We start from the raw sequence: 461,373 nt of genomic DNA, 5'->3' as shown, positions 1-461,373 counted from the left end.
CAATCATGCAGAGGATGCGGGTAAAGGCGTTGATGAACAAGCCAAGAATCGCCGCCGCCACGGTGAGCGAGGTGAACTCCAGCATCGCCACCACACAGAGGAAGGCAAACAGCTTGGTGCCCATCTCAATCTTCGCCAGCGACACCATCCGCTTGGTTTTGATGTAGTGCGCCTGATACTGCGACAGATGCCCCAGCACCAGGAAGTTCAGGCTGGTCAGCATGATCAGACCCACCAGCTCTGGCAGATGATAGAACCAGGAGACCGGGAAGGCGATCAGCAGCATGATCAGACCGGTACATAAGCTGAGTGAGACGTTCACCCAGTAGATGGTGCTCTGCTCACGACGGGTAATGTTCTGGCGATGCACCAGATAACTGCTCATCCCCATATCCTGCAGCACACCCGCCACCGCAAGGATGGCGTTGATGATGGCTAACAGCCCCAGCTCGTGGGTTTCCAGTTTGCGGGCGAGAAAACTTAGCTGTGCAACCTGCAGCACCGCCGAAAAGCAGGTGCTGCCGAACAGCCAAATCGCCTGTGACTTAAATCCACTCACACCAGTTGCTCCAGAATCTGTGCCAGTTCGCCGTAGGCGATATGCTGATTAAATTCAGTCTCAACTTTGTGACGTGCGGCCGCGACGACCGGTGCCACATCCACTTCGCCCTGAGAGAGCTTCAGCAGCGTCTCCGCCAGGGCCTCAGGATCGTCCTCTTCCACCAGCCAGCCTGAAACGTTGTTCTCAATCAGTTCCGGAATGCCGCTGTGGAACGTTGAGACCACCGGCAGGCCGACCGCCATTGCCTCCATCAGTGCGACCGGAATGCCTTCCATGTCCCCATCTGCGGCAGTTTTGGATGGCAACAGGAAAATATCAGCCTCGCTCAGTGCACGACGGATCTCCTCCTGCGGTTTAAAGCCCGGCATGCTAACGCAATCTTCCATTCCCTCGCGGGCGATGAAATCACGCATCATCTCATCCTGATCACCGTTACCGATGATGGTGTACTGAAACTGGCCGCCACGCTGTTTCAGGATGGCGCTGGCTTTAACTGCCACATCCAGCCCTTTCTTCTCGGTCAGACGCGCGACTGAAACGATACGCAGCGGCGTCTGGAACGCCTGACGCGGCTTGAAGTTAAACTTCTCCGGCTCAATACCCATTCGCGTAACGTGAATTTTTTCCGGCGGGCAGCCCATCTCAATCAGTTTGTTCTCCCACAGATGGCTGATAGGCAGCATCAGCTCGCTCTGGCGGAACAGATTCACATAATCAAGTTTGTGCTCTTCCAGAATGTGACGACGCGAAATATCGGCGCCATGAAACACGGTTGCCTGTTTACCCTTGAGCACACCCAGTTCACGCAGTTTGTTCGCCAGCGCACCGGCATAGCCGAAATGTACCAGAAATACATCTGCGGTGAAGGTCTGCTTTGCATTCGCCACAATCGACGGCAGCAGCAGTTTGCTGGACTGTGCACCGTAACGGCGCACATTCAGTGAACGCAGCAGCGACGGCCGGGTCACTTTTGGCAGCACCAGCCTGATGCGCTGGTTCAGCTTATCGACAATTGAAATCTTCTCTTCCGGCAGCAGATAGTGTGTCTTCGCTGCCAGACCATACTCATCAAATGCAGCATGCCGGTTCACTAAATCGCCGGGAAAGACTGAAATTATCTCCACCTCGTAACCGGCATCAATAAAATGGGTCACCTGATTTAGTACGAATGTCTCAGAGGCAACCGGGAAACGCATGGTGAAAAAAGTCAGTTTCATCACATTACCCTAATACTTTGAGAATCTCTTCAGTGATCCGGTTGCCAATTTCCCTTTCATTCGCAACGGCCGTGTCGACCTTAAGCTTGATGTTGTCGTAATCGGCAAGGACCGTTTTGACCTTGTCGATCAGCGAGCCATCCATCAGGCTTTTTACATCGGTTGCCATCTGCGGCAGACCAAGCTGGTTCATCACACCCATCGACTTGTGCTCGTAGTTGATCGCCACAGCCGGGGTGCCAAAATTCATGGAGATAATCGCTGAGTGCAGGCGTGTACCAATGGTCAGATGGCAATGACTCAGCAGGATGCCCAGTTCCAGGTCATTAAACTCATCCATGATGACATGATAATGTTCAGGCTGCGTCACGTGGTCACGCAGAGTCAGTGCAACCATGCGGTCATCTTTGGCATAGCTGTCGATGCCGGTACAGGTGGAGAACGCCACGACCTGATAGCCTTCAGCAATCATGGCATTAATTACCCGACCAAACGCCTCTTCATACTCTTTCTGGGTTACACCAAGACGTTTATCAAACGGCGCCAGTTCACGTACCGTAATCGCAATGGTTTTGCGGCCATCGATAATACCCTGCCAGTAAAGCAGGTTATGGCTCGGATTTTCGACTTCACGCGCACGCACCAGGAAAGCGGTATCCACACCAGCCGCCACTTTAGAGCTGGTCACGCCATCACGCTTCATCAGATCAAGACTGACTGACTCGCGCAGCACCAGGCTGTCGACCCGATCAAAGACAAAATTCGCCAGCGCATTGACGCGCGGGTTCTGGAATGGCCCCACCGAGTGACCGATCAGATAGATCGGCTTTTTCGCCATCAGCGCACAAAGCGCATGGTCAAACTGGGTCACGCCATACAGGTCAACGAAGAACGATCCGCCAACCTGAATAATTGCATCATATTTTGCCAGGCTGTCCGTAAACGCTTTCAGGTGAGGCGGAACAGAGAAAGACTTAAAGATCCCGCCCTTGCCCAGATGCGCCATCATGATATCGGGCATCAGGCGGTTCGCGACTTTACGCTTAAACGAACCGACCAGACCTTTGCCTGACTTGCTGTTGTGCAGATACAGCGCATCCTGCTGAATATCCTGCTGGAGCAGATAACCGGAGCTGGTTGGATAACGGCTAATAACGTCAATGTCTAAATCACTGCGTGCAGACCTCATTGAATCAATCAGTCCACGAAGAATCGCGCCATCCCCGCGATTCCCACAGGTATGGTTACCCACCAATAAAATTTTCATAACAACTCCGAATGAATTTTTTTTAATTCTGAAAGCCGCCCAGATCCGCAATGGGCAAAATGAACTCTGATTAAAGTAATGCTTTACGGGATAACGCACCCAAAGGTAGTACTCCTGTCAAAACCGGCCGCCTCCATTGTGGCGGCCGTGATGCAAGCTGTTACGACTTAATCGCGAAGTAAGGCAGTGCGACCTGTTTACCGTTGATGACCACGGAAACAAACCCTTCCGGCTTACTGGTATCGACCTGTTCGGCAGAGAGCGGACGGGAAGCCATCAGCAGATCGCCCTGTTCGTTGGCACCCACACCTGCTTTACCGTTATGCAGGCTGAAGCGCTGTGGCGCGCGTTTAGTCGCGTCACCCGACGGCGGATTGCCTTTCTCCATTACCGCATTAACCCGCGCGCAGCGTCCGGTAACAAAGCGGTCTTTACCGGTGGTTTTTACCAGCACGACGGCTGACGGCGTCCAGCCTGCCAGTTTGACGAAGAGGCGGACATCAGTGTCATGCTCAGCGACGTAACGTACGTCGACAATCGGACTGCTGCCTTCGGCAGACCAGCTCGCTTCCGACAGCCCTTTCTTGCGCTGCACATGGATCACCGCACGGCCGCCCGTCGTCTTATCACCGATCAGGTTCATCAGCGGTTGATCACCACTGCCGTTGCTGAACTGCGACTGACCGAAAATCTCGACCTCCCACGAATCACCGACCGTCGGTGAGTAGAGGCTGCCGAGATCAAACCAGGTCTCCTGGTTAGTATTGTTCTCTAAACGCCAGCGCGAAGTGATGTAGTTATAATTCAGGCTGCCATCCAGGGCGACACCATAAGATTCAACGCGGGTTGATCCCATCTCCCAGATGTTGAGCAGACGTTCACCCTGCATGGAGTTGTCTATCCAGCTGCCCGACTGCAGGCTGGTCTGACGCATATTCAGGCGGCTGTTATGGGCGATAAGCGGATTCTTACAATCCTCCAGGCTTAGCGCATCGATGATCCACTGGCCGTTGGAGATATCGCCTGGATTTTCACAGTGCTCAATCCAGCCATTGTGAATAATCGACTGGGCGCAGCGCGCCAGGTTAAGAACCTTGCCGCCGCGACAGTGCTGCGCATTGAAGTTTGACAGCTCGATTGCGGTGCTATGATCCCAGTTGCCCTGCTTTTGGCCTGACCAGCCCGACTTAATAACATCACCTGAGCAGCGTGAGGCGTACCACTGATCAATTTTGCAATCGAGGGTATCCTGCAGACTGATGGCGGTGCCGCCGACAGCGTTAAAGCGCAGGCAGGCCCCACGGAAAAATTGTCCGCCAGGACAGGTGTTATGGAAAAAGCCCTGCTGATTCGGGCTTTTATCACTGTTACCGTTAAAAATCAGGTTAGAAAGCTCGACGCGACGGGCATTCATCTCAAAGACGAAATCTGACTTGCCATCCGAGACAATGGTTGTTGCAGGGAAGTACCCGAAGTTAACCATTGCCCCTGAGATGCGGAATAAATTGAGATTCTTATTGCCAAGGTTGCAGGCGGAAACCATAAAGGTGCCGGCCGGGAACTGGACACAGATCTGCTGGTTAGCCTGCTGTGACCACTGGAACATCGCCATAATGGCGGGCGCCGTATCGGTTTTTCCATCGGCAATTGCACCGAAATCAAACAGCGTCAGGCGGTTATAATCATCTACCACGCGGCGCCAGTGAAAGCCCTCACCGGCAAAGTTTACGCCGCCATCATTCTGAGCAGGCTGGAAGCTGCCGACAAACTCGCCGCCGCCGACTTCACGCCCTTCATGCCAGCTTTTAAGCTTAATCTTGGCCCCTTCAAACAGCGGGCGGGTTTTGCGTAACTCTTCTACGGACGGGATCTCACCAATCAGCTGATAACCTGCTGGCTGCGCCAGACGCTGACTGAAATCTGCAGCGCCAGGACGGCTGACATCCGCGATGTTGAACAGTGTCTGACCGTTACTGTCCTCGACAGCCATCGAATGCGAGGGATTGGCAATCAGTGCGGCATTATCCTGAATGAACTGCGCAAAGTTACCTTTGTTCAGTGGGATAGGCTGAGCAATCCCGGAGACTTTACCGCTGGCATCGCGCAGGAAAACCGGGATCTGGTTGCCGGGTTTACTGGCATCCACACCCGCTTTACCAATCCAGAGTTTGCCTTCAAAGCCCTGCCAGAACTGCGGTGGCATCGCGTAGACATTTTCCGGCGTCAGGATAGGCACGTCGCCTTTAGGAATGTCAGTGGCATCAACCGGCTTCAGGGCGATACCGTTACTTTTTGCAGCGTAGCTGGAAAAGGTGCTCACGGAGAGAGCCCCCACCAGAGCGGAGGCGGCGGTCTGTAAAACTTCTCTTCTTTTCATGCATCAATTCCCGTAGTCAATAAGGCCAATGGCCATGGCGGTGTCCCTGAGGCACGTCGCAAGTGAGCGTTTCCAGCTCCGTTTAAACCAATGACAGCCAGCTTTGCTTAATCTGGTTACCGTCGAATTTCAGCGCGGTTTGTTTGGTTTTTTCGCTCATGGCATAGAACAGCGCGTCATCGCTGGCGAGTTGTTCCATGCGCGCCAGAAAGGTGGCTTTATCGTTCATCGGAACCAGGAAACCATCTTCACCATGGTTGATGATCTCCTGTGGTCCGGTCGGGCAGTCATACGCGACCACCGGCAGTGACCAGGATTTTGCTTCCAGCAGCACCAGCGGCAAGCCTTCATAGCGTGAGGTCATCAGCGCCATATCGCTGTCACGATAGTAGTCATTGATATTGCTGACCTTACCGACAAACTTCACGCTGTCGGTGATGCCCAGCACGGCAGCCTGATCGTGCAGTTGCTGACGCAGTTCGCCATCACCGGCAATCACCAGTGTCCAGTCCGGATGGTTGCGTGCGAAGTCGCGCCAGATATCCAGCAACAAATCAAAGCCCTTCTGGTTATCCAGACGTCCCACCGCCAGCGCCTGACGATGACGGGTCTGGCGCTGATAATCTTTGTAAACCACCGGGTTTGGGATTGGCTTGCTGGGAATGCGCCAGCGGCTGAACACCTGATGATCTTTTTCGGTCAGAACAATCACGCGGTCGTAGTAGCGCAGCAGCAGAAACTTGAGGAACTTGATCGGTTTGCTGAAGGAGTTAATGGCGATATGTTCGCAGGCGTAGGCCTTGCCCCGCTTCTTCTTCATTGCCAGCAGATTCCAGAAGGCGAACATCACGCTCAGGCGACCCATGCTGATCAGGAAGACGGTATCGAAACCCTCTTCGTTGATACGGGCTACTGCGCTTTTGATCGGGTTGCTCTGCCCTTCGAAGCTGACGATCTGTTTGACATGTTCAAACGGATAAAAGGTTTTACCGCTGCCTTCCAGCGAGTAGATGGTGACTTCATGTGTTTCGCCAAGACACTCTGACATGAAGTTACAGATGTTCTCGGTGCCTGCATACGAATAAGCATCTTTGATCACCAGGACAATTTTTTTCATGAAACGCTATCCACCTCAAATTTTAAAGACAATCCTGCCGACAGGCTTAACGATGCTTAAGGGTAAATAGCACACCATTCACCATATACCAGGCGTAATAGTAATAGATTTTTAACGGATTGTTTTTATAGATAATTCTTAATAATTCAAGGTGCCACTGGGCTGCTTTGTTCTTATTACGCGAAAGGGAATCGCCTAATTCGTAATAGTTGACCAGAATCGTCTGAATTACGCGCGCCTGCTTATAGCGGGTGAACAATTCATATAAAAAAAGGAAATCTTCGTGGCCTTTGCGCTGGAAGAAAAGACCCTGCGGCGGACGACGGAAACAGACAGAGGAGAAACAGACACGATACTGCTTCTTCACAAAGTTTTCCTGCTGCAGGTAAGGTTTGCCGTAGGTAATATCGTGCTCAGCCTTGCGGGTTTTATAGTGATATTCGGTAATCACGAAATTATCACCCGCCGCAATGGCAGCAACCTGTTGGGTCAGCTTATCCGCATGCCACTCATCGTCGCTGTCGAGAAACGCGATAATCTCTTCAGTTGCCGCGCGCAGTCCCACATTACGGGTCTCTGCTGCGCCCATGTTAACGGCGTTATCCAGAATGGTAATGCGTGGGTCCTGACAATGTTCACGCACAAACGCCAGCGAGTCGTCGGTGGATTTGTCATTGACCAGATAGAGGTGCCAGTCGGTATAGTGCTGATTGATAACCGATTGCACAGCGCGTAATACCGTCTGACGGGCATTATACATAGGCATGACAATGCCAACGGTTCCAACAGAAGTATTCATCTTCAACCCTGAATTAATCGAAAAGAGAGGTGCTCCTGACATCAGGAGCAGAGCGAGGCGCAGTGCGCGTCAGGAGATCGCTTTCTCACCGCCGAAACGTGCTTTGACCTTGTCTTTAACCCGGTTCATAAAATAAGCACGGTTGTCTTTGTTGGTGAGGAAGAAGTAGCGAGCAAAGCTCAGGCTCGCCATCAGCGACTTACCATCCATTTTGTAGCGCAGCGGCAGCTTAAAAGCTTTGTAGGTGTGGATATCACGCGGGGTAAGATGCGGCTTCATGCTATCAAGCCAGAACATCGAGTAGTTCACCGATTCGCCTTTGTGCTTCGAGCCAAATTTCGTGACAAGGTGGTAGTTCGCCAGCGGTGCAGCGATCATCACAAAGTCATAGCCCATGCGATCGGCACGAATGCAGAAATCATAGTCCTGATGACGGATGTAGCGGGTATCGAACTCAATTTTCGCCGCGTCTTCCCGCTTCAGCACGATGGTGCTGGTCTGGATAAAGCCGTAACAGCCGAACAGATACTCAGCGACGGTTTCATTTTTGCCCGGTGGCTGCATTGGCATCACTTTCAGGAACGTGCCGTCCTGATAAATGTTCACCTGGCTGAAAATGACGAAATTCTTTTTGCCCTGGGTTTCCAGCTGAGCAATTTTTTCACTCACCTGCTGCAGTTTATCAGCGGCCCACTCATCATCGGCGTCAAGAAAGCTGACATAATCACCGGTCGCCAGCTCAATACCTTTATTACGCGCACCGGCCCCGTTGAGTTTGACCTCAGAGAGCACCAGATTGATGTCAAGATCCTGGTAGCGTTCACTGCGAACCACATCTGCCAGCGCGGCGGCATCCGCAGATTTATCATCCACGATGATGACTTCAAAATTGCGATACGTCTGCGCTTTAACGCAATCCAGCGTGGTTACAATCGATTCTGACGCATTGTAAGCGGGGATTACGATAGAGAAGCGAATGTCCTTCATTGCCAGCACCTCATTAAAAACATTTCCAATATCAAAGATATAACGTTCGGACGTGGCAGGGTAACCGGTGATGTCCTAAATTGTTGCCGAAGCGTTGGCTGCCTCTTTTTTCTTTTGGCTACTCGTGATGAATGGCTTCTCAACGTAGAGATAAGTCAGTCTGGCGACATAGAATGACGCCACAAAGAACAGAGTGGAAAGCAGGGTATAGAAGAAAAAGTTATGCTGAATCAATGACTCTGGTATCTTTTTGATAAAATAAAGCACGATGCCGTGGATCAGATAGAGGCTATAGCTGACTTCGCCTACCGACATCAGGGTTTTGCTTTCCAGCAGACCAAACAGGGAATTGCCGCTACTGATGATGAAAAACACCACGGCCAACAGGCAGAGGAAAATCAGGTAGTAGAACGTACTGCTGGTAAAGAACAGTGCGATAACAGCCAGAGCAATCGCCAGTGAGGCCGCTAAACCCGAGGAGCGGAATGCCATCCAGCGGTCGCGGTAATGCCATGCCAGATAACCTGTGGCAAAGCCCAGTACCGGACGAGGATCGGTATAGGCGGTGCCCCAGAGGCGCAGCGCTATAGCGATGGCTAAAATCCCGCCAATCGATCCCATAATGAGTAACATCCTGAAGCGACCACCGGTGGCACGATTCAACAGATAGATCACCGGAATCGACAGATAGAGCAGCCATTCCAGTCGCAGCGTCCATTCGACACCGGCATTGATATTGGCCGTCGGAATCGAACCGATATGGTAATTACCGACAAACAGGAACCAGCGCAGACCATCAACCAGCATTGCGCCGCTGGCGACAACGTCACCACTAAACCAGCCAATGACCACGATAAGCAGTGCGGAGAACCAGAACATCGGCACAATGCGTCGCACCCGGGACTTCAGCAATTTGCGTGTGAGTTCAGCGGTGGTCAGCTTGTCATTGTCCAGCCAGCGATAGAACAGAAAAGCAGAGATCATGAAAAACAGGGCAACACCGAACTTACCGGAGTTGGCAAAAAAGTTACCCTGCGACACCCATGCAAAATAGTCTTTATCAAAAATCCACTCATGATCGAGTGAATAGACGTAATGTGCAAAGTGTGAGAAGGCAACAATGCTCGCCAGCAGCGCGCGCAATCCAGAGATACTTTTAATACCGCTGCCGTTATAAACGCCGCGATGGAAAGAAAATAAGCGTAACACCATCAGTGCTATTACTAATGACAGCACCATCATCAATACGTACATATCGCCCTGCTCCTCGGGTTTTAAATAACCGGCTTAGTGAGTCGATTTAAAAACAGCATCAAAATCTTCACTTAATAAGGCGAACGTCTGCTGCGCCTTGATCTCATAAAGATCTTTCGTCGGGTGGATACAGTCCGGTGACATCTGACTACTCCACTCTTTTTGCTGCTTAATCAGCTCATATTGCTTCACGACCGGTACGTGCTGCTGCTGCGCCACCGCATTGATCTGATAAACATAAGGCCAGACGTTCCATTGCTCTGCACGGCCACACAGGGGATTAGGCTGCTGCAGCACCACCTGTTTGCCATGCGCTTTGGCCGTTTTTACCAGATCCGTGAGAATGCGGTTAAAGTCCTGCGGACTTTCCGCGCCATGAGATCGGTTCTTACCCGAAAAGACGCGCGCATCGTTGATGGCATAATTGATCAGAATGATGCTGGCATCCGATTGCGCCATACGCTGTTCCCAGCTCTCCTTGCCGTTAACAAGTTCTGAGATCTGCGCGCCCGGCGAACCATGGTTTTCGATACGGACATCATGGCCATATTTTTCCTGCAGCATCTGCTGCAGATAGGTCATTTCATTCTCTTTACTGATGACGTTACGACCGCCGGAGGAGGTCACACCAGCGGTAGTCGAGTCGCCATACGCGGCGATCACAATCGTGGCCGGGGCATCTGTTGCCTGTACCAGTAACGGCGAGGCAATCAACAGCAGGGGGAGTAATCGAATCATTTTCAGCTCTCGTCTTAGTGAACTAACTTAAATTCACGCGCCACTTCATACCCTACCACCGCCTGTTTAAGCGAAATGGTGTTGTAGTAGAGGTAGTACACCTGGAAGAAGACAAACATCGCAAACATTGCGGGCTTCCAGGCTCTTTTTGACTGATATATCAACAACGTCAGAACTATCGGCTCTACCTGTAGCAGGTAGTTTGAGAGACGAGCGCCCGAGGAGTAGTTGTAGAAAAAGATCCTGATAGCTCCCCCGACCGCAAAGGTGATAATCAGCAGGTAGTTCAGTCGCCAGGCATCATAATTGTCACGCTTCAGGCGGTTCGACAGCATGAAGTAGACAAAAATAAAGACCAGCGCCACGTTTTTCAGGTTCGATACCGAAAAAACACTGCCGGTACTGGCTGTCGCTGCGTTGTCATTATTGTAGCCAGCTGCCCTTTCACCTAATCCACCCAGGTGACCGGCAATTGCTGTAACAAAGCCCATCCCACCGACTTTCGACGCTGGAATACTCAGCACAATAATTGCAATCGGGAACCAGCGACGTTCACGCAGGAACAGGAAAGGAATCAGTGTGACTACCATGACAGCGGTATTGTGACTGATGAATGAGAGAACAAAGAAGCCAAATGCCATCCAGTAACGCTTTATATAAAGCGTCCAGACCACGCCCAGGAAAAATGCCGAGCTAAGACCAAAGCGGATCTGGTTAACATCTTTGTTAATGAAGATATGGGCCGAATAGAGCGCCAGTGCCAGCACCGGATAGGGTGACATCTTTTTGAAGAAGATGGCATTGGTCCCAACCGCCAGGATCGAGAATACAAACAGGAAAATGCTGGCATTGTGCGAAAACAGGCTGGTCAGCCAGGCAATGGCAAAGATCAGCGGCTCATAGCGGAAAAACGCCACGGTGTTTAAGAAGCCGTTAACTTCAATACGCCGGACAAAATCTTCAAAGAAGCTACGGTACTGATAGTCATCCATGCCCGTGCCGAGCCCGCGGATACCGCCGAAAACAATCAGCGTCACGGTCGCGATGCAGAGCAGATAAGTCAGAATATGGGAGGTGCGTTCATCTTTTTTTAGCAGTATTTCAAACAGCGAAAGTAGCAGCAAAAAGCCTGATACATACCAATATGGAGCCATGGTGTGATTCCTTAATTCCACAAGTTTTCATGCCAGCAATACACACGCTTCACCTTCCCGACTGGCTTTGCAGCGAGCCTGAAAAGACGGTCACACATTGCGTGCAGGCAATGCCATGCTGGTGATGAATTCTGTTGAGTGACGCTCGCCATGCGATTTATAGAGGTATCGCTTTTGTGGGTTTGGACAGAATAACCTGTGTAAATTGATGCGTGTCGTCATTCAAAAGGACGATAAAAAGGGGCGGTCAGACCGCCCCCTGGTTATTACTCAATGATCAGCTTTTATTGGGCTTGCTGTAGTCATAAGCGTAATAGTCATAACCATGGCCATACGCATTAGCGGCTTTACGTACCACGGCGTTGAGAATCACACCTTTAATCTCAATACCGTTCTGGGCAAAGCGTTTGAAGCTGACATCCACTTCTTTGGTGGTGTTGGCTTCGAAGCGCGCCACCATCAGTGAGGTACCGGCCAGCTTACCGATAATTGATGCATCGGTGACGGCCAGGATTGGCGGCGTATCGATTAACACCAGGTCGTAGTTCTTGCTCGCCCACTCCAGCAGCTCACCCATGCGACGATGCATCAGCAGCTCAGACGGGTTCGGTGGAACCTGACCACGTGGCAGGAAGTCGAAACCGTACACGCCCTGCTGAATCAGCGCCGGGCTGAACTCCGTTTTACCGGAGAGTACGTTTGACAGGCCTGATTTGTTATCCGCGCCCAGCAGTTCGTGGGTATAACCACGACGCATGTCGCCATCGATAAACAGAACACGCTGACCCGCTTTCGCGACCAGGGTCGCCAGGTTGGCACAGATAAAGGTTTTACCAATACCCGGGCTGGCGCCGGTGATCATCAGAATGTTGTTTTTCGCTTCCATCATGGCGAAGTGCAGACTGGTACGCAGGCTACGAATCGCTTCAATGGAGAGGTCAGTCGGGTTACCCAGCGCCAGCAGCGTTTCGTGCGGATCGGTTTTCACCTTGCTGCCACGACGTGCCAGGGCTTCGGTATCTTTTTTACGCTGCCAGTCAGACAGTGGAACGCTGGCGTAGACATTCATGCCCAGCTCTTCCAGCTGATCCGGGTTCTCGATGCCGTGATGCAGCAGGGCTTTCAGCAGAACCAGACCCATTGACACGATCAGACCAAAAATCAGGCTCGCGGCAATGATCAGCAGCTTCTTCGGTGCTACCGGCGAGTTAGCGGTCTGCGCGCTGTCGATGATGCGGACATCACCTACAGTACTGGCCTTACTGATACTCAGCTCCTGCTGGCGGTTCAGCAGCTGCATGTAAATCTCCTGACCAGACTGAACGTCACGGGTCAGACGCAGAATTTCCTGCTGGGTCTGCGGCATGCCAGAAATTTTCTTGTTCAGCTGAGCCTGCTCACCTTCCAGCGTTTTGCGTTTTTCAAGCAGTGCGCGGTACGTTGGGTGATCTTTAGTAAACAGCTGAGAAACTTCAGCTTCACGGAAGGTCAGTTCATTCAGCTGACTCTGCACACTGACAGAAGAGTCCAGGGCGGATTTCGCTTCCAGTGACAGGTCTACCGATTCGTTCTGACGACGGAACGTGTTCAGCTTGTTTTCTGCTTCATCCAGCTTGCTGCGAACGGCAGGCAGCTGAGTGCGTAAGAATTCCAGGCTTTTCTCGGCCTGCTCTGACTTGCGCTCAACGTTCTGTAACAGATAGTTGTTCACAATCTGGTTCAGTACTTTGCTGATCTGGTCTGGATCTTCACCCAGATACTCCAGACCCAGAACGCCGGTATCTTTACCTTTGTCTGCCACGGTCAGGTTGGAGAGGACAGAATTAATCGCCTGCAGGTCATTCAGCTTGGTCACGGTGAAGCTGGTGCCTTCATCGGCATGAATCTCGCTCACCAGCATGCTGATGTCGCCATGCGACTCCAGCTGGCCAACTTTACCTTTGAACAACTCATCGCCATTTTTGGAGACGGTGTAGCTGTCCGGACCGGTCACTTCCAGTTCAACGTTACGTTTGTCGATAGTACGTGGGATTTCCAGGCGCGAAATCGCAATACTGGCAGGTTTGTTGCCCATGAGGCGTGACAGACCTTTACCGATAACCGGGAAGTAGTTCTGCTCAACTACGGTATCCAGACCCAGATCGTCAACGGTTTTGCCGATGACCATGCGGGATTCCAGAATCTCGATTTCCGTATCAGAGGCTGGCGTCGGTGGCAGAATGCTGTCAATTTCGTTCAGAACGGTACTGGCATTCTTCTGCTCAACCTGAACTAACGCATCTGCGCTATAAATCGGTGTTGCAAACAGTGTGTAGAGTGTTCCCGCCAGCATGAAAAATGCCGTAACGGCAACAATGATCCAGCGATGATCAATGAGCTGTCCCACAAGATGCGCCAGATCCCATCCATTCGACTCCTCTCCCGGCGCGGTTCTGACCTTATTTTTTATATTCATGGATAATCCCAACTATCGGCTTAATACGTTGACCCACTTCTGGGTAGCGTTTTCCAGTAATCCGTAAATCTCTTCAAAGGCCTCACGGCTTTTTCTGTACGGATCCGCAATTTCTTTCTGATTGAGCCAGTGCCCAAGCAACATGGTTTTGCCACGTGCGGCCGGGTCGATGCGGTTGACCTGTTCAATGTGTCGCTTTTCCATGACCAGAATCAGGTCAGCGCGACGACACATTTCGGATGTCAGCTGCTGCGCCTGATGCCCTTCCAGCGACAGACCCTGTGCAGCCGCGACTTCTGATGCCATCCTGTCGGCCGGGTGGCCGACCAGCGCCCCCAGGCCAGCAGAGCGAACATCTAAATCGGGCAACGCACGTTTAAACAGGCGCTCTCCGGTAGGAGAGCGGCAGATGTTGCCAATGCAAACGACTAACACGGACGTAATCATGGTCAGACCTTAGTTCGACCAGTTGCGGATACGCTGTGCGGCCTGAGTCGCATCGTTGATACCTGCAATGGTTGGTATCAGTTGCGAAATCACACGGTTCCAGCGCGTCAGCGGTGTAGAGGTGACATATACAATGTCATAAGGCTGAAGCTGGAAATCAGTTCCCATCACCATGGATGCCGCATCTTTGGTATTCAACTGATAGATGTTGGCAATCTTGCTGCGATCGGTGCCGTGCAGTGGACGGATAACGAAGACACCGGTGGCGTCAGAGGTAGTCTGATCTATGCCTGCCGCATTGCCCAGCGCTTCCGCCAGCGTCATGCCGCTACGGTCCATTTTCAGGGTTGTCTGCTGCTTCACTTCACCCATCACGAAGATTTTCAGATCGTCGTTACGCGGAACGTAAAGAATATCGCCTGGATAGAGGAGGTGGTTCTGGCTCAGGTCGCCGTTCTGCATCAGTGCCTGCAGAGAGACGCGCTGCTCACGACCGTTGTGCGTCAGCACGACGTTACGCCAGTCAGCATCAGGGGCCAGACCGCCCGCGGCGTTGATCGCATCCAGCACCGTCAACGGTACGTTGGTGATTGGCTGCTGACCTGACGTCGTGACGGAACCCGTAACATAGGTTTTCTGCGATTTGAACGAGGCGATGCTGACATCAACCTGTGGGCTTTCAATGTACTGAGCCAGACGACGCGACACTTCGTCACGCACTTCGCCGACGGTACGGCCCGCTACACGGACACGGCCAATGTAGGGATAGAAGATGGTGCCGTCAGAATGTACCCAGTTACCGGTGTCGCTGGCGCTACGATACTGACCTGCTGGGGTCGTCAGTTCCGGGTGATCCCAGACCGTCACGGTCAGGACATCGCCCACACCGATACGGTATTCGTAGTTCTGAATTTCGTTCTGCAGTGAAGGATTGGTCTGAGCCACCAGTGGCTTAGGACGCATCTTCTCAACCAGTGACGGCGTTAACGGGAAGACGTTGACATATTTGTCGATGTCAAAGTTGCTATCCTGCTGCTCGACGACATCTTTTCCTGATGTAGAAAGGCGAGAACCGGGTTCGATCGTACACCCGACAAGGAATGTGGCGGATACCAGCAAGGGTATCAATTTCATTTTGATTGTAATCATTTAGATCTTCGCTATCAGTTATTTATTGATAGAGGCGAAACCGCCGCTGTGTAAGCGTCCAACAAAAAGTAAATCCTGGCTGACGTCAGCCTTAAGCTCTGAACCTGTCGTTCATTATCCTTGCTCCACTTGTTATAAGTCGTGGCCATCTATCAGGGTCTACCTGGAACGCCTGGCATCATAGCGGACTATGGGTGCACTGCGATATCCCTGATGATGGTCACTATTTAACGACACGCCTGACAACGGCAAAACACCTCTGAGCGCACGTTAGCACGCTCATTTCGACTCACGATTAATAGGCACCGTCGCGTTTTAACACTACGCCCACTGTTTTAAACAGAATGGCGATGTCATTCCACAGTGACCAGTTTTTCACGTACCACGAGTCGAAATAGACGCGGGTTTCATAATCAACGTCATTACGACCGCTGACCTGCCACAATCCCGTCATGCCTGGCTTAGCCATCAGGTAATAATCAACATCACCAGCATAACGACAGAGTTCATCTTCAATGACCGGACGAGGTCCAACCAGACTCATATCACCGCGCACCACGTTCCAGAGCTGCGGGAGCTCATCGAGGCTTGTTTTACGGATGAAGTGACCCACTTTCGTAATACGTGGATCATTTTTGAGTTTGAAATCTTTATCCCATTCCGCACGGGCAACGGGATCGGTGCGCAACACCTCTTCCAGCACTTCTTTAGAATTAATGACCATTGAGCGGAATTTCAGGCATTTGAATTTACGGCCATTCATACCCACACGCTCATGACCATAAATCGGTGGCCCACCATCACGGCCCACCAGGAAGCCCAGCACCAGCAGTGCTGGCATCAGCATCAGGATAATCGAGAACGCACCCACGATATCGAATGCCCGCTTCAGGAAACGCGAGGTGCGTTTCGCCAGGTTATTCTGAACCCGCAGAATCATCACTTCGTGGCTGAAGATATAAGCCATATCGGTACCGTAAAGCGGCACACCACGCAGGGTCGGGATGACAGAGACTGAACGGCAGTTGTGCATCGCCAGCGATTTAAGCCACACATCACGATACTGACTCTGCTCATACTCCACGGCCACAATGAACTGGGTTTCGCTATTGGTCAGGCTCCAGAGCTCCTGCTCGTCGCGCAGCACCGGCACACCGTTCATGATCTCCTGCGGACAGGTTCTGTCAACGTCGTAGAAGGCGATAACGTCAAAACCCATGACCTCTTCACTTTGCAGTGCCTGCCAGGCTTCGTGCGCATTTTTGCTGCTGCCGATAATAATGGTCTGTTTCTTCCACAGCCCTTTTTTATTCAGCAGACGTTTAGACAGCGCGCGGCAGGTCGGAATTAAGATCAGTGCCAGAATCCAGGTCAGTAACCAGACGAAGCGCGACATCTGCCACTGTGACAGTGCGGTAATCGACAGGTCGATGATAGAAAATATAAGAATGGTACGAAAAACTTCTTTTAATTCGAACCAGAAAGGTTTGCGGTAAGTATAGTGACGAAGCCTTACCCAGAACCAGCCAATACAAATTATTGACAGACAGATGTGCGTTGCAATTTGCAGATTCATTTCTTTTTCAGAAATATCTGCCAGCGGCGAACCCGAGTGAAGATTAATTAGCATCATCGCCAGAAATAATGCTGCGTTGAAACAAATTAAGTCTGAACATGCCAGCATTAATTTGGTAATAAGACTTTTAAACGTAAATTCTGTATCGCGCATATTTAACTCTTTTATTTTATTTCCTTAAACCCGCAACGGCTATCGCCTGTTTAATCATTAAGCGATGAAACCTCTCCAGACTGAGCCGTTTCTAAGGGGAGCTCCTGCGGCGTTTACGCCAATGATCTTAACCATGAAACCAGTAATATTGTGATAATTACCAACAGATTACTCTGACTTAACCCCCGCCAGCGATGCTCACTTTATCAACAAAAACGCGATTCGGGCACGCTACCGCCCTTGGCTGTCGCTGCCAATATCGCTGTCATCATTCATAGTGCTCCCCAAAATGCAATGACATAACCGCATTGCATCGCACAGTCGTACATCGACGAATTACGGATTCGTCACATTGCGATTAATGTCGAATAGGTACGCGAATTACGACTCTGGGGCAGAGTTTGCTAACTTGTTGCTATACTAGTTATTACTGGCTTGTTTACAAGCAGGTCCCGCTATCCCTGGACTATTTTAGGAAAAAGACTACCAGCGATTAGTATTGATGCCTGACAGCCAGTGCAATGCTTTCTTCAAAATTAGGATTAATGCCATACTCCGGATGAGATAAATCGCATAAGCGCGGCAGGTGAATATCTCATTCATGATAGAAATTGACTCAGAATACTCTCCCCTGCTCCCTCTGAAGTTAATCAAAGCGTCATAATGATATGTTCACATTTCGCACGAAATATCGCCAGGTTCAGGTCAAAACTCACCTGAGCTGCCATTTGTACGTGGCTTCGCACTCCACTATCATCAGAGAAAACTCAATTTTAGATATTCAGGTGAACAAGACATGCTGGAGGTAATTGCAGATCCCTCGCTATGGGCGGGATTAGTCACGCTAATCGTTCTGGAACTGGTTTTAGGCATCGACAATCTCATTTTTATTGCCATCCTGGTGGAGAAGCTTCCAGGGCCACTTCGGGACCGCGCGCGCGTGATCGGGCTGCTGCTGGCATTATTGTGCCGATTATTGCTGCTGGCATCGCTTTCCTGGCTGGTTACGCTGAAAGAACCCTGGATGACACTGGGGGGACATTCCTTCAGTGCGCGTGATTTATTGCTGCTGTCGGGCGGGATTTTCCTGCTTTTTAAGGCCACCACAGAGCTGAACGCGCGCCTTGAAGGACACGATGAGGAGTCCGGTCAACAAAAAGGCGGCGCTAAATTCTGGCCGGTGGTGGCGCAAATCGTGGTTCTGGATGCCATCTTCTCACTGGATGCGGTCATTACCGCTGTCGGCATGGTGAATGATTTACCGGTCATGATGATTGCGGTCACCATTGCTATTCTGCTGATGCTGCTCGCCAGCAAACCGTTAACCCGTTTCGTGAACAAACACCCTACCATAGTGATCCTCTGCTTAAGTTTCCTGCTGATGATTGGTTTCAGTCTGGTGGCGGAAGGCTTTGGCTTTGTGATCCCCAAAGGGTATCTCTACGCGGCGATCGGTTTCTCGGTTGTGATTGAAGCGCTGAACCAGCTGGCGCACTTCAATCGTCGTCGCGTGCTATCGGCAGGCCGTCCGCTGCGCCAGCGCACGGCCGAAGCGGTGTTACGGATGCTACGTGGCACGGCGGAACCGGCGGAACTGGATGCGAAAACGTCATCACTGATCGCGGACAGCGATGCGAGTATGCTGTTTAACCGGCAGGAGCGCGTCATGATTGCCCGCGTACTGGGCATGGGTCAGCGTCACGTTAATAGCATCATGACCTCACGCCACGACGTCGACCATATCGACCTCAGTGATGATCCGACAGAAATCATGTCGCGCCTTGACCGCAACCAGCACACACGCATCCTGATAACCGAAAACTCCAGCGAACCGCTGGGCGTGGTGCACGTTATCGATCTGCTCCATCAGTCGCTGCATCATAATTCGCTCGATTTACGCGCTCTGATTCGGCAGCCGCTGGTCTTTCCTGAGCGACTGACGCTGCTGCAGGCGCTGGAACAGTTCCGTCAGGCCCACACTCACTTCGCTTTTGTAGTGGATGAGTTTGGTTCAGTGGAAGGCGTGGTGACGCTGAGCGATGTGATGGAAACCATCGCCGGCAATCTGCCGAATGAGGCGGGAGAGATCGATGCACGTTACGATATTCAGATTCAGGGTGAAGGACACTGGATTGCCAATGGTCATATACCATTGGAAGATCTGGCGCTCCATGTGAAATTACCGCTGGATGAACAGCGTGACTATCATACGCTGGCTGGATTACTGATGGATAAACTGCAACACATTCCGCAGGAAGGCGAAGTGCTGCAACTGGGTGATTATCTGCTGCGAACCCTGCAGGTCGAAAATCATCGGGTTCAGAAGGTTGAAATCCTGCTGCAGCCCGAGGGGGATGACGAGGTTTAAGCCATTACCCTCAATGAGGTCATGCGCCCGCTACGGGCGCATGATTTTCTTCAGGTTCTCTTTGTTCCCGCCCTCTTGCTGGCGATCGATCCACTGATTCAGCCGTGACTTCGCCTCACTCTGCAGGCGATTACGCAGAACGTCATCCACCGGCAGGGAGTATTGCAGGCTGTTCCAGTCGCCATACATGCGCAGCGGAATAGGCTGATCCGAGAGCGCTTTCACCAGCGCGTCATCGCCATGCCAGCCACTGATTTTCAGGCCCAGCGTCACATCCAGCTGCTGCTGCACCATATCGACTTTGCCCGCACCCTGCAGGCCCAGATTCTGGCCGTTGCCATTGATATCGCTGAAGCTCAGCACACCTTTATTCAGCGCGACCTGACCGCTGATCGACTCAATACCTTCATCGACGGCTTCCTGGCTGCTGACTTTATCGCTGACCCGCGCTACGGCACGCTGCACCATCTGCTGCAGATTAAGCTGTGCCAGCTTCAGGTTGCTGGCGCTGATGGTCGCCCTGCCCTGCCAGCTGCGCTTCGCCGCTTCAACCGTCAGAGTATTGCCCGACAGTTCGCCGTCGACGCTCAGATTGCCCTGCAGACTTTCTGGCAGCTCGAACGCTTTTAGCAACGGCTGAATGGCAATTAACCGGAGTTGTGGTTTCAGGCTGACCCGCGTCTCAGGCTGACGAATATCGATACTGCCAGGCACCGAGAAAGTGCCATTACCCAGTTTACCGCTGAGGGTATTCAGCGTCATCAGTCCCCGCTGGTTGCTGGCGTTTACGGCGAAATGGGTCATTGAGAGTCCGCGCCATAACGCAGTGTCCGCATTCAGCTTCAGGGCCAGGTCCATATCATTGAGCGGAGAGTCCGCATTAGTGCGTTCGCGTGGCGCAGCAATCACCGGTGAACGCGCCACAGTGGCGTGCTGCACGCCAGGTGCCTCAGAGACAGGTGCGCTGGTGAGTAAATTATCAAGGTTCAGATTGCTGGCTTTCAGGTCCAGCGCCAGCTGTTGCGGCGGCGCAATATGCCCACTGCCCTGCCCGGTCAGCGTGCTGTCATTGGCGGTAAGCTGCAGATTGCTGAAGGAGAACTGCTGGCGATCGCCATTCCATTCGCCCTGCAGGCTCAGCGATCCTTTAATGCCCTGAGCCGGAATATCGGCGCCGGATAAGGTGTAATCAAGCTGCTGCAACTGGCCGCTGAGATGATGCGGATATTGCGCGGCATCGAGCTGCCCTTTGAGATTCAGCATGGCGTTACGCTGGTTGCGCATCAGCGTGGTGCTCAGCGACAGTGTCGCCAGCTTATTCGCGTCCTGTTCCATATTAATGTTGAGGTCGCGGAAATTATATTCGTCACCACCGGGTTGTTGCCAGATCAGCAGACTGTCGGCTACGCGCAGTTTAGCAATATCAAATGACCAGCCGGCAGACGGCGTGGCCGGCTCCGCATCACGTGGCCCCTGCGGGGCATTTCTGGCGCGCTGCGCGCTGCTATCAGGCGTTACCCGCACTATCGCGTTTTTCAGCAACACCTGGCTGACGCTGAGCTGATGGGATAACAGTGGCCAGAGATCGACATCGAGCCGCATGTTTTCCGCTGAAACCAGCGGCTGACTGGCACCCGGCGCAGTGAGACTCATCCGGCCAGCCAGAATACTGAGCTGTGGCCAGACGTGCCAGCGCAGATCGCTGCTGACCTCAAGGTGATAACCACTGCGTTGTTCGACCTCTCGCACCATATAGGCACGAAAGTCGTTGGGATTGACCAGCAGCACCAGCGCGCTCATTCCCGTTACGACCACCACTAAAAGGATGGCCAGCGTGGTTATCACTCTTTTCATTACATCCTCAAATCAGTCTTTATCGATACGGCTGGCATCAGCGCCCTGCTGACCGCGATATTTCGCATCTTCACGCCGGTTGTAAGGACGCGCAGCCGGGCCGGAAAGGGGTTCAAAACTTAGCGCACCAATCAACATACCGGGACGCAGAGCAAGCGGCAGTTTACCTGAATTGTAGAACTCCAGCACGATACGCCCCTGCCAGCCTGGATCAATGCGGTGGGCTGTTACGTGAACCATCAAACCCAGTCGTGCCAGCGATGAACGTCCATCCAGCCAGCCCACCAGATCATCCGGCAGCGTCACGGACTCCAGGGTGACCGCCAGCGCCAGCTCACCCGGATGGAGGAAAAAGGCTTCACCATCAGGCAGCACGATCTCATCACTCATGACCCGATCCAGTGCCGCGCTCACTTCCTGTTTCGGGCCACTCAGATCGATAAAGGCCGCGGTGTGGCCGCTAAAGGTGCGGAACTGATTACCCAGGCGCACATCGACGGTGGCCCCATTAATGCGCTCGACCGGCGGGCGTGGCTCGATGGCCAGTTTGCCATTGTCCAGCCAGGCTTCAATATCGCGATCGCATAATCTCATTGCGGGAACTCCATGACATAAGTGTAGCGAACCGGCGAGAGCGTGGCTGCCGCCGGTCTGCACCACGTCCGGACGGACGTGCGTTATTCAAAAAACTGGTTAATTTTCGCCTTGAGGATATCGATGGCAATACGGTTTTTTCCGCCGCGCGGCACAATGATATCGGCGTACTGTTTTGATGGCTCGATAAATTGCAGGAACATCGGACGCACGGTCTTCTGATACTGGCTCATCACCGAATCCATTGAGCGGCCACGCTCATTGACGTCACGTTTCATACGGCGCATCAGACAGATGTCGAGCGGCGTGTCCACGAAGATAGAGAAGTTGAGTTCCTGGCGCAGACGGGCATCGGTTAACAGCAGGATGCCTTCAAGGATAATGACCTTTTTTGCCTTCAGGTATTGCGTTTGCTGGGTGCGGGTGTGTTCCACATAGCTGTAGACCGGCAGCTCAATATCCTGCCCGGCTTTCACCGCCTGCAGGTGCTGCAACAGCAAATCATGATCCATCGCACTGGGATGGTCATAATTGGTTTTAACCCTCTCTTCCATGGTGAGGTGACTTTGATCTTTGTAATAAGCATCTTCCGGGATAACCCCGATGTGCTCGTCACCTACCTGATCACGGATTTCACGATAGAGCGTGCTGGCAATTAAACTTTTACCGGATGCGGAAGCGCCGGCAATGCCTACAATCACGCACTGATGAGACTTGTCAGTCATACTTTTTTAAGACCTGATAACTGGAGCCTGCCACTGGTCACACATTACGCGGGCAGCGGACGGGCCGAAATGGAGAGGGTGTGTTCGCGCTAAGTATAGGGATTTCGGCCTTTTGATGCCAGAAAAATGGCGCGGCTGTCTTTTCAGACTTTCTCCTTTGGACGCCACTCATTTCACCGATAAACTAACGGCACACCATACTATAAAAAAAATGGCCTGCGCGGCGCGCTGTTCAGACAACGCGTGTCGCAAACGTTCCGACCGAATGATGCATCAGGAGTGGTATGCACTGGAAGACTTTGACCTATTTTGGCGACAGCATGCTGTTGATTCCGACAGCGGTGATTATTGCGCTGATTTTGCCGTGGAAAAGTGACAATCGTCATACGGTCTTTTACTGGATTCTGGCCTTTGGCCTGGCTGGCCTCACCGTCAGCCTCTCTAAAATTCTGTTCCTGGGGTTTGGCATCGGCAGTGCACGCTTTAATTTTACCGGGTTCAGCGGTCATAGCGCCATGTCCGCCACGCTGTGGCCAGTGATGCTGTGGCTGATTTCCGGGCGATGGTCGGCCAGGTGGCGCATTGCGGCGATCGGCGTCGGTTACCTGATTCCGCTGATGGTCGGTTTCTCGCGCCTGGTCATTCACGCGCACTCAAAAAGTGAAGTTGTCACCGGTCTGCTGCTGGGCTTCACGCTGAGCACCGCGTTTCTGATCTCTCAGCGCCGCACCTCACTCAAAGGCTTCAGCTGGCCGCAGGTCGGCGCTGCGCTGTTAGTGCCGTTTGTATTGATGGGTCATGGTCGTGTTGCCACCACGCAGCAGTTCCTGGAACGTTTCTCTGCCAGCCTCGCCGGGATGGAGAAGCCTTATACCCGCGCCGACCTTTTTCGTCAGTAATCAACATACTGGCAATCAATCTTAGCCTGCCCGTCAATTCACCGAATAACGGGCAATATTGATTTCACCCCGTTTTTCTTTGCCGGATGTGCTAGCATTCAGTCAGAGAATGACTGGTGCCTGATTCGCCGTTGCGGAGCGTCGCACCCTGCCGGAAGTCCGCATGACGATAGAGATCCTGTCCCCGCAAAATAGTTCGCCAAACCGCTGGCTCTCAGCGCTGATCATTGGCTGCGTCGTGTTTATCCTGACCCTGTTCTGTCTTGAACTGATCGTCGTCAGCGGGAAAATCTCCCCGCTCTGGTTCCCGACCACCTTAATGACCGTGGTCGTTTTCCGCTGTCCATCACGACAGTTACCGCTGCTGCTGACCGCCTGCGTGCTGGGCACCGCCGGGGCTAACGCCATCATGATCGGGCCGGCCCTCTCAAATATTAAATTCGCCCTGCTCAATCTTATCCAGGCTGGTGTGGGTGGCATGCTGCTGCGCGTCCTGCTGGATCGTCGTGCTCCGCTGAATTCGCTCAGCGACTGGGCCAGGATGGTGCTGTCGGTGGGCATTGTCACGCCGGTGCTCGGCGGTCTGCTGGCGCTCTGGACACTGCAGGTCCGCGGTCACGCGTCGTTTCCCTTCTTTTATACCTGGGTGATCTCCGAGATCATCGGCATGCTGGTGTTAGGTCCGATGTTGCTGCTGCTGCCCTGGCCGCTTCGTCGCTCGCATTTCAGCGATCTGCACCTGGCGGAATCCCTGCTGACACTGCTGCTCACCCTCGGGGCCAGTTATCTGGCGCTGCGCTTTTTGCCGTGGCCTTTTACCTTTATTGTGGTGATCCTTTTCTGGTGCGCGGTCCGCCTGCCCAAACTGCAGGCATTTGTACTGTTCTTTATTAACGCCAGTTTTATCTCGGTTCTGCTCGCCGTTGACCTGGTCAGTGTGGTTAACAACAACACCGTGCTGGGACCGGTCTCCAGCTGGTTGCCGTTTCTGCTGGTATTGATCCCCAGCCACATTATGTCGCTGGTGATGGATGCGTTCCGGCGTGAAAAGCTCCACATTACCGACAGCGAAACCCGCTTCCGTCACGCTATGGAGTACTCTGCGATCGGCATGGCGCTGGTCGCACCGCAGGGCAAATGGCTGCAGGTCAACCGTTCGCTGTGCCAGATTCTGGGCTACCCCGACGAGGAGCTCAAGCGAATGAATTTTCAACAGATTACCCATCCCGACGATCTCAGCCTTGACCTGCAACATGCGAATCGGTTGCTGGAGGGGGAGATCGATACCTATACCTTAGAGAAGCGTTATTTCCGTAAAGATGGTGAGATTGTCTGGGCAAGACTGACGGTGTCGCTGGTCCGCGATGGCAGCCAGGCGCCGCTGTACTTTATTGCGCAGATTATCGATATCTCTGAGCTGAAGCAGAGCGAGCAGGTGAATCGCAGGCTGATGGAGCGCATTACGCTGGCCAACGAAGCGGGGGGCATCGGTGTCTGGGAATGGAACCTGCTGACCGGTGAGATGTTATGGGACAAACGCATGTACGCCCTGTTTAGCCTTGCTCCTCATGAGTCGCCCAGCTATGACCTTTGGATCCATTTGCTGCATCCCGCCGATCGCGAACACGTCGCGCTGACAGTGCAGCAGGCAATTGAGCTGCGCAGCGCTTTTCATATGGAGTATCGCGTGGTCAATGCCGAGGGGCAGCGCTGGGTTCGTACCCAGGCTAACCGGCTACTGAGTAAAGAAGGTCGGATTGAGCGCATGCTGGGCATCTGCCAGGACATCACGCCGCTCCGCAAGCTGAATGAAGCGCTGTTTCAGGAGAAGGAGCGCATGGCCATCACCCTGGATTCGATCGGCGAAGCGGTGATCAGCACCGACAAAGAGATGCGCGTAGCCTTTATGAACCCGGTAGCGGAGAAGATGAGTGGCTTGTCACAGGAGCAGGCCGCTGGCCAGTCGCTGAGTGAGCTGCTGCACATTACTCAGGGGCGTAACGGCCCCGAGGTAGAGAATCTGCTGTTATGCCAGCTGCCGCCGGAAAAAATCACCCCCAGCCTGGCGGATGATCTGGTGCTGCACACCCCGGATGGCGGTCACATCGACATTCACTACAGCATCACGCCACTGCGTTCGGAAGCCGGTCTGGAACAGGGTGCCGTCATGGTCATTCAGGATGTGAGTGAGTCACGCAAGCTGATGAAGCGCCTGAGCTACAGCGCGCTGCATGACACCCTGACGCGCCTGCCTAACCGGGCCAGCTTTGAGCTTCAGCTTAAGCGTCTGCTGTTTGATGCCGCTGAACATCAGCATCAGCATGTGCTGGTGTTTATCGACCTCGACAAGTTTAAAGCCGTCAACGACAGCGCGGGTCATGCTGCTGGCGATGCGCTCCTGCGCGAACTCTCCGATCTGATGCAGCATCATCTGCGCAGCAGCGATTTCCTGGCCCGACTGGGTGGCGATGAGTTTGCGCTGCTGATGCCCGATTGCGATGTCGATCAGGCACATGACGTGGTGCAACGCATTGTCGCCGCAGTAAACGATTACCGTTTTCAGTGGCTGGGTCGCCTCTATCATGTGGGCGCCAGCGCCGGTGTGACACAGATTTCGCCAGAAAACTGTCAGAGCAGCGACGTGCTTTCGCAGGCGGATATCGCCTGTTACAACGCCAAACGTAGCGGACGCGGGCGGCTGATGATTTACGAACAGCATCGCTTACCGCTGCCGGGCACGCATCAGGATATGGATGCTGCAATGATTGATGCGCTGCAGATCGAACTGCCCGCCTGGGCCGTTGCGCCGCCAAACACGCCGCAGTCGGCTTTTATCTGGCTGCTTGATGTGCAGCTGTTAACCGCAGACGGGTTGCTGTTAGATGAGACGCTGCTGCGCAATAACCTGCCCGATGAAACGCTGCTGAGACGCCGTCTCGATAACAATATTCTTGAGGCTTTTTTCCGCCACGATGTGGAAAAGCTAAATCAAAAAGGCATTCCGGTGATTCTGCCGCTCAATGCTGAGCTACTGAATGATGCCGCCTTTGTGCAGCAGCTCTGTCAGCGCTTTATCGCCGCCGGTCTTTCCGAAAGCCACTGTGGTTTCGCTTTCCCTGCCGCCAGTGTGCTGAGCAAGGGTGATCAGTGCTATGCCGCGCTGCTGCAACTGCGTCAGTGTGGCTGCCGCATCGTATTGCATAATTTTGGCCGTAACCTGGATGCCTTTAATCTGTTGAGTGACGAGATGGTCGATTATCTGTTGCTGGCACCGGAGCTGGTCGCCAACGTGCACAATAATCTGATGGATGAGATGCTGCTGACCATCATTCAGGGCCAGGCAACGCAGCGCAATATTTCGGTGCTTGCCGGTCCGGTTACGGTGCCTGCTTTGTTGAGTACGCTGGAAAACCTGAATGTCGATGGTGTCTGGGGCAGTGCCGTGGCTGAACGTCAGCCGTTGCGCTCCCTTGCTGAAGATCGCATCTTCGCCATACGTTAATTCCCTCTTTGCCCGCTTGCTACCCTGCTGAAGCTGCGCTAAAGTCGCCCCCTTTTTTCCGGCATGGGGGCGAAAATGTTCATAGGATTCGATTACGGCACGGCTAACTGTTCTATTGCAGTCAGCGAAAATGGCACGCCACGTCTGTTAACGCTGGAAAATGATCAGCGCCTGTTGCCGTCGATGATCTGTGCGCCGACCCGCGAGTCGATCAGCGAATGGCTCTATCGTCATCATCAGGTGGCGACACCGGACAGCGAAACCACGGCGCTGCTGCAGCGTGCGCTACGTTACAACCGCGAAGAAGATATCGACGTCCAGCCCAACAGTGTGCAGTTTGGCCTTACCGCGCTGCAGCACTATATGGTCGATCCCGAAGATGTCTGGTTCGTTAAATCCCCCAAATCCTTCCTCGGTGCCACTGGTCTTAAGCCCCAACAGATCGCTCTGTTTGAAGATCTGGTCTGCGCCATGATGCTGCACATCCGCCAGCAGGGCGAAAGCCAGCTTGATCACACTATCGATCAGGCAGTGATCGGACGACCGGTAAACTTCCAGGGCTTAGGCAGCGAAGAGTCTAACCAGCAGGCTGAAGGCATCCTGCTGCGGGCCGCGCATCGTGCCGGATTCCGCGACGTGGAGTTTCAGTTTGAGCCGGTGGCTGCGGGACTCGATTTTGAAGCGACGCTGAAGCAGGAGACACGGGTTCTGGTGGTAGATATCGGCGGCGGTACCACCGACTGCTCGATGTTGCTGATGGGACCAAAGTGGCGTGATAAGGCGGACCGTCGCGAAAGCCTGTTGGGCCACAGCGGTTGCCGCGTCGGCGGAAACGACCTGGATATTATGCTGACGTTTAAGACCCTGATGCCGTTACTCGGTCTGGGCGGTAATACCCAGAAAGGCACCGCCCTGCCTGCCCTGCCGTGGTGGAACGCCATTGCCATTAACGATGTTCCGGCGCAGAGCGATTTCTACAGTCCGGCCTGCGGAAAGTGGCTGCGGGATTTAGTGCGGGATGCGGAACAGGGTGATGTGGTCGCTCGCCTGCTGAAAGTGTGGCAGCAGAAGCTCAGTTATCGCCTGGTGCGGGCAGCGGAAGAGAGCAAGATTGCGCTGTCAGCCAGCCCGGCGCATACCGCCTCTCTCGACTTTATTGCCGCTGCTTTAGAGACAGAAATTGGTGTGGAGCAGCTGCAGGATGCCATCAGTCAGCCGCTGGAGAAAATTCTGGAGCAGGTGCAGCTGGCTTTGGCCACCAGCCAGATTAAACCGGATGTTATCTACCTGACCGGCGGCAGTGCGCGTTCACCGTTACTGCGCGCGGCACTGCAGCAGACGCTGCCGGACACGCCGATTGCAGGCGGCGATGATTTCGCCTCCGTCACCGCAGGGCTGGCCCGCTGGGCGGAAGTGATGTTCCGCTAGGCTGGCACTGTAATACCCAAAACGACACCTGAGGGTGTCGTTTTTGTTTGCGGATAACAGAGAGCAGGCTCAGGGAGCATACGCCTTTCGCAAAGACGCAAAACCCGCCATCCATGGCGGGCTCAGCGCGGGCCATCCCTGGCCCGCTATGCTTTGTTACTGGCGTATGCTCCCATCGCTTTACGTCTGAGAGTCGTCTGTTCAGGTGCTGTTTTTATTGAGAATCAGAAGGCGATATTGGCGCTGATACCACCGATAAATGCATCCTTCACTTCGCTCACCGCGCCTGGCGCAACCACATACTGCAGGTTAGGTCGCAGTGACATCCAGTTAGTTACTTTAGCGTTGTAGTAAACCTCATAGTTGTACTCTGAACCTTCCTGAATTGGCAGATAGGTCGGGCTGTCAAAGCGGCTCTCACCATTAGCCTGATTCTGCTGACGCAGTGAGCGGGTATAGTCGCTGTTCACATGAATTCGCGACGCGCCCACGCCGATCTCATCCTGAGGGCGGGCATCAAACGGTCCTGTCCAGGTAAAGGCGATAGACTGGTAGTTGTCGGTCTTCGAGGTCTTGTGATCGTTCATCACTGCCTGAACACGCACGCCCAGACCGCGATTCACATCGCCATCCTGCGCGGTGAGCTGTTGCTGTAACAGCAGATAGCCACCATAGGAATGCGCCTGATCCTGATAGCCGCCGTTACGCCAGCTGCCGTAGACATCGCCATCCACCGACGAATAGTAATAACCGATGCGGTAATTACCCGGTAATTTCTCCGGCCCGAAGGTTGGTTTCCAGCCCAGTTCGACCGGCACCAGATTGCCCTCGGAATTGCTGGTATCCAGACGGAAGCCATCACCGCGATCGTAGTTAGCGCGGTTCTGATTATAGAAACCGACCTGGAAGAAGACGTCCGGGCTGATATTGAACTTAACCCGACCGCCCCACTGCGATACCGGCCAGTTGAACCAGCGGTCTCCGCGCCAGTTCCCCGCCTGCCCGCTACCCAGCGCCAGGTTCTGGAACAGATTGCCGTCGAAGTTATCGAAGTCTTCTCCCACTGTCACGCGTCCGGCTTTCAGATCGACCACATCGTTAAACAGCCCTTTGCGCAACCAGAACTGCGTCAGACGCCAGGTCTGGCCGCGACCATAAACCTCCTGCACCGAGGAGAGCATCCCGGTGCGTTGATCGGCGACCTGATCAGACAGATTCTGTCCGTTTCGACTGGTCACGGTCATCTGGAACTCGGCATCCTGCCAGTCCAGCAGCTTCTGCAAATCAAAATTGGTCCCAAACGTCCACTGATCGCTGTAGCGCATGGTGGTGTTGGTATTGGCACCGCCGCCTAAGTTAGCGGCGCTCTCCAGGGTGTAGTTAACGTCAAACTTAATGCCGTCATCCTGCAATTGCGTTCGGTAGCCGCCCCAGTCACCAAACATCCATTCGGAGTCCGGACTCAGGGCGTCAGCGGCGAGCGCCTGTGAGGAAAACATGGCCAGAATCAGGGTACCGGATGCCACACGGGCAGCGGAAAAGACAGGGGCTTTTCTGTTTTTCATCTTGCTTATTCTTATGTGTTAAGGAAAGTGACGCGCAGAGGATAGTGCTGGATAGCCTCTGTTTTTTATAAAAATGTGCGCACCATTACCCGTAACATCCGTTTATTAAAGCAAGTGTGATCGGGATCTCTGAATGGTTATTCTCTGAGCAGAGATGCGTTCTTTTAACAGACACAACGTTAAAGGGGGCGCCAGCGCCCCCTTTAATTAACGGCTTGCCTGATTCAGCTGATCAATCTGCGCCGGGGTGAGCGTCAGATGCATTGCATCCGTCAGATCGTCGAGCTGTTTAAGCGAAGTCGCACTGACAATCGGGGCGGTGATACCGGGACGGGCAATCAGCCATGCCAGGGCCACCTGAGTCGGCGTCACCTGATGCGCTTCACTGATCACGTCCAGCGCATCCAGAATCCGCAAACCGCGTGAGTTAAGGTACTTCTCAACCACGCCCTGGCCGCGTGCGCTTTTACCGGCATCTGCTGCATCGCGGTATTTGCCACTGAGAAAACCGCTGGCAAGAGAATAGTAGTTGATAACGCCTAAGCCGTGCGCTCTGACCACCGACTCCAGCTCAGCCTCATAAGGCTGGCGGTCATACAGATTATATTCCGGCTGCAGGGTTTCGTACCGCGCCAGCCCCTGCGACTCACTGACCTTCAGCGCCTCCTGCAGCCGTGCCGCGCTGTAATTCGACGCGCCAATGGCCCGCACTTTTCCCTCGCGGATAAGGCTGTCAAAGGCGCTCAGCGTTTCCGCCAGTGGCGTATCCTGATCGTCACGGTGCGCCTGATAGAGGTCGATATAGTCGGTCTGTAACCGGCGCAGTGAATCTTCGACTGCCTGACGGATATATTGCGGTTTCAGCCCGGTCTTCTCCGGAGACAGCTCCATACCAACTTTGGTTGCCAGCACAATCTGGTCGCGTTTGCCGCTTTTCTTCAGCCACTCACCCATAATTGTCTCTGACTCCCCGCCTTTATTACCCGGTGCCCAGCGGGAATAGACGTCGGCGGTATCGATAAACCACAGCCCTCGCTCCACCAGCGCATCCAGCAGAGAGAACGAGGTGGATTGATCCACTGTCCAGCCAAACACATTGCCGCCAAACGTCAGTAACGGCACCGTAATACCACTGTCACCCAACTGCCGGGTTTGATTCTGACTCATTATCTGCTCCTTATTTGCCTCAAAAACTGCCTGTCTCTCAGCATAGCAAAGTGATTTCACGGCTTTATGACGATTGTGCTGCGATTAATGTAAGAACAGGCATAATTACCCGACCCTGACAGATATTCCTTATTTCCTTCAATTTCTGCCTGTCAGAGGCGACTACACTCTGTCGTTTGCAGGCTCCCCATTTGATGCCTGCGCCTGGGACTACGTCACTGCTGGAGAGCATCAACAATCATGAGCACCCGACATCCTGTTATGAAAAAAACCCTGATCGTGCTGGCCCTGATCGCTGTGGCCGCGGGCGGCTACTATGCCTGGCAGCGCCACGCCCAGCCGCAGAGCAGCAGCCAGACAGATTCGCCCGCGCCACGTGGCGGCAAAGGCGGAGACGGTGCTCGTCGGCTACTCGCGCCGGTGCAGGCTGCGACCGCCACCCGTCAGAGCGTGCCGCAATACCTCAGCGGGCTGGGTACGGTGACGGCCGCGAACACGGCCACGGTACGCAGCCGGGTCAATGGCGATTTACTGGCGATCCACTTCACTGAAGGCCAGCAGGTCAACGCGGGCGATCTGCTGGCAGAAGTCGACCCACGGCCTTATCAGGTGGCGTTAACCCAGGCTCAGGGCCAGCTGGCGAAAGATCAGGCGACGCTGGCCAACGCCCGTCGCGACCTGGCGCGCTTCGAGAAGCTGGCAAAAACCTCTCTGGTGTCGCAACAGGAGCTGGATACCCAGCGCTCACTGGTCAGCGAAACGCTCGGCACCCTGAAAGCCGATGAAGGGGGTGTCGCCAGTGCGCAGCTTAATCTGACTTACAGCCGCATCACCGCGCCGATTGCGGGTCGTGTCGGCCTGAAACAGGTGGATGTCGGTAACTACGTCACCAGTGGTGACACCACCGGCATCGTGGTGATCACCCAGACGCATCCGATTGATGTGGTCTTTACCCTGGCGGAGAACAGCATCAGCGCCATTCTCACGGCGCAGAAAAGCGGCCAGTCACTGCTGGTGGAGGCCTGGGATCGCAGTAATCAGAATCTGATCGCCAGCGGCAAACTGCTGAGCCTCGATAACCAGATTGATGTCACCACCGGCACCATCAAAATTAAAGCGCGGTTTGATAATCAGGACGACACGCTGTTTCCCAATCAGTTCGTGAATGTGCGACTCAAGGTCAACACCCTGCAGGATGCGGTTGTGATCCCGCCTGCTGCATTGCAGATGGGCAACGAGGGCCACTTTGTCTGGGTGGTGAACAGTGACAACAAGGTCAGCAAGAAAAGTGTGGTGGCTGGACTGCAGGATAGTGAGAAAGTGGTGGTCAGCGCCGGTCTGGAGGCAGGCGAACGCGTGGTGACCGATGGTCTGGATCGCCTGACCGAAGGCGCGAAAGTAGAGATAGTCGCGCCGCAGAGCAACGCACCGCGCGCCACCCGCGCCACTCTGCCGTCAAAAGGAGAGCGTGAGTAATGCAGGTCATGCCTCCCGATCACAGTGGCGGGCCGTCACGCCAGTTTATTCTGCGTCCGGTCGCCACGACGCTGTTGATGATTGCGATTTTGCTGGCCGGTGTGCTGGGCTACCGCTTTCTGCCGGTCTCGGCGCTGCCGGAAGTCGACTATCCGACCATCCAGGTGGTCACGCTCTATCCGGGTGCCAGCCCGGATGTGGTCACCTCTTCCATTACCGCCCCGCTTGAGCGTCAGTTTGGTCAGATGTCGGGTCTGAAACAGATGGCGTCGCAAAGCGCCGGCGGGGCCTCGGTGGTGACGCTGCAGTTTCAGCTGACGCTGCCGCTGGATGTGGCCGAGCAGGAGGTGCAGGCAGCCATTAACTCTGCCACTAACCTGCTGCCAGACGACCTGCCCAATCCGCCGGTCTACAGCAAAGTCAACCCTGCCGACCCGCCGATCATGACGCTGGCTGTGACTACGCGCAGCATGCCGCTGACGCAGGTTCAGGACATGGTAGAAACGCGTGTCGCCCAGAAAATTTCGCAGGTCAGTGGTGTCGGGCTGGTTACTCTTTCAGGCGGTCAGCGTCCGGCGGTGCGGGTAAAAATGAATGCACAGGCGCTGGCGGCATTAGGTCTGACCAGCGAAACGGTGCGAACCGCGATCAGCAATGCCAACGTCAATTCGGCTAAAGGCAGCCTGGATGGTCCGACCCGCTCTATCACCCTGTCAGCCAATGACCAGATGAAGTCTGCGGAGGATTATCGCCAGCTGATTATCAGCTACAAAAATGGTGCGCCGGTGCGTCTGGGTGATGTGGCGACCATCGAACAGGGCGCCGAAAACAGCTGGCTCGGTGCCTGGGCTAACCGCGATGCGGCGATTGTGCTCAACGTTCAGCGTCAGCCTGGCGCCAATATTATCGCCACGGCAGATAACATCCGCGCCATGTTGCCCGCACTGACCGCTGCTTTGCCGAAGTCGGTAGACGTTAAACTGCTTACCGATCGTACCACCAATATTCGCGCCTCAGTCAATGACACGCAGTTTGAGCTGATACTGGCAATGGCGCTGGTGGTGATGATTATCTATCTGTTCCTGCGCAACGTGCCCGCCACGCTGATTCCGGCCGTGGCAGTGCCGCTGTCGCTGATCGGCACCTTTGCGGCAATGTACTTCCTCGGCTTTTCAATTAATAACCTGACGCTGATGGCGCTGACCATTGCCACCGGCTTTGTGGTCGATGATGCCATCGTGGTGATTGAGAACATCTCGCGCTACATCGAAAAAGGGGAAAAGCCGCTGACCGCCGCGCTGAAAGGTGCCGGCGAGATCGGCTTTACCATTATCTCCCTCACCTTCTCGCTGATTGCCGTGCTGATCCCGCTGCTGTTTATGGGCGACGTGATTGGCCGCCTGTTCCGGGAATTTGCGGTCACGCTGGCAGTGGCGATTCTGATTTCCGCGGTGGTCTCACTGACTCTGACGCCGATGATGTGTGCCCGGATGCTCAGTGCAGAGTCGCTGCGCAAACAGAACCGCTTTTCGCGTGCCAGCGAAGCGATGTTTGATCGTATCGTGGCCGCCTATGGCCGGGGTCTGAAACGGGTGCTGAATCATCCCTGGCTGACGCTGTCGGTCGCACTTGGCACCCTGGTGCTGACGTTGCTGCTGTGGATGGTGATCCCCAAAGGCTTTTTCCCGCAGCAGGACAACAGCATTATTCAGGGTACGCTGCAGGCACCGCAGTCGGTCTCCTACGCCAGCATGGCGCAGCGAACCCGCGACGTTGCCTCCATCATCATGAAAGATCCAGCAGTGGAGAGCATGACCTCGTTTGTTGGCGTGGATGGCACCAATGCCTCGCTGAACAGTGCGCGGCTGCAGATCAACCTCAAGCCGCTGGATCAACGCGAAGACCGCATTCCGGCCATTCAGCAGCGCCTTCAGCAGCAAGTCAGCCAGTTACCGGGCGTGCAGCTGTGGCTGCAGGCGGTGCAGGATCTCACCATTGATACCCAGGCGAGCCGTACGCCCTACCAGTTCACGCTCCAGTCGGGTTCACTGTCTTCGCTCAGTACCTGGGTTCCGGCGTTGCTGACCCGACTCAGCACCCTGCCACAGCTGCGCGATGTCAGCAGTGACTGGCAGGATCAGGGACTGGAAGCCTATGTCAACGTTGACCGCGACAGCGCCAGCCGCCTCGGCATCAGCATGGCTGACGTCGATAACGCGCTTTACAACGCGTTTGGTCAGCGGCTCATCTCCACCATCTACACCCAGGCGAATCAGTATCGTGTGGTGCTGGAGCAGGACAATAGCGCCACACCGGGGCTGGCGAGCCTGGAGGGCATTCGCCTTAACAGCAGCGAGGGCGGCAGTGTACCGCTGAGCGCCATCGCCCGCATTGAACAGCGTCACACACCGCTCGCCATTAATCATCTCGACCAGTTCCCGTCAGCGACCTTCTCCTTTAACGTGGCTGACGGCTATTCGCTGGAAGATGCGGTGAAAGCGGTGTCGCAGGCGGAAGCACAGCTTGGCATGCCTGCCGAGCTGATGACACAGTTCCAGGGCAGCACGCTGGCGTTTGAGGCGGCACTGAGCAGCACCGTCTGGCTGATTGTGGCGGCCATTGTCGCGATGTACATCGTGCTGGGTGTGCTCTATGAGAGCTTTATTCACCCAATCACCATTCTCTCAACGCTACCCACGGCGGGTGTCGGCGCACTGCTGGCGCTGATGCTCAGCGGCAATGAGCTGGATATCGTGGCGATCATCGGCATCATCCTGCTCATCGGCATCGTGAAAAAGAACGCCATTATGATGATCGACTTTGCGCTGGCGGCTGAGCGCGAACAGGGCATGAAGCCTGTTGATGCTATCTATCAGGCCTGCCTGCTGCGCTTCCGGCCGATTCTGATGACCACACTGGCCGCCCTGCTCGGCGCGCTGCCACTGATGCTCAGTTCCGGCGTCGGTGCCGAGCTACGTCATCCGCTGGGGATTGCGATGGTCGGCGGCCTGATTCTGAGCCAGGTGCTGACGCTCTTCACCACGCCGGTGATCTACCTCCTGTTTGATCGCCTGGCGCACGCTACGCGTCGTCGTTTTGGCCGCACGGAGGCCGCAGAGTGAAGTTCTTTGCCCTGTTCATCCATCGGCCCGTCGCCACCACCCTGCTGACGCTGGCCATCGCGCTGGCCGGGATACTGGGTTTTCGCCTGCTGCCGGTGGCGCCGCTGCCGCAGGTCGATTTCCCGGTGATCGTTATCTCGGCGTCCCTGCCGGGTGCCTCACCGGAGATCATGGCGTCGTCGGTAGCCACGCCGCTGGAACGCTCGCTGGGACGCATCGCAGGGGTCAGTGAAATGACCTCCACCAGTTCGCTGGGCAGCACCCGCATCATTCTGGTGTTTGATTTTGACCGCGACATCAACGGCGCGGCGCGCGATGTGCAGGCCGCGATTAATGCGGCGCAAAGCCTGCTGCCGACCGGGATGCCGTCGCGTCCGACCTATCGCAAAGTTAACCCTTCTGATGCGCCGATTATGATCATGACGCTGACCTCAGATACCTACAATCCGGGACAGCTCTATGACTACGCCTCGACCCAGCTGGCGCAGAAGCTGTCACAGATTGAGGGCGTAGGCGACGTCACCGTAGGCGGCAGTTCGCTGCCTGCGGTGCGCGTGGCGCTGAATCCCCAGGCGCTGTTTAATCAGGGCGTGTCGCTGGATGCGGTGCGCACCGCCATCTCTGACGCCAATCAGCGGCGGCCACAGGGTGCACTGGATGATTCGCAACAGCGCTGGCAGCTGCGAACCAACGACGCGCTGCAGACCGCCAGTGAATATCAGCCGCTGGTGGTGCACTACAACAATGGCGCAGCGGTCAGGCTGTCGGACGTAGCAACCGTTGAGGACTCGGTTCAGGACGTGCGCAATGCCGGGATGTCGCGCGGTAAACCTGCGGTGTTGCTGCTGATCCGCAAAACCCCTGAAGCGAATGTCATCGACACTGTAGACCGGATCCGCGCCGAAATGCCGCTGCTGCATGAGGTGATCCCCGCCGCCATCGATCTGCAGATTGCTCAGGATCGCTCGCCTACCATTCGCGCCTCGCTGCATGAAGTGGAGCAGTCGCTGATCATCGCCGTGGTACTGGTGATTCTGGTGGTGTTTGTTTTCCTGCGCTCGGGCCGTGCCACGCTGATCCCCGCCGTCGCCGTGCCGGTTTCGCTGATCGGCACCTTCGCCGCAATGTACCTGTGCGGCTTCAGCCTGAATAATCTGTCGCTGATGGCGCTGACCATTGCCACCGGCTTTGTGGTGGATGATGCGATAGTGGTGCTGGAGAACATTGCCCGCCACGTAGAAGCGGGCATGAAACCACTGGCTGCCGCACTGAAAGGGGTGCGTGAAGTCGGCTTTACTGTGCTGTCGATGAGTCTGTCGCTGATTGCGGTATTCCTGCCGCTGCTGATGATTGGCGGGCTGATTGGCCGCTTCTTCTCTGAGTTTTCCATTACCCTGTCGGTGTCGATTCTTATCTCGCTATTTATTTCTGTCACCCTGACGCCGGTGATGTGTGCGTATCTGCTGAAGCCGCACGCGCCACGCAGCCAGCCGCGTCAGCGCGGCGTGGGTCGGCTGCTGATGGCGATCCAGCAGGGCTATGGCCGGTCACTGAGCGTGGTGCTGAACCATGCACGCTGGGTGCTACTGCTGTTTTTCGCTACCATCGCCCTGACCGGCTGGCTGTTTGTTCATATCCCGAAAACCTTTATGCCGGAGCAGGATACCGGGCGACTCTCTGGCTTTATCTCTGCCGACCAGAGCATTTCGTTTCAGGCGATGCGCAGCAAGCTGCAGGATTTCATGGAGATTGTCGGCGCCGATCCGGCAGTAGAAAGCGTAGTGGGCTTTACCGGCGGGATGCGGACGAACAGCGGCTCCATGTTTATCTCGCTGAAACCGCTCTCGGAACGTAAAGAGAGCGCTATCGAAATTATCGCCCGGCTGCGCACTAAACTGGCAAAAGAGCCGGGTGCCAGTCTTTATCTGAATGCGGTGCAGGATCTGCGCGCGGGCGGTCGGGAATCGAACGCCGCTTATCAATATTCCCTGCTGTCGGACGATCTCGGTGCGCTACGGACGTGGGAGCCGAAAATCCGCGAGGCATTCTCTGCGCTGCCGCAGCTGGCCGATGTGAACTCCGATCAGCAGGATAAAGGCAGCGAGATGGCGCTGACCTACGATCGGGAAAGCATGGCGCGGCTTGGCATTGATGTCTCGCAGGCCAATGCCCTGCTGAATAACGCCTTTGGTCAGCGTCAGATCTCTACCATCTATCAGCCCCTCAACCAGTACAAAGTGGTGATGGAGATCGATCCGCGTTACACCCAGGATATCAGCGCGCTGTCACAGATGTTTGTGATAAACAGCAACGGTAAAGCGATTCCGTTGTCATGGTTCGCCCACTGGCAACCCACGAATGCCCCGCTGTCGGTGAACCACGAAGGGCTGTCGGCCGCCTCGACTATCTCGTTTAACCTGCCAGAGGGAGTGTCACTGTCACAGGCATCCGAAGCGATTGCGCGCACGATGACCGCTATTGGTGTGCCATCCAGCGTGCGCGGCAGCTTTGCCGGTACGGCGCAGGTCTTTCAGCAGTCACAAAGCAGCCAGCTCTGGCTGATGCTGGCGGCGATTGCGGCGGTCTATATCGTGCTGGGCATCCTTTACGAGAGCTATGTGCATCCGCTGACCATTCTCTCTACCCTGCCCTCGGCGGGTGTCGGGGCGTTGCTGGCGCTGGAACTGTTTGATACGCCCTTCAGTCTGATTGCGCTCATCGGTATTCTGCTGCTGATTGGTATTGTGAAAAAGAACGCCATCATGATGGTCGATTTTGCACTGGAGGCTGAGCGTAACGGCCAGCTCAGCCCGCGGGATGCGATTTTCCAGGCGTGCCTGCTGCGCTTCCGGCCGATTATGATGACCACGCTGGCGGCACTGTTTGGCGCGCTGCCGCTGGTGCTGAGCAGCGGCGACGGTGCCGAACTGCGTCAGCCACTGGGGATTACCATCGCGGGCGGCCTGGTGATGAGCCAGCTGCTGACGCTCTACACCACACCGGTGGTCTATTTAATGATGGATAAACTGCGGCGCAAAAAACGCCCGCTGACCGCCGCGCAGCAGCCGTAATGGGTGCGAAGTCGGCCGGCATGGGACGTGACGCTTTTATCGGGAGGATCGATGACTACGCAGAGCACTAACGTCCGCTGGCAACTGTGGATCGTTGCTATCGGCTTCTTTATGCAGACGCTGGATACCACCATCGTGAATACCGCGATCCCATCGATGGCGCATGACCTGGGTGTCAGTCCGTTGCACATGCATTCGGTGATCGTCTATTACGTGCTGACCGTGGCGGTAATGCTGCCAGTCAGCGGCTGGCTGGCGGATCGCTTTGGCGTGCGCAATATCTTCTTCTCCGCAATTGTGCTATTCAGCCTGGGATCGCTGCTGTGCGCCGTTTCCGGCACGCTGGATCAACTGGTACTGTCACGGGTGGTTCAGGGGATTGGCGGGGCCATGATGGTGCCGGTAGGTCGCCTGACGGTGATGAAAATCGTGCCGCGCGAGCAGTATATGTCCGCCATGACCTTTGTGACGCTGCCCGGCCAGATCGGCCCGCTGCTGGGTCCGGCGCTGGGCGGTGTACTGGTGGAGTACGCCAGCTGGCACTGGATCTTTCTGATCAATATTCCGGTTGGCATCGCAGGCGCTATCGCCACTCTGATCCTGATGCCCAATTACCGCATGCAGACGCGTCGCTTTGATTTTGGTGGCTTTATCCTGCTGGCCGCCGGGATGGCAACCCTGACACTGGCGCTGGATGGTCAGCGCAGTAGTGGCGGCTCTCCGCTGCTGCTGGGTGCCATGATCCTCATCGGTATGTTCTCTCTGCTCTTCTACCTGATGCATGCACGCGGCAATGACACTGCACTGTTCAGCCTGAAGCTGTTTGATAATCGCGTTTACGCCATTGGCCTGCTCGGCAGTTTTACCGGCCGCATCGGCAGCGGCATGCTGCCCTTTATGACGCCTATCTTTCTCCAGCTCGGCATGGGCTACAGCCCGTTTCACGCCGGTCTGATGATGATTCCGATGGTGCTGGGGAATATGGGGATGAAGCGCATTGTGGTGCGCATCGTCAATCTCTATGGCTACCGTAACGTGCTGGTGATGTCGACCGTAGCGCTGGCGCTGGTGGTGCTGCTATTTCCGCTGGTGGCGCTGCTGGGCTGGGTCTGGCTGCTGCCGCTGGTGCTGTTTCTGCAGGGGATGGTCAATGCCATTCGCTTCTCTTCGATGAATACCCTGACGCTGAAGGACCTGCCTGATGAGCTGGCGTCCAGCGGTAACAGCCTGCTGTCGATGATTATGCAACTGTCGATGAGTATTGGTGTCACCGTGGCCGGATTGTTGCTGGGGGCGTTTGCCCAGGAGAGCGTTGCGAGCAGCACGGCGGAACATCAGATGTTTATTTATACCTACCTTTGCATGTCGCTGATTATCATCCTGCCCGCGCTGGTGTTCTGGCGCGTCCCGCCACAGGTGAATACCCATGTCGATCTGCGACGCCGGAGAAAAAAATGAAACTCAACCTGCGCCTGGGTATCGGGGCCAAACTGTTTATGGCGATTTTCGCCACCTGCATGCTGGTGCTGATCACCATGCACTGGGGCGTTCGCCTCAGTTTCGAGCATGGCTTTGTCGACTACATCAAGCGCGGCAACGAGCAGCGGTTAAATCTGCTCAGCGATGCGCTGGCCGATCAGTATGAGCAGCACGGCAACTGGGATTTTTTGCGCCACAACGATCGGCTGGTCTTCACCATGCTGCGCTCGCTGGAGCAGAATCCGGACAGCAACAGTCAGCTGCCACCACACGGCTGGCGCACCCAGTTCTGGATCCTCGACCAGCAATATAAAGTACTGGCCGGACCAAAATCACCGGTGCCGCCCGAAGGCACCCGACGCAATATCACCACCAGCAATAATAAAGTCGTTGGCTGGGTGATCGGCTCGCCGCCGGAGCGGCTGACGCGCAGCACCGACATTAACTTCGATCAACAGCAGCGACGCACCAGCTGGATTATCGTCGGTCTGTCGACACTTCTGGCGGCGCTGGCGACCTGGCTGATGGCGCGCGGCCTGCTTGCCCCGGTCAAACGGCTGGTGGATGGCACCCATCACCTGGCGGCCGGTAATTTTGCTACCCGCGTGGAGGTCAGCAGCCGCGATGAGCTGGGCCAGCTGGCCGGTGACTTTAACCTTCTTGCCAGCTCGCTGGAGAAAAACGAAAGCATGCGGCGTGCCTTTATGGCCGACATCTCCCATGAACTGCGCACGCCGCTGGCTATCCTGCGCGGTGAACTGGAAGCGATGCAGGATGGGGTACGCAAACTGACGCCAGAAGCGATCGCATCGCTGCAGAGCGAAGTGGTGGTGCTGACCAAGCTGGTCGACGATCTGCATCAGCTGTCGCTGTCGGATGAGGGTGCCCTCGCCTACCGCAAACAGGCCACCGATCTGGTGCAGCTGCTGGAAGTGACGGCCGGCAGCTTTGCCGAACGCTATCGCGCGCATGGTCTGACGCTGAAACTAAATTTGCCCGATAGCGCTCCCTTCTTTGGCGATCCCGACCGCCTGATGCAGTTATTCACCAATCTGCTGGAGAACAGCCTGCGCTACACGGACAGCGGCGGGCGGGTTGAAGTCACACTGAAGTATGAACCCCCCCACTGGCGCATCGATTTTGATGACAGCGCACCCGGCGTCGACAGGGAACATCAGGCGCAGATTTTTGAGCGATTCTTCCGCACCGAAGGCTCACGCAATCGCGCCAGCGGCGGCTCCGGCCTGGGCCTGGCTATCTGTAAAAATATTGCAGACGCTCACGGCGGCGATATTCATGCGACGCACTCTGATTTAGGTGGACTGAAAATCGCGCTACACTTGCGCTATGTTCCCCTTGTATAGACGCTTATGAGCCAGGAAAACCACGATCCGCTGATTCTGGTAGTCGAAGATGAGCCGAAACTGGCGCAGCTGATGATCGATTATCTGCACGCCTCGAATTACCAGACCCATCACATCGCCGACGGCAATGCGGTGCTGGAGTATGTGCGCCAGACGCCGCCCGACCTGATGCTGCTGGATTTGATGCTGCCGGGTACCGATGGCTTAACACTGTGCCGCGAAATCCGCCGTCATTCCGAGCTGCCGATTATTATGGTCACCGCCCGCACCGAGGAGATCGATCGGTTGCTGGGGCTGGAGCTGGGCGCAGATGACTACATCTGTAAACCCTTCAGCCCACGTGAAGTGGTCGCACGGGTCAAAACGATTCTGCGCCGCGTAAAACGATCATCAGAAGAGCCGCAGAGCGCGTCGTTACTCCGGGTCGATGAGAGCCGCTTCTTCGCCAGCTGGCGCGAAAAGCCGCTGGACCTGACCCCGGCGGAGTTCCGCCTGCTGAAAACGCTGTCGCTGGAGCCCGGCAAAGTCTTTTCACGCGAACAGCTGCTCAACCATCTTTATGATGACTACCGGGTCGTCACGGATCGCACCATCGACAGCCATATCAAGAATCTGCGGCGCAAGCTGGAGAACCTGGACAGCGAGCAACCCTTTATCCGCGCCGTCTATGGCATGGGCTATCGCTGGGAAGCTGATGCCTGTCATTTGATCTAGTTTGATCCCGATCAATTTACTTCCTTTTTCTCACTGCCTACAATTTCGCACCCTTTGCAGGGCTTGATGGCCCTGCACCTGCCGCCTGAGGCGGCATACTGACCTGACATCAGTGAGAAAACCATGAAACCCGAACTGCTTTCCCCCGCCGGTACGCTGAAAAATATGCGTTATGCCTTTGCGTATGGTGCCGATGCCGTTTATGCCGGCCAGCCGCGCTACAGCCTGCGGGTGCGCAACAACGAATTCACCCATGAAAATCTCGCACTGGGCATCAACGAAGCGCACGCGATGGGTAAAAAATTCTATGTGGTGGTGAACATTGCGCCGCACAACGCCAAGCTGAAAACCTTTATTCGCGACTTAGCGCCGGTGGTAGCGATGCAGCCTGACGCGCTGATCATGTCCGATCCCGGCCTGATCATGCTGGTGCGTGATGCTTTCCCGGACATGCCGATTCATCTATCGGTGCAGGCTAATGCGGTCAACTGGGCCACGGTTAAATTCTGGCAGCAGATGGGGCTGAGCCGGGTGATTCTGTCACGCGAGCTGTCACTGGAGGAGATCGCTGAGATCCGCCAGCAGGTGCCGGAGATGGAGCTGGAAGTCTTCGTTCATGGCGCGCTCTGCATGGCCTATTCCGGTCGCTGCCTGCTATCAGGCTATATGAACAAGCGCGACCCGAATCAGGGCACCTGCACCAATGCCTGCCGCTGGGAATATAACGTGCAGGAAGGCCAGCAGGATGAGGTGGGGAATATCGTCGGTATCCACGAGCCTGTCGTGGTGCAGGATGTCACGCCTGTGCTGGGTATCGGGCAGCCCACCGACAAGGTATTTCTGCTGGAAGAGAAGATGAAGCCCGGCGAGGTGATGAGCGCGTTCGAAGATGAACACGGCACCTACATAATGAACTCGCGGGATCTGCGCGCGGTCGCGCATGTTGAGCGACTCAGCGAGATGGGCGTGCATTCGCTGAAAATTGAGGGACGCACCAAGTCCTACTATTACTGCGCCCGCACTGCCCAGGTTTATCGTCGGGCGATTGACGATGCCGCTGCCGGCAAGCCGTTTGACCCATCACTCCTGTTAACGCTGGAGGGTCTGGCACATCGCGGCTATACCGAAGGCTTCCTGCGCCGCCACACGCACGACAGCTACCAGAATTATCAGCAGGGCTTTTCAGTTTCCGATCGCCAGCAGTTTGTCGGCGAATTCACCGGCGAGCGCCGGGGCGAATGGGCTGAAGTCGCCGTGAAGAATAAGTTTATGCTGCACGACAGCGTGGAGATCATGACGCCTGACGGAAACCTGCATTGCCAGCTGGATGCGCTGCAGAATGCCCGCAGTGAACCCACTGAAGTGGCACCGGGCGATGGCCATCGCGTCTGGCTGCGGGTGCCGGAAGAGGTTGATCTGCGCTTTGCGCTGCTGCTGCGCAACTTCGATCACGGCGAAGATACTCGTGATCCACATAATCGTTTACTAACGGAAACATTTTGAGGAAATCAGAACAGGATCACAGACCCCTGTGCAGGGCTGCTTTATAGTCCCGCCTGCTGCTAATGAGTAACAACAAACGGCAGATTTACCTGGAACCACCTCATTTACCCGCCCGGCTCCCCCGTGCGGGTTTTCTTTTTTCTCTCTTTCGCCAATTATTTACTGCTGGCAGCTATGTTATAAATTCCCCTTCTTACTCTGTAGATCTTCAAGGAACGCAAAATGGATAATAAACCGCTTACGCTACTCATCCTGAATGGGAAAGGCGCAGGCAATGATGATCTGCGCGAAGCCATTACTACCCTTCGTGAAGAAGGCTTCGATATTGCGGTGCGTGTCACGTTTGAAAAAGGTGACGGCGACAGGTATGTCAAAGAGGCGATTGCGCTGAAGGCCGAGACCGTGGTGGCAGGCGGTGGCGATGGCACGATCAATGAGATCGCGACGGCGCTCGCGGCATCCAGCGCCGATCATCGTCCGGTGCTGGGCATCCTGCCGCTGGGCACCGCCAACGACTTTGCCACCAGCGTCGGCATCCCGGAAGAGATGGAACCGGCACTGCGGCTGGCGATTGAGGGCAAAGCGAATGCCATCGATCTGGCCAGAGTGAACCAGAGCCACTACTTCATCAATATGGCAACGGGCGGATTTGGCACCCGCATCACCACAGAAACCCCGGAAAAACTGAAGTCGGCGCTGGGCGGTGTCTCCTACTTTATTCACGGCCTGATGCGCATGGATACCCTGAAGCCGGATACCTGCGAGATCAGCGGTCCCGATTTCGCCTGGCAGGGTGATGCTCTGGTGATCGGTATCGGTAACGGGCGTCAGGCGGGCGGCGGTCAGCGCTTGTGCCCGTCTGCTTTGATTAATGATGGCCGCCTGGACGTCAGCATTGTCACCGCGCAGGAGCTGCTGCCAACTTTGCTGCACTCGCTGACCGGCGACGATGACAATCCTGGTATTGTCACGACGCAGCTGGCGTCACTGACCATCCGTTCGCCGCATGAGATGACCTTTAACCTTGATGGCGAGCCGCTCTCAGGACGGGAATTCGTGATTGAGGTGATGGAGGGCGCGCTGAGCTGTCGTCTGCCACCGCAGTGTGAACTCCTTTCCTGAGCCTGAGTAAGGGGGGCGAAAGCTCCCTTTTAACACCGGTCTGAATCTTTGTTTTTAAAAAATGCCTCTTTCATTTCTCCTTTTTGCCGTGCTTTGGTCCCCCTGAAACTCTCTGTGACTGGGTTCACAACTCTGCCAGCCTGACTTGTATGGTAGTATTAAAGCGCGTACTTTTTCGTCATTGAACGCTGACTGAAAGGCAAACAGGATGAAAATAGTTAAGGCGGAAGTATTTGTAACCTGCGCAGGCAGAAACTTTGTCACCGTGAAAATCACCACCGATCAGGGACTGACCGGCATTGGCGACGCCACGCTGAATGGCCGTGAATTACCGGTCGCCTCCTACCTGAAAGATCACGTCTGTCCGCAGCTGATTGGCCGCGATGCCCATCAGATCGAAGATATCTGGCAATATTTCTACAAAGGCGCTTACTGGCGTCGTGGTCCGGTGACCATGTCCGCTATTTCTGCAGTTGATATGGCATTGTGGGATATCAAAGGCAAAGCCGCCAATATGCCGGTTTACCAGTTGCTGGGCGGTGCCTCACGGACTGGCGTGATGGTCTATTGCCACACCACCGGCCATTCCATCGATGAAGTGATGGATGACTACGCGAAGCACAAAGAGCTGGGCTTCAAAGCGATTCGCGCACAGTGCGGCGTGCCGGGCATGAAGACCACATACGGGATGGCAAAAGGCAAAGGCCTGGCTTACGAGCCTGCAACCAAAGGTAACTGGCCGGAAGAGCAGTTGTGGTCAACTGAGAAATACCTCGATTTCACGCCGAAACTGTTTGCCGCTATCCGCGACAGGTTTGGTTTCGATGAGCATCTGCTGCATGACATGCACCACCGCCTGACGCCGATTGAAGCGGCGCGTTTTGGTAAGAGTGTGGAAGATTATCGCCTGTTCTGGATGGAAGATCCGACGCCTGCTGAGAATCAGGCGTGCTTCCGTCTGATCCGTCAGCACACCGTCACGCCAATTGCGGTGGGCGAAGTGTTCAACAGCATCTGGGATTGTAAGCAGCTGATTGAAGAGCAGCTGATCGACTACATCCGCACCACCATCACACATGCGGGCGGCATTACCGGTATGCGCCGTATCGCTGATTTTGCCTCGCTCTATCAGGTGCGCACTGGCTCGCATGGTCCTTCCGATCTCTCCCCGATTTGCATGGCGGCGGCGCTGCACTTTGACCTCTGGGTGCCGAACTTCGGCGTGCAGGAGTACATGGGCTTCTCTGAACAGATGATGGAGCTATTTGACGCAAACTGGACCTTTGATCAGGGCTACATGCATCCAGGTGACAAGCCGGGCCTCGGCATTGAGTTCAATGAGAAACTGGCCGCGAAATATCCCTATGAACCTGCCTATCTGCCGGTCGCCCGTCTTGAAGATGGCACCCTGTGGAACTGGTAAGGAGAACCCTATGAAAAGTGTTGTTATCGAACAGCCGGGCCAGCTGGTGATTGCTGAACGTCCGCTGCCACAACCGGCGTCAGGCGAAGTGCGGGTTAAAGTGGCGTATGCCAGCATCTGCGGTTCTGATGTGCATATCTGGCATGGTCATAATCCGTTTGCGAAATATCCACGTGTCATTGGTCACGAATTTTTTGGCGTTATCGATGCGGTGGGCGACGGTGTCAACGCGGCCCGACTCGGTGAGCGCGTGGCGGTCGATCCGGTGGTGAGCTGCGGCAGCTGCTATCCCTGCTCGGTGGGTCGTCCCAATGTTTGTACCACGCTGCAGGTGATTGGCGTGCATCGCGACGGCGGCTTCAGCGACTATGCGCTGGCTCCGGCAAAAAATGCCTGGCCATTGCCGGACGCCATTCCCGACAAACTCGCCAGTCTGGTAGAGCCTTTCACTATCGCGGCCAACATCACGGCATTCCTCAAACCGCAGCCAGACGATGTGGCGCTGATTTATGGTGCCGGTCCGATGGGTCTCACCGCCATTCAGGTGCTGAAAGGCGTCTATAAGGTCAAAACGGTGATGGTGGTGGATCGCCTGCCGGAACGTCTGGCGCTGGCTTCGCAGAGCGGTGCCGATCAGCTGTTCGATAACAGCGAAATCCCGCTGGCGGCACAGCTTGAGGGCATCCAGCCAACGCTGATTATTGATGCGGCCTGCCATCCCTCTATTCTGGCGGAAGCCGCAGCGCTCGCCTCTCCGGCCGCGCGCATCGGCCTGCTGGGCTTCTCCGGCGAACCGTGCAGCATTACTCAGCAAAGCCTGACCAGCAAAGAGCTGTCGCTGTTTACCTCCCGCCTGAACAGTAACCGCTTCCCGCAGGTGATTGACTGGATAGAGAAAGGATTAATCCAGCCAGAGAAACTGGTCACCCACTACTTCCCGCTGCTGGAGATTGAACGCGCGATGACCCTGTTCGAAAAAGATCCCCGCACCTGCTGCAAAGTCATACTTCAGATGGGTTAAGTCTCTGCTCAACACCAGGTCACCTGAGCCGACGTTCGCGCCGGTACAACGATAACGATAAAACAGATCACGGAGTTTTTATGTTCAAGAATCTGCGCTGGACCCTCGTTTTACTGCTGTTCCTGGTTTACATGATCAACTACCTCGATCGTGTCGCCCTGTCGCTGACGGTGCCGCTGGTGGAGAAAGATCTGGCGATTAATGCTGAGCAGTTCGGCATGATTTTCGGCAGCTTCTTCTTTGGCTATGCCCTGTTTAACTTTGTCGGCGGCCTCGCTGTTGATCGTTTTGGACCTAAAGTGGTGCTGGCTGTGGCGGTCGGTGCCTGGTCCATTTTCTGCGGCATGACCGCGCTGGCGACCGGCTTCTGGTCGCTGCTGATCCTGCGCGTGCTGTTTGGCATGGCTGAAGGCCCGATCTGTTCCTCCGCTAACAAGGCGATTAATGGCTGGTTTCCGAAGAAACAGGCCGCAACGGCTATGGGCTTGCTGAGCGCCGGCTCACCACTGGGTGGCGCGGTCGCCGGTCCGATCATTGGTTATCTGGCCCTGGCCTACGGCTGGCGTCCGGCGTTTGTGGTCGTCTGCTGTATCGGTCTGATATGGATGGCGTTCTGGCTGTTCTTCGCCGCAGATAACCCAGCGAAGAGCAAACGCGTGAGCGAAGAGGAGCGTCTGCTGATTGATCGCCTGAAAGCCACCAACCCGAATGATGAGGTCGACCTGGCAGAAACGCCACATCCCTTTGGCTACTACCTCCGTCAGCCGATTATCCTGGTCACCGCGTTTGCCTTCTTCTGCTACAACTACATCCTGTTCTTCTTCCTGAGCTGGTTCCCGGCCTATCTGGTGCAGGCGCACAGCCTGGATATCAAATCGATGAGCATCACCACCATGATCCCGTGGATTGTCGGATTCGTTGGCCTGGCGCTGGGTGGCTGGATCTCCGATAAAATCTTCAATATCACCGGCAAACTGTTGTTGTCCCGTAAAATTGTGCTGGTGGTCTCACTGCTGGCAGCCGCAATTTGTGTAGCACTGGCGGGTACGATAAAAGAAGTTGTTCCCGCCGTGATGATGATGTCGGTGTCGATTTTCTTTCTCTACATCACCGGTGCGATCTACTGGGCGATTATTCAGGATGTGGTGCACAAGAGTCGTATCGGCAGCATCAGCGGCTTTATCCATCTGGTGGGTAGCCTCTCCGGTATCATCGGGCCGATCGTCACAGGCTTTATTGTTCAGCACACCGGCAAATTCGATAGCGCCTTTATCCTTGCCGGTTGTGTCGCGGCGCTGGGTGCCTTCCTGGTGTTGTTTGTGATTCGCAGTCCGAAAACCGGGGATAAACCGGTTTCGGTCTGAGTGTTGTTCCACTAACAGAACGATGATTTTGGGGCGCTTTGCGCCCCGTTTTCCATTAAGGACGGATTATGTTACAGCTTGATCGCCTGCCCGCTGACGTACAGCGCCCCGTTTACGACCGCAGCAAATTAAAAACCCGCATGGTACATATCGGTTTTGGTGCCTTTCACCGTGCTCATCAGGCACTGTGCAGCGATAAGCTTGCTGCACAGGGAAGCGACTGGGGGTATTGCGAAGTTAACCTCAACAGTGGCGCACTGATTCAGGCACTGCGTGAGCAGCATCTGCTCTATACCCTCACTGAGATGGCCGATGATTCACTGCAGACCCGGGTAATTGGCGTTATTACCGAGGCGCTACACGGTAAAAGTGACGGTATTGAGGCAGTGATTAACGCAATGTGTCAGCCAGACGTGGCCATTGTCTCCATGACCGTCACCGAGAAAGGCTACTGCCACCAGCCCGTCAGTGGAAATTTAAATCCCGATCATCCTGATATCGTGCACGATCTGCAGAATCCGGACTCGCCTCGCTCGCTGCCGGGTCTGATTCTGGCCGCGATTCGCCGCCGACGGGAGCAGGATCTGCCTGCGTTCAGCGTCATGTCCTGCGACAACATGCCGGAAAATGGTCACGTCACCCGTAATGTGATTGTGCAGCTGGCACAGCATCAGGATCCGGCGCTGGCAGACTACATTCAGCAGCACATCACCTTCCCCTCAACCATGGTGGATCGCATCGTTCCGGCCATGACCGATGCGGCATTTGCCGCGCTGAACGCCCGCCTGGGTTGCAGCGATCCGGTTGCGGTTGAAGCGGAACCCTTCTTCCAGTGGGTGATCGAGGATAACTTCGTTAATGGTCGTCCGGCGTGGGAAAAAGCGGGCGCAGAACTGGTCAGCGACGTCCTGCCCTATGAAGAGATGAAACTGCGGATGTTGAATGGCAGTCACTCTTTCCTGGCTTATCTTGGCTTCCTGGCGGGTTATGAGTACATCAGCGACTGTATGGCCGATCCGCATTTCCGCGCCGCCGCCCGTTCACTGATGGTCGATGAGCAAGCCCCGACGCTGCGCACTCAGGGCGTGGATCTCAATGCATACGCTGATTCGCTGATAGCCCGTTATGAAAACCGTGCGATTAAACATCGCACCGGACAGATTGCCACTGACGGCACCCAGAAATTGCCACAACGTATGCTCGATAGCCTGCGCTGGCACCTGCAGCGCGGCAGCGACTGCGACCTGCTGCTGCTGGGCGTGGCGGGCTGGATGCGCTATGTCGGCGGCATTGACGAGAAGCATCAACCGATTGAGATTCGCGACCCGATGCAGAAGCAACTGGCTGAGTGCGTTGCCGCCAGCGACGATGGCGAGGCTCGCGTGCGGGCGTTACTCTCCCTTCGCGAAGTGTTTGGCGAGGACCTGCTGCAAAATGGAGACGTGGTTGCCCGACTGACTGCCTGGTATCAGCAACTGACCACGCAGGGCGCTCGCGCCACGGTCCATCAGTGTCTCAAGCGTGGATAATGGCGGTTAACAAAGCGCTGGCGCAGATGCAGCGCCCTGATTAGACTGACACTTTCCCATCGTGCTGGCCTTAGCCAGCCGTAATATGGATATTGCTGCATGTCGATCGCCTATACCATTACCACCAGCGAACCGGTGAATCAGCAGATTTATCGTTATCTGCGCAAAGATATCGTTACCTGTGCCATTCAGCCGGGTTCGCTGCTCTCTGAAAAAGAGGTTTCCGCGCGCTTCAACGTCTCGCGCCAGCCAGTGCGCGAAGCGTTCATCAAGCTTGCCGAAGCCGGACTGGTACAGGTATTACCGCAGCGCGGCACCTTCGTGCGTAAAATCTCCGCTAAGCGGGTGGCGGATGGCCGTTTTATCCGTGAGGCGGTTGAAGTGTCAGTGGTGCGTCGTGCAGCGCTGGAGATAGACGATTCAGCCCTGATGGCGCTGGAACATAACCTGCAGCTGCAGCGCATGGCCGGTGAGCGCCATGACAGCCAGGGTTTTCTGACTCTGGACGATGAGTTTCATCGCCTGATCGCTGAAAGTATTGACTGCAAGCTGGCCTGGGAGACGGTGGAAAACATTAAAGCCGCCATGGACCGGGTACGGTTTCTGACGCTGAGTGAAGTCTCTCCACCGGAGAAGCTGATTGAGCAGCATGAAGAGATTTTTGCCGCGCTGAAACATCACGACGCCGACGCCGCCGAAGCAGCGATGCGTCGCCATCTGCAGGAGATGATCTTCTCCATCACCCCGATTGCGGAGCGTAACAGCGCCTGGTTTGAGGCACCCTAATCGCTCATCGCCCGCATCGCCTGATTAAAAGGCTGATGCGGGCCTTTGCCGTCACCACCATTGATGAAAATGGTGAACCGGCCCGATACCCTTCCCGACCTCCAGCGAATCCGCCAGTAATAACGCCTGTTGTAACCAGTTTTTGGCTTCCCCAATCGTCGCTGCCCAGTCAGCATGGCGCGGCCGCAACGCGGCTAAGGCGGCCGACAGCGTACAGCCGGTGCCATGCGTATGACGGGTATTCACGCGCGGTGTGCTGAATCGCTGCTCTGCTGAGTACGTGATCAGCCAGTCCGGACTTTCCTTCGCCGTCAGATGCCCGCCTTTCATCAGCACAGCCTGACAGCCCAGAGCCAGCAATGCCCTTCCCTGCTCGCGCATCTCTTCCTCATCGCTGGCGACAGCACAATCGAGCAACGCCGCCGCTTCCGGCAGATTAGGTGTAATCAGCGAGACCTGCGGCAACAATAGCTCCCGAACGCTGGCCACGGCATCTGGCGAGAGCAGCGCATCGCCACTTTTCGCGACCATGACCGTATCCAGCACCACGAACGGGATCGCAGCTCGCCTCAGCCTTGCCGCAACCTGCTCTACAATAGCGGTTTCTGACAGCATGCCGATTTTTGCGCTGTCGATGCGGACGTCGTCCAGCACCGAATCGAGCTGGGCGGCGACAAAGTCAGGTGCAATGCGATAGACCGACTGAACGCCGAGCGTGTTCTGTGCCACCAGCGCGGTGATCACGCTGGTGCCGTAGGCTCCCAGTGCCGAGAAGGTTTTGAGATCGGCCTGAATCCCTGCGCCGCCGCTGGGATCGGTACCGGCAATTGTCAGGGCATTAATGCGCTTCATGTTCCACCTCCAGCGTCCAGAGTGCATCAATAAACGCGGTGGCGAAACTACCCGGTCCGGTGGCCAGCGCCGCCGCCTTTTCACCCGATAGAGCCATTACCTGACAGGCCGTCGCAATGTTCATCAGCCGATCGCCCGGCAGACTGCTGAACCCCGCTACCACGGCCGAGAGCGCGCAGCCGGTCCCGACCACCCGCGTCATTAAGGGGCTTCCCCCGCTTATAGCGAGGGTCCGCTGACCATCCGTGACATAGTCCACTTCACCGGTGACGATAACCAGCGTGCTCCAGGTGTCAGCAAGTTGCTGTGCCGCATCGAGTGCCGCATCCGCCTGATGCAGCGTATCGACACCGCGTCCGCCGCTGGCCTGCTGCGCCAGCGCGAGAATCTCTGACGCGTTACCGCGAATCACCGCCGGTTGCTGGCTTAATAGCTGCTGGCAGAAGTTACTGCGCAGCGTCAGCGCGCCGACAGCGACCGGATCGAGTGTCCAGGGCGTGCCCGCCTCCTGGGCCGCGATTACCGCAGCCTGCATCGCCTGCTGGCGCTCGCGGGTCAGGGTGCCCACGTTGATCAGCAGCGCATCAGCGATGCGGCTAAACTCTGCCGCTTCTTCAGCATCAATAACCATTGCCGGTGAAGCATTAAGTGCCAGCAAGACGTTGGCGGTGAAGTTCTGCACCACGTCGTTAGTCATGCAGTGCACCAGCGGTGAGTGAAGGCGGAAAGTGTGCAGAATGGGCGCGAAATGCGCGAGAGAAAGGTGTTGAGATTGATGAGTCATCGTAGCTCCCAACCGGCGAACAAGAAGGCGAATGCGGTCAGGCATCAGACTTCCCTACGCTGGCATTATCCAGTTCAGGTCAGCGGGTTTTTCTCAGCCCTTTCCGTGTGGAAAGCGGCACCCCGAGTCATATAGATATTACTCCATCTATTAGCAGCTTAAGGGAAGGGGCTTGTTTGCACAAGCCTGCTTCAGGGCAAAGACAATCCGTCTTTTCAGCTTGCTGAAAACGAGTGTGGGTTACAAAACAATGAGGGCAATGCAAATCCGCCTGTTAGTGATGTATGCGAGCCTATAACAACGCTGGATGTTACCCTTCGCCCTCCTTTTCAAATCGTTGTTCAACCCTATAGTAAAAATGGGTCTGCTGGGGCAGGACAATTATTCGATTTCTTACCACTATCTTCAGACGGGTGTGCTGCTGTTCATGGCACTTTATCCACTTCAGTTCCATCACGTCTTGATAGCCATTTTTGATGATCTGTTCGTCGGAAAATACATTCAGAGGGTAATGTATTCATGCTTCTGATGAAGACATTACGAATATTGAGGGTATTTAATCAATGTGATGTTTTTCAGGCTCAAAGCCATATTGATTGTCGGATACCTACAAAACTGAGTTTCACGCAGAGTAATCTCCAGGGGAGACAAAGAATATGTCGCAAAAAATCTGATCGGAAATTGACCGGTTCAGAGAAATGCCTGCACTGTAAGCGGCGATAATGTTCACTGTCGCAGTCTCTGCAGTGTCATTACGCTTTTCTTCATATGGGTCACAACCCTAACTGCATTACGATTCTGGTCTCGCTGATTAGTCACATGAAATTGTGGCTGTCATATTTCCTTTATATTTACCGGGCGTTGTTGGATCAGGAATATTATCCAGTTTCAGCGAGTAATCACCCAACCCTCCCGTCCATTGCCCTGTGCCACTATTCCACGTTGTACCCGGTACAGAATAAGTCAAAAAATGTGTTCCGTCAGTAATCGTCCCTTTGCTGCCATTATTAGCATTGGGTTTGAAAGCGAGCATTCCCGTGCCGGTTGACGCAGACGTAATTTGTATCGCGTTGACTGCTTTGCCTGGTACAAGGTCAGGGATGGCTGGAGAGGTGACAACATTTACAGAGCAGGTTCTGTTTGCGGGTACAGTTACCCAGTCGCCACTGAATATGCCAGGCGCCTTTGTACTCCACAAACCCACATACCGCCGAAGTTCATTATTACAATGATTACTCAGCGTTGCTGAATAATTAAGTGAAGCTCCCCATGCCAGGGATGAGGTTAACGCCCCCCAACCTGTAATAGTGACTCCGGTCATTGTACCCGAGACGATATCCAGACATTGCTCTGCTGCCCTATCACGAACAGCATTGCCATCGGCGGTAGCTTTGAGCGCAAACGTATAGACGCCACCGCCACCAAGTACAACAGTAGTATTTTTTCCCACCGCGGCTAAACCTGGAGAGTTAGCCTCAATGGTTACAGCGTTAACGGGCAATGAATTTAACATTGTCAGAAAAACAAAAACTGATCCGCTGAATTTATAGATTTCATTTTTTCTGGATAATACAGCAATCATAAAACTCTCTCTGAATAATAAATAAACAGGCAGTGATCTAAGGACCACTGCCTTTTGAATTACTCGTAGTCGACAGTCAGTGTAACGATACTTTTCAGATTACCTGCGGTAACGGCTTCCGTACCCGTTTTCATCAATTTGGTTAAAAACGTCATATTGACAGCATTGTTTGACACCGCATATTCAACGCTGTTATTACCTGCTGGATTGAGCTGAGTTGCCTGAGTCGGACCTCCCCATACCCCAACACCTACTCCAGACGCACCTTCAGCCAACGTATTGGAAAAAAGAGTGCTGTCGGTAGTATCAGCTATACCTGAAGCAGTCACTTTGACTTTGGTTGTTCCCGCCCCACACTCTGTCAAATTGAGAGTGAATTGTTGCGTGGCACCAATTTTGTCACTCCCAAAATCATCTACCGATACCCGGTTCATGTTCACGTCTTTTCCAGCCGCTGTCCAATCCGGCGTACAGGTATTCGCTACTACGTTGGCGGAGATATTAATCGTTGCGGATTCGGAAGCAGCCTGCGCCCCAATAGAAACCGTTAACATTGCAGCCGCAATGCCACCCATAACAAAAGCATTTTTAAATTTAATAAACTTCATATTGTGCAGAGCCTTTTTTAAAATTTGATAGTTAAATGAAATTCACATCACCGCGAATGGGGTGTGAATAAAAAGCCAATCCTTTAGCCACTAACGACAGACTTCCTGATGCTGAACGAGAACGGACTGCGTTTTCACTGGCAACACATATCGCACCGTACATTGCTGTTCGGCGCCCTGTCCCCACTTCGCTTTCAGTTCTCCTTTCAAAGCCATTCCAGACAAATAAACCTGTCCCCCATCCCCAACCAGACCACTGTTTTCTCCGCCGACGATGCTGACGGTAGAACCAAATGGTAAGGGTTGATTCTTATGCATTAGCGTCATAAGAACGCGAAATCCCGTGCGAGTCTTAAAATCTGCTCGCACCAGCGCCCCATGCGTAGGGACAACACGGGTTACTGCGTTATCGATTTCCGTATGGTCATCCAGTTGATTAACGTCCAGCGCGATTCTGTTTTCCCGATACATGCTGGCGTAAGGCAACAAAGTATATCCCCTGGCGTCCGTGCGGATGCCTGTGGCATTTGCTACCGGAACACCGGCAGCGCCCGGCGCCGCCACCAATACATTGGTGATACCCAGCGGCTGCCCGAGTGTTAACCCGCCGCTATGCAGAACTGCACTACCAGACAGCCCGTAACGATACTGCTTATAGTTACGGCTGTAGCCATATCCCGCAGAGGCATTGCCATAGGTCCCCTGGTAGGCCAGGGAAGCATCACCGCTTCCGCCATCCCGACGTCCATACCCTTGAGAAACGGCCCAGTTGAGATTTCCTTCCTCCAGTGCGGTACCGCTCAGACCAACCTGATTTGTGATATGTCCCTGATTGTCTCGATTCGCACTGTAATTCGCCCACAAAGAGTGGTTGTTGCCGTCTGCAAATAAATCATTCAGTGGCACTGACAGTGTGAGATAAAGCGTTTTATCGGCACTCTTTTGCCCGCTGTAGCGGGTTTGTCCATAAGAAACGCTGTAATTAATCTTTTTAAAGACGCTGCTAAAACCAGCCTGAAGAGAATGAGTCGTTGATGCGTTGTTCCAATAGGTCTGACGGGTCCCCGTGAGATACAAAGAGCCCATATCCCCCAGACGTTGAGTGATATTTGCCTGAAATCGGTCACGTTTATTGCTGTACAGATCGTAGTGATCAACCCAGTTTTGCTTCAGCGGACGTCCTGCCGCATCCACATCCAGGGTGTTATTCATCCATCCCGACATTCTCTTCAGTGCCGTTTCATCCAGCGTGTGGAATCCCTCTGTAGAATAACGGTATCCAACTAATTGAAACGTGGTTCCTGTGGAAACCAGCGAGCGACCAAAAAGAAAACGCAACGACTGCCCCTGGTGCCTGGAACCGTCTGCCAGCGTACTGGTTGCCTGGGTAATATCGGCAGATGCCGCCCCCCACATACCTAAATTTACCCCTGCACCCAACGCGAACGCTCGGTATTGATCAGCCAGTTGAACACCGCTATAGGCGGTTAAATTATGAGGCAAACCCATAAGGAGAGTTCCCTGCATAAATGCCGGTTTATCATAGCGATCTGACGTATTGCGATAGCGACCAGCAGTCATACCGTAGCGAATATGCCCTGCACGTTGCAGCACCGGTACAGAAGAATAAGGAACCGTAAATACCCTTACGGAGCCATCGGCCTCGGTCACTGCCACCTCAAGATCGCCACCCGAAGAGAGTGGATATAGATCGTTAATAACGAAAGCCCCTGCGGCAACATAGGTACGGTAAATAACACTACCATTCTGCCGAATACTGACTTCTGCATTACTCCCTGCTATTCCTTTTACAACAGGCGCATAGCCACGCATGGTCTCCGGATACATTTCATCATCTGTTGCTATTCTCACCCCGCGAAAAGCCAGAGGATCAAACACATCGCTACTCGTCGAGCTGTCGCCAAGCGTCAACTCACTACGCCACGGGATAATAGCGCGCTGGAGGTAGGTGTTAATGTGTTGCCATTGCTGTTTACGGCTGTAACGATTTTCGTAATAACTCCAGGTGCTATTATCCCGCAGACGCCAGGGGCCAACATTAAACCCGCTCATCAGGTTCAGATATTGACTGTGGCTGTTACCATACTCGCCATGGTTTTCACTTCCGCTGAATTGCCAGCTCATTAAAGCTGCACTGATGCCTTCATCCCATTGCTCAGGTGGAATCCAACCGCGAGGATTATTCTGTAAGGCGACTTGCGGAATGCTGATGTCCAGGCGCATTTTCTGAAAATCAAAAATAACCCTGGCATCAGGAATATATCTGCCCGGAGAGAGGCACTGATCCACTGGACGCCTGGTTAACTCAGGAAACGCAGTAGTTTTCACCCCCATTTCAACAAGGTCTTTTGTGGTAAGGCATGGCATCAGACCGGTTGAATCACGCAAATTATTTTCAGGCTTTTCATCATCGGCGGAAACAAACCGTATATTCCGGGAAGCAATGCTATTTCTGTTCAGATAAACATCGACGAAATATGTCCCTGGAAGCTGAGCACCCTTGCTGGAAAATCGTGATAAATCCGCCACAGAATCAATATCATTGGAAATCATTGATGCGTCAAACTGGATTTCAGCATGAACAACGCCGGAAATTGCCATTAAAACACCCCAGGCAGAAAACGCAATGCAAGATATCCCCTGCTTATTATTTTTCAAAATAAAACCTGTTCACCCGGATAAAAATTACATTGGCAAAAGCATTATCTTTTATAATAAATTATTTTAACTTTATCATTTTATTATAACTGTCTGGGGTTTAGTAATGGCTCCGCTATCATTGATAGTACTAAAAGTCAGCGTATTATTACTATCTGAAGGGGTATCTAACAGCATGGTGCCAATAGGTGGAACCATTACTCCAGCGATAGAACGTCCGCTGTGTTTAATCTCTGTCATCGTAATATAATAGGGTGTAGGGTTAGTGATTTCTATTTTTTTACCCAACCGTTTAAAGCTGAGTTCAGCGGGTGCTTTCTCTGGCTTTATTTTAAGGCCAGACGGGCGAATAAAGAGTTTAATTCGACTTGCTGCAGCAATACGAATAACACTTCTCCCGGAAGTGTCCTTGCTATCAATAGAAGGGATCGCTTTGGCCACGAAATAGTATAAAACCTCTCTGTCTCCCGCTATATCAGGTGCGGCAAGCATCAATCGCAGCGTATTCTCGTTTTTAGGGCCACTGAGATATAACGGAGGCGTAACAATAAAGTCTTTTGATTTTTTTCCGTTGGCATTTTCTATCCATGACTGGACCAGAAACGAATCCGTTGCAGAGGAATTTCGTAGAGAAATACTTTCCTGACGGGAGTTCTGAGGATAGATAATACGCGTGCCCTGTATTGAAACGCCACCTGCAGCCGAAACAGAAAAAGAAGCAAATAAAAAAGCCGTTATGAAAAAAAATGAAAACTTTCTGATTAAAACAAAAAATAGCACCTAGCAACCTCCAGAACGACATCACTGAAATTCTATCAAGCAAAAGCATTGTGTAATTATTTATAGAATCATAAATTAAGAGACTTATTCCGTAAAGGACATATCTATCAAAATAAAAAATTACGAGGTGCGGGATATATAGCTTTAAGTCAGAATTTAAACCTAAAAATAATTAATTTATTAGCATACAATATTATTGTTTATAAAAATAAGAAATATCAATATTCATTTGATATTTCTTTTATCGCTTTATTTTCGAATCAATATATCAAATAAGATAAGCTTTCATTGATTTAGTGTTAAACCAATGTGATAAATAATGAGGTTTACTACTCTATTCAAGAAAATTGTTCATAAAGTGTTTTTCCTCAAAAATATCAACCATGCTTTAACCCGCTTTATAAGCACTCTGTTATTACTCTTTATATTGTCATGAAATGATCTGAACGTTAAATGTGGTCCACGCCAGGGTTCTGACTCTGTTCAGAACCAGATTGTTCAGCTTTACCCTGCTGAGATCAGTCTCCGGGTCGTGTTACGCCTGAGTCCATGCAATAAGACGTAGCAGAAAAAACAGAGTCGTTAGTAATTAATAGACCATGCAACATTTCCTATGATCCTGATCAACGCCTATCGATGTAAAAAAAGGCTTAATGCCGCCGGCGTCAGAAAATACCTCTTTATAGGTACCCGTTATTGATGAATCTTACCGGTAATAATTTCCGCAGAATTGAGGCCGCCCCATAATAATTAACCTGCGCGCAGCATCATCGTAAAAAACACTTTATTTCATGGAGTTAAACGCTCCTGAAGCGGAACTTCATACTATTCAGGATGTATGATGCGATTTTTAGTGCTTATTCCCCACCGCCATCGATGGCAGGACATTATTATTGAACGTCAGGGTGCCGTCGCACCCAATGGCAGACATTACTTCTCCACCTATATTTCCGCCCATTGTCCGGGCTGCGGCGAAATCATTCATCGCGTCTATTACCGGGATATCAGCGATCAACAGGCGCGACGCTGGTTAGGTTAGCGTCCCGGCAACGCTCATTCCAGGCACCGTTACAGTTAACAGTTAGTTAGCAATTTGTTAGTCTGGTAACTAATCATCGTCTGATCAGACTCTCTCTATGCCGCGCCTGTTTGAAAGCTTAAGCCATCAAATTTATCTCTCAGCTCCGCTGTTTATCCTGATTCTGCTGGGATACTGCCTGACGCGCCTCGGAAAATGGCCTGCCAGCATCAGCGAAGGGATGAACCGCTTTGTGTTTAATGTCGCGCTACCCTGCATGCTGTTTCGGGTGATGAGCACCTTTTCGCAAAGTCCGCCGGTGGATGCGCGCCTGTTACTGGCCTTCTTTGGCAGTTGCCTGCTGGTGTTTATCGTGGGGAGAGTGCTGGCAACCAGAGTGTTTAATCTGGATGGCGTGGCGGCTTCGGTCTTTGCGCTGGGCGGCATCTTTTCCAATAACGTGATGCTGGGCATCCCGGTGGCAACGGTACTGCTCGGGCCGGAAGCCCTGCCCCCGGTGGCGCTGGTGCTGGTATTTAACAGCCTGATCCTCTGGACCTTACTGACCGTTTCGGTCGAGTGGGCAAAACAAGGCAGCTTCTCGCTGGAAGGTCTCTGGCGCACCCTGCTCGGCGTACTGAAGAATCCGCTGATCATTGGCATTCTCAGTGGAACAGCCTGGAGTTTTCTGCAACGTCCGTTGCCGGTGCTGGCCGCAGAACCGCTAAAAATGCTGGCCTCGCTGGCCGCGCCGCTGTCGCTGGTGACGCTGGGCATGAGCCTGGCGCACTATCGGGTGCGGGATGGCCTGAAAGAGAGCTATACCATTTGCCTGCTGAAGCTGGTGCTGCAACCAATGACGGTATGGGCTATCGCGTGGCTGACCGGTCTGCCGCCGCTGGAGAGTAAAGTGGTGGTGCTGCTGGGATCGATGGCGGTCGGGGTTAACGTCTATCTGATGTCGCAGAAGTTTAATGTCATTACCGGCCCGGCGGCGGCCAGCATGCTCTTTTCTACGGTACTGGCAGCGGTGACGACGCCAGTCTGGATGATGCTGATGACGCTGGCAGGCTATTAACAGGTTAAAAAAAAGCCCCTCAGCTCGGAGGCTGAAGGGCTATTGTCTGGCTGGTGAAAGTTATTCAGCCGAATGAGTACGAATCAGATAGTCAAAAGCACTCAGTGAGGCTTTAGCACCTTCGCCGCTGGCGATGATGATCTGCTTATACGGCACGGTGGTGCAGTCGCCCGCTGCGAACACGCCTTTCAGGCTGGTTTCGCATTTACCATCGATGATGATCTCACCCATTTTGTTGCGCTCAACGGCGCCTTCCAGCCATGGGGTATTTGGCAGCAGACCGATCTGAACGAAGATACCGGAGAGCGGCAGCTCATGGGTGGTCTGCGTGGTACGGTCGATATAGTGCAGGCCAGTCACTTTAGTGCCGTCGCCTTTCACTTCGGTGGTCTGCGCGTTCAGGATCACATCAACGTTCTTCAGGCTGCGCAGTTTATCCTGCAGCACCTGGTCGGCACGCATCTCACCGGCAAACTCCAGCAGCGTAACGTGTTCAACGATACCGGCCAGGTCAATGGCCGCTTCCACGCCGGAGTTACCGCCGCCGATCACTGCTGTGCGCTTGCCTTTAAACAGCGGGCCATCACAGTGCGGGCAGTAGGTGACGCCTTTGGTGCGATACTCTTCTTCACCCGGCACACCCATGTTACGCCAGCGTGCGCCAGTCGCCAGGATGATACTGCGTGATTTCAGCACTGCGCCGGAGGCGGTTTCGATGGCGTGCAGTCCGCCCTCTTTCGCAGCCGGGATTAATTTGATGGCACTCTGGCTTTCAATGACATCCACGTTGTAATCATCAACGTGTGCGCGCAGTGAACCCGCCAGTTTTGCGCCTTCGGTTTTTGGGACGGAGATATAGTTTTCAATATCCACCGTGTCCAGCACCTGGCCGCCAAAACGTTCGCCCATCAGACCAGTACGGATGCCCTTACGCGCTGAGTAGATGGCTGCCGCTGCGCCCGCCGGGCCGCTGCCGATAATCAGAACTTCATAGGCGTCACGCTTGTTCAGCTCTTCCGCTGCGCGTTTGTCCGCGTTGGTGTCTACTTTGCTGACGATTTCCGCCAGGCTCATGCGGCCCTGACCAAACTCTTTACCGTTGAGGTAAACCGCTGGCACACCCATCACGTTACGTTCCTGAATCTCGTTCTGGAACAAACCACCGTCGATAGCGGTGTGGCTGATGCGCGGGTTAACTACCGCCATCAGGTTCAGCGCCTGGACGACATCAGGACAGTTATGGCATGAAAGTGAATAGTAAGTTTCGAAATGGAAGTCACTGTCCAGCGCGGCAATCTGATCAAGCAGGCTCTGTGCTTCTTTCGACGGATGCCCACCAGTCTGTAACAGTGCCAGCACCAGTGAGGTAAATTCGTGACCCAGAGGTGAACCGGCGAAACGCGGGCCGCTGTTCGAACCTGGGTTGGTGATCAGAAATGAGGGCTTACGCACCTGACGATCGTTCTCTTCGCGGAAGCTGACTTTGTCAGACAAACCGGCGATATCAACCAACAGTTCACGGATCTCGGTTGATTTTGCACCCTCATCCAGGGTGGCAATCAACTCAACAGGTTTGGTTAATTTCTCAAGGTAGGCCTTGAGCTGAGTTTTCAAATTTGTGTCGAGCATAGTGATATCCTGGTCAAAAAATCGGGTGCCGCAGCACCCGATTGGAGAATGATCGAAAGAGCGAAACGGATTTAGATTTTGCCAACCAGGTCCAGAGACGGAGCCAGTGTTGCATCACCTTCTTTCCATTTAGCCGGGCACACTTCACCTGGGTGAGATGCCACGTACTGAGCCGCTTTCACTTTGCGCAGCAGGTCAGAGGCGTCACGGCCAATGCCTTCAGCAGTGATTTCGATTGCCTGGATAACGCCTTCCGGGTCAACGATGAACGTACCACGGTCAGCCAGACCTTCGTCTTCACGCATGATTTCGAAGTTACGGGTCAGCGCGCCAGTCGGGTCACCGATCATCGTGTATTTGATCTTCGCGATGGTATCTGAAGAACCGTGCCAGGCTTTGTGGGTAAAGTGGGTGTCGGTAGAAACGGAGTAGATATCTACGCCCAGTTTCTGGAACTCTTCGTAGTGGTCAGCCACGTCGCCCAGTTCGGTCGGGCAGACGAAAGTGAAGTCAGCTGGATAGAAGAAGAACACACTCCATTTACCTTCAACGTCTTTCTCGGTTACGTCGATGAATTCACCGTTTTTAAATGCTGCGTTTTTGAACGGCTTAATTTTGGTATTGATAATAGACATCTGGTGGCCTCCGTTAAAATATGTGATGCAGGTTACATAATTTTCGGGCCAACATCTAATACGCGGACGTTATCAATCTGATAAACGAAAGCTATCAAACGCTGAGAGCCTTATGCTCTCTGGCCCGGCAGGCAGTGTACAGCGATTTACGTGACATTTAACCCGCTTTATCTTTTCGCGCGTCTCTGCGAATCGCTGCTAGTTTTGTAAGACCGGATTAAAAGGGAGCTGACCTGTGAAGATTCGTCCGTTTACGGAAGCCGATCGTCCTTTCCTGCGTACGCTGTTTCTGGCGGCGCGACGACACAACTGGCGCTGGCTGGATGGCAGCGAGTGGCAGCTGGAAGATTTTGATGGGGTCATCCTCGGGGAAACCGTGCTGGTCGCGGAAGCTGATGGGCAGCGGGTCGGCTTTGCGGGCCTGCTGAAGAACGATAACTTCCTGCACAGCCTCTATGTCGATCCTGACTGGCAGGGTCGCGGCGTGGGCAGCGCGTTGCTGGAGGCGGCAGAAACGCACTTTACTTCAACCGGCGCGCTTAAGTGCCTGCAGAAGAACAAAGCGGCGCAGGCATTTTATCTGAAGCATGGCTGGAAGATGATCTCACAGGGCGAAGGCGAGCATGGCGGTTACGTGCTGATGCATTACCCGCTGGCCTCACAATACGCCAGCGGGTCGGGTCGGGCTTAAAGCGCGCGGAAGGCGATATCACCAGGGATAACATCGCCCTGCCAGTAAAGCTGGGCCGCGACGCGTCCGGCCAGCTGTCGATACAGCGCGGTAAATTCGCTATCGGGCCGGCGAATGACCGTTGGTTCCCCTTCATCCAGGTCTTCACGCAGGTCAATGTGCAGCGGCAACTGAGCCAGCAGTTGCGTATCATAATCCTCCACCAGTTTCTGCGCGCCGCCGGTGCCAAAAATGGGTTCGTGGAAGCCACACTGACTGCAGATATGCAGGCTCATGTTTTCCACCACGCCCAGCACTGGCACATTGACCTTTTCGAACATCACCAGGCCCTTGCGGGCATCAATCAGGGCGATGTCCTGCGGCGTGGTCACCACCAGCGCACCGGTCACCGGCACATTCTGCGCCAGCGTCAGCTGAATGTCGCCGGTACCGGGCGGCATATCCAGCACCAGATAATCCAGCTCCGGCCACAGCGTCTCATTCAGCAACTGCATTAGTGCTTTGCTGGCCATCGGCCCGCGCCACACCATCGCATTGTCATCCGTGACCAGATAACCGATGGAGTTAGTTGCCAGCCCGTGCGCCATGATCGGTGCCATATGGGTGCCATCCGGTGAGGTTGGCCGTTGATCCTGAGTGCCAAGCATGTTCGGCACAGACGGACCATAAATATCCGCGTCGAGAATGCCGACCCGCGCGCCCTCGGCTGCCAGCGCCAGCGCCATATTCACGGCGGTGCTGGATTTACCCACGCCGCCTTTGCCGGAGCTGACCGCAATAATGTTTTTAACGCCATTAACACCCGGCTGGTTTTTCACCCGCTTCAGGGTTGCGATATCGTGACTGAGTCGCCAGTCGATGGCGCGTGCGCCAGTCTGACGCAGCAGTTCGGCGCTGACCTGCTCTTTAAGGACGTCAAACCCGCTGGCCCACGCAAACGGCATCAGCAGTTCAACATGCAGCGTACCATCAAGCTGCGCCACGTGATGCAGCGCTTTCAGCGCGGTGAGATTCTGTTTAAGGGTCGGATGCTCAAAGCTTTTCAATGCGCCCGCTACGATGGCGCGCAGGCCCTCTGGCGTGTGCGGTTCCCGGGATTGTGCTGTCATCCCCTGCTCCTTATTTCGGCTGTGCTTACGCTGTGTTTCAGCGATGTAATGTCAATGATATCAGATGCTCGTGGATCTGCGGCGACTGGCGGGGTGAATCCCTTGTGTTTACGCAGGTGAAGCCTTCAGTTACCATCTAAGCCCGTTTTTTCAATCAACAGAAAGCTACGCAAACTATGACTCAAGTCGCTAAAAAAATTCTGGTAACGTGCGCACTGCCTTATGCGAACGGATCAATCCATCTCGGCCACATGCTCGAGCATATCCAGGCCGACATTTGGGTGCGTTATCAGCGAATGCGTGGCAATCAGGTTTATTTCATCTGTGCGGATGATGCGCACGGCACGCCTATCATGCTGAAAGCTCAGCAGTTGGGCATTGCGCCAGAGCAGATGATTGCAGAAATGAAAAGCGAACATGAAGCCGACTTTGCCGGTTTCAACGTCAGCTATGACAACTATCACTCGACGCACGGCGAAGAAAACCGTGAGCTGTCAGCGCTGATTTACGGCCGCCTGAAAGAGAACGGTTTTATTAAAAACCGCACTATTTCCCAGCTTTACGACCCGGAAAAAGGGATGTTCCTGCCGGACCGTTTTGTGAAAGGCACCTGCCCGAAATGTAAATCTGCCGATCAGTATGGCGATAACTGCGAAGTGTGTGGCGCGACCTACAGCCCGACCGAGCTGATTGAGCCGAAATCTGTGGTCTCTGGTGCGACACCCGTACTGCGCGACTCTGAGCACTTCTTCTTTGATTTGCCGTCCTTCAGCGCCATGCTGCAGACCTGGACCCGCTCCGGTGCGCTGCAGGATCAGGTGGCGAACAAAATGCAGGAGTGGTTTGAGTCGGGCCTGCAGCAGTGGGATATCTCCCGCGATGCCCCCTACTTCGGCTTTGAAATTCCGGACGCGCCAGGCAAATATTTTTACGTCTGGCTGGATGCGCCTATCGGCTACATGGGCTCATTCAGGAACCTGTGCGACAAGCGCGGCGACATCGACTTCGACGAATTCTGGCGTAAAGATTCCACGACCGAGCTGTATCACTTCATCGGGAAAGATATCGTCTATTTCCATAGCCTGTTCTGGCCAGCGATGCTGGAAGGCAGCAACTTCCGCAAGCCGAACAACCTGTTCGTGCACGGTTATGTCACCGTTAACGGTGCCAAGATGTCGAAGTCGCGCGGCACTTTTATTAAAGCGAGCACCTGGCTACAGCATCTGGATGCCGACAGCCTGCGTTACTACTACGCGGCGAAACTCTCTTCACGTATTGATGATATCGACCTGAATCTGGAAGATTTCGTCCAGCGTGTTAATGCCGACATCGTCAACAAAGTGGTTAACCTGGCGTCACGTAACGCGGGCTTCATCGCCAAACGCTTTGACGGCAAACTGGCGGCAGATCTGGCCGATCCGGCGCTCTATCAGACCTTCGTAGAGGCCTCTGAGAAGATTGGTGACGCCTGGGCAGCGCGCGAATACAGCCGTGCTATCCGTGAAATCATGGCGCTGGCCGACCTGGCGAACCGTTATGTGGATGAGCAGGCTCCGTGGGTGGTGGCGAAGCAGGAAGGCCGTGATGCCGATCTGCAGGCGATCTGCTCAATGGGTATTAACCTGTTCCGCATTCTGATGACCTGGCTGAAGCCGGTGCTGCCGTCTCTGAGCGCACGTGCAGAAGGCTTCCTGAACTGTGAACTGAGCTGGGATGCCATTGCGCAGCCGCTGCTGGATCATCAGGTTGCGCCGTTCAAAGCGCTGTACAGCCGCATTGAAATGGCGAAGGTTGAGGGACTGATCGAGGCCTCGAAAGAGGATGCTGCCGCAGCGAGTGCACCAGCCGTAACCGGTCCGCTGGCCGATGCGCCGGTCGGTGAGACCATCACCATCGACGATTTCGCCAAAGTTGATATGCGCGTCGCGCTGATCGAGCAGGCGGAACTGGTTGAAGGTTCAGACAAGCTGCTGCGTCTGCAGCTCGACCTGGGCGGTGAAAAGCGTCAGATCTTCTCGGGCATCCGCGCCGCCTATCCTGACCCCTCCGTGCTGGTCGGTAAAATGACCATCATCGTGGCCAACCTGGCCCCGCGCAAAATGCGCTTCGGTATCTCCGAAGGTATGGTGTTGTCAGCGGGTCCGGGCGGAAAAGATCTGTTTGTGCTGTCCGTCGACAGCGGTGCTGTGCCGGGTATGCCGGTTAAGTAACCGCTGCACCCGGCGGCTGAAACAGCTTAGCGCAGTGCCGTTCTGAAGCCCTTCGCGCCTTTTCTCTGGCGCGAAGGATTACCTTTCCCTCCTCAGCCTCACCTCAGTCCAGCTTCGTTTACTGACACGCTGCGCGTGGTCCTGCCACATCATCCCATAAATGTGATCGCTAGCACGCTAAGGGGTTAATGCGTATGATGAAGCTCAGTGAAAACAGGAGCCTGCCATGCTCACCGTGCTGTCTGTCTGCGGACGTTATCTTCGCGCCTTTATCATCATTTATCTCTGCTTATACGCCGGTGTCGGCATCGCTTCGCTGCTGCCCATTAAACTGCCCGGCAGCATCCTTGGGATGCTCATTCTGTTCGCTCTGCTCGCCTCGCAGATCCTGCCGGTCAGTTGGGTGAAACCGGGCTGCCATCTGCTGATTCGCTATATGGCGCTGCTGTTTGTGCCAATAAGCGTCGGGGTAATGAGCTACACCGATATTCTGACCGCGCAGTTTGGCCCCATCGTCGTCTCCTGTGTCGTCAGCACCCTGCTGGTCCTCTCCATTGTTGGCGTAAGCGCCCACCAGCTTCACAGCCGCCGTGCGGCCGGAGAGTCAGCCGATGAGTGAAATGTGGTGGTCACTGCCACTGACGCTGGTGGCCTTTTTTCTGGCGCGCAAGCTGGCGATACGGCTCAAAATCTCGCTGCTTAATCCGCTGCTGGTGGCGATGGCGATCATTATCCCAATCCTGCTGCTGTTGCAGTTGCCCTACTCGCGCTATTTCGCGGGCAGTGAGATTCTCAATCAGCTACTGCAACCGGCCGTGGTCGCCCTGGCACTGCCGCTGTATGAGCAGATGCATCAGATCCGCGCCCGCTGGAAGTCGATTATTGGCGTCTGCTTTATCGGCAGCCTGACCGCCATGACGTCAGGTACCGCGATTGCCCTGTGGATGGGTGCCACGCCTGAAATTGCCGCGACTATCGTGCCTAAATCCGTTACCACGCCCATTGCGATGGCCGTTTCCGGTTCGCTGCACGGCATTCCCGCCATCAGCGCCATCTGCGTGCTGATTGCCGGGGTTCTGGGTGCGGTATTCGGCCACACGGTGCTGAACCTGCTGGGCGTAAAATCTAAAGCGGCGCGCGGACTGGCGATTGGTAATGCGTCACATGCCCTCGGCACGGCGCGCGCTGCCGAACTCGATTATCAGGAAGGCGCTTTCAGCTCACTGGCGCTGGTGATCTGCGGCATCATCACCTCACTGCTGGCGCCGTTTATTTTTCCGCTAATGATGCACTGGTTTGGCTGAAAGTTTGCGAGAGATCTCGCAAAGTTGAAACATGCAACACAGGTTACATTGTCAGAGCGATGTGGATCACATATAAACCGGTGACTGGCACATCGCCCTGCTGAATTTAATGAGGCTCACATGCAATCCCGTTTCCTCTCCGCTTTTGAGGCATTGCCGTCAACGCTGCAAACTGCACTTGCTCCCCTGCTGAACGATCCTGGCTTCCATGCGGTGCTGAGCGCAGACCAGGTCGCCTCACTGCAACAACAGACCCAAATGGATGCCGATGCGCTGGCGCTGGCACTGCTGCCTCTGGCGGCGTCGTGTGCCGTTGCTACCGTATCGCATTTTAACGTCGGGGCGATTGCCCGTGGCGTCAGCGGTAACTGGTACTTCGGCGCTAATATGGAATTTGTCGGCACGCCGATGCAGCAGACGGTTCACGCTGAGCAGAGCGCCATTACCCATGCGTGGCTGCGTGGCGAACGCCAGCTTGAGACTATCACCGTTAACTACACGCCATGCGGTCACTGCCGTCAGTTTATGAACGAGCTGAACAGCGGCACCCGCATTCGTATCAGCCTGCCACAACGTGCGATCAGCACCCTGGCCGATTATCTGCCGGATGCCTTTGGCCCCCGCGATCTCGGCATCACCACTTTCCTGATGGACAAGGTCGATCACGGTTATGTGGCCGAGGGCGATGAACTGGTACAAGCCGCCGTTGCCGCCGCCAATGCCAGCCACGCACCCTATAGCCAGTCCCACGCCGGTGTCGCACTGCTGACCACGGATGGAGAGATTGTCGCCGGTCGCTATGCGGAAAACGCGGCGTTTAACCCGAGCTTCCCGCCTTTGCAGGCGGCGCTGGTCCTGCTGAACATGCAGGGCGGCGATGCCCGGCAGATAAAAAAAGCGGTATTAGCGGAAGTGGAAAATGCCACATTAAGCCAGTTCGCCGCCACGCAGGCGACGCTTGCGACATTTGGTTGCGGTGAGCTGCTGCAGGTAACGCTGTACAAAGCATAACCCGCTGTCAGAGAGGCCACAGTTTTGTGAGCTTTTATGAACAAACGCTGTACTTCTGTGGGAAATTTCATAGGATCTGGCGCCAGAATTCACGTCATCACAAATTACTCTGAATAATTCAGGTTGCAGGATGGCAGCACGGTCGTGAATGTTTCCGCAGCTGTTACCCTGCCGCTGCCGGGCCTGCAGTCTGAGCTATAACGGGTAAGAAAACTGGCGCTACCTTTCCGGCGTGACGCCAGACAACACTGCAACCGGAGCATCACTGCATGGAACTCGACTACGAAAGTAAACGCCCGCTGTATATCCCTTATGCTGGCCCGATTTTGCTGGAATTTCCCCTGCTGAACAAAGGCAGCGCCTTTAGCATCGAAGAACGTAACGAATTCAACCTCAACGGTCTGCTGCCAGAAGCGGTGGAATCGATCGAAGAGCAGGCGCAGCGTGCCTGGCGTCAGTTTCAGGACTTCAAAAACAATAACGATAAGCATGTCTACCTGCGCAACATTCAGGACACCAACGAAACGCTGTTCTACCGCCTGCTGGATAACCATCTCGAAGAGATGATGCCAATTATCTACACCCCGACCGTCGGCGCAGCCTGCGAACACTTCTCTGAAATTTACCGTCGTGCACGTGGCGTCTTCATCTCCTACCCTAACCGCGCTCACATCGAAGATATGCTGCAAAACGCCACCAAGCAGAATGTGAAAGTGATAGTGGTAACCGATGGCGAGCGTATCCTGGGTCTGGGTGATCAGGGCATCGGTGGCATGGGCATCCCGATCGGTAAGCTTTCACTTTATACCGCCTGTGGCGGCATCAGCCCGGCTTATACGCTGCCAGTCGTGCTGGATGTTGGTACTAATAACCAGCAGTTGCTGAACGACCCGCTCTACATGGGCTGGCGTCATCCGCGCATTACCGGCGAAGAGTATGATGAGTTCGTGAACGAATTTATTCAGGCTGTTAAGCGCCGCTGGCCGAAAGTGCTGTTGCAGTTCGAAGATTTCGCCCAGAAGAATGCCATGCCGCTGCTGAACCGCTATCGCGATGAAGTCTGCTGCTTTAACGATGATATTCAGGGTACCGCTGCCGTAACCGTGGGTACGCTGATTGCCGCCAGCCGTGCGGCCGGAAGCCGACTGTGCGAGCAGAGAGTCGTGTTCCTGGGTGCCGGTTCTGCGGGGTGTGGTATCGCTGAACAAATCATCGCGCAGATGAAATCAGAAGGTCTGAGTGATGATGAAGCCCGTGGCCGGGTGATGATGGTGGATCGCTTTGGTCTGCTGACGGACAAGCTGCCTAACCTGCTCGATTTCCAGAGCAAGCTGGTGCAGAAAAGCGAAAATCTGCAGCAGTGGGATATCAACAATGATTCCATTTCGCTGCTGGACGTCGTGCGCAATGCGAAGCCCGATATTCTGATTGGTGTTTCTGGCCAGCCGGGTCTGTTCACCGAAGAAATTATCCGCGAGATGCACAAGCACTGTAAACGCCCTATCGTGATGCCACTGTCGAACCCGACATCACGTGTGGAAGCGACGCCGGCTGATATCATTGCCTGGACTGACGGAGCCGCGCTGGTCGCAACCGGTAGCCCATTCTCACCGGTGAGCTGGAACGGTAAAACCTATCCGATTGCACAGTGTAATAACTCCTACATCTTCCCGGGCATTGGTCTGGGTGTGATTGCATCGGGTGCCAGCCGCGTTACCGATACCATGCTGATGACGGCCAGCCGCGCGCTCGCTGACTGCTCACCGCTGGTGAATGAAGGCGAAGGCCCGGTGCTGCCTGAGATCAAAGATATTCAGGGCGTGTCGAAAATCATCGCGATGGAAGTGGGTAAAGCCGCTCAGCTGGCGGGTGTCGCCGTAGTGACCTCAGAAGATGTGTTGTCACAGGCTATCGCCAATAACTTCTGGCTACCGCAGTATCGTCACTATCGTCGTACCTCGATTTAATCGTCAGACTGCCGGATCCCTTTGATCCGGCAGTGTTCAAAAAGAGCACAGCCAGCCGGCAGTAGCTTGCTTCGCTGCGACAGCTCAAGTAGCCTTGTCCCATCTCAACATTCTGACATCGAGTTTCCAGGCGCATGCTGAAACGCGTTCTCATTGGTCTGCTTTTCATCATCTTACTGATGATGGCAACCGCGCTCGGCCTTGATCGCTGGATCAGCTGGAAAACTGCGCCTTTTATCTACGAAAATGTCGCTTCTTTGCCCCATCGTCAGGTCGGTGTGGTGCTGGGTACGGCTAAATATTATCGTACTGGCGTCATCAATCAGTATTACCTCTATCGTATGCAGGGCGCACTGAATGCCTACAACAGCGGAAAGGTGAACTATCTGCTGCTGAGCGGTGATAATGCCCAACAGAGCTATAACGAACCGATGACCATGCGCCGCGACCTGATCAAAGCGGGCGTCGATCCGGCCGATATCGTGCTGGATTATGCCGGGTTCCGCACGCTAGATTCGATTGTGCGCACCCGCAAAGTGTTTGATACCAATGATTTCATTATTATCACCCAGCGTTTTCATTGTGAGCGCGCGCTGTTTATCGCCTTACAGCTGGGTATTCAGGCGCAGTGTTATGCCGTGCCCTCCCCGAAAAACATGCTTAGCGTGCGTTTCCGCGAAGTGGGTGCCCGACTGGGCGCGCTGGCGGACCTTTTCCTGCTTAAGCGCGAACCCCGTTTCTTAGGGCCGCTGGTGCCGATTCCTGCCGTACATGATGTTCCTGAAGATGCGCAGAGTTACCCTGCTGTGACGCCAGAGCAGTTGCTGGAGCTGGAACAGAAGCTGCGGAAATAACTCATTGATAGTGCCTGATTAGGCCTTAGCGTCATTTCAATCTGACCGTGCTCCCTTCGCGACTTTAATCTCATAGCAACACCCCTGGCACTCGCCCATAAAAAAAGCGACCCGAAGGTCGCTTCCTGAGCGTTGAATCAGACTTACTTCTTACGTGAATATTTCAGTGAATCCAGCGCAACGGCGAAGATGATGATGCCGCCCTTAATGATGTACTGCCAGTAAGGGTTGACGCCGATATAGGTCAGACCGTAGTTGATAACGGTGAAGATTAATACACCGGTCACAACACCTGCCACACTACCCACACCCCCGGCGAAGGAGACGCCGCCGACCACACAGGCCGCAATAGCATCCAGCTCATACATAAAGCCAAGGTTGTTGGTCGCCGAACCGATACGACCCGCTTCCAGCATCCCGCCGAAGGCATAGAACACACCTGACAACGCATAGATCAGGATCAGGTTCAGGTTCACATTGACGCCAGACACTTTCGCCGCTTCCGGGTTACCACCGATAGCAAAAATGTTTTTGCCGAAGCGGGTTTTGTTCCACAGCACCCAGACGAAAATGATGGCAATCACAGCGTAGAACGTGATGAACGAAAGTTTGAAATCACCAAAGCGTAAGAAGCCCTGAGTAAATTTCGAGAACCCTGCATCAAAACCGGCAATCGGTGATGCACCAACAAAGTCATAATAAAGTGAGTTGATACCGTAAACGATAATCATGGTGCCCAGCGTGGTGATAAATGGCGTTACCTTCAGGTAAGCAATAATCACACCGTTGACCAGACCAATCACACCGCCGATGATGCACACGGTCAGAATAACCAGTGGAATCGGCACCGTATCCAGCGTCGGGAAGACTTTGTTCGCGTTATCCATCGCCTGCAGCAGCGTTGCAGCTACTACAGCGGCCAGACCAACCTGACGTCCGGCTGACAGGTCTGTACCCTGGGTCACAATCAGACCCGCCACACCCAGTGCAATAATAATGCGCACCGAAGATTGGGTCAGAATATTACTCAGGTTCATTAAACTTAAGAATGATGGGTCCTGGAAAATAATAATAGCCAGCAATACCAGCAGGACGACATAAATGCCGCCCTCTTTTAACCAGGTTAGCGCATTCTTTTTTGTAGTCGCTTTCATGTTAACAGCCCTTGCTTCATTAAAGGTGTAATGACGCTAAACGCAATATTTCGTTCTGCGTGGTCGTTTTGGTATCAACTATGCCTGCTACCAGTCCATTACTCATTACCAGAATACGATCGGTAATGCCTAACAGCTCCGGCATTTCAGATGAGATAATAATGATGCCCTTTTCTTTTTTCGCCAGCTCAGCAATCAGCTGGTAAATTTCGAATTTTGCACCAACGTCAATACCGCGTGTTGGTTCATCAAGCATCAGGATTTCAGGCTGGGTCAATAACCAGCGGCCAATAATCACTTTTTGCTGGTTACCACCCGAAAGCGAACCAATTTGAGTATGGTGGCCTGGTGTTTTAACCCGCATTGAATCGATCACCCATTGGGTATCACTCTTCATGCGTTTATTATCCAGCAGTCCCATACTGTTTTTATATTTTTTGATATTGGAAATAAGCGAGTTAAAACCAATGTCGAGGAACGCATAAATACCGGTAGAGCGGCGCTCTTCCGTTACCAGCGCAAAGCCGTGGTTAATGGCTTCGTTGGCGCTGTGATTATTAATCGGTTTACCATGCAGTTTAATGGTGCCGCCCGATTTTTCGCGAATGCCAAACAGCGTTTCGACGATATCGGTACGTTTGGCACCCACCAGCCCGGCAATGCCGAGTATCTCCCCTTTACGCAAATCAAATGAGATGTCGCGAATGGATGGCTGACGCAGAGACGTCAGATTACGCACCTCAAGAATCGTCTCACCTGGCACGTTAGTGCGGTCAGGGAAACGCTGGTTCAGTGAACGGCCGACCATCATCGAGATGATCTTATCCATATCCAGCCCTTGCAGCGACTGAGATGTAATCCACTGACCATCACGCAGAATCGTGATCTCATCACACAGCTGGAAAATCTCTTCCATCTTGTGCGAAATATAAACGATGCCACAGCCGCGATCTTTCAGCTTACGAATAATCGTGAACAGGTGATTAACCTCTTTCTCGGTTAACGAGGAGGTCGGTTCATCCATAATCACAATTTTCGCGTCGTAAGAGAACGCTTTGGCAATTTCAATCATCTGCATCTGTGATACAGAAAGATTGGCAACTTTGTCACGCGGATCGATATCGATATCCAGCTCGTCAAAAATCGCTTTAGTGTCCTGATACATTTTATTCTGATCGACAAAGAAGCCTTTGCGTGGATAACGCCCCAGCCACATGTTGTCCATCACGGTACGCTGCAGAACCAGGTTTAATTCCTGGTGCACCATCGACACGCCATTTTCCAGCGCCTCTTTGGAGCTTTTATAGTCGATCTCGTTACCCTGAAACAGGATACTGCCGGTATCTTTTTTATAAATACCAAACAGGCATTTTAATAAGGTGGATTTCCCGGCACCGTTCTCGCCCATTAATGCATGAACAGAGTGAGGCCGCACTTTCAAATTAACATTATCTAACGCTTTAACGCCGGGAAATGATTTTGAGACATTCGTCATTTCCAGCAAATATTCTCGCTGCGCGGTCGTGTTATCACTGGCCATATTTTACCTGGCTAAAAAACGGTGGTGACATAAAAAAGGCGCGACAGCAGCCGCGCCCGTAATCGATCTTATTTCACGAACTGAGACAGATTTTCTTTATCGACGGGTACGTAAGGAACACGGACGATTTTATCAACCATCTTGAAGTTCGTTCCGTCGGTAGCCGCTTTGCCGTTCGCCAGATTGTTGGCAATATCCAGTGTCGCTTTCGCCTGGTTTTCTGCATCGTTCAGCACGGTACCCGCCAGCGCACCGGATTTCACCAGCGCCAGGGCTTCTGGCAGTGCATCGACGCCGAAGACCGGGATTGAAGTCATGTTGTGCGATTTCAGCGCTTCAACTGCACCCATCGCCATCGCATCGTTGTTCGCGATGACGACTTCGATTTTCTTAGCATTCGGGCCTGACAGCCACGCATCCATCTTATCTTTAGCCTGCGCGGTATCCCACATTGCCGTATCCATCGCTAACTGCTGGGTTTTCAGGCCATCTTTGTTCAGCGTGTCGATCACATATTTGGTACGGGCTTCTGCATCAGGATGGCCCGGCTCGCCTTTCAGCAGCACGAACTGAATCACGCCATCTTTGTTCAGATCCCAGGCTGGCGTCGATTTCCAGTGTTTCTCGATCAGCTGACCCTGAATGATGCCAGACTCTTTAGAGTCGGTACCCACGTAATACGCTTTGTCATAACCGGCCAGGACCTTGGCGTTCGGTTCTTTGTTGAAGAAGACAACCGGTACTTCATTGGCACGCGCTTTGTCTACCACTACTGCAGCCGCCGCCGGGTCAACCAGGTTAATCGCCAGCGCTTTAACGCCTTTTGCCATCAGCACATCAATCTGATCGTTCTGTTTGGACTGGTCGTTCTGTGAATCATTCATCAGCAACTGCACGCCACCGATCGCTTTCGCTTCTTTCTCGATGTCTTTGCGCACCATTGACATGAAGTTGTCATCATATTTGTAAATGGTCACGCCGATACGGGTGTCAGCTGCGTGAGCGGTTGCACCAAACATCATGCTGGCAACCAGTGCTGTAAGCGTGAAAACCTTCTTATTCATGGTATCTCCGGTTTTATTATGCAGGGTCTTTTTAGCGCTACCGCGCCATAGAGGCGGCAGAGCAATCGGTAAAACAGATCGGCGCGTTGGCTAACGTAATGAGGAGGTTAAGCCATTCGACACCGTCTAAAACCTGACTTCCCTGTGCCAGAATGCTTCCTTAAAGAGGGGGTGAACCCTTTAACCGGCTACTGAGACCACAACTGATGCCGTTACACTGGCGTTACATAATGTTTCAGTCCGGTAAGACGCTGCCATCATAGTGAGAGCAATGTTAATTAACTGTGAATGTAATCACAGATTGAAAACGGTTACATGCCTGAATCGCCTAAATTAGTGACGGACTCCACATTTTGCCGCTGCGCCACCGAATGACGCCGCACCAGGGTGGGCATAAAGATGTGTGTTGCGGTGTCGTCCAGCAGTCCGGCCGCGCCCTGCAAAGCCAGTTCAGTCGCAATTTTTGCCATTGAAACAATGGGATAGCGAACGGTAGTTAACTGCGGGTCGGTGTAACGGGAAATGGGGATGTCATCAAAGCCAATGACAGAAAAATGCTGTGGTACCTGAATACCGTTGTCTTTCAGCGCAGTGAGTGCGCCCGCCGCCATGCCGTCGTTGTAGGCAAACACCGCAGTGAGGTTAAGATTGCGCCCCAGCAACTCTACCATCGCCGCTTCGCCGCCCTGCATGTCAGGCTCTGCGCTGGCTATCCAGCTCTCCTGCGGCCGGATACCCTGCTCTGCCATTGCCTGTATCCACCCTTCACGGCGCTGCGCGACATCCTCGATGGGATGACTGGAGCAGAGATAACCAATGCGGCTATGTCCCTGTTGTAACAACGTTCTTGAAGCCATCAGTGCGCCAGTGACATTATCCAGACTGACGCTGCGGTGTTCGAATCCAGGGACGATGCGGTTAATCACCACCATGCCGGGAACGTGCTGCATAAAGTCCGCCAGTTCAGCGTCCGGCAGCGTTTTCGCGTGCACTACCAGAGCGCTGCAGCGCTGACGGATCAGGACTTCAATAGCATGACGCTCTTTCTCTTCCTGATGCCAGGAGTTGCTGATTAACACATGCTTGTGCACGCGCTGCGCCACGGTATCCACCGCCTTAACCAGTGCTCCGAAGAAGGGATCGGAGACATCCATCACCACTACCCCGATCGTGTCGCTGACCTGTGTCGCCAGCGCCTGGGCGTTGGCATTAGGGCGATAGCCCAGCGCCTCCACCGCCTGTAACACAGCGTCACGGGTATCAGAGGTCACGGCGTTGCTCTGGTTAAGGACGCGCGACACGGTCGCCACTGACACGCCAGCCTGACGGGCAACATCACGAATAGTTATCATGCAGCAGTTCCAGAAAGGAAAAATAGGGCATCACGCCGGGTTATATACCGGCGCTATTCTGTCAGGGGCAGGAGGCATACAGCGTGAATTGCGTCACATCAATGAAAACGGTTACATACAATTATGTAACCTTTGTGATGGCGGTCATTATCCTGTGTTGTCCGTGAGGCGTGATTTACTGGCTGAGAGCAGCGTAAACCGCCGCCACAGCCATTCCAGTGGACCCTGTGCGAAGAAATGTAACCAGATGAGTGAAAACAGGATATTGATAAGCCATACCGCAGGCACCATCATCACCAGTTCCAGCCGGGTGAAGTGCATATAGAAGCCAAAGCGGTAAAACAGCGTGGTGCAAATCAGCGACTGCAGCAGGTAGTTGGTCAGCGCCATGCGGCCCACACACTGGATGGCGTAGCTGATGCGCCAGCGTGCAATCTTCGGCCAGTAAGCCAGACAGAGCGCGGCATAGCCCAGACTGATCAGCGGACTGGCGAGGTCGCGTGGGGCCTGAAGGTAAAAAGCGGTCCAGCGGAACGCCCAGTGTAACAGCCATTGCGCTGCCACACCGGCCACCGCAATGCAGAATCCCATCGTCAGTAGCAGCGCCGCCGCCTGACGGTAATGCTGTGCAGGAAACTCGCCCGTCAGCCAGCCGCTGCGCAGCAGTGCGCCACCCATCATCATCAGACCCGCCAGCTGCCAGCCATACTGTGCCGCCAGCGCCATCAGCCCTGACGAGAGATGGTCCAGCCGGTTCTGTATCGCCTCCCAGCCGCCGGTGAGTTTCCAGTACTGTTCATATTGCAGATCGGCTGCGCCCGGCAGCCAGGAATGAGTCGGTTCAGGAGCGGAGATCGACCCAAACACCAGCAGCACGCCGCAACCCACCAGGTAGAGCAGAATACCGGTATTCATCAGGCTGCGGGTGGAGGGGACATCGCGCAGCACCCGCCAGACCACCAGTCCGATGATGCCGTAATCCAGCAGGATATCGCCTTCCCAGAGAAAAATACCGTGCACAAAACCGATGAGGACCAGAATGGAAAGTCGGGCTGTGAGCCAGCGGCTACCGCGCGGCAGCTGCATTTGCAGACCCGCGCCAAACAACAGTGCAAACAGAGTGAGGAATTTGAGCTGAGCGAAAGTGTCAGAGAGCGCCCATGTCCAGGTATCGGAGAGACTGACGCTGCCCTGCCACGCCGGATTCAGGTAGGCAGCAGAAGGCAGGCCGAAGCCGACAATATTGAGCAGCAGAATGCCGAGAATGGCACAGCCACGAATGAAATCCAGTGCGTGATAGCGTTGCATGCGGCACCCTGCCCCATTGAGGCGGGCACCGTTATGCGCCCGCAGTTGACTCAACTATGGCGCACTGCGCGCAAAAATTCCTGGCGGGTATTCTGGCTGGACTTGAACAGGCCACCCAGCGAAGTCGTGGTGGTGGCGCTGGTCGCATCTTTTATACCACGCGCTTTGACACAGTAGTGCACCGCATCAATCGAGACAGCTACATTGTTAGTGCCCAGCAGCGTCTGCAATGCTACCAGAACCTGCTGCGTCAGACGCTCCTGCACCTGTGGGCGCTGGGCAAAGAACTGCACGATGCGATTGATTTTCGACAGACCAATCACCTTTTCTTTGGGTATATAGGCGACAGTCGCTTTGCCATCAATGATAACAAAGTGGTGTTCACAGGTGCTGGTCAGAGTGATATCACGTACAGTCACCATCTCATCGACCTTCATTTTATTCTCAATGACGGTGATTTTCGGGAAGTTGGCGTAGTCGAGACCGGAAAAAACCTCATCAACATACATTTTGGCGATGCGATGTGGCGTTTCCATCAGGCTGTCATCTTCAAGATCCAGATTCAGCAGCTGCATAATCTCGGTCATGTGCCCGGCAATCAGGCTCTTACGCGTTTTATCATCAATGTCGCGCGTCGGTGCACGTAACGGGGTTTCCAGTCCACGCGCAAGCAGCGCTTCGTGAACCAGGGCAGCTTCCTGACTTAGGGTGCTCATCTACTCTTCTCCGGCTGGTGTTGCGCCCGCGAGCTTTTGCCTGCGGGCCCTGTAATCAGGCGCGTATTGTGAAACTTTCTTTGCGGGGAATCCAGCAATCAATCAGATTGGCGATGAAAGCTTTTCACTCAATTCTTCGCCAGACCAGCAGGCCTGCCCAGACCAGGCTGACCCCGGCCACCCAAAGGGCTGGTTCCAGCCGATGTAACAGGGCCGTAGAGAGGAAAGAGAGCAGCGGGCCGACCAGCTGTCCGACCGCATAGCCCGTAGTCAGCAGGCCAGCCATGTAACGCAGATGATTGGGTGCCAGTTCACGGGCACAGAGCATCGACAGTTGCACCACGCTGAGGAAGCCGCCCCCCACCAGCAGCGCACCGGCCAGCAGGCCACTAAAGCCTGGCAGAAGCGCCGCGGCAAATACGCCCAGTGCCTGCGCCCAGAGCACCACCGCCAGCCGGACATGGCTGTGTCCCCAGCGCCGCGTCAGGATACCCAGCAGGATGCCGATCATCGCCGCGCCGCCGAATATCGGCCAGACAAACTGCGCGAAAATACCGTCAGGAAAACGCGTAGCGGCCATCTGCGACAAAAAGGTGGCAGGAAGAATGTAGCCAAAGCCCGCCAGGCTGTAACTCAGCACCAGACGTTTAAGATTGCGATTTAGCACCAGAGGCTCAGGTGCCTGTTCCGGACGATGCAGTTCGCCCCGCCGCGGCAGATGACGGGTGATGAGCGCAATCAGCAGCAGTGCCAGCGCACCGTAAGCGGCCCAGGCCAGACCGGCAGAGACCTGCAGGGTGTGCAACGCGACGCCCAGCAAACCGCTGACGAAAATGCCGCAGCCCGGCCCGGCAAAAACGGCCGCCGACAGCCCTGCCCGGCCATGCCGATGCAGCTGTTCATTGCTCCAGGCCGCCACCAGCACCATCGCCCAGCCGCTGGCCCAGCCAATCAGAAAGCGGATTACGCCGTGCAGCCAGGGGCCCGTTGCCAGAGCGGAGACCAGCGTCAGTATCACTGCGCCCCACACGCCCGCCTGCAGTCGCAACTCCACCCGCCGGTGCGCGCGCATGGCATCAAACGAGCCACACAGATAGCCAAGATAGTTGAAGGCTGCCACCAGGCTGGCACTGGTGAGTGTCAGCTGATGTGCCTGAATCATCAGCGGCACCTGCGGCGTAAAGGCGAAGCGCCCAATGCCCATCGCCACAAATAAAGTTAAAAACGCGCTGAGCGCGACGCGTAACGCCATTGCTGAACTCCTGTTGTTCTGCCCTGAGATCTCTTCTGACTTGCCAACAGCATGCAGGATGTCTAAACTCACGGAAAGTGAATAATTTTAACCAACTTGCTTACGGGAAGAGAAGATATGGATTTAGTTCAGCTGCGTATGTTCTGTTCCGTCGCCGAAACCGGTTCTCTGGCACGCGCAGCAGAACAGCTGCATCGCGTCCCCTCTAATCTCACCACGCGACTACGCCAGCTGGAAGAAGAATTGGGTGTGGATCTGTTTATTCGTGAGAAGCAGCGCATTCGCCTGTCGCCGATGGGCCATAATTTCCTGAATTATGCGCAGCGTATTCTGGCGTTAAGTGAAGAAGCGATGAGCATGACCCGAACCGGCGAACCGGCGGGCAACTTTGCACTGGGCTCCATGGAAAGTACTGCGGCGACCCGCCTGCCTGGCCTGCTCGCCGCCTACCACCAGCGCTTTCCCAAAGTGGCGCTGTCGCTGATTACCGGCACCTCAGGCGAAATTATTGATCGGGTTCGCGAGGGCACCCTGGCCGCCGCGCTGGTTGATGGCCCGGTTTCCCATGATGATCTGAATGGCTGCATCGCCTTTCGCGAGGAGATGGTCCTCATCACCGGGCTGGATCATGGGCCGATCAGTACAGCGCGCGACGTGCAGGACGACACCCTGTTTGCCTTTCGCAACAGCTGCTCTTATCGGGTGAAGCTGGAGAGCTGGTATCGCGACAGCCAGACGGCGCCGGATAATGTAATGGAGATCCAGTCCTATCACGCCATGCTGGCCTGCGTAGCGGGTGGCGCAGGCGTCGCGATGATTCCGGCCTCAGTATTAAAGCAGATGGCGGACCGGTCACGGGTGCAGGCACATACCTTACCCGCGGCTTATCGTGATACCGCCACCTGGCTGATGTGGCGACGTGACGCTTTTACCCCGAATGTTGAAGCACTGAAATACCTGATTATTGAACAATTTGACGATCGTCCGCTCAATGATGAGCTGATTCACCCATTACAGGCGGCGGAGTAAGCGTTCCACGCTATGTTTACATTATCACGACCACCCGGCGCCATTGTGCGCGCCACTCTGACTGAAAGAGGGATTGCATGAACATGATCAAAACCCGTGCCGCTGTTGCCTGGGCTGCTGGCGAACCGCTGAAAATTGAAGAAGTGGATTTGATGCCGCCGCAGAAAGGTGAAGTGCTGGTGCGCATTGTCGCGACAGGCGTGTGTCATACCGACGCCTACACCCTCTCCGGCACTGACCCGGAAGGTGTTTTCCCGGCGATTCTCGGCCATGAAGGCGGCGGCATCGTGGAAGCCGTGGGCGAAGGCGTAACCAGCGTCGAAGTGGGTGACCATGTCATCCCGCTTTATACCCCGGAGTGCGGCAAATGTAAGTACTGCCTGTCGGGTAAAACCAATCTCTGCCAGGCGATCCGCACGACCCAGGGCAAAGGCCTGATGCCGGATGGCACCACCCGCTTCTTTAAAGATGGCAAACCGATTTTCCACTATATGGGTACCTCGACTTTCTCTGAGTACACCGTTATTCCGGAAATCTCGCTGGCGAAAATCAGTAAAGAAGCGCCACTGGAAGAGGTTTGCCTGCTGGGTTGTGGCGTCACAACCGGCATGGGCGCGGTCATGAACACCGCCAAAGTGAAAGAAGGCGACACCGTGGCAATCTTCGGTCTCGGCGGCATCGGTCTTTCTGCGGTCATCGGCGCGAAAATGGCGAAAGCCGGCCGCATCATCGCGATTGACCTCAACACCAGCAAATTCGATCTCGCTCGCAAGCTGGGTGCTACCGATCTGATCAACCCGAAAGATTATGATAAGCCCATTCAGGAGGTGATTGTCGAGCTGACCGACGGCGGCGTGGATTTCTCGTTTGAATGTATTGGCAACGTGAACGTAATGCGTTCCGCACTGGAGTGCTGCCACAAAGGCTGGGGCGAATCTGTGATTATCGGTGTCGCGGGTGCCGGTGAAGAGATCTCCACCCGTCCGTTCCAGCTGGTAACCGGTCGCGTCTGGCGCGGTTCCGCCTTTGGCGGCGTGAAAGGCCGTTCACAGCTGCCGGGCATTGTGCAGGATTACCTCGACGGTAAATTTGCGCTGAACGACTTTATTACCCACACCATGCCGCTGGAAGAGATCAACGATGCCTTTGATTTGATGCACGAAGGAAAATCGATTCGCTCGGTCGTGCACTTTAACAAGTAATCAGGAGGCGTTATGGCATCTACTCTGGAGCTACTGGAAGAACACCGTATTTTTGGTGGCTGGCAGCAGCGCTGGCGTCATCAGTCAGCCGTGCTGATCTGCCCGATGACCTTCAGCATCTATCTGCCAACCCCGCACGGTGATGCACCGCCGCCGGTCGTCTGGTTTCTGGCCGGGCTGACCTGCAACGATGAGAACTTCACCACCAAAGCGGGCGCGCAGCGCGTTGCGGCGGAACTGGGTCTGGTGCTGATTATGCCAGATACCAGCCCGCGCGGTGACGAGGTGGCGAATGATGAGGGATATGATCTGGGTCAGGGCGCGGGATTTTATCTCAATGCCACCCAGCAACCCTGGGCCAGCCATTTCCGCATGTTCGACTATCTGAGCAGCGAGTTACCCGCCCTGATTGCGGATAATTTCAAGGTCAGTGAACGTCAGTCGATCATGGGTCATTCTATGGGCGGACACGGGGCGCTGATGCTGGCGCTGCGACTGAGTAACCGGTTTGCCTCGGCTTCTGCCTTTGCGCCGATTGTGAATCCGATGCAGGTGCCGTGGGGCCAGAAAGCGTTTCAGGCCTATCTGGGCGACGATCGTGCGGCGTGGCGGGAATATGACAGCTGCCAGCTGATGGCGGAAGTATCCCATCGGTTGCCGATGCTAATCGATCAGGGCGACAGCGATCAGTTCCTGGCCGATCAGCTGCAACCAGAGCGGTTAGAGGAAATCGCCCGCGAGGTGGGTTTCCCGCTGACGCTGCGTATTCAGCCGGGTTATGACCATAGCTACTTCTTTATTGCCAGCTTCGTGGAAGATCATCTGCGCTTCCATGCGCAGCATCTGCTGGCGTAGTAACTCATCAGGGCCGCCATTGCGGCCCTGAATTTTTCTGCATACTTTACTGCCGCAAACGCGGGCTCAACGCCAGACCTCGCCCGACTCTCAGACCAGTGCCGGCCCCGTCAGCCCATCGATCATCACCTGCGGAATGCCGCGCGAGCAGTGTTCGATTCGGCCATTGACGCCATACACTTTTGCCAGCGTAGCCGGCGTAATCACCTTATCCGGTTGCCCTTCTGCCACCAGTGCGCCCTGCTTCAGCATCAGCGCATGTTGCGCATGGCGCAGTGCGATGTTGATGTCATGCACCACCACCACCGTCACGATGTTGCGCTGGGCTGTTTCGCGGCGTACCAGATCCATGACGTGGAACTGGTAGTTAAGATCCAGCGCGCTCAGCGGTTCATCCAGCAGCAGCAGCTTAGGACGACGGATCAGGGACTGCGCCAGCCCGACCAGCTGCTTTTGTCCGCCAGAGAGCTGATCGAGGTATCGCATCGCCAGATGCGCAATGCCAAGCTGCTCCAGCAGATGCATGATCTCCGCTTCGCTGCTGGCGCTGTGCAACCCACCGGAGGCGCGCTGCGCCACGATAATCGATTCCAGCACATGCAGATGCACGCCCGCAGGCAGCGATTGCGGCAGATAGACCACATTCTTCGCCCGGCGGGCAAACGGCTGGGTCATGAGATCTTCACCGTTGAGCCACATCTCACCCTGGCCTTTATTCAGACCGGCCAGCGCGCGCAACAGCGTCGATTTACCACAGCCATTTGGTCCCAGCAGCACGGTGATTTCACCGCGTGGCAGCGGCGCGATATTGAGATTATCAATGACTTTATTTTTTGGATAACCGGCACTGAAGCCGCGTAACGTCAGACCCTGTTCCATCATACTGTCCCCCGATGACGCAGAATAATACTCAGGAAGAACGGCACGCCGATCAGTGAGGTGACGATGCCAACCGGGATGATTACGCCGGGGAGGAGGTTTTTCGACGCGACCGACGCCAGCGACAGGACCAGCGCACCGACCAGCGCACTGGCAGGCAGATAGAAGCGATGATCTTCACCAAACATCATGCGGGCAATGTGGGGTGCGACCAGACCGATGAAACCGATGGGTCCGACAAACGCCACGGCCAGCGCCGAAAGAATACTGATACGCAGCAAGGTGGTCAGGCGCAGACGACGCACATCAATGCCAAAGCTCACTGCGCGGTCTTCGCCCAGGCGCAGCGCCGTCAGCTTCCAGCTGCTCATCATTGAGAACGGCACCAGGATGACCAGCGCCACAGTCAGTACGCCCAGCTTCTCCCAGGAGGCACGCGCCAGGCTGCCCATGGTCCAGAACACCAGGCCCTGCAGCGTGTCTTCGCTGGCGATGAACTGCATCATCGAGACCAGTGCGTTAAAGGTAAACACCAGGGCGATACCGAACAGCACCACACCTGCAGAGGAGACCTGCGTCCAGCGGGTCACCGCATCCAGCATCAGCGCAGCAAACAGCGCAAACACAAAGGCGTTGGCAGAAATTAACCACTGATCGGGTATGCCGGGAATACCTACGCCAAGAATGATCGCCAGCGCGGCTCCGAACGCCGCCGCCGATGAGACACCCAGCGTAAACGGGCTGGCCAGCGGGTTGTTCAGGATGGTCTGCATCTCTGCACCCGCCAGACCCAGCGACAGCCCCACCACCAGCGCCATCAGCGCATAGGGCAGACGAATGTCCCAGACAATAACGCGGGTGCCGGCATCGACGCTGTCGGGGCTGAGCAGCGTATTCCACAGCGTTTCAAGGGAGAGTCCGGCCGGACCCAGTGTGAAGTCGAGGATCAGCGAGGCGACAATTGCCACCAGTAATACGCCAATCCAGATCAGGCGGCGGCGCAGCACCTGATGGTAATTTTGCATGGTGTGGTGAAGCGTCTCTTCCCCCGCCAGCAGCGAAGTTTCGGTAGTCATGTTTGAACCCTGTGTGGCTATCACGTCAGAAAACGCAGCCACAATAGTGCAGGTGATAATAATTATCAATTCGAGAACATAAGCGAGACGTGAAAAAACAGTAAAAAACGGTGTTGTTATGGGAAGGATACTGGCGCCGGATCCAGCATGATGACCTGTGTGCGCAAGGTCCGCAACTTTCATGACCGTTACAAGCGAAAAACTAACGCTGTTTAGCGGACTCTGCGCCGTAAAGGTATGGCATCAAACGCTATACTGCGCTCAGTGGTGATAATGACCCGGACAGTCTGCGAAGAATGTCCGGGATAAGGCATTAAGGCAGGGTTTACTTAAGGTGTTCCTTAAGCTCCGCAGACGCCTGGCCAATCGCTTTGCGCACTGCAGGCTCTTTACTCAGCGCATTCAGCAGCCCAAAGTCATGGATCATGCCGTTATAACGGGTGACGGTCACCGGCACGCCAGCGTTATCCAGCCTGCGCCCAAAAGCTTCGCCTTCATCGCGTAATACATCCAGTTCAGCAGTCTGAATAAGCGTGGGTGGCAAACCAGCCAGTTGGGCCTGGGTTGCACGCAGCGGAGAGGCCAGAATGTTATTCCGATCTTTTTCTGAAGGCGTGTAGTTGTCCCAGAACCATTTCATCATATTCCGGGTCAGAAAATAGCCGCTGGCAAACTGCTTATAGGAAGCATCATCAAAGCTGGCATCAGTAACAGGCCACAACATGACATCATAACGAATGGACGGCGCATTGTTCTGCTTAGCCTGAAGCGCGACAGCAGCGACCATGTTGCCGCCGACACTGTTACCGACCAGTGCCAGTCGCTTGCCGTCTACGCCAATTTCATGACCGTTTTCGGCCACCCATTTTGTTGCTTCATAAGCCTGTGTAATGGCGACCGGATAATGGGCTTCCGGGGAAGGATCATAATTCACAAATACGGCAGCAGCGCCGGACTCATTCACCAGATCCCTTACCAGACGTTCATGGGTCGGGAAGTCACCCAGCACCCAGCCTCCCCCATGGAAGAACATAAATACGGGCAGCACGCCAGAACTGTGCTCAGGTTTTACGATCGTCAGTTTGAGCGGTTTACCCAGTGCTGTAATGGTTTTTTCAGAAATTTGTGCGGGTGGCAGCAACGCACCCTGCTGAGCACCCGTTAACACTGCGCGCGCCTCGACAGGCGCTAAGGTTTCGATGGGCTTGCCACCGCTGCTGTTCAGAGCTTTAAGAAAGGCGGCAACACCGGCGGTAGGTTGCGGCAGATTCTCCGCCGGGCTTGCCCATGCTGAAGCGATCTGACTGGCTAATAATAAAGCCCCTGCAGTGAGTTTCACGTTCATTTGTGGCTTCCTTACATTCGCTATTAAGTAGTGTGCTATTTAGTTTGAGCAGAATGACAGGCAGCAGTCACATTGTAAACAACTAAATAGCGCGCAAGTTAATATTTAGCGCTGACAGACATGTGATGGCGATGATCAAGGGGTTCAGAAGTGAGGTGCGCATCTGGATGGCGTAGCTGGCATTTCTATATATGTAGCCTTTTCGGCCCCCATCTTTCGATGTTCACACGCCATCCGGCCGTTAGCGTAATGCTTACGGTTGAGGGTGGGTTTGACATCAGTGAAGCGGGGTTTCTGTTGACGACGCCTGATTCATTAGAGGTTTGCGGAGCCGCAGCTGGGGCGAATACGCCCATCGCTTTACGCTTATCGCTGGTCTGTAAAGGCGGTTTCTGGCGCCGCGCTGCAGCGCCAGATCAGCATTACTCTTTATGAACAGGGAACTCCATCTCGCTGTACTTCACGAAATGGCTTCCGCGCGTCAGCTTGTAGCCGAACCAGATAATCAGGAACAGCGGAAGGCCGATGTAGGTTGCCGCCACGCCATACCAGTCAATGCTGTCGTTGAGGAAGGCCTGATAATTCTGACCCAGCGTGATGATCAGGCAGAGCACGAAGGCGAAAATCGGTCCAAGGGGGAAGAAACCAGAGCGGTAAGGCAGATCGTTCAGGTCATGTCCCTGAGCGACATAGCCGCGACGGAAGCGATAGTGACTGATAGCAATACCCAGCCAGGCGATAAAACCGGTCATTCCTGAGGTATTCAGTAGCCACAGATACACTTCCTGATTACCAAATTTAGAGGTCAGGAAGCACAGTCCGGCCACCACGGTCGTCGCCCATAGGGCATTGCGCGGCACGCCGCCCTTAGAAAGCTTCGCGAAAATACGCGGCGCTTTGCCTTCGCTGGCCAGGTTGTAAAGCATACGCGTTGAGGCATACATGCCGGAGTTACCGGCTGACAGCACCGCCGTCAGAATCACCGCATTCATCACCGCTGCCGCAGAGAGCAGACCGGCGTTCTGGAATACCAGAGTAAACGGGCTGACGCTGATATCGTCGATGTCGTTATGCAGCAACTGCGGATCGGTGTACGGCAGGATCAGACTGATAATCAGGATGGCAAACACATAGAACAGCAGAATACGCCAGAAAATCTGCCGCACCGCGCGCGGGATATTTTTCGCCGGGTCTTCAGATTCGCCCGCCGCGATACCCATCAGCTCGGTGCCCTGGAAGGAGAATCCCACAATCATCGCCACGCCAATCATCGCCGCAAAGCCACCCGCAAACGGCGCATCGCCTACCTGCCAGTTCTGCCAGCCCGCTTGCTCTGCACCACGCATAATGCCGGTGATCATCAGCACACCAACAATGATAAAGATGATCACGGTGGCGACTTTGATCAGCGAGAACCAGTATTCTGCCTCGCCAAAGCCTTTCACCGAGATGTAGTTAAGCAGGAATATCAGACCCAGGAAGAGTGCGCTCCAGATCCAGCCAGGTGTGTCCGGGAACCAGTAGGTCATCACAAGCTGTGACGCGACCAGGTCAACCGCGATGGTTACCGCCCAGTTGTACCAGTAGTTCCAGCCGAGCGCGAAACCAAAGCCCTCTTCGACATATTTTGCACCGTAGGTGGCGAAGGAACCCGATACGGGCATGAAGGCGGCCAGTTCACCAAGACTGGTCATCAGGAAGTAGACCATCAGGCCGATGAGCATATAGGAGAGAAGTGCCCCGCCAGGGCCAGCCTGTGCGATGGTTGCGCCAGAGGCGACAAACAGGCCGGTACCGATGGAACCGCCGATGGCGATCATCGTCAGATGACGGGCTTTTAACGCACGTCGTAATGCAGGTTGTTGTGTTGTTTTTGAGTCATTATGCATGTGTTAACGCTACGCTGGGTAAAAATGAGGCGCGATTGTAGCAGCCAGACCGACTCTGTATAGCGATGCCATGCTGTTATAAGTTAAGTTCATGATCGCGCCCGAATTATTAGCGGTCACTCACGGCAATAGGACAAAAAGCGCGTCAGTGCCTTTGAAATATGCTTCTGCCGGTGATGAATGCGGTAGAGCGTCCGGGTCAGACGCGGTAACGGAATCGCCAGCTCTGTCAGCGTGCCCGCCTCCAGCAGATCGGCAATCACCCGGCGCGAAAGACAGCTGATGCCCATACCGTGCCGCACCGCATGCTTGATCGCTTCGGAGTTGCCCAGTTCCATGCCCAGCTGAAAACTTGGCAGGTGTGAGAGGAGCAGATAATCGACGATTTCCCGGGTGCCCGAGCCGCGTTCGCGCAGGATCCACGGCGCTTCCGCCAGCGTTTTCAGCGTCACCGGCTGTTGCAGGATTGCGGCGTCAGGCGCGGCAAACACGACCAGCTCATCTTCCAGCCAGGGTTCGCTGACCAGCTCGGTCATATGGCACGGCCCTTCAATCAGACCGACATCTACACGAAAATCGGAAACCGCCTGAATCACATCCTGACTGTTGCCAACACTCAGCTCCAGGGGCAGACCGGGAAAATCACGACGATAAGCCGCCATCATGCCCGGCAGCAGATAGTTACCGATGGTGCTGCTGGCGAAGATGCGGATCGCGCCGTTATCTTCTTTGAATAGTTGCTCAATTTCACCTGCCTGCTCCAGCAACCCGACCGCTCGCGGATAGAGCAGCCGGCCGTGCTCATTCAATACCAGCCTTTTGCCGACCCGATCAAACAGCTGCACGCCGATCTGACTTTCCAGATCGGCCAGCGCCGCGCTGACTGCCGACTGCGATAGCGCCAGCAGTTGTGAAGCCTGAGTTGTGGAACCACTCTTCAGCACTTCGGTGAACACTTCGATTTGCCGCAGCGTAATGTGCATCGTCGCCTCTTAACTCAGTGAATGCCTGACCAGGTAAATGATTATCGCCAGCCAGATCAGCCCTATTACCCCCAGCCAGCCAGCGATTTTTTTGCCACGGGAACGCTGGGATTGCGCCCGCTCGCTGCTGCTGATGCGCACCTCACGCGGCAGCAACCGCAACAGCACCATGACTCCCGTGGGGATGATAACCGCGTCATCCAGCAGTCCGACGAAGGGAATGACATCCGGGATAAGATCGATCGGGCTGACACCGTAGGCGACCAGCCCCAGCATCCCCAGCTTGTTCCACCAGGGCGTGCGCGGATCGCGAAAGGCGAACCACAGCACAAACACATCTTTTTTGATCAGCGTCGCCCAGCGGCGCAGACGCGAAACTATCATGATTGCTGCCTTATCGTTTATTCTGGTCAATTATAAATATATTATCAATTTCACTTTTAAGCCAGTGACCCTCATGATCATGACTCAACCACGAGGAGTGACCATCATGACCGAACTGAGCATCGCTAAAGCACATCATCCTGTTACGCTCTGGTTCCCCGGTCTGCTGCTGACTGCCGCGATAGCCGCTGCTGCCAGCTGGCTCGCACAGCAACCGGCAGTTGCAGCAGCAGGGCTGGGTTCACTGACCCTGGCGATTATGCTGGGCATCCTGGTCGGCAATAGCGTCTATACGCCCCTGGCGTCGCGCTGCGACAGCGGCGTGGTACTGGCTAAACAGAAGCTGTTGCGGCTGGGGATCATCCTGTTTGGTTTTCGTATCACCTTACAACAGATTGCTGACGTTGGTTTTAGCGGCATTCTGATTGATGCACTGACGCTGAGCAGTACTTTCCTGGTGACCTGCCTGCTGGGCATCCGGTTGCTGAAGCTGGATCGCGATACCGTCTGGCTGATTGGTGCGGGCAGCAGTATCTGTGGTGCTGCAGCCGTTCTGGCGACGGAACCGGTAGTGAAAGCTGCGCCGTCGAAAGTCGCGGTGGCTATCGCGACCGTGGTGCTGTTCGGCACGCTGGCGATTTTTATCTATCCGCTGCTGTGGCCGCTGGCGCATAACCTGTTTCCGGATCTCAGTGCGGCGCAGTTTGGTGTTTTCACTGGCTCGACTATCCATGAAGTGGCACAGGTGGTCGCCGCCGGACACAGTATCAGCCCGGACGCCGAAAACAGCGCGGTGATTGCCAAAATGCTGCGGGTGATGATGCTGGCCCCGTTCCTGCTCTGCCTGAGTGCAGTGTTACGCGGCAAACGCAAAGCGAGCAAAGCGCGTCAGCCGGTGACGTTTCCCTGGTTCGCCCTGCTGTTTATCGCAGTCGCCCTGTTTAACTCGCTGCAGCTGCTGCCTGCCACAGTGGTTGCCACGCTGAACGAGCTGGCGGGTCTGCTGCTGGCAATGGCGATGGCGGCACTGGGATTAACCACTCGTTTTGGCGCATTACGTGAGGCGGGCGTTAAACCGCTGCTGCTGGGTGCGCTGGTATTTAGCTGGTTAATTGTGGGTGGCGGCACCATCAATCTGCTGGTGCAACATTTCATGGGCTAACGGCATCGGGTATCATGCCGTTTCATCCGTGCATAGCCCCAGGAGAAAGGCATGAAATATATTGGCGCACACGTGAGTGCGGCAGGTGGCGTGGATCAGGCCGTGATCCGCGCCCATGAAATAGAAGCCACCGCCTTCGCCCTCTTTACTAAAAATCAACGTCAGTGGAAGGCCGCCCCGCTCTCCACTGACGTGATTGATGCTTTTCGCGCCGCCTGCGAGACGTACAAATACAGTCCGCAGCAAATCCTGCCGCACGACAGTTTTCTGATTAACCTCGGTCATCCGGTTGAAGAGGCGCTGGAGAAATCCCGCGCTGCCTTTATTGATGAACTTCATCGTTGTGACCAGCTCGGTCTGACGCTGCTGAACTTCCATCCTGGCAGCCATCTGCATCAGATTGATGAAGAGGCCTGTCTGAAGCGGATCGCTGAGTCGATCAATATCGCCCTTGATCAGAGCCAGAACGTGACCGCTGTGATTGAGAACACCGCCGGTCAGGGCAGTAACCTGGGGTTTCGCTTCGAGCACCTCGCCACCATTATTGAACATATTGAAGATAAGTCGCGCGTCGGTGTCTGCATTGATACCTGTCATGCGTTTGCTGGCGGTTATGATCTGCGTACCGAAGCGGACTGCGAGGCAACCTTTGCCGAGTTTGAGCGCATTGTCGGCTTTACCTATCTGCGCGGCATGCACCTGAACGATGCCAAAAGTACTTTCGACAGTCGCGTTGACCGCCATCACAGCCTGGGTGAAGGAAATATCGGTAAAACAGCGTTTAGCTGGCTGATGAAAGATCCACGGTTTGATGGCATCCCGTTGATTCTGGAAACCATTAATCCTGATATCTGGAAAGATGAGATTGCCTGGCTGAAAGCCGAACAGCAGGGATAGAAAAAGGGAGCCCGCTGGCTCCCTTTTCGTTCAGACCGAATGCTGGCTCAGGGAGCAGGTCCCTCACAAAAGCAAACAGGGAGCCATCCGGCTCCCTGCTATTTTTACTTCAGCAGATTAGGCACTTCTGCAAATCAGGCTTTCGCCAGCTGCTCTTCAGGACGCTTCAGTACCGCGTAGCTCAGACCTGCAATCGCAGTGCCGATAATAATCGCCATCAGATAGCCGACAACCGGGGTAATCGCGCCAGGGATCAGCAGTACAAACAGTCCGCCGTGCGGTGCCATCAGTTTTGCGCCAATCGCCATGGAGATCGCGCCGGTCGTTGCGCCGCCCACAATACAGCAAGGCAGAACGCGCATCGGGTCACGGGCAGCGAAAGGAATCGCACCTTCAGAGATAAAGCAGAGACCCAGAACCAGAGCCGCTTTACCGCCTTCCTGCTGGCCTTTGTTGAATTTACGACGGGCAACCAGTGTTGCCAGACCCATCGCCAGCGGTGGCACCATACCGGCTGCCATGATGGCGGCCATCGGCGCGTACGTCTGCGAGCTCAGTAAGCCGACGCCAAATGCGTAAGCCACTTTGTTCACCGGCCCACCCATATCGGTACACATCATGCCGCCCAGAATCGCACCCAGCAGGACCGCATTCGCCGTACCCATGTTGGCCAGCCAGTGCGTCAGGCCGCTCATGATGCCCGCAACCGGTTTACCCACCACGTAGATCATCAGCAAACCGGTGATCAGGCTCGCGAATAACGGGATAATCAGTATCGGTTTCAGCGCTTCCATACTCTGCGGCAGTTTTACTTTGCCGCTGATCAGCTTCGCTGCATAACCGGCAATGAAGCCCGCGATGATACCCCCTAAGAAACCGGCGTTGATGCTGGTGGCGATCATACCGCCAATCAGACCTGGCGTCAGACCTGGACGGTCAGCGATAGAGAAGGCAATAAAGCCCGCCAGCACCGGTACCATCAGGGCAAAGGCGCTTCCCCCACCAATTTGCATCAGCGCAGCGGCCAGGGTGCCCTGCTCTTTAAAGGCTGTAATACCAAAAGCGAACGACAGGGCAATGCTCAGCCCCCCCGCGACCACCATCGGCAGCATGTAAGAAACACCGGTCAGCAGGTGACGATAAGCCCCTGCGCCGCCTTTCTTCTCTTCTTCACTCTCATTACTCTGCCCGCCAGCCGCCGCTTTGTACGGCTTCGCTTCAGCGACTGCTTTATCCAGTTCCTGTGCGGTTTTCTTCAGCGCCAGACCGGTTGAGGTGCGGTACATCGGCTTCCCGGCAAATTTCGCCAGATCGACTTCAATGTCTGCTGCGACGATAACCAGATCGGCGGCAGCGACTTCTTCAGGCGTAATCGCGTTACCGGCACCCACTGAACCGCGGGTTTCAACTTTCACCCACCAGCCGCGACGGGTCGCTTCAGCCTGAATGGCTTCGGCAGCCATAAAGGTATGCGCCACGCCGGTCGGACAGGCGGTCACCGCAACCACGCGTTTCTGCGCGCCAGCCTGAGCCGGTGCCGCAGCAGGTGCGCCTGCAGGTGTTGCCACCGCAGCCGGCGCCTGCCAGGTTTTGGCTTCAGCCTTCGCGCGGTTCAGGAAGGTTTCCGGCTCGCGTACCGCCAGCTGGATATCACCCAGCCAGACCGCTTTGCCGTTGAGCGCCGCATCGTCCGGCACATTTTTACCCAGCACAATCGCCAGTTCAGCGTCGGCAGGGTTATCAGTCAGGGTCAGGCCCGCAGCAGCTGCGGCAGCAGCCAGACGTTGTTGCGCCATGTATGCGGAAGCCAGTCCCAGTGTAGGGTCTTTAATCAGCAGCGTTTTCATTATCGCTCTCCTGCTGTCAGTTAACGGGTTGTAAGTCGACGCGCGCCATCATGGCGGCCAACTGAGTACGATCGGAAACGCCAACGTTGCTCTGGCTGACGGCCATCGCCGCCACGGCAGTCGCAAGTCGCAGCGTATGTTCGCTGGATTCGCGCATCAGCAGGCCATAAATCAGGCCGCCAACCATGGAATCACCGGCACCCACGGTGCTGACAACTTCACACACCGGCGGTTTAGCAATCCATTCGCCTGAAGCGTTGACCCACAGCGCGCCTTCAGCACCCAGTGAAATCACTACATGGGCGATACCCTGCTCACGCAGTTCATGCGCAGCACCAATCACATCCTGCAGCGTAGGCAGTTTGCGGCCAGCCCAGATCTCCAGCTCACGGCGGTTAGGTTTCACCAGCCACGGTGCGGCTTTCAGTCCTGCCACCAGTGCCTCGCGGCTGCTGTCAAAGATGATGCATGGGCAGTGGGTGCGTAGTTCGGTCATCCAGCGGGTAAAGGCATCGTGATCGACGCCTTCTGGCAGGCTGCCGCTGACGCAGACCATATCAAACTGGCCCAGCCAGGTCAGAGAATCCGTCGTAAAACGATCCCAGTCCTGAGCGGTTACCTGAAAACCAGAGAAGTTCAGATCGGTAACGTCGCCGGTCTGTTCAGTGAGTTTGACGTTGATACGGGTTCGGCCTGGCACCACCTGGAAACGGTTAGCAATGCCCAGCTCGCTGAACAGCTGCTGGAAGCCGTCCTGATTCTCTTTACCCAGGAAGCCACCCACGGTGACATCGATACCCAGATCTTTCAGAACTTTAGCGACGTTGATGCCCTTGCCCGCCGCATGCAGCCCGGTGGTTTTCACCAGGTTGACTTCGCCGCGTTCAATTTCAGGAGTATACCCCACCAGATCGTACGCCGGATTCAGCGTGATGGTGGCAACGCGTCTGCTCATGATGCCCCCTCACCCAGACCGCTGGTGATCGCTTCTTCAATAGCGTTAAGCGCCTGCTGAGCATCTTCACCGCTGGCGGTAAAGCGCAGGCGATGACCTTTCTTCACGCCCAGCGCAACCACTTTCATCAGGCTGCGACCGTTAGCCGGTTTACCGCTGCCGTCGAGATTGGTCACGGTGATGTCGCTGTTGAACTGCTTGATTACGCTGACCAGCGCGGTGCCCGGACGGGCATGCAAGCCATGTTCGTTACGAATGGTGAATTCAGCGGTCAGCACGTCAGCCTGCTCATCAACTTCGCTGGTCAGCAGCGCGTAGACGCCTGCCGCATCGGCTTTCAGCAGACGATCTGCTTTGCCCTGCTGCAGCAATGCGCTGAGATAACCCAGTACTTCCAGCGGACGCTCATCGGTCGCCGACACGCTGATTAACAGCGCCGCTGATTCGCCCTGATGGTCGAATGCATGTTCAGCACGGCTGATGGCCACGCCGCTGCGCAGGTTGCCGAGGCTGCTGTCGCTGAGCCAGATACCCTGACCCAGATTCAACGGAGCCGTTGAGACCACATCTGCAACGTAGCTGGAATCCACCACGCCCGCGGACTGCAGCCGGCCGGCGTTCATCGCCTGCAGAGTGATCAGATCGCTGGCAGCCACGTTGAGTGTAATTAATGAAGTGTCAAAGCTGAACTCGGCGGCTTGTTTCTCGCCCATCAGCAACGCACGAAGGTCTTCAGCAGAGGCGGTTTTTAGCTGTTCGGCAATGGTGTCATCGCTCAGAACATGCGTCAGCTGACGCAGCAGCGCCAGATGTTCATCCGACTTAGCGGCAATCCCGATGGCGACATAGGCGGTCTGATCGTCACCCCAGGCAATGCCCTGCGGGAACTGGAACACCTGAACACCGGTTTTCAGCACCATATCGCGCGTATCGGTGGTGCCATGAGGGATTGCGATGCCGTTGCCGAGGAAGGTTGAAGTCTGCTGTTCACGCGCCAGCATGCCGTTAACGTAGCCTTCCGTAACATTGCCCGCAGCGGTTAACGCGGCGGCAACCTGACGAATGGCCTCTTCTTTATTACTGGCGCTGGCTCCGGTATGGATGGCCTGCAATTCGAGCTGGAACATAATTCTCCTCGCTTGCTGAGATTGAATCGTTTCAGCCAGTGGGGATTTTTTTACGCCATGCTGTTAAAAACAGGTGGCGCAGTCACCGCTGAAACGTTTCAGGGATTGTGGTACAGCAACTTTCCGGAGGCAAGAAAATGCGCAAACGGCGTACCAGATTTTTGACGTTACGCACATTTCGGGGTAGTTAAGGGGAATAAAAAGTGAACAGGCTGACGCGGCTGCTGTAAACCAGAAATGAGTGGACCAGAAAATTCAGCAACGTCAGCGCATCAGGGCGCAGTATCGGCCTCGAGCTGAAGTAAATAGGTCATCGCCTGCTGGCGCGAGTTACCACACATGCTGTGGGCGGGTTGCAGGCCTGCGCAGACAGCAGGACGCAGTGGTGAGCCAAAGAGTTTGCAGCGCAGTGTGTCATCAAGCTGAACGCAGGGCGTGTTCGCAGGTTTGCCGTCAGGCATGCCAGGAATGGGTGAAGAGATAGAGGGCGCTGTGCAACAGGCACCGCATTGACTACGGCATTGCATGCTGTGCTCCGGCAGAGAATGTCGTGGCGACAATAGCAGTCCGGGGCTGCAATTGCCATGAAAGCCGCAGCCTGACACAAAATTTCGCATCCGCCATATTGCCAGTTTTCACCGGCACGGGTAACGTTGCGCGCACTTCACTCTCAAGATAGCGAGAACAGCAATGCCAAAAGCCAATGAAATCAAAAAAGGGATGGCCGTCACACACAACGGTAAACTGCTGCTGGTTAAAGACATTGATGTCCAGAGCCCCAGCGCACGCGGTGCCGCCACTCTGTATAAAATGCGCTTTACCGATGTCCGCACCGGTTTAAAAGTCGAAGAACGCTTTAAAGGCGACGAGATAATTGATGCGATTTCGCTCAGCCGTCGCAGCGTGACCTTCTCTTATATAGACGGTGACGAATATATCTTTATGGATGATGAGGATTACACCCCTTACTCCTTTAAACAGGAGCAGATTGAAGAAGAGCTGCTGTTTATCCCTGAAGGCGGCATTCCTGGCATTCATGTGCTGACGATGGAGGGTCAGGTGCTGGCGCTGGAACTGCCACAGACCGTGGATATGGAAATCGTAGATACTTCACCAGGCATTAAAGGCGCTTCCGCCAGCGCCCGCACCAAGCCAGCCGGGATGAGCACAGGCCTCTCTATCCAGGTGCCGGAATATCTCAGCAACGGTGACCGCATCCGCATCCATATTGCTGAACGCCGCTATATGGGCCGTGCAGACTAACCCCTGACACGCTGCCGATCGTGATAGTGTTATAGTATTACATTATCACGCTATTCCCAGGCAGGAGTCAGTCCCATGACACACGTAAATCTGATTACCGGTTTTTTGGGCAGCGGCAAAACCACGCTGCTCTGCCATCTGCTGGCAGCCCGGCCTGCCGGAGAAACGTGGGCGGTGCTGGTGAATGAATTTGGCGAGATCGGGATCGACGGCGCCCTGCTGGCCGATCGCGGAGCCACCCTCAAAGAGATCCCTGGCGGCTGCCTCTGCTGCGTGAATGGCCTGCCAATGCAGGTCGGGCTGAACATGCTGCTGAAGAGCAATCCCGATCGTCTGCTGATCGAGCCTACTGGTCTGGGCCATCCCCGTCAGGTGCTGGAGATGCTAAGTGCGCCGGTTTATCAGGCGTGGCTGCAACTGAACGCCACCCTGACACTGCTGGATGCGCGCCAGCTCGCCGATCCGCGTATCGTTGCCAATGAAAACTTTCGCGATCAACTGGCTGCAGCCGACATAATTATCGCCAATAAGCGTGATTGCTGGGATGAAGAGGATCGCCTGCGCCTGGCTGACTGGCAGCAACAGATGCAGCCTCTGCGTCCATTAATAGAAACAGAATTTGGTCAGATCCCCCTTTCCCTGCTGGATACGCCTTATCAGTCCCGCGAGCTTCCCGTGCCCCATCACCATCATCCGGCCAATCACGCGAGTGGGCTGGCGGCGCTACGACTGGATGGCGAGGCGCGCTGGCGTCGGGCGCTGAACCACGGCCAGGGCTATAGCGCCTGCGGCTGGCTGTTCGATGCGGATACGCTTTTTGATAGCGACGCGCTACTGGAATGGGTCAGGCAGGCACAGGTCGATCGCATTAAAGGCGTAATGCGCACAGCAGAAGGCACGATGCGTATTAACTGCCAGGCAAAAGACCTGCAAAGTGAAACGCTCACCTCACCGCCACCCGATAGTCGCATTGAGATCATCCATTCTCAGCAGACTGACTGGAATCGGCTACAATCGGCGTTGTTGAAGTGCCGTTTACGCTAAGAAAGGTATTGTCGGCGGTTATTTTTTTAATAATGAGTTTTTGATTATGCGCGCAACCCGCCTCATTACTATCCTGCTGCTTAATGCACTGGGCATAGTGCTATTTCTTTCGTGGTATCTGCCGCCTGAACATGGTTTCTGGTTTGGCATCGATAAATCTGTTTTCTTTGGCTTCAATAATCAGATGGTCACCCATCCCCTGTTCGCGCTGATCGTTGCCATCACGAATTTCCGTGGTTTTGATGCGGTGTCATTGCTGGCGATGAGCCTGCTTTATCTGTCGATCTGGCAGCGGGAAGCCCCTCAGGCGCGCCGACGAATGCTGGCGATTGGTATTACGATGCTGCTTACCGCAGTGGTACTCAATCAGCTTGGGCATTTGCTGCCAGTGAAACATTCCAGTCCGACACTGTTCTTCGAGAACGTGCATCGCGTCAGTGAACTGACAGGTATCCCCGCAAAAGATGCCTCCAAAGACAGTTTCCCTGGCGACCACGGGATGATGCTGATTATTTTCGCCTGCTTTATATGGCGTTATTTTGGCTTCAGCCGTTTTTTAATTGCCGCCGCGATTGTGATTCTATTTTCACTGCCGCGCGTCATGGCGGGCGCACACTGGTTTACCGATATTGCTGTCGGTTCGCTGTCAGTGATATTAGTGGGTCTGAGCTGGTGGCTATTAACGCCTGCCAGTGATGTGCTGGTTAACTGGTTTTATCGCAAATTACCGGGCAAATATAAGCCCGTGATGTAAATGTTAAGCGCTGTCGGTTAAACCGCCCTGGTCTTAACCCTCAGCGCTTATTAAAAACAGATAATCACTATTAGCCTGCTAATTAAAATCACGAAAAGAAAAGGTTATGACCCTGCTGGCAGGCTAAATATCCACCCACTTTCTCTGTCAATAACGAAATATCTAAAAACAGGGTCTATGTCCTGAATTAGCGCCCCTTTCTCCCCCTGTTCTCTTCATCATCTGACCACAATTGTCGCTAAAGTAGTCAGTGTGTTACGGTTTGATTCTCATCAAAAAAACCTATATGAAATTGATTAAAAGCACTCGCCACGGCGTCTGTAATCAGTTAACCTCAGTCGCAGTGAGGCTACAGCGGCAGAAAATTCGGATTTTTTACCGTTAAAATGTGTCCATTAACACATTTTAGTAATTAAGGATTTGTCTTAGTCTGTTGCGCTTATTAATCTCCCTGTTTTGTCATCTGGCTGGCGACAATTTTGTCGTAAGGAAATCGAAGGAAAACCTGAATAATGGTCAAGTCTCAACCAATACTGAGATATATCTTGCGGATCGTGCCCGCCCTGGCACTGGCAACACTCCTCTCAGCTTGTAGCAGTACCCATAGTAGTGAGAACGCGAATAACGAGAATCATGAAGTTAACAACCACAATGGTTTTTTACTTCAGGCGTCTCAGGATGAGTTTGAAGAAATGGTGCGTAATGTCGACGTTAAGTCGCGCATCATGGAACAATACGCCGTCTGGAAAGGTGTGCGCTATCGCCTCGGTGGCGATACCAAACGCGGGATCGATTGTTCCGCCTTTGTACAACGCACCTTCCGCGATCAATTTGGCTTAGAACTACCCCGCTCGACCTCTGAGCAGCAGGATACCGGCAAAGAGATTACCCGCGGTAAATTGCGTCCTGGCGATCTGGTGATGTTTCGTGCCGGTTCAACGGGCCGTCATGTCGGTATCTACCTGGGTAATGATAACTTCGTTCATGCCTCCACCAGCAGTGGCGTCATGATCTCCAGTCTTAATGATGACTACTGGAAAAAACGTTATCGTGAAGGACGCCGTGTATTAAGTCGTAACCCGACCTGATTATCACCTTCGATCTTCTCTCAGCCAGAGAACATGAAACGCTGCTTATGCAGCGTTTTTTTTCGTCTCTTATTTTTACGGGCAGCAGACAGATAAGTTAAATGCATTGCAATTCAGATTAATATCGAGACTTTTCAGACACTCTCGTTATATTCTCGGTCGCTTAAACCGAAGCAGTCGTGCGCAATAACATAATAATAATTTGATCAGGGGAAGTTCCTCATGCCACTGTCGGGGGCGCTACAGCGCCATGCAACCTATCCTCGCCGCATCGCATGGAGTAGCGCGATGGCTGGCGGCTTATTCTTTCTTTTATTTACCGCACTGTCGCTTCACCAGACATGGCAGAAGCGCGAACGACAACATCAGCAATTGCTGGAGAAGAGCCGCACAGCCTTACAGCAAACGCTCTCCAGCCTGCTCAACAATACCCTCAGTCCCCTGCTTCCGTTTACCCACACTGCCTGTCATACCATTAATCGTGAACTCACCTCACGCGCCGCCTTTGCCGGCAACCTTCGCGCTATCCTGCTGGTTAATAACGGTAATGCCTTTTGCTCTTCGGCCACCGGCAATTTTAATTTGCCGATTAATGTCATTGCGCCTCATAGTGATATTTCACGTGATTTCGATGTACAGCTGATGCCAGGCACACCGTTACAGCCGAACAAACCGGCGCTGGCATTATGGGTTAAAAATCCCGGTACCCTGCAGTCAGGCGTATTCGCGACGATCAATATTACCCTGGCACCCTATCAGCTGCTGGCGTCACGGCATCCGGAAATTACCGGTATGGCACTGATGGCCCAGCGCAGCGCCTTAACCAGCTGGCAGTCCGGCGTTATTGAGAATACAAATCTGCCGCAGCCATTGGTCCGGCAGGCGCTGACAGGTTATCCGCTGCAGTTTGTGTTGTACGGCACCACGCTGGCGTTCATCGATTATCAGACTATTGTGCTGTGCGGCCTTCTGCTGTCGCTTATGGTTGCTGGCGGCTGCTGGTTGTTGCTGTCGGTTTATCAGCGTCCGGGTAAAGAGCTGATCCAGGGTATAAAGCGCGGCGAGTTTCACGTTGAATATCAGCCACTGGTCACCTCTCATGATGGTCAGCCATATGGCATGGAAGCGTTGTTACGCTGGACTCATCCAACCAAAGGGCCCATCCCACCCGATGCGTTTATTCCGTACGCCGAGTCGCAAAACCTGATTATTCCGCTGACGCAGCATCTGTTTCAGCTGGTTTCCCGTGATGCACACCTGCTGTGTCATACCATTCCCCGTCATGCCTGCCTGAGCCTCAACATTTCGCCCCTGCATCTGGCTGATAACCGCTTTCGTCAGGATGTGCTGCACTGGCTTGATACCATGCCTGCGGACCACTTTAATTACGTGTTTGAGATCACCGAGCGGGCTATGGTGCGCGGCGAAAACGTCGGAGAACTGTTCGACTGGCTGCATCAGCAGCAGATCCATATCGCCATTGACGATTTTGGTACCGGTCACAGCGCGCTGATCTATCTGGAACGTTATAACTTTGATTACCTGAAAATCGATCGTGGTTTTGTTCAGAGCATCGGTCATGATAATCAGACCTCGCCGGTACTGGATACCGTGCTGCAGCTGGCGAAGAAGCTGAACCTGAAAAGTGTGGCCGAGGGTGTAGAGACCGGCGAGCAGGCTGCCTGGCTGATTAACCGAGGTGTGACTCATTTGCAGGGGTACATTTTTAGCCGTCCGCTGCGGCCAGAAACGCTGATAGACTATTTCCGGCATCATAACGCCTGACATGGCCCGCCTGGCAGATGCCGGGTATTTAACAGGAGAGAGCATGCTGTTTCGTTACGGACTTCTGCTGCTGTGCAGCCTGCTCAGCACCCCGCTGCTGGCTGCGACGGTCCTGCAAAGCTACGCCTTCACTCAGGCCGGTGAAGCGAAATATCCGCCTGGCTTCAGTCATTACGACTACGCCAATCCCGACGCCCCCAGGGGCGGCAGCATGACTCAGGCGGTGGTCGGCACTTACGACAACTTCAACCGCTATGCCTCACGCGGCAATCCGGGCATTAATACCGGCACGCTTTATGACGGACTTTACACCAGCTCAGATGATGAACCAGGTAGCTATTATCCGCTGATTGCCGAGTCGGCGCGCTACGCCAGCGATTTTTCATGGATTGAGATCCATCTCAATCCACGCGCTCGTTTCCAGGATGGCACACCGATCACCGCCCGCGACGTGGCGTTCACCTTTCAAAAATTCATGACTGAGGGCGTGCCCCAGTTCCGCGTCGCCTATCGCGGCGTAACCGTTAAAGCACTGAACGATCTCACGGTACGCATTGAGGCACAGAAGCCGGAAAAAGATCTGCTGCTTGGGTTACTGACGATGCCGGTTATCGCCGGGTCGTTCTGGCATGATAAGAAGTTTAACGAGCCGTTGAGCGCACCGCCGTTATCCAGCGGACCTTATCGCATCACCCGCTGGAAGCTGGGCCAGTTTATTGAGTTCAGCCGGGTAAAAGATTACTGGGCCGCCGATCTGCCGGTGAATCGCGGGCGCTTTAATTTTGATCGCCTGCGCTATGACTATTATCTGGATGACAATGTGGCGTTTGAGGCTTTTAAGGCAGGTGCTTACGACTTGCGCGAAGAGACCTCAGCGAAGAAATGGGCCACTCAGTATCGCGGCCGCAATTTCGACGAGGGCAGCATCGTCAAAGAGACTTCGCCCAACGATGCCGCTATCGATACCCGCTGGCTGGCTTTTAACAATGAAAAAACGCAGTTTCACGATCGCCGCGTGCGTCAGGCTTTCTCTCTGATGTTCGACTTTGAGTGGATGAACAAAGCGCTCTATTACGGTGCCTGGCAGCGCACCAGCAGCTATTTCCAGAACACGGAGTATGCTGCCAGCGGCCTGCCGGATGCACAGCAACGGGCGCTGCTTGACCCCTGGCGCGCGCAACTGCCGCCTGAGCTGTTCAGCCAGCCTTTTCAGCCACACAAAACCGATGGCAGTGGCTATGACCGCGCCAGTCTGTTAACCGCTTTTGAGCTTCTGAAACAGGCGGGCTGGCAGATTAAAAATCGCCGCCTCGTAAACGACAAAACCGGTCAGCCGTTCACCGTCGAGTTGCTGTTGCGCGGCGGCACCAATACCGACTGGGCGTTACCGTTCCAGCACAATCTTTCCCGACTTGGCATTACCCTGAACCTGCGGCAGATCGACAACTCGCAGTATCTGCGGCGACTGCGTGAAGGTGACTACGACATGGTTGCCACCGTCTATTCAGCGATGCCGATCCCGTCTTCCAGCCTGCAGATCTTCTGGCAATCCGACTACATCACCTCATCGTGGAACACCGCCCGGGTCAAAGATCCGCTGGTCGACCACTTCGTGAAACAGATTGTGGCGCACCAGGGGGATCCCGCCGCGCTGCGGCCGCTGGCTCAGGCGCTGGATCGGGTGCTGCTGTGGAATGCGTATATGATCCCGATGTGGTACAACGCTGAACAGCGGCTGGCGTACTGGGATAAGTTTTCTCACCCTGCCCGCAGGCCCGCCTACAGCACCGGGCTGGAAAACTGGTGGTATGACACCAACAAAGCCGGACGCCTGCCGGCCAGCAAACGCTAAGGAGATGACCGTTGGCCGCTTACTTTCTGCGCAGACTGCTGCTGATCATCCCGACCTTATGGGCGATCATCACGCTTAACTTTTTTATCGTGCAAATCGCGCCCGGCGGCCCGGTCGATCAGGCGCTGGCTAACATTCAGTTTGGCCAGACAACCGGCCTGCCCGGCAGCGGTGCGGAGAGCGCCAGTTCACGCGCCAGCGTCACTCATCTCAATCCTGGCGATAATCAGTACCGTGGCGCACGCGGGCTGGATCCGGAAGTGATTGCTGAGATTAAAAAGCGTTACGGCTTCGATAAACCGCTCTGGCAGCGCTACGGCGAGATGCTGTGGAATTACCTGCGTTTCGATTTTGGCGACAGTCTGTTTCGCAGCGCCCCGGTGATCGGGCTGATTAAGGAGAGCCTGCCGGTCTCGATCAGTCTGGGACTATGGAGCACGCTGATTATCTATCTGGTGTCGATCCCGCTGGGGATCCGCAAGGCGGTGCGCGATGGCAGCGCCTTTGATGTCTGGAGCAGCGCCTTTATCATTATTGGCTATTCCATTCCGGCCTTTCTGTTCGGCATCATGTTGATCGTGCTGTTTGCTGGTGGCAGCTATCTCGACTGGTTCCCGCTGCGCGGGCTCACCTCTGCGCAGCACGACACGCTGCCCTGGTATGGCAAAGTGCTGGACTATTTCTGGCATATCGCCCTGCCGGTACTGGCGACGGTGATCGGTGGCTTCGCCACGCTGACGATGCTGACGAAAAACGCCTTTCTGGATGAGATCCGCAAGCTCTATGTAGTGACCGCGCGCGCCAAAGGGGTACCGGAGCGCCGTATTCTCTATCACCATGTGTTTCGCAACGCGATGCTGCTGGTGATTGCCAGCTTCCCTGCCACCTTTATCAGCATGTTCTTTACCAGTTCGGTACTGATCGAAGTGATGTTCTCGCTTAACGGGCTTGGACTGCTCGGCTATGAAGCGACGCTGCAACGTGACTATCCGGTGATGTTCGGCACGCTCTATATTTTTACGCTGATCGGACTGCTGATGAATATCCTCAGCGATCTGACCTATACACTGGTCGATCCCCGCATCGATTTCGGGAGCCGCTCATGACGCTCTCGCCACTGAATCAACAACGCTGGCAGCGCTTTCGTCATAACCGGCGCGGCTACTGGTCGCTGTGGATCTTTCTGATCATTTTTATCCTGTCACTGGGTGCTGAACTGATCGCCAATGACAAGCCGCTGCTGGTCCATTACCAGCAGCGCTGGACGGTGCCGCTGCTGTTTGACTACAGCGAAACCGACTATGGCGGTGTACTGGCGACAGCGGCGGATTATCAGGATCCCTGGCTGCGGCAGCGCATCGAGCAGAATGGCTGGGCTCTCTGGGCACCGATTCGTTTCAGCGACAGTACCCTCAATTTTGCTACTCAGGTGCCCTTCCCCTCTCCGCCCTCCGCGCAGAACTTGCTTGGCACAGATGCAAACGGTGGCGACGTACTGGCACGGTTGCTCTACGGCACGCGCATCTCGCTGCTGTTCGGGGTGCTGCTGACACTCCTTTCCAGCGTCATCGGGATTGTGGTCGGCGCGGTGCAGGGCTATTTCGGCGGACGAATTGACCTGATTGGGCAGCGGATGATTGAAGTCTGGTCCGGTATGCCGTCGTTGTTTCTGCTAATCCTTCTCTCCAGTGTGATCCAGCCAGGCTTCTGGTGGCTGCTGCTGGTCACCGTGGCTTTCGGCTGGATGAGCCTGGTGAGTGTGGTCCGGGCAGAGTTTCTGCGCACCCGAAACTTTGATTACATCCGCGCGGCGCAGGCGCTGGGCGTCAGCGATGGCCGCATTATGCTGTGCCACATGCTGCCCAATGCGATGGTGGCTACCCTGACTTTTCTGCCGTTTATTTTGTGCGGATCGATTACCACGCTGACCTCGCTCGACTTTCTTGGCTTTGGTCTGCCGCTGGGCTCGCCCTCGCTGGGTGAATTATTGCTGCAGGGTAAAAATAACCTGCAGGCTCCCTGGTTAGGTCTGGCGGGCTTTTTCACGCTGGCGATCCTGCTTTCGCTGCTGATTTTTATCGGCGAAGCGGTGCGCGACGCCTTTGATCCGGGCAAAGGAGCCTGAATGACGATACCACTGCTTGCCATTAACAATCTCTCGATCGCCTTTCGTCAGGGCGAGCAGCTTCGCCAGGTTGTGAATGAGGTATCACTGCGCATCGACGCGGGCGAAACGCTGGCGCTGGTGGGCGAATCGGGGTCCGGCAAGAGCGTTACAGCGCTGTCGGTGATGCGACTGCTGCATGAGGCTGCGGTGGTTTATCCCAGCGGCGAGATTCTGTTTAACGGTGAAGATCTGCTGTGCGCCCGCGAGCAGCGACTGCGGGGGATTCGTGGCAACCAGATCGCGATGATTTTTCAGGAGCCGATGGTGTCGCTTAATCCGCTGCACACCGTGGAGAAGCAGCTGTATGAAGTGTTGTCGCTGCACCGCGGAATGCGTCGTCCGGCGGCACGCGGTGAGATTCTCAGCGTGCTCGATCGGGTCGGCATCCGGCAGCCCGCCGCCCGGCTCAATGATTTTCCCCATCAGCTTTCCGGCGGAGAACGCCAGCGGGTGATGATCGCCATGGCGCTGCTGACTGAGCCGCAGCTGCTGATTGCCGATGAGCCGACAACGGCGCTGGATATGACAGTACAGGCACAGATCCTGACGCTGCTGCGCGAACTGCAGCGGGAGCTGGACATGGGCATGCTGTTTATCACCCATAACCTGAATATCGTGCGTCAGCTGGCGGATAACGTCAGCGTGATGCGCAATGGCCACATTGTGGAGCAGAACCGCTGCCAGACGCTGCTGAACCAGCCGCAACACCCCTACAGCCAGCAGTTGCTGGCCGCCGAGCCGGAAGGAAAAGCGTTGCCGCTGCCCGCAGACGCGCCGGTCATTCTCAGAGTTGAGCAGCTTCAGGTGAGTTTTCCACTACGGCGCGGGTTGTTCGGCCGACAGCCTCGTGAAAAACAGGTGCTCTCCGGACTGAGTTTTAGCCTGCGGCGCGGTGAAAGTCTGGGGCTGGTGGGTGAGTCCGGCTCGGGTAAAAGCACCACCGGCCTGGCGCTGCTGCGGCTGATTAGCTCACGCGGCGAGGTCTGGTTTGATGACCAGCCGTTGCATCAGCTGTCGCGCCGTCAGTTATTGCCTCTGCGTCAGCGCATTCAGGTGGTGTTTCAGGACCCGAATTCTTCGCTCAATCCGCGTATGACGGTGCAGCAAATCATTGCTGAAGGTCTCGCGGTGCATCAGCCAGAACTGAACAGTGCGCAGCAGGCACAGCGGGTCATCGCGGTGATGGAGGAAGTCGGGCTTGAAGCGGAAAGTCGCCATCGTTATCCGGCAGAATTTTCTGGCGGTCAGCGCCAGCGTATTGCTATCGCGCGGGCACTGATTCTGGAACCGGAGTTACTGGTGCTGGATGAGCCGACTTCATCGCTGGATCGCACGGTGCAGAAGCAGATCCTGACGCTCTTACGTCGCTTACAGCAGCAACGGCAGCTCAGTTATCTTTTTATCAGTCACGATCTGGATGTGGTTCGCGCCCTGTGTCATCAGCTCATCGTGCTGCGTCAGGGGGAAGTGGTGGAACAGGGAGAGTGTGAAAGGTTGTTTACTTCACCCGGAGCGGCGTATACCCGCGAGCTACTGCAGTCGGCGCACATCAGCCTGCAATAAAGGTTTCGGCAATCGCTACGCCCTGATTTTTCAGGCAGCAGTTGGTGGCACTTTCATCACGACGCTGAATGAACAGACAGGGCTGCCCTTCGCACTCGGCCACTTTGCAATCGACCTGAATACCCGCCAGGACCTCTTTTAATTGCTGCAGAATCTCCCACGCCGGCATGCCGTCATGGCTGATTAATCGCAGCGCAACGAAATCCTGCTCATCCAGCGTCAGGTCATCGGATTCGATGGCACTGTGGCGATCGCTGGCCCAGCGAAAATGCTGTGGCAGACGATGCACAATTGAAAGTTGCAGCATAGTTTACTTCCCCGGATGAGTTTATGTCGCAACACCGACCTGCCTGGCTGAAAGCGGGTTGATCACCGCTGAGTGCGGACAGCGTTTACAGGCCTGGCCCTGCGGAGGCCAGAAGCGCATTTTTGCGACTTACATCGCACTTCAGCCTATATGTACCGCGTTCAAACGCCGTTAACAATCATTTTAGACGCATTGTGATTACTTTTTTAACTAAAAATTTTCACAATAACGAAACAAAAGCGGCGGAATCTTCATCGCGGCGGGCAATCGGGAGAAAAACCACTGCGCCCGGTTAACGGGTCGCAGTGCGGGGACGTGAAGCGTAGAAAAAGAACAGCAGAGAGATCGTCGCGCACAGCGCAATGGTGCCGACCATGGGCCAGGCGCTATTGAAACTCACCAGCGACAGCAACGCACCGACAAAAGCACCCACGCCAAAACGCAGCGTGCCCGCCAGAGAGGATGCCGTTCCGGCCATATGCGGAAACTCATCCAGGATCACCGCCATCGCATTCGATGAGACTATCGATACGCAACCGATAAACATCGCGATCCCCATCACCAGCGGCACAAAGCCGAGACTGAAGGCGCTGACAATCAGCAACCAGATTCCCATACAGAACTGTATCAGCAGGCCCAGCCGGAACATCGCCACCGGGCCGAAGCGTCGCACGGCGCGGCTGTTAATCAGCGTCAGTACAAACAGAAACACCACATTGAGGCCAAAGTAGTAGCCAAAGTTTTGCGGTGAGACGTGATTCAGTTCGATGTAAACAAAGGGACCCGCATTAAGAAAGGTAAAGAGTCCGGCAAACGAGAAACCGCTCGACAGCATGTAACTGAACGCGCGTTTGTGGCGAAACAGCGTCACGAAATTGCCGAGCGTAGTGCGCAGATGAAAACGCTGTCGCTGCTCCGGCTTCAGGGTTTCGCGGATTTGCGTGGTCACCAGCACGGTGGTCACCAGTGCCGCGCCCGCAAGCGCCCAGAAGATCGCGTGCCAGCTCCAGAGCACCAGCAGCCAGCCACCGATAATGGGGGCCAGAAGCGGCGCGATGGTGGTAATCAGCATCACAAAGGACATCATGCGCGAGAAGTCCTCTTTCGAGTAACTGTCACGCATAAGCGCATTGATCACCACACTGGCTGCTGCTGCCGACAGTCCATGCAGGAAGCGCATCAGAATCAGCTGATCGATGGTCTGCGACAGTGCACAGGCCGCAGCAGCACAGGCGAAGATCAGGGTGCCGAGGGCTATCACCGGCTTACGCCCATAGCTGTCTGCCAGCGGCCCATAGATAAGCTGGCCAATCGCGAAACCAAGAATGTAGAGGTTAAGCGACATCTGCACGCTACCGGCTGACACCCCGAACTCACGCGCAATCTGCGGCATGGCAGGCAGATACATGTCGATCGACAACGGCATCAGCATGGCTAACAGACCGAGGATAACCACCAGTCCTGTTGGCGAGTTCTTTTCCTTACGCACACCATCTCCTGCCCGAATGAGTCTGAGTCGGGCCGCCTGGCCCGCCCGGTTATTTGGTCTGCAGTTCTTTCGGCAGACCGATACTGGCGATCTCGTCTTCTGTCAGCGCACGATATTCGCCCGGTTCCAGATCCTCGTCCAGCACGATGTCACCAATGCGTTCACGATGCAGCTCCATGACACGATTGCCGACGGCTGCAAACATCCGTTTCACCTGGTGGTAGCGACCTTCACTCAGTGTCAGCCGCACATCTGTGGGGGTAATCACCTCCAGCTGTGCCGGTTTCGTCAGGCTCTTCTCATTGTGCAGTTGCACGCCCGCTGTAAACTGCGCGGCCGTATCGTCACTGATCGGCGATTCCAGCGTAACCCGATAGGTTTTCTCGCAGTGATGACGTGGCGAGGTAATGCGGTGTGACCACTGGCCATCATCTGTCAGCAGCACCAGTCCGGTGGTGTCGATATCCAGACGTCCTGCTGCGTGCAGTTTGAATGACATCGGCTCTTCAATGAAATAGATGATGGTGGGATGATCGGGATCGTCGGTTGAGCAGACGTAACCCTGCGGTTTGTTCAGCATAAAGTAGCGTGGACCGGTCTGCATCTGCAGCACGTTGCCGTCATAGACCACTTCGTGGTCGGGCAGCAGTTTGAACGCAGTATCGCGTACAACTTCCCCGTTAACGGTGACACGCTGGCCACGGATCTCGCGATGAGCGATGGCGCGGCTGATTTCCAGTTGCTGAGAGATGAATTTGTCGAGTCGCATGAATTCGTTTTGCCTGTTACTGCGGAGGGAATCTGAAACGGCCTGGTTAACCGTTGAAAATGTGCGGGAAGTATAACGTGATCCGCGCCAGCCTGACAGCGCGTTTACCGCACTTTCATGGCATAATTACCGCCAGTTATACAAAAGTGAGCAACATGTCTTTTACCTTACGCCCCTATCAACAGGATGCGGTGAATGCCACCGTGGCGCATTTCCGTCGTCATCAGGAACCTGCCGTCATTGTGCTGCCGACCGGTGCCGGAAAGAGTCTGGTGATTGCCGAGCTGGCACGGCTGGCGCGTGGCCGGGTACTGGTGCTGGCGCACGTCAAAGAGCTGGTGGCGCAGAACCACAGTAAATATCAGGCCTACGGGCTGGAGGCGGATATCTTTGCCGCCGGACTTCAGCGCAAAGAAAGTCAGCGCAAAGTCGTGTTTGGCAGTGTGCAGTCGGTTGCACGTAATCTGGACCTGTTCGACAGTGCCTTCTCGCTGGTGATTGTCGATGAGTGTCACCGTATCGGCGATGATAAAGAGAGTCAGTATCAACAGATCTTTCATCATCTGCGTCAGCACAATCCTCAGTTGCGTTTACTGGGCCTGACTGCCACGCCGTTCCGGCTGGGTAAGGGCTGGATTTACCAGTTCCACTATCACGGCATGGTGCGTGGCGACGAAAAATCGCTGTTCCGCGACTGTATCTATGAACTGCCGCTGCGCTACATGATCAAGCATCAGTTTCTGGTGCCCCCGGAGCGGCTGGATATGCCAGTGGTGCAGTATGACTTCAGCCGCCTGACGGCACAGTCAAACGGCCTGTTCAGCGAAGCCGATCTTAACCGTGAACTGAAACAGCAGCAGCGCGTCACGCCCCATATTATCCGGCAGATTGTGGCGTTCGCCGAAGATCGACTGGGCGTGATGATTTTCGCCTCGACGGTGGAGCATGCGCGTGAAATCCTGCGACTGCTGCCAGAAAACAGCGCGCTGGTCTCCGCCGACACGCCAGCCAAAGAGCGTGATGCACTGATACTGGCGTTTAAAGCGCAGCAGCTGAAATTCCTGGTGAACGTGGCGGTGCTGACCACCGGGTTTGATGCTCCGCACGTGGATCTGATTGCGATCCTGCGCCCGACAGAGTCAGTCAGCCTCTATCAGCAGATCGTCGGACGCGGCCTGCGGCTTTCGCCTGGTAAAACCGACTGCCTGATCCTTGATTACGCGGGTAATCCGCACGACCTCTTTACCCCCGAAGTCGGCGCTCCCAAAGGGGCCAGCGACAATCAGCCGGTTCAGGTTTTCTGTCCCGCCTGCGGTTTCGCCAACACCTTCTGGGGCAAGGCGACCGAAGATGGCATGGTGATCGAGCATTTTGGCCGACGCTGTCAGGGCGTACTGGAAGATGATGAGGGCGAGCGCGAACAGTGTGATTTTCGCTTCCGCTTTAAAAGCTGCCCTGACTGCGGTGCTGAGAATGATATTGCTGCCCGGCGCTGTCACCAGTGCGACAAAATCCTGGTCGATCCCGACGATATGCTTAAAGCGGCGCTGAAACTGAAAGATGCGCTGGTGCTGCGCTGTGGCGGCATGACACTTGAACAGGGCAGCGACGCTAAAGGCGAATGGCTGAAGGCGACCTATTACGACGAGGAAGGCACCAGCGTCAGCGAACGCTTTCGTCTGCAGACGCCAGCCCAGCGTAAGGCGTTTGAACAGCTCTTTATGCGGCCGCATCAGCGCGCGCCCGGCGTACCTCTGGGCTGGCAGACCGCCGCTGACGTCCTGGCACTGCAGCCGTTACTGCGTCATCCCGACTTTGTCGTCGCGCGTGCTAAAGGCCAGTTCTGGCAGATCCGTGAGAAAATGTTCGATTATCAGGGCCGCTATCGCCGTGCCAATGAGCTGCGCTGATCGGTGATGCCCGGCAGGTCTGACCGGATGCTGAATCCCGCCAGCGGGTATATCGTTTGCTACCACCTTGCATAAGGGCTATACTGCCGCCCGCTTTTGCATGTGCATCAGCGGTATTGAATAACCTGCCTGTTACTGGGTCGCCTGTAGCAGGATTTAAATGAAGAGATATATTAATGCTCACTATCAATGCAGTAGAACGTAAAGAGCAGGGTAAGGGTGCGAGCCGCCGCCTGCGTTTAGCAAACCGTTTCCCGGCCATCATCTACGGTGGTTCTGAAGCGGCTGTTGCCATCGACCTGGATCACGACTCCGTAATGAACCTGCAATCTAAGCCAGGTTTCTACGACGAAGTGCTGACCCTGTCAGTTGACGGTAAAGAAACTAAAGTGAAAGTTCAGGCTGTTCAGCGTCACCCGTTCAAGCCAAAACTGTTCCACATCGACTTCGTTCGCGCTTAATCGCGAATTACGTTGAAAGGTAAAAGGGCCGGTTGCGAAACCGGCCCTTTTATTTTGTCCCTGACAGACGACATTAACCGACGTGTCAGGGAACAATAGCCGGGCTAATCCCGGCTTTTTTATTTGCTGCTGGTACGGCGCTGGAGCTGATCCCGCAGATTAGGGGGTGTGCCCTTAATCGTCAGGGTGTCCGTGGCTGGATCCCAGAAAATGCGTTCGCCCAGCAACATCGCATCGAAATTCAGGGTCAGTCCCCCGCCGCTTCCGGCAAACTTCGTCAGCTGGCGCAGCGTACCACGATCTGCCGGGAAGCTCTCTTCCAGCTCGTAGCCCTGCTCCTGAGTAAAAGCCTGGAAGGTTTTTTCGCCCAGTGGTGGCAGTTCGCTCGACAGATCTTCCAGCGCAATCTCCTCGCCCGCCTGCAACTGCTCGTTGCAGTAGCTATAGACCTGCTGGCGATAGTTCTGCCGTTCCTGCTTATCCAGTTCGGATTCGTTGCAGTAGTCATCGACAGCCTGCAACAGACCGCGGTTCTGCGCCTTGGTGTCTAATCCCACTTCGGCACCGAGGAAGTCCATAAAGAAGTCAGCCACTTTACGTCCGACGCGGCCGCGCAGGAAGGTCAGGTAACGGGTCGATTCCGGATTGGTTTCCCACTCGGTTAAATCGATACGCGCCACGATGTCGGCATGATTGATGTCGAGATAGTGGGTGCTGCTGATATCCATCTGCTCATTGACGCGCATGCTGGACTGGCTGTTCAGCACTGCAATCAGCAGATATTCCACCGCCAGATAGCGGTAGTGTATAAACAGCACCACGCCGCCTTCAGCGAACGGATATTTTGCCAGCTCGTCGCGCAGACGGCCGGTCGCAGCACGGCTAAAAGCGAGAAAATCATCGTTGCCCTTACGACAATTACGCAGCGCTTCTGCCAGTTCACTCCCGGCATTGAACAGGCCATAGGCTTTGCTTTTTGCGCTGTAAACCCGGTGTAACTCCTCCACCATCGCGTTAACCGTGTTGGTGGCAGGCAGCAGCGAATCGCGCAGCGCCAGTTCAAGCTGGTTTTCATCGCGTTTGATTAACTGATGCAGGGCAATCTGGTCGATATCCAGACTCATGGTAGACTCTCCTTTTAGCACAGGCGCGTATTCAAACACCGCCAGCATCGGCTTTCAACTCTATGCGTGAAGCGAACGTGCTGCTTTCGATAAAATTGCGGTAAAAAGTGCGCTATTCCGGTAATATATCGCCTTTTGAAATGAGCTTAGACGACGATATGGCACAATCATCCCGTTACAGTGACGAACGCGTGGAACAACTCCTCGCGGAAATGGCCCAGATTCTGCACAAGGATAAGGCCCCCACCGATCTCTCTCTGATGGTTCTGGGAAATATGGTGACCAACTTAATTAACAGCGATGTCGCCCCGGCACAACGTCGTTCTCTGGCACGATCTTTCGCCGATGCCCTTCAGGCATCAGTGCGTGACGATAACGCCCATTAATTGGCTGATTTGACTTCATAATATGGTAACCAACCGGCAGCGCTACCGCGAAAAAGTCTCCCAGATGATTAGCTGGGGGCACTGGTTTGCTCTGTTTAACATCTTATTCGCGCTGATTTTAGGCAGTCGCTACCTGTTGGTTGCCGACTGGCCTTCTTCGCTGGCGGGGCGTATCTACGCCTATACCAGTTGGGTTGGCCACTTCAGTTTTGTCGTTTTTGCTGCCTATCTGCTGATTATCTTCCCGCTGACCTTTGTGGTGATGTCGCAACGGCTGATGCGGGTGTTGTCCGCCGTTATTGCGACCTCCGGGCTGACGCTGGTGATGGTCGACAGTGCGGTGTTCAGCCGCTTCCACCTGCACCTTAACCCGGTGGTGTGGGAGCTGGTGATTAACCCCGATCAGAGCGAGATGGCGCGCGACTGGCAGCTGATGTTTATCAGCGTGCCGCTGATTTTTCTGGTCGAAATGCTGTTTGCGACCTGGAGCTGGCAGAAGCTGCGCAGCCTGAATCGCCGCTCGTTTGGTAAGCCTGTTGCCGCCCTGTTTATCAGTGCCTTCTTTGCCAGTCACCTGATGTATATCTGGGCTGATGCCAACTTCTATCGCCCGATTACCATGCAGCGCGCCAATCTGCCGCTTTCCTACCCGATGACTGCCCGCCGCTTCCTTGAGCGTCACGGTCTGCTGGATGCGCAGGAGTATCAGCGTCGGCTGATTCAGCAGGGCGACCCGGAAGCGGTGGCCGTAGAGTATCCACTGAGCGACATTACTTTCCGCGATACCGGTACCCGCAATAACCTGCTGGTACTGACAGTCGATGGTCTGAACAACGCGACGCTCGCCAAAGCGCTGCCGGAACTGAATCAGTTCGCCAGCGAGAATGTGCGTTTTACCCAGCACTACAGCGCGGGGGATACGCCAGAGAAAGGGTTGTTTGGCCTGTTCTATGGTATCTCCTCCAGCTACATGAACGGTATTCTTGCCTCCCGAACGCCGTCAGCCCTGCTGGGCGCGCTAAGCACTCAGGGGTATCAGTTTGGCCTGTTCTCCTCTGAAGGCTTTAACCCGCCGCTGTACCGCCAGGCGCTGCTGACCGACTATTCACTGCCGCCGACAACCAGCCAGCCCAACGCCAGCACCGTGGCGCAATGGCAGAACTGGCTGGAGAAACAGAAGGGTTCACAGGCTCCGTGGTTCTCCTGGATTGCCCTGAACGGTCCTGATGTTACCGGCGACAATGCTAAAGCGCGTCAGCGCAGTTATCTGCGCCAGGCGCCAGGCGTTGATGAGCAGATTCATGCCGTGCTCAACAGCCTGCAGGCACGTGATTTACTGAAGAATACCGTGGTAGTTATTACCGCGCAGCGTGGACTGGCACTGGATGGCGATCCTGACAGCGCCGGAAACCGCCAGACATTGCAGGTACCCTTAGTGATTCACTGGCCTGATACCCCGGCACAAACTGTTGATCGCCTTTCTGATCATCAGGATGTGATGGCAACGCTGATGCAGCGCCTGCTGCATGTGCGCACCAATCCGGTGAACTACTCGCAGGGTGAAGATCTGTTTGCTGCGCGTCGTCGCCATGACTGGGTCGCCAGCAGCGAAGAGAACAAGCTGGTGATTACCACACCGCAGGTGACGCTGGTGCTCAACAACAACGGCAGCTATCGCGCCTATGATGCGCAGGGCAACGCGCTGAAAGATCACAAGCCCGAACTGGCACTGCTGTTGCAGGTATTAACGGAGGAGAAGCGATTCATCGCTAACTGATTAATTATCAGGCAAATAGTCGGCAGGTATCTTGCATTAATGAAGATAACCAGTAGACTAATCCTCCAGTGTTCGGCACGTAGCGCAGCCTGGTAGCGCACGGTCATGGGGTGTCCGGGGTCGGAGGTTCAAATCCTCTCGTGCCGACCAAATTCCCTGAAAAGCAGCCTGAACGGCTGCTTTTTTCGTTTCTGTCATCAAATCTTAACTTTCCTCGCACCTCCCGCAATCCGATCTATACTTGAAAATGTGTGGGTAACAAGAGGAGAGTTTATGACAGTTATTGAAAAAGACGATCCAACCGAAGCACCCGAGTCCGGCGATAAGCAACCTTCCCCGCCAGACCAGAAGTAACCCACGGGGCCGCGTCTGACGCGGCCTTTCTATGTCAGCTTACCCCCTCCGTTTAACATTCAGATTAGTCCTGCGCGCCCATTAACATTTCTTTTACAATCAGCAGGTTAACCCTTGCAACATAATCTGATCTGCCTCACAAAACTGGCTACCGGCTGCGCTTATTCATCAAACTGAAACAAAAATGTCACAGAAAATGCCTACCCTGAAATCCCCACAAATTGACGGATAATTTTTATGGCGATCAAAGCGAAAAGCCTGAAAGATGCGGAAGCGTTACTGCATTCAGGCATTAGCAAAGTGGAACTGGCGTATGACATTGGCAGCGACGACTTCTTTCGTCTGGCAAGCCACTGGTGCGACCGGGGTGCACGCATCAGCAGGGGTCACCACCATTTCGTTGTTTCTCTAAAGAGTTTTGCCATTCCTCCCAACGACTGATTCCGGCGGGCTGCTTGCCCTGATCCATTGCGCCTGATTTAATGCCTTTTTGGCTTAAATGGTTTCGCATGCGCTATCCCGACCTGCCGCTGCCGCCTCTCACAGGCGGCTTTATCCTTTCCGCTCACCTTAACCGCAGCGATCCTTTACTCGCGGTGAGTCACTTTGATCCGCAAAATTACCATGATGCGCTGGCTGTCGAATGGGGTATTCCATTACCCGCCCGACTGCAGCAGGCTGTCAGTAAACGACGCGCTGAATATCTCGCCAGCCGTTTGCTGGTCCGGTCAGTAATGGCAGAGCTGGGGATTGCTGATTTCACACTGACCAACGCGCCCGATCGTTCCCCCTGCTGGCCCGCTGGTATTCAGGCGTCACTGTCACACAGTGCAGGCATTGTCGTGGTGGCGGCAACCCGGCAGCCCTGCGCTGTCGGCATCGATGTCGAGCGGTTCATGTCGGAGACGACGGCACAGGAAACGGCTGAGCTGTTGATGAATGAGCAGGAACAGCAGTTGTTGCGGACGCTGCCCGTTTCCTTCCATGAAGCCGCTACCCTGCTCTTCTCCCTTAAAGAGAGCCTTTTCAAAGCGCTGTGGCCACAGCTGCATCAACCGATGGACTTCCTGGATGCAGCACTGGTGTCGGTAGATTTCGTGCAGCAGTGCGCGACACTGCGACTGACTCAGGAGTTCGGTGGGCGTTTTACGCCGGGAACGTTACTGAAGGGGAAGTTTATGTGGCGGGATAATCAGGTGATTACGCAGATCACCCATCGGCTTTAAAAAGCGGCTAAACAGGACGCCAGTCTGTTTTTTCTGGGTCTGACACTGCGTGGTGATTAGCGACCACCACTAAAACAGAATTCACAATAAGCAGAGGCACAACAGGGTCGATGCGTTCTGCCAGCGACAGGCATATTTCACCGCCAAAAAACAGTAACACGCGATAATGGCTCGATTTATCCTGTTTTGTGAGCCAGACATGCGTGGGTATTGCGACACTTCATGTATAAGAAATATTTCCCTGGAACACGATTCGCATGAAAAATTCTCTGTTCAGATTGTCCCCGGCATTTTTACTCTTTTTGCTTGCCTCATCAGCCACTGCGCAAAATATCTCCCCTGAAATTACGACGCACTCTGGCAAAGTCAAAGGCGCAGAGCATCTAAATACGCTGTCCTGGACCGGTATTCCTTATGCAAAAGCACCGGTCGGAGAACTGCGCTGGAAAAAACCGATTTCCCCTGACGCATGGCAAACTGTTTTCGATGCGACCCGGCCCGCCACAAACTGTATCCAGGTTTCTCCGGACGGAGCCAAAGGTCAAGAGGATTGCCTGAATCTCAATATCTATCGCCCGACAGAGAGCAGCAAACCGCTTCCGGTGCTGGTTTATATTCATGGTGGCAATAATCAGCTGGGCAGTTCCACTGAGTTCGCGCCGGCGTTTATCGCTGAAAAATACAATGCCGTGATTGTCACCGTAAACTACCGTCTTGGCGCACTCGGCTTTAATCCATTGAAAGCCCTGAACGATGGCAACCCACTGGATGATTCCGGGAATTACAGCTTACTCGACATCAAACAATCGCTGGCGTGGATCAAAGACAATATTCCGGCTTTTGGTGGTGACAGCAATAATATTACCGTTTCCGGATTTTCAGCGGGTGGCAGAGACGTGATGGCGATGCTTATATCGCCCTATTTTAAAAACACTTTCAACAAAGCCATTGTTTTCAGTGGTGGCATGACCACCTCTGACAAACATGAAGCGGAAAGCATTTTCGCACAAAGACTGGCACCTCTGGTCGTCAAACAGGGGATTAAACCGGATGCCGACGCGGCGAAAACCTGGCTCCTGTCAGGCTCACCAGAGGTACGTCATTTTCTTTATCAGCTACCGGCAGCAGATCTGGCCATGCTTTTTGGCGATGCGGGGATTCGCATGAATCAATTTCCGCATCTCTACCGCGATGGTGTGGTGATCCCGAAGGATGGCTTTGAGACAAAAAACTATAATGCCGTCCCTGCCATCATGGCCACAGGACAACAGGAGTTTTCTTTCTTCGCCCGTAACGACCCTATGTTTGCAACACAAGTAAAAGAAGGTGCGCTTGTAAACAACACCCCGTTGCTGAATAAATACACCTTTGCGAATCATTATGGCGGACTGCTATACAGCCTGTTTAATGTTAATCAGTCTGCTGAGGTGATGTATAAAAATTATCACGCGCCGCTGTATGGCATGGAGTTCCGATATGGCACGGATGCGTTTGTCACGGGTGATAAATTATCCGCCATCGGTTCTTTTCACGGCGTATTTATGCCTTTCTGGGATAAAAATAAGTATGCTGAATTTACACAGGATGCGCTGAAGCTAAAAGGCTCTCAGGCATTAGGTGAATCTTTTAATTCCTACATTAAAAACTTCCTGGCAACAGGGTCACCAAACGATCAGACCCTTCCGGAATGGAAGAAATGGACGCCGGAAAATGCCGCGGCGGGGCAATCACTGCTGGTGATGGATGCTAACAAGCAGAAAGCCATTATCTACATGAGCAATAAGACTTATAGCTATAAAGATATTCTCACCCGTATTGAGCAGGACAACGCCCTGTCAGCTGCAGACAAAAAGAGTGTTATCAAAGACGTACTGAACAATCGCTGGTTCAGCGCACCGCTTGATCAACATTTCGCCCGCTAATCCGCGGCCTCCTGCGTTGGCAGGAGGCCAATTTTCACTCATCGACCGCACTGTAGATGACCTGCCATCCATGACTGTTATGCGTGATGTACTGCGTATGCAGCACGGCAGCTTGCAGCTGACGCTTAGACACAGTGCTCAGCGACCTGCACGGAACTTAACACGGTAGCTGCTGCGTTTTGCCATCTGCCGTCAAAGCCCGGTCTCCGTGCGTTTAACTGAGTCGAGCGTGGCGAGGTCGCGTTCATTACCGGTCAGCTCCGTTAACTGGCCTTCACGCATCTCCAGCAGCCGATCGGCATGGATGAAGTAGTGATCGTCATGGCTGATAGCAAATACCGTTTTACCCGCCTGCTGTAACCATGGCAGCAGCTCACGATAGAAGATACGCCGGAAATGCGGGTCCTGATCCGCCGCCCACTCATCCAGTAGCAACACATCGCGCTCTTCTGCCACTGCCAGCAGCAGCGCCAGTCGCTTACTCTGTCCTTTAGAGAGCCGCAGATTCAGCACTTTATTGCCTTCAATCTTCAGCTTATCCTGCATCTTCAGTCTTTCCAGCCACTGCTGCACCAGCGCCGGATTGGCCGCAATCCCTTCCCGCCCGATTAACCGGTCAAACAGATGCAGGTCGGTAAAGACCGCCGAGAACTGGCTGCGCCAGACATCAAGCGCGTCAGCCGTTATCGGCTTGCCATCCAACAGCAGCGTGCCGGACTGAGGCTGATAAAGCCCGGTCAGCAGCATCGCCAGCGTCGATTTCCCGCTGCCGTTGCCGCCAATCAGAAACACCAGTTCGCCCCGGCGCAGCGTCAGGTTAATCGGGCCGACCTGAAAGCCGTTGTCACCATAGTGAAAAGAGACGTCGCGCAACTCCAGGGTTTGCCAGTCTGACGACACCGATGGCGTGTGGAACCCTGCCTGATAAGGCGCAAGATCAAAGGCATTGAGCTTACGGAAGGCGACCTGGGCGCTGAGCAACGTGGGTAATGCGCCCACCGCAGAGAGCAGAGGCGTACGTAAGAACAGCAGCGTCAGAGAGAAGGTCGCGGCGACAGCGGTATTGGCCCAGCCCAGGCTGTTAGCCATAAAAAAGACCATGCCGATAGCGCCCAGGGTCATGATATTTGACCAGTTGACCGCACTCAGATGATAAGTATCGGCACGCACAATATGGTGACGCCAGGCACGGGCATCTTCCTGATAAACCGTGTCGTAAACCTGCTGCGCGCGCGAGCGGTTAAGCTGCAGCTCTTTGCGTCCTTCAATCACCGTCTGGTAATCGCGATAGAGGTTATCTTCGATTTCACGCAGCTTTGCCATGTGCTGATAAACCCGCGAGACCAGCATCCAGCCGCCCACCAGCGTGACACCCAGCCAGACACTGGTCACCAGCAGCATTTTTGGCGACAGCCAGGCAAGATAGATGGCTGAGCCGATTGTAATGATAACGCCCTGAAACAGCTCCGGCAGGCGGACAAAGGCCAGCGTAATCGCCCGCACGTCGCTGGTCAGTCCCGCCAGCAGTTGCGCACTGCCAAGCTGCTCGATGCGTTCGACCCGGCTATCGAGGATACGCTTGATAAATTCGCCGCGCAGTCGCCAGACAAATTGATGGCCAAGCATCGTCAGCGCCAGCTGAGAGGCCAGTGTCACGGCCATCAACACCACCAGCTGCAACAGGAACTGCGGCAGGACCGCAAAAGAGGTGTTGATGGCGACAATCATTTCGCGGTTGATAAAGGCGATCATGCCAATACCCAGCACGGCACTTAACAACGTCAGCGCAATCACCCCGATAAAAGGCCAGCGGAACTGGCGAAAAACAACGCTTAACAACGTCATGCAGGCATCCATCAGCTAAAAAACAGCCTGCAGTGTAATGGGATGCCAAATGATAGCAATAGTTATTCTCACCTCGCCTTTGCTGGCGTGGTGAGTTAAAAGGCGCGACGAAATGTCAGGTTATAACGCCAGGCTCCGGCCAGCGGATGAATGCCTGGCTTAAGCGGCAGGATGCCATGGTAACGCAGGCGCGACGGCCCGCCCCACACCACAATATCGCCATGTTCCAGCAGCACACGCTGGGTGCTGTCGCCACGTTCGAAGCCGCCAAACTGAAACACCGCCGGTAAACCCAGCGACACCGAAACGATAGGCTGGTGCAGATCTTTCTCATCTTTATCCTGATGCAGCGTCAGCTTCGCACCCGGCTCATAGCGGTTAAGCAGGCAGGCATCCGGATTAAAGCCAGGGAATCCCGCCTCCGCCGCGGCCTGCTGCGCCAGAGTCCGAAACAGCGGCGGCATTGGCGGCCATTTGCGGCCATTGAGGTTGTCCTGCTGCTGATAATTGTAACCGCGTGAATCCACCGACCAGCCAAAATCGCCGCAGTTGGTCATCGCCACCGACATGCGATGGCCGCCGGGCGTAATGCGATGGGCAAACGGGTTCTGAGCGGCAATCGCCTGTATCTGCTGATACAGCATCTCTGCATCCTCACGTGCGCGACGCCGCAGGATCACGGCACCTTCAGCCAGCGGCTCCTGCCAGGGCTGCTCTTCACTAAAAAGATCTAACATCAGGGTTCTCCGGATTCAGTGGGGATCAGGAAAGCAGCAAACTGCGGCGACATCCAGCTGACAAATTTATCGCCTTGCCTGCTGATCAGATAGACCGCCAGATGCTGTTGTGTCGCCAGCGCTTTGGCTTTCTCAGTGCCGAGGACCATCAGTCCGGTATCCCAGCCATCGGCTTCCAGCGCCGTGGTGGCGATCACCGTAGCGGAAACCAGTTTATGTTCAATGGGCCGCCCGGTAACGGGGTCGATCACATGGGAAATGCGTTTGCCGTCCAGTTCATAATAGTTGCGATAGCTGCCGGAGGTACTGATACCGTGTCCCTGCAGACTGACGCGAGCCTGAACCGCATTTTCGCGATCGGTGGGTTTCTGGATCGCCACCCGCCATGGCTGCTGCTGCGCATTAAGACCACGGCTCAGCACGGCGCCCCCCACCGACACCAGATAGTTGTTGATGCCGAGCTGCTCCATCAGTCGTGCCAGATGATCGGTGGCAAAGCCCTCACCCACCGTCGAGAGGTCGACATAGAGGTCCGGCAGATCTTTCTGCAGCCATTGTCCATCCGCACCCTGCAGCACTCTCAGATGCTGCAATCCGGTCTGCGCACGGGCGGCGGCAATTTGGGCTGCATCCGGTGTATGAATGGGCAGTTTCGTCGGGCCAAAGCCCCATAAATTAACCAGTGGACCGACGGTGATATCCATCGCCCCGCCGGTTTTACGGCCAATCCGCAGCGAGGTCGTAACAATGTCCGCCATGTTTTCACTCACCGGCTGCGGTGACAGGTCACGACTTTGGTTGAAGCGCGATAACGCGGAGTCTGGCTTCCAGGTTGAAAGCTCAGCATCATCCGCGTCCAGCAGCTGCTGAATCCGCTGCTGCAGCATCGGTTTGCGCTCCTTTTCCACCCCCGCCAGGCTGACCCGCCAGACGGTGCCCATGGTTTTTCCTTCCAGCACCATCGGGGTTGTCGGGGCAGATTCATCACAGCCCGCCACCACCAGAATTAAAACAGACATAAAGAGCAGATTAATCTTATAACGCATCATTCCTCGCTTGTAACACTTTATTAATAGCCACTACGAAGCATAAAATCCCAGTAAATTAACTTAAATAAAGTTGAATATTTTAGTGAACCAGGAGAGCATTCATCGGTCATCTATCCTGATTCCGCCTCTGATGAGGCGATTAACATTAATGAAAGTAAGGAGCTACAGATGATTTATATGATTCTCGCCGTTGCCCTGGGCCTGTTTGTTTACGGCAGCTATAAAGTTGTCGAACAGCGCCGTCATCGTCACATGACCCCTTCACGGCCGCGCCAGTAACAGGCTTAGCTGCACCGGTTTGGGGCAACTTATCCCTGACGCGCGCGGCAAGTGTATCAAAACGGCCGTATAGTCTGTGGCTGTGAGAGCGGTAAAGCTGGCATGAATTCTGCACTGTTGAAACAGTGTTTATCTCTGAGAGGTGCAGAATGAAAAATTCGCAGAAGTGGCAGTCAGCATGGCATCACTGGCTGAGCTTTTCAGCCTTCACTCTGGCAGGCGTGGCGTTTGAAGGGGCACGATTCGGCAGTGTCATGTCGTCAGTGACAACGGCACCGGAAGCAACGAAGTGGCCAAAGGGTGAAGTGCTAAGCCCGGAAAATAACGCAGGAGCGCAGCCGTAACTGCGCTCCCTGATAACTCAGAACTGGTAAACCAGACCGACACCCACCACGTCGTCGGTATTGATACCGGCTGCGTCGGTGAAGGCGTTGTCGTCCAGCAGGTTGATCTGGTAATCAACATAGGTGGACATGTTTTTGTTGAAGTAATACGTCGCGCCTACATCGATATATTTTTTCAGATTCTGTTTACCCCAGTTCTGAATATCGGTGCCGCGTGAGGTGACATACGCAAGGGATGGACGCAGGCCAAAGTCGAACTGATACTGCGCAACCAGTTCCCAGTTGTCCGCTTTATCCGCATAGCCATAAGCTGAAGAGGTATTGCTGCTATCACCGAAGCGGGTCGCATTGAACGAACGTGAGTACATCGCTGCCAGATAGACATTGTTCGCGTCATATTTCAGACCGCCCGTATACACTTCCGCTTTATCACCACGTCCAAGGATACCTGATGTTGCGCTGTTCTGGTCGTTGGTACGGTCAGACTGGAAGGTTGCCGCACCAATGCCGAAACCTGAACCCAGATCATACGTGGTGCTCAGACCCCAGCCGTCGCCGTTCTGGCCCAGTACGTCGCGGCCATTAGATGATTCGCTGCTGTTGCCATTCTTGCCCTGATACTGGACGGCAAAGTTCCAGCCATCCACCAGGCCGAAGAAGTTATTGTTACGGTAGGTTGCCATGCCGTTACCGCGCTGATACATGAAGTTGTCCGCGCCATAGGTATCGCCGCCGAACTCCGGCAGGACGTCGGTCCATGCGCCAATATCGTAGGCGACGCCGTAGTTACGACCGTAGTCGAACGATCCCGCATCACCAAATTTCACACCGGCAAAGCCGACACGCGTAAAGCTGTCAGCCGTCCCCTGAGCTTCAGAGTTGTTCAGTGCGGCCTGGTATTCCCACTGGCCATAACCGGTCAGCTGATTGCTGATTTCAGTTTCACCTTTGAAGCCGAAGCGAACATATGACTGGTCGCCGTCAGAATTGCTGTTGTCAGAGAAGTAGTGCAGACCGTCAACTTTACCGAAGAGATCTAATTTGTTGCCGTCTTTGTTATAGATTTCAGCTGCGTTTGCTGATCCTGCTGCAACCAGCAACGCAGGGATCATCAGGGAGAGAACGCGACGTTTCATTTTATTACCCTCTGTTATGTGCCTTTATTATTTGCCACTGCTAACTGAACGATTAAAAATTCAGCCGGCAGGCCATTGTTGTTTTATAACGGGTAATAATCCACCAGGAAAATGCTACTAAATTTCCAAAACTGTTTCATACATCGAAACAGTTATTTCATAATGTAAATAACGGGGAACTTATAAGCAGCACGGATCGGTAAAAAATGGCGCACAAATTGATAATCTCATTTTGATTTCATTGTTATCAACAAGTTACATAGGATTATTCTGAAGCACTGAATGATAAAACTTTTACGGCATCCGGTAATAGAATAGACCCCGCTATCATCATTTATTCCATTATTACCTTCATTCTCCCCGAATGAGATGTACAACTTATTATTTCCCGCCGGACAAATTGTCCGGCATTTTTTTGCCTTCAATTTACCGTCGCGTTATATCTCTGTAAACTTTCTTAATCGCGTTAAATTAATGCCAATCTGCTTCCGCACAGATTGTTAAATTGCGCACGCTTTGCCCCATAACTGCCCAAATATCCGCCATGTTAATTTATCACCGTAATTAAGAAAACGGATAGATGAGCTGGTGCCGATCCTCAGCGCTCGCGCAGCGATTCTTTGACTTTATTCAGCGGCTTAACCAGATAATCCATGACAGATTTCTGACCGGTTTTAATCTCTACATTGGCCACCATTCCGGGCACAATCGGGAATTTCCGGCCAGCGCGATTGGTCAGCTCGGCTTTCTGGGTACGCACGTAGACACGATAGTAATATTGATCACGTTTTACCTCATCCTGCAGGGTGTCTGGCGAGACCGTTTCCACTTCGCCGTGCAGATCGCCATAGATTGAGGAGTCATAGGCGGTGACTTTTACGGTGGCAGCCAGGCCGGGTCGGATCCAGGCGATATCGCGTGGATTGATACGCGTCTCAATCAGCAACTGATCCTCCAGCGGCACGATTTCCATCAGTTTGCCGCCCGGCTCCAGTACGCCGCCGACCGTAGTAACCTGAATATCTTTGACGATACCGCGCACCGGCGAGTAGAGCGTGGCGCGCGTCAGCTGATCCTCTTTGCCTGCGGCAACCTGCAACTGCGCATCCAGTTCGGCATTGTTTTTCACCTGCTCTTCGTGCGCGCGCACCAGATAGTCGTTGCGCGCCTCGTCGATTTTGCCGCGCAGATCGCTGACCTGGCGACGCAGACGAATCACCTCAACCTGGCCTGCCGCGCCTTTCGCCACCAGCGGTTCGGTCAGCCGCAGCTCATCCTGCACCAGTTTCAGCGACTGCTGCAGATTACTGATAGTTTCGGTGAGATTACGACGACGTGACTCATAGAGCTGCCGTTCTCGCGTGACCAGGTTCGGCTCCTTCAGCGTTTCTGCGCTGAACGCCAGCGGCGTACCTGACAACTCCGCCTCCAGTCGCTCGGATGAGGCGCGAAGCGTGCGCACTTTGGCCTGCGCCTCACCAAAGTTCGACTGGAAGCGCGTCGGATCGAGGGTCGCCAGCACCTGCCCTTTCTCCACTATATCGCCTTCATGCACGTTAAGCTGTTTGACGATGCCGCCATCCAGGCTGTCGATCACCTGCGCGCGGCTGGAAGGGGTGACTTTGCCCGTGCCAACCGTCACCTCATCCAGAATGGCGAAGTGCGCCCAGATCAGAAATATGGCCAGCGCGGCGGTGCAGAGCCAGATAATCGCCGAGGTCCGGCGCTCATGACGGGCAAGATCTTTATCAACAATCACCAGACTCATGCGGCACCTCCTTTACCTGGCGTCGCGGGCGGATTCGCGCGGCGCAGGATCTCGTCACGTGGGCCATCCGCTACAATCCGGCCGTTATCCATCACCACAATACGATCGACCATTTTCAGCAGTGCCGGACGGTGCGTCACCAGCACCAGCGTCCGGCCGCTAATCCAGCCCTGCAGCTGACGGATCACATGCTCCTCCAGCTGTTCATCCATTGCCGCAGTGGGTTCATCCAGCAGCACCACCTGCGGCTGACGCAGGATCAACCGGCTCAGCATCACCATCTGACGTTGCCCACCCGAAAGCCCACGCCCACCTTCATTGATAATACGATCCAGGCTGGCGGCATCCTGCTGGACCAGCGACAGTGCGCCGCTGATGCGCAGTGCCTGCAGCATCTCCTGTTCGCTGGCATGGGGATTGCCCAGCATCAGGTTCTGTCGCAGCGTGCCAAAGAAAAGTCGGGAGTCGTGCGACAGCCAGCCGAGCTGACGGCGTAAATCGGTAGGATCGATACGCTCAATATCGACGCCATCGACAATCACCTTGCCCTGGCTGGCCTGGGCCTGACCGGCGAGGATCTTCAGCAGCGTCGACTTCCCTGCCCCGACTTTGCCCAGAATGGCTATCTTCTCGCCGGGTTTAATCTGCAGTTGCTGAACGTTGAGCACATTCTTTTCATTCTCTTCGTCATAGCTGTAATGCACATTGCGCAGATCATACTGGCCGGTGAGCGTCGGACAGTGCGCCAGCGTAGCCGCTTCAGGTTGATCAAGAGGCTTTTTCAGCAACTCATCCAGCCCTTTCATCGCCATTTTAGCGTGCTGCCAGCGTGAGAAGACCATGGTCAGCTGCATCAGCGGGGCGATGGTGCGGGATGAGAGCAGGCTACAGGCGACCAGCGTACCGGTGGTGATTTGTGAATCGAGCACCAGATAGACCCCAAACACCAGCATGCCCGCATAGGTAAGCTGCTGCACCGTTGACGCCCAGCCGGTCAGGCGTGCGCCCCACAACCGCTGCTGATTACTGATGGCGGCGCTGACTTCGTGCGTCTGCTCCCACTGACGCTGGAAATAGGGTTCCGCCTGCAGCGCCTTGATATCCTCAATGCCTTCGATGGTCTCCACCAGCACCGCATTACGCAGCGCGCCCTCGCGCAGCCCTTCTTTGGCCAGTCGCGCCATCGGGATCTGCACCAGCAGGCCGGGAATGACGATCAGCGGGATCGCCGCCAGCGGGATCAGCACCAGCCAGCCACCCACAAATGACATAATAAACAGGAAAAGGATAACAAACGGCAGATCGGCCGCTGCGCCGACCGTGGTCGAGGTCAGCAGCTCACGCACCTGGTCGATCTCACGCAGCTGCGAGATAAATGAGCCGGTCGATTTCGGCCGTGCTTCGTTACGGATGCTCATCGCCCGGGCAAACAGCATGGCGGAGACTTTCAGATCGATGCGTTTGCCCATTAAGTCTGACACCTGGGTTCGCATCAGCCGAATCAGATACTCAATGGCCGCAGCGATCAGCACGCCGACAAACAGCACCCACAGCGTGGACTGCGACTGCGCCGGAATAACCCGGTCGTAGACCTGCATCGAAAAGAGAATACCGGCCAGCGCCAGCACATTGCTGACGACCGAGGCCAGTGAAATCTCGGTGATACGACGACCCATACCGCGAAAATTTTTCCAGAACCAGTGTGGCTCATAGGGCTGGATGAATTCGTCGATACGCGCATCACGGCCACGCGCCGCCACCCCTATCACACCGACATCGCCCTGAGCGCGTGTCAGCAAGTCCGATAAGGCGCTTTCACGCACCACATCGCCGCCTTCACTGAGCCAGTAACGCGCGCTGCCGTCCGAATCGATATTCTCCAGCACCGCCACGCTGGCATTTTCCAGCACCAGCACCACCGGCGTGATCTCCTGACGCCAGCGCAGTTTGTTCTGCGGCACCATGGTCAGATGCAGTCCCAGCAGCCCGGAGAGCCGCTCCAGCTGCTGTGACACCGGCAGATGTTCAAACCAGCGCATCTGCTGACGCAGGGTTTTGCCATCGGCAGGTTTACCGAATCGCGCGGCGACACGCAGCATGGCGGCAATCCAGTTATCGGTATTCAGGGTTGAAGTACTCATTATTTATGCCTTATCGCTATTGCAGCGAAGGAAGGAGATCGCCGCTGCTTTGCTGGCGATCGATACCCATGATATCGAGCAGATTGTCTACCGCGGCGGCATAACGCACGGTGGCGTCCCAGCCATCGTAGAGCGCGGTGATACGTGAGCTGTCAGCCTGGAACACATCCTGTTCAACGCTAAGCAGATCGTTCAGGCTGCGCTTGCTCAGGCGATATTCATCGGCGTAGACATTACGGGTATGGTCGGCGCTGGCCAGCTGCACTTCCCCGGCCGCCTGCCGTTGCTGCGCGCCAATCATGTCGGCATAGGCGGTAGAGGCGTTTTGATTGATGGCGAGCTTGGCCTGCTGAATCGCGGCCTGCGCCGCTTCACGATCGCCCTCCGCTGACTGGGTTTTCGCATTCACCAGGCCGCCCTGGTAAAGCGGCGCTTCTACCTGCAGCTGCACTTCATCATCCCAGTAAGATTGACGATCGTTTTCATAGCGGGTCCGGCCTGCCTGGACTTTAATCGTCGGCCAGTGACCGGACTCTGCCTGGCGCACCCGTTCCCGGGCGGCTTCCTGTTTCGACTGCGCGCTACGCACCGCCGCGCTGCTTTCATAGGCGATTTTGTCGAGGGTGATCTGCTGTTTCAGCAGCGCCTGTGGCAGTTCAGGCAGCGTGGCGGGGACCACGCCGGTCAGCACGGTCAGTTGCGCGGTGGCGGAACGGTGCTGGGCACGATATTGCTCCAGCGTGGCCTGCATTGCGGCGATGCGGGTTTCCGCCTGCAGCACGTCTGACTGGGAATTGAGCCCCGCATCGGCGCGCAGTTTCGCGATATCCCGCACCCGCTGCAGCGAGGCGATATTGGTGTGCGCCGTTTCTGCCAGCGCCTGGTAACGTTTCACTTCGAGGTAGGCCTGCAGCGTATCTTCCGCCACGGTGGTCATGGCGTCGAACAGGCTGTAACGATAAGCATCTGACAACGCATGCTGCTCATCGATGGCGCTGCCGGTACGGCCAAAGTCGTAGAGCAGCTGGCTGAGCATGATACCGCCGGAGCCATTGTTGTTCAGGCTGCCCGCGGAGTCGGTCTGATGAGAACGGCCCGCCGCACCCTGCAGTGAGATCTGCGGATACCAGGCGCTGCGGGCGGCATCAAGATCGCCCTGACCGACGTGGATTTGTGCTGCCGCTTCCGAGATTTTCGGATTGCGGGCGAAGGCCCGGAGAATGGCGTCGCGCAGCGTTAAGCTGGCAATCTGTTCTTCGGTCGGCGCGGCGCGCCAGTTAAATTCTGCTTTAGGTAAGGGTGCGGCACAGGCCGCATGCACTGCCACGCCACTCAGGGCGCACAACAAAAAAGTTAATCGCGCTTTGTTCATTATCTCTACCAACAGGAGGTCTTATCTTCATGGTTTTTTCCCGGTGAACAAAGCATGCAAAAAGGTGCGTCACTAAGGGCTTTACAGATTTATTGCATTATTTTATTTATGGTTAGCAAGCCAGACGATAAACCGCCCTTAACATTATTAGATCATATCCGTTACTTATTCCTGCTTAAAGCAGATGAAATATCTGATATTTCTACCGACCGATTGAAAAGTAAACATAGAACACTTCCACGCCAATCCAGACAGACTTAACAGACCTGCCTGGAAAGTAGTGATTTCACTAATATGTTGGCGTCAGACTATGGGCTGTGCCGCAGGATGCAGCAGCAGGTGATCGGCAAGGGTGTAAGAAACATCAGAGAAGAGATGGCTCTCCTGTGGGACGGCCGCAGCGGTGGAGGACTGCGTCACGTGCGCAGTCTCTGCCTGCTGGGTCAGACTGACCGTTTCCAGCAGTTGATCCACCGTCTGCCCCTCCATCAGGCTGGCCGTTTCGGTATGCGATGCCACCAGCACTGTCTGGCTGGCTGTGGCCACATTACCGGCGCTATCTTTGGCGCTGACCGTCATCGGGTATTCACCATCATCCAGCGGAGCCAGTTGCCCGGCCAGAATGGTCAGCGCCCAGCCACCATCCGCTTTTACGCTGGCGCTGTAGTGCTGATCGCCCAGGGTTAGTTCCACCTGGCTGCCCGGTTGCAGATGGCTGGAGCTACCCTGAATCAGATGCCAGCTGTTCACATCGGCAGCATCAATTTTGTTGTCACCAAAGGCGGTGTCCAGCGTCAGGGTTGGCCGCTGATGCACGGCGACGGTAAAGAGTGTGTCCCAGCTCTGCGTGTCGCTGTTGCCATAGTCATCCTGGCGATGGAAGGTGGCGGCGACCGGTCCATCCGGCAGCGCCATAAGCTCGCTGGAGGTCAGCGTGACCATGCCTTTCGCATCGGGCTGGTAGGTGATCCCATTGATCTCCAGCGTTCTGCAGCCCTCAACATAAAAGCTCAGATCATGCTGCGCTTCCTGGTAGTTGAGGATCATGTCATCACCGAGATCCATTTCGGTGTAGACCTGCTGTAAGTCCGTATGGATATTCAGCTCATGCGTGACGTTGGTGTAGTTTTTTGCCCCATCAATGGACCAGGCACGGACCTCCCCAACGCTGATAAATGCATTCACATCCGCCGCCGGGATCACCACATTCCAGTGTCCATCCTGCCCTATCGTGGCGTTATAATCTTTTCCGTTGGCGCCACTAAGAACCAGCTGATGACCCGGCATGATGGTGCTGAGCGTGCCGCTCAGCAGCAGATCCTGCTGGCTTTCGGCGAGGTTAATCACATCATCCGCCGTAACCTTATCGAAGGTGATGATTGGCAGGCTGCTCAGGTGGGTGATCAACGTCAGATCATGATATTCAGTGGCGGTATTTCCATTGGGATCGGTTGCCGTGACTTTCAGGCTGTAAACGCCATCCTTGAGTGCCTGCATATCAATCTCATGAAAAGTGCCATACCACTTGCCATCGCTGCCCATGCTGGCGGTGGTCGTTCGGTCGCCCAGGGTCAGCTGCAGCTCTGTCCCCACCGGCAAATGCGTTGCGCTGCCGCTGATCTCGACACCATAAATGCTCTCGGCGATATTCACCGCGTTATCACCACTGACCGTGTCCACCGTCAGGGTCGGTTTGATAGTGCGATCGACATAAAGACCAAAATCAACGGTAGTTGCGGTGCTTTGTCCGGCTTGATCGGTAATGGTCAGCACCAGGCTGTGATTGCCATCTGGCACGCCCTTTAACGCGTCAGCGGGCATGGAAGCGTTCCAGTAGCCCCACTGATTAACCGTGCTTTGCCAGCTCTGGTCATTGAAGGCCAGCGTGACGGTAGAACCCGCTTCGCCTTCAGCATGACCGCGCAGATGGATTGGCTGCTGCGCTTCCCAGCCGGCAATGATTCCGTCCATGGCAAGCGGTTCGTAAGGCTGTAGTGCAGCGGGTGGTGTACTCGCCGCTGCGCTGACGGCCAGGGCGCTGTAGTTGAGCGGGCTGCTATGCACTGTTTCGGTGGAGAATGTGGTGATCGGCAGGCTCAGGCTCTCCGTGGCGACAGGCGCAATGGCAGGCAGCGCGCTGTCGGTGACGGCAAAGTCGCTCACTGCCGTCTGGAAAATGGATTCAAGCCGGATGGGACGAAGCGTATCGCGTGTTGACATAGGTAACCTCAGTTCAGAACAGAAACGCAGACTAAAACCTTCGGATAAACCGATCGTGAAGTCTGACGACGTGATAATGGGTCAGCCAATGCTGCCCGTTTCCGCTGGTCGGAACTGATTACCCGCAGGTAACAAGGATGAAGAAAGAAGACGCCAGTAAAAGCGCCAAATGGAGCCAGAATAGTGTATTACGGCGTGACGCCGTTTGCTGCGCCTACCCTAATCTTTCATCCTGCTAATGAATAGTGGCGATAATCTGGAAAATGCACTTATCACGTGACATGAACAAAAAAAAGCGGGTGCTTTCGCATCCGCTTCTCAGATCAACCTGACGGCGGTTATCGTGGCTACACGACATGCACCTGCAGGTTCTGCTGCACCAGCACATCGCCCAGGGTGTTTTCGCTGGTCAGCGCCGAGTTGTGGTAGATCTCAAACACTCTTCCCTCTACCGTGCGCTCACCGGCCACTTCCCAGATACCGCCGTTGCTGTTCGCCAGCGTCACCTGACTGCCCTCCGCGCCTTTGATCATCAAATCATCACTCTGTTTATCCGTAATACTGAGTGCTTCATTGAGATTGAGCTTCACGGAGTTGGTGCCGGTTTTACCCAAATCGAGCACTTCAATGTGTTCGACTTTCAGGCCCAGCGTGGTGAGATCCAGATTGAGATGCTCCCCGTTAAGCACCAGTGTATCGGTGCCTGCGCCGCCATCAATATGCGTAAAGTTAAGGTCACTGACCGTCACGGTATCCGCGCCGCTGCTGCCAGTGACCGTGGCGCCCTCTGCTTTGGTGCCATCGGCCAGCGTAATCACGACGCCGCCGATGGTGTAGCCAGACTCCTCTGCCGGGGGTGCCGACACTGCGGCGTTATCAGCCACCGCAGTTTCTCTGCTGCTGACCGGCGTTACGGTATCCGCTTCGGTAATCAGCGTCGAGGCCACGGCTACATGGGCGCTGTTATCCTCGCTGCTGGTGCTCGTATTGTGCTGCGTCTCCACGGTGGCACTGGCGACCGTGGCGCTGTCATCCGCCACTGAGAACAACGCAAGTGACTCGGATGCCGCCAGCGTGACCGGAAGTACCGCACCCAACAACAGCGTGTTTGTGGTGGTGTAACTGTTACCGGCTACATCGGTGATCGAGACTTTTGCCAGCGTCCCCAGCGACAGCAGCAGGCCCCCCACCGACAGCAGTGACGGTGTGAAGTTAACCGCATAACGCCCCAGCGCATCGGTCGTGGTATTCAGCGTCGGTCCATTGTTACCGTTGGCCAGCAGCAGCGTGACGCTGACTTTCGATCCCTGTGCAGCATTCAGCGATCCGCCCTGCACTACCAGACCGGCAAACAAAGAACCGACGATGCTAAGCACCGGATCGACCCCTACCAGCGGCTGACTATGCGACAGCGCGGTAAAGCTGCTGGTGCTGGTCGCGGTGTTGCCACCGATGTCCGCCACCGTTACGGTCAACGGATGGCTGCCATCCGGGATCCCTTTCAGCGTCGCTGACGGCACGCTGAGGCTCCATGCGCCGTTCGCACCGATGGTAGTGGTAAGGATGTTGCCCGACACGTTCACCGTTACCGTACCGCCCGCCGCGTTAGTGCTGGTTCCTCTGATGGTCTCAGGCGCATTGGCTTCTGAGATATTGAGATAACCATCCCCACCGAAGAAGCTGTTAACGCTGACCGTCGGCGTGGTGTGACTCACTACACCCAGTGACGCCGAAGTGGAGCCGCTGGTACCTGCACCGTTGATGACGCTGGCGGTGACAGTCTGCAGTCCATCCGCAATGGCGGCAAGGTTAGCCGCCGGAACAGAGAGACTCCAGTTACCGTTGCTGCTCACGGTAGTGCTGTAAGTCTGACCGCCCAGCGCCACCCGCACCACCGATCCCTCGGCGTTGCTGGCAGTACCGCTGATGGTCTGTGCGCTTTTCACATCCACCGCACTCAGGGCGTTATCGCCAAACAGCGAAGTAATGGCGACGACAGGCGTCGACTGACTGATTACACTCAGCGTGCCGCTGCTGTTCACCGTGTTACCGTAAGTATCGGTGCCGGTAACCGCCACGGTTTTCGTGCCGTCAGTTATCGCGGCAAGATCCGCTTTTGGCACGCTGATGCTCCAGTTGCCGCCACTTACCACTTTGGTGGTGTAGGTCTGGCCATTCAGCGTCGCGCTGACGGCAGACCCCGCGGACAGGCTGGAGGTGCCGCTCAGGGTCTGGTTTGAGGCCAGATCAAAGGCGCTCAGAATGCCGTCGCCAAACACCGTATTCACTGTCAGGGTTGGCGGGATCAGCCCCAGTGATACGCCCGCGCTGGTGCTGCTGACGTTACCGACCGGGTCTGTGACCGCCGCGCTAACGGTGAAGTTACCGCTCAGCAGCGTCGAGAGCACGGCTGGGGAGACGGTGGTTGAGAAGGAGCCATCGGGATTGACCTGCGCACTGACGTTGGTATTGCCAATCGCCAGCCTGACGCTGCTGCCCGCGGCCAGACCGGAGACGGTGCCGCTGATGGTCTGCGTAACCAGCGATTCCGCCAGGTTAAGCACACCGTCACCAAACAGCGGATTAAGCGTCACTTTTGGCAGATTGTGAATACCCACCAGCGCCCCGGCGGTGGTGCTGGTCGTGTTACCGGCGCTGTCGGTGACGCTGACACCCACCGTCAGGTTGCCATCGGCAATCCCCTGCAGCAGGGCTGGCGTCAGCGAGACGTTAAAGTTGCCACTCGCATCGGTCGCCGTCACTAACTGCTGTGCACCCACCGACACCACCACGCGCGACCCCGCTTCGGCACCGCCCACAACGCCGCCAATGACCTGCGTCACCAGCGCATCCGCCACGTTAAGCAGACCGTCGCCGAACAGCGGATTCACCGTGAGGGTCGGCAGTAGCGTGTCGACGCGGACACCGGCGCTGGTGCTGGCGGTATTACCTGCCGCATCCGTTACCGAGGCGCCCACCGTCACGTTGCCCTGCGCCAGGGTGCCCAGAATATCCGGCGTCACTGTGGCGCTAAACGCTCCGCCTGCACCCACTGTCGCGGTCACCTGGCTGTTGCCCACCGAAATGGTGACCACACGGCCCTGCGCAATGTTGTTCACCACGCCGCTTATCGCCTGTCCGGTAGCGATATCAGCCAGATTCAGCACACCATCGCCAAACAGTGAAGTCAGCGAGATGGATGGCGTCTGGGTAAAGATGCCGATTGACGCACTATTGGAAGCGACGTTGCCCGCTGCATCCCTGACGCTGACGCCCAGCGTCAGATTACCATCCAGCAGTGAGGTGAGATCGCTGCCTGGCAGGCTAACGTTCCACACGCCACCCGCCTGTACCGTTGTACTGTACGTCTTGCTGCCAAAGGTCACTGTCACCTGTGAACCTGCAGCTGCATTGCTGATCACGCCACCGACCAGTTGTCCAGCTGCCGCTTCCGCAACGTTCAGCAGGTTATCGCCGCCAAACAAGCCGGTGAGCGGGCCAACCACCGGCACCGCATCGACAATCGCCGTCACGGTTTCACCCACCGTGCGGGTGTTGCCTGCGGCATCCGTCAGGGTGACGTTTAACAGCAGATTGCCGTCGGTGACAAGATCCAGCACTGCGGGTGGCACCACGATGGCCCATTTACCATCCTGACCCACTGAGGCAGAGAGCGTGGTCCCGCCCAGTACCACTGAAACTGTTGCACCGACGCCCGCGGAGAGTGCGGTTCCGGAGATCGTCTGTGCGACGGTGGTATCCAGCGCGCTGAGCGTACCGTCGCCGAACACAGAATCGACTACCAGCGTCAGCGCACTGTTGACCACTTTATTGACCGTCAGCGTGGCGTCAGTCTGGTTGCCTGCAAGGTCATTCACCCGCACGCCAAACACCAGCGCACCGTCAGTGAGGCTCGACAGGACGTTCGGCGCCAGATCGATGCTCCAGCGTCCGTCAGCTCCCACCGTCGCGGTGGCGATCGGCGAGGCATCACCCAGATAGAGACCGATAGTCTGGCCTTCGGCGCCCTGTGCGCTGCCGGTCAGCACCTGACTGCTGACCAGGTCAGCGGCATTGATCAGGTTGTCGCCAAGGAATGCGTCAACTTCGACCAGTGGCGCGATGGTGTCTACGGTTACTGTCTGAGTAGCCGTTCCCACGTTCCCGGCGGCATCCGTCAGCTGCGCGGTAATTACCGGTGCACTACCATCAGGCAGTGCCTGCATCGCGCTGGCAGGAACGGTTGTGGACCAGGTGCCGTTGCTCTGCACCACGGCGCTGTAGGTCTGACTATTGAAGGTCACAACGACCGTGCGGCCTGCCTCAGCGACATCGGCGGTGCCGGTAATCGCCTGGCTGATGATGCTTTCATTGCCATTAACCTGGTTATCACCCGCAAAGGTATTGATCGACAGCGTGGGTGGCGTGAGGTCGATCAGGACGTTGCCGCTGGTGGTCACCGGCGTCGTGCCATCAGTGGCCGTCACTGTTATGCCGACGCTGCCGTCCGCGTTGCCAAAGGCGCCGACCGGCAGCGTCCCGGTCGACCAGTTGCCCGACGCATCCAGCGTGGTGGCATAGGTCACCCCCTTGATCACCACCTCCACTGACCCGTTCGCGCCGAGGTTAGCCGAGGTGCCACTTACCGCCACCCCTCCCGCAACATCCTGGGTGCTGATGATGTTGTCGCCCGAGACGGTGCCCAGCGTCACCAGCGGGCCTGGCGGTGGCGTCAGATCCACCTTCAGCGCGACCGGCACGGTTGCGGTATTGCCGGCCAGATCGGTCACTGCCAGCGTCAGCGTGGTCGATGCCGTAAAGGTGGCCATCTGCTCTGGCGTCAGCGTCACACTCCAGTTGCCGTTACCGTCAACGACGGCGGTGCCGAGGGTCGTGGTATTCAGCGAAACCGTGACGACGGCGCCCGTCTCTGCGCCTGTCGCGGTGCCGCTGAGGATCTGCGGCTGAATGCTCTCGGCGTAGTTCAGTGCGTTGTCCCCGGCGAAGGCTGCTGCATTCAGTACCGGTGGGGTTTTGTCGAGCACCAGCGAACTGTTAATTGTGGAGCTGTTGCCCGCTGCATCGGTGACCGTAACAGTGACCGGATAGGTGGCATCCGGCAGCGCTGAAAGTTGCGCGGTTGTCAGTGGCACTGTCCAGTTGCCATTGGCATCCACGGTTGCAGAGTAAGCCGTGCCGCCCAGCGTAAGCTGCACCGACTGATTCGCACCCGCTTCACCGGTGGTACCGCTCAGCGTAATGCCTGCATCAACATCGCCGCTATTTACATAGCCGCCCAGGAATTCCGGATTGAACGCTGGCAACGGCGCGGTGAGATCCGCCGTGAATGGCAGCTGTGCCGACGCGCTGTTGCCCGCCGCATCCACCACGTTAACCGTCAGAGTCTGATCGCCGCTACTCAGCGAACTCAGGGCATCCGGGGGAATGTTTACGGTCCAGTTTCCGTTGCCATCCACCGAGCCAGAATAGAGGCTGCCGTTAACCTCTACGGTGATGCTGACCGCCTGGTTCGCTCCCACGCTGCCGGTGGTACCTGTCAGGGTCACGCCTGCTGCGGCTTCACTGATGTTCAGCTGGTTGTCGCCGCCAAACGCGCCAGGGTTAAAGGTTGGCAACGGCACGGCCACTTCGGTGACCACGCTCAGCGCCGTTGCGTCGCTGTTACCTGCGATATCGGTAGCCGTGACGGTAATCGTGTGGGTGCCACTGGTGAAGGTGGCCAGCTGCGCTGGCGACAGGGCCAGAGACCAGCTGCCATCGGTCTGCACCGTGGCGGCCAGCGGCTGGCCGTTGTTAAAGCCGGAGATCAGCACTGAGACCGTCTGTCCGGCACCGGTAATGCCGGTGTTGCCAGTGAGGATCTGTTCAGTTCCCGCCTCGGTGGCGTTCAGTGCACCGTCACCAAACGGCAGATTCAGGGTGACATCCGGCAGTGTGTTCACCGCCACCAGCAGGGCGCCATTGGTCGTGCCGGTATTGCCGTTCACGTCGGTGACAGTCACATTAATCGGCAGGTTGCCATCCGGCAGTGACTGCAATACAGCAGGCGGCAATTCCAGTGACCAGTTTGCCCCACCATTCGTGAGCGTCGCGGTATAGATGGTGCCATTAACGGTCACCGCAACCGCGGCCGGATCATCACTGTTGACTGCACCGGTCAGCGTACCGTTCACTGCCGCTTCCGCCGCGTTAAGACGGCCATCCGTAAAGGGCGTATCCAGCGTCGGTAAAGCAATCGGCGTAATCGCCGCGACAAACGTCTGGGTCGCTTCGATGCTGTTACCGGCCCGATCCGTGGTCGTGAGCGTCAAGGTCTGTTCCCCGGCCCCCAGACTGGCAATCACCGCGGGGGTCAGGCTTGCCGTCCAGTTGCCACTGGGATCGACCGTGACTGACAACGGGATATTGTCATCGCCCACCGTAACGCTCAGGGTCTGGCCCGCCACGACGGTGGAGGTGCCGGTCACCAGCTGAACCGAAGCGGCTTCGGTGATGTTAATGACGTTATCGCCGAACTGCGTGACAGCGAAGTCAGCGGAAACCGGTGGGGTCTGCAGGATCTCAACGCCTGCAGTGGCCTGCGCCGGATTACCGGCAGCATCTGCGGCGGTGACCACCACCTGGGTCAGTCCATCGTCCAGGGTCGTTAGCGCCCCCGGTGCCAGGTTCAGCGCCCAGTTGCCGCTGACATCCGTTGTGGTGCTGAAAGTCAGCCCGCCGACAGCGATGTTTACCACACTGCCTTCCGGCAGATTAGTACTGTCACCACTCAGCGTTATCGGGCCTGCGGTCTCTGCCAGATTGAGCAGCGAATCGCCAAACGGCGTATTAAGGGTCAGCGCTGGCAGGGTATTAAACGCCACATCCAGCGAGGTGGCAGTATCTGTGATGATATTGCCGGCTGCATCGGTGACCGAAACGGTGATCGCGTTAGGGCCATCCGCCAGCTGCTGCACGTCTGCCGTCGGAATGGTGAGCGTCCAGTTTCCGTCAGCATCTGCCGTGGTGGTGTAATTAACGTTATTCAGCGTCACCGTCACTGGCAATGCGCCCGTGGTGGTACCGGTGACGGTGAGATCCTCCAGCGACTCCGCCACGTTAAGGGTGTCACCCGCGCTGACCGTGATATCCGTCAGCACAGGCGGTGTCGTACTGAAACTCACCTCCTGAGTGGCGGTTGCCGGGTTACCCGCGACATCCGTGGCCGTCACGGTAAAGGTCTGAGTGCTGCCTGGCGCCACGTCGGTAAAGACCGTCGACGGCACCGTCACCGTCCAGTTGCCGTTAGCGTCGAGTGTGGTCGTGGTGGCGTAATCCGTACTGAATGTCACCGTCACCACCGTACCTTCGGCCAGTTGGGTGCTGCTGCCGCTGACGACAACATCGGCAGTGGCCTCGGTGATATTAATCACATCATCGCCGGCCACCACGTTCATGCTCAGCGTTGGCTGAACCTGCGCGCTGGCCAGCACGACCAGGCTGGCGCTGCTGCTGGCCGGATTGCCAGACGTATCCGTTGCCACCACCTGCACCAGTTGATCGCCATCCGGCAGATTACCCAGCGCGGCGGCCGGAACGGTCACCGTCCAGCTGCCGTTGGCTGCCACCGTGCCACTGTACTGAACGTCGTTCAGCGTCACGGTCACCAGCTGACCTGACAGATTCGTACTGGTGCCGCCGATGCTCAGATCCTGCTGCGAATCCGCCTGGTTAAGGAAGTTATCGCCACTGAGTGTCCCGAGGGTCAGGGTCGGCAGGTTCAGGCTATCAGCATCACGCGTCAGTGTGGTCTGAACAGCAACAGCCGGGTTGCCCGCTGCATCGGTCATGGAGACTGTAACCGGGTAGGTGTTATCCGGCAGCCCCTGCACGACGCTGGCAGGCAACGTTACCTGCCAGGTGCCGTCAGAAAGCACCAGGCTGGTGTAATCGACATTCTGGAAACTCACTGTCACTGTCTGGCCAGCATCCGACACCGTTGCCGTACCACTGATGGCGACCGCTTCCAGCACCTCCAGGGAATTGATGATGTTGTCGCCACCGATGGGGTTGACGCTGAGCACTGGCGCGGTGAGATCAACCGTGACGGCGCTGGTCAGCGAGCCCGTGTTACCGGCCGCATCACTGGCATTGACGACCAGGGTATTGATCCCCTCGCCCAGCGTCTGCACCTGTGCCGGGGTTAAGTTCAGCGTCCAGTTGCCCTGCGCATCCACAGTGGCAGTGTAATCATTTTCGCCCAGCGTCACGGTGACGGTCTGGCCGTCCCCTGTCACACCGGTGCTGCCGGTCAGCGTCTGACTAACACCCTGTTCTGTCAGGTTCAGATAGCCATCGCCAAACGGTGTGTCAATGCTGACAGCCAGTGCCGCTGTCGATACGGTAATTTCACGCGTTTCGGTGACCGGATTGCCCGCCGCATCGCTGACCGTCACAGTCAGGATATAGGCGCCGGCCGGAATTCCGGCCAGCGAACCCGCAGGCAGCGTCAGACTCCAGTCCCCATCCTGAGTAACGGTAGTGGTCCAGATCTGATTGTTGAGGCTGAGGGTGACCTGTTGCCCTGCTTCGGCAGTGCTGCTGCCGCTGAGCACAATCGGTGCGAGGCTTTCGGCGATATTAACGCTGTCATCACCCGCGACCGTGTTCAGGGTCAGGGTCGGCGGTGTCAGATCCACCGTGACGCTGCCTGGGATGCTACCGGTGTTACCCGCCGCATCCTGCACCGTAACGGTATAGTTCAGGACAGCTTCCGGCAGGGTGGACAGCACCGTGGCAGGCAGGCTGATCTGCCAGTTGCCGTTGCTGTCGACCGTGCCATTGTAAGTGGCGCCGTTAAGTACCACGCTCACCGTCTGGCCATCACCGTTCACGCCGGTGGTACCGCTCAGGGTTTGTGCCGAGGTGATCTCGCTACTGTTGAGCAGACCATCGCCGAAGGCAGAGACAATCTGCGGCTCGGGCAGACTGGTCGCCAGCACGCTGAGCGTCGCCTCGCTGCTCAGTGTCGCCCCGCCGCTGTCCGTGGCGGTGACGGTTACGGTGTAAGGCCCATCGGCGAGCGCCGTCAGTGCCTCAGCCGGAACGATCGCACTCCAGCGGCCCGTGGCCGAGACCTGGGCGGTATAGCTGATAGTGTTAAACAGCAGCGTAACCGTACTGCCCTCAGGCACATTCACCGAGGTGCCGGTGACGATTAACGCCTGGCCCAGTTCCTGTGCATTCAGGTAGTTGTCCTGGCTGATGGCATCCATCGCCAGGCCAGAGGCCGTGCTGTTGACCTCAACGTTAAGGTTACTGGTGGTGGTGTTGCCCGCCACGTCGCTGACCGCCACGGTAAAGCTGGCGCTGCCATCATTAATGGCCGCCAGCGCACCGGCTGGCACGGTCAGGCTCCATGCCCCGCTCGCCTGCACGGCGGCGCTATAGACTGTGCCATCAAGGGTTACAGTGACGAGCTGGCCCGCCTCGACGTTAGTGGTCGTGCCGGAGAGACGTTGATCGGTGAGGCGTTCCGCGCCATCGACCACGTTGTTACCGGCAAAGGCATCCAGCGTCAGGGTTGGCAGCGTGCCTGGATCCACTTTCAGCGCCAGATCGCGGCTGGTAGTGGTGGCGTTACCTGCCGCATCGCTGGCGGTCACGGTCAGTGGATAGCTGCCGTTGCCCAGCCCGGTGTAAACCGTGGCAGGCAGTTCCAGCGACCAGGTGCCGTTGACGTCGGCGGTGGTGCTCAGCGTCGTGCCGTTGAAGCTGGCAACAATCAGCGCATTCGCTTCGCTGCTGCCAGCCAGTGTCAGAGGCTGCTGGCTCTCAGCAGCGCTGATAATGCCATCGGATGGCGTGATGAAGTTCAGCACCGGAGGCGCAGTATCCACCACGACGTTGCCATTCGCCTGGCTGGTGTTGCCCGCCACATCACTCACGAGCACGGTGTAAGGTGCGTTGCCCTGTGGCAGCGCAGCCAGAACATCGGCCGGAACCGCAACCTGCCAGTTGCCCTGTGCATCGACCGTGCCGCTGTAGTTGTTACCGCCCAGCGTCACGACAACCGTCTGGCCGTCACCGGTTACGCCGGTGCTGCCGGTGATAACGCTACCCGCAGCCGCTTCCTCGCCGTTAAGAACGCCATCTTCAAAGGCGATGCCTGGGGTCGCCACAGGCAGTGTGCCTGCAACGACCGTCAGAGTGGTGTCACCGGTTGCAAGCTGTACCCCGTTTGCGTCGCTGGCGGTGGCGGTGAGGGTCTGCGGGCCGTCTGCTGCCCCGGTAAACGTGCCTGCCGGTAAGGTCAGGCTCCAGCTTCCATCTGCCGCCACGGTGGCACTGACCGGCGTCCCATTCGCTACGACGGTGACAATGCTGCCGTCAGGCAGACCACTGGTACTGCCGCTGACGACGATGGCCCCATTCACTTCCTGTGCGTTGAGGTAGTTGTCGTCGCTAATCGGTGCCAGCGCAACCGACGGCAGGGTGTTGTCCACGCTGAAGTTAACCGGGCTGATGGCCGTATTACCCACAACGTTAATCACGCTGACGTTGAGCGTCTGATTGCCCTCTCCCAGTTCAGCCAGGGCGCCCGCAGGCAGAATAATGCTCCAGCTACCGCTGACCCCGACCACACCGCTGTATTCCGTGCCGCTCAGGGAGATGATCACCTGCTGGCCCGCTTCGACATTGTTGCTGCTGCCACGCACCGTAATCGGCTGCAGCTGCTCAGCCGCCGTAACAATGCCGTCACCGGCAAAGGTGCTGCTGTCGAGGATCAGTTCAGGCAGATCGTCAGGCGAGGTGGCCACATTCAGATCCACCACCTGGCTGGTCTGATTGCCGTTCGCACTGGTTTCCGTGACCGTGACCAGATTACTGCCTGAAGGCAGTGCCGCCAGCGCTTCCGGGGCGATCTGCAGCGCCCACTGACCATTCACGCCGACGGTGGTGCTGTAGGGCTGGTTGTTAAGCTGGACCGTAACAATATCGCCGTTCTGGCCGCTGCCACTGATAACCAGCGGCTGCGCCAGTTCGCCGACGTTCAGCGCGTTATCCCCGCTGACCGGCGCGACCACCAGCGGAGGCGGCGTGGTGGCAATGGTCAGCGCACTGTCCTGGCTGCTGCTGTTCCCTGCCTCATCGGTGACGGTGACTACCACCGGATAGGTGCTGCCATTGGTCAGACCGGCAAGTGCCGCTGGCGGTACGGTCAGCGCCCAGTTGTTTTCACTATTAACGGTACCCGTGTACGTCACGCCATTCAGCGTAACACTAACGCGATCCCCTTCAGTGCCTGCACCGCTGAAACTGAAGCCATTGGCCTGTTCAGCGATGTTCAGCACGCCATCGCCAGCAGGCGTAACAAAGCTGAAGTCGGGTGGCGTGGTATCCACGGTAACCGGGAATGGTGTGGTGACCACATTGCCACCCACAGTCGTGACGGTCACGTTCAAATCGTAACGTCCATCAGTCAGCTGTTGCAGACTGGCCGCAGGCACGGTAGCGGTCCAGCTGCCATCTGCAGCAACCTCTGCGTTATAGGGCCGGCCATTCAGCTCAAGGCTGACGCTACTGCCCGGCGCAGCGGTGCCGCTCAGAATCAGATCCGTAGCCGTTTCAGCCGCATTGATAATGTTATCGGTGGCAATCGGGTTAACAGTCAGTGCCGGTACACCGGTATCAACAGTCAGCGGTACGCTGGTACTGGTGCTGTTACCCGCCGTGTCGCTCACCGTCACCGTCATCGGATTACTGCCCTGCGCCAGCGTCTGGAGTGCAGCCGGTGGCAGCGTGACACTCCATTGACCATTAGCGTCGACCGTAGCCGGATAACTGGTGCCGCCCAGGGTCACACTGACGGCCTGGCCAGGCAGAACTGTACCGGTCAGCGTCTGCGCCACGCTGGCTTCATCGGTGTTGAGTATGCCGTCAGTGAATGGCGTGTTGATTTGGGGATCGGCCAGCGGCGTGGTCGCCACCAGCAGCGGCTGATTGATCTGCACATCACCCGAGGAGACGGTAACCGTGGTGGTGCCCTGGGGCAGGTTCGCCAGGTCGGCAGCGGGCACGGTCAGGGTCCAGCTGCCGTTTTCATCGGTTGTGGTGGTGTAGGCAGTGCCGTTGGGTTCCAGCGTCACGCTAATCGGGCTGTTAGCGGGCAGGTTCGCAGAACCGCCACTCATGGTGAGATCGCTCTGCGCCTCCAGCACATTAAGTGCATTATCGTCACTGATCGGGGCAACCGACAGCGAGGGTACGGGTGAGGTAACCACGCTGAACTGCCCTTCAGCAGGCAGTGCCGGGTTACCCGCCGCGTCGGTAATCGCCACGGTAAAGGTTTTATTTCCTGCGCCACCCAGCGATCCGGCGGGCAGCGTCACACGCCAGTTGCCGTTCGTCAGCACCTCGCCGTCGTAAGACTGCCCGTTAAGGGTCAGTAATACCGGCGAACCGGCCGGTACGCCGGTGACATTACCGGTGACCACAATGTCGGTGAGCTGTTCCGCGCTGTCGACCTGGTTGTCGGAGGTCACCGGATTAATGGTCAGTGCGGGTGGCGTAGCCGCCAGCACGGTGACGCTGGTCAATTGCGAGGTGGTGTTGCCATACGCATCGCTGATCGCCACGTTGATCGGATAGATCGCGTCGCCCAGCTGGCTGACGATCGCGGCGGGCACCGTCACGCTCCACGCGCCGCTGGTATCCACGGTGGCGGTGTAGGTTTCATTATTGAACGTCACCGTGACGCTATCGCCCTGCGCACCGCCGCGCCCGTCGAGAATGAGATTCTGGGTGTGCTCCGCAATATTGATATAACCATCGCTGCCCGGCGGGGAGACGTCCAGCAGCGGCGGCGTGGTGGCGAAAATCAATGAACTGACGGTCTCTGTGGTGTTGCCATCGGCGTCAGTCGCCACCACCGTTACGGTCTGGGTGCCATTAGGTACATTCGCCAGATCAGAAGCAGGAATATTGACGCTCCAGTTGCCATCCGGCCCCACCGCGGCGCTGTAAGGCACGCCATTCAGCGTGACGCGAATAATGTCACCTTCGTCACCAGTGCCGCTGACGGTCAGCGGCTGCTGCGCATCGCTGTTGTTAATTGCACCATCATCGCTCAGATCGTTCAGCGTCAGAGCCGGTAAGGCTATAGCAACCTGCAAAGACGTATCCTGCGTGCTGCTGTTACCGGCCGGATCGGTCACGGTGACCGTTACCGGATAGGTCTGATTGGTCAGCGAGCCCAGATCGGCAACCGGAACGGAAGCAACCCATTCTCCGTTTTCATCAACAATGGCGGTATAAGGCTTGCCGTTTAACTCTACCGTCACAGTGTCGCCCGTGGTGCCGGTGCCGCTGATCAGCAGCGGCTGAGTCAGTTCGTTGTTGGTCAGAACCCCATCACCGCCCGGTGCGGTCACGGCCGCAACCGGGCGCTGCGTGTTGACTAACAGCGTCTGCGTCTGGGTGGCGATATTCCCGCTGGCGTCGGTCAGCGTGACGGTCAGCGCATAGCTGCTGCCATCAGACAAGGCCTGCAGTGCTGCTGGCGGCAGATCAATCGTCCAGTTGCCCTGCTCATCGACGGTGGCGCTGTAACTCTGGTTGTTCAGCGAAACAGAAACCCGCTCGCCCGGCAATGCACCTGAACCACTGACCGGCACACCCGCCGCCACTTCACTGCTGTTGAGAATGCTATCGCCACCTGCGACCTCAGCCACAATCAGCGTCGGTGGCAGCGTGTCGACGCTGAAGTTCACCGTCTGGTCCGCGCGGTTACCCGCCTCGTCAATTGCGGTAATGAGCAGGCTGTTAGCGCCCTGCGCCAGTAAAGCGAGATCGCTGGCCGGCAGCGGCAGGCTCCAGCTGCCGTCGGCATTGACCGTGGTGCTGTAGGTTTTGCCGTTGAGTTCGACCTCAACCCGCTGGCCCTCCACGGCTTTGCCGGTGCTGCCGGTCATCAGCAGGTCGGTGCCCGCCTCCGCCCGGTTGAGAATACCCCCGGTGATCGCACTCTCGTTCAGCGTGATTTGCGGCAGCGCAGACGCGACCACGTTCAGCGAGGCTGAGTCGGTCAGCAGCGCGCCCGTGGTGTCGATGGCGGTCACTGAAATCTGTTTCACACCGTCAGTGATACCGGTGAGCGCGGCTGCCGGAACGGTGATGCTCCAGAAGCCATTGCTGCCCACCACCCCGCTGTAATTATTGCCGTTAAAATTAAGCTGCACCGCCTGGCCGGGATTGACGCCTACCGCCGAACCGCTGAGGATCAGATCACTGCTCAGCTCCTGCTGGTTGAGGAAACCATCCACGCTGACCGGTTCACTGATAGTGACTACGCCAGATTCACCTGCCGCCGGAGCAACGTTGATATCGCGCGTGTCGGTGGCTAACGCACCGGCTACTGTAGTGACGCTGACCGCAATAGCGGTACTGCCCGCCGCCAGTGCGCTGAGCGCCGCAGACGAAATCGGCGTGCTCCAGCTGCCGTCAGGATTAACCGTGGCGCTGTAGTTCTGACCGCCCAGGGTGATGGTGACCGTCTGGCCCGCCTCCACATTGCTGGTGGTGCCGGAGAGCGTCTGATCCAGGGCTTTTTCACTGTTATCCACCAGATCGTCACCGGCAAACAGGGCGATAGCCACTGTGGGTGTACCGGGTTCCGCTGGGGTATCCACCACAATCGCCCGATCTTCGCTGGCGGTTACGCCCGCCTGACTGGAAACCGTGGCCGCGATAGTCGCATTGCCCGCCGCCAGTGCTGCCAGCGCGCTGGCTGGGACGTTCAGGCTCCAGCTGCCATCCGCGCCAACCGTGGCGCTGTAAGTCTGGTCCCCCAGCGTGACTGTGACGAGCTGACCGGCCTCGACGTTGGTGGAGCTGCCACTCAGCAGCTGGTCGCTGGTTTTCTCATCGTTGCTCAGAACGTCATCACCGGCAAACTGATTAATGGTGATGGTGGGCTGGCCCGGCTCAGTCACCAGTGGCTCGACGGTGATCTGCAGCGTGTCGCTGACGCTGGTGCCCGCTGCGTTGCTGACCGTCACTACCAGCGAGGCAGATCCTGCGGCCAGCGCGCTCAGTGCATCGGCTGGAATCGCGATGTTCCAGCTGCCGTCAGGATTGACCGTGCCGCTGTAACTCTCTCCGCCCAGCGTAACGGTCACAATCTGGCCCGCTTCGACGTTGGTGGTGCTGCCGGAGACCGCCTGCGCCTCCAGCTTCTCATCGTTGCTCAGGATGTTGTCGTCAGCGAAGGCATTGATGGTTAACGTTGGGGCATTCGGTGAAGTGCCCGCTGACGCCACCAGGAAGTCACGGGTTTCACTGACGGGTGCGCCAGACGCATCGATAACTGTCGCGTTCAGGGTCGCGCTACCGGCGGCCAGCGCCGCCAGCGAACTGGCTGGGATCGGGACGCTCCAGTTGCCTTCCGCGCCAACCGTGGCGGTAAAGATCTCCCCGTTCAGGGTGATAGTGACCTGCTGGCCCTCAGCGATATTGGTGGTGGTGCCGCTCAGTAGCTGGTCGCTGGCTTTCTCGCTGTTGCTGAGGATATCATCCCCGGCAAACGCGTTGAGGGTTAGGGTGGCTTCACCCGGCTGCGTCGCCGGGGCTTCGACGGTGATCGACTGCGAGGTTGTCGCGGTGTCGCCCGCCGCATTGCTGAGCGAGGCGGTCAGGGTGGTCGTGCCAGCTGCCAGTGCGTTCAGCGCGGCGGATGGCACGGTGATGCTCCAGCTGCCGTCAGCCTGCACGCTGGCGCTGTAGGTCTGACCACCGAGGGTCACGGTGACGATCTGTCCGGCTTCAACGTTGGTGGTCGTGCCGCTGACAGGCTGATCGGACGCTTTCTCGGCGTTGCTCAGGTCGTTATCGCTGGCAAATTCATTCAGGGTCAGGGCTGGCACGCCCGGCTCAGTCACCGGCGTCTCAACTGAGATATCCCGTGTTTCGCCTGCGCTCACACCATCGACGTTGCTGACGGTGGCACTGATGGCGCTGGATCCCGCAGGCAGGTTGCCCAGCGCACCGGCCGGAACAGTCACGCTCCAGTTACCACTGCCATCCACGATGCCAGCGTAAGTCTGGCCACCGAAGGTGATCGTGACCGTCTGGCCCGCTTCGACGTTGGTGGTGGTGCCAGAAAGCGTCTGAGCAGTGCCTTTTTCGTCATTGCTGAGGATGTCATCCCCGGCAAATTCATTGATGGTGATGGTCGGTTCGCCAGGTTGCGTCACCGGCGCTTCCACGCTGATGGGCAGGCTGCCGGTCACGGTGTTACCGGCCGCATTGCTGACCGAAACCGTCAGTGTCGTTTCACCTGACGCCAGGACGCTCAGGGCCGCTGAGGGAAGCGTCACGCTCCAGTTGCCCTGCGCGTCTACGCTGCCGCTGTACGTCTGTCCGCCCAGCGTGACCGTCACTACCTGACCCGGCTCGATACTGCTGGTGCTGCCGGTCACTGTCTGATCGGTGGTTTTCTCCGCGTTACTTAGCTGGTTGTCACCGGTAAACGCATCCACTGTGACCGCAGGTGGGCCCGGAATAGCGGGCGTATCGACGCTGATCGCGCGGTTTTCACTGGCTTCGATGCCAGCCTGATTAGTAACGACCGCAGAAATCGCAAGCGAACCGGCATTGAGCGCATTCAGCGCCGCAGGCGAGAGCGTGACACTCCAGTTGCCCTGCGCATCCACGACTGCGCTGATGGTCTGATCGCCCAGCGTGATGGTGACAACCTGACCCGGTTCCACGTTGCTGGTGGAACCGCTCAGCAGCTGGTCGCTGCTTTTTTCCGCATTGCTGAGGACATCATCACCGGCAAACTGATTGATGGTGATAACGGGCGTACCCGGCTCGGTCAGGGGCGGCTCGACATTAAAGGTCAGGTTGCCGCTGGCGGCGGTGCCTGCCTGGTTAGTGACGGTTGCGGTGGCCGTGGTGGTGCCGGAAGCCAGTGCTATCAAGGCATCCGCAGGCACGGTGATGCTCCAGCTGCCATCACCGGCAACGCTGCCGCTGTAGCTCTGGCCGCCCAGCGTAACCGTGACAATCTGACCGGCTTCGACATTGCTGGTCGTGCCGCTCAGCACCTGTTCGGTGGTTTTTTCCGCATTATCCAGTACATTATCGCCAGCGAAAGCATTCAGGGTAATGGCAGGCGTCCCCGGAGTGACCGGTGTTCCCGGATCGGTGCCACCGGCGTTGCCGCCGCCGTTACCTCCTCCGCCGCCGCCGCCGCCGCCGCCACCAATGCCAACCGCCAGTCCGGCTAAGCCGAGCACACCCAGGCCGCCTGCGGTGATGACGCCCATTGAGGTGTTGGCGTTATCCGCCAGCAGCAGTGGCTCTACACTGTCGAGTGATTCATAGGTTGGCGTAACCGAGCTGGAAGCGAGTTCAGCCCCTTCTGCAGTCTGGGGAAAGAGCGCATGTTCCGGTGGATTGACGCCATCATCGAACACCAGTTCGCTGTGCTGACCCTCGGCGTCGTCAAGGAAGAATTTTTGATAGCGGACAGTTTGACCGTCACGCATCTGCAGCACCAGATCGTTACCCTGACGCTCATACTGCGTCACCATATCGCGAGTGCCGCTGATGCGGACAACGCTGGGCTCGGTGAGGTTAATGGTTTGTGACGAACTACCAACGGACTGCGAGATGAGAGTGCCGTTTTCGCGCGAGATGATGTCTACACGGCCTTGCGTGAGTTCTGCCATTTGCAACCTCTATTCCACCAGATTAGCTAATATACTGAATCCATAAACATAAATTTATTTTATGATTACGATCTTCATTCATAGTTTCACCTTCTGACATTCAGAAGGTGTCTTAACCTGGTGCAGGCAGAAACGGCAAAGCAAAGCCGCGTCACGAACCCAAAAAAAAGCGGGATATGACGGTATTATTGTTAGTTTAACGTGTACGGAATTACGCAAAATGAAACGATTCTGACGAACTAATTTTTAGCGTAACCATGTTAAAAATCAATTTCAATCAACAGATTTAGTTATGATTTTATTTTAATTACATTAGCCATTTATGAAGCAAGGTTTTTAGAAAATGCACTTTGCCTTTGTTTTTTCATGTCAATTTATTGCTGACTGTTTCCAGAAATGATGCAGATAGGTTAAAAAAACGCCATTTTATAAACTTCAGGGCTGCAGAAAAAATTTATCCATTATGCGACTCAGCCATCATTTATACGGGGTCCTGATCCTGTTTTTCAGCAGCACGCTGCTGAAAGGCGGCAGTGAAGTTTGGGTTAAGTGACTTCACGCCTTCGGTGGTCATACCAGGAAAGTTCTGGAAAAAATTCGCGGCGCAATAAAAGTCGGTAAACTCCCGGTTTTGTCATTTATATGATGTTGCTGCACCCTTCTGATAAGAGGCATAACGGCCACTGATTCGCGGCCAGTGCTACACTTTTCCGCTTTACCATTGATGAATCTGACCTATGACCGCACTGGATGCTGCACAACAACATAAACATCAGAGCCGCCTGAACTGGGGCACCCGCACCATTTTCTTAATCAATGGATTAGGGATGTCAGCCTGGGCACCGCTGGTGCCCTTTGCCCGCGATCGTCTGCAGCTCAGTGGCGCATCACTGGGCGCGTTACTGCTCTGTCTGGGTATCGGTTCACTGGCTGCGATGCCGGTGACCGGCACGCTGGTGGCGAAGTTTGGCTGCCGTCGGGTAATGTGCTTCTCTACGCTGTTAATTCTGATGATGATGCCGCTGCTGGCGACGGCTGACTCACAGCTGGTGATGGCGGCGGCACTGATGATTTTTGGTGCCGGGCTGGGCATGCTGGATGTGGCGATGAATTATCAGGCAGTTCAGGTTGAGCAGGCTGCGGATAAACCCATGATGTCCGGCTTCCATGGGTTCTTCAGTCTGGGCGGGATTCTGGGCGCGGGGACGGTCAGCCTGTTGCTGAGCCAGTCATTGACGCCGCTGACGGCCACGCTGGTGGTGATGGCGGTGATGCTTTTATTGTTGCTGTGGCGACTTCCGGTGTTGATGAATGAACGTCTGCACCAGCCCGATCAGCCCTGGCTTGTGATCCCACGCGGCTGGGTCGCGTTTCTTGGCCTGCTCTGCTTTATCCTGTTTCTGGCGGAAGGAGCCGTGCTGGACTGGGGCGCGCTGCTGCTGTTGCAGAATCCGGAAATGACACCCGCCTGGGCCGGACTCGGCTATGCGGTCTTTTCCGTGGCGATGACGCTGGGTCGTTTTAGCGGCGATAAGATCATCCAGCGTTTTGGCCGCTACCCGGTAATGCTCACCGGCGCGCTGACCGCTGCGGCAGGCATGAGTCTGGCCGTTTTGCTGCCGTGGCCGGAGATCGCCCTGCTCGCTTTCCTGCTGGTCGGCTTTGGTTTATCCAACACGGTGCCGATGTTGTTCAATGCTGCCGGGAATCAACGGGATATGCCTGCGAACCTGGCGATTTCTGCCATGACAACGCTGGGATATGCGGGTATTCTCTCAGGTCCGGCTTTAATCGGATTCATTTCGCAATGGATCAGCCTCAGCGGCGCATTTTTAGTGATCGCCCTGCTGCTGTTAGCGGTAGCCGTCAGTGCGCGAAAAGTTGCGCGATAATTCAGGTACCCGACACGCTATGTTGTATAAGTTTCCACTGACCTCCGGCAATGTCACCCGCTTTTTTGTGGTTTTCAATCTGGTGCTCCTGCTGGCGCTGGGCTTTATGGTGCATAACTCGGTCAACGCCTGGCTGACCGGGAAACGCTATGCCATGGACGATCTGGCGCGCGACGTGCAGAAGCGCATAGACGCCTATCGGTTTGCCACCTGGCAGATCTATGAAAACCTCTCTACCAGCGCAGCCGGTGCGACGCCTGGCAGTAACCTGCAGGAGACGCGGCTGCGTCCTGACGTCTATTATCTGGAAAAAACCCGCCGTAAAACCGAAGCGCTGATTTTCGGCTCCCATGACAGCAGCACGCTGGACATGACCATGCGAATGTCAAACTATCTCGACACGCTGTGGGGCGCGGAAAATCCAACCTGGTCGATGTACTTTTTGAATGGTCAGGACAATAGCCTGATTATGATCTCGACCCTGCCGCTGAAAGATATGGCGACGCGCTATAAAGAGAGTGCCATCAGTTCGATGGTGGATGGCCGTCGTGCTGAGATGCTGCAGCAGGCCAATGCGCTGGATGAGCGCGAGAGCTTCTCGCCGCTGCGCCACCTGGCCTTCCAGAACGATCACTATTTCACGCTGCGCACCACCTTTAACCAGCCGGGCCATCTGGCCACGGTCGTGGCCTTTGATCTGCCGGTTAACGATCTCGTTCCGCAGAATATGCCGCTGGAAAACTTCCAGCTGCGTCAGGACAGCTCGATGCCTGCCAGCAGCAGTGAACAGCAGGAGGTCGAAAACACCCATGTTTCACTGGTTAATCCCAATATCGAGATTGCGGCCACGCTGCCCAGTACGTCGCTGCAGCTGGTCTATCAGGTGCCGATTACTCGCCTGATTATCGACACCCTGCACAATCTGCTCTGGCCGCTGCTGATCAACCTGCTGCTGTTCCTGCTGTCGCTGGCGGGTATCGTGCTGCTGCGCCAGCAGTCACTGCGTCCCAGCGAAAACCAGAGCGCTGAACTCGATTCGCTTCGGGTATTAAATGAAGAGATTGTTGCCAGCCTGCCTGTCGGCCTGCTGGTGTATGACTTTGCCAGCAACCGTACCCTGCTGAGCAATAAGATTGCTGAACACCTTTTGCCTCACCTCAATCTGCAGAAGATCATTAATATGTCCGACCAGCATCAGGGCGTGCTGCAGGCCACCATTAATAACGAAGTGTATGAAATCCGTCACGCCCGCAGCGTACTGTCGCCGCATACGCAGCTGTTTATGATGCGTGACCAGGATCGTGAGCTGCTGGTGAACAAAAAACTGCAGAAAGCGCAGCAGGTGCTGGATCGTAACCATCAGATGCGTCAGCAGTTGCTGCACAATCTGGGCCATGCGCTGAATCAGCCACTGGAGAAGATGGTGACGCAGCTGGTGCAGCTTAGCCAGCGTGATGCCGATGAAACCGTGCTGGACCTGCTTGATGAGAGTCAGGGCCTGGCACGACTGGTGGATGATATCGTCCTGCTGAACCGACTTGAGGCGCACGACTGGTCACCGGATGCAATCGTCTTTAACCTGCAGGAACTGCTGGATGAGATCGCACTGGAAAGCCTGCCGCTGATGCGCCGCAAAGGGCTGTCGCTGGTGGTGAATAATCACCTGCCGAATGACGAGACGCGCTTCGGCGACCGTCGTGCCCTGCGCAAAGTGCTGACCACGCTGATGCATTATGCCCTGACCACCACCCGCTGGGGCAAAATCACCCTGGAAGTTAAGGCTGCCGAAAAGCAGGCCGATAGAGTGTTCATCGAACTGGTGGATACCGGTGCGGGCCTGACGGTGGATGAACTGGCCAATGTCGACTTCCCGTTCCTGGGCGATACCAGTCAGGATCGCTACGGACAGGCTTCGGGCATGGCATTCTTCCTGTGTAAACAGCTCTGCAAGCAGATGGGTGGCAGCCTCGATATCGTTGCAAAAGTGGATATCGGCACACGCTACAACATGCAGCTGCCGCTGGTGCTGGAAGAGAAGCGCGAAGAAGAAGAGGAAAAAATTCTGGATGGTGTGACCGCGCTGGTGGAGATCACTGTGGAGGACGTGCGTAAAATCGTCTGCCGCCATCTGGAAAACTGGGGAGCGCGTTGTCTGACGCCTGATGAGCGCATCTCCGGCCAGGATCACGATGTTATGGTGACCGACGATCCATCAAAGCTCAGCGGCTGGGCACTGCTGCTGGCTGAAGATGAACTGGGTCATCATGCACTGAACGACCAGCAGTATCGGGTCAATTTCAATCTCAGTAATGCAATGCTGGATGCATTGCTGGCCCTGATTGAGAAACAACTGTCGCATGATGTGATGGATAACGACATGGAAGACGACGCGGCCACGCCATTGATGAGCGGCGGCTATTTCCAGCTGTTTACGGAGACAGTTCCGGTTGATGTGAAGAGACTGTATACTGAGTCAGCGGAAAAGGACTACGCTTCGCTTGCTCAGACAGCGCATCGCCTTAAGGGCGTGTTTGCCATGCTCAATCTGACTCCCGGCAAACAGCTTTGTGAAGAGTTAGAACACCACATTAAAGCGTGTGACGATTCAAACATTACAAATACCACCAGTGATATTGACGCTTACGTCAATCAACTGCTGCAGCAAGGTAACCAATAAGATGAATAACTTAAACGTAATTATTGCCGATGACCATCCAATTGTCCTTTTCGGTATCCGAAAGTCTCTGGAACAAATTGAATGGGTCAACGTTGTAGGTGAGTTCGAAGACTCAACAGCACTGATCAATAATCTGTCCAAGCTTGACGCCAACGTCCTGATCACCGACCTCTCTATGCCAGGTGAGAAGTATGGCGATGGTATTACGCTGATTAAATACATTAAACGCCACTATCCGGATCTCTCGATTATTGTTCTGACCATGAACAATAACCCCGCGATTCTGAGTTCCGTGCTTGATCTCGACATCGAAGGGATTGTCCTGAAACAGGGCGCGCCTACCGATTTACCAAAAGCACTGGCTGCACTGCAGAAAGGCAAGAAGTACACGCCGGAAAGCGTTGCGAAACTGCTGGAGAAGATCAGTGCAGGTGGTTATGGCGACAAACGCCTGTCACCGAAAGAGAGCGAAGTGCTGCGTCTGTTTGCAGAAGGTTTCCTGGTCACTGAGATTGCCAAGAAGCTGAACCGCAGTATCAAAACCATCAGTAGCCAGAAGAAATCAGCAATGATGAAACTGGGCGTGGATAACGATATCGCACTGCTGAACTACCTGTCCTCTGTCAGCCAGAGTCAGGTCGAAAGAGACTAAGTGACCTCTGAGGTGGTGCAGCCTGCACCACCTCACCTCTGCCCTATCCTCTCCGCGTTTTACGCACCCGCTCAGCATAGATCGCCAGCGTCACTTTCAGTACATCTAACGTCACCGGTTTCGACAGGCAGTTATCCATACCCGCATCCATACAACGCTGTTTCTCTTCCGCCAGCGCATTCGCCGTCACGCCGACAACCGGGAAGAGATGACCCAGCTGACGTAAACGCTGCGTCAGGCGATAACCATCCATGTTCGGCATGTTCACATCGGTAAGCACAATATCGATCTCATTACGGCTCAGGACATTGAGCGCATCAACGCCATCCTGCGCGGTTTTCACCTGATAGCCCAGCGTGCCGAGCTGTTCTGACAGCAGCATGCGGTTAATCGGATGGTCATCAACAATCAGCACCATGATGTCATCGTTATGTACTTTCTCTTCGACCGGTGCAGTCAGTAACAGTGCATCTGCCGCGTCATGGCCCAGCGCGATCCGATAGATGCGCGCCAGCAGCGCCGGCACCTCGTGCAGCGTGGCGGTGGAGTGGATCCAGCGTCCCGGCTGACGTTCACGCGGCATATCCACATGCGATCCGTCAAACGTGACCAGCGCGCGCAACGGTAGATCTGTCTCCAGATCGTAGTCGGTCATTACCACATCGTCGTGCCCTGGCTTACCGTTATACTCCGCGACCTGAATACCCTGCTGCTGAATCTGGCGCGTAATAAACTCTGCAAGATACGCGTTGCGCATCGCCAGCCAGATTTTCTTATCCTGCAGATCCTCCAGCAGCATCAGTGACGGCTTCTGCCCTTTGTAGATCGGGATTCGCACAATGAACTGACTGCCCATGCCTGGCTCTGAGTCCACCTCAATGTCACCGTCCATCATATTGATCAGCTTTTCACAGATCGCCAGTCCCAGCCCCGTGCCCTGGAAATTACGCTGAACGCCATTTCCCACCTGGAAGAAGGGATCGAACAGGCGCGGCAGCTCTTTCGCCGGAATGCCGACGCCGGTATCCCGGACGCGGAAGGCCAGATACCCCTCAGCAACATAGGCATGCAGGATGATACAGCCGGTATGGGTAAATTTAATCGCGTTGTTCAGCAGGTTCGAAATCACCTGCTGCAGGCGCAGCGGATCGCCGTCCAGCACCTGCGGAACGTCGTTTTCGATAAAGCAGTAGAGCGTGAGTCGCTTTTTCACCACCAGCGACAGATAGTTGCCGACGATGTGCGTCACAATTTCACGAGGGGCAAACGGACGCGGCTCAATTTTCAGCTGCTCGGACTCAATTTTCGAGAAATCGAGAATATCGCTGATGATTTTCAGCAGCAGGCTGGAGGAGTTGTTCATCGCTGTTACCAGCGAGTCGATACCGCTGGGCAGCTCTTTAGTCTGTAGCAGATCAAGGTTACCGATAATCCCATACAGCGGCGTGCGCAGTTCGTGACTGACGGTTGCGAGGAACATCGATTTTGACTGGCTCGCCTGCTCTGCCGCATGGGCCATTTCCTGCAGAGACTGCTCCATCCGGACACGTGCCGAGACATCGACCAGCACGCAAATCGCCACGTTCTCATTACGATAGCGCGAATGCACAAAGCTGATTTGCAGGTTAGTGTTGCTGCCGGTCAGCACATCGACAAAGTTAACCTGCTGGCCGCCGATAATTTCATTCAGCCGCAGGCGATCTTCCTGCGTCAGCAACGTCAGATAATTGTGCGCCAGCTCGTTACTCAGAATATTGGTGCCGTCACTGGTGCGTAAAATACAGATTCCGACCGGCGCAGAGGCGACAATCTTACGATTAAACTGTTCATGCTCTTCCAGCCGGTGCGCATTCTCCTCCGCCGGCAGGAACATCCGCCGTTCAAACACCCAGGCGAGCGTAAACAGGATCACGGCGCTAAAAATATTGAGCAGCAGCGCATTAATGATCATCAGCTTAAGCTGATCCATCATCACGTCGGTGGGTATCGACCACACCACGTTAAGATCGGAAGGTGGCAGCGGCTTTTTCAGGACCAGCTGACGATAACCATTCAGATAACCAAACCAGGTTTTATCATCCGGCAGATTGTCGAGCGAGAAGCCCAGCCCACCACGCCGCGAGTTAAGCAGTGGGCGATAATTTTCATCGGTAATGGACGCGACGATCGGCAGGCTGCCCGGCTGGATAAACTCATCCAGGCGGATATTCTGCTCTACACCCAGCAGCGCCTGTAATTTATTAGCCACGTAAACCGGCACCACCATGTAGAAGGTTCCGACGCCGGGCTGAGCACTACTGTTGATCCAATACATCGGATTGCGGCGCTCTTCTTCGCTGCTGTTGCGATAGCGAAGCACATTTTCGCGCAACGATTTCAGGCTGCGGTCACGGTCAGCATTGTTGCTGCCAATAGTGAAGTCAGCCAGACACTGGCTCTCGCCCCCGATAAAGAACACCCGATTCAGTTCATACGAGGAGGCGAAGTTACTTTTCCAGTAATTGATGTAGTAGCTGAGTGAATCGAGCGAGTTGCGCCAGGTGTTACTCATTGAGGTGCAGTCGCCATCTGAAAAGAGTGGCGTAAACTGCGGCTGGGTGGCTTTACCCGGCATCATGCCAGTCAGCACATCCAGGCCACTGCTGGCATTGGTTAAGCGGTTCTCGGTGATATATTTCAGCTCACGCATCATGTCCGCCGAATGGCGCACATACCACTGAATGGTGCCGTAGTTGCTGGCAAACTCCTGCCGAACCTGCGTCTCTTTATTGTGCAGCACGCTGATAATGTAAAACGCCGTCAGAACAGCGCCCAGCGTCCAGATTAGCAGCGCCAGCGCGCGGAAAAGGTAGCGCGAGATGCGAAGCGTAGTGCGGAAAGAGACAGGATATTTCAAAGGTAACTCGCAGTTGGCAAGGTTAGTCGCATCATCGATTTTTAATGCCCATACACTAGCTTTATCGGACGAAAAAAGCCAGCCAGCCGCAGGCTTAGCGGAAGGTTTGGGAATCTTTTAGGATAGTGAAAGCGACATCTTTACCCCAACATCAAGTGGCCGCATCTGTCCTTCAAACAAATACACGCCTGCATTCCTGCACAGCGAGACAACATTCAGAATCAGAAAGACCCGTAATGCCCGAAGAGCAAAGCCTCCACGCCAGGGATGCGGGAATCCTTTGCGATCGGGTATTACGGGCCTGTCGGCGGCTCCCGACTCACAGCAACGCGTTCCTGGCTCCCCTCGCGCACAAAAAAACGGCAGGCCGGGTTTCCCCTGACCTGCCGTTTCTGCAACGAACCTCAGCTTACGTCAGACAAATTACTCTTCGTCTTCTGCGTCCGCTTCCGGTGCACTCTCTTCATCGTCGATCTCTGCCTCTGGCGCGATATCATCCTCGCCTTCCGCCACGCTACCGTCGATTGAATCCAGCTCTTCTTCTTCAACCGGCTCGGCAACACGCTGCAGACCGACTACGTTCTCATCCTCTGCGGTACGAATCAGAATCACACCCTGGGTATTACGGCCCACAATGCTGACTTCTGACACGCGGGTACGCACCAGCGTACCGGCATCGGTGATCATCATAATCTGATCGCCATCGACAACCTGAACAGCGCCAATCACCGGACCATTACGTTCGGTCACTTTGATTGAAATCACACCCTGCGTCGCACGCGACTTAGTCGGGTATTCACTGTTGGCAGTACGCTTACCGTAACCATTCTGCGTCACGGTCATGATTGCACCCTCTTCACGCGGCACAATCAGAGAGACAACGCGATCGCCTTCAGCCAGCCTGATGCCGCGAACGCCAGAAGCGGTACGACCCATCGCACGGACTGCGGTTTCTGCGAAGCGGACCACTTTACCGGCCGCTGAGAACAGCATCGCTTCGTCATTGCCGTTGGTCAGCGCCACACCGATCAGCTCATCGTCGTCACGCAGATTCACGGCAATAATGCCGGCGCTACGCGGACGGCTGAACTCTTTCAGCGCGGTCTTCTTCACGGTTCCCAACGCGGTCGCCATAAAGATATTGAAGCCTTCGGTATACTCACGTACCGGCAGAATCGCGGTAATACGCTCGTTGGCTTCCAGCGGCAGCAGGTTGACGATTGGACGTCCACGCGCACCACGACTCGCTTCCGGTAACTGATAAACCTTCATCCAGTACAGGCGGCCGCGGCTTGAGAAGCAAAGAATCGTGTCATGGGTATTGGCCACCAGCAGACGATCAATGAAGTCCTCTTCTTTGATACGTGCGGCTGACTTGCCTTTACCACCACGACGCTGCGCTTCATAGTCGGTCAGTGGCTGATACTTCACATAGCCCTGATGCGACAATGTCACCACAACATCTTCCTGATTGATCAGGTCTTCGATATTAATATCAGCGGTGTTGGCAGTAATCTCTGTGCGACGCTCATCGCCGAACTGATCACGCATCAGCTCTAGCTCTTCGCGGATCACTTCCATCAGACGCTCGGCGTCAGACAGAATGCGTAACAGCTCTGCGATCTGCTCCAGCAGACCTTTATACTCATCCAGCAGCTTCTCGTGCTCAAGGCCGGTCAGTTTCTGCAGACGCAGATCCAGAATCGCCTGAGCCTGCTGCTCGGTAAGATAGTACTGACCTTCACGGATGCCGTACTGCGGATCCAGCCACTCCGGACGGGCAGCGTCATCGCCTGCACGTTCCAGCATCGCTGACACATTACCCAGATCCCACGCCTGCGCAATCAGACCCGCTTTCGCTTCTGCCGGGTTGGGTGCACGACGAATCAGCTCAATAATCGGATCGATATTCGCCAGCGCAATCGCCAGACCTTCCAGGATATGCGCACGGTCACGGGCTTTACGCAGTTCGAAAATAGTACGACGCGTCACGACTTCACGACGATGGCGAACGAAGGCGTCCAGAATCTCCTTCAGTGCCATAATCTTTGGCTGGCCCTGATGCAGCGCGACCATGTTGATACCAAATGAAGTCTGCAACTGGGTCAGTGAATAGAGATTATTCAGAACCACTTCGCCGACTGCATCGCGCTTGATCTCAATCACGATGCGCATGCCGTCTTTATCAGACTCATCGCGCAGTGCGCTGATGCCTTCGACGCGTTTCTCTTTTACCAGCTCCGCAATCTTCTCAATCAGGCGCGCTTTGTTAACCTGATACGGAAGCTCATGAATAATGATGGTCTCGCGGCCCGTTTTCGCATCGGCTTCCACTTCGCCACGTGCACGAATATAAATCTTGCCGCGACCGGTGCGGTACGCTTCTTCAATGCCACGGCGACCATTGATGATGGCGGCGGTCGGGAAATCAGGCCCCGGAATGTGCTCCATCAGCTCTTCAATGCTGATGTCTTCATTTTCAATGTATGCCAGGCAGCCGTTGATCACTTCACGCAGGTTGTGCGGTGGAATATTGGTTGCCATACCTACGGCGATACCGGAAGAACCGTTCACCAGCAGGTTAGGAATTTTGGTCGGCAGAACTTCAGGGATCTGCTCAGTGCCGTCGTAGTTCGGGACGAAATCGACGGTCTCTTTTTCCAGGTCAGCTAACAGGTCGTGGGCGATTTTCGACATGCGAATTTCGGTGTAACGCATCGCCGCGGCGGAGTCGCCGTCGATGGAACCGAAGTTGCCTTGTCCGTCCACCAGCATGTAACGCAGGGAGAAAGGCTGGGCCATACGTACAATGGTGTCGTAAACGGCAGAATCACCATGCGGGTGATATTTACCGATAACGTCACCGACGACGCGGGCAGATTTTTTATAGGGTTTGTTCCAGTCGTTACCCAGTACACTCATCGCAAAAAGAACGCGACGGTGAACCGGCTTCAGGCCATCACGCACATCGGGTAAAGCTCGGCCAACGATGACCGACATGGCGTAACCGAGGTAAGAATTTTTTAATTCTTCTTCGATATTGACCGGTGTAATTTCTCTCGCAAGGTCGCTCATGGAGCCGCTATCCCTCTACTTAATCCCGGATTTTAAAGGTGCGAAAGTATATCACACTGCAATGCTCTGGTGAACGTTAACCACCGATTTCCCCCGCTTTTCATTGCCCCTGAAAGGTGTGCCAACTGCGGTTAAGCGTTTATACTATGGGCACATTTTGTCAGGAGTTACGATTCAATGAATGCACAACCGCAGAATCATCAGCATAACGTCGATGCGCAGGAAATTGCCAAGTTTGAGGCCGTTGCCTCGCGCTGGTGGGATCTGGAGGGTGAATTTAAACCGTTGCACCGTATTAACCCGCTGCGCCTGGGCTACATCGCGCAGCACAGTAATGGCCTGTTCGGTAAAACCGTGCTCGACGTCGGATGCGGTGGCGGTATTTTATCCGAAAGCATGGCGCGTGAAGGCGCGGTAGTGACCGGTCTGGATATGGGAGCGGAACCCCTGGCCGTGGCGCGCCTGCATGCCATGGAGAGCGGCGTGACGCTGGACTACGTGCAGCAGACCGTTGAAGAGCATGCCGATCAGAACGCCGGAAAATATGATGTGGTGACCTGTATGGAGATGCTGGAGCACGTACCGGATCCACGCTCCGTGGTTCACGCCTGTGCGAAGCTGGTTAAACCCGGCGGCGAAGTCTTTTTCTCTACGCTGAACCGCAATCCCAAAGCGTGGCTGCTGGCGATCTTTGGCGCGGAATATGTGCTCCGCATGCTGCCGCGCGGCACCCATGATGTGAAGAAGTTTATTCGTCCTTCCGAACTGCTTGGCTGGGTCGATGAAACAGCCCTGCGTGAACGCCACATTATTGGCCTGCATTACAATCCGGTGACCAACCGCTTCAAACTGGCACCCGGCACTGACGTGAATTATATGGTGCATACTCACCGCGCCAGCTGAGCAATCTGCCCGCCTGCATCCGGGCGGGCACTTTTTCCTTTGCCCGCGCTTTCTGCCTGAGCAGTCGCTGCCCTCGCTGCATCACAGGCATTCTGATGGTTGCCAATAGGTTACGTCATCCAAAACCCCGTGCGTTCACTGTTGCAGTCCCCTGCTAGCGGTTTTTACCCATTTTTCATCCCTTTTCCTGCTGAATCTTAAGGATTGAATAAGAAACACGCGCCCGATCATATTAAGAAAAAAAAGTGTGATCTGGTTGACATGTTGCCAGGCCTTACAAGGCGTGGGCTAAGAAATTTCGCAAGAATTACAACCCCTCCAGCCATCATTTTTTGCTCTTGTTAAGCGGCCGTAAAATACTAAAATATGCCCCCATGTAGTTATGACTTTTCTCATCACCCCCTAGATGTAGTGTTTATCCACACATTATTCACAATGAATAGGCTGTGTATAAACTGGGATTTCTTTTAATTTTTGGATACTCACGCAAAGGTAAATACGCGACATGAACCAGAGTCTGCTCGTTACTAAACGCGATGGCCGCCAGGAGCGCATTGATCTCGACAAAATTCACCGTGTGCTGGACTGGGCAGCTGAAGGGCTGAACAACGTCTCAGTGTCACAGGTGGAACTGCGCTCTCACATTCAATTCTATGATGGAATCAGAACCTCTGACATTCATGAGACCATCATCAAGGCCGCAGCAGACCTCATCTCTCGCGATGCCCCTGACTATCAGTACCTGGCTGCCCGCCTGGCAATCTTCCACCTGCGCAAAAAAGCGTATGGTCAGTTTGAGCCGCCGAAGCTTTATGACCAGGTCGTTAAGATGGTCGACATGGGCAAATATGATCGCCACCTGCTGGAAGATTACAGCCAGGAAGAGTTCGCGCAGATGGACGCTTTCCTCGACCACTGGCGTGACATGAACTTTTCCTATGCCGCAGTTAAGCAGCTGGAAGGCAAATATCTGGTGCAGAACCGCGTCTCAGGTGAAATCTACGAGAGCGCGCAGTTCCTCTACATTCTGGTCGCGGCCTGCCTGTTCTCTGGCTATCCGCGCGACACGCGTATGGATTACATCAAGCGTTTCTATGATGCGATCTCAACGTTTAAAATCTCGCTGCCGACGCCAATCATGTCAGGCGTGCGTACCCCGACGCGTCAGTTCAGCTCCTGTGTGCTGATCGAGTGCGGCGACAGCCTGGACTCCATCAACGCCACCTCCAGCGCGATTGTGAAATATGTCTCTCAGCGTGCTGGTATCGGCATCAATGCCGGTCGTATCCGTGCGCTGGGCAGCCCGATTCGCGGCGGTGAAGCGTTCCATACCGGCTGTATCCCGTTCTATAAACATTTCCAGACTGCGGTGAAGTCCTGTTCTCAGGGCGGCGTGCGTGGCGGCGCAGCGACGCTGTTCTACCCGATGTGGCATCTGGAAATAGAAAGCCTGCTGGTGCTGAAGAACAACCGTGGTGTTGAAGGCAACCGCGTGCGTCATATGGATTACGGTGTACAGCTCAACAAGCTGATGTATCAGCGCCTGCTGAAAGGCGAAGATATCACCCTCTTCAGTCCGTCTGATGTACCTGGCCTGTATGATGCGTTCTTCGCCGATCAGGACGAGTTCGAACGCCTTTATACCAAATATGAGCAGGATCAGAGCATCCGCAAGCAGCGTGTTAAAGCGGTCGATCTGTTCTCACTGATGATGCAGGAACGCGCGTCAACCGGCCGTATCTATATTCAGAACGTCGATCACTGCAACACCCACAGCCCGTTTGATCCGCGCATCGCGCCGGTTCGCCAGTCTAACCTCTGCCTGGAAATCGCCCTGCCGACCAAACCGCTGGAAGATGTTAACGACGAAAACGGTGAGATTGCCCTGTGCACGCTCTCTGCGTTCAACCTCGGTGCCATCGAAAGCCTCGACGATCTGGAAGAGCTGGCTACCCTGGCAGTACGTGCGCTTGATGCGCTGCTCGATTATCAGGATTACCCGATTCCGGCTGCCCAGCGTGGCGCAATGGGTCGTCGTACCCTGGGTATCGGCGTCATCAACTATGCCTACTATCTGGCGAAGCATGGTGTGCGCTACTCCGATGGCAGTGCCAATGGCCTGACCCACAAAACCTTTGAAGCGATTCAGTATTACCTGCTGAAAGCCTCAAACGCGCTGGCGAAAGAGCAAGGTGCCTGCCCGTGGTTCAACGAAACCACCTATGCGCAGGGCATCATGCCGATCGACACCTACAAGAAAGATCTGGACGCGATCAGCAACGAACCGCTGCATCTCGACTGGGACAGCCTGCGTGAAGAGATCAAAACACACGGCCTGCGCAACTCGACCCTGTCTGCGCTCATGCCGTCTGAGACCTCGTCGCAGATCTCCAATGCCACCAACGGTATTGAGCCACCACGTGGTCACATCAGCATCAAAGCATCGAAAGATGGCATCCTGCGTCAGGTCGTGCCAGAGTATGAGCGTCTGAAAGATCAGTACGAACTGCTGTGGGAAATGCCGAACAACGACGGCTACCTGCAACTGGTGGGTCTGATGCAGAAATTCATCGACCAGGCGATTTCGTCCAACACCAATTACGATCCGTCACGTTTTACCAACGGCAAAGTGCCGATGAAACAGCTGCTGAAAGATCTGCTGACGGCATACAAGTTCGGCGTGAAAACGCTCTACTATCAGAACACCCGTGACGGTGCGGAAGATGCGCAGGATGATCTGGCACCTTCTATCCAGGATGATGGCTGCGAGAGCGGCGCCTGTAAGATCTAATGGCCAGGCGGGAGATGCTCCCGCCTCACTCATTTCACGAGGCCTGGCTTCGTCTACTTTTGGACAACTTTTATGGCTTACTCCACTTTCTCACAGAACAAAAATGATCAGCTGAAAGAGCCGATGTTTTTCGGTCAGTCGGTTAACGTGGCGCGCTTCGACCAGCAAAAATATGACATCTTTGAAAAGCTGATCGAAAAGCAGCTCTCCTTTTTCTGGCGTCCGGAAGAGGTTGATGTTTCCCGCGATCGTATCGACTACCAGGCGCTGCCGGAACACGAGAAGCATATCTTTATCAGCAACCTGAAGTATCAGACACTGCTGGATTCCATACAGGGCCGTAGCCCGAACGTCGCCCTGCTGCCGCTGATCTCGATTCCTGAGCTGGAAACCTGGATTGAAACCTGGGCGTTCTCCGAGACGATCCACTCGCGTTCTTACACCCATATCATTCGTAATATTGTTAACGATCCTGCGGTGGTGTTTGACGATATCGTCACCAATGAGCAGATTCTGGCGCGTGCTCAGGATATCTCTCGCTATTACGACGATCTGATTGAGATGACCAACTACTGGCATCAGCTGGGCGAAGGCACCCATCAGGTCAATGGTAAGCCGGTTGTGGTCAGTCTGCGCGCTCTGAAGAAGCAGCTCTATATCTGCCTGATGAGCGTCAATGCGCTGGAAGCGATCCGTTTCTATGTCAGCTTCGCCTGTTCATTCGCTTTCGCCGAGCGTGAACTCATGGAAGGCAACGCCAAAATCATCAAGCTGATCGCCCGCGATGAAGCGCTGCATCTGACCGGCACTCAGCACATGCTGAACCTGCTGCGCAGCGGTGAAGACGATCCAGAGATGAAAGAGATCGCGGCAGAGTGCCGTGAAGAGTGCTTCGAGCTGTTCAAGAAGGCAGCACTGCAGGAGAAAGAGTGGGCGGAATATCTGTTCAGCGGCGGTTCAATGATCGGCCTGAACAAAGACATTCTCTGCCAGTACATTGAGTACATCACCAATATCCGTATGCAGGCGGTTGGTCTTGATCTGCCCTTCCAGACGCGCTCTAACCCGATTCCATGGATCAACTCCTGGCTGGTGTCTGACAACGTGCAGGTTGCGCCACAGGAAGTGGAAGTGAGCTCCTATCTGGTGGGTCAGATCGATTCTGAAGTGGGCGCTAACGACTTCGACGACTTCCAGCTTTAATCATGAGCCGCGACGTTGTTATTCTGCGCAGTTCCGGCACCCGGCTGGAATGTACAGACGAGCATACAAATCTGCTGACGCTGCTGGAAGCGAATAATCTCTGCGTGGAGTTTCAGTGCCGGGAAGGTTACTGCGGCTCCTGCCGGATGCGGCTGCTGAAAGGCGAAGTGCATTACCCTCAGCGGCCGCTGGCCTTTGTGCAGCAGGATGAGATCCTGCCCTGCTGCTGCAAAGCTAAAGGCGAGATTGAGCTTGAGTTATAACTGAGATGGGACACGTCTGGCCTGATTGGCGTTGAGATCGCGTTAGCTTATCTCTTGCTGCAGTAATGGTCCTGCATGAAGTTGATCATCAAACTGAAACAAAACGGGCGCCCCAGGCGCCCGTTTTGTTTGCACTGACATTATTGTCTGACAGTTTCAACCACATCAATCCAGCCGTGACCGGTGCTGACTTCGCTGCCGTGTAACCAGCGGCGCAGCATGTTCATTGCCATCATCGCCACCACCTTCTGCCGCGTCTCCAGATTATAGCGACCCGTGCTGAACTTCACGCGCTGGCCAAAACTGCCTTCCGGTGTATGCAGTGCCACAGAAATCTCTTCCTGATCCAGACGACCCACAGAGAGCGCCAGCGCTGCCTGCTGCTGTACGGCAAGATTGCGGGTGCGTGTCATCTGCTGCTCCAGTGTCTCCTGCTGGCCTGCCAGGATGTCAGCGCCACGCAACGGCACGCTGGCGGCAGCCAGTTGCCAGTAAAGCAGCCCGGCAGTGTATTGCTCGCTGACCGTCAGGTACTCCCCGCGCTGCTCCAGCTCACGGGCCAGCAACGCTGGTAAGCCTTCCGTGCCTTCAAAGATAGTGCACTCCGCCAGTAACAGACGCACCTGCTGCCACACCTGCTCCATCGCTACGCGCTGACTTGCCGGGCCGGTCAGTTTGATCTCGATAATCGGCATTGATGAGCGATAGCCCATCACCACACCTTCCGGCAACGCCAGCGGCTCCAGTTCGGCGGCAATATCACTTTCACCGCGGCCAAAGGTGGTCAGTCGCAGACAAATCGGCGGTTCAGGCGGCGAGAATTTTGCTTTCAGACGGGGAATGATCTGCTGCTCCACCATCACCTTAAATTCAGATGGCACGCCAGGCGTGAAGAACATCCAGCAGCGATTGAGTTGCAGTGCAAAGCCACAGGCAGTTCCGACCGGATTATCAATCAGCTCCGCATTGGCCGGGATTTCAGCCTGCTTGCGATTGCTGGCCGCCATCACCCGTCCGCGGCTAGCGAACCAGGCTTCCATCTGTTCGAGCCAGCTCTGCTGCATCTCCAGTTCAACCCCACAGGCCCTGGCCGCTGCCAGAGCACTGAGATCGTCACTGGTTGGCCCCAGGCCGCCATTGACTATCAGCACATCAGCTTCATGGCTGCGCGCCTGCAGCGTGGCAATTAGCGACGCCAGTGAGTCCCCTACCGTGGTGCGGCTGGTCATCGGTAAACCCTGCTGGAACAGCATATCCGCCAGCCAGGCGGCATTGGTATCGACGATTTGGCCATGCAGCACCTCATCCCCGGTCGACAGCATCTCTACTCTAATCACGTCGGATTCTCCTTTTCACGTTTGCTTTACTGTAGGAATTCTTCATGCGAAACACAATCGGCATCACGCGTGTTTGTCACCGTTGCGCCTAAGGCACGTTGCGCCTAAGGCACGTTGCGCCTAAAAGAGAGTGAGGGCAAAGCAGGATTGAAGGGAAAGGGCTATGTTGAGCACGTTAAAAAATCAATAAAAACGGCGGGATTTCCCCGCCGCTTTTTTACTGCAGATGCCTGCTAAAATTTAACAGCGAGTCGCGATTAGCGACGCGCCAGCAGCAGACCGAGTACCAGACCGGCGGTTGCGCCGATACCCACACCCTGCCACGGCTTTTCGTGCACGTAATCATCTGCACGGTAAGCCGCCTGTTTAGCGCGATAATAGTAACTATCGGACGCCTGGCTGACACGGGATTTCACATCGTTCAGCGCCTGTTCGGCTTTGCTTTTAAGCTCAATGTACTTCTGATCGGCTGGATCGCCTGATGCCTTAAGCACTTCTTCCAGGGTTTCGGTCAGTAACGCAATATCGTCATCGAGGCCCGATTCGAATTGATTTGTCTGATTTACCATCATTTCCTCCGTGTGAATTGCAAAGCAGTTCATTAACTATAGACATAATCTGGCGCTCTGCCGTTTTCCTGCTCCAGGAATCCCCTGATTTTTCATCTGTTAATCCTGCTCAGTGCAGGCTGTGCGCCGTTTCGCTACGCAAAGAAGTGTAAGACGCAGCGGCAACTGCCGAATTTCGCTTCGCTTCTTTGATTAATCTGATAAATTTTGTCGTGACTGAATTTTCCAGTAACCCTACTGTCGTACCCCTCTGTTGCCTGTGATTATCGGGCCATGAAAGTGCATGTTGCACAACAGTCACGACACCCTCGAACAGCTAAGGAATGATCTCTGGCATGAATCGAAGAATGTTTATGAAAGCGTCAATGGCCTTCTCTGCCGTCAGCGGCATGACCGGCCTGTCAACGCTGTTTGCGCAATCCGCATGGGCAGAAGATGGCATTGCTGACGGAACCGCCGTACGCTTCGATTTCGACGTATTGAAGAAAAACGCGGCTGCGCTGGCGAAGAAACCCTGGGGCGGTGCACCAGGCGCATTGCCGGAGACGCTGGCCACACTGACCCCGCAGGCGTACAACGAAATTCAGTATGACGCCAACCACTCACTCTGGAATAACCTGCCCGATCGTCAGCTGGACGTGCAGTTCTTCCACGTCGGTATGGGCTTCAAGCGCCGCATCCGCATGTTCTCTGTTGACGGCGAAAGCCGCCAGGCGCGCGAAATTCACTTCCGCCCCGAACTGTTCAACTACAACAACGCCAACGTCGATACGAAGCAGCTGGAGGGCAAAACGGACCTCGGCTTCGCCGGTTTCCGCGCCTTTAAAAAACCGGAACTGGCCCGTCGCGACATCGTCTCTTTCCTTGGCGCAAGTTACTTCCGTGCGGTGGACGATACTTACCAGTACGGCCTCTCGGCGCGTGGTGTCGCGATCAACACCTTCAGTAATGGCCAGGAAGAGTTCCCCGATTTCACCGCCTTCTGGTTTGAAACGCCAAAAGCGGACGATACGACGTTTACCTGCTACGCCCTGCTGGATGGTGCCAGTGTCACCGGTGCCTATAAGTTCATCATCCACTGTGAAGAGAAACGTGTGGTGATGGAGGTGGAAAACCACCTGTTTGCCCGTAAAGAGATCCGTCAGATTGGCATCTCGCCAATGACCAGTATGTTCAGCTGCGGCACCAACGAGCGCCGCATGTGCAACACCTACCATCCGCAGATCCACGACTCCGATCGTCTGGCAATGTGGACCGGTAAAGGCGAATGGATTGCCCGTCCGCTGAATAATCCACAGCGTCTGCAGTTCAACGCCTATGAAGATGAGAATCCGCGTGGCTTTGGCCTGCTGCAGTTGAATCACGACTTCAAAGATTATCAGGATGTGATTGGCTGGTATGACAAACGTCCGAGCCTGTGGGTTGAGCCAGTCGGCAAGTGGGGCAAAGGCGCGATTAACCTGATGGAGATCCCGACCACCGGTGAAACGCTGGATAACGTGGTCTGCTTCTGGCAACCGGCTGAGCCGGTCAAAGCGGGCAGCGAGCTGAACTTCTCCTACAAGCTTTACTGGAGTGGTCTGCCACCGGTGCGTAGCGGACTGGCGCGCGTGGATGCAACCCGAACCGGTATCGGTGGTTTCCCGGAAGGCTGGGCGCCCGGCGAACACTTCCCGGAAACCTGGTGTCGCCGCTTCGCCATCGATTTTATTGGTGGTGATCTGCAGGCCGCTGCACCGAAAGGCATTGAGCCGGTTATTACCGTTTCATCCGGCAGCGTGAAGCAGGTTGAGATTCTGTATGTCGATCCGCTCAAGGGTTACCGCATTCTGTTTGACTGGTATCCGAACAGCGATTCCACCGAGCCGGTGGAGATGCGTCTGTTCCTGCGCAGCAAGGATGAGACGCTGAGTGAAACCTGGCTCTATCAGTATTTCCCGCCTGCGCCGGATCAGCGCAAATATGTCGATGACCGTCAGATGACGGTGGGTTGATGGAAAAAGGCGAGGCTCAGGTCTCGCCTTTTTTATGGCGCATTCTTCAGCATATTGACGTGAGGAATGCCATCTTCCAGGTAGTTCTCTCCCACCGCCACAAAGCCATGCTGTCCATAGAAGTTTTCCAGATGCGCCTGAGCGGAGAGAAACATGTCACGGCCTGGCCAGTGCTGCTGACAACTGCTGATCGCCTGCTCCATCAGACGATTGCCCAGACGCGCACCGCGAACCCGATCTGAAACGATTACGCGTCCGATTTTCACCGGGCTGTTCTCATCCTCTGGCGTGATAAGTCGCGCATAGGCCACCAGTTCATCGTCCGCCATGCCCAGCAAATGCCGGTTTTCCGCCTGTAAATCCCTGCCGTCCACATCAAGGTAAGCACACTGCTGTTCGACCACGAACACGGCGCTGCGCAATGCCAGCAGCGCATAGAGTTCTGATGTGGTGAGTGCGCTATGGTGTTTATCCTGCCAGTCAATATTCATGGTCTCTCCTTTAAACCAAACACTCTACATCAGCACGGTGTCAGCATCACCTGCTGATGACCTCGTCTGACAGGCAAAAAAAAATCAGGCCCGGAGGCCTGATTCATCAGTGGCAGTTATCTGCTTACATCAGTGGCTGGGCCATCTGCACCAGTCTGATCAGCGGCTGCGGGTAGACCCCTAACAGCAGCACCAGAATGGCAGAGATCAGGACTACCACACCACCGGCCGTAAATGCCCAGTTAGCCGGGGTATCACGGGTATGCAGTTCCGGCGGGCTGAGGTAGAGACTGACCGTCACGCGCAGATAGTAGTAGAGGCCAATCGCACTCCCTGCGACCACAGCACCGGTCAGCCACCACAGGTGAGCACTCACACCTGAAGCGATAACGTAAAATTTACCGATAAAGCCCAGCGTCATCGGAATACCCGCCAGCGACAGCATCATCACGGTCATTACCGCTGACAGGATAGGACGGTGCCAGAAGAGACCACGATAAGAGTAGAGCGAATCGGCATCCGGGCCACGATACGGGCTGGACATCAGACTCACCACACCAAAGGCACCCAGGCTGCTGAACAGATAACCGGCCAGGTAAACACCTGAGGTTTCCAGCGACAGCTGATGATCTTTCACTGCAATCAGCGCCACCAGCAGGTAACCGAGGTGGGCGATAGAGGAGTAACCCAGCAGACGCTTGATGTTGCTCTGCGAGATCGCCATCAGGTTACCGAACAGAATCGACACGAAGGCGATCATGGCCAGCACTGTGCGCACCGCTTCGCTGTCGGTCACTGGTGCATACATGAACAGACGCATGATGACACCAAAAATCGCAATCTTGCTGGCGGTAGCCAGGAAGGTTGAAACCGGCGCAGGCGCACCCTGATAAACATCTGGTGTCCAGAGGTGGAACGGAACCAGGGAGAGCTTGAAGCCCAGACCGATGATCATCATGCCCAGACCCACCAGCAGCAGTGGCTCGTGAATCATGCTGTCCGTCAGGCTCTGACCCAGCGCAACGAAGCTCAGGTTACCGGAGTCAGCGTAGATCAGTGCGATACCAAACAGCAGGAACGATGAGGCCGCTGCGGAAAGAATGGTGTATTTCAGCGCCGCTTCCAGCGAACGTTTCTGGCGGAAAGCGTAGCCAATCAGACCAAACAGTGGCAGCGACAGCAGCTCAATGCCGATGAACAGCGAGGCCAGATGGTTAGCACTGGCCAGCACAATGCCACCGAGCGCAGCAATCAGCACCAGCAGATAGAACTCATCTTTGTTGTCCGGGTAGCCCGCCAGCCATGGATAGGCAAAGGTACAGGTCGCCAGACTCGCCAGCATCACCAGCGCGGTGTAGAACATCGAATAGCCATCGACGCGCAGCAGCGGCGTGACATCCATCGCCCCCACCTGACCGACAAAGTACAGAGAGAGCAGCGCCAGGTTCAGGCCAACTACCGTTAGCGTGGCGTTAACGAAGTGGTTGCGTCGCCAGGCAATGGACAGCATCACAACCACCACCGTCAATCCGACGATTAACAGCGGCAGCAACGCAATCAATTGGTGAGGAGTTATTGTCATGGCGAATTACGGCCTTGTAGTTGAAATTGAAGCGGTAAACCACTGCTGAATATTGCTCATGGCAGCGTGCGAAGTATCCAGAATCGGCTGTGGATAGACGCCCAGCAGCACCAGCAGCACCACCAGAACACCGATGGTCATAAACTCACGCGGCGACATGCCTGGCAGCGGATCTTTTGATTTCGCTTCGCCATAGTAAGCGCGCTGCATCATCACCAGCGAGTAAATCGAGGCGAACACCAGACCAAAGGTCGCGATGATGATAATCATCGGCACCACCTGGAAGCTGCCGGTCAGAATCATAAATTCGCCGACGAAGTTACCGGTGCCCGGCATACCGAGGTTGGCGACAGCAAAGAAGAGCGACAGACCCGGAATCCATTTGATGCGCGACCACAGGCCACCCATCTGACGCATATCACGGGTATGCAGACGCTCATACAGCTGACCACACAGAATGAAGAGTGCTGCGGCGGACAGACCGTGTGCAATCATCTGAATCACCGCACCCTGAAGCGCCAGCTGGCTGCCGGTGTAGATGGCAATCAGCACAAAGCCCATGTGCGAAATCGAGGTGTAAGCAATCAGACGCTTGATATCGGTCTGCGAGAAAGCCATCCAGGCACCGTAGAAGATACCGATTATGCCTAACCACATGGCGATCGGCGCAAACTCCGCTGACGCGTTCGGGAACAGCGGCAGGCTGAAACGCAGTAAGCCGTAAGCCGCGGTTTTCAGCAGGATACCGGCCAGGTCAACAGAACCGGCTGTAGGTGCCTGGCTGTGTGCATCCGGCAGCCAGCCATGCAACGGTACGACCGGCATCTTCACCGCAAAGGCGATAAAGAAGCCCAGCATCAGGAGATATTCAACACCGCTCGACATTGGCGTCTGCAGCAATTGTTCGTAGTTGAATGTCCATACGCCGGTTGCGTTGTAGTGAACAAACACCAGGCCCAGAATTGCAATCAGCATCACCAGACCCGAAGCCTGGGTGTAGATGAAGAATTTGGTCGCGGCGGAAATACGGGTTTTGCCGTCCGATGCTTTATGACCCCAGAGCGCGATGAGGAAGTACATCGGCACCAGCATCATTTCCCAGAAGAAGAAGAACAGGAACAGGTCGATGGAGAGGAACACACCGATTACGCCGCCCAGAATCCACATCAGGTTCAGGTGGAAGAAGCCCTGATACTTTGAGATCTCATTCCAGGAACAGAGCACCGCCATCAGACCGAGCAGGCCGGTCAGCACCACCATCAGTAGCGACAGACCATCAATGGCTAAATGGAAGCTGATGCCGAAGCGTGGGATCCACGGAACGGAGAAACTTGACTGCCACTGCGGAATGCCCGCTGCCTGCGTCAGTGAATAGCCTCCCTGCAACCAGAGTTGCAGCGAAAGCGCCAACGTCAGTCCCATGGTAATCAGCGCGATCCAGCGTGGCACCTTCGCGCCAAGGCGCTCAGTGAGCCAGCAGATCAGACCGCCGACGAAGGGTATGATAATTAGCCAAGGTAATAACACGGCACACTTCCCTTTTCTTTGTCTTAGTTCGGGCTATCTTGCTTGCCATTTTGATTCCCGGCAGTGCTCGCAATCCTCACATACCTCGGTATGCTGCGGTTGCTGCGCGCTGGCGGTAACCAAACTGGCTGCGACGATAACGCCCTTGCTCAGGACAATTTTTGACATTCTCAATGGGCAGATTAACTAACCTGCCCCGCTCATCAATCTTTAAATCACCAGCAGCAGAGCCAGCACCAGTACGGCACCCAGGCTCATTGACGCAACATACCAGCGCAGGTAGCCATTCTCACTGACCACCAGGCCTTTGTTGGCAATGCGTGACAGCAGCGCAGGCAGGTTCATCAGACCATTCAGTGGGTCGCGCTTCAGCAGCCACGCAATACCCAGGTAAGGTTTGACGAACACTTTATCGTAGAGCCAGTCGAAGCCCCAGGCCGCAAACCACCAGGTGCCGAAGAAGCGGCCTGGCGCACTGTTTGCGATATGGGTAACCAGTTCACGTTTGCCCAGCCACAGCGCAGCAGCGATCAGAATGCCGACAATCGCTACAACGCCTGAGGTGATTTCCAGTCCCACTTTGCCCGCTTCGCCAAACTCGTTGGCTGGCAATACACCCGCCAGCGGTGGCGTAATCAGCGCACCAATGAAGGTGGAGAGCAGTAGCAGCACAATCAGCGGCAGATGATGGGTAATGCCTTTACCGGCGTGCGCATGAATTTTCTCTTCGCCATGGAACACGATGAAGATCATGCGGAAGGTGTAGATAGAGGTCAGGAACGCCCCCACCAGACCCGCAACCATCAGATTGATGTGACCGTTAGCCAGTGCGCCAAACAGAATCTCATCTTTACTGTAGAAGCCCGCCGTAATCAGCGGCAGTGCCGCCAGCGCCGCGCCGCCGACCAGGAAGCAGGTGTAGACCAGCGGAATGCTCTTACGCAGGCCACCCATTTTGAAGATGTTCTGCTCGTGATGGCAGGCCAGAATCACGGAACCTGAGGAGAGGAACAGTAACGCTTTGAAGAAGGCGTGCGTCATCAGATGGAAAATCGCCGCATCCCAGGCCTGAACACCCAGCGCCAGGAACATGTAGCCAATCTGACTCATGGTGGAGTAAGCGAGAACACGTTTGATGTCGGTCTGCACCAGTGCAGCAAAGCCTGCCAGCACCAGGGTAATTGCCCCGATGATTCCCACCAGATGCAGTACTTCGGGCGTCAGCAGGAAGAGACCGTGACTGCGGGCAATCAGATAAACACCTGCCGTCACCATGGTCGCGGCGTGGATCAGTGCCGAAACCGGGGTCGGACCTGCCATCGCATCCGCCAGCCAGGTCTGTAACGGCAGCTGTGCCGACTTACCGACCGCGCCGCCCAGCAGCATCAGCGTTGCCCACTGCAGCATATGGTTGTCTGCGGCAAAGTGCGCCGGAGCCAGTTCCATCATCTCGCGGAAGTTGAGCGTGCCCAGCTCGTTGTAAAGAATGAACAGGCCAAATGCCAGGAAGACGTCGCCCACGCGGGTAATGATGAACGCTTTCATCGCCGCTTTGCCGTTTTCCGGATTGCTGTAGTAGAAACCGATCAGCAGATAAGAGCAGAGCCCTACCCCTTCCCAGCCCAGATACATCAGCATCAGGTTATCGGCCAGCACCAGAACAACCATGCTGGCGATAAACAGGTTGGTATAGGCGAAGAAACGGGAGTAGCCCTCTTCTCCGCGCATGTACCAGGAGGCGAACATGTGAATAAAGAAGCCGACTCCGGTCACCACCGACAGCATGGTCAGCGACAGGCCGTCCAGCGCCAAATTCACCTTCATGTCGAAATTGCCGACATGCATCCAGGTCCAGAGTGACTGGGTGTAGGCTTGCTGACCATTGGCGAAGAAGTCGAAACCGATCATTGCCGTGGTCAGTGCTGCCAGACCCACGGATCCCATACCCACCGTAGCCGACAGGTTTTCTGACCAGCGACCGCGGGAAAACGCTAACAGCAGAAAGCCGATCAGCGGAAACAAGACAGTTAAATAGAGAAGATTCATCCGCGCATCTCGCTCACAGTATCAATGTTCAGCGTCTGACGACGACGATAGAGCTGAAGCAGCAGTGCCAGGCCAATACTGGCTTCCGCTGCCGCCAGGCTGATTGCCAGGATATACATCACCTGTCCATCGGCCTGACCCCAATAGCTCCCGGCAACCACCAGGGCTAAGGCGGCGGCGTTGATCATGATTTCAAGGCCGATCAGCATAAACAGCAGATTGCGGCGTATCACCAGCGACGTCAGTCCAAGGACAAACAGCACGGCAGCAAGAATCAATCCATGTTGTAACGGGATCATGCGTTCTCCTTTTTCACCTGAGCGGCGTCAGCATTACGGTTACTCAGGACTTCGCCCTGACGCTCTTCACGACCGATATGGAACGCCACGACCAGACCTGCCAGCAGCAGCATAGAGGCCAGTTCAACCGCCAGTACATAAGGACCAAACAGGCTGATGCCGACCGCTTTGGCGTCGATGATGGTGCCATCAATGCCCTGGTCATTTGCCGTCAGGATGGCGTAGACCATCACGACCAGCAGCAACAATGAAACGATGCCCGGACCAATCCACAGTGACGGGCTGAGCCACTCCCGCTCCTGCTTCTCAGTCTGTTTGCCCAGGTTCAGCATCATGACTACGAAGACGAACAGCACCATGATGGCACCGGCGTAAACGATGATCTCCAGCGCACCGGCAAAATAGGCACCCATCGAGAAGAAGACGCCCGCGATCGATAACAGCGAAACGATCAGGTACAGCAACGCATGTACCGGATTAGTGTGGGTAATGACGCGCAACGTCGTCAGCACCGCCACCAGTCCGCAAAGATAAAACGCAAATTCCATGCCTTGCTCCTTAAGGTAATAAGCCTTTGACGTCGATAGGCTTAGCTTCGTTTTCCGCTTCGCCCTTATCTTTACCGTCAATCGCCATACCTGCCATACGGTAGAAGTTGTACTCCGGATATTTACCCGGCCCCGAAATCAGCAGATCGTCCTTTTCATACACCAGATCCTGACGCTTAAACTCACCCAGTTCGAAATCGGGTGTCAGCTGAATCGCCGTGGTTGGACAGGCTTCTTCACACATGCCGCAGAAGATGCAGCGTGAGAAGTTGATGCGGAAGAACTCCGGGTACCAGCGGCCATCTTTGGTTTCGGCTTTCTGCAGTGAAATACAGCCAACCGGACAGGCTACCGCACACAGGTTACAGGCGACGCAACGCTCCTGACCATCCGGATCGCGGGTTAACACGATACGACCACGATAGCGTGGTGGCAGATAAACCGGCTCTTCCGGGTACATCTGAGTTTCACGTTTGGCGAAAGCGTGTAGCCCTATCAGCCAGATACTGCGAACTGTCGTGCCAAAGCCTACGACAATATCTTTCAAAGTCATTTGTTAACCCCTTACGGCGCTGTGTAGAGAATCACTGCGGCAGTCGCCAGCAGGTTCAACAGCGTCAACGGCAGACACACTTTCCAGCCGAATGACAGCACCTGGTCGTAGCGTGGACGCGGAAGCGCAGCACGAATCAGGATGAACATCATCATAAAGAACGCCGTTTTCAGGGCGAACCAGATGAACGGCGGCAGGAAAGGTCCGTGCCAGCCACCAAAGAACAGCGTGACAATCAGCGCTGAAACAGTGGTAATCGCCACATATTCGCCGACAAAGAACAGGCCGAACTTCATACCGGCATATTCAATGTGATAACCGTCCGCCAGTTCCTGCTCCGCTTCTGGCTGGTCAAACGGATGACGGTGACACACCGCCACGCCAGCAATACAGAAGGTCACGAAACCGAAGAACTGCGGAATGATGTTCCACAGATGCGTCTGGCTGTTGACGATATCGTTCATGTTGAACGAGCCCGCCTGCGCCACCACACCCATCAGCGACAGGCCCAGGAAGACTTCGTAGCTCAGGGTCTGCGCCGAGGCGCGCATTGCGCCCAGCAGCGAGTATTTGTTATTACTCGACCAGCCGGCAAACAGCACTGCGTAGACCGCAAGGCCCGCCATCATCAGGAAGAACAGCAGACCGATATTCAGGTCTGTCACCATCCAGGTTGGCGAAACCGGCACGATAGCAAAGGCCAGCAACAGAGAAACGAAGGCGATAACCGGCGCAAGGGTAAAGATAAAGCGGTCGGTAAACGGCGGGACCCAGTCCTCTTTAAAGAACATTTTGATCATGTCCGCGACCAGCTGGAGCGAGCCGCCCCAGCCTACGCGGTTGGGTCCGTAACGGTTCTGGAACAAGCCGAGCAGACGGCGCTCGGCGAAGCTCATGAACGCGCCGCAGGCCACAACCACCAGCAGAATCACGATGGCTTTAACAATGGCCAGCAGAATGTCGATAACGTCCGGTGTTAACCAGCTCATTGCACCGCCTCCTGCAGAGTGTCGATTTTACCGTTCGCCAGGAATGGCGGAACGCCTGGCATGCCCAGCGGCAGACCAATCTGTCCCGCCTGCAGTGACGCCGAGAAACGGACCGGCAGACGGACTGTCTCACCGGCACAGCTAAACTCAACCGCCGCGCCATTGTTGACGCCCAGTTTCGCTGCATCCTCCGGGTTAATCACCAGAGCAGGCTCCGCCATACGCTGCTGGAAAACCGGTGAACGCTGTGACATCTCTTCGCTACCAAACAACCGATGGAGAGGCGCCACACGCCACTGTGCATCACTGACAAAGGCGTCAGGAACAGTGGTGAACCATGGCAACTCACTATTGGTGGCTTCAAACAGGCGCACGCCCGGATCGCCATGACGCAGTTTGCCGCCCACTTCAACCTGGAACTTGTTCCACGCCTGGGGTGAGTTCCAGCCTGGTGCCCAGGCAAATGGAATCTGCGAACGCGGAGCCGATGGCTGATTGTTCCCTTCCATAGAGAAGGCGAACATGGTGTCCTGATCCTGTGGCTGACGCGGTTCGTGAACGCTGATATTCGCGCGCATCGCAGTACGTCCACTGTTACGGTTCGGAGAACGCGCCAGTTTCTGACCACGAATGCGGAAGCTGGCATCAGGCGCCGCTTCTTTGATACCCGCCAGCTGTGGCAGGCGGGTAACCACGGCATCGATCACATGATCAAGCTGAGTCCAGTCCACATGACGGCTTTCCAGCGTGCTGTGCAGCGAATGCAGCCAGCGCCAGCTTTCCAGCATCACAATAGTGTTGTCGTAATAGGCAGGATCGTAAACCTGGAAGAAACGCTGTGCGCGGCCTTCATGGTTAATCGAAGTGCCATCGCTTTCTGCGAAGCTGGCGGTAGATAATACCAGACCCGCTTTCTCCAGCGTTGCGGTGCGCTGATGATCAACCACAATAACGTTGGTGGTCTGAGCCAGCGCCGCATCCACTACGGCTTTCGGTGCATGCCGATAGAGATCATTTTCCAGCACTACCAGCGCATCGGCTTCACCGTTACTCAGCTGCTCCAGCGCATGCTCCAGCGGATTACCACCGATCATGCCCAGACCGATGCTGTTAGCGTGCCCCGCCAGCAAAGTAATGCCGACATCTGCGCCGCGTGCTTTCAGGGCTTTCGCCACGTTAGCCGCTGCTTCAATGACTGCGCTGCTGCCTGAGTGAGTACCGGAGATGATTAATGGCTTTTTCGCGCCGGCCAGCGCCTGAACGACAACATCCATTTTTCCATTGAGCTTGCTGTCGAAATCGGTAACCGCTGGCGCAGATTCATCCAGCGCACTGGCGATAGCAAAGCCAAGGCGCGCCTGATCTTCAACCGGCGCACGATAGCTCCATGCCGCAATATCATCCAGACGGGTTTCATCAACGTGGGTAACAAACAGCGGATGTTTCGCATTCTGACCAATGTTCATGATGGCGGCGATCTGCCAGTCGGCGACTTTCTGCGCAGCGGCCATATCGCGCGCTTTGCCTTTCACCGCCTGACGGACAGAGAGTGCCACTCGTGCGCCAACCTGTGTCAGGTCTTCACCCAGCACAAGCACCGCGTCATAACTTTCAATTTCACGCAGTGATGGCGTATAGATACCGCCCTCACGCAGGACGTTGAGCATCAGTTCAAGGCGGGCCTGTTCGTCCGCTGGCATACCAGTTGAAAAGTTCTCTGCACCCACGAGTTCACGCAGGGCGAAGTTACTTTCAATGCTGGCGCGCGGCGAGCCGATACCGATCACTTTTTTTGCCTGACGCAGCAAATCTGCACCGGCGTTGACCGCCTGCTCTGCATTCAGCGTAACCCAGTCGTTGCCGCGCAGCAGCATTGGCTGACGTGGACGATCTTTGCGGTTCACGTAGCCATAGCCAAAGCGGCCACGGTCACACAGGAAGTAGTGGTTTACGGTGCCGTTATAACGGTTTTCGATACGGCGTAACTCACCATAACGCTCACCCGGGCTGGTGTTACAGCCGACACTGCACTGCTGGCAGATGCTCGGTGCAAACTGCATATCCCATTTTCGGTTATAGCGTTCAGAGTGGGTTTTGTCGGTGAAGACGCCGGTCGGGCAGATTTCAACCAGGTTGCCGGAGAATTCGCTTTCCAGCGTGCCATCTTCCGGGCGACCAAAGTAGACGTTGTCGTGCGCGCCGTAGACACCCAGATCTTTGCCATCGGCATAATCTTTGTAGTAACGCACACAGCGGTAACAGGCGATACAGCGGTTCATCTCGTGGGAGATGAATGGACCGAGATCCTGATTACGGTGGGTACGTTTAGTGAAGCGATAGCGGCGGAAGCTGTGGCCGGTCATCACTGTCATATCCTGCAGGTGACAGTTACCGCCCTCTTCGCACACCGGGCAGTCGTGCGGGTGGTTGGTCATCAGCCACTCCACCACGCTTTCGCGGAACTCTTTCGCTTCGCCATCATCGATGGAGATGAATGTACCGTCAGAGGCCGGTGTCATGCAGGACATGACAAGACGGCCGCGGGTATCTTCGGCATTCTGGAATTGCTTTACCGCACACTGGCGGCAGGCCCCAACGCTTCCCAGCGCCGGATGCCAGCAAAAGTAAGGAATATCAAGGCCCAGAGAGAGACATGCCTGCAGCAGGTTGTCCGCTCCGTTCACATCATACTCTTTACCGTCTACATGAATTGTAGCCATAGTGACATGCTTCCGTAAGGCTCGTCAGAGACGAGCGTTAATCATATTCTTGCCCCGACGCACGACATTGTCGGGGCGGCGGCACCAGGCCTGTTCCGTATTCTTTGGTGAATTACCAGCGTGCTTTCAGCAGGTTCGGCTGGATCCCGCCAATAGCGCGGGTATTGCCAAACACCTGCGGTGCCATGCCAGCTTCAAACTCTTCACGGAAATATTTAATCGCACTCTGCAGCGGCTCAACCGCACCTGGCGCATGCGCACAGAAGGTTTTCCCCGGGCCAAGCTGACGGCAGAGTTGCAGTAAGGTTTCGATATCCCCTGGCTGCCCCTGCTTCTGCTCCAGCGCACGCAGAATTTTTACGCTCCACGGCAGGCCGTCGCGACACGGTGTACACCAGCCGCACGACTCACGGGCAAAGAACTCTTCCAGGTTACGTACCAGCGAGACCATGTTGATCTCGTGATCGACGGCCATCGCCAGCGCAGTCCCCAGACGGCTGCCTGCTTTGCCGATGCTGGCAAATTCCATCGGCAGATCCAGGTGCTGATCGGTCAGGAAGTCGGTCCCTGCGCCGCCGGGCTGCCAGGCTTTGAACTTCAGTCCGTCACGCATGCCGCCCGCATAATCTTCCAGGATTTCACGTGCAGTGATACCGAATGGCAGCTCCCAGACGCCGGGATTTTTAACCCGTCCGGAGAAGCCCATCATTTTGGTTCCGGCATCTTCGCTTTTAGAGATGTTTTTGTACCACTCCACGCCGTTGGCCAGAATCGCCGGAACGTTGGAGAGGGTCTCCACGTTGTTCACGCAGGTCGGTTTGCCCCATGCGCCTGCACTCGCCGGGAATGGCGGCTTGGAACGTGGGTTAGCACGACGGCCTTCCAGTGAGTTAATCAGCGCTGTCTCTTCGCCGCAGATATAACGCCCTGCACCGGTGTGGACAATCAGCTCAAAGTCGAAGCCGGTGCCGAGAATGTTTTTACCGAGATAACCTGCTTCCGTCGCTTCAGCAATCGCACGACGCAGATGCACCGCGGCTTCAATGTATTCACCACGTAAGAAGATATAGCCACGGTAGGCCTTCAGCGCAAAGGCGCTGATCAGCATCCCTTCCACCAGCTGGTGAGGCATCTGCTCCATCAGCAGGCGGTCTTTATAGGTGCCCGGCTCCATCTCGTCGGCGTTACACAGCAGGTAACGGATGTTCATCGACTCATCTTTCGGCATCAGGCTCCACTTTAAACCCGTAGAGAAGCCTGCGCCGCCGCGCCCTTTCAGGCCGGAATCTTTCACTGCTGTGACGATTTCATCCTGTGACATGCTTTTCAGTGCTTTTTCCGCACCGGCATAACCGTTCTTGCTGCGATATTCCTCAAGCCAGACAGGTTGCTTGTCGTCACGCATCCGCCAGGTCAGCGGATGAGTTTCAGCAGTACGAATGATCTGTTTAATTGTCATTGATACTGCTCCAGTAATCCAGGGATGCCTTCCGGCGTCAGATGAACATGCGTGTCTTCATCCACCATCATCGTTGGGCCCTTGTCGCAGTTGCCCAGACAGCAGGTCGGCAGCAGCGTAAAGCGGCCATCGGCAGTGGTCTGGCCCGGCTTGATATTCAGCTGCTGCTCCAGTGCTGACTGGATGCCCTGATAACCGGTAATGTGGCAGACCACGCTGTCACAGTAACGGATCACATGACGGCCAACCGGCTGACGGAAGATCTGGCTGTAAAACGTCGCCACCCCCTCAACATCACTTGCCGGGATACCCAGCACGTCGGCAATCGCGTTAATCGCGCCATCGGGTACCCAGCCGCGCTGTTTCTGCACGATCTTCAGCGCTTCAATTGAGGCTGCACGCGCATCTTCATAGTGGTGTTTTTCGTGCTCAATAGCGTGATGCTCTTCCGCACTCAGCACGAAGACCTCGTTAGGGTCGATCGTTTTAATGGCAATGTGTTGATCGTGCATAATTAGCGGTCCACGTCTGACATAACAAAATCGATACTACCCAGATATACGATCAGGTCGGATACCAGGCTGCCACGGATTACTGAAGGAATCTGCTGCAGATGCGGGAAGCTCGGCGTACGCACGCGGGTGCGGTAGCTCATGGTGCTGCCATCGCTGGTCAGGTAATAGCTGTTGATCCCTTTCGTCGCTTCAATCATCTGGAACGATTCATTGGCTGGCATCACCGGTCCCCACGAAACCTGCAGGAAGTGGGTGATCAGCGTTTCGATGTGCTGCAGCGTACGCTCTTTCGGTGGTGGCGTGGTCAGCGGGTGATCCGCTTTAAACGGCCCCTCTGGCATATTGTTAAGACACTGCTCAAGAATACGCAGCGACTGCCACATCTCTTCCATCTTCAGCTGAACACGGCTGTACGCATCGCTGACGCCGTCGCCGACCGGGATTTCGAAATCGAAGTTTTCGTAGCCGGAGTAGGGGCGCCATTTGCGCACGTCAAAGTCGAGACCTGTCGCACGCAGACCAGCACCGGTAGTGCCCCACGCCAGTGCCTCTTCCATATTGTAAGCAGCAACGCCTTTAGAACGACCAATCAGCACGGTGTTACGCAGTGCCGCTTTGTCATATTCCTTCAGGCGCTTCGGCATCCAGTCCAGGAAGTCACGCAGCAGACGTTCCCAGCCTCGTGGCAGGTCATGTGCCACGCCACCGATGCGGAACCAGGCCGGATGCATACGGAAACCGGTAATGGCTTCAACCACATCATAGATTTTCTGACGATCGGTAAAGGCAAAGAACACCGGTGTCATTGCACCGACGTCCTGAATAAACGTAGAGATATAGAGCAGATGACTGTTGATGCGGAACAGCTCAGAGAGCATCACGCGGATCACGTTCACGCGATCGGGCACCACAATACCGGCCAGTTTTTCCACCGCCAGCACGTAAGGCATTTCATTTACGCAACCGCCGAGGTACTCGATACGGTCAGTGTAAGGAATGTAGCTGTGCCACGACTGACGCTCGCCCATCTTTTCGGCACCACGATGGTGATAACCGATGTCAGGCACGCAGTCGACGATCTCTTCACCATCCAGCTGCAGAATAATGCGGAACGCACCGTGCGCCGACGGGTGGTTAGGCCCGAGATTCAGGAACATGAAGTCTTCGTTGGTGGTACTGCGCTTCATGCCCCAGTCTTCAGGCTTAAAGGTCAGCGCCTCCATCTCTAAATCTTCTTTCTGCTTAGTCAGCGTGAAAGGATCGAATTCGGTGGCACGCGCCGGGTAATCTTTACGCAGCGGATGGCCTTCCCAGGTCGACGGCATCATGATGCGCGTCAGATGCGGGTGACCATCAAAAGTGATACCAAACATCTCCCACGTTTCACGCTCATACCAGTTGGCATTAGGGAAAAGACGGGTGATAGTCGGCAGATGCATATCGTTTTCAGAGAGTGCCACCTTGAGCATGATGTCGCGGTTGCGTTCAATCGACAGCAGGTGGTAGAAAACGGAAAAATCCGCTGCAGGCAGGCCTGCACGGTGGGTACGTAAACGCTCATCTACCCCATGCAGGTCATACAACATGACGTAAGGCTTGGGTAATTTACGCAGGAACTCGATAATTTCCAGTATCTGTTCACGCTTAACCCAGACCACCGGAATGCCGGTGCGGGTTGGCTGTACAGTGAAGGCATCCGGCCCAAAACGGTTACGCAACTCGCCGATCACCGGGTCATCAAGGTGATCACGGGTTTGCCATGAAGGCTGAGCGAGATCTTGCGTGGTCAAATCTGTCATACGTTACTCACCATTCCGGCCTGGTCTCAGGCACTCAAATGAAGGCGTCAGGATGGGGCCATGCATTAAATTGTGATGTTCTGCTGCAGGCGCTGTTTTCCATCCATACGGTTTTAAACTTCGTCCGGGCTTCGCAGGTTCGTTACTGCGATGCGCTCGCCGCGTTTTCTTTCACGCTCTGAAGGCATGTTGGCGCGGTAGACGCCCTGATCGCCAACAACCCACGAAAGTGGACGGCGCTCTTTGCCGATCGACTCTTGTAACAGCAGCAGTGCCTGCATGTAGGCTTCAGGGCGTGGCGGGCAGCCTGGAATATAGACATCTACCGGCAGGAATTTATCGACGCCCTGCACCACCGAATAGATGTCATACATGCCGCCCGAGTTGGCGCACGCACCCATGGAAATCACCCATTTTGGCTCCAGCATCTGGTCGTATAAACGCTGAATAACCGGGGCCATTTTGGTAAATGGCGTACCGGCAATAACCATGAAATCCGCCTGACGTGGCGAGGCGCGCATAACTTCAGCACCAAAACGAGCCACGTCATGGACTGCGGTAAACGATGTTGTCATCTCAACGTAACAACAGGACAGGCCAAAGTTATAAGGCCAGAGGGAGTTTTTACGTCCCCAGTTCACCATGTCATGCAGGGCATTCTCGAGTTTGCCCATGTAAACGCTGCGATGAACGTGCTGCTCCAGCGGATCGCTGACGATTTCCTGCTTTTGCAGAGGATAACGGTCGTTCTCACCACCGTTCGGGTCTATGCGGGTGAGCGTATAGTCCATCTTATTGCCTCTCTTTTACTGCTTATGAGGATTGGTGTGGCTGACCGTAGTAGTTTTCACTACCACGCGACGGCGAGCTGGAGCCCAGTCCAGTGCGCCAATGCGTACCAGATAGACCAGACCCGCCAGGAGCACCAAAATGAAAATTGCGGCTTCCACAAAGCCGATCCAACCACTTTCGCGGATTGAAGTCGCCCATGCGTATAAAAAGAGGGCTTCGACGTCGAAGATGACGAAAAACATCGCAACCAGATAAAATTTCGCCGACAGGCGGATATGGGTATCACCAACGGATTCAATGCCCGATTCGAATGGCGTGTCTTTGTAGCGGGCGCGCGCTCTGCCGCCAAGCAGCCATCCTCCGGTCAGCATGAAAGCACACAGGCCAAAGGCAATGACGATAAATACGATAAACGCCCAGTGCTGAGCGATGATTTCGGTGGTAGTTGACATACTCATTGCTTACTCATCAAAAGTGGCGCTGGCATCCTGCACGCGTTTCCCGCAGCAAACTGACCACATCGATTCAAGGGAAGGGGTAAAAACCTTTTAAACATCGCTGTTATTACGTAATAAACAGCTATTTAATGGGGTTTTTTACTCCTTTCTATAACCTTTTGTCAACTTTGACAAAAGTATCCAAACATTATTTCACACCTGCATCATATTATTAACAAATGATGCCCCGCTTTCCAGCTAAATCGCTTCAGTCTGTAGGGTTAATTTTAGTGTAGCGGGTATTCACATGCATGGATCGTGCATTTAACAAACATATTTTGACAGGTATGACTCTGTTTTCCTTCCCCTTACCAGGGGTATTTTCTTGATCCAGAACACACTTTTGCCCTTTTTGCGTTAAATTCCTCCACCTGAAGCAACATTCCGGAACAAATGGTTCATTCAGGTGGATGGCAGATTTCAATTTGTGAGGCAGTGAAATTCATTGAGGGGATTACATCAGGGCGGGGGCAGATGAAAGTGTCTGAAGGAAGTCAGAGATAAAAAAAGCCTCTCATTCTGTAAGGGAAATGAGAGGCCTATTTATAAGCGTTTGTTAAGACAACAACGCGGATGCTGAGTAGAACACGTTAGCGAAATTACTCTTCGTCATCCAGCAGCAATGTCCCTTCTGGATTATTGCTCAGGTTATACGGGTCATTGGTGGACTGCATGGCATTAAAGATAGCCAGCGCCAGCTCATTATCGCTGTCAGGATTACGGCACAGCAGATACTGAGTATCCGGCAGAACAGGCAGACCTTCAGCCGCACCCATAACACGCAGTTCCGGGCTCATCATCTCTACCGGACGTGCAGTTACGCCCAGACCCGCTTTCACTGCGGCCCGCACTGCAGCCAGTGTGGAAGCGACGTAAGAGATGCGCCACGGAATACCGGCTTCATTGAGATGATCAATGGCCATATCACGATAAGGACTTGGCTCATCCAGCAGCACCAGTGGAATGGCTTCACCGCGCTGGAAGATGTAGTCCGCTGCGCAGTACCACAACGTGGGTGAAGTACGCAGCACCTGATAGGTGAAATTGCCCGGGCTGGACGTTGTCACAACCAGGTCCACTTCACCCTGATTGAGCATTTCCATCATAAATGGATTACGTTTAACCCGCACATCGATTGCCAGTTTCGGATAAACCGAGGTCACCCGGTTTAACAGGAACGGCAAAATAGTATCAGAAGTGTCATCAGAGGCCCCAATGGTCAGGACGCCCTGTATGTTGCTGTACATCAGAGATGTGCAGGCTTCGTCGTTAAAACGAAGAATTTTTCTCGCATAGCCTAAAAGCTGGATGCCGTGCTCTGTTAACAGCTTATTACGTCCATGTCTGGCAAACAGCTCTTTACCTACCAATTGCTCCAGACGCTGCATCTGCTGACTGACTGCTGACTGGGTTCTGCAGACCGCTGCAGCGGCAGCTGCAAAGGTATTCAAATCCGCAACGGCAACGAAGGTTCTCAGCAGATCGAGGTCGAGATTCAGTATCGGACGATTTGCATTAGTCATGTTTTTTCTTCACTTATAAGATTTTTACGAACTACTACCCTGGTGTTATTACAAGCTTATCAAAGTGATAAGCAGTAATGGTGCTTAATGACAGTCCTGTGTGAAGACTGACACAAAAAAATTTTATGTGGAACCTGCGCAAATGACTCACCGGAAGGGGTCACCACGCTAGTCAAGACAGATACAACTTCTGAACCGATGGCGCTGGGTGCGCAAATGCAGGAAGCTGCGTAGTTGTCTTATTCCCGCCAGAAAGACTCGGGCGGGATAAAAATCGCACTTTGCGGGCTATCAAGACGAAGCGGCTTAGTGCATTAAATAATAAATTATACTTAATCATTTTTGACTTCAAAATGGAAATGATTTTGTGAAAAGCGCTGTAAATTTTGCGTTAAAGGCATTTCCGGACCCTTATGCCATATTATTGATCACTTTTTAAGCCTTCAATGTTCTGAAATTTAGTGCGGAAGTGTTAAGTAGTGCTCACTATCCTGCGATTTGTATGCCGGACAAAGGGGTTCTTTTGATACTTTTCCGGCAATCACAAGGCCTTAAATGCGGCACTCTTAAGCAGCGTTAAGGCGTAATCATTACGCACGTTATAAAATCGTCCAAAAAATGAACATTAATACAATATCATTTAACTATTTCTCTAAGGGTATATTTCGGGTGCAAAGAAAAGTTTCAATTCGATAACTTCCAGATAGCTTTCATAATGCCAGAGCCAGATGTCGTCTCAGCCGCGCTTTGGACAAGTTAAAATACTGCCTTAACACCTATTTATAGTTTTATTAACCAGACCTGGCTTTAACCATTATTTTTTACGCTGCGCACTGTGCAAAAAGTTGTTAAACCCGCCAAAACGGGGCGGCACCCTTCTTTTGTGACCGTGAGGAGAGTACATTGTGCTGGTTCGATTTCTGTGGCAGCCAAAAGGATTCTGCCCATAAGGCGGTAACAATGACTTTTAAAATTGATAAATCCGGAAAACTCGATAACGTCTGCTATGACATCCGTGGCCCGGTACTAAAAGAGGCTAAGCGCCTCGAAGAGGAAGGTAATAAAGTTCTGAAACTGAACATCGGCAACCCGGCGCCGTTTGGTTTCGAAGCACCGGATGAAATCCTGGTTGATGTCATTCGTAACCTTCCCAGCTCTCAGGGTTATTGCGACTCCAAGGGTCTCTATTCCGCCCGTAAAGCCATCATGCAGCATTACCAGGCACGCGATATGCGCGATGTCACGGTAGAAGATATCTACATTGGTAATGGTGTTTCAGAGCTTATCGTGCAGGCGATGCAGGCGTTACTGAACAGCGGCGACGAAATGCTGGTGCCCGCACCCGACTATCCGTTATGGACGGCGGCCGTTTCCCTCTCCAGTGGTAAAGCAGTGCACTATCTGTGTGACGAGTCAGCAGGCTGGTTCCCTGATCTGGATGATATCCGCAGCAAGATAACACCGCGTACACGTGGCATTGTGATTATCAACCCGAATAACCCTACCGGTGCGGTTTACAGCAAAGAGTTGCTGTTAGAGGTGGTTGAAATTGCGCGTCAGCATAACCTGATTATTTTCGCCGATGAGATCTATGACAAGATTCTCTACGACGACGCACAGCACCACTGCATCGCGGCTCTGGCACCCGATCTGTTGACCGTGACGTTCAATGGCCTCTCCAAAACCTATCGCGTGGCCGGTTTCCGTCAGGGCTGGATGGTACTGAACGGGCCGAAGAAACACGCGAAAGGTTATATTGAAGGGCTTGAAATGCTAGCCTCCATGCGTCTGTGTGCCAACGTACCGGCGCAGCATGCGATTCAGACGGCACTGGGCGGCTATCAGAGCATCAGCGAATTTATTATGCCTGGCGGTCGTCTCTACGAACAGCGCCAGCGCGCCTGGGAGTTGATCAACGATATTCCTGGCGTCAGCTGTGTGAAGCCGCAGGGCGCGCTCTACATGTTCCCTAAAATTGATGCCAAAAAATTCAATATCTTCGACGATCAGAAGATGGTGCTGGATTTTCTGTTACAGGAGAAAGTGTTGCTGGTTCAGGGCAGTGCTTTTAACTGGCCGTGGCCCGATCACCTGCGCATCGTTACGTTGCCGCGCGTCGACGATCTTGAGATGGCGATTAATAAATTTGGTCGATTCCTGCAAGGCTATCGTCAGTAATCCTGCCCGCGTATACTGACGCTATTTGGGGAGAGCCTGTCTCTCCCCTGCCTGCCAACAGGAACGCTCATGACACAAAGCCACTTCTTTGCTCACCTCTCCCGTCTTAAGCTCATCAATCGCTGGCCGCTGATGCGCAATGTGCGCACCGAAAATGTCTCTGAACACAGTCTGCAGGTCGCCATGGTGGCGCACGCCCTGTCGGTGATCAAAAATCTCAAGTTCAGCGGGTCGCTTAATGCCGATCGCATTGCCATGCTGGCGCTGTATCACGATGCCAGCGAAGTGCTTACCGGCGACTTACCCACGCCCGTAAAGTATTACAACGCGCAGATCGCCCACGAATATAAAAAAATCGAGAAGATTGCCCAGCAGAAGCTGATTGAGATGCTGCCGGAAGAATTTCAGGCAATCTATCGCCCGCTGATTGATGAACATCTGCATAGCGAAGAGGAGCAGGCCGTTGTGAAACAGGCGGATGCGCTCTGTGCCTATGTTAAGTGTCTTGAGGAGTTGTCTGCCGGGAATAATGAATTTTTACTGGCCAAAGCGCGGCTGGAAAAGACGTTAGCGCAGCGTCGATCGCCGGAGATGGATTACTTCGTTGAAGTGTTCATTCCAAGCTTCAGCCTGTCTCTGGATGAAATCTCGCAGGATACGCCTCTGTAAGCCCGGCGGTCTGGCCGCCGGGCCGACCCTTAACCCTGCTGGCTAAAGGTAAAAGTGCCGTCAGATTGGCGGGTAACCACCAGCGACGCCAGTGATTCGAGCTTAAGCGCCACGTCATGCAGTCGGGGTGTCTCCGCCGGAGGATTGATTGCAATAACCGTACAGCCCGCGTTCAGGCCAGATAAAATTCCGGCGGGAGCATCTTCTGCTACTACGCACGATGTCGCCGCTAACCCCAGCTTCTCCGCACCCAGCAGATAGGGATCAGGCTCAGGTTTACCCTTCGCCACCTGCTCAGCCGTAATGAACACAGCAGGCTTTGGTAACCCTGCGGCTTTATGACGGGCATGAGCGACCGGCACCGAGCCTGAGGTGACAATTGCCCAGGGAATATTCAGTTCGTTCAGCCGGTTCAGCAACGCGTTCGCACCGGGCAGCGCCTGCACACCGTCGGTGTCCGCCGCTTCAGCCTGTTCCAGCGCGACAAACTCCGCCTGGATAGCCTCTTCCGACTGGCCTGCCATAAAATGACGCAAAGAGGTAATCGCCTGTTTGCCATGAATGAAATCCAGGATCTCATCAGCGGCGATGCCATGACGCGCACCCCACTGGCTCCAGGCTCGTTCAACCGCTGGCAGTGAATCCACCAGCGTGCCGTCTAAATCAAATAGAAAACCTCTGTAGGTCACGCGCTCCTCCTCATCAGGCATTGATCACTTGCGCAATTTCGTTTGCACTTAAATGGTACTGGCGCGGACAAGTCTGCCATAAAGCTAACATGCGTTGATACTTTTCCCACATCGGGGTCTGCGCATTAAAACCATGAGTGCCGGAATCGAAGTGGGTATAACGCCCTTCTGTATTGACCATAAAGCGGACGTAACCCAACAGGCGAGCTTCCGTTGCCGCATCAAAGCCCAGAAAGGCGAGACGGCGCTCTTCCAGCGGACTCTGAGCTTTCAGATTTGACCAGGAGACGTGGAGAGCGTGATGCATCTCCATAAACTCGATCACCGTCCGACAGACAGCTTCGCTGAGTTCGCCAAACTCTTTGTCCAGCTCATGCATCTGCAGCGCATAGCCGCGTTCGATGATGGTCTGGTAACGGCGAAAGCGTTCAGCATTTTCAGGCTCAAGCATGGCCATGATTTTATATTGGTTGGTAAGAATCAAACGCTGTGCATGGGTCATTTCCATCATTTACTCCCGGTCATAGACCGCTCAGTCAGTCGACAAGGGAGAAATGATTGCACAGCGTCACCGACACGGAAATCGCCGTATCGCCTTTCTTTGATTTGGCCGCAGGTTAGCGGTAATTATTTTACCGCTAACCTGAGATGGATCAGAGATCGTCCAGGAAGGTACGATCGAGTTGTTTAAAGGCCCGCTTTAACAGATCGGCCAGCGTCTGATAGGTCGGCTTACCTTCTACCGGTGCTATCGCCTGCCCCGCCTCTTCCAGCCGGGTCCGCACTTCATGAAACCAGCTAAGTAGCGTTGGGGGCAGTGGCGTCACTGAACGCTTGCCCAGCCACCACAGTCCCTGCATCGGCAGGCTACAGGCAAACAGCGCCGTCGCCACAGCCGGGCCTAACTGACCGTCCATCGCGATTTGCCAGGTCAGCGTAAAGATCGCCAGAGGTGGCATAAAACGAATGGCAAAACGCGTTGCCGATGAAATCCGGTTTTCCGGGAACACGGGGGCCAGGCGCTTATCAGCAGGCCAGGTCTTCATATAGTGCTGGCCGCGCTGAAACATCTGAAACCAATTGGTACTGCCAGATTCATTCGCCATGGCTCACCTCAACTAATACTGCAAAGATTAAAAAATAGTTATAAAGACACAACTTTACGTAACAACCTTCAATTATTTTTGTCTTTAAAGATGACTCCAGCTATTCTGACGCCGTTTTAACACTTCTCCGGAAGCGGAATGCGCCTTTGGGAAGAGCCCTGAGCCAGGTTTCGACAAGGCAATCTTCAAATTTTCGCGTAAGATTGCCGAAATTTTTTGCGGAATCGCAGATATCTGTCTACCGCATGATGTTTGTCATTAATCTACCAGCTTTCATGGGCTACGCTGATAGTCTGATTGCCTTTTATTTAGCCACTCTCAAAAAATAGGTACTTCCATGTCGAGTAAGTTAGTTCTGGTTCTGAACTGTGGCAGCTCTTCCCTTAAGTTTGCCATTCTCAACCCTGCCAGCGGTGAAGAGTTTCTGTCAGGCCTGGCGGAATGTTTCCATCTGCCTGAAGCCCGCATCAAATGGAAGCTGGAAGGCGAAAAACAGGAAGCGCCTCTGGGTGCTGGCGCCGCGCACAGCGAAGCGCTGAACTTTATCGTTAAATCCATTCTGGCACAAAAACCTGAGCTTTCGGCACAAATTGCTGCAATCGGCCATCGTATCGTTCACGGCGGCGAGAAGCTGACTCAGTCAGTCATCATCACTGAAGAAATCGTCCAGGGCATTAAAGACGCCTCCTCTTTCGCACCGCTGCACAATCCGGCTCACCTGATCGGCATTGATGAAGCGATGAAAAATTTCCCTCACCTGTCAGACAAGAATGTGGCGGTATTTGACACCGCTTTCCATCAGACAATGCCGGAAGAGTCTTATCTCTATGCACTGCCGTACAAATTGTACAAAGAACATGGCGTTCGTCGCTATGGCGCGCATGGTACCAGCCACTTCTACGTGACTCACGAAGCGGCCAAAATGCTTAACAAGCCACTGGCGTCACTGAACATCATCACCTGCCACCTCGGCAATGGCGGTTCGGTCTCTGCTATTCGCAACGGCGAGTGTGTGGACACCTCAATGGGTCTGACTCCGCTGGAAGGCCTGGTGATGGGTACGCGCAGTGGCGACATCGACCCGGCTATAATCTTCTTCCTGCACGATACGCTGGGTATGAGCGTTGACGCCATCAATAAACTGCTGACCAAGGAGTCTGGCCTGTTAGGTCTGACCGAAGTCACAAGCGACTGCCGCTACGTTGAAGATAACTACACCACCAAAGAAGATGCGAAGCGTGCAATGGATGTCTTCTGTCATCGTCTGGCAAAATATATCGGCAGCTACACCGCGCTGATGGATGGCCGTCTTGACGCTGTAGTGTTTACTGGCGGTATCGGCGAAAACGCCGCGATGGTGCGTGAACTCTCACTAAAAAAACTGGCGCTACTGGGCTTTGACGTTGACCACGATCGCAACCTGGCAGCCCGTTTCGGCAAGTCTGGTTACATCAATAAAGAAGGCACCCGCCCGGCGCTGGTGATTCCGACCAACGAAGAACTGGTCATCGCCCAGGACGCCGCGCGTCTGACTGCGTAAAACACTTCTCTCCGTCAGCTCAGGCTGGCGGAGTTGTTTTTGACACCCTGCCATTACTGAGAGGTTCAAACGTGTCACGTACAATTATGCTCATTCCGACCGGCACCAGCGTCGGCCTGACCAGTGTCAGCCTCGGCGTAATCCGCGCCATGGAGCGCAAAGGCGTTCGTCTCAGCGTCTTTAAGCCGATTGCTCAGCCGCGTAGCGGCGGCGATACGCCGGATCAAACCACCACTATTATCCGTAAGAACTCCTCGATTCCTGCCGCTGAACCGCTGCAGATGTCACGTGTGGAATCACTGCTGGGATCGAACCAGCAGGATGTGCTGATGGAAGAGATCATCTCCCGCTACCATGCCAACACGCAGGATGCGGAAGTGGTGCTGGTTGAAGGGCTTGTCCCGACCCGTAAGCATCAGTTCGCCAACGCGCTGAACTATGAAATCGCCAAAACCCTGAATGCGGAAATCGTCTTCGTGATGGCGCTGGGCAATGACTCTCCGGCACAACTGAAAGAGCGCATTGAACTGACTCAGAGCAGCTTCGGTGGTCAGAAAAACAAAAATATCACGGGCGTGATTATCAATAAACTCAACGCGCCGGTCGATGATCAGGGGCGTACCCGCCCTGACCTGTCAGAGATCTTTGATGACTCGTCAAAAGCCAGCATCGCCAATATCGATCCTAAACAGCTGTTCTCAGACAGTCCGCTGCCGGTGCTGGGCTGCGTTCCGTGGAGCTTTGATCTGATCGCCACCCGCGCGATCGATATGTGCCGTCACCTGGATGCCCGTATCATCAACGAAGGTGAGATTCAGACCCGCCGGGTTAAATCCGTCACTTTCTGCGCACGTAGTATCCCGCACATGCTGGAGCATTTCCGTCCAGGCTCACTGCTGGTGACGTCCGCAGACCGCCCTGATGTGCTGGTCGCCGCTTGTCTGGCCGCGATGAACGGCATTGAGATTGGTGCAATCCTGCTGACCGGTAACTACGAGATTGACGATCGCATCGCCCGTCTCTGCGACCGCGCCTTCCAGACCGGCCTGCCGGTGTTTATGGTGAAAACCAATACGTGGCAGACCTCCCTGAGCCTGCAGAGCTTTAACCTTGAAGTCCCTGCTGACGATACACAGCGCATTGAGAAAGTGCAGGAATATGTGGCCAGCTACATCAATGCTGACTGGATTGAGTCACTGACCGCCACCTCAGAGCGCAGCCGTCGCCTGTCGCCACCAGCCTTCCGTTATCAGCTGACTGAACTGGCGCGTAAAGCGGGTAAACGCGTCGTACTGCCAGAAGGTGATGAGCCGCGTACGGTCAAAGCGGCCTCTATCTGTGCTGAGCGCGGTATCGCCACCTGCGTACTGTTAGGCAATCCGGATGAGATCCAGCGTGTCGCTGCGGCTCAGGGTGTCGTACTGGGCAAAGGCGTCGAGATTGTTGACCCGGAACAGGTGCGTGAAAACTACGTGCCACGTCTTGTTGAGCTGCGTAAGAGCAAAGGCATGACCGAAGTGGTCGCGCAGGAGCAGCTGGAAGATAACGTGGTGCTTGGCACCATGATGCTGGAGAGCGGCGAAGTGGATGGTCTGGTTTCAGGAGCGGTCCACACCACCGCCAACACCATTCGTCCGCCACTGCAGTTGATCAAAACCGCGCCGAACAGCTCACTGGTTTCATCCGTGTTCTTTATGCTGCTGCCGGAGCAGGTACTGGTTTACGGTGACTGCGCGATTAACCCGGATCCGACCGCTGAACAGCTGGCTGAGATCGCTATCCAGTCAGCTGATTCTGCCAGCGCCTTCGGTATCGATCCGCGTGTGGCGATGATCTCCTACTCTACCGGTACATCAGGTGCAGGTAGCGATGTTGAGAAAGTGCGTGAAGCAACGCGCATTGCGCAGGAGAAACGTCCTGATCTGGTCATTGATGGTCCGCTGCAGTATGACGCCGCGATCATGGAAGATGTGGCGAAATCGAAAGCGCCTGATTCACAGGTTGCAGGTCGCGCTACCGTGTTTATCTTCCCGGATCTCAACACCGGTAACACCACGTATAAAGCGGTACAGCGTTCAGCCGATCTGATCTCAATCGGACCGATGCTGCAGGGTATGCGTAAGCCGGTCAACGATCTGTCGCGCGGTGCGCTGGTTGACGACATCGTCTATACCATCGCCCTGACGGCTATTCAGTCTCAGCAGGCTGAAGGCTAAGCGTCTGTCAGGAACAAAAAAGGCATGCCCCAGAGCATGCCTTTTTTTCGCCGGTAAAAACGCTGTACGCGTAAACGCGGGTCGCTGACACGCGTCAGAGCTTCTGTTATCAGGCCCGGTTATCGCCGTTGCGGCTCATCCACAGGGAGAGTGCTTTCAGCGAATCGTCGGTGAACTCATCACAGCGTGCGGTGATCTCATCGGGCGTCATCCAGATAATCTCATCGACTTCCGATTCCTGCATGGCGAATGGGCCGTGTGACACACAACTGAACAGACCGCCCCAGACACGGCAATGCTGATCTTCGAAGTAGAATTTGCCATGCTCAGCAAACGGCACGGCGGCAATCCCTAACTCCTCTTCCGCTTCACGTCGCGCAGATTCCAGCATATCTTCACCGCTCTGCACCACGCCGCCTGCGGTTGCGTCCAGTTTGCCCGGCATAAAATCTTTTATCTCGGTGCGACGCTGTACCAGAATCTTACCCATACCGTCATGAACCACGATATAGGTGGCGCGGTGACGCAGGCACTGAGCACGCATCTGCGCGCGGGTCGCCTGAGCAACGACTTCATTCTCTTCGTTTACGATATCGACCCACTCGATGCCGTCACCCGCAGTTTGATCCACCATCCGTAACCCTTTCCTGTTTGGCGTACAGTTGTGTACGCAGTTTGCCACGTCTTTATTTTTATGTGGCGTAAGGTAATCACTTCCGCCAGCCTGAGCAAGCCCTGGCTGTTACCGATTTTTACCACTTTCTGCTAACCACAGCTGTACCGAGGCTCGCTGCCACTGAAACTCAGCATAATGCTGTAAGCGTGCAGGCAAAGGATCGCCATGCAGCACCAGCCGGTTAAGCATCACCGCCAGATCGGTATCTGCAATTGACCACTCGCCAAACAGGTTCTGCTGTCCGTCTGGCAGCAGACGATCGACAGCCGTAACGAGTTTATCTACTGCCTGCTGGGCTGACGTGGTCAGCGGCGCAAAGCGTTCACCGGCAAACAGCACCTCTGTCGGACGCTCCTGACGAATCCACAGGAAGTCGCTGCGCAACCAGGCCTGAATCTCTCTGGCGCGCGCGCGCTTCTCGCGGTCACGTGGATAAAGGCGTTCAAACTCAGGTGCCGGAAAACGCTCTTCAAGGTATTCGGCAATCGCCGAGGATTCGCTTAACAGAAAGTCATCAATCTGCAGGGTTGGAACCCGGCAGGTCAGCGACAGCTCACGGTATGCCGCGGCGTATTGCTGATTCTGTGACAAATCGACGCGTTTCAGATGGAAAGGGATCCCTTTTTCGTTAAGGGCAACGTAGGCCGACATGGCGTAAGGACTAAAAAATGATGAATCTGACCACAGGGTGATGGACGGATAATTCATCGGTTACCTCAATTGGCTGTCAGGATTGCATCATGTTTACCGATTTTTTTTTGCGAAGGCAACGCTGAGCTGATCCGATCTCTGCTTCCGGAAGAAGAAAGCGCGACGCGACTCACTCTAGAGTGGCTCCACTCTTCTATGCTGAAAGGTGCAAATAACAAAAACATCAAGGGAGCTGCAACATGCACATTCTTATTACCGGTGGCACAGGACTGATTGGCCGTCACCTGATTCCTCGCCTGCAACAGCTGGGCCATCAGCTCAGTGTGGTAACGCGCGATGTGGTCAGCGCACGTGAAAAACTGGGCGATAACGTCTCGCTATGGTCAGGACTGACGCAACAGTCGAATCTGAATAACGTCGATGCGGTGATTAATCTGGCGGGTGAACCTATCGCCGACAAACGCTGGACAGAGCCGCATAAGCAGCAGTTGTGCGAAAGTCGCTGGCAGATAACGGAGCAGATCGCCTCACTGATCAACGCCAGCGCCACGCCACCCTCCGTATTCATCTCAGGTTCAGCAACCGGCTTTTATGGCAATACCGGCGATCTGGTGCTGACCGAAGAGGATCAGGGGCAGGATGAGTTTACGCATCAGCTCTGCGCCCGCTGGGAGCAGCTGGCGCTCACCGCTGAAAGCGAACGCACCCGCGTCTGTCTGCTGCGTACCGGCGTGGTGCTGGCACCCGAGGGTGGCGCGCTCAGCAAAATGAAGCTGCCCTTTAAGCTCGGCATCGGCGGGCCGATCGGCAGTGGCAAACAGTACATGCCGTGGATCCACATTGATGACATGCTTAACGCCATTATCTGGCTGCTGGATCACGACAATCTGCGGGGGCCGTTCAATATGGTTGCACCTTACGCGGTGCGTAATGAGCAGTTTGCCGCCACGCTGGGCCGGGTCATGCATCGTCCGGCCTTTATGCGCACGCCTGCCAGCGCTATTAAGCTGATGATGGGCGAATCATCGGTACTGGTGCTGGGAGGACAGCATGTGCTGCCAAAGCAGCTGGAAGCGTCAGGGTTTGCCTTCCGCTGGTACGATCTGCAGGAGGCGTTGCAGGATGTGGTGAAGCATTAACCTGAAGCCCGCGCCTTCCAGACGCGGGCGCAGGACTACTTAAGCGATCCCTTGAGGAACTGCTGTAAGCGTGGACTTTTCGGGCTGCCGAACACGTCCGCAGGTGGCCCCTGCTCTTCAATTTTGCCCTGATGCAGGAAAATCACATGACTGGAGACGTGACGGGCAAACTCCATCTCGTGGGTAACCACCACCATGGTTTTGCCCTCTTCCGCCAGTTTCTGCATGATGCGCAGCACTTCGCCTACCAGTTCCGGATCCAGCGCCGACGTCGGTTCATCAAACAGCAACACTTCCGGCTCCATCGCCAGCGCGCGTGCGATCGACACACGCTGCTGCTGTCCACCAGAGAGGTGTACCGGGTACTTCGCCTGCGCCCGTGCATCAATGCCCACTTTATCGAGATAGCGAATTGCGCGCTCACGCGCTTCCGCTTTGCTCAGGCCCAGCACCTGAATCGGCGCTTCCATCACGTTTTCCAGCACCGTCATGTGGCTCCAGAGATTGAAGTGCTGGAACACCATGGTGAGGCTGGTACGCAATGCGCGGAGCTGCTCTTTGTCAGCCACTTTGAGCTGACCATCCTTGTCGCGAACCAGCGTAATCTGCTGGTTATTGACCACGATGCTGCCCTCGCTTGGTTTTTCGAGGAAGTTGATGCAGCGTAAAAAGGTACTTTTCCCTGAACCGGACGACCCAATGATACTGATCACATCGCCCGCTTTAGCAGTTAACGAGACCCCTTTCAGCACTTCATGTTCACCGTAACGTTTATGCAATTCGGTGACGCTTAATTTATTGTCAGCCATAGTTCTACTCAATGCGATGAAGAGGGTTTCACGTGGGCCAGCCAGCGACGTTCCGCCAGGCGGAACAGGCTGATTAACACGTAAGAGATAATCAGGTACAACACAGCCGCCAGGCCAAAGGCGGTAAACGGCTGATAAGTCGCTGAGTTAATATCCCGTGCGATTTTCAGCAGATCGGGCACCGTAGCGGTAAAGGCCAGCGCCGTGGAGTGCAGCATCAGAATCACTTCGTTGCTGTAGGCCGGCAGTGCCGTGCGCAGCGCCGAGGGCAGGATAATACAGCGATAGAGTTTAAAGGTGGAGAAGCCATACGCCCGCGCTGCCTCAATCTCACCGTGTGGCACCGAACGAATGGCACCCGCAAAGATTTCCGTGGTGTAGGCGCAGGTGTTCAGGGTGAAGGCAAGTAACGTACAGTTCAGGCCGCTGCGGAAAAACGCGTTCAGCAATTCAGTGCCTTTCACAATCTCCAGAGTGTACATGCCGGAGTAGAAGACCAGCAACTGCACATAAAGCGGCGTACCGCGAAATACGTAGGTAAAGAGCCAGACCGGAAAACTGATAAACCGATTGGGCGAAACCCGCGCTATCGCCAGCAGGATGGCCAGACAGCCACCAACGGTAACCGACAGGATCAGCAGCCACAAGGTGATAGCCACACCGGTAAAACGATAACCGTCAGTCCAGAGCAGCGATTTCCAGTATTCCTGAATAATCTCAATCATAACTCGCCCTCTTCACACCGACCGTATAGCGACGGTTCAGCCACCACAGCACACCGTTCGACAGCGTGGTGAATACCAGATAAATCACACCGGCTACAATGGCAAAGTAGAATGGCTGCCAGGTACTTTTCCCCGCCAGTTGCGTTGCCTTCACGACATCTTCCAGTCCCAGCAGTGAGACCAGTGCGGTAGCTTTCAGAATCACCTGCCAGTTGTTGCCGATGCCCGGCAACGCATAGCGCATCATGGCCGGAAACAGAATGCGACGGAACACCTGCGCGCTGGTAAACCCAAATGCGGTGGCCGCTTCAATCTGCCCCTGAGGCACAGCCATAAAGGCACCACGGAAGGTTTCGGTAAAGTAGGCACCATAGATAAAGCCGAGTGTGATGATACCGGCCACCATCGGATCGATATCAAACTGCGCCATGCCCAGCGCATCGGTTACCTGGTTGAGGACAATCTGCAGACCGTAGAAGATCAGCAGCATCAGTACGAGGTCAGGCACGCCACGAATCAGCGTGGTGTAGCCTTCAAAAATCATCGCCAGCGGCCGGCTGCGCGACAGTTTCGCGCCTGCGCCAATCAGGCCCAGCAGCACGGCCAGTACGACGGAGGTGAGTGCCAGCTCCAGCGTCACCAGCGTGCCCCGAAGAATTACATCAGAATAGCCATACAGCATCGAAAGGGTCCTGTCGTGGGGTGAAAACGAAACGCTGCCCGCAAGCGAGACGGGCAGTTTAACTTTACCTCTCCGTTGAAGATGCTATCCGCCATCAGCGGGACTGGTCCGGTTTCTGCCTCGGGCAGAACGGGCTCAGTCCCGGCATAACGGAAACAGAGGGTAAAGCGACAGGATGGTTAGTCGCCGTACACATTGAAATCGAAGTATTTCTTCGCAATCTTGTCGTAGGTGCCATCTTTACGCATGTCAGAGAAGGCTTTGTCGATGGCCGCTTTCAGTTCGCTGTCATCTTTACGCAGTCCCATACCGGTGCCGACGCCAAAGATCTTGTCATCTTTCACCGACGGACCGGCGAAAGCGTAGTTTTTACCGACTGGCTGTTTAAGGAAACCTTCGCTGGCCTGCACTTCATCCTGGAAGGCAGCATCAATACGACCCGCATTCAGATCCTGATAAACCAGATCCTGGTTAGCATAAGGGGTTACGTTAACCCCTTTAGGCCGCCAGTTCTGATTGGCATAGGTTTCCTGCGTGGTGCCCTGCAGCAGGCCGATATTTTTGCCTTTCAGCGACTCGATAGTCGGCTGAATTTTCGATCCCTTCGGTGCGACTAAACGTGCGTTAGCGGCGTAAAGTTTTTCCGAGAAAGCGATCTCTTCCTGACGTTTTGCTGTGATGGAAAGTGAGGAGATGATGGCATCAATTTTCTTCGCTTTCAGCGAAGGGATCAGCGCATCGAAGTCGCTTTCAACGTAGGTGCATTGGGTATGAATACGTTTACAGATTTCGTTAGCGAGATCGATATCGAAGCCCACTAGCTTGCCTTGCGCGTTTTTCGACTCAAACGGTGGGTAAGTTGGATCTGTACCGATACGGATTGAACCCGGCACTGCCGCGAAGACGCTGGCAGCACTGGATAAGCCCAGCATCAGGGAAAGAGCCAGAACACGCTTTTTCATAGATTACCCTCAAGTGAAGTGCTTTTTGTTATGTGGTTCGTGATGTGTTTGCGCAAAGTAATTTGCATGTTTCATGCCAGATCTGCAAGTTATCCACGCTGTTAGCGTGATGTCAGACAGGCGAAAACGCTGTATTTGTGAGGGGAATATAGCAGTGTAGTGAAAGAGAAAAAGCGACGTTGTTAACTTTTGGTGCATCAAATGCACGAAGAGTGATCCGAGGCGCGCTTATGCACTAAATAAGTGCGCCAGCGGAACTTTATGCGCCCTGCCAGCGCACAAAGAGATCTTCAGGTAATTCGATATCAAACTGGTCGATAACCCGGTTGACGGTCTGATCGATCAACTGATCGATGGTTTCAGGCCGGTGATAAAATGCCGGCACAGGCGGCATGATAATCGCCCCCAGTTCCGCGGCGGTGGTCATCATTCGCAGATGACCGACATGCAGCGGGGTTTCGCGTACGCACAATACCAGCTTGCGCTGCTCTTTTAGCACCACATCAGCCGCTCGGGTCAGCAACGAATCACTGTAACTGTGCACGATGCCTGAAAGCGTTTTCATTGAGCAGGGTAAAATCGCCATGCCGAGCGTCTTAAACGATCCTGACGAGATATTTGCTGCAATATCGCGCACGTCATGCACCACATCGGCCAGCGCCTGCACGTCACGCAGCGAATAATCACTCTCCAGCGCCAGCGTCTGACGGGCCGCCTGACTCATGACCAGATGCGTTTCTACTTCTTCTACCTGCTGCAATACCTGCAGCATGCGCACGCCATAGATCACCCCGCTTGCGCCAGAGATGCCAATGATGAGTCGTTTCATATTCCAACCTTATGTCAGCCAATGCGCCATCATACGCGGCCAGCGGGTTTCTGAAAACAAACAGGGCGGGATTGCTCCCGCCCTGCTTTATGCTGCCCGCCTGCTGAGCGTATCAGCCCTCGTTGTGCAGCTCGAGGTTTTCGACTTCGTTCTGGCGCTGAAGCGCTTTGGCATCATCGTTACGCAGCGACTCCAGATACTCCAGATACTGCTGATCGACATCTTTCGTCACGTAAATACCGTTGAACACCGAGCACTCAAACTGGGCAATGTCCGGGTTCTCTTCACGCACCGCTTCGATAAGATCGTCCAGGTCCTGGAAAATCAGCGCATCGGCTTTAATCAGCTGGCGAATCTCTTCCACTTCACGGCCATGCGCGATCAGTTCCGTGGCGCTTGGCATATCAATGCCGTAGACGTTAGGGAAGCGAATTTCCGGTGCTGCGGAGGCCAGATAAACCCGTTTTGCGCCGGCTTCACGCGCCATCTCAATGATCTGCTCTGAGGTGGTGCCGCGTACGATGGAGTCATCTACCAGCAGAACGTTTTTATCACGGAATTCGGCGCGGTTAGCGTTGAGCTTGCGGCGAACCGCGCTGCGACGTAACTGCTGGCCCGGCATGATAAAGGTACGGCCTACGTAACGGTTTTTCACGAAGCCCTGACGATAAGGCTTGTCGAGAATACGGGCAATTTCCAGCGCGATATCGGTAGAGGTTTCCGGAATCGGAATCACGACGTCGATATCAAGATCTTCCCACTCGCGGGCAATTTTCTCGCCCAGCTTGGTGCCCATGCGGACACGGGCGCTGTAGACGGAAATTTTATCAAGGAAAGAGTCCGGACGGGCAAAATAGACATATTCGAACAGACACGGATTGCTTTTCGGGTTTTCAGCACACTGTCGGGTAGACAGCTGGCCCGCTTCAGTAACATAAACCGCTTCACCCGGTGCGACGTCACGGATGAATTCAAAGCCCAGCGTATCCAGCGCCACGCTCTCGGAGGCAACCATATATTCAGTGCGACCATCAGCGATAACGCGCTTGCCCAGCACCAGCGGACGGATACCGTTGGGATCACGAAAAGCGACCATGCCATGACCGATAATCATCGCCACGACGGCGTAAGCACCGCGTACCTGCTGATGTACGGCAGCCACCGCAGCAAAAATGTTGTCGGCTTCCAGCGGATCATTTTGAAAACGATCAAGCTCCTGCGCAAAGATGTTCAGCAGGATTTCAGAATCTGAGGTGGTGTTAACGTGACGGCGGCCCTTTTCAAACAGGTGCTTACGCAGCACATGGGCGTTGGTCAGGTTACCGTTGTGCGCCAGGGTGATGCCATACGGGGAGTTTACATAGAATGGCTGCGCTTCTGAGGCACTGGAGCTTCCCGCGGTTGGATAACGCGCGTGGCCGATCCCCATATTGCCCTGCAGACGCTGCATGTGGCGTGCTTCGAAAACGTCGCTGACCAGGCCGTTTGCCTTTCGCAGGCGAAAACATTTCAGCGCATCAATGGTACAAATGCCTGCGGCATCCTGCCCGCGGTGCTGGAGCACCGTTAACGCGTCATAGATCGACTGGTTGACCGGCATGAAACCGGTGATACCGACAATACCGCACATGTTGTCATTTCCTCATTAAGCCGCACTCCCGGTCACATCACCGGGGTAAAAAACTCGACGTGCTTTTCAGGTAATCAAAAAACCACCTGATGATATAACTGAACTCGGGAATGAGTTGAGACTGTTGCCAGTCCGGACTTTTGGAAAAGCCAGTGAATGTATCAAGGAAGAATAGCAAGGCGGCTACAATCAGCACCCCACGCAACGCCCCGAAACAGACGCCCAACACCCGGTCGGTTCCCGACAGGCCGGTTTTCTCCACCAGCGTGCCGATAACGTAGTTCACAATCGCCCCCACAATCAGGGTAGCCACAAACAGCACACCAATAGCGATACCGTTACGAACCAGTTCGTCGTCAAAACCTGTAAACCAGACTGCAAGGTAGGCGTAGTAATGACTGGCGACAAAAAACGCACATCCCCAGGTAACGAGAGATAAGGCTTCCCGGACAAACCCACGAACGAGGCTGACCAGAGCCGAAAAACCAACTACCGCAATAATGACGTAATCAATCCAGATCATGAACTCTTCCAGCGCCAGTGCAATTGCACCCCTGCATCCAGTTCGGGGCGCATTCTAACAGAAAAAGAAAACGTTTGCGTAGCGGTTTTCTTTTTCTGCATCCATAAAAAAGGCGATGAAAAAAACCTCAATCGCCCGGGTGATTCTCAGCCGAATAGATCGTTGAAAATCTTCACTATTTTTCGCTGTAGTGCGCCTTTTACGCACTACCTGCCGGGCAAAAGACGCTGCCTGTTACTGCTATCGGCAGCGCCAATCACAGGGTTAGCGGGCGCTGTACGGTTTTACGACACCGCCCAGTCCTGAGATGCTTTTCAGCTCGCCAACCGCGCTCTGCATTTTAGCTTTCGAGGCATCCGGCCCCACGTAAATGCGGGTGATCTGACCCTGTACCGGCGTTGAAGGCACAGTAAAGGCGCGATAGCCCGACAACCGCAACTGCGCGACGATCTCATTGACTTTGCTGGCGTTTTTCAGCGCACCTAACTGCACCACATAAGCCTGCCCTGCCGGTGCCGTTGTCTCGGCCGCTTTAGGTGCCTCTTGCTGCTTCGGCTGTTCGACCGCTTTAGGCGGTTCTTCCGACTTCGGTTTAGGCTGTTCCACGGCTTTTGGCTTCTGCTGTTCGACCGGTTTCTGCTTAGGCTGCTCAGTGACTTTAGGTTTCTGCTGCTCTACCGCTTTCGGCTTCGTCACCGTCTGTGCAGGCACAGACTGATGAACCGGCGGCGGCGAGACCACTACCGGATCGCTCTCTTCATCCGGCTGAGTCCGCCCCTGCTCTGCCGTGGCGTTGTTTTTGCCATTGCCATTACTGCTGCTGACCGCATTGCCCGCGCCTTCCGGCGGCTGTGCCGGCAGCGACTGAGTGACCGGTGGCACCATTTCGCTGTCCTGCTGATCATCAGGTTTCGGCACCAGCGGAATGGCAGCGAACTCTTCTTTGTAATGCTTTTTCTGACCGTCCAGCAGCCCTGGTAGCACAATCACGCCAACGGCGACCAGAATAACGGTGCCGACTAAACGGTTCTGAAACTTACTTGCCACGTCCTTTCTCCGTTTCAATCGATTCCATGACCTGTGCAACGGTGTGGAATGAACCACAGACCAGCACAGTGTCCTGCGGCGCTGCCCGCTGGCGTGCCTGCTGCCAGGCGAGCTCAACCGAGCTAAAGGCTTCGCCCTGCGACAGGCAATCCAGCAGTTGCTCAGCACTGGCGCCGCGTGGACCGTCAAGCGGTGCGCAGTACCAGGCATCGACCATGGGTGCAAGCGCCGCCAGCGTACCGGCGATATCTTTATCATGCAGCATGCCCACGACGGCATGCACTTTGCCGCGTTTCGGCAGGGTCGCCAGCCGCGACGCCAGCCAGGACGCCGCATGCGGATTATGGGCGACATCCAGAATCACGCGCGGTGATTCACTGATAGTCTGAAAACGCCCTGGCAGCATCGCCAGCGGCAGGCTGGCACGAATCTGGGTTTCACTAACCTCAAGCCGCGAGACACGCAGCGCCATCAGTGCTGTCGCCGCGTTAGGTAACGGCACCTGGGGCAGTGGCAGATCGTTCAGCTCGCCCTGCGCATCACGCAGCGACCAGCTTTCAGCCTGAACACGCCAGGACCAGTCACGCTTGCATTGTAATAGCTGAGCCCCTTTTTCCTGCGCGACCACAGCAATACTGTGAGGCATATCGGGTTCACCGACTACCGCAGGTTTTCCCGCCCGGAACACACCCGCTTTTTCACGCCCGATGCTTTCGCGGTCCGGCCCAAGCCAGTCAGTATGATCCAGTGCAATGCTGGTGACCACGGCGACATCGGCATCCACGATGTTGGTGGCATCCAGCCGTCCGCCGAGGCCAACTTCGAGGATCACCACATCCAGCTGCGCCTGGCGGAACAGATTGAGCGCAGAGAGCGTGCCAAATTCGAAATAGGTTAACGAAATATCCGCACGTCCGGCTTCAATCTCCGCAAAGCTGGCGCAGTGCTGCGCTTCACGCAGCTCCTCTCCCTGAACCCGAACACGCTCGGTGTAGCGCACCAGATGCGGCGAGCTGTAAACACCAACGCGGTAGCCCGCCGCGATCAGCAGCGTTTCCAGAGTGCGACAGGTCGTGCCTTTGCCGTTGGTACCGGCCACAGTAAAGACAAAGGGAGCAGGTTTCAGCAGGTCGAGACGAAGCGCAACCTGACGAATACGGTCCAGACCCAGTTCGATGGCCTGAGTATGCAGGTGCTCAAGATAATAAAGCCACGTGGCCAAAGGCGACGTGGCTTGAGGAAGGTGAAGATTGTCCATATGTCCCGTTTTGCTTATTTATACCTGGCAGACTGGTGCTGCGGTATACGGTGCATTGGTAAGAGGCGCGACGGGCGCGCCTCTCTATCTCCTGTCAGGCCTCGTTGCTTTCCGATTCAGTCGTCGCAGGAGCGGACTGTTCACCGTCATGCAGCGGTGCCGGCAGGTTCATCATTTTTGCCAGCAGGCTTGCCAGTTTGTAACGCATTTCCGGACGACGAATGATCATATCGATCGCGCCCTTCTCAATCAGGAACTCACTGCGCTGGAAGCCAGGCGGCAGTTTTTCACGCACGGTCTGCTCGATCACGCGTGGACCGGCAAAACCGATCAGCGCTTTGGGTTCTGCGATATTGAGGTCACCCAGCATCGCAAAACTGGCCGAAACGCCACCCATGGTCGGGTCAGTCAGCACGGAAATATACGGAAGACCGCGCTCACGCATTTTGGCCAGAGCCGCACTGGTTTTCGCCATCTGCATCAGCGATTGCAGCGCTTCCTGCATACGGGCACCACCACTGGCGGAGAAGCAGATCAGCGGGCAGTTATCTTCTAATGCCTGCTCAACCGCACGCACAAAGCGCGCACCGACGACAGAACCCATTGAACCGCCCATAAAGGCAAATTCAAAGGCTGCCGCAACAACCGGCATGTCGTGAAGCTGACCTTTCATGACGACCAGCGCATCTTTCTCGCCGGTATCTTTCTGGGCCGCTACCAGACGGTCTTTATACTTTTTGGAGTCACGGAACTTGAGCAGATCTTTAGGTTCAAGTTCACTGCCCAGTTCAACCATTGTGCCCTGATCCAGGACACTGACGAGGCGCTCACGGGCATGCATACGCATGTGATGGTCGCACTTCGGGCAGACCTCAAGATTACGCTCCAGCTCGGCGCGGTAGAGAACCTGACCACAGCTGTCACATTTGGTCCAGACCCCTTCCGGGATACTGGCTTTGCGCACAGGCGTTCCGGTGCTTTTATTAAGAATGCGTTCAATCCAGCTCATTGATGACCTTTCTGTTTAAAACTGACCTGGTCCAGTCGTCTTGATACTGCTGAAAACCGCTTCAGCAGACGGTAAATGTCGCTCATTAAACCACAACCTGTTCAGACTGTGGATAAAAATCTGGTCTTACCCCTGAGCGAAGTCTTATGGCTGCTTCTGCTGCTTAGCCTGACGGCGATGACGCCAGACTTCAATCACACCTGGCAGAATCGAGACCAGGATAATGCCAACAATCAGCAGCTTCAGGTTTTCCTGCACCACCGGCAGATCGCCAAACAGGTAGCCGGCGTAGGAGAACAGCAGCACCCACAACAGCGCACCCGTCACGTTGAACAGTGCAAAGTGGCGATAGGACATATGGCCCATACCGGCCACAAACGGCGCGAACGTCCGGACGATCGGTACAAAGCGCGCCAGAATAATGGTTTTTCCGCCGTGACGGGCATAAAACGCATGGGTTTTATCCAGATGGCTGCGACGGAAAATCTTCGAGTTCGGGTTACTGAACAACCGTTCGCCAAACAAGCGGCCAATGGTGTAATTCACCGCATCGCCCAGAACCGCCGCTACCACTAACAATGCCGCCATAATGTGCACATTGAGATCGTTACCCGGCAGCGCGGCCAGAGCGCCCGCCACAAACAGCAGCGAATCACCCGGAAGGAATGGCGTCACCACCAGTCCGGTTTCACAGAACAAAATCAGGAACAAAATAGCGTAAATCCAGATACCGTACTGTGCAACCAGTTCGGCCAGATGCACATCGATGTGCAGAATAAAATCGACCAGAAAATGGAGAAACTCCATAGCGCGCCCTTTTAAGTCCTGAAAGTGAATTAATCCGCGAGGAACAATGGTCCCATCGACGGCTGTGGTAACGCAAAGTGGGATGGGTAATCCACCGCCACCAGATACAACCCTTCCGCCCGGGCTGTGGCTGCGGCTAATGTCCGATCCTTCGCCGCCAGCAGCGTTGCCATCCATGACTCCGGCTTATTGCCGCAGCCTATCTCCATCAGGCTGCCCACGATATTGCGCACCATGTGGTGCACAAAGGCGTTGGCTTTGATATCCACAACCACGTAAGGGCCCTGACGCGTCACGTTGAGGTGAATCACGTTGCGCCATGGGGTACGCGACTGGCACTGCACCGCGCGGAATGAGGTGAAATCATTCTCGCCTAACAAACATTGCCCGGCGCGCTGCATCTTCTCCGCATCCAGAGGATGGTAGAAGTGCGTCACGCCCTGCGCCAGCACGGCCGGACGCAGACGCTGATTGTAGATCAGGTAGCGATAGCGTCGGGCCGTGGCGCTGAAGCGGGCATGAAACTCATCCGGTACCGCTTTCACCCAGCGCACTGCAATATCCGGCGGCAGGTTAGCGTTCACGCCCAGCGTCCAGGCACCATCAGGTCGCTGCGATGTCGTTTCGAAATGGACCACCTGCCCCGTTCCGTGAACGCCTGCATCGGTGCGGCCCGCACAAAAAATGCTGACCGGATGATCGGCGACTTTCGACAGCGCGCGCTCTACCTTCTCCTGCACGCTGCGGACTTCATTCTGACGCTGCCAGCCGTAGTAACGGCTACCGTCATACTCGATGCCGAGCGCCAGTTTTTGCGTCTGACCATCGGACATGGTTACAGATACTCCTGAACCAGTTTCTCAGCAGTTTTCACCGCCATCAGCGCGCCGCCAAAACGAATGTTGTCCGCCACTGACCAGAACTGCAGCAACTCCGGAATACCGTAGTCGTTGCGTACCGCGCCAATGCTCAGCTCGCCGTTGCCTGAGGCATCCGTAACCGGCGTCGGCACTTCATCCTCTTCGCTCAGACGAATATCTGACGCCAGCGCCAGCTCAGCACGTGCTTCTTCCGCAGAGAGCGGGCGCAGGTTTTCAATGTGCACAATCTGCGCATTACCGTAGAACACCGGCGCCTGTACGCTGCTGACCGCAATCGGTAAGCCTTCGTCCTGCAGTACCTTACGCACCTGATCAATCAGACGGCGTTCGCTTTCAACGCTGCCTTCTGCGTCGGCCTGTTGCGGCATCAGGTTAAACGCCAGCTGACGACCAAAATGGTGCTCATCGGCTGGAATACCATTCAGCAAGCGGGCACTTTCCCCGGCCAGCGCATCCACCGCCACTTTGCCGTAGCTGGAGACCGAAATCAGGTTAGTCACCTGTAAACGACTTAATCCGGCCGCATCCACCAGCGGTTTAATTGCGGTCAGAAGCTGGCTTACCAGATTGTCCGCCACGCTGATGATGTTGCGATTACGATAATCTGCCAGCACCTGTGGGTTCACATCCGGCACCACCAGCGGCACATCGGGTTCCAGCGCAAACAGCTCGCTGCTGTCGATCACCAGACAACCGGCGTTGGCCGCTTCATCGGCAAACCGCGCCGAAGCATCACGGCCCGCCACGAAAAAGGCCAGCTGCGCCTGTGACCAGTCGAACGTTTCAGCATTTTCGACCCGCACCGAGCGGCCCTCGTAACGCTTGATTTCGCCCGCGCTGTTTTCGCTGGCCAGCAAATATAATTCACCAACCGGGAACTGGCGTTCCGCCAGCAGTTCCAGTACAGCGTTCCCTACTGCGCCTGTCGCGCCAAGTAGCGCAATATTCCAGCCGTCAGACATGTTGGTTTACTCCAGACAATGACATAAAAACAGAAGGCGGTGATATTCACCGCCCAGGGATTCAGATTTATCCCCGTCGTCTTTCACGTTGCATCTTTGTTGGCTGCATTCACTCACCGGAATCACTTACCTGAGTAAGCTCATCGGGATTCGTTCTTTCGCCGCCTCAATGCAACCCGAAATCCAATGGGTATATCCCCCCAGAAACCGCCGTCATGCAGACATGCCAGCCTTGCGCGTCTTCCGTTCACTGAATGATTCAGTGCGGGAAACCGCGCCGGGACGACTGACCGGCAGCGCCCGTTATTTCGGGGAGATGATTGCGTTAAAGCCCAGCTGGTTCAGCATCTCAGCCGTTGTGGCGTCATCACATGTCACCTGCAGCGACGACCATTCGCGACGCTCCAGATACTGCTTGCGCAGGCGATCAAACTCGCCGGGTTTGGCCGCCACTTTACGCAGGGGGGCATCATCGCGGCGCACATCATACACCAGATGCGCCAGGCGTTTCAGCGTTGGCTGATCCAGCGGGCCATTCAGGGTGATTTCACTGAATTCCGGCACCGGCAGCAAGCTACTGAGCGGCACCTGCTGCGGCTGACCGATAAAGTCACACCAGGCTTCAAACACCTGAGTCGTGCCGCGTGCTTTGCCTTCCAGCGTGTAGCCCGCGATGTGTGGTGTGGCGATGTCGACCTTATCGAGCAGCGCCAGCGAGAGATCCGGCTCCGGCTCCCACACATCCAGCACGACACTGAGATCGTGGCGCATTTTCAGCACCTCCAGCAGCGCGCTGTTGTCCACCACCGGGCCGCGACAGGCGTTAATCAGAATGGTGTTGGGTTTCAGCGCCATCAGCAGCGCCGCATCCGCCAGATGCCAGCTTTTATAGGGACCGTCTTTAAACAGCGGGGTATGGAACGTCAGAATATCAGCCTGCTCTGTCACGGCTTCCAGCGACAGGAAATCCCCCTCGTCACCGCGATCGGCGCGCGGCGGATCGCACAGCAGGGTTTTGATGCCCCAGGCTTCCAGCCGCTTTTGCAGCCGCCCGCCAACATTACCGACGCCGACAATGCCGACCGTGCGGTCACGCAGCGTAAAACCATCGCGTTCTGCCAGCAGCAGCAGCGCAGAGAAAACATATTCCACCACCGCAATGGCGTTGCAGCCAGGTGCGGCAGAGAACGCAATGCCCGCCTGCTGCAGCCAGTGTTCGTCGATATGATCGGTGCCCGCCGTAGCGGTTCCGACAAATTTCACCGGTTTTCCTGCCAGCAGCGCCTCATTCACCTGGGTGACTGAGCGCACCATCAGGCCATCGGCATCGGCGAGTTCAGTCACCGGTAGTGGACGTCCCGGCACCGCGACCACGTCGCCAGTCCGGCTGAATAACTCGCGGGCATAAGGCATATTTTCATCGACCAGAATTTTCACTGCGGCTTTCCTGTCAGTTACCTATCAGGCGATTATTCTGGCACAAAGCGACGCGTTAGCCTAACCGTGCACGGTAGCGTTCGGGCGTCGTTCCCGCCTGTTGCTGGAACATCACAATCAGCGCCGAGGCGGAACTGTATCCCAGCTCATGGGCGATGCTCTGCACGCTTTCCCCCTGCTCCAGCAGCACGATGGCACGCAGAAACCGCAGCCGCTGCCGCCACTCGCCAAAGGTCATATGAAGCTGCTGCTGGCAGCGCCGCGCCAGCGTCCTTTCGGTCGTAAAGACCCGCGCCGCCCAGCCCGCGAGCGTGGTGTTGTCGCCTGGATGCGCTTCCAACGCATGTAACACCGGCGCGAGAAACTTATCGTCAGAGGTGGGCAGATAGCTTTCCTGCACCTGCGCCAGCTGCAGGCGATCGCGCAGGACCTCGCACAGCCGCCACTGCGCATCCGTTTCCGGTTGCTCGATCTGCTGCTCAGCAAACGCATCCATTATGGCGTGAGCGATCGGATCGACCCGCAGCAGGCAGGCGCGCCGGGGTAAGTCGGCGCATAAAGGGGCTGCCAGATTAAAGGTCCGGAACTGTGCCTGACGATGGTTATAGCTACTGTGAAGCTGACCGGGCGGGACCCAGACCGGAATATCTGCCGGGGTAAGCAATCGTTCACCCTCGACCTGCATCTCCAGTACGTGACTTTTCACCATGATCAGCTGGCCCCAGGCATGGGCATGCGGCAGATATTCTGTACGGGCATTGGCCTGTTCGTCACGCATAAAGTAGCGTAACTGTGGCGCATCCACCGGCGGCTGGTAGGTCACTTTCAGGGTCATTCTGTCCGCTCAACGACTCATTTTGTCCGATATTAACTATCTGGATAAATCCGGACAAGCGTACACTGCGCCTCATTAATGGCGTGTGGAGAGTCAGCATGTTTTTCCTGTATCCGCTCTTTGCGGTAATGATCTGGTCGATCAATTCAATTGTCAGCAAACTCTCGGCCAGTGCAATTGATCCCGCGGCGATCTCATTCTATCGCTGGCTGCTGGCGCTGCTGGTGCTGACGCCCTTTGTACTGCCGGGCGCGTGGCGCGCGCGTCAGGTCATTAAACCGCACCTCTGGCGTCTGGCGATCCTTGGCCTGCTCGGCATGGTGCTCTATCAGAGCCTGGCCTACTACGCGGCTCACAGCGTCAGCGCACTGTTTATGGGCATTATCGGCGCCCTGATCCCGCTGCTTACCGTGCTGCTGAGCGTGGTGATTCTGCGGATTGCGCCGACGCTCGGTATCCTGCTGGGAAGCATCATCTCCTTTGGCGGCCTGGTGTGGCTGGTCAGTGAGGGCAACGTGATGCAGCTGCTGAATCATGGAATGGGCAAAGGGGAGCTGATGATGCTGGCCGCCTCCACCTCTTACGCACTGTATGGCGTTCTGACCAAACGCTGGGGGCTGCCACTGCCGATCTGGCAAAGCCTCTATGTGCAGATTTTATTCGGCGTGCTGCTGTTACTGCCCGGCTTTTTACTGGCACCCGACGTCGCGCTCAACCGGCACAATCTGCCACTGGTCGCGTTTGCCGGACTGTTCGCCTCCATCATCGCTCCCTTTTTGTGGATCCACGGTGTGCAGCGTCTGGGAGCCAGCACCACCAGCATCTTTATGAATCTGACCCCGGTATTTACCGCGGTGATTGCGGTGCTGTTTTTGCATGAGCAACTGCACAGTTACCACTGGATTGGTGGCGGCCTGACGCTGGCCGGGGTCATTCTGGCGCAACGGTTACGTACACCGTTATCCCGTCGCAAAGCGGTCAGCCTGCGACAGAGGTAAACAGAACGGTTACCCGCAGCCCCCCGAGCTGCGGGCTGCGATCCAGCTGCATCGTGGCGCCATGCCAGGCACAAATATCCTGAACCAGCGCCAGACCAATACCCGCTCCAGGCTGCATGCCCACATTGTCCAGCCGCTGAAAAGGCTGCAGCGCTTTAGCCTGGCTGGCATCCTCAATGCCCGGACCGCTATCCTCAATTTCCAGTTTTCCTGCTGTCACACGCGCCGTCACCACGCCATTGTGAGGCGTATATTTAATCGCGTTATCCAGCAGGTTGGCGCATAACTCCCCCAGCAGCACCCCGTCACCCACCACCTGATGACACTCTTCGCCCTCATAACCGAGGTCAATCAACCGGGTTCGCGCCGCCGGGTAGCGGCTGAAACAGGCTTCACGCACAATGGCTGCCAGATCGACGCGCGCCATCGGCTTATCTTCACCATGCCGCGCCTTGATGCGGGCCAGCTGTAGCAGACGATCGGTGAGTAAAATGGTCTCATCCAGCGTATGGCGCATGCCGAGCAGGCTCTCCTGCCACTGTTCCGGACGATCGCTGCTGAGTGCCACGCTGACCTGGGTTTTCAGAATGGTCAGCGGGGTACGAAGCTGGTGTGCCGCGTCGGCGCTGAAGCGATCCTGACGTGCCAGCAGCCCGCGCAGACGTTCCAGGTAACGGTTAAACGCGATGATTAACGGCTGAAGCTCTGACCAGGGTAACGATGGCAGTGGCGTTAATTCCCCCCCGTCACGCTGTAAGACAATACGTGACAGTCGGCGCAGGGGCCGTAATACCCTGCGCAGCATCAGACTGGCCAGCAGGAGCGTCATCAGGACCAGCCCGCTCTGACTGATTAGTGCGGTGCGCATCAGTCCGCTGGCGAACTCCTGACGAGAATTAATCGTCTCAGCCACCAGGACCAGCGCCATCCCTTCGACACCCGCCTCGCTCACCGGTTGCCAGAGTGCCGCAACGCGAATGCGATGCTGGTGATAGCGGCCATCATAAAAGTGCACCAGCGCCGGATAGGCGGTCGACATTTTACTGGCGGGCGGAATCGGCGGCAGATCGTCGTAACCGGAAAGGGTTTTTCCCTGTGGAGAAATCACCTGATAAAACAGCTGATCATTCATATTGCGTTCAAAGCTGTCGAGCACCACCCAGGGAACATCCACCTCCAGATGTTGCTGGCGTACCACCAGCCGTTCTGCCACGGTACGCGCCGAGGCCAGCAGTGAGCGGTCGTATGCCTGGTTGGCTGCCGCCAGCCCGCTCTGATAATGGGTATACACCGACAGCGCCCACAGCAATAACAGTGGCAGACCCAGCCACGCCAGCAACTCGCCGCGCAGCGAGTGAATCAGCCGCACGACAGCGTTTCCAGGCTGTAGCCCAGTCCGCGCAGCGTCACAATAGCCACGTCGCTGCCCGCCAGTTTTTTACGCACCCGATGTACATACAATTCAATGCTCTCCGGGCTGGCCTCATCCGCCAGGGTAAAAGTCTGTTCATAAAGATGCTGGCGGGAAACCGGCCGGCCGTGACGTTGCATCAGAGTGGTGAGGATACTTGATTCGCGCGGCGTCAGCGCCAGCGGCCGTTCTGCCAGCAGAAAATAACCTTCGCCATCCAGCACCAGCTGGCCCAGTGACTGACTTTGCGCGGCCTGGCTCTGACTACGCCGCAACAGCGCCCGTAATCGCGCTTCCAGTTCATCCAGTTCAAACGGCTTGGTCAGGTAATCATCCGCCCCGAGATTGAGGCCGCGCACCCGATCATCCAGCGCACTGCGCGCCGTTAATAGCAACACGGGCACACCCTGTCCTCGCCGCCGCAACCGCGTCAGCACTTCCAGTCCATCAATGCGTGGCAGCGAAACGTCCAGCACGACCAGCGCATAGGCTTCACATTGCAACGCGTGATCGGCGGCGATCCCATCCGCAACCCAGTCAACGGCGAACCCCTTTTGGGTCAGCGCTTTTTGCAGCCAGCGTGCCAGCTCAACCGTATCTTCCACCAGTAAGAGACGCATATCACATCCTGTCATTAAATCCGGGCAGTGAAAGGTAAATGAAAGGTAACTGTTTTAACAATTCAGTAACGCCGATATTACGGCTGTAATCACACTCTGGAAGAATGAATGGAGCGCACGATGAAAAAAATAATCCATACCGCCCTTACCTCTGCTTTGCTGGCTCTGATGATGCCTGCTGCGAATGCCGCTGAAGGCCCTGGCCGTACCGAATGTATTGCTCCAGCCAAACCGGGCGGCGGATTCGATCTTACCTGTAAGCTGTTGCAGGTCTCGCTGCAGGAAACGAAACAAATTGAAACCCCGATGCGCGTGACCTATATGCCAGGCGGCGTGGGTGCGGTGGCCTATAACGCCATCATTGCCCAGCGTCCGGCGGAAGCGGGCACGGTGGTCGCCTTTTCTGGCGGATCGCTGCTGAATCTGTCGCAGGGCAAATTTGGCCGCTATTCGGTCGACGATGTGAAGTGGCTGGCAGCGGTGGGCACTGATTACGGCATGGTCGCCGTACGAGAAGATGCGCCGTGGAAAACCCTGGGCGAACTGATGGCAGCAATGAAAGAAGATCCGACCAAAGTGGTTGTCGGTGCCGGTGCCTCAATCGGCAGTCAGGACTGGATGAAAACGGCCTTGCTGGCGCGCGAAGCGGGCATCGATCCCCGCAAGATGCGTTATGTCGCCTTTGAAGGCGGTGGTGAACCGGTAACGGCCCTGCTCGGCAATCACATTCAGGTTGTCTCCGGCGACATGAGTGAGATGGTGCCACACCTGCAGGGTGGAAAAATGCGGGTGCTGGCGGTGATGTCCGATCAGCGTCTTCCCGGTCCGTTGGCTAAGGTCCCCACTGCCAAAGAACAAGGTTTTAACATTGTCTGGCCTGTCATTCGCGGCTACTACCTCGGTCCCAAAGTCAGCGATGCCGATTATCAATGGTGGGAGCAGGCGTTTAAAAAGATGGTGGATACCCCGGAGTTTAAAAAGCAACGTGATATGCGTGGTCTGTTCGAATTTAACCTGTTCGGACAGGAACTCGATAGCTACGTGAAAAAGCAGGTGGCGGATTATCGTGAGAAAGCGAAATCCTTTGGCCTGGCCAAATAAGCGGAGCGCATCATGAGCGATCGTATTTTTGCTGGCCTGTGGCTGGCGCTGTGTCTCGGCGGCATGGTGGTAGCCTGGCAAATTCAGAGCGAATACAGCTACGAACCGGTGGGTCCCCGGCCTTTCCCGATGGCGGTCCTTGGCCTGATGGCCGTCTGTGCCCTGCTGATGCTGTTTCGTAAACCCGACACCATTCACTGGCCATCCCCCAGCACGCTGAAACGTCTGGTGGCGCTGGCGACGATGATGCTGCTCTATGGCTGGCTGTTTGAAACGCTGGGCTTTGCCATCAGTACAACACTGCTGACATTTGGCATTGGCTTGCTGTTTGGTGCGCGCTGGTGGGCAGCGGCCCTGTCCGGCGTGGTAATGGGCACCACACTTTTTTATGCCTTTGATCGTCTGCTGGAAGTGACCCTTCCGGTCGGCAGCTGGCTGAGTTAAGGAGAGCATCATGGATACCTGGTCCTTTTTAATGCAGGGCTTTGCCGTCGCCATGACGCCAGAGAATCTGCTGATTGCCCTGATTGGCTGTTTTATCGGTACTATCGTCGGCTTGCTGCCGGGGCTGGGGCCGATTAACGGTGTGGCGATTCTGATGCCGCTGGCCTTTGCCTTGCACTTACCGGCAGAGTCGGCGCTGATTCTGCTGGCAACGGTTTATATCGGCTGTGAATATGGCGGGCGAATCTCCTCGATTCTGCTTAACGTGCCAGGTGATGCCGGGGCGATCATGACCGCGCTGGATGGTTATCCGATGGCACAGCAGGGCAAGGCGGGTGTTGCCCTGTCTATTTCAGCCGTCAGTTCATTTATCGGTTCGACCATCGCTATCCTTGGCATTATTCTGTTCGCTCCGCTGCTGGCCAGCTGGTCGCTGGCGTTTGGCCCGGCGGAATATTTTGCGCTGATGGTATTCGCCATCGCCTGTCTTGGCAGCATGATGAGCCACAATCCCCTGAAGTCATTCCTCGCGGCGCTGATAGGTCTTAGCATGGCCACGGTGGGCGTCGATGCCAATACCGGGGTGTACCGCTTTACCTTTGACAGCGTTCACCTTTCCGATGGTATTCAGTTTGTGGTGGTGGTGATTGGTCTGTTCTCAGTCAGTGAAATTCTGCTCATGCTGGAGTCCACCCATACCGGACAGAAAGCGGTCCGCGCCAGCGGTCGCATGATGTTCAATATGAAAGAAGCCTCCATGGCAACTGGCGCAACGCTGCGATCCTCGTTTATCGGTTTCTTCGTGGGTGTGTTACCGGGCGCAGGCGCAACCATCGCCAGTGCCATCGCCTACATGACTGAGAAAAAGATCAGCGGCAGCGATCAGTTCGGTAAAGGTGATATTCGCGGTGTAGCTGCGCCGGAAGCGGCGAACAACGCCTCTGCCTGCGGCTCGTTTATCCCGATGCTGACGCTGGGTATTCCCGGCTCAGGGACGACGGCGGTGATGGTCGGTGCCTTAACGCTCTATAACATCACGCCTGGACCGGCGATGTTTGTTGAACAGCCGGATATTGTCTGGGGATTGATTGCCGCATTGCTGATTGGCAACGTGATGCTGTTGATCATGAATATCCCGATGATTAACGTCTTCGCCCGCATGTTAACCATTCCATTGTGGTTTCTGGTACCGGCTATCGCCGCCATCTCGGCCGTGGGTGTTTACGCGGTACACAGCACCACCTTCGATCTGCTGTTGATGGTCGGGCTGGGGATCTTCGGCTATATCCTGCGTAAAATGGATTTTCCGATGTCGCCGTTAATTCTGGGGTTTGTGCTGGGTGAAATGCTGGAGCAGAACCTCCGTCGTGCGCTGTCGATCAGCAACGGGAACATGGTGATTCTGTGGGAAAGTCTGATCTGTAAAATCCTGCTGGTGCTGGCGATTGGCGTCCTGCTGGTGCCGCCGGTCTGGAAGCGCTGGCGTCGTCATCAACTGAAGCGGACAGAGGCATAATTCTCCTGCCGAAACGCGTACGCCCCCGTGGGATTTCCCGGGGGCTTTTGCTATCATGGCCTATTCTTTTTCCGGCGCACCCCACGCTGTTCTGTTTTCCCAAGGAATCCGCCATGCAACCTCTCAGCGGCCCCGGTGCGCCGGTCGATCGTTCATCTGTCAATCCACAAACCGGCGTCACGCGCCAGGGTTCTGTGGCCGGTGAACAGCCGCTTTCTCCTGCGCAGCGCACGACGTTAGAACGTCTGATCGTGCGCATTTCGTCGCTCAGCAATCTTAAGGCACCTGAATTGTGGGCGGGCGTCCGTCATGAAGTAGGCGTAAAAAGTGAAGCGGAGCTGCAGTCGCGCCATTTTCCGGCAGCAGAACAGTATCTGAATAATCGCCTCACGCAGACGCAGAACGGACATGCGACACGCCAGCTGATGACCCAGCTCACCGATTTGCTGCCAAAAGGCAATAACCGACAGGCCGTCAGTGATTTCATCCGTCAGCAGTTTGGTCAGACCGTACTGAGCGCGCTGAGCCAGGATCAGCTGCGCCAGGTGCTGACAATGCTGCAGAACGGGCAAATGACGATTCCTCAGCCGCAGCAGATCCGCGTCAGTGACCGCACGCTGTTGCCTGCCGAGCACCATACGCTGAATCAGCAGGTGGTCCGCCTTGCCGCGGCTACCGGCGAGTCCACTGGTAAGCTCTGGACGGCTGCGCTGAAACTGGTGAATCTGACCAGCGGCGATCCGATCCCGTCGCGCCACTTCCCGCTGCTGACCCAGTATCTCCAGGTGCGGCAGACGCTGAGTCAGCACAGCGCTCCGACGCTCCATTTGCTCGAAGCCTCGCTGAAACAGCCGCTTGATCAGCAGGAGCGGCAGCAGCTGGAGGATTACAGTCAGCAGCGTTTCCAGGCTACACCCCAGACGGTGCTGACGGTGACTCAGACCCAGGATCTGCTGAACTTCCTGTTCAGCCGTCGCGCTGATCGGGCAGAAAAAATTCTCGAGCAGCCGCTGGCGCCCAGCGAGATCAGACCGCAGCCGATCTGGTCGCCGTTTGTCGCGTCACTGCCGCCTGCAGTTCAGCCTCTGGCACAGCGTCCCCTGTTGGGTTTCTTTGTCGTTCTGGTTGCCATCACCCTGATACTTTGGCTGGTACTCTGAGTTAACAGCCACAGGATGCTTTGGGCGCGGCGAGGGGCCATTCGCCCGGTGCATCACCCCAGGTCAACGGATGACCGTCACGTTTCCAGAAATCCAGCCCGCCAATTAATTCCTTCACCTGAAACCCCAGCGATGCCAGCTTCAGGGCCGCTTTCGTCGAGCCGTTACAGCCAATGCCGTCACAATAAATGACATACACTTTGCTGCGGTCAAGCCGGGCCGTCGTGATGGCGTCCATCCCGCGATGTGGAAAGTTTAAGTTGCTGCGGCTACTGCAGCGGGAAAGTTAATACCGAGGGATAAATGCGGTAACGCAGATGGGCTGTAAAAACAAAAAGGGCCGGCAAGCCGGCCCTTCAGAGTGCTGACGTAATGATTACGCCTGATATTTACGCATGGTCAGCGTGGCATTGGTGCCGCCAAAACCAAAGCTGTTAGACATCACGGTGGTCAGCTCTTTTTCCATCGGCGCAGTGACGATGTTCATACCGGTTGCGGCAGCGTCCAGCGAGGTGATGTTGATGCTTGGCGCGATAAAGCCATGCTCCAGCATCAGCAGCGAGTAAATCGCTTCCTGCACACCCGCGGCACCCAGCGAGTGGCCGGTCATCGCTTTGGTAGCTGAGATGTGTGGCGTGTTATCGCCAAACACTTCACGAATCGCACCCAGCTCTTTCACATCGCCCACCGGGGTAGAGGTTCCGTGGCTGTTCAGATAGTCGATAGGTGTATCGACACCGTGCATTGCCATCTTCATGCAGCGCACTGCACCTTCCCCTGATGGTGCGACCATGTCTGCACCGTCTGAAGTTGCACCGTAACCGACGATTTCGGCATAGATGTGCGCACCACGTGCCAGCGCATGTTCCAGCTCTTCAACTACCACCATGCCACCGCCACCCGCGATAACAAAACCGTCGCGCTCATTGTCATAAGTGCGGGACGCTTTTTCTGGTGTGTCGTTGTAACGGGTAGAGAGCGCGCCCATGGCGTCGAACTCACAGGCCATTTCCCAGCACAGCTCTTCGCCGCCGCCCGCAAAAACGATATCCTGCTTGCCGAGCTGAATCTGCTCAACGGCATTACCGATACAGTGCGCCGAGGTGGCACAGGCAGAGCTAATCGAGTAGTTTACGCCATGAATTTTGAACGGCGTGGCGAGGCAGGCAGAAACACCCGAAGCCATCGCTTTGGTGACCACGTAAGGACCAACCGCTTTCAGGCCGCGTGGGCTGCGCATTGCATCAGCACCAAACACCTGGAAACGTGGAGAACCGCCGCCTGAACCTGCAATCAGACCCACACGTGGGTTGCTCTGATACATTTCATTGGTGAGGCCGGAATCTTTAATCGCTTCTTCCATGGAAAGATAAGCATAGATGGACGCATCACTCATAAAACGCACAACTTTGCGATCGATGAGGCCGGTGGTATCTAATTTAACGTTACCCCAGACGTGACTACGCATGCCGGAATCTTTCATCTCTTCAGAAAAGGTGATGCCAGAGCGTCCTTCACGCAGAGATGACAGCACCTCCTGCTGGTTATTACCAATACTGGAAACGATCCCTAAGCCAGTAATCACAGCACGTTTCATTCAATCTTCCTCATCCACTTCTTCTTAATTGGCATGCACTCTAGCGTACACTTGTACGCCGAACAAGTCCGATCTGCTATTTCCTTTTGTAAATTTGCGTCATGTCACGTGGGTCGCTAGAATCGCGCCACTGCCTGAAAAACGAGCCTTTACCGTGAAATTAACACCGGTTGAACATGCGCAGCTAAACTGGAATGAACAGGGTACACCTGTTTCCCGAGCGTTTGGCGACGTCTATTTCTCTAATGACAATGGTCTGGAAGAGACACGCTATGTCTTCCTTGGCGGCAACGGTTTTCCCCAGCGTTTTGCCGGGCATCCGCGCGATCTGCTGATTGTGGCGGAAAGCGGTTTTGGCACCGGCCTCAATTTTCTGACGTTGTGGCAGGCATTCGATGCATTTCAGCGCGAACAGCCCGATGCCACTTTAAAACGTCTGCATTTCATCAGCTTTGAGAAATTTCCGTTAACTCGTGACGACCTGGCGGCAGCGCAGCAGCACTGGCCTGAACTGGCCCCCTGGGCCGAAGCACTGCAGGCGCAATGGCCCGCTGCCCTGCCCGGCTGTCAGCGACTGCTGTTTGACGGCGGTCGCATCACGCTCGACCTGTGGCTGGGCGATATTAACCTGCTGATGGGACAGCTTGATGACAGCCTGAATCGTCAGGTGGATGCCTGGTTCCTGGATGGTTTTGCGCCCTCGAAGAACCCGGACATGTGGACGCCAGAGCTGTTCGGCATGATGGCAAAACTGGCGCGCCCGCAGGGAACTTTCGCGACCTTTACTGCCGCAGGTATTGTCCGGCGCGGCCTGCAACAGGCGGGCTTTGCGGTCATCCGCCGCAAAGGATTTGGCCCGAAGCGCGAAATGTTATGCGGGCCGTTGCAGGATGCGCCGCCGTTACCCGGCACGCAGCCCTGGTATCATCGACAATCTGCACAGCAGCGCGACATTGCCGTGATTGGTGGCGGTGTTGCCAGTGCCACGCTGGCGCTGGCGCTGCTGCGCCGCGGCTGGCGGGTCACGCTTTACTGCGCCGATGACGCGCCCGCCCGGGGCGCGTCCGGCAATCGTCAGGGAGCGCTCTATCCGCTGCTCAACCAGCATGATCCGGCACTTGCCACCTTTTTCCCGGCGGCCTTTAGCTTTGCCCGACGACTCTACGATCAGTTAACCGTAACCTATGAGCATCACTGGAGCGGTGTGCTGCAGCTGGGCTGGGATGAGAAAAGCCGTAAGAAGATTGATCAGATGCTGGCGATGGGCCTGCCTGAATCTATCGCCCATGGCGTCGATACGATAGAGGCTGAGAGGCTGGCGAATGTCGAACACGGCTGCGGCGGCATTTTCTACCCGCAGGGGGGCTGGCTCTCACCGGCCGAGCTGACTACTGCGATGCTGACGCATGCCGAAACCCAGGGATTGCGTATCCACTGGCTGCACCGCGTAAGCGAGCTGTCCCGGGATGATGATCTCTGGACGCTGACGTTCAGCGATCGTCCGGCAGTCCGTCATGCAACGGTGGTACTGGCAAATGGCCATGCGATTGCCGACTTTGCGCAGAGCGCCCCGCTGCCAACCTATCCGGTGGCTGGTCAGGTGAGCCATGTTCCCTCGACACCGGGCCTCGACGCACTGCAAACCGTACTCTGTTACGACGGCTATCTGACGCCAGTCAGCCCGCAGTCTGGCACCCACTGCATTGGCGCCAGCTATCATCGTGGCGATACTGCAACCGCTTATCGGGAGGACGACCAGCAGGAGAACCGCAGCCGCCTGGTGCAGTGTCTGCCTGACAGCCCGTGGGCAGAGTCGGTAGATGTCAGCGACGGTGAAGCAAGAATGGGTGTGCGCTGCGCCACGCGGGATCATCTGCCGATGGTCGGCAGCGTGCCACATTATAACGCTACGCTTATGCAGTACGCCGATTTACCGGCTGAGCGGCTCGCAGGTCATGATATCCCGGACGCACCTGATCTTGCGGGTCTGTATCTGTTTGGGGCGCTGGGATCGCGCGGCCTGTGCAGTGCACCGCTGGCGGCCGAAGTTCTGGCAGCCCAACTGACGGGCGAACCGCAGCCTCTGGATGCCAGTACACTGGCAGCGCTCAATCCGAATCGTTACTGGGTGAGGAAATTACTGAAGGGAAAAGCGGTTTAGCGGATGCTGAGGGCGGCACGCCGCCCTGTAGCGTTATGCGGAGAGCTGGCGTGCCTGAACAAACAGGTTATCCCACATCCCGACCACTAATGCCTGATCGCGCGGTGAGAGTTCCCCGGCAGCAATGGCATTCTGCAGGCTGCGGGAGACCTGAATCTGCAGCGCTTCTGGCGTATGTTCGCCCAGTTGCTCCACTTCAGCGACCGCCAGGGTCAGATGTCCGCGCAGATAACCGCTGGCGAACAGTTCATCGTCACTGGCATGCTCGACCATGTCGTCAATCAGGGCCAGAATACGCGCTTCAAATTCTGCGATCATCTCAATTCCTCTTTTAATAATGCCTTCCTGCATCACAGATCGTCCGGCCAGGGAAACTGTGACGCGGTTAAAGAAGGCCTGCCATAAAATTCCGCCAGGGCGGTAATAAAACGCGCGGGACGGTCGGGAATGCCCGACGTCAGATAGCTCATAACCTGAGCATGTACTTTACGCTGGAACGCAATGCGATCCGGCTCACAATCTCCGTCGAGATTGTCACAACTCACGTTGAAGGGAAAGCCTGCCGCCGTACAAAACATCCACTCCAGCGCCTGAGGCTTTACTTCCACCGCTTCAAACTGGCTCTGCGTCAGCGCATCGCGGCCATCCGGACAATACCAGTAGCCAAAATCGACCAGTTTACGGCGGGCTTCACCAGCAATGCACCAGTGAGAGATTTCGTGCAGAGCGCTGGCGTAAAAGCCGTGGGCGAAGACCACGCGGTTCCACGGGGACTCTGCATCAGCAGGAAGATAGATCGGTTCATCATCGCCTTTGATTAGACGGGTCTGAAATTCATCGCTGAAACAGCGATCAAACAGCGTGATCAGCTGTTCATAATGATGAGTCGGGTTCATGACGGTATCACGTTTTAGGTTACGAATGCAGCGTGGCCAGCCAGGCCAGAACGTCGCTGCCGTGGCTATCCCACAGTAATTTAATGCTCATGACGGCAGAGACAATCACCACCATCGGGCGGATCAGTTTCTGTCCGCGGCTCAGCACCAGCCGGGCCCCCAGACGTGCACCGCAGAAAGCGCCGAGCATCATAACAAGGCCAGTTCCCCACACCACTTTGCCGCCAAAAATAAAGAACAGCAGGCTGCCAAGGTTTGAGGTGAAGTTGAGCACCTTGGCATGGGCGGTCGCTTTGGCCAGGTTATAGCCGCAGAGCGTAACGAAAGCCAGCGCATAAAAGGAGCCTGCGCCCGGTCCGAAAAATCCGTCGTAGAATCCCACGGCTCCGCCACCGACCAGCGCATAGGCCAGGCCGTGCAGGCGTCGCGCCTGATCGACTTCACCCAGGCGCGGCATCAGCAGGAACCACAAGCCAATAGCGATTAAAAACAGCGGCAGCATCTGGCGCAGGAAATCCGCCTGCAGGCGCTGAATCAGTATCGCGCCCAGCACCGATCCCAGCAGCGTCATGGCGATGTTGAGCCACTGCTCATTCAGGTTGACCGCACCACGCCGGACAAAGTAGAGACTGGCGGAAAACGATCCGCCTACCGATTGCAGTTTATTCGTCGCCAGCGCCTGAGCCGGAGAGAGGCCCGCAGCCAGCAACGAAGGTACCGTAAGTAATCCCCCGCCACCCGCGATTGAATCAATGAAACCGGCGAGCATGGCGATTGAAAACAGCAGCCCGACCAGCAGCGGGCTGACCACAAACCAATCCATGGGATCCCTTACAGTAAATGTTTATCCAGCAGGGCCTGACAGGCAGGCGGTAACGGCGGTGGTTCACGTTTCACCGGCGCGCCAGAACCCGGTTGTTTCGGCAGGAACCAGCTCTGCAGTTCGGCGCCACAGCCATCGCCCGGAGGCGGTGCGGGCTGATCTTCACAACCGATACTGCCGGCCGGGCAGCGCAGCCGCACATGCATATGGGCACGATGAGCAAACCACGGGCGGACTTTACGCAGCCAGTCACGATCGTTGCCCGCATCGGCACAAAGCTGCTTTTTAATCGCCGGATTGACGAAGATGCGCGTCACATCGTCATCTTTCGCCGCCAGTTTGATCAGGCTGTCGATTTCCGGCTGCCAGTGGCGCGCAATAACATTTTTATCGCCCGGCCCGACCAGATCAAGCGGCTGCGGCTTCAGCAACTTCTGCGCACTCCAGCGGGTTTTTGGCAGTTGCAGCCAGATATCCACATCCAGTCCGGTCTGATGACTGGCGTGACCGCTGCTGAAACGCCCGCCAGCTGCCATGCCCATGTCACCAATCAGCACGTTACCCAGTTGCAGATTATGCACCTGGGTGCTGAGCCGCTGAATAAACTGAATCAGATCGGGATGGCCAAAGTAACGCCGCTGATCCTGACGCATCACCTGATAGTAAGGTGAATTCAGCGGCAGCGACTGCGCGCCAACGATACAGCCGTTGGCAAACCCACCGATGGACTGCGGTGTGCCGCTAATCGGCTGCTGAATATTCTGCCACGGCGTCGCCGCAAGGCTGGAGGCGCTGATCAGCAGCGCACTCAGGGTAAGGAGAAGCGCCTTCATCCCATCACCAGCGCGGCACGGAGCTGTTAACGTCACCGTTCTGCGCCCGCTGGCGCAGCAGATGATCCATCAGGACGATCGCCATCATCGCCTCCGCGATCGGCACGGCACGGATCCCCACGCAGGGATCGTGGCGACCTTTAGTGATCATCTCCACTTCTTCGCCGTCGCGGGTAATGGTTTTGCCCGGCACGGTGATGCTGGAGGTCGGTTTCATCGCCACATTGGCGCTGATGGTCTGGCCGCTGCTGATGCCGCCCAGAATACCGCCCGCGTGGTTGCTCTGGAAACCATCGTGGCGGATCTCGTCACGGTGCTGGCTACCACGCTGGTTAACCACCGCAAAGCCGTCACCGATTTCAACGCCTTTCACGGCATTAATGCTCATCAGCGCGTGCGCCAGATCGGCATCCAGTCGATCGAAGACCGGCTCGCCCAAGCCTGGCGGCACGTTCTCAGCCATGACAGTGACTTTAGCCCCAATGGAGTCGCCCTCTTTTTTCAGGCCGCGCATCAGCTCATCCAGCGCTTCGAGCTTGTCAGCATCCGGGCAGAAAAATGGGTTCTCTTCTACGATGCTCCAGTCTTTCAGCTCGCAGGCGATATCACCAATCTGTGACAGATAGCCGCGCACGACAACCCCATGTTTCATTTGCAGATATTTCTTGGCAATGGCACCGGCTGCCACGCGCATCGCGGTCTCGCGCGCCGACGAGCGGCCACCGCCACGGTAGTCGCGCTGACCATATTTCTGCTCATAGGTGTAATCAGCATGGCCCGGACGGAACAGATCTTTGATCGCGCCGTAATCCTGCGATCGCTGATCGGTGTTCTCAATCAGCAGACCAATCGAGGTACCGGTGGTCACCCCCTCAAACACACCGGACAAAATTTTCACCTGATCCGGCTCGCGGCGCTGGGTGGTATAGCGCGATGTGCCTGGACGACGGCGATCGAGATCATGCTGAATATCGGCTTCGGTCAGCGGGATACCTGGTGGTACGCCGTCAACGATGCAGCCCAGCGCAAGACCGTGGGACTCGCCAAAGGTGGTTACTCGAAAAAATTGCCCGATGCTGTTTCCGGCCATGCTGTTTCCTTCTCAGGGTTTGGCGGGCGATGCTTCGCCCCACTTTTAGTCTTTATAAAAAGAGAAATGGTGTTGTGCGTCGACAATCTGCTGGCGCGTCAGCGTAAAGACGCCGTCACCGCCGTTGTCGAATTCCAGCCAGGTAAAGGGCACATCGGGATACTGCTCGATCATGTGCACCATGCTGTTGCCCACTTCGCAGACCAGGACGCCCTGCTCGCTGAGATAATCCGGTGCACAGGCCAGAATACGGCGCACCAGCTTCAGGCCATCGCTGCCTGCCGCCAGACCCAGCTCAGGTTCGTGGCGATATTCGTTTGGCAGATCATCCATGTCTTCCGCATCAACATACGGCGGATTCGTGACGATCAGATCGTATTTCAGCTGTGGCAGTTCGCGGAACAGGTCAGCACGAATCGGCGTCACCTGATGAATCAATCCATGCTCTTCAATGTTTTGCTCGGCGACGGCCAGCGCACCGGTGGAAATATCCACGGCGTCCACTTCCGCTTCCGGGAAGGCATAGGCGCAGGCAATCGCGATGCAGCCGCTGCCGGTACACATATCAAGGATATGACGGGGCGGCGTGCTGACCAGACCGGCAAAGCGGTTCTCAATCAGTTCGCCAATCGGTGAGCGTGGTACCAGCACGCGCTCATCCACAAAGAATTCGTGGCCGCAGAACCAGGCTTTATTGGTCAGATAGGCGACCGGAATGCGCTCGTTGACGCGACGGATAACGCGCTCAACGATCAGCAGACGTTCGCTGGCGGTCAGACGCGCACTGCGCATATCTTCCGGAATATCCAGCGGCAGCCAGAGTGACGGCAGGACCAGTTGAACGGCTTCGTCCCAGGGATTATCTGTGCCATGTCCGTACCAGATTCCGGCAGCGGAAAAGCGGCTGACCGCCCAGCGCAGCATGTCCTGAATGGTGTGCAGTTCATTCACTGCCTCATCGACGAAAATTTTGTCCACGTAGCCCTCCGCAGGCCTTTTGCTAAATCGGCCAGTAGTGTGCCATGAAGCCGGGGAGAATTCAGCGCAGCGAGGTGAAAAAGCTGACATTTAATGACACTTAACGGTAAGGTAGCGGCTCTGCTGTGTGACAGCCTTTTCTGATATGACTGACCTGCCATGAGTAAAAAAACGCCACTAAGCCCGGATGATCAAGCGCTATTTCGCCAGTTAATGACGGGAACGCGGCAGTTAAAACAGGACACCTTTGTCCACAAAGCGCCGGTGAAAACCCGCCAGATCCCGGTAAAGCGTCTGCTTTCAGAGCAGGCGGATAATAGTCACTACTTTTCGGATGAGTTTCAGCCGCTGCTCTCAACCGAAGGCGCTACCCGTTACGTACGCGCCGATGTCAGCCACTTTGAGCTGAAAAAATTGCGTCGTGGCGACTATACGCCGGAGATTTTCCTCGATCTGCACGGTTTAACGCAGCAGCAGGCCAAGCAGGAACTGGGGGCATTGATCGCCGCCTGCCGCCGTGAACATCTGTTCTGCGCCAGCGTTATGACCGGTCATGGAAAGCATATCCTGAAACAGCAGACGCCGCTGTGGCTGGCCCAGCATCCGTGGGTGATGGCTTTTCATCAGGCACCAAAGATGTTTGGCGGTGACGCCGCGCTGCTAGTTTTGATTGAGATTGAGGAGTGGCAACCGCCTGAGTTGCCTTAGGAGAGGGGCCGGAATAATCGGCCCACAGATGTCAGATTGCTTTAGCCAGTTTTTTGGGACTGACCTGCCACAGCAGTTTACCGGCACTTGCCGCGGGATCGAATTCCACGCAGGCAATAGCGGAAGTGGCAAACATTGGCGGTGCTTCCTGCGGGCACAGTTCCGAGACTAAATACCCCACCAACGGCAGATGTGAGATCACCAGAGCCGATTTCACGCCTTCATTCGCCAGGGCCTGCAGATAGCACCCCACCATTTCAGCATCGCCGCCCGGCGTTAACTCCGGCAGAACGTCCTGGCCTTCCGGCAGGGGAAAAGCTTCACGCACGGTTGCCAGCGTTTGCTGCGCGCGTAAATAGGGACTCACCAGAACTCGCTCAATGTCCGGCGTCTGACTGTTAAGCCAGTTGGCCATCTGACGTGATTCATTACAGCCACATAAGGTCAAAGGCCTGACTGAATCACTGGCTGCTTCCAGAGCCGCATCGCCGTGACGCATGATAAAAACTTGCATAAAGCACCGCTGTTGTTTGTCGACATCGCCCGACGCGTAGCGCCTGACTCTTCACTCTGCGAATGAACGCTGTGTTTTACCCTAATGGCTTCAGTATAGTCAACCGGTTGTTTATTAAATAAGCACTTCTCAGAATCATGCTGCGCCGCACACTCTGGCAGCCTTTTTCTAAGCCGCTGAATCGGATTGGTTATTCCATTTTCAGCAGAAATGTAAAATTTCGTCTATTTTTTGGCCGCCTCAATCAGCGCTTCACAGGGAGCAAAACGTTCCCCATGTTGCTGCGTAAGCCGGGTTAATCTGTTGACGACGTCTGCCGCCCCCAGTTTGTCGATGTAGTGGAACGGACCGCCCAAAAATGGCGGAAAACCGATGCCAAACACCGCACCGATATCGCCATCGCGCGCGCAGCGAATCACCTGCTCATCAAGACAGCGGGCCGCCTCATTCAGCATCATCATTACGCAGCGTTCAGCAATCTGCGCTTCACTCTGCCTGGCCTGCGGCGTGATCCTCAGCAATGTGTACAACGAAGCGTCAGGTTTTTTACGCTGCCAGCGCGGCTGGTCATAGCGATAAAAGCCTTTGCTGTTTTTACGCCCCTTGCGGCCATCTTTCAGTACCGCATCAAAAGCGGCTGGCGCGGCAAAGCGTTCGCCATAGGCCTGATGGAGTATGGGACTGATTTTGCTGCCGACGTCAATGCCGACCTCATCCAGCAGCTGAATCGGGCCGACCGGAAAACCAAACTTCACCAGCGCCCGATCAATATGGTCAATTGGCTCGCCCTCAAGCAGGCAACGCATCGCTTCATTTATATAGGGCGTCAGAATGCGGTTAACATAGAAACCCGGCTTGTCCGCCACCACAATCGGGGTTTTGCCCTGGTTGCGCGCCAGCGCCACAGTCGTCACCACCGTTGCGGTGGAGGTGTTCATATGGGGGATCACTTCCACCAGCGGCATTTTATCGACCGGACTGAAATAGTGCAGGCCGATGACGTTTTCCGGACGCTGCGCTTTGGCGGCGATCTCTTCAATCGGCAATGAAGAGGTGTTCGAGGCAAACAGCGTGTGCGGCTGACAGTGTGCCTCCACTTCGCTGACCATCTGCTGCTTTAGCGTTAAGTCTTCGAATACGGCTTCAATCACAACGTCGCGCTGTGAAAAGCCCTGATAATCCGTCCCGCCTGTGATACGTGCCATCTGCTGCTGCCGCTGTGCCGGCGTCAGCTGACGTCGTCTGACTTTTTTACTCAGCAGTTCCCAGCTGCTTTTGAGCGCATGGTTTACCCCTTCCAGGCTGATATCCTTGATGCGCACCGGCAAGCCCGCGTTGATTGCGGTGACGCTGGCGATGCCGCCGCCCATCAGGCCACCGCCGAGAATAGCGACGCTCTTAATTGTGGCGGGTTCCGCTTCACCGCCCCGCTCCTTTTTCATCGCTGTAGTGGCGAAAAAGATCCCGCGTAGCGCAACCGATTCTGGCGTCATCGCCAGTTCACCGAAGGCACGCGCTTCAGCGTCGTGTCCGGCCCGGCTTCCCTGTTCCAGACCAGTGCGCACCACCTCAATAATGCGATTTGCTGCCGGATAGTTACCCTGTGTTTTGGCGGCTGTCTGACGGGTCGCCAGCGCAAACAGTGCCTGACGACCCACCGGACCGTGCAGCAGACGATCGCGCAGCGGCAGCGTTCTTCCACTGACCTTGCCCTTTTTCACCCGGGCGATGGCGGTCTCCAGAAGAATCGCCTGCGGCACCGCGTCATCCACTACACCCAGCTTACGTGCCTGTTTAGCCCGCAGCGTTTTGCCGGTCAGAATCAGCGGCAGCGCCTGCTGCACACCGATTAAGCGTGGCAGCCGCTGAGTGCCGCCAGAGCCTGGCAGCAAGCCGAGCTGCACCTCCGGCAATCCCAGCCGGGTTTTCTCATCCAGCGAGCAGATACGTGCATCACAGGCCAGCGCCAGCTCCAGCCCGCCACCCAGACAGGCACCGTGGATAGCCGCAACCACCGGGAAAGGCAGCGCATCGATCGCAGCCATCACTTCCTGACCCTGCTTTGCCAGCGCTTCGGCTTCCTGCGCACTCTGACAGCGATCGATCATACTGATGTCCGCGCCAGCGATGAAGTTGTCCGGTTTGCCGGAGATCAACACCAGGCCCGCCAGCTGCGGGTCGCGCCGCGCCTCCGCAATAATGTCGGTGATCTGCGCAGCAAATTCCGCTTTCAGGGTGTTCATCTTCTCGCCAGGGACATCGATCGTAATGATGCCGACGTGATCCAGTCGCATCTTCAGATGAAACGCATTTTGCTCCATTATTCGGCCTCCAGAATCATTGCCGCACCCAGACCACCTGCTGCGCAGGCGGTGACCAGTCCTAACCCGCCACCGCGACGGCGTAATTCATTTAGCGTCTGGGTGATCATGCGCGCGCCCGTGGCGGCAAAAGGATGACCATAGGCGATTGAACCGCCCAGCACGTTAAAGCGCTCTTCATTCACTTCGCCCAGCGCATGCGGACGATTCAGCACCTCGCGGGCAAAGCGCTCGTCGCGAAACATGTGCAGATTGCTCAGCGTCTGGGCGGCAAACGCTTCATGCATATCGATCAACGTCAGATCGGCCAGGGTTACGCCAGCGCGATCCAGTGCCAGCGGTGAAGCATACGCCGGGCCCAGCAGCATATCCTGTTGCACCCCAATCGCGGTAAAGGCATAGCTGCGCAGATAACCCAGCGGTCTGATACCCAGTTCACGAGCGCGGCCTTCGCGCATCAGAATCACGGCAGCCGCGCCGTCGGTAAGTGGCGTACTGTTGGCCGCAGTGACACTACCGTGCTGGCGATCAAACGCCGGACGCAGTCGGGCGTAATCCTCCGCTTTGGCGTCTATGCGAACGTTATTGTCCTGATCGATAGCGGTTTTCCACGGCGGCACAAAGGCTGCAATCACTTCCTGATTCAGTACGCCGGATTGCCAGGCTCTGGCGGCATGTTGATGGGAGCGCAGCGCCAGCGCATCCTGTGCCTCACGGGTGATGCCGTGACTCTTGGCCATCTGCTCTGCCGTATCGCCCATGCGCAGGCCGGTCGAATACTCCGCCACTGCGGGTGGCACTGGCAGCAGATCGCGCGGGCGCAGACGTCGCAGGATGTGCAGTTTCTGCCCAAAGCTGCGGGCTTTGTTGAGATCCACCAGCGCGCGAGCCAGCGTTTTACTGACGCCGATTGGCAGCACTGAAGAGGAGTCCGCGCCGCCGGCCATGCCCGCAGAGATGGTGCCCGCCATCAGACTTTCTGCCACATTCGCTACCGCCTGAAAACTGGTGGCGCAGGCACGGCTGACGCTGTAAGCGTCGGTGTTCACACTCAGTCCGCTGCTTAATACAATTTCACGCGCAATGTTCGGTGCTTCCGGCATCTGCACGACCTGACCAAAGACCAGTTGCTCGATCACCTCAGCGGGAAGTTCACTGCGCGCCATTAATTCGCTGACCACCATACGTCCCAGCTCAATGGCGGGAATGCCATGAAAGCCGGTCGCCTGGCGCAAGAAAGGGGTGCGTAACCCGTGGGTTATTGCGATGCGTTCACCATCACGCGTCAGCAGCGGCTGCGCTTTGCTCATTGTTCTCACCTGTGGCTGGGACTGTGGCATCATTGCCTGAAGAGGTCTGACCTGATCAGTGTTAACCACAAGCGGGTGAGCCGCCAATATCGGAAGGGAAAAAGTGCGAAGGGAAACACGAAAATGAAAAACGCCGCATTAACGCAGCGCTTTGGGACTTAACGCAAACCGAGCTGAAAAATCATGGTTTCAGCCTGGCAGCTGAAGGTGAAATCGATATCCAGCTGTACACCCTGATTCACTTCGCTGAAGCGCGATTCAATCAGGCAAGGTTCTGACTCAACCTCACGCGCGCGCTGGGTGAGTTGCGCTAATTTAGTTTCAGCATCCGCACGCTGAACAAACCACTCCGACCAGCTTGCGGTGCAATCGGTGTTATCCATTACTGTGCCCACATCAACACAACAACAGGCTGCGGTTTCGGTCGCACTGCATTTTTTAATGGCATCAGTCATTTCATTCTCCTGACCAGTAATCTGGCGGGTTACGCGATTTTATCGTCGAAATTTTACCTGCTCGCTGAAAAATGCGCCACGCGCATGGCGCTAAGTGACGAATATCACAATAAAAATTGATCCAGAACAAACTGGAATCGGTATGCTGTGCAGAATCGGGGCTGTTTTGTTAAGCAGATCGAATTTTAAGCGATCAACCCTGAAATATTTTAAAAACAATATTGCAACATGCACACAGGTCGGACCTATACTCTCCGCACTGGTCTGATATGTGCGCTTTACATCAGTCCCTACAATCCGCCGTCCTTTGTTACGCGACGTTATAGCGTTAAATAATAATTCACATGAGGTTGTGGTCATGAACCATAAAAACCTGTTTGCAAAGTCAGCCGTGGCGGCTGCAGTGGCGCTTGTCTCTTCACACGTTTACGCAGCTGGATTTCAGTTAAATGAATTCTCAACGATTGGTTTAGGTCGCGCATATTCAGGCGAAGGGGCAATGGGTGATACGGCGGCGTCAGCCAGCCGTAACCCGGCCACGATGGCGTTAATGGATCGCCCGGAATTTTCACTCGGGGCAGTGTATATTGCGCCGGATGTCAACATCAGTGGTCGCAGTCCCAGTGGCCGCAGTCTGGATGCCAATAATATTGCCCCGAATCAGTGGGTCCCCAATATTCATTACGTTCAGCCTATCAACGATCAGTGGTGGATTGGGGCGTCCGCAACGTCAAATTACGGCTTAGCAACAGAGTTTAATAATGGTTATACCGCAGGCGGCTATGGCGGTAAAACCGACCTGATGACCGGCAATTTAAATCTCAGTACCGCCTACCGCTTTAATGAACATTTTAGTGTGGGTGTCGGTTTTGATGCCGTTTATGCCAAAGCCAAGATTGAACGCTATGCGGGTGAGTCAGGTGCAAGGCTGGGGGTTCCGGCTGATACCCAGGTGGCTCATCTGAAAGGTGATGAATGGGGCTACGGCTGGAATGCTGGCATCCTGTATGAAGTGGATGAAAATAACCGCTTCGGCTTTACCTATCGTTCAGAAGTGAAAGTCGATTTCGATGGCGATTACAAAAGTAATCTCTCCTCCCGGCTGAATGCGGTGAATAATCCGCAAGTGTCAGGCGTACCTTTTGGCACCAACGGCACTACCGTTCCGGGCGCGTTAACTCTGAATCTGCCAGAGATGTGGGAAGTGTCGGGCTGGCATAAAGTGGCACCGCAGTGGGCGGTTCACTACAGCATGGCGTACACCAGCTGGAGCCAGTTCCAGGAGCTGAAAGCCACCGGTTCAAACGGCCAGACGCTGTTCTATAAAGATGAAAGCTTCCACGATGCATACCGCATCGCGCTGGGCACCACCTATTCCTACGACAAGAACTGGACGTTCCGTACCGGTATTGCGTTTGATGACAGCCCGGTGCCGGCTGATAAGCGTTCAATCTCTATTCCTGACCAGGATCGTTTATGGCTGAGTGCCGGTACCTCTTATGCCTTTAACGATGATGCTTCGGTCGATTTAGGTGTTTCTTATATGCATGGTCAGAAAGTAACGGTGAAAGAAGGTCCTTATACCTTTACCTCTGAAGGCAAAGCCTGGCTCTACGGCGCGAACTTTAACTACAAGTTCTGACTGGCGAGCAGGATCAAAAAGGGCGACTCAAGTGAGTCGCCCTTTTTCGTGGCTGCGTATCGCTGGCTGGCTCAGAGAGCATGCATTTACTGCGCGTCGATATCTTTCAGGTCATCCTGAATCGCGGCGGCGTTAGGATTGTCTTCCGGCTTGAGCTTACCGCCGCGCGCCAGGAAGTCGTGACGCTGGAAGTAGGCATTACGGATAAAGGCGTACGGATCGCTCTGCTGTTTCAGGATCGCATCGGAATCCAGCAGCTGCGCGCGGGTCTCGATGCCTTCAAGCGTCCACTTACCGATCGACATCGGCCAGGTCAGCCAGCCGAGGATGGGATAGAGGGTATCAACGTAGTCGCCGCCATCCTGACGCACCGTGAAGCTGCCGTAAGCGGGCAGTTCAACATAAGGGCCATAGCCAACGCCGTAATGGCCCAGCGTCGTCCCGAAACGGTGCGGTTCTTCACGCGCCAGTTCCGGATTCGCTTTACCAGCAACGTCAATGAAACCGCCCAGACCCAGCACGCTGTTCAGGAAGAAACGGGTGAAGTGAATACCCGCGTCACGTCCGTCACCGACCAGGATGGCATTGACCATGCTGGCAGGCTCTTCCAGGTTGCCGAGGAAATTGCTCAGGCCGGTGCGGGCCGGGACCGGCACATAATCACGCCAGGCCACAGCGACCGGACGCAATACATACGGATCCAGCACGTTATAGTTAAAGTTAAACATCGTGCGGTTAAAGCCTTCGAACGGATCGCTGCGCTGAGCAGGATCGCTATTCGCCGGCTTTGAACTGGCACAACCCACCAGAAGGACGCTGGCCACAGCCAGGCTGGTCAGGCGATAATTCATTCCAATCTCCCTGTGCGGATGAAAAAGGTCTACCCATCGTTCAGGTCACAGCCCGGTGTCGAACCGGCTTACCCGATGAGCATAGCTGACTTTGTGCCAGAGGCAGGAGGCAATGGCACGCATCATTATTAACGTTATCAATTTTTACGTTCAGGGAAGCTGCTTATTGATCTCTACCGCGATTGACTGATGCCCATCCCAGGGCGTTACGGCGCTCAGCCCCAGCCAGTCACCCGGCTGCGGATTGGCGCTGCCATCGCGGGAGATTCGCACCCGAACCTCCACCTGATGCTGCGCCGAAAGCAGACGATCCGGCATCATGGCGTTACTGTCATCCAGCGTCAGCGACAGCGGGAAGTGGCTAAGCGGCATCCGCTTAACCGCCACCGGCACGGGTGAATTTCCGTCAGAAACCGAAATATACAACACTCCGTCCGGCGGTAACATTTTTTCTGCCTTTGGTGTCAGCGTCACGGTCAGTGCCAGCTGACGACTCTGCTGCCCTGCCTCACTTTTTGCCTTTTCAATGCTGCGGGCGATCATCGCGTGCCGCTTATCATCGGCAGGCAACAGTCTTAAAAGAGTCTGCCATGCGTCGATAGCCTGATCGTATTGCTGCTGGCCATAGGCATTAAATGCCAGCAGGCTCAGCGTCCGCAGATTTTGCGGATCGGCTTTCAGCAATGATTGCAGCAGCAGTGACGCCTGACGGTTATCCTGCGGATCAGGGGATCGCGTCAGGACTTCTGCATAATCCTGCTTCAGCGCCAGATCGTTGGGGGCCAGCTGTAAGGCATGCTCAAACGCCTGGCTGGCGATCTCCGCATTATTCAGCACCATGCCGAGCCGCCCAAGCATCGTCCAGTCGGCCAGATTATCCGGTTCAGTCTGCAACGCGGTACGCAATCCGAGCTGTAAACGTGCCAGCTCTTCCATGCTAAGCGGTTTAGCACCAGGGTCCATCAGTCGGGCACGCAGCTCAGGATACGCCTGCTGCACCTGCATCCAGCCGGTGAATTGCGCCAGTCCTCCGGTTTTCAGATAAGTCCCCAGTGATACCGCAATCAGCACGATCAGGCCTGGCAGCAAAATCCAGCGGCTGCTGCTGTGTGGCTGCATCGTCTGTGCCGGCGGAATATCTGCCAGCAGCGTCTGCTGTAATTCCTGCTCCATCAGCGGTCGCTCAGTGACAACGCCCTGCTCTTCATCCTGGGCCAGCTCCTCTACACGCTGATGGTAGAAACGCTGATTAAGGCGATCGCGATCGCCTGCGCTGGCCTGACGTTGCCGCCATCCCGACGCCAGAAAGAGTGTGCAGGCGGCCAGAAGTAACAGAAAAAGGGTGATCCAAAATGCACTCATTACGGCTTCCTGTCTGACTTCAGTAGCGCATTAAGACGCTGTTGCTCATCTTCATCCAGCTCACTGCGGGTTTTACGCTGACGGCTGCGCAGGATGATTACCACGCCGCCCAGCAGCGCAAACAGCGCCGGGCCAGCCCAAAGAATCACGGTTGAAGGCGTCACCGGTGGCGAGTAGCTGACGAAGTTGCCATAGCGCGCCACCATGTAGTCAACAATCTGCTGGCGACTCTGCCCCTGCTTCATCAGTTGATAGACTTTCAACCGCATGTCGGCGGCAATCATGGCGTTCGAGTCGGCGATGCTGTTGTTCTGGCATTTCGGACAGCGCAGTGAAGCCGTCAGATCGCGGTATTGCTCTTCCTGCGCCACCGAGTCAAATTGCAGCGTGTCGATAGTCGCCCACAGGTTGATGCTGAACAGCAGACCGCAGAGCAGTAACAGCGTTCTCATGATCCCGCCTCCGCACTGTATTTCATCCACAAGGGTTTCACTTCCTGATCCCAGACGCGCGCATTCAAATCGCCCGCGTGGCGATAACGGATAATCCCTTTACCGTCGATCAGGAAGGTTTCCGGCGCGCCATAGACGCCGAGATCCAGGCCCAGCATGCCGTTGCCATCATAAAGGCTCAGCGCGTAGGGGTTGCCCAGTGTGTTCAGCCAGTTCACTGCTTTTTGACGATCGTCTTTGTAGTTAAGCCCGACAACGCGAATGCCCTGCTCCGCCAGCGTATTCAGATACTGATGTTCGGCGCGGCAGGTCGGGCACCAGGTCGCCCAGACGTTCAGCAGTATCGGTTTGCCATCGGTCAGTACGCGCTGGTCGTAGATTTTGCCTGGCTGATCCAGTGCTTCCAGCCGGAACAGCGGCACCGGTTTGCCAATCAGCGCGGATTCGAGACGGGTCGGGTCGTCACCATCGGCATTACGGGTCAGCTGCCACAGCAGCGCCGCCGCCAGCAGCAGAAACAGCATCAGGGGAATAAACAGGATTTTCTTGTTCATGGCCGCGCCTCCGGTTCCGCTTTTTTACGCGAACGGTAGCGGGGGTCACACAGGCAGAAGAGCCCGCCCAGCGCCATCAGCGCGCCGCCAAACCAAATCCAGCGGACAAAAGGTTTGTAGTAAATGCGCACGGCCCAGCCACCATCCTCCAGCTCTTCGCCCAGTGCCGCGTAGAGATCGCGGCTGAAACCGCCATCGATCGCTGCTTCGGTCATCATGGTGCGGGCAGCCGTATAAAAGCGTTTTTCTGCCTGCAGCGTCGCTTCATGTTTGCCGTTGCGGGTCACATCAATAATGCCCATGCCACCGCTGTAATTAGGCCCCTGCAGATTCTGCACGCCGCGGAAAACAAAGTGATAGTGATGAATATCGACGCTATCGCCCGCCTTCATCCTTACATCGCGTTCCACGCTGTACTGCGTGCTGAACGCTATCCCAATCACCGTTACACCCACACCCAGATGGCCCAGCACCATGCCCCAGTGGCTGCGTGACAGGTGACGTAAACCGGCAAAGAACGGATGACGATGGGTGGCGCGCTCATGCAGTTCCAGCAGCGTCAGCACGATAATCCAGAGTGACATCAGCAGGCCAACTACGGTCATTGCTTCAATGCGATCCTGCAGCCACCAGGGAATGATGACGGAACAGGCCAGGGTCACGATCAGCGCCAGCGCAAGCCGTTTTGCCAGCTTCTGCGGCTCATCGCGACGCCAGCGCACCAGCGGACCGATTCCCATCAACAGCGCAAACGGCGCCATCAGCCAGCTGAACATCGTGTTGAAGAACGGCTCGCCCACCGAAATGCTGCCCAGTCCCAGTTGCTTGTGAATCAGCGGCAACAGCGTGCCGAGCAGGACCACCAGCATCGCGGCAATCAGCAGCACGTTATTGCCCAGCAAAAACGATTCGCGCGACCAGGTTTCATTCTGTACCCGGCCACGCACCTGCCCGCCTTTGATGGCGTAGAGCAGCAGCGAGCTGCCGATGACAATCACCAGAAACGCGAGGATGAACATGCCACGCGCCGGATCGGAAGCAAAGGAATGCACCGACACCAGTACCCCGGATCGCACCAGGAACGTCCCCAGCAGGCTCAGCGAAAAGGCGGTAATCGCCAGCAGCACGGTCCATGCCTTAAAGGTGCCACGCTTTTCAGTGACCGCCAGTGAGTGCATCAGGGCGGTACCCGCCAGCCATGGCATAAACGATGCATTTTCAACCGGATCCCAGAACCACCAGCCGCCCCAGCCCAGTTCGTAATAGGCCCACGCAGAGCCAAGTACGATACCGATGGTCAGAAAGACCCAGGCCGCAGTCGTCCAGGGACGTGACCAGCGTGCCCAGGCGGTATCCAGTCGTCCGGCCATCAGTGAGGCAATAGCAAAGGCAAATGCCACTGAAAAACCGACGTAACCCATATAGAGCAGCGGTGGATGGAAGATCAGGCCGATATCCTGCAGCATCGGATTCAGGTCATGGCCGTCTATCGGGAAGTCCGGCAGCGTGCGGCCAAACGGATTAGAGGTCAGCAGGATAAACAGCAGGAAGCCGAGATTGATCATTCCCATCACCGCCAGCACACGGGCCAGCGCATCCTGCGGCATACCGCGACTGAATATCGCCACTGCCAGTGTCCAGGTGCTCAGCAGCAACACCCACAACAGCAACGATCCTTCATGCGCGCCCCAGGTGGCGGCGATGCGATAATAAACCGGCAGCAGACTGTTGGAGTTTGTGACGACATAGGCAACGGTAAAATCGTTACTGATAAAGGCCCAGACCAGCAGCGCAAAAGCCGCCGCAATACAGACAAACAGACCGCTGGCCAGCGGACGCGCCATCGCCATCAGGCGGGCATCCTGGCGCACTGCGCCCCACAGCGGATAGCTGCTCAGCAACAGAGAGAGACCCAGCGCCAGACAGAGCAGAAAGGTACCAATTTCGGGCATCATGATGATTTATTTCCCGCCTGATAAAGCGACTGCGGGCCGGTGTGATTACTCTTCATCGCGTCTTCAATCTCCGGCGGCGTATATTTCTCATCATGTTTTGCCAGCACTTCTTTGGCGATCACCTGATTGCCCGCCGCCAGCACGCCCTGCGCCACGACGCCCTGCCCTTCACGGAACAGGTCTGGCAGGATGCCTTCGAAACTGACGCTGACCACGCCACGCGCATCATAAAGTTTGAACGAGACCGCCAGCGTTTTCGGATCGCGCCGGACACTGCCCGGCATGACCATGCCACCCACGCGCAGCCGCTGTCCCGCTTCAGGCTTCTCGTGCGCCTGACCTTTGCCGTAGAGGATTTCGCCAGGGGTATAGAAGAGATCGATGTTTGAGCGCAGTGCATACATCACCAGCGCGGTGGCCAGGCCGAGGCCGAGCAGAATGGCCACTGCGGCATAGAGGCGGTTGCGTCGACGGGTATTCACACTGTCTCTCCTGCCGCTTCAGCCGCGGCTTTTTTAGATTTCGCCGCCCGGATACGGCGTTCCCGCGCATCGCGCTGGCGGATCTCAGCCAGCAGGCGGCGGCGCAGCAACAGGGTATGCAGCGTCAGGCCGACAAGTGGAAGCAACGTGCAGGTAACCGCAAGCCAGACGTAGAAGGCGTAGCCTCCCATCGCAAAGAAGGCGTGCCAGGAGGAAAAGGCTGGAGTCATGCCTGCTCCCCCCGCTTCGCCACATCAATCGCCCAGGGACGATGGCGTTCGGTTAACAGAATCAGGTTGCGCAACCGCATCAGGGTCAGCGTGACAAACAGCAGCAGATAACCGAGGATTGCCCAGCGCAGCGGCGTGCGCATGACCGGCGCAATCGCCTGCTGGAGAATGCCTGACGAGCCCTGATGGAGGGTGTTCCACCACTGTACTGAAAAGTGAATGATCGGCAGATTGACCACGCCGACCAGAATCAGAATACCCGCGGCCCGGCCTGCGGTGCGGCGGTCATCAAAAGCGTGATAAAGCGCAATCACGCCCATATAGAGGAACAGCAGCACCAGCTCTGACGTGAGTCGGGCATCCCAGATCCACCAGGTACCCCACATCGGCTTGCCCCATGCAGAGCCGGTGACCAGCGCAATAAAGGTAAAGACCGCGCCCACCGGAGCCATGGCGGCAGAGATCAGATCGGCCATTTTCATCTGCCACACCAGGCCGATAAAGGCGGCGATAGCCATCGAAGCATAGATGCCCATCGACCACATCGCGGCGGGTACATGAATGTACATGATGCGGAAACTGTCGCCCTGCTGATAGTCAGCGGGGGCAAAGCCAAATCCCCAGACCCAGCCCAGCAGCAACGCCGCCAGTCCGGCGATGGCGAACCACGGAACCAGTCGCCCCGAAAACTGATAGAGCCGTTCGGGCCTGGCCAGCTGATGTAACGCTTTCCACATATCAAATGCTCACATTAACGATAAAAGAGTGTTGCCGCGTCTTTTACGCGCGGTTACTGCAACGTAATTCTTAGCGCCGCGGCCGTGGCAAACGGCGCGAGCGTAGCGCTGCCCACCAGCATAGCGCCGAGAATTGCCAGATAGCCGCCAATCGGAAGCCCCTGACTGGCCGCCTCCATCGCCGCACTGGCGAAGATCAATACCGGAATAGCCAGCGGTAATACCAGCAGGCTCAGCAGCACGCCGCCGCGCCGTAATCCCACTGTCAGACCCACGCCAATCGCACCGAGGAAACTCAGCGTTGGCGTGCCGAGCAGCAGCGTCAGAGCCATTGCCCGCCAGCCGTTAAAATCCAGCGACAGCAGCAGCGCGGCCAACGGTGACAGGATAATCAGCGGCACACCCGTGACCAGCCAGTGCGCCACCACCTTGCCGATAACTGTCACCGGCAGCGGCGTCGGCAGCAACACCAGCTGCTCCAGCGAGCCATCGCTGAAGTCATCACGAAACAGCCGCTCCAGCGCCAGCAGCGACGCAAGCAGTGCGGCAACCCAGGCAACGCCCGGTGCAATGCGCGCCAGCTGTTGCGGGTCCGGTCCGATACCCAACGGAAACAGGGTAATGACGATCAGGAAAAACCAGAGTGGATTAACGACATCCGCACCGCCGCGAAAGGCGATGCGCAGTTCACGCTGGATGAGGCGAAACAACATCAGTCTGCCTCCACGTCGCCGAGGCGAATTTTACGCACCCGCGCTGCCTCTACAGGCAGATCCTGATGGGTGGTCAGGATCACTGCACCGCCGTTATCGGCATGCCTGACGAATTTCGCCATTAATTTTTCAATGCCCGCTTTGTCGATGGCGGTCAGTGGCTCGTCGAGAATCCAGATGCGGGCCTGGCTAAGCCACAGCCGCGCCAGCGCCACACGACGCTGCTGCCCTGCCGACAACCGGCTGACCGGCACCTCTTCATCGCCAGTGAGATCGACGCTTTCCAGCGCAGAAAAAATCTGCGCATCCCTGCAATCGGGATGGTAAAAGCGCAGATTTTCCAGCGGCGTGAGCACGCCTTTGACACCGGGTTGATGGCCCAGATAGAGCATCGCCTGATGCCAGGCCTCGCGCTGCCGTAGAATCGGTTGATGCTGCCAGCGTATTTCACCCTCTTCCGGACGGCTCAGGCCAGCCAGCAGGCGCAATAACGAGGTCTTACCGGCACCATTGGGGCCTTCAATCTGCACAATGTCACCTGCGGATACGTGAAATGAGAGCCGCTGGAACAGCGACCGTTCGTCGTATGCACAAGTGAGTGTAATGATTTCCAGCATTCAGGGGGGAGTCGCACCAGCTAAAAGTGGCCGGGATATTACCACAATGTTGCTGTGGGCCGAAGTGTGAGCCAGCGCTCAGTTTGGCTGGTGAGGGATTATTCGTGCGGTATCAGCAGTAGTCGGAATAAAAATGCAGTTCCGAAAAACGTTGTTACGCTTATTCGCATCGGCCGTTACATTTCCGACAAATAAAAAACGGCTACGCTTATAACGTTACAGCACTATCACCAGGAGAAAATATGAAGCCTTCATCAGATAATGAACAGGGTCCTAACGACGTAGAGAGCGAAGAGAAGGACAAGGGCACTGACATCGAAGTTGATGAAGAGGCTTTACCCTCCCGCGCTGCTGCAATTCATGAAGAGATTCGCCAGGACGGCGAAAAGGAGCTGGAGCGCGACGGCATGGCGCTGCTCTGGTCAGCTATTGCGGCCGGCTTATCCATGAGCGCCTCGCTGATGGCTAAGGGGATATTCCATGTACATCTGGATGGCGTACCGGGCGCATTCCTGCTGGAAAACCTCGGTTATACCTTTGGTTTTGTTATCGTCATTATGGCGCGCCAGCAACTGTTTACAGAAAACACCGTAACAGCCGTGTTACCGATAATGCACAAACCGACCTGGGGTAATGCGGGTCTGCTGTTACGGTTATGGGGCATTGTGTTGCTGGGTAACCTGATCGGCACGGCACTGGGTGCGCTGGCATTCAATGAGATGCCGATATTTGACGAGGCCACCCGTCAGGCCTTTACCAGCATCAGTATGAAAGTAATGGAAAACACCCCCGGTGAGATGTTTGCCAATGCAGTGATTTCCGGCTGGATTATCGCCACCATGGTCTGGATGTTTCCCTCGGCGGGCGGCGCCAAACTACTGGTGATTGTGATGATGACCTGGCTGGTTGCGCTGGGCGATCTGGCGCATATCGTGGTGGGCTCGGTGGAAGTACTCTATCTGGTGTTTAACGGCAGCATCAGCTGGCATGAATTCTTCTGGCCTTTTGCCCTGCCGACCTTACTGGGCAACATTACTGGCGGCACGCTGATTTTTGCGCTGATCAGCCACGCGCAGATCCGTAATGATATGAGTGAAGCGGCCGTGGCGAAAGCGAAGGCTGATAAGAAGAAGCAGGAGAAACGCCGCCAGCGTGAAGAGAAGGAAGAGGCGGAGTAAACGGCAAAGGCAGACAGAGCAGATGTGACTGCGTTGTCTGCCTTCAGGCATGCTGGCTGAATAGGTAACATTGAGAACCTGGCTGCAGCATGCGGGAAAGCGTCATTTTCAGCGTGAGCGGATTTCAGCGATTCGCCCGCGACAGCAGCGAGCGCAATATCGGGATTGCTGGCAGAATGAGCAAACGCGCGGCAGCCTGGTGAATCTTCAGGACTGTTTCGCTATACTGCACGCCGCTGTCCTCTTAGTTAAATGGATATAACGAGCCCCTCCTAAGGGCTAGTTGCAGGTTCGATTCCTGCAGGGGACGCCAAATGTTAGCCCACCTAAGTATTTCAAAGTCTAGTCAACTCTTTAACTTCAAACACTTACCTCCCGTTAATAGCCCATTGACGTTTACCGCTGTATTTCAAAATCCACTCTGTTTAGTTGGTACATATGTTGGTATGTTAAGTTCGATATTGCAGATACCATCATCTGAGGGTTTTTAGTATGGCGCTCACAGAGTTAAAAGTAAGAAATACAAAGCCTTCTGATAAACCTGTCAAAATGACCGACGGTAATGGTCTGCACCTGTTGATCACCACAAGTGGTTCCAAGTACTGGCGTTTTCAGTATCGCTTCGCTGGTAAACAGAAAATTCTCGCACTGGGAGTTTATCCAGAGGTTTCATTGTCAGAAGCCAGACGAAGAAGAGATGAAGCCCGTCAGCTCGTTGCAAACCATGTAGACCCAAGTGAGAAGCGCAAAGCAGAAAAGATTGAGAGCAAAGGCTTGCTAACATTTGAGCAAGTTGCACAACAATGGCATACCAGTAACAGAACCTGGTCAGACAGTCATAGAACAACTGTTTTGAACAGCCTTGTTTCCCATGTGTTCCCAGTCATCGGCAAACGTAATATCAGCGAGCTAAAAACTCGTGATTTATTGGTTCCTTTGAAAAAAGCAGAAGCTTCAGGACACAATGAATTAGCTTCCCGATTACAACAACGCATTACGGCGGTGATGAGGTATGCCGTTCACAATGCATTGATTGAACAGAATCCTGCAAACGACCTCGCTGGTGCAGTTGTTTCCGCTAAAAGTGTCCATCGCCCTGCCCTTTCTCTGGAACGATTGCCAGAGCTTATGAACCGTTTGGAAGCATATACCTGGTAGTCATACCCGATTTAAGAATAAAAACTAATAAAGCCTTATTGCATAAGTAATACAGCGGCGCCAAAAACTAATTTGGAAAGTATTCTGTTAAGTTTTCATGTTTTTTGATCTTAAAACTTTACAATTTTTAAAATCATGAGATTTAAAATAAATATTCATCTTGCCGTTTTCCCATGGTAAATATCTTCTACCTCATTCCAGTATTCCTCTTGGATAACTTTAGCTTTACTGCGGAGTTCATCTCCCATATGAACTACCAATGCTCCTCTTTCCAACATGTCACCCAGCAAAATTTTTGTTATATCTTCAACCGTTAGCTTGAGAAGATTTATGTCATCTGTCATGAATGAATCTTCATCTGGGAGAAGATCCGGCATTGTTTTCACATAATCGTCTAACATCCCTTTTTGCACACTTAAGCTACAGAGCAATACATGGTTTTCGCCCTTTTCTGTCTCTGTTACAGCAATATTAATTTCATTCTGGGTGATTTTCTTCGATAACTTTCTGAGTAGCCTATTACATTTGATCACTGACAGTATGGTTTCATAGATACAGTTTCGACTATCTTTATTTAACTCGGGTAAAACTTGGAATGGATTGTATTCGCTATCTTCGAGGTAATAGCTTAAACAGGCCACGGCTCTCTTACTCAATGTATTCACAGGTAATAACCTGATAGCTTCAGCATCGAAAATCTTATCGAAGGTTTTTTGACTCACAAGCCTTGAAAGGTTTCCAATTTTCAGGAATTCTTTAATTTCCACATTGTCCTCACTTTGTCGATGTTGTTCGTCTGGAGCCTCACTATGAAGCTGTTCTCGAATTGCTAATGGCGTCAGAAATCCACTGATCGATCTCCGCCTCAATAAAGGCCACAGCTCTCGAACCTAATTTGATAGGTTTAGGGAATCTATTTTCGGAAATCAATCGGTAAATCCATGCTTTCTTGTAACCTGTTTTATGTAGCACTTCAGGTAAGCGGATGAGTCGTGTAGCGCTTGGGGTTGTTGTATTCATAATTGTATCTCCTCGTCTGGTCGATGAGTTGATACTAAGTAGACGGGGACAGGCTTTGAAGGGATGTAGTGGACATTGTTTTCTAAAGGCATTCACGCAGCATATTTATCATGAATCTATTTTTTTTATAACATCTCTTGACTAAAGAGATTCATTGTGAAATTAGCGCAAAAGATATCAATTAAAAATTTATCCAACTCAACGGCTTTTAACCAACCGAAACAGGGCTTAGTCCTAATTTTTGTTGAATTTAAAAAAAAACTCATTAATATACATTAGAATAATTTAATAATAACATTTAGGAAAAAAATGAAGCAATTCATAGATATAGTCAGTATCGACCAACTTAAAGAAATCAATCAATCCTTGAAATCAATTGTAGAGTACAGGAAAAGCGGTTTGAGTTTGAACCATATTGTTGGTTGTCCACTTGACTGTAGCTATTGTGTTAGACACCTTTTTGGAAATTTTGAGCAAAGAGTTCCTAAAGCATTATGTAGTGATGAAATGGCTGTTAGATCTCTTATTAATCATATCTATTTCCAGAAAGATATCACGCCTATTCAGTTGTTTAATAGGGCGACTGATCCTATGCTACCTAAAGTAAAAAAGCATACTCATAATGTATTACATCTTTTAGATAATCTTGGTCTAAAGAACAATGTTATATTAATTACACGCTGGAAAGTAACAGAAGATGATTGCAAAAGATTCAATGAATTAAAAAACATCAAACTAACTATATTTATTACTTATTCAGGAATTGAAGATGAAAAAATAGAACCAGTAAATTCCAAAATTGCTTCAGATTCATTAATTATGTTATTTAAAAACTCAGTCAACTACAAAGTCATTCTTTACTGGAGACCTATTATTCCAGGTCTTAATGACACTGACGAAGATCTGTTAAAAATAAAAAATTTAACCATGCATGCACACGCGGTAGTTTTTAGCGGACTATTTTACAGGGATGAAATTTCTGATTATTATAAGAGGAACAATCTGCCTGAACTATATCAAAAAACAATGCGTAGAAAGATACTACCTGAGTATAGTGAAAAAAAGATTCTAAATTTTTTCCGTTCACATAACTCAGATTCTACTCCGTTTTTTAGAAAAACATCATGTGGAATATCATTTGTCCATAAAAAAGCTGATTATAATGGTCATTTTGGCATTAATGAAATTTGTGATATATGTCCCAAAATGCAAGTTCTTCGCTGCCAGCAAAAATGGCGTAAACCTGATAATGATACTATATTAAATATGTGTAAAGACCTTGGTGCTACTTCTCCCCCCATAATTACTGATAAAGCTATAATTGTTCAAGGTCTTGATGAACAGAAAAGGTATTTTTTACAACATACATTTGAATATCAAGTTCATGACATAGATAAACCCCATTTTTACAAACGTCATGGCAGAGCTGAGACAGGCTGGATCACTAGTGATGAAAAATGAGAAATTAAGTTTACCTCCAGAACCAATACTTTTTGTGGATACAGAGGGTAATGGCCATAGCCCTCCAGATTTAATTGAAATATCAATTCTAAAATCTAATTTAGAGGCTAAGAAAAAAGAAGATATATACAATTGGTTAATCAAACCACCTAACCCTATTAACAGAATAGTAACTAAGATACATGGTTTAAAAAATTCCGATGTAGAAAACTGCCCCGTTTGGGATGAAATAAAAGATGAAGTTCATAGTCATCTCAATGGAGCCTGGCTTATTGCGCATAATGCTAAAGTCGATTATAACATCATCAAAATGCATATCCCTGAGTGGGAACCTGCGGGTATCATTGATACTATGAAACTTGCTAAACATTTTTTGCCGGAAGCTACCAGCTATTCCCTTGAGAATCTAATAAACTTTACAAAATTACACTTTCATAAATCGAAATCTTTTTATAGAGATCAATCGAACTCTTTTCATAGAGCAAGCTATGATGCAAAAGCGACATCCAAATTATTTAGTTATTTACTATCAAAATCAGGTTTTCGAAATTGGAGTGAAGTTTGTGAAGTATGCCAAGTTAATATTTCAAAAAAAATTAAGCCTATACTTCCACAGCAAGGAGAACTTTGGTAATGCAAATAGTGATCGGTATAGCTGGCGCACATTCAACTGGTAAAAGCTCTTTTTGTAAAGCTTTAAGCGATACACTAACAACTATTGGTATAAGAGTTTCGTTGGTTCCATCATTTGGTAAAACAGCATATAATTTGGGAATGCCTTTATTAAAAAAACACGATTACAGTTCAACACTTTGGTTTATTAATAAAACCTCAGAGGAAAGGGAGAAAGCAATGGTTAATTCTGAGGTAATCATTGTTGACCGCCCTGAGTTTGATACACTTGCGTATTGGAACGCAGCAATGGACTTTAGAAAAGAATCTCACATTATCAAGGAAAAAGAAAATATTGAAAAAATCATTATCGAGCATTCACAATGTTATTCATATTTATTTGCAACCAAATTAGATTCGTTAATTCCGCTTGCGCCAGACCGTGACTGCGACCTTGATTTTCGTAAAAGTGTAGATTTTCATTTACATGATTTAAAAACAAGAATGCCTTTTATTTTTTCAACGCTCAAATCTAATCAGCATCAAGAAACAATTTTCAAATTACACAGCGAAATAACTCTAAAATTAGGAAAGTGAATGAATACCTCTTTTTTCGGAAATATAGCAGGTAAAAAAGTTTGTAGGTTAGGTTACGGTGCTATGAGAATTACAGGTCCTGGTATATGGGGTCCACCCTCAAATGAGAGAGAATTAATCAGCTTATTAAGATTAGCTTCAGAGTTAGGAATACACCATTTTGATACTGCTGATGCTTATGGACCTAATGTTTCAGAAGAAATAATTAAGAAAGCCTTTTATCCATATAACGAAAAATTATTGATAGCTACAAAAGGTGGTTTCACAAGAGGTGGGCCTGGAGAATGGCAGGCTAATGGAGATCCAAAATATCTTAGAAAGTGTCTTGAAGGCAGTCTGCTTAGATTAAAACTTGAAGCAATTGATTTATACTATTTGCATCGTATCGATGAGGAAATTCCACTTTATGTCCAGATAAATGAACTGTCTAATATGAAGAAAGAAGGTAAAATAAAGAACATTGGGCTTTCCAAGGTTACCTTACAACAGATTGAAGAGGCTAATAAAATAGAAAAAATTGCAGCCATCCAAAATAAATTCAACAGATTATATCAAACGGAATCACATGAGATAATTAAATGGTGTGAAACTAATAATATTGCTTTTGTACCTTATGCCCCTTTTGGTATTGGAAAGTGCTTAGAAGGAGCCAAGACTAATGATATTTTGTCAAAAAATAGTCAACTGGTTTCTGCTGAAATATCATGGCTACTGAACTACTCTCCAAATCTTTTCCCAATACCAAGTACAACAAATTTGATGCATCTTGAGCAAAATTTAAAATTCATTCAAAATGGTAGTCTTGATTTATGATTTTCATTGCAGCCTGTATTTATAATGACCAGTCTGTAACATTAGGCTTACTTAAATTAGATGCTAAGATTACTTAATAAAACTAAATTTTACAGCATGTTGCCACCAATAAAATCATATGCTTCTTAAATGTAATAAAGTAACATTTATAAGATGCAGGTTTTTGTTTATAAAACTCTCAATATTCTTACAGGTCTCACCTGACAATGCTTTTTCAGCTATTGGACGATCTGTGTCCTTTAGTTGCTCGTCTCCTCGAACTTCATCTGTGAGCTTAGGATAAAGCACTCTGGAAAGGAGAGTGTTTGAAAGAGTGACATCTTTTAACTTAGCCCACATAAGCAGATCCATCATTGGAAGGATACGGTAGTCAGCCAACTTTAGAATTTTTCCCAGCCCGAAAGCCTCTTGCTTCCTGCCTTTGATTCCATACTCTTTCCTCCACACAGGGAGTAGCGCACGAAGCGAGCCTATGATTTCGTCATCAGATGAGCTTTCGAGATCAAAAAAGGTATACACACGGCTTTCGTTTGTTCCCAGAAAAACGGCTCTCATACTTTGAGTAAGTGGCTTCTCACTGACCTCTTTCTTAAGTTGATCACCACCTTTGACAAACGATTCTTGCGAGAACATTTCAAGAGATCTTTTGAGGCTTTCAATATGACCAAAGGTGACTTGTCGTATGTGCGTTTGGCTTTCTGCCAGATGTGTTTTGAGGTCAATTGTTTTACTGAATAGAGGTTTACCTGCAAGGATCTGGTCAAAATAAATATCCCCTTCTCCAAAAAACTCAATTGAGGCCAGAATGTTCTTTCTGACCTGTAACTCCTTATGTAAACCTTTCAAAGTGCAAGACTCAACATCAACATAGTTGTCGTAGTCAAACCAAGCCTGTAGCTCTTTGTAGATCTGAACCGTATCCATACCGAGGCCTTACCTTTGTGTTTTTATAGCTCAATGTAGAAGTCAGCTCATCACCTTAAACCAGCTCTCCAATCAACAAGCTGTGAAACAGTAACAACGGCCGATAAAATTGAGTATAATTAAGACGCTTTTTTCAGTGCCTCACAACAGTTTTTAAGGTTATTTTTGAGTGTTGGTATCTATGATGGTATAAAATGTTTAACTTCAGTAAAAACCTTTTAAATCAGTAAATTAACTACTAGTTCGATTTCTGCAGGGGACGCCAGGCTCACACTATACTGAACCCGCCCAGTCAATTAAAATCCTTTACAATCAACAAGAATTTATTCACAACGGCTATATTCTTCGCCCTTTATCTGCTCAATAACTCACAAACATTTTAAAACACGCACTATCTTGTTCAGATAAATCAATGAACATCAGTCAATGAATTGTGAGCATTACCTGTCAGATCTGGATTACGGGCGGCAGACGTACCCCTCTAATATCTTTTTTATTTTAACGCATGCTGTTTTATTTCTGCATAGCGGGCAATCAGTTGCTTCAGATGCATCTCCAGTTGAACTGTGGCAGCAGCGGGTAAAGGTTCGCCTGATGGCTTTTGTGACAATATCCGTAATTGCTCTTCAGCAGGGATTGATTGATTAAAAGACTGCATAGCCGTAAAAACCACTGACTTCAGCTCACTGACCGTTATGTACTTACCTTTCTGCTCATCCAGTCCGTTCAGCCGGTCACTCAGCTTTTGTAACGTGGTCATTCCCAGATACCAGCCATTAAGCTGTTCTGCTGGTAATGCGGCTGCATTAAGCTGTTGCTGCCACTGTTGTAACAGGGACTTTGCCTGCTCCGGCCACAATGCCTGAACCTGTTCGATGAGTTTTCTGCCGTATGCAATATCCCAGTCAGGAGGCAATTTCTCCAGCCGGGCGAGCTGCTGCTGTGTCTGGGCGATAAGGTTCTGCGGTAACGGAGTATGCTGACGCAATATATTCAGCTGTTCAGGCGTAATAGGTGGAGGAAATGGCATCAGTGAGGCTGTAAGTTGGGTCTGTAGCGGGTCAGGCTGGTGAAAATGCTGCCAGCCCCACATTGCCGCAACGTTTCCCACCAACATGGTACACATGCCAGCAGCGAAGGATTTCCACTTTTTAACCGGAGCAGGCTTTGTCAACAGCACTTCCACATTTGGCTGCGGTTCCGGTTGCGCAACGTAAACCCACTTCACTGCACTCTCTGGCGTATCTTCATCCGGTTCACCAGCAAAGTCTCTCGTGGATGCTGTCGCATCATTCATCACGGTGGCAGGCAACACAATACCTGGCTGAATGGCCGACCCGGTACGGGTAATGCCATCGCTGTTTTCCAGCCGGACAGCACTGCTGTACATCAGGGTACGCAACGTATCGAGCTGGCTGAGATGTTTTAGCTCCAGGCGCTGCAATACCTCTCCCAGACCTGTAAGCAGTTGCTCCGCACGGTACAACTGGCTAAGGTCACTGTAATTCAGCGGGAGCGAACGCATCCGTTGATGCAGGCGCTGGCTCAGACTGCTGAGGATTTCCATGCGGGCATGGACTAGCTGAGGCCACAGCGCCCCCCACTGATGGCTTACCAGGGCCTCAAGTATCGTCAGCCCTTCATTGAGCCCGAATAAGCCGGCCAGCTGCGTACGCGCAAACGTATACCAGGCCGCCGTTTGCAGTTCCACACCGTTCTGCTCAAACAGTGAGAGGCAGAGTTTTTCGACATAATGCCAGTTCACATCCGGGCGAGCCGGATGTGTCAGCTTACTCAGCTCACCACGCAAGGCGGCATAATCCGGAAGCGCCCTGGGGTCGCCACCGGTTTTAATTTTTCGCGGGTTGATGTCATTCATGACCAGTCGTCCATTTGGCGTATAAGGAACTATTGAAGGTTATCGTTTAGCAGCTTCGCTTTCTGCATATTCAAGGAGACAGGTACTGTAATATCCGCAGCTATGGCAGAAGCGTTAGGATCAAACTAAAAATGTACTTTCATCAAAACACTGCCAGGGCGAGATAATGTACATGGGGGAGTAAAGATCCAGTTGTTCGTGGTACCTGACCGCATGAACAAACGTCCCAGTGACGTCACATTCCCTCCATCATGAAAGGTCACCTCCATGCATCCGGTCATGCCCTGGCCGTACAAAAATACCGGCACAAACTTTACGGCCCGGTTGTCGACACGCAGGACGATACCGGAAATATCAAAAGCCCCGCCCTCCACCAGCAGGTCCGTGACGGATGCCGTGAACGCCTCCACACTTAGTCCGGTATCCACCAGCCACATGTCCATCTGTTCCTGAAGCTGCGTTATTCGCAGGCGAAAGTCTGCAATATCGGCCTGAGTCTTGCTGGCAAACGAGACCGGGGCAGACTGTCTGGCCTGCAGTTTTTTGAGGAACTGTGATTTTACTGACAGGGTGTTATCTGGCCTTACAGACGGGTTGTTGTGTCAAGATACTGTTGTTGCTTAAGATGTCGCAGGAGAACACGCCCTTCCGGCATAAACTCGGTTCCATAGCGCACGAAGCCAATGCCCTTCAGCTCAGCATCAATGGCGTAGCGCAGTTCACCGGGAACGTTCTGCTCCAGCAGAACGACCGCTATTTTTTTTAGGCGGGGCTCATATTTCAGCAGCACCTCAGACAGGGTCCCCATCAGCTCATGGGCGGTACCCGGCATCCCCTGTAAAATTTTGGTCATATCCGGCAGGCCGTAATCAGGAAGATGCGCCAGCGTCCCGGCGCGGCAGTTGAGAATGCGCTGCATGTTGTCGAGCACTGAGAGGATGACCTGGTTTTGTTCATTGACCTGTTGCAGAGGAAGCCCGCCGGTAAAATGGCCGGTGAGCATTTCATACAGCGACGGCGTGTGATGTCCCTGGGGCATTAGTCATCCTTCAATGGTTGCAGCGTCAGATGGTTATTCCCGGCTTCCAGAATACGCGGCTTATCCGGATCCAGGTCGTCACGCTGGATAACCAGCTTCCAGGTGTTGTTGACCATATCCGGATGGCGGAACAGTCCTACTACGGCCACGAACTGCGCATCGGTTTCCATCGGCATATCCAGGTTCGCATCACCGCCCGGTTTCACCACCACATCGCGCGTCGCCAGCAGGTCGTCTTTCAGAATAGTGTCGCCATCTTTAAGGAGCTGCTGATAAACCGTTTTGTCGAAGGTTTTGCGGTCTTTGAGCTGGTAGACACGAACCATAACGGATTCGGATAACGCGTTGCTTTCACGGGCATCCGTGTTCAGGGCTTCGCGGGCCGTGAAGTCCAGGTGCAGCAACTTTATCTTCTTGTAGAAAATGGCTGTGTAGGCCGATTTGGTGCCATCAGAGATATCCTGCGTTACGCCACAGCCGGTCAGGCTGAGTGCCAGAAGGCAGCATGTGGATTTAATCAAACTTGTACGTAACACATCGGTTTCCTTGTTGTGGTGTGGCGGGCTCCAGCCCCATGTAATAACCCAGTTCTGTGGTAAAGGTTTGCGGAATATCGTCCGCCAGCTCCCCTTCTTCTGCGCCCAGCACGCCATTCATGCCGAGCCAGAACGGGCCTTCGCCCAGAGGCGGCGCGGCCAGCAGACGGATACTGGTGGTCAGGGTGATTTTTGCCTTAAAGCGCCAGCCCAGATAGACCCGCAGCATCACCAGAAAATCCTGGTACAGCAGACCGTCCGGTTTCCAGCCCTGCGACTCTTTTTCATCTTCTGTCGAGAGTGCAATCAGCAGCTGACTGTTGGCATCCATCGCTTCCTCACCGAGCAGCGTGTTGCCGTCCAGCAGAAAATCCTCATCGCCGTAAAAGCCCAGCGGCTGGATGATTTCTACTGGGCGCAGACAGTACGGACTGACCTGTACCCGGGTATGCGGCGCCAGCAAACTGACTAGTGCCTGCATCCCCTGCTGGGTTTTTCCGGGCTGCTGTAACACACCAAGCAGTGCCAGAAATCGCGAGACCGGAGTGGCGATATTTTTCGCCGTTCCGGGAATGCCGAGTCCTACCAGGCCCAGCAGCGACTGTGAAATACTGTCAGTCCCGCCGGGCTCGAAGCTTGCCGGGTAAGAGTATTTACGCCAGATGCGGTAAAACTGCGTCAGAATGCGGTGGCTGAAGATATCGAGAAAACTCTGCAGCGCCTCGTGCCCTTCCGTGCGCAGCGTGATGTCATCGAGATAGGCTGTCGGTAATGGTGAATCGACGCCGTACATGCCCATAAAAGTGGTGCGAACAACCGGCGATTTACGGTCGTCATCCTCGTCGTATTCGACGGCCTTCAGCTCACTGGCCGGAAAGCCCATTCCCGGATGCGGGGCAAAACGCACCGGGTCATCAGCCGGATGGCTGGTTGAACCCATCAGCGGTCTGCCTGGATTGCGTTTCTCCAGTAGCTGGCAGAAGCGGTAAAAGTTAATGCGGTGCAGGTCGGCTTCCAGCCGCGGGGTCAGCCGGGAATGCGGCGATTGTGCTTCTCTTCCCATTCCAGGCGCTCTCCGGCTGGTTGCAAGATGATAATCAGGCGATTAAACAGGTAGATATCGGTATAGAGGGCAAAGAAGCGGCTCAGCATTTCACCAAACAGACAGATGTCGCCGCGCCCGGCAAAGCCATGGCTGTCGAGCGTCACCTCAATCTGTACGCCACGGACCAGATAGCCCTGCTCAAAGCGCTCGGTTTCTCTGTGTTTAACCTCAATGATGGCTTCGAGGCGACGGCGGTTTATCTCGCTGTTAGTCCACTCATACAGCGCCAGCGTCCCACGCAGCACTTCCGCGTTATCCATCATCGAAAGAAAACTGCTGCCAAGATGGCTCAGCACACGCCAGTGAAAACGATCCTGGGCTGGCGGATAACAGGGCAGCGTTGGGGCACAGAGATTACGCACGGTAATACTGGCGGAGGTGGTTTTCATTACCGTATCGAGAACGGTGCTCTGCAGGGCGCGGCGCGGCAACTGCCCGTTGGTCCCGGTCAGCGCCAGCGACAGGCTTTCGTCTTCCGGCACGGTGTGATTATCAAACGCTTCGCCGCCGAGGATAAGCCAGGTGTTATGCAACCCTGAAGGACCGCGCCGTACGCGGGTGTGATAATAATATTCCGGTGCTTCATGGCGCATCATGCCGCCTCTGTGCCGGAAGCTTGAGAACGGCACGTAGGTATGCTGGCTCGATGGCACCACCGAATCCACCGCGTAGATCTCGGTATGACCATCCTGCACGCGCATCGGGCGCAGCATGTATTCCGTCTGCAGCGAGTTGAGCGTTAGCGGATCAGATTCAAGCGGGAACAGATTAATCACCGACACGCAGTTCAGCCGCAAATGTTTTTCCGTAAAGCTGAAGTCATGCTCCCAGCGTTCGGCCAGCACGACGTCGACTTCAAACCAGGGAAGCTCAGCCGGGAAAGCCACGGTATCCAGACTCCGCAGCCCGGTGAACATGAATTTCTCACGGAACGTGAAGTACTCCAGCAGCAGCTGGTAGCCGCTGAAAATGCTGTTTCCCGCCGGCCACAGCGCATCGTCGTCACCGAACCCAAGCGCAGTAAAGTGACCATCAAATGGTCTTCTGTCCACATCTCCGGGAAGACGCAACCACATCCGGGCCACGTTCATAGTAAAGGCTTCGTGCATGGCACAGGCTAGCGGTGCGTCAGCATTGAGATAGAGAGGAAGATAGCTGAGATCAATGCGGCTCCAGTCCGCCAGTTTGCTACAACTGAAACGCAGCGTCACGACGGAGCGGCCATCCGGATCGGTGGCCAGACTCGCCCGCGCAAGCGACAGCGGCTGGAGGCTTATTTCTTTTGTTGTGGTATAGCGGCAGCGCGTGCCCTTCTCACCAATGGGTCGGGAATGGACCTCGAAGCCTTTTGCTATCCGCATCGGCTCCTTCATTTCACGCCAGTCGGGAGAAAACTCGACCACGGATAGCGATGGGATGGTGCGCAGATAATGCGGCCACAGCAGGCTGACCAGCCCTTCGGTCAGTTCCGGCAGATCGTCGTCCAGCTTCTCGCGAAGACGCCCCATCAGGAACGCAAAGCCTTCGAACAGGCGTTCGACATACGGGTCACGGGCGCCCGCTTTATCAAGATTGAGCATCGCCGCCTGCTCGGGGTGAGCACGGGCAAATTCTTCACCTGCTTCAAGCAGGTAGCGCATTTCGGCGTCGTAATAACGCAGGGTTAAGTCGTCCATAGTAGTTTCTGTTTAGTTAATTACTGCATGATGAGCGATGAAGGGAATTCCAAAAATCGACAGGCGACTTCAAATAGAAAAGGTCGCTCATCAATATGGTTTACAGGAAAATCTTTCTTTTACATAACGAGTGGCTGTACCTGGCGTCCAACCCGATGGAATGCCATTGCAGCGTACATATCCTCTGCTAATCAGCTCTTTTGGATAGAGGATGGAGTACAACAAACCTGGTACAACGATAGTAATGCAACACCATTTTAAATAAACGACATAGTAATCAATCTTCCTGAAAGCAAACTCTTTGCCCTTGAAGAGGGCCAGAATAAAATAGACCAGTGGGAATATCATTACAAAAGGCAACGCAACCAAAGCAACGGTTAACCATGAAAAAAACAATCTCATCACCAACGCTGAAATATTCTTTAAATATACTTCCCTCAAGATAAAAACTCAGAGAGCACAACCCAGGAATGATAATGATAGCGAAAAATGCGCGGACTCTATCTTTCATGTTGCAAACCCGAACTGAAACATAATTTTTTATCTACTACATATTTACTTGCTGTTCCTGGTGTCCATCCAGAGGGTACTCCCGAGCAAAGAGTATAACCTTTGCTTTTTAGTGCTGATAAATAACCAAACGACATTGCACATGATAATGCAAAAGTAAACACACACATAAGCTTAAAAAGCGGCATAATTCCATTAATTTTTTTTAGTGCATATTTCTCCCCATGTCGAAGTGAGAGGAAAAACCAGTATAAGGGAAATGCAAACATTATCGGTATCGATATAAGACTTAATGATATCCACGAAAAAACAATCTCTTCAGGGAATTCCAGATAATCAGAGATTTCGCTCAACCAAAAGCAAAATGACACAATAGAAACAACCAACAATATAACAACTGAAAAAACAGTCTTGGCTTTTTTATTCATATATTAGTATGTCCTTTTGGTAATATCACCAATCGAACCTCTCAAATATCCTCTAATCTCTGATTCTATAATTTGCTTTCCTTTTATTAACATTTTCCCTGCAAGCATAGAACCTAAGTCCCAAAAACCATCTTCCATTTCTCTAGCTTTTTCAGCAAATTCTTGTTGAGCCGCATCAATGTACTCAACTACTTTGTCTGTCACACCAAATTTCTGGTCCAGCTTATTTAAACCCCAGGCAGCAAAAAATCCAACGCCAATGACGATTACAAGGTTAAATGCAATCAACGGGGTCACTACGACACTTCCAACGACAAATGTGACTACTGATACAATGCCGATTTTCACTACATCAGTAGCCAGAGATCCTATGAATTCCGCTAAAGACCTCTCATCGTTCAAAATGAAATCAATAGTCCTGTAAGCGGCTGCGACATAAGAAGAGTAAGCAGCATCACATCCTGATTAGTTTGCCTTAGCATAGCCCTCAAATTACCATCTGGTAAATCATGAGTATTCCGTAAAACTGGATAATCAGGTACAAAGCCAGTCGGCTTTTGCTTACCGGTCAGATAACCCGGCAATTCTGGCGAAGTTTGCACAGGTGCTGCAAAGCCTGCTGCTGATTCTGTTGTAGATGCTCCACTGCTCTCCTCATACGTATCATCCAGCATCGACGGAATAAATTTTGCTTTGCAGGGGCAGGTGCTGTAACTGTCGAGGGTGCCAGCCATACGCCGGTCATGAATGGTGTCGTTATCGATACCGCCGGCAATTTTAAAAAGCCCGGCATGCTTACCACAGGTCACACTGTCCCGCTCTCTGGCAACGGGTTTATCAAAAAGGGTGTGATCCTCTGCACCCGTCGTTATTCTCCCGCCACAGGTTGTTTTATCACCCTGTACCAGATAGTTACCTTCTGCCATGTGTGGCTCTCCTTGATAAATTCAGTCCTGATTATCCGCACAGTACCGCGCTGCTTGCCGGGTCAAGCGCGATAAGACCCGCCAGAAGCAGATCCATCTCGGGCTGGAAGCGCGATTTGTCGGTTTCACTGCGGGTGGCTTTCATGCGCAGCAGCCGGAGGCGGCGTGATTTGACTTCAAACAGCAGCTCTGGCGTCCACTGTGTCAGGGTGATGGACTGTGCAGTCCCATCGAGTTCACCCAGAAGATGAAGGGCCAGCTCATTCTTTCCCTTCTGCTCAGCCACGCGGGCCATCAGCAGGCGCAGCAGCCATTTATCACGGGCGTTGTCTGTTCCCGGCCGGGTCTGAAGCCACTGCAGTGTGGCATCAAGGCCTTCGCTGTCCGCTTTCTCCAGCGCTTCCGGCTCCAGGGCCAGAATATCGTTGTCCATGGCACTGATGGCGGTGACGGGCTCATCTTTCCAGCCCGGCATATCGTCCAGCACGCTTTCGCTTATCCAGTTCAGCGTGACCTCATCGGCAAACGGCATCCCGTCATTAAAGGCCAGGGTTTCCAGCCCGGTGAGGCGGCGAAGAAGCCCTTTCAGGTCGGCCACGATAATCTCTGCGAGGACGTTCTGCCCGGATTTCAGTAGCGCCTGATGGATATACCATTGCAGATCCAGCCAGAGATGGTTGGCGCCACGGGAAAAGGCACTGTCAGCCTGCTCCAGCATTTCCGACCAGCTTTTCTGCAGGTACAGGCGCTTGAGCATAGCCCGTTGATCTGCTCGCGGCGGTTCGATGCGCGTTTTCCCTTCCGCATCCGGAGCCGGGATCGCCCTCAGCGTGTCATGACGCAGGCTTTTCATCAGCCGGTGTGCGGCAAGCCAGCCATCAGGCTGTTCACGCAGGTAGCCCGTCAGCGTGCGGGCCTGTGCCAGCAGATCCTGTCCGGACGTGATGCGGGTCAGCACGGGAGCCGTGCTCCCCGTCATGTCAGGTACGAATGCTGGCGTGCTGCTGGCGTTCTGCGGTACCACCGCATCCACGCCGCCAGCTTTCATCAGACGGGATCCCAGTGCGCTGTAAAGCGCATTGAGCTCTGGCCGGGAGGCTTCCGGCTCTGACTCCAGGCATTCCCGGATAAGCAACAGCGCGCCGACAGTACGCTGTGCGTCATCACCCACGACTTCCGGATACAGCGACAGGCTGTCGAGCACGCGGGAGCCCGCCAGCCACTCCAGTGAGGCTTTACGGCTTCGGTCGCGCTGCGGATGCAACTGCGTGCCAAAGTGCTGCAGCATCCCGGCCAGCAACTCCAGTCCTTCGGCGAACCCGGCTTCGCTATCCTGATGCAGGCGCGCCCAGCAGTAATAGGTGGCAACACGAATGTCCAGGGCGGTGGTGGTGAGCAGCTTTTCCGCCAGCTGGCAAATCAGTGCAGTATCGATGCCGGAGAGTTTATTGACCTCTTCACGGATACGCTGGAAATCATCGTCGTATCCGGGATCTTCACCGGTCGGGTGACTGTCGCTGACGGGTGTTGTCCAGCGATGCCAGCTTTCCGTTCGCGCCTGTGCCTGTTGTTTCAGTTGGGTTTCATCAGCCTGACAGGCAGTCACAAGGTTCTGCAGTGTGCTCATTGTGTTATTCCACTCCGTCCATATCACTGTTTCCTGAACTCATCGGAGCCTGCGCCGTGGCGGCGCTGTCCACACTGAAAATCTGGTCCGGTAAGGTGAACCCCCGGAGGTCAAGCAGTGCCAGCGGGCCTTTGCCCAGTTGGGAACGCAGCACCCACTGCAGTGTGCGACCATCTGGAGCGGTGAAACTCATCATCCACTGGCTGCGATCAAGTTGCTGACGTTTACCCTGCTCCAGCCAGCGAATGAAACCCCATGTTCCGCTGTAATCCCCGAACAGCCGCGCACCTGCGCTGGTCGAAGTCCAGGTCAGCATCGTACCGGGTTTGTAAGTGTCTCCCGGCCAGCGGAAGGTCTGCCAGTCGGCCATCTGGTTGAAGTAGTGCAACTGCTGACCATCGATGGTCAGTTGGGTTTCCACCACCTGCGGTACCGCATGGGCCTGAAGTTCGAAGCTAATGCCCTGACTGCCGTCGGTGAACAGAATGTCTGACAGCTGGCTCAGCTGGTTGACCGCTTTCAGGAACGCCGGGTTAAACACCAGCCCCTGGCTGTTCACTTTATCTGGCACCCACTGGCTGCCCTCTTTGTGCAGCACACCACTGAGCTCCGTGGTCAGGAAGCGCTCAATACGTCCGCTGTCCTTACGCAAAAACTCCGCCAGCATCGGCAACGAGGCGTCACTTTTACTGGCGGCAAACGGATAGCGGCCATCAAAGGCCGTGTGCCAGTTGGCCACCACCGAACGACTCCACTTGTCATTGAGGCTCGCGGCTGACGGTTGCAGAACCGTTTCCCAGGCTTGGGTCAGCGGCTGCACAAATATCGTGCTGCCAAAGCCACTCCATTCTTCGCCAAGACTTGCCGAAATCAGGCTGCCGTACTGCTGGGTATCGGTCAGATCGATACTTTTACCCTGGAATACCGTCTGGGCCAGAGTCTGCATCATCTCCTGGGGGTCCGACGCGCTGGCGACCTGCTGCAGGCGCAGACGGACACGAGTGATGCGCGTCAGCCAGGTCTGCAGACTGAGCGAGGTGTCGGCCGACATCACGTTGCTGCCAGTGTTTTTCCCCATCAGGGTTAGTAGAGGACCAAAGGTTTCATCCATCGGCCCCTGTGGACCGGATGCAGTCTGGTCAATGGCTGGCTTCTCACTTCCGCCCACCAGGTCTTTGGCTGATTTGATAATGGAGTCAGACAGCCCTTCACTTTTCTGACCGGTCTGGCCCTGCCAGGCAATGGTGTTCATCAGCGCAATCAGCGGGGACTGGCGAACATCACTCATCAGCGTGAGCTGGTCGGTGACATCGGCGATATTGTTCGCCGAATTAAGTCGGAGGCTGTTGAGGAAGTTCAGCCAGCGGCAGGCAAAGTCGGTGAAATAACGCTGCGTCAGGCGCGCTTTCAGGGCTTCCGGCGACAGGTCAGCAGATAGTGCCTTATGACTGTCACTCAGCACCCAGTCGATTTCATCACGACGGGAAGTTGCTGCTTTCTCAATCGCCTGCTGAATGCCCCCTTCCCAGGCCTGACGCGTGAACATCCCCGGCACCACGTCTTCAGTGGTGAACAGGCGGCGGGCATCAGTGCCGCTGGTCATGTCTTCAAGTGTTACATCCGCAAAGTTGCGACGAACGGATTTGAGCATGTTTTCATACAGCGTGCTTTCGGCGTTACGGCGACCAATCTGCTGGAGCAGCACCTGACGACTCTGGCTGACCAGCTGCGCGTCCGGAGTGATTTTCCACTGCGGCTGCTTCGGCAGTTCGTAGAGATAGAAGGCCCACAAATCCGGTGACAGGCTCTGCCACAATCCGGTGGAAATGCCTGTTCGGGTAGGCTGCACGGACTTCATCGTTTCGGCATAGAACACGCCGTCAACCTTATCCGGACGTGACATCATCAGCCAGGCCTTGAGCTGGTCATACCCCGGTTTCGCCAGCTGCGCGCGCTGGTCACTATTGGGGGCCGAGTTTGCCAGCGCACTGAGCTTCTGCTGCAGGGCAAGGTTTGCCGGGTCACGAATAAGGCGGTTATTCGCCACGCCGTACCACGGCAGCATGGCATCGAGCAGTTGCTGATTATGGTCGAGGCCAAACCGCTGGTACCACGGCGAACCCTCGCTGATGTTATGCTTCAGGCGACCCGCATGGTTACGCAGGGTATGCAGTGCAGTCAGCTGGTCATCGGAAACGGAAGGGTGTTCCACCAGGGCGTAGGCCTGTTCGGCAACAGAAAAAATCTGCAACCGGTTTACCGCAAACGACAGCAGCGTTCCCGCACCCCAGACGCCGATGACAGCCATCAGCGACCAGGCCAGCGTCTGCTCCCAGGCCATCCCGACACGGCGACCGCGTACCCGGGTACAGTCGTCCACAATCCCCTGCCAGGTGACAGGTAACGTCAGGGCATGGCGCTGTGATACCGGAATAAATTTCTCTTCACCGGCCGTCACCGGTGTGGCTCCCTCCGGGTCTTCTGCAGGCTGGCTCTGTGGCAGGCTGAACATTAGGCCACGTAACGGGATGCGTTGCTGAGTGGCATACATCCAGGGAGCCAGTTGCTCTGCCCAGCGGCGGATACCGCCTGTTTTCAGAGACTGGCCAAGACGCAGCAGAAAGTCGTTTTGCCGGTGTTGAGCAATGTGACTCACCCCCTGTTCCCGTAACCCGGAGAGCATCGACTCCAGCTGATGGGTCACATCGTCAGTCCTGGCACGCAGCGGGAACGACGCCCCAACGGCCTGTTCGGTGCGGTTCGTTTGCGACCAGTCACTGTCGCACAGCTTCCATATCCAGACGGGAGCCGAATAGCGCAACAGCTCGCTGATTTTTTCAAACCCGCGCAGGTCGTTATCGCTGATTTGAGAGGTGAGATTCAGCGTCTGTGGTAGTACCCGGACAATACCGTCCAGAGGGCGGCCCCGACGCAGTTTGCGCAGGGCAGTATATTTTTCTTTGTCGTGTTCAGCGGTCAGACTGCCACCATAAATCAGCACCGTGCGGTTCCCCTCCAGCCACTGATTTTTCTGCAGGCCGGGGACCAGTTGCTCAATGGCTTCTTCGTTACCCGATATCAGTAACAGGCAGACCTTACGGTGCCAGAAAAGGCCGAAACGTGAATGCAAATGGCGTCTAAGGGTGTTACACATCGCTACGGCCGGATGAACAGCGACCTTCTCAGTTTCTTGTTTCTTTTTTTCATCATCGCCGTTTGTGCCATCCACCAGCTCATCAAATTCAGTCTTCCCGGCACTTCGAACTGCGAGCAAAAGCAAAAGTGAAGCAAACAGCGCACATCCCGTGATGCAGACTCCGGCAATCAGCCAGTAAGTCTGTTGCTCGCTGTCAGGCTGAAGGCCTGCCATATCAGGATGTTTCCAGACAATAAATGTCATGGCGGCCAGCAGGACCAGGAAGAGCAGGGCGACAGCACGGTAGCAGCCTTCCGTTGTTTTCGGTAATAGAGCTTTCAACCTCACGCGTCCATCTCCTGTCGGGAAGCAATCGGGGTAACGAGTGTGCTCCACAGCACATCCTGTGTGGTGTCGCCGCTGATGATCATCTGCGGTAATTGAGTTTGTCGGGCGATGTCTGTGGCTGCAGCAATAGCCAGCCAGGGAGCGGCTGCACCGGCATGTCCCATTGATACGTCAAGGTTTACTACAGCGTCGTCTTCAACGGACTGGGCGGGGTGTTTATTCTGGCTCCCGACCACTTCTGCGCGTTGCTCTTTCGTCAAGCCGGCAAGCCACAGGTGTTTGACGATATTTTCTTTGACCGGAACGTTATAGGCGGCCATTCGCATCCCCTCTTCCAGCCCTCCTGGTGGGGCGGGGTCCGGGCGATGCAACAAAGCAACAGGTTCGAGAGCCTCCTGTGTCAGGCGATTGCCGAGAAGAATGGCCACTGCCGCTTCAGCAGAGTTATTTGAAACCACTGGTGCAATCTGAAGTGACACAATCAGCAGCATTGCGGTCTCTTTAAAGCGATTGTTCATCCAGCTATCAATAACGCCAGGACCAGATCCATCGAGATACTCAACAGCGCAGGTTATGCCACTCTCCTGCCATTTTTGCTGCCAGATATCACGGACAGCATCGAGCGACACTGATGATGAAATATCAAGAACAACAACCAGTAAGGCATGTGCGGGGAACCGATCGACAGGCAGACCAGCAATGAGTTCTGAAAGCAGGCGTGATATGAGTAATTCCGGTGTATCTTCTGGTCCCACCAGAATGCGGCTCAACCGTTTACTTTTTTCTCCTTTCCAGTCAGCCTGGGAGGCGATGATGCTTCGATTGTTCAGCATCGCGGTAGCAACAACGTCCTTCTCAATCTCAGGATAAGCCGTTATATATGTAGTATTCAGCACTTGAAGCGCGCGCCTAGCCCTCCGGGTCTCGCGTAAAATCCATTGTTCCCTGCGGCTGTCGAAACCATTCGCTTTACTGTCCTGTAATGACCAGAACCACATGCGAATACCGAAACTGACAATCCACACAACGACTGGTGTGCCAATAGCAATTAACCAGAAGTAGCTGTTATCGATGTAGCGTCCAAATATACGCATGAGGATCACACTAATGACCAGCATTAACGCCAGAACAGCAAACCACCGGAATGTCTTTGGTGGGGCTGATCGAGGGTAACGTTCAGGAAGATGCTTAAGGGAATACGGCATTCAAACTCTCATATGTCAATATTTATAAAAATCAACTAAAATAGAAAGATCGTTTGGTTTTCTCGGGGTATCTATCAAAAAGCACCTTATCTTTTTTAAAATCTCTATTTTTAATTTCAACAAATGCCACATCACCATTCCGAACATAAATCACATGAACGCCTTCCTCTACATAGTTCCCTTTTACGCAAACATAATTAATCTCTTCATTAGGACGGCCTCTCTCAATGCCTGACTCAAAATATCTTCGGCATTTCATTTTTTTACCATCAAGTGAACAAAAGCCAAATTTCGCAAATGCAATCCCACTCTTTTTAAATGTATAAATAATGATTATATCTCCCTTGTAGAAGAAAAATTTATTTTCTAATCGGGATGTGTAAGCACAACCCAAATATAAATTACTTCTTTTGTCATTATCTATACCTGCTGGAGGCATACCATATCCAGCCCTGTCAATTTTTGAAACGTAAACTTCACCTATTTCTTTCTTTCTTGAGCAAGTTTTTTATTCACAAATTCAACTTTTGTTATCCCGCGAATTTATTCTTCATTCTCAGATTTATAAGTCATGCATGCGCATGAATATTTTTTCGACATTAACCGTTTATCTTTCATTTCTGTTTCGAATTCTTTAACACCATTCTTATCATAAAATAATAATGTGTCGCCTCCAGAGTTGATAAGTACCCCACATGATCTTTTCAGATTGCCTGCTGCAAATTTTGACCAAGAAATAACCAAGAATAAAAGTAAACCTAAACTTTTAACATTCATACCCTTCCCCAAATACGACCAATAAAAAACGTTCTCCAATTCAGATACCTATGGATTGTTAACGATAATTAATCGGTCAGAGAATTGGCCAAATGTTCATGGTGAAGATTAGCTGTTTCTTACTGAAAATATAAAAGAGTAAATTTACTGAGGATTGATAATCCATAGCTTACACCTCATGAAAAAGTAAGATTGTGATCAATTACTGATGACTCACAAGAAAATTGATGCCCTGATAATAAATAGTCATTTGTAATAGCATCATTTCGTATTGATAAGCTTCCCATCCAACTCATCAAGTGTTTTATCACCCGAAAAAAGCTTTTTGCATTTACTGTCAATCACAGCATCATCTTTATCATCAGGGAATGTCACCTTCATTTTTTTGATTATATCCCACACACCAGGAAAAGAATCTACAGAACAATCAAGATCGTTAGGAGCAACGTACATTCCATTAGCTGATATTTTTCCGATGTAAAAGTCATCAGTTACAGGAAATGTATCATCCAAAATATTCACATCCTTTACACGTGGATTCCAAAAACCTTTCCCAGAGATAACATTCTTTTTCCCATCAAAACTTGACAGTATCGCTTGGTGCGCTCGTGATTGGGCATCAATGGGAATTAAAGCGAGAATCAGTTTTTTATCGAAGTTAACATCGACAAGAGTAGATAATTTTTGGTCTAAATAATCTACGCTATATAGATTTACGAATTTGTTATTACAAGCCTCCAACTCCTTTGTTTTTAAAAACATATTGCTCCCAGCAACAATCACACCAACCTTATCACTTGTCAAAGCGAGTATTCCAGCCCCTAAATAGTACTTGCTATTCCAATTTTTAATTTTACATGAAGCGGAAACTTTCGAGGTGTCACTATGTACATCAACCACCCCTTGGTTATTTTTATTAAGACTAATCATATAACCATCAACTTTAATGGTATTGTAATATGCCCCCCAAGAGCTAAACGTAGCCATAAAGTACATCATTGAAGTTAAAAATGCTTTATTAAACGTCATCACCAATCACCTCCTTAGCTCTTTTCTTAAAGATTTTTCTCTCTGCAAGACCTTTGTCAGCACCATTTATTGCAGAGGTAACATTTTCAATAACCTGATCATCATCTGCTTTGCCATTTTTATCCCCATCCATTATTTTCACCGTTTTATCTTTAAACCCAACGATGAAAAAACCGCCAGTATCAATGCAATTATAACTACTTTCTGTTATTTTTTGTGGTGAGTCTATCTGAGGACTACGTTTTTTCATTTTTGCTGCATTTTTCTTTTTGTATTGAGGGTCATCCCACCAATATCGATCAAAGTCACTTACTGAGAGCCACCCTCGATATACCCAATAGCTAGAATAAGTATCGAGCCCAGTGAGCATTTTAAAACCACGCCCTCTGTATTTCTGGGCATCAACATCACCACAATTCCCATTAATCCAGCTGTAGGACCCTGTGATAACATTCCCTTTTGAATTGTATTTTTTACCAGAAAAATAATCGTCTTTTTCTTCTGTTAACTCTCCATACCAATGCGCGAGCTCCGCTTCATTTTTGGTTGACAGGTCAACAATCCCACCACCTTTGTGGACACCGTTCTCTATCAGTTGTTGCTGACTAATCTCCTGCATTGACAGCAAACTCCCGGATTCAACAGCCCCCTGCCCAAGAAAATGACATTTTCTATTGGCACTATAAAGATTGTATTTATTAAGTATGGCATTTATATCACCGTAATATTCAGTTACCTTCTTACTTATCTTACTGATTTGCAACTTTGCCGTTGGCTTAGTATTTGCCACCATTATTTTTTCAATTACTTCACTATCAAGCCAGCCACATTTTCTAAATTGCCGAATAAATGCCTTTGGCTCAAAGTGCCACAAACGCCCCGATGCCAAAGAACCAGAATCAAAACACAGCGCTTCAGCGTGAGCCTTAAACTTCGCATAATCTTCTTCCGACATAGGATCATGCTCGTCACTGCCGATTTTCAGCCACGAGAACCGGGTATCTACGGTACTTTTTTCCCACTCAAACGGGAAATGACATATCAACTTGCTGCACTGATTGTCATAGTCACCATTTTCATTCAGCGAAGCGATCGCTGCGGAATTGCACTGGCTATTGGAATCCGCGTCATCGTCAACCAGCTGCCAGCCAGTCCAGTGTGGAAAATCCGCGTCACTGAACTTTTTAATATTAGGATCAGCCAAATTGACCACTCCTTGCCCGCCCGGGTAATTAACCGTCATCCAAAGTGGGGCATCTGCCGGCACCAGCGTTTCATGCTCCGTATTGATGACCCGGCCAAAACGAAGCAGCTCAAATCCGGCGCTGGGGCTCTCCTTATAATTCCGCATCGCGGTTTTATAAAGATTGTATTCATAGTCTTCGCCATCGGCGTTAACCTGCGGCTCGCCCAGCAGATTATACTTCCCGTCAATTTGCGTATTTTTTTGCCGGGTCACCATCGTACAGTTGCCTTGTGCCAGAGTCATGCTGGCATACAGAGGCGCATTGCTGGTATAGAGTTCAGAAAGCCCGGTGATGGAGGTGCTGTTATCTGCCGGCGCCTTGTCATAAAACTTTGTTCCTGGTGGCAGATAAAAATGGATATCACCGTAAATTGCATCGGTTCGACCATCTTTCGAAATATCCAGCGCCTTCGTTTTTCTGCCTGTCATTTTTTTGATGTTGTCATCGTCGCAGAAAACCTGGAAGTGAAATTCATTCTGGCCGTCAGTCATTCCGGAAGAGCCAAGCGGGTCTTTACGGTAGATTTTGGCATCCGCTTTTATCTCTGCCTCCAGAAACTTCAGATGCATATACAGAGAGTAAAAAACAACCTTACCGTCCTCCCCGGAACCGATTTCTGTCTCATGTTTCAACAGGACATAGCCATCATCTGTTCCCCTGACAGGAGCATACTTCAGTGGGAACTGGTCTCTTTTCTCTGGCGGGGCGGGCTTACGGAACGATACCACCGTCCCGTCAGCAATTGTCCTTACTTTCTCCGGCGTTGTCCCTGCGTCCGTATGCGATATATGGATGCCCCCATGCCAGGACTCTGATGTATTGAGAGGATATCCCCGGCGAGCATTGACAGGCATCATCGCTTCAATCCAGTCTGCGTCAGACTGAGTGGCATCTTTATCTCTCAGAAACGGAGGACTGATGATCATGTTGTGACTCCCTGTCAGGAAAAGCTGAAGTTACTGGAAGGTTCGGTCGTTTCAGGTGCCACATTCGGGAAGTCTTTTGGCTCACTGGCCTTATCTTTTCGCCCATAATGCCCGGCTTTAGTCCGGTACTCCCCCTGAGTGGCGGATTCAATCCCGTTGGCATCCAGGTTGATGTAGCTCCCGCCGCCATTGATCACTACACGCTTATTTGCCGTTATGTGGATCTCATTCTCAGTACTGGTAATATTCAGCCCGCCGCGCGCGACCAGTTCCATCAGGTCATTTTGTGCCTGTATTTTCACTGGACCCTGATTGGCAATGAGCTTTATCCCGAGCTTACGCACAAACACGCTGAGCGCATTACCAACCCCCACAAACAGATTCTTCACCACGCTGATATCGGCATTCTTGCCGGCAGTGGCTATCAGGTTCTGCCCGGCAGATACCTGCAGATGCTGTCCGCTGGTCAGCGCCATACCGTCGGGCGCGCTGAGCAGCAGTACCGATTTTTTGAGGTCTGTAAGCTGCTGTTCCAGCACTTTGATTTGTGCCTGGAGGTCCGCCGGGTTCGCGGTCGCCTTCTGCGCGTCATCGGAGATGGATGTCATCTGCTCCCGGGCGTCACCCAGATTGCTGACCGCCGGCTGCATCTCCAGCACCTGGCCCTGTGCTTTCGTCTGGCCATCGGCGCTGATGAATATCCCTTTCTGCGCCCGGATGGCTCCCCGGCTGTCGGTTCTGAGCTCAAATCCCTCGCCGCGCTTCTGCTTCTCTGCATCCACTAAATGCCCGAGATTCAGCTGACTCTTGCCGCCGTATTCGGTGGAGATCTTGATATGCTCCTGATCGCGGCTGTCATCGAGGCGGATTTTATTATTCGCCGGGGTGCGCAGGACGTTACGTTTGTAGTTCCGGATGGTGACATGGTCGCCGTGCGCCGAGTCGTGCAGCACGCCGGAAATGTACGGCCGGTCCGGGTTACCGTCCTCAAAACCAATCGCCACTTCGGTGCCCGCCAGCAGCGGCAGGTGCAGACCGTAAGTGTCGCCGGCATACGGGCGGGACTGGCGCACCCACAGGCTCTCGAACCCGGCCTCCCGGTTATCACGGTCAAACAGCATGTTGACGCGATAGCGCCCGTCTTTATCGATGTGGCCGTAGGTGTCGTTCCCGGTGGTGCTCGTGACGCGTGCCGGCAATGTGCCAGCCATCACCGGGCGTGAGCCAGGCTCAGGACGGAAGCAAAAATCGGGGCTGTCCGGGATACCCTCAAAATTAACACCAAAATCTTCGTCACGACGGGCGTGCGTGTGCATCGCCGTGACGACCACGCCCTGCGCAAACACCTCTGCCACCTCATAGCCGCCGGTGACCTTTAACAGCATACCCGGAAAGAGTGTCGGGCAGCTGGTGATGGCGCGGGTTTGTGTCTGACCATTCAGGTAACGTTCGTGGCGAATACGGGCACAGAACGCCCCGGATTCCGGGGCCGGATGGCGGTCGTATTTACTGCCCGGCGTCAGGTAATTGTCGGCATAGTGATAGGCATCACCGTAGGTGGTGGCGTCCCCCCGGGTCACATCGACCTGGATGTTCATGTCCTCGTTTGCCGCGCGGTAGTTGTAATCGCGGGTGCTGACCTGCTTTTGCACCACCGCGTGGTGGCACTCCATGCCCCAGACCGAGTCCACCCCTTTTGAGTGCTGGCCGGATGGCGGCAAAGATGGCAGGGTCAGGCCTTTCTCATTGCCCTGCTGGCTGTCGTAAAATTCCACCACATCAATATTGAGGCGCGTGTCGGTGGTAAAGCGGAACCAGATGCCCACTTCGCCCAGCAGGCGGGTGATAAAATGCAGATCGTCCTCGCCGTACTGCATCACCTGCTCGCGGCGCGGATAGTCCTGAGTCAGTGAGAACAGAAAATCCTGGCCGCGCATGTTGTGGCGCTCGCGCAGAATTTTTTCAACAATCTGTGGAACCGACATATCCTGGTAGATGGCGTTCTGGTGTGAACGGCTGAGCAACGCCAGACGTGGGGTCAGCGTCAGGGCATAGTGTGTTTCGTCTTTTGAGGTACTCAGGCATTCAAAACCGCTGACTACCCCCTGAATGACGCGAACGGCCTGTTGCATTTTGATGCCGTAACCCTGGTCTACCGGGGCCTGCAGCGTCAGGGAAGCCGCTTTCATCAGCATCGTCTCTTTACTGATGGCATGTTCAGCGCTGGTAAATTCAATACGGTAACTGAACGGCGCGCTCAGGGCTTCATAGCCTTCAAACGCCAGCACATCGAGTTCTGCTTCACATCCTATAACCGACAGCTGGTGATGATTGTGGCTGAATCTGATCGGGGGATTGATGCTCATTGTATTCCTTCACATTGGCAGAAAAATTATGTTCTAAAACACCAGATATGCACTAAGTGAATTAGCTACTGTTTGATCTTTATCGTATATTTATTATAGAAATCTTGACCGGAATGCAACGTACCAAGAGTAAACCCAGAAACAGTTACGGGATAATCACCTGATTTTTCGGGATACCAGATATAATGATACGATGGTAATCTTTATTTACTCCATCTTCTCCACCAAAACTATATTTTATTTCTTTCGGATTCCATACCAGCCCTGAACCATTTGGAGTTATACTTACTGACACACTGAATTCATTAACAGCACCACCATTTATTTCAATAACATCCCGGTAATTGTAATTAACTGTTGCAATTATGAGTTCATTTTTCAGGCAAAACTGTTAGGCGAGAAGCGGTGCAGTCGGACACAATAAAAATTTAAATACAAATAAAACATTTCATTTAGCTCAGCGGTTTGAAAATCACTCCCCCCAAAAAATGCTTAGATAAGTAGTCAATCCTGCTTTTATAATCTTTCGCCAATCCCTACAAAGAAAAAATATTAGTTCAAATCAATTTAAAATTTTGACAGTAACACTTACGCCATCAATCTAATTCAAAACATTAACCTCGTATTTCTTTACGAAAGTTCCCCCAGCACTAGCAACCAAACCGCCAGTTATGCTAATTGTTATAATTCCTTTTGTTTTTGGCTTACCTTGAATAGTGAAGTTATTATATATATATTTTGTATGATATTTTTTTCAGCAAATGTCAATTTCAAACCTGAATTTGATGGGTGAATATCATAATTAAAATCAACAACTGGCCCTGTCCCTCCAGAAATAGTTATGGGCACATAATATTTCTGACCAACATATCCATCAGGCAAGTTATTGGGTTCGAATGCAACATTATTGCCACAACCAGTCATAAACAAAGTAAAAAGAAATGACGAAAAATATTTTTTCATTTTAATTATGGTATTTTTGTGAATACCATTCCTCCAAAAGTACAACTTAAAAATTCAACTAATATTGATGATGCTCGAAGTGAATTATCTTAAGCCTCACTCCAAGAGAAAAACTTCATTTCAATTAACAGATCTCACTAATTGATCGACTTGGCCTTGCATTTATTTAATTTCTAATGAATAGGTTTTATCAATTCTACTAGCTTTCGTGTACATAGAGCCATAAGTATAGCCAGATATAGATATCTTCACCTCACCCGATTTTAATGGCACCCCAGTAATAATATGATTGTATATAGGCAATCCATCTTTTCTTTTATTTGTAGCTACTACATGCAGTCCTATATCATAGGGATAGACATTTACACTTGCATTTTTATCAGTCAGAAATGCCGGATTATCATCTAGACCAGCTCCGATAATAATCTCTTGCTTATAAATCACACCGACTTTCCCATTCGGCAAGAAATCTCCAGATGGATTATAATCAATATAAGATGAAGAGCATGATGCACTCAGTAAGATAATGGGGCATATAATCACTCTAAAAATTATATGTTATTTAATTGGTCTAAAAACTAACCTTCCGAATGTATGTTTCATAAAAAAACCCAAACTAATGTTATTCTTCAGTTGACTTCCAACTGTCCACCACGAGAATAAATTTAAATCCACAGCATCTTCACCGGAGGTAAGTTCGGATATAACTACTCCATTACTGCACTTCACTTGTTTAGCCCCAAATATCCAATGATTCTTTGATGAGCTATCACCAGGAAAATCCGATAGAATGCCAGCAGAGATTAAGCTTACAACTTTATATCTTTTGCCAAGAAAGATTTTTCAGACAGTACCACTGGGTGAATCCCGGTACGACTGGAAACAATAAAGCTAAAGAAAAAGATAAAACATTTAACTCAACAGGTTGAAAGTCAAGCCTCTAAAAACATGTTTACGGGTATATTCCAAATTTACCGATAAATAATGCCATCCTCATAATTAATTATTCTTATCATATATGTCTTATCAATTTGGCTTCCCGGCGTTGATGTCCCCATAGAGTATCCATGAATATGAATCAGTATTTCACCTATCTTTTTAGGTTTACCACTAATTATTATATGATGATAGTCCTCCTCTTCTCTTTCCCTCCCTCCCCTTTTTAAGGTATTCACTTCAGGCTTCCATTTCAAACCTGAATCTATAGGTGAGATATCTACATCGATATTTTTTTTGAATAAAACAGCATTGGTTATTTCAATTTCAGCCAAATAGTCCTGCCACACAACCCCATCAGGGAGGTTACTTCCTTTTGGTGAAAAATTCGGTGCTGGATTTGCACAGGCAGAAACAAAGAAAATAATAAAAATAATTATTTTTTTCATGCTCATTTTATTGGTTTAAAAACCAACCCTCCAAAAACATGCTTAGCAAAGTAGCTAAGACTGCTTTTATCTTTTGTTTGCCAATCCACTCTTCCCCAAGAGAAAAGCTTCAATTCAATTAATTCATCACTATCTTTGGTAGTTATATCTCCACCAACAACCTTACAAACAGGTTTATCCCAAACAATCCAATGATTCTTTGACGATGAATCACCATCCCCCCATCCTTTTAACATCCCTGCGGATATGAGAGTTACAACTCTGTATCCTTGATTAGCATATGAATTAAGCTTTACTATATCTTTTTCGTTAGCATGTGTAAGGCTAATATTATCGAATATTTTCTCATATCCTGCTTTTTCAAACCATTCACTCAACTTCCCCCACATAGTTATTCCTGCGAGCTGATCGTCCACTTCATCATAACTCATTAGTGAATTTTCAGAATCCCTCAAGCTAGCTAATGTGATCCAGTCCAAACCTGATACTGCTTCTCTACCGTAATCATCATAGAATGCTCCTTTAGGGTGTCTGCATCCATCTCCTGGCGAAATATCCAGAGTACCTATTTTAGTTTTCCCATACAACCAGAGTTCATACGCAGCCTGTTTATATACATCCGGCCTGTCCATTTGTAGGCAGTAAAAGAAGGAAGCAGGCCCGCATAAACTGGTTCGCCCCTGATCAGGGTAACTGCTATGATTCATCCTTGATGCAATCTGGTTTTCTATCTTTCGTCTATCAAAAGGATTATCAGGACTGCCGATTGGATACTCTTTCGCTATAAATGATCTTTCCAGACAAGTGATCTTTACATTATGAATATTTTCATCACCGTTATCATTCGTGGGTTTAGTCTGAGTTTTAGTCTCAAAATAACAGATATTTTCTCTTTTATTTTTAGAGTATGCTTTCCCGGAGGCTATTTCACCAAGTGTATACATTTTTTTCGCCGGGGATGATAGCACCGAAATCAACTTGCCACCGTGTTTACGGTACAAATTAATTTCTATGATGTAGATCACTGACAAATCATCATCAGTCTCATTCGTATCATGAGGCTGAGTATAATAACCAGGATCTATTGGTTGTTGCGTCACTGACAGCAGAATATGTTTTTTATTATTAGCATCATTTTTATATACATTAAGATCGTAAAACAGATTGGATACTGGAACATTCGATTCAATTTTTGTGTAGAAATTATACTTAGGCATTGATAACTCCCGGCATCATATGCAGCAACACATCCTGAGTCTGTGCAGAAGTAAACAGCCTCGTATACCCTTCATCATCACTAACACCTTCCAGTACTGAGCCATCAGCCAAAAATGCCCTGTAAGGAGTATTCAGCATCGGTATTCCATTATCATCTGCACACAAATAACGAATATTGTGGCTGCCGTCGTCGATAGCATTGGCTAAAGGTGAAATATCAGGCTTATGCTGCGCTCGCGTTTGTCTGGCATAATGCCCGGCCCTTGTTCTGAAATCACCCATCGTCGCAGATTCAATGGCATTAACATCCAGAGTGATATAACTCCCGCCGCCATTTACTGTCAGCTTCTTCTTCGCGATGATTTTGATTTCATCTTCCGTGCTGACAATGCTGATTTCTTTACGTGCCAGCAATTCCATCAGATCATTTTGCGCCTGAATTTTTACTGGTCCCTGATTAGCAATGAGCTTTATACCGAGCTTGCGCACAAACATGCTGAGCGCATTACCAACCCCCACAAACAGATTCTTCACTACGCTGATATCGGCATTCTTGCCGGCTGTGGCGATCAGGTTCTGACTGGCTGAGAGCTGCAGATGCTGTCCACTGGTCAGCGCCATACCGTCGGGCGCACTCATCAGCAGTACCGATTTCCTGAGCTCCGTTAATTGCTGCTCCAGCAGTTTGACCTGCGCCTGCAGGTCAGCGGGATTCGCCGTCGCTTTCTGAGCGTCCTCTGAGATGGATGTCATCTGCTCCCGGGCATCGCCCAGGTTACTGACGGCTGGCTGCATCTCCAGCACCTGACCCTGTGCTTTCGTCTGGCCATCAGCGCTGATGAACATCCCTTTCTGCGCCCGGATGGCTCCCCGGCTGTCGGTTCTGAGCTCAAAGCCCTCGCCGCGCTTTTGCCGCTCGCTGTCTACCAGATGGCCGAGGTTCAGCTGGCTCTTGCCGCCATATTCGGTTGAGAGCTTGATATGCTCCTGATCGCGGCTGTCATCGAGGCGGATTTTATTATTCGCCGGGGTGCGCAGGACGTTACGTTTGTAGTTCCGGATGGTGACATGGTCGCCGTGCGCCGAGTCGTGCAGCACGCCGGAAATGTACGGCCGGTCCGGGTTACCGTCCTCAAAACCAATCGCCACTTCGGTGCCCGCCAGCAGCGGCAGGTGCAGACCGTAAGTGTCGCCGGCATACGGGCGGGACTGGCGCACCCACAGGCTCTCGAACCCGGCCTCCCGGTTATCACGGTCAAACAGCATGTTGACGCGATAGCGCCCGTCTTTATCGATGTGGCCGTAGGTGTCGTTCCCGGTGGTGCTCGTGACGCGTGCCGGCAATGTGCCAGCCATCACCGGGCGTGAGCCAGGCTCAGGACGGAAGCAAAAATCGGGGCTGTCCGGGATACCCTCAAAATTAACACCAAAATCTTCGTCACGACGGGCGTGCGTGTGCATCGTCGTGATGGCCACGCCCTGCGCAAACACCTCTGCCACCTCATAGCCGCCGGTGACCTTTAACAGCATACCCGGAAAGAGTGTCGGGCAGCTGGTGATGGCGCGGGTTTGTGTCTGACCATTCAGGTAACGTTCGTGGCGAATACGGGCACAGAACGCCCCGGATTCCGGGGCCGGATGGCGGTCGTATTTACTGCCCGGCGTCAGGTAATTGTCGGCATAGTGATAGGCATCACCGTAGGTGGTGGCGTCCCCCCGGGTCACATCGACCTGGATGTTCATGTCCTCGTTTGCCGCGCGGTAGTTGTAATCGCGGGTGCTGACCTGCTTTTGCACCACCGCGTGGTGGCACTCCATGCCCCAGACCGAGTCCACCCCTTTTGAGTGTTGGCCGGATGGCGGCACAGATGGCAGGGTCAGGCCTTTCTCATAGCCCTGCTGGCTGTCGTAAAATTCCACCACATCAATATTGAGGCGCGTGTCGGTGGTAAAGCGGAACCAGATGCCCACTTCGCCCAGCAGGCGGGTGATAAAATGCAGATCGTCCTCGCCGTACTGCATCACCTGCTCGCGGCGCGGATAGTCCTGAGTCAGTGAGAACAGAAAATCCTGGCCGCGCATGTTGTGGCGCTCGCGCAGGATTTTTTCAACAATCTGTGGAACCGACATATCCTGGTAGATGGCGTTCTGGTGTGAACGGCTGAGCAACGCCATACGTGGGGTCAGCGTCAGGGCATAGTGTGTTTCGTCTTTTGAGGTACTGAGGCATTCAAAACCGCTGACTATCCCCTGAATGACGCGAACGGCCTGTTGCACCTTAATGCCATAGCCTTGATCCACCGGTGCCTGCAGCGTCAGGGAAGCGGCTTTCATCAGCATCATTTCCTTGCTGATGGCATGATCGCCACTGGTGAACTCAATACGGTAGCTGAACGGTTGACTCAGGGCTTCGTGACCCTCAAAGGCCAGAACGTCCAGCCCGGACTCACAGCCTTTTACCGAAAGTCCGTGGTGATTGTGGCTGAAGAGGATTTTAAAATTCGTGCTCATGCGTCAGTTCCTTCTGGTTCAGTGGCTGGGGTATCAAACTCCAGTACAATGCCCTCCTCGTCGCTCCACTCCAGGGTCAGTAATTTGGGCTTCTGCTTCGCGGCCATATGGGTCAGCAACTGCTGACTCAGTACTGGCAGGATTTGCTGGTTGAGAAGACTATCAACGTTACGCGCACCGGTATCCGGCAACAGGCAGGCCACGGTCAGCGTGTCATACAGGCTATCGCCAATCTGCGTGGTCAGCCCGTAGTGACGCTTCAGGCGCTGGCTCACCTGGCTGAGCTTCATCTCCACGATGGTGCGGATGGCCGTTTCTGCCAGCGGACGGTAAATTACCGTCTGGAAGCGGGCCAGCAGCGCGGGCTGGAAGTGGTCACGTAAAATCGGGCGCAGCAGTTCGTGCAGGTCGCTTTCGCTGGCGTCTGGCTGTTCATCCAGCAGCTGCATGAGGTGGTCGCTGCCAAGGTTCGAGGTCATCAGAATAACGGTATTACGGAAGTCAATTTCACGCCCTTCGCCGTCGCGCATAAAGCCGCGGTCAAAGACCTGATAGAACAGATTCATCACGTCGCGGTGGGCTTTTTCCACTTCATCGAGCAGTACCACGCTGTACGGACGCTTGCGCACCGCTTCGGTCAGAATACCGCCCTGGCCGTAACCGACGTAACCCGGCGGGGAGCCCTTCAGCTGGGAAACGGTGTGCGGCTCCTGATATTCGGACAGGTTGATGGTAATGAGTGACTTTTCACCACCGTACAGCACATCGGCCAGCGCCAGCGCGGTCTCGGTTTTACCGACTCCACTCGGACCGACCAGCAGGAACACGCCCTGAGGGCCGTTCTCAGACGTCAGACCGGTTTTCGCCGCCCGCAGTCGCTGCGCAATGGCATTGAGGGACATATCCTGACCCACCACGCGCTTACCGATTTCAGCTTCCAGGGTCAACAGTTCGGTCTGCTCATCTTTCATCAGTGAGGAGAGCGGCACGCCGGTCCAGTCGGCAATCACGTTGGCCACGGTGCGGGGGTCCACGTCCAGCGAGAGCAGCGGCGTGCTGCCCTGCAGCGTGGAGAGCTGGTTTTGCAGGTTGTTGATATCGGTCTGACGGCTGATGTCCTGACGCACGTCGAGCAGCTGTTCCGTCAGGCTCAGCTCGCGACCATACTGGGTTTCCAGCACGTCGAGCTCAACAATAAGATCGTTCTGCTGTTGTTCAATCGCCGCCAGGCGTTCGCCGTGGCGATGATTACCCAGCGCGATATCTTCCAGCAGCGCCTGCTTTTCGATGTCCAGGGCGGTGAGCTGCGCCCGAAACTGCGTCAGCGCTTCCGGCACGGTGTCGAGACTCATGCGCACACGGGCAGAGGCCGTATCGAGCAGGTCAACGGCTTTGTCCGGCAGCTGGCGGCCCGTCAGGTAGCGGCGAGAAAGCGTGACGGCGGCACGGACGGCATCGTCAGTGATATGTACGCCATGGTGTTCCGCGTAGCGGGATTTCAGGCCCCTGAGCATCAGGCAGGCGGTGTCGTCGTCCGGCTCGTCCACTTTCACCATCTGGAAGCGGCGCTCCAGCGCGGCATCACGCTCGAAATACTGTTTGTATTCGGACCAGGTAGTGGCCGCGATGGTGCGCAGTTCGCCGCGTGCCAGCGCAGGCTTCAGCAGATTGGCCGCATCCGCGCCCCCGGCCGAATTCCCCGCGCCGATGATGGTGTGCGCTTCGTCGATAAACAGCAGGACAGGCACCGGCGACTGCTGCACGGCATCGATGACATTTTTCAGGCGCTGTTCGAACTCACCCTTCACGCCAGCGCCCGCCTGTAGCAGACCGAGGTCCAGAGTACGCAGTACCACGGTTTTCAGGCTTTCGGGCACATTGCCCTCGGAGATCCGCAGCGCCAGGCCTTCCACCAGGGCCGTTTTACCGACACCCGGCTCGCCGACCAGGATCGGGTTGTTTTTACGGCGACGGGAGAGGATGTCCACCATCTGGCGAATTTCGGTATCACGGCCAAACACCGGGTCGATTTTGCCGTATTTCGCTTTGGCGGTGACATCGAGGGTGAATTTATCCAGCGCGTTCTGCAGCGCAGGCGACAACTCGCCTTCTTTGCCTTCAGAAACGCCGACCGGGCGACCCACGAACTCAACCGTATCGCTTTTGGCTAATTCTTCCTCCAGCTGCATGTCCGGGCGCTCGTCAGATTGCGTATCCAGCAACGGACGCAGTCGCTCAAGCTGGCTCTGGCCCAGCGTCAGCAATGGCCAAAGGCCATCGCAGCGCGCCAGCTTTGGCTGAGCAACCAGCGCCATCAGCAGATGAACACTGCGGATCTGTCCTTCCCCGGCAAGGGATGCCAGTAGCCAGGCTTCCTGCAGGAGGGTCTGAACGCTGGCGGACAGCTGTGGACGCTGACGAACTGAGCGGGGCTGATTATCCAGCCAGGCCAGCATATCCTGCCACAGCGCATCCATATCCCACTCATAACGGCGGGCCAGCACCGTCAGGTCACCTTCACCCTGCTCAAGCAGTTTCAGCAGCCAGTGCTCAGGCAAAATTTCTGCATGCGCCCGGGTCTGGCAGAGCGAAGCCGCCCCTTCCATCGCACGGGCACAGTAAGGGTTCAGACGTCGCAGCAGAATGGCTGGATTTTCCATGACTTTCTCTCTTTGTCGTTTCCTGGACACGCTACCGCCCATCGCTGTTTCCCGGGAAGGGTACCAAAGCGCATACGGTCAGGCTGGCAGTTTGTGGGGTTCTTTGCTCAGCGCCCGCAGGGCAGACGTTCAGCAAAAACAAAAAAGCGGGCAGGATGTGCTGCCCACTTCTGGTCTTACGCGGTGGCGCGTTCGTTCCAGGAATCGGAATGAATGATGTTGCCGTCTTTGTAGGTCCAGGTGATTTTTTCGTAGCGCAGTTCAATGCGCTCAAGGTGGTTATGCTTCTCTTTGGATGGATCCTTGATGTCATACATTTCAGGATTCACCTTCACCACTTTCACGTTTTCCAGTTTGGTGTTGAAGTACTCCACTTCCTGACCCGCGTCGTTGATTTTGTACCACTTGAATTCAGCAGACTTCAGGGTCTGACCGGTGGTCACCGCCTTGTACAGGTACGGGCTTGAGGAGTCGATTTCCTTGGTGAACAGGAACGGGGTGTGGATACGGGTACCGGTCAGCTTGCCGGTGTTGTTGTCGGTCGGGATGTACAGATCGTGTTTCTGTGCCACCACTTCGATGCTGCCTTCGCGATCCTGAACGTCCACAGCCCCTTTGATGTCCGCGCCGCCGTCGTCTTTCAGCCAAAGATAAACAGGAATTGCCATGTGATTTACTCCATTACAGTTTTATCTGCGCCATCATCCGATGACGCCAGGGGATTGCCCGGTATCTGACAGGCGTCGGCCTGCGGAACCAGACTGATTTCGACACGACGGTTAAGTGCGCGCCCTTCCGGGGTGTCGTTCGTGGCGACCGGGCGGCTTTCGCCATAGCCCTGCACCGCAAAACAGCTTTCCGGCACATCGCCGGTGTCACGCATCCAGTTGCGTACCGCTTCGGCACGCCTCAGGGAGAGCGTCTGATTCAGTTGAGGGTTGCCGGTGTTATCGGTGTGGCCACTGACCACAATCAGCCAGCCCGGTTTGGCCTTAATGCCGACCAGGGAGGTCACCAGCATTTTGGTGGAGCCCGATTTCAGTTCAGATTTACCGGAATCGAACAGCGACATGCTGTCGAGACGAACGATTTTCGGAACCAGTTTGGGTTTCGGCTGCGGTTTGGGCGGCGGCGGCGGGGGCACATACGAGCGGATCGCTTCCAGCACCGGCATGCGCAGATGCCCGCCCTGATACAGACCCAGACTCATGTTCAGTGGTTCACCGTTACGCGACCAGTTATCCAGCAGTGCGCCGTCCTGACGCAGCACCTTCACGGCCTCTGCCTTCGGGCCGTAATCATCCATCGAAATACGGTCATAGTGGGTGATGTCAAAGCTCACTCGCTGCAGCAGCTGGTGATTATTCCAGCCACTGCTGAGCAGTGCCGCCATCGCCGCCAGGGTGAACATCCCGAGAGCACAACGCAGCGTCCTGCCCCGCGGTGTCAGCCCCTGGCCTTCTGGCAGCAGCGGCAGAACAAAGTCAGGGAACAGTGACATCACCGTGCTGTCGGTGCCAACGGGCTGCCATCCGGCGACGTGTTGCATCGCGGTGTGGCGGGATAATGATGCTGTCCAGAGGGATGAGGCCAGGCTGCCAGCCAGAATGGGCCCAATTCCCCACAGCACGGCGGTCGGGGCAATGGCCGGGATATCCGGATTTTCATCCATGAAGACCGCTTTAACGTGATGGTGGAACCAGCTCATCAGGCTGTTCATCAGTACCTGTTGCTGCATCGCCATCGCCCCGCCGGTGGTGACCCAGCTGGCAATCGAGCAGGGCGCTGACGATCCTCGCCAGACGCTGACCCCTTCGCCAGGTATTGCCGCCTGCCAGAGCATGTCGTTCATCATGACGCTGCCTGCCTGACCGTTCAGAACCAGTGGCACGGAATGACCACTCTTCTTACGCAGCTGGCTGATTTGCCAGCGCAAAGCCAGCAGACGACTGGTCAGAGCTTCACGGTCTGCGTGCTTCTGAGGGCAAACGCTGACCATTACCGACAGCTGCCGCCCCCAGTCCGGACGAAGCCATAACAGCTGACACGCCACCTGCTCCAGGTCCTGATGGTCTTCAACCCGGATCCAGCACCCCTGGGTGACGGTCAGAACCTGAGACGGCTGTGACCAGGCCTGTGGCAGATCGCCACAGACCAGCAGCACCGGCTGGCGGTAAGTGGCGTCAGGCAGGTCATTCAGATTCAGAGTATCGCCCTGCTTCTGGCGACGGCTTGCCACAAACCAGCACGCCACGATGCCCCCCAGCGTCCCCAGCAGAAGCAGGATCGAGACCGGCTGTGACACCGGGAGAAACCCAAGGCACACCACGGCGCTCAGCAGAGCAGCCCACAATGCCAGTCCGCGCTGTTGTGCAGGACTCATTTCACCGCTCCCGGCAACAGGGCTTTCAGGGTCTGGTCAAGCCAGCAGTCCAGCCCCCACCAGAGCACCGCCACAACGAGCAGGCTCAGGCCGATACGCGCCGGCCAGGAGGCCAGCCAGCCCCCCATGCCCCGTCCGGCACGACTTTCTGCCAGTACTGGGGGGGGCTGCGGATAGCTGAAGGGGGCGACGTGCTCACTGAGCGTACTGACGAGGGACTGCCGCGCCGGATCGTTCAGAGAGCGGTAGCTGCCGAGGAACCCCAGCATCATCACCCGCTGAAAACAGGTCAGTACTGCCGCATCGGGGGCGGGTTCACGCAGGACATCATGCATCCGGTCACAGAGCGTATCGCCAGCATCCATGGTGCCCAGGAAATGCCCCTGCAGCGGAATGTTGTACCACTGCACGCAGGCGTCATCCTCCACGCCCCGACCTTTCACCGCCTCATCGAGCAGGGCACACTGCGCGGCAAGAATGTGCTGACAGCCCTCCTCGTCCAGCTCACGCGCTTTCAGCTCTTGCCGGACCCGCTCCACATCGGCAATACAGCGCTCCCACAGGACCCGCCCCTCACCGTCCTGAAACGTCGGGCCGTGGCGCAGGCTGATGGCCTGCAGCCAGGTATCCTGCAGCAGCTCATCAATATCGATGGACGCGGCCGTACCGCGTTTATGCTCACTCATGTTCTCAGTACCGCAAAGAGTTCAAGTTCAGGCTCGCCGAGCATCCCCGGGACATAAAACATGCAGCTGCCGCTTTGCAACATCTCGGTGGCCAGTGGGTGTGTCACATCAAGGTTGAAATACTGATTTTCCAGGCGCAGCGGAATGGCAGCCGGCACATGACGCAGTGGCATCAGCGGCACCCCCACGCGGGAGGAGTTGACGATACTGCGAACGTGATCGGGACTGCCGACCTTGCACTGGCGCGGGAACTGCTCCTGCAGCTGTGCCACCGACATCGGCGAACGAACGGAGAGGTAATAATCGGCGCCTTCGCGCAGACGCGGATCGTGCAGACGGGCCTGCCAGAAATGCAGACGCGGATCGTAATCCAGTTCAATGGAAACCACCCGCGACGGCAGACTGGCTTCCAGCAGATCGCCCAGCAAATCAAACAGCGGCGGGAAGACGTTATTCAGCTGCTCATGCTGCCAGGCCGGAATGGCACTGACCTGGTGCTCCAGTGAGAAGGTCAGCAGGCTGCCCGCGAGCCTTACCAGCTCTGGATACAGACGCTCAGGCGGACTTTGCGGGTGACGCTGGAACTGCCCCAGTACCGGCTCAGCACTGTTCAGCGCATTGAGCAACCAGAACAGGGACACATCGGCCACGGCAAAATCGGCCATCCGCTCATTGCTTTCACGGCGCATGGCCATCAGACGAGTCAGACGCGCACGCAGTTGCGTCATCAGTTGGTCCAGTTGGGTGACCAGCCAGCGGCTGCCCTGCAGCGCTAACAGAGGAGGAAGAAAGGCCTCATCGGGTGCCCAGTTACCCTGCGAGTTCTGCTGCAGACGGGCAACCGGACAGGTCAGGTAATCGCTGTTGTTCTGATGGGCAAAGCGCAAAGTCAGTTCAGGCTGAATGACCGCAATCTGGCGGGTATCTTCACCAAAGCGGTTGCGGACATCCCGCCAGCGCTGGCGGAAACGTACCGGGCGTTCAGCCACTTCATCAGGCTTCAGGCAGTTGCCACCATTGGCCCGCAGCAGCGGCAGGGCGAGGACCACCGTCACGGCCTGCGACTCGCTCTCAAGCGACAGCACCGGTGGCAGGTCGTCCGCATTATCCGTATCGATAAGCGTCCCGTCAGGGAAGCGGATATGCAGATGACGGGCCTGCAGACAGCCCAGCTTCAGTGCATCCGGCTCAAACGTGGCCTCGATCATTCCCCAGGGCTGGGCAAGACCCAGCCGGGCGATACATTCCACAGACCAGGCCGCATACGCGGCCTGTTGCTGGAAGTGCTGGGGAGAGACCATCTGGCCTCTGCCCCATAACGGTTGTTCCGTTTTCATGGGCTTCCTGCCTTACTTAGGATTTCGCCTTCGGCATCTGGGAAACCAGTGACAGGTTGACGTCCATCCCTTCCACCTGGAAGTGCGGTACCGCATACAGCTTCACACGGAAGAAGCCCGGGTTATCTTCGATATCTTCCACCACCACTTTGGCATCGCGCAGCGGGTGAGACGCCTGCAGCTCGTCGCCCGGATCGGTCATTTCCGTCACCAGACTACGCACCCAGGTGTTGAGCTCGAGCTCCAGCAAACGGCGGTCCTTGGTGGTGCCGATGTTTTCACGCTGAATCAGCTTCAGGTAGTGAGCAATGCGTGACAGCAGGAAGATGTACGGCAGACGGGCATTGATGCGGCTGTTGGCTGTGGCATCCGCGGTGTCATACAGGGCTGGTTTCTGGGTCGAGTTCGCCGAGAAGAAGCACGCATAGTCACGGTTCTTGTAGTAGGAGAGCGGAATGAAGCCGAGATTGGCAAACTCAAACTCACGGGTTTCAGGGATCATCACTTCAGATGGGATCTTGACCTGATTGCCGGTGCCCAGATCGTACAGATGAATAGGCAGATCCTGAACGGCACCACCGGCCTGCGGGCCACGGATTTGCACACACCAGCCGTTATTAATAAAACTGCGAACCATGTTGGATGCAAAGGCAAATGAGGCGTTGGTCCAGAGGTATTTGTCGTGATCCGGGCCTTTCACTTCTTCCACGTAATTGAAGCTGCGCACCGGCACGGTATCCGGGCCATATGGCAGACGGCCCAGGACACGCGGCATCACCAGACCGATATAGCGGGAATCGTCCGTCTCGCGAAAGGACTTCCATTTGATATATTCAGCGCGGTCAAAGTAGTTACCGATATCTTTTATAGCCGCCACTTCCTCCATCGAATCCTTGAGGAAAAATTTCGGGCCTGCGGAGCCGATAAACGGCATATGCGCAGCAGCAGACACTTTAGAGATGTTGCGCAGAAGCGTTACATCCTGAGCGGAAGCATCAAATTCGTAGCCGGAAATCAGCGCGGCAATCGGCTCACCGCCAGGGGTGTCATACTCATTAATATAGGTGTGTTTATACAATCCACTCTGGATGATTTCCGGGCAGTCTTCGAAGTCCTGACGCAGGTCTTCTTTGGACATATCCAGCAGTTCAACTTTCACGTTCTGACGGAAATCAGTTTTGTCGACCAGCGATTTCACGCCCCGCCACAGGCTCTCCACCGCCTGGAATTCTTCGCTATGCATTACCGCATCCAGCTGACGGCTAATCTGGTAGTCCAGCTCCGCGATATGATGGTCAATCAGGTTTTTGTCGAGTTTTTCAACTTTTGAGCCCGCTTTCGTCAGGCATTCCAGAAATACCTGCATCCCCGCCGTTAAACGTTCATCCGCAGTCGCATCCGACATCGCCTGCGCATCCTGCCAGATATCCAGTGCACTGAGTTCGGAGACCGGGTTCAGATTGATTTTTTTAAACAGAGACGCATAAACCCCACCAGCAGCCGGACGTTCCAGCACCACGCTCTCGCCACCCGCGACATTCTCAATTTTTACAGACATCAATATCCTCCTTATTAATCCGTTAAATCATCCTGACCGTTATGGCTGTTTCGGGGCCAGAGCAGACAGTTCTGCGCGGAGTTCTGCGCTTAATGCCGGGTCGAGCAGAATTTTTTCCAGCTCTTTTCGGAAAGCCTGATTATCCAGCAGGTTAGCTTTTAAGTCGCGAAGCAGATTGCGCATGGACAGCATCGCCTTTAGCTGAGGTATTTGACGGGAGACCTGCTCCGGGGTGAAATCCTTCATGCTCCGGAAGGTCAGGCTGATGTTGTCTTCGCTGCCGTCATCAGCCAGCGTGTTTTTAACGGTCAGATTGACGTTTGGGGAATATTCGGAAAGTACTGAGTCAAAGTTATTTTTGTTCAGATTAACTTTTTTTCGCTCAGACAGAGGTGCAGACTCCTGCCCATGACTGAAGTCTCCTGCCACCAGTAATTTCAGGGGGAGTTCGGTTTTCTTGCTCGCACCGCCCGTATGCAAATCAAGTTTTAAATTAATACGTGCCTTGGGTATTTCGGACTGAAAGGAAGAGTTAGACATGGCTGTCCCTGTTCTCTGGAGTGATAGAAACCGCCACAGCCAGTGTCAAATGTTAAGAACGGCTACCCCTGCCATAAATCATTCCTGATATTAAACATTCATCTCAAAACAGGCGCTGCGGGAAGAAGCGAGTTCAATCCATCTACTGGCGATATGACGCGGTTCAGAAGCGTGAATCCGTAAATTTAATTTTCAGATAAACACCAATAGCGTGAGTGTAAAAATAGTAGAACAGGTAAAGGAAATGATAAGATGAAACAAAATGTAACAGAGAGGACGTGCGAGAAGTCAGGATCTAGTGATCTGATATATAAGAGTTTTCTTAAGAATCTCGCTCGCGGGTGCATGAAATCTGGGATTGCAAGATACTTCATTTCACTGTTCAATTGAGAATTGAGCCGTAAAATGACTGACGGCTAAAAAGTGCGGTTAATGACTATTTAATAGAATTGAGTCAGAAATTGATGACGAAACTTAACCCATAAGGGTTAATTCTAAACATAAAAAATGTTAATTATTTTTGGTGTTATTATGCGCTTCACATAACGCCTTTTGCTGCCAGGAAGATCAGCGACTCCCCCGTCGACACGCGGAAGGCGTCATGCCATAGACCTGACGGAAACGATGGCTGAAATGCGCAGAAGAGTGGAAACCACACTGAAGAGCAATCACGGTCAGCGTCAAATCGGGATGCGCAAGCAATGTCCTCGCGCGATCCATGCGACGACGCATCACAAACTGGTGTGGCGCTTCGCCCGTGGTGTGACGAAACATACGGGCAAAGTGAAACTCACTTAATGCCGCTTCCTGCGCCAGCACCGTCAGGGTTAAAGGCTGGTCGAGATGGGTTTCAATAAATTCCAGAACACGTCGTAATACCACCGGAGCCAGTCCGCCGCGCACCCGGGGCAATTGCCACTTTACGTCGCTGTAGTGTTGCAACAGATGGGTCAGAAGCAGTGTTGATGCACTGCTTAATGTCAGCTGGCTGGCGGGCTGTTGCCAGTCACTGCTCAGCAGGAAGTGCCGATAGAGCTGGGTAATACGGTCATCCGTAGAAAAGACTTTTTCATGCAAATTTAACTGCGCCGGACTGCGGTTCCAGACCTGTTCGGCCAGCTGCCGCAGCTGATTTTCACTGCAATAAAGATGAACAAAAGCGAGATCGGCACGCAGATCCCAGGTTGACTCCGTGCCAGAAGGCATCAGACAGAAGCGATCCGGTGCACCACCGTTACGCCAGCCGTGCGCAGTTTTATGCCAGGTATCGTAGCCGCCCGCCACATAAAGGCTCAGCGTGTGATGATCGCTAAGGTTGGTTACACGATCGCCACTATTGAACCAGGCCGCCAGCTGAATGCCGCTGTGAAGTTGCACCTGATCACGCAGTTGTGCTTTGTGGCGTTGCAGCATATCAAAGGTCTGGTAACGGCTCATCGGGGTATCAGCTCAGATAAACAGAGGGCCAGTTTACGGATTGCGCGGGACAGAGAACAGGCCACAATGGGACGGACGGCAAAAATGCGCAAGATTTTGCAAATGCTGCGCAAGCTGCTGCAAGAACCGATCGGTTTACTGGCGCAGACTCGGCGTTTTGCAGTGGAGAATCTCGCAATGAATCTTTTTTTGTATCTCTCAGTTGTCCTCATCTGGGGTACCACCTGGATTGCTATCTATGCGCAACAGTCTGCGGGCATCAATGCCGTCACCGTCGCTGTCTTCTGGCGCTTCTTGCTGGCTTCACTGGTCATGCTATTGCTGCTTAAGCTGATAAAACGGCTGCACAGGCTAACACTACAGGATCACCTCTTCTGTGTGCTGCAGGGGGGCTGCGTCTTTGGCTTCAACTTTGTTTGCTTCTATTACGCTTCTGGCTTTATCAGCAGCGGGCTGGAGTCAGTGATTTTCTCAATGGCTGTGATGTACAACGCTATTAATCAATGGATATTTTTCCGTCAGCGTCCTTCTGCACGCCTGATTCCGGCGATAGCACTGGGCATGGCAGGCATTGTTGCGTTGTTCTGGCACGATCTGCGCAGTACGCAGGCCTCTGCCGGATTGATGTTGGGCATTGGATTGAGTGCGCTGGGCACGCTGGGATTTTCTTTCGGCAATATGATCAGTCAGCGGCATCAGCGTCTCCAGCGCGACGTGCTGACAACCAACAGCTATGGCATGTTATACGGTGCGCTGATGATGGCACTGGTCTCGCTGCTACAGGGTGTTTCGCTGCAGCCAGCCTGGAATACGCAGTGGATTGGGGCCTTAACGTATCTGGCCATCGTGGGATCGGTGATGGGATTCGGGGCCTATTTTACGCTGGTGGGACGTATCGGCGCCAGTCGGGCTGCCTACACAACAGTATTGTTTCCATTGGTTGCGCTGACACTTTCTACCCACTTTGAGGGGTATGAGTGGCATGCCAGCGCCATCCCTGGCCTTGTCATGATTTTGCTGGGCAATATCGTGATGTTTGCCCGCTGGCCGGCAAGCCGTCGCCGGGTAATCATCTGACGCCGAAGCGGGCTGAGGCCCGCTGCCGGATGGGCGTTACGCCCACTGTTGCTGAAGGAGTTTCTGGGGTTTATTGATCGCTTTACGCGCAATCCAGTAGAGCAGAACACGCTCATCGTCACTATCACGATCGGCCATCGACAGCAGTTTTAATGCCAGCGTCGATTTGGTCACAGGCTGTTGTTCTGTACTGAGTTCAATCACCGCCTGACCGATGATGCAGCAAACTTCATCCTCACTGGTGCTGGATTCATATGTCCGGTCTTTCATATTTCCTCCTGTTAAGTGAACTCTAAGCCTGGCAAGTAATCTGGAAACCTGCTCATAGAATCATCTGATTGAAACATTATCTTACGGCTAATTACGCTTAATTATTAAGTTGCCGCTTTGGTTACTTCTGATTCGGCGGGGCTTTGGTTACTTCTGATTCGGCGGGGCTTAACTCCCGCGATGCCATTCATACCGCCTGAAGGGCATTTCATTCCCTGATCCGTTCCGTTCATGCCTTTACTGCTCACGCGCGCGAATCACTGCTTTATTCTGACCGCAGTGTCCAGATTCCCGGACGGGAGAGAAAATCATGAACCAGACTCAACAGGCTTCTTACCAGCGTTCCCGCTGGCTTACATTGTTCGGCACCGTCATTACTCAGTTCGCACTAGGGTCAGTCTACACATGGAGTTTGTTTAATGGGCAGCTGTCACAGAAGCTGGATGCCTCCGTCAGCCAGGTCGCTTTTTCGTTTGGCCTGCTGAGTTTAGGTCTGGCTATCGCCTCTTCGCTGGCCGGGAAATTACAGGAACGTTTTGGTGTACGCCGCGTCACTATCGGTGCGGGTGTACTGATGGCGCTGGGTTTCTGGCTCACCGCGCACGCCAGTAACCTGATGATGCTCTATTTCAGTGCCGGACTGCTGGTGGGTCTGGCCGATGGCGCAGGTTACCTGATGACGCTGTCAAACTGCGTGAAATGGTTTCCGGAACGCAAAGGGATGATCTCTGCCTGTGCGATTGGTGCATACGGTCTGGGCAGCCTGGGATTCAAATTTATCTGCGGGACGCTGCTGGCAACGGTCGGTCTGGAACAGACCTTCATGATCTGGGGCGTGCTGGCGATGTCGATGATCATCCTCGGCGCGCTACTGATGCGCGAAGCGCCACTGCAGCAGAACGGACCGGCTACCCTGGGTCAGCAACATGTGCGGGATTACACGCTGGCGCAATCAGTGCGACTGCCGCAGTACTGGATGCTGGCGCTGATGTTCCTGACCGCCTGCATGAGTGGCCTCTATGTGATAGGCGTTGCCAAAGATATCGGCGAAGGACTGGTGCATCTCTCCACACAGACCGCTGCCAGCGCGGTAACGGTTATCGCGATTGCCAACCTGAGTGGTCGGCTGGTATTAGGTGTGCTCTCCGACAAAATGCTGCGCATCCGAGTTATTTCGCTGGCGCAAATCGTGTCGCTGACTGGAATGAGCGTGCTGCTGTTTACCCGGATGAATGAGATGACCTTCTTCCTGTCACTCGCCTGTGTGGCCTTCAGCTTTGGCGGCACTATCACAGTATTCCCGTCGCTGGTGAGTGATTTCTTTGGCCTCAATAACCTGACCAAAAACTATGGCCTGCTCTATCTCGGCTTTGGTATCGGTAGCGTACTGGGTTCGCTGGTTGCCTCACTGTTTGGTGGTTTCACCGTCACCTTCAGCCTGATTATGACGCTGCTGGTCATCTCGCTGTTCCTGTCACTCACCATTCGCTTGCCGCAGAGTTCCGTCACAGCAGAACCTGTGTTGCAACGGCATTAATGCTTGCAGACAATTACCACGGGCCGCGATTAAGCGGCCCGTTTACGTTTAGCCGCGGAATCGCGGCTCTGCCATTCCCGCCACCGCCAGGTCTACGGCAAAGATATCGCCAGACTGCGGATAGCGCGCCAGCTCTTCTTCAGTGCGGTCTTCGCGTGAACTGGTGATGAACAACGTTTTAAGATCAGCACCGCCAAAGGCCACCATGGTTGGCCACTTCACTGGCAACAGGATCTCATCGACGATGTCGCTGCTCAGTGGATCGATGCGCACCACGCGTCCGCCATCAAACTGTGCTGACCAGTAAAAGCCTTTGCTATCTACAGCGGCACCATCCGGCAAGCCACCTTTCGCGTCGAAATGACGGAACAGGGTGCGTTCGCCCGGTTCGCCCTGCTCGTTCAACGGGTAGCGATAGAGTGCCTCATTCGGCGTGTCACTGTGATACATCCAGCGTTGGTCGGGGGAGAATGCCAGCCCGTTGGAAATTTTAATGTCGCGCGCCTTCACCTCCAGCTTCAGGTCAGGCGTCACACGGCACAGCAGGCCACCGTTTTTGTCCTGCGGTTCCCACAGGCTGCCGCACCAGAAGTTACCCCAGGGATCGACGCGGCCATCATTAAAGCGACTTTGCGCAGCGATACCGGGATTCTCTGCGATTTTTTTTTCTGGCTTACCCTTAGCATCCAGCAGCCAGACACCACCACGCAGTGCAGCTATCAGCCCGCCCTGCTCACGCAGACCGATACATCCTACCTCTTCCGCCTGGGGGAAGGTCTGCAACTCGCCGCTGCCCGGATCAAAACGGTGAATGGCGGGTGCCAGGATATCGACACAGTAGAGCACCTGCTCTTCGACGGACCAGAGCGGGCATTCGCCCAGTTCAGCCTGTAAAGCCAGAATATTTTTAACGTCATGCGCCATGTTTCTCTCCCATTGAACTGACATGCTAATAATGTAGTGGTAAAAACTTTTAAATGAGAATTATTTTGGCTTGATTTTGAGACTATTCTCTCTGATAGTATTTATTATTCAGTTCATTCCGATTTCTTTAATTATCTCTGCTGCAAAACTCGCCACTCTGAAATATTCCGTCATATCTTCCTTAATAACTCTACAAAGCCTGCATCTTCACTCCACTTTTCCAGCGTAGTGTCACAGTCATTGGAAAAGAGGAGAAGCTTCCGATGAAGAGATTAATTAAAGTCGCTTCTGTGGTTGCACTGATGACGTTATTAAGCGGTTGTATCATCAGACCAGAACACGACAATGGCTGGCATCGCGGTGGTGGCGGCGGATATCATGGAGGTTACTATGGAGGTTATCACGATGGGTATCATGGCGGTTACCATCGCCGCTAACGGGCAAAGATGTCACACAGCATAAAATAAAAGCGTTAAAATTAAAGGGCGGGATAATTATCCCGCCCGTTTTTATATTCAGCCTTTAAGTGCGTAATTACACTGGAACCACATTTTCTGCAGTCCTGGAATATGACTTTCCTGCGCAGGCAATGCCTCAACTTTATCAAATCCTTTCTTATTGCAGTAATTCGCCAGATCTATATCCATTGCGTCACGATTGACCTTTGCCGGATCAAAACGATACTGCACGGTGTTTGAGTCTGGATCTTCATCAACGCGTTCAAATGCCCCGGGTTTGCTGGCAGTACAACCACTCAGCAGAATCAGCGCCATTGCGCCGGTAATCAGTTTTTTCATTTAGTTATCCTCATGTTGCCGCGCAGTTTATGACGCAGCCAGTCACGCATCCATAGGATTAATGCGCGAAAAATCAAAAATTTAGAAGCTTTTACCGATTAATGCAATACGATTAAACGGCTATCACTATCATGACGGAAGTGACAGGATGTACTCAGACCAAACGAAATGAAGACTGCACCACACCAGGAAATGCCAAAATAAGAAATCTGTTCCTCTCTCTTCCCTGCCCGCGTTTAGCGGGCTTTTTTTCGCCTGCTATTCCGCCGTCGCTCACTGGCCCGTCATTGCCACCATTCTACGTAACAGGTTAGCGGCGCGCTTGTCCGGTAATGCCAGGATGGCACTGTAGAGATCAATCGACATGGCACACAGCGATGAACGATCAACTGCCGTATCAGCAGGCATATTCAGTTGCTGCAGCCTGTCGCCCCATTTCAGATAGAGCCGTGCGACGATTTTTTGCAGATCGTCCTGGGCCTGGGTCTTATCCAGCGGCTGCTCGGGTGGAGGACTGTTCAGCAACAACTGCTCCATGGCATCCGCCTCTTTGTGATTCAGCGAAGACGGCAGTGTGGTCAGCAAATTGATGCCCCCACTCACCTGTGGATAGAGATATCGGAAGCAAAGGCCAGGGTCGATTTGGTTCAGCGCCCGCATCTCTTCTACCGAGACGCCGATATAGTTAACGACCGCAGTATCCGTTCCGCGCATCAGTCGCTGGTTAATCACCTCAATCAGCCAGCCACGTAGCTCGCCCGTCGCCTTGTCAGCCGGCTCGCCCGCGCGGATTCGATGGCTCAGCTCCTGGGTCAGCAACAGCCATAATGCCGGTTCCTGCGTCTTCAGCACCCGATAGCCTGGCATAGTTGCCAGTTGATTTACCGCCTGCTCACGCTGCGCGGTCTGTGCCTGATGCGGCGCGACCCAACTGAACCAGACCAGATTTGCCAGTATCAGTGGCAGCAGAAAGAGGATCAGCCCCTGCCACAAACGCAGTCGGGTAGTTTTGATCAGCACAATGACGATAAACGCCAGCAGCGCAAAGGCGGCCAGCGTAATGAAGAGCAGAGAATTCATGCTGCGGAGTTAATCCTTACGCACATCGATCAGCACAGGACAGTAAGCACGCTCGATAACCGATGCGCTGACGGAGCCTTTTAACAGCCGATTAAAAGAAGAGAGATGGCGACGTCCCATGATAATCATGCTGGCCTTGAGCTGTTGCGACTGGGCAACGATGGTATCTGCCGCATCACCCGCCAGTATCATGCCTCGTGCATTAATTCCCGCTCGCAGTAACGGTGCCAGCGCATGACGCACGACCATTTCCGCCGTATTCTGCTCATCCTGCGCCGCCACAAAATCGGCCGGATCTTCACCCGCATCGATTTCCATCGGCTGATTACAGGAGGAGTAGGCAGGATCGACACAGCACAGCACCACCACATCGGCACGATGCGCCAGCGCTTCTTCAATGGTTAACGCAACCACCTTCTCAGCGACAGGAGAGTGGTCAATGGCCATCAGCAGGGTTTTCATTAGTTGATTATCCTTCAATCGCGGCGATTTTGCCGATTTCACGCACCAGCGCCTCTTTACACTTCAGCATCTCGTCACGAAAACGGGCTTCGTGTCGAAGAAAACGAGCAGAGGGCACCAGCAAAGAGACTGAAAAGCGACCAAACAGCGTATCCAGGGCAAACGCCATGGTAGAGATCCCTTCCAGCGTTTCACCGCGATCCACGGCAATACCGGTTTCGCGCACTTCCCTGATAAGTTGCAACAACTGCGGCAGCGTTTTCACCGTCATATCGGTTAACTCCTGCCAGGCGTCGCCGACGATCGTTCGCACATCTTTTTCACACTCCAGCGCCAGCAACGCCCGCCCACCAGAGGTACTGTAGAGTGGCAGATTAAGTCCCATATGCGGCACCACCCGAAGTTCCCGCGATGCCACCACATGGTGAATAATCGCCAGCTGGCTGCCACTGGCGCGGGCCAGCGAGACCGTTTCATTCGTGTCGGAAGAGAGTTTTTCCAGCAGCGGACTGACCAGATCGACCACGTCGGTGTGCACGCTGGAGATCAATTTTAACAGTGCCGGCCCCAGCCGCAGTCCACCCGCCCCGCTGCTTCGCACCAGTTCGGCGCTGTCGAGCGCAGCGACAATGCGCTGCACCGTTGAACGGGGCAGTTCCACCGCCTGAGCAATCTCGCCGAGGCTCATGCCGCCCGGCTGTTCGCCCAGCGCATTAAGAATTTTTGCCGCACGGGCGATGACCTGAATGCCGCCCGTTTTTTCCTCCTCGCGGCTGGAGGGTTGATGTGCCATAGCGTCGTCCTGTTTGAGCTGCCTTACTGTAGCGCGAATGCCGCACTTTTTACAGCCTGTACCACATTGCAATACAGCATACCGGGATGTAATATTACACCCTGTATCACATCGCAGTACACTGCATCATAATAACGAGATCGCCTGCCATGAACGCTAAGCCAGCCGCCGCGCCGGCCCCTCATCCTTTTACACTGCGACTGGCCCTCGGCCTGGTCGGCGTCCTCATCGCTGCGCTGACCTCCGGGCTGAACGACCGCGTCAGTGATATCGCGCTGGCCGATATTCGTGCCGCGATCGGCATCGGTTTTGATCAGGGTAGCTGGATTATCTCCGGTTATCAGGCAGCAGAAGTGGCCGCCATGATGATTGCGCCCTGGTTTGCCGTCACCCTGTCGCTGCGGCGTTTTACGCTCGGCGTGTCGGCGGGATTTATGCTGACCGGCATTCTGCTGCCACTGGTGCCGGATCCGACGCTGTTTATCAGCCTGCGCGTACTGCAGGGCCTGTTTGGTGGCGCACTGCCGCCGATGCTGATGACCGTCGCCCTGCGCTTTCTGCCGCCGCCCTTTAAGTTGTTTGGCCTGGCAGGTTATGCCCTGACCGCGACGTTTGGCCCCAATATGGCAGCCTCGCTGGCCTCGTTGTGGACCGACCATGTCAGCTGGATGATGGTGTTCTGGCAGGTCGTGCCCGGCATGCTGATTGCGATGGTGCTGATCAGCTGGGGGATACCCCAGGATCCACTGCGTCCGGAACGCTTTCAGCAAATCGATCTGTTCGGCATGGTGACCGGTTGCAGTGCTGTCGCGCTGCTGGTTCTGGTCCTGACCCAGGGTGAGCGCCTCGACTGGCTGAACTCGCCACTGATTGCCGGTATGCTGCTCGCCGCATTGCCGCTGATGCTGGTTTTTCTGATCAACGAGTGGTTCCACCCGCTGCCGCTATTCAAATTGCAGATGCTCCGACGGCCTAATCTGGCACACGGTCTGCTGGGACTGGCCTGTGTGCTTATTCTGGGGCTTTCAGGCTCCGCGCTGCCGTCGGCCTATTTTGCTCAGGTCAGCGGCTTTCGCACTCTTGAGTTTGCCCCGCTGGCACTGACCGTAGGCCTGCCGCAACTGCTTATTGCCCCACTGGTTGCGGCCCTGTTGAATATCCGCTGGATCGATTGCCGCTGGATGCTGACGGCGGGCGTCGGCCTGCTGGTGATCGCCTGTCTTATGGGCACACAGATCACAAGTGACTGGGCCCGGCAGAATTTCTGGTTGTTGCAGGTCCTGCAGGCGTTCGGACAACCGATGATCATTTTGCCGATACTGATGAGCGCCACCAGCGTTGTGGCCCCACCAGAAGGCCCGTTTGCCTCGGCGATGTTTAATACGGTACGCGGTTTCTCCAGCATCGCCGCCTCCACACTGGTTGAGGTTTTCCTCTCTCATCGTGAGCAGTTTCACTCCAGTGTCCTGATTAATCAGGCCGCCAGTCGCAGCGGGCTGATGACCGCGCCGACGGTCAGTCAGGCCAGCCCCAGTCTGCCGCTTTTGCCGGATGGCAGCATCAGCGCCAGCGATAATCTCAGCGGATTCGCCACGCTGGTCCGGCATCAGGCCACGGTGTTGAGCCTGAGCGACAGCTGGCTGATGTTGACCAGCTTTGCCGCCTGCCTGTTATTGCTTACCGCCATCCTGCCAAAACGGGTCTGGCCGCCTCAAACTTTGATTCAAAACCCTTCCCGGAATAACTGAATATGCGTACTTTCGAAATGAGAAGAACCCTGCTGCTGAGTCTGCTGCTGCTGGTGTTACTGGGCATCGCCTTTTTAGTCTGGTCGCTGATGACCGGCAACGATCATCGCACCAACGACGCTTACGTTAATGCGGATTACACCGTCGTGGCGCCAAAAGTCTCAGGCTATATCAGCAATGTGCAGGTGCAGGATAATCAGCAGGTCAAAGCGGGCCAGCTGCTGGTAACGCTGGATGATCGTGACTACCGTGTGGCACTGGAGAGTGCCGAAGCTGACCTGCAGGTGAGTCAGGCAAAACTGCTAAGCAGTCAGGCTCAACTGGAGCAGCAGCAGTCGGTGATTGATCAGCAGAAAGCCAGCGTCGCGGCCAGCCAGGCTTCTGCACAGTATGCCGGTCAAAGCGCCGATCGCTATAACCGACTCTATAAAAGCGGCACCGTGGCAGCCGACGATCAGCAAAAGGCCAGCTCAAATCAGCGCTCAGCGCTGGCAGCCGTGCATCAGAGTCAGGCCGCGCTGGCATCAGCAATGAAACAGGTCGGCGTATTACAGGCTGCGGTGCGTTCAGCGGAAGCCGACGTCGCCGCGGCTAAAGCCAGCGTCGATCAGGCCAGGCTTAATCTCTCCTATACGCGGATTACGGCTCCGGTGGACGGCATGGTGGGTCAGCGCTCGGCGCGGACCGGCGCGTACGTATCAGCCGGAACCCGTCTTCTGGCAGTGGTGCCACTGCAGCAAACCTACATTACCGCTAACTATCTTGAGACGCAGTTAAGCGATGTGCGTCCGGGCCAGCGAGTACGAATCAGTGTCGATGCCCTGCCGGGCGAGACTTTTACCGGCCATGTAGACAGCATCGCACCCGCCACCGGCGCAACTTTTTCGGCGATCGCTCCCGATAACGCTACAGGCAACTACACTAAAGTCGTCCAACGTCTGCCGGTGAAGATTGTGCTGGATGGTGACCAACAGCATCTGGCTCAGTTACGTGTCGGCATGTCGGCGATCCCTGAAATCCAGGTACCCTAAAATTGTGAGCAATATCTCAGAACGGACCTATTTCATTTGGGCGGGATTACGCGTAAATTAGCGCCTGATCCTGTTCTGAGAGTTATTCAGATCGACCCGGAAGAGAGCAGACCATGCGTGAAATGGCGATCTCTTTTCCACATCTGTTCGCGTTGCACTGGTTTGGGATCGCCATCATCGTAACCGCTCAGAGGAGTTGCTTTGTGAAATATGCCTTGATGGGAATATCTTTTTTCGCGTTACTTTGGTTCGGAACCTTTGTTCTGTTGCTGAAGTAATGGCGTGACAGTGCCGCCACGGGGCGACCATTGCGTCGCCCCTGCTGGTTGTCAGCTCTCTTCTTCTGTTTTCATGCTGCCCGGCAATACGCCATCGGCACGAAACATCGCTTTAATTCCCCGTACCGCCTGACGAATACGATCGCTGTTTTCAATCAGCGCAAATCGCACGTGCGTGTCGCCATAGTCACCAAACCCGATGCCGGGTGAGACACAGACTTTCGCCTCCTGCAGCATGTGTTTGGCAAACTCCAGCGACCCCAGATGCGCATAATGGTCAGGAATTTTTGCCCAGACGTACATCGAGGCTTTCGGGTTATCTACCATCCACCCCGCTTCATGCAATCCTTTGACCAGCACATCACGGCGACGTTTGTACTGCTCTGCGATGTCGCGCACGCACTGTTGATCCCCTTCCAGCGCCGCAATCGCTGCCACCTGCAGCGGCGTAAAAGTGCCGTAGTCATGGTAACTTTTGATTCGCGCCAGCGCGGCGACCAGCTCTTTGTTGCCCACCATGAAACCGATGCGCCAGCCCGCCATGTTGTAGCTTTTTGACAGGGTAAAGAATTCGACGGCAACATCCCGTGCACCCGGTACCTGCATGATCGATGGCGCTTTCCAGCCGTCGTAAACGATGTCGGCATAGGCCAGATCGTGGATAACCAGCACGTTGTATTGCTTCGCCAGCGCAATTACTCGCTCAAAAAAGTCGAGCTCCACACACTGTGCGGTCGGGTTGGACGGGAAGCCGAGGATCATCATTTTTGGTTTGGGGTAGCTTTCGCGGATAGCACGTTCCAGCTCATTGAAGAAGTCGACACCCGCCACCAGCGGTACAGAGCGCACCTGCGCACCCGCAATCACCGCACCGTAGATGTGAATCGGATAGCTGGGATTGGGTACCAGCACGGTATCCCCGTGATCCAGCGTCGCCAGCATCAGGTGCGCGAGCCCCTCTTTGGAACCGATGGTAACAATCGCCTCAGATTCGGGATCGATCTCCACCTGATAGCGATCGGCATACCAGCGCGAGATCGCCCTGCGCAGACGCGGAATGCCGCGCGAGGTGGAATAACCGTGGGTATCGTCACGCTGCGCAACCTGGCATAACTTTTCGACGATGTGCGGCGGGGTCGGGCCATCAGGATTGCCCATTGAAAAGTCGATGATATCTTCGCCGCGCCGACGCGCAGCCATCTTCAGTTCAGCGGTGATGTTGAAAACGTAAGGGGGTAAGCGTTCAATACGCGAGAAACGACGGGGTGTGCTGTTATCAGCCATGATGTCCTCTGGATTACGTAAGCGCCCGGACCGTCCGAGCGACGCGGGTCACTGCGGTGACCCGTTACGAACATAACGTGGCAAGGATCATTTTGTCGAGGCTGGCGGAAAGTTTTTTTATTTTTGCGGATTCAGCCGTCCCAGCAGCCAATCGTTCACCCAGCGACCATTCAGCAGATAATTATCCCGCAGCGTGCCCTCCAGCTGAAAGCCGTTTTTCTCCAGAATACGGCGTGACGCCCAGTTACCTTCAACCACCATCGCCTTGAGTTTATGGAAATCGGCTTCAAGCAAAAACTGGCATAGCGCCGCCAGCGCTTCGCTGCCATAGCCCTGACCGCAGTGGCGATGCAGCAGCATATAACCCACTTCCGCCTGACGGTGAGGCTCCCATTCGGGGCTACAGCCAAACAGCCCAATGGGTTCACCGCTGTCACGCCGTCGCACCACCAGGCAGAGCATGTGGAAACTGCCCGGCTGCCAGGGTGCCAGACGCGTGGTGAAGCGCTGGCGGATATCCGCTTCATCGGGGATTTCGCTAACCCAGGTCATGGTGTCGGGATCTTCATGGACAGCACGAAACAGTTGCCAGTCCTCTGGCTGTAATTTACTCAGGGTTAATCTGGCGGTGACAAGTTGCATCTGCGGCTCCCGATGGGCGCGGTTTTCCAGCGACAGCTGGCGCGCGTCATCGCGCAACATAGCAAAACGGCATCGCAGCGACCAGTCCTGGCAGGCTGAAAAACTGTTCCCCTTTATTGCACTCAGGCTTTCCCCTTTTTTACAGACTGGCCTTAAAAATTGATCTGAAACACGAACCCCCGGCATGATTGATCGGGGCGCTAGCGGTTCGCGATCACATTTTTTATCATAGCGGCACTTTCCATTGCCGACGAGTCGCCTGTGTCCTCCCACTTCACGATGTTACTGGCAGTATTTGACCGCGCCGCCCTGATGTTGATCTGCCTGTTCTTCCTGACGCGCACCCGCCCGTTTCGTCAGCTGCTGCAAAAAGATGAACACACACGCGCTGAAAAAGTGGCGGTGACGGCTATCTTTTCCCTGTTTGCGCTGTTCAGTACCTGGTCGGGCGTCAATGTCGACGGCTCGCTGCTGAATGTACGGGTGATCGCTGTCATGGCAGGCGGCATTCTGTTTGGTCCCTGGGTCGGTATCGCTACCGGTATCATTGCGGGTCTGCACCGCTTTATGATCGATATTCACGGCGTGACTTCCGTACCCTGTCTGATTACCAGCATCATTGCCGGTGTCGTTTCGGGCGGCATTAATCGCCGGGTGCTGAAAGAGCATCGCTGGCGCGCCGGTATCGTCGGCGGCATGCTGTGTGAAGCACTGACGATGTTGCTGATTGTCCTGTGGGCGCGCCCGACTTCACTCGGGCTGGCGATTGTGTCAGAGATTGCCCTGCCGATGATCCTCGGCGCGTCCAGCATTGGCATCATTGTGTTGCTGGTACAAAGCGTCGAGGGAGAAAAAGAGGCCATTGCTGCCCGTCAGGCCAAACTGGCGCTGGAAATAGCCAACAAAACCCTGCCACTGTTTCGTCAGGTGAACAGCGACTCGCTTCGCAACATCTGTGACATTATCCGGCGGGAGATCAAAGCCGATGCCGTGGCGATGACAGATAAAAAACAGATTCTGGCCTACGTCGGCTATGGCGAACACAACTATAAGCATGGGGATGATGGCATCAGCCCCACCACGGCCCAGTCGATCACCAGCGGTAAAATTATCATTAAGAACAATGATGAAGCACACCGCACCAAAGATATCCATTCGATGCTCGTCATCCCGCTTTGGGAAAAAGGCAACGTTACCGGCACGCTGAAAATCTACTATCGCCGCGCACATCGTATTACAGGCTCGCTGAAGGAGATGGCGATCGGCCTGTCACAAATCATCTCAACCCAGCTCGAAGTGTCGCGTGCTGAGCAGCTGCGTGAGATGGCCAATAAAGCGGAACTCCGTGCGCTGCAAAGTAAAATAAATCCGCATTTCCTGTTCAACGCGCTGAATGCTATCTCCTCTTCTATCCGGCTCAATCCCGATACTGCCCGCCAGCTGGTGATCAACCTGTCACGCTACCTGCGCTATAACCTTGAACTGAATGACGATGAGCTGATCGACATCCGCAAAGAGCTGTGGCAGGTGAAAGATTACATCGCTATTGAGCAGGCGCGGTTTGGCGATAAGCTGACGATGATTTATGACGTCGATGAAGATCTCCATTTTTTGTTGCCGAGTCTGCTGATCCAGCCTCTGGTAGAGAACGCCATTGTGCATGGCATCCAGCCCTGTAAAGGCAAAGGCGTGGTAACGCTGAGCGTGCGGGATCTGGGCGACCAGGTGCGGATCTCAGTGCGGGATACCGGTCAGGGCATCAGTGACGAAGTGATGGAGCGGGTGGCGCGCAACGAGATGCCGGGTAATAAAATCGGCCTGCTCAATGTGCATCATCGGGTAAAACTCCTGTCGGGACAGGGACTGAACATCGTGCGGCGTCAGCCGGGCACCGAGATTTCCTTTACGCTGAGTAAAAATGGCCAGCGCCTGGCGGAGAATCTGTTATGAAAGCCATTATCGTTGAAGATGAATTTCTGGCGCAGCAGGAGCTGAGCTGGATGATTCAGCATCATAGCAACATCAGGATTGAAGCCTGCTTTGACGATGGTCTGGACGTGCTGAAGTATCTGCAACAGCATCGGGTTGATGTGATTTTCCTCGACATCAACATTCCCTCGCTGGATGGCATGCTGCTGGCACAGAATATTCATCAATTTGCTCATAAACCCCTGATTGTCTTTATTACCGCGTGGAAAGAGCATGCGGTGGAGGCGTTTGAGCTGGAGGCGTTTGACTACATTCTCAAGCCCTATCAGGAGTCGCGGATTATCACCATGCTGAACAAGCTGGAAGCCACTGCGCAGGCACAGCAGGCGGTGAGCCAACTCAGTGCCACGCCTGCGCCGCAGACGGTTAATCTGATTAAAGATGAGCGCATTATCGTCACTGACGTGAATGATATTTACTACGTTGAGGCGCATGAGAAGCTGACGTTTGTGTATACCCGGCGCGAGTCCTATGTGATGTCGATGAATATTACCGAGTTCTGTTCACGTCTGCCGGAACAGCAGTTCTTCCGCTGCCACCGCTCTTACTGCGTCAGCCTCAGCAAGATTCGCGAAATCGAGCCGTGGTTTAACAACACCTATCTGCTAAAGCTGCGCGATCTGGAATTTCAGGTGCCCGTCAGCCGCAGTAAGGTAAAGCAGTTCAGACAGCTGATGCGCCTGTAGCTTCACACGGTTACGGATCGATTCAGGTAAGGGAACGGGTTTAAAAGAAATAGCCGTGGAAACCGCTTGAGACGTGAGGGGTGATTTCCCGATCCTGACCCACAGAACCAGTCAGGTCGGGAAAATCGTTCGCACACACAATGGCCGTACGTGCGAGGTAATACAGAATCAGATTTCGCGACCCAGCGTCTGGCGCAGATGTGCACCCGCGCCCAGCAGGCCCGGCTGATCGTGCGTAATCATATAGACCGGGATGCTGGCAACATAGTCACGGAAGCGGCCTTTATCTTCGAACGCAGCACGGAAGCCCGACGACTTAAAGAACTCCAGGAAGCGTGGCACGATGCCACCCGCAATATAGACACCACCAAAGGTGCCCAGATTCAGCGCCAGATTGCCGCCAAAACGGCCCATGATGACGCAGAACATCGCCAGCGCACGACGGCAGTCAGTGCAGCTGTCATCCAGTGCACGCTGGCTGACATCTTTCGGCTTCAGATTCTCCGGCACGCGATTATCGACTTTCACAATGGCACGATAGAGGTTAACCAGACCCGCTCCTGACAGCACACGTTCGGCTGAAACATGGCCCAGCTCTTCGCGCAGTACTTCCAGTATCTGATCTTCTTCTTCGCTGTTAGCCGCGAAATCGACATGACCGCCCTCGCCCGGCAGGCTGACCCAGCGCTTGTCCACATGCACCAGATGGCTGACGCCTAAGCCAGTACCGGCCCCATAAATGGCGATGGGTTTATCTTTGACCGGCTCTGAGCCGCCAAACTGAATCACGTTTTCGGCAGTCAGCATCGGGATCGCCATGGATACCGCGGTGAAGTCGTTAATGATTTCCAGGTGTTCAAAACCGATGTTCTCTTTGAGCTGGCGTGTTGAAAAAGCCCAGTCATGGTTGGTCATTTCAACCCAGTCATCGGTAATCGGGCAGGCGATAGCAATACAGCCATCTTTAACGTCCTGCTGTTGTTCATCAAGATAGTGGCGGATGACGGCTTCGAGGCTGTCGTAATCTGATGTTGAGAATGTTTTGGCCTGGGTGATGCTGCCGCTTTCCACCTCACACAGGGCGAGGCGCGCGTTAGTACCGCCGACATCGCCGACCAAGGCATAGGTTGTCATTCTTCTGTTGCTCCGCTTGGGGTCTTAAGAGTTGGTGGACACTATAAATTTCTGCCCATAAAACAACAACGCTCACCGGTGCGATTGGTGAGCGTCTTACTCAGTTGTGCTACAGCCTAACCGTGTTAGTCCACCCTGCACAGCGGCAACTATCTGAATCTTAGCCGCCGTTGCGCTGATTCAGGCAGGCGGTGACTTTTCGTAGCAGTGGCGGCAAATCATCTTTTGGCATAACCACCTCAACCAGCGACAGCCATTGAGGCGCTGAAAGTCGCGCCATTACCTCGTCTAACTGCACGGTTTCACTGATACGCCAGCTCTGCGCCTGGCCCTGAAGGCTAAGAGCGTGCGGTAAAGCCGTCCAGTTCCACGGGGCAATATCATTGTAACGTTGTGTTGCGCCATGAATGGCCCGTTCGACGGTATAGCCTTCATTATTCAGCAAAAAGATTATCAGCCGCTGCCGATCGCGCAGCATTGAACCCAGTTCCTGAATGGTCAGTTGCGCCGAGCCGTCTCCGACGATCAGGATAACCCGGCGCTCAGGGTCGGCAGTCTGCGCGCCAAATGCTGCCGGAAGAGTATAGCCGATTGATCCCCATAATGGCTGCACCACCAGCTGTGCCTGCGAGGGCAGTCGCAACGCGGCGGCACCAAAAGCCGCCGTCCCCTGTTCGGCCAGAATCAGATCGCCAGGTTGCAGGAATGTCTGCATCGCCTGCCAGAAGGCGTTCTGGCTGATTACCGCCGTGGGTTCTGCTGGCGGCGCGGCCGGAATCGCGGCGGCAGGCCGCCACTGATGGCCATAGCGTTCAAACAGCGGCTGCAGTTCACTGAGCGCATCCGCCATCGACAACGGAGCAAAGTTTTCACCGCCTGCGCTGGCACTGAAGGGCTGCAGATCAATCAGTTGTTCTGGCTTAAACTGCTGCGTGAAACCTGCGGTAATCGTGTCGGTGAAACGCACTCCGACGCAGATTGCCACATCCACCTGCTCAATCTGTTCACATACCCGCCCTGCGCTGGCCTCACCGGCATAGGTACCAACATAGCCCGGTTGCTGCTCATCCAGTACCCCTTTGCCCATCAACAGACTGGCGCAGGGAATGGCGCTCTGTTCGCGCAGCGCGGCAAGCGCAGGCTGCTGCTGCCAGCGTAACGCCAGAAAATCTGCCAGCAATGAAACGCGCTGTGCGGGTGCCAGTAAGCGTTCTGCCGCGGCCCTGAAAGCGCGGCGCGCCTCAGCCGAAGAGGGCTGATTACTGTTCAGAGGCTGCGCAGGTGGCTGCACTTCTATAGTCGCCACGTCGACGGCCAGCGAGAGATAACCGGGACGACGGGCCTGCAGCGCACTCCTGATCACCCGATCAATCTCAGCCGTGGCATTGTCGGCAGTAAGCTGTGCGGTTGCGGCACTGACTTCTGCGGCCATGCGAATAAAATGCTGGAAATCGCCATCGCCCAGCGAGTGATGCACGCAGTCACCCTGCAACTGCGCCTGCGACGCGGGTGCGCCGATGATGTGAATCACCGGCAGATATTCGGCATAACTGCCCGCAGTGCCATTAATCGCGCTGAGCTCGCCAACGCCGAAGGTGGTTAATAAGGCCCCCGCACCGTTACAGCGCGCATAACCGTCCGCCGCATAAGCTGCATTGAGTTCATTAGCGCAGCCAACCCAGGCGATTTCCGGATGGTCGATGACCCGATCAAGAAACTGCAGGTTATAGTCGCCCGGCACGCCAAACAGATGCTTTACACCCATCTCCTGCAGACGGGTCAGCAGGTAATCTCCGACAGTAAACGTGGACATTGCGCATTCCTTTCAGGGAAGAGTCGGGTTAAGTATCTGACAGCGGATGAAATTAGCGAGGAAAGCGGCAATTTATGCCAGCCGCAATACCTGGAAAGTCGACGTTACGCTGGCGGATTATTCTGTAAAAACGCGAACTGCTGTGCGCTGTCACTGAGTGTAACCGTATACACTGATAGACTTTTGGCACATATCCCCGTTTTTACTCAGGAGCGCTGAATGTCCTCTTTTCCCAATCCCGATCGCTATCAACAGATGGAATATCGTCGCAGCGGCCGCAGCGGCATCAAACTACCCGCCATTTCGCTGGGACTTTGGCACAACTTTGGCGATAGCACCCGGGTTGATAACAGCCGTGAGCTGCTGCGTCATGCATTTGACCTCGGCATCACCCATTTCGACTTAGCGAATAACTACGGACCGCCTCCTGGTTCAGCGGAAGAGAATTTCGGTCGTATTCTGCGTGAAGATTTTCGGGCCTATCGTGATGAGCTGATTATCTCCACCAAAGCAGGCTATACCATGTGGCAGGGGCCTTATGGGGATTGGGGTTCGCGTAAGTATCTGGTCGCCAGCCTGGATCAGAGCCTGAAGCGTATGGGACTGGAGTATGTGGATATTTTCTATCATCACCGTCCCGATCCTGAGACACCGCTGGAAGAGACGATGCGCGCGCTGGATCATGTCGTGCGCCAGGGTAAAGCGCTTTATGTGGCCCTTTCTAACTATCCGGCCGACCTTGCTGCCCAGGCGATCGCTATCCTGCGCGATCTCGGTACACCGTGCCTGATTCACCAGCCACGCTATTCGATGTTTGAACGCACGCCGGAACAGGGATTGATTCAGACGCTGGGCGATGCAGGCGTCGGCTGTATCGCTTTCTCTCCGCTGGCAGGCGGCGTACTTACCGATCGCTATCTGCAGGGCATCCCGGAAGATTCGCGTGCAGCCAGCGGCAGCAAGTTCCTCAGTGAAAGTCAGCTGACCGAAGAGAAGATGGAGAAGGTTCGCAGGCTGAATATTATTGCACAGCAGCGCGAACAGAAGCTGGCGCAAATGGCGCTGGCGTGGGTGTTGCGCGATGATCGCGTCACCTCGGTGTTGATTGGTGCCAGTAAAACGGCCCAGATTGATGACGCAGTGGCAATGCTTGCCCATCGTCAGTTCAGCGAAACCGAATTAGCGGCCATTGACGCGGCTTTGATGTAAGGGTTCAATGCCCGGCGCAGGTCGGGCGTTTTTTTCGCCAGAATAGTCTCAATCCCCTTTCTCTCCCCAATTTCCTCACAATCTTCCGACACAATGATGCGGTAACAACAGTAATACGCAGGCATAATCACTGCGCCGCAACAGCATCTGTCTGTTGATGAGGAGAATATAATGAAAAGAGCTCTAATTTTTGCTGCCCTGCTGGCTCTGTTTTCGCCGCTGGCATATCACACAGCTGAGGCCTCCAGTGCCTCTATTTCTCTGGCCCCTGGCGTCACCCTGAATCTGGGCGATCGCGATAATCGTGGATATTACTGGGATGGCGGTCGCTGGCGTGAACCGCGCTGGTGGAATGATCGCTATTCATACAATGAACGCCGTTGGTGGCGACATGAAGAGTGGCGTCGTCAGCAGCAGTGGGAGCGTGAACGCCGCTGGCAGGAGCGCAACCGCGAGCGCCGCTGGGATCATCAGTATCGCCGCGATCGTGACTGGGATCATCATGACCGCCGTGGTCCGGGTCCTGGCCCGCGTGGTTTTGGGCCTCACGGACCCGGTGGACCCGGTCCTCATGGCCACGATCGTCACTAATAAAAAACGCCCGGCTGTGCCGGGCGTTTTTTATTTTCAGGAACCCTTACAACCCCAGCGCTTCACCCACCAGCAGATAAAGATTCAACGCAATCACCACCAGCACGATCAGTCGCCCGGTGTTCTGCATCAGGCGTGAGTTAACCATATCATCGCCCATCAGCTCGCGGTTGCCGGTAAAGGAGAGCAATGGAATCAGCGCCAGCGCGATACCGAAGCTCAGCAGCACCTGACTCATCACCAGCACCTTTGTTGGGTCCCAGCCTGCCCAGATAACCACAAAGGAGGGCAGCATGGTGACAGTACGACGCACCCAGAGCGGAATATGGAAACGGATAAAGCCCTGCATCACCACCTGCCCCGCCAGCGTACCGACCACCGTTGAGGATAATCCAGCAGCCACCAGGCTCAGACCAAACACCGTCGCCGCAGCCTGACCTAACAGGGGTTGCAGCGTCAGATAGGCCTGATCGAGCTCAGCAATTTTACTGTGGCCGCTGAAGTGAAAGGCGGCTGCCGCGGTCGCCATCATCGCCAGGTTAACGAATCCGGCGATGGTCATCGCGATCGCGACGTCCAGTTTGGTTGAGGAGTAACGCTGACTTTTGCTGTCCTCACTTTTGCCCTGCGTCAACGCAGAGTGCAGATAAATCACGTGCGGCATAATGGTTGCCCCCAGCACACCGGCTGCCAAAAACACGGCATCCGACGTCGGTAACGCGGGCAATGCCATGCCGACGACCAATTCTTTAACATTGGGCTGGGAAAAGAAGAGTTCGACAATATAGGCCGCAGCGACAAATAGCAGTAGTCCGCCAATCACGCGCTCCAGCGGCTTTTGTCCGCGGCTCTGTAACATCAGTATCAGGAACGTGGCGATACCGGTCAGCACCGCGCCCTGCATCAGTGAAATGCCGAGCAGCAGTTTGAACCCCAGTGCGGCACCGATAAACTCCGCCAGGTCGGTGGCCATCGCGATAATTTCCGCCTGCACCCAATAAAACCAGACGGCGGGCCGGGGGAAACGATCGCGGATGTGTTCGGCGAGGTTTTTGCCGGTGGCGATACCCAGCTTGGCGGACATCAGCTGAATCAGCATGGCCATGATATTGGCCCATACCACCACCCACAGCAATTTGTAGCCGTAAGCCGCGCCAGCCTGAATGTTGGTCGCAAAGTTACCCGGATCGATATAGCCGATAGCGGCGATAAAGGCGGGGCCCAGCAGCGCGAGTTTGACTTTTCTGACTCCGCGAGCAGCGCGCTCGGCGGTACGACTTTCAAACATATCCGGTACCCTGTCTGAACATTTGCCTGCCCCGGGAGCTTAGGGGTTAGCATGTGCAAGTGAAATTCGTTTATTGTTATCGGTGTAATAGATGCTGCTATAAAGTATAGCCATTGCTATACATTACAGTAAAGGAAGTGATTGCTAAAAATGTGAGCAACAGTGTCACTTTACGCTCAGTGTAAAATTCAGACAATAATTATGTGGTTATCTGAAGTGAAGAATTTGTAAACAGGACGTGATCTCTGGAACTTTTCTGGAAAATATAGCGATAGCGAATACTTATATTGTGGTTCAGATCTCGTTTTTAAGTAACGCGTTACATAGAATACGCAACAAAATACAACCCTCCTCAAATTTGGAGCAACCATGTCCCATATTTTGCAATTTCTTTTAGCACTGGTGGTGGTCGGGATACTCTCCTTACTGGTCAGTCACGATCGTAAAAGCATTCGCATTCGCTACGTTATACAGCTACTGGTGATTGAAATTGTGCTCGCCTGGTTCTTCCTGAACTCTGAAGCTGGACTGGGTTTCGTCAAAGGATTCGCAGGGTTCTTTGACCATTTGCTGAAGTATGCGGCCCAGGGAACCAACTTTGTCTTTGGCAACATGAGCGATAAAGGCCTGGCCTTCTTCTTCCTTAACGTGTTGTGCCCAATCGTCTTTATCTCTGCACTGATCGGTATTCTGCAGCATTTCCGTATCCTGCCATGGGTTATCCGCGGTATCGGTACTGTTCTGTCGAAAGTGAATGGTATGGGAAAACTGGAATCTTTCAACGCGGTGAGTTCTCTGATTCTGGGACAGTCAGAAAACTTCATCGCCTATAAAGATATCCTGGGCAAAATGTCACAGCGTCGCATGTACACCATGGCTGCCACGGCGATGTCGACCGTTTCGATGTCTATCGTCGGTGCCTATATGACCATGCTGCAGCCAAAGTATGTGGTTGCTGCGCTGGTACTCAACATGTTCAGCACCTTTATTGTACTGTCGCTGATCAACCCTTACCGCGTTGAGAACGAAGAGGATCTGCAGTTACAGGATCTGCATAAAGGTCAGAGCTTCTTTGAAATGCTGGGCGAATATATCCTGGCCGGTTTCCGCGTCGCGATCATTGTTGCTGCCATGCTGATTGGTTTTATCGCGCTTATTTCAGGTCTGAATGCACTGTTTGATCTGATCTTCGGCATCAGCTTCCAGGGCGTTCTCGGCTTTGTCTTCTATCCGTTTGCCTGGGTGATGGGTGTGCCCGCTGGTGAAGCGTTGCAGGTCGGCAGTATCATGGCGACCAAGCTGGTTTCGAATGAGTTTGTGGCCATGATGGATCTGCAGAAAATTGCAGGGCAGTTGTCGCCACATTCAGAAGGTATTCTGTCCGTGTTCCTGGTGTCGTTCGCTAACTTCTCCTCAATCGGCATCGTAGCCGGTGCAATTAAAGGCCTGAACGAAGAACAGGGCAACGTCGTTTCCCGCTTTGGCCTTAAGCTGCTGTACGGCTCTACACTGGTCAGCGTGCTCTCCGCCGCTATTGCCGGTCTGGTTCTGGCGTTCTGAATATCGTTCTGAACCTCAAAGGGCGAGCATGGCTCGCCCTTCTCATTTTGCGCCATCCCTGCTCTGCTTCCCGCTGATTCGCCCTCTCCGCTTCGCCACTTCCATGACGAACCATTCTGCATTCAATCCACGCCTAAAAGGCAGCATAGCCTCTGGTCAGGGACGCTGGAGGCATCACAGAAGATCGATTACGGTAAATAAGGCATTAGGCGGGAATGGCAAAGCCATAGCACTAAGATTCGCAGAAAGAGGCGAATGCATGATCAATCGGAAAGAATTTTGACAACGACGTGTCAGAAAATGGTGGAGATAAGCGGGATCGAACCGCTGACCTCTTGCATGCCATGCAAGCGCTCTCCCAGCTGAGCTATACCCCCACATCTGGAATTGTTTTTCAGTGCCAAACGTCTGGGAAGAAGTTTGGTGGAGCTAAGCGGGATCGAACCGCTGACCTCCTGCATGCCATGCAGGCGCTCTCCCAGCTGAGCTATAGCCCCGAACCGAAAAACTGTCGCGTTAAGCGACGGACGGCATAATATGAAACCGCCTCCGGGGTGTCAACGGCAAAATGACATTCTCTGTTTGATCGCTGAAAAAGGCGGCAACCTGCGCAGTTTCAGCAGCATGCTGCAGGTAAAAACGGTGTCTGGTCAGGCAGGACCGTTTTTTTACTGTTATAGAGACTGCCATCAGGTTAAAGCACGGTTAAATATGTTATAGGAATTTTCTTGTCTTCGCCTTTTTCGCATGCAAAACTTAGCCCGCTAATTTAGTGGCCGCCAGGACCCTCTCCCGCGCGCCACGCGTCCACCAGGCGTAATCGTCCCCATTAATCATAAAAAAACTATTGAGATACTATGTCGCTGCATACACCTAAAGAAATCGCACAACTGGCGATCCAGTCAGGCGTGGCTAAAAGCCGTTCGCCTGTGAGCATCCTCTTGATTCTCGGCTTTATGGCGGGCGCATTTATTGCGACCGGCTTCCTGCTGGATCTTCATGTTATTAACTCCCTGCCCGCTGAATGGGGCTCTTTTAGTGGCCTGTTAGGTGCCGCCGTCTTCCCGGTGGGTATCATCATGACCGTGCTGGCGGGTGGCGAGTTACTGACCGGCAATATGATGACGTTACCCGTGGCCTGGTTCGCCCGTCGCATCAGTTTTATGAGCGTAGCGCGTAACTGGTTTTGGGTGACCCTGGCAAACTTCGTGGGCAGCGTAGCTGTCGCGTGGTTCTTCGGTCACATGCTGGGTATGACCGAAGGCGATTACCTGAAAAAGACCGTGGCTATCGCCTCTGCAAAAGTCCATGCCGATTTCCTGCACGCCTTTATTTCCGGCGTTGGCTGTAACTGGCTGGTTTGTCTGGCGGTCTGGCTGGCATTTGCCAGTAAAGATATGGTCGGTAAGATCTTCGGTATGTGGTTCCCGGTGATGGCGTTTGTTGCTATCGGCTTCCAGCACGTCGTCGCCAACATGTTTATTATCCCGGCCGCCATTTTTGCCGGTCAGATGAGCTGGGCAGAATACTTCCCTAACTTCGTTGCCGTCTTCTTAGGTAATGCCGTCGGTGGTGCCGTCTTCGTAGGTCTGGCCTATTTCCTTGCATACCGTCCTGCCGCTGAACCCGCCAGCAATCCGCAGTAATCCTGTTTTGCCTTTTGTCATCAGACAAAAGGCAATTTCAGCCTCAGTTACTTTTCACCGTTACGTTTTCCTGTAAGATGTACCGCTAATGTATTTAACAGGGATAGCATCGTGAAAAAGGAATGGCTTACCCCCGAAGAACTGGCTGCAGAAACGGGTTACAGTCGGCAAACGGTGAATAAATGGATCAAGCGGGAGAACTGGACAACCACGCCAAAGCCCGGTGTACAGGGCGGTAAGGCACGTCTGATTCATATTGATGAGCGCGTAAAAAGCTTTATTCAGTCGACCCGCAATCTCAACGAACCCGCTGCAACTTATGGTGCAGTAGCGAATTCGTTACCTGCGTTATTGATAAGTTCCATCCAGCAAATGAGTCAGGCTGAACAGGATCAGTTCACTGCATTAATTTTACGCGAAGGGATTAAAGGCGTGCTGGAGCGGCTGGGAATCGGTGAGGCGTAAAGAAACCGGAAGCGTGACGCTTCCGGTTGGAGTTTATTAAGCCTGTGCTTCACGCTCACTGATGAAGGCCAGAGCCTGCTCAATACGCGCAACGCTGCGGCTGCGGCCGATCGCTTCTACGGTGACATCCAGACCCGGAGACTGACCGGCACCGGTCACGGCCACACGCAATGGCATGCCCACTTTGCCCATTCCGACTTCCAGCTCATCTGCGGCGCTCTGAATAGCCTGATGTACGTTTTCAGCAGTCCACTCAGCGATCGCGGCCAGCTTATCGCGCACCACTTCCAGCGGCTGACGCGCCACAGGACGAAGATGTTTCTTCGCCGCGTCTGCATCAAACTCAGCAAAGTCTTCATAGAAGTAGCGGCAGGATGCAGCCATCTCTTTCAACGTTTTGCAGCGCTCGCCCAGCAGCCCGACCAGCTTCGCCAGTTCAGGCCCGGTGCGGGTATCAATTTTCTGCTCTTCAATATGCCACTGCAGATGTGTCGCCACATATTCTGGCGGCAGCGTATTGATATAGTGATGGTTCAGCCACTGCAATTTCTCAGTATTGAACGCACTGGCAGATTTACTGACAGCATCCAGCGTAAACAGCTCAGCCATTTCAGCGACGCTGAAAATTTCCTGATCACCATGTGACCAGCCCAGACGAACCAGGTAGTTAAGCAGCGCTTCAGGCAGGTAGCCATCATCCCGATACTGCATTACGCCTACCGCGCCATGACGCTTGGAGAGCTTTTTGCCATCATCACCCAGAATCATTGAGACGTGGGCATAGACCGGCACCTCCGCGCCAATCGCTTTGAGGATGTTGATCTGACGAGGCGTGTTGTTGATATGGTCTTCACCGCGAATAACGTGGGTGATGCCCATATCCCAGTCATCTACGACGACGCAGAAGTTGTAAGTTGGCGACCCATCCGTGCGGCGGATGATCAGATCATCCAGTTCCTGGTTGCTGAACTCGATCGGGCCACGGATCTGGTCGTCAAAAATGACCGAACCTTCCTGCGGATTACGGAAACGCACGACACACGGCTCATCATCAGCATGATGTTCATGGCTGTCACGGCAGCGGCCGTCATAACGTGGCTTTTCGTTGTTCGCCATCTGCTCTTCACGCAGGGCTTCCAGACGTTCTTTAGAGCAGTAGCATTTATAGGCAGTGCCCGCTTCCAGCATGTCATCAATGACCGCGTTATAGCGATCAAAACGTTTAGTCTGGTAATAAGGGCCTTCGTTCCAGTCGAGGCTGAGCCAGTTCATGCCATCCATGATGGCTTCGATAGCTTCCGGTGTGGAGCGCTCCAGATCGGTATCTTCAATGCGCAGCACGAACTCGCCCTGGTTGTGACGGGCAAAGAGCCAGGAGTAAAGTGCAGTACGGGCGCCACCGACATGTAAATAGCCGGTCGGGCTGGGCGCGAAGCGTGTTTTGATTTTCATTGAGTATTGCCTTAGATGCGCGGGTTCTCTGTCTGGATGACAAAAAACAGGTTAGTCGCGAAAAACAGTGGGCACATTCTAGCATCTGATGGTGAATCCTCAATGCATGCCCGGCGGTTGCCGTCCGGGAAAAGCGGCTTTTCTGCCAGTAAAACCAGCGTATTGGCTAAAAGCGCGACAGGATGTTTAAAAATAAACCGAACGCACATTTATGTTTTAAAAAGCGTTGACTCAAAATCAACTATCCCTATAATGCGACTCCACACAGCGGGGGTGATTAGCTCAGTTGGTAGAGCATCTCCCTTACAAGGAGGGGGTCGGCGGTTCGAACCCGTCATCACCCACCACTCTTAACAGCGTGGCCCGCAGTGAACAGGTATGAAGATATGGGTGATTAGCTCAGTTGGTAGAGCATCTCCCTTACAAGGAGGGGGTCGGCGGTTCGAACCCGTCATCACCCACCATATCCAGCCTGTTAAAGTAGTACTGAAGTACGAAGTGGGTGATTAGCTCAGTTGGTAGAGCATCTCCCTTACAAGGAGGGGGTCGGCGGTTCGAACCCGTCATCACCCACCACTTCGGGTCGTTAGCTCAGTTGGTAGAGCAGTTGACTTTTAATCAATTGGTCGCAGGTTCGAATCCTGCACGACCCACCAATTCAGAAAAAAGCGCCTTTTGGGCGCTTTTTTTGTTTCCGGAGCACGGACTTACCGTGCAGGGTGAGAACCTGCTGCAGGTTCGACTGAATCGTCCGGCGATTCAGGCTGATGCGATAGCATCACCCGCAGGGCGAGGCCCACGACGGGCCGAGGCTATCCTGCACGACCCACCAATTCAGAAAAAAGCGCCTTTTGGGCGCTTTTTTTGTTTCTGCTGCGCAGATTTAACGTCTCAGTCTTTTCGCAACCTTAACCATTTCCGCTCTCAAGTCGTTTCGCAGCGTGCCGATAACGTATGTGACCACTTACAGGGAGAAAATGATGTCTTCAATTACTGGAATTTTAAGCAGTGCAGTCAGTGGCGGTGATAGCGGCGGCGGCAGTGTGGCCTCGCAGGTTGCTGCGCTGAATAAACAGATTCAGAATGTCTTAACGCAGGTCAAAGAGCTGGCCGACAATAAAGAACTGACTGACGAACAGAAGTCTGAGATGCAGCAGATGTATCAGTCACAAATTACCATGCTGCAGGCGCAGATTGCTCAGCTGGAACAGAAGCAAGCCGAGCAGGATCAGCCACAAAGTGACAGCGCATCTGTCAGTGAAAACAAAGCGGACGGTATTAACCGCCCAACTGATACCAATAAAGTCGACGTCTATATCTAAAACGCGGGTCTGGCCTCACGTTGTTGCGCCAGCAGCGCCGCCTGCTGGCGCACTTCCTGCCAGATCGCTTCGGCAGCCGGCGTCAGTGAACGGTTTTTGCGTTTGATCAGCGTCAAACTCCGATTAATTTCCGGATAAAGACGCCGCACTGTGAGGGCGCGATCCGCCGGTAACGGTAACGCCAGCGCAGGCAAAATACTAATGCCAATCCCTACCTGTACCATCGGAAACAGCGTAGCGGGATGGCCAATCTCCTGCACCACTTCAGCCCTGATATTCTGCTGCTGCATCGCCGCATCAATCAATACCCGGCTGCCAGACGCGTAATCCTGCAACACCATGGTGCGACCATCCAGCATCGACCATTCTGCCCTTTCCACCTGCGCCAGCGGATCATCATCGCGGCACAACAGCAGGAAAGGCTCATCCAGAATCGCGATGCTGTCAAAATCGCTGTCGCTGAGCGGCCCAATCACAATCCCGAAGTCGACTTCGGCGTTACGCACACTTTGCAGTACCCACTGCTGGGCGCGATCGTGCAGTATCACTTTAATATCGGGATAATGGTGCTGGCTGGCAGCCAGACATTGCGGCATAAGATGGGCGGAAATGGTCTGGCTGGCTGCTACTCTGACGGTGCCACTGCGCTGCTCACCGAAACTGCGGATATCCAGCAGCGTCGTATGAATCTCTTCCAGAAGGCGCTCCATGCGTGACGCCAGCTGTTTACCTGCCTCGGTCAGCATCACCTCACGCGTTGTTCGATCCAGCAACCGGACGCCGGTTTCCGCTTCCAGCTCTTTAATACTGTGGCTGACTGCCGACTGACTCAGACCTATCGCCTGCCCCGCCTGACTGAAACCACCGTAGTGGGCAACCGCAATAAAAGTCCGTAGCTGGCGCAGCGTGTAATTCATCGATTTAACTCATAGATTAATTCAATAAATCAATTTTATTTCTAAAACCATTTATCGCACAATCGCGCTATTGAAAAATTTACCGGATTTTAACAATGGGCTTTTTAAAACTCGATCCGATGATGGTTAAACTCATTATCACCGTGCTGCTGGCTACTTTCCTGCCAGCGAAAGGAATCTACGTTGATATCTTCAGCTACCTCGCGACGGCAGCGATAGCGCTGTTGTTCTTTATGCACGGTGCCAAACTTTCACGTGAAAAAATCATCGCAGGCAGCAGTCACTGGCAGTTGCATTTGTGGATTATGTTCAGCACTTTCGTGCTGTTTCCGGCACTGGGTCTGCTGCTGGTCTGGTGGCATCCGGTTGATGTCGGCCCGGAAATTTATACCGGCTTTATCTACCTCTGTATCCTGCCTGCTACCGTGCAGTCCGCCATCGCATTTACCTCAATGGCGGGCGGTAACGTTGCGGCAGCGGTGTGCAGCGCCTCGGCATCGAGCCTGCTGGGTGTGTTTATTTCGCCATTGCTGGTGAATCTGGTGATGGATATTCACAGCAGCGCGCCGAGTGATGGTCTGGAACAGATCGGTAAGATTATGCTGCAACTCATGGTGCCTTTCATTCTGGGTCACCTCTCACGTCGCTGGATCGGTGGCTGGATTGAGAAACACCGCAGCCTGATTGGCAAAACTGACCAGACCTCGATTCTGCTGGTGGTCTATTCCGCCTTCAGCGAAGCGGTGGTGAACGGTATCTGGCATCGCGTTGGCCTGATTACGCTGCTGTGGATTGTGGCGGGTTCCATTATCCTGCTAACTGCCGTGCTGATTATCAACCTGCTGGCCTCGCGTCTGTTCCGCTTTAAACGCGCCGACGAGATTGTGGTGCTGTTTTGTGGCTCGAAGAAGAGTCTGGCGAATGGGGTGCCGATGGCCAATATTCTGTTCCCGGCCAGTACCGTGGGGATCATTGTGTTGCCGCTGATGATTTTCCATCAGGTGCAGTTGATGGTCTGCTCGTTTATTGCCGGCCGTTACAAGAAGACCAATGAGAAACAGCAGACTATAAAGGTTAAAGATTCAGTGATGGAGTCACAGAAGTAAATCAGTCGCCCGCCTGCGCGGGCATTTTTTACTTGCGGGTCTGGAGCGGTTTAACTAATCCCTCCAGACCTTCTATTTTTATGGTCAGGGTAAGCTGCATCAAATCACCCAACAGACCAGACGGGAAGTCGCCACTGCGGGCAAACCACAACAGATAAGCCTCAGGCAGATCGATCAGCATCCGCCCTTTATATTTGCCAAACGGCATAGGCGTATTGGCTATCGCCACCAGCTGATGTTCATCCACCTCCGGTCCCCAGCAGACGGATCATTTCCGCTTCATCAATCACTTCTATGCCCAGCTCCTGCGCTTTCACCAGCTTTGAACCGGCCGCTTCACCGGCAATCAGCAGATCGGTTTTCTTCGATACGCTGCCGCTGACTTTTGCACCCAGCGCGGTCAGCTGCGCTTTAGCATCATCGCGGTTCATCTGGGACAGCGAGCCGGTCAGCACCACCGTTTTACCCGCAAACGGACTGTCGATCTCTTCGGCTCTCACCACCACCACCTGCGGCCAGTGGATACCAATTTCCTCGGTCAGCTGGCGAATAACCTCACGATTGCTCTCCTCCTCCATGAAATTCCGCACGTGTGCGGCAACGACTTTGCCGACATCCGGCACAGCAATCAGCGCCTCAAGATCGGCATCCATGACCTTCTGTAATTCACCAAAATGGTTAGCCAGGTTGGCGGCGGTAGCTTCACCTACTTCGCGAATGCCCAGCGCATAGAGGAAACGTGCCAGCGTGGTCGACTTCGCCTTCTCCAGCGCATCGACGACGTTTTGCGCCGATTTTGGCCCCATACGATCCAGCCCGGTCAGCTTGCCCGCCGTGAGACGGAACAGGTCGGCGGGCGTGTTGACATACTCTTTCTCCACCAGCTGGTCGATAATCTTATCGCCCATGCCATCAACATCCAGCGCCCGACGTGAGACAAAATGCTTCAGTGCTTCTTTGCGCTGTGCGCCGCAGATCAAGCCGCCAGTGCAGCGCGTGACCGATTCTCCTTCGACCCGTTCCACCTCAGAGCCGCAGACCGGACAGTGGGCCGGGAACAGGACTTCACGCGTCTCATCAGGGCGCTCAGCAATCACCACATTCACCACCTGCGGGATCACATCACCGGCGCGGCGAATGACGACCCGATCCCCGATGCGCAAACCCAGCCGTGCGATTTCATCCGCATTATGCAGTGTGGCATTACTGACGATAACGCCCGCGACCTGTACCGGCTCAAGGCGCGCCACCGGCGTGATGGCGCCCGTACGTCCAACCTGAAATTCGACGTCACGTACCCAGGTCAGCTGTTCCTGTGCCGGAAATTTAAAGGCAATCGCCCAGCGCGGGGCGCGAGCTACAAAGCCCAGTTTCTCCTGCAGAGCCTGTGAATCGACCTTGATCACGACACCATCAATATCAAAACCCAGTTTCGGACGCTGTTGCTCAATATCACGGTAGAAGGCCAGAGCTTCTTCCGCGTTGTGCACCAGTTTAATGCGGTCGCTGACCGGCAGACCCCAGGCTTTAAACTGTTGCAGACGCCCCATGTGACTGTGCGGCATCTCACCGCCTTCCAGCAGGCCAAATCCGTAGCAGAAGAAGGTCAGCGGACGTTTGGCAGTAATGCGCGGATCAAGCTGGCGCAAAGAGCCTGCTGCTGCGTTACGCGGGTTAGCAAAAACTTTGCCGTCTGTCCGACGTGCTTCTTCATTCAGCTTTTCGAAGCCGCGCTGCGTCATAAACACTTCGCCGCGCACTTCCAGCCGGGCCGGGATGTTGTCGCCTTTAAGCCGCAGCGGGATCGCGCGAATGGTACGGACGTTGGCGGTAATGTTCTCGCCAGTCGTCCCGTCACCGCGCGTTGCCGCCTGAACCAGCAGGCCATTTTCATACATCAGGCTGACCGCAGCGCCATCAAGCTTGAGTTCGCAGCAGTAGGTAATGTCTTCACTGCTTTTAAGTCGATCCTGCACCCGCTTGTTAAAGGCCAAAAATGTGGCTTCGTCAAAGGCGTTATCCAGCGACAGCATGGGGACTTCATGGCGCACCTGCTCAAACACCGTCAACGGCGCAGCGCCCACGCGCTGTGTCGGCGAGTCCGGGGTGATAAGGTCGGGGTGTTCCTCTTCCAACTGGCGCAGTTCACGCATCAGGCGATCGTATTCGGCATCCGGCACTTCCGGCGCATCCATGACATGATAGAGATATTCATGATGGCGCAACGTGGTGCGCAGTTCGGTGATGTGATCCAGGACGGATTTCATAAAGCCCCATCAGATAAAAAACCCCCGACAGGCGGGGGTTTGTTTTAACAATTCATATAGCGGTTAGCGCAGATCTCAGACGCCAACCACATCGCGGATACGCGCTTTGTAGGTTTCCAGCTTCTGTGGTGTCATCATGCGACGCTCATCATCCAACACCACGCCGCCAACATCATCAGCGATACGTTGTGCCGATTGCAGCATCAATTTGAAGTTCTGATTCGCATCACCATACGAAGGCACCATCATAAAGATCGAGATGCCAGGCGTGCTGAAATCGGTCATCAGGTCAGGGTTGAACGAGCCTGGCTTAACCATATTAGCCAGACTGAACAGGACCGGACCACTGCCAGCAGGACTAAGATGGCGATGGAAAATGTTCATTTCACCAAACTGGAAGCCCGCCTGCAGAATACCCTGCAGCAATGCCTCACCGTTCAGTTCACCGCCCGAATGTGCGGCAACATGTAACACCAGCACCGCTTCTTTCGGTTTTTCCGCTGGCGCTTTAGCAGCAGGCTGTTCTGGTACAGGAGCCGATGACACTTCAGGCTGTGGCTCAGGTTCAGGTTCGGCCTGGTACTGTGGTGCCGGCTGTACAGATTCAAGTGGATCGAGATCCAGCAGCGGGTCGGCCTGGACGGGCGGCGCGACAAAAGTCGGTGCAGGCTGCTGACGAGCCGGTTCAGGGCGCGGTTGCGGAGCAGACTTCGGCGCCGTGTTGAAAAGCGGATCGCTTTCAGTTTCGGGCTGCGGTGCGGGTCGTGGCGCAGGCTGACGCACAGGCTCAGCAGGCGCTTGCTTACGCGGCGCTTCTGGCTGTGGCTCGCGGATCTCATCGAAACGCGGTTCCTGATGGACGTTGCGCTCAGAACGAACACGAACTTCGCCGACGCCGTCATCTTCGTCGTCAATCAGGTCCTGCTCATCATGTTCATCACGTTGTTTTAGACGTTTGTGCGGGCGATCGCGGAACACTGACGAACGCTCTTTACGGCTGGTCCACAGCCCGTGAAGAAGGAGCGCTATAATGGCGATCGCGCCAACAACGATTAATATCAGACGCAAATCCTGCATCATTGTATTCTCTGTTGTTCCAATACCTTGCCACCGCGGCAAACTTTATCCTCTAACTGTATTTGCCCTGCTACACAAGTGCAAGTCTGTGCAGTATTTTCTGACAAATAAGATAGACAACCCACGCTTTTTTGCTGTTTTTTTACTCAAACAGCACCTGGCCTGGAGAAAAAGCCAGGTTATAGTGAGCGCGCCCTAACACCTTCAGGAGAATTGGCTTTATGGCCCTTGAGAATTCCGTCTCAAATTTTAACGGCATGCACTACTTTAGCCAGGGCTGGAAACTGGTTCGTCTTCCTGGCATTCGCCGCTTTGTCGTAATGCCACTGCTGATCAACATCATCATGCTGGGCGGCGCATTCGTCTGGCTTTTCTTCCGTCTCGGTGACTGGATCCCACGCCTGATGGCACATGTTCCGGAGTGGCTGCAGTGGCTGAGCTATCTGTTATGGCCGCTGTCGGTGATTGCGATTGTGCTGGTCTTTAGTTACTTCTTTTCGACGCTGGCAAACCTCATTGCCGCCCCTTTTTGTGGCCTGCTGGCCGAGCAACTTGAAGGCCGCCTGACCGGTAAGCCTCTGCCTGACAGTGGCTGGGCGGGAATGATCAAAGATGTGCCGCGCATTATGAAACGCGAAATGCAAAAACTGGGCTACTACCTGCCTCGCGCGCTGGGACTGCTGCTGCTCTACTTCATTCCTGGTTTTGGTCAGACGGTTGCACCGGTGTTGTGGTTCCTGTTCAGTGCATGGATGTTATCCATTCAGTACTGCGACTATCCTTTCGATAACCACAAAGTGCCGTTTCAACAGATGCGTAACGCCCTGCGTCGGCATAAAACGGCCAATATGCAGTTTGGCGCGCTAACCAGCCTGTTTACTATGATTCCGATTCTGAACCTGGTGATCATGCCTGTTGCCGTCTGCGGTGCCACCGCCATGTGGGTCGATCGCTACCGACCACAACTTGCCCGCCGTGAGGTGCGTTAAACTGACCCGCGCGCCTTATGCTCTTTTTAGCAGGGCTTATTGCCAGGGGACATATAGATATACGATTTCTTTCCTTCCGCCCCCAGGCAGAACAGGTATGCTCATAGGGTTCCCAATAATTCATACAGTTAAGGGCAGGCTATGAGTAAGATCTATGAAGACAACTCTTTGACAATTGGTCATACGCCGCTGGTTCGACTGAACCGCATCGGTAACGGCCGCATTCTTGCGAAAGTTGAATCCCGTAACCCGAGCTTCAGCATTAAATGCCGTATCGGTGCCAATATGATTTGGGACGCTGAGAAACGCGGTATTCTGAAACCAGGCATTGAGTTGGTTGAACCGACCAGCGGTAACACCGGTATTGCCCTGGCCTACGTTGCCGCTGCGCGCGGTTATAAACTCACGCTGACCATGCCGGAAACCATGTCAGTGGAACGCCGTAAATTGCTGAAAGCGCTGGGCGCCAGGCTGATACTGACTGAAGGCGCCAAAGGCATGAAAGGTGCCATTGGCAAAGCGGAAGAGATTGTCGCCAGCGATCCGGACAAATATGTGCTGTTGCAGCAGTTCAGCAACCCGGCTAACCCGGAAATCCACGAAAAGACGACCGGCCCGGAAATCTGGGAAGATACCGATGGTGAAGTGGATGTCTTTATTGCCGGTGTCGGCACTGGCGGGACACTGACTGGTGTGAGCCGCTACATCAAGAACACCAAAGGCAAGAAAGATCTGATTACGGTCGCGGTTGAGCCGACCGATTCACCCGTCATTGCTCAGGCAATGGCCGGTGAAGAGATCAAACCTGGCCCACATAAAATCCAGGGTATCGGTGCAGGTTTCATTCCGGGTAACCTGGAGCTGAATCTGGTTGACCGCGTGGTGGCTATCACCAACGAAGAAGCGATCAGTACGGCACGCAGGCTGATGGAAGAGGAAGGTATTCTTGCCGGCATCTCATCCGGTGCTGCCGTAGCCGCAGCACTGAAGCTGCAGGAAGATGAAACCTTCGCCAATAAAAACATTGTGGTGATTCTGCCCTCCTCTGGCGAACGCTATCTGAGTACCGCGTTGTTCGCCGATCTCTTCACTGAAAAAGAGCTCCAGTAGCAGAAGCGGATAGTCTGAAAATGGAGAAAAAAGCACCCGACCGGGTGCTTTTTTGTGGTGCAGATCTCACTTTCATCACCCGGCAGATTGATTTCAGTGATACCGATCTGGTATTCAGACTGCCAATTATTTCGATGCCTGAAATTAATCCGCGCTTGAAGTGGATCAAGCTGAATCGATTTACAGATTCAGTGAAACGGCGAATCACGGCATAATTAACCGGTGACGTGTAGAATCGGTTTTGAGACGCAACGGATTGTAGATTTGACGCATGCGCGTCTTTGGTCAGCATGAAGCTATACCCGCGCACCTACACAGGCTAAAGTGAAGGCTCCAGGCTAGACTTTAGATCCATAACACTCATCCTGATAACGTTGGGGAAATAGAATGTTCCAGCAAGAAGTTACCATTACTGCACCAAACGGTCTGCATACTCGCCCAGCTGCGCAATTCGTAAAAGAAGCCAAAGCGTTCCAGTCAGAAATTACCGTGACCTCAAACGGTAAATCAGCGAGCGCGAAAAGCCTGTTCAAGCTGCAGACACTGGGTTTAACCCAGGGAACGGTTGTGACCCTTTCTGCGGAAGGTGAAGACGAGCAGAAAGCAGTTGAGCATCTGGTCAAACTGATGGCTGAACTGGAGTAATCTCCGCTCAGCTCGCCAGCCAATCGACTCCTCTGCGCCATTGAGTGCAAACATCTTGATCGCGGACAACCTGTCCGCGTTATTGCTTTCGTAGAGTACGTGTCCCGCGACAATGGCACCGCATAGAGTCCCATCAGCCATCGTGATTAAAAGGTAGCGTTATGATTTCAGGCATTTTAGCATCACCAGGTATCGCTTTCGGCAAAGCACTGCTGCTGAAAGAAGACGAGATCGTCATCAACCGTAAGAAAATTTCTGATGACCAGGTTGAGCAGGAAGTACAACGCTTCCTCGATGGCCGTAGCAAAGCGGCATTACAACTGGAAGCGATTCGCGTCAAAGCGGGTGAAACCCTCGGTGAAGAGAAAGCAGCCATCTTCGAAGGCCACATTATGTTGCTGGAAGATGAAGAGCTGGAGCAGGAAATCATCGATCTGATTAAAAAAGATCACGCTTCTGCCGATGCTGCTGCTTATTCTGTCATCGATGGCCAGGCAAAAGCCCTGGAAGAGTTAGATGACGAATATCTGAAAGAGCGTGCGGCTGACGTGCGCGACATCGGTAAGCGTTTGCTGCAAAACATCCTCGGTCTGCACATCGTTGACCTGAGCGCTATTCCGGACGAATCCATTCTGGTGGCCAAAGATTTAACGCCGTCAGAAACTGCACAGCTGAATCTGAAAAAGGTGCTGGGCTTTATCACCGATCTGGGTGGCCGTACCTCACATACCTCAATCATGGCGCGCTCACTGGAGATTCCAGCTATTGTCGGAACCGGCAATGTGACCGTCACGATTAAAAACGGCGATTTCCTGATCCTGGACGGCGTTAATAATGCGATTCACGTCAATCCCTCAGAAGCGATTCAGGAAGAGCTGAAAGCCGTACAGAACCAGTATCTGTCGGAAAAACACGAATTAGCCAAGCTGAAAGATCTGCCAGCCGTCACGCTGGATGGTCATCAGGTTGAAGTCTGCGCCAACATTGGTACCGTGCGCGATATCGCCGGTGCTGAGCGTAACGGTGCCGAAGGCGTTGGCCTCTACCGTACCGAATTCCTGTTCATGGACCGTGACTCTCTGCCGAGTGAAGAAGAGCAGTTCCAGGCGTACAAAGCCGTGGCTGAAGCGATGGGTTCACAGGCCGTTATCGTGCGTACCATGGACATCGGCGGTGACAAAGATCTGCCTTACATGAACCTGCCGAAAGAAGAGAACCCGTTCCTCGGCTGGCGCGCGATCCGTATCGCCATGGACCGCAAAGAGATTCTGCATGCGCAGCTGCGTGCCATCCTGCGCGCCTCTTCCTTCGGTAAGCTGCGCATTATGTTCCCGATGATTATTTCGGTTGAAGAAGTCCGCAGCCTGAAAGCGGAACTTGAACTGCTGAAAGCGCAGTTGCGTGAAGAAGGTAAAGCCTTTGATGAGAGCATTGAAGTCGGCATTATGGTGGAAACCCCGGCTTCAGCTGTGATTGCGCATCATCTGGCGAAAGAAGTCGACTTCTTCAGTATTGGGACAAACGATTTGACGCAGTATACTCTGGCGGTCGATCGTGGTAATGATTTGATCTCACACCTGTACAACCCAATGTCGCCGTCTGTGCTTAACTTAATCAAGCAAGTCATTGATGCATCTCACGCTGAAGGTAAATGGACCGGCATGTGTGGTGAGCTGGCAGGTGATGAACGTGCTACACTACTGTTACTGGGAATGGGGCTGGACGAGTTCAGCATGAGTGCCATTTCTATCCCTGGCATCAAGAAAATCATTCGTAATACTAATTTTGAAGATGCGAAGGCATTGGCAGAGCAGGCACTGGCTCAACCTACTGCGGATGAGTTAATGAACCTGGTCAACAAGTTCATTAAGGAAAAGACGCTCTGCTAATCTGCATGATGCTGGCCCCAAATTACTGCTTAGGAGAAGATCATGGGTTTGTTTTCTAAACTTTTTGGCGAAAAAACGGATAGCGCTGGGACAATTGACATCGTAGCGCCTCTGTCAGGCGAAATCGTGAACATTGAAGACGTACCAGATGTGGTGTTTGCAGAGAAAATCGTGGGCGACGGTATTGCGATTAAACCCAGCGGCAACAAAATGGTTGCGCCTGTGGATGGCACTATCGGCAAGATTTTTGAAACTAATCACGCTTTTTCGATCGAATCAGACAACGGCATTGAGCTGTTCGTCCATTTCGGTATCGATACGGTTGAACTGAAAGGTGAAGGCTTCAAACGCATCGCTGAAGAAGGCCAGAAGGTCAAAAAAGGCGACGTGGTTATCGAGTTCGATCTGCCGTTGCTGGAAGAGAAAGCGAAATCAACCCTGACACCGGTTGTCATCTCCAACATGGATGAAATCAAGGAATTGATTAAGCTGTCTGGCCAGGTCACCGTCGGCGAAACGCCGGTGATTCGCATCAGAAAGTAAGCATTCGTTCATAACATAACGGCACCCACGGGTGCCGTTATCGTTTCTGGGGCATCCGTTTTCAGGGCTGCCAGTGTGGCAGACGCAGCGTCAGCTCCAGTCCGCCTTCAGGCCGGTTACGAGCCTCAACTTCACCATGATGTGCCAGCACCACTTTGCGCACGATAGCCAGCCCCAGACCATAGCCTTTGCCCATCAGCGGCGAATTCACCCGCACAAACGGATCGAAAATGCTGGAGAGTTTCTCCTCATCGACGCCTGGCCCCTGATCGCGCACCTGGATCGCCAGCCACTGCTGCTCTGCACGTAAATCGACCTCAATACGCTGGCCTGGCAGGGAGAAGCGCAGCGCGTTACGTAGCACGTTCTCGACGCCGCGCCGTATCAGCTCTGCGTTGCCCCGCACGGTGTAATCGGCCTCATTATCGACCTGCAACTCTACCTGCACGCCAGGAATCTGCGCTTCATAACGGACATCGGTGATAACCGCCTGCAGCAAACCCGTCAGATCAAAATATTGCTCATCCGGCATGCTTTCATGCTCAGCTCGCGACAGCGTCAGCAGTTCGCCGATCATCTTGTCCAGCCGCCGCGCCTCTTCGTCAATGCGGTCAAGCGAACTGTTTACACTTTCTGGCGTCTGCCTGGCCAGACCGGTCGCCAGTTGCAGTCGTGCCAGCGGTGAACGAAGCTCATGTGAGATATCGTGCAGCAGCTCTTCACGGGCACGCACCAGCGTATCAAGCCGCTCGACCATAGCATCGAAGGCTTCTGCCACGTTTGAGATTTCGTCGTGGCGCTTACGCATAATCGGGAACAGCCGTACGCTTAAATCGCCCTCAGCCACCCGTGAAAATCCTTCCCGCAGCTGACGCATGGGGCGCGTCAGATTCCAGGCCAGCAGCAGACTGAAGAGCAAGCCCACCGAACCGGCGAAGATAAACATCGGCTCGGGAATATTCAGAAATTTGCGCCGCATCATGTCATGTGTGCTGTCTTTACGCATGCCATCCAGGTCGTAGCGCAGCTGATACTCTTTGCCATCGGCACCGCGAACCCAGCGCACTACCTCTTCAGGAAGACGCCCCACGTAATCCAGATTGCCGCTGTTTTGTGATTGTGTTGATTCTGGCTGCTGCGTCACGTGGAAAAATTGCCGATCGCTGCTATCCCAGTCCGACAGCATCGCATTCAGCGCATCAGGTCCGGCCCGTTCCAGCACCGACGCGGCAGAAGTCATCTGCAGATCCACAATACGACGGATAGCCAGGATTTCCGGGGGTTCGTGCCGCTTACCGGAGAGCGTGAAGCCAAGCCAGATGAGCTGGCTCATGATGACAAAAACGACCCAGAAGCCAATAAAGATCTTCCAGAACATGCGTCCACGGTAACTCTGCCTCATCGAATGCGGTAACCGATACTGCGGACGGTTTCGATGTTGATAGTGTCAGCAGTTAACGCGCTGAGCTTCTGACGGATGTTACTGATATGCACATCGACACTGCGGTCATAGGCTTCACGCGGACGTCCCAGCCCCTTTTCAGAAAGCTCATCTTTCGAAACCACTCTGTCTGGCGCACGCAGCAGCAAATCCAGCAGATTAAATTCTGACGCAGTCAGATCGAAGGCTCGCCCCTGCCATTCGCTTATACGTGTGGCAGGATTCAGTATCAGATCCCCCCAGCGCAGCGGCTCTTTGGCGCCTGGCTGCGGCACCTGTTCTTCGAAACGACGCAATACCGCACGCAGGCGGGCCACCAGCTCGCGCGGATAACAGGGCTTAGGCATATAGTCATCCGCGCCCATCTCCAGACCAATAACGCGATCGATGTTATCGCCTTTAGCCGTCAGCATAATCACCGGTATCCGGCTGTTCTGCCGCACCTGACGTAACAAATCGATGCCGCTCATGTCGGGCAGCATGATGTCCAGAATCATGGCGGTGAATTCTCCCGACAGCGCGCCCTGAATACCGGCGCTGCCGGTCAGAACCAGTTGTGCATCAAATCCTTCGGCAATCAGATACTGGCTTAGCATCGTGCCTAATTCGACATCATCATCAACAAGCAAAATTTTCATGGTTATCTCTCAACAGAATTGGCGCTATTTTGTCCTGTGCCGGGCATTCGCGCAGCCTGATTTACGTGATCCTTACAGATTCAGCCTATCCGGCGCGTGAAATCCTGGCTGAAAAAAAGGCCTGTGGGCAGCAAACGCGCGCACAGGCCTGATTTCTGCCTCCGCAGAGGTTACTGGTGATAGAGTCCGGTCGAGAGATAACGATCGCCGCGATCGCAGGCGATCGCTACCACAACGCTGCCCGGATTTGCCTGTGCAATGCGCAGCGCGCCCGCTACCGCGCCACCTGAACTGACGCCACAGAAAATGCCTTCACGGCGAGCCAGCGCCCGCATGGTCTCTTCGGCTTCTTTCTGCGTCATATCCATCACATCATCCACCAGATCGGGCCGGTAGATCCCCGGCAGATAGGCCAGCGGCCAGCGACGAATACCGGGAATGCTGCTGCCTTCACTCGGCTGTAAACCGATCACTTTCACGCCCGTATTGTGCTCTTTCAGGTAACGCCCCACGCCGGTGATGGTGCCAGTGGTGCCCATGCTCGAGACAAAATGGGTCATGCGCTGATTCGACTGCTGCCACAACTCTGGCCCGGTTGTTTGATAGTGACCCAGCGGGTTATCGGGATTATTGAACTGATCCAGCACCCGGCCTTCACCACGCGCCGCCATCGCCTGCGCCAGATCGCGCGCCCCTTCCATGCCCTGCTCTTGCGGCACCAGAATCAGCTCCGCGCCGTAAGCCCGCATCGCGTCCTGCCGCTCCTGACTCATGTTATCCGGCATCAGCAGGCGAAGACGATAGCCTTTCATCGCCGCGATCATCGCCAGTGCAATACCGGTGTTGCCACTGGTGGCTTCAATCAACTGATCGCCGGGCGAAATATCACCACGCAGCTCTGCCTGATTAATCATCGACCAGGCCGCGCGATCTTTTACCGAGCCCGCCGGATTATTGCCTTCCAGCTTGAGCCAGACCTCACTGCCGTTGGCAGGCGTCAGGCGCTGCAACTTAATCAGCGGGGTATTGCCGATGGTATTTTCAAGAGTCGTCACGGTCTGCTTCCTGGCCTGTTACAAACGAGAGGCGAAAAAAAGGCGGGAGTCACACTCCCGCCCGCTGTTGATGAGAAAATATCAGGCGCTCTGTGCAAAGGCAACCGGGCGCAGCGGTGTATCGCCTTTATAGAGGCGCGCCTGCTGCAGGCCAACGAACAGGCGTTCGCCGCGAATCGGGGCCGTCTGCTCACCTTCAAACACCACCGAAACTGGCTCGCTCTGCCAGCCAGCGGGCTGAACCACCAGCTGCCAGAAATGACCACGCGGGCTGACTTCCAGCACCTGAACCGGCAGCGGCGTTTCCAGACTGCTGCGGCGTGAAACGTCGATTTCCCACGGACGCAGGAACAGTTCAACCGCGCCCTGATGTGCCGAGGTATAACCCAGCGGCCAGTGATGCGCGCCAACGTGGAACTGCGATCCCTGAATGTCACCATCAAAGCGATTCACTTCACCCAAAAACTCCAGCACAAAGCGGGTTGCCGGATCGCGCCATACATCATCTGGCGTGCCGACCTGTTCGATGTTGCCCTGGCTCATCACCACAACGCGATCCGCGACTTCCATCGCCTCTTCCTGGTCGTGGGTCACGAACACGCTGGTGAATTTAATCTCTTCATGCAACTGACGCAGCCAGCGACGCAGCTCTTTACGCACCTGCGCATCCAGCGCGCCAAAAGGTTCATCCAGCAGCAGAATTTGTGGTTCAACCGCTAGTGCACGCGCCAGCGCCACACGCTGTTTCTGGCCGCCCGACAGCTGTGCCGGGAAGCGATTCGCCAGATGGGACAGCTGCACCATCTCCAGCAGACGGGTAACACGCTGTTTGATCTCCGCCGTTGAAGGGCGTTTACGACGCGGCAGCACGGTCAGGCCAAAGGCGATATTGTCGAACACCGTCATATGACGGAACAGCGCGTAGTGCTGGAAGACGAAACCAACCTGACGATCGCGCGCATGCAGGCGGCTTACATCGTTGCCATGAAAACGGATCTGACCGCTGTTCTGATGCTCCAGCCCGGCGATAATACGCAGCAGCGTTGTTTTACCCGAGCCTGATGGGCCAAGCAGCGCCATCATTTCACCCGAGGCAATATCCAGAGAGATATCGTTCAGCACCGAGGTGCGACCAAAGGACTTGTTGATCTTGTTAATCTCAATGCTCATGATTTCCCTCCTGTTGCAGGCGTTTGTGCTGTTGCTCTAAACGCCACTGCACAATGCTTTTCAGAAACAGTGTCACAATTGCCATCAGGGTTAACAGAGCGGCTGCGGTAAATGCGCCAACGGTGTTGTAGTCCTGATGCAATAATTCAACCTGAAGCGGTAATGTGTAGGTCTCACCGCGAATCGATCCCGATACCACCGAGACCGCACCAAATTCACCAATCGCACGGGCATTAGTCAGCACGATGCCATACAGCAGCGCCCAGCGAATGTTTGGCAGCGTCACACGACGGAACATCTGCCAGCCAGACGCACCTAACAGCACCGCCGCTTCATCTTCATGACTGCCCTGACTCAGCATGACCGGGACCAGTTCGCGCACCACAAAAGGACAGGTCACAAACACCGTCGCCAGCACCATGCCAGGCCAGGCAAACATAACCTGGATGTTATGTGCATCCAGCCAGCCGCCCGCCGGGCCATTAACGCCCCAGAACAGCAGATACATCAGACCGGCGACTACCGGCGACACAGCAAAAGGAATATCGAACAGGGTCAGCAGCAGCTGGCGACCTGGAAAGGTAAAGCGCGTCACCAGCCAGGCGAGCAGCGTGCCGAACACCAGATTCACCGGTACGGTAATCAGTGCCACCATCACTGTCAGCCAGATGGCGTGCAGCATGTCAGGATCAGCCAGATTATGGAGAGCGACAATCAGCCCCTGATTCAGCGCTTCCCAGAAGATAGAGGCCATCGGCACCACCAGCAACAGAATCGAGATCAGCGTGCCGATACCAATCAGCAACCACTTGCCCCAGTTCACAGGCTGATGCGCCGCATGATTCAGTTGTGAAACCTCAGCCATTAGTGACCTCCCAGACGACGGCCAAAGCGGCTTTGTAATGTGTTAATCGCGAATAACAGAATCAGAGAGGCCGCCAGGATCACCGAGGCGATGGCGCTGGCCGCCGGATAGTCGAACTCCTGCAACCGGACAAAAATCATCAGTGAGGTGACTTCCGTTTTCCAGGCGATATTACCGGCAATAAAGATCACCGCACCGAACTCACCCAGGCTGCGGGTAAAAGAAAGCGCCGTACCGGCCAGCAGCGCAGGCGCCACTTCCGGCAGCACCACGCGGCGGAAGCTCTGCCATGGCGTGGCTCCCAGCGTTTCGGCCGCCTCTTCATACTCAGGACCTAACTCTTCCAGCACTGGCTGGACGGTACGCACCACAAACGGAATACTGGTAAAGGCCATGGCAATGGCGATACCTATCCAGGTGTAGGAAATTTTGATGTCGAAATGGGCGAACCACTGTCCGTACCAGCCATTGACGGAAAAGAGTCCGGCAAGAGTCAGGCCCGCCACTGCCGTTGGCAATGCAAAAGGAAGATCCATCAGGCCATCCAGCAATGCCCGACCCGGAAAGCGATAACGGGTCAGGATCCATGCCATCAGCATGCCGAACACCGCATTAAACAGAGAGGCGACACCGGCAGAGAGCAGCGTCACTTTATAGGCTGCTATCAGCTGCGGGTTGGTGACCACATCCCAGTACTGCTGCAGCGTCATCTGCGACAGTTGCATAATCACCGCACTGATCGGCAGCAGCAGAATCAGGCAGGTAAAGAGCAGGCTGGTACCAAGGCTAAGACCAAAGCCGGGCAATACACGTTTCTGGCTGGCTGCAAACATTATCCGCGCCCCGCCGCTAACAATTTATCGAGCTCACCGCCGCTGACGAAATGCGTCTTCATCACCTTGTCCCAGCCGCCAAAGGCATCTTCAACCCGGAACAGGCGGGTCTCCGGGAAGCGATCTTTCTGCGCTGTCATCAGCTGTGGGTTGTTCACGCGGTAGTAGTAGTGCGTAATAATGTTCTGTGCTTCGGGCGTATAGAGATAGTTCAGGTAAGCACTGGCCGCCTCAGCGGTTTTATTGATGCCGACGTTCTTATCCACCCACGCCACCGGAAACTCCGCCAGAATGTTGGTTTTCGGCACCACGACTTCATACTCATCTTTGCCGTACTGATTGCGGATATTATTCACTTCCGACTCAAAGCTAATCAGTACGTCACCCAGCCCGCGCTCAGCAAAGGTCGTCGTCGCGCCGCGGCCGCCGGTATCAAACACTTCCACGTTTTTCAGGAACTGAGTCATAAAGGCCTGGGTTTTGGCCTGATCGCCGCCATCGGCTTTGTCCGCTGCGCCCCAGGCGGCCAGATAGGTATAACGGCCATTACCGGAAGTCTTTGGGTTAGGGAAAATCAGCTTCACATCGCTGCGGGTCAGATCTGACCAGTCGTGAATCTGCTTAGGATTTCCTTTGCGCACCAGAAACGCCATGGTGGAGTAGAAAGGTGAGCTGTTGTTCGGCAGGCGGCTTTTCCAGTCTGCGGCAATCAGGTTGCCTTTGTCATGCAGCACCTGCACATCCGTAACCTGATTATAGGTCACCACATCCGCGCGCAGTCCCTGCAGAATAGCCAGCGCCTGCTTCGATGAGCCAGCGTGCGACATTTTGATGGTAAGGGGATCAGCAGGATGGCTGGCATCCCACTGTTTAACAAACGGAGCATTCAGGGCAACAAATAACTCCCGCGACACATCGTAAGAGCTATTAAGCAGTTCAGTGGCATTGGCTGCGCCGGCCATGCTCAGCGACAACGCGATACCGCTCACGATTTTTTTCATCGCTTGTAATGTCATTTGGCACCCTGAAAAAGTTTGATGCGGATCTCACCCGCTGAGGCACCAGTTTATTTATAACTCAGTGAAAACCAGTAACGGTTTTATATATCGTTTGATGATTTCAAAGTCGAAAAAAGCATAAGACGCCAGGAGAGTTTATGCACAAATCAGCAAAAGCCGATGGAGATAAGGAACCGCTTGTCGCGTGGGCTAACAGGGATTTTTGGGGGTTCAGCGGCCGCCTGACGGGCGGCTGCTGATAAGGCTGGCTTAACGCTGCCAGACAATCCTGCTGATTTTCCAGTTTTTCAGGGTATCGTCAGAAGGCATCAATCCTTCCGGCCCATGCCAGTCGCCATGATAGACATAGGTCAGGTGCTGACTGCCGGGCGCACGGCACGCCACGTCCCGCGCGTCGGTGCCGCTGGCTAAGGTGCAGTTGTCGAAGGCTTTGCTGAACTTATTACTGAAAGCATCACCCACTTTGCTGCCGTCGCTGCTGGCAATCGCGCTGTCCATGACCTCAATACGGTCGACCTGTGACTGCCCGTAAATCACCAGCTTAACCTTGCCATCATTCAGCGCCTGCCAGAATGAAATCACCTGACCGTTCTGGCTGCGCATGCCCTGACGCAGGGTATAGTCACCGTTCAGTCCGTCCTTAATCGCGTCCTCTTTCATAGCGGTCGAGGCGGTTAACCCACCCACACCCTGTTCAGTCGCGGTCAGTGTCGAACCGAACCAGTTCCAAGGCAGCGCCGAAGACCAGTGATACGTCAGCGGATTCCACCAGCTTGCCTGCTGGCTGCTGTCAGCGCCGGAACCCGAACTGGCACAACCGCTTAGTGCAACGGCGGCGATCAGTAGCGTCGAACGAACAGCTTTCATGAGAACTCCTGTAAATGCGATGCCGGAAAGGCGGAACTGATTGGAGTCGCAAAGCGACAAAAAGTTTAGTTGAGATGATGTTCGGGCAGAAAGCAGTCGCGGCAGCGGCGATTGAATTGCAGCCAGATCAGCGCCAGCAGGTCGAACAGCGTCAGCAGCAAAGGCAGCGGTGAGCTGAGCCGATCCCCCTGCACAAACTGCCCGCCCTGCCAGAGCAGGTTTATCAGTAACGACAGCGCCAGTACGCTGCGCCAGGCGTGCCAGAGTCGCGGCAGGCGCGTGCGATAACCGGTCAGCAGCAGGCCCGCCAGCGCGGGTAAGCCCAGCGCCAGACCGACCCAGAACGCCTGGCGATCCGGATAGAACAGCGCCAGCAGATCGTTGCCCTGCTGCCGCGACGCCCCGGCCATCACCAGCAGCAGCCAGGTACGCGACTGAAGTAACAGGATCATCCAAAAAAGAAACGGCAGCCGTAGCTGCCCTCTGCCGTCATACTCATCCGGCTGATAGCCAGGCAACGGATTAGTATTCACGATCTTCGATCAGACGTTTACCAAACAGCAGCGCATCAACCGGCTCATAATCAAGCTTCTCATAGAATGCCACCACCTGATCGTTCTCTTCGCGGATCATCAGATGCAGTTTCGGACAGCCGCGTGCAATCAGCTTCTTTTCCAGACGGTTCATCAGCGCATTGGCAAAGCCGCGTCCCTGATAGTCAGGATGCACCGCCAGGTAATACGCCGCGCCACGATGACCATCGTAACCGCCCATCAGCGTACCGACGACCACACCGCCCACTTCAGCGACCAGAAAAAGATCGGGGTCGTGATTCATTTTGCGTTCGATATCCAGCTCCGGATCGTTCCATGGCCGTAACAAATCGCAACGTTCCCATAAGGTGATCACTTCTTCAAAATCTTCCTGGCGGAAGGCGCGGATTTCCATCTTCTTTACCTGCAAATAAGCACAATTTGCTGATTATCACGCATTCTCTGCTGCACGCAACCCTCCATGACGGGCGACAAATAAAAAAGCGTAAATTTCCTGTTCGTGACCTGCAATACAAAGTAATGCCCTGAAATGGTTCTGTGATCGCAGGGAACAGAGGCTTAGGCTATAACACCGGCAAGATTCCTGTTACCGGACCCGTACATGCACCTGCTTAAACGTTTGATTCATCGTCGCCAGTTACTGCTTTCCGGGCTGGCTCTCGCCATCTTATCGCCGCGCGCGGTTCAGGCTAAAGAAAAGGCTCTTACCGGGGCAAACCATCACACCCGCCCGGCTCCACCGGCGAAAAACGGTAAGCGTATCGTGATGATCGACCCAGGCCATGGGGGCATCGATTCCGGAGCCGTTGGCGAAGAAGGGTCTGAAGAGAAACATATCGTTCTGGAGATCGCTGGCAACGTGCAACGCCAGTTGCAGAGCCATCCGCGCATTGAAGTGCGCCTGACCCGCGACAGCGACCACTTTATTCCACTCTATCAGCGTGTAGAGATCGCCCATCAGCACGGCGCCGATCTCTTTATGTCGATTCATGCCGACGGTTTTACCAGCCCCGATGCCAGCGGTGCCTCCGTGTTCGCGCTCTCTAACCGGGGTGCCAGCAGCTCAATGGCACGTTACCTGTCACAGCGCGAGAATGATGCAGACAAACTGGGCGGCGTGAAAGCACAGCAGCAGGATCACTATCTGCAGCAGATCCTGTTCGACCTGGTGCAGACCGACACGATCAAGAACAGCCTGACGCTGGGCAAACACGTGCTGGACCAGATCCGTCCGGTTCACCATCTGCACAGCCAGCACACCGAGCAGGCGGCCTTCGCGGTGCTCAAGTCACCGTCGATCCCCTCGGTGCTGGTCGAGACCTCCTTTATTACCAATCCGCGCGAAGAGCAGCTGCTCGGCACTACCGCGTTTCGCCAGAAAATTGCCTCTGCGATTGCCAGCGGCATCGTCAATTACTTTGATGAGTTTGACCGCCGCAACGCCTGATTCGAGACGTGTGTTTACGCCGGGCGACGCGCCGCATTCATGCAAGCTGCGCGGTTTTGCGTATAATCGCGTCAGACTTTGACCAACAATAAGCGAAAAGATGGCTGATATTTCACGCGTAAAAGCATTCCTGCTCGCCTTGCAGGATGAGATTTGTAACCAGCTGGCAGCTGAAGATGGCGGCGCACAGTTTGCCGAAGATAGCTGGCAGCGCCCTGGCGGCGGCGGCGGTCAGAGCCGCGTCCTGCGCAACGGCGCGGTGTTTGAGCAGGCGGGCGTTAACTTTTCGCATGTACATGGCGATCAGATGCCGGCATCGGCTACCGCTCACCGGCCAGAACTGGCGGGTCGTAGCTTTGAAGCGATGGGCGTGTCACTGGTGATCCATCCAAACAATCCCTATGTACCTACCAGCCACGCCAACGTGCGCTTCTTTATCGCCGAGAAACCGGATGCCGATCCGGTCTGGTGGTTTGGCGGCGGGTTTGACCTGACCCCTTTTTATGGTTTCGAAGAAGATGCGCTGCACTGGCATCAGACCGCAGCCAGTATCTGTCAGCCCTTTGGCGAGGATGTCTATCCACGCTATAAAAAATGGTGTGATGACTATTTCTATCTGAAACATCGTGATGAGCAGCGCGGCATTGGCGGCCTGTTTTTTGACGATCTCAATACGCCAGACTTTGAGCAGAGCTTCAGCTTTATGCAGGCGGTAGGCCGGGGCTTTATTGATGCCTATCGGCCGATTGTGGCGCGCCGTAAAGATCACCCGTGGGGCGATCGTGAGCGCCAGTTCCAGCTCTACCGCCGAGGCCGCTATGTGGAGTTTAATCTGGTGTGGGACCGCGGCACCCTGTTTGGTCTGCAGACCGGGGGTCGCACAGAATCGATCCTGATGTCGATGCCACCGCTGGTACGCTGGGAATATGATTATCAGCCTGAACCTGACTCGCCTGAAGCTGCCCTCTATCGCGATTTCCTGCCGGTGAAGAACTGGCTGAACCTGCCCGTCTGATTGCTTCTGCTGCTGCAGCGCGGGCCTTCGCCCCGCGCTGCGCTTACCACCCGCCTGGCTGGCCTCTTATTATTGACAGGGCACAGATTGCTACAGTGTGGCCTGCGTCATTCCGCCTGACTGCTATGCTTATAGGTGGAATATGGCGCATCCCACGGTAAATACCGCATGACGGCTCCTTCGCACCGCCTCGCAGCGCAACAATCAGAGAAACCGCATTTCCATCACAGAGTCTCTGTTGCAATGTTATGGGTTCGCGTTACCGGTAGCAGAACATGCCACAGATCGGCTGCGAGGCCTGAGGTGCTCCCTGTTCGCTTTCATTTTTCTTTTCAAGGAGTTTAGAGATGAACCAGCTAGAAGCCCTAAAACAGTTCACCACAGTGGTGGCGGACAGTGGCGATATCGAATCGATTCGTAATTACCATCCGGAAGACGCCACCACCAATCCCTCACTCATTCTGAAAGCGTCCGGTCTCGAAGGGTATAAACACCTGATGGACGACGCGATTGAGTACGCCAAAAAACAGGGCGGCAGCAAAGAGACACAGATCATCAACGCCAGCGACAAAGTGGCGATCAACCTCGGTATGGAAATCCTGAAGAGCATACCGGGCCGTGTTTCGACCGAAGTGGATGCGCGCCTCTCCTTCGATCGTGGCATGTGTGTCACCAAAGCAGAGAAACTGATTCGCATGTACGAAGAGCACGGTATCGATCGCTCACGTGTGCTGATCAAGCTGGCTTCGACCTGGGAAGGCATCCGCGCGGCGGAAGAGCTGGAGAAAAATGGCATTAAGTGCAACCTGACACTGCTGTTCTCCTTTGCCCAGGCGCGGGCCTGTGCCGAAGCAGGCGTGTTCCTGATCTCGCCGTTTGTGGGCCGCATCTACGACTGGTACAACTCACGCAAGCCAATGGAACCCTATGTGGCGGATGAAGATCCTGGCGTGAAATCTGTACGTCGCATCTACGATTACTATAAAAAGCACCGTTACAGCACCGTCATCATGGGTGCCAGCTTCCGTAAAGTGGAGCAGATTGTGGCACTGGCCGGCTGCGATCGCCTGACCCTGTCACCGAACCTGCTGGAAGAATTGCAGAACAGCGATGCGCCGCTGGAGCGCAAGCTGGAGCCATCTACCGAAGGTTTCCATCAGCCGTCGCCGCTCTCTGAAGCGGAGTTCCGCTGGGAACATAACCAGGATCCGATGGCAGTTGAAAAACTCTCAGACGGCATCCGCCAGTTCGCGGTTGACCAGCAGAAGCTGGAAGATGTGCTTGCCGCACGCCTGTAGTCTTCATTTTAGTCGGGCGGGACTTTCCCGCCCTGATGCATAACAAGGGAGAACTTTATGTCCTCACGCAGAGAGTTGGCAAACGCGATTCGTGCACTGAGCATGGATGCAGTCCAGAAGGCAAATTCAGGCCACCCCGGTGCGCCGATGGGTATGGCCGATATCGCCGAAGTGTTGTGGCGCGACTTCCTCCAGCACAATCCGACCAATCCCGCATGGCTTGATCGTGACCGCTTTATCCTTTCCAACGGCCACGGCTCGATGCTGCTTTATAGCCTGCTGCATCTCAGCGGTTATGACCTGCCGATTGAAGAGCTGAAAAATTTCCGTCAGCTGCACTCTAAAACGCCGGGCCACCCGGAAATCGGCTACACGCCTGGCGTTGAAACCACCACCGGCCCGCTGGGTCAGGGACTGGCAAACGCCGTAGGTCTGGCGATTGCAGAACGCACGCTGGCCGCACAGTTTAACCGTCCGGACCATGAAATCGTCGATCACCACACCTATGTGTTTATGGGCGATGGCTGTCTGATGGAAGGGATCTCGCACGAAGTCTGTTCACTGGCGGGCACCCTGGGTCTTGGCAAACTGATCGGCTTCTACGACCATAACGGTATTTCAATCGATGGCGAGACCGAAGGCTGGTTTACCGACGACACTCACAAACGCTTTGAGTCCTATAACTGGCATGTGATTGGCGACATCGACGGGCATGACGCCGATGCAATTCGTCAGGCAATCAAGGAAGCGCAGAGCGTCACCGATAAGCCTTCACTGATCATCTGCCGCACCATTATCGGTTTCGGTTCCCCGAACAAAGCTGGTAAAGAAGAGTCGCACGGCGCGGCGCTGGGTGAGGCCGAAGTTGCCCTGACCCGTAAGCAGCTCGGCTGGAACTATCCGGCATTTGAAATCCCGGCTGACATCTATCAGCAGTGGGATGCCAAAGCAGCGGGTGCTGAACGTGAAAAAGCCTGGGACGCAAAATTTGCCGCTTATAAGGAAGCCCATCCAGAGCTGGCGAAAGAGTATGAGCGCCGCATGAATGGCGAAATGCCTGCCAACTGGGAAACCGAAGCGACCCGTTTCATTCAGGAGTTGCAGGCTAATCCGCAGAAAATCGCCAGCCGTAAAGCATCACAGAATTCGCTGGAAGCGTACGGCAAAATGCTGCCGGAATTCCTGGGCGGTTCTGCTGACCTGGCACCAAGTAACCTTACTATCTGGTCAGGCTCCAAATCGATCAAAGAGGACCCAGCCGGTAACTACATTCACTACGGCGTGCGTGAATTTGGTATGACGGCGATTGGTAACGGTATCGCGCACCACGGCGGTTTCGTTCCTTACACTGCGACCTTCCTGATGTTTGTCGAATATGCGCGTAACGCGGCGCGTATGGCGGCATTAATGAAGGCACGTCAGATTCTGGTCTACACCCATGACTCTATCGGTCTGGGCGAAGACGGTCCGACGCACCAGCCGGTTGAGCAGATTGCCAGCCTGCGTCTGACGCCAAACATGAGCGTATGGCGTCCTTGTGACCAGGTTGAAACCGCAGTGGCGTGGAAAGCCGCTGTCGAGCGCCATCACGGCCCGACCGCGCTGATCCTCTCCCGTCAGAATCTGCTGCAGCCGGAGCGTACCCCGGAGCAGATCGAAAACATCAAACGCGGCGGCTACGTGCTGAAGGATTGCGACGGTACACCAGACGTGATTCTGATCGCGACCGGTTCAGAAATTGAGATCACCCTGGGTGCAGCAGAGAAGCTCACTACGGGCGGTCACAAGGTGCGGGTGGTTTCACTGCCTTCAACTGACCTGTTCGATGCGCAGGATGCCGCTTACCGCGAATCTGTGCTGCCGAGTGGCGTGAAAGCGCGTGTGGCAGTCGAAGCGGGTATTGCTGACTACTGGTTCAAGTATGTCGGTCTGGATGGCGCGATTGTCGGCATGACGACCTTTGGTGAGTCAGCCCCGGCCAGTCAGCTGTTCGCCGAGTTTGGCTTCACGGTAGAGAATATCGTCAGCCACGCTGAAGCATTACTCAAGCCAGTTTAATGCCTCTGCCCTTCCCGGTTTACCGGGAAGGGCCATTTCATCCTATAGCCCGAAACAGAAAAATATCTTTATTCCCCTCTTCCCGCCCTGCGCAAACTCATTACTATAGAGCCGTCATACTTAATGCTGCCTGTGCACTGACTGTCCGTCTGTACCTGCTGTTGTTCCTGCCGGGATAAAGCGGTTCGCCGACCGGGTGTCTCCCCATGAGTGAAGGCAGATTTCTTCCGATATTTATAGCGAAGCCACTTCCGTTGAACATGCGCACCCCCTATTTACTGGCCCTGATGGTTTCACTGCTTCCTTTAAAAAGCATGGCGCAGGTCGCGCCCGATCCACTACTGGCCTCTCAGATTGTTGATCGCTATGCGGAACATATCTTTTATGGCAGCGGTGCAACCGGCATGGCGCTGGTGGCGATTGATGGCAATCAGCGGGTGTTCGCCAGCTTCGGTGAAACCCGTCCCGGTAACAATATCCGTCCGCAGAAAGATTCGCTGATTCGCATCGCCTCACTGAGTAAGCTGATGACCAGTGAAGTGATGGTGAAGATGGCTGAGCGCGGAAAAATTCGCCTCGACGATCCCCTGAGTAAATATGCGCCGCCGGGAGCACGTGTACCCACTTACAATGGACAGCCGATTCGCCTGATTAATCTCTCGACCCACACCAGCGGCCTGCCGCGCGAACAGCCTGGCGGCAAAGCGCAGCGTCCGGTGTTTGTCTGGCCGACGAAGAACGAACGCTGGGCGTGGCTGGCGCGCGCAAACCTTAAAGCGGCGCCAGGCAGCAGTGCCGCCTACTCCAACCTGGGCTACGATCTGCTGAGTGATGCGCTGTCACGCGCCGCTGGTACGCCCTACCCGGCGCTGTTTCAGCAGTTGATTACCCGTCCGCTCGGCATGAAAGACACCACCTTTACGCCATCGCCTGAGCAGTGCGGACGCCTGATGGTGGCGGAAAAAGGAGCCAGTCCGTGCAATAACACCCTGGCGGCCATTGGCAGCGGTGGTGTGTACTCCACGCCGGATGATATGGGCCGCTGGATGCAGCAGTTCCTTAACTCTTCAGTTAACCATCGCACGCCACAGATCGATCGGCTTCAGACACTGATTTATCGTCGCGATCAGCTGAACAAAGTAGAAGGCATGGACGTGCCAGGTAAAGCGGATGCGCTGGGCATGGGCTGGGTCTTTATGGGACCGAAAAATGGTCGCCCTGGCATCATTCAGAAAACCGGCGGCGGCGGCGGGTTCATCACCTATATGGCGATGGTGCCGCAGCATAACGTGGGGGTTTTTGTGGTGGTGACGCGCTCGCCGCTGACCCGCTTTACGCCAATGAGCGACGGCGTGAACAATATGCTGGCTGAACTGGTCGGTAACCAGCTTGGCTCACCGATGATGGTACAGGCCATTCCCTAACGCTGCTGTACGCTACCGTCAGACTGGCTGACCCACAGGGTTGGCCAGTCATCACTGCTGTGCCAGGCGTCACAGGTCGACTCTTCTGCATACTCTGCTAACACAAAACGTGTGCCATCAAACTGCCAGCGTGTCGCGCTGCCACAGTCACCCAGTCCCCGTCCTTTACCAAAGGTGTAAAGCTGGCCGCTGGCCGCATCATACTCGGCGTTAATCAGCTCAAGCTGTCGATCACTGGCACCCGGCGGTGTAAACGGCAGGGTTAAGGTGATGCCTCTCGCCACGTAAGGCTGGCTGCGCGTCACCTCAAACGCCAGGTCGATCACGTTATATGCCCCCATTTCACAACTCACCAGCAGCAACGCGCGCTGGTCGGTGAGGGGGGCAACGCTGACTTCCCGGCGTAGCGGATCGAGTGAGCAGGAATCGGTATTGACCCGCCAGGTTCCGTAATCAATGAGTCCGCTGGTCTCATCACGCGTTAGTGCCGCAGGCGGGGCAACCGCAGGTGGCAAGGGCGGCAGCGCAGGCGGCGGCGGAACGTCCCAGCTGGCACGGTCGCCACGCTTGATCCACGCGCTCAGGCTGTTGACCCGCCCCTGGGTGTCATCCATCAGCAACAGGGCAGCTTTCATGCCGCGCAGCGAGATCAGCGCATCAGGATCAAAGGTGAGCTGCAGGGTTTTCGCCTCCATCACCAGATCCAGGAACTCATCAATGGCGATGGCATTGCTGGTAGCGAGATGATGGGGTTCTACCGTCCAGTGTTTGAGGTCGGGTTTCAGGCGGCGCTGGTCGAGCAGCAGGTTATCCTGAAGCGGACCGCCAGGCAGCGCACCGCTGTAGGCACTACCGTAATCGATTCGCAGCAAGGGACGATCGTTGACGCCCGCATGGCGCGAAATCGTCATCACCAGCCCTTTGTCGCCGGGAATATTGCGCGCCACGCAAAAGGCTTCGTTATTGCAGGTGATTTGCCAGTCGTTGAATGACTTTTGCAACGGTTCCGCCTGAACACAGGCAACCCACAGAGACGGCAACAGCCACAGCGATTTCATCCAATACGACATTAAGAAGATCGATCCCCGAATACCCAGAGTGGAGAGGATAGCGCATCAACGGGTCTGCCAGGGTCCGCATTCTGTGAACCTGTGCAAAAAGCGCCGTTAACTGCTTAAAAATCGTGCATAAAGTGGATAAAGCCTCACCCATCCCCTTTCAACACTGTCGCGCGGCAACAGGTTTTACAGCACGTTTTTCTATGGCTTCAGCCAGCCAGCAATCTGCGCATGCTGTAGCAGCATAATGGTTTTGCCGTCGCGAATGCGGCCATCAGCAACCATCGCCAGTGCATCAGGGAAACGCAGCTCCAGCACGTCGATTGACTCATCTTCGACACCCCCGCCTGCGTTGTCACGCAGCGATTCATTATATTCGGCCGCGAAAAAGTGGATCAGTTCGGTTACGCCGCCCGGCGACATATAGCAGGCATAGAGTTTTTCCACCTCGCCCACCGCATACCCGGTCTCTTCAATCGCCTCTTTGCGGATGCAATCTTCCGGGGAGTCGTTGTCCAGCAGTCCCGCACAGGCTTCGATTAACATGCCACCGTCGTTACCGTTGACGTAAGTAGCAATACGGAACTGGCGAGTCAGTACGACGCTGTTCTTTTCACGGTTATAAAGCAGGATGGTCGCCCCGTTTCCGCGATCGTAGACTTCGCGTTTATGGCGAATAACCTCGCCACGGCGATCGGTGATGTCATAGGTGTAGTTACGCAGCACAAACCAGTTTTCAGACAGGAGTTTATCTTTGATGATATTGATCTTAAACGACATGAAGACTCCGCTACCGCATAAAGGGAGTCGTTCATCATAGGGGTAAGCCGATGAGAAAACTATCCTAATTCGCACTCTGAAGTGTCGATTTCCGGCCAAAAAAAAGCCAGCCCGGAGGCTGGCCTGATCGCTACAGAACTTATTAGTGTGAGGTGTCGTCAGCCAGTCGGGTCGGCTGAGGTTCCTCTTCGTGATGATCCTGTTCGGTCTCAGCTATGGCATGCACACGCTTACGCACGCCAAACCATCCCAGCACCAGTAACAACGCAATCAGCGGAATGGAGGCGATGGTGTAAGTCCCATTCGGGTAGTCAAACGCCATCAGGACTAACACGCTGAACAGGAACAGCAGCGTCAGCCATGAGGTAAACGGTGCACCTGGCAGCTTGAAGCTGACATCATCCGCCTTACCTTCTTTAATCGCTTTGCGCAGACGCAGCTGGCAAACCACGATAAAGGCCCAGGAAGAGATGATGCCCAGCGAGGCAACGTTCAGTACGATCTCAAACACCTGAGAAGGCACATAGTAGTTAAGGACTACGCCAATCACATAAACGGCGATGGTCACCAGAATACCGGCATAAGGCACCTGCTGACCGTTCATCTTAGACATGAATTTCGGTGCAGAGCCGCCCATCGACATAGAGCGCAGAATACGTCCGGTCGAGTAGAGGCCGGAGTTCAGGCTGGAGAGCGCCGCGCTCAGAACGACGATGTTCATGATGCTGCCCACGTAAGGCACACCTAGCTTAGAGAAGAAGGTCACAAACGGACTTTGACCCGCCTGATAGGCGTTCCATGGCAGCAGCAGCACCAGCAGGACCACAGAGCCAACGTAGAACAGGCCGATACGCCAGATCACACTGTTGATCGCTTTCGGCAGCATGGTTTTCGGGTCTTTACATTCGCCGGCTGCCGTACCTACCAGTTCGATAGAGGCAAAGGCGAACACCACGCCCTGAATCAGCACCAGCGCCGGCAGTAAGCCGTGCGGGAACATACCACCGTTATCGGTGATCAGATGGAAGCCGGTGCTGTTGCCATCCAGTGGTTTGCCGGTGCCAAGGAACACCACGCCCACGACCAGGAAGATGACAATCGCCAGCACTTTCACCAGCGCGAACCAGAACTCCATCTCAGCAAACCACTTAACGCCGATCATGTTCATCGTGCCGACAATCGCCAGCGCGCCCAGGGCGAACACCCACTGTGGCACATCACCAAACGCGCCCCAGTAATGCATGTAAAGCGCAACGGCAGTAATGTCGACGATGCCGGTCATTGCCCAGTTAACGAAGTACATCCAGCCCGCCACGTAGGAGGCTTTCTCACCCAGGAATTCGCGGGCGTAGGAGACGAAACTGCCACTGCTGGGACGGTGTAAAACCAGTTCGCCCAGTGCACGCAGAATGAAGAAGGAGAAGATGCCACACACCAGATAGATGATGGCTAAGGCGGGGCCAGCAGCCTGCAAACGGCCACCTGCACCCAGGAACAAACCGGTGCCAATAGCACCGCCAATCGCAATCATCTGCACGTGACGGTTACCCATCGCTTTCTGGTAGCCAGCATCGTGAGAGTTCAGCCAGCGGCGTTTCGCAGCGCGCATCTCACTTGGGGTTTTCTTTTTAGATTTCATAGCATTCCTGTTTGTCCGGACCATCAGTCGTCGTCTCCCCAGTGCGAACGTAACGTCCTGCAAACTGGGGGATTTTCCTCTGTGCCTTTGCCCGTGAGTGAGTGCCGGGCAACGCGGGAATTTACGGCGATGAATCCTACCCGTTCTGCAAGAACGAAGCAAAATATACCGGGCAGATGCACAGGCTGATTTGTAAGAATCCATCCTGATGCACAAAAACAAAAAAACCGGCCATTTTCAGGCCGGTAAAAGCTACAGGGATGGAAACAGGCGGGTTGGGTTAGCGATAAATCTCTGCGGTGCCGCTCCACAGGCTGGAATCGCCTGGATTATCGACACCAATAACACGGTAATGGCTGGCGCCCATTTCTTCCGCTTTTTGCGACAACTGACGGTTAGCATCGTCCAGTGAGCCGCGAACGCCCGAGACCGACACGCTACCGATGCTCTGCATGCCCTGCGCCTGAGAGTGGTCGACGGGCGCGGCGGCGAAAGTCGTCAATGAGGCGGTAGACAGTAATGCACCCGCCAGTACAGCATTCAGCTTTTTCATTGGATGCTCCTTAATCTGAGAGGGGTTGAGCTGATGACTGAAGGGATTATTAACGCTGCAATGAAAAGCAACATCGGGACGATGTAAAACTGTCCCTTTTTTAACCGTAAAACGGTAGCGCATCCTGGGAAATGTCAGTCGCGGTCATTTTGTGTGCGATGTGTTACGTCCTGTGCGATAAACAGGAGCGGGATCATTTGCGTTACGTTACTGCGCTCTTATAATTCCCGCACTCAGAACAGGGCCATTCATGTGATCGTAAAACGTTCAGTTACTCAAAGCATCGCCCAGGCGCTCAGCGCCATTGTCCTGCTGTCACTGCTCACGACCGGCCTGGCCTTAGTCACGCTGCTTAGCAGTCAGCGCGACGCAGAGGCGATCAATCTGGCGGGTTCACTGCGCATGCAGAGTTATCGCATGGCCTGGGATGCCAGCCGTCAGCCGCAAAACCTGGCGCATCATCTGGCGCGCTATCAGCAAACGCTGGATGCGCCGGTGCTGCAAAAACTGGATCGGCCCTGGGTACCGCGCGAAGTAAGCGTTCGCTACCAGCGGCTGCGCGCCGCCTGGCCTGCCCTGCAGCAGCAGTTACAACAGGGCGATACCGTGGCGTATCAGCAGCAGGTGCCGATTTACGTCGGTGAAATCGATCGCTTTGTTCTGGGTCTGCAACGCTATACCGAACTGAAAATGCATCTGGTTGCCGTCAGCAGCCTGGTGGGTGTCATTGCGATTGTGGCGCTGGCGCTGGCGCTGATGACCATTCGCTTTACCCGACTGAAGGTCGTGCGGCCACTGAACGCGCTGGTCACGGCCAGTCGCTACGTCGAGAGCGGCAATTTTGCTTTTCCGCCGCTGCACGTTGAGCAGCAGAATGAGCTGCGCGTGATGTCGCACGCCTTTAGCGGCATGGCGGCCCGTCTGCATTCGCACTACCAGCTGCTGGAAAGCACGGTACGCGAGAAAACAGAAGATTTAACCCAGGCAAATCGCACGCTGTCGTTGCTTTATGACAGCTCACAGATGCTGACCGCCAGCCCGCTGCATCCGGCGCTGTTTGAAGCGGTACTGAGCAATGTACTGACGCGCGAAAAGCTGACGGCGATCCGGCTCGACAGCGACCATTTTCAGTTCCATGCAGGTGATGAAAAGGCAGCCGGGGAGTGGCAACGCCAGCCGTTGCAGCAGGATGAGCAGCAGATGGGTGAACTACGCTGGCAGACGACGGGCGCCTCCCGGCCGGATGAGATGATGCGCAGTCTGGCGGCGATGCTGGGACGTGCGCTCTGGATCTGGCAGGCGCAGCAGCAGTATCAACAGATGCTGCTGATTGAAGAGCGCACCACTATCGCCCGGGAATTACATGATTCACTGGCGCAGTCGCTCTCTTTTCTACGCATTCAACTGACGCTGTTACGCCGCACCGTGGATAAAGAGGACATCGCCGCCCACGCCATTATCGCTGACTTCGATCAGGCGCTGGCCGATGCCTACCGCCAGCTGCGTGAACTGCTGACCACCTTCCGTCTGACCATTGAGCAGGCGGATCTGGTGGCGGCGATGCAGGCGATGATCGCCTCACTGCGGGAAAAGAGTGGCGCAGAGATACAGTTTACCTATCAGACCGGTCTGCAGAGTCTGGAGGCGCAACAGCAGGTGCATGTGTTGCAGATCGCCCGTGAGGCGCTGCTGAATGCGATTCGTCACGCCAGCGCGCAGGTTATCCGCGTAGATTATCAGCACAGTGAACAAGGTGAGCACTTACTGACGATTACGGATGACGGCACAGGCATCAACAGTACCGACGAACCGCCGGGTCATTACGGCCTGACCATTATGGCTGAACGCGCCCAGCGCCTGAGTGGCAACCTGACTATTCATGCACAGCAACGGGGTACCCGGGTGGAGCTGCGCTTTCCACCACAACCGACACGGCAGCTGGCGTAATTTACCATTCAATTAATTAACACACTCTATCGGCAGCAGACAGCAGGCTATTCCAGGCACGGGGAAGCACCAGCAAGCACCAGGCTCTGCCCCACCGCAATCTGAACCGATAAAACGGAGAAAATATGCAACAGTCGGCATTAACATTGATGATAGTGGATGATCACCCGCTGATGCGGCGCGGCGTACGTCAGCTGCTGGCGCTGGATCCCCGGCTGGACGTCATCGCCGAGGCCAGCAACGGCACCGAAGCGCTGGCGGAAGCCCGCCGTCAGGAACCTGACATCATTCTGCTCGACCTGAATATGAAAGGCATGTCCGGACTGGATACGCTGAAGGCACTGCGCCACGAAGGGATCAGCTCACGCATTCTGGTGTTAACCGTCTCCGACGCCCGCAGTGATATTTTCGCCATGGCAGATGCCGGTGCTGATGGCTATCTGCTTAAAGACAGCGAGCCGGAGACCCTGCTGGGACATATCCTGCAGGCATCGCGCGGCGAGAAAGTCTTCAGTGAGGGCGTCGCCAGTTATCTGGACAATCGTCAGCATAGCGCCGATCCCCTGCGTCAGCTCACTGATCGCGAGCGGGATGTGTTGCAGGAGGTGGCACGCGGCCTGTCGAACAAAGAGATCGCCGCCATTCTGCATATCTCAGAAGAGACAGTGAAAGTGCATATCCGCAACCTGCTGCGTAAGCTGGATGTCCGCTCGCGCGTTGCCGCCACCGTGATGTGGCTTGAAAGCCGCAAATAGCCAACGAATTTACATTTTCTCCTCATTTTCTCCACGATTTCCCCCGCTGCCGCACGTAAAGTGAAAGGCGGCGGAGAATCGTGGCAAAGCCCCTCCGATTTTTCTGCCTGTGCGCCCGTTGCCGGTGGGCCTGACCGATAATAATAAGTTCTGAGGAGTGTCGATTTAATGTCGAATTTCTTTATCGACCGCCCCATCTTTGCCTGGGTGCTGGCGATTCTGCTGTGCCTGTGTGGCACACTTTCGATTATTTCGCTGCCTGTTGAGCAGTACCCCGATCTGGCTCCCCCCAATGTGCGTATCACTGCTAACTATCCCGGCGCATCCGCCGAAACGCTGGAAAACACCGTTACTCAGGTGATCGAGCAGAACATGACCGGCATCGATAACTTGATGTACATGTCCTCGAACAGCAGCAACACCGGTCAGGCGCAAATCACCCTTACCTTTACTGCCGGGACCAATCCCGACGAAGCCCGCCAGCAGGTTCAGAACCAGTTGCAGTCCGCACTGCGCAAATTGCCACAGGCGGTGCAGTCTCAAGGCGTGACGGTGAATAAGACCGGTGACAGCAATATTCTGATGGTGGCTTTCGTCTCCACCGACGGCAGCATGGATAAGCAGGATATTTCAGACTATGTCGCCAGTAATATTCAGGACCCGCTGAGCCGTATTGATGGCGTCGGCCAGGTTGATGCTTACGGTTCGCAATATGCGATGCGCATCTGGCTCGATCCCAACAAACTGATCGCCTACGCGCTGACTACCGACGATGTCGTTAGTGCGATCCAGTCGCAGAATACCCAGGTTGCCGTGGGTCAGGTCGGTGGCCTGCCATCGGTGCAGAAACAGGCGCTGAATGCCACGGTTAACGCCCAGTCGATGCTGCAGACCCCCGAGCAGTTCCGGGCCATTACCCTGAAGAACAATCCTGATGGTTCTGTGGTGACGCTGGGCGATGTCGCCACCGTGGCGCTGGGGGCAGAGAAGTATGATTATCTGAGCCGGTACAACGGCCAGCCCGCGTCAGGTCTGGGTGTGAAGCTCGCCTCCGGTGCCAATGAGATGAACACCGACAAGCTGGTGCGGGCGCGCATTGAAGAACTGTCGCACTACTTCCCGCACGGCCTGGAAGCGAAAATCGCTTATGAAACCTCACCGTTCGTTAAAGCGTCGATCACCGATGTGGTAAAGACGCTGCTGGAGGCGATCGTGCTGGTGTTTGGCGTGATGTATCTGTTTATGCAGAACTTCCGCGCCACCCTGATTCCGACCATCGCGGTGCCGGTGGTCCTGTTCGGCACCTTCAGCGTGCTCTATGCCTTTGGGTTCAGCATCAATACCCTGACCATGTTTGCCATGGTGCTGGCGATAGGCCTGCTGGTGGATGATGCCATCGTAGTGGTGGAAAACGTCGAACGCATCATGCATGAAGAAGGGCTCTCGCCGCGCGCCGCGACGCGAAAATCGATGGGCCAGATTCAGGGCGCGCTGGTGGGTATTGCGCTGGTACTCTCCGCGGTGTTTGTGCCGATGGCATTTTTCGGCGGTACCGTCGGCGCCATTTACCGTCAGTTCTCCATCACCATTGTCTCGGCGATGGTGCTGTCAGTGCTGGTGGCGATGATCCTGACGCCGGCACTGTGTGCCACGCTGCTAAAACCGGCGAAAACAGGCGAGGAGCATGAGCGGCGCGGCTTCTTCGGCTGGTTCAACCGTCACTTTAATCATAACGCTGACCGCTACGAGCGTGGCGTCGCGGGCATCCTGCGGACGGGAGGTCGATGGCTGCTGCTCTATCTCGGTATTATCGGTCTGATGGCGTTCCTGTTTCTGCGTCTGCCGACGTCATTTCTGCCGCAGGAAGATCGCGGTGTATTTCTGACGCAGGTTCAGCTTCCGGCAGGTGCAACGCTTGAGCAGACAGCCAGCGTAGTCGCGAAAGTCGAAAATTATTATCTCACCGAGGAGAAGGCCAACGTGCTGTCGGTTTTCTCCACCATCGGCGCAGGTCCGGGCGGCAATGGCCAGAACGTGGCACGTCTGTTTGTGCGGCTGAAAGACTGGGAAGCGCGGCCCGGTTCCGATCGCACCTCGTTCGCGATTATCGATCGCGCAACGAAAGCATTTCAGAAGATTACAGAGGGCCGGGTGATTGCCAGCAGTCCGCCTGCCATCACCGGTATGGGCAGCAGCTCCGGCTTTGACATGGAACTGCAGGATCACGCCGGTATCGGTCATACCCAACTGATGGCAATGCGCGACAGGCTGCTGGAGATGGCGGGCAACGATAAGTCACTATCACGGGTCCGGCATAATGGACTGGATGACAGCCCGCAACTGCAGATCGATGTGGATGCACGCAAAGCCCAGGCGCTGGGCGTATCGCTGGATACCATCAACGACACCCTGACCACGGCCTGGGGCTCCACCTATGTGAACGACTTCCTGGATCGTGGTCGGGTGAAAAAGGTCTATGTGCAGGCCGCCGCCGAATTCCGCATGCTGCCAGACGACGTCAACAAATGGTATGTGCGCAACAGCAGCGGCAAAATGGTGCCCTTCTCCGCCTTTGCCACCAGCCGCTGGGAAACCGGTTCGCCCCGTCTAGAACGCTATAACGGCTATTCATCGCTGGAGATTGTTGGCGAAGCGGCCAATGGCGTCAGCAGCGGCACAGCGATGGATGAGATGGAAAAGCTGGTGAATGCCCTGCCGCTGGGCGTCGGGTTCCAGTGGACCGGTGCTTCTTATCAGGAGCGGCTCTCCGGTTCGCAGGCACCGGCGCTCTATGTGATTTCGCTGCTGGTGGTGTTCCTCTGTCTGGCCGCGCTGTATGAGAGCTGGTCGATCCCGTTCTCGGTGATGCTGGTGGTGCCGCTCGGCGTGGTGGGCGCGCTGATTGCGACCTGGATGCGCGGGCTGGAAAATGATGTCTACTTCCAGGTTGGCCTGCTGACGGTGGTCGGCCTGTCGGCCAAAAACGCCATCCTGATTGTGGAATTTGCTAACGAGATTAACAGCCGGGGACGCGAGCTGGTGGAGTCAACGCTGGCGGCGTCGCGTCAGCGTCTGCGGCCGATTCTGATGACCTCGCTGGCCTTTATCTTCGGGGTTCTGCCAATGGCAATCAGCAGCGGCGCAGGTTCCGGCAGTCAGCACGCGGTGGGCACCGGTGTGATGGGCGGAATGATCTCCGCCACACTGCTGGCGATCTTTTTTGTGCCTCTGTTCTTTGTGCTGGTCCGCCGTCGCTTCCCGCTTAAAGAGAAGCCGCACGACTAGAGACAAATAAAAAGCGGCCACTGATTTCAGTGACCGCCTTATTTATGTGTGTTAAGAATTCCAGCAAGCGGGATTGTCCTGCTTTTCTCTTAGCGTATTACTTGTTACGTAACATCGCTTCGATAAATTCTTTCCAGGTTCCCATTTCGGTGTCAATCATAATGCCCTCTCTTATTGTGCTGGCAATACTACGCTCTTTTTTTAATCAGGTGAATACGTTTACACCTGTTATATCTATCGGCAAGCCTCACAAAAACATGAATGTTGCTGATTCTGGAAGCTGACGCACATTTCAGCAACCCATTAACACCATTGGAAATAATTTTTTATAAGCCCAACGGTAGACTATTTTATCAGCATGGCGAAATTCTTAAGCACCCATTGATGATCAGGGTAATAATTCACTGCGAAATTGATAACGTTTACCTGGTGCGAAACAGCGACACGCCGTTCAGGATATCGAGGACGATTACCGCGCCCGCACAGATGCCGCAACGGATCACACTATGCTAAACTCGCGCTTTGGCTGCTTTTTTCAGCTTTCTCTTCTCACAGGACAATAAGGATCGGGCAATGAGCACGCAGTGGGTGATGTTCGGGATTAAAAATTGCGACACCATAAAAAAAGCCCGGCGCTTTTTAACAGACGCAGGCGTTGAGTATCACTTTCACGACTACCGTGCCGATGGCCTGAGCGATGACCTGTTGCAGACGTTTATCGATTCGCTGGGCTATGAAGCCCTGCTTAACACCCGCGGCACCACATGGCGTAAACTGCCCGACGCTGATCGTGAAGCGGTGACCGATGCCAGCAGCGCCAAAGCGTTGATGCTGGCGCATCCCGCCATGATTAAGCGTCCACTGTTGCGCACCCCGGATGGCTCCCTGCTCGCCGGTTTCAGCGAAGCCACCTATCAGAATGCTATCCAGGAGAAGTCATAATATGTTTTGCCCGGTCATTGAGCTGACGCAGCAGCTTATACGTCGCCCCTCTCTCAGTCCCGATGATGCCGGATGTCAGGCTCTGCTGATCGCCCGTCTTGAAGCTATTGGCTTTAAGATTGAAACGATGAACATCGACGACACCCTGAATTTCTGGGCCACCCGTGGCGAAGGTGAAACGCTGGCGTTTGCCGGTCACACTGATGTGGTGCCACCTGGTGATGCCAGTCGCTGGATTAATCCGCCATTTGAACCGACCATCCGCGATGGCATGCTGTTTGGCCGCGGTGCGGCGGACATGAAAGGCTCGCTGGCAGCCATGGTGGTGGCGGCCGAACGTTTTGTTGCGGTGCGCCCTAATCACAGAGGGAGGCTCGCCTTTATGATTACCTCTGATGAAGAGGCCAGCGGTGCCAACGGTACGGTTAAAGTGGTTGAACGACTGATGGCGCGCCGGGAACGGCTCGACTATTGCCTGGTCGGCGAGCCGTCCAGCACTGAGGTGGTCGGTGACGTGGTAAAAAATGGCCGCCGTGGCTCAATTACCGCCAATCTTACGGTGCATGGCGTGCAGGGTCACGTCGCCTATCCGCATCTGGCGGATAACCCGGTTCACCGGGCGATGCCTGCGCTGACTGAGCTGGTCGCGACAGAGTGGGATCAGGGAAATGAGTTCTTTCCGGCTACCAGCATGCAAATCGCCAACGTCCAGGCGGGCACCGGCAGCAATAACGTGATACCTGGTGAACTGTTTGTGCAGTTTAACTTCCGCTTCAGCACCGAACTGACCGATGAGATGATTCGCCAGCGGGTCGCAGACCTGCTGGATCGTCACCAGCTGCGTTACACCATTGAGTGGAAACTCTCTGGTCAGCCCTTCCTGACAACGCGCGGTAAGTTGGTTGATGCCGTCGTGAAAGCTGTAGCGCACTATAATGAAATTAAGCCGCAGCTGCTGACCACAGGCGGAACCTCCGATGGCCGCTTTATTGCCCGGATGGGCGCGCAGGTGGTGGAACTGGGGCCGGTGAATGCCACCATTCATAAAATCAATGAGTGTGTGAAAGCCTCTGACCTGCAGATGCTGAGCCGGATGTACCAACGCATCATGGAACAACTGATCGCCTGACGGCGGTTTTAAGGAGCAGCAAATGGAATTTATTAAAGATTACTGGTGGATCCTGGTGATCCTGCTGATGGTTGGCGTGCTGATGAACGTTTATAAAGATCTGAAACGCATCGATCACAAAAAATTTATGGATAACAAACCGGACCTGCCGCCGCATCGTGATTTCAATGATAAATGGGATGACGACGACAACTGGCCGAAGAAGAAGTAAATGAAAAAGCCCCTGCAATGCAGGGGCTTTTTTACATCATCATAATAACGTCATCGTCACCGGGTTTTGCGCCGCTTAACGCCTCATCAAAATAGCGTTTCGGCACCGTATAACGCAGATGATTCAGCGCCAGTTCCATGCTGCGGTGATCGATGGCATGCGCCAGATCGTCAACGATATCCAACGTGACGTCGCCACCGCAGGCGGTCAGCCGCTGCTCTGCCTGCTGAGCATGGTGCAGCGGGATCTGCTCATCATAATCACCGTGGATCAGGTGAATCGTGGTGCGGGTACTGGCCTTCTCTGGCAGGGTAATAAACCGGCCGCTGAACACCACTGCGCGGCCCGCCAGATTCGGATACGCTTTAACCCCTTCCAGCACCATACTGCCGCCCTGCGAAAAGCCGATTAGCGCTGTCGCTTCGGGCCGCACCCCGCTCTTTTTTTGCCAGTGGCGCACAGACTCAACAAACTGCGGCATCGCCGCATCCACCCGCTGCTGCACCGTCTGATCGTGCAGATCGGTTTCGCCAAACCACTGACGAACCGTGCCCGGCGAACCGACGGACACCACCAGCGCGTCAGGAAACGTGCGGGCAAACCAGTTGCCAATCTCACCCATTGAGTCAGGATTATCGCCAACGCCGTGGTAGAGCAGCAACAGCTGCGCTGTGGTGGCAGGCTGTTGAACGATTACATATTTCAGTGTCATGTTGACCTCCTGTGTTTACTCTACGCCGCGTGGAGCAAAATGATATGAGGATAATTTGAGGCAGATGGTCGAATTATTTCACCGGACGATGCAGCGAGTCCGCAGCAACACCCAGGCTTTCGAGTGCCGTTGCCGCCTGCTGACGCAGCTTCGCTATCAGCGCTTTGCGGCCGCTCACGCCTGCCTGCCGGGCCAGCTCGCTTAGCGCATCGGGTGTGGCAACGGCTGCGGCCAGCAACGGGGCGGGCGCGATGCTGGCTTGTGCCAGACGCTGCAATACCGGAAGGCTCGCCTCCAGAGGCCGCTGCGCCCAGGCAAAACCAACGGCCAGATGAATATCCTGCGCGGTCAATCCGTCGTCTGTGGCTTTATCAAACTGCAGGTCCAGCGCGATATGCTGGCGCAATAGCGGCCAGTCACGTGCCAGCTGTGCTGCCGCCCGGCGCGCTAATACCTTGCCCGCAGCAGAACAGGGCAGGATAGCCATCGCCGCGTAGCAGCCGCTGCTGGCTTCACGCTGACTGCCAATCCGTACCAGGGTAAAGCCACAGGCGTGCCAGAACGCCCAGAGTGATTCAGTGTAGCCGAAGCTGACGGAGAGATAGTCGTGATCGTCAGCCGCACTGGCCGCTGCCGCAACAAGCTGCTGGCCGATTCCCTGGCGACGGCTCTCTGCCGCCACGGCTATGCGGCTAATCCGTAGCGAGCGCAGGGTTGCCGCTTCAGCCAGACCGGCATGGGCTGCCAGTGACTGTGCCACCAGATTTCCGCGCGGTCGCCGGGTGCCCGCCCAGACCGCCTGCGCCAGATCAGGTTCAAGATCGCCCTCCTCCACCAGCCAGAGCGCACCCTGTAACGCGGGTGCCTCTCCCGCCCGCCACAACGCCATACCCGGCGCATCCAGCAGGCGGCGAAGATCAAGCGGCGAAGTGCGGTAGTGCGCGCTGGTCAGCAGACGATAGGCAGCCTCCAGCGTGCTGAAATCGTGACGTTCAACCCGATGCGGCGTTACGGGAGAATCGGGGGCAGCGGCGCTGGCATCGTCAAACAGCAGCGCCTGATTCAGCCACTGCTCCAGCGGATCGAAACGCGACCAGCGCAGCGGCTCATCCAGCGTGAAATAGTGTGCATCCGTAAGGCCAGCGCAGAATTTAAGGATAAAGCCGCGTCCGCTGCCTTCGTAACCCTGCACAGTGGTGGTGAGTAACACGCGGGAATAGCGGCTGACCAGCGCCCGTAGCAGCGGTGCCGGGATTGCCGCGGCTTCATCCACAATCAGCCAGTCCGCCTGGGGTGACGTCTCCAGCGCCAGCAGCGCATCAGGCGCCATAAAATGAAAGCGCTCGCCAGCAAAGGTGGCCAGCACCTCCGTTGAGGCTTTCGCCGGCGCGGTGACCAGACAACGGCCATTCAATCGTGCCAGCATCCCCGCCAGCGCCGATTTACCCCGTCCACGGGCGGCGGTCAGCACGGCGACACCCGATGGCAGCGTCATCAGCTGATTGAGTATCGCCTGCTGCTGTTGCGGTGCCTGACAGTGCCACTGCGGCCAGGCGGGCTGCACCGGAAAACGGCAAGGCAGATGCTGCCGCGCCAGTAGCACCTGATCATCCGCCAGGATCAGCTGTTGCAGGTGGTGAACAAAATGAGGTGTTGGGATGGGTTCAGCGACGTCCGCCCAGCGCAGGCTGTCGGTGTCAGGCTGTTGCGACCACTGTTCCCAGGGCGGTACCAGTAGCAGCAGCCAGCTACCGGCAGTCAGCGTGCCAGCCAGCGCAGCGAAAGCCTCAGCATGAAAGCCCTGACGGGCATCGAATATCGCATGACGAAATTCACGGCCAAGCAGCGTGCGAACCGCGCCTGGCGTTTTATGCAGGAGTGACTCTTCAGAGGAAGCAGAGAAGAGTGGCTCCGCGCTTAGCGTCAGCCAGTCACCCGGCAACGCTTCACGCCACTCCACAGCCCGATCCACGCACCAGGCCGGGTCGCCGCTGATGACTGCCAGACGACGCACACCGGCCTGCTGCATAACCTGCGTTGGGATCATCAGTTGCTGGCGAAGGTATTGCACTGTCCTGGATCGCCACCATCGAATCCGCGCTTGAACCAGGTGTAGCGCTGCTCAGAAGTCCCGTGGGTAAAGCTGTCCGGCACCACGCGGCCCTGGCCTTTCTGCTGCAGGCGGTCATCACCAATCGCCTCAGCAGCGTTCAGTGCTTCCTGCAGATCGCCGGCTTCAAGGATGTTCTCCTGCTGCATATAGTGTCCCCAGACACCGGCAAAACAGTCTGCCTGCAGTTCCATTTTCACAGAAAGCTGATTGACCTGGGTCTGGCTCGCGCCCTGCTGCATTTCACGCACTTTCGGTTCAATGCCCAGCAGCTTCTGCACATGGTGGCCCACTTCATGCGCGACAACGTAGCCCTGGGCAAAGTCACCGTCCGCGCCGAGTTTGGTTTTCATCTCGTCATAGAAAGAGAGGTCGATGTAGACGGTCTGGTCGGCAGGACAGTAGAACGGTCCCATCACAGACTGTCCGGTACCGCAGCCGGTGCGGGTTGCGCCGCGATACATCACCAGCTTCGGTGGGACATATTGTTTGTTCATCTGTTTGAACAATTTACCCCAGGTATCTTCCGTGGTCGCCAGAATCACCTTAGTGAATTTGGCGGCCTCGTCATCATTGGCGCTGACGCTGCGCTGTTGCGGCTGACTGGTCGGTGCGACCTCGCCACCGGTCAGCAGTGCGGTCAGGTCATAACCGTAATAACCGGCGATAGCTACCACGATCAGCAGCACGATACCGCCTTTACCGCGCGGCAGACGAATCTGACGGCCTCCGCCGCCTAAACCGGACGATTGATCGCGACGGTCCTCTACATTGTCGCTTTCGCGACGCCCTTGCCAGCGCATGCTGTATTCCCTCAGTCATTTTTTCAGATGGCATGATTTTAGTTGTGTGAGGGAGCAATCACCAGCTTTACACCAAAATGAAAAAAGGAGAGCCGGGGCTCTCCTTTTTCTTTCTGCTTTCCAGGTGCGCTAAAGACAAACTCAGTCGAGTTTTACACCCAGTCGCTGCGCCACGGCTTCATAGGCTTCGACCACGCCGCCAAGGCTCTGGCGGAAACGGTCTTTGTCCATTTTATCCAGCGTCTCTTTGTCCCACAGGCGTGCACCGTCTGGTGAAAACTCATCGCCCAGCGTGACTTCGCCATTGAACAGACCAAATTCCAGTTTGAAGTCGACCAGAATCAGACCTGCATCGTCGAACAACCTGCTCAGCACCTCGTTGGCTTTAAAGGTCAGTTCCTGCATCCGCGCCAGGTTCTGCTTGCTGACCCAGCCAAAAGTTTCGCAGTAGGATTCGTTGACCATCGGGTCATGCTTTTCATCATCTTTGAGGAAAAGATCAAACAGCGGTGGATTGAGCACAATACCCTCTTCCACGCCCAGACGTTTTACCAGCGAGCCTGCTGCGCGGTTACGTACCACGCACTCTACCGGCACCATCTCCAGCTTCTTCACCAGCGCTTCGGTATCGGACAGCAGCGCTTCCATCTGGGTCGGGATACCCGCTTCCTGCAATTTGGTCATGATGAAGTGGTTAAATTTGTTGTTAACCATTCCCTTGCGATCAAACTGCTCAATTCGGGCGCCATCACCTGCTGACGTATCGTTGCGGAATTCGAGTATCAGCAGATCCGGGTTATCGGTGCTGTATACGGTTTTCGCTTTACCGCGATACAACTCAGCTCGCTTTTGCATCTTGTTCACTCCAGACTTGAAATAACGGGTGTTCAGCGGCCAGTGCCGCTGCGGCGATTGCCTTGACGCAATCGTTTACTTCGCCGCGCGCTATTATGCCAAAAACAAAATAAAAAGGCCGGAGAATCTCCGGCCTCAGGCAACTTTATTTGTTCAGCGCCGCCTGGAACACGGCCACCAGCGCATCGTTCTGCGACTGGGTCAGCACATGCCCTTTCGGGTCGATGAATTGCAGACTGGTGCGGTTGTCGAGATCACCCACCTGCACTTTGTAATCACCGTTTTCTAATTCCGGATCTTTCGCGCCAACTGAATCCCAGTCGCTGCTGCTCAGGGCCTTGTAGGTCACCTTCATGCTGCCGGTGGAGCGAGTAGTATCGGTCACGTCCATCCCGACGCGTTTCATCGCCTCTGGCAGACGCTGCCATGCCACGTTGTATGGCGTACGCAGAATCAGCATTGGCAGGCCGGTATCATCTGCGCCGCTCTGCACGTCAATGGCACCACTCACCCGACCCGCCGCCGCGTTTTCACTGGCGGTATCAATCTTGTCCAGACCGGTGCTGAGTTCATTCAGCATCTGCGCGGTGTAACGCTGAATCTGTACAGGAGAAGTAATGGTTTTTCCATCCTGCTGCAGCTCCAGCAGACGCACGGTAAGCTGCTGCTGATAGCTCTGCGACTGCACGCTGATCTGGTAGCGGCCGCGATACTGCTGGTCTTCATCAGCACGGTTCCACTGCACCCAGTCAGTCGTCAGCTGCTGGCCGGCATCATTACGTGAAGCAATCGGGAACTTGTTTGACTGCACGACGCTGACGACCCGAGGCCAGACTGAACCACGGTTGCTATCAATCATCAGTGCGCCAGTATTGTTGCTGAACTGCGCGCGGGTGCCGTTCATCAGCGCCAGCGGCTGAGCTGGCGGACGAATGTCGAGTTGCTTGCCGGTCGGGGCCTTGCTGGTGGTGCGCGGCACATCGTAATCACCACGCTGAACCGGCAGGATCATTCCGGCAGGCGCTTTCAGTTCATTTAACTGACTGGCTTCAAGATAAGATTCGTCACCGCTGACCTGGCGCTTATAACGCTGATCGCTTGAACAGGCCGACAACAGCATCAGGGTAGAAAGCCCCACCACTGTGGCTACTGTTGACCGCTTTACTGAGTAATTCATTCAAACTCCCTAAATTATCGCAAACCCGCTTTCACCAGCGCCTGCTCCACTTTCGGCTGGCCGGCTGCAGTCAGTGGCGTCATTGGCAGACGCAGCGTGTCGTTAGCGATTAATCCTAGCTGTTTCGCAGCCCATTTCACCGGGATAGGATTGGGTTCACAGAAAAGCGTCTGGTGCAGGTGCATCAGACGCTGATTCAGGCGACGTGCCTCGACGAAATTGCCCTGCTGTGCAAGTTGACACAGTTCGACCATTTCGCGCGCAGCGACGTTTGCGGTCACCGAAATGACGCCTTTACCGCCCAGTTGCATAAAGTCCAGCGCAGTCGCGTCATCGCCACTCACCAGAATGAAATCTTCATTAACCAGCTCTTGGATCTGACTAACTCGCGATAAGTTCCCGGTTGCCTCTTTGATTCCGATAATATTTTTGATTTCGGCCAGACGGGCAACGGTTTCCGGCAGCATGTCACAACCGGTACGTGAGGGAACGTTATACAGCATCTGTGGCAGGCTGGTGCTATTCGCAATCGCTTTAAAGTGCTGGAACAGCCCTTCCTGCGTCGGACGATTGTAATAAGGTGTCACGGTCAGGCAACCCACCACGCCGGAATTTTCAAAACGCTTCGTCAGAGAGATGCCTTCAGCGGTGGCGTTTGCACCGGTTCCGGCAATCACTGGAATACGGCCATCGGCCAGTTCCAGGGTCAGCATCACCACATCACCATGTTCTTCATGGCTCAGGGTTGCAGATTCGCCTGTGGTGCCGACGGAAACGATCGCCGCGGTGCCGCTGGCGACGTGATAATCAATCAGTTTTTTCAGACTCGACCGGCAGACATTACCGCTGTCATCCATTGGCGTAACGAGTGCAACAATACTTCCCGTAAACATTGGCGATCCCCTCGACAAACAAGTGCTTCATGGTACGTTTTACACTTAGGGAAAAGCAAGCAAGCCACGCCATTCCCGCGCTTGTCAGCAGTTTTTTTTATGTTTACCTTATGGTTATTAGCGAAAGCAGAGGAAAAGCCATTTTGCCGCAATCTCAGCCCCATCATCTGGTGATCACCGCACTCGGTGTTGACCGTCCGGGTATCGTCAATACCATTACCCGACACGTCAGCAGTTGCGGTTGCAACATTGAAGATAGCCGTCTTGCCATGCTCGGGGATGAGTTCACCTTTATTATGCTGCTGTCGGGCAGCTGGAACGCGATCACACTCATTGAATCGACCCTGCCGCTGAAAGGCGCAGAGCTGGAACTGCTGATTGTGATGAAGCGCACCAACGCCCGGCTCCGTCCACCGATGCCGGACACCGCCTTCATTCAGGTTGAAGTCGCCGATTCGCCGCATATCATTGAGCGCTTCACCGATCTTATCGATAAGCATCAGATGAATGTGGCCGAACTGGTGTCGCGCATCACACCTGCGCAACACAATTTGCCGCCAACGCTCTATATTCAAATGACCGCCCACAGCCCGACGCGAACCCGTGGCACGACGTTTGAACAGGCATTTAATACCCTGTGTCAGGAGCTGAATGCGCAGGGGACACTGCGTCTCTATAGTGTGTCTGACGCCGACAGCAGCGAATCTGTCAGCGCAGTACGCTAAGCTTTGGTTCATAAGCCGGAGTTATTTCTCCACATAACTGACGCGTGCGCGGCTATGTGGTGAAATACCCCCTGATGGTAATCTTGCCTCTGGCCGTTTCTGGCCGAATGGTGTATTACCCACAGCCTGAATAAGAAAATGGAGAGATGTGATGAATCCACTGAAAGCCGGAGATACTGCACCTGCATTTAGCCTGCCTGATCAGGACGGCGAACACGTGAATCTGACCGACTTCCAGGGACAGCGCGTTCTGGTGTACTTCTACCCGAAGGCGATGACACCAGGCTGCACCGTGCAGGCGTGCGGTCTGCGTGACAACATGGATGAGTTGAAGAAAGCGGGTGTGGAAGTGCTGGGTATCAGCACCGACAAACCAGAAAAGCTGTCAAAGTTTGTCGAAAAAGAGCTGCTGAACTTTACGCTGCTGTCAGATGAAAATCATGAAGTCTGCCAGGCGTTTGGCGTCTGGGGTGAAAAAACGTTTATGGGGAAAACCTATGACGGCATTCATCGCATCAGCTTCCTGGTGGATGCTGAGGGCAAGATCGAAAAAGTGTTTGATAACTTTAAGACCTCGAATCACCACGACATGGTGCTGGATTACATTAAGTCAGCCTGATGTTGAAGGGCGCGGTAGTTTGATCGCCGCGCCCTGCTTAACTCCCTTGCCCCCGCACATCTTTATGCTGCCGTTGCGAAACCTCCAGCGTTCATGCGATTGATTAAGATGCAGCAACAATAACGCAGTTACGCCCGGCATTTTTCGCTTCATAAAGCGCCGCATCGGCCTGTTTTAAGCTGTTTTCCAGTCCGGCATCCTGCGACCCGTTCCAGGCCGCGACGCCGATAGAGAGGGTAATTCGCCCCACATCGGTCAGCCAGGCTTCTTCAATGCCGAGCCGCACGCGCTCCGCGATGACCTGCGCCTCATCCAGTACCGTTGCCGGCAACAGCATCAGAAACTCCTCTCCGCCGTTGCGACAGACCACATCAGACTGGCGGGCGCTGGCACGCAGTGTGCTCGCCACCTGCTGAATGACCCGGTCGCCCACGTCGTGCCCCCAGCTGTCGTTAACGTTTTTGAAGTGATCGATATCCAGTGCCAGCACTGAGAAAGGCTGGTGCACCGTGCGGTAGTACTCCAGCACCGCGTTAAGACCGCGGCGATTCAGTAGCTGAGTCAGCGGATCGGTCTGCACTTCGGAGCTAAGGCGCCCAATTTTGTCCTGCACCAGGCCAATCCCGGTGAGCAGCGCGCGCTTGACCTGCGCCGCCTCGAAATACCAGGCGGTGATGCCGCCGATCTCTTTTGAGACGCCCTGTGCATCCATCCGGCTGGCTTTACGGGCCAGCTGGAAAAGTGGCTGGGCAATCAGGCGCGCCAGCACCACAGCCACCAGCAGGGTCAGCAGCGCGAACGGCACCGAGTTTTTCAGGACCTTCATTAACAGACCTGACAGCGGATCCAGCGTGACGTTAACTGGCTTCAGCGCCACCACCGTCCAGCCGGTGGTCGGCACCACGGCAAAGCCCGCCAGCTGAGTCGTTTTGCCTGGACCGGCCATCATCAGCGAGCCATTAGTCTGGTCATCACGCGGACTGACGATGGCGGGCAGCGTTTTGCCGATTAGCTGACGATTCTGGTGATACAGCACCTCATTATTACTGTCGAGCACATAGACCGTGGTGCCATCCCGGTAGAACTGCTCACCCAGTAGCGCATTCAGAATGCTTTTTTTCTTCAGATAGATGGTGCCACCGATATAGCCCAGATAGTCACCTTCGGGGCTCCAGATGGGCCATGAGACAAACACCAGCAGATTATTGGCAGCAGAAAGTGTGGGTTTACTGATGATCGGCTGTCGCAGCGTCAGCGCCTCCCGCGAGGCGTCACTGGTGAGGTGCATTCCTTTCAGCGTCAGGGATTCGGGCGAGATCGCTTTGATCACGCCCTGCGCATCCACTATCGCGACTGAGTTGAAACTGGTGGTCTGCTCGCGCAGGCGGTTAACTTCACTATCCAGCAGCCCCGCATTACCAAAGTCACGGCTGAGCTGATTGGCGCTGTAGTGCAGTTGCGACTGCGCCAGCTGGAAGAAAATTTCACTGGTTGAGGCGAGCTTGGCAGCATAGGCCCGGTTCGCCTCCAGTGTGGAATCGATCAGTACCTGGCGCTGAACCCGCCAGGTAGCGTAGAGCGTGTTCCCGAGCGTGATAACAATGCTGACAATCACCAGCAGGGCGATCAGATTGCGCAAATCGGTCTTGGGCCGAAAGAGCTTTAGCATGGCGTCGCCGCCCTGAAGAAGAGTGTCATGTCGTAAATGCCTGATTATATTTTTATGTGTGCCAGAGGCCCTGATATCCGGGCTTAAGTCTACACGCTGTCGGCATTTTTGAGCAGTATTAAGACAAATTTCACCTCTCTGAATACAGATTTGGCTGGCACTAATCGATTAATCCCTGGCTGTCGTAAAAGGGCCAGGGGCCAGAAAAGTGACCAATTGCGCATTGATGCGTGACCATTCCCTGCCCGGGTTGCCAGCAGTGCAACAAAAAGCCGGGCGGCTCCAGAATAAAATGAGCCGGTGCCTCGGGATGCAGATCCAGCGCCACCTGATGCGATACGCCTGGTGCGACACAAGCCAACGTCCCGGCAAAGCGGGTCTGCAGGCTGCGATGCAGATGACCACAGAGCACCCGCTCAATCTGAGGATGGCGGGCAATAATCGCCGCCAGAGCCTCCGGATGACGTAATCTTTGCCGATCCATATGCACAATGCCACAGGCAAAAGGAGGATGATGCAGCATGACCAGCGTGGGCTGATCGGCGGCCGCGCTCAGTGCCTGATCCAGCCACTGCAGCTGTTGCTCGTCCAGCTCCCCCCACGGTTGTTGCGGCACGCTGGAGTCCAGCGCCAGCAGCCTGACGCCGCCCACGCTGAACTGCCAGTTCAGGGTCGGCCCCGCCTGCAGATAGCGGTGATCCGGGAAGGCAGCACGCAGCGCCTCGCGGTCGTCGTGATTACCCGCCATCAGATAAAACGGCAGCTGAAGACGCTGCAGAGCTTCGCGCAGCGTCTGGTACTCTTCCGGCCTGCCAAAATCGACCAAATCGCCAGTAATCACTACCACATCGGGTCGCGGCTGCAGCGCGTTAAGGGTGTCGATAACCTGCAGTAACGCCGCATAGGTATCGACCTGTTTGTACGAGAGGCGGCCATTGGCCTTGATATGCAGATCGCTGATCTGGGCGATCACAGTGGGTTGAACAGACACAACAGACTCCTTAGCAACTAAATTCCAGTATGGCCTGGCGGGTCAGCGACCAGCTGATGCGCTGCCCCGCCTGCCAGATTTCGCGGGCATGTCGTTCTACCTGGATGGGATTGTCCAGCCCGATATCGATCAGTAAACGCTGCGAAGCACCGAGAAACATGCTGCCCACCACCACGCCGCGCTGGGGATAGCGCGTGTCGTCGGCCAGCAACACATCTTCCGGGCGACAAAAACGCAGGGGCTGACCGTCAGGATCGTGCGCAATGCAGTTAATGGCCCCCACAAAATCGGCCACAAAGCGCGATGCCGGGCGCTGATAGATACCCTGCGGTGTATCGAGCTGCACCAGACGGCCCTGCTCCATCACCGCGATGCGATCGCCCAGGGCCATCGCCTCCTGCTGATCGTGAGTGACGTAAACCGCGGTGATCGCCAGCCGCTTGAGCAGCGCACCGATCTCCAGCCGCAGACGATCGCGCAGCCGGGCGTCGAGCGCCGCCAGCGGCTCATCAAACAGCAGCACTTTAGGCCGGGCGGCCAGCGCACGTGCCAGCGCCACACGCTGCTTCTGCCCGCCGGACAATTTATCAATTGCGCGATGTGCCAGATGGCTCAGATCAACCAGCGCCAGCATCTCCGCGACCCGCGCTTCACGCTCGGCCCGCGGCACGCCCTGCACCTTCAGGCCATAGGCGACGTTCTGCGCCACGTTTAGCGTCGGGAACAGCGCGTAGTTCTGAAACACCATGCCGACATTGCGTTTCTCAATGGGCAGCGCGGTCACGTTACGCTGATCGAACCAGATCTCACCCGGCGAATCGCTGCTTTCCAGGCCGCTGATGATACGCAGTAGCGTGGTTTTGCCGCAGCCCGATGGCCCCAGCAGAACCAGTGTTTCTCCAGCCTGGACCCGCAGATTGAGCGGATGCAGCGCGACCTGCTGATTGAAGCGACGCGAGCAGTGGCGCAGCGTCACAGTGACAGCCTCTTTCATACGGTTTCCTCTCTCTGCTGCCGCGAAGTTTGCCGTTCCAGCCAGTGATTACAGGCGTTGAGCAACAGCAGCAGCGGCAAAATCATCATAATGAAGATCAGGGTGTAGGCGGATCCGACTTCAAGCCGCATCGAGGTGTAACTGTCGGCCAGCCCGACCGGCAGGGTTTTGGTCAGCGGCGTGTGCAGCATCCACGTAATGTTGAATTCCCCTACTGAAAGGGTGATCACCATAAATGCGCCCGCCAGAATGCCGTTGCGGCAGTTCGGGACGACCACTGTAAAGAAGCGGTGCCAGAAACCCGCTCCCAGGCTGGCGGCGGCCTCTTCCAGGCGCGGCAGATCAATCGCCTGCATCACCGACAGCACCGGTCGGATCATAAACGGCAGCGTAAAAAGCACATGGCCGATGAGAATGAAGAGCCAGCTGTCGCGCAAGGTGCTGAACTGACCATAAAGCAGAATGATGCCCAGCGCGGTGGCGAGTCCGGGCAACGCGACCGGCAGCATCAGACACTCCTCAATACGCGAGGCCCAGCGTGACGGTGACTTCAGTAAGCCCCAGGCCGCTGGCACGCCAGCGATGACCGTCACCGCCAGACAACTCAGAGCAATCAGCAGTGACAGCCAGAAAGTGTCGGCATACATCTGCCACACCTGTTCCACCCACTTCAGCGTCAGGCCGCTGCGCAGACCCGCGAAGTAGTTCTGCGTAACGCCCGCCAGCATCGAAAGCATGACCGGCACGATCATAAACAGTGCGGTGAGGCTGGTGATCGCCACCTGCAGCCAGAACAGACCCCGGCGCTTCATGATGATCGTTCCTTCCGGCCCGCAAGCCCATTAGCCAGCATCAGTGCCAGCCAGGCCACCCCTCCCATTACCACTGAAAGTGCCGCCGCAGTGGCAAAGTTAGCGTAATTGGTGAACTCACCGTAAATGGTCAGCGGCAGCACAGCGAGTTCGGTTCCCAGCGTAAAGGCGGTGCCAAACGCGCCCATGCTGGTGGCAAAACAGAGTGCGCCACAGGAGAGCAGCGCCGGTTTCAGCCCTGGAATGATGACGTCTGTGATGATGCGCCACTGGCTGGCACCCAGCGAGCGGGCCGCCTCTTCCAGCGATCGATCCAGCTTCTCACTGGCCGCCACCAGCGTCACGATGGCGCGCGGCAGCGAAAAGTAGAGATAGCCCGTAAATAATCCGCTGAGCGAATAAGCGAAGACCCAGCGCTCATGAAACAGGCTGAGGCTGAGTTGCGCCAGCACCCCCTGACGCCCCGCCAGCATGACCATCAGGAACCCCACCACCACGCCCGGAAAGGCCAGAGGAAAAGTCAGCAGCGCCAGCAAGGTGCCTCGTCCGGGAAAGCGCTGCCGCGCCAGAAAGCAGCCCACCACCGCAGCAATCACCAGCGTCACCAGTGTTACCGCCGCTGAGAGCAGGACGGTATTCAGCAGGCTTTGCAGATACTGTGGCTGACTGATCACCGTCCAGTAGCCACTGTGATGTGTGGTGCGATCCTCCGTTACACCGATCTGTAACAGACGGGCAAATGGCAGCAGCCAGAAAGCGGCAAAGAAGAGCAGCGCAGGCAACAGCATCCACGGCCAGTTCGCCCCCAGCGGGCGGAGACGATGGCGAACCGGCCCGCCAGCGGCAAACGGATTAATTACAGACAGTGACATCAACGAATCTCACTCAGATAGCGTGCGGAGAAGCCCTTCTGCGCATCAGCCATCTGCTGATAATCGACCGTGTGGGCGCGCGCATAATCGCTGTCAGGCAGGAAATATTTCTTCGCTTCGGGTGACATCGCGCCAGCCCGCACCGGACGCAGCCAGGCGTTGGCCCAGATCGCCTGACCAGCATCTGACAGCACGAAATCAATGACTTTCTTACCATTTGCCGGATGCGGCGCGTTTTTCACCAGGCTTATGACGTAAGGCACCGTGACTGTTCCCTCGCTGGGAATAACAAACTCGACATTGGCGTGATCTTTGTAGCGGGCGCGATAGGCGTTGAAGTCATAGTCGATCAGAATCGGGATTTCGCCCGAAATCAGCCGCGCATAGGCGGTCTGCTTAGGCACAATCGGCTGGTTGCGTTGCAGCGCCTTGAACCAGTTGATGGCGGGCGTGAAGTCCTGCAGGCTGCCGCCTTTGGCCTGATTCACCGCCACCGCCGCAACATAACCCACAAAGGCGCTGGCCGGATCGAGATAACCCACCATGCCTTTATATTCCGGCTTCAGCAGATCATCCCAGGCACGTGGCACCGGTGCGCCACCCAGCGCATCAACATTGACCATAAAGCCCATGGTTCCGGAGTGCAGCGCCACCCACTTGCCTGCCGGATCCTTCATTCCTGCCGGGATCTGATCCCAGTTAGCCGGTTTGTAGGCGCTGACTACGTCGGCGCTGACGGCCTGAATGCCGAAACTGACGCCGTAATAGACCACGTCGGCGACCGGATTGTTTTTCTCGGCGACCAGTTGCGCCAGCGCCTGACCGGAGTTTTTATTGTCCTGCGGCACATGAATGCCGGTTGCTTTTTCGATCGCCTGGAGCTGCGTGGCCCAGTCGGCCCACTCTGGCGGACAGTTGTAGCAGATAGCATTTTCCGCCGCCTGTACCCACGAACTGGTGAGCGTGCATCCGGCCAGCAGCGCAGCGCTGGCGATCTGTTTGATATTAACGGTGAGTGACATGATGTTTCCCTGAAATAGAACCATGAAATGCCGGGGCGATACTCTCCCCAGTCCGTAAGTGATGGGCCAGCAGGTGGGTGTTGCCGCCTGGATTCAGAAGCAGGTCAATGGCACGCGTGCCCATCAGCGCAATCGGCTGAACCACGCTGGCCAGTGACGGTGAAAGCTGTTCGCCCAATTCGATCCCGTCAAAGCCCATTACGGAGAGCTGATGGGGTACGCTGACACCAGCACGCGCAGCGGCACCCAGCAGGCTGATAGCCAGCAGATCGTTACTGCAAATCACCGCCGTCAGCGGCGAAGGGGCATTCATCAATGGCTGCAGCGGCCTGAAATCAGAGTGGATATGGCTGGGCATCTCAATCATCGCCTGCGGCTGGAGACCCGCCTGCTGCATCGCCTGGCAGTAGCCGAGATAGCGCAGACGCGCCCGGTCAGATTGCTGCATCGGGCCAGCCGCCATGACAATGTGGCGGTGGCCGAGAGAGATGAGATGGGCAGTCGCTTCCGCCATGGCTCTGCGGTTGTCGACGCATATAGCGGGCCATTCGTGCTGTTGCGGAACGCTGTGAGTCAGCACAAAGGGCATCTTCGTCGCCGCCAGTTTTGGCAGCAACGCACTGCAGTCGGCGTCTGCCACCGTCAAAACCAGACCGGCCACACGCTGGTGCAGCATATGTTCGACAATGGCTGCTTCCCGCTCAGCCTGATAATCACTGGTCGCCACCAGCAGGGCATACCCTGCCTGCCGGGCCTGCTGCTCCATCGCCTGCAATTGCATGGCAAAAACCGGATTAAGCAGTGAAGGCAGCAGAACGCCAAACGTGGTGGAGTGTTGGGTGCGAAGCTGGCGGGCAATATGATTCGGGCGAAAGCCCATCTGTTCGGAGGCAGCAAGCACCTTCTGCAGCGTGACGGGTTTTAACAGGTGAGGATCAGAAAAGGCGCGCGCCGCGGTTGCGCGGGAGACCCCTGCCAGTCTGGCTACGCTGATTAAATCGGTCATGCCTGCCTCGTTTATCGTCAATGAGATCGATCTCATTGCGACGTAAACTAACGGCGTTATATGACAGGCGCATCACGGTAAAATGACTGGCAGGTGACAGCGGCAGTGACGCCGCTGCTGGAATTAAAGCATCAGGAAAGCGTAACCACTGTTTTCCAGCGTGGCAACGGTGGTGCCGCTGGAGATAGTGTGTGTAACCATCGGGTCGATCCAGTTGCGATCAAGCTGATGAAACGCGACTGACTGGTCGCAGATAGTGACCTGAACGCCCGCTTTTTTCAGTTCGCTGATCAGCTTCAGGTTCGGGTTATCGACGCCGTAAGCTTTGCTGAACTGGTCATTATTCAGGGCTGATGAAACGGCATCGCCGTTAATCGAGACCACAAATTTCAGCTGGTCGAGTGGAACTCCCGCCGCATAATAGAGATTGGTAACGCGTGCTACGCGCTCCAGACCCAGGTTCGGCTTACGAATATCGCCTTCATTACGGTTAATCTGGAAAACAATTTTATTACTCAGACCCGCTGTCGTGCCGGGTTTAAATGCAGGCGTATCGACATAATGTATTTTGCCGTAGCCTTCGATTGCTGGTGTACTCCAGAAATCAGCAGGCTCAGATTTATTATCTGCCATTTTGCCGCTGACCTTATCGACTAATTCCGGCAACTGTAAAACATTGCCCCCGATAAATCCCGCTACGGCTGCCATTACCACTAAAGCTGCTGGACGCATTAACTCTTCTCCCGGTCGTTTAAAACATCAATTACATTGCCAGCCACGCGTATCCCTGATTTTCCAGGGTTGATACGGTGGTCGGACTGGAAAGCGCATGAATTACTGACTTATCAATCCAGTTATTGGGATAGTGATGGAATGCCACGGACTGATCGCAGACCGAGACCTTCACTCCCGCCTGATTCAGCTCGCTAATCAGCTTCAGGTTTGGATTTTCGATGCCATAAAACTTTTTAAAATGGGCGTTATCCAGCATGGCAGGGGTTGCGTCACCGGTGACTGAAACCACGAACTTCAGCTGGTCGGCCGGGATGCCGGAGGCGATATATAAATTCACCACGCGCGCCACACGCTCCAGTCCGAGATTCGGTGCGGTCATCGCGCCGTCGCTGCGGGTGATCTGGAAAACAATTTTGTTGCTCAGGCCTGCCACCGGTTTAAACGCGGCGTCGGGCTCATAATGAATTTTTCCGTAACCTTCAATCGCCGGTGTACTCCAGAATCCGGGCGCTTCCTGTGGCTCGGTTGCAAAATGGCGTGTTACTTTGTCGTAAATATCACCACTCTGTGTGACAGCCGCGCCAACAACGCCGCCAATAATGGCGATTAACGCGTATGAAACAACTGAACGCATAACACTTCTCTCCGGCAAATAATGTCTGGCAGATTCAGGACTGAATCAGGTCGGCTATCTATACCACAGCGCAGGCATAAATCTTGCTTCTGTAAATTCAGGTCAACACGCCACTGATAACCGCTGAAATGGTTCATCGTGATAATTAATCGAAAAGTTTTATCATGCAGAAAAAAGAGTCTTACTGGAAATGGACCTGATTATTCCGTCTGAATTCTTTACCTGTTAATTCATTCGGAAAAAATAACAGCCGGGCTAATCTGGAATGGAGAAGATAAAAGCGGGCGCTACGATTTAAATTATCAATGGCGAAGAGACATTTAGCGACGCTGAGCACGCTGTTTTTTCAGAGTAGACCTGGAAAAATGCATGCCATATTCAGTTTTTTTGAGTGAATTTACATAACTTTAAAATAAGAATACAAACTGCTTCAGGTGCCAGACAGCAGATTCTGCTCTAATCCTCCAAAGCGTAATGGGAATGAGTAGCTAATTGGTAATTTAACCGTTAACAACCCCAGTGATATCCCGTCATTTTTTATTCGTTTAACTTCGGTTTATGTTGCAAGGACATTCAATTTTTTTCGCCAAAATCGGCGATCTTGCACAAATCACTTCGGGCCTGAGCCAGAAAACAACATTTCTTTCTTTTGATGCTCTGGTTAAGATAGTCACGAACCGTCGTTATCTGTGAAAAATGGAACATTCCCGCTGCGCATCTGTCCATTTTCAGGGCCTCTCTACAGGATTAAGGCATGTTGAACCGGTTAAAGAAAACGCTGATCGCCGCGCTCCTTCCGACGCTCATTTTCACCACTCTGACACCTGCTCATGCCGATGTCAGTGATTCACTTCCCGATATTGGCACCACGGCAGGTTCCACGCTGTCGATTAATCAGGAACTGCAGATGGGCGACTTCTATGTGCGCCAGCTGCGCGCCAGTGCGCCGTTAATCAACGATCCCCTGCTCAATCAATATATTAATCAGCTGGGACAGAGACTGGTGTCGCACGCCGACTCGGTGAAAACCCCGTTCCACTTTTTTCTTATCCAGAACGATGAGCTCAACGCCTTTGCCTTTTTCGGGGGCAACGTGGTGCTGCACTCGGCGCTGTTCCGCTTTACCGATAATGAAAGCCAGCTGGCATCCGTCATGGCACATGAAATCTCGCACGTCACCCAGCGCCATCTGGCACGCGCCATGGAAGATCAGAAGCGCAATGCGCCGCTGACCTGGGTCGGTGCGCTGGGCTCTATTCTGCTGGCGATGGCGAGTCCGCAGGCGGGCATGGCCGCACTCACAGGCACCCTGGCAGGTACGCAGCAGGGGATTATCAGCTTTACCCAGGGTAATGAGCAGGAAGCGGACCGCATCGGGATTCAGGTGCTGCAGCGTTCAGGGTTCGATCCTCAGGCGATGCCGAACTTTCTGCAGAAGCTGGCCGATCAGAGCCGCTTCTCCTCGAAGCCCCCTGAAATTCTGCTGACGCACCCCCTGCCCGACAGCCGTCTGGCGGATGCCCGTAACCGCGCCAATCAGATGCGGCCGATGGTGGTGCAATCGACTCAGGATTTCTATCTCGCAAAAGTACGGTCGCTGGGCATGTACTCCACCGGCCGTAACCAGCTGACCGATGAACTGCTGAGTCAGTATGCCAGCGGCAATTCCCGTGAGCAGCTGGCGTCACACTATGGCAAAGCCATACAGTTTTTGCAGGCGAAGAGTTATGCCGATGCGAAGCGAATTGTCACACCGCTGCTGGCAAAACAGCCTGATAATGTCTGGTTCCTGGATATCATGTCGGACATCGACATTGGCCTGAACCAGCCACAACAGGCCATCGCCCTGCTCACCGCTGCCACCGGCGCCAGAAACAGCCCGGTGGTGCAGCTCAATCTGGCGAATGCCTACGTAGAAGCGAAACAGTATGCCAGTGCCAGCCGTATTCTGAATCGCTATACCTGGGCTAATAAAGACGATCCCAACGGCTGGGATTTACTGGCACAGGCCTCTGCGCAGCAGGGACTGCATGATGAAGAGTTATCGGCGCGGGCAGAGAGTCTGGCGCTGAATGGCCAGCTTGATCAGGCAATCACCACGCTCAGCAGCGCCAGCGCACAGGTGCCGCTCGGCAGCCTGAAGCAGGCGCGCTACGATGCCCGTATCGATCAGCTGCGTCAGTTACAACAGCGCTTTAAGCAGTATCAGAAAGGCTAAGCATCCAGACTGCCAGCACGCCGCGAAGAGAGAATAAAGGAGAATCTGAGATGGTGACGATTTACCATAACCCACGTTGCAGCAAGAGCCGTGAGACGCTGGCGTTGCTGAATGCCCGCGGAATTGAGCCGGACGTAGTGCTTTATCTGCAGACCCCGCCCGATCGTGAGACGCTGCAAATTCTGTTACAGAAACTGGGCATGCAGAGCGCAAGGGAGTTAATGCGGACGAAAGAGGCGCTCTATAGCGAGCTGGCACTCAGCGGCAAAAGCGAAAGTGCACTGCTGGATGCGCTGATGGAAAATCCGGTGCTGATTGAAAGGCCGATTGTGATCAAAGGCGACAGGGCGCGGATCGGACATCCGCCAGATGCGGTGCTCGACATTCTTTAAAGGCCGAGCGTCTCTTTAACAAACGGAATGGTGAGTTTACGCTGAGCGCTGATCGAGGCGCGATCAAGCCGATCCAGCGTATCAAACAGTGTGCGCATTTCACGATCCAGTCGCTTCAGCAGGAAGCGACCCACATCTTCCGGCAGCTCAAATCCACGTAGCCCGGCGCGCAGTTGCAGCGCCTGTAGTTTGTCGTCGTCGGAGAGCGGCTGCAGGCGGTAGATCTGTCCCCAGTCCAGCCGCGAGGCGAGATCGGGCAGTTGCAGATTCAGCTGGCGTGGCGGACGATCGCCGGTGATAAACAGGCGGGTGTTGCCGGTTTCCAGAATACGGTTATAGAGATCGAAGATCGCCATTTCCCACTCCGGTTCCCCTGCAATGCACTCGATGTTATCGATGCAGACCAGTGAGAGCTGCTCCATTCCTTCCAGGACTTCCGGGACAAACCAGGTGCGTTTATCCAGCGGAACGTAACCGACTGCTTCGCTGCGGGCTGACATTTCGGCGCACGCCGCGTGCAGCAAATGGCTCCGCCCACCGCCTTCACGTGACCAGAAGTAGAGGTAGCTGCCATGTTGTTGATTGAGAGCGCCTTTTAGTGCGGCAATCAGCGACGGGTTTTCCCCCGGCCAGAAGCTGGAGAAGGTTTCATCGTCGGGTAAATAGAGTGGCAATGACAATTGTGCCGGCGTGTTCAGAAGCACCTCAGCAAGAGAACAAGCAAAAAATCGGGGGAAGTCTAACACAGTTTTCAGAAAGAGATGAATGGGGCGTCCCTGCCCCGGATCCTGTCAGGCTCGCGGCGATCAATGCTCGCGCGGTTCTTCAGCCTCCAGCACCACTTCTTCCGGTCTGAGCCACGAGATCACGCGGAAGATCAGCGCCAGCCCGACACCCACGATCGTCGCCAGCGCCATGCCTTTCAACTCCGCCGCACCGATGTGCACTTTCGCACCGCTGACGCCGATGATCAGGATCACCGAGGTGAGGATCAGGTTTTGCGCTTTGTTGTAATCCACTTTTGATTCGATCAATACCCGGATACCCGATGCGCCAATGACGCCATACAGCAGCAGCGACACGCCGCCCATGACCGGAACCGGGATCGCCTGGATCACTGCCGCCAGCTTGCCGACGCAGGAAAGCAGAATCGCCAGAATCGCCGCACCGCCAATCACCCAGGTACTGTAGACACGGGTAATCGCCATCACACCGATGTTTTCACCGTAGGTCGTGTTGGGCGTGGAACCAAAAAAGCCGGAGATCACGGTGGATAAGCCGTTGGCGAACATCGAACGGTGCAGCCCGGGGTCACGAATCAGATCTTTTTTGACGATGTTAGCGGTGACGACCAGATGACCGATATGCTCGGCAATCACCACCAGCGCCGCCGGCAAAATCGTCAGCATCGCCACCCACTCAAAGCGCGGCGTATAGAAGGTTGGCAGCGCAAACCACGGAGCTTTAACCACGCCACTCCAGTCAACGATGCCCATAAACGCAGAGAGCAGATAGCCTGCCACCACGCCAACCAGAATCGGGATGATCGCCAGGAAGCCACGGAACAGCACGGAACCGAAGACCGTTACACCCAGCGTGACCAGCGAAATCAGCACGGTTTTGCTGTCGGGCGCACTGCCTTCAGCGGGCAACAGGCCGGCCATATTTGCGGCCACACCCGCCAGCTCCAGCCCGATGACGGCGACAATCGCGCCCATCGCCGCCGGGGGAAACATCACGTCGAGCCAGCCGGTGCCCGCGCGTTTCACAATCAGCGCCACAATACAGAACAATACGCCGCACAGGATAAATCCGCCCAGCGCGACCTCATAACCCAGCGGCAGCAACAGCAGCACCGGCGAGATAAAGGCAAAGCTTGAACCCAGGTAGGCGGGAATTTTACCTTTACAGATAAAGAGATAAATCAATGTGCCGACGCCGTTAAATAACAGCACGGTCGCCGGATTGATGTGGAACAGAATCGGTACCAGTACCGTGGCACCAAACATGGCGAACAGGTGTTGCAGGCTGAGTGGAATGGTTTGCAGTAACGGCGGTCGTTCACTGACGCCAATGGCGCGACGAGTCATCATTTATCCCCTTATGTTTTGTATCCCCGAGGGTTCGCGCCTCTTGCACAGCAGCAGGCACGCCGGTGCGCCTTGCGGCAGACCGAATCCGTCCGGGACGTTTTTTTGCCAAAAAAAAGCCGACTCTCTGGTCGGCTGTGCGATTTATTTGGTTCCGAAAATCTTGTCCCCGGCATCGCCGAGCCCGGGAATGATGTAACCCTTTTCGTTCAGTCCCTGATCCACTGACGCGGTGTAAAGCTCGACGTCAGGATGCGCTTTCTCCAGCGCGGCAATCCCTTCCGGGGCGGCAACCAGAACCAGCACTTTGATGCTGGTGCAGCCCGCTTTCTTCAGCAGATCGATGGTGGCGATCATAGAACCACCAGTCGCCAGCATCGGGTCGACCACCAGCGCCAGGCGCTCTTCGATGTTAGAAACCAGCTTCTGAAAATAAGGAACCGGCTCCAGCGTCTCTTCATCACGGTAAACACCTACCACGCTGATACGTGCGCTGGGAACGTGCTCCAGCACCCCTTCCATCATGCCCAGGCCGGCACGCAGAATCGGGACCACCGTGATTTTTTTGCCTTTGATCTGATCGATTTCTACCGGGCCGTTCCAGCCCTCAATGGTGACGCGCTCTGTTTCCAGATCGGCGGTCGCTTCGTAGGTCAGCAGGCTGCCCACTTCAGAGGCCAGCTCGCGAAAACGCTTTGTACTGATATCATGCTCACGCATCAGGCCCAGTTTATGTTTGACCAGCGGGTGTCTGACTTCCACGATCTTCATTGGTGTTCTCCCGGAATGAGTTGAGCTAAAAAAAATCGCGGGATTATACCGCCTTTTGCGCGCTGCGCCACCTGCTCTTGCGCAATGCCGCGGGATTTACCGGGACAGATAGAGGATTAATGAAAATCACCCGATGCGCAATACCGGACTCGCAAACGTTTGCCTGCACTGATAGAATTGCCGCGCTTTATTTTAAACCACCAACCGCAATTCGCGTGGGGACCTCGCAGTGACCGACAAAACCTCTCTCAGTTACAAAGACGCCGGTGTTGATATTGATGCTGGTAACGCTCTGGTTGACCGTATTAAAGGCGTCGTGAAAAAGACGCGTCGCCCGGAAGTGATGGGTGGACTGGGCGGTTTTGGTGCGCTTTGCGCGCTGCCGCAAAAATACCGTGAACCGGTTCTGGTCTCCGGCACCGATGGCGTTGGCACCAAGCTGCGTCTGGCGATGGATCTTAAACGTCACGATGCTATTGGTGTTGACCTGGTCGCGATGTGCGTTAACGACCTGGTGGTACAGGGTGCTGAGCCGCTCTTCTTCCTCGACTACTACGCCACCGGCAAACTGGATGTGGATACCGCCTCTGCGGTGATCACCGGCATCGCCGAAGGGTGTCTGCAGTCGGGTTGTGCGCTGGTCGGGGGTGAAACCGCTGAGATGCCAGGCATGTATCACGGCGAAGATTACGACGTGGCCGGTTTCTGTGTCGGCGTGGTGGAAAAGTCAGAAATTATTGATGGCAGCAAGGTGCAGGATGGCGACGTACTGATCGCACTCGGCTCCAGCGGCCCGCACTCCAACGGCTATTCACTGGTGCGCAAGATTCTGGAAGTCAGCCACACCGATCCGCTGACTGAACAGCTGGAAGGCAAACCGCTGGCGGATCATCTGCTGGAACCCACCCGCATCTATGTGAAAAATATCCTGAGCCTGATCGAGCAGGTTGATGTGCATGCTATCGCACACCTGACCGGCGGCGGCTTCTGGGAGAATATTCCGCGTGTGCTGCCTGACAATACCCAGGCCGTAATCGACGAGAAGAGCTGGCAGTGGCCGGCGGTCTTCAGCTGGTTACAGCAGGCGGGCAACGTCAGCCGCTTCGAGATGTACCGTACCTTTAACTGCGGCGTCGGCATGATTATTGCCCTGAGCCCGGCAGAGGCGGACAACGCCATTGCGCTGATGCAGGCCGCAGGCGAGAAAGCCTGGAAGCTCGGCGTGATCAAAGCGTCTGATGCCGAAGAGCGTGTGGTCATCAACGGATGAAAAAGCTGGTTGTACTGATTTCCGGCAACGGAAGTAATCTTCAGTCCATCCTTGACGCCTGTGCAAGCGGGCGGATTCACGGCAGCGTCGCTGCCGTGTTCAGCAACCGTGTCGCCGCTTATGGCCTGACGCGGGCGCAGGAGGCGGGAATTCCCGCCCACGCGCTTGCCGCCAGCGACTTCGCTGACCGCGAAGCCTTCGATCGTCAGCTCATCGCTGAAATCGAAGCCTACAGTCCGGACCTGATTGTGCTGGCCGGTTATATGCGCATTCTCAGCAGCGCTTTCGTGGCGCATTTCCACGATCGCCTGCTGAATATCCACCCTTCCCTGCTGCCGAAATATCCGGGTCTGCATACACACCGTCAGGCGCTGGAAAATGGCGACAGCGAACATGGCACTTCCGTGCATTTCGTGACTGACGAACTGGATGGTGGACCGGTGATCCTGCAGGCCAAAGTACCGGTCTTTCCTGGCGACAGTGAAGCGGAGATTACGGAGCGGGTGCAGCATCAGGAGCACGCTATCTATCCGCTGGTGATCGGCTGGTTTGTCGAGGGTCGACTGGAAATGCGAGACGGCAAAGCCTGGCTGGATGGCGAACCGCTGCCGCCGCAGGGCTATGCTAACGACTGACCGTTGCGGGTTTTCCACAGACGGCTGAAAAGCTTAACGCGAGGGGAGCCCGTGCTCTGTTCCACACCTGCCCCCTCTCCACCTTCCCTTTCCTTAACCGTAGCGCCCCGTAATGTAATCTTCGGTCCGTCGCTGTTTCGGCGCAGTGAAAATCCGGTCGGTCTCATCAAACTCCACTAACGCGCCCTGATGCATAAACGCGGTGTAATCTGACACACGCGACGCCTGCTGCATGTTGTGCGTCACCAGCACCAGCGTGAAATGTTGCTTCAGTGTGGTCATCAACTCTTCAATCACCAGCGTGGAGATCGGGTCCAGCGCGGAGGTCGGCTCATCCAGCAGCAGCACTTCCGGCTCAATCGCAATGGCGCGGGCAATCACCAGCCGCTGCTGCTGTCCGGTCGAGAGCGTCAGCGCATTCTGTGACAGCTGATCTTTGACCTCGCTCCACAGCGCCGCCGCGCGCAGCGCACGCTCACAGGCTTCATTCAGCACCCGCCTGTCACGCACCCCCTGTAAACGCAGCCCGTAGACCACATTTTCATAGATCGATTTTGGAAAAGGATTGGGCCGCTGAAACACCATGCCAACGCGACGGCGCAGTGCGGAGAGATCCTGCTCAGGTCGCAGGATTGGCAGCGAACCCAGCAACACGTCGCCCTCTACCCGACAGTGATCAATCACGTCATTCATGCGATTAAAACAGCGCAGCAGCGTCGATTTGCCACAGCCCGACGGGCCAATCAGCGCGGTAATCCTGTTTTTCGGCACCAGCAGAGAAATATCCTGCAGCGCCTGGCGCTCGCCATACCACAGCGACAGATGGTTAATGGTCAACGCGATATCCGTGTCGGACGTCATAGTCATAGCCTGTTATTGAGTCATAAGGCGATAGCGTTCACGCAGACGGTGACGCAGGCTCATCGCCAGCAGATTAAGCGACAAAATTATCAGCACCAGCAGCAGCGCGGTGGCAAACACCAGAGGCCGGTCAGCTTCAATATTCGGGCTCTGAAACGCCAGATCATAAATCTGGAAGCCCAGATGCATAAACTTGCGATCCAGATGCAGATAAGGGAACACCGCGTCGACCGGCAGTTCCGGCACCATTTTTACGACGCCAACCAGCATCAGCGGCGCGGTCTCACCCGCGGCACGCGCTACCGCCAGAATCAGGCCGGTCAGCATGGCTGGCACCGCCATCGGCAGCACCACGTTCCACAGCGTTTCCGCCTGGGTTGCGCCCAGCGCCAGCGACCCCTGACGCAGGCTGTTGGGAATACGGGATAAGCCTTCTTCCGTTGCCACAATCACCACCGGCAGCGTCAGTAACGCCAGCGTCAGTGAGGCCCACAGCAAACCCGGCGTGCCAAAAGTGGGATTGGGCAGCGTGCTGGCGAAGAAGAGCTGGTCAAGGGTGCCGCCCACCAGCCAGACAAAGAAGCCCAGACCAAACACGCCATAAACGATTGAGGGGACGCCCGCCAGATTGACCACTGCGATGCGCACCAGCCTGGTCAGCGCATTGCGTCCGGCATATTCGTGTAGCCAGATGGCGGCGATGACGCCCAGCGGCATCACGACCACCGACATCAGCAGCACCATCAGCACGGTGCCAAAGATCGCCGGAAACGCGCCAGATTCACTTTCACCGTCGGCGGGGGAATCACTGACGAAGCGCCACAGCTGATGCAGAAAATGCCCGGTTTTGCCGGTCAGCGTCATCGCATTCGGCTTCCAGCTGTCGACAATCCCGGTCAGCGGGATCGCATGTTCTGTGCCCTGCACATCCCGCAGAATTAACAGGTCTCGCTGACTCTGCAGTTGCAGAGAAGCCAGTGTCTCACTCAGTTGATTAAAGCGTCGCTGTAAGGCGGCCTGATTGGCCTGATATTCTGATTCGGCCTGCAGATCAAAGCGCCCGGCAGCACGGTTTGTAGCCGCCTGCTCATCAAGCTCCTCACGCTGGCTGTTGATGCGCGCCATGTCGATCCGGCGAATCTGGTTAGCCTGCCGCACCAGCATCTGCACCTGTCCAAGCCGCTGATGCAGCAGCGCATCGGGATCCTGGGCCGTTAACTCTTCATTATCTTCACGCAGGCCGACAAACCAGCCATAAGCCTGTCCGTGGCTGCGGCGTTGCAGCACCATGATATCTGCTGGCTGGCTGACCTTCGCGGCCGCACGACTGTAGACGACGCGGAAATCGGGTGCGTCCCAGTCACGGTTACCGGTTTTAATCAGATAACGGTTCACCAGCCCGCCGCTGTTGCCCTGCTCATCGGCCGGAGCCGGAAAACGCCGCTGATGTTCCAGGGTTTCGCCCAGCAGATGTGTTTCGCCACCTTCCGGCTGACTGAACGTATAAAGGTCAACGCGCTGCGGCCAGAAGGCGCGCACGCCCTGCCAGGCCAGTAATCCGATCAGCAGCGTAAAGGCCAGCAGGCAGACGGCGACGGCACCAGCGGTTAACCAGCGCCAGCGGTCATTTTGTCGCATCGCCTTCATGCCTGCTCCTCGTGCTGGCTGTAGCGCTGACGCAGTCGCTGACGGATTAGCTCGGCAACCGTGTTAATCACCAGCGTAAACAGCAGCAGCATCAGGGCGCTGAGAAACAGCACGCGATAGTGGGCACTGCCCGCTGCAGCTTCCGGCATTTCAATGGCGATATTGGCGGACAGTGCGCGCAGCCCGCTGAACAGGCCACCTTCACTTTGCGGCGTATTGCCGGTCGCCATCAGCAAAATCATGGTTTCTCCTACGGCACGTCCCAGACCGATCATCAGGGCGGCAAAAATACCGGCAGAGGCACCCGGCAGCACGACGCGGGTCAGGGTTTGCCACGGCGTTGCACCCAGTGCCAGTGAGCCCTGCCCCAGCGCAGCAGGCACGCTGAACAGCGCATCTTCAGAGAGGGTGAAGATCAGCGGCACCAGCGCAAAGCCCATCGCCAGCGCCGCCACCAGCAGATTGCGCTGCTCATAATGCGGCAGCCAGTCGCCCGCATCCGGTATAAACAGTGTGGGCAGCCACAGCGTCAGCAGCGTGACCAGCAGCAACAGCGGCAGCAGAATCAGAACCTCACGGCCTTGACGCCAGCGCGGCGGTAAACGTGTGCTGAACACGCCACACAGCAGCAGCGAACCCGCCAGCGTCAGCGGCAGCAGCAGTACGCCCACCAGCGCCTGGCCAATATGCGGCGCGAGCCAGATTCCGGCAATCAGCCCCACGACTACGCTCGGCAGCGCGCCCATCATTTCGATTGCCGGTTTAACCCAGCGTCGCAGGCCTGGCGCCATAAACCACGCGGTGTACATCGCCGCAGCCAGCGCAAGCGGTGTCGCAAACAGCAGCGCAAGACTGGCCGCTTTCAGCGTTCCCATGACCATTGGCATCAGGCTGAACTTGGCCTGATAGCTGTCACCGGCCGCGGTCGATTGCCAGACCCAGTCCGGTCCGGGGTAGTTTTCATACCAGATTTTTTGCCAGAAATTGCGCCAGGTGACGTCCGGCCACGGATTATCAAGCCGCAGCGTCTGCCAGCTTCCCGGCCGCTCAATCAGCAGGCTGTCGCCGCGGGGGGAAAACTGCGCCTGCACAATGCCAGGTTCCAGCTGACGCTGCAGTATCGGGCCATTCTGCTTGCTGGCAAACAGCCGCAGCATCCCCTGCTTACTGAGTGTTGCAAACACGCGACGCTGTGATTCTGTCACCAGAATCGTCTCGCCGTCGCTGTGGGCAAAGGTCCGGATGCGCTGCAGACGTGGTCCCTGATCGCTGGCAATCGCAAACCACTGCGTAACGCCGCTGCGGTCCTGAATCAGCAGGCTTCGGCCACCCACCAGCAGATGCAGACTGATCGGAGGCTGCGGCAGGGTGTGCGTTTCACGCAACAGTGCCTGGTTATCGTCAAGTTGCCAGACCCGCAGCAGATTGCCTTCGGTGGTATAGAGCAGATCGCCGGATGGCGAGAGCGCCAGCAAATCCAGCTGACGTTGCGGAAGCGGGATAATCGAGGCCTGACGATCGGTGTCCAGCGTCAGCACCCGAAGTCCGGCCTCGGTCAGTGCGGCTATGCGCCATTGCCCGGCATGGCGCGATGCCAGCGCCATCTTCGTCACCGCGCCATCAGGCAGATGAAAGGGTTTGTCGCCCAGCGGGAAACGCCACTGCTGGTCGGTTGCAGGCTGCATCAGCGTCAGCGCGCCCTGCATATTCAGCAGCAGCGTCTGCCCATCAGCACTCAGCGCGGCGTCACTGGGCGCGGGGGTTAGCGCCAGCGCCGGTTCCGCAGGCTGACCATCCAGCGGAATAAAACGTGCCGCACCGCGCGCGCTGATACGCCAGCCGGTATTACCCTGATTGCCCATCGCTAAGGCGGGGGCGCGATCCCAGAGTTGCTGGCTGGCCGCAATTTGCAGGCCAGGTGCATTAAACAGCGGCAAAACCACGCCAATCAGCCAGCAGAACAGCAGCAGCATCAACAGCAGGATCGCCACGCCACAGCAGGTGACCAGCCGCCGCGTCAGACGATCAACGGCACGACGCTTACGATCGCTGAATTGGACAGGAATGTGGTTTGCGCTCATGCGGTTCCGGTGGCAGCCTGAAATAAGCCGCTATGTTGCCCGTAGCCGATTGATATGACAACTCCTGGCGTTGGACAACGCTGCCATACTCTCGCCATAATGTTGGTGGATACTGGATCTTCAGTCCTGCAACCGCTAAATGGAGTGAGAATGGGTCAGGTAAAGCTTTATATTGAAAAAGAATTAAGCTGGTTATCCTTTAATGAACGGGTTTTGCAGGAAGCAGCAGACAAAAGCAATCCACTGATTGAGCGGATGCGCTTTCTGGGCATCTACTCCAACAATCTCGACGAATTCTATAAAGTGCGCTTCGCCGACCTCAAACGCCGCATTCTGATTGGTGAAGAGCAGGGTTCAGCCAGTACGCCCCGCCATCTCTTTAAGAAAATTCAGCAGCGGGTGATGAAGTCCGATCAGGAGTTTGACGCGCTTTATAACGATCTGCTGCTGGAGATGGCACGCAACCAGATCTTCCTGATCAACGAACGTCAGCTCTCATCCAATCAGCAGGCGTGGCTGCGCCACTACTTCAAACATGAGCTGCGTCAGCATATTTCGCCGATCCTGATCACCCAGGAAACGGATCTGACCGAATTCCTTAAAGATGACTACACCTATCTGGCGGTAGAGATTATCCGCGGTGACCATATTCAGTATGCCCTGCTGGAAATTCCGTCGGATAAAGTGCCGCGTTTCATTAACTTACCGGCAGAGCCACCGCGCCGCCGTAAACCGATGATCCTGCTGGATAACATTCTGCGTTACTGCCTGGATGACATTTTTAAAGGCTTCTACGACTACGACGCACTCAACGCCTATTCCATGAAAATGACGCGTGACGCTGAGTACGACCTGGTCACGGAGATGGAGTCGAGCCTGCTGGAACTGATGTCCTCCAGCCTGAAGCAGCGACTGACGGCGGAACCGGTGCGGTTTGTCTACCAGCGCGATATGCCCGACACGATGGTGTCGCTGCTGTGCCACAAGCTTTCCATCTCTAACCTGGACTCCATCCTGCCAGGCGGCCGCTACCACAACTTCAAAGACTTTATCGGCTTCCCGAACGTTGGCAAAAATAACCTGGTGAACCGCCCGCTGCCGCAGATTCGCCACATCGGCTTTGATGGCTTCCGCAACGGCTTTGATGCCATTCGCGATCGTGACGTGCTGCTCTATTACCCGTACCACACCTTTGAGCATGTGCTGGAACTGCTGCGTCAGGCGTCGTTTGACCCCAGCGTGCTGGCGATCAAAATCAACATCTATCGCGTCGCGAAACACTCCCGCATCATGGATGCGATGATCCATGCCGCCTATAACGGTAAAAAAGTCACGGTGGTGGTGGAGCTGCAGGCGCGCTTCGATGAAGAAGCCAACATCTACTGGGCGAAACGCCTGACAGAAGCGGGCGTGCATGTGATTTTCTCTGCGCCAGGCCTCAAAATTCACGCCAAGCTGTTCCTGATCTCACGCCGCGAGGGCGAAGAGATTGTGCGCTATGCGCATATCGGTACCGGCAACTTTAACGAGAAAACCGCGCGGCTCTATACCGATTACTCGTTGCTGACTGCGGATGCGCGCATTACCAATGAAGTGCGCCGGGTGTTCAACTTTATTGAGAATCCTTACCGGCCTGTGACGTTCGATCACCTGATGGTCTCGCCACAGAACTCGCGCCGGATGTTGTATGAACTGATCGACACCGAAATTGCCAATGCCCAGCAGAATAAGCCCTGCGGCATTACTCTGAAAATCAACAATCTGGTGGACAAAGGTCTGGTTGATCGGCTTTATACAGCCTCCAGCGTAGGGGTGAAGGTCAATCTTCTGGTACGTGGAATGTGCTCATTAATCCCTGACTTGCCCGGGATCAGTGAAAATATTCGTGTCATCAGTATTGTTGACCGTTATCTGGAACACGATCGCGTCTATATTTTTGAGAATGGCGGCGAGAAAAAGGTGTTCCTCTCCTCCGCTGACTGGATGACACGTAACATTGATTACCGCATTGAAGTGGCCGTGGCGATTCTCGATCCCCACATCCGGCAGCGCATACTCGACATTATTGCTATTCAGTTGAGTGATACGGTGAAAGCACGCATCGTCGATAAAGAGTTGAGTAACCATTACGTCCAGCGCGGCAATCGTCGTAAAGTGCGCTCGCAGCTGGCCATCTATGATTACATCAAGAAACTGGAACAACCTGAATAAATCCTATGCCAATTTCTCATAAAAGTACGCCAAAACCCCAGGAGTTTGCGGCGATTGACCTGGGCTCGAACAGTTTCCATATGGTGATTGCGCGGGTTGTCGATGGTGCGATGCAGGTACTGGGCCGCCTTAAACAGCGCGTCCATCTGGCTGATGGGCTGGATGCTCAACACAACCTCAGTGAGGAAGCGATGGAGCGGGGCCTGGCCTGTCTGGCCCTGTTCGCAGAACGTCTGCAGGGATTCAGTCCCAGCAACGTGACGATTGTTGGCACCCATACGCTGCGCGAGGCGATAAACGCCGAAACTTTCCTGCAGCGTGCTGCTGAGGTGATTCCCTATCCTATCGAGGTGATTTCAGGCCATGAAGAGGCCCGTCTGATCTTCATGGGCGTTGAACACACGCAGCCGGAAAAAGGCCGCAAGCTGGTAATCGACATCGGCGGCGGCTCCACCGAAATGGTGATTGGTGAAGATTTTGAACCTCAACTGGTTGAGAGCCGGCGGATGGGCTGTGTCAGTTTCGCCCAGCTCTATTTCCCGAAAGGTGAAATCAGCCGTGAAAACTTCCGTCGAGCCCGCTTAGCCGCCGCGCAGAAGCTGGAAACGCTGGCGTGGCAATATCGTCTGCATGGCTGGCAATATGCGCTGGGCGCGTCCGGTACCATCAAAGCCGCCTGTGAAGTGCTGCAGGCGATGGATGAGAAAGAGAAGCTGATAACGCCTGAGCGCCTTGAAAAGCTCTATGACGAAGTGATGAAACATAAATCCTTCTCTGCACTGAGCCTGCCGGGCCTGTCAGAAGAGCGCAAAGGGGTGTTTGTACCCGGACTGGCTATTCTCTGTGGCGTTTTCGATGCGCTGGCGATTCGCGAACTGCGCCTCTCTGACGGTGCGCTGCGTGAAGGTGTGCTGTATGAGATGGAGGGCCGCTTTCGCCATCAGGATATTCGCAGCCGGACGGCGCAAAGCCTGGCTAACCATTATGCCATCGACAGCGATCAGGCGCGACGCGTGCTGGAAACCACCGAGCAGCTCTATCTGCAGTGGAGCGAGCAGAATCCTAAACTCGCGAATCCGCACCTGGCTGCACTGCTGAAATGGGCAGCGATGCTGCACGAAGTGGGCCTGACCATCAATCACAGCGGTCTGCAACGCCATTCAGCCTACATTCTGCAAAATACCAACCTGCCGGGCTTCAATCAGGATCAGCAGATGCTGCTGGCGGCGCTGGTCAGATTCCATCGTAAAGCGGTGAAGCTGGATGAGTTACCGCGCGTCACGCTGTTTAAGAAAAAACAGTTTGTACCGCTGATTTTCCTGCTGCGCCTGGGCACCCTGCTGAATAATCAGCGCCAGGCTACCACGCGTCCGGAGGCATTAACCCTGAAATGCGATGATGGTCACTGGACGCTGATTTTCCCGGCGGGCTACTTTGCGCAGAACAACCTGGTCCAGCTCGATCTTGAACGTGAACAGGTTTACTGGAACGATGTCACGGGATGGAAGCTGATCCTCGAAGAAGAAGTCTGACAACCTGGGCGCCTGGCGCCCTTTTAACTGAATTGATGAAAATGACACAACCAACCGCACCACGTTCAGGTGAAAACTATTTTGCCGAAACCTATGGTTTAACGCCGCCCCACTCCGAAGTGGTTGCGGCTCTGCCCCAGCTCAACGTCGGCAAGGCACTTGACCTTGGCTGTGGCGTGGGACGCAATACGCTGTATCTGAATCAGCACGGTTTCGACGTCACGGCATGGGATCATAATCCGCAAAGCCTGGCGCGCCTGCAGGAGATTATTGCGCAGGAAAAACTCAGCGGAATTCACACCGAGCAGCGTGATCTGAACAATACGCGCTTCAATGGCGGCTTTAACTTTGTGCTGTCGACCGTGGTGATGATGTTTCTGCAACCGCAGACCATTCCGCAGCTGATTGCCGACATGCAGGCCTGCACGGTCAGGGAGGGTTTCAACCTGATTGTGGCGGCGATGAACACGGACGATATGCCCTGCCCGGCTGATTTCTCTTTTGCTTTTAAATCGGGCGAGCTCAGCCATTATTACCGCAACTGGCATATCGTGAAGTACAACGAGCACCCCGGTCAGTTGCACCGTAAAGATGAAAATGGCAACCGCATCACCTGCCGCTTTGCGACATTACTGGCGCAAAAAGCGAGTTACTGATTTTTATCTGCTGTTTTTTTCAACAGCGATTGATTTCATCAGGCGACTGTGCCTAAATATTGCCGTCGCCCCCGATGGGCTCATTACAGGAACCACCCCGCGTGAACAGCGCTATATCTCCCCGAAGACGTCAAAAAACCGGCACCATGACCCGCATTGTGTTGCTGATCAGTTTTATCATTCTTTTTAGTCGCCTGATTTTTATCCTGCCTGCTGCCTTCGAGCATCATCAGCAACAGAAAGCGATTTCTGAACCGGTTGCCGTAACATCAGGCGATACGCGTTAGCAAATACTGTCTTTTCGCCTGAAACGTAAACCTTATCCAGATAACTGGACTCTTTTTTGCATCTCTTTTTCAGGCGAAACGCTACACTTCGTGCTGGTGCTTTCAGACTAAGGGATCCAATGTGTCTGTCTCTCATTCTCAACGTTTAAGTGAAATACGTCATCGCATTCTGACGCTGCTGCTCAACGAGCACGATCTGGTTGATTCCCTGCTGGAAAAGTCCGGCGATCTCAATCCTGAACAGCAACGTGAAAATGCGGCCCAGCGTGACGCGCTGGAGCAGGATATTCAGCAGCTTCATGCCGCTGACCTCGCCGATATTCTCGAAGCCCTGCCCGAAGAGGAGCGTCAGGCGCTGTGGCGGCTGGTGCCGAACGAGCGGCGCGGTCATGTGCTGGTTGAAGCTTCCGAAACGGTCTGGGCCAGCCTCACCGAAGAGATGAGCGACCGCGATATTCTGCGTGCTATCCAGCCGCTGGATATCGATGACCAGGTCTGGCTGGCGCAGTATCTGCCACGTGACCTGACCGGACGCCTGCTGGCGACCGTGGAGCCGGGTCTGCGCGCCCGTATGCTCGATATGGTGCAGCTTGACCGTGATCGCGTAGGCCGGGTGATGGATTTCAATATCCTGACAGTGCGCGACGATGTCACGCTGGCAACGGTGCAGCGTTTTCTCCGTAAGCGAAAAAGCATGCCAGGCGGTACCGATAAACTCTTTATCACCAATAAAGACAATCAGCTGCTGGGCGAGCTGCTGCTGACGGATATCCTGCTTAACAAACCTAAAACGCTGGTGAGCGACGTCATGAACGCACGCCCTACCACCTTCCAGCTCAACGACAAGGCCGAGGACGCCGCGAGCGCCTTTGAGCGTTATAACCTGATTTCTGCCGCCGTCACTGACGCGAAGGGTAAACTGATTGGCCGCGTGACCATTGAAGACATCGTCGACCTCGTCAATGCTGAAAACGAAAGTAACATTCGTAAAATGGGTGGTATCAGTCAGGAAGAGGATGTGTTTGCGCCGGTGCGTAAATCCGTGCGTAAACGCTGGGCCTGGCTGGCCATTAATCTCTGTACCGCTTTTATCGCCTCACGGGTCATCGGGCTGTTTGAGGGAACTATTTCGCAAATCGTGGCGCTTGCCACCCTGATGCCAATCGTCGCGGGTATCGGTGGTAATACCGGTAATCAGACCATCACCATGATTGTGCGGGCACTGGCCTTACATCAGGTTGAACCCGGTAACTTCTCGTTTCTGATTGTTCGTGAACTGGGCGTGGCGCTGATTAACGGCCTGTTCTGGGGCGGCATCATGGGCGGCGTTACCTGGCTGATGTATGACAATATGGCGCTGGGCGGCGTCATGATGCTGGCCATGGCGCTGAACCTGCTGCTGGCCGCATTGATGGGCGTACTGGTGCCGCTGGTGATGACCAAAATGAATCGCGATCCCGCCGTTGGCTCCAGCGTATTGATCACCGCGCTGACCGATACCGGCGGCTTCTTTATCTTCCTGGGACTGGCGACGATCTTCCTGTTGCCACACTGATCAGGCGTGCAGGCCGTAACGTTGCAGCGACCCGTTAAGATTGCGCTGGCGCGTCACCTGTGCCAGCTCACGGGTCGCCGCAGGCAGCGTATAGTTGCCGCGCTGGCTCAGCCACTCCAGCACATCCGCTAAGTGCCAGATGGCGGTTTTACCGTCATGCACCGGCAGTGGAAACGGCGGGCGGTGGCTGAGCATCAGCTTACGCATATTCTGACGCGTCATGCCGATGATCTCTGCCACATCCGTCAATCCCACAAAATCAGGTGCCGCTTCCACCAGCGCGGCGCCCGGTATTGCGCGCAGCACATTCTGTTCCGCCTGCATCAAAACATCCGTTGCAGAGTCAGACTCCCGGGTAAACTCCAGTGCAATGCGCCCAGGCATACCCAGACCAATCAAAGCATCATCACAGCCTGCTGCTGCCAGTGTTTCCAGCAACTCATCCACCGGCGCATGCCCTTCCGGCAGGCTAAACCGCAGTGTAAAACAATATTCCATATGCCTCTCCTTGTGCTGCATCAGGACTTCAGATAGTGACAGTGCTCAACCACGCGTCGCAGCGCCTGGGCATGCTGATGTGCATTTTTCGGTGTGCTCCAGATGCAGGTCAGACAAAACTCCCCACATCGGCACATCAACAGATTTTTCGGACAATACATTTTTCCCCAGGCGTGATGGCCTCCCACGACGACCAGCCAGCCCTGAGTTTCGGCGTAACGTAGCGCCGTTTCGATCTCTTTATTGGGATGCCGCTTCCTTGCCATGTGTGTCCCTATCCTGACGCCGAAATAATGAGTTGTCAACTGACAATCTGGTGAATATTTCTTAATGCGGCTTAGCATGCGCAGACTTTTTCTCGCAGTAAAACGGTCAGGGTATAAACTGGAAAACGTTACGCAAAGAATGATCATCGCCAGCGTCAGTCTGGCAGCAGCAACAGCAAACAACGGAGATAATATGTTTAAAGCAGAGGATTTTGTTCAGTCGAAAACCGGCGGACCTAAAATGCAGGTGCTGCGCGTCGAAGGCGAGACCCTGTGGTGCGCACGCGTTGATGATGCGGCGAAGAAAGAGATCGAAGTGAAGGCAGAGAGCGTCAATCTCTATCATGAAGAGGGTGACTTTGGCGTGTGCTGAGTCGAAACGGCCCCGCTAGCGGGGCCAGAGGGTCAGGGCTTATCCTTCTGAAGGTTGTCATTGCCCAAGCCACCGATAAACGGCAGACGCAGCCCGAATGGCGCAAAGTCGAGTCCCATGTTAAGCCCCAGCAGGTTCACTTCAAATCCCTCCTCCGCGCCCAGCGTGACACCCGCCACACCCAGAATAGACACCTGCACACCGCGGCCGGATGGTGGCAGTCCGATTGGCCTCCACAGTGGCCGGTAATCCTTGCCCAGCGCGTTAGCGGGCAGATCCAGCCGTAAGGCTGGCACTTCGCGGCCGATATGTGCCAGGAAAGTGTTGCTGTTCGGTCCGGGCCAGGCGCGATAGGTTGTCGGCCACGGATAGGATTTAATGGCGGCTTCTATCTGCGGGATCATCGCTTCCGCTTCTGGTCCGCGATGCTCTACCAGCAGCCGGGGTTTTGCGCCATACCAGTAACCATCCGGCAGGTTGGTGTTGCGCCGGATTTTGTCGCCGCTGCCCCAGCTAATCACTTCATAGCGCGTGTAGCGCGTTTCGCCAGCACGTTTGAAGATGATCCACGGATGCACCGCCACCCGCCCTTTCCAGCCATAGGTCGGGGCGGCATAGACCTGCACAATGGCCAGGTTGTATAACGCGCGCGGATCGGGCGCTATCCCGGACGAATCGCGTCGGGCGGTCGCCCAGCCGCCTGGCTGTGCGGTTTCGCCGTGACGCGTTGCCTGCGCGATGCTGGCACCCAGCGACAGCAGCAGTACGGCAACAAAAAACAGGCTGAACACTTTGAGTGAGAGCATGACAACATTCCTGGTGACGTAAAAATCATAAACGCCTTAGTTGCAGGCGATTTCAGTAAGTGGCGGCTTTGGAATACGGATTATCGAAGCGGCGGATAAAAGCAGGACACAAAGGAAGGTAAGTGCAGGCTTCTACTGCAGGGAGAATAGCGTAATTTCCGGTAAAGTGAACAGAAAACCGCCAGCAATGGGTATGGATGTGGTGAAAGGTTAAAATGGCCCGTCTAAGTAGAGTTCAGGCAACAAAAAGCCCGCTGGAAGCGGGCTTTTAAAGCATCAGGAGCTAATCGGCATAAGCCGGTTTATTCCCACTCTATTATTAATAGCGAAATAGTTTAATTATTTTTCAGAATTTTATATATTAACCCTGTACTAAAATCATATTAAACCATTCAAAAATTTTTGTGATGCTTCACTTCCTAGTGATTATAATTAGACCAGCTACTCGTATAGCTGATTATTTTCAGCCACAGGGCTATTCTCCTTCAGCTTCTTTAAATTGCCAAAATAAACAACTCGGATGTACTCTCGAATAAGTATCAGCTTATTGAGAGATCTGTGCAATTTCTTTCCTGACGCTCTGCTAATTTTATTGTCCAGTTGCGTCTTGGATGCAGCACATTCCATCGAGGCTTCGCGAAGGATGCTAATGATGTTTTCGTCGGAAAAAGGCTTCTTCATGGGGATGTCATGATGTGGCTTATAAAGACATTACTAAAGTTATGGTGTATAAATCCACGGGGCACAGGTCAAACCATGCGAGATTAATCACAGACTACAAATTGTCGGATAGAAAAATGTTGCTGCTAAAACATCTTGGGTTAAACAAATCGCAGATTGCAGCCAGATTAGGCATCGAACGTCAAGCTTTTTCAAAAGCGCTGATCACTACCCCCATCAGATTAAACTTAGCAAAGTTCGCGTTTAAGAATTTTAGCGGCTAAACCTAGTGAAGAAAACATAAATTCTTCATATGGAGATGATTCAGCATGTGACGGATAACCATAATAACAGCTCGAAAAAAATACTCGACTGCTGTTCACCAAACGAGTTATTCAAAGGGCTGCGAAGGACTTGCTCGCAGCACAATTAAATGACAGTTATTACTTGAACCTTTAAGTGATTAATATTAATCTATACTAATTAGCAAACTCTATCGCTTCGCGTAAAACCTGCATTCTAATAAAAGCTTTAAGTGCAGGATCAATGAACGTCGTATAATTTTGGATTATCCCCGAACCATCATTTTTATCTACGTCACGTAAAACAGGGCCATATGGTTTTTCTTTTAACTTGCGTAGCGCACCTGACAAATCCTGAGCACTCACATCGCCTCCCAAATAAGATTTAACTTTTTCTCTTATTTGTTCCATTGTTACATACTCATCTTCAATTTCAGACATCGCTCGTAGAATCTGTTTTCGATACCGTTTAACTCCTTTGTTCTCTATTGCTTGCATGTATAAACGATACAAACGCGACTCCCTTTTATTGACATAATCTTCTACAGCATCATCAACATCACTCACTTCTAGTGCTCTTGTGCTCCTTACAAAAGCCTTCTCTGCAGATTCTAAGCATAAATACTGTAATATATTGGGGGAACCAACGGAGACTGAAGCCAACTTCTGAACAGCCACATCCGATATGTTTATTTCAAGATCGCTCATACCAGATGTAATCAATGCAATCCGTTCAGGATTATCCATAGACTTCAAATGTAGATCTTCAATGAGTCGATCTATCCCAGGATCTTTATTGACTAACTTACTAGGATCTGATGATGTACCTAAAAGAATTATTTTAAATTTATCACAATTTGAATTTCCGTATGCTTTGATAAACTTCACAAGATCCTCGAGAAATGCATCTTTCGCGCGATGCAGCTCATCTAAAATAAGAACTATTTCATTTTTCTCACAGATTTCAATCACTTTGGAACTAGTTGGAGATTTAACAAGAAATTCACTTATGTAAGTTTCACCTGATGTCGATGAATTAGATCTTTTAGAGGATAACTTGGCACTCAAAAACCCCACCATCGCAGAGGCTTCTCCTCCCTTCTCCGAGGTTTTTGTATTTGAAGTTTGATCAGTTTTCGTGCGCTCAATGGCATATCCTATCTTCTCGAGACATTGCTCGATAATGTCGACTAGCTCCTTATCTGCAACACTTTCAACGTTGACAAGTTTGCTATCACCATAAAGACTCCTCACGATATGCCTAGCCATGGATGTCTTACCAACACCATATTCGCCATATACAAGAGGAATAAATCCTCTATCCAGACATTTTTTAAATTCGGCTTCTGAACTGCCTCGGCTTGAATATACGTTACCAGGATCTATTGGCAATTTCCCTGGTCTGAATACATTGTTTGGAGTTAACATTGCTTATCCTAAGTAGAGAATTTAATATTTATCTAGTATTTGAATACTGAGTATGCATTTTAATGATACTGATAGCTACCCTCTCCCGCTAAAAAAATAAATGTAAATGAAGCTTTATGGATTTAATGAAGCATAGTCTCTACTCATCAATCATATCCGCATAATCCCACAAGACTCATTGGCCGGATCAAGTTTGCTGCTGGCCTCTCCAATTATTGGCCGCGCTCATTGTCCCAGCGAAAACTTACATCGCTATTTCATGTGCATGCACGGAAGTCGCGGAATACCCTTGCTCAACAATACCATCGGTAACAACCGGAAATGTTCATCAGCCAAGGTGATTCGCCTATGCCATATATGGCAAAGGTAATAGTTTCCTGTCGCCTGTTAACTCAGTAGTTATACCGAAAGGAAACGGGGTGTGCTGGTATAGCTGCTATGTAGATTTCATCTCGGTCATTGATTTTTCTTAGAGTTTTTTACGGAGTTTGAGGTTGCGAAGCTTAGTATCAGTCAACAAATAGATCATTCTTCATGTCTAGTTTGATGACATGCTGAAATAAAAAGAAAAAATTACTATTTATCAAAAATGAGCTAGTTATATAAATTCAATACCATGCTCATTTAATACAGTGGTATGGTATTGAATAAAACTTATTGCATGTGAATTGATATACCAGCTTTAATACTACTCGCCAACTTTGCATGGCACTGCTCACCATTGCCAAACATTACCAAAATCAAAAAAAGCCCTTTAAATAAGGGCTTGAATTAAAATTTCATCTTTAACTGCTAGGCATTGCCAGACGTTAAATCATTCCCACTCAATGGTCGCCGGTGGCTTACCGCTGATGTCATACACCACGCGGGAAATGCCGTCGACTTCATTGATGATACGGTTAGAGACGCGGCCGAGGAAATCATACGGCAGGTGCGCCCAGTGTGCGGTCATGAAGTCGATGGTTTCCACCGCACGTAGCGAGACAACCCAGTCATATTTACGGCCATCGCCCATCACGCCGACCGAGCGAACCGGCAGGAAGACGGTGAATGCCTGGCTGACTTTGTTGTAGAGATCCGCTTTATGCAGTTCTTCGATGAAGATGGCATCGGCACGACGCAGCAGGTCGCAATACTCTTTCTTCACTTCGCCCAGCACACGCACGCCCAGACCCGGACCCGGGAACGGATGGCGATAGAGCATGTCGTACGGCAGACCCAGCTCCAGACCAATCTTACGCACTTCATCTTTAAACAGCTCACGCAGCGGCTCAACCAGGCCCATCTTCATCTCTTTCGGCAGACCGCCGACGTTGTGATGCGATTTGATGACGTGTGCCTTACCGGTTGCAGAGGCCGCAGACTCAATGACATCCGGATAGATGGTGCCCTGTGCCAGCCACTTAACGTCCTGCAGCTTCAGCGCTTCTTCGTCGAAGACTTCCACAAAGACGCGACCGATAATTTTACGTTTCGCTTCCGGCTCATTCTCACCTGCCAGCGCGTCGAGGAAGCGCGCTTCGCCTTCAACGTGAATAATGTTGAGGCCGAAGTGGTCGCCAAACATATCCATAACCTGTTGTGCTTCGTTCAGGCGCAGCAGGCCGTTATCCACGAACACGCAGGTCAGACGGTCGCCAATGGCGCGATGCAACAGCATTGCCGTCACGGAGGAGTCAACACCGCCAGACAGGCCCAGGATCACTTTGTCGTTACCGACCTGCACACGCAGGCGTTCAACTGCATCTTCAATGATTTTGGCTGGCGTCCACAGGGCTTCACATTCACAGATGTCGATAACGAAGCGCTCAAGCATCCGCAGGCCCTGGCGGGTATGGGTCACTTCCGGGTGGAACTGCACGCCGTAGAAACGCTTCTCTTCGTTGGCCATGATGGCGAACGGACAGGTTTCTGTGCTGGCAACGGTCACGAAGTCAGCCGGAATCGATGTGACTTTGTCGCCGTGGCTCATCCAGACATCCAGCAGCGGTTTACCGGCGGCGCTGATCGCATCTTCGATATCGCGAACCAGCGCGCTTGGCGTGGTGACCTCGACCTGCGCATAACCGAACTCGCGCTCGTTTGAGCCAGCAACGGTGCCGCCCAGCTGCATCGCCATGGTCTGCATACCGTAGCAGACACCCAGCACCGGCACGCCAGCGTTGAAGACATATTCAGGTGCACGCGGGCTGTTCAGTTCGGTGGTACTTTCCGGGCCACCTGAAAGGATGATGCCGCTTGGGTTGAACTGGCGAATCTGCTCTTCGGTGACATCCCATGCCCAGAGTTCACAGTAAACGCCGAGTTCGCGCACGCGACGTGCAACCAGCTGAGTATATTGTGAGCCGAAATCGAGAATCAGAATGCGATGCTTATGGATATTTTCCGTCGTCATTGAGGGGTTTCCAGAACGGTGACTTGATCAATAAAAGCGCCCGGCTTGAGCCGGGCGGGAAATCGGGATTATGAACCCATGCGGTAGTTCGGTGACTCTTTGGTTATGGTCACATCATGCACGTGGCTCTCATTAATGCCCGCGCCGCTAATGCGGACAAATTCCGCTTTGGTGCGCAGGTCGTCAATGGTCGGGCAACCAGTCAGGCCCATGCACGAGCGCAATCCACCCATCTGCTGATGCACGATCTCTTTCAGACGGCCTTTATAGGCCACGCGACCTTCGATTCCTTCCGGTACCAGTTTGTCTGCGGCATTATCGGTCTGGAAGTAACGGTCAGAAGAGCCTTTGGACATCGCGCCCAGTGAACCCATACCGCGATAAGATTTGAATGAACGGCCCTGATAGAGTTCGATTTCGCCCGGTGACTCTTCGGTCCCCGCCAGCATCGAACCGACCATGACACAGGACGCACCAGCGGCGATCGCTTTGGCGATGTCACCGGAGAAGCGGATACCACCATCAGCAATCACAGGAATACCGGTGCCTTCGAGCGCGGTCACGGCATCAGAGACGGCAGTGATCTGCGGAACGCCGACGCCAGTAACGATACGGGTTGTACAGATAGAGCCAGGGCCGATACCGACTTTAACAGCGCTGACGCCTGCCGCGACCAGCGCCAGAGCGCCTGCACCGGTAGCGACGTTGCCGCCGACAATTTCCAGGTCCGGGTATTTAGCACGCGTTTCACGGATACGTGACAGCACGCCTTCAGAGTGGCCGTGTGAAGAGTCAATCAGCAGCACGTCAACGCCTGCTGCGACCAGCGCATCAATACGCTCTTCGTTACCGGCACCGGCTCCCACCGCCGCGCCAACACGCAGACGACCCTGCGCATCTTTACAGGCGTTAGGTTTACGTTCGGCTTTCTGGAAGTCTTTAACAGTGATCATGCCCAGCAGATGGAAGCTGTCATCCACGACCAGCGCTTTCTCAACACGCTTTTCGTGCATTTTATGCAGCACGACGTCGCGCGCTTCGCCTTCTTTCACCGTCACCAGACGATCTTTCGGGGTCATTACCGCAGAAACGGGCTGAGAAAGGTCAGTCACAAAGCGCACGTCACGACCGGTGATGATCCCCACCAGTTCGTTATCGCGGTTCACGACCGGGTAGCCTGCAAAGCCGTTGCGCTCGGTCAGCACTTTAACGTCAGCCAGTGGCGTAGTAGGAAGAACGGTTTGTGGTTCAGTGACCACGCCGCTCTCATGTTTCTTCACCTTACGCACTTCGTCCGCCTGGCGTTCAATCGACATGTTTTTATGGATGAAGCCAAGGCCGCCTTCCTGTGCCAGCGCAATCGCCAGACCCGATTCGGTCACGGTGTCCATGGCAGCGGAGAGCATAGGAATGTTTAAACGGATATTTTTGGTCAGCTGAGTGCTGAGATCGGCCGTATTAGGCAGGACGGTGGAGTGTGCAGGGACGAGCAGAACGTCGTCAAAAGTGAGTGCTTCTTTAGCGATTCTTAACATGGCAATACTCCACCTCGGGTGATTGAGAATAGATAAAATATTGCCGCGGCATTATACAGGCCGTAATCGATTGCCTCCAGCATTATTTAAGAAAAACTCTTGATCCACACCGGCAGCAATGTAGTATCGATGAATTAACCTGCTGATTTGGAATTTGATCTTCGTCACATGTCGCTGCCACCCATCGCCAATATTTTTACTGTCAGCCGTCTCAATACAACAGTGCGTCAGCTGCTGGAGAAAGAGATGGGCCTTGTCTGGATCAGCGCCGAGATTTCCAACTTCACCCAACCGGCATCCGGTCACTGGTACTTCACGCTGAAAGATGATGGCGCTCAGGTTCGCTGTGCCATGTTCCGCAACAGCAATCGTCGCGTCACCTTCCGGCCACAGCATGGTCAGCAGGTGCTGGTTCGCGCCAACATCACGCTCTATGAACCCCGCGGTGACTATCAGCTGATTGCCGAAAGTATGCATCCGGCGGGTGAAGGCTTGCTACAGCAGCAGTTTGAACTACTGAAGGCAAAGCTGGCGACTGAAGGACTGTTCGATCCGCAGCATAAGCAACCCCTGCCGGAACCGGCGCGTCAGGTTGGTGTAATCACCTCTTCCACCGGCGCAGCGCTGCACGATGTGTTACGCGTGCTGCATCGACGCGATCCCTCCCTGCCCGTCATAATCTATCCGACCGTGGTTCAGGGCGTTGATGCGCCAGCGGCGATTGTCCGCGCAATTGAAATCGCTAACCTGCGCAATGAGTGCGACGTGTTAATTGTCGGGCGCGGCGGCGGTTCGCTGGAAGATTTATGGAGCTTTAACGACGAACGCGTGGCGCGCGCTATTTTTGCCAGCCGCATTCCTATCGTGAGCGCCGTGGGGCATGAAACCGATGTCACCATTGCCGACTTCGTTGCCGATTTACGCGCGCCTACCCCTTCCGCCGCCGCTGAGATTATCAGCCGTAACCAGCTTGATCTGCTGCGTCAGTTGCAGTCGCAGCAACAGCGGCTGGAGATGGCGATGGATTACTACCTGGCGCGCCAGCAGCGGCTTTATACCCGCCTTGAGCATCGCCTGCAGCAGCAGCATCCTCAACTGCGGCTGGCCCGTCAGCAGACCGCCTTGTTCCGACTGCAACAGCGTCTGGGTGAAGCGATGGAAACCCGCCTGCGCCTGGCTACGCGTCAGCAGGATCGCCTGGCGCATCGGCTCACTGCTCAACAGCCGCAGCAGCGCCTGTTTGAGGCGCAAAAACAGCTGCAAAGCTGGCACTACCGCCTTCAGCAGAGCATGACCAGACAACTGAACAGCAACAAACAGGACTTTGGTCAACGGGTGGCGCAGCTGGAAGGCGTCAGCCCGCTGGCGACGCTGGCGCGTGGTTTTAGCGTAACCACTGACACCGCCGGACAGGTCGTGAAGAAAACCGCACAGCTCCAGAGCGGCGATTTGCTTCGCACGCGTCTTGATGATGGCTGGGTTGAAAGCCAGGTGACACAGCTGTTGCCTGAGAAAAAGCGCCGCCGCAAAACGGCTTCCTGACGCCAGCTATGCCCGTTAGCTCACATTTTTCCACTTACCGATGGCCTCAATGACCAGGTCTATCCCGCCTCACGGGTCTATACTTTTTGGCACATCCCTGATGCCAAGGAGTTTCAGATGCCTTACTGCGTTATTCCTCCCTATATCCTTCGCAAAATCATCGCGCACGGTTCCGGCCACCAGCAGGAGCAGGCGCGTCGTACCCTGACTCACGTTCAGCATCTCATGGCGGAACACTGGCAAAAGCCGACCGGCGTTAAAACGGCGGCGGGCGGTCATGTAGATCGTGAAATTTATGATGCCCAGAGTCAGGAAACCCTGCCAGGCAAGCTGATTCGTCAGGAGGGTCAGCCCGGTAATGATGATGTCGCGGCTGAAGAAGCCTGGGACTACCTGGGCGTGACCTATGACTTCTTCTGGCAGGCTTATCAGCGTAACTCGCTGGATAATCAGGGGCTGAAACTGCTGGGTACCGTGCACTATGGTGAAAAATACCAGAACGCTTTCTGGAACGGTCAGCAGATGGTATTTGGTGATGGTGATGGCGAAATATTTAATCGCTTCACCATTGCGATTGACGTTGTGGCGCATGAACTGGCGCATGGCGTCACAGAAAATGAAGCCGGGTTAATCTACTTTGAACAGGCTGGCGCGCTGAATGAGTCGCTGTCTGACGTCTTTGGCTCGCTGGTGAAACAGTTCAGTAAAAAACAGCGCGCCGATGAGGCGGACTGGCTTATCGGTGAAGGCCTGCTGGCGAAAGGCATTAACGGACGTGGTCTGCGATCGATGTCTGAACCTGGCACCGCCTATGATGACCCGATGCTGGGCAAAGATCCGCAACCGGCACATATGGATCACTACGTGAAGACCCGTGAAGATAACGGTGGCGTTCATATTAATTCCGGCATTCCTAACCGGGCCTTTTATCTGGCGGCCAAAGCGCTGGGTGGTTATGCCTGGGAACAGGCGGGGTATGCCTGGTACGACACCGTGTGTGACGACGAACTGCCACAGGATGCAGACTTTAAGACCTTTGCCCGCTTCACCGTGCAGCATGGTAAAAAACGGTTCAACGAGTCGGTCAGCAGTGCTATTGAACAGGCGTGGAAGGAGGTTGGCGTGCTATGAGTGACCTGCCCGAACTCACCGATGATGCCACCATCATCGTCGCACGTGAAGGCGGCATGGCCTTTATCCCGGGGCTACGCGCCGAACGTCGCTTTATGCTAGGCGAGTTGCCGGCGACAGAAAAACAGCGTGTCTGCCATGCGCTGGAGCAGGCAATGCCGCTGGGCGAACCCGAGGATAAAGCCGCGCAGGTGGGCAGTGGCGATCAACGTTATTTCCGTATCCAGATTCAATATGCCACCCGCCGCGAGGTGGGCACCATTGTGCTGCTGATTCCGGAACAGGTTGCGCCGCCCGAGTTGAAGGCGCTGTGGCGCGACGGCAAATAAAAAAAGGGCCGACAATGTCGGCCCTTTTCCTTATACGTTGTTACTTGCTGTCTGGCAGCGCGTAAGCAATCACGTAATCACCGCGGTCCGGTGACTGACGTGCACCACCTGCAGAGATCAGAATGTACTGCTTACCATCTTTCGGTGAGACGTAGCTCATCGGACCGCCCTGACTGCCAACGGGCAGACGTGCTTTCCACACTTCTTTACCGGTTGAAGAGTCAAAGGCGCGCAGGTAGTAATCCTGTGTACCGGCGATGAACACCAGGCCACCCTGCGTTGCCAGTGTACCCCCCAGCGTTGGCATACCAATTGGCATTTTCATGCGCATCTTGATGCCGAATGGACCGGTATCCTGCACAGTACCGACCGGCACCTGCCAGACGATTTTCTGCGTTTTCAGGTCAATCGCCGACAGCGTACCAAATGGCGGTTTCTGACAAGGAATGCCCAGCGGAGACATAAAGCGGTTTTTATTCACTGCATAGGGCGTGCCTTTCAGCGGAACGGCACCCATACCGGTGTTGATCGCTTCACCGCCATTGCTTCCACGCGCCGTTTTACTGGTATCCGCCGGGATCATCTGAACCCACAGACCCAGACGCATGTCATTAACGAACAACAGGTGGTTGTTCGGATCGATAGACATGCTGCCCCAGTTCATACCGCCCAGCGAACCCGGGAAGCTCAGAGACTTATCTGTGTCCGGCACGGTGAACAGGCCGTCATAGCGCATCGATTTAAAACCAATGCGGCAGGCCAGTTGATCAAATGGCGTTGCACCCCACATGTCAGACTCTTTCAGCGTCTGGTTACCAATCTGCGGCATACCGGTAGAGTGTGGCTGTGTTTTGGTGTACTGCTCGTTCGGAATATGACCCTGCGGCATCGGCAGTTCTTCGACTTTGGTCAGCGGCTTGCCGGTCATACGGTCAAGCACGAAGATCATGCCAGTTTTGCCGCCAATCACGACCGCAGGTGTGGTGCTGCCATCTTTTTGCGGGAAGTCGATCAGGCCTGGCTGCATCGGCAGGTCAAAGTCCCACAGATCGTTATGCACGGTCTGATAGACCCACTTCTCTTTACCGGTGGTGGCATCCAGCGCCAGCACGGATGCGCCATATTTGTGATCCAGTTCGGTACGGTTCGCACCCCACAGGTCAACTGACGAACTGCCCATCGGAATGAACACGGTGTTCATTGATGGATCGTAAGACATCGGTGCCCAGGAGTTCGGCGTACTGCGGGTATAATCTTTACCCGGCATCAGAATCGCATTCGGGTCAACATTGCCTGGGTCAAACGCCCAGCGCATCTTACCGGTAATAACGTCGAAGCCTCGCAACACACCACCCGGCATATCCGTCTGCACGTTATCCGCGACACGGCCACCCACTACGACCGTAGTGCCGGCCAGCGTTGGCGCGGAAGTCAGCTGATATTGCGGATCCGGTGCCTGCCCCATGCCTGCTTTGAGATCAACAATGCCATGATCGCCAAAGTTTTCACAAAACTCACCGTTATCGGCGTTGATCGCAATCAGACGCGCATCGATGGTGTTCATCAGAATACGACGCTGACAGCTGTCACCGGCTGGCAGTACAGCGGCAGTCACCGGAACCGATCCCGGCTTATCCGGCTGTTGCAGTGGTTTGGTTGCGTCGAAGTAAGCCAGACCACGGCAGCGCGGCCAGACTTCGGCTTTGGCATTAATTTCACGTTTCCAGATCTGCTTACCGCTGTTGGCTTCAACGGCGATAACGTTGTTGTGCGGCGTACAGAGATAAAGGGTGTTGCCAATCTGCAATGGCGTCTGCTGATCTTCTGCACCGTTACCCGTCGGGCTGACAGGCGTATCACCAGTGCGGAAGGTCCAGGCGACCTGCAGATCTTTCACGTTATCGCGGGTGATTTGGTCCAGCGCCACAAAGCGACTGCCTTGCGGAGTGTTACCGTAGTTATCCCAGTTTTTCTGCTGTTTCGCTTTATCTACCGGGATTAATGGCAGTTCTGAGCCGGTGGCTGCAACGGTAGGATGTGGCTGGAACATCTGCACCAGCGTAAAGACCATCCCTGCCGCCAGCAGCGCAGAGAAGACGTATGAAGGTTTTGCCAGTGAGTGCTTACCTTCGTGCTTACGCAGTGAAGGCCAGATCAGGAAAGCCAGCACCATCAGTCCGGCTGGTACCATCAGGCGTGAAACCAGTGGCCAGAACTCCAGACCCGCATCAAACAGCGACCAGATTAGGGTGCCGATAAAGACCAGCAGGAACAGGACCACTGCCGATGATTTGCGACGGAAGAACTGAATAGCGGCGAGGACAGTCACGATACCCGCAATTAAAAAGTACCAACTGCCGCCCAGGGCAACCAGTTTACCGCCGCCGATTGCAAAAAACAGACCGGTGGCAAGCAGCACCAGTCCGAGCAGCACGGATGCTATTCCCAGCCCCTTTCCGGAACGGGAGGATGTTTCAGCCATAACTCTTACTCTCCTGAATAAACAGAGCGCCCGGACAGGTGCCATCCGGACTCCGGCGCGATAACAGGTGCGCGCAGAGCATCGCTCGGTTTCAAATCGAATATAAACAAGCCCGCGTCCGTGAGAATCTACAGGCCGGAAGAGCATAGATGTGGCTGACCCCTCCCACGACGCGGCAGGATTGTACCACCTGGTACGTTACAGAGTGAACATATCCAACCGATTTGTTACGGCGCAATAGCATTTTTGCTACAAAAAGAGTCAGGCGTCGCCAGGGATTCTCAGGCAGATTGAGCGTAGCTGAAAGCGGAATCAGTGATCTGGCGGCTGGAAAAGAATGCGCTTGCGAGAGATCAGGCCATGTCCGTTCCGGCAAAAATAGTCCACTGCACCGCAGGCTTTTAACACCTCAAGCGGCTGGTGACATTCGGGACAGCAGGGTTGCGCGGGGTAATGCGCACCACAGGTACAGCAGATAAATTCACCGGCACTGAGCGTCAGCGGTTGCTGACATTTTTCACATATCACATTCATGATTCTCTCCCTGCTCTGATAAGTTCAGAGCAAAAAAAAGAGGGCCAGATGGCCCTCATTTTCTTAACGCTTATTCTTTTTCATATGCGCAAGCAGACGCTTACGTTTACGCTGCTGCGTTGGCGTCAGCAGGTTACGTTTGCCTTCATAAGGGTTATCACCCTCTTTGAACTGAATGCGGATTGGCGTTCCCATTACGTTGAGTGATTTACGGAAATAGTTCATCAGGTAGCGTTTGTAAGAATCGGGCAGATCCTTAACCTGATTACCGTGGATCACCACAATCGGCGGGTTATAACCACCGGCATGCGCGTATTTAAGTTTAACGCGACGACTGCGCACCAGCGGTGGCTGGTGATCGTCTGCGGCCATGTTCATGATGCGGGTCAGCAGCGAAGTGTTTACGCGCTTCGTCGAACAGTCATAGGCCTCAGTGATTGATTCAAACAGGTTACCGACGCCGCTGCCGTGCAGCGCAGAGATAAAGTGGATGCGGGCGAAATCGATAAAGCCCAGACGGTAGTCCAGCGTCTCTTTCACTTCATCACGCACTTCCTGCGACAGGCCATCCCACTTGTTAACCACAATCACCAGCGAACGACCACTGTTGAGAATGAAGCCAAGCAGCGAGAGATCCTGATCGGAAATACCGGCGTGAGCATCAATCACCAGCATCACCACGTTGGCATCTTCAATCGCCTGCAGTGTCTTGATTACCGAGAATTTCTCAACGGTGTCAGAGATTTTGGCACGCTTACGCACACCGGCGGTGTCGATCAGAACGTATTCACGTCCATCGCGCTCCATCGGGATGTAGATGCTGTCGCGGGTGGTGCCCGGCATATCGTAGACCACCACGCGGTCTTCACCGAGAATGCGGTTGGTAAGCGTTGACTTACCTACGTTAGGACGGCCAACGATCGCCAGTTTGATTGGCAAGCCCGTCGGGTCGAAGTTTTCTTCTTCCTCTGCAGCTTCCTGCTCAGCAATCTCGTCAGCTTCAAGCGCAGCCCAGTAAGCCTCGTTCTCTTCTTCTTCAGTGAGCTCGACCGCCTCAACTTTGTCCATCCACGGTAGCAGTGCCTCTTCTATCAGGCTGCTCACGCCACGACCATGCGATGCCGCAATGGCGTGGATTTCACCCAGGCCCAGTGAATAGAAGTCGACTACCGCCTGATCCGGATCCATCCCGTCAGTTTTATTTGCCACCAGGAAGGTCGCTTTCTGACGGGAACGCAGATGCTTAGCGATTTGCAGATCGGCGGCCATCAGGCCTGCACGTGCATCGACCATAAACAGCACAACGTCGGCTTCTTCAATCGCCAGCAGTGACTGCTCGGCCATCCGCGTTTCGACACCCTCTTCGGAGCCGTCGATACCACCGGTATCAATAACAATAAATTCGCGCCCTTCCACTTCGGCGCGACCATATTTGCGATCGCGAGTCAGTCCAGGAAAATCCGCTACCAGCGCATCACGTGTGCGTGTTAAACGGTTGAATAGCGTAGATTTTCCCACATTGGGACGCCCAACCAGCGCGACCACAGGTACCATAACAAAATGCCTCAATAAATAATTAATCGCCCGAATGGCGTGATTATAACGGCTCTGGCCGTTAAGTTCAGGCTTAAGGCGCAAAGAATACCATGCCTGACTAAAAACGAAACGGCCCCTGATTAAATCAGGAGCCGTCGGAGCGGAGGATTTCACCTGCCAGACGTTTACCCGTTAACGGGTAATCGCATAAACCTCACCATCTTTCGACTGGATCAGCAGCTTATCGCTGGCGACCACCGGCTCGGTCTGGAAGCCTGAGCTATCCAGTTCCTGCTGGGCGACAAAACGACCATCAGTGGTATTCAGCCAGTGCAGGTAACCTTCGCTGTCGCCGACCACCAGGTAGCCGTTGTAGAGCACCGGTGAAGTCAGGTTACGATGCAGCAGATCACTTTGACGCCAGATAGCAACACCGCCGTCAGCGTTCAGGGCAATGACACGATCGTCCTGATCGACCAGATAGATACGGCCGGCATCAACAATCAGATCTTTGACACCGCCGATTTCGCGTTTCCACAAAATCTGGCCGGAACGCAGATCCAGTGCGGTCAGATTGCCGTTATACGCCAGCGCGTAAACTACGCCGTTGACGATAACCGGGGTAGTATCGACATCGTTAAGACGATCAATCTCTGTTGCACCACTAACCTGAGATATACGCTGCTGCCAGATAAGTTGACCCTGATTTAGCACCACAGCGCTGACACGACCATTGTCACCACCGACAATTGCGCCGCCAAAGGCTACAGCCGGAGCAGATTCACCGCGCAGAGACAACGCTGGCATATCCAGGTTGACGCTCCACTTCACGGCACCGCTGCTCTGATCCAGTCCCTGCAACATACCGTTGCTGGTATGTACCAGCACCAGACCATCGCTGATCACCGGACGCGACAGTGCTTCACCGGCCACTTTGGTCTGCCAGACCAGGCTACCATCACTGCTGTTAAGGGCATAAACCTGGCCGCGTTCGCTGCCAACATAAACCCGATCGCCATCAGCGGTCAGGCCACCCGATAACATGGCTGAGCGATTTTTCGAGAAGAAGCCGGTTTTCTCAGAGAGATCGGCTTTCCATTTTTCTTTACCGTCTGCGGCATCCAGTGCTTTGACGATACCAAAGCGGTCGGCGGCGTAAACCGTATTGTCCTGCCAGGCAGGATGCAGATTTGAGTAGAAATCACCGACACCATCGCCTACCGAGGTGTTCCACACTTTCTGTGGCGTGAACTGATTTTCCACCTTCGGCAACGGGGCCATTTTTACTACATCTTCTTCGCCGCTAAACAGCGAACAACCGCTGAGCAAAGTGACTGAAATCAGTCCCGGCAGCAGGTATTTACGTAATTCCATGCGCTCTCTCTTGACTGGCTTAGCTTAAGTTATTCATCTTCATCTGCATCATTTGCTTCAATGCCGGAGAGGCGTCAGATTCAACCCCTTTACTCCAGGCATCGCGCGCGCCCTGCTTGTCGCCTTTGGTCAGCAGCGCTTCGCCGCGAATATCGGCTACAATGGCTGTCCAGCCATCACCCTTCACACCGTCAAGGGTTTTAAGCGCCGCATCGGCTTGATTCTGTTGCAGTAGAATGCGGGCCAGGCGCAGGTTAATGACCGCCTGCAGATTGGCATCTTTGGTATCTTTCAGTCCGTTTTGCAGCAACGTCGCAGCCTTATCCAGCTGACCGGCGTCAACATACTGCTTCGCCAGATCCATCGCTGCCAGCGCACCGTAGGTATTGCTGTTTTCACTGGCAAAACGGTTTACCGCTTCCAGCGTTTCCGGTTTGCCTGCCTGCATGGCGCTGGTCAGTTGCTGATACTGCGCAGACACTGACTTCGCCGTATCGTCCTGATGACTGCTCCAGTAACGCCAGCAACCCAGCGCAGCAATGCCGATCACTACGCCAATGGATAACGCTTTGCCATTGTTGGCAAAAAAGTTGCGCAGCGCGTCGGTCTGCTCGTTCTCATTGCTATACACTTCCACGCAATCCCTCTCCTTTCTATGGTTGGTGCTGTGTCACGCTTACTGTAACAGCGTACGCAATACAGCAGCAGCCTCTGCCTGATCCAGCGTTTGCTGCTCGCCACGGCGCAGATCTTTAATCACGACCTGCCCGGCTTTGACTTCATCCTCGCCTAACACCAGGGCGACACGAGCGCCCCATTTGTCAGCACGGGCAAATTGCTTCTTGAAGTTACCGCCGCCAAAGTTGGTCATCAGCCTCAGTTCTGGCGCTTCGTCACGCAATTTCTCAGCCAGCTGCATAGCGGCGGACTGCACGCCCTGACCTGAAGCGATAACATAGACATCCACATTGCTCGTCGGTTCAAATTCAGGATTAACCGCCTGAACCAGCAGCACCAGACGCTCCATGCCCATAGCAAAGCCAACGGCCGGTGTTGAACGACCACCGAGCTGCTCGACCAGACCATCATAGCGACCACCACCGCAGACTGTGCCCTGTGAACCCAGGCTATCGGTGACCCACTCAATCACGGTGCGATTGTAGTAATCCAGACCGCGCACCAGACGCTGATTGACGGTGTAGCTGATCCCGGCATCATCCAGCAGGGCACACAGGCCGCTGAAATGTTCGCGTGATTCGTCATCCAGATAGTCACCAAGCTGTGGCGCATCATTCAGCAGTTGCTGAACATCGGGATTTTTACTGTCAAGAACGCGCATCGGATTGCTGTACATGCGGCGTTTGCAATCCTCATCCAGCACGTCTTTGTGCTGTTCAAGGAAGGCCACCAGCGCGTCGCGATAGCGAGCACGGGCTTCCAGCGAACCGATTGAGTTAAGTTCCAGGCGAACGTGCCCCGAGATACCCAGGGCTTTCCACCAGCGGGCATTCAGCATAATCAGCTCAGCATCGATGTCCGGTCCCTGAAGACCAAACACTTCCACGCCAATCTGATAGAACTGACGATAGCGGCCTTTCTGCGGACGCTCATAGCGGAACATTGGTCCCATGTACCACAGGCGCTGTTCCTGGTTGTAGAGTAACCCGTGTTCGATACCGGCTCGCACGCAGCCAGCCGTGCCTTCCGGACGCAGCGTCAGGCTTTCACCGTTGCGGTCATCGAAGGTATACATCTCTTTTTCAACCACGTCGGTGACTTCACCAATGGCGCGTTTAAACAGTGGGGTTTGCTCTACCAGCGGTAAGCGAATTTCGCTGTAACCGTAGCTCGCCAGCGTCTGCTTGAGAACGCCTTCAATCCGTTGCCAGAGGGCAGTATCGGCAGGCAGGTAGTCGTTCATCCCGCGAATCGCCTGAATATTCTTCGCCACGTTAAAATCTCTTAATGCAAAAAAACCTGTCCGGCATCATACCTTATGAGGATGAAACCGCACAGGTTCAGTCAAAAAAGTCACGCACGCAGACCGCGTACGCCATTATTTTTCCAGATGCTGCACATCAATACGGCGACTGGCATCCAGCATCGACGCTTTCGCACGAATGCGCGCTTCCAGCTGATCGATCATGTCATTGTTATCGAGACGATCGCGCTGACGCACACCATCCTCGTAGAAACCACTCTTCTTGCTGCCGCCAGTTACGCCCAGTGTAGAGAGGGTCGCTTCACCCGGTCCGTTGACCACACAGCCGATAATGGAGACATCCATCGGGGTGATCAGGTCTTCCAGACGCTGTTCCAGCGCGTTGACCGTACCGATCACGTCAAACTCCTGACGTGAGCAGGTTGGACAGGCGATGAAGTTAATTCCACGAGAGCGAATGCGCAGTGATTTCAGGATATCGAAACCGACTTTAACTTCTTCAACCGGATCGGCCGCCAGCGAAATACGCAGCGTATCGCCGATCCCTTCGGACAGTAACAGGCCCAGACCAATTGCAGATTTCACTGCGCCTGCGCGCGCGCCGCCCGCTTCGGTGATACCGAGATGCAGGGGCTGTTCGATCTGTTTCGCCAGCAGGCGATAAGATTCAACGGCGAGGAAGACGTCAGAGGCTTTTACGCTGACTTTGAATTGATCGAAGTTAAGGCGGTCGAGATGATCAACATGGCGCATGGCAGATTCCAGCAACGCCTGAGGCGTCGGCTCGCCATACTTTTCCTGTAGATCTTTTTCAAGGGAACCCGCGTTCACGCCAATTCGAATGGGAATATTGTTGTCGCGTGCGCAGTCGACCACCATGCGGATGCGCTCATTGTTTCCGATATTACCAGGATTGATGCGCAGACAGTCGACGCCATACTCGGCGACTTTCAGGGCGATGCGGTAGTCAAAATGAATATCTGCAACCAGCGGTACGTTCACCTGCTGTTTGATCAGTCTGAATGCTTCTGCGGCATCCATGGTAGGCACCGAGATGCGCACGATGTCGACACCGACTCGCTCAAGGGCTCTGATCTGATTTACCGTCGCTTCCACGTCAGTGGTGCGGGTGTTGGTCATCGACTGAACAGCGATGGGTGCGCCGTCACCGACCGGCACCTTGCCGACGTAAATGCGTTTGGATTTACGGCGGATAATGGGTGCTTCGTTATGCATATTTTTCTTCTCCACAATTGCCCGGTACGCGATACGCTGTTATTGCGCACCCAACGTCAGGCGAGCAACCTGGTTATTACGGATAAAACGACTTAAATCAACGGGCTGATTCTGATATTGCACCTGAACAGCGGAAGGCGCGCCAATTTTCAGACGATACGGAGGCGTTCCTGCGAGGCTGAGTTTACCACCACTACGCTGAATGCCGCTGAACAGTTTTTTGCCGGTAGCATCGCTCACTTCCAGCCAGCAGTCGGCGTTGAAAGTCATGACCACCGCGTTAGGATCAGCCGCCGGTTCACTGACTGCGGCGGCACCCACTGGCATCGGTGATGCCGGGCTGGTACTGGAATGCGTGGCTGCAGGTGCAGCCGCTGAATTCTCCACTGGCGCCTGGCTCGGTGACACCACGGCATTGCTGGTAGCATCCGGCTGTGAAAGGGTTGCATTATTGGTGGCGCTGGCGGCCGGAGCCGCACTCGCTGGCGCAGTGGTCGCGCTATTATTGCTGGTCGTGGTATTGCTTTCGTCAGGCGCGGCAGGTGCCGCGCTGTCACCGCTGGACTCACCCAGCGGAATCGACTGTCCGTTATCACTGCCGCTGCTGCTCTGATCGGTCATCGGTACCAGATCATCCTGCGACGCTTTATGATTCTGCCACCACCAGGCGCCAGTCAGGCCCACCACCACAAACACCACCAGCCAGGTGAAAATCATCAACCAGCCGTCACGTTTTTTGCGGCGTTTGCCCAGAGAGAAACTTTGCATCGGCTCGATCTTTGAAGAACGAATCGGGGTCTGTTTCGCCATCATCGGCAGCAGTTCCTCTTCAGGAATGTGCACCAGTCGCGCATAAGAGCGAATATATCCGCGCAGGAACGTGGTAGCTAAATCGGCGGGCGATTTGTCTTCCTCGATATCACGCACGGTAGAGAGTTTCAGACACAGGCGTTCAGCGACGTTCTGCTGCGTCAGCCCCATCTGCTCACGGGCCAGTCGCAGGCGTTCACCTGTTGATTGTAATGCAGAGTTTTCTTGAGTGGCTTCAGTATTCATTAGCTAAATAACGCTGGTACTGTATCGATTGCGGAAAACGTCGCGCTAACCGGTCGCCATAACGTGAAACGTCAGCGGCATTTCCCTGTAGCGCGGCGAAACGTAAGTGTAACGCCAGACTTCGTGCCGTTTCGGGCAGCTGTTGCTGATAAACGTCGAGCAAAACCTGCACCTTCGCCAGATGGTTATCTGCCAGATGCTTTTCAGCTTCAGACAGCAGCGAGTCAGCTTTGCGCCTGTCAGCTTCAATAGCCTGACGTAACGTCCTGCGGGCAGCAGCAACATCGCCAGCCTGCAGATAACAAAATCCAGCCAGTTCAAGTGCGTCATTGCGTGCATCAAACTGCGGTGCTGCACCTGCCCGACTAAACTGTTGATGCGCTTCGCCATACTGCCTTAAAGCGCAGAGAAACGCACCGTAATTGTTAGCAACAAAACCATTATCCGGGGCCTGTTGCTGTGCCAGTATAAACCGTGCCTGCGCCGCTGTCTGATTACCCTGCTTTTGGGCCAGCCGTGCCAGTGCAAGCGAGACCCGGTAATCGTCTGGCACGGCAGCCTGCGCCCGTAGAAAGTTCCGCTCAGCCGCGGCATAGTCGCCACCTGCCAGATAGTGCATCCCTAACTGCAGACGCACCTCTTCTGCGCCAGGTTTGTATGGCTGACTGACACACCCGCTTACAACAAACAGCGCCAGTAAAACTGCAGGTAATCCGTTACGCATAATCGTTTCCATCCGGTTGACATTGACAGGTTGCAAGCCTGCCACGCGTCATAACTTCAGGAAACGCTCTGTGTCCGTCTTCTAGAGAGGCTTCACAGAGATGGCTTCACCCGCCATTTTAATGCGCATTGTCCGCTTGGTACGGTCAATGACTTCTCCGGCTAACTGACCACAGGCGGCATCAATGTCGTCGCCACGGGTTTTACGCACGATGGTGGTAAAACCATAGTCCATCAGGACCTTGGAGAAACGATCGATACGGCTGTTTGAGCTACGGCCATATGGCGCGCCCGGGAAGGGATTCCAGGGAATCAGGTTGATTTTACACGGCGTTTCTTTCAGCAGTGCGGCAAGCTCATGCGCATCATCGGTGCTGTCATTGACGTGATCCAGCAACACGTACTCAATGGTCACGCGTCCCTGATTGGCGTTGGATTTTGCAATGTAGCGTTTCACCGCCGCCAGGAAGGTTTCGATATTGTACTTTTTGTTGATCGGCACGATGTCATCACGCAGCTTGTCGTTTGCTGCATGCAGGGAGATCGCCAGCGCGACATCGATCATGTCGCCCAGTTTATCCAGCGCAGGCACAACACCTGACGTGGACAGGGTCACGCGACGCTTTGACAGACCAAAACCGAAGTCATCCAGCATGATCTCCATCGCCGGAACCACATTATTGAGGTTAAGCAGTGGCTCGCCCATGCCCATCATCACCACGTTAGTGATAGGCCGCTGGCCGGTGATTTTTGCTGCGCCGACAATTTTCGCCGCACGCCACACCTGACCAATAATTTCTGACACCCGCAGGTTACGGTTAAACCCCTGCTGCGCGGTCGAACAGAATTTACACTCCAGCGCACACCCCACCTGTGAAGAGACACAGAGCGTAGCGCGGTCACCTTCCGGGATATAGACCGTTTCAACCAGCTGATCGCCCACGCGAATGGCCCATTTGATGGTGCCGTCGGTGGAGCGCATCTCTTCCGCCACTTCTGGCGCGCGGATCTCCGTCAGCTCCATCAGCCGGTTACGCAGCTTTTTGTTGATGTCAGTCATCTGCTCGAAGTCATCGCAGCAGTAGTGATAGATCCACTTCATGACCTGATCGGCGCGGAACGGCTTTTCGCCCAGCGAAAGGAAGAATTCCCGCATCTGCTGGCGGTTGAGATCCAGCAGGTTTATTTTCTGGCTTTTGGGGGAAACGACAAGGGGGGAAGCGGACGCGGACGTCTCAATCTGTTCGGACATAATATTCTCTGGCCTCGTTGTTACACGTTATGGCGCTGTTCAGGGATAGGTGAAAAAATTGCGCCTTCATTAATCGATGTCAATGAAGGCGCAATATTGTACAACATCTGCGGCCTGATAACAGGCGGGAGTGACCTCCCCTACGCAGATTTTTGTAAAGCCGCTGTAACGTTTATCGCCCGGGCGATTAACGGGTACGTGGGCAGATTTCGTTTTCGCCGAAGAAATAGGCGATTTCGCGAGCAGCAGACTCTGCAGAATCTGAACCGTGGGTCGCGTTTTCGGTGAAGCTGTCAGCGTAGTCAGCACGCAGTGTGCCAGCCAGTGCGTTTGCCGGGTTAGTTGCACCCATCAGGTCACGGTGACGCTGAACCGCATTTTCACCTTCCAGCACGGAAACAACAACCGGGCCAGAGGTCATGAATTCAACCAGGCCATCGAAGAATGGTTTGCCCTGGTGCTCAGCGTAAAAACCTTCAGCCTGCTCTTTGCTCAGCTGCAGCATTTTTGCACCAACAATTTTGAAGCCTGCGCTTTCAAAACGGTTGTAGATAGCACCAATCACATTTTTAGCGACGGCGTTTGGCTTGATGATAGAAAAAGTACGTTCGATTGCCATGATGACCTCTGTCTTGACGTTCTGAAGAAACCGGTGGCGTCCGCCCCGGTTAAGAAACGGCGCCGATTATAGGGGCTGAGTGCGGCATTGCCTATCAGAGATCCCTAATTTGTTGAAAATTCTTGATCTGAGTCGAAGCAGACGCGCAATGGTTATGATTTAGCGCAGAAAAGCGTCAACCCCGGCTGAAAGTGACCGAGACAAGCTGCCCCTCTTCATCCATCACCACCAGCTGATACTCTCCCGGATGATTAAGGTGCAGCGACAGGCTATCGGCAGCGTTTTGCGTCATCAGCGGCTCACCATTCAGGAACCACCAGCGCTGCGCACCCTGCCCACCCTGCACCGCGACCGGGATCGTCAGCGCGCTATTGCCCGGCAGCGGCTTAACGATTTGCCCCTCAATGACGCCCGTGACGATCAGTGGTGCGCTACTGCCCTGCTGTAGAGGTGGACAATGGGCATCAATGGATGGCAAGCGCTGCGCCCGCCGCTCCTGAGGCGGCAGCCAGGCCTCCAGCGGTAGCGGCCAGACCAGCCGTTCATGACGGGTGGCACCGGGGCAATCTGCTGCGACTCGCAGCCCCTGCGCATTCTGCCAGTAGCCCAGGCGTAATCCGCTGAGGCTCTCCTGCCCCGGCGCCAGCAGGGTTGGCGGCAGCGTATCCGAGGCAACCCAGCTTTGCCGACGCTGGCGACAGTTCTCATCTCCGGCTGGCAGCGGCTGACCACCAGGCCAGCAAATGGTCGCGACCGTCACCGAGGCCGGTCGCGGATCGACCGGCACGTCACGCCTGCCGAGGCGACTCATCAGCACGCTGTTAATCTGATTCATGATCGGTACGGCAGAGGCAAAACCAAACTGCCCGGCAACCGGGGTGGCATCGGGTCGCCCGACCCAGACGCCGATCAGATAACGGGGATTGATGCCCACCGACCAGGCGTCGCGATAGCCGTAACTGGTGCCGGTCTTCCAGGCCAGCGGTACCACGTCGGGTACGCTGCCATTACCGGCAGGCTGAGCTTCTCCCGCAAGGATACGCCGGATGATCCACGCCGATTCCTTCGAAAGCAGCGGCCGCTGCTGCAAAGGTTGATCGGGCATCCAGCGCAGCTGAGCGGCATTACCGTGACGGGCAAAGGCGCTATAAGCCGCCACAATTTCATCCATGCGCGCCCCGGTGCCGCCAAGAATCAATGAAAGATTAGGTTCCGCACCTGGCGGGAAACGTAAATTCAGACCCACATTGCGCAGACGCGCCGCAACGTTTTTCGGTCCCAGCGACTCCAGCACCTGCACGGCAGGCAGATTCAGGGAGCGCACCAGTGCATCGCTGGCGCTGACCGGCCCATGAAAGCCAGTGTCAAAGTTGCCTGGCCGGTAATCGCCAAAGCGACGCGGCACATCCTGCAACAGCGATTCGGCATGAATCAGTCCTTCATCCAGCGCCATGCCGTAAATAAACGGTTTTAACACCGAGCCTGGCGAGCGCACGCTGGCGATCATGTCCACATGCCCAAAACGGCTGTCATCGGTAAAGTCAGCCGAACCGACGTAGCCCCTGACCGCCATAGTAGTGTGATCCACCACCAGCATCGCCAGCGAGGTGCGCGGCGGAAGCTGGTTTTTAACGTTCAACGCCAGGCTCTCCAGCTCGCGCTGCAATGAAGGATCGAGCGTGGAGACAATCTTGTCACTGGCGTTGATCGACAGCAGACGCCGGGCCAGCAGCGGCGCCATCTGCGGCATCTGTCGTGGCGGCAGCCAGACCGGCTCCTGACGAATTTCCGCCACCTGTTCAGCGGACCAGATGTTATATTCCGCCAGTCGATCCAGCACTTTATTGCGTGCGGCTTCCGCCCGCTCCGGCCAGCGATCGGGCCGCAGTCGGCTGGGTGCCTGCGGCAAAACGGCAAGCAGCGCTGCCTCGCCCGGCGTCAGCTGCGACGGGGCCTTTCCCAGCCAGCTCCAGCTTGCTGCGCCCACGCCTTCCAGAGTGCCGCCAAAGGGCGCACGGTTAAGATAGAGTGTCAGGATGTCACGTTTGGAAAGATGCCACTCCAGCTGCAGCGCCCGCCACGCCTGGATTAGCTTGCCGCGCAGCGTACGGGGTTGCGGGTCGATAAGGCGTGCTACCTGCATGGTCAGCGTGCTGCCACCGGAAATGACGCTTTGATGGCGTAAATCCTGCCAGGCCGCACGCACCAGCGCCAGGGGATTGATACCGGGGTGATACCAGAACCAGCGATCTTCATAGATCAGCAGCGCCTGCAGATAAACAGGGGCCACCTCCTCTGGCGTGACGGGATAGCGCCAGATGCCCTTGCTGTCAGCAAAGCGCCAGAGCGGCGTTCCGTCGCTGGCCACAATCACCCGCGCAGGCTGCACCTGTTTAAGCGGCAGCGGGAACAGGCGATCCAGTCCCCACGTCGTCAGCCATAACGCCAGAAAAAAAAGCGGCAGCGCGAGCCACCGTTTTTTAATGGTGCTGATGTTTAACACGCCCCGCGTCACTTACTGGATATGCAGCTGCGGCGGCGTGCTGCCGGTAGCGCGCCACTCCGGTACATACATCGACTCCACCTGCGGCGGCGGCATCAGGTAGCGGCCCGGCGTGACCGCCCGCGCCAGATAGACCAGCGTTGCGGGACGATAAGTATCTACCGCCAGCGCCGCAACAAAGCGATCGTCACGGAACTCAATGTGCCTGATGTCAGCCTGTTGCATGTCACCCATGCTTTCCTTCAGCGCATCCGCACTGTCACCGAGGCTGGCGCTGCTGTCGGCCAGATTCTGGTTTTCCAGCTCCAGACCAGCAGGCAGCAGATCCACCACCAGCGCATCACTGATGCTGCGTTTCGACGAAACGATCAGACGGACCACCAGCAACTCACCGCTGCGAAGATTATTGAGATCGGCAGCTTTGCCATCCAGGGTGAAGTATTCACGCTTTATCCCGAGCACGTTGCTCTCAGGCTGAGGCGCGGCCAGCGGATAACCGGTGACGTCCAGACGACCATACAGCGGCGCACTGCCCGGATTACTGATGGTTAAGCCCTGCAACAGCCGCTCAGCCCCCAGCCCTTTGTTCAGCGGTGCATCGCTTTGCAGAGGCTGTGGATTGCCCGAAAGCAGCGCCTGCCAGCTTCCGCCCTGCGCACGTTGCAGGGTATGAGCAGCCAGATAAAGCGCGTTATTTTCCTGGGTCGAGAACCAGCGTTTGCCCCTGACCTCTTTAGACAGCGACAGCAGCAGACTGTTCTGCAAATCAGGTTGCAGCTTATTCCCGGCTAACAGGGCAATCATCATTCCCTCATCGCGCACCGTGCTGCCATAGTCGCCGTACCACTCTTTGTCTGAACGCGTCAGCGTGGCACCCTGCATGATCGCAAGCGATGCGCGCTGCCCGTCCCCCATCAGCTTCAGCGCAACACCCAGCTGCATCAGCGCCAGGCCAGAGCGGGCTTTCTCACGTTTTTCATACAATGCACGCAGTGCACCCAGTGGCGCGCGCTGCTGACGCGCCAGCACCAGTCCGGCGTAAGCCTGCACGCTGAACTGCAGCGCGGCGTTGTCGTCACTGCCGCCGCCGCTGATCTGCGCTGGATCCTGCAGATAGCGCAGCAGCCGTGCGTTAGCGCGCTCAACCACATTATCCGGCAGCGCATAACCCGCCTCACTGGCACGCAGCAGGAAGTCCGTCACGTAAGGCGTCAGCCAGAACTCTTCTTCACTCTGTTTATCCCACAGCCCAAAGCTGCCGTTGGCTCGTTGCATGCCTGCCAGACGGGCGATGCCGGTATCGACGGCGGCCCGACGCGCTTCATCGCTGCTGGTTTTAATGCCCATGGCGGTTAGCTCAGCATGGCTGGTGTAGAGCGAAGGCCAGAGCCCGCTGGTAGTCTGTTCCAGACAGCCGTAGGGATAGGCATAAAGCGCACTGATATAGCTGGCGATGTTCAGTGGCGGGCGATTGCTCAGCGTCAGCTGTCCACTCAGCGTCTGCGCATCCAGGCCCGTCAGGGAAGCTGCCGCGACCTGCCAGGGCTGATCGGGATTGATGACGGCATCAAAGTTCAGCGTCACGGCCGGATAAGGTGGCCGGACGCCAATTTTCCACTGCTGTTTGCTCGGCTTTACCTGCTCACCCGGCAGGTTCAGACCGGAAATCTGCACCGCAATCTCGCCATCACCAAAGCCAGCTTTCGCCGTGACCGGAATCTGCAGCGTTGTGCGTGCGCCTTTGGCCAGCGTCACGCTCTGGCTGGCCGCACCGGCCAGATCCACTAAGCCACTGCTGGTCATATCTACTTTCAGCGTTTGTGGCAGGTCGGTAAGGTTAGTGAGATCCAGCGCCAGGGAGGCCGAATCGCCGCTGGCAAGGAAGCGCGGGGTTGCCAGTTCGCTGATCAGCGGCGCCGCGACCACCAGCTTGCGCTCTGCCGCACCGAAGCTGTCATCGCTCCAGGCCTGAGTCATCAGCCGCAGTTCGCCGTTAAACGCCGGGATCGGCAGCGTAATCGATCCATTACCCTCTTTATCCAGCGTCACCGCCTGCAACTGCTGCGCGACGATATTGACGTGCGTCACCGGCTTTTTACCGCCGCGCGTCATCGATTCATCCTCGCCATCACCACCAAAACGCAGTGCCGCCAGCCGGCCTCCGCCTTCGATTAACTGACCAAAGACATCGTACTGATCGACGTTGTAGCGTTTACGGCCAAAGAAAGCCTGCCACGGATCGGGCGTTTTAAAATCTGTCACGCTCAGCACGCCGCTATCCACAGCTGACAACAGCACATTCACTTTTTCCGGCAGCGGCCCGCCGTCACGACTGGCATGAACTTTTACCGTCAGGAATTGCTCAGGACGGGTTTTGTCGGGTGCATCCAGCGTCAGGTTTAAGCGACGCGCCTCTGTCGCCATCGGCAGATGCAACAGCCCTACCGCGCGTTTTGGCGTTACGCCGCTGACCTTATCGCCATCACGGACCACAATAGCGCTGAAGTAGAGATCGTGACGCCGCCAGCTCTCAGCAACCGGCACATCCACTGTTGTGCCGCCCTTTGGTACGGTCAGCGGTTGCCACCACAGCGTGCCGCTGCTCGACTCCACCATCAGGTAACCTTTACCCGCAGCGGGTGACTCAACCTGCAGATGCACGGTATCGCCCGGCTGGTAAGCCGCTTTGTCCAGCTTCAGTCTGACCTGGTCCGGGCGTAATGCGCCCGTGCCGTTGGTATTGTCCTGCCAGTCATAACCGGCCTGGAAACGCACGCTGCTGACGATCTTTTCGCCCGCCTGCACTTCCAGCCTATAGTGGCCCCATTCAACCGGGAAGCTGACTTTGGTGCTGCCGTCAGCCGGGACAGAAATGGCACGTTCATCTTCCTGCAGATCCTTGTCACCATACTGTGACTGCCAGCCTTCGCTGTCAGAGAAGCTCCAGTAGTAGTCACGGCGTTCACGAATCAGGCGCACATCCAGCTTGTCTGCCGCCAGTTTTTTGCCCTGACTGTTGGCATAGACAATGTCGAATTCGGCCAGGCTCTCTTCTGGCACGGTAGGCTCATCGTGATAACTGTCACTGCGGTAGTCATAAACGGCCTTGTTACCAAACAGTGGCCGGATGCCTGGCAGGGCGTCAGCGGGCCAGATAGCCTGAGTTGCGCGGCGGGTGACCGGACGGCCGCCGGTCTCCAGCAGGCTGGCCTGCAGGATCAGGTTGAGTGGAGAGTGCAGCTGATCCCACTGACTCTCTACCGAAAGCTGTGCTTTACCGCTGGCGTCCAGCTTGAGATCTACCTCATCCAGCGTTCGCTTTACTCCCTCTTCGGTGATGTCACCAAATTGGTAGCCCGGCAGTGCCGCCACCGCTTCGCGTGCCGGTCGCAGATAGAGTTGTCCCTGTAATGTATTACCTGCCGCAGGTGCGCCATAGAGATAGCGACCTTCAATGCCGAACTCAACGCTGGCATCAGCAGGCTGCGGCTGAGGGTCATTTTTCAGAGTTAACGCCATGCGCTCCGGCAGAAAATCCTCGACGTGGAACGTCCATTCGCGCTTGAGGTTATCGCCGGTATTGAGTCGCAGCATCCAGTCGCCGGTCATGGCGGATTCGGGGAGCGCCAGTCGTTGCTGATAAAATCCCGCTTCAGGCTGCCAGACAAAGGTCCGCATCACCTGGCCATCAGGCTGCACCAGCTCCGCTTTTATCGGCTGGGCGGGCAACGGGTGTCCGTCGGCATCACGAAGCAGTGCATTAACGATGACGATTTCGCCAGGACGATAGATATCGCGCGGCCCAAAGACAAATAGCTGTTTGTCATAGCCCTGCGGTCCCGCAACCGGAAACTCAGCGAGATCCAGCGCCGGGCGCGCCAGGTCGATCATCGAGGTCTGTTCACCCTGCACAGCCAGCAGAATCTTGCCTTTTTCATCCGCCCTGAGACGCAGATGACCGGTGTTATCACTGGTCCCGCTCTGCAGCACCTGCCCTTTCGCATCCAGCAGCCTCACGCTGACGCCGGAAAGCGGCTGGCCATTTGCCAGGCTCTGGGCAAACAGGTCGAACTGCGTCGGGAAGCGATGCAAAGAGAGGCCAATGTCACTCAGGGTGAAAAGCGTGGCGGGCTGGCTGTAGTGATAGGTCCCGGCCTGTTTCATCACCGCCAGATAGACGCCCGGTTGCTGAAGCGCGGTAATATCGCTCATCGGCAGCTGCAATTTTTCGCGGGTGTTTCGCGCCGGGTTAAGCTCAAAGCGTCCGGTATAGACCAGCTGGCTGCTTTTCAGCAGATCCTGCGACTGCCAGCTGGAGAGGTTGTTGCCGTAATTCCACTGCGAGAGAAATTCCGCCAGGCCCGCATTCCTGATGCGGAAGAAATCGACATCGACCTGATTCACATTCAGCGCCAGCACCGGCAGTCCCTGCGTGATACGCAGCGGCAGCAGTGAACCGCGACTGGCAAAACCTACCATCGGCTGAATATCACTGGTGACAATTTTCTGGCTGTAATCGGCGGCAAGCGTTTCACCGCTGGCCGCGCGCAGTCCCGCATCCACTGTGACGGTGAAGTGACGTGCGGGTTCAGGATGGCGGAAGCGCAACGTTTTGCGGTTAGAAGAAAGTTCCCAGCCGCCGTCTACCCGACCCTGTTTATCGTCGGTCAGCCTGATTTTTTGCGCGATATTCTGTTTGTCATCCAGCGGCTGACTGAACGTTAAGACCAGCGCAGCGGCACCGTCGATCTGCAGTTCTGAGAGATCAATAATCGTCAGCGGTTTGCTGACCGGAGAAGTTGCGGGTGCCTCTGCGGCCTGAAGAGGTAAAACAGGTAACAGGGTCGCTGACAGCAGCGAGCCACCGAACAGCATACTGAGCAGCAGCCGGGTAGTGCGTTTCTTCATGGTAGTTCCTTCACCGGGACGCAGGGAGTGTCGTTTGATTACGCCGCGCAATTTCATATCAATGCTCGCATTTAATCAACGCTTCTCTTGAGATGGTGCGCACATTCCCTGACACTGGTATGACAGATTGCTGAGATGAGGTTGTTATGACGACGCCACTGTTTGTGTCCGCCGACTGGTTACAAGAGCACTATAACGATGAACGGCTTCAGGTGCTGGATGCACGTATGTTGCCTGCCGGGATGGAAGCGGTTCGCGATATCCTGGCTGAATATCTGGCGGGTCATTTACCCGACGCCCCTTTTTACGATATTGAAGCGCTTTCCGATCACACCAGCCCCTATCCGCATATGCTGCCGCGCGCCGAGACGTTTGCCGTCGCGATGCGTGAGCTGGGCGTCAGCAGTGATAAGCACCTGGTGGTGTATGACGAGGGCAATCTCTTCTCCGCGCCGCGTGCCTGGTGGATGCTGAAGACTTTTGGTGTGGCTCAGGTGTCGATTCTTACCGGGGGTTTGCAGGGCTGGAAAGAGGCCGGTTTTGCGCTGGTAACCGGCGAAGTGAATCTGCCGGAAGGTGAATTTGAGGCCCATGCGGATGAAAGCCGGGTGAAACGCCTGACGGATGTGCTGCTGATCAGCCATGAAGGCGGCGCACAGATTGTTGATGCGCGTGCTGCTAACCGCTTTAACGCTGAAGTAGACGAGCCGCGACCCGGGCTGCATCGCGGGCATATTCCCAATAGCCTGAACGTGCCGTGGAATACGCTGGTTGAGCAGGGAAAACTCAAGCCGGAAGCAGAACTGCGCAGGCTGTTTGCTGACGCGGGTGTCGATATTACTCAGCCAGTGGTCGCCAGTTGTGGCTCAGGCGTGACGGCGGTGGTGTTGATTCTGGCGCTGACCGCGCTGGGCGTACGGGATGCCACGCTGTATGACGGATCCTGGGGCGAATGGGGCAGTCGCGACGACTTACCGATAGCGAAATAAAAAACAGGCGGCCCATGAGCCGCCTGTTTTTCGGGTGCGTCAGATAATCCGCTCACTGCCCTTGAAGTCGCGCAGGAAACTGCCCCAGCGACGTTCATAGAATGGCGTGATGTGGGCGGTAAAGAAGTGGCTGATGCCGCGATCGTTCAGCGTCACTTCACAGATATCTACTGGCGCATCGTCCGGCAGTGTATCCGTTGCCACACTGCCCGCCGCCTGAATAATCGCCTCAATATTGCTGTCCGCTTCAATGCCGATCAGCAGATTAGGCGCTTCATCGGCCCGCTCACGAATGCTGGCGATAAACGCGCGGCGCACCTGCTTGTGCTTAGTGAACAGCTGAGTCAGCGAGTCGATCATCTGCGCTGGCGGTTCTGCCACTTCAGAAAGCAGCAGGGATTGTCCACCTTCCAGCACGGTTTGCTGGCTTAGCGCACTGCCTTCTTCGGCCAGCAGATGGGTGATCTCAGCCGCCGTAAATTCTTTGCCGGAAGGCAGTTTGGGATTGAGGAACAGCGTCTCACCGCGTGTCATCTCAAATAGCGTCTGCACGGGCAAACGCAGCCAGGATTGCTCACCGCTGACCGCTTCACTCATCGCCTCTTCTGACGTGAAGAAAGGAATGATGCTGCTGCCATCCTCTTTTTCCCAGTGCTGCAGATCAACGGGCGTACTGGCATCAAGCTGTTGCGTGGTGCTTTCGCCTGGAACAAAGACGTCAGATTCCAGCAGCAACTGGAAAAACTCCGGCCGATGGGCAGGCTCAGTGGCCGCCAGCTTCAGCACCTCTTCAAGACGGTTCATAGTTTCCCTCTGAACGGTTTCCTTTTGTACAGCGGCAGCATCAGCCACCGCTGAAATCGGCTTATTTCAGTAACAGATTGGCAAGGGTACGCACGCCAAGACCTGTTGCACCCGCTGCCCACTGATCAACGGCGCCTTTGCGATAGGTCGCGGAGCAGTCGATGTGCAGCCAGCCCTGCTGATAGTTGCTAACGAAGTGTGACAGGAACGCTGCTGCGCTGCTGGCACCTGCCGCATGAGACGGGCTGGCGATATTATTGAGATCGGCAAAGTTAGACGGCAGATGGCTGCGATGGAATTCAGCCAGCGGCAGACGCCAGAAAGGTTCGTTCTCACTTACCGCACTGCCCATCAGCGACTGCGCCATCACATCATCAAAGGTGAACAGTGCATGGTAATCATTGCCCAGCGCCGTCTTAGCCGCGCCGGTCAGCGTTGCAGCGTCGATGATCATCGTCGGATTCTGTTCGCTGGCGTCGATTAAACCGTCAGCCAGAACCAGGCGACCTTCCGCGTCGGTATTCATCACTTCCACTGATTTACCGTTGCGATAGCGAATGATGTCGCCCAGCTTGAAGGCGTTACTGCTGACCATGTTATCGGCACAGCAGAGATAGAGTTTGACGCGCTTGTTGAGACCGCGCGAAATCGCCATGGCCAGTGCACCCGTAACGGTCGCTGCGCCGCCCATGTCAGACTTCATCGAGTCCATGAAGCTACTCTGCTTCAGGCTATAGCCGCCGGTATCAAAGGTGATGCCTTTTCCGACCAGGCAGGCGTAGACCGGCGCATTCTCGTCGCCTGTCGGGTTGTAGTCGAGCGCCAGATAGACCGGCGGGCGATTCGAACCGCGTCCTACGGTGTGCAGGCCCATGTAGCCCTGCACCCGCAATTCATCGCCTTTGGTAATGCGATAGCTGACGGCGTCACCGCCCACTTCACTGATCAGATCGACGGCATTGTGCGCCAGCTGCTCCGGCCCCAGATCTTCTGCAGGCAGGTTAATGACGTTGCGAACCCAGTCGATAATTTTCAGACGGCGATCAAACTCCGCCTGCTCATGTTCGCCCAGCGCTGGCCATTCAACCTGACGCTGGCCTTTCGGGCCACGGAAGCCCTGCCAGAATGCCCAGCACTGCTCAAGGTGCCAGCCTTCGCCGGTCAGCGCCACATGGCGAATACCCTGGCCGTCAATTTTGTGCGCCGCACGCTGAATGGTATTCAGCGCATCTGCGCCGGTCAGGTGCAATGTCATGCCGCTGTCATTGCTGCTGAGAATCGCTTTATCGCCCCAGCGCGCATCGGCGGGCTGGCTGCTAAGCGTAATAGTCATCGGTTGTGTGGTCATCGAAAAGCTCCGTAATCGTTATCTGTTTCATCCAGCCTGATTGTTATAGCGGCTTTAATAAGATGTTAAATGTAGTGCACAGAGAGACCTGATAACAGATTCCGCCAGGCGTTGCCAGAGAAGTGCCCATATTGGCGCAATTTCCGGACTAAAACCGGGTATCAGGATTTCATTAAGGCCCGCAGACGGGTCACCGATTTCTGCACCAGTGTAATGGCGTAATCGATCTCTTCTTCAGTCGTGAAGCGTCCCAGTGAGAAACGCAGCGAACTGTGGGCCAGCTCTTCACTCAGGCCCAGCGCACGCAGGACATATGAAGGTTCCAGGCTGGCGGAGGTACAGGCCGAGCCGGAAGAGAGCGCCAGGTCTTTCAGCGCCATAATCAGTGATTCGCCCTCAACGTCAGCGAAACTGAGGTTAAGAATGTTGGGCGCGCGCAGGTTGTGATCGCCATTGAGGGTGATGCCCGGCAGTGTGCTGATGCCCAGCCACAGACGATCGCTCAGAGCCTTCAACCGCGCCATATCGGTTTCACGCTCTTCTGCTGCGATGCGATAGGCTTCACCCATGCCGACAATCTGATGCACCGGCAAGGTGCCGGAGCGCATCCCGCGCTCATGCCCGCCGCCGTGGATCTGCGCCGCGATCTGCACGCGCGGTTTACGCCGTACATAGAGCGCGCCGATACCTTTAGGGCCATAGAGTTTGTGGGCGGAAAAGGACATCAAATCGACCGGTAACTGGCTGAGATCGACAGGCAGTTTGCCAACGCTCTGGGTAGCATCTACATGGAACAGAATCTCACGCTCACGGCAGAGTTCGCCAAAAGCGGCGATATCCTGAATCACCCCGGTTTCGTTATTCACGTGCATCAGGGTGACTAAAATCGTGTCGTCGCGCAGCGCCGCACGCAGCTGGTCAGGCGAGATAATGCCGTTTGCCGCTGGCGTCAGATACGTGACATTAAAGCCTTCGCGCTCCAGTTGCTGACAGCTGTCGAGCACCGCTTTGTGTTCTGTCTGGCTGGTGATGATATGTTTGCCGCGCGCCTGATGGGCGTGAGCCGCGCCTTTAATCGCGAGGTTATCGGATTCGGTGGCGCCAGAGGTAAAGACGATTTCGCGCGGATCAGCGTTAACCAGTTCGGCGATCTGATTGCGGGCAACATCCACCGCCTCTTCAGACTGCCAGCCAAAACGGTGCGATCGCGAGGCCGGATTACCGAACGTGCCATCCAGCGTCAGAAACTGCATCATTTTGCTGGCCACACGCGGATCGGCCGGCGTGGTGGCGGCGTAATCCAGGTAAATCGGTAATTTCATTGCGCTACAGCTCCGTATAAAAAATCATACGTCTTTATAGCAGATTCAGCCCTGACCGCGTTAGCAGTAAGGGCCGGAACAGCGGGGATTACGAGGCGCGCTGGTTAATGTTAATTTCCTGCGAACGCGGGCTCTGGAAGCGGCGATTATCGATCGCATTCTGACGATCGGCCACGTCCAGGATCTCCTGATTATTCACCAGCTCAGCCAGCGTAATATTGTTCAGGAACTCACTGATGCGCACGCTCAAATCGCGCCACAGCACATGAGTCAGGCAACGTTCGCCGCCCTGGCAGCCTTCTTTGCCCTGGCATTTGGTGGCATCAACGGACTCATCCACGGCGGTGATCACTTCACCAACAGAGATGGTGTTTGACTCTTTACCCAACAGATAACCGCCGCCGGGACCACGTACGCTGGAAACCAGACCATTTTTACGCAGTCGGGAGAATAACTGCTCCAGATAGGAGAGCGAGATGCCCTGACGCTCGGAAATATCTGCCAGGGGGACAGGGCCTTCATTGGAATGAAGGGCAACGTCCAGCATTGCAGTAACGGCATAACGTCCTTTGGATGTCAGTCTCATAGCGTACGACCTCAATAGCGTCCGGATAGCGGAAGATTAGCAACAGATGCTCTGAAGTCTGCCATTCCCGAGTAATTTGGTCAACTATTTAACCTGGTAAATTAGTCAGGTATTTAACCTGGTAATTTACTCAACTATTATCTTCTTCTTTTTTCTCGTTTTTACGCTTTTCAAACGACGAAAGCATGCCGCGCAGGATGTTGAGTTCGTCGCGTTCCGGGCGCGCACGGGTGTAAAGACGACGCAGTTTGCTCATCACCTGGCCCGGATTGGCTTCGCGGATAAAGCCGCTGTTCAGCATCATTTTTTCCATATGCTGATAGAAGCGCTCAAGGTCATCCACCAGCGGATAAGGTGACTCGTCATACTTCGGTGCCGGGCTGGCCTGTTCCTGCGACTGCAACCATGCCATGCGTACTTCATAGGCGATAATCTGCACCGCCATTGCCAGGTTCAGTGAGCTGTATTCGGGATTGGCCTGAATCGCGACGTGATAGTGACACTTCTGCAACTCTTCATTGGTCAGGCCGACGCGTTCACGACCAAAAACCAGCGCGACCGGAGCCTGCTGGCCCTCTTCCACGCTTTTCACGCCGCATTCACGCGCATCCAGCATCGGCCAGGGCAGCGAACGGGAACGTGCGCTGGTGCCGACCACCAGGCTGCATCCGGCGATAGCTTCATCCAGTGAGTCGACGATTTTTGCTTCGCCGATAACGTCACTGGCACCGGCAGCCAGAGAGATCGCCTGTGAGTCAGGCTTGACCAGTGGATTCACCAGATAGAGGTTCGTTAAGCCCATGGTTTTCATGGCGCGCGCAACGGAGCCCATGTTACCGGTATGAGAAGTCTCGACCAGCACGATACGAATATTTTGCAACATGATTAGGGATACTCAGAAACGGGTCAGTAAAATCAGTAGAGAGAATCTTAACATAAAGCAGGACATTTACCGAACACGCTGCTATACTCCGCGCCGTTTTCCCCGTTCTTTAACATCCAGCGAGAGATACCGATGCATCCAATGCTCAACATTGCCGTGCGCGCAGCGCGCAAGGCCGGAAATTTAATTGCCAAATATTATGAAACCCCGGACGCCGTCGAAGCCAGCCAGAAAGGCAGCAACGACTTCGTAACCAATGTTGACCGCGAAGCAGAACGCCTGATTATCGAAATCATTCATAAATCTTACCCGAAACACACCATCATCACTGAAGAAAGCGGTGAGCTGGCGGGCGAAGATCAGGACGTTCAATGGGTTATCGATCCGCTGGATGGCACGTCTAACTTCATCAAACGTTTACCTCACTTTGCCGTTTCAATCGCTGTGCGCATCAAAGGCCGCACTGAAGTCGCCGTCGTTTACGATCCTATGCGCAATGAACTGTTCACCTCTTCACGTGGTCAGGGCGCGCAGCTGAATGGCTATCGTCTGCGTGGCAGCACAGCACGCGATCTGGATGGCACTGTTCTGGCCACCGGCTTCCCATTCAAAATGAAGCAGCACGCGCCTGCTTATATGAACATCATGACCAAACTCTTTACTCAGTGTGCTGATTTCCGTCGCACCGGTTCTGCTGCGCTGGATCTGGCCTATGTGGCTGCGGGTCGCGTTGACGGCTATTTTGAGATTGGCCTGAAGCCGTGGGATTTTGCGGCGGGTGAACTGCTGGTTCGCGAAGCGGGCGGTCTGGTCACTGACTTCACCGGTAACCACGGCTATCTGCTGTCAGGCAACCTGGTCGCAGGTAACCCACGTGTGGTGAAAGCGATGCTCTCAAACATGCGTGATGAGCTGAGCGAAGCGTTAAAACGCTAAGTTTCAGTACAGAAAAAGGCGGCTTATCAGCCGCCTTTTTTGTTGCCTGTCATTCAGTGATGATTAACGACGTTCGTGTGTCAGCACCTGACGGGGCTGAGTACGACGACCTACCATACCCATCACACCGGCCAGTACGGCTTCGATAATCATCAGAATCAGGGCATACCAGCTCGCTTTAGCGGTTGCAGCAGCGGCTTTCTCACCAGCTTCACGCGCTTTCTGTTCAGCCTGCTGTTTCAGTTCCTGATACTTCTGAACGGCCTGCTGATAGCTCTGCTCAGTTTTGGCAACAATCTGATCCACTTCCTGATCGCTTTTACCGGTACGCGCTTTGATAATATTTTTCAGCGCATCACGATCGGCAGCCTGCAGGGTATCGGAATGACGATCCATCACCCCTTTCACCCAGTTCGTCAGATCGGTATCGGCTGTCTGCGGATGGTTCGCAGTATTGTTAGCCTGGTTTTCTGCATTCTGCGCTTCTTTATTTGCGTCCTGCTTCAAATTCTCAGGCTGTAATTCCGGTTTTCCGGTCTGACGTAATGTCGTTTCCAGTTCATTCTGCAGGTTATCTAAATTAATATTATTCTCCTGCAGTTTTTGTTTTGCCATTTGAGTAACCGAAGGCGCAGCAGCGGAAATACCACTACCCAGCGCCTGGAAACCTGAACCCACAATATTCATCGCGCCACCTAATACACTGGTTGCCAGCGTAATAGCCAGATAAATAGTGAAAATTGTGCTAAGGCCAAACATCAGTAAGCCGTGCAGTGCGCCTTCGCGCTGAGCCAGTCGACCAGCAACATAACTCCCTGCCGCCATCGCAACCAGCATTTCAATGGCCGTCCAGACCATTGCGCCAGTGCCAAGGCCGTCAAGAGGATTCTGTTCTTTCATTGGATCAATGGTGGTGGCACCAATAGCGGTTCCCAGCAGCGTCAGAATGATATGAACGATTAAGGCACAAATAACACCAGCAAACACGGCGCTCCATGAAATACGCTTCAGCGGTAATCCAGCGGGTCCGGTCGCCAGCGTTTCGGTGTAGCCATTATTAATACGGGTATCAGCCATGAAATATACTCCTCGCAATAAACAGAAAGCTGTCTTGATCTTTTATCATTCCGACGGCGGAATGCCGTTTTGGTATTAACAGCGTAGACAGGGAAATGTTATTTCTCCACTAAACTACGCAGAGAAAAATTAAAGAGGTGAATTTAAAGATAATTAAAGAAGAGAAGAGCGCAGCGGCAATTTTATTTCCGCTGCGCTTTTATTCAGAAAGGTCGAATTCCGCCGCCGAGCGTCAGCTGCGCTGACTGCCATAATGCGATACCCGCCACGATTAAAATCAGGCTGCCGGTTAACGCCAGCACTGGCATCAGCAGTCGCGTGATGCCTGGGGCAGCACCAGGCTGTGCCAGCCGCTGTGCGACCGAGCGCGCCTGCTGCACCAGCAGACCAATCGCCGAAATGGTCAGTGCTGTGCCGGCCGCCATTACGGCAGCAGAGAGAATGCCCCAGCCATAAACACCAATGACTTTGGAAAATAGCAGCATCATAATTGCGCCGGAACAGGGACGTAAGCCCATCGACACCACCACCAGCAGCTGGGTTCTCCCGCTGACGTTGCCACTCATCTGCTGCGGCGTCGGCAGGTGTGCGTGTCCGCAGCCGCACTGCTCATCGTGCTGATGCTGCGGCCTGAAAGCACGAAAAGCCAGGGTTTGCCGTGGACGCAATGCCCGCCACAACGCACGCAACGCCCGATACCCAATCATCAGGCCCAGCCCTATCACCAGCAAATAACTGCCCTTCTCCAGCCAGAAGCTGCTGAGATGCAGCTGGCGCGATGAGGTTTTCAGCAGCACCAGCATCACCGTGACCAGCACAATCGCAACCGAGCCCTGCAGCAATGAGGCAAGCAGCGTCAGCCTGATGCTGGTTCTGACGCGGCTCGGATGGGTCGCCAGAAACGTTGCGATGACGACTTTACCGTGGCCCGGACCCAGCGCGTGTAATACGCCATACAGCAGGCTGAAAATCACCAGCGAGAGGCCAGCCTTGTGTGGCTGCTCCGCCACCTGCTGTAATAGCTGGGTCATCTGCCGGTGCAGGTCTTTTTGCCACAGCACGCTCTGCAGCAGAATCTGCGACCAGTAAAGCCAGACCAGCAGCGCACCGCCGAGGAAGAGTCCTGCCATCAGCCAGAATGGCCAGAGTCGGGTGGCCCGTAAGGGTGTGGAGATCACTGACATGTCAGCACCACCGTCTGAGCGAACTGGCGACCCAGATCCATCTCCTCCGCCGGGGCGTCCGCTTTATCCAGCGATAGCGCATATTGCTTCAGTGAGTCGTTGGGCTTTGGCGTATTAAGGGCAAACTGGCAGCGCGTCTGAAGCGACGGTGGCAGCGTCAACGCGCCGGAATTGTCGTAGAACATATCGACGAAATAGGTGGGATCAAAGGTCAGGATCTCAAAGCGCTGGCCGGTCAGCTTCGGGGGTTCCGCCAGCGGCAGAATGAATTCCAGCACCGCTTTGTGGCCGTTACGCGAAAGGTTGTATTCCGTTGGCAGATTCAAAAACTTTACCCGCTGTTGGTTATGCCAGATTTCAGAAAAGTAGTGCTGGCCCAATACGTTCGCCATCACGCCCGCTGCCAGCTTTTTCCACACCACGCTGCCAGGTTTTGCATCGCCCGCGTCATACAGCAGATCGGCGGAGGTAATCTCATCCATCGTCCAGATCATCTTTAACCCGGTAAACGTATCACCCTGCACGACCAGTTCCGTTTTCATATCGATAAAGCTGTGAGGATGCGCCAGCACAGCCGGACTTAATACCATTAACAGAGCAAAGAGTACGCGTTTCATAATGTTATAAAGTAACGTTTCCGATTAAAAGGATCGATAAGTAACAAATTTTGTGACCCGCCTTAAACCTCCGGCAAATAAACCGCGTAAACCGCGCAGGCGCTGACCGGGTTGACTATTCTTAGCTCAAAATAGTCTGCTGGAAATCTGATTGATGAGTTCTGCTACCCCTTTGGCACCACTCTTCTCCCGTTCACAGCGTCAGTGCCATCTTTTATTGCTGCTGTTTCTGCCGACACCTTTGCTCACGCTTGAAAAAGTCTGCCAGCTGAATGGCGTCGATCCTGCTGTTGCCCGACAGGATATCGCGGATGTGGGCCTTGAGATACAGCGATATCACCAGCTGGAATTGCATCAGATGGTGGATGGCAGCTTTCGTCTTCATGGAACAGAGTTGGATCGGCGCCTCTGTCTGTTGCACAACCTGCGACGCAGTCTGCGTTTATCGCAGGATTTCGTCTGCGAGCATTTTGCTGCTCCTCTGCGTCAGCGCCTGAAGGTCATGAAAATTGAGAAAGCGCTGTGGGATGAGACCAATTTACAGGCACTGATCCAGCACTGCAGCCTGCGTCTGAAGCGTGACTTCAGCGAACGTGACCGGCTTTTTCTGCAGATATTCATGAAGTATGGATTGTGCCAGCGCCAGCCAGTGCTGTTCAGTGAGGCGCAATGTCTCTGGCTGCAACAGAAGCCTGAGCGCCAGGCCGCCGAGGATGTGATTTACCACTGGCGCAAACGCTGCCACATTGCTCCGCCCGTCAGCGAAGCGGACTTCTGGACACTGCTGTTCAGTCAGATTCATACGCCAGTTGTTGACGCGGTGGCGCATCCTGCTGAGCAGCAGTTAATGAACGCGACTCAGCAGCTGATTAATGATTTTGAAGCCTGTGCCGGGATTACGTTTGCTGACCGCAACGAACTGCTGCACCAGCTCTATCCTCATCTGGCGCAGGCGCTGGATCGCACCCACTTCAATATCGGCATCGACAATAGCGTGGCACTGGATGTCAGCCGTCTCTATCCCCGACTGCTACGCACGACTCATGAGGCCTTGAAGGGTTTTGAGCAGCACTACAACATCGCTTTTACGCCGGAAGAAGTGAGCTTAGTGACCATTATTTTTGGCGCCTGGCTGATGCAGGAGAGTGCGCTGCAGGAGAAACAGGTCCTGATCCTGACCGGCGACGACGCCGATCTCGAGCAGGATGTGGAGCAGCAGATCCGGGAGATCACGCTGCTGCCAGTCAATATTACTTATCAGGACGTAAAGCAGTTTCAGCGGGATGGCGCGCCAAAGGATGTCGACATCATCATTTCGCCCTACCCTACTTCGCTGCCCTTGTTCTCTCCGCCGCTGGTGCATGCGGAACTGCCGCTGACGTTACACCATCAGCAGCGAATTCGTTATTTACTGGAGTCGTAGCCGGGACGCAGGAACAGCGCGGGCAGTGCGACCAGCGCCATCACCCAGAACAGATGTCCTTGCAGATGCGCGAACAGCACGCCGCAGATCATTGTCATCACTGCAATGCCACCGCCCATCGCCAGTGCGGAATAGAGTGATTGCAGCCGAATCACTTCCGCCCCCTTGCGCGCCGCGATAAATCGCATCGCCGCCAGATGGCAGACGGTGAAGCTGCCACAGTGGAGAATTTGCGCCACAATCAGCAGCGGCAGCGCGGTCGTCGCCCCCATCAGGCTCCAGCGGATCAGTGCGCAGATGCCCGAAAGCAGCAGCAGATCGCGCGCGCTCCAGCGGCGGAACAGCCGGTTACTCAGGGCAAACACCACAATCTCCGCCACCACGCCCAGCGACCAGAGATAGCCCACCGTCGAGGCGGAATAGCCGCTCTCCTGCCACCAGATAGCACTAAATCCATAATAGGCGGCGTGTGCGCCCTGCAGCAGTGTCACGCAGAGCATGAATCGCCATACCGCATTCTCACGCAGCAACGCACGCCACACCTGCCAGCCGCCGCCGACAGCACCCTGCCGCTCATTGCCCTGCGGCTGGGTGGCGGGTGTCAGCATCATGCCAGCCAGCATAGAAATGACACCGACGGAAAGCAGCAGCAGAATGGCGTTAGAGGAGTAGGCACTGACCAGCACGCCGGTTAACGCCGAACTGATGACAAAGGCCAGCGATCCCCACAGCCTGACCGGCCCGTAGGCCAGCCCAATCTGCTGTGTCCAGGTCGCGGCCAGCGCATCGCTGAGCGGGACCAGCGGCGAGAAAAAGAGGTTAAAGCCAATCATGATCGTCAGCAGCCACATCCACTGCTCACCCACCCAGAAACCGGCGGCGAACAGACAGGTCATCAGCGCCAGCAGACGCAGCGCTGTAATCAATCGTGAAGGATTTTTGACCTGAGAAGCGATGAGCAGACTGCCGACAAAACGGGCCACCATGCCACAACCAAGAAGCAGGCCAATTTTTTCAGCATCCAGGCCGGTCCCTTTCAGCCACACGCCCCAGAATGGCAGATAGATGCCGTAACAGAAGAAGTAAGTGAAGTAGCCCAATCCGAGCCATCTGGCGGAGCCGATTGCCATATTCCCTCCAGCAGGTTTGCTGCCTGGCAGCATAAGTGGGCGCTACTCTGGCAGAGCGCCGCAGGACAGGCAATAAAAAAGGATGGCAGTTGCCATCCTTTTTATATTGTCTCACAACAGGTTAACGATTAAGCGTAGACCGGCAGACGGCTGCAGATTTCCAGCACTTTCTTCTTCGTGCGCTCAATGGTTGCTTCGTCATTGACGTTATCCAGCACATCGGCGATCCAGCCAGCCAGTTCGCGCACGTCCGCTTCGTTGAAACCACGACGCGTAACAGCAGGTGTACCGATACGAATACCAGACGTCACAAACGGGCTTTTCGGGTCGTTAGGTACGCTGTTCTTGTTGACCGTGATGTTGGCACGGCCCAGCGCAGCATCTGCTTCTTTACCGGTCAGGTTTTTGCTCACCAGATCGATCAGGAACAGATGGTTATAGGTGCCACCAGAAACGATGTCATAGCCACGTTCAATCAGCACCTCAACCATTGCTTTGGCATTTTTTGCCACCTGCTGCTGGTAGGTTTTGAATTCCGGCTCCATCGCCTCTTTGAACGCGACCGCTTTACCCGCGATAACATGCATCAGAGGACCGCCCTGACCGCCAGGGAAGACAGCTGAGTTCAGTTTCTTATAGAAATCTTCGTCGCCGTTTTTCGCCAGAATAATACCACCGCGCGGACCTGCCAGCGTTTTATGGGTGGTGGAGGTGACAACGTGTGCATGCGCAATCGGACTTGGATAGACATCTGCAGCAATCAGGCCAGCAACGTGCGCCATGTCCACAAACAGCCAGGCACCCACGCTATCCGCGATTTCGCGCATTTTCGCCCAGTCGCAGACGCCGGAATACGCTGAGAATCCGCCAACGATCATTTTTGGCTTGTGGGTTTTCGCCAGTTCAGCCAGTTCGTCGTAGTCGATTTTGCCGGTCTCATCGATACCGTAAGCAACCACGTTATAGAGTTTACCGGACAGGTTAACCGGTGAGCCATGAGTCAGGTGTCCACCGTGCGCCAGATTCATCCCGAGAATGGTATCACCCGGCTGCAGCAACGCGGTGTAAACCGCGAAGTTAGCCTGTGAACCTGAGTGTGGCTGCACGTTAGCGTAATCAGCACCAAACAGCGCTTTTGCGCGATCGATGGCCAGTTGCTCAACGATATCAACGTACTCACAGCCGCCGTAATAGCGTTTGCCTGGATACCCTTCAGCGTATTTATTGGTGAGCTGAGAACCCTGTGCCTGCATAACACGCGGGCTGGTGTAGTTTTCAGAAGCAATCAGTTCAATGTGCTCTTCCTGACGCACTGTCTCCTGCTCCATCGCCTGCCACAACTCGGCATCGTAATCGGCAATGTTCATATCACGCTTTAACATCCGGATCTCCTGACTCAGCTAACTTTCTGACGGTATTTACCCCCCTTCAGGGGCGAAGGCCAACAGTGTAAACCGTTTTAACAGGTGAAGGTAGGGTGAACCGCCTCTTTTTACGCAAACGATTGGCTGGTGACTGGCACTGCTTTTTTACACCTTTTTACCCCGTTCAGACGTCACATTTTTTCTCTGGGATGTGACGGCGGCTTCTGTTCATGCACCTGAATGTTGCCACCTGCATAACCCGAAATTTTCCCGGGTTATTTACTCCACAGGCGAGTTAGCTATAAGATGCATTTAAAATACATGTTTATAAAGAGGCCACTGATATGCTTGATGCACACACCATCGCCACCGTTAAATCGACCCTGCCTGCCATCGCCGCTTGCGGCCCAAAGCTCACTGCCCACTTCTATGACCGCATGCTGTCGCACCATCCGGAACTCAAAAACGTCTTTAATATGAATAACCAGCGCAACGGCGATCAACGCGAAGCGCTGTTCAATGCCATCTGCGCTTACGGCGCGAATCTGGAAAATCTGGCCGTACTGCTGCCTGCGGTGGAAAAAATTGCGCAGAAACACACCAGCCTGAATATTCAGCCTGCACAGTACGCCATCGTGGGTGAAAATCTGCTGGCAACCATCAAAGAGCTACTGAATCCAGGCGAAGAGGCGCTGGCTGCATGGGGCCGGGCCTATGGCGTACTGGCAGATGTGTTTATCCATCGGGAAGAGGAAATTTATCAGGCGACCGAGCAGCAAACCGGAGGCTGGCGCGATACCCGTGCTTTTCGCATTAGCGCGATTGAGCAGCAAAGCGATGTGGTTAAAAGCTTTACCTTCAGCCCGATGGATGGCGGCCCGGTTGCGGCATTTAAGCCGGGTCAGTATCTGACAGTACATCTGCAGCCCGCCAGTTTCGACCATCACCAGATTCGTCAGTACTCGCTGACTCATCTCAGCAATGGCAAAGATTATCGGATTGCGGTGAAACGTGAAGCGCAGGGGACCGTTTCCGGCTGGTTGCATCAGAATGCTAAGGTGGGTGACGAACTGATGCTCGCCGCACCGCACGGTGACTTCTTCCTGGATGTCGATCCGGTCACACCGGTAGCGCTCATCTCTGCGGGCGTGGGTCAGACCCCGATGCTGGCGATGCTGCATTCACTGGCAGCTAACCAGCATCGCGCGCCGGTCAGCTGGCTGCACGCCGCAGAGAACGGCAAACAGCATGCTTTTGGCGATGAAGTGCGTGCCACTGGCGCGCAGTTCGCCGATTTCATGAGCGAGATCTGGTATCGTGAGCCCGCGACTGAAGATGCGGGTCGTTATGACGCGCAGGGTCTGATGGATATCAGCGTGATCGCCGCACGTCTTGCCTTACCCGATACCCACTTCTACCTCTGTGGCCCGCTGCCCTTTATGCAGCATGTGGTGGCGAAACTGCGTGATGCCCGCGTGGCAGACGCACGCATTCATTACGAACTCTTTGGCCCGCATAAAGGCATGTAATTGCGCCATAAAAAAAGCCCGCAGCGCGGGCTTCTTGATGCTGATAAAGCGCTGATAAAAAGCCTGTCAGATCGCCTCTTCATCCTCTTCGCCAGTACGGATACGCACGACGCGCGCCACGTCGAAGACAAAGATCTTACCGTCACCGATTTTGCCGGTCTGCGCGGTGCGCATAATAGCCTCGACGCAGGTATCAACGATATCGTCGCCCACCACCATCTCGATTTTCACTTTAGGCAAAAAGTCGACCATATACTCTGCGCCGCGGTACAGCTCGGTGTGCCCTTTCTGGCGACCAAAGCCCTTCACTTCACTCACGGTCATCCCGGTGATGCCCACTTCCGCCAAGGCTTCACGGACATCATCGAGTTTGAATGGTTTGATAATCGCATCAATCTTTTTCATGTCAGACCCTTTTTCACTCCCTCCATGGTCAGAGGGTTTATCAAGTATAAATGTTGCTGGCGCTGTCGGGCGGTAATATCCGGGATTCTTCAGGTTGCCGCAAGCGCTGTCAGATTATGCTGACCGCACCCATTCAGATTCGGGCCTGAGCAGGCAACCTGCCGGTATCACATCGCAGCCTCCGCTACTCTTTGAAATCACTGGCATCCAGTTCATGACGAGACAGCAGCTTATAGAACTCCGTGCGGTTGCGTCCAGCCAGACGTGCGGCGTTAGTCACATTGCCTTTGGTCATCTGCAACAGCTTACGCAGATAGTTAAGCTCAAACTGATTGCGCGCCTCCGCAAAGGTCGGCAACGCGCTATTTTCGCCGCTCAACGCCTGCTCCACCAGCGCATCGCTGATCACCGGCGATGAACTCAACGCCACACACTGCTCAATCACGTTAACCAGCTGACGCACGTTGCCCGGCCAGCTGGCGGCCATCAAGCGCTTCATTGCATCGACGGAAAAACTGCGAATCTGCGGTTTATGCCGTTCCGCCGCCTGCCGCAACAGATGATTAGCCAGCAGCGGGATATCTTCCGTACGCTGATGCAGCGCCGGGATCTTCAGATTCACCACATTCAGACGATAGAAGAGATCCTCGCGAAACTCCTTTTTCTCCATTGCCCTGGGCAGATCGCGATGCGTGGCTGAAATAATCCGCACATCGATCTCACTATCATGATCGCTGCCCAGCGGCCTGACCTTACGCTCCTGCAACACCCGCAACAACTTAACCTGTAGCGTTTGCGGCATATCACCAATCTCATCCAGAAACAGCGTGCCGCCGCCAGCAGTCTTAAACAAACCTTCACGGGCACTGACCGCGCCGGTAAAGGCTCCTTTGGCATGGCCGAACAGCTCTGACTCCAGCAACTGCTCCGGCAGTGCGCCACAGTTAATGGCGACAAAAGGCTTGCCGTTACGCGGACTGGCGGCGTGAATCGCCTGCGCCAGCATCTCCTTACCGGTGCCACTCTGACCATTAATCAACACGCTGACGTCCGACTGCGCCACCATGTGCGCCTGCTCCAGCAGCCGTAACATCAGCGGGCTGCGGGTAACAATCGCCTCACGCCAGCGATCATCGCTGACCGGTGCCTGCTGTGCCAGCGCCTCATCAATGGCTTTATAGAGCGCATCTTTATCCACCGGCTTGGTCAGGAAGCTGAAGACGCCCTGCTGCGTGGCGGATACGGCGTCCGGGATTGAACCATGCGCCGTCAGGATAATCACCGGCAGACCAGTATGGCGCTTCTGGATCTCGCCAAACAGCGCCAGGCCATCCATCTCATCCATCCGCAGATCGCTAATCACCAGCTCGATCTTCTCTTTCTGCAGCAGACGCAATGCTTCGGGTCCGCTGCCTGCGGTGGTGACCTGATACCCTTCGCTGCGAAGACGCATGCCCAGCAGCTTCAGCAGGCTGGGATCGTCATCTACCAGCAGCAATTTAGCCGCTTGCCTCACCATTATTGCTCCTCATCCTGCGGCAGCGCCGTGCCGTGACTGCTGTCAGAGACATCCGGGGCTTTACGTGATGAAAGCTGGCGCTCAATGTCAGTCAGCCGCTCCAGCTTATGCTGTGTCTCGCTGAGCTGCTGCTGCTGTTTCACCATCTGCTGGCGTATCGTCTCCAGCTGCGTATCGCTGCTCTGCTGCAGATGGACATAACGGGTGCGCGCTTCACTGAGGTCGAGCTGCGCGGTCTGATTGCTGCGCCACAGCTGGATCAGCGGGCGCACAGACTGCGGGAAATCGCTGCTGTAGCGATCCAGCGTTTCAACATAGCGACGACGCTCCACGGGCGTCACATTGCCGTTGGACATCAGCACGCCCTGCTTAAAGGCGCGCGACCAGTTTTCTGCCGGCCAGCGATGCGCTTCGGCACGGGCCTCAGCGGGAGAAAGACGTTCAGCACAGTCGATCGCCCGCATCCAGTAGAGGGTATTATCCAGCGCCGCCCTATTCTCTATCGGCCACAGATCACTGCAGCGGGTCGCCAGGTAATCAGCAATTCTGACATCGGGTTCCGCCACCTGATGGCCTGACGGCAAAGAGGAGGTGGCCGGGGAGGTCGTACATCCGCTGAGGAGCAGCGTAGTCAGCGTGCTCAACAGCAAAGCGGGTAAATATTTCATCGGTCAGACTTTCCCGGATGTGGTGTTCAGTTCAATTCGAAAACAGACGTCAGCCTGCTCGCAGGGGACCAGCGTCAGGTCGCCGTGCATCCGGCGCAGGCAATCTTTGGCAATACTCAATCCCAGCCCGCTGCCTTTTACCGGCCCTTTGCGTTGCTGGCTACCCTGGAAGAACGGTTCGAAAATCATCGCCTGCTCTTCCGGCGGAATCGGCGAGCCACTATTTGCGACCTCAATCCAGATTCGATCACCCAGCTGCTGACTGCGAAGCCAGATGGTACCGGATTCGCTGCCGTAGTTCACGGCGTTCGAATAGAGGTTATCAATGACCCGCATCAGTAACGTCGGTTCGGCAAGGCAGTGAATGACCTCAAGATTGACCACCGTCTGCATCAGTTTGGCACGCGCCGAGAGCGCATGTGCAGTGACTACGCCCTCCACGATTTCTGCCACGCTGACCGGCTTCAGTTCAATCGGGCCATCTGCCAGTTTACGGTTGTAATCGAGGAGCTGTTCAATCAGACGCTGCAGATGACGGCTGCTGCCATCGAGGATAGTCACCACCTCTTTTTGATCGGCATTCAGCGCGCCGGCGACTTCGTCCGCCAGCAGTTCGGTGCCTTCACGCAGGCTGGCCAGTGGCGTTTTCAATTCGTGAGAGAGATGGCGCAGAAATTCATGACGCTGCGATTCCAGCCATGCGAGCCGTTCGCTGAGCCAGACGATGCGCTGTCCCAGTGAGCGTAGTTCGCGCGGGCCACGAAATGTCACGCTGTCACCCAGTTCCCGTCCCTCGCCAAGCCGGTTGATCATCCGCTCAATACGCTTGACCGGGCCAATAATCATGCCGGTAAACAGCGTCATGAGGGCCAGACTAATGATAAAAAGAATCAGCGACTGCCAGCCAAAAAACTGGCCGCGATCGGCGATTTCACGCTGCAACTGTAAACCGCGCGAAAAGACCACTTCGCGCGTGTCCTGCACCATCTGGGCGTTAGTGGCAGAAAAACGATCCAGCGCCTCTGCGGCAGGCGGCACCGGGTTGCCATTATCGCATTTCAGTGGCGTCAGCAGCGGCAACGTCGCCTGTAAGGTCTGGAAGGCGGGCAGTTCGGGCAGGCTGGCGCTGTGCGAGCTCAGCATCTGACTGTAGCGCGTGTGCTGAGTCCGATAGAGCCGCGCCAGCGAAGCATCATCCAGCACGCAGTACTGACGATAGCTGCGCTCCAGCTCAACCGCCGTTCGCGCCATCGCCTCACTTCTGCGCACATCCGTAAAAGTATTGCGGTTAGTGTCCGCAGCCTGTTCGCTTAACGCAGAAAGACTTTCCCACGCCTGCCAGGCCAGCACCAGCAAGGGCAGCAGCACCAGCACAAATGCCATCAGCACCAGCTGACGCAGAGAACGGGGAAATAAACGCCATTTTTTCACGCAGCCGCTTCCTTAAGAATCACTGTCTGGATGCTAGCGGACTCTGTCAGCCGAAGAAAGGTGTCGGCAAAAGAAAGGGAACAAAAGAAAACGGCAGGCTCAATGGCCTGCCGCTGGCACGACGCGTAGTGCATCGCGTAAGAATGGGTGGAGCCTTACTCAACGTTACGTCCGGTGTTTGATAACGCAAGCGATTATCGGTCAGGTGGACGGCAGGCTCCGTTTGGTGCGTCATTCGGGCTTTATGAGCTCTTATCCGCTAAGCGGGGCAATCATAAACAGGTGAATGAGCAGCTGCAGGAGTATAGCAAGTTCCATGCCAGAAAATAAATCATTATATTTTTCAGCAGATTGAATCGGCCTGTTTAATCACTCTTGCGAAAATTCCGATATAAACAGGGACAATGTGTCTCCGCAAGACGACATCAAATCACGCCAGAATCCGGCTTATTTAAAATCAATGAGATAGATGTCGCCATAAAGAGACAGTGCGGCATCCCTGTTGTCGTCATTTGCCAACAACGGCGTAAAAAAGAACAGGAGGCACACTGGCCTCCTGTTCCATTCAGCGGAATAAATTAACCCAGCTGTCTGCGCGCATTGCGGAAAATACGCATCCACGGGCTGTCTTCGCCCCACTCTGCCGGGTGCCAGGAGTTGCTGATGGTGCGGAACACACGCTCCGGATGCGGCATCATGATGGTGACGCGACCACTTTCGTTGGTCACGGCGGTAATGCCGTTAGGAGAACCATTCGGGTTAGCCGGATAGGTTTCTGTCACCTTGCCGAAGTTATCGACAAAGCGCAGTGCCACCAGCCCTTTCGACTCCAACGCCGCCAGATGCGTCGCATCACGCACTTCAACAAAGCCTTCACCGTGTGAAACCGCGATAGGCATATGCGAACCAGCCATCCCGTCCAGCAGCAGTGAGGGACTGGCGGCCACTTCGACCAGGCTGAAGCGCGCTTCAAAGCGTTCAGACTGGTTACGCACAAAGCGCGGCCAGAGATCGCTGCCTGGGATCAGTTCACGCAGATTCGACATCATCTGGCAACCGTTGCAGACGCCCAGCGCCAGAGTTTGCGGACGGTGGAAGAAGGTTTCGAACTCATCACGCACGCGCGGGTTGAACAGAATCGATTTCGCCCAGCCTTCACCGGCACCCAGCACATCACCGTAAGAGAAGCCGCCACAGGCGACCAGCGCCTGGAACTCTTCCAGACCGCGCCGTCCGGCCAGCAAATCGCTCATGTGAACGTCAATAGCCGTGAAACCGGCCCGATCAAAGGCGGCAGCCATCTCAACATGCGAGTTGACGCCCTGCTCACGCAGCACGGCGACGCGTGGACGTGCGCCAGTTGCGATCATCGGCGCCGCCACATCTTCCTGCGGATTAAAGGTCAGATTAACGTTCAGGCCAGGATCGCTGTCATTTTTCTTCGCTTCATGCTCCTGATCGGCACACGCCGGGTTGTCGCGCAGGCGCTGCATCTGCCAGGTGGTTTCCGCCCACCAGGTGCGCAGCGTGTTGCGGCTTTCACTGTAAACGGCGCTGTCACCGGAACGGATCACAAAGCGATCGCCCGGCTGCGCGCTGCCCAGCCGATGCGTTGAGGCGGCCAGGCCATGATCCGCCAGGATCTGCTCAACCGCGCCGCGATCGGCGGCGTTGATCTGAATTACCGCACCCAGCTCTTCGGTAAACAGGGCGGCCAGCGCATCGTTACCCAGTGAAGCAATATCAACGTCAATGCCGCAGTGACCGGCAAAGGCCATCTCGGCCAGCGTCACCAGCAGACCGCCGTCGGAGCGGTCGTGGTAGGCCAGCAGTTTCTGCTCAGCCACCAGCGCCTGAATCGCATTGAAGAAGCCCGCAAGCTGCGTAGCATCACGTACGTCAGCAGGCTTGTCGCCGAGCTGGCGATAGACCTGCGACAGCGCAGTTGCGCCCAGCGTATTTGCGCCGTTGCCCAGATCGATCAGCAGCAGCAGGTTATCCTGATCGGCCTGCAGCTGTGGCGTGACGGTGCGACGCACATCTTCAACGCGGGCAAAGGCGGTAATCACCAGCGACAGCGGCGAGGTCATCTCGCGTTGTTCAGTGCCTTCCTGCCAGCGGGTTTTCATCGACATCGAATCTTTACCAACCGGGATGGTGATCCCCAGCGCCGGGCAAAGCTCTTCACCGACCGCTTTTACCGCCGCATATAAACCGGCATCTTCACCCGGATGACCGGCTGCAGACATCCAGTTAGCGGAGAGCTTCACGCGCTTCAGCGAACCAATCTGCGTGGCGGCCAGGTTGGTCAGTGCTTCACCTACAGCCAGACGACCCGACGCTGCGAAATCCAGCAACGCAACGGGTGAACGTTCGCCCAGGGCAAAGGCTTCACCGTGGTAGCTGTCGAGGCTGGCAGTCGTCACCGCACAGTTGGCCACCGGGATCTGCCACGGCCCGACCATCTGGTCGCGCGCCACCATGCCGGTCACGCTGCGGTCACCGATGGTAATCAGGAAGGTTTTTTCCGCCACGGCAGGCAAGTGCATCACACGATTCACCGCGTCGACCAGCGTAATGCCGTCGCGCTGCAGTTCGGTGCCCTGCGCCTGCTGCGTCACCACATCACGCGTCATCTTCGGCGTTTTGCCCAGCAGCACATCCAGCGGCATATCGATCGGCTTATTATCGAAATGGCTGTCTTCCAGGCTCAGGTGCAGCTCTTCGGTCGCTTCACCAATGACCGCAAACGGTGCGCGTTCGCGCTGGCAAATTGCCTCAAACTGCGCCAGCTGATCGGGTGCAACAGCCATCACATAACGTTCCTGTGATTCGTTACACCAGACTTCCAGCGGGCTCATGCCTGGCTCATCACTCAGGATGTCACGCAGGTTAAACCGGCCGCCACGGCCGCCATCGCTGACCAGCTCCGGCATGGCATTGGAGAGGCCGCCTGCGCCCACGTCATGGATAAACAGAATCGGGTTCTCATCACCCAACTGCCAGCAGCGGTCAATGACTTCCTGGCAACGGCGTTCCATCTCCGGGTTATCACGCTGTACCGAGGCGAAGTCGAGATCGGCATCTGACTGGCCCGAGGCCATGGATGAAGCCGCACCGCCGCCCAGACCGATGTTCATGGCCGGACCACCCAGCACCACCAGCTTCGCGCCCACGGTGATTTCGCCTTTCTGCACGTGGTCGGCACGGATGTTACCGATGCCGCCCGCCAGCATGATCGGCTTGTGGTAGCCGCGCAGCTCGGTGCCGTTGTGGCTGGTAACCTGCTCTTCATAAGTACGGAAGTAGCCGTTCAGTGCGGGACGACCAAATTCATTGTTAAAGGCAGCGCCACCCAAAGGGCCGTCGGTCATGATCTCCAGCGCGCTGACGATGCGGGCTGGTTTGCCGAAGTCCTCTTCCCACGGCTGTTCAAAGCCCGGGATACGCAGGTTTGAGACCGAGAAACCGACCAGGCCCGCTTTTGGTTTAGAGCCACGTCCGGTTGCGCCTTCATCACGAATTTCACCACCGGAACCGGTCGCAGCACCCGGCCACGGCGAGATCGCCGTTGGGTGGTTGTGGGTTTCCACCTTCATCAGGATATGCGCCGCTTCCTGATGCCAGCGGTATTCGCTCTCTCCGGCATCAGCAAAGAAGCGACCAACCTCTGAACCTTCCATTACGGCAGCGTTATCTTTATAAGCAGACAGCACGAAGTCCGGCGTCTGCTCCATCGTATTTTTAATCATCTTAAACAGCGACTTCGGCTGTTTCTCGCCGTCGATAATCCAGTCGGCGTTGAAAATCTTGTGACGACAGTGCTCAGAGTTCGCCTGCGCAAACATATAGAGTTCAATGTCGTTGGGGTTACGGCCCAGTGCGGTAAACGCCGTCACCAGGTAGTCAATTTCATCATTTGCCAGCGCCAGACCCAGGGAGATATTGGCCTGAACCAGCGCCTGGCGGCCCTCACCCAGCAGATCGACACTTTTGACCGGCTGCGGCGTGTGGTGTGCGAACAGCTGCTCAGCCTGCGCCAGATCGCTGAAGACCGTTTCCATCATCCGATCGTGCAGCAGCGTGCCCAGCGTTTGCCACTGTACTTCGGTCAGCTGGGGAGCCTGTACATAGAAAGCCAGACCACGTTCCAGACGACGCACCTGTGGCAGGCCGCAGTTGTGGGCGATGTCGGTTGCTTTGGATGACCAGGGCGAAATCGTGCCAGGACGCGGCGTCACCAGCAGCAGACGACCCTGTGGGGCATGTTCAGCGAGAGAGGGACCATATTTCAGCAGGCGTTGCAGACGGCTCTGTTCGTCAGCGCTTAAGGGCGCGCTGACATCAGCAAAATGGATGTACTCAGCGTAAATATCACTCACCGGCAGATGAGCGTCCTGAAAGCGGGTCAGCAGTTTGTTTACACGAAATGCCGACAGGGCGGGCGAACCACGCAGAATTTCCATTAATAAGTCTCTCGTCAGGGCGCCGGGCGACGCAAATTGGGCGCAACAGGGAAAACGGGGCGTATTATAGAGAAAGCGACCTCGCGACGAAACCGTTTGCGCACAATTTTTGGCGACCCGGATTTGCCTGAATTTTGCGCAAAAGCTGCTATAAAAGTTGCTCAGCGTGATTTAGTTGCGCAAAATGCCCCTCGCTCTGGGAGTTCAAAGAAGATAAATACTGCCTTTAAAAGACAGAGGCCTTAGAGCCAGCGAGAGATAACTATTTGAAACGCCTAAAATTTAATTATCTGTTTATCGGTCTGGTTGCCGTGCTGTTAGCGTTAGCGCTGTGGCCCTCCATTCCCTGGTATGGGGGTGGGCAGGATACGATTTCACAGATTAAATCGCGGGGAGTGTTGCGTGTCAGTACCATCAACTCCCCATTGACTTACTACACAGTGAACAAGTTACCGGCCGGTATGGATTATGAGCTGGCAAAACGCTTCGCCGATTATCTGGGCGTCAAACTCGAGGTGACGGTTCGTCCTAACCTGAGCGATCTGTTTGATGACCTTGACGATGGTAAAGCCGATTTGCTGGCTGCTGGCCTCAACTACAACAATGAACGCCTGACGCGCTTTCAGACCGGGCCAGGTTACTACAACGTTTCGCAGCAGCTGGTCTATCGCGTGGATAAGCCGCGCCCTAAAAACCTCGGTGACTTAAAGGGGCGGCTGACGGTTGCATCGGGATCGGCTTATCTGTCAACGCTCAAGAGCGCGCGTTCCAGTCAGTTCCCCGATCTGGACTGGGCGATCTCCACCGATCTGAGTCCTAAAGCGTTGCTGGAAGCGGTGGCCGCCGGCAAGCTTGACTACACGATTGGCGATTCTGTCACCATCGCCCTGTTGCAACGCATCTATCCGCAGCTGGCGGTGGCGTTCGACGTCACGGATGAAGAGCCGGTGACCTGGTATGTGCGACACAGCGATGATGACAGCCTGAATGCGGCAATGCTCGACTTCTTTAACGGGATGGGTGAGGAAGGCGCAATGGCGCGGCTGGAGGAGAAATATCTCGGCCACGTCGGCACCTTCGACTATGTCGATACCCGCACTTTCCTGCGCGCCATCGACAATACGCTGCCCGACATTAAGCCGCTGTTCGAGAAGTACGCCACCAGCATTGACTGGCGACTGCTGGCGGCGATCTCCTATCAGGAGTCGCACTGGAATCCGCAGGCCACCTCCCCTACTGGCGTGCGCGGCATGATGATGCTGACGCGTAATACCGCTGATAGCCTGGATGTGGGCGACCGGACCGATCCCGAACAGAGTATCCGCGGCGGCAGTCAGTATCTGCAGGATATGATGGCGAAGGTGCCGCAGACCATCCCGGAAGATGAGCGCATCTGGTTTGCACTGGCGGCCTATAACATGGGCTATGCGCATATGCTCGACGTCCGTAAGCTAACGGCGCGCCAGGGCGGCAATCCGGACAGCTGGGCCGATGTGAAGCTACGTCTGCCGATGCTGAGTCAGAAGCGATACTATACCCAGACGACGTATGGCTACGCCCGTGGGCATGAAGCGTATAATTACGTGGAGAATATCCGCAAGTATCAGATAAGCCTGGTAGGCTATCTGCAGGAGCAGGAGAAGCGTCTGACGCAGCAGGCAGAAGCCCAGGCTGAACTGGCGAAGGGCTATCCGGCGGTTGAACCGAAGATTGCGATGAACTAATCGCGGCGCTGCGCCTGCCGCAGCGCTTTTTTCTGCTCACGACGCATACGGAAGAAATCACTCAGCATGGCGGCACACTCCTCAGCAAGCACGCCGCTGTGCAGCTCAACCTGATGATTCATGCCGGGATGACCCAGTACATCCAGCAGCGATCCCGCCGCCCCACTTTTACTATCGTGTGCACCATACACAAGTCGCGTAATGCGGCTGTGAACCATGGCGCCGGCGCACATGACGCACGGCTCAAGCGTTACGTAAAGCGTGGTATCCAGCAGACGATAATTTTCCAGCACTTTACCGCCCTGGCGCAGAGCCATCATCTCAGCATGCGCCGTCGGGTCGTGCTGGCCGATGGGCCGGTTCCAGCCTTCACCAATCACCCGGTCGTCCTGAACCAGTACCGCACCGACCGGGACTTCGCCCTGCTCCCAGGCCCGCCGCGCCAGGCCAAGCGCATGGCGCATCCAGTATTCATCTTGTTGTTTCACGCTGACCACTCCGGGCGACAGAAAAGCGGCGCATTATAGCGGTCTCATTGATCCTTTAGAAACTTATTCCAGCTGCTGCAGCTCACCCGCCGGGGTCACGCGCCAGCGATGCTGACAGAAAAACAGCAGCGGGTTATCCTGTTTGCTATCGCTGTAGCCGCTGTAGAGCTGAAGCGGCGTGCCGATTTTCTCTTCCAGTTGCGCCACTTTCTCATGGCCAAGACAGCGCATCGCCAGCACTCGCCCACCCCAGCCGCGCTGCATCTGGCTCGCAATCATCTTCACGCGTGGCAGAAACGCGGAGTCGTAATAGACCTGCTCCACCAGCGACTGTGGCGATCCGGTGATCAGCCAGACGTCAGCATCATCACTGCTGAGATACTCTGTCAGGCGCTGCTGCACCACCGGGAATGCTTTGACGCGCAGGCGAAACCATTGCGCAAACTCCGCTTCGAGGCGCAGTAATGTCCGCTCAGAGCGGCCAAAGGTGATTGACCAGAGCAGCAGGCTCATGGGCCAGCGTGCCGCGCGGCCTTTAAACAGCAGGCCAATGCCCACCACCGGCAATAATGGCACCACCAGCAGCAGGTTCAGTGGCCGGCGACGCAGCAGATAGCGCATAAATGTGCCGAACATGTCCTGCTGATGCAAAGTGCCATCCAGGTCAAAAAATACGATGCGACGTTGTGTTCCCCTGGTCAAACAACTCTCCTTTACGGCTGATTCCGGGATGATAAAGAGTAGTGTAGCTATCATCAGGCGGTACGGCGATGACTGTCATTTTTAATTCCGATGACTACAATGCCAGATGAATAGTTTATTCTTCACTGATTATCCCTGAATTACGAGGATTGGGCATGAGTTCATTGCTGCGCATTCGCCAGCTTTATCCACGTCTGGCATTGAACGAGCGTCGGCTGGCGGATTTTTTACTGTCGCAACCCGATCGGGCGCGTCACCTGAGTTCACAGAAACTCGCGGAAGAATCCGGCGTTAGCCAGTCGAGCGTGGTGAAGTTTGCTCAGAAGCTGGGATACAAAGGCTTTCCGGCGCTTAAGCTGGCCCTGAGTGAGTCACTGGCGGACAAGGATGCCATTACTGTGCACAACCATATTCTCAGCGACGACCCGCTTAAAATGGTGGGTGAAAAGTTGCTGACAGAAAAGCTCTCAGCAATTCGCGCCACGCTGGATATTAATAGCGAAGAAAAGCTCAATGACGTGTTACAGCTGCTGAAAAATGCCCGACGCATTTTACTGGTGGGCATCGGCGCATCGGGCCTGGTGGCCAAGGACTTCTCCTGGAAGCTGATGAAGATTGGCATTAATGCGGTAGCGGAACAGGATATGCACGCCCTGCTGGCCAGCGTACAGGCGATGGGGCCAGGCGATGTGCTGCTTGCCATCTCTTACACGGGTGAACGGCGAGAGATCAATCTGGCGGCGCAGGAAGCGGTTCAGGTGGGCGCGGATGTGGTGGCGTTTACCGGCTTTACGCCGAATACCCTGCAGCAGAGCGCCAGTTACTGTCTCTATACGGTGGCGGAAGAACAGAGTACCCGCAGCGCGGCGATCTCCTCGACCACGGCGCAGCTGGCACTGACCGATCTGCTGTTTATGGCGCTGGTGCAAAACGATCCGGAGCGCGCGTCAAGCCATATTCGTCACAGCGAAGCGCTGGTGAAAAAGCTGGTCTGATCAGCAGCAGTGCGTATAATACCCGCGCTTTTTCTGTTGTTATCAGGTGGGTAAAATGGCGCTGTTGATTACGTCCAGATGCATTAACTGCGATATGTGTGAACCGGAGTGCCCGAACCAGGCGATTTCGCTGGGCGATGCGATCTATGAGATAGATGTCAGCCGCTGCACGGAATGCGTCGGACATTATGAGGTACCCACCTGCCAGCAGGTCTGCCCCATCGACAACACCATTATCATTGACCCACAGCACACCGAATCACGCGATGCGCTGTGGGAAAAGTTTGTACTGCTGCACGGCTAGCTTTCAATGATCACCGTGGCGCAGGCGTAGTGACGTTCATCGGCCAGGGTGACGTGAACGTGCTTAACGCCCAGCCTCTCCGCCACGTCAGCAGCATGCTGAAAGAAGCGTAACTCCGGTTTTCCCAGCGCATCGTTGTAAACTTCAAACTGATTAAACGCCAGCCCCCCACGAATACCGGTGCCAAAGGCTTTGGCTGCCGCCTCTTTGACCGCAAAGCGTTTGGAGAGAAAGCGCACCGGCTGTTTGTGCGTCTGATACTGCTGCCATTCAGCTTCGCTCAGCACCCGACGCGCCAGCCGGTCGCCAGAGCGCTCTATCACCCCGGCGATGCGTTCAATCTCAACAATGTCTGTACCCAGTCCGAGAATAGCCATCAGCGGCGGGCTTCACGCAGCAGCTGTTTCATCTCTTTGACTGCATCCGGCAGCCCATTCATCACCGCACGACCGATAATCGCATGGCCGATATTCAGCTCATGCATTTCCGGCAGCGCCGCAATCGGTAACACGTTATGGTAGGTCAGACCGTGACCGGCGTTGACCTTCAGCCCCAGACTGGCGGCGAATGTCGCGGCGTGACGGATGCGTGCCAGCTCAGCGTCACGCGCCAGTCCCTCAGGTGCTTCGGCATAAGCGCCGGTGTGAATTTCGATGTAAGGCGCACCGGTAGCAACGGCCGCTTCGATCTGGCGGTGATCGGCATCGATAAACAGCGAAACCAGAATGCCTGCATCTTTCAGCAGTCGTACGGCCGCATTCATCTTCTCCTGCTGTCCCGCCACATCCAGTCCCCCTTCAGTGGTGACTTCCTGACGCTTTTCCGGCACCAGGCAGCAGAAATGGGGCTGGATATCACAGGCGATGCCGATCATCTCATCGGTGACCGCCATCTCCAGATTCATGCGCGTCTGGATAGTGTCACGCAAAATACGCACGTCACGATCGGTAATGTGACGGCGATCTTCACGCAGGTGCACGGTAATGCCGTCTGCGCCCGCCTGTTCGGCGATAAACGCCGCCTGCACCGGATCGGGATAGTTTGTCCCACGCGCGTTACGCACCGTGGCAATGTGATCGATATTGACGCCTAACAGCAACTCAGCCATGACCATCCTCACTTCTTTTCCATCGTGATGTTGAGTGTACCGCGCTTATTTAACCAGGCGGTACGACCCGCGCTATTCTTCTGACTGTTCGGGCTTTTTCTTCGGGATAAACTGGCGGAACAGCTCCTGGCTTTTCAGCGGCTTACCGCCAAGATAGGGTTTCAGGGCGATGCGCGTAAAGCGCTTCGCGGCGCGCAGGGTATCGGCATCGGGAAACTCTCGCTCGCACAGGGCCTGCAACTCGCGGCCGGTAAAGCTGCGATTGTTAACCACCAGACTGGCGATAAAGCCACGCTCTTCACGATAGCTATACGTCATGTCATCGCTGACCGGCTCGCCGCTGCCCGCGCAGTGCAGAAAGTCGACGCCATATCCAAGGTGACCGAGCAGTGCCAGTTCAAAGCGTCGCAGTGCCGGTTCGGGCTTGCCGTGCGTTGAGGCTAATGCCTGAAGACAGTTGAGATAGTCGAAGAAGAGTTCCGGGAAGGGAGATTCCTGCTGCAATACGCGCGAGACCAGCTCATTGACGTAGAGACCGCAGTAAAGCGTGATGCCGCTGAGCGGTAAAGCCAGCGACACCGCTTCGGCATTGCGCAGGGTTTTGACTTCCCCTCGCCCGCTCCAGCGAACCAGGAGCGGGGTAAAAGGTTGTAACGCGCCTTTCAGATGTGAGCGCCGGGAACGTGCGCCCTTAGCCAGTACCCGCACCCGCCCTTCATTTTCGCTGAACAGGTCGAGCAGCAGACTGGTTTCGCTGAAGGGACGACTATGCAGCACAAAGGCGCGTTGCCAGCCTTCCATTGAATCAGAGATCGTCTGTATAACCCAGGCTGCGCAGAGCACGTTCGTCATCTGCCCAGCCGGATTTCACTTTCACCCACAGTTCGAGATGCACTTTCGCTTCGAACATCTCTTCCATGTCCCTGCGCGCTTCTGTTCCGATGACTTTGATTTTGGCGCCTTTGTTGCCAATTACCATCTTCTTCTGCCCTTCACGCTCAACCAGGATCAGACCATGGATGTCGTAACCGCCGCGTTCGTTGGTGACGAATCGCTCGATTTCAACCGTGACGGAGTAAGGCAGTTCAGCACCCAGAAAGCGCATCAGTTTTTCACGGATCATCTCTGATGCCATGAAACGCTGTGAACGGTCAGTGATGTAATCTTCCGGGAAGTGATGATCAGCCTGTGGCAGATGCTTGCGGGTAATGGCCGCAATGGTATCGACGTTTTTGCCGCTCTCAGCAGAGATAGGCACGATATCGAGGAAGTTCATCTGCTGGCTCAGGAATTGCAGATGCGGCAGCAAAATGCTTTTATCCTGAATGTTGTCGACCTTATTGATCGCCAGCACGACCGGCACTTTATTGTCGCGCAGTTTGCCCAACACCATCTCATCATCTGGCGTCCAGCGGGTGCCTTCAACCACGAAGATCACCAGTTCTACGTCGCCAATCGAACTGCTGGCTGCACGGTTCATCAGACGGTTAATCGCGCGCTTCTCTTCCATGTGCAGGCCCGGGGTATCGACGTAAATCGCCTGATATTCGCCCTCGGTGTGAATGCCCATGATGCGATGGCGCGTGGTTTGCGGCTTACGCGAGGTGATCGACACCTTCTGCCCCAGCAACTGGTTCAGTAAGGTGGATTTACCGACGTTTGGTCGGCCAACAATCGCGACAAAGCCGCAATAAGTAACGTTTTCGCTCATTCGAGTCCTGAATTGTTCAGCGCCGGATGCGGCGCCGAAAGAGTGCTATTTGAGTCATATGTCATTCAGCGTCTTCTGACGCCGTGATAGAACTGTCAGAGGGTAATGGATTCAGCGCCAGTTCAGGCACCTGTCACCCCGACAAACCTATTCGAGACCTAATTTTATCAGTGCCTGTTCAGCCGCTGCCTGCTCGGCTTTACGACGGCTGGAGCCGACGCCGACGACCGGCTCGGCCATGCCACTCACCTGACAGTGAATGGTGAATTCCTGATCGTGGGCTTCGCCACGCACCTGGACTACCAGATAACTTGGCAGCGGCAGATGACGTCCCTGCAGATACTCCTGCAGGCGCGTTTTCGGATCTTTTTGTTTGTCGCCAGGACTGATTTCGTCCAGACGGCTCTGATACCAGTCGAGGATCAGCTGCTCTACCCGCTCAATACCGCTGTCGAGGAAGATTCCGCCAATGAGCGCCTCCACCGTATCTGCAAGAATAGATTCACGACGGAAACCGCCGCTTTTCAGCTCGCCTGGCCCCAGGCGCAGGCACTCGCCAATATCAAATTCGCGAGCCATTTCAGCCAGCGTATTGCCGCGCACCAGCGTGGCGCGCATGCGGCTCATGTCACCTTCATCCACACGCGGGAAGCGGTGATAAAGGGCATTCGCAATCACATAGCTAAGAATTGAATCGCCCAGGAATTCCAGGCGTTCGTTGTGTTTACTGCTGGCGCTGCGGTGAGTCAGGGCCTGCTGTAACAGTTCCGAATGAGTAAAAGTGTAGCCCAGTTTGCGCTGAAGCTTGTTAATCAGGATGGGGTTCATGCGATTCCAGTTCTTTGTTGCGTCTGTGACTCTGCATACCAAACGGGGCTGGTAATCCAACACGTTCCGTTTGGTGTGCAGTGGCCTCCCTGAGGAGGCCACCCGAATTGCCTGCTAATCAGACAATGTTGTTAGTGGATACCGCCGATGCGACTGAATCGCACGCCGGTTGGCCACTGGCCTTCTTGTTTTTCAAAGCTCATCCAGATAGCGACCGCTTTACCGACCAGGTTACGCTCCGGGACAAAGCCCCAGTAGCGGCTGTCTGCGCTGTTATCACGGTTGTCGCCCATCATGAAGTATTGCCCTTTCGGCACGACCCAGCTCGACTGCGGCTGACCCGGCTGTTGATAATACATACCTGCCTGGCTCTGCGCTTCATTTACCAGCAGAATGTCATGCGTCACGTTACCGATCGTCTCTTTACGGGTGGCCAGGCGCAGACCACCACGCATGGTATCGCCCTGCGGCACCTGATAGAAACCGTTGCCCGTTTCGTTGCCATCAAAGCCGCTAAAGGTCTGAATAAAGTTACTTGGCTCAACGTCGGTATACGTCACCGCTAACGCTGTATCACAGGCTTTATCGTCACTACAGGTCGGCTTCACCGTCAGCGTTTTGCTGTAAGGATCATAGATGACTTTGTCGCCTGGCAGGCCGATAACGCGCTTAATGTAATCCAGGCTCGGATCTTTCGGGTATTTAAATACTGCGATGTCGCCGCGCTTCGGCTGACCCGTTGGGATCAGCGTCGTCTGGGTAATCGGATCTTTAATACCGTAAGCGAATTTCTCCACCAGGATAAAATCACCAATCAGCAGCGTTGGCATCATCGAACCAGAGGGAATCTGGAAGGGTTCGTAGATAAACGAACGCACGATGAAAACCACAGCCAGCACCGGGAACACAGACGCGGTGGTCTCAATCCAGCCTGGCTTTGCCGCGACCTTCGCCAGCGTTTTGCTGTCGAGCGAGTTACCGGTCTGGGCCTGCACTTCAGCCTGTTTCGCGCGACGTGCAGGTGCCCATTTAAAACGATCAATTACCCATACGATGCCAGTAATCAGCGTCGCTATCGCCAGAATCAGGGCGAACATATTAGCCATTGGAAATCCTTATTTGCTGTCCTTACCGACATGCAGAATGGCGAGGAACGCTTCCTGTGGCAGCTCAACGTTACCAACCTGCTTCATACGCTTCTTACCATCTTTCTGTTTCTGCAACAGTTTCTTTTTACGGCTCACGTCACCGCCATAACACTTGGCGAGAACGTTTTTACGCAGCTGTTTAACCGTTGAACGCGCAATGATGTGGTTACCGATGGCAGCCTGAATCGCAATATCGAACTGCTGACGCGGGATGAGTTCTTTCATTTTCTCAACCAGATCGCGTCCGCGATAAGGCGCGTTGTCGCGGTGGGTAATCAGCGCCAGCGCATCCACACGTTCAGAGTTAATCAGTACGTCGACGCGCACCATGTCTGAAGGCTGGAAACGTTTAAAGTTGTAATCCAGCGAGGCATAACCACGCGAGGTTGATTTCAGACGGTCAAAGAAGTCGAGGACCACTTCTGCCATCGGAATTTCGTAAGTCAGTGCAACCTGATTGCCGTGGTAAACCATGTTGGTCTGCACGCCACGCTTCTCAATACACAGCGTGATCACATTGCCCAGATACTCCTGCGGCAGCAGCATGTGACACTCCGCAATCGGTTCACGCAGCTCTTCAATATTGTTCAGCGCGGGCAGCTTGGATGGGCTGTCGACATGAACGATATCGCCGCTGGTGGTTACGACTTCATACACTACCGTGGGTGCGGTGGTGATCAGGTCGAGATCGTATTCGCGCTCAAGACGCTCCTGGATGATCTCCATGTGCAGCAGGCCGAGGAAGCCGCAGCGGAAACCAAAGCCCAGCGCCGTTGAGCTTTCTGGCTCATAGAACAGCGAGGCATCGTTCAGGCTCAGCTTGCCGAGCGCATCACGGAACGCTTCATAGTCGTCAGAGCTGATTGGGAACAGACCGGCGTAAACCTGCGGCTTCACTTTTTTGAAGCCTGGCAGCGCTTTGTCTGCCGGATTACGTGCGGTTGTCAGCGTATCGCCTACCGGTGCGCCGAGGATATCTTTGATGGCGCAGACCAGCCAGCCCACTTCACCGCAGTTCAGTTCATTACGGTCGACACGTTTCGGGGTGAAAATACCCAGACGGTCGGCGTTATAAATCTGGCCGGTGCTCAGGACTTTAATCTTGTCGCCTTTGCGCATGGTGCCGTTTTTCACACGCACCAGAGAGACAACGCCCAGGTAGTTATCAAACCAGGAGTCGATAATCAGTGCCTGCAGCGGGCCTTCCGGATCGCCTTCCGGCGGCGGTATGTCACGCACTAAGCGTTCCAGCACTTCCGGTACGCCGACGCCGGTTTTGGCTGAACAGCGCACCGCATCCGTTGCATCAATGCCGACGATATCTTCAATTTCCTGTGCGGCACGATCGGGATCGGCTGCAGGCAGGTCAATTTTGTTCAGAACCGGCACCACTTCCAGATCCATCTCCATCGCGGTATAGCAGTTCGCCAGTGTCTGCGCTTCAACACCCTGACCGGCATCCACCACCAGCAGCGCGCCTTCACAGGCGGCCAGTGAGCGGGAAACTTCGTAAGAGAAGTCTACGTGGCCTGGGGTATCGATGAAATTGAGCTGGTAAGTTTGGCCGTCTTTCGCGTGGTAATCGAGTGTCACGCTCTGGGCTTTGATGGTGATGCCACGCTCGCGCTCCAGATCCATAGAGTCGAGAACCTGCGCAGCCATTTCACGAGCGGTGAGGCCGCCACAGATCTGAATCAGACGGTCAGAGAGCGTAGATTTACCATGGTCGATATGAGCGATGATGGAGAAATTTCTTATGTGCTTCATTTATTGGGATATCTTCGCTTAAAATTCAGTTGAAAACCTGAGCACAGACACATTCAGGAAGATCGCTCTTTACCCACAATCCTGTCAGCCTCATTAATGACGACGCATATTACACTGTTAACGCCGCGCATAAAAGAATGGAACGTGGTGGAAGCGAAACAGATATCTGCGCAAGGCAGAATGGACAAAGGCCGCGGGATGCGCGGCCTGGACGTACGTTACGCTTCGCTTTCAACACGCAGCGCATCAGGGGGCAAAGCAATGTTCAGAATGACCGGTTGAAAAGCTTCGCGATCGCCGAATTTCATTGAAACGCCTTTAGCGACAATAAAGCCGCCAATGCCGCCCAGCAGCGCACCACAGGCCGCAGCTAAATCACTGCTGAACAGCGCCTGAAACAGGCCGGCAACTACGAACAGGCCAAACAGCGGGGTCATGTAGACCAGCAGCGCAGAACCGAGCAGGCTGCTTTCTTTAATGCCTAATTCGATACGCTGCCCCGGTTGCAGTGGCTTGCTGCTGGCGATCTGCATCACGTGCGCATTCTTCGGACCGAGTTTATTCAGCATATGGCTGCCGCAGCCTTTACGCGCCTGGCAGCTATTGCAGGATGTTTTTGCTTCAGTGTGCAGTGTCGCGATGCCATTCTGCCATGCCACCACGGTGGCCCATTCTCTCATCATTTTTGTGACCCCAGGTCGATGCTATCCGCAATACGTTTTGCGGTTGCCGGCGGTAACTCGCCAATCACCGCAATTTCGTTATTATTACGTACAACGGTCTGAACCGTACGACGTCCAGTGCGCAATGTCTGCGTTGTACTGGTTTTATCGGTTGGCGTCACGTTGATTGCGAAACTAAACAGACCATCGCTGTAGAGCTTCGACTCCATATTTTTGTCCAGCCCCGGCAGCGTACGACGGTTCTGCGACACCAGCGACATCCCGGCGGGTATCCAGCCTGGCTGCCAGGCGAGTTTGACCGGATCCCCTTTCGGCACGGAGAGCGATGGCGGTAGATTCGCTTTCTCCAGCCCCTGCATCAGGTTACGCACCCCTTCATCTACCGCAAAGCTAATGACGCGGAACTGCTCCAGCGTCTCGCCGTCACGATCCAGCAGGTCGATACGTAGCGGTAACCTGGTGTCTACATCCAGCCACACCACATAGCTGTAACGGGTACCATCGCGCGAAACGATGCGCAATACATCACACATCTGATCGGCGATACGCGACCGGCCAACGGTAATAAAATCGTAGGCGGAGGCGAGCTTGGTGAAGTCAGCAAAAATCACCGATGGCAAGGCATCGATAATGTGATTGCCAGGAAGTGAGAAAGGATCGAGGCCAGGTTCGAAATAGCTAATATCGTTACCACGCTGGATGACTTCCCGACGTGGACCGTCCATCTGCAACAGCTGCGCGAATATGCGGTTATCAATCACAGCGTGACGATAACGCAGCGATTCGATGCCAATGCGCGAGACGTTGATATAGGCGAATTCGTAATTGAGGTTCTGACTTGCCTGCTCCATCTGCTGCAATAGCGCCCCGGACGCGCTGGTTTGCGCCGGGGCGGCAGATGACCACAACAGGCTGCCTGTCAGCAGGCTAACAGCATACCAAAGCGGCTTCATTACTGCTGTTGCTGTCCTAATGACTGGTTTCCGGGAACATCAACCTGCGCCTGTTTTGGCGCGTTGGTTTCGAATTGCAGCTGGTCAGCGTGCAGGCGACGTTGCAGTTCATAATCCTGCAGCATGGCATTTACGCGACGACGCTGGTCCTGAACCTGCTGATTGGAGCTGTTAGTGTCAAAAGCATCAGACGGTACGCCCAGGCTCACTGGCGAGGCTTTCCCCATCATCGGCATGGTATTGAACACCGGCGAATCAGAGGTCTGCGTGGCGCTGCCCGCAGGCTGATTGTAGTGCTGAACACCCACGATCACTGCCAGTGAAACACAGGCAGCTACACCCACCTGAGTCAGTTGCGCAACCCATGGGCGCGCTTTTTTCCAGAACGGCATTTTTTCCCAGCGGGAAGGTTCTGGCTGAGCTTCAGAGATCAGCGTGGTAACCGTTCGCAGCGGTTCTTGTTCGATGGCAGCAGCGACGCGCGCAGAGATATCGAAGTGCAGGACATCACCCACATCACCACGCAGGGTATCGCGGATGAGATGATAGCTCGCCCAGCTTTTCTGCAATTCTGCGTCCTTAGACAAGGCGGAAAACAGCTCGTTATCTAAGGTCTCACCATCCATTAAAGCGGAAAGTTTTTCTTTCTGCATGCCTATGTACCCTTCCAGTAGCCGTTATCACTAACGTTGGATAAGCGGTTGAACTTTGTTATCAATGGCCTCTCGCGCACGGAAGATACGTGATCGAACAGTGCCTACCGGGCAATCCATAATGACGGCGATCTCTTCATAACTCAGACCGTCCAGTTCCCTGAGGGTGATTGCCATACGCAAGTCCTCGGGTAGCGCCTCGATGGTACGAAAGACAATTTGTTTCAATTCATCAGACAACATTAAGTTCTCAGGGTTCGAAATTTCTTTTAATGCACCCGCACTTTCAAAATTTTCTGCGTCAATCGCATCCACATCGCTGGATGGCGGACGGCGCCCCTGAGCAACCAGGTAATTTTTCGCTGTATTTACCGCAATGCGGTACAGCCAGGTATAAAACGCGCTATCGCCCCGGAAAGAGTCCAGTGCGCGATACGCTTTAATAAATGATTCCTGTACTACATCAGGGACGTCGCCTGAGGGGACATAGCGTGAAACCAAACTCGCCACTTTATGCTGGTAACGAATTACCAGTAAGTTGAACGCTTTTTGATCTCCCTTCTGAACCCGCTCGACAAGGACCTGATCCGTTAACTGCTCGCTCATCCGAGGTAATATCTCCCCAAATTTTTCATATGCAAAAGTAACTGCCAGCACATCTCATGTTCTGAGCAAGCATGCGCTTAGAGTTGTGATGTGGTGCGAAGTTCACTTTTCGCCCTGATATTTACCGCTCCAGTGGACATTACACAGGTTGTTCGTTTTCGTTTAGTGTAAGGCGCGTAAATCGCAGGCAGAGTAACCTATGACAACAGCTTTTTCATCATTAAATCCTTTAGGTTTAATAAGTTTGCTATAAAAAACCAGGTCTGATACGACGCGATTTTAACTCACTGATTATAAGTAACTTTGAGAAATCATCTGACGAATAGCGGCAAATGCTGTTTAAAATACTTCACAGATCACCCCATTGCGCTTATGCTCATACGCATTCTTGTTTAGTAAATTAAACATCATGATGAATGTGACCCCGGATTATGAGTGTGATGTATTAATTGTTGGCAGCGGTGCCGCCGGTCTGTCGCTGGCTTTACGGCTGGCAAAACAGTATCAGGTGACCGTTCTCAGTAAAGCGCAGGTCAATGAAGGTTCAACCCTGTACGCCCAGGGCGGTATTGCAGCGGTATTTGATGAGACGGACAGCATCGAGTCGCACATAGAGGATACGCTGATTGCTGGCGCAGGATTATGTGACCGTGAAGCGGTCTCGTTTATTGCCAGCAATGCCCGGCATTGCGTGCAGTGGTTGATCGACAATGGCGTTGCCTTTGATCTTGATCCGCAGGCGGCAGGCGATATGCGCTATCACCTGACCCGCGAAGGCGGCCATAGTCATCGCCGCATCCTGCACAGCGCAGACGCCACCGGCCACGCGGTGGAAACTACCCTGGTGAGCCAGGCATTAAGTCATCCCAACGTCCGGATTCTGGAACGCACCAACGCAGTCGATCTGATCCTTTCAGATAAAATCGGCCAGCCAGGCCCACGTCGGGTGGTGGGTGCGTGGATCTGGAACCGTAATCGCGAGCAGGTTGAAACCTGTCGGGCGCGGGCCGTAGTGGTCGCAACCGGCGGTGCCGCTAAAGTCTATCAATATACCACCAACCCCGACATCGCCTCCGGTGATGGCATCGCAATGGCCTGGCGCGCGGGCTGCCGGGTCGCCAATCTGGAATTTAACCAGTTCCATCCGACCTGTCTGTTTCATCCGCAGGCGCAGAATTTCCTGTTAACCGAAGCGTTACGCGGTGAAGGTGCCTGGCTGTTGCGTCCCGATGGCAGCCGTTTCATGCCCGATTTTGATGAGCGTGCCGAACTGGCCCCGCGTGATATCGTCGCCCGGGCAATCGATCATGAAATGAAGCGCCTTGGCGTCGACTGTATGTATCTGGACATCAGCCACCAGCCTGAAGAATTTGTTCGCGCACACTTCCCGATGATCTATGAGAAGTTGCTGACCTTTGGCTTTGACCTCACTAAAGAGCCGATCCCGATTGTGCCCGCCGCGCATTACACCTGTGGTGGCGTGGTCGTTGATCAGCACGGTCAGACCGACGTCAGTGGCCTCTTTGCCATTGGTGAGGTGAGTTACACCGGCCTGCACGGCGCTAACCGCATGGCATCCAACTCACTGCTGGAGTGTCTGGTCTATGGCTGGTCCGCGGCAGAAGAGCTGCTCCGTACCCTGCCCACCATCGAAGCCGTCACTGCGCTGCCAGCATGGGATGAAAGTCAGGTTGATGACGCCGATGAGCGCGTAGTGATCCAGCATAACTGGCACGAGCTACGGTTATTCATGTGGGATTACATGGGAATCGTGCGCACTACCCGACGGCTGGAACGGGCGTTGCGCCGCATCAACCTCCTTCAGCAGGAGATCGATGAATATTATCGCCATTTCCGGCTCTCCAATAATCTGCTGGAGCTGCGGAATCTGGTGCAGGTCGCTGACCTGATGGTGCGCTGTGCGCTGGAACGAAAAGAGAGTCGCGGCCTGCACTATATCCGCGACTATCCGGATTTACTGCCAGAGGCGCTGCCGACCATTCTGACGCCGCCAGGCTACATGAAGAGATAAAACTCCCGCGTCAGGCTGCACCACTCATCTGAATAGCGGGTGTCTGGCGCGCGGATTGCGAGACGCTCCAGCAGCGTCTCACCGGCCTGCGGCGACAGACCCAGCACGACGCGATGTGGCAGACGATGGGCATATTCCGCCACGTCCAGCCGGAAGCGCAGATACCAGCCATCCGCCTGCGCCAGCTCAATAAAATCCTGGCCGGTGGCGGTGGGCAGCACCACACAGAACATTCCCTCTTCTTCAATCAGTAGTGCTGCACTGCGTAATAGCGTCTGATGATCGAGCGAGGCCGTTGCGCGTGCGCTGTCCCGAGCCGCGGTAGAACAGGCCACGCCCGGCGCGAAATAAGGGGGATTGCTGACAATCAGCGAGTAACGTTTATCGCACTGCTCAGCCCAGTCGGCGATATCCTGCTGATGAACCTGAATACGCTCCGGCCACGGCGACTGCTGCACATTCTCCTGCGCCTGTTGTGCGGCTTCCGGTTCTAATTCCACCGCATCGATGTGGACCGGCGCCGGCGTACGCTGCGCCAGCATCAGCGCAATCAAGCCGCTGCCGCTGCCAATATCCAGAATGCGTCTTATCCCGGCAACCGGCGCCCAGGCCCCGAGCAGGATGGCATCGGTGCCCACTTTCATCGCACAGCGATCGTGCGCGACAAAAAATTGTTTAAAGGTAAATCCGTTCTTGTTTAACTGTGGCCGTTCACGCGGCTTATCCTGCATCATTCGTCACTACCATCGTTTTTTTCCTGCCGTACGGCAGCGCATAAGTGTAACGTGGCGACAGAGGGAATTCACGCGGCAGACAACCCCAGGCGCAGCCGAAACGGATTAACAGATGAAGATTCAGTCTGATCTGTCTATAATCAGCGCCCCAAACTGAGGTAGACCATGACAGTAACCACATTTTCCGAACTCGAACTTGACGAAAGCCTGCTACAAGCGTTGCAGGAAAAAGGCTTTACGCGCCCAACAGTGATCCAGGCCGCTGCAATTCCGCCCGCACTGGAGGGTCGTGACGTTCTGGGTTCGGCACCTACAGGGACCGGGAAAACCGCCGCATATCTGTTACCGGCGTTGCAGCACCTGCTTGATTTTCCGCGCAAGAAATCCGGGCCACCCCGCATCCTGATTGTGACTCCAACCCGTGAACTGGCGATGCAGGTCGCCGACCATGCGCGTGAGCTGGCGAAACATACCCATCTGGATATCGCCACCATTACCGGCGGCGTGGCTTACATGAACCATGCCGAAGTGTTCAGCGAAAATCAGGACATCGTGGTCGCGACCACCGGCCGTCTGCTGCAGTACATCAAAGAAGAGAACTTTGACTGCCGCGCCGTAGAAACCCTGGTGCTGGATGAAGCGGACCGTATGCTCGATATGGGCTTTGCCCAGGATATCGAAACCATCGCGGCTGAAACGCGCTGGCGCAAGCAAACTCTGCTGTTTTCCGCCACGCTGGAAGGCGACAACATCCGTGACTTCGCCGAGCGTCTGCTGAACGATCCGGTTGAGCTGGAAGCA

383 protein-coding genes, 8 tRNA genes, 1 other RNA gene, 4 pseudogenes and 1 riboswitch (2 of these 397 only partly in view) are annotated in these 461,373 nt (G+C 54.8%); of the genes and pseudogenes, 139 read left to right on the top strand and 257 right to left on the bottom strand.

What is annotated here, in order from left to right; genetic code table 11:
- The 14 genes from HZZ01_RS02235 to wbaP all read right to left on the bottom strand — a co-directional run.
- On the bottom strand, positions 1–559 hold the 5' portion of the coding sequence (locus tag HZZ01_RS02235; protein ID WP_031591354.1) for a lipopolysaccharide biosynthesis protein. 782 nt of this gene lie to the left of the window's left edge; the window shows 559 of its 1,341 coding nt (coding positions 1–559); it begins with the start codon at positions 557–559; its stop codon lies off the left edge, out of view.
- The gene (locus HZZ01_RS02230; protein ID WP_179895323.1) at positions 556–1,779 is read right to left on the bottom strand and encodes a glycosyltransferase; all 1,224 of its coding nucleotides are present in this window, start codon (positions 1,777–1,779) and stop codon (positions 556–558) included. Before HZZ01_RS02230 ends, HZZ01_RS02235 begins: the two co-directional genes overlap by 4 nt.
- Before the next feature lie 4 nt (positions 1,780–1,783).
- Positions 1,784–3,046 (bottom strand): colanic acid biosynthesis pyruvyl transferase WcaK, encoded by a 1,263-nt coding sequence (wcaK, locus tag HZZ01_RS02225; RefSeq protein ID WP_179895322.1) that lies wholly within the window; start codon positions 3,044–3,046, stop codon positions 1,784–1,786.
- 160 nt (positions 3,047–3,206) lie between these two features.
- Positions 3,207–5,423, bottom strand: coding sequence for a phage tailspike protein (locus HZZ01_RS02220; protein WP_179895321.1), 2,217 nt, complete (start codon positions 5,421–5,423; stop codon positions 3,207–3,209).
- 82 nt (positions 5,424–5,505) lie between these two features.
- Positions 5,506–6,540 carry a glycosyltransferase gene (locus HZZ01_RS02215; protein WP_179895320.1) on the bottom strand — a complete coding sequence of 345 codons (1,035 nt, stop codon included), beginning with the start codon at positions 6,538–6,540 and terminating at the stop codon, positions 5,506–5,508.
- Positions 6,541–6,586: 46 nt separating this feature from the next.
- Positions 6,587–7,339 carry a glycosyltransferase family 2 protein gene (locus HZZ01_RS02210; protein ID WP_179895319.1) on the bottom strand — a complete coding sequence of 251 codons (753 nt, stop codon included), beginning with the start codon at positions 7,337–7,339 and terminating at the stop codon, positions 6,587–6,589.
- Between the two features lie 69 nt (positions 7,340–7,408).
- On the bottom strand, positions 7,409–8,326 hold the full coding sequence (locus HZZ01_RS02205; protein WP_179895318.1) for a glycosyltransferase family 2 protein: 918 nt from the start codon (positions 8,324–8,326) through the stop codon (positions 7,409–7,411).
- 75 nt (positions 8,327–8,401) lie between these two features.
- Entirely contained in the window at positions 8,402–9,580 is a 1,179-nt protein-coding gene (locus HZZ01_RS02200) for an acyltransferase (RefSeq protein ID WP_179895317.1), read from the bottom strand.
- A 33-nt stretch (positions 9,581–9,613) separates the two neighbouring features.
- Positions 9,614–10,318 carry an SGNH/GDSL hydrolase family protein gene (locus HZZ01_RS02195; protein ID WP_179895316.1) on the bottom strand — a complete coding sequence of 235 codons (705 nt, stop codon included), beginning with the start codon at positions 10,316–10,318 and terminating at the stop codon, positions 9,614–9,616.
- Positions 10,319–10,332: 14 nt separating this feature from the next.
- Positions 10,333–11,472 carry an EpsG family protein gene (locus HZZ01_RS02190; protein ID WP_179895315.1) on the bottom strand — a complete coding sequence of 380 codons (1,140 nt, stop codon included), beginning with the start codon at positions 11,470–11,472 and terminating at the stop codon, positions 10,333–10,335.
- Between the two features lie 277 nt (positions 11,473–11,749).
- Complete coding sequence (wzc, locus tag HZZ01_RS02185) at positions 11,750–13,927, bottom strand: tyrosine-protein kinase Wzc (RefSeq protein ID WP_179895314.1); 2,178 nt, start codon at positions 13,925–13,927, stop codon at positions 11,750–11,752.
- Between the two features lie 12 nt (positions 13,928–13,939).
- On the bottom strand, positions 13,940–14,374 hold the full coding sequence (locus tag HZZ01_RS02180) for a protein tyrosine phosphatase (protein WP_136198042.1): 435 nt from the start codon (positions 14,372–14,374) through the stop codon (positions 13,940–13,942).
- Between the two features lie 9 nt (positions 14,375–14,383).
- On the bottom strand, positions 14,384–15,523 hold the full coding sequence (locus HZZ01_RS02175; protein ID WP_179895313.1) for a polysaccharide export protein: 1,140 nt from the start codon (positions 15,521–15,523) through the stop codon (positions 14,384–14,386).
- Positions 15,524–15,818: 295 nt separating this feature from the next.
- A complete protein-coding gene (wbaP, locus tag HZZ01_RS02170) occupies positions 15,819–17,252 on the bottom strand; it encodes an undecaprenyl-phosphate galactose phosphotransferase WbaP (protein ID WP_179895312.1) in 1,434 nt (477 codons plus the stop codon).
- A gap of 796 nt (positions 17,253–18,048) precedes the next feature.
- On the opposite strand from wbaP, the gene HZZ01_RS02165 reads away from it, so the two are divergent.
- Positions 18,049–19,620, top strand: coding sequence for a TerC family protein (locus HZZ01_RS02165; RefSeq protein WP_179895311.1), 1,572 nt, complete (start codon positions 18,049–18,051; stop codon positions 19,618–19,620).
- Positions 19,621–19,650: 30 nt separating this feature from the next.
- Here the strand turns inward: HZZ01_RS02165 and asmA are convergent, their stop codons facing one another.
- The 3 genes from asmA to udk form a co-directional block, all read right to left on the bottom strand.
- Positions 19,651–21,474, bottom strand: coding sequence for an outer membrane assembly protein AsmA (gene asmA / locus HZZ01_RS02160; protein ID WP_179895310.1), 1,824 nt, complete (start codon positions 21,472–21,474; stop codon positions 19,651–19,653).
- Positions 21,475–21,486: 12 nt separating this feature from the next.
- A complete protein-coding gene (dcd, locus tag HZZ01_RS02155; RefSeq protein WP_004571280.1) occupies positions 21,487–22,068 on the bottom strand; it encodes a dCTP deaminase in 582 nt (193 codons plus the stop codon).
- 83 nt (positions 22,069–22,151) lie between these two features.
- Entirely contained in the window at positions 22,152–22,793 is a 642-nt protein-coding gene (udk, locus tag HZZ01_RS02150) for a uridine kinase (RefSeq protein WP_179895309.1), read from the bottom strand.
- 284 nt (positions 22,794–23,077) lie between these two features.
- On the opposite strand from udk, the gene HZZ01_RS02145 reads away from it, so the two are divergent.
- The 3 genes from HZZ01_RS02145 to yegD all read left to right on the top strand — a co-directional run bounded on the left by HZZ01_RS02145 (position 23,078) and on the right by yegD (position 28,622).
- On the top strand, positions 23,078–23,692 hold the full coding sequence (locus HZZ01_RS02145) for a phosphatase PAP2 family protein (RefSeq protein ID WP_179895308.1): 615 nt from the start codon (positions 23,078–23,080) through the stop codon (positions 23,690–23,692).
- A gap of 163 nt (positions 23,693–23,855) precedes the next feature.
- A complete protein-coding gene (locus HZZ01_RS02140) occupies positions 23,856–27,194 on the top strand; it encodes a diguanylate cyclase (protein ID WP_179895307.1) in 3,339 nt (1,112 codons plus the stop codon).
- 75 nt (positions 27,195–27,269) lie between these two features.
- A complete protein-coding gene (gene yegD / locus HZZ01_RS02135; protein WP_179895306.1) occupies positions 27,270–28,622 on the top strand; it encodes a molecular chaperone in 1,353 nt (450 codons plus the stop codon).
- Positions 28,623–28,846: 224 nt separating this feature from the next.
- On the opposite strand, the gene HZZ01_RS02130 is transcribed toward yegD, so the two are convergent.
- Positions 28,847–30,187: a carbohydrate porin gene (locus tag HZZ01_RS02130; protein ID WP_179895305.1), complete on the bottom strand. Its 1,341-nt coding sequence runs from the start codon at positions 30,185–30,187 to the stop codon at positions 28,847–28,849.
- A 207-nt stretch (positions 30,188–30,394) separates the two neighbouring features.
- A complete protein-coding gene (locus HZZ01_RS02125; RefSeq protein ID WP_179895304.1) occupies positions 30,395–31,354 on the bottom strand; it encodes an aldo/keto reductase in 960 nt (319 codons plus the stop codon).
- Positions 31,355–31,594: 240 nt separating this feature from the next.
- Between HZZ01_RS02125 and HZZ01_RS02120 the strand changes: the two genes are divergently transcribed.
- From HZZ01_RS02120 to HZZ01_RS02060, 13 genes are all read left to right on the top strand, one after another.
- Positions 31,595–32,830, top strand: a complete 1,236-nt coding sequence (locus HZZ01_RS02120) for an MdtA/MuxA family multidrug efflux RND transporter periplasmic adaptor subunit (RefSeq protein ID WP_179895303.1) — start codon at positions 31,595–31,597, stop codon at positions 32,828–32,830.
- Complete coding sequence (locus tag HZZ01_RS02115; RefSeq protein ID WP_179895302.1) at positions 32,830–35,952, top strand: MdtB/MuxB family multidrug efflux RND transporter permease subunit; 3,123 nt, start codon at positions 32,830–32,832, stop codon at positions 35,950–35,952. Before HZZ01_RS02120 ends, HZZ01_RS02115 begins: the two co-directional genes overlap by 1 nt.
- Positions 35,949–39,023 carry a multidrug efflux RND transporter permease subunit MdtC gene (gene mdtC / locus HZZ01_RS02110; RefSeq protein ID WP_179895301.1) on the top strand — a complete coding sequence of 1,025 codons (3,075 nt, stop codon included), beginning with the start codon at positions 35,949–35,951 and terminating at the stop codon, positions 39,021–39,023. The genes HZZ01_RS02115 and mdtC overlap by 4 nt, the downstream gene beginning before the upstream one ends.
- Positions 39,024–39,074: 51 nt before the next feature.
- Positions 39,075–40,481 carry an MFS transporter gene (locus HZZ01_RS02105; protein ID WP_179895300.1) on the top strand — a complete coding sequence of 469 codons (1,407 nt, stop codon included), beginning with the start codon at positions 39,075–39,077 and terminating at the stop codon, positions 40,479–40,481.
- Positions 40,478–41,866, top strand: a complete 1,389-nt coding sequence (baeS, locus tag HZZ01_RS02100) for a two-component system sensor histidine kinase BaeS (protein ID WP_179895299.1) — start codon at positions 40,478–40,480, stop codon at positions 41,864–41,866. Before HZZ01_RS02105 ends, baeS begins: the two co-directional genes overlap by 4 nt.
- A 6-nt stretch (positions 41,867–41,872) precedes the next feature.
- Positions 41,873–42,580: a two-component system response regulator BaeR gene (gene baeR, locus HZZ01_RS02095; protein ID WP_179895298.1), complete on the top strand. Its 708-nt coding sequence runs from the start codon at positions 41,873–41,875 to the stop codon at positions 42,578–42,580.
- Between the two features lie 123 nt (positions 42,581–42,703).
- Positions 42,704–44,083, top strand: coding sequence for a tRNA 5-hydroxyuridine modification protein YegQ (gene yegQ / locus HZZ01_RS02090; protein ID WP_179895297.1), 1,380 nt, complete (start codon positions 42,704–42,706; stop codon positions 44,081–44,083).
- Positions 44,084–44,305: 222 nt separating this feature from the next.
- Complete coding sequence (yegS, locus tag HZZ01_RS02085; protein ID WP_179895296.1) at positions 44,306–45,205, top strand: lipid kinase YegS; 900 nt, start codon at positions 44,306–44,308, stop codon at positions 45,203–45,205.
- 208 nt (positions 45,206–45,413) lie between these two features.
- Positions 45,414–46,628, top strand: a complete 1,215-nt coding sequence (gene manD, locus HZZ01_RS02080) for a D-mannonate dehydratase ManD (RefSeq protein WP_179895295.1) — start codon at positions 45,414–45,416, stop codon at positions 46,626–46,628.
- Between the two features lie 10 nt (positions 46,629–46,638).
- Positions 46,639–47,649 carry a Zn-dependent oxidoreductase gene (locus HZZ01_RS02075; protein WP_179895294.1) on the top strand — a complete coding sequence of 337 codons (1,011 nt, stop codon included), beginning with the start codon at positions 46,639–46,641 and terminating at the stop codon, positions 47,647–47,649.
- Between the two features lie 80 nt (positions 47,650–47,729).
- The gene (locus HZZ01_RS02070) at positions 47,730–49,013 is read left to right on the top strand and encodes an MFS transporter (RefSeq protein WP_179895293.1); all 1,284 of its coding nucleotides are present in this window, start codon (positions 47,730–47,732) and stop codon (positions 49,011–49,013) included.
- 68 nt (positions 49,014–49,081) lie between these two features.
- On the top strand, positions 49,082–50,542 hold the full coding sequence (locus tag HZZ01_RS02065; protein ID WP_179895292.1) for a mannitol dehydrogenase family protein: 1,461 nt from the start codon (positions 49,082–49,084) through the stop codon (positions 50,540–50,542).
- Between the two features lie 99 nt (positions 50,543–50,641).
- Positions 50,642–51,328, top strand: a complete 687-nt coding sequence (locus HZZ01_RS02060; RefSeq protein WP_179895291.1) for a GntR family transcriptional regulator — start codon at positions 50,642–50,644, stop codon at positions 51,326–51,328.
- 51 nt (positions 51,329–51,379) lie between these two features.
- Here HZZ01_RS02060 and thiD read toward each other — a convergent pair whose 3' ends face one another.
- From thiD to HZZ01_RS21160, 6 genes are all read right to left on the bottom strand, one after another.
- A complete protein-coding gene (gene thiD / locus HZZ01_RS02055) occupies positions 51,380–52,180 on the bottom strand; it encodes a bifunctional hydroxymethylpyrimidine kinase/phosphomethylpyrimidine kinase (protein WP_179895290.1) in 801 nt (266 codons plus the stop codon).
- Positions 52,167–52,964, bottom strand: coding sequence for a hydroxyethylthiazole kinase (thiM, locus tag HZZ01_RS02050; RefSeq protein WP_179895289.1), 798 nt, complete (start codon positions 52,962–52,964; stop codon positions 52,167–52,169). The genes thiD and thiM overlap by 14 nt, the downstream gene beginning before the upstream one ends.
- Before the next feature lie 34 nt (positions 52,965–52,998).
- Positions 52,999–53,099: riboswitch (TPP riboswitch) on the bottom strand.
- A gap of 676 nt (positions 53,100–53,775) precedes the next feature.
- Positions 53,776–54,546: a hypothetical protein gene (locus HZZ01_RS02045; protein ID WP_179895288.1), complete on the bottom strand. Its 771-nt coding sequence runs from the start codon at positions 54,544–54,546 to the stop codon at positions 53,776–53,778.
- A gap of 59 nt (positions 54,547–54,605) precedes the next feature.
- Positions 54,606–55,154, bottom strand: coding sequence for a fimbrial protein (locus HZZ01_RS02040; protein WP_179895287.1), 549 nt, complete (start codon positions 55,152–55,154; stop codon positions 54,606–54,608).
- 90 nt (positions 55,155–55,244) lie between these two features.
- Positions 55,245–57,833, bottom strand: a complete 2,589-nt coding sequence (locus tag HZZ01_RS02035; protein WP_255434084.1) for a fimbrial biogenesis usher protein — start codon at positions 57,831–57,833, stop codon at positions 55,245–55,247.
- Between the two features lie 75 nt (positions 57,834–57,908).
- Positions 57,909–58,613, bottom strand: coding sequence for a fimbria/pilus periplasmic chaperone (locus tag HZZ01_RS21160; RefSeq protein ID WP_179895285.1), 705 nt, complete (start codon positions 58,611–58,613; stop codon positions 57,909–57,911).
- An 841-nt stretch (positions 58,614–59,454) separates the two neighbouring features.
- On the opposite strand from HZZ01_RS21160, the gene HZZ01_RS02025 reads away from it, so the two are divergent.
- Together HZZ01_RS02025 and HZZ01_RS02020 are read left to right on the top strand one after the other, a co-directional pair.
- Positions 59,455–59,652, top strand: a complete 198-nt coding sequence (locus HZZ01_RS02025) for a hypothetical protein (protein ID WP_179897020.1) — start codon at positions 59,455–59,457, stop codon at positions 59,650–59,652.
- A 97-nt stretch (positions 59,653–59,749) separates the two neighbouring features.
- On the top strand, positions 59,750–60,709 hold the full coding sequence (locus HZZ01_RS02020) for an AEC family transporter (RefSeq protein WP_179895284.1): 960 nt from the start codon (positions 59,750–59,752) through the stop codon (positions 60,707–60,709).
- 60 nt (positions 60,710–60,769) lie between these two features.
- Here HZZ01_RS02020 and ahpF read toward each other — a convergent pair whose 3' ends face one another.
- Both ahpF and ahpC read right to left on the bottom strand, forming a co-directional pair.
- The gene (ahpF, locus tag HZZ01_RS02015) at positions 60,770–62,338 is read right to left on the bottom strand and encodes an alkyl hydroperoxide reductase subunit F (protein WP_179895283.1); all 1,569 of its coding nucleotides are present in this window, start codon (positions 62,336–62,338) and stop codon (positions 60,770–60,772) included.
- 71 nt (positions 62,339–62,409) lie between these two features.
- A complete protein-coding gene (ahpC, locus tag HZZ01_RS02010) occupies positions 62,410–62,973 on the bottom strand; it encodes an alkyl hydroperoxide reductase subunit C (protein ID WP_090959470.1) in 564 nt (187 codons plus the stop codon).
- A 235-nt stretch (positions 62,974–63,208) separates the two neighbouring features.
- Between ahpC and HZZ01_RS02005 the strand changes: the two genes are divergently transcribed.
- The gene (locus tag HZZ01_RS02005) at positions 63,209–63,664 is read left to right on the top strand and encodes a GNAT family N-acetyltransferase (RefSeq protein WP_179895282.1); all 456 of its coding nucleotides are present in this window, start codon (positions 63,209–63,211) and stop codon (positions 63,662–63,664) included.
- Here the strand turns inward: HZZ01_RS02005 and apbC are convergent.
- Positions 63,661–64,773 carry an iron-sulfur cluster carrier protein ApbC gene (apbC, locus tag HZZ01_RS02000; RefSeq protein WP_179895281.1) on the bottom strand — a complete coding sequence of 371 codons (1,113 nt, stop codon included), beginning with the start codon at positions 64,771–64,773 and terminating at the stop codon, positions 63,661–63,663. The genes HZZ01_RS02005 and apbC overlap by 4 nt on opposite strands.
- 176 nt (positions 64,774–64,949) lie before the next feature.
- Between apbC and metG the strand changes: the two genes are divergently transcribed.
- From metG to sanA, 6 genes are all read left to right on the top strand, one after another.
- On the top strand, positions 64,950–66,983 hold the full coding sequence (metG, locus tag HZZ01_RS01995) for a methionine--tRNA ligase (protein ID WP_179895280.1): 2,034 nt from the start codon (positions 64,950–64,952) through the stop codon (positions 66,981–66,983).
- Positions 66,984–67,209: 226 nt separating this feature from the next.
- Positions 67,210–67,602 (top strand): CidA/LrgA family protein, encoded by a 393-nt coding sequence (locus HZZ01_RS01990; RefSeq protein WP_179895279.1) that lies wholly within the window; start codon positions 67,210–67,212, stop codon positions 67,600–67,602.
- On the top strand, positions 67,595–68,287 hold the full coding sequence (locus HZZ01_RS01985; protein ID WP_179895278.1) for a CidB/LrgB family autolysis modulator: 693 nt from the start codon (positions 67,595–67,597) through the stop codon (positions 68,285–68,287). The genes HZZ01_RS01990 and HZZ01_RS01985 overlap by 8 nt, the downstream gene beginning before the upstream one ends.
- A 120-nt stretch (positions 68,288–68,407) precedes the next feature.
- A complete protein-coding gene (cdd, locus tag HZZ01_RS01980) occupies positions 68,408–69,298 on the top strand; it encodes a cytidine deaminase (RefSeq protein ID WP_179895277.1) in 891 nt (296 codons plus the stop codon).
- 269 nt (positions 69,299–69,567) lie between these two features.
- Positions 69,568–71,265 carry an NAD-dependent malic enzyme gene (locus HZZ01_RS01975; RefSeq protein WP_179895276.1) on the top strand — a complete coding sequence of 566 codons (1,698 nt, stop codon included), beginning with the start codon at positions 69,568–69,570 and terminating at the stop codon, positions 71,263–71,265.
- A gap of 134 nt (positions 71,266–71,399) precedes the next feature.
- Complete coding sequence (gene sanA / locus HZZ01_RS01970; RefSeq protein WP_179895275.1) at positions 71,400–72,119, top strand: outer membrane permeability protein SanA; 720 nt, start codon at positions 71,400–71,402, stop codon at positions 72,117–72,119.
- Between the two features lie 143 nt (positions 72,120–72,262).
- Here sanA and mglC read toward each other — a convergent pair whose 3' ends face one another.
- From mglC to HZZ01_RS01935, 7 genes are all read right to left on the bottom strand, one after another.
- Positions 72,263–73,273 (bottom strand): galactose/methyl galactoside ABC transporter permease MglC, encoded by a 1,011-nt coding sequence (gene mglC, locus HZZ01_RS01965; RefSeq protein ID WP_090959445.1) that lies wholly within the window; start codon positions 73,271–73,273, stop codon positions 72,263–72,265.
- A 19-nt stretch (positions 73,274–73,292) separates the two neighbouring features.
- Complete coding sequence (gene mglA, locus HZZ01_RS01960) at positions 73,293–74,813, bottom strand: galactose/methyl galactoside ABC transporter ATP-binding protein MglA (RefSeq protein ID WP_179895274.1); 1,521 nt, start codon at positions 74,811–74,813, stop codon at positions 73,293–73,295.
- Between the two features lie 68 nt (positions 74,814–74,881).
- Positions 74,882–75,877: a galactose/glucose ABC transporter substrate-binding protein MglB gene (gene mglB / locus HZZ01_RS01955; RefSeq protein WP_179895273.1), complete on the bottom strand. Its 996-nt coding sequence runs from the start codon at positions 75,875–75,877 to the stop codon at positions 74,882–74,884.
- Between the two features lie 311 nt (positions 75,878–76,188).
- Positions 76,189–77,229 (bottom strand): HTH-type transcriptional regulator GalS, encoded by a 1,041-nt coding sequence (galS, locus tag HZZ01_RS01950; RefSeq protein WP_179895272.1) that lies wholly within the window; start codon positions 77,227–77,229, stop codon positions 76,189–76,191.
- 147 nt (positions 77,230–77,376) lie between these two features.
- The gene (gene yeiB, locus HZZ01_RS01945) at positions 77,377–78,537 is read right to left on the bottom strand and encodes a DUF418 domain-containing protein YeiB (RefSeq protein WP_179895271.1); all 1,161 of its coding nucleotides are present in this window, start codon (positions 78,535–78,537) and stop codon (positions 77,377–77,379) included.
- Positions 78,538–78,587: 50 nt separating this feature from the next.
- A complete protein-coding gene (gene folE / locus HZZ01_RS01940; RefSeq protein WP_179895270.1) occupies positions 78,588–79,253 on the bottom strand; it encodes a GTP cyclohydrolase I FolE in 666 nt (221 codons plus the stop codon).
- Between the two features lie 124 nt (positions 79,254–79,377).
- Positions 79,378–80,505 carry a YbfB/YjiJ family MFS transporter gene (locus HZZ01_RS01935; protein WP_179895269.1) on the bottom strand — a complete coding sequence of 376 codons (1,128 nt, stop codon included), beginning with the start codon at positions 80,503–80,505 and terminating at the stop codon, positions 79,378–79,380.
- Positions 80,506–80,622: 117 nt separating this feature from the next.
- Here HZZ01_RS01935 and HZZ01_RS01930 point away from each other — a divergent pair, with 117 nt between their 5' ends.
- The 3 genes from HZZ01_RS01930 to fghA all read left to right on the top strand — a co-directional run bounded on the left by HZZ01_RS01930 (position 80,623) and on the right by fghA (position 83,591).
- Positions 80,623–81,534: a LysR family transcriptional regulator gene (locus HZZ01_RS01930; RefSeq protein ID WP_179895268.1), complete on the top strand. Its 912-nt coding sequence runs from the start codon at positions 80,623–80,625 to the stop codon at positions 81,532–81,534.
- A gap of 77 nt (positions 81,535–81,611) precedes the next feature.
- Entirely contained in the window at positions 81,612–82,736 is a 1,125-nt protein-coding gene (locus HZZ01_RS01925) for an S-(hydroxymethyl)glutathione dehydrogenase/class III alcohol dehydrogenase (RefSeq protein ID WP_179895267.1), read from the top strand.
- Positions 82,737–82,748: 12 nt separating this feature from the next.
- The gene (gene fghA / locus HZZ01_RS01920; protein WP_179895266.1) at positions 82,749–83,591 is read left to right on the top strand and encodes an S-formylglutathione hydrolase; all 843 of its coding nucleotides are present in this window, start codon (positions 82,749–82,751) and stop codon (positions 83,589–83,591) included.
- Between the two features lie 90 nt (positions 83,592–83,681).
- On the opposite strand, the gene HZZ01_RS01915 is transcribed toward fghA, so the two are convergent.
- From HZZ01_RS01915 to HZZ01_RS01890, 6 genes are all read right to left on the bottom strand, one after another.
- The gene (locus HZZ01_RS01915; protein ID WP_179897018.1) at positions 83,682–84,470 is read right to left on the bottom strand and encodes an ABC transporter ATP-binding protein; all 789 of its coding nucleotides are present in this window, start codon (positions 84,468–84,470) and stop codon (positions 83,682–83,684) included.
- The gene (locus tag HZZ01_RS01910) at positions 84,470–85,546 is read right to left on the bottom strand and encodes an iron ABC transporter permease (RefSeq protein WP_179895265.1); all 1,077 of its coding nucleotides are present in this window, start codon (positions 85,544–85,546) and stop codon (positions 84,470–84,472) included. The genes HZZ01_RS01915 and HZZ01_RS01910 overlap by 1 nt, the downstream gene beginning before the upstream one ends.
- Before the next feature lie 325 nt (positions 85,547–85,871).
- Positions 85,872–86,891 (bottom strand): alpha/beta hydrolase, encoded by a 1,020-nt coding sequence (locus tag HZZ01_RS01905; protein WP_179895264.1) that lies wholly within the window; start codon positions 86,889–86,891, stop codon positions 85,872–85,874.
- Positions 86,892–87,313: 422 nt separating this feature from the next.
- Complete coding sequence (locus HZZ01_RS01900) at positions 87,314–88,780, bottom strand: amino acid permease (RefSeq protein ID WP_179895263.1); 1,467 nt, start codon at positions 88,778–88,780, stop codon at positions 87,314–87,316.
- A gap of 116 nt (positions 88,781–88,896) precedes the next feature.
- Positions 88,897–89,763, bottom strand: a complete 867-nt coding sequence (gene yieE / locus HZZ01_RS01895; RefSeq protein WP_179895262.1) for a DNA-binding transcriptional regulator YeiE — start codon at positions 89,761–89,763, stop codon at positions 88,897–88,899.
- A gap of 9 nt (positions 89,764–89,772) precedes the next feature.
- Positions 89,773–90,147 carry a YkvA family protein gene (locus HZZ01_RS01890; RefSeq protein WP_179895261.1) on the bottom strand — a complete coding sequence of 125 codons (375 nt, stop codon included), beginning with the start codon at positions 90,145–90,147 and terminating at the stop codon, positions 89,773–89,775.
- A gap of 106 nt (positions 90,148–90,253) precedes the next feature.
- Here HZZ01_RS01890 and HZZ01_RS01885 point away from each other — a divergent pair, with 106 nt between their 5' ends.
- Positions 90,254–91,309, top strand: coding sequence for a YeiH family putative sulfate export transporter (locus tag HZZ01_RS01885; protein WP_179895260.1), 1,056 nt, complete (start codon positions 90,254–90,256; stop codon positions 91,307–91,309).
- Between the two features lie 51 nt (positions 91,310–91,360).
- Positions 91,361–92,206 carry a deoxyribonuclease IV gene (gene nfo, locus HZZ01_RS01880; protein ID WP_179895259.1) on the top strand — a complete coding sequence of 282 codons (846 nt, stop codon included), beginning with the start codon at positions 91,361–91,363 and terminating at the stop codon, positions 92,204–92,206.
- A gap of 134 nt (positions 92,207–92,340) precedes the next feature.
- On the opposite strand, the gene fruA is transcribed toward nfo, so the two are convergent.
- From fruA to HZZ01_RS01860, 4 genes are all read right to left on the bottom strand, one after another.
- The gene (gene fruA / locus HZZ01_RS01875) at positions 92,341–94,053 is read right to left on the bottom strand and encodes a PTS fructose transporter subunit IIBC (RefSeq protein WP_179895258.1); all 1,713 of its coding nucleotides are present in this window, start codon (positions 94,051–94,053) and stop codon (positions 92,341–92,343) included.
- 16 nt (positions 94,054–94,069) lie between these two features.
- On the bottom strand, positions 94,070–95,008 hold the full coding sequence (gene fruK / locus HZZ01_RS01870) for a 1-phosphofructokinase (RefSeq protein ID WP_090959394.1): 939 nt from the start codon (positions 95,006–95,008) through the stop codon (positions 94,070–94,072).
- A complete protein-coding gene (fruB, locus tag HZZ01_RS01865) occupies positions 95,005–96,135 on the bottom strand; it encodes a fused PTS fructose transporter subunit IIA/HPr protein (protein WP_179895257.1) in 1,131 nt (376 codons plus the stop codon). Before fruB ends, fruK begins: the two co-directional genes overlap by 4 nt.
- Positions 96,136–96,407: 272 nt before the next feature.
- On the bottom strand, positions 96,408–96,662 hold the full coding sequence (locus HZZ01_RS01860; RefSeq protein WP_179895256.1) for a YkgJ family cysteine cluster protein: 255 nt from the start codon (positions 96,660–96,662) through the stop codon (positions 96,408–96,410).
- Positions 96,663–96,825: 163 nt separating this feature from the next.
- Between HZZ01_RS01860 and yeiP the strand changes: the two genes are divergently transcribed.
- The 9 genes from yeiP (at position 96,826) to yejF (ending at position 107,651) form a co-directional block, all read left to right on the top strand.
- Complete coding sequence (gene yeiP / locus HZZ01_RS01855) at positions 96,826–97,398, top strand: elongation factor P-like protein YeiP (RefSeq protein WP_003854146.1); 573 nt, start codon at positions 96,826–96,828, stop codon at positions 97,396–97,398.
- Between the two features lie 75 nt (positions 97,399–97,473).
- A complete protein-coding gene (locus HZZ01_RS01850; protein WP_179895255.1) occupies positions 97,474–98,442 on the top strand; it encodes a GTP-binding protein in 969 nt (322 codons plus the stop codon).
- 46 nt (positions 98,443–98,488) lie between these two features.
- Positions 98,489–99,196 (top strand): phosphatase PAP2 family protein, encoded by a 708-nt coding sequence (locus HZZ01_RS01845; protein ID WP_179895254.1) that lies wholly within the window; start codon positions 98,489–98,491, stop codon positions 99,194–99,196.
- A 512-nt stretch (positions 99,197–99,708) separates the two neighbouring features.
- Complete coding sequence (gene mepS, locus HZZ01_RS01840; RefSeq protein WP_179895253.1) at positions 99,709–100,284, top strand: bifunctional murein DD-endopeptidase/murein LD-carboxypeptidase; 576 nt, start codon at positions 99,709–99,711, stop codon at positions 100,282–100,284.
- A gap of 222 nt (positions 100,285–100,506) precedes the next feature.
- Positions 100,507–102,069, top strand: a complete 1,563-nt coding sequence (locus tag HZZ01_RS01835) for a cyclic di-GMP phosphodiesterase (protein ID WP_179895252.1) — start codon at positions 100,507–100,509, stop codon at positions 102,067–102,069.
- A 43-nt stretch (positions 102,070–102,112) separates the two neighbouring features.
- Entirely contained in the window at positions 102,113–103,921 is a 1,809-nt protein-coding gene (locus HZZ01_RS01830) for an extracellular solute-binding protein (RefSeq protein ID WP_179895251.1), read from the top strand.
- A gap of 11 nt (positions 103,922–103,932) precedes the next feature.
- Positions 103,933–105,027 (top strand): microcin C ABC transporter permease YejB, encoded by a 1,095-nt coding sequence (locus HZZ01_RS01825; protein ID WP_179895250.1) that lies wholly within the window; start codon positions 103,933–103,935, stop codon positions 105,025–105,027.
- On the top strand, positions 105,024–106,046 hold the full coding sequence (locus tag HZZ01_RS01820) for an ABC transporter permease (protein WP_179895249.1): 1,023 nt from the start codon (positions 105,024–105,026) through the stop codon (positions 106,044–106,046). The genes HZZ01_RS01825 and HZZ01_RS01820 overlap by 4 nt, the downstream gene beginning before the upstream one ends.
- Complete coding sequence (gene yejF / locus HZZ01_RS01815) at positions 106,047–107,651, top strand: microcin C ABC transporter ATP-binding protein YejF (protein WP_179895248.1); 1,605 nt, start codon at positions 106,047–106,049, stop codon at positions 107,649–107,651.
- Here the strand turns inward: yejF and HZZ01_RS01810 are convergent.
- The 3 genes from HZZ01_RS01810 to rsuA form a co-directional block, all read right to left on the bottom strand.
- Entirely contained in the window at positions 107,638–107,958 is a 321-nt protein-coding gene (locus HZZ01_RS01810) for a hypothetical protein (RefSeq protein ID WP_179895247.1), read from the bottom strand. The genes yejF and HZZ01_RS01810 overlap by 14 nt on opposite strands.
- 292 nt (positions 107,959–108,250) lie before the next feature.
- Entirely contained in the window at positions 108,251–109,447 is a 1,197-nt protein-coding gene (locus HZZ01_RS01805) for a Bcr/CflA family multidrug efflux MFS transporter (RefSeq protein WP_179895246.1), read from the bottom strand.
- A gap of 49 nt (positions 109,448–109,496) precedes the next feature.
- Complete coding sequence (gene rsuA, locus HZZ01_RS01800) at positions 109,497–110,216, bottom strand: 16S rRNA pseudouridine(516) synthase RsuA (protein WP_179895245.1); 720 nt, start codon at positions 110,214–110,216, stop codon at positions 109,497–109,499.
- Between the two features lie 155 nt (positions 110,217–110,371).
- Between rsuA and HZZ01_RS01795 the strand changes: the two genes are divergently transcribed.
- Positions 110,372–112,126 (top strand): DEAD/DEAH box helicase, encoded by a 1,755-nt coding sequence (locus HZZ01_RS01795; RefSeq protein ID WP_179895244.1) that lies wholly within the window; start codon positions 110,372–110,374, stop codon positions 112,124–112,126.
- A gap of 176 nt (positions 112,127–112,302) precedes the next feature.
- Positions 112,303–112,587 (top strand): 50S ribosomal protein L25, encoded by a 285-nt coding sequence (gene rplY / locus HZZ01_RS01790; protein WP_179895243.1) that lies wholly within the window; start codon positions 112,303–112,305, stop codon positions 112,585–112,587.
- Positions 112,588–112,706: 119 nt separating this feature from the next.
- Here the strand turns inward: rplY and yejK are convergent, their stop codons facing one another.
- Positions 112,707–113,711 (bottom strand): nucleoid-associated protein YejK, encoded by a 1,005-nt coding sequence (gene yejK / locus HZZ01_RS01785; RefSeq protein ID WP_179895242.1) that lies wholly within the window; start codon positions 113,709–113,711, stop codon positions 112,707–112,709.
- Between the two features lie 158 nt (positions 113,712–113,869).
- Here yejK and HZZ01_RS01780 point away from each other — a divergent pair, with 158 nt between their 5' ends.
- The 6 genes from HZZ01_RS01780 to HZZ01_RS01755 all read left to right on the top strand — a co-directional run bounded on the left by HZZ01_RS01780 (position 113,870) and on the right by HZZ01_RS01755 (position 119,376).
- Positions 113,870–114,097 (top strand): YejL family protein, encoded by a 228-nt coding sequence (locus HZZ01_RS01780; RefSeq protein ID WP_010248348.1) that lies wholly within the window; start codon positions 113,870–113,872, stop codon positions 114,095–114,097.
- A gap of 22 nt (positions 114,098–114,119) precedes the next feature.
- A complete protein-coding gene (gene yejM / locus HZZ01_RS01775) occupies positions 114,120–115,874 on the top strand; it encodes an LPS biosynthesis-modulating metalloenzyme YejM (RefSeq protein WP_179895241.1) in 1,755 nt (584 codons plus the stop codon).
- Positions 115,875–115,947: 73 nt separating this feature from the next.
- Positions 115,948–116,024, top strand: a tRNA-Pro gene (locus HZZ01_RS01770).
- A gap of 441 nt (positions 116,025–116,465) precedes the next feature.
- The gene (locus HZZ01_RS01765; RefSeq protein ID WP_003854174.1) at positions 116,466–116,669 is read left to right on the top strand and encodes a hypothetical protein; all 204 of its coding nucleotides are present in this window, start codon (positions 116,466–116,468) and stop codon (positions 116,667–116,669) included.
- Positions 116,670–116,737: 68 nt separating this feature from the next.
- Complete coding sequence (locus HZZ01_RS01760) at positions 116,738–117,454, top strand: 4'-phosphopantetheinyl transferase (protein WP_179895240.1); 717 nt, start codon at positions 116,738–116,740, stop codon at positions 117,452–117,454.
- A gap of 257 nt (positions 117,455–117,711) precedes the next feature.
- Positions 117,712–119,376 carry a carboxylesterase family protein gene (locus HZZ01_RS01755; RefSeq protein WP_179895239.1) on the top strand — a complete coding sequence of 555 codons (1,665 nt, stop codon included), beginning with the start codon at positions 117,712–117,714 and terminating at the stop codon, positions 119,374–119,376.
- Positions 119,377–119,568: 192 nt separating this feature from the next.
- Here the strand turns inward: HZZ01_RS01755 and HZZ01_RS01750 are convergent, their stop codons facing one another.
- The 3 genes from HZZ01_RS01750 to apbE form a co-directional block, all read right to left on the bottom strand.
- Positions 119,569–121,221: a multidrug ABC transporter permease/ATP-binding protein gene (locus HZZ01_RS01750; protein WP_179895238.1), complete on the bottom strand. Its 1,653-nt coding sequence runs from the start codon at positions 121,219–121,221 to the stop codon at positions 119,569–119,571.
- Between the two features lie 95 nt (positions 121,222–121,316).
- The gene (alkB, locus tag HZZ01_RS01745) at positions 121,317–121,958 is read right to left on the bottom strand and encodes a DNA oxidative demethylase AlkB (protein ID WP_179895237.1); all 642 of its coding nucleotides are present in this window, start codon (positions 121,956–121,958) and stop codon (positions 121,317–121,319) included.
- Positions 121,958–123,007: an FAD:protein FMN transferase ApbE gene (gene apbE, locus HZZ01_RS01740; protein ID WP_179895236.1), complete on the bottom strand. Its 1,050-nt coding sequence runs from the start codon at positions 123,005–123,007 to the stop codon at positions 121,958–121,960. The genes alkB and apbE overlap by 1 nt, the downstream gene beginning before the upstream one ends.
- 168 nt (positions 123,008–123,175) lie before the next feature.
- Between apbE and HZZ01_RS20870 the strand changes: the two genes are divergently transcribed.
- Both HZZ01_RS20870 and HZZ01_RS01735 read left to right on the top strand, forming a co-directional pair.
- Complete coding sequence (locus HZZ01_RS20870) at positions 123,176–123,286, top strand: response regulator (RefSeq protein WP_218928044.1); 111 nt, start codon at positions 123,176–123,178, stop codon at positions 123,284–123,286.
- Positions 123,287–123,435: 149 nt separating this feature from the next.
- Entirely contained in the window at positions 123,436–123,630 is a 195-nt protein-coding gene (locus HZZ01_RS01735; protein ID WP_179895235.1) for a hypothetical protein, read from the top strand.
- 17 nt (positions 123,631–123,647) lie between these two features.
- Here the strand turns inward: HZZ01_RS01735 and ompC are convergent, their stop codons facing one another.
- From ompC to HZZ01_RS01705, 6 genes are all read right to left on the bottom strand, one after another.
- A complete protein-coding gene (gene ompC, locus HZZ01_RS01730; RefSeq protein ID WP_179895234.1) occupies positions 123,648–124,766 on the bottom strand; it encodes a porin OmpC in 1,119 nt (372 codons plus the stop codon).
- A 598-nt stretch (positions 124,767–125,364) separates the two neighbouring features.
- Entirely contained in the window at positions 125,365–126,534 is a 1,170-nt protein-coding gene (locus HZZ01_RS01725; protein WP_179895233.1) for an HlyD family efflux transporter periplasmic adaptor subunit, read from the bottom strand.
- Positions 126,531–128,675 carry a type I secretion system permease/ATPase gene (locus HZZ01_RS01720; protein WP_179895232.1) on the bottom strand — a complete coding sequence of 715 codons (2,145 nt, stop codon included), beginning with the start codon at positions 128,673–128,675 and terminating at the stop codon, positions 126,531–126,533. The genes HZZ01_RS01725 and HZZ01_RS01720 overlap by 4 nt, the downstream gene beginning before the upstream one ends.
- A gap of 16 nt (positions 128,676–128,691) precedes the next feature.
- Positions 128,692–130,047, bottom strand: a complete 1,356-nt coding sequence (locus tag HZZ01_RS01715; RefSeq protein WP_179895231.1) for a TolC family outer membrane protein — start codon at positions 130,045–130,047, stop codon at positions 128,692–128,694.
- Between the two features lie 303 nt (positions 130,048–130,350).
- Positions 130,351–132,267, bottom strand: a complete 1,917-nt coding sequence (locus tag HZZ01_RS01710) for an Ig-like domain-containing protein (protein ID WP_179895230.1) — start codon at positions 132,265–132,267, stop codon at positions 130,351–130,353.
- 347 nt (positions 132,268–132,614) lie between these two features.
- Complete coding sequence (locus HZZ01_RS01705) at positions 132,615–150,002, bottom strand: Ig-like domain-containing protein (RefSeq protein WP_179895229.1); 17,388 nt, start codon at positions 150,000–150,002, stop codon at positions 132,615–132,617.
- A 737-nt stretch (positions 150,003–150,739) separates the two neighbouring features.
- Here HZZ01_RS01705 and HZZ01_RS01700 point away from each other — a divergent pair.
- The 3 genes from HZZ01_RS01700 to rcsB are packed head-to-tail and all read left to right on the top strand — an operon-like array spanning position 150,740 to position 155,223.
- Entirely contained in the window at positions 150,740–151,894 is a 1,155-nt protein-coding gene (locus tag HZZ01_RS01700; RefSeq protein WP_179895228.1) for an MFS transporter, read from the top strand.
- A 19-nt stretch (positions 151,895–151,913) separates the two neighbouring features.
- A complete protein-coding gene (gene rcsD / locus HZZ01_RS01695; protein ID WP_179895227.1) occupies positions 151,914–154,571 on the top strand; it encodes a phosphotransferase RcsD in 2,658 nt (885 codons plus the stop codon).
- A gap of 1 nt (position 154,572) precedes the next feature.
- The gene (gene rcsB / locus HZZ01_RS01690) at positions 154,573–155,223 is read left to right on the top strand and encodes a response regulator transcription factor RcsB (protein WP_003854204.1); all 651 of its coding nucleotides are present in this window, start codon (positions 154,573–154,575) and stop codon (positions 155,221–155,223) included.
- Positions 155,224–155,266: 43 nt separating this feature from the next.
- On the opposite strand, the gene rcsC is transcribed toward rcsB, so the two are convergent.
- Together rcsC and gyrA are read right to left on the bottom strand one after the other, a co-directional pair.
- Complete coding sequence (gene rcsC, locus HZZ01_RS01685; protein ID WP_179895226.1) at positions 155,267–158,119, bottom strand: two-component system sensor histidine kinase RcsC; 2,853 nt, start codon at positions 158,117–158,119, stop codon at positions 155,267–155,269.
- Between the two features lie 423 nt (positions 158,120–158,542).
- Positions 158,543–161,194: a DNA topoisomerase (ATP-hydrolyzing) subunit A gene (gene gyrA, locus HZZ01_RS01680; RefSeq protein WP_179895225.1), complete on the bottom strand. Its 2,652-nt coding sequence runs from the start codon at positions 161,192–161,194 to the stop codon at positions 158,543–158,545.
- A 177-nt stretch (positions 161,195–161,371) separates the two neighbouring features.
- Here gyrA and ubiG point away from each other — a divergent pair, with 177 nt between their 5' ends.
- From ubiG to yfaE, 4 genes are all read left to right on the top strand, one after another.
- Positions 161,372–162,097 (top strand): bifunctional 2-polyprenyl-6-hydroxyphenol methylase/3-demethylubiquinol 3-O-methyltransferase UbiG, encoded by a 726-nt coding sequence (gene ubiG, locus HZZ01_RS01675; protein WP_179895224.1) that lies wholly within the window; start codon positions 161,372–161,374, stop codon positions 162,095–162,097.
- Positions 162,098–162,602: 505 nt separating this feature from the next.
- The gene (gene nrdA, locus HZZ01_RS01670) at positions 162,603–164,888 is read left to right on the top strand and encodes a class 1a ribonucleoside-diphosphate reductase subunit alpha (RefSeq protein ID WP_179895223.1); all 2,286 of its coding nucleotides are present in this window, start codon (positions 162,603–162,605) and stop codon (positions 164,886–164,888) included.
- A 72-nt stretch (positions 164,889–164,960) separates the two neighbouring features.
- Positions 164,961–166,091, top strand: a complete 1,131-nt coding sequence (gene nrdB, locus HZZ01_RS01665) for a class Ia ribonucleoside-diphosphate reductase subunit beta (protein WP_179895222.1) — start codon at positions 164,961–164,963, stop codon at positions 166,089–166,091.
- Positions 166,092–166,093: 2 nt separating this feature from the next.
- Positions 166,094–166,354, top strand: coding sequence for a class I ribonucleotide reductase maintenance protein YfaE (gene yfaE, locus HZZ01_RS01660; protein WP_010258095.1), 261 nt, complete (start codon positions 166,094–166,096; stop codon positions 166,352–166,354).
- Between the two features lie 140 nt (positions 166,355–166,494).
- Here yfaE and HZZ01_RS01655 read toward each other — a convergent pair whose 3' ends face one another.
- Entirely contained in the window at positions 166,495–167,691 is a 1,197-nt protein-coding gene (locus tag HZZ01_RS01655) for a nicotinamide mononucleotide deamidase-related protein YfaY (RefSeq protein WP_179895221.1), read from the bottom strand.
- Positions 167,692–167,948: 257 nt separating this feature from the next.
- Positions 167,949–168,260: a stress response protein ElaB gene (gene elaB, locus HZZ01_RS01650; RefSeq protein ID WP_003854223.1), complete on the bottom strand. Its 312-nt coding sequence runs from the start codon at positions 168,258–168,260 to the stop codon at positions 167,949–167,951.
- 335 nt (positions 168,261–168,595) lie between these two features.
- Between elaB and HZZ01_RS01645 the strand changes: the two genes are divergently transcribed.
- A complete protein-coding gene (locus tag HZZ01_RS01645) occupies positions 168,596–170,254 on the top strand; it encodes a glucan biosynthesis protein D (RefSeq protein ID WP_179895220.1) in 1,659 nt (552 codons plus the stop codon).
- 32 nt (positions 170,255–170,286) lie between these two features.
- Here the strand turns inward: HZZ01_RS01645 and HZZ01_RS01640 are convergent, their stop codons facing one another.
- The 15 genes from HZZ01_RS01640 to lrhA all read right to left on the bottom strand — a co-directional run bounded on the left by HZZ01_RS01640 (position 170,287) and on the right by lrhA (position 187,594).
- Complete coding sequence (locus tag HZZ01_RS01640; RefSeq protein ID WP_179895219.1) at positions 170,287–170,745, bottom strand: GNAT family N-acetyltransferase; 459 nt, start codon at positions 170,743–170,745, stop codon at positions 170,287–170,289.
- A 124-nt stretch (positions 170,746–170,869) separates the two neighbouring features.
- Positions 170,870–172,327 (bottom strand): NADH-quinone oxidoreductase subunit NuoN, encoded by a 1,458-nt coding sequence (nuoN, locus tag HZZ01_RS01635; protein ID WP_003854230.1) that lies wholly within the window; start codon positions 172,325–172,327, stop codon positions 170,870–170,872.
- 6 nt (positions 172,328–172,333) lie between these two features.
- Positions 172,334–173,854 carry an NADH-quinone oxidoreductase subunit M gene (gene nuoM / locus HZZ01_RS01630; RefSeq protein WP_010258081.1) on the bottom strand — a complete coding sequence of 507 codons (1,521 nt, stop codon included), beginning with the start codon at positions 173,852–173,854 and terminating at the stop codon, positions 172,334–172,336.
- 210 nt (positions 173,855–174,064) lie between these two features.
- On the bottom strand, positions 174,065–175,900 hold the full coding sequence (gene nuoL / locus HZZ01_RS01625; RefSeq protein WP_179895218.1) for an NADH-quinone oxidoreductase subunit L: 1,836 nt from the start codon (positions 175,898–175,900) through the stop codon (positions 174,065–174,067).
- Positions 175,897–176,199, bottom strand: a complete 303-nt coding sequence (gene nuoK, locus HZZ01_RS01620; protein ID WP_003854236.1) for an NADH-quinone oxidoreductase subunit NuoK — start codon at positions 176,197–176,199, stop codon at positions 175,897–175,899. The genes nuoL and nuoK overlap by 4 nt, the downstream gene beginning before the upstream one ends.
- Positions 176,196–176,747 carry an NADH-quinone oxidoreductase subunit J gene (nuoJ, locus tag HZZ01_RS01615; protein WP_010258075.1) on the bottom strand — a complete coding sequence of 184 codons (552 nt, stop codon included), beginning with the start codon at positions 176,745–176,747 and terminating at the stop codon, positions 176,196–176,198. The genes nuoK and nuoJ overlap by 4 nt, the downstream gene beginning before the upstream one ends.
- A 10-nt stretch (positions 176,748–176,757) precedes the next feature.
- Positions 176,758–177,300, bottom strand: coding sequence for an NADH-quinone oxidoreductase subunit NuoI (gene nuoI / locus HZZ01_RS01610; protein WP_003854239.1), 543 nt, complete (start codon positions 177,298–177,300; stop codon positions 176,758–176,760).
- A gap of 11 nt (positions 177,301–177,311) precedes the next feature.
- Complete coding sequence (nuoH, locus tag HZZ01_RS01605) at positions 177,312–178,289, bottom strand: NADH-quinone oxidoreductase subunit NuoH (RefSeq protein WP_003854240.1); 978 nt, start codon at positions 178,287–178,289, stop codon at positions 177,312–177,314.
- Positions 178,286–181,009: an NADH-quinone oxidoreductase subunit NuoG gene (gene nuoG, locus HZZ01_RS01600; RefSeq protein ID WP_179895217.1), complete on the bottom strand. Its 2,724-nt coding sequence runs from the start codon at positions 181,007–181,009 to the stop codon at positions 178,286–178,288. Before nuoG ends, nuoH begins: the two co-directional genes overlap by 4 nt.
- Positions 181,010–181,121: 112 nt before the next feature.
- Positions 181,122–182,462 carry an NADH-quinone oxidoreductase subunit NuoF gene (gene nuoF / locus HZZ01_RS01595; protein ID WP_179897017.1) on the bottom strand — a complete coding sequence of 447 codons (1,341 nt, stop codon included), beginning with the start codon at positions 182,460–182,462 and terminating at the stop codon, positions 181,122–181,124.
- A 2-nt stretch (positions 182,463–182,464) separates the two neighbouring features.
- A complete protein-coding gene (nuoE, locus tag HZZ01_RS01590; protein ID WP_033733367.1) occupies positions 182,465–182,980 on the bottom strand; it encodes an NADH-quinone oxidoreductase subunit NuoE in 516 nt (171 codons plus the stop codon).
- 2 nt (positions 182,981–182,982) lie between these two features.
- The gene (gene nuoC, locus HZZ01_RS01585) at positions 182,983–184,782 is read right to left on the bottom strand and encodes an NADH-quinone oxidoreductase subunit C/D (protein ID WP_179895216.1); all 1,800 of its coding nucleotides are present in this window, start codon (positions 184,780–184,782) and stop codon (positions 182,983–182,985) included.
- A gap of 113 nt (positions 184,783–184,895) precedes the next feature.
- Positions 184,896–185,573 (bottom strand): NADH-quinone oxidoreductase subunit B family protein, encoded by a 678-nt coding sequence (locus tag HZZ01_RS01580; protein WP_003854245.1) that lies wholly within the window; start codon positions 185,571–185,573, stop codon positions 184,896–184,898.
- A 15-nt stretch (positions 185,574–185,588) separates the two neighbouring features.
- Complete coding sequence (locus HZZ01_RS01575; protein ID WP_010258058.1) at positions 185,589–186,032, bottom strand: NADH-quinone oxidoreductase subunit A; 444 nt, start codon at positions 186,030–186,032, stop codon at positions 185,589–185,591.
- 638 nt (positions 186,033–186,670) lie between these two features.
- On the bottom strand, positions 186,671–187,594 hold the full coding sequence (gene lrhA / locus HZZ01_RS01570) for a transcriptional regulator LrhA (RefSeq protein WP_150010546.1): 924 nt from the start codon (positions 187,592–187,594) through the stop codon (positions 186,671–186,673).
- A 960-nt stretch (positions 187,595–188,554) separates the two neighbouring features.
- Between lrhA and HZZ01_RS01565 the strand changes: the two genes are divergently transcribed.
- The gene (locus HZZ01_RS01565; RefSeq protein ID WP_179895215.1) at positions 188,555–189,772 is read left to right on the top strand and encodes a pyridoxal phosphate-dependent aminotransferase; all 1,218 of its coding nucleotides are present in this window, start codon (positions 188,555–188,557) and stop codon (positions 189,770–189,772) included.
- A 69-nt stretch (positions 189,773–189,841) separates the two neighbouring features.
- On the top strand, positions 189,842–190,441 hold the full coding sequence (gene yfbR, locus HZZ01_RS01560) for a 5'-deoxynucleotidase (RefSeq protein ID WP_179895214.1): 600 nt from the start codon (positions 189,842–189,844) through the stop codon (positions 190,439–190,441).
- Positions 190,442–190,470: 29 nt separating this feature from the next.
- Here the strand turns inward: yfbR and HZZ01_RS01555 are convergent, their stop codons facing one another.
- The 3 genes from HZZ01_RS01555 to yfbV form a co-directional block, all read right to left on the bottom strand.
- A complete protein-coding gene (locus HZZ01_RS01555) occupies positions 190,471–191,130 on the bottom strand; it encodes a sugar phosphatase (RefSeq protein ID WP_179895213.1) in 660 nt (219 codons plus the stop codon).
- 13 nt (positions 191,131–191,143) lie between these two features.
- Positions 191,144–191,638, bottom strand: coding sequence for a YfbU family protein (locus HZZ01_RS01550; RefSeq protein WP_179897015.1), 495 nt, complete (start codon positions 191,636–191,638; stop codon positions 191,144–191,146).
- Between the two features lie 145 nt (positions 191,639–191,783).
- The gene (gene yfbV, locus HZZ01_RS01545) at positions 191,784–192,236 is read right to left on the bottom strand and encodes a terminus macrodomain insulation protein YfbV (protein ID WP_179895212.1); all 453 of its coding nucleotides are present in this window, start codon (positions 192,234–192,236) and stop codon (positions 191,784–191,786) included.
- A 337-nt stretch (positions 192,237–192,573) separates the two neighbouring features.
- Between yfbV and ackA the strand changes: the two genes are divergently transcribed.
- Both ackA and pta read left to right on the top strand, forming a co-directional pair.
- Positions 192,574–193,776 (top strand): acetate kinase, encoded by a 1,203-nt coding sequence (ackA, locus tag HZZ01_RS01540; protein ID WP_179895211.1) that lies wholly within the window; start codon positions 192,574–192,576, stop codon positions 193,774–193,776.
- Between the two features lie 86 nt (positions 193,777–193,862).
- Entirely contained in the window at positions 193,863–195,992 is a 2,130-nt protein-coding gene (gene pta / locus HZZ01_RS01535) for a phosphate acetyltransferase (protein ID WP_179897013.1), read from the top strand.
- 109 nt (positions 195,993–196,101) lie between these two features.
- Here the strand turns inward: pta and yfcD are convergent, their stop codons facing one another.
- The gene (gene yfcD / locus HZZ01_RS01530) at positions 196,102–196,626 is read right to left on the bottom strand and encodes an NUDIX hydrolase YfcD (RefSeq protein WP_003854255.1); all 525 of its coding nucleotides are present in this window, start codon (positions 196,624–196,626) and stop codon (positions 196,102–196,104) included.
- Positions 196,627–196,734: 108 nt separating this feature from the next.
- Entirely contained in the window at positions 196,735–197,376 is a 642-nt protein-coding gene (gene yfcF, locus HZZ01_RS01525; RefSeq protein WP_179895210.1) for a glutathione transferase, read from the bottom strand.
- 182 nt (positions 197,377–197,558) lie between these two features.
- Here yfcF and HZZ01_RS01520 point away from each other — a divergent pair, with 182 nt between their 5' ends.
- Positions 197,559–198,458, top strand: coding sequence for a TIGR01777 family oxidoreductase (locus tag HZZ01_RS01520; protein ID WP_179895209.1), 900 nt, complete (start codon positions 197,559–197,561; stop codon positions 198,456–198,458).
- Between the two features lie 35 nt (positions 198,459–198,493).
- On the opposite strand, the gene hisP is transcribed toward HZZ01_RS01520, so the two are convergent.
- The 15 genes from hisP to HZZ01_RS01445 all read right to left on the bottom strand — a co-directional run bounded on the left by hisP (position 198,494) and on the right by HZZ01_RS01445 (position 212,854).
- Positions 198,494–199,267, bottom strand: a complete 774-nt coding sequence (hisP, locus tag HZZ01_RS01515; RefSeq protein WP_179895208.1) for a histidine ABC transporter ATP-binding protein HisP — start codon at positions 199,265–199,267, stop codon at positions 198,494–198,496.
- An 8-nt stretch (positions 199,268–199,275) separates the two neighbouring features.
- Positions 199,276–199,992 carry an ABC transporter permease gene (locus HZZ01_RS01510; protein WP_090959168.1) on the bottom strand — a complete coding sequence of 239 codons (717 nt, stop codon included), beginning with the start codon at positions 199,990–199,992 and terminating at the stop codon, positions 199,276–199,278.
- Complete coding sequence (locus tag HZZ01_RS01505) at positions 199,985–200,674, bottom strand: histidine ABC transporter permease HisQ (RefSeq protein ID WP_003854260.1); 690 nt, start codon at positions 200,672–200,674, stop codon at positions 199,985–199,987. The genes HZZ01_RS01510 and HZZ01_RS01505 overlap by 8 nt, the downstream gene beginning before the upstream one ends.
- A 179-nt stretch (positions 200,675–200,853) precedes the next feature.
- Entirely contained in the window at positions 200,854–201,636 is a 783-nt protein-coding gene (gene argT / locus HZZ01_RS01500; protein WP_179895207.1) for a lysine/arginine/ornithine ABC transporter substrate-binding protein ArgT, read from the bottom strand.
- 259 nt (positions 201,637–201,895) lie between these two features.
- A complete protein-coding gene (locus tag HZZ01_RS01495) occupies positions 201,896–202,465 on the bottom strand; it encodes a UbiX family flavin prenyltransferase (protein ID WP_179895206.1) in 570 nt (189 codons plus the stop codon).
- Between the two features lie 112 nt (positions 202,466–202,577).
- On the bottom strand, positions 202,578–204,095 hold the full coding sequence (gene purF / locus HZZ01_RS01490) for an amidophosphoribosyltransferase (protein ID WP_013358590.1): 1,518 nt from the start codon (positions 204,093–204,095) through the stop codon (positions 202,578–202,580).
- 37 nt (positions 204,096–204,132) lie between these two features.
- Positions 204,133–204,618, bottom strand: coding sequence for a colicin V production protein (cvpA, locus tag HZZ01_RS01485; protein WP_003854265.1), 486 nt, complete (start codon positions 204,616–204,618; stop codon positions 204,133–204,135).
- A gap of 264 nt (positions 204,619–204,882) precedes the next feature.
- A complete protein-coding gene (gene dedD / locus HZZ01_RS01480; RefSeq protein ID WP_179895205.1) occupies positions 204,883–205,665 on the bottom strand; it encodes a cell division protein DedD in 783 nt (260 codons plus the stop codon).
- Entirely contained in the window at positions 205,655–206,923 is a 1,269-nt protein-coding gene (folC, locus tag HZZ01_RS01475) for a bifunctional tetrahydrofolate synthase/dihydrofolate synthase (RefSeq protein ID WP_179895204.1), read from the bottom strand. The genes dedD and folC overlap by 11 nt, the downstream gene beginning before the upstream one ends.
- 94 nt (positions 206,924–207,017) lie before the next feature.
- Complete coding sequence (gene accD / locus HZZ01_RS01470; RefSeq protein WP_179895203.1) at positions 207,018–207,932, bottom strand: acetyl-CoA carboxylase, carboxyltransferase subunit beta; 915 nt, start codon at positions 207,930–207,932, stop codon at positions 207,018–207,020.
- 144 nt (positions 207,933–208,076) lie between these two features.
- Positions 208,077–208,739: a DedA family protein gene (locus tag HZZ01_RS01465; protein ID WP_179895202.1), complete on the bottom strand. Its 663-nt coding sequence runs from the start codon at positions 208,737–208,739 to the stop codon at positions 208,077–208,079.
- 29 nt (positions 208,740–208,768) lie between these two features.
- Positions 208,769–209,572 carry a tRNA pseudouridine(38-40) synthase TruA gene (gene truA / locus HZZ01_RS01460; RefSeq protein WP_179895201.1) on the bottom strand — a complete coding sequence of 268 codons (804 nt, stop codon included), beginning with the start codon at positions 209,570–209,572 and terminating at the stop codon, positions 208,769–208,771.
- A gap of 2 nt (positions 209,573–209,574) precedes the next feature.
- A complete protein-coding gene (locus HZZ01_RS01455) occupies positions 209,575–210,582 on the bottom strand; it encodes an aspartate-semialdehyde dehydrogenase (RefSeq protein ID WP_136199010.1) in 1,008 nt (335 codons plus the stop codon).
- Positions 210,583–210,885: 303 nt separating this feature from the next.
- Positions 210,886–212,019: a 4-phosphoerythronate dehydrogenase PdxB gene (gene pdxB / locus HZZ01_RS01450; RefSeq protein ID WP_179895200.1), complete on the bottom strand. Its 1,134-nt coding sequence runs from the start codon at positions 212,017–212,019 to the stop codon at positions 210,886–210,888.
- A gap of 55 nt (positions 212,020–212,074) precedes the next feature.
- The gene (locus HZZ01_RS01445) at positions 212,075–212,854 is read right to left on the bottom strand and encodes a helix-turn-helix domain-containing protein (RefSeq protein ID WP_179895199.1); all 780 of its coding nucleotides are present in this window, start codon (positions 212,852–212,854) and stop codon (positions 212,075–212,077) included.
- Positions 212,855–212,952: 98 nt separating this feature from the next.
- On the opposite strand from HZZ01_RS01445, the gene HZZ01_RS01440 reads away from it, so the two are divergent.
- Positions 212,953–213,852, top strand: a complete 900-nt coding sequence (locus HZZ01_RS01440; protein WP_179895198.1) for a DMT family transporter — start codon at positions 212,953–212,955, stop codon at positions 213,850–213,852.
- Here the strand turns inward: HZZ01_RS01440 and HZZ01_RS01435 are convergent.
- Both HZZ01_RS01435 and tctD read right to left on the bottom strand, forming a co-directional pair.
- Positions 213,833–215,221 carry a sensor histidine kinase gene (locus HZZ01_RS01435; protein ID WP_179895197.1) on the bottom strand — a complete coding sequence of 463 codons (1,389 nt, stop codon included), beginning with the start codon at positions 215,219–215,221 and terminating at the stop codon, positions 213,833–213,835. The two genes, HZZ01_RS01440 and HZZ01_RS01435, sit on opposite strands and share 20 nt — an antisense overlap.
- Positions 215,212–215,883, bottom strand: coding sequence for a transcriptional regulator TctD (gene tctD, locus HZZ01_RS01430; RefSeq protein ID WP_179895196.1), 672 nt, complete (start codon positions 215,881–215,883; stop codon positions 215,212–215,214). Before tctD ends, HZZ01_RS01435 begins: the two co-directional genes overlap by 10 nt.
- 120 nt (positions 215,884–216,003) lie before the next feature.
- Between tctD and HZZ01_RS01425 the strand changes: the two genes are divergently transcribed.
- From HZZ01_RS01425 to flk, 4 genes are all read left to right on the top strand, one after another.
- A complete protein-coding gene (locus HZZ01_RS01425; RefSeq protein WP_179895195.1) occupies positions 216,004–216,984 on the top strand; it encodes a tripartite tricarboxylate transporter substrate binding protein in 981 nt (326 codons plus the stop codon).
- 12 nt (positions 216,985–216,996) lie between these two features.
- The gene (locus HZZ01_RS01420) at positions 216,997–217,428 is read left to right on the top strand and encodes a tripartite tricarboxylate transporter TctB family protein (protein WP_179895194.1); all 432 of its coding nucleotides are present in this window, start codon (positions 216,997–216,999) and stop codon (positions 217,426–217,428) included.
- A gap of 10 nt (positions 217,429–217,438) precedes the next feature.
- Positions 217,439–218,944: a tripartite tricarboxylate transporter permease gene (locus tag HZZ01_RS01415; protein WP_179895193.1), complete on the top strand. Its 1,506-nt coding sequence runs from the start codon at positions 217,439–217,441 to the stop codon at positions 218,942–218,944.
- Positions 218,945–219,057: 113 nt separating this feature from the next.
- Entirely contained in the window at positions 219,058–220,104 is a 1,047-nt protein-coding gene (flk, locus tag HZZ01_RS01410; protein WP_179895192.1) for a flagella biosynthesis regulator Flk, read from the top strand.
- Between the two features lies 1 nt (position 220,105).
- Here the strand turns inward: flk and HZZ01_RS01405 are convergent.
- Both HZZ01_RS01405 and fabB read right to left on the bottom strand, forming a co-directional pair.
- Positions 220,106–220,363 (bottom strand): annotated as a pseudogene (locus tag HZZ01_RS01405) (rhodanese-like domain-containing protein); the annotation flags it as partial.
- A 117-nt stretch (positions 220,364–220,480) separates the two neighbouring features.
- Complete coding sequence (fabB, locus tag HZZ01_RS01400) at positions 220,481–221,701, bottom strand: beta-ketoacyl-ACP synthase I (protein ID WP_179895191.1); 1,221 nt, start codon at positions 221,699–221,701, stop codon at positions 220,481–220,483.
- A 154-nt stretch (positions 221,702–221,855) separates the two neighbouring features.
- Between fabB and mnmC the strand changes: the two genes are divergently transcribed.
- Complete coding sequence (gene mnmC, locus HZZ01_RS01395) at positions 221,856–223,862, top strand: bifunctional tRNA (5-methylaminomethyl-2-thiouridine)(34)-methyltransferase MnmD/FAD-dependent 5-carboxymethylaminomethyl-2-thiouridine(34) oxidoreductase MnmC (protein WP_179895190.1); 2,007 nt, start codon at positions 221,856–221,858, stop codon at positions 223,860–223,862.
- Positions 223,863–223,895: 33 nt separating this feature from the next.
- On the opposite strand, the gene HZZ01_RS01390 is transcribed toward mnmC, so the two are convergent.
- The 6 genes from HZZ01_RS01390 to prmB are packed head-to-tail and all read right to left on the bottom strand — an operon-like array spanning position 223,896 to position 228,482.
- The gene (locus HZZ01_RS01390) at positions 223,896–224,180 is read right to left on the bottom strand and encodes a YfcL family protein (RefSeq protein ID WP_003854283.1); all 285 of its coding nucleotides are present in this window, start codon (positions 224,178–224,180) and stop codon (positions 223,896–223,898) included.
- A 32-nt stretch (positions 224,181–224,212) separates the two neighbouring features.
- Entirely contained in the window at positions 224,213–224,758 is a 546-nt protein-coding gene (locus tag HZZ01_RS01385) for an elongation factor P hydroxylase (RefSeq protein ID WP_003854284.1), read from the bottom strand.
- 19 nt (positions 224,759–224,777) lie between these two features.
- Complete coding sequence (locus HZZ01_RS01380; RefSeq protein ID WP_179895189.1) at positions 224,778–225,581, bottom strand: sulfite exporter TauE/SafE family protein; 804 nt, start codon at positions 225,579–225,581, stop codon at positions 224,778–224,780.
- A gap of 8 nt (positions 225,582–225,589) precedes the next feature.
- Entirely contained in the window at positions 225,590–226,414 is an 825-nt protein-coding gene (mepA, locus tag HZZ01_RS01375; protein WP_179895188.1) for a penicillin-insensitive murein endopeptidase, read from the bottom strand.
- Between the two features lie 4 nt (positions 226,415–226,418).
- Positions 226,419–227,504 (bottom strand): chorismate synthase, encoded by a 1,086-nt coding sequence (gene aroC, locus HZZ01_RS01370; protein WP_136198655.1) that lies wholly within the window; start codon positions 227,502–227,504, stop codon positions 226,419–226,421.
- A gap of 45 nt (positions 227,505–227,549) precedes the next feature.
- Entirely contained in the window at positions 227,550–228,482 is a 933-nt protein-coding gene (gene prmB, locus HZZ01_RS01365) for a 50S ribosomal protein L3 N(5)-glutamine methyltransferase (RefSeq protein WP_033783751.1), read from the bottom strand.
- 159 nt (positions 228,483–228,641) lie between these two features.
- Between prmB and smrB the strand changes: the two genes are divergently transcribed.
- Complete coding sequence (gene smrB / locus HZZ01_RS01360) at positions 228,642–229,190, top strand: endonuclease SmrB (protein WP_031590577.1); 549 nt, start codon at positions 228,642–228,644, stop codon at positions 229,188–229,190.
- A 31-nt stretch (positions 229,191–229,221) separates the two neighbouring features.
- Here smrB and sixA read toward each other — a convergent pair whose 3' ends face one another.
- The 4 genes from sixA to HZZ01_RS01340 form a co-directional block, all read right to left on the bottom strand.
- Positions 229,222–229,704 carry a phosphohistidine phosphatase SixA gene (sixA, locus tag HZZ01_RS01355; protein WP_179895187.1) on the bottom strand — a complete coding sequence of 161 codons (483 nt, stop codon included), beginning with the start codon at positions 229,702–229,704 and terminating at the stop codon, positions 229,222–229,224.
- A gap of 224 nt (positions 229,705–229,928) precedes the next feature.
- On the bottom strand, positions 229,929–232,025 hold the full coding sequence (gene fadJ / locus HZZ01_RS01350; RefSeq protein WP_179895186.1) for a fatty acid oxidation complex subunit alpha FadJ: 2,097 nt from the start codon (positions 232,023–232,025) through the stop codon (positions 229,929–229,931).
- A complete protein-coding gene (fadI, locus tag HZZ01_RS01345) occupies positions 232,025–233,335 on the bottom strand; it encodes an acetyl-CoA C-acyltransferase FadI (RefSeq protein WP_179895185.1) in 1,311 nt (436 codons plus the stop codon). Before fadI ends, fadJ begins: the two co-directional genes overlap by 1 nt.
- Before the next feature lie 158 nt (positions 233,336–233,493).
- A complete protein-coding gene (locus HZZ01_RS01340) occupies positions 233,494–233,790 on the bottom strand; it encodes a YfcZ/YiiS family protein (RefSeq protein ID WP_179895184.1) in 297 nt (98 codons plus the stop codon).
- Between the two features lie 358 nt (positions 233,791–234,148).
- On the opposite strand from HZZ01_RS01340, the gene fadL reads away from it, so the two are divergent.
- The gene (gene fadL, locus HZZ01_RS01335; RefSeq protein ID WP_179895183.1) at positions 234,149–235,432 is read left to right on the top strand and encodes a long-chain fatty acid transporter FadL; all 1,284 of its coding nucleotides are present in this window, start codon (positions 234,149–234,151) and stop codon (positions 235,430–235,432) included.
- Between the two features lie 86 nt (positions 235,433–235,518).
- Here fadL and mlaA read toward each other — a convergent pair whose 3' ends face one another.
- The 10 genes from mlaA to ccmA all read right to left on the bottom strand — a co-directional run bounded on the left by mlaA (position 235,519) and on the right by ccmA (position 243,385).
- On the bottom strand, positions 235,519–236,283 hold the full coding sequence (gene mlaA, locus HZZ01_RS01330) for a phospholipid-binding lipoprotein MlaA (protein WP_179895182.1): 765 nt from the start codon (positions 236,281–236,283) through the stop codon (positions 235,519–235,521).
- Between the two features lie 150 nt (positions 236,284–236,433).
- Positions 236,434–237,645: a c-type cytochrome biogenesis protein CcmI gene (gene ccmI / locus HZZ01_RS01325; protein ID WP_179895181.1), complete on the bottom strand. Its 1,212-nt coding sequence runs from the start codon at positions 237,643–237,645 to the stop codon at positions 236,434–236,436.
- Positions 237,645–238,097: a cytochrome c-type biogenesis protein gene (locus HZZ01_RS01320; protein WP_179895180.1), complete on the bottom strand. Its 453-nt coding sequence runs from the start codon at positions 238,095–238,097 to the stop codon at positions 237,645–237,647. Before HZZ01_RS01320 ends, ccmI begins: the two co-directional genes overlap by 1 nt.
- Positions 238,094–238,651: a DsbE family thiol:disulfide interchange protein gene (locus HZZ01_RS01315; RefSeq protein WP_179895179.1), complete on the bottom strand. Its 558-nt coding sequence runs from the start codon at positions 238,649–238,651 to the stop codon at positions 238,094–238,096. The genes HZZ01_RS01320 and HZZ01_RS01315 overlap by 4 nt, the downstream gene beginning before the upstream one ends.
- Entirely contained in the window at positions 238,648–240,606 is a 1,959-nt protein-coding gene (locus HZZ01_RS01310; RefSeq protein ID WP_179895178.1) for a heme lyase CcmF/NrfE family subunit, read from the bottom strand. The genes HZZ01_RS01315 and HZZ01_RS01310 overlap by 4 nt, the downstream gene beginning before the upstream one ends.
- Positions 240,603–241,088, bottom strand: coding sequence for a cytochrome c maturation protein CcmE (gene ccmE, locus HZZ01_RS01305; RefSeq protein ID WP_179895177.1), 486 nt, complete (start codon positions 241,086–241,088; stop codon positions 240,603–240,605). The genes HZZ01_RS01310 and ccmE overlap by 4 nt, the downstream gene beginning before the upstream one ends.
- The gene (gene ccmD / locus HZZ01_RS01300) at positions 241,085–241,318 is read right to left on the bottom strand and encodes a heme exporter protein CcmD (RefSeq protein WP_179895176.1); all 234 of its coding nucleotides are present in this window, start codon (positions 241,316–241,318) and stop codon (positions 241,085–241,087) included. The genes ccmE and ccmD overlap by 4 nt, the downstream gene beginning before the upstream one ends.
- On the bottom strand, positions 241,315–242,055 hold the full coding sequence (locus HZZ01_RS01295; RefSeq protein ID WP_179895175.1) for a heme ABC transporter permease: 741 nt from the start codon (positions 242,053–242,055) through the stop codon (positions 241,315–241,317). The genes ccmD and HZZ01_RS01295 overlap by 4 nt, the downstream gene beginning before the upstream one ends.
- Positions 242,056–242,108: 53 nt before the next feature.
- Complete coding sequence (gene ccmB / locus HZZ01_RS01290; protein WP_003853097.1) at positions 242,109–242,768, bottom strand: heme exporter protein CcmB; 660 nt, start codon at positions 242,766–242,768, stop codon at positions 242,109–242,111.
- Entirely contained in the window at positions 242,768–243,385 is a 618-nt protein-coding gene (ccmA, locus tag HZZ01_RS01285; RefSeq protein WP_179895174.1) for a cytochrome c biogenesis heme-transporting ATPase CcmA, read from the bottom strand. Before ccmA ends, ccmB begins: the two co-directional genes overlap by 1 nt.
- Before the next feature lie 242 nt (positions 243,386–243,627).
- On the opposite strand from ccmA, the gene HZZ01_RS01280 reads away from it, so the two are divergent.
- The 3 genes and pseudogenes from HZZ01_RS01280 to HZZ01_RS01270 form a co-directional block, all read left to right on the top strand.
- Positions 243,628–244,563, top strand: a complete 936-nt coding sequence (locus HZZ01_RS01280) for a formate/nitrite transporter family protein (protein WP_179895173.1) — start codon at positions 243,628–243,630, stop codon at positions 244,561–244,563.
- A 238-nt stretch (positions 244,564–244,801) separates the two neighbouring features.
- A tRNA-Arg gene (locus tag HZZ01_RS01275) sits at positions 244,802–244,876 on the top strand.
- A 179-nt stretch (positions 244,877–245,055) separates the two neighbouring features.
- A pseudogene (locus tag HZZ01_RS01270) lies at positions 245,056–245,712 on the top strand (tyrosine-type recombinase/integrase); the annotation flags it as partial.
- Between the two features lie 164 nt (positions 245,713–245,876).
- On the opposite strand, the gene HZZ01_RS01265 reads toward HZZ01_RS01270, so the two are convergent.
- Positions 245,877–246,488 carry a hypothetical protein gene (locus HZZ01_RS01265; RefSeq protein ID WP_179895172.1) on the bottom strand — a complete coding sequence of 204 codons (612 nt, stop codon included), beginning with the start codon at positions 246,486–246,488 and terminating at the stop codon, positions 245,877–245,879.
- Between the two features lie 40 nt (positions 246,489–246,528).
- Complete coding sequence (locus HZZ01_RS01260) at positions 246,529–246,741, bottom strand: AlpA family transcriptional regulator (RefSeq protein WP_072123995.1); 213 nt, start codon at positions 246,739–246,741, stop codon at positions 246,529–246,531.
- Positions 246,742–247,050: 309 nt separating this feature from the next.
- Between HZZ01_RS01260 and HZZ01_RS01255 the strand changes: the two genes are divergently transcribed.
- Genes HZZ01_RS01255 through HZZ01_RS01240 form a run of 4 tightly spaced genes read left to right on the top strand, consistent with a single transcriptional unit; the run spans position 247,051 to position 250,224 of the window.
- Positions 247,051–248,202 carry a radical SAM protein gene (locus HZZ01_RS01255; RefSeq protein WP_179895171.1) on the top strand — a complete coding sequence of 384 codons (1,152 nt, stop codon included), beginning with the start codon at positions 247,051–247,053 and terminating at the stop codon, positions 248,200–248,202.
- Positions 248,192–248,836, top strand: coding sequence for a 3'-5' exonuclease (locus HZZ01_RS01250; RefSeq protein WP_179895170.1), 645 nt, complete (start codon positions 248,192–248,194; stop codon positions 248,834–248,836). Before HZZ01_RS01255 ends, HZZ01_RS01250 begins: the two co-directional genes overlap by 11 nt.
- On the top strand, positions 248,836–249,411 hold the full coding sequence (locus HZZ01_RS01245) for an AAA family ATPase (protein ID WP_179895169.1): 576 nt from the start codon (positions 248,836–248,838) through the stop codon (positions 249,409–249,411). Before HZZ01_RS01250 ends, HZZ01_RS01245 begins: the two co-directional genes overlap by 1 nt.
- Entirely contained in the window at positions 249,412–250,224 is an 813-nt protein-coding gene (locus tag HZZ01_RS01240; protein WP_179895168.1) for an aldo/keto reductase, read from the top strand.
- Between the two features lie 114 nt (positions 250,225–250,338).
- On the opposite strand, the gene HZZ01_RS01235 is transcribed toward HZZ01_RS01240, so the two are convergent.
- The 32 genes and pseudogenes from HZZ01_RS01235 to HZZ01_RS01085 form a co-directional block, all read right to left on the bottom strand.
- The gene (locus HZZ01_RS01235; RefSeq protein WP_179895167.1) at positions 250,339–251,148 is read right to left on the bottom strand and encodes a DUF6387 family protein; all 810 of its coding nucleotides are present in this window, start codon (positions 251,146–251,148) and stop codon (positions 250,339–250,341) included.
- A 493-nt stretch (positions 251,149–251,641) separates the two neighbouring features.
- The gene (locus HZZ01_RS01230; RefSeq protein ID WP_179895166.1) at positions 251,642–253,027 is read right to left on the bottom strand and encodes a VasL domain-containing protein; all 1,386 of its coding nucleotides are present in this window, start codon (positions 253,025–253,027) and stop codon (positions 251,642–251,644) included.
- A gap of 125 nt (positions 253,028–253,152) precedes the next feature.
- Positions 253,153–253,470: a hypothetical protein gene (locus HZZ01_RS01225; RefSeq protein ID WP_255434083.1), complete on the bottom strand. Its 318-nt coding sequence runs from the start codon at positions 253,468–253,470 to the stop codon at positions 253,153–253,155.
- A gap of 140 nt (positions 253,471–253,610) precedes the next feature.
- Entirely contained in the window at positions 253,611–254,066 is a 456-nt protein-coding gene (gene tssE / locus HZZ01_RS01220; RefSeq protein ID WP_179895165.1) for a type VI secretion system baseplate subunit TssE, read from the bottom strand.
- Positions 254,066–254,602, bottom strand: coding sequence for a type VI secretion system lipoprotein TssJ (gene tssJ, locus HZZ01_RS01215; protein WP_179895164.1), 537 nt, complete (start codon positions 254,600–254,602; stop codon positions 254,066–254,068). The genes tssE and tssJ overlap by 1 nt, the downstream gene beginning before the upstream one ends.
- On the bottom strand, positions 254,580–255,665 hold the full coding sequence (gene tssG, locus HZZ01_RS01210) for a type VI secretion system baseplate subunit TssG (RefSeq protein WP_179895163.1): 1,086 nt from the start codon (positions 255,663–255,665) through the stop codon (positions 254,580–254,582). Before tssG ends, tssJ begins: the two co-directional genes overlap by 23 nt.
- Positions 255,629–257,383, bottom strand: a complete 1,755-nt coding sequence (tssF, locus tag HZZ01_RS01205) for a type VI secretion system baseplate subunit TssF (protein ID WP_179895162.1) — start codon at positions 257,381–257,383, stop codon at positions 255,629–255,631. The genes tssG and tssF overlap by 37 nt, the downstream gene beginning before the upstream one ends.
- A 500-nt stretch (positions 257,384–257,883) precedes the next feature.
- Positions 257,884–258,321 carry a DUF1240 domain-containing protein gene (locus HZZ01_RS01200; protein WP_179895161.1) on the bottom strand — a complete coding sequence of 146 codons (438 nt, stop codon included), beginning with the start codon at positions 258,319–258,321 and terminating at the stop codon, positions 257,884–257,886.
- A gap of 3 nt (positions 258,322–258,324) precedes the next feature.
- On the bottom strand, positions 258,325–258,669 hold the full coding sequence (locus HZZ01_RS21155; RefSeq protein ID WP_314984659.1) for a hypothetical protein: 345 nt from the start codon (positions 258,667–258,669) through the stop codon (positions 258,325–258,327).
- A 281-nt stretch (positions 258,670–258,950) separates the two neighbouring features.
- Positions 258,951–259,247 (bottom strand): annotated as a pseudogene (locus HZZ01_RS21150) (PAAR domain-containing protein); the annotation flags it as partial.
- A gap of 31 nt (positions 259,248–259,278) precedes the next feature.
- Entirely contained in the window at positions 259,279–260,874 is a 1,596-nt protein-coding gene (gene tssA / locus HZZ01_RS01190) for a type VI secretion system protein TssA (protein ID WP_179895160.1), read from the bottom strand.
- A 4-nt stretch (positions 260,875–260,878) separates the two neighbouring features.
- Positions 260,879–264,352 carry an ImcF-related family protein gene (locus HZZ01_RS01185; protein WP_179897011.1) on the bottom strand — a complete coding sequence of 1,158 codons (3,474 nt, stop codon included), beginning with the start codon at positions 264,350–264,352 and terminating at the stop codon, positions 260,879–260,881.
- Positions 264,353–264,354: 2 nt separating this feature from the next.
- On the bottom strand, positions 264,355–265,563 hold the full coding sequence (locus HZZ01_RS01180; RefSeq protein WP_179895159.1) for a hypothetical protein: 1,209 nt from the start codon (positions 265,561–265,563) through the stop codon (positions 264,355–264,357).
- A 31-nt stretch (positions 265,564–265,594) separates the two neighbouring features.
- Positions 265,595–266,002: a hypothetical protein gene (locus tag HZZ01_RS01175; protein WP_179895158.1), complete on the bottom strand. Its 408-nt coding sequence runs from the start codon at positions 266,000–266,002 to the stop codon at positions 265,595–265,597.
- A 104-nt stretch (positions 266,003–266,106) separates the two neighbouring features.
- Positions 266,107–266,340 carry a hypothetical protein gene (locus tag HZZ01_RS01170; protein ID WP_179895157.1) on the bottom strand — a complete coding sequence of 78 codons (234 nt, stop codon included), beginning with the start codon at positions 266,338–266,340 and terminating at the stop codon, positions 266,107–266,109.
- A gap of 261 nt (positions 266,341–266,601) precedes the next feature.
- A complete protein-coding gene (locus tag HZZ01_RS01165) occupies positions 266,602–267,369 on the bottom strand; it encodes a hypothetical protein (protein WP_255434172.1) in 768 nt (255 codons plus the stop codon).
- Positions 267,359–269,542 (bottom strand): M23 family metallopeptidase, encoded by a 2,184-nt coding sequence (locus tag HZZ01_RS01160; RefSeq protein ID WP_179895156.1) that lies wholly within the window; start codon positions 269,540–269,542, stop codon positions 267,359–267,361. The genes HZZ01_RS01165 and HZZ01_RS01160 overlap by 11 nt, the downstream gene beginning before the upstream one ends.
- Positions 269,543–269,556: 14 nt before the next feature.
- A complete protein-coding gene (locus HZZ01_RS01155; RefSeq protein ID WP_179895155.1) occupies positions 269,557–271,908 on the bottom strand; it encodes a type VI secretion system Vgr family protein in 2,352 nt (783 codons plus the stop codon).
- 145 nt (positions 271,909–272,053) lie between these two features.
- Positions 272,054–272,203: a hypothetical protein gene (locus HZZ01_RS01150; RefSeq protein ID WP_179895154.1), complete on the bottom strand. Its 150-nt coding sequence runs from the start codon at positions 272,201–272,203 to the stop codon at positions 272,054–272,056.
- 386 nt (positions 272,204–272,589) lie between these two features.
- On the bottom strand, positions 272,590–272,871 hold the full coding sequence (locus HZZ01_RS01145; protein ID WP_179895153.1) for a hypothetical protein: 282 nt from the start codon (positions 272,869–272,871) through the stop codon (positions 272,590–272,592).
- 162 nt (positions 272,872–273,033) lie between these two features.
- Positions 273,034–273,336: a hypothetical protein gene (locus HZZ01_RS01140; protein WP_179895152.1), complete on the bottom strand. Its 303-nt coding sequence runs from the start codon at positions 273,334–273,336 to the stop codon at positions 273,034–273,036.
- 506 nt (positions 273,337–273,842) lie between these two features.
- Positions 273,843–274,256: a hypothetical protein gene (locus HZZ01_RS01135; protein ID WP_179895151.1), complete on the bottom strand. Its 414-nt coding sequence runs from the start codon at positions 274,254–274,256 to the stop codon at positions 273,843–273,845.
- 2 nt (positions 274,257–274,258) lie between these two features.
- Positions 274,259–275,473, bottom strand: coding sequence for a hypothetical protein (locus tag HZZ01_RS01130; RefSeq protein ID WP_179895150.1), 1,215 nt, complete (start codon positions 275,471–275,473; stop codon positions 274,259–274,261).
- The gene (locus tag HZZ01_RS01125) at positions 275,466–277,985 is read right to left on the bottom strand and encodes a type VI secretion system Vgr family protein (protein ID WP_179895149.1); all 2,520 of its coding nucleotides are present in this window, start codon (positions 277,983–277,985) and stop codon (positions 275,466–275,468) included. Before HZZ01_RS01125 ends, HZZ01_RS01130 begins: the two co-directional genes overlap by 8 nt.
- On the bottom strand, positions 277,982–280,645 hold the full coding sequence (gene tssH, locus HZZ01_RS01120; protein ID WP_179895148.1) for a type VI secretion system ATPase TssH: 2,664 nt from the start codon (positions 280,643–280,645) through the stop codon (positions 277,982–277,984). Before tssH ends, HZZ01_RS01125 begins: the two co-directional genes overlap by 4 nt.
- Before the next feature lie 176 nt (positions 280,646–280,821).
- Positions 280,822–281,313, bottom strand: coding sequence for an Hcp family type VI secretion system effector (locus HZZ01_RS01115; protein ID WP_179895147.1), 492 nt, complete (start codon positions 281,311–281,313; stop codon positions 280,822–280,824).
- A gap of 5 nt (positions 281,314–281,318) precedes the next feature.
- The gene (locus HZZ01_RS01110) at positions 281,319–283,028 is read right to left on the bottom strand and encodes an OmpA family protein (protein WP_179895146.1); all 1,710 of its coding nucleotides are present in this window, start codon (positions 283,026–283,028) and stop codon (positions 281,319–281,321) included.
- A complete protein-coding gene (tssL, locus tag HZZ01_RS01105; RefSeq protein WP_179895145.1) occupies positions 283,025–283,714 on the bottom strand; it encodes a type VI secretion system protein TssL, short form in 690 nt (229 codons plus the stop codon). The genes HZZ01_RS01110 and tssL overlap by 4 nt, the downstream gene beginning before the upstream one ends.
- Entirely contained in the window at positions 283,711–285,051 is a 1,341-nt protein-coding gene (gene tssK / locus HZZ01_RS01100; protein WP_179895144.1) for a type VI secretion system baseplate subunit TssK, read from the bottom strand. Before tssK ends, tssL begins: the two co-directional genes overlap by 4 nt.
- Before the next feature lie 16 nt (positions 285,052–285,067).
- Positions 285,068–286,609 (bottom strand): type VI secretion system contractile sheath large subunit, encoded by a 1,542-nt coding sequence (gene tssC, locus HZZ01_RS01095; protein ID WP_179895143.1) that lies wholly within the window; start codon positions 286,607–286,609, stop codon positions 285,068–285,070.
- 39 nt (positions 286,610–286,648) lie between these two features.
- On the bottom strand, positions 286,649–287,149 hold the full coding sequence (gene tssB / locus HZZ01_RS01090) for a type VI secretion system contractile sheath small subunit (protein WP_179895142.1): 501 nt from the start codon (positions 287,147–287,149) through the stop codon (positions 286,649–286,651).
- A 567-nt stretch (positions 287,150–287,716) separates the two neighbouring features.
- Positions 287,717–288,586, bottom strand: coding sequence for a helix-turn-helix domain-containing protein (locus HZZ01_RS01085; RefSeq protein ID WP_179895141.1), 870 nt, complete (start codon positions 288,584–288,586; stop codon positions 287,717–287,719).
- 177 nt (positions 288,587–288,763) lie between these two features.
- On the opposite strand from HZZ01_RS01085, the gene HZZ01_RS01080 reads away from it, so the two are divergent.
- Positions 288,764–289,663, top strand: a complete 900-nt coding sequence (locus tag HZZ01_RS01080) for a DMT family transporter (protein ID WP_179895140.1) — start codon at positions 288,764–288,766, stop codon at positions 289,661–289,663.
- Between the two features lie 36 nt (positions 289,664–289,699).
- Here HZZ01_RS01080 and HZZ01_RS01075 read toward each other — a convergent pair whose 3' ends face one another.
- Positions 289,700–289,933: a hypothetical protein gene (locus tag HZZ01_RS01075; RefSeq protein WP_010257893.1), complete on the bottom strand. Its 234-nt coding sequence runs from the start codon at positions 289,931–289,933 to the stop codon at positions 289,700–289,702.
- A gap of 310 nt (positions 289,934–290,243) precedes the next feature.
- Here HZZ01_RS01075 and HZZ01_RS01070 point away from each other — a divergent pair, with 310 nt between their 5' ends.
- On the top strand, positions 290,244–291,470 hold the full coding sequence (locus tag HZZ01_RS01070; RefSeq protein ID WP_179895139.1) for an MFS transporter: 1,227 nt from the start codon (positions 290,244–290,246) through the stop codon (positions 291,468–291,470).
- A 48-nt stretch (positions 291,471–291,518) separates the two neighbouring features.
- Here the strand turns inward: HZZ01_RS01070 and HZZ01_RS01065 are convergent, their stop codons facing one another.
- The gene (locus tag HZZ01_RS01065; RefSeq protein WP_179895138.1) at positions 291,519–292,394 is read right to left on the bottom strand and encodes an SMP-30/gluconolactonase/LRE family protein; all 876 of its coding nucleotides are present in this window, start codon (positions 292,392–292,394) and stop codon (positions 291,519–291,521) included.
- A gap of 263 nt (positions 292,395–292,657) precedes the next feature.
- Between HZZ01_RS01065 and HZZ01_RS01060 the strand changes: the two genes are divergently transcribed.
- On the top strand, positions 292,658–292,831 hold the full coding sequence (locus HZZ01_RS01060; RefSeq protein WP_179895137.1) for a hypothetical protein: 174 nt from the start codon (positions 292,658–292,660) through the stop codon (positions 292,829–292,831).
- 78 nt (positions 292,832–292,909) lie between these two features.
- Here the strand turns inward: HZZ01_RS01060 and HZZ01_RS01055 are convergent, their stop codons facing one another.
- The 4 genes from HZZ01_RS01055 to HZZ01_RS01040 form a co-directional block, all read right to left on the bottom strand.
- Entirely contained in the window at positions 292,910–293,191 is a 282-nt protein-coding gene (locus HZZ01_RS01055; RefSeq protein WP_179895136.1) for a hypothetical protein, read from the bottom strand.
- Positions 293,192–293,464: 273 nt separating this feature from the next.
- Entirely contained in the window at positions 293,465–294,271 is an 807-nt protein-coding gene (locus HZZ01_RS01050; RefSeq protein ID WP_179895135.1) for a hypothetical protein, read from the bottom strand.
- A gap of 9 nt (positions 294,272–294,280) precedes the next feature.
- Positions 294,281–294,733 carry a universal stress protein gene (locus HZZ01_RS01045; protein ID WP_179895134.1) on the bottom strand — a complete coding sequence of 151 codons (453 nt, stop codon included), beginning with the start codon at positions 294,731–294,733 and terminating at the stop codon, positions 294,281–294,283.
- Positions 294,734–294,740: 7 nt separating this feature from the next.
- Entirely contained in the window at positions 294,741–295,526 is a 786-nt protein-coding gene (locus tag HZZ01_RS01040) for an IclR family transcriptional regulator (RefSeq protein ID WP_179895133.1), read from the bottom strand.
- Between the two features lie 149 nt (positions 295,527–295,675).
- Here HZZ01_RS01040 and HZZ01_RS01035 point away from each other — a divergent pair, with 149 nt between their 5' ends.
- The 3 genes from HZZ01_RS01035 (at position 295,676) to ypdK (ending at position 298,583) form a co-directional block, all read left to right on the top strand.
- Positions 295,676–297,274 (top strand): MFS transporter, encoded by a 1,599-nt coding sequence (locus HZZ01_RS01035; protein ID WP_179895132.1) that lies wholly within the window; start codon positions 295,676–295,678, stop codon positions 297,272–297,274.
- Positions 297,275–297,276: 2 nt separating this feature from the next.
- On the top strand, positions 297,277–298,305 hold the full coding sequence (locus tag HZZ01_RS01030; protein ID WP_179895131.1) for an HlyD family secretion protein: 1,029 nt from the start codon (positions 297,277–297,279) through the stop codon (positions 298,303–298,305).
- Positions 298,306–298,508: 203 nt separating this feature from the next.
- Entirely contained in the window at positions 298,509–298,583 is a 75-nt protein-coding gene (gene ypdK / locus HZZ01_RS21145) for a membrane protein YpdK (protein ID WP_099257831.1), read from the top strand.
- A 51-nt stretch (positions 298,584–298,634) separates the two neighbouring features.
- On the opposite strand, the gene alaC is transcribed toward ypdK, so the two are convergent.
- Both alaC and HZZ01_RS01015 read right to left on the bottom strand, forming a co-directional pair.
- Entirely contained in the window at positions 298,635–299,867 is a 1,233-nt protein-coding gene (alaC, locus tag HZZ01_RS01020) for an alanine transaminase (protein ID WP_179895130.1), read from the bottom strand.
- A 117-nt stretch (positions 299,868–299,984) separates the two neighbouring features.
- On the bottom strand, positions 299,985–300,509 hold the full coding sequence (locus HZZ01_RS01015; protein ID WP_179897009.1) for a GNAT family N-acetyltransferase: 525 nt from the start codon (positions 300,507–300,509) through the stop codon (positions 299,985–299,987).
- 279 nt (positions 300,510–300,788) lie between these two features.
- On the opposite strand from HZZ01_RS01015, the gene HZZ01_RS01010 reads away from it, so the two are divergent.
- Together HZZ01_RS01010 and HZZ01_RS01005 are read left to right on the top strand one after the other, a co-directional pair.
- Positions 300,789–302,459 (top strand): sensor histidine kinase, encoded by a 1,671-nt coding sequence (locus HZZ01_RS01010; RefSeq protein WP_218928081.1) that lies wholly within the window; start codon positions 300,789–300,791, stop codon positions 302,457–302,459.
- Positions 302,456–303,184, top strand: coding sequence for a LytTR family DNA-binding domain-containing protein (locus HZZ01_RS01005; RefSeq protein WP_179895128.1), 729 nt, complete (start codon positions 302,456–302,458; stop codon positions 303,182–303,184). Before HZZ01_RS01010 ends, HZZ01_RS01005 begins: the two co-directional genes overlap by 4 nt.
- A gap of 168 nt (positions 303,185–303,352) precedes the next feature.
- Here the strand turns inward: HZZ01_RS01005 and glk are convergent, their stop codons facing one another.
- Complete coding sequence (gene glk, locus HZZ01_RS01000; RefSeq protein ID WP_179895127.1) at positions 303,353–304,318, bottom strand: glucokinase; 966 nt, start codon at positions 304,316–304,318, stop codon at positions 303,353–303,355.
- A gap of 160 nt (positions 304,319–304,478) precedes the next feature.
- Positions 304,479–306,131: an indolepyruvate decarboxylase gene (ipdC, locus tag HZZ01_RS00995; protein WP_179895126.1), complete on the bottom strand. Its 1,653-nt coding sequence runs from the start codon at positions 306,129–306,131 to the stop codon at positions 304,479–304,481.
- Between the two features lie 219 nt (positions 306,132–306,350).
- Between ipdC and mgrA the strand changes: the two genes are divergently transcribed.
- Both mgrA and HZZ01_RS00985 read left to right on the top strand, forming a co-directional pair.
- Complete coding sequence (gene mgrA / locus HZZ01_RS00990; RefSeq protein ID WP_179895125.1) at positions 306,351–307,340, top strand: L-glyceraldehyde 3-phosphate reductase; 990 nt, start codon at positions 306,351–306,353, stop codon at positions 307,338–307,340.
- A 171-nt stretch (positions 307,341–307,511) separates the two neighbouring features.
- Positions 307,512–307,931: a DUF2502 domain-containing protein gene (locus HZZ01_RS00985; protein ID WP_179895124.1), complete on the top strand. Its 420-nt coding sequence runs from the start codon at positions 307,512–307,514 to the stop codon at positions 307,929–307,931.
- A 46-nt stretch (positions 307,932–307,977) separates the two neighbouring features.
- Here HZZ01_RS00985 and HZZ01_RS00980 read toward each other — a convergent pair whose 3' ends face one another.
- Positions 307,978–309,219 carry an Nramp family divalent metal transporter gene (locus tag HZZ01_RS00980; protein WP_179895123.1) on the bottom strand — a complete coding sequence of 414 codons (1,242 nt, stop codon included), beginning with the start codon at positions 309,217–309,219 and terminating at the stop codon, positions 307,978–307,980.
- Positions 309,220–309,588: 369 nt separating this feature from the next.
- On the opposite strand from HZZ01_RS00980, the gene HZZ01_RS00975 reads away from it, so the two are divergent.
- Positions 309,589–310,779, top strand: coding sequence for a NupC/NupG family nucleoside CNT transporter (locus HZZ01_RS00975; protein WP_179895122.1), 1,191 nt, complete (start codon positions 309,589–309,591; stop codon positions 310,777–310,779).
- A gap of 301 nt (positions 310,780–311,080) precedes the next feature.
- Here HZZ01_RS00975 and HZZ01_RS00970 read toward each other — a convergent pair.
- A tRNA-Ala gene (locus HZZ01_RS00970) sits at positions 311,081–311,156 on the bottom strand.
- A 44-nt stretch (positions 311,157–311,200) separates the two neighbouring features.
- Positions 311,201–311,276: transfer RNA gene (locus HZZ01_RS00965), tRNA-Ala, on the bottom strand.
- A 360-nt stretch (positions 311,277–311,636) separates the two neighbouring features.
- Between HZZ01_RS00965 and HZZ01_RS00960 the strand changes: the two genes are divergently transcribed.
- Entirely contained in the window at positions 311,637–312,425 is a 789-nt protein-coding gene (locus tag HZZ01_RS00960; protein ID WP_179895121.1) for a formate/nitrite transporter family protein, read from the top strand.
- Between the two features lie 111 nt (positions 312,426–312,536).
- The gene (locus tag HZZ01_RS00955; RefSeq protein WP_179895120.1) at positions 312,537–312,890 is read left to right on the top strand and encodes a YfeC-like transcriptional regulator; all 354 of its coding nucleotides are present in this window, start codon (positions 312,537–312,539) and stop codon (positions 312,888–312,890) included.
- Positions 312,891–312,926: 36 nt separating this feature from the next.
- On the opposite strand, the gene gltX is transcribed toward HZZ01_RS00955, so the two are convergent.
- Positions 312,927–314,342 carry a glutamate--tRNA ligase gene (gene gltX / locus HZZ01_RS00950; protein WP_179895119.1) on the bottom strand — a complete coding sequence of 472 codons (1,416 nt, stop codon included), beginning with the start codon at positions 314,340–314,342 and terminating at the stop codon, positions 312,927–312,929.
- Between the two features lie 271 nt (positions 314,343–314,613).
- Between gltX and HZZ01_RS00945 the strand changes: the two genes are divergently transcribed.
- The 6 genes from HZZ01_RS00945 to HZZ01_RS00920 all read left to right on the top strand — a co-directional run bounded on the left by HZZ01_RS00945 (position 314,614) and on the right by HZZ01_RS00920 (position 315,664).
- Positions 314,614–314,689 (top strand) — tRNA-Val (locus HZZ01_RS00945).
- A gap of 41 nt (positions 314,690–314,730) precedes the next feature.
- A tRNA-Val gene (locus tag HZZ01_RS00940) sits at positions 314,731–314,806 on the top strand.
- A 36-nt stretch (positions 314,807–314,842) separates the two neighbouring features.
- A tRNA-Val gene (locus HZZ01_RS00935) sits at positions 314,843–314,918 on the top strand.
- Between the two features lie 4 nt (positions 314,919–314,922).
- A tRNA-Lys gene (locus tag HZZ01_RS00930) sits at positions 314,923–314,998 on the top strand.
- Positions 314,999–315,040: 42 nt separating this feature from the next.
- A non-coding RNA gene (locus HZZ01_RS00925) (RtT sRNA) lies at positions 315,041–315,174 on the top strand.
- A 148-nt stretch (positions 315,175–315,322) separates the two neighbouring features.
- Positions 315,323–315,664, top strand: a complete 342-nt coding sequence (locus tag HZZ01_RS00920; RefSeq protein ID WP_179897007.1) for a FlxA-like family protein — start codon at positions 315,323–315,325, stop codon at positions 315,662–315,664.
- On the opposite strand, the gene HZZ01_RS00915 is transcribed toward HZZ01_RS00920, so the two are convergent.
- On the bottom strand, positions 315,661–316,581 hold the full coding sequence (locus tag HZZ01_RS00915; RefSeq protein WP_179895118.1) for a LysR family transcriptional regulator: 921 nt from the start codon (positions 316,579–316,581) through the stop codon (positions 315,661–315,663). The genes HZZ01_RS00920 and HZZ01_RS00915 overlap by 4 nt on opposite strands.
- Before the next feature lie 95 nt (positions 316,582–316,676).
- Between HZZ01_RS00915 and HZZ01_RS00910 the strand changes: the two genes are divergently transcribed.
- Positions 316,677–317,687 carry a bile acid:sodium symporter family protein gene (locus HZZ01_RS00910; protein WP_179895117.1) on the top strand — a complete coding sequence of 337 codons (1,011 nt, stop codon included), beginning with the start codon at positions 316,677–316,679 and terminating at the stop codon, positions 317,685–317,687.
- A gap of 28 nt (positions 317,688–317,715) precedes the next feature.
- Here HZZ01_RS00910 and HZZ01_RS00905 read toward each other — a convergent pair whose 3' ends face one another.
- The 3 genes from HZZ01_RS00905 to zipA form a co-directional block, all read right to left on the bottom strand.
- A complete protein-coding gene (locus tag HZZ01_RS00905) occupies positions 317,716–317,934 on the bottom strand; it encodes a DUF3820 family protein (RefSeq protein WP_179895116.1) in 219 nt (72 codons plus the stop codon).
- On the bottom strand, positions 317,927–319,954 hold the full coding sequence (gene ligA, locus HZZ01_RS00900; protein ID WP_179895115.1) for an NAD-dependent DNA ligase LigA: 2,028 nt from the start codon (positions 319,952–319,954) through the stop codon (positions 317,927–317,929). Before ligA ends, HZZ01_RS00905 begins: the two co-directional genes overlap by 8 nt.
- A 75-nt stretch (positions 319,955–320,029) precedes the next feature.
- The gene (gene zipA, locus HZZ01_RS00895; protein WP_179895114.1) at positions 320,030–321,034 is read right to left on the bottom strand and encodes a cell division protein ZipA; all 1,005 of its coding nucleotides are present in this window, start codon (positions 321,032–321,034) and stop codon (positions 320,030–320,032) included.
- Positions 321,035–321,252: 218 nt separating this feature from the next.
- On the opposite strand from zipA, the gene cysZ reads away from it, so the two are divergent.
- The 6 genes from cysZ (at position 321,253) to crr (ending at position 326,207) form a co-directional block, all read left to right on the top strand.
- Positions 321,253–322,020, top strand: a complete 768-nt coding sequence (cysZ, locus tag HZZ01_RS00890) for a sulfate transporter CysZ (RefSeq protein ID WP_179895113.1) — start codon at positions 321,253–321,255, stop codon at positions 322,018–322,020.
- A gap of 141 nt (positions 322,021–322,161) precedes the next feature.
- Positions 322,162–323,130, top strand: coding sequence for a cysteine synthase A (cysK, locus tag HZZ01_RS00885; RefSeq protein WP_179895112.1), 969 nt, complete (start codon positions 322,162–322,164; stop codon positions 323,128–323,130).
- A gap of 20 nt (positions 323,131–323,150) precedes the next feature.
- Positions 323,151–323,345: a hypothetical protein gene (locus HZZ01_RS00880; protein ID WP_179895111.1), complete on the top strand. Its 195-nt coding sequence runs from the start codon at positions 323,151–323,153 to the stop codon at positions 323,343–323,345.
- Positions 323,346–323,517: 172 nt separating this feature from the next.
- On the top strand, positions 323,518–323,775 hold the full coding sequence (gene ptsH / locus HZZ01_RS00875; RefSeq protein ID WP_003848868.1) for a phosphocarrier protein Hpr: 258 nt from the start codon (positions 323,518–323,520) through the stop codon (positions 323,773–323,775).
- 161 nt (positions 323,776–323,936) lie between these two features.
- The gene (gene ptsI, locus HZZ01_RS00870) at positions 323,937–325,664 is read left to right on the top strand and encodes a phosphoenolpyruvate-protein phosphotransferase PtsI (RefSeq protein WP_179895110.1); all 1,728 of its coding nucleotides are present in this window, start codon (positions 323,937–323,939) and stop codon (positions 325,662–325,664) included.
- 42 nt (positions 325,665–325,706) lie between these two features.
- Positions 325,707–326,207 carry a PTS glucose transporter subunit IIA gene (gene crr / locus HZZ01_RS00865; RefSeq protein WP_008926530.1) on the top strand — a complete coding sequence of 167 codons (501 nt, stop codon included), beginning with the start codon at positions 325,707–325,709 and terminating at the stop codon, positions 326,205–326,207.
- A gap of 61 nt (positions 326,208–326,268) precedes the next feature.
- On the opposite strand, the gene HZZ01_RS00860 is transcribed toward crr, so the two are convergent.
- From HZZ01_RS00860 to HZZ01_RS00815, 10 genes are all read right to left on the bottom strand, one after another.
- Positions 326,269–327,609: an ATP-binding protein gene (locus HZZ01_RS00860; RefSeq protein WP_179895109.1), complete on the bottom strand. Its 1,341-nt coding sequence runs from the start codon at positions 327,607–327,609 to the stop codon at positions 326,269–326,271.
- Positions 327,606–328,286: a response regulator transcription factor gene (locus HZZ01_RS00855; RefSeq protein WP_179895108.1), complete on the bottom strand. Its 681-nt coding sequence runs from the start codon at positions 328,284–328,286 to the stop codon at positions 327,606–327,608. Before HZZ01_RS00855 ends, HZZ01_RS00860 begins: the two co-directional genes overlap by 4 nt.
- Positions 328,287–328,456: 170 nt before the next feature.
- Complete coding sequence (gene cysM / locus HZZ01_RS00850; protein ID WP_179895107.1) at positions 328,457–329,341, bottom strand: cysteine synthase CysM; 885 nt, start codon at positions 329,339–329,341, stop codon at positions 328,457–328,459.
- Positions 329,342–329,422: 81 nt separating this feature from the next.
- The gene (gene cysA / locus HZZ01_RS00845) at positions 329,423–330,511 is read right to left on the bottom strand and encodes a sulfate/thiosulfate ABC transporter ATP-binding protein CysA (protein WP_179895106.1); all 1,089 of its coding nucleotides are present in this window, start codon (positions 330,509–330,511) and stop codon (positions 329,423–329,425) included.
- Positions 330,501–331,376, bottom strand: a complete 876-nt coding sequence (gene cysW, locus HZZ01_RS00840) for a sulfate/thiosulfate ABC transporter permease CysW (protein WP_179895105.1) — start codon at positions 331,374–331,376, stop codon at positions 330,501–330,503. Before cysW ends, cysA begins: the two co-directional genes overlap by 11 nt.
- Positions 331,376–332,209, bottom strand: coding sequence for a sulfate/thiosulfate ABC transporter permease CysT (gene cysT, locus HZZ01_RS00835; RefSeq protein WP_090958872.1), 834 nt, complete (start codon positions 332,207–332,209; stop codon positions 331,376–331,378). The genes cysW and cysT overlap by 1 nt, the downstream gene beginning before the upstream one ends.
- On the bottom strand, positions 332,209–333,225 hold the full coding sequence (locus HZZ01_RS00830) for a sulfate ABC transporter substrate-binding protein (RefSeq protein ID WP_179895104.1): 1,017 nt from the start codon (positions 333,223–333,225) through the stop codon (positions 332,209–332,211). The genes cysT and HZZ01_RS00830 overlap by 1 nt, the downstream gene beginning before the upstream one ends.
- Before the next feature lie 252 nt (positions 333,226–333,477).
- Positions 333,478–334,095: an RpoE-regulated lipoprotein gene (locus HZZ01_RS00825; RefSeq protein WP_179895103.1), complete on the bottom strand. Its 618-nt coding sequence runs from the start codon at positions 334,093–334,095 to the stop codon at positions 333,478–333,480.
- 65 nt (positions 334,096–334,160) lie between these two features.
- Positions 334,161–334,628 carry a DUF2919 family protein gene (locus HZZ01_RS00820; protein ID WP_179895102.1) on the bottom strand — a complete coding sequence of 156 codons (468 nt, stop codon included), beginning with the start codon at positions 334,626–334,628 and terminating at the stop codon, positions 334,161–334,163.
- Positions 334,618–335,043, bottom strand: coding sequence for a GNAT family acetyltransferase (locus HZZ01_RS00815; protein ID WP_003848834.1), 426 nt, complete (start codon positions 335,041–335,043; stop codon positions 334,618–334,620). The genes HZZ01_RS00820 and HZZ01_RS00815 overlap by 11 nt, the downstream gene beginning before the upstream one ends.
- A 207-nt stretch (positions 335,044–335,250) precedes the next feature.
- Here HZZ01_RS00815 and amiA point away from each other — a divergent pair, with 207 nt between their 5' ends.
- The 5 genes from amiA (at position 335,251) to ampH (ending at position 341,891) form a co-directional block, all read left to right on the top strand.
- Positions 335,251–336,096 carry an N-acetylmuramoyl-L-alanine amidase AmiA gene (gene amiA / locus HZZ01_RS00810; RefSeq protein WP_179895101.1) on the top strand — a complete coding sequence of 282 codons (846 nt, stop codon included), beginning with the start codon at positions 335,251–335,253 and terminating at the stop codon, positions 336,094–336,096.
- 100 nt (positions 336,097–336,196) lie between these two features.
- On the top strand, positions 336,197–337,111 hold the full coding sequence (gene hemF, locus HZZ01_RS00805) for an oxygen-dependent coproporphyrinogen oxidase (RefSeq protein ID WP_179895100.1): 915 nt from the start codon (positions 336,197–336,199) through the stop codon (positions 337,109–337,111).
- Between the two features lie 347 nt (positions 337,112–337,458).
- Complete coding sequence (gene tal / locus HZZ01_RS00800) at positions 337,459–338,409, top strand: transaldolase (protein WP_090958850.1); 951 nt, start codon at positions 337,459–337,461, stop codon at positions 338,407–338,409.
- Between the two features lie 57 nt (positions 338,410–338,466).
- Complete coding sequence (tkt, locus tag HZZ01_RS00795) at positions 338,467–340,467, top strand: transketolase (RefSeq protein ID WP_179895099.1); 2,001 nt, start codon at positions 338,467–338,469, stop codon at positions 340,465–340,467.
- A 260-nt stretch (positions 340,468–340,727) separates the two neighbouring features.
- Entirely contained in the window at positions 340,728–341,891 is a 1,164-nt protein-coding gene (ampH, locus tag HZZ01_RS00790) for a D-alanyl-D-alanine-carboxypeptidase/endopeptidase AmpH (RefSeq protein ID WP_179895098.1), read from the top strand.
- On the opposite strand, the gene HZZ01_RS00785 is transcribed toward ampH, so the two are convergent.
- The 4 genes from HZZ01_RS00785 to HZZ01_RS00770 form a co-directional block, all read right to left on the bottom strand.
- The gene (locus HZZ01_RS00785; RefSeq protein ID WP_179895097.1) at positions 341,888–342,961 is read right to left on the bottom strand and encodes a DUF1176 domain-containing protein; all 1,074 of its coding nucleotides are present in this window, start codon (positions 342,959–342,961) and stop codon (positions 341,888–341,890) included. The genes ampH and HZZ01_RS00785 overlap by 4 nt on opposite strands.
- 189 nt (positions 342,962–343,150) lie before the next feature.
- On the bottom strand, positions 343,151–343,729 hold the full coding sequence (gene nudK, locus HZZ01_RS00780; RefSeq protein ID WP_179895096.1) for a GDP-mannose pyrophosphatase NudK: 579 nt from the start codon (positions 343,727–343,729) through the stop codon (positions 343,151–343,153).
- 142 nt (positions 343,730–343,871) lie between these two features.
- The gene (ansP, locus tag HZZ01_RS00775; protein WP_179895095.1) at positions 343,872–345,368 is read right to left on the bottom strand and encodes an L-asparagine permease; all 1,497 of its coding nucleotides are present in this window, start codon (positions 345,366–345,368) and stop codon (positions 343,872–343,874) included.
- A 280-nt stretch (positions 345,369–345,648) separates the two neighbouring features.
- On the bottom strand, positions 345,649–345,921 hold the full coding sequence (locus HZZ01_RS00770) for a YdgH/BhsA/McbA-like domain containing protein (protein ID WP_179895094.1): 273 nt from the start codon (positions 345,919–345,921) through the stop codon (positions 345,649–345,651).
- A gap of 252 nt (positions 345,922–346,173) precedes the next feature.
- On the opposite strand from HZZ01_RS00770, the gene narQ reads away from it, so the two are divergent.
- The 6 genes from narQ (at position 346,174) to HZZ01_RS00740 (ending at position 354,190) form a co-directional block, all read left to right on the top strand.
- A complete protein-coding gene (gene narQ / locus HZZ01_RS00765; protein WP_179895093.1) occupies positions 346,174–347,868 on the top strand; it encodes a nitrate/nitrite two-component system sensor histidine kinase NarQ in 1,695 nt (564 codons plus the stop codon).
- 125 nt (positions 347,869–347,993) lie between these two features.
- A complete protein-coding gene (locus tag HZZ01_RS00760) occupies positions 347,994–348,623 on the top strand; it encodes a response regulator (protein ID WP_179895092.1) in 630 nt (209 codons plus the stop codon).
- Positions 348,624–348,791: 168 nt separating this feature from the next.
- Positions 348,792–351,908, top strand: coding sequence for a multidrug efflux RND transporter permease AcrD (gene acrD, locus HZZ01_RS00755; protein ID WP_179895091.1), 3,117 nt, complete (start codon positions 348,792–348,794; stop codon positions 351,906–351,908).
- A 573-nt stretch (positions 351,909–352,481) separates the two neighbouring features.
- The gene (locus HZZ01_RS00750; RefSeq protein WP_179895090.1) at positions 352,482–352,850 is read left to right on the top strand and encodes an ArsC family reductase; all 369 of its coding nucleotides are present in this window, start codon (positions 352,482–352,484) and stop codon (positions 352,848–352,850) included.
- A 1-nt stretch (position 352,851) separates the two neighbouring features.
- A complete protein-coding gene (gene dapE, locus HZZ01_RS00745) occupies positions 352,852–353,979 on the top strand; it encodes a succinyl-diaminopimelate desuccinylase (RefSeq protein WP_179895089.1) in 1,128 nt (375 codons plus the stop codon).
- 22 nt (positions 353,980–354,001) lie between these two features.
- Entirely contained in the window at positions 354,002–354,190 is a 189-nt protein-coding gene (locus tag HZZ01_RS00740; RefSeq protein WP_003848800.1) for a YpfN family protein, read from the top strand.
- 31 nt (positions 354,191–354,221) lie between these two features.
- On the opposite strand, the gene ypfH is transcribed toward HZZ01_RS00740, so the two are convergent.
- From ypfH to dapA, 6 genes are all read right to left on the bottom strand, one after another.
- Positions 354,222–354,902, bottom strand: a complete 681-nt coding sequence (gene ypfH, locus HZZ01_RS00735; protein ID WP_179895088.1) for an esterase — start codon at positions 354,900–354,902, stop codon at positions 354,222–354,224.
- A 73-nt stretch (positions 354,903–354,975) separates the two neighbouring features.
- Positions 354,976–356,949, bottom strand: a complete 1,974-nt coding sequence (locus HZZ01_RS00730; RefSeq protein ID WP_179897005.1) for a tRNA(Met) cytidine acetyltransferase TmcA — start codon at positions 356,947–356,949, stop codon at positions 354,976–354,978.
- Entirely contained in the window at positions 356,949–357,815 is an 867-nt protein-coding gene (locus HZZ01_RS00725) for a neutral zinc metallopeptidase (protein WP_179895087.1), read from the bottom strand. Before HZZ01_RS00725 ends, HZZ01_RS00730 begins: the two co-directional genes overlap by 1 nt.
- A 141-nt stretch (positions 357,816–357,956) precedes the next feature.
- The gene (gene purC / locus HZZ01_RS00720) at positions 357,957–358,670 is read right to left on the bottom strand and encodes a phosphoribosylaminoimidazolesuccinocarboxamide synthase (protein WP_179895086.1); all 714 of its coding nucleotides are present in this window, start codon (positions 358,668–358,670) and stop codon (positions 357,957–357,959) included.
- Positions 358,671–358,815: 145 nt separating this feature from the next.
- Positions 358,816–359,847 (bottom strand): outer membrane protein assembly factor BamC, encoded by a 1,032-nt coding sequence (bamC, locus tag HZZ01_RS00715; protein WP_179895085.1) that lies wholly within the window; start codon positions 359,845–359,847, stop codon positions 358,816–358,818.
- 14 nt (positions 359,848–359,861) lie between these two features.
- The gene (gene dapA / locus HZZ01_RS00710) at positions 359,862–360,740 is read right to left on the bottom strand and encodes a 4-hydroxy-tetrahydrodipicolinate synthase (RefSeq protein WP_010260008.1); all 879 of its coding nucleotides are present in this window, start codon (positions 360,738–360,740) and stop codon (positions 359,862–359,864) included.
- A gap of 143 nt (positions 360,741–360,883) precedes the next feature.
- On the opposite strand from dapA, the gene HZZ01_RS00705 reads away from it, so the two are divergent.
- Entirely contained in the window at positions 360,884–361,465 is a 582-nt protein-coding gene (locus HZZ01_RS00705) for a glycine cleavage system transcriptional repressor (RefSeq protein WP_136196710.1), read from the top strand.
- A gap of 151 nt (positions 361,466–361,616) precedes the next feature.
- Complete coding sequence (bcp, locus tag HZZ01_RS00700; protein WP_090958780.1) at positions 361,617–362,084, top strand: thioredoxin-dependent thiol peroxidase; 468 nt, start codon at positions 361,617–361,619, stop codon at positions 362,082–362,084.
- Positions 362,085–362,187: 103 nt separating this feature from the next.
- Here bcp and HZZ01_RS00695 read toward each other — a convergent pair whose 3' ends face one another.
- The 9 genes from HZZ01_RS00695 to HZZ01_RS00655 form a co-directional block, all read right to left on the bottom strand.
- Positions 362,188–363,753, bottom strand: coding sequence for a sensor domain-containing diguanylate cyclase (locus tag HZZ01_RS00695; RefSeq protein WP_179895083.1), 1,566 nt, complete (start codon positions 363,751–363,753; stop codon positions 362,188–362,190).
- 160 nt (positions 363,754–363,913) lie between these two features.
- Positions 363,914–364,744 carry a phosphodiesterase gene (locus HZZ01_RS00690; RefSeq protein ID WP_179895082.1) on the bottom strand — a complete coding sequence of 277 codons (831 nt, stop codon included), beginning with the start codon at positions 364,742–364,744 and terminating at the stop codon, positions 363,914–363,916.
- Between the two features lie 10 nt (positions 364,745–364,754).
- Positions 364,755–365,738, bottom strand: a complete 984-nt coding sequence (locus HZZ01_RS00685) for an ABC transporter ATP-binding protein (protein ID WP_179895081.1) — start codon at positions 365,736–365,738, stop codon at positions 364,755–364,757.
- Positions 365,735–366,550, bottom strand: coding sequence for an ABC transporter permease (locus HZZ01_RS00680; protein WP_179895080.1), 816 nt, complete (start codon positions 366,548–366,550; stop codon positions 365,735–365,737). The genes HZZ01_RS00685 and HZZ01_RS00680 overlap by 4 nt, the downstream gene beginning before the upstream one ends.
- The gene (locus tag HZZ01_RS00675) at positions 366,547–367,422 is read right to left on the bottom strand and encodes an ABC transporter permease (RefSeq protein WP_179895079.1); all 876 of its coding nucleotides are present in this window, start codon (positions 367,420–367,422) and stop codon (positions 366,547–366,549) included. The genes HZZ01_RS00680 and HZZ01_RS00675 overlap by 4 nt, the downstream gene beginning before the upstream one ends.
- Positions 367,422–368,444: an ABC transporter substrate-binding protein gene (locus HZZ01_RS00670; RefSeq protein WP_179895078.1), complete on the bottom strand. Its 1,023-nt coding sequence runs from the start codon at positions 368,442–368,444 to the stop codon at positions 367,422–367,424. Before HZZ01_RS00670 ends, HZZ01_RS00675 begins: the two co-directional genes overlap by 1 nt.
- Complete coding sequence (locus tag HZZ01_RS00665) at positions 368,428–369,450, bottom strand: LacI family DNA-binding transcriptional regulator (protein ID WP_179895077.1); 1,023 nt, start codon at positions 369,448–369,450, stop codon at positions 368,428–368,430. Before HZZ01_RS00665 ends, HZZ01_RS00670 begins: the two co-directional genes overlap by 17 nt.
- Positions 369,451–369,573: 123 nt before the next feature.
- Entirely contained in the window at positions 369,574–370,182 is a 609-nt protein-coding gene (locus HZZ01_RS00660) for a DsrE family protein (RefSeq protein WP_179895076.1), read from the bottom strand.
- Positions 370,183–370,213: 31 nt separating this feature from the next.
- Positions 370,214–370,819, bottom strand: coding sequence for a DsrE family protein (locus HZZ01_RS00655; protein WP_179895075.1), 606 nt, complete (start codon positions 370,817–370,819; stop codon positions 370,214–370,216).
- 754 nt (positions 370,820–371,573) lie between these two features.
- Between HZZ01_RS00655 and HZZ01_RS00650 the strand changes: the two genes are divergently transcribed.
- Both HZZ01_RS00650 and arsC read left to right on the top strand, forming a co-directional pair.
- Positions 371,574–373,037, top strand: coding sequence for a M48 family metallopeptidase (locus HZZ01_RS00650; protein ID WP_179895074.1), 1,464 nt, complete (start codon positions 371,574–371,576; stop codon positions 373,035–373,037).
- Positions 373,038–373,087: 50 nt separating this feature from the next.
- Positions 373,088–373,429, top strand: a complete 342-nt coding sequence (gene arsC, locus HZZ01_RS00645) for an arsenate reductase (glutaredoxin) (RefSeq protein ID WP_179895073.1) — start codon at positions 373,088–373,090, stop codon at positions 373,427–373,429.
- Here the strand turns inward: arsC and hda are convergent.
- From hda to upp, 3 genes are all read right to left on the bottom strand, one after another.
- Positions 373,426–374,133, bottom strand: coding sequence for a DnaA inactivator Hda (gene hda, locus HZZ01_RS00640; RefSeq protein WP_179895072.1), 708 nt, complete (start codon positions 374,131–374,133; stop codon positions 373,426–373,428). The genes arsC and hda overlap by 4 nt on opposite strands.
- A gap of 102 nt (positions 374,134–374,235) precedes the next feature.
- Positions 374,236–375,519, bottom strand: coding sequence for a uracil permease (gene uraA / locus HZZ01_RS00635; protein ID WP_179897003.1), 1,284 nt, complete (start codon positions 375,517–375,519; stop codon positions 374,236–374,238).
- Between the two features lie 144 nt (positions 375,520–375,663).
- Positions 375,664–376,290: a uracil phosphoribosyltransferase gene (gene upp / locus HZZ01_RS00630; protein WP_009088774.1), complete on the bottom strand. Its 627-nt coding sequence runs from the start codon at positions 376,288–376,290 to the stop codon at positions 375,664–375,666.
- Positions 376,291–376,519: 229 nt separating this feature from the next.
- Between upp and purM the strand changes: the two genes are divergently transcribed.
- Both purM and purN read left to right on the top strand, forming a co-directional pair.
- Complete coding sequence (purM, locus tag HZZ01_RS00625) at positions 376,520–377,560, top strand: phosphoribosylformylglycinamidine cyclo-ligase (RefSeq protein WP_179895071.1); 1,041 nt, start codon at positions 376,520–376,522, stop codon at positions 377,558–377,560.
- Positions 377,557–378,195 (top strand): phosphoribosylglycinamide formyltransferase, encoded by a 639-nt coding sequence (gene purN / locus HZZ01_RS00620; RefSeq protein ID WP_179895070.1) that lies wholly within the window; start codon positions 377,557–377,559, stop codon positions 378,193–378,195. Before purM ends, purN begins: the two co-directional genes overlap by 4 nt.
- A 93-nt stretch (positions 378,196–378,288) precedes the next feature.
- On the opposite strand, the gene pstB is transcribed toward purN, so the two are convergent.
- From pstB to HZZ01_RS00605, 3 genes are read right to left on the bottom strand one after another with little or no spacing between them, the layout of a single operon-like run.
- On the bottom strand, positions 378,289–379,056 hold the full coding sequence (pstB, locus tag HZZ01_RS00615) for a phosphate ABC transporter ATP-binding protein PstB (RefSeq protein ID WP_370463404.1): 768 nt from the start codon (positions 379,054–379,056) through the stop codon (positions 378,289–378,291).
- A gap of 12 nt (positions 379,057–379,068) precedes the next feature.
- Entirely contained in the window at positions 379,069–380,703 is a 1,635-nt protein-coding gene (pstA, locus tag HZZ01_RS00610) for a phosphate ABC transporter permease PstA (protein ID WP_179895068.1), read from the bottom strand.
- The gene (locus HZZ01_RS00605; RefSeq protein WP_179895067.1) at positions 380,700–382,784 is read right to left on the bottom strand and encodes an ABC transporter permease subunit; all 2,085 of its coding nucleotides are present in this window, start codon (positions 382,782–382,784) and stop codon (positions 380,700–380,702) included. The genes pstA and HZZ01_RS00605 overlap by 4 nt, the downstream gene beginning before the upstream one ends.
- 150 nt (positions 382,785–382,934) lie before the next feature.
- Here HZZ01_RS00605 and ppk1 point away from each other — a divergent pair, with 150 nt between their 5' ends.
- The 5 genes from ppk1 to mgtE all read left to right on the top strand — a co-directional run bounded on the left by ppk1 (position 382,935) and on the right by mgtE (position 389,025).
- Entirely contained in the window at positions 382,935–384,995 is a 2,061-nt protein-coding gene (gene ppk1, locus HZZ01_RS00600; RefSeq protein ID WP_179895066.1) for a polyphosphate kinase 1, read from the top strand.
- Positions 384,996–385,000: 5 nt separating this feature from the next.
- A complete protein-coding gene (ppx, locus tag HZZ01_RS00595; protein ID WP_179895065.1) occupies positions 385,001–386,527 on the top strand; it encodes an exopolyphosphatase in 1,527 nt (508 codons plus the stop codon).
- Positions 386,528–386,568: 41 nt separating this feature from the next.
- A complete protein-coding gene (tehB, locus tag HZZ01_RS00590) occupies positions 386,569–387,183 on the top strand; it encodes a tellurite resistance methyltransferase TehB (protein WP_179895064.1) in 615 nt (204 codons plus the stop codon).
- Positions 387,184–387,284: 101 nt separating this feature from the next.
- Complete coding sequence (locus tag HZZ01_RS00585) at positions 387,285–387,470, top strand: YfgG family protein (RefSeq protein ID WP_179895063.1); 186 nt, start codon at positions 387,285–387,287, stop codon at positions 387,468–387,470.
- Positions 387,471–387,591: 121 nt separating this feature from the next.
- Positions 387,592–389,025, top strand: coding sequence for a magnesium transporter (mgtE, locus tag HZZ01_RS00580; protein ID WP_179895062.1), 1,434 nt, complete (start codon positions 387,592–387,594; stop codon positions 389,023–389,025).
- Here the strand turns inward: mgtE and HZZ01_RS00575 are convergent, their stop codons facing one another.
- A complete protein-coding gene (locus tag HZZ01_RS00575; protein ID WP_179895061.1) occupies positions 389,026–389,523 on the bottom strand; it encodes an AlpA family transcriptional regulator in 498 nt (165 codons plus the stop codon).
- A 20-nt stretch (positions 389,524–389,543) separates the two neighbouring features.
- Positions 389,544–389,789 carry a hypothetical protein gene (locus HZZ01_RS00570; RefSeq protein ID WP_179895060.1) on the bottom strand — a complete coding sequence of 82 codons (246 nt, stop codon included), beginning with the start codon at positions 389,787–389,789 and terminating at the stop codon, positions 389,544–389,546.
- A 193-nt stretch (positions 389,790–389,982) separates the two neighbouring features.
- Here HZZ01_RS00570 and HZZ01_RS00565 point away from each other — a divergent pair, with 193 nt between their 5' ends.
- Positions 389,983–390,162 (top strand): DUF2158 domain-containing protein, encoded by a 180-nt coding sequence (locus HZZ01_RS00565; protein ID WP_179895059.1) that lies wholly within the window; start codon positions 389,983–389,985, stop codon positions 390,160–390,162.
- Positions 390,163–390,194: 32 nt separating this feature from the next.
- Here the strand turns inward: HZZ01_RS00565 and HZZ01_RS00560 are convergent, their stop codons facing one another.
- From HZZ01_RS00560 to guaB, 5 genes and pseudogenes are all read right to left on the bottom strand, one after another.
- A complete protein-coding gene (locus HZZ01_RS00560) occupies positions 390,195–390,968 on the bottom strand; it encodes a DUF3750 domain-containing protein (protein WP_179895058.1) in 774 nt (257 codons plus the stop codon).
- A 1,139-nt stretch (positions 390,969–392,107) separates the two neighbouring features.
- Entirely contained in the window at positions 392,108–393,358 is a 1,251-nt protein-coding gene (locus HZZ01_RS00555) for an AAA family ATPase (RefSeq protein ID WP_179895057.1), read from the bottom strand.
- Positions 393,359–393,753: 395 nt separating this feature from the next.
- Positions 393,754–393,878: pseudogene (locus HZZ01_RS21140) on the bottom strand (integrase); the annotation flags it as partial.
- A gap of 294 nt (positions 393,879–394,172) precedes the next feature.
- On the bottom strand, positions 394,173–395,753 hold the full coding sequence (gene guaA, locus HZZ01_RS00550; protein ID WP_179895056.1) for a glutamine-hydrolyzing GMP synthase: 1,581 nt from the start codon (positions 395,751–395,753) through the stop codon (positions 394,173–394,175).
- Positions 395,754–395,821: 68 nt separating this feature from the next.
- Positions 395,822–397,288 (bottom strand): IMP dehydrogenase, encoded by a 1,467-nt coding sequence (gene guaB / locus HZZ01_RS00545; RefSeq protein WP_179895055.1) that lies wholly within the window; start codon positions 397,286–397,288, stop codon positions 395,822–395,824.
- Between the two features lie 168 nt (positions 397,289–397,456).
- On the opposite strand from guaB, the gene xseA reads away from it, so the two are divergent.
- The 3 genes from xseA to HZZ01_RS00530 all read left to right on the top strand — a co-directional run bounded on the left by xseA (position 397,457) and on the right by HZZ01_RS00530 (position 400,290).
- Positions 397,457–398,830 carry an exodeoxyribonuclease VII large subunit gene (xseA, locus tag HZZ01_RS00540; RefSeq protein ID WP_179897001.1) on the top strand — a complete coding sequence of 458 codons (1,374 nt, stop codon included), beginning with the start codon at positions 397,457–397,459 and terminating at the stop codon, positions 398,828–398,830.
- 117 nt (positions 398,831–398,947) lie between these two features.
- Positions 398,948–399,961: a M4 family metallopeptidase gene (locus HZZ01_RS00535; protein WP_179895054.1), complete on the top strand. Its 1,014-nt coding sequence runs from the start codon at positions 398,948–398,950 to the stop codon at positions 399,959–399,961.
- Entirely contained in the window at positions 399,958–400,290 is a 333-nt protein-coding gene (locus tag HZZ01_RS00530; RefSeq protein WP_179895053.1) for a protealysin inhibitor emfourin, read from the top strand. The genes HZZ01_RS00535 and HZZ01_RS00530 overlap by 4 nt, the downstream gene beginning before the upstream one ends.
- A gap of 40 nt (positions 400,291–400,330) precedes the next feature.
- Here the strand turns inward: HZZ01_RS00530 and HZZ01_RS00525 are convergent, their stop codons facing one another.
- The 13 genes from HZZ01_RS00525 to HZZ01_RS00465 all read right to left on the bottom strand — a co-directional run bounded on the left by HZZ01_RS00525 (position 400,331) and on the right by HZZ01_RS00465 (position 420,455).
- Entirely contained in the window at positions 400,331–402,772 is a 2,442-nt protein-coding gene (locus HZZ01_RS00525; protein WP_179895052.1) for a glucose/quinate/shikimate family membrane-bound PQQ-dependent dehydrogenase, read from the bottom strand.
- A gap of 312 nt (positions 402,773–403,084) precedes the next feature.
- Complete coding sequence (locus HZZ01_RS00520) at positions 403,085–403,306, bottom strand: zinc ribbon domain-containing protein (RefSeq protein ID WP_179895051.1); 222 nt, start codon at positions 403,304–403,306, stop codon at positions 403,085–403,087.
- A 63-nt stretch (positions 403,307–403,369) separates the two neighbouring features.
- On the bottom strand, positions 403,370–404,860 hold the full coding sequence (der, locus tag HZZ01_RS00515) for a ribosome biogenesis GTPase Der (RefSeq protein WP_179895050.1): 1,491 nt from the start codon (positions 404,858–404,860) through the stop codon (positions 403,370–403,372).
- 174 nt (positions 404,861–405,034) lie between these two features.
- Positions 405,035–406,216 carry an outer membrane protein assembly factor BamB gene (bamB, locus tag HZZ01_RS00510; RefSeq protein WP_179895049.1) on the bottom strand — a complete coding sequence of 394 codons (1,182 nt, stop codon included), beginning with the start codon at positions 406,214–406,216 and terminating at the stop codon, positions 405,035–405,037.
- A 19-nt stretch (positions 406,217–406,235) separates the two neighbouring features.
- Entirely contained in the window at positions 406,236–406,853 is a 618-nt protein-coding gene (locus HZZ01_RS00505) for a YfgM family protein (protein WP_179895048.1), read from the bottom strand.
- Between the two features lie 39 nt (positions 406,854–406,892).
- On the bottom strand, positions 406,893–408,167 hold the full coding sequence (gene hisS, locus HZZ01_RS00500) for a histidine--tRNA ligase (RefSeq protein ID WP_179895047.1): 1,275 nt from the start codon (positions 408,165–408,167) through the stop codon (positions 406,893–406,895).
- A gap of 105 nt (positions 408,168–408,272) precedes the next feature.
- Positions 408,273–409,394, bottom strand: a complete 1,122-nt coding sequence (ispG, locus tag HZZ01_RS00495; protein WP_090958667.1) for a flavodoxin-dependent (E)-4-hydroxy-3-methylbut-2-enyl-diphosphate synthase — start codon at positions 409,392–409,394, stop codon at positions 408,273–408,275.
- Positions 409,395–409,433: 39 nt separating this feature from the next.
- Positions 409,434–410,450, bottom strand: a complete 1,017-nt coding sequence (rodZ, locus tag HZZ01_RS00490) for a cytoskeleton protein RodZ (protein WP_179895046.1) — start codon at positions 410,448–410,450, stop codon at positions 409,434–409,436.
- Positions 410,440–411,174, bottom strand: a complete 735-nt coding sequence (gene pilW, locus HZZ01_RS00485) for a type IV pilus biogenesis/stability protein PilW (RefSeq protein ID WP_179895045.1) — start codon at positions 411,172–411,174, stop codon at positions 410,440–410,442. Before pilW ends, rodZ begins: the two co-directional genes overlap by 11 nt.
- 81 nt (positions 411,175–411,255) lie before the next feature.
- Entirely contained in the window at positions 411,256–412,425 is a 1,170-nt protein-coding gene (locus HZZ01_RS00480; RefSeq protein ID WP_179895044.1) for a bifunctional tRNA (adenosine(37)-C2)-methyltransferase TrmG/ribosomal RNA large subunit methyltransferase RlmN, read from the bottom strand.
- Between the two features lie 187 nt (positions 412,426–412,612).
- Positions 412,613–413,044, bottom strand: a complete 432-nt coding sequence (gene ndk, locus HZZ01_RS00475) for a nucleoside-diphosphate kinase (RefSeq protein WP_003848684.1) — start codon at positions 413,042–413,044, stop codon at positions 412,613–412,615.
- A 175-nt stretch (positions 413,045–413,219) separates the two neighbouring features.
- On the bottom strand, positions 413,220–415,559 hold the full coding sequence (gene pbpC / locus HZZ01_RS00470; RefSeq protein ID WP_179895043.1) for a peptidoglycan glycosyltransferase PbpC: 2,340 nt from the start codon (positions 415,557–415,559) through the stop codon (positions 413,220–413,222).
- On the bottom strand, positions 415,560–420,455 hold the full coding sequence (locus tag HZZ01_RS00465; RefSeq protein WP_179895042.1) for an alpha-2-macroglobulin: 4,896 nt from the start codon (positions 420,453–420,455) through the stop codon (positions 415,560–415,562).
- 146 nt (positions 420,456–420,601) lie between these two features.
- On the opposite strand from HZZ01_RS00465, the gene sseA reads away from it, so the two are divergent.
- A complete protein-coding gene (sseA, locus tag HZZ01_RS00460) occupies positions 420,602–421,444 on the top strand; it encodes a 3-mercaptopyruvate sulfurtransferase (protein WP_179895041.1) in 843 nt (280 codons plus the stop codon).
- A gap of 39 nt (positions 421,445–421,483) precedes the next feature.
- Here sseA and sseB read toward each other — a convergent pair whose 3' ends face one another.
- From sseB to trmJ, 5 genes are all read right to left on the bottom strand, one after another.
- Positions 421,484–422,248 carry an enhanced serine sensitivity protein SseB gene (gene sseB, locus HZZ01_RS00455; RefSeq protein ID WP_179895040.1) on the bottom strand — a complete coding sequence of 255 codons (765 nt, stop codon included), beginning with the start codon at positions 422,246–422,248 and terminating at the stop codon, positions 421,484–421,486.
- Between the two features lie 61 nt (positions 422,249–422,309).
- On the bottom strand, positions 422,310–423,596 hold the full coding sequence (pepB, locus tag HZZ01_RS00450) for an aminopeptidase PepB (RefSeq protein ID WP_179895039.1): 1,287 nt from the start codon (positions 423,594–423,596) through the stop codon (positions 422,310–422,312).
- A 161-nt stretch (positions 423,597–423,757) separates the two neighbouring features.
- On the bottom strand, positions 423,758–424,918 hold the full coding sequence (locus HZZ01_RS00445) for an IscS subfamily cysteine desulfurase (protein WP_179895038.1): 1,161 nt from the start codon (positions 424,916–424,918) through the stop codon (positions 423,758–423,760).
- Between the two features lie 88 nt (positions 424,919–425,006).
- Positions 425,007–425,504, bottom strand: coding sequence for a Fe-S cluster assembly transcriptional regulator IscR (gene iscR, locus HZZ01_RS00440; protein WP_179895037.1), 498 nt, complete (start codon positions 425,502–425,504; stop codon positions 425,007–425,009).
- Between the two features lie 130 nt (positions 425,505–425,634).
- Entirely contained in the window at positions 425,635–426,387 is a 753-nt protein-coding gene (gene trmJ, locus HZZ01_RS00435) for a tRNA (cytosine(32)/uridine(32)-2'-O)-methyltransferase TrmJ (RefSeq protein ID WP_179895036.1), read from the bottom strand.
- A gap of 132 nt (positions 426,388–426,519) precedes the next feature.
- Here trmJ and suhB point away from each other — a divergent pair, with 132 nt between their 5' ends.
- A complete protein-coding gene (gene suhB, locus HZZ01_RS00430; RefSeq protein ID WP_179895035.1) occupies positions 426,520–427,323 on the top strand; it encodes an inositol-1-monophosphatase in 804 nt (267 codons plus the stop codon).
- Between the two features lie 63 nt (positions 427,324–427,386).
- Here suhB and HZZ01_RS00425 read toward each other — a convergent pair whose 3' ends face one another.
- The 3 genes from HZZ01_RS00425 to HZZ01_RS00415 all read right to left on the bottom strand — a co-directional run bounded on the left by HZZ01_RS00425 (position 427,387) and on the right by HZZ01_RS00415 (position 430,201).
- A complete protein-coding gene (locus HZZ01_RS00425) occupies positions 427,387–428,400 on the bottom strand; it encodes a TIGR04086 family membrane protein (protein ID WP_179895034.1) in 1,014 nt (337 codons plus the stop codon).
- A 203-nt stretch (positions 428,401–428,603) separates the two neighbouring features.
- Positions 428,604–429,584 carry a nickel/cobalt transporter gene (locus tag HZZ01_RS00420; protein ID WP_179895033.1) on the bottom strand — a complete coding sequence of 327 codons (981 nt, stop codon included), beginning with the start codon at positions 429,582–429,584 and terminating at the stop codon, positions 428,604–428,606.
- The gene (locus HZZ01_RS00415; RefSeq protein WP_179895032.1) at positions 429,575–430,201 is read right to left on the bottom strand and encodes a DUF1007 family protein; all 627 of its coding nucleotides are present in this window, start codon (positions 430,199–430,201) and stop codon (positions 429,575–429,577) included. Before HZZ01_RS00415 ends, HZZ01_RS00420 begins: the two co-directional genes overlap by 10 nt.
- Positions 430,202–430,355: 154 nt before the next feature.
- Here HZZ01_RS00415 and csiE point away from each other — a divergent pair, with 154 nt between their 5' ends.
- On the top strand, positions 430,356–431,624 hold the full coding sequence (gene csiE, locus HZZ01_RS00410) for a stationary phase inducible protein CsiE (protein ID WP_179895031.1): 1,269 nt from the start codon (positions 430,356–430,358) through the stop codon (positions 431,622–431,624).
- Here the strand turns inward: csiE and HZZ01_RS00405 are convergent.
- Together HZZ01_RS00405 and glyA are read right to left on the bottom strand one after the other, a co-directional pair.
- Positions 431,606–432,754, bottom strand: coding sequence for a 3-phenylpropionate MFS transporter (locus HZZ01_RS00405; protein ID WP_179895030.1), 1,149 nt, complete (start codon positions 432,752–432,754; stop codon positions 431,606–431,608). The two genes, csiE and HZZ01_RS00405, sit on opposite strands and share 19 nt — an antisense overlap.
- A 128-nt stretch (positions 432,755–432,882) precedes the next feature.
- The gene (gene glyA, locus HZZ01_RS00400) at positions 432,883–434,136 is read right to left on the bottom strand and encodes a serine hydroxymethyltransferase (RefSeq protein ID WP_179895029.1); all 1,254 of its coding nucleotides are present in this window, start codon (positions 434,134–434,136) and stop codon (positions 432,883–432,885) included.
- A gap of 326 nt (positions 434,137–434,462) precedes the next feature.
- On the opposite strand from glyA, the gene hmpA reads away from it, so the two are divergent.
- The gene (gene hmpA / locus HZZ01_RS00395) at positions 434,463–435,647 is read left to right on the top strand and encodes an NO-inducible flavohemoprotein (protein WP_179895028.1); all 1,185 of its coding nucleotides are present in this window, start codon (positions 434,463–434,465) and stop codon (positions 435,645–435,647) included.
- 66 nt (positions 435,648–435,713) lie between these two features.
- On the opposite strand, the gene glnB is transcribed toward hmpA, so the two are convergent.
- The 5 genes from glnB to purL all read right to left on the bottom strand — a co-directional run bounded on the left by glnB (position 435,714) and on the right by purL (position 444,136).
- Positions 435,714–436,052: a nitrogen regulatory protein P-II gene (gene glnB / locus HZZ01_RS00390; protein ID WP_179895027.1), complete on the bottom strand. Its 339-nt coding sequence runs from the start codon at positions 436,050–436,052 to the stop codon at positions 435,714–435,716.
- A gap of 184 nt (positions 436,053–436,236) precedes the next feature.
- Positions 436,237–437,571, bottom strand: a complete 1,335-nt coding sequence (gene glrR, locus HZZ01_RS00385) for a two-component system response regulator GlrR (protein WP_218928039.1) — start codon at positions 437,569–437,571, stop codon at positions 436,237–436,239.
- Positions 437,571–438,239 (bottom strand): two-component system QseEF-associated lipoprotein QseG, encoded by a 669-nt coding sequence (gene qseG, locus HZZ01_RS00380; RefSeq protein WP_179895026.1) that lies wholly within the window; start codon positions 438,237–438,239, stop codon positions 437,571–437,573. The genes glrR and qseG overlap by 1 nt, the downstream gene beginning before the upstream one ends.
- Positions 438,240–438,242: 3 nt before the next feature.
- A complete protein-coding gene (locus HZZ01_RS00375; RefSeq protein WP_179895025.1) occupies positions 438,243–439,670 on the bottom strand; it encodes a HAMP domain-containing sensor histidine kinase in 1,428 nt (475 codons plus the stop codon).
- A gap of 578 nt (positions 439,671–440,248) precedes the next feature.
- Entirely contained in the window at positions 440,249–444,136 is a 3,888-nt protein-coding gene (gene purL / locus HZZ01_RS00370) for a phosphoribosylformylglycinamidine synthase (protein ID WP_179895024.1), read from the bottom strand.
- 266 nt (positions 444,137–444,402) lie between these two features.
- On the opposite strand from purL, the gene mltF reads away from it, so the two are divergent.
- Positions 444,403–445,860: a membrane-bound lytic murein transglycosylase MltF gene (gene mltF / locus HZZ01_RS00365; RefSeq protein WP_179895023.1), complete on the top strand. Its 1,458-nt coding sequence runs from the start codon at positions 444,403–444,405 to the stop codon at positions 445,858–445,860.
- On the opposite strand, the gene tadA is transcribed toward mltF, so the two are convergent.
- Complete coding sequence (gene tadA / locus HZZ01_RS00360) at positions 445,857–446,348, bottom strand: tRNA adenosine(34) deaminase TadA (RefSeq protein WP_179895022.1); 492 nt, start codon at positions 446,346–446,348, stop codon at positions 445,857–445,859. The two genes, mltF and tadA, sit on opposite strands and share 4 nt — an antisense overlap.
- A 63-nt stretch (positions 446,349–446,411) precedes the next feature.
- A complete protein-coding gene (gene yfhb / locus HZZ01_RS00355; RefSeq protein WP_179895021.1) occupies positions 446,412–447,050 on the bottom strand; it encodes a phosphatidylglycerophosphatase C in 639 nt (212 codons plus the stop codon).
- A 155-nt stretch (positions 447,051–447,205) separates the two neighbouring features.
- Between yfhb and HZZ01_RS00350 the strand changes: the two genes are divergently transcribed.
- A complete protein-coding gene (locus HZZ01_RS00350) occupies positions 447,206–448,045 on the top strand; it encodes a MurR/RpiR family transcriptional regulator (protein ID WP_010257643.1) in 840 nt (279 codons plus the stop codon).
- Between the two features lie 55 nt (positions 448,046–448,100).
- On the top strand, positions 448,101–448,349 hold the full coding sequence (locus tag HZZ01_RS00345; RefSeq protein ID WP_179895020.1) for a YfhL family 4Fe-4S dicluster ferredoxin: 249 nt from the start codon (positions 448,101–448,103) through the stop codon (positions 448,347–448,349).
- Here the strand turns inward: HZZ01_RS00345 and acpS are convergent.
- The 11 genes from acpS to rpoE all read right to left on the bottom strand — a co-directional run bounded on the left by acpS (position 448,346) and on the right by rpoE (position 457,806).
- Positions 448,346–448,726, bottom strand: a complete 381-nt coding sequence (acpS, locus tag HZZ01_RS00340; RefSeq protein WP_179895019.1) for a holo-ACP synthase — start codon at positions 448,724–448,726, stop codon at positions 448,346–448,348. The two genes, HZZ01_RS00345 and acpS, sit on opposite strands and share 4 nt — an antisense overlap.
- The gene (gene pdxJ, locus HZZ01_RS00335; RefSeq protein ID WP_179895018.1) at positions 448,726–449,457 is read right to left on the bottom strand and encodes a pyridoxine 5'-phosphate synthase; all 732 of its coding nucleotides are present in this window, start codon (positions 449,455–449,457) and stop codon (positions 448,726–448,728) included. Before pdxJ ends, acpS begins: the two co-directional genes overlap by 1 nt.
- A 72-nt stretch (positions 449,458–449,529) precedes the next feature.
- The gene (gene recO / locus HZZ01_RS00330) at positions 449,530–450,258 is read right to left on the bottom strand and encodes a DNA repair protein RecO (RefSeq protein WP_179896997.1); all 729 of its coding nucleotides are present in this window, start codon (positions 450,256–450,258) and stop codon (positions 449,530–449,532) included.
- A gap of 4 nt (positions 450,259–450,262) precedes the next feature.
- Positions 450,263–451,168 (bottom strand): GTPase Era, encoded by a 906-nt coding sequence (gene era / locus HZZ01_RS00325; protein WP_010257653.1) that lies wholly within the window; start codon positions 451,166–451,168, stop codon positions 450,263–450,265.
- A 147-nt stretch (positions 451,169–451,315) separates the two neighbouring features.
- Positions 451,316–451,996, bottom strand: coding sequence for a ribonuclease III (gene rnc / locus HZZ01_RS00320; protein ID WP_090958580.1), 681 nt, complete (start codon positions 451,994–451,996; stop codon positions 451,316–451,318).
- A 131-nt stretch (positions 451,997–452,127) separates the two neighbouring features.
- On the bottom strand, positions 452,128–453,102 hold the full coding sequence (lepB, locus tag HZZ01_RS00315; RefSeq protein ID WP_179895017.1) for a signal peptidase I: 975 nt from the start codon (positions 453,100–453,102) through the stop codon (positions 452,128–452,130).
- Positions 453,103–453,111: 9 nt separating this feature from the next.
- Positions 453,112–454,911, bottom strand: a complete 1,800-nt coding sequence (gene lepA / locus HZZ01_RS00310; protein WP_179895016.1) for a translation elongation factor 4 — start codon at positions 454,909–454,911, stop codon at positions 453,112–453,114.
- Between the two features lie 218 nt (positions 454,912–455,129).
- Positions 455,130–455,594 (bottom strand): SoxR-reducing system protein RseC, encoded by a 465-nt coding sequence (gene rseC / locus HZZ01_RS00305; protein WP_179895015.1) that lies wholly within the window; start codon positions 455,592–455,594, stop codon positions 455,130–455,132.
- A complete protein-coding gene (rseB, locus tag HZZ01_RS00300; RefSeq protein ID WP_179895014.1) occupies positions 455,591–456,547 on the bottom strand; it encodes a sigma-E factor regulatory protein RseB in 957 nt (318 codons plus the stop codon). The genes rseC and rseB overlap by 4 nt, the downstream gene beginning before the upstream one ends.
- Positions 456,547–457,200 (bottom strand): anti-sigma-E factor RseA, encoded by a 654-nt coding sequence (rseA, locus tag HZZ01_RS00295; protein WP_179895013.1) that lies wholly within the window; start codon positions 457,198–457,200, stop codon positions 456,547–456,549. The genes rseB and rseA overlap by 1 nt, the downstream gene beginning before the upstream one ends.
- 30 nt (positions 457,201–457,230) lie before the next feature.
- The gene (gene rpoE, locus HZZ01_RS00290) at positions 457,231–457,806 is read right to left on the bottom strand and encodes an RNA polymerase sigma factor RpoE (RefSeq protein ID WP_013358764.1); all 576 of its coding nucleotides are present in this window, start codon (positions 457,804–457,806) and stop codon (positions 457,231–457,233) included.
- A gap of 412 nt (positions 457,807–458,218) precedes the next feature.
- Between rpoE and nadB the strand changes: the two genes are divergently transcribed.
- Positions 458,219–459,838, top strand: coding sequence for an L-aspartate oxidase (gene nadB, locus HZZ01_RS00285; RefSeq protein ID WP_179896995.1), 1,620 nt, complete (start codon positions 458,219–458,221; stop codon positions 459,836–459,838).
- On the opposite strand, the gene HZZ01_RS00280 is transcribed toward nadB, so the two are convergent.
- Positions 459,823–460,572, bottom strand: a complete 750-nt coding sequence (locus tag HZZ01_RS00280; protein ID WP_179895012.1) for a tRNA1(Val) (adenine(37)-N6)-methyltransferase — start codon at positions 460,570–460,572, stop codon at positions 459,823–459,825. The two genes, nadB and HZZ01_RS00280, sit on opposite strands and share 16 nt — an antisense overlap.
- Before the next feature lie 165 nt (positions 460,573–460,737).
- On the opposite strand from HZZ01_RS00280, the gene srmB reads away from it, so the two are divergent.
- Positions 460,738–461,373, top strand: the start of a protein-coding gene (gene srmB, locus HZZ01_RS00275; protein WP_010257676.1) for an ATP-dependent RNA helicase SrmB. It continues 693 nt past the right edge of the window; 636 of the gene's 1,329 nt are visible here — the first part of the coding sequence; the start codon lies at positions 460,738–460,740; the stop codon falls past the right edge of the window.

Origin of the sequence: Pantoea sp. WMus005, assembly GCF_013415305.1 — a bacterium.
Taxonomy (GTDB): Bacteria; Pseudomonadota; Gammaproteobacteria; order Enterobacterales; family Enterobacteriaceae; genus Pantoea; species Pantoea rara.
The sequence above is the reverse complement of the archived record's forward strand: the minus strand, read 5'-3'. Positions and strand labels throughout refer to the sequence as shown.

What these genes read in the sequence shown, in the direction of transcription:
- yeiB (WP_179895271.1), bottom strand. Translation starts at nt 78,537, where the DNA reads ATGCAACGCTATCACGCACTGGATTTCATTCGTGGCTGTGCCATTCTC.
- mglA (WP_179895274.1), bottom strand. Translation starts at nt 74,813, where the DNA reads ATGGCCAGTGATAACACGACCGCGCAGCGAGAATATTTGCTGGAAATG.
- HZZ01_RS01885 (WP_179895260.1), top strand. Translation starts at nt 90,254, where the DNA reads ATGACCGAACTGAGCATCGCTAAAGCACATCATCCTGTTACGCTCTGG.
- nuoG (WP_179895217.1), bottom strand. Translation starts at nt 181,009, where the DNA reads ATGGCTACAATTCATGTAGACGGTAAAGAGTATGATGTGAACGGAGCG.
- lepA (WP_179895016.1), bottom strand. Translation starts at nt 454,911, where the DNA reads ATGAAGCACATAAGAAATTTCTCCATCATCGCTCATATCGACCATGGT.
- HZZ01_RS01060 (WP_179895137.1), top strand. Translation starts at nt 292,658, where the DNA reads ATGAAGAGATTAATTAAAGTCGCTTCTGTGGTTGCACTGATGACGTTA.
- bcp (WP_090958780.1), top strand. Translation starts at nt 361,617, where the DNA reads ATGAATCCACTGAAAGCCGGAGATACTGCACCTGCATTTAGCCTGCCT.
- smrB (WP_031590577.1), top strand. Translation starts at nt 228,642, where the DNA reads ATGAGTAAAAAAACGCCACTAAGCCCGGATGATCAAGCGCTATTTCGC.
- argT (WP_179895207.1), bottom strand. Translation starts at nt 201,636, where the DNA reads ATGAAAAAGCGTGTTCTGGCTCTTTCCCTGATGCTGGGCTTATCCAGT.
- wbaP (WP_179895312.1), bottom strand. Translation starts at nt 17,252, where the DNA reads ATGCGCGATACAGAATTTACGTTTAAAAGTCTTATTACCAAATTAATG.
- HZZ01_RS00530 (WP_179895053.1), top strand. Translation starts at nt 399,958, where the DNA reads ATGAGTGACCTGCCCGAACTCACCGATGATGCCACCATCATCGTCGCA.
- amiA (WP_179895101.1), top strand. Translation starts at nt 335,251, where the DNA reads ATGCACCTGCTTAAACGTTTGATTCATCGTCGCCAGTTACTGCTTTCC.
- HZZ01_RS01165 (WP_255434172.1), bottom strand. Translation starts at nt 267,369, where the DNA reads ATGACGTTTAATAAAGCATTTTTAACTTCAATGATGTACTTTATGGCT.
- HZZ01_RS01905 (WP_179895264.1), bottom strand. Translation starts at nt 86,891, where the DNA reads ATGAACGTGAAACTCACTGCAGGGGCTTTATTATTAGCCAGTCAGATC.
- HZZ01_RS02120 (WP_179895303.1), top strand. Translation starts at nt 31,595, where the DNA reads ATGAGCACCCGACATCCTGTTATGAAAAAAACCCTGATCGTGCTGGCC.
- asmA (WP_179895310.1), bottom strand. Translation starts at nt 21,474, where the DNA reads ATGAAAAGAGTGATAACCACGCTGGCCATCCTTTTAGTGGTGGTCGTA.
- HZZ01_RS00345 (WP_179895020.1), top strand. Translation starts at nt 448,101, where the DNA reads ATGGCGCTGTTGATTACGTCCAGATGCATTAACTGCGATATGTGTGAA.
- HZZ01_RS01495 (WP_179895206.1), bottom strand. Translation starts at nt 202,465, where the DNA reads ATGAAACGACTCATCATTGGCATCTCTGGCGCAAGCGGGGTGATCTAT.
- HZZ01_RS00670 (WP_179895078.1), bottom strand. Translation starts at nt 368,444, where the DNA reads ATGTCACTCACCGTTAATATCAAACAGATCGCCAGCGCTGCGCTGCTG.
- HZZ01_RS01295 (WP_179895175.1), bottom strand. Translation starts at nt 242,055, where the DNA reads ATGTGGAAAGCGTTACATCAGCTGGCCAGGCCCGAACGGCTCTATCAG.
- fadJ (WP_179895186.1), bottom strand. Translation starts at nt 232,025, where the DNA reads ATGGAGCAAAATGCGTTTCATCTGAAGATGCGACTGGATCACGTCGGC.
- ppk1 (WP_179895066.1), top strand. Translation starts at nt 382,935, where the DNA reads ATGGGTCAGGTAAAGCTTTATATTGAAAAAGAATTAAGCTGGTTATCC.
- HZZ01_RS01135 (WP_179895151.1), bottom strand. Translation starts at nt 274,256, where the DNA reads ATGAAAAAAATAATTATTTTTATTATTTTCTTTGTTTCTGCCTGTGCA.
- rcsB (WP_003854204.1), top strand. Translation starts at nt 154,573, where the DNA reads ATGAATAACTTAAACGTAATTATTGCCGATGACCATCCAATTGTCCTT.
- HZZ01_RS01860 (WP_179895256.1), bottom strand. Translation starts at nt 96,662, where the DNA reads ATGCAATGCCGTAGTCAATGCGGTGCCTGTTGCACAGCGCCCTCTATC.
- HZZ01_RS00665 (WP_179895077.1), bottom strand. Translation starts at nt 369,450, where the DNA reads ATGACCGATTTAATCAGCGTAGCCAGACTGGCAGGGGTCTCCCGCGCA.
- HZZ01_RS01645 (WP_179895220.1), top strand. Translation starts at nt 168,596, where the DNA reads ATGAATCGAAGAATGTTTATGAAAGCGTCAATGGCCTTCTCTGCCGTC.
- HZZ01_RS01510 (WP_090959168.1), bottom strand. Translation starts at nt 199,992, where the DNA reads ATGATTGAGATTATTCAGGAATACTGGAAATCGCTGCTCTGGACTGAC.
- hmpA (WP_179895028.1), top strand. Translation starts at nt 434,463, where the DNA reads ATGCTTGATGCACACACCATCGCCACCGTTAAATCGACCCTGCCTGCC.
- HZZ01_RS01085 (WP_179895141.1), bottom strand. Translation starts at nt 288,586, where the DNA reads ATGAGCCGTTACCAGACCTTTGATATGCTGCAACGCCACAAAGCACAA.
- nrdA (WP_179895223.1), top strand. Translation starts at nt 162,603, where the DNA reads ATGAACCAGAGTCTGCTCGTTACTAAACGCGATGGCCGCCAGGAGCGC.
- HZZ01_RS01240 (WP_179895168.1), top strand. Translation starts at nt 249,412, where the DNA reads ATGAATACCTCTTTTTTCGGAAATATAGCAGGTAAAAAAGTTTGTAGG.
- HZZ01_RS01765 (WP_003854174.1), top strand. Translation starts at nt 116,466, where the DNA reads ATGGCGATCAAAGCGAAAAGCCTGAAAGATGCGGAAGCGTTACTGCAT.
- HZZ01_RS01445 (WP_179895199.1), bottom strand. Translation starts at nt 212,854, where the DNA reads ATGACCCTGAAAGTGACCTACCAGCCGCCGGTGGATGCGCCACAGTTA.
- arsC (WP_179895073.1), top strand. Translation starts at nt 373,088, where the DNA reads ATGGTGACGATTTACCATAACCCACGTTGCAGCAAGAGCCGTGAGACG.
- HZZ01_RS01380 (WP_179895189.1), bottom strand. Translation starts at nt 225,581, where the DNA reads ATGGATTGGTTTGTGGTCAGCCCGCTGCTGGTCGGGCTGCTGTTTTCA.
- ompC (WP_179895234.1), bottom strand. Translation starts at nt 124,766, where the DNA reads ATGAAACGTCGCGTTCTCTCCCTGATGATCCCTGCGTTGCTGGTTGCA.
- HZZ01_RS00830 (WP_179895104.1), bottom strand. Translation starts at nt 333,225, where the DNA reads ATGACATTACAAGCGATGAAAAAAATCGTGAGCGGTATCGCGTTGTCG.
- HZZ01_RS01050 (WP_179895135.1), bottom strand. Translation starts at nt 294,271, where the DNA reads ATGAATTCTCTGCTCTTCATTACGCTGGCCGCCTTTGCGCTGCTGGCG.
- tkt (WP_179895099.1), top strand. Translation starts at nt 338,467, where the DNA reads ATGTCCTCACGCAGAGAGTTGGCAAACGCGATTCGTGCACTGAGCATG.
- elaB (WP_003854223.1), bottom strand. Translation starts at nt 168,260, where the DNA reads ATGGTAAATCAGACAAATCAATTCGAATCGGGCCTCGATGACGATATT.
- HZZ01_RS01985 (WP_179895278.1), top strand. Translation starts at nt 67,595, where the DNA reads ATGAGTGAAATGTGGTGGTCACTGCCACTGACGCTGGTGGCCTTTTTT.
- iscR (WP_179895037.1), bottom strand. Translation starts at nt 425,504, where the DNA reads ATGAGACTGACATCCAAAGGACGTTATGCCGTTACTGCAATGCTGGAC.
- metG (WP_179895280.1), top strand. Translation starts at nt 64,950, where the DNA reads ATGACTCAAGTCGCTAAAAAAATTCTGGTAACGTGCGCACTGCCTTAT.
- baeR (WP_179895298.1), top strand. Translation starts at nt 41,873, where the DNA reads ATGAGCCAGGAAAACCACGATCCGCTGATTCTGGTAGTCGAAGATGAG.
- HZZ01_RS00685 (WP_179895081.1), bottom strand. Translation starts at nt 365,738, where the DNA reads ATGAAAGAGGCTGTCACTGTGACGCTGCGCCACTGCTCGCGTCGCTTC.
- pepB (WP_179895039.1), bottom strand. Translation starts at nt 423,596, where the DNA reads ATGACCACACAACCGATGACTATTACGCTTAGCAGCCAGCCCGCCGAT.
- HZZ01_RS00695 (WP_179895083.1), bottom strand. Translation starts at nt 363,753, where the DNA reads ATGCTAAAGCTCTTTCGGCCCAAGACCGATTTGCGCAATCTGATCGCC.
- HZZ01_RS01710 (WP_179895230.1), bottom strand. Translation starts at nt 132,267, where the DNA reads ATGTCAACACGCGATACGCTTCGTCCCATCCGGCTTGAATCCATTTTC.
- HZZ01_RS02175 (WP_179895313.1), bottom strand. Translation starts at nt 15,523, where the DNA reads ATGATTACAATCAAAATGAAATTGATACCCTTGCTGGTATCCGCCACA.
- HZZ01_RS01390 (WP_003854283.1), bottom strand. Translation starts at nt 224,180, where the DNA reads ATGATCGCAGAATTTGAAGCGCGTATTCTGGCCCTGATTGACGACATG.
- HZZ01_RS01930 (WP_179895268.1), top strand. Translation starts at nt 80,623, where the DNA reads ATGGATTTAGTTCAGCTGCGTATGTTCTGTTCCGTCGCCGAAACCGGT.
- pstA (WP_179895068.1), bottom strand. Translation starts at nt 380,703, where the DNA reads ATGAAGGCGATGCGACAAAATGACCGCTGGCGCTGGTTAACCGCTGGT.
- apbC (WP_179895281.1), bottom strand. Translation starts at nt 64,773, where the DNA reads ATGACAGCACAATCCCGGGAACCGCACACGCCAGAGGGCCTGCGCGCC.
- acpS (WP_179895019.1), bottom strand. Translation starts at nt 448,726, where the DNA reads ATGGCTATTCTCGGACTGGGTACAGACATTGTTGAGATTGAACGCATC.
- purN (WP_179895070.1), top strand. Translation starts at nt 377,557, where the DNA reads ATGAAAAAGCTGGTTGTACTGATTTCCGGCAACGGAAGTAATCTTCAG.
- pdxJ (WP_179895018.1), bottom strand. Translation starts at nt 449,457, where the DNA reads ATGGCTGAGTTGCTGTTAGGCGTCAATATCGATCACATTGCCACGGTG.
- fadL (WP_179895183.1), top strand. Translation starts at nt 234,149, where the DNA reads ATGAACCATAAAAACCTGTTTGCAAAGTCAGCCGTGGCGGCTGCAGTG.
- HZZ01_RS01720 (WP_179895232.1), bottom strand. Translation starts at nt 128,675, where the DNA reads ATGAGTACTTCAACCCTGAATACCGATAACTGGATTGCCGCCATGCTG.
- tssF (WP_179895162.1), bottom strand. Translation starts at nt 257,383, where the DNA reads ATGGACGACTTAACCCTGCGTTATTACGACGCCGAAATGCGCTACCTG.
- HZZ01_RS02130 (WP_179895305.1), bottom strand. Translation starts at nt 30,187, where the DNA reads ATGAAAAACAGAAAAGCCCCTGTCTTTTCCGCTGCCCGTGTGGCATCC.
- HZZ01_RS01200 (WP_179895161.1), bottom strand. Translation starts at nt 258,321, where the DNA reads ATGAATAAAAAAGCCAAGACTGTTTTTTCAGTTGTTATATTGTTGGTT.
- HZZ01_RS02060 (WP_179895291.1), top strand. Translation starts at nt 50,642, where the DNA reads ATGTCGATCGCCTATACCATTACCACCAGCGAACCGGTGAATCAGCAG.
- nuoJ (WP_010258075.1), bottom strand. Translation starts at nt 176,747, where the DNA reads ATGGAATTTGCGTTTTATCTTTGCGGACTGGTGGCGGTGCTGACGACG.
- baeS (WP_179895299.1), top strand. Translation starts at nt 40,478, where the DNA reads ATGAAACTCAACCTGCGCCTGGGTATCGGGGCCAAACTGTTTATGGCG.
- HZZ01_RS00350 (WP_010257643.1), top strand. Translation starts at nt 447,206, where the DNA reads ATGAGTTCATTGCTGCGCATTCGCCAGCTTTATCCACGTCTGGCATTG.
- HZZ01_RS20870 (WP_218928044.1), top strand. Translation starts at nt 123,176, where the DNA reads ATGATTTATATGATTCTCGCCGTTGCCCTGGGCCTGTTTGTTTACGGC.
- sseA (WP_179895041.1), top strand. Translation starts at nt 420,602, where the DNA reads ATGACGACGCCACTGTTTGTGTCCGCCGACTGGTTACAAGAGCACTAT.
- wcaK (WP_179895322.1), bottom strand. Translation starts at nt 3,046, where the DNA reads ATGAAAATTTTATTGGTGGGTAACCATACCTGTGGGAATCGCGGGGAT.
- HZZ01_RS00785 (WP_179895097.1), bottom strand. Translation starts at nt 342,961, where the DNA reads ATGTCGTATTGGATGAAATCGCTGTGGCTGTTGCCGTCTCTGTGGGTT.
- HZZ01_RS01915 (WP_179897018.1), bottom strand. Translation starts at nt 84,470, where the DNA reads ATGGAACAGGGTCTGACGTTACGCGGCTTCAGTGCCGGTTATCCAAAA.
- HZZ01_RS01925 (WP_179895267.1), top strand. Translation starts at nt 81,612, where the DNA reads ATGAACATGATCAAAACCCGTGCCGCTGTTGCCTGGGCTGCTGGCGAA.
- HZZ01_RS01550 (WP_179897015.1), bottom strand. Translation starts at nt 191,638, where the DNA reads ATGGAAATGACCCATGCACAGCGTTTGATTCTTACCAACCAATATAAA.
- glk (WP_179895127.1), bottom strand. Translation starts at nt 304,318, where the DNA reads ATGACAACCTATGCCTTGGTCGGCGATGTCGGCGGTACTAACGCGCGC.
- yejF (WP_179895248.1), top strand. Translation starts at nt 106,047, where the DNA reads ATGACGATACCACTGCTTGCCATTAACAATCTCTCGATCGCCTTTCGT.
- ubiG (WP_179895224.1), top strand. Translation starts at nt 161,372, where the DNA reads ATGAATGCACAACCGCAGAATCATCAGCATAACGTCGATGCGCAGGAA.
- cdd (WP_179895277.1), top strand. Translation starts at nt 68,408, where the DNA reads ATGCAATCCCGTTTCCTCTCCGCTTTTGAGGCATTGCCGTCAACGCTG.
- dcd (WP_004571280.1), bottom strand. Translation starts at nt 22,068, where the DNA reads ATGAGATTATGCGATCGCGATATTGAAGCCTGGCTGGACAATGGCAAA.
- rseA (WP_179895013.1), bottom strand. Translation starts at nt 457,200, where the DNA reads ATGCAGAAAGAAAAACTTTCCGCTTTAATGGATGGTGAGACCTTAGAT.
- cysW (WP_179895105.1), bottom strand. Translation starts at nt 331,376, where the DNA reads ATGGCTGAGGTTTCACAACTGAATCATGCGGCGCATCAGCCTGTGAAC.
- HZZ01_RS01155 (WP_179895155.1), bottom strand. Translation starts at nt 271,908, where the DNA reads ATGAGCATCAATCCCCCGATCAGATTCAGCCACAATCATCACCAGCTG.
- HZZ01_RS01225 (WP_255434083.1), bottom strand. Translation starts at nt 253,470, where the DNA reads ATGGACATGTGGCTGGTGGATACCGGACTAAGTGTGGAGGCGTTCACG.
- sseB (WP_179895040.1), bottom strand. Translation starts at nt 422,248, where the DNA reads ATGAACCGTCTTGAAGAGGTGCTGAAGCTGGCGGCCACTGAGCCTGCC.
- HZZ01_RS00535 (WP_179895054.1), top strand. Translation starts at nt 398,948, where the DNA reads ATGCCTTACTGCGTTATTCCTCCCTATATCCTTCGCAAAATCATCGCG.
- HZZ01_RS02075 (WP_179895294.1), top strand. Translation starts at nt 46,639, where the DNA reads ATGAAAAGTGTTGTTATCGAACAGCCGGGCCAGCTGGTGATTGCTGAA.
- HZZ01_RS00980 (WP_179895123.1), bottom strand. Translation starts at nt 309,219, where the DNA reads ATGTTTGAAAGTCGTACCGCCGAGCGCGCTGCTCGCGGAGTCAGAAAA.
- HZZ01_RS00280 (WP_179895012.1), bottom strand. Translation starts at nt 460,572, where the DNA reads ATGATGCAGGATAAGCCGCGTGAACGGCCACAGTTAAACAAGAACGGA.
- HZZ01_RS01130 (WP_179895150.1), bottom strand. Translation starts at nt 275,473, where the DNA reads ATGCCTAAGTATAATTTCTACACAAAAATTGAATCGAATGTTCCAGTA.
- rnc (WP_090958580.1), bottom strand. Translation starts at nt 451,996, where the DNA reads ATGAACCCCATCCTGATTAACAAGCTTCAGCGCAAACTGGGCTACACT.
- HZZ01_RS01830 (WP_179895251.1), top strand. Translation starts at nt 102,113, where the DNA reads ATGCTGTTTCGTTACGGACTTCTGCTGCTGTGCAGCCTGCTCAGCACC.
- HZZ01_RS01175 (WP_179895158.1), bottom strand. Translation starts at nt 266,002, where the DNA reads ATGCCTCCAGCAGGTATAGATAATGACAAAAGAAGTAATTTATATTTG.
- udk (WP_179895309.1), bottom strand. Translation starts at nt 22,793, where the DNA reads ATGACTGACAAGTCTCATCAGTGCGTGATTGTAGGCATTGCCGGCGCT.
- zipA (WP_179895114.1), bottom strand. Translation starts at nt 321,034, where the DNA reads ATGATGCAGGATTTGCGTCTGATATTAATCGTTGTTGGCGCGATCGCC.
- HZZ01_RS02215 (WP_179895320.1), bottom strand. Translation starts at nt 6,540, where the DNA reads ATGAAAAAAATTGTCCTGGTGATCAAAGATGCTTATTCGTATGCAGGC.
- HZZ01_RS00465 (WP_179895042.1), bottom strand. Translation starts at nt 420,455, where the DNA reads ATGAAGAAACGCACTACCCGGCTGCTGCTCAGTATGCTGTTCGGTGGC.
- gyrA (WP_179895225.1), bottom strand. Translation starts at nt 161,194, where the DNA reads ATGAGCGACCTTGCGAGAGAAATTACACCGGTCAATATCGAAGAAGAA.
- ndk (WP_003848684.1), bottom strand. Translation starts at nt 413,044, where the DNA reads ATGGCAATCGAACGTACTTTTTCTATCATCAAGCCAAACGCCGTCGCT.
- HZZ01_RS01465 (WP_179895202.1), bottom strand. Translation starts at nt 208,739, where the DNA reads ATGGAGTTTCTCCATTTTCTGGTCGATTTTATTCTGCACATCGATGTG.
- yfcF (WP_179895210.1), bottom strand. Translation starts at nt 197,376, where the DNA reads ATGAATTATCCGTCCATCACCCTGTGGTCAGATTCATCATTTTTTAGT.
- HZZ01_RS00730 (WP_179897005.1), bottom strand. Translation starts at nt 356,949, where the DNA reads ATGATCCCAACGCAGGTTATGCAGCAGGCCGGTGTGCGTCGTCTGGCA.
- fabB (WP_179895191.1), bottom strand. Translation starts at nt 221,701, where the DNA reads ATGAAACGTGCTGTGATTACTGGCTTAGGGATCGTTTCCAGTATTGGT.
- HZZ01_RS01520 (WP_179895209.1), top strand. Translation starts at nt 197,559, where the DNA reads ATGCACATTCTTATTACCGGTGGCACAGGACTGATTGGCCGTCACCTG.
- HZZ01_RS00675 (WP_179895079.1), bottom strand. Translation starts at nt 367,422, where the DNA reads ATGTCACTGTCTGTAATTAATCCGTTTGCCGCTGGCGGGCCGGTTCGC.
- HZZ01_RS00420 (WP_179895033.1), bottom strand. Translation starts at nt 429,584, where the DNA reads ATGTCAGTGATCTCCACACCCTTACGGGCCACCCGACTCTGGCCATTC.
- cysZ (WP_179895113.1), top strand. Translation starts at nt 321,253, where the DNA reads ATGGCCCTTGAGAATTCCGTCTCAAATTTTAACGGCATGCACTACTTT.
- HZZ01_RS00750 (WP_179895090.1), top strand. Translation starts at nt 352,482, where the DNA reads ATGAGCACGCAGTGGGTGATGTTCGGGATTAAAAATTGCGACACCATA.
- HZZ01_RS01575 (WP_010258058.1), bottom strand. Translation starts at nt 186,032, where the DNA reads ATGAGTATGTCAACTACCACCGAAATCATCGCTCAGCACTGGGCGTTT.
- wzc (WP_179895314.1), bottom strand. Translation starts at nt 13,927, where the DNA reads ATGAATATAAAAAATAAGGTCAGAACCGCGCCGGGAGAGGAGTCGAAT.
- tssB (WP_179895142.1), bottom strand. Translation starts at nt 287,149, where the DNA reads ATGTCTAACTCTTCCTTTCAGTCCGAAATACCCAAGGCACGTATTAAT.
- HZZ01_RS00565 (WP_179895059.1), top strand. Translation starts at nt 389,983, where the DNA reads ATGTTTAAAGCAGAGGATTTTGTTCAGTCGAAAACCGGCGGACCTAAA.
- HZZ01_RS00960 (WP_179895121.1), top strand. Translation starts at nt 311,637, where the DNA reads ATGTCGCTGCATACACCTAAAGAAATCGCACAACTGGCGATCCAGTCA.
- hisP (WP_179895208.1), bottom strand. Translation starts at nt 199,267, where the DNA reads ATGGCTGACAATAAATTAAGCGTCACCGAATTGCATAAACGTTACGGT.
- HZZ01_RS01715 (WP_179895231.1), bottom strand. Translation starts at nt 130,047, where the DNA reads ATGAACAAAGCGCGATTAACTTTTTTGTTGTGCGCCCTGAGTGGCGTG.
- nrdB (WP_179895222.1), top strand. Translation starts at nt 164,961, where the DNA reads ATGGCTTACTCCACTTTCTCACAGAACAAAAATGATCAGCTGAAAGAG.
- rsuA (WP_179895245.1), bottom strand. Translation starts at nt 110,216, where the DNA reads ATGCGACTCGACAAATTCATCTCTCAGCAACTGGAAATCAGCCGCGCC.
- ypfH (WP_179895088.1), bottom strand. Translation starts at nt 354,902, where the DNA reads ATGACACTGAAATATGTAATCGTTCAACAGCCTGCCACCACAGCGCAG.
- flk (WP_179895192.1), top strand. Translation starts at nt 219,058, where the DNA reads ATGCAACCTCTCAGCGGCCCCGGTGCGCCGGTCGATCGTTCATCTGTC.
- bamB (WP_179895049.1), bottom strand. Translation starts at nt 406,216, where the DNA reads ATGGAATTACGTAAATACCTGCTGCCGGGACTGATTTCAGTCACTTTG.
- cvpA (WP_003854265.1), bottom strand. Translation starts at nt 204,618, where the DNA reads ATGATCTGGATTGATTACGTCATTATTGCGGTAGTTGGTTTTTCGGCT.
- HZZ01_RS00770 (WP_179895094.1), bottom strand. Translation starts at nt 345,921, where the DNA reads ATGAAAAAGCTGAATGCTGTACTGGCGGGTGCATTACTGTCTACCGCC.
- nuoC (WP_179895216.1), bottom strand. Translation starts at nt 184,782, where the DNA reads ATGACAGATTTGACCACGCAAGATCTCGCTCAGCCTTCATGGCAAACC.
- yieE (WP_179895262.1), bottom strand. Translation starts at nt 89,763, where the DNA reads ATGCACATTACGCTGCGGCAAATCGAAGTGTTCACCGAAGTGCTGAAG.
- HZZ01_RS02165 (WP_179895311.1), top strand. Translation starts at nt 18,049, where the DNA reads ATGCTGGAGGTAATTGCAGATCCCTCGCTATGGGCGGGATTAGTCACG.
- tssH (WP_179895148.1), bottom strand. Translation starts at nt 280,645, where the DNA reads ATGGAAAATCCAGCCATTCTGCTGCGACGTCTGAACCCTTACTGTGCC.
- lrhA (WP_150010546.1), bottom strand. Translation starts at nt 187,594, where the DNA reads ATGACTAATGCAAATCGTCCGATACTGAATCTCGACCTCGATCTGCTG.
- rodZ (WP_179895046.1), bottom strand. Translation starts at nt 410,450, where the DNA reads ATGAATACTGAAGCCACTCAAGAAAACTCTGCATTACAATCAACAGGT.
- HZZ01_RS02065 (WP_179895292.1), top strand. Translation starts at nt 49,082, where the DNA reads ATGTTACAGCTTGATCGCCTGCCCGCTGACGTACAGCGCCCCGTTTAC.
- crr (WP_008926530.1), top strand. Translation starts at nt 325,707, where the DNA reads ATGGGTTTGTTTTCTAAACTTTTTGGCGAAAAAACGGATAGCGCTGGG.
- HZZ01_RS01420 (WP_179895194.1), top strand. Translation starts at nt 216,997, where the DNA reads ATGAGCGATCGTATTTTTGCTGGCCTGTGGCTGGCGCTGTGTCTCGGC.
- alaC (WP_179895130.1), bottom strand. Translation starts at nt 299,867, where the DNA reads ATGGCTGATAACAGCACACCCCGTCGTTTCTCGCGTATTGAACGCTTA.
- HZZ01_RS01890 (WP_179895261.1), bottom strand. Translation starts at nt 90,147, where the DNA reads ATGATAGTTTCGCGTCTGCGCCGCTGGGCGACGCTGATCAAAAAAGAT.
- HZZ01_RS01315 (WP_179895179.1), bottom strand. Translation starts at nt 238,651, where the DNA reads ATGAACAAGAAAATCCTGTTTATTCCCCTGATGCTGTTTCTGCTGCTG.
- HZZ01_RS01795 (WP_179895244.1), top strand. Translation starts at nt 110,372, where the DNA reads ATGTCTTTTACCTTACGCCCCTATCAACAGGATGCGGTGAATGCCACC.
- HZZ01_RS00520 (WP_179895051.1), bottom strand. Translation starts at nt 403,306, where the DNA reads ATGAATGTGATATGTGAAAAATGTCAGCAACCGCTGACGCTCAGTGCC.
- rplY (WP_179895243.1), top strand. Translation starts at nt 112,303, where the DNA reads ATGCTCACTATCAATGCAGTAGAACGTAAAGAGCAGGGTAAGGGTGCG.
- HZZ01_RS02040 (WP_179895287.1), bottom strand. Translation starts at nt 55,154, where the DNA reads ATGAAGTTTATTAAATTTAAAAATGCTTTTGTTATGGGTGGCATTGCG.
- HZZ01_RS01910 (WP_179895265.1), bottom strand. Translation starts at nt 85,546, where the DNA reads ATGACTACCGAAACTTCGCTGCTGGCGGGGGAAGAGACGCTTCACCAC.
- HZZ01_RS00680 (WP_179895080.1), bottom strand. Translation starts at nt 366,550, where the DNA reads ATGAAGCGCCGGGGTCTGTTCTGGCTGCAGGTGGCGATCACCAGCCTC.
- HZZ01_RS01080 (WP_179895140.1), top strand. Translation starts at nt 288,764, where the DNA reads ATGAATCTTTTTTTGTATCTCTCAGTTGTCCTCATCTGGGGTACCACC.
- fruB (WP_179895257.1), bottom strand. Translation starts at nt 96,135, where the DNA reads ATGTTCCAGCTCGAATTGCAGGCCATCCATACCGGAGCCAGCGCCAGT.
- HZZ01_RS01280 (WP_179895173.1), top strand. Translation starts at nt 243,628, where the DNA reads ATGAAGCCTTCATCAGATAATGAACAGGGTCCTAACGACGTAGAGAGC.
- HZZ01_RS01820 (WP_179895249.1), top strand. Translation starts at nt 105,024, where the DNA reads ATGACGCTCTCGCCACTGAATCAACAACGCTGGCAGCGCTTTCGTCAT.
- mglB (WP_179895273.1), bottom strand. Translation starts at nt 75,877, where the DNA reads ATGAATAAGAAGGTTTTCACGCTTACAGCACTGGTTGCCAGCATGATG.
- HZZ01_RS00445 (WP_179895038.1), bottom strand. Translation starts at nt 424,918, where the DNA reads ATGAAATTACCGATTTACCTGGATTACGCCGCCACCACGCCGGCCGAT.
- HZZ01_RS01755 (WP_179895239.1), top strand. Translation starts at nt 117,712, where the DNA reads ATGAAAAATTCTCTGTTCAGATTGTCCCCGGCATTTTTACTCTTTTTG.
- HZZ01_RS01115 (WP_179895147.1), bottom strand. Translation starts at nt 281,313, where the DNA reads ATGGCAATTCCTGTTTATCTTTGGCTGAAAGACGACGGCGGCGCGGAC.
- HZZ01_RS00560 (WP_179895058.1), bottom strand. Translation starts at nt 390,968, where the DNA reads ATGCTCTCACTCAAAGTGTTCAGCCTGTTTTTTGTTGCCGTACTGCTG.
- gltX (WP_179895119.1), bottom strand. Translation starts at nt 314,342, where the DNA reads ATGAAAATCAAAACACGCTTCGCGCCCAGCCCGACCGGCTATTTACAT.
- HZZ01_RS02195 (WP_179895316.1), bottom strand. Translation starts at nt 10,318, where the DNA reads ATGATTCGATTACTCCCCCTGCTGTTGATTGCCTCGCCGTTACTGGTA.
- yfbV (WP_179895212.1), bottom strand. Translation starts at nt 192,236, where the DNA reads ATGGCGAATGAATCTGGCAGTACCAATTGGTTTCAGATGTTTCAGCGC.
- rseC (WP_179895015.1), bottom strand. Translation starts at nt 455,594, where the DNA reads ATGATGAGAGAATGGGCCACCGTGGTGGCATGGCAGAATGGCATCGCG.
- HZZ01_RS01440 (WP_179895198.1), top strand. Translation starts at nt 212,953, where the DNA reads ATGTTTTTCCTGTATCCGCTCTTTGCGGTAATGATCTGGTCGATCAAT.
- HZZ01_RS02045 (WP_179895288.1), bottom strand. Translation starts at nt 54,546, where the DNA reads ATGATTGCTGTATTATCCAGAAAAAATGAAATCTATAAATTCAGCGGA.
- recO (WP_179896997.1), bottom strand. Translation starts at nt 450,258, where the DNA reads ATGGAAGGCTGGCAACGCGCCTTTGTGCTGCATAGTCGTCCCTTCAGC.
- upp (WP_009088774.1), bottom strand. Translation starts at nt 376,290, where the DNA reads ATGAAGATCGTGGAAGTCAGACACCCGCTGGTCAAACATAAACTGGGC.
- HZZ01_RS00525 (WP_179895052.1), bottom strand. Translation starts at nt 402,772, where the DNA reads ATGGCTGAAACATCCTCCCGTTCCGGAAAGGGGCTGGGAATAGCATCC.
- HZZ01_RS01110 (WP_179895146.1), bottom strand. Translation starts at nt 283,028, where the DNA reads ATGAGTCCTGCACAACAGCGCGGACTGGCATTGTGGGCTGCTCTGCTG.
- pilW (WP_179895045.1), bottom strand. Translation starts at nt 411,174, where the DNA reads ATGCGTAACGGATTACCTGCAGTTTTACTGGCGCTGTTTGTTGTAAGC.
- mglC (WP_090959445.1), bottom strand. Translation starts at nt 73,273, where the DNA reads ATGAAAGCGACTACAAAAAAGAATGCGCTAACCTGGTTAAAAGAGGGC.
- HZZ01_RS00760 (WP_179895092.1), top strand. Translation starts at nt 347,994, where the DNA reads ATGCAACAGTCGGCATTAACATTGATGATAGTGGATGATCACCCGCTG.
- HZZ01_RS00920 (WP_179897007.1), top strand. Translation starts at nt 315,323, where the DNA reads ATGTCTTCAATTACTGGAATTTTAAGCAGTGCAGTCAGTGGCGGTGAT.
- HZZ01_RS00425 (WP_179895034.1), bottom strand. Translation starts at nt 428,400, where the DNA reads ATGGCTGATACCCGTATTAATAATGGCTACACCGAAACGCTGGCGACC.
- HZZ01_RS00985 (WP_179895124.1), top strand. Translation starts at nt 307,512, where the DNA reads ATGAAAAGAGCTCTAATTTTTGCTGCCCTGCTGGCTCTGTTTTCGCCG.
- HZZ01_RS02105 (WP_179895300.1), top strand. Translation starts at nt 39,075, where the DNA reads ATGACTACGCAGAGCACTAACGTCCGCTGGCAACTGTGGATCGTTGCT.
- cysK (WP_179895112.1), top strand. Translation starts at nt 322,162, where the DNA reads ATGAGTAAGATCTATGAAGACAACTCTTTGACAATTGGTCATACGCCG.
- fruA (WP_179895258.1), bottom strand. Translation starts at nt 94,053, where the DNA reads ATGAAAACGCTGCTGATTAAAGACCCTACACTGGGACTGGCTTCCGCA.
- HZZ01_RS01415 (WP_179895193.1), top strand. Translation starts at nt 217,439, where the DNA reads ATGGATACCTGGTCCTTTTTAATGCAGGGCTTTGCCGTCGCCATGACG.
- mlaA (WP_179895182.1), bottom strand. Translation starts at nt 236,283, where the DNA reads ATGAATTATCGCCTGACCAGCCTGGCTGTGGCCAGCGTCCTTCTGGTG.
- yejM (WP_179895241.1), top strand. Translation starts at nt 114,120, where the DNA reads ATGGTAACCAACCGGCAGCGCTACCGCGAAAAAGTCTCCCAGATGATT.
- trmJ (WP_179895036.1), bottom strand. Translation starts at nt 426,387, where the DNA reads ATGTTGCAAAATATTCGTATCGTGCTGGTCGAGACTTCTCATACCGGT.
- HZZ01_RS01835 (WP_179895252.1), top strand. Translation starts at nt 100,507, where the DNA reads ATGCCACTGTCGGGGGCGCTACAGCGCCATGCAACCTATCCTCGCCGC.
- HZZ01_RS00815 (WP_003848834.1), bottom strand. Translation starts at nt 335,043, where the DNA reads ATGGAAATCCGCGCCTTCCGCCAGGAAGATTTTGAAGAAGTGATCACC.
- dapE (WP_179895089.1), top strand. Translation starts at nt 352,852, where the DNA reads ATGTTTTGCCCGGTCATTGAGCTGACGCAGCAGCTTATACGTCGCCCC.
- HZZ01_RS00860 (WP_179895109.1), bottom strand. Translation starts at nt 327,609, where the DNA reads ATGAGGCAGAGTTACCGTGGACGCATGTTCTGGAAGATCTTTATTGGC.
- tssL (WP_179895145.1), bottom strand. Translation starts at nt 283,714, where the DNA reads ATGAGTGAGCATAAACGCGGTACGGCCGCGTCCATCGATATTGATGAG.
- HZZ01_RS01505 (WP_003854260.1), bottom strand. Translation starts at nt 200,674, where the DNA reads ATGCTGTATGGCTATTCTGATGTAATTCTTCGGGGCACGCTGGTGACG.
- HZZ01_RS02200 (WP_179895317.1), bottom strand. Translation starts at nt 9,580, where the DNA reads ATGTACGTATTGATGATGGTGCTGTCATTAGTAATAGCACTGATGGTG.
- nadB (WP_179896995.1), top strand. Translation starts at nt 458,219, where the DNA reads ATGAATGTGACCCCGGATTATGAGTGTGATGTATTAATTGTTGGCAGC.
- HZZ01_RS01180 (WP_179895159.1), bottom strand. Translation starts at nt 265,563, where the DNA reads ATGCCGTATTCCCTTAAGCATCTTCCTGAACGTTACCCTCGATCAGCC.
- apbE (WP_179895236.1), bottom strand. Translation starts at nt 123,007, where the DNA reads ATGATGCGTTATAAGATTAATCTGCTCTTTATGTCTGTTTTAATTCTG.
- csiE (WP_179895031.1), top strand. Translation starts at nt 430,356, where the DNA reads ATGAGTTCTGCTACCCCTTTGGCACCACTCTTCTCCCGTTCACAGCGT.
- HZZ01_RS01725 (WP_179895233.1), bottom strand. Translation starts at nt 126,534, where the DNA reads ATGAGTCTGGTGATTGTTGATAAAGATCTTGCCCGTCATGAGCGCCGG.
- HZZ01_RS02230 (WP_179895323.1), bottom strand. Translation starts at nt 1,779, where the DNA reads ATGAAACTGACTTTTTTCACCATGCGTTTCCCGGTTGCCTCTGAGACA.
- nuoK (WP_003854236.1), bottom strand. Translation starts at nt 176,199, where the DNA reads ATGATCCCGTTACAACATGGATTGATTCTTGCTGCCGTGCTGTTTGTC.
- xseA (WP_179897001.1), top strand. Translation starts at nt 397,457, where the DNA reads ATGTCGCTGCCACCCATCGCCAATATTTTTACTGTCAGCCGTCTCAAT.
- guaA (WP_179895056.1), bottom strand. Translation starts at nt 395,753, where the DNA reads ATGACGACGGAAAATATCCATAAGCATCGCATTCTGATTCTCGATTTC.
- tssK (WP_179895144.1), bottom strand. Translation starts at nt 285,051, where the DNA reads ATGAAAACGGAACAACCGTTATGGGGCAGAGGCCAGATGGTCTCTCCC.
- ackA (WP_179895211.1), top strand. Translation starts at nt 192,574, where the DNA reads ATGTCGAGTAAGTTAGTTCTGGTTCTGAACTGTGGCAGCTCTTCCCTT.
- HZZ01_RS00975 (WP_179895122.1), top strand. Translation starts at nt 309,589, where the DNA reads ATGTCCCATATTTTGCAATTTCTTTTAGCACTGGTGGTGGTCGGGATA.
- ahpF (WP_179895283.1), bottom strand. Translation starts at nt 62,338, where the DNA reads ATGCTCGACACAAATTTGAAAACTCAGCTCAAGGCCTACCTTGAGAAA.
- HZZ01_RS01750 (WP_179895238.1), bottom strand. Translation starts at nt 121,221, where the DNA reads ATGACGTTGTTAAGCGTTGTTTTTCGCCAGTTCCGCTGGCCTTTTATC.
- cysA (WP_179895106.1), bottom strand. Translation starts at nt 330,511, where the DNA reads ATGAGCATTGAGATTAACAAGATCAACAAGTCCTTTGGTCGCACCTCG.
- HZZ01_RS01015 (WP_179897009.1), bottom strand. Translation starts at nt 300,509, where the DNA reads ATGCAACTTGTCACCGCCAGATTAACCCTGAGTAAATTACAGCCAGAG.
- HZZ01_RS01245 (WP_179895169.1), top strand. Translation starts at nt 248,836, where the DNA reads ATGCAAATAGTGATCGGTATAGCTGGCGCACATTCAACTGGTAAAAGC.
- HZZ01_RS01455 (WP_136199010.1), bottom strand. Translation starts at nt 210,582, where the DNA reads ATGTCTGACGGCTGGAATATTGCGCTACTTGGCGCGACAGGCGCAGTA.
- HZZ01_RS01700 (WP_179895228.1), top strand. Translation starts at nt 150,740, where the DNA reads ATGACCGCACTGGATGCTGCACAACAACATAAACATCAGAGCCGCCTG.
- HZZ01_RS02140 (WP_179895307.1), top strand. Translation starts at nt 23,856, where the DNA reads ATGACGATAGAGATCCTGTCCCCGCAAAATAGTTCGCCAAACCGCTGG.
- HZZ01_RS00880 (WP_179895111.1), top strand. Translation starts at nt 323,151, where the DNA reads ATGGAGAAAAAAGCACCCGACCGGGTGCTTTTTTGTGGTGCAGATCTC.
- der (WP_179895050.1), bottom strand. Translation starts at nt 404,860, where the DNA reads ATGGTACCTGTGGTCGCGCTGGTTGGGCGTCCCAATGTGGGAAAATCT.
- HZZ01_RS00725 (WP_179895087.1), bottom strand. Translation starts at nt 357,815, where the DNA reads ATGCGCTGGCAAGGGCGTCGCGAAAGCGACAATGTAGAGGACCGTCGC.
- yeiP (WP_003854146.1), top strand. Translation starts at nt 96,826, where the DNA reads ATGCCAAAAGCCAATGAAATCAAAAAAGGGATGGCCGTCACACACAAC.
- HZZ01_RS01255 (WP_179895171.1), top strand. Translation starts at nt 247,051, where the DNA reads ATGAAGCAATTCATAGATATAGTCAGTATCGACCAACTTAAAGAAATC.
- HZZ01_RS01425 (WP_179895195.1), top strand. Translation starts at nt 216,004, where the DNA reads ATGAAAAAAATAATCCATACCGCCCTTACCTCTGCTTTGCTGGCTCTG.
- HZZ01_RS00555 (WP_179895057.1), bottom strand. Translation starts at nt 393,358, where the DNA reads ATGTTAACTCCAAACAATGTATTCAGACCAGGGAAATTGCCAATAGAT.
- folC (WP_179895204.1), bottom strand. Translation starts at nt 206,923, where the DNA reads ATGGACAATCTTCACCTTCCTCAAGCCACGTCGCCTTTGGCCACGTGG.
- ansP (WP_179895095.1), bottom strand. Translation starts at nt 345,368, where the DNA reads ATGAAATCTAAAAAGAAAACCCCAAGTGAGATGCGCGCTGCGAAACGC.
- mepS (WP_179895253.1), top strand. Translation starts at nt 99,709, where the DNA reads ATGGTCAAGTCTCAACCAATACTGAGATATATCTTGCGGATCGTGCCC.
- ccmD (WP_179895176.1), bottom strand. Translation starts at nt 241,318, where the DNA reads ATGACTCCAGCCTTTTCCTCCTGGCACGCCTTCTTTGCGATGGGAGGC.
- HZZ01_RS02115 (WP_179895302.1), top strand. Translation starts at nt 32,830, where the DNA reads ATGCAGGTCATGCCTCCCGATCACAGTGGCGGGCCGTCACGCCAGTTT.
- HZZ01_RS01565 (WP_179895215.1), top strand. Translation starts at nt 188,555, where the DNA reads ATGACTTTTAAAATTGATAAATCCGGAAAACTCGATAACGTCTGCTAT.
- HZZ01_RS01580 (WP_003854245.1), bottom strand. Translation starts at nt 185,573, where the DNA reads ATGGACTATACGCTCACCCGCATAGACCCGAACGGTGGTGAGAACGAC.
- nuoE (WP_033733367.1), bottom strand. Translation starts at nt 182,980, where the DNA reads ATGCACGATCAACACATTGCCATTAAAACGATCGACCCTAACGAGGTC.
- HZZ01_RS00570 (WP_179895060.1), bottom strand. Translation starts at nt 389,789, where the DNA reads ATGGCAAGGAAGCGGCATCCCAATAAAGAGATCGAAACGGCGCTACGT.
- HZZ01_RS01935 (WP_179895269.1), bottom strand. Translation starts at nt 80,505, where the DNA reads ATGGCGTTACGCGTCGCGCTCAGCGCGTTTTTAACTTTATTTGTGGCG.
- HZZ01_RS01760 (WP_179895240.1), top strand. Translation starts at nt 116,738, where the DNA reads ATGCGCTATCCCGACCTGCCGCTGCCGCCTCTCACAGGCGGCTTTATC.
- HZZ01_RS02210 (WP_179895319.1), bottom strand. Translation starts at nt 7,339, where the DNA reads ATGAATACTTCTGTTGGAACCGTTGGCATTGTCATGCCTATGTATAAT.
- fruK (WP_090959394.1), bottom strand. Translation starts at nt 95,008, where the DNA reads ATGAGCAGACGCGTTGCCACCATCACGCTGAATCCGGCGTACGATCTG.
- tssE (WP_179895165.1), bottom strand. Translation starts at nt 254,066, where the DNA reads ATGCCCCAGGGACATCACACGCCGTCGCTGTATGAAATGCTCACCGGC.
- bamC (WP_179895085.1), bottom strand. Translation starts at nt 359,847, where the DNA reads ATGAATTACTCAGTAAAGCGGTCAACAGTAGCCACAGTGGTGGGGCTT.
- HZZ01_RS01900 (WP_179895263.1), bottom strand. Translation starts at nt 88,780, where the DNA reads ATGCATAATGACTCAAAAACAACACAACAACCTGCATTACGACGTGCG.
- HZZ01_RS00655 (WP_179895075.1), bottom strand. Translation starts at nt 370,819, where the DNA reads ATGCGTTCAGTTGTTTCATACGCGTTAATCGCCATTATTGGCGGCGTT.
- nuoN (WP_003854230.1), bottom strand. Translation starts at nt 172,327, where the DNA reads ATGACAATAACTCCTCACCAATTGATTGCGTTGCTGCCGCTGTTAATC.
- HZZ01_RS00740 (WP_003848800.1), top strand. Translation starts at nt 354,002, where the DNA reads ATGGAATTTATTAAAGATTACTGGTGGATCCTGGTGATCCTGCTGATG.
- tssC (WP_179895143.1), bottom strand. Translation starts at nt 286,609, where the DNA reads ATGTCTGTAAAAATTGAGAATGTCGCGGGTGGCGAGAGCGTGGTGCTG.
- HZZ01_RS01055 (WP_179895136.1), bottom strand. Translation starts at nt 293,191, where the DNA reads ATGAAAAAACTGATTACCGGCGCAATGGCGCTGATTCTGCTGAGTGGT.
- truA (WP_179895201.1), bottom strand. Translation starts at nt 209,572, where the DNA reads ATGTCCGATGGTCAGACGCAAAAACTGGCGCTCGGCATCGAGTATGAC.
- cysT (WP_090958872.1), bottom strand. Translation starts at nt 332,209, where the DNA reads ATGTTTGCAGCCAGCCAGAAACGTGTATTGCCCGGCTTTGGTCTTAGC.
- nudK (WP_179895096.1), bottom strand. Translation starts at nt 343,729, where the DNA reads ATGTCGTTTAAGATCAATATCATCAAAGATAAACTCCTGTCTGAAAAC.
- lepB (WP_179895017.1), bottom strand. Translation starts at nt 453,102, where the DNA reads ATGGCTAATATGTTCGCCCTGATTCTGGCGATAGCGACGCTGATTACT.
- HZZ01_RS01735 (WP_179895235.1), top strand. Translation starts at nt 123,436, where the DNA reads ATGAAAAATTCGCAGAAGTGGCAGTCAGCATGGCATCACTGGCTGAGC.
- pstB (WP_370463404.1), bottom strand. Translation starts at nt 379,056, where the DNA reads ATGACGTCCGACACGGATATCGCGTTGACCATTAACCATCTGTCGCTG.
- tctD (WP_179895196.1), bottom strand. Translation starts at nt 215,883, where the DNA reads ATGCGTCTCTTACTGGTGGAAGATACGGTTGAGCTGGCACGCTGGCTG.
- nuoI (WP_003854239.1), bottom strand. Translation starts at nt 177,300, where the DNA reads ATGACTTTGAAAGATATTGTCGTAGGCTTTGGCACGACAGTTCGCAGT.
- alkB (WP_179895237.1), bottom strand. Translation starts at nt 121,958, where the DNA reads ATGTTAGATCTTTTTAGTGAAGAGCAGCCCTGGCAGGAGCCGCTGGCT.
- yejK (WP_179895242.1), bottom strand. Translation starts at nt 113,711, where the DNA reads ATGAGTCTGGATATCGACCAGATTGCCCTGCATCAGTTAATCAAACGC.
- HZZ01_RS00575 (WP_179895061.1), bottom strand. Translation starts at nt 389,523, where the DNA reads ATGGAATATTGTTTTACACTGCGGTTTAGCCTGCCGGAAGGGCATGCG.
- aroC (WP_136198655.1), bottom strand. Translation starts at nt 227,504, where the DNA reads ATGGCCGGAAACAGCATCGGGCAATTTTTTCGAGTAACCACCTTTGGC.
- HZZ01_RS01340 (WP_179895184.1), bottom strand. Translation starts at nt 233,790, where the DNA reads ATGACTGATGCCATTAAAAAATGCAGTGCGACCGAAACCGCAGCCTGT.
- HZZ01_RS02025 (WP_179897020.1), top strand. Translation starts at nt 59,455, where the DNA reads ATGCGATTTTTAGTGCTTATTCCCCACCGCCATCGATGGCAGGACATT.
- HZZ01_RS00915 (WP_179895118.1), bottom strand. Translation starts at nt 316,581, where the DNA reads ATGAATTACACGCTGCGCCAGCTACGGACTTTTATTGCGGTTGCCCAC.
- rseB (WP_179895014.1), bottom strand. Translation starts at nt 456,547, where the DNA reads ATGAAGCCGCTTTGGTATGCTGTTAGCCTGCTGACAGGCAGCCTGTTG.
- ipdC (WP_179895126.1), bottom strand. Translation starts at nt 306,131, where the DNA reads ATGTCCACGTTTACTGTCGGAGATTACCTGCTGACCCGTCTGCAGGAG.
- HZZ01_RS01310 (WP_179895178.1), bottom strand. Translation starts at nt 240,606, where the DNA reads ATGATGCCCGAAATTGGTACCTTTCTGCTCTGTCTGGCGCTGGGTCTC.
- HZZ01_RS01705 (WP_179895229.1), bottom strand. Translation starts at nt 150,002, where the DNA reads ATGGCAGAACTCACGCAAGGCCGTGTAGACATCATCTCGCGCGAAAAC.
- HZZ01_RS01990 (WP_179895279.1), top strand. Translation starts at nt 67,210, where the DNA reads ATGCTCACCGTGCTGTCTGTCTGCGGACGTTATCTTCGCGCCTTTATC.
- tssA (WP_179895160.1), bottom strand. Translation starts at nt 260,874, where the DNA reads ATGAGCACACTGCAGAACCTTGTGACTGCCTGTCAGGCTGATGAAACC.
- purF (WP_013358590.1), bottom strand. Translation starts at nt 204,095, where the DNA reads ATGTGCGGTATTGTCGGTATCACCGGTTTCATGCCGGTCAACCAGTCG.
- HZZ01_RS01250 (WP_179895170.1), top strand. Translation starts at nt 248,192, where the DNA reads ATGAAAAATGAGAAATTAAGTTTACCTCCAGAACCAATACTTTTTGTG.
- tssG (WP_179895163.1), bottom strand. Translation starts at nt 255,665, where the DNA reads ATGGGAAGAGAAGCACAATCGCCGCATTCCCGGCTGACCCCGCGGCTG.
- HZZ01_RS01230 (WP_179895166.1), bottom strand. Translation starts at nt 253,027, where the DNA reads ATGAATGACATCAACCCGCGAAAAATTAAAACCGGTGGCGACCCCAGG.
- HZZ01_RS01075 (WP_010257893.1), bottom strand. Translation starts at nt 289,933, where the DNA reads ATGAAAGACCGGACATATGAATCCAGCACCAGTGAGGATGAAGTTTGC.
- yfbR (WP_179895214.1), top strand. Translation starts at nt 189,842, where the DNA reads ATGACACAAAGCCACTTCTTTGCTCACCTCTCCCGTCTTAAGCTCATC.
- ptsH (WP_003848868.1), top strand. Translation starts at nt 323,518, where the DNA reads ATGTTCCAGCAAGAAGTTACCATTACTGCACCAAACGGTCTGCATACT.
- guaB (WP_179895055.1), bottom strand. Translation starts at nt 397,288, where the DNA reads ATGTTAAGAATCGCTAAAGAAGCACTCACTTTTGACGACGTTCTGCTC.
- ccmA (WP_179895174.1), bottom strand. Translation starts at nt 243,385, where the DNA reads ATGCTGGAAATCATTACACTCACTTGTGCATACGACGAACGGTCGCTG.
- yfaE (WP_010258095.1), top strand. Translation starts at nt 166,094, where the DNA reads ATGAGCCGCGACGTTGTTATTCTGCGCAGTTCCGGCACCCGGCTGGAA.
- HZZ01_RS01235 (WP_179895167.1), bottom strand. Translation starts at nt 251,148, where the DNA reads ATGGATACGGTTCAGATCTACAAAGAGCTACAGGCTTGGTTTGACTAC.
- suhB (WP_179895035.1), top strand. Translation starts at nt 426,520, where the DNA reads ATGCATCCAATGCTCAACATTGCCGTGCGCGCAGCGCGCAAGGCCGGA.
- HZZ01_RS01160 (WP_179895156.1), bottom strand. Translation starts at nt 269,542, where the DNA reads ATGATCATCAGTCCTCCGTTTCTGAGAGATAAAGATGCCACTCAGTCT.
- purC (WP_179895086.1), bottom strand. Translation starts at nt 358,670, where the DNA reads ATGCAAAAGCGAGCTGAGTTGTATCGCGGTAAAGCGAAAACCGTATAC.
- HZZ01_RS01030 (WP_179895131.1), top strand. Translation starts at nt 297,277, where the DNA reads ATGCGTACTTTCGAAATGAGAAGAACCCTGCTGCTGAGTCTGCTGCTG.
- era (WP_010257653.1), bottom strand. Translation starts at nt 451,168, where the DNA reads ATGAGCGAAAACGTTACTTATTGCGGCTTTGTCGCGATTGTTGGCCGA.
- thiD (WP_179895290.1), bottom strand. Translation starts at nt 52,180, where the DNA reads ATGAAGCGCATTAATGCCCTGACAATTGCCGGTACCGATCCCAGCGGC.
- purL (WP_179895024.1), bottom strand. Translation starts at nt 444,136, where the DNA reads ATGGAAATTCTGCGTGGTTCGCCCGCCCTGTCGGCATTTCGTGTAAAC.
- HZZ01_RS02205 (WP_179895318.1), bottom strand. Translation starts at nt 8,326, where the DNA reads ATGAAGGACATTCGCTTCTCTATCGTAATCCCCGCTTACAATGCGTCA.
- hemF (WP_179895100.1), top strand. Translation starts at nt 336,197, where the DNA reads ATGGCTGATATTTCACGCGTAAAAGCATTCCTGCTCGCCTTGCAGGAT.
- HZZ01_RS01005 (WP_179895128.1), top strand. Translation starts at nt 302,456, where the DNA reads ATGAAAGCCATTATCGTTGAAGATGAATTTCTGGCGCAGCAGGAGCTG.
- HZZ01_RS01170 (WP_179895157.1), bottom strand. Translation starts at nt 266,340, where the DNA reads ATGAATGTTAAAAGTTTAGGTTTACTTTTATTCTTGGTTATTTCTTGG.
- HZZ01_RS01975 (WP_179895276.1), top strand. Translation starts at nt 69,568, where the DNA reads ATGGAACTCGACTACGAAAGTAAACGCCCGCTGTATATCCCTTATGCT.
- ahpC (WP_090959470.1), bottom strand. Translation starts at nt 62,973, where the DNA reads ATGTCTATTATCAATACCAAAATTAAGCCGTTCAAAAACGCAGCATTT.
- yegQ (WP_179895297.1), top strand. Translation starts at nt 42,704, where the DNA reads ATGAAACCCGAACTGCTTTCCCCCGCCGGTACGCTGAAAAATATGCGT.
- HZZ01_RS01125 (WP_179895149.1), bottom strand. Translation starts at nt 277,985, where the DNA reads ATGAGCACGAATTTTAAAATCCTCTTCAGCCACAATCACCACGGACTT.
- HZZ01_RS01035 (WP_179895132.1), top strand. Translation starts at nt 295,676, where the DNA reads ATGAACGCTAAGCCAGCCGCCGCGCCGGCCCCTCATCCTTTTACACTG.
- uraA (WP_179897003.1), bottom strand. Translation starts at nt 375,519, where the DNA reads ATGACTCGTCGCGCCATTGGCGTCAGTGAACGACCGCCGTTACTGCAA.
- HZZ01_RS01045 (WP_179895134.1), bottom strand. Translation starts at nt 294,733, where the DNA reads ATGAAAACCCTGCTGATGGCCATTGACCACTCTCCTGTCGCTGAGAAG.
- HZZ01_RS01040 (WP_179895133.1), bottom strand. Translation starts at nt 295,526, where the DNA reads ATGGCACATCAACCCTCCAGCCGCGAGGAGGAAAAAACGGGCGGCATT.
- HZZ01_RS00660 (WP_179895076.1), bottom strand. Translation starts at nt 370,182, where the DNA reads ATGCGTCCAGCAGCTTTAGTGGTAATGGCAGCCGTAGCGGGATTTATC.
- galS (WP_179895272.1), bottom strand. Translation starts at nt 77,229, where the DNA reads ATGATAACTATTCGTGATGTTGCCCGTCAGGCTGGCGTGTCAGTGGCG.
- sanA (WP_179895275.1), top strand. Translation starts at nt 71,400, where the DNA reads ATGCTGAAACGCGTTCTCATTGGTCTGCTTTTCATCATCTTACTGATG.
- rcsD (WP_179895227.1), top strand. Translation starts at nt 151,914, where the DNA reads ATGTTGTATAAGTTTCCACTGACCTCCGGCAATGTCACCCGCTTTTTT.
- HZZ01_RS02180 (WP_136198042.1), bottom strand. Translation starts at nt 14,374, where the DNA reads ATGATTACGTCCGTGTTAGTCGTTTGCATTGGCAACATCTGCCGCTCT.
- HZZ01_RS01845 (WP_179895254.1), top strand. Translation starts at nt 98,489, where the DNA reads ATGCGCGCAACCCGCCTCATTACTATCCTGCTGCTTAATGCACTGGGC.
- HZZ01_RS01320 (WP_179895180.1), bottom strand. Translation starts at nt 238,097, where the DNA reads ATGAGAACGCTGTTACTGCTCTGCGGTCTGCTGTTCAGCATCAACCTG.
- folE (WP_179895270.1), bottom strand. Translation starts at nt 79,253, where the DNA reads ATGAGCACCCTAAGTCAGGAAGCTGCCCTGGTTCACGAAGCGCTGCTT.
- HZZ01_RS00650 (WP_179895074.1), top strand. Translation starts at nt 371,574, where the DNA reads ATGTTGAACCGGTTAAAGAAAACGCTGATCGCCGCGCTCCTTCCGACG.
- pta (WP_179897013.1), top strand. Translation starts at nt 193,863, where the DNA reads ATGCTCATTCCGACCGGCACCAGCGTCGGCCTGACCAGTGTCAGCCTC.
- HZZ01_RS01010 (WP_218928081.1), top strand. Translation starts at nt 300,789, where the DNA reads ATGTTACTGGCAGTATTTGACCGCGCCGCCCTGATGTTGATCTGCCTG.
- HZZ01_RS01260 (WP_072123995.1), bottom strand. Translation starts at nt 246,741, where the DNA reads ATGAATACAACAACCCCAAGCGCTACACGACTCATCCGCTTACCTGAA.
- nuoL (WP_179895218.1), bottom strand. Translation starts at nt 175,900, where the DNA reads ATGAATCTTCTCTATTTAACTGTCTTGTTTCCGCTGATCGGCTTTCTG.
- acrD (WP_179895091.1), top strand. Translation starts at nt 348,792, where the DNA reads ATGTCGAATTTCTTTATCGACCGCCCCATCTTTGCCTGGGTGCTGGCG.
- HZZ01_RS02145 (WP_179895308.1), top strand. Translation starts at nt 23,078, where the DNA reads ATGCACTGGAAGACTTTGACCTATTTTGGCGACAGCATGCTGTTGATT.
- ampH (WP_179895098.1), top strand. Translation starts at nt 340,728, where the DNA reads ATGCGCACCCCCTATTTACTGGCCCTGATGGTTTCACTGCTTCCTTTA.
- HZZ01_RS02220 (WP_179895321.1), bottom strand. Translation starts at nt 5,423, where the DNA reads ATGAAAAGAAGAGAAGTTTTACAGACCGCCGCCTCCGCTCTGGTGGGG.
- HZZ01_RS01850 (WP_179895255.1), top strand. Translation starts at nt 97,474, where the DNA reads ATGACACACGTAAATCTGATTACCGGTTTTTTGGGCAGCGGCAAAACC.
- ptsI (WP_179895110.1), top strand. Translation starts at nt 323,937, where the DNA reads ATGATTTCAGGCATTTTAGCATCACCAGGTATCGCTTTCGGCAAAGCA.
- thiM (WP_179895289.1), bottom strand. Translation starts at nt 52,964, where the DNA reads ATGACTCATCAATCTCAACACCTTTCTCTCGCGCATTTCGCGCCCATT.
- HZZ01_RS01385 (WP_003854284.1), bottom strand. Translation starts at nt 224,758, where the DNA reads ATGAACCCGACTCATCATTATGAACAGCTGATCACGCTGTTTGATCGC.
- ispG (WP_090958667.1), bottom strand. Translation starts at nt 409,394, where the DNA reads ATGCATAACGAAGCACCCATTATCCGCCGTAAATCCAAACGCATTTAC.
- HZZ01_RS00605 (WP_179895067.1), bottom strand. Translation starts at nt 382,784, where the DNA reads ATGAGCGCAAACCACATTCCTGTCCAATTCAGCGATCGTAAGCGTCGT.
- HZZ01_RS02190 (WP_179895315.1), bottom strand. Translation starts at nt 11,472, where the DNA reads ATGGCTCCATATTGGTATGTATCAGGCTTTTTGCTGCTACTTTCGCTG.
- glyA (WP_179895029.1), bottom strand. Translation starts at nt 434,136, where the DNA reads ATGTTAAAGCGTGATATGAACATTGCCGATTACGATGCCGAGTTGTGG.
- HZZ01_RS01145 (WP_179895153.1), bottom strand. Translation starts at nt 272,871, where the DNA reads ATGAAAAAATATTTTTCGTCATTTCTTTTTACTTTGTTTATGACTGGT.
- ccmI (WP_179895181.1), bottom strand. Translation starts at nt 237,645, where the DNA reads ATGAGTGCATTTTGGATCACCCTTTTTCTGTTACTTCTGGCCGCCTGC.
- HZZ01_RS02125 (WP_179895304.1), bottom strand. Translation starts at nt 31,354, where the DNA reads ATGAGTCAGAATCAAACCCGGCAGTTGGGTGACAGTGGTATTACGGTG.
- HZZ01_RS01065 (WP_179895138.1), bottom strand. Translation starts at nt 292,394, where the DNA reads ATGGCGCATGACGTTAAAAATATTCTGGCTTTACAGGCTGAACTGGGC.
- tal (WP_090958850.1), top strand. Translation starts at nt 337,459, where the DNA reads ATGAACCAGCTAGAAGCCCTAAAACAGTTCACCACAGTGGTGGCGGAC.
- rpoE (WP_013358764.1), bottom strand. Translation starts at nt 457,806, where the DNA reads ATGAGCGAGCAGTTAACGGATCAGGTCCTTGTCGAGCGGGTTCAGAAG.
- yegD (WP_179895306.1), top strand. Translation starts at nt 27,270, where the DNA reads ATGTTCATAGGATTCGATTACGGCACGGCTAACTGTTCTATTGCAGTC.
- yegS (WP_179895296.1), top strand. Translation starts at nt 44,306, where the DNA reads ATGGATAATAAACCGCTTACGCTACTCATCCTGAATGGGAAAGGCGCA.
- HZZ01_RS00855 (WP_179895108.1), bottom strand. Translation starts at nt 328,286, where the DNA reads ATGAAAATTTTGCTTGTTGATGATGATGTCGAATTAGGCACGATGCTA.
- HZZ01_RS00415 (WP_179895032.1), bottom strand. Translation starts at nt 430,201, where the DNA reads ATGAAACGCGTACTCTTTGCTCTGTTAATGGTATTAAGTCCGGCTGTG.
- HZZ01_RS01810 (WP_179895247.1), bottom strand. Translation starts at nt 107,958, where the DNA reads ATGCTGCAACTTTCAATTGTGCATCGTCTGCCACAGCATTTTCGCTGG.
- HZZ01_RS01780 (WP_010248348.1), top strand. Translation starts at nt 113,870, where the DNA reads ATGGCACAATCATCCCGTTACAGTGACGAACGCGTGGAACAACTCCTC.
- ppx (WP_179895065.1), top strand. Translation starts at nt 385,001, where the DNA reads ATGCCAATTTCTCATAAAAGTACGCCAAAACCCCAGGAGTTTGCGGCG.
- HZZ01_RS01070 (WP_179895139.1), top strand. Translation starts at nt 290,244, where the DNA reads ATGAACCAGACTCAACAGGCTTCTTACCAGCGTTCCCGCTGGCTTACA.
- qseG (WP_179895026.1), bottom strand. Translation starts at nt 438,239, where the DNA reads ATGAAATATTTACCCGCTTTGCTGTTGAGCACGCTGACTACGCTGCTC.
- ligA (WP_179895115.1), bottom strand. Translation starts at nt 319,954, where the DNA reads ATGAAATCCGTCCTGGATCACATCACCGAACTGCGCACCACGTTGCGC.
- HZZ01_RS00825 (WP_179895103.1), bottom strand. Translation starts at nt 334,095, where the DNA reads ATGAAAGCTGTTCGTTCGACGCTACTGATCGCCGCCGTTGCACTAAGC.
- yfcD (WP_003854255.1), bottom strand. Translation starts at nt 196,626, where the DNA reads ATGGTGGATCAAACTGCGGGTGACGGCATCGAGTGGGTCGATATCGTA.
- sixA (WP_179895187.1), bottom strand. Translation starts at nt 229,704, where the DNA reads ATGCAAGTTTTTATCATGCGTCACGGCGATGCGGCTCTGGAAGCAGCC.
- nuoH (WP_003854240.1), bottom strand. Translation starts at nt 178,289, where the DNA reads ATGAGCTGGTTAACACCGGACGTTATCGACATTCTGCTGGCCATTGTT.
- glnB (WP_179895027.1), bottom strand. Translation starts at nt 436,052, where the DNA reads ATGAAAAAGATTGATGCGATTATCAAACCATTCAAACTCGATGATGTC.
- manD (WP_179895295.1), top strand. Translation starts at nt 45,414, where the DNA reads ATGAAAATAGTTAAGGCGGAAGTATTTGTAACCTGCGCAGGCAGAAAC.
- mepA (WP_179895188.1), bottom strand. Translation starts at nt 226,414, where the DNA reads ATGAAGGCGCTTCTCCTTACCCTGAGTGCGCTGCTGATCAGCGCCTCC.
- accD (WP_179895203.1), bottom strand. Translation starts at nt 207,932, where the DNA reads ATGAGCTGGATTGAACGCATTCTTAATAAAAGCACCGGAACGCCTGTG.
- HZZ01_RS00405 (WP_179895030.1), bottom strand. Translation starts at nt 432,754, where the DNA reads ATGGCAATCGGCTCCGCCAGATGGCTCGGATTGGGCTACTTCACTTAC.
- nfo (WP_179895259.1), top strand. Translation starts at nt 91,361, where the DNA reads ATGAAATATATTGGCGCACACGTGAGTGCGGCAGGTGGCGTGGATCAG.
- fghA (WP_179895266.1), top strand. Translation starts at nt 82,749, where the DNA reads ATGGCATCTACTCTGGAGCTACTGGAAGAACACCGTATTTTTGGTGGC.
- fadI (WP_179895185.1), bottom strand. Translation starts at nt 233,335, where the DNA reads ATGAGCAAAGCGCAGCCGCTGCTGACGCGTGATGGTGAACGCATCGCA.
- glrR (WP_218928039.1), bottom strand. Translation starts at nt 437,571, where the DNA reads ATGGTGAGGCAAGCGGCTAAATTGCTGCTGGTAGATGACGATCCCAGC.
- tehB (WP_179895064.1), top strand. Translation starts at nt 386,569, where the DNA reads ATGACACAACCAACCGCACCACGTTCAGGTGAAAACTATTTTGCCGAA.
- dapA (WP_010260008.1), bottom strand. Translation starts at nt 360,740, where the DNA reads ATGTTTACGGGAAGTATTGTTGCACTCGTTACGCCAATGGATGACAGC.
- HZZ01_RS00480 (WP_179895044.1), bottom strand. Translation starts at nt 412,425, where the DNA reads ATGTCCGAACAGATTGAGACGTCCGCGTCCGCTTCCCCCCTTGTCGTT.
- mgrA (WP_179895125.1), top strand. Translation starts at nt 306,351, where the DNA reads ATGTCCTCTTTTCCCAATCCCGATCGCTATCAACAGATGGAATATCGT.
- HZZ01_RS01640 (WP_179895219.1), bottom strand. Translation starts at nt 170,745, where the DNA reads ATGAATATTGACTGGCAGGATAAACACCATAGCGCACTCACCACATCA.
- HZZ01_RS00910 (WP_179895117.1), top strand. Translation starts at nt 316,677, where the DNA reads ATGGGCTTTTTAAAACTCGATCCGATGATGGTTAAACTCATTATCACC.
- HZZ01_RS02070 (WP_179895293.1), top strand. Translation starts at nt 47,730, where the DNA reads ATGTTCAAGAATCTGCGCTGGACCCTCGTTTTACTGCTGTTCCTGGTT.
- ccmB (WP_003853097.1), bottom strand. Translation starts at nt 242,768, where the DNA reads ATGTTGTTTCGCCTCATCCAGCGTGAACTGCGCATCGCCTTTCGCGGC.
- HZZ01_RS02020 (WP_179895284.1), top strand. Translation starts at nt 59,750, where the DNA reads ATGCCGCGCCTGTTTGAAAGCTTAAGCCATCAAATTTATCTCTCAGCT.